Below are 441,934 nucleotides of genomic sequence, written 5' to 3' on the forward strand. Positions count from 1 at the left end.
ACGATGGAAGCCCCCGCCCGGTCGATCCCGCCGGCGAGCCATTCCGGCTTGGTGGTCTTCGATGCCGTCTCGGCCTTCGGGACGATGCGGCAGGCCGACAGCCGCAGGTCGGTGCCGTGCCAGGCGACCACGAGGGAGACGTGCCGGCAGGAAGGCGCCTCGACCGCGAGCTGATCCAGCGCCTTGAGCGCGTCGACCCCGCCGGACACCGTGTTCTGTCCTTCGATCCCGCCGAAGGTCGAGGCTTTGACCGGCACGGTGGCGTAGGTGAATTCGCCCATGCTCGGGATCATCGTGACTGCGGTCACCAGCTCCTCGAGGCGCGGCCGACCGGAGGCGTTGGGCGCGCGCCGGATCACTTCCGCCGTGATGACCGGGACCCGGTTGCCGAAGGCGGCGAGCGGCAGATCCTCGAACACGATGTAGGCGAGCCCCCGATAGGCCGGGGCGCTGGCGGCGCCCTCGATCGCCGAGATTTTCGGGTCCGGCCCCTGCGCCTCGTCGCCGAGATGGATCCGGGTGCCGTAGGCGGACAGCGCGATCGGCTTGCCGTCGGCCCAGACCTGGCCCACGGCGACGATCGGGCCTTCGCACAGGGCGATCGCCACGCTGACGCTGTAGGAATACGTGACGTTGAAGGCCTTCTGACCTCCGCCGCCCTTGCCGCCGGAGGATTTGACCTTCTCGACCGTCTGCACTTCCTTGAGCTTGGTCGCCCAGATGATCTGGCCGCCGATGCGGACGCGGCCGAAGACGCGCGCGATGGCGGCGCCTTCGGTCGAGGCCGTGACGTGGAGGTCCGACAGGCGCGGGCCGAGATGGACCGGCGTCCTTGGCCGTGCGCCGAACATCGCCCGGTCGAGGGCGCTGCCGCCGGCCGCCCCCAGCGCCTGGCCGATCGCGCCGCCGATCGGGCCGCCGAGGGCCGAACCGGCCGCGTGGCCGACGGCCGAGAGGACGAGCGTGCTCATCGCTGGGGCTCCGGCAAGGTCTCGGGCAGGATGTCGGGCGAGGGTTCGGGGAAACGGAAGGCGTAGGCGATGCGCCGGGACCAGGCCGGCGGGATCCAGGTCTCGACGACGGCGTGGCCGTCATAGGCGTGGATCATGTGGGAGGTCCCCGAGAGGATCCCGCAATGCTTGGCCGGGAGACGGTCGCGCCAGCGAAACAGCAGCACGTCGCCGGCCCCGGCCGCGGCCGGATCGAGCGCCACGAGGTGGCGGTGGGCGGCGTCCCGCAGGGTCTCCCGATCCAGATCCTCGGCCCAGCTCGGGGTGTAGGGCGGCGGCACCTCCGGTTCGGCGCCGGTGAGTTCGGCATAGACGCCGCGCAACAGGCCGAGGCAGTCGCAGCCCGCCCCCCGCAAGGAAGCCTGGTGGTGGTAGGGCGTGCCGAGCCACGTCCGCGCCAGCGCGACGATGCGCGCGCGGGTGTCAGCCGAGGCGGCCTCCATCATTGTCGGCTCCCTGGACGGCGTAGGCCACGGCGTAGTCGTTGCCCGGCAAATCCGGGAAGCCGCGGAAGTTGAGGACGTTCGCGAACTTGTCCCGGCAGTTCGCCAGGGACTTGTCGCAGCCGGCGACGACCTGGAACGCGTCGCCGGGGTCGGGCGGGGCCGGCATCGGCTCCCACAGGTCGAGAGCCGCCAGCGGGCCGAGGCGGGCATGGGCCCGCACCTCGACGACCGCGCCGGCATTGGCCCCGGAGATCCAGACCAGCCTTCCGGCCTCGAACCAGCGGCTCGCATAGGCGGCAAGCCCGGAGGCGATGAGGCTGCGGGCGCTGCGCACCGTCGCCACCGTGCCGCTGCCGCGCATCGCCGGGGCGGCGGCGTCGACCCGGCAGCGGGCATCGCCGAAGAGCGCGTCGCAGGAGCGTTGGTAGAGCCGGCCGCGGGCCTGGTTGAGCCGGTCCGCGAGGCCCCGCACCTCCGCCGTGAAGGCGGTGGGCCCCCGCGAGACCTCGCCGATCCTGCCGGAGAGGACCAGCACCCGGTCGACCGGGCTCGCCCAGTCGACCCGCCAGACCGCGACCGCGGCGCCGTCGAACAGGCCGCGGGCGAGTTCGGATTCGGCCAGGCGCCCGCTGGTGAGGGCGCCGACGATCTCGAGGGAGTCGGGGCTGAGCCCCGTCCCCTGTTCGAGGGCGGTGCCGGTGGCGCCGCTCTCGGCCGAGCAGGTCACGCCGTCGACGGTCAGGTCCTCGTCGTGGTCGGTGAAGCCGAGGCGCAACCCGTCGGTGCGGGTGACGATCCAGCACTGGCACAGGGTGGTGACCCCGCTCGCGAGGCTGGCGGCGAGGCCGGGCGGCAGGGTCTTCATCGGCGAATCTCGATGATCGGGATGTCGGCGACCACTCCGGCGCGCAGGGCCTGGTGGTCGATCTCGATGCGGTCGGTGGCGAAGCGCACCGGCACGTCGAAGGTGAAGCCCGCCGTCACCACGGCGCCGAGGCCGGGCGCGGCCGCGAGCGTGATGCGGCCGCTGGCGGCGTCGAGCGCGAAGGCGGTGCTTGCGAGCGCCACGCCGCCGACCGCGACCGCGACCGAGCCGGCGACCGGTTTGGTGATCGGCCGGGCGTAGGGCGCGAAGGCGCCGCCATAGGTCTTGGCGAGCTGGAACACCCGCGTCGTCCCGTCGCCGGTTCCGAGGACCTGGTCGGTCGGCGCAGGGTCCCGGCCCGGGGGCGCGGAGGCATGGTCGAAGGTGTCGCGCCAGCGGAAGCCGTAAAGCGGCCCGCGCCTTTCCTCGAAGAAGGCGATCAGCAGGGCGACGTCCTCGGCCCGGCGCAGGGCCGGCCCCGCATCGTAGCGGCGGCGGGAATGGCGCCAGAGGCCGTTCCGCTCCTCGTCGCCGGAGCCGAGGGTGACGATCTCGGTGCGCCGCTCCGGCCCGCCGCGGGAGCCGTAGGAGAGCGCAAGGGGGAAGCGCACCTCGTGAAAGGGGCTGGGCATGGTTCTTCGCGCTCCCGATGCTCGCAAGGCCCGGCCACGGGCGAATTCTCACAGGCCCCTCAGGCCGCGCTGCACCGCCCGGGCCAGGGCGGCGCTGACCTGCGCTTCCGAGCGGTGGAAGCTCGGGGCGTCCGCGGCGGCGATCGAGACCGAGACCTGGACGCTGGGCGCCGGTGCCGATGCCGCGACGCCGTGCCCCGCCGGCAGGATGCGACCGGGCTGGAGCGGTACGAAGGTCTCGCGGCCGCTCTCGCCCACCGTGTAGGCGACGCCCGGGGTGACGGGACCGCCGGCGGCGCGGCCGGTCGGGTTCTGGGTCAGTCCGAGCGAGCCGAGGGCGTCGCCGATCAGGTCGGCGCCGGGGCTGCCGCGGCCGAACAGGCCGTCGAAGGCCCGGTCGAGGCCCCGGCTCGCGAGCGTGGTGGCGAGCCGGGCCACGACCGTGGTCAGGCGCTCGCCGTGCAGGATCGCGCCCTTGAAGCTGTCGGCGAGCGCAGAGCCGAGTTCCCGCGAGGCGGATTGCGCGGCGCGCTGCGCCGCCTCGGCCCGCTCCACCTGCGCGGTCGCGGCACCGTAGGCCTCCGCCACCTTGTCGACCTCCTCGCGGAGTGCCGGCGTCACCGCGAGGTCGGCTTTCTTGGCCGCCTCCAGCAGGCGGAACGCCGCCTCGGCCTTCGCGGCGGCGCCCTCCTCCCGGCCGACCGCATCGGCCTCGATCTTCAAAAGGCCGGTGCGCCGGGTGAGGCGCGCGACCTCGTCGCGAAAGGCGTCGTCCTCCGGCTCCGTGGCCTTGGCGGGCGTGGACGAGGACCGGGCCGGCGTCCGCGCGGGTCCGGGTCCGGGTCGGACCGGGGCGGCCGCTTCGGTTCCGGCGAGGCTGCCGCGGGGCGCGGCGTCGCTGATTGCGAAGGCATCACTGATCCGGGCGCGGATCGCCGCGCCATCGCTCGATGCCGCTTTCACCCGTTTGCCGAGATCGGCGACGAGGTCGGCGGCGGCCGGGACCTCGTCCGCGATGCTCCCGACCGCGCCCGCCACCGCCTCGAACCCCGCCACCGCCTCGCGGGAGGCAAAAGCAGCCTCGGCGAGCCGGGCGGTCAGACTGCCGACCGCGTCGTCGACCCGCCGCAGGGCGGTGCCGTCGCCGGCGGGGACGGCGCTCGCCTGCTCCAGCGCGCGCTGGAGCTTTCCCAGCGCCTCCGGCGCGGCCATGCGGGCGATCTCGTCGCGGACGTCGGTCCCGGCCCGCGCCATCGCGGCCGAGATGCGCCCGGCCCCGGCCTCGACGGCGCGCTCGGCCTGCCCCATCGCCTCCTCGGCGAGCGGCCCGGCCCGGGCGAGCTCGCGCTCATAGGCCTCGACATTGGCCTCCAGGGAGACCACCAGGCGCTCGATCTCGGTCGTCATGCGGGGGATCCGTGATCCGGGGCGCTCTGGAGCCAGGCCCAGAGCGCGTCCTCCTCCTGCGGCGTCGGGGCGTCGGCGGCGTCCGGGTCGCGGGCGCGGTTGAAGCCGTCGATGTAGGCGGCGAGCTGCCACAGGCTCATCGCCCGCAAGTCGGCGGCAGGCAGGCCCATGGCGGCGGCGGCCCCGTAGAAGGCCGCGAAGGCGATCCGCCCCTCCGGGCCAGCGGCCCCGACCGGGCGGCCGACCCGCTCGTCCTCGGCGCCCTCCAGCGCCGCCGCCAGCACCAGGGCGGCCTTGGCGATCAGCGGGATGCAGGGCAGCCCGTCGAGGCCTTTGGCGATGGCATGGGCCTCCGGCACCGGGGTGCCGCCGCCGATGAGGCCGAGGCGCAGCACGTCGCGCACGTCCCGGAACCGGTACAGCCGTCCGGCATGGAGCCGGTGCAGCAGGGCGGAGGGCCCTGCGCCGGTCGCCTCCTGGAGTGCCTCCAGGTCGCCGATGGCGAGGCGGAAGCGGTGGGTGGCGTCCTCGAGGGCGAGGTCGATATGGCCGTCACGGCTCATGGCACCCTCACGCGGCGGCCGTGAAGGCGACGGCCCCGGTCGATTGCAGCGCCACCGAGACGGTGCAGCGCTCGCCCCGCACGGCGCCGACCTCGAAGCTCGTGAGGTGAAACAGCCCCTCCCAGGCGCCGCCGCCATCGCTGCCGGCGCCGCTCACCTCGACCCGGGCCCGCACCGGCGCGTCGGATTCGTAGGCGGCGCGCCAGCGGGCGAGGCTCTGGCGCGCCATCACGCCCTTGCCGGAGACCGCGACCGACTTCGACACCGCGAACCGGTCGACGAAGGGGGCGGCATCCTCGTTGGCGCAGTCGGGCACCACCGCGCTGTTGGTCTCCTTCGTGAACTGCGCCGCGCGCTCGGTGAGGCCGCAGGGCGCCTCGAAGGTGCCGGCCTTCGCCAGGCTCTCGAGCTTCACGGCGATCGCCGAGAACGGCAGGGTGGTGGGCTGGGCCATGGGTTTGCTCCTGAAACCGCCCGGAGGGCGGTGCAGTGTGGCGGGCGCGAAGAGCGCCCCGTGGAGCGGGCACGGGAGCCCGAAGCGGCTCCCGGGCGCCTCAGCATCATTCGCCGAAGTGGTCATCCGGTTCGGCGATAAAATGATGCAAAAACAAGGAGCTAAGCAGGGTTGCCGCGTGCAGCTCTGCTTAGCGGAACGAAAGCCAAGGGAGCGGCGATGCTGGCATCGCAGAGACGACCGCCGGCGCTTGAGGCCAGCTCAAAACGCTTCGGCGGCGACCGCGCCGAAGCGGGCGACGCCGTGCCAGGAGCCGGGCCCGAGGGGTTCCGGCAGCACCAGGCTGCGCTCGTGCGACAGCCACAGCAGCTCGCCGCGGGCGAGCGTCAGGTCCGCCTCGTCGAGGGCGGCGGCGACGGCGGCGAGCAGCTCCTGCACGGGCTTTAAATCCCGGGCCCCGCGCAGGAAGGCGTGGACGGTCAGGCGGCAGGCGCAGCCGCGCCAGCCTTCCGCCTCGTAGGGGCCGACCTCCGGCGGATCGACCCGCAGGAACGGCCATTCCTCCCGGGCGCTCGCGACTTCGCGCACCCGGTCGCCGATCATGGGGCGCAAGGCCGGATCGGCGAGAAGGCGTGTCCGCACCGCCCGCAGGAGCTGGGGCGAGAGATCGAGTCCGGCCATCACCCCCTCCCCGCCAGGTGCGCGACCGGCGGGCCGATCACCGGCCGGGCCGCCCGCGTCGCGGTCCCGAATTCCCGGGCGGTCAGGCCCGGTGCCTCGACCGTGACGGCGGCGCCCGCCGGGGTCTCCGTCGCCTCGGCGCGTCCGTAGGGCAGTTCTTGCTGGATGTCGGCCGCGAGGGTGGTTGCGGCCTCCCGCGCGCGGGCCCGCGCGGCGGCGCTGCCGGCGCGGGCGAGGCGCGCGAGCCGCGCCCGGAGCGGGCCGGTCTCGGCTCTCTGGGTCACACGGGTCTCCCCTGGATGAGGGCGTGGCTGCCGGCGGGGTCGGTCTCCACCGCGACGATGCGGTGGCGGGCCCCCGCCAGGGTGATCTCGTCGTCCGGGTCCGGGGGGAGGCCCGGCGTGAGCACGATGGCCCGCACCAGGCGGCCCGGCAGGCCGGGTTCCTCGCCGGCCTCCCGGGCACCATCGATCCGGGCCCGGACGGGTTCGTCCGCGGTGCCGTCCGGGCCGGCCCGGTGCAGGACGGCCTCGTCGAAGAGGGGGGCGAGGACGCCGCCGAGATGGCGGCCGATTCCGTCGAGGAGACCCATCACACCACCGCCACGCCGATGCCGTTGCGGCGCATCACCTCGTGGAAGCGCCGCCCGTAGGAGGTCAGGCCGAGCGTGCCCGGAACGGCATCCGCGGGCGGGTCGCGGCGCTCCAGGTGGAGCGTGCCGCTGCGCAGCGCCCTGAGGTCGAGGGCGCCCGCCCGGGCGAGTTCGGCTTCCGCACCGCCCTGCCCGTCGAGCGTCAGGGTATGGGCGGCGTGGAGCATCCGCCCGAGGACGGCATCCGCCGCCGGCCAGGCCGCTCCGACCCGCGGGCCGGCCTCCGCGAGTGCCCCGGCGATGGTGGCGTCGGGAACACCGGCGAAAGCCGGGAAGCGGGCCCGGAAGGCCTGCGGCGTGATCGCGTCCGCCATCTCACGCCTCCCCGCCGGAGGGCGGCCGCTCGCGGCCGCGGCGGCGCTCGGGCTTCGGATCCGGCATGTCCGGATCGGGCTCCGCCTCGACCCGCATCTCGCCTGCCGCCGCCCAGGCGGCGAGGCACGGGTCCGGCCGCTCGGGCAGCGTCAGCACGGCGCTCTCGCCGGGCACCAGGAGCCGGGGCGCGCGGGCGCCCTTGGGCCAGATCAGCCGGGGGCCGGCGGCGTGGTTCGTCACCCGCATCATACTCGCGTCCCCCCTAGATGCCGTCGAGGTAGCGGCAGGCGGCGGGGCGGCGGATGTCGAGACCGCCGAGCCGGAAGGCGCCCGGCACCTCGAAGCGCCACGGCCCGGTCTGCCAGGCCGGGAAGAACCGGAACGGCATCGGCAGCCACAGCTTCAGCACGGACGGGTCGCGGCGATAGGCGACCATGCGGGCGGTGCCGCCGGTGCCGGCGGTCTCGAGCGCCCGCACGCCGTAGACCGTCAGGTCCTGGCCGGTCTCGAGGGTGTAGACGTTGTGGCGGCGGATCCAGTCGAGCAGGGTGAGCGGGCTGATGCCGTCGAGGCGGCGAAGCCCAATGCCGAGCATCTGCTCGTAGGGCAGCAGCAGGGTGTCGGCCATCTCGACGGTGTTCGACCCGGTGAAGATGCCGATGAGCTGGCCGTTGACGTCGGCGAGGATCTGCTCAGGGCTTTTCTGGGCCCAGGCGGTGCTGCCGTTGGTGCCGGTGGCCGCAGCGCTGCCGACCGTCACGCCCGGATGGTTGAGCAGGCCCGAAAACCCCTTTGCCGGATCGCCGAACAGCGCGACCTGGTCGATGAACTCCTCCGAGGCGAGCCGCGCCGCGTCGGCCTTGTCGGAGTCGAGGGTCATGCCGAGCAGCTGGGCCTTGCCGAGCTCCTCCAGGTCGTAGCCGTAGCCGATGCCCGCCATGGCGACGGTGGTCTCGTGCTGCCGGCGCGTGAGCTCGACCTTCGGCACGTCGGCGGCGGCGCCGTGGACCCAGGTCGCCTGGCCGACCCGGTCGACCGAGAAGTAGGTCACGGTCGGCACCCATTCGGGCGCCGCGGTGTCGACCGGGACGAGGCGCGGATAGCGGATCGCCGGGTACTGGGCGCGGTAGACATTCGGCTCGATGAAGGCCTGCTGGCTGACCAGGAAGGCGAGGGCCCGGGGGGCGTCGGTGACGAGGGTGCGGGTCATGCTCGTGCCTCTCTTCAGTTCAGGCGCAGGCGGACGAGGCCGCCGGTGGGGGCGGAGGTGTCGAACAGGGCGTTCGGGATCGGGGTGTTGCCGGAGGCGGCGGCGGTGATCGCGCCGGCGGCCGTGACGTAAGCGGGATTGCCGGCGCTCGCGGCCGAGGCCGTGACGACCCAGACGGCGCCGGACACCATCACCGGGGCGGTCTCGCCCTTGGCGAAGAGGTCGGTCCCGTTCGGGTTCGGCCGGGCGTTGCGGTCGGCGAGCACGATGCCGCGGAAGACCGCGCCCGACGCCGCGATGCCGTCGTCGCGGGTGCCCTGGAAGGCGGCGCGGCCGAAGCCGATTCCCTCCGGGGTCTCGACGGTGCGGCTGAGGATGGTCGCGGGGTTCTGGTCGGCGGCCATGCCCTCGTAGGCGGCGGCCGGGCGGCCGGGATAGCTGGTCTGGACGGGGGGCATCAGCGGGCTCCTGCGGGTTTCCAGGCGTTGCGGAGGGTCTCGACCATGGCGGCGTGGGCCGCCTCGGGTGTCGGAGCGTCGGTGCCGGGGCGGCGCAGGGCGTCGCGCAGCGGATCGGCGATCGGGCGCGGGACGGCGTGGCGCCGATCGGCGGCGATCACCCGGAAGGCGCCCTCGATCGCGGCCGGGCTCAGGGCGGCGGCCTCCGCCTCGCCGAGCGCCCGCGCCACGGCGGCGCGCCGGATCGCCTCGGGGGTGAGGCCGGCGGGATCGAAGGAATCGCCGAGGATCCGGCGGGCTTGCGCCACAAGGGCGCCGCGCTCGGCCGCGAGCGCGTCGAGGGCCGCCATGTCCGGCACCCGGGCACGGAGCGCCGCGACCTCGCCCTCGCGCTGGGCCAGGGCGGTCTCGGCGGCCTCTGCCCTCGCCTCGGCCTCGGCGAGGCGCCGGTCGGCATCGCCGATGCGGCAATCCGGGCCGGCACGCCCCTGCGCCACGATGGCGACGTGGTCGACGATCACCTTCGTCTGGCGGGCGTCGTAGGGGCTGCCGTCCGGCGTGGTGCCGGGGGTCCAGTCGAGGTCGCAGGTATAGCCGACCGAGATCTCGCGCCGCCCGCCCTGCACCGCCGCGATGGCCGCGGAATCGGCGAGCAGCATCGGGATGCGGACGAACTCGCCGTCGCGCACCACCTCGTCGCCGACATGGCCCCGCGCGACCCCGCGCCAGGTCCGCGGCGTCACCGCCTCGGTCGGATGGTCGAGGGTGACGGGCTTGTGGCCGAAGCTGCGCAAGGATTCAGGCCGGAAGATCTCGTCCGGGTCGCGGTAGATGCGGACCTGCGCGAGATCCGGCCGGGCGACCTCGTCGCCGCGATAGACCTGGACGTTGCCGGCCCGCGCCGCGCGGGCCTGCACCACCAGGGCGCCGTTGCCGAGCGGGCGCGCGCCCGCGATCTCGGCCGCGGGGCCGAGGGTGAGCCTGTCGAAGAGGTGCATGGGTGGGGTCTCGGGTTGGGAGGTGGGAAGCGCCTCGCCCGTGCGGATTTGTCAGTTCACATGCCGGGGCGTGCGCATCTCTCCTCTCCCCGCGGGCGGGGAGAGGGCTGCGTCCCCGTTCAGGGGATGCAGCGAGGCGTCAGCCGGGGGTGAGGGGGTGTTTCCGGAGGAGTCCCACGCGTCGAGACCTCCTCACCCTCGCTCCGGCTGCGCCTGCGCTCGTCGCTTGCACGACAAGGTGCAAGCGACCCTCTCCCCGCCCGCGGGGAGAGGAACCCGCGCTATTCTCGGCGATGTGACTGTGTCGGCCCGTTCGGAAGAAAGGTGATGAAGTGGAAAGTTCAGCCCGCCGGCCGCTCGAAGGCCGCGGCGATGCCGGGGAAGAGGTCGGCGGCGGAGAGCCAGCCCTCGACGCCGCGGGCGAGGACGCCCGCCGGCACCACGCCCTCGCGGGCGAGCATGGCCGCGGTCTCGGCCTTGAGGCGGCCGATCTCCGCCTTCTCGCGCTCGCTCGCCTGGGCGAGTGGCCGCCAAGCGTAGCGCAGGGGCTCGTCGCGGCCGAGGGCGTCGCGGATCAGCAGCCGGTCGAGGCGGGCAAGCGCCGGCGTCAGCTCGACGTTTTGACGGGCCGCGACGTGGTCGTGGTAGTTGCGGATGTCGGATTCGCCGGTGGCGTTGAGGCCGGCGGGCGACTGGCCGAGCAGCCGTGTCACCGGGATGTCGGCGGCCCCCGCCGCGATCTGGAGGAAGAGGCGGGCCACCTCCGGCAGGCCGGAGAAGTCGAGCTGCTTCTGCTGGTAGCGCTCGCCCTCCGGCGAGCGGCCATCGCCTTCGAGCAGCAGCATCCCGAACAGGCCCTTCATCCGGGCCGCGTAGGCGAAGCGCTCGGTGAGCGCGGCGGTGCCGTCCTCGGTCGAGAGGGCTTGCGACAGGCCCGGCACCGAGATCACGTCCTGCTTGGCCTCCGGCAGCATCGCGGCGATGTGGGCGGCGGCCGCCGTCGCCTGGTCGATCGCCTCCAGGAGCGCCTGGAGCACGCTGTCGCCCCAGCCGTCGCTGACAGCGTCGTCCGGCAGGGCCGCGCCGAGGAGGCGCACCACCCGGGAGGGATGGACCGCCTGGCCCCCGGCCAGCGTGTAGACCTGCGGCTCGCCGAACCAGGGCGAGAGCGGGTCGCGCTCGATCGGGCCGGCCTGGATCCGGCCGCGAGGCAGGACGTGGAGGTAGCGCAGATCCCCCTGCCCGACCGTGTCGGGATCGAGCGGCAGGCTCGGATCCGGGGCGCCGTCGCCGATCAGGAGTGCGGCGCCGCCATGCAGGCGGGCGAGGCGCAAGGCCCGCAGCAGGCGGTCCTGAAGGCCCAAGCGCTCCTCGCTGGCGGCGAGGGCCGCGGCGACCTCCGGCGGGGCCTGCCAGGCGCGCCACTCGCGCAGCATGTCGAAGGGCACGATGTCGACGACCTTGCGGGCGAGCCAGTTGTCCCGGTAGGCGGCGTCGAGCTCGGCGCGGGCCCGGGGCACGTGGACGTGCAGGTTGCCCGTGCTCTTGTCCCGCGGGCCGCCGAGGCCGGAGACGAGGTTGGCGAGGCGGTCGGCAAGCCACATCACAGGACTCCGAGCAGGCCGTATCCCGGCCGGGCCAGCGCCGAGAAGGCGCGCGAGAGGGCGTCGACCTGGTCGAGGAAGGCGCCGTTGGGAAACGAGCAGAGTTCGTTGAGGAAGGCCTCGTTCCAGGGGCCGACGACGAGGTGCAGGTTGCCGGCCTCAGCCTGGGCCGAGACCGGGGCGGCGCGGGTCGCCTTGTCGCCGCTCTCCGGTGAGGCCCGCGCGTCGTAGCCGGCGAGGCGCCCTACGAGGTATTGCGCCTGCGCCTTGCCGGCCTGGCCGGGATCCTGCGGCAGCGAGATCCGGCAGGACGGGCCGTCCTCGGCGGCGGTCGCCAGGATCAGCCGCTCGACCCCGCCGGCCGAGAGCCGGTCACGGCGCACGTCGACGACGTAGAGATGCCCGGTGGGCGCTCGCGCGAGCTTGACGCCTGCGGTGTAGTCGGGCTGGCGTCCGGCCTTCGGTACGCTGGCCGCGAGGTCCCAGGCCCGCACCTGGACGCAGCCGGCGGGCAGGGCCCCTACCCGGGTGAACCAGCCGCGCTTGAACAGCCCGCCATCCCGGGGGGCCGGACGCTGCTGGTACTGGCCGGCCGCCGCGTACTCGCCCATCGTGGCCGTGTCGCGCTCCACGACCGAGCGGGGAAAGCGCTCCGGGAAGAGCAGCTCGCCCGCCTCCCGGCGCGGATCGGCAAAGCCGATGCGGGTGGCGCAGGCGCGCTCCGGCTCGAACTCCATCGGCAGCATCAGGTGGTCGTAGCCGAGGCTTTTGGCCAGGATCACCCCCGACAGGTCGCGCTCGTGCAGCCGCTGCATGATGACCACGATGGCCGAGCGGACGGGATCGTTGAGGCGGGTCGGCACGGCCTCCAGGAACCACCGTGCCACCGCCTCGCGCACCCGCTCGGAATTGGCGCCCTCGACCGAGATCGGGTCGTCGAGGATCACCCGGTCGCCGCGCGAGCCGGTGATCGAGCCGGCCGAGACCGCCTCGCGCAGGCCGGACGCCGTGGTCTCGAAGCGGCCTTTACGGTTCTGGTCTCGGGTGAGCCGCACCCGCTCGCCCCATAAGCTCCGGTACCAGGGCGAGGTGATCAGGCGCCGGGTGCGCAGGTTGTCGCGGAGCGCCAGCCGCTCGGTGTGCGAGACCGCGACGGTGCGTAAGCTGGGCCGGTTCTTCGGCCCCCATTCCCAGGCCGGCCAGAACACCCCGGCGAGCAGGCTCTTCATCGTGCCGGGCGGCACGTTGATCAGGAGCCGGGTGATCTCGCCGGCGGTGACGGCTTCGAGATGGGCGCCGACCGCGTCGATGTGCCAGCCATGGATGTAGGGGGCCCCCGGCTCGATCACCGGCCAGGCCCGGCGCACGAAGCCCGCCAGGCTCTCCTCGCTATCGAGCCGGTCGAGCGCTCGGATCAGGGCCGGCGGATCCCTGAGCCAGGCGCTCGGCGATGGAGCGGAGCTGGGCCCGCTGCTCGCCGTCGAGGAGGCGGAAGGCGGCGTCGGGGGGCGCGGTGCCGTCACGGTGTCCATCCCCCTTGGCCTCTTCCCTGCCGTCCGCCTTGCCGTCGAGGTCCCACGCCTGCCGCTCGAGGGCGATCCACAGCCGCGCCGCGGCGGCGAGGTCGCGCAACGCCGCGACGCGCTTCTGCAGCGCCGCCGCACGGGCAAGCCCGCTCTCCTCCGGGCCGTCCTCGGGCTCGGCTTCCTCCGCGATGGCGGCCCGGAGGTCGTCGAGGAGCCGCAGGGTGAGGGCGGCGCCCTGCGCCACCACGATGCGGTGGCCGCCCAGGACGTCGCCCGGAAGGGGCTCGCCCCCGAGGGCCTCGTCGATGGTGATGGCGGTCGGGGGAGCGATCTCCGGCGGGGCGTCGCGCCCCCACCCTTCCGCCCGCGCCCGGCGCCGGAGCGTCGCCGGGCTGATGCCGAAGCGCCGCGCGATGGCCGGCCCGGCCCCCGGCTCCGCCCGATAGGCCGCCGCGATGCCGGCCCAGTCGATGACTCGTCGTGCCGAGAGCTTCCTGGCCATGTCGCCTCTTCGGGAAATGAGGAGCGCGGCACGGTCCGGGGCGGCCAACCGGCGGCTGGAGGCCCGCGGACACGCGCCGCCCTTCGCCTCGGTGATGCCGTGGGCCGGGTCCGGGGACACATCCCCGCGTGGCGGGGCAGTCGAGCAGCCACCTCCCTCGAAGGGCAGGCCGCAGACCCGGATAACCTGAAAACCTTGTACTCGCCCCGTCGATGTTCGTCAAATGTTCTCTTCGGCGGGGCGCGATTTTTTTGGGCTGTCATACCCTTTCCGATTGATCGCTTCGCGATGCGGAAACCGGCTTCGCTCAGGCGCCGGGCGGGCTGATGATACGGAATCCTGTACCTGATGTGTGGCCGTAGGCTGCTACGGCGAGGGCATCCGGCGGTCTCACGGTTTCCCGGTCTGCGTCCCCTGTCGCTCAACGGCGACGGCCGCACGATCGCCTTCCGGCCTGATCCCGGATGTCCTGATGGCTGCTCCGGACAGTCGATCGGGCCCTGCCTCGTGCAGGCGCCCGCGTACAGGACAGGATCACCCATGTCACACAGCGCCACCATCCCCACCGTGGCCGGCATCGATGTCGGCAAGCACTTCCTCGATCTCGGCTTCTTCCCGGCGGCCAAGCCGGTGCGTCAGGACAATACGGAGACCGGCATCGCCAAGCTGATCTCGACGCTCAAGCAGCGCGGGATCCGCACGGTCGCCCTGGAGGCGATCGGCCCCTACGCCTATCCCCTCATCGCCGCCCTGCGTAAAGCTGAGCTCGATGTCGCCCTGGCCGACCCGCGCCAGGTCAAGGCGTTCCGCTCCGCCGAAGGGCTGATCGCCAAGACAGACCGGCTGGACGCCGCCCTCATCGCCCGCTTTGCTCAGCGCATGAGCGAGCACCTGCGCCCCGCCCCGACCCCCGACCAGATCACCCTCAAGGCTCTCTCGACCCGGCGCCGCCAGCTCACCGAGCTGATCGCCATGGAGAAGACCCGCCTGGCCCAGGCCCTCGACCCGGCCATCGCCGACAGCCACAGGGCGGTGATCAAGGCCCTGACGGCTGCCTGCACCGAGGTCGAGGCCGCTCTCGAGGCACGCATCGCCGCCGAGCCTGGCCTGGCGCGCAAGCGCGCGATCCTGACCTCGATCCCCGGGATCGGTTCGCGCATCGCCAGCGTGGTGATCACCGACATGCCCGAACTCGGCACGCTCGACCGCAAGGCGGCGGCCAGTCTGGCCGGGATGGCGCCTCATCCGACCCAGAGCGGGGCTCACCCGGGCCGCCACGCGATTGCCGGTGGGCGTCCCTGCCTGCGCACGGCCTTCTACATGGCCGGGATGGTGGCGGCGCGCAGCTGTCCGGCCTTCCGCGAGCCGTACCGGGCGATGCGAACGGCGGGTAAGCCGGCCAAGGTGGCGATCGTGGCGTCGGGCCGACGCCTGGTGGTGCTGGCCAACGCCCTGGTGCGCGACGACACGACGTTCGAGGCGAGCAAGTTGCAGCAGGGAGAGGCCGGTCGGGGGGAGGAGAACGCCGCGTCCCCTGCGGGATCCGATCCGTGACGAGCGAGAGGAGCGATGTCTTCATCGCTCCTCTCGCCGAGCTTGGCGTTCGCCGGTGGGAGCGGGTCAAGGCCTTGTCGCGCGAAGCGCGAGGGCGCGCAGCGCCCGCCTTGACGCGCTCGCGCCGGTGAACGATCTGACCCCCATACGGCCAAAACCAAGCGCGGCACTGCCGATTGGCCCTTGACCGGCAATACAGTCGCCGGAAGCGATCTTCCGGACTCCGTATCACTCGCGCTCGATCTGCTCCTCGTCGAGCACCACCGGGGTCTCGCGCCCGAACAGCGACAGGGCGACCCGGTAGCGCCGGCGGCCCACATCGACCTCCTCGACCGTGCCGCGCAGGGTCGCGAGCGGCCCGGCCGTCACCCGCACGCCGTCGCCGAGGGCGAACAGGACCGCCCTCACCGCCTCCGCGTCGCCGTCGCCCTCGCCGCTGCCATGGCCGGTGATCGCATCGGCGAAGCCCTGGAGCACCGAAGGCGCGATGACCACGGCCCGGCCGTCGCGAAACAGCACCCGGGCGATTCCGGGATGGCCCTCGACCCGCCCGAGGTCGTGGTCGTCGTGCAGGCCGACGAAGAGCGTGCGGTGCAGGAGCGGCACCCGGGCGGTGCGGCGGCGGCCCGAGGAAGAAGTCAGCTCGATCTCCTCCCGCGGCTCGAAGGTGGCGATGCCCGCGGCCTCCAGGTCGCCGGCTGCCCGGGCGGCCCAGCGCGGCCTGGTCTCGGCGACCATCCAGACCCGGTCGGCGGCCAGCACGATCCGGGCCGGGCGGATCCGTCGGCGCCGTCGGCGCCGGATCTCGGCGGCCCGGTCGGCCGGCGGACGGCCATGCGCGATGGCCTCCCGGCGGCGGCGGGCGATGCGGCGCGTCTTGCCGCTCACGCCGCCCTCCCCGGCTGCCGGTGAGCCGATGCGGTCAGGGCTCGCCGGGGCGATCCGGCGGCGCGTCGGGCGGGGTGATCCGTCCGTTTTCGGCCTCCCGCGTCAGCGCCTCGGTCGTGCGGATGATCCGGGAACGCACCATCAGGAACAGGCCGACGCCTGCCGCGAGGGTCCAGAGTACGATCAGGGCAACCTTCATGCGCCTCTCCTGCACCGGCGCGGCGCGCAGCGCGAGCGTCTTCGGCCCCGACGGGCCGGCTCCGCCGCGATCTGATCGCCGTTTGCGGCGATTCGCCGCCGAGGCGGTCGAGGGACGAGAAGCCCGGATCGCCCACTCGCGTCCCGGCGTTGCGCCGCTGGGTGGCCGCGCGGTCGGGTGGGCCGCGACGAGGGGCGAAGAATCGGTGGACCATCGGAGGACTCCCGCAACGAAGGATACGGCGCAAGGCTGCCCCCGGGGTTAGAGTGGCAGGACAGGGCAGGTGCGAACAACACCGCTTGCCATGGTCCTTGCGGCCAAAGTAGCTACATGATGTAATGACTTTCCTCAATACCTCAAGTGCCAGGGAATTTCGCTGAGGTGATCCAGTCGGGAGAGAACCGGGTTCGGGCCGTGCAGGGCGAGCGGCTGCGGCAGGCACGCATCGCCGCCGGCTACCGCTCGGCGCGGGATGCGGCGCTACAGAATTCCTGGCCGGAGAGCACCTACCGGGCGCATGAAGCGGGCACCCGGACCATCGGCCAGGACGATGCCGAGCGCTACGCCGCGCGCTTCCGCCGCGACGGCGTTGAGGTCTCCGCCAAGGGACTCTTGTTCGGCGACGACGACGCGCCCGAGCCGCTCGCGGAGGGCGGTCAGGTCGTGGGCCAGGTCGTGGGAGTGAAGGGATTGATCAGTGCGGGCGGCTTGATCGAGACCGGGGACGAGCAGCCCGGGCCGGATGGCGACCTGTTTCGGATCACGGTGCCGTTCCCGGTGCCGCACGGCACCATCGCGTTCCGGGTCGCCGGCCTGTCGATGTATCCGAAATACGAGCCGGACGACGTGGTGCTCTGCGCCGAGGCGGGCGAGAGCCCGGATCGGCTGCTCGACCGCTACGCCGCCGTGACGACGGCGGAGGGGCACCGCTTCCTGAAGAAGATCCTGCGCGGCTCGCAGCGGGGCACCTACCACCTGGAGAGCCACAACGCTCCGCTGATGCCGGATTGCCGCCTGGCCTGGGCGTCGGGCATCATCAGCACCGTGCACGCGCAAGCCTGGAGCCGGTTCTGCGCCGGCTCGAAGGCCAATGGGTAGGAGATCGCTGCCTCGTGCAGCGATCGGTTAGTCCGCCTGGGCGACCCGGGCGGTGCGGCGCTGCGCGGTCCAGCGGCCGGAGCAGAGGGCGGAGACGTTCCAGGTGCCGGAGCCGGAATTGGCCTGGAGCCGGCCCGAGGCGGCGCCGCTGGTCGAGCCGTGGCGGACGGTGAGGCCGACATGGCCGTCCGTCCCGATACGCCCGCTCACCGTCGCGCCGCCCTCGCTCGTCGAGGCCACCCGCACGTCGCCGTCGGCGATCGCGAGCGAGACATTGTAGCGGCTGTCGCACATGCCCGAATCGGTGACGAGCTGCACGGCCCAGGTGCCGTTGAAGCTCCGCCCCTCCCCCGCATGCAGGCTGGCCGGCAGGGCGGCGCACAGGACGAGAGCGGCGACGGACGACTTCAGCATGGGACCCCCTTGATTGTTCGAGACCGGCCGTCGGGACGGGCCGGCTCGCTTCTCGATGGCGTGGCAGAGCATTGCGGCGGACCGCAACATCCCGCTGCGCGAACACGGGCGGTCGCGCGCTGGACGAGAAGCGATGTGGATGGCGCGTCATTAACACAGGCAGAACGGCAGCAATATGGCGGGCATCCGCGCGCCTGTCCGTGGATCGACTGGATTATGGCCGCGCTTGTGCGCCGTCTTGCTGATCCGAGACTTGACCGTTCTTTTCGTTCAGTCCGGGTTCAGAGCGGCAGGGTCGCGGCCATGCGCCGGCGCAAAGGTTCGTCCGGCAGCGGGCCGGTGCCGGCGCGCAGGTTCGCCGCCATGTGGCCGGGATCGGCGGTCCCGGGGATCGCGCAGGTCACGGCCGGATGGGAGACCACGAACTTCAGCAGGATCTCGGCCCAGGAGGCGCAGCCGATCTCCGCCGCGTAATCCGGCAGCGGGGCATGCGCGAGGCGGCGCAGGAGCCCGCCGCCGCCGAAGGGCCGGTTGACCAGAACCGCGACGCCCATGTCCGCCGCGAGCGGCAGCAAGCGCTCCTCCGCCGCCCGGTCGTCCAGGGCGTAGTTGATTTGCAGGAAGTCCAGCCGCTCGGCCTTCAGGACGGCCTCGACGGCGTCGTAGGCGCTCTCGGTGTAGTGCGAGATGCCGAGATAGCGGATCCGTCCTCGATCCTTCCACTCGCGCAGGGTCGGCAGGTGAGTGCGCCAGTCGAGCAGGTTGTGGATCTGCATCAGGTCGAGGCGCTCGGTGCGCAGGAGCCGGAGCGAGCGCTGCATCTGGGCGATGCCCGCCTCGTGGCCGCTGGTCCAGACCTTGGTGGCGAGGAACGGACGCTCGCGGGGGGCGACCTGCACCACCAGATCGCCGGTGACGCCTTCGGCGTGGCCGTACATCGGCGAGGAATCGATCACCCGTCCGCCCCTGGCGAGCAGCGTCGCCACCACCTCGCGCAAAGGCGCCCGCTCGGCGGGGTTCGGCCCGACATCGAAGCCGCGCCAGGTGCCGAGCCCGATCACCGGCAGGGTCTCGCCGCTCGCCGGGATCGGCCGCCGATGCAGCTCGGCGCTTTGCGCGGTCGCCCCGCCGCCGAGGGAGGCCGCCAGCGCGGCGCCGAGAAAACCTTGCCGGGTGAGTCCGTGCCCGCTCGTCATCGCGTCTCTCCCCTGTCCGCGCCGCGCCTGTCGCGAAACGCCCGCGGGCACTCGCCGGTGCCCTTGGCGAAGAAGCGCGAGAAATAGGCCGGGTCGGTGAAGCCGAGGCCGTAGGCGATCTCGGCGATGCCGAGGTCGGAATAGAGCAGGCTGCGCTTGGCCTCCAAGAGGCGGCGCTCGCGGATGATCCGGCCGGGGCTCGTGCCCGTCACCGCCCGGCAGGCGGCGCGTAGCCGCGCCTCGGTCACCCCGAGATCGTCGGCGTAAGCGATAAGCGGGCGCTCGCGGCGGTGATGCGCCTCGACCGCTTCGCGGAAGCGCGCGGTCAGCAGCGCCTGGGGCCCCGGCGGGGCCGCCGGCTCGCGCGTCGCGGCAAGCCGGCGCAGGCCGGCAACCAGGATCAGCATCAGGTGGGCCTCGATGGCGCCGCGCCGGCCCGGCGCCGCCCAGGCCAGTTCCCGGGCAAGCTCCGCCACCGCCTCCTCGACCGGGGCCGGCTCCGGCAGCGCGAGGCCCGCGGGCCCGGTAAAGAGCGCCGCCAAGTCCGGCTCGCGCCCGCACAGGTCGCGCAGATAGCGCGCCGAGAGGGTCAGCACCGCTCCCACCGTGCCGTCGGCGAAGCGGAAGCCGTGGGCGGTGCCGGCGGGCACCACCAGCAGGCAGGGCGCCGTGAAGGTCAGCCGCTCGGCCTCGGCCCGCATCTCTCCCGCTCCTTCGGCGATGAGGAGCAGCTGGTGAAGGCTCGAATGGACGTGCGGGCGGATGGTCCAGCGGTTCGGGCGGCTGCGATCGTCCAAGGCCTCGAGGTGCAGGAAGCGGTCATCCGCATCCCGCGGCGCCTCGCCGTAGAGGAAGAAATGCGGCACCGCAGGGGGTTGGACGGGTTCGAGACGCATTGCGGGCAGGACTTGGCGGGACAGGCGGGGTCGACGAAAAGTCCAACTTTTTCCTCGCCCCGTCCATCGTCAACCGGCCTGGCGCGGTTCACCTTTTCGCCAGAGAGCAGCCACTGCCGAGACGGTGGCGCCATGGAAGGAAACATCCAAATGCGCACGCAGGTCGCCATCATCGGCGCCGGCCCGGCCGGTCTCTTCCTCGCCCATCTGCTGGCCCGCGCCGGGATCGACGCCGTGGTGCTGGAGCGGCGCACCCGCGACTATGTCGAGGGACGGGTGCGGGCCGGCGTGCTGGAACAGGGCACCGTCGCGCTGATGGAAAAGCTCGGCCTCGATGCCCGGCTCAAGGCCGAGGGCCTGGTCCATACCGGCACCAACCTCGCCTATGACGGCGAGATCTTTCGCATCGACATGGCAGCTCTGACCCGCGGCTCGGCGGTGACGGTCTACGGCCAGCAGGAGGTGATGCGCGACCTGTTCGACGCCGCCGAGCCCCGCGGCGTGCGGATCGTGTTCGAGGCCGGGGATCTACGGCTCGACGGCCTCACCGGCGACCGGCCGAGCGTCACCTTCACGAAGGACGGCGAGACTCGGACCCTCGCCTGCGACTACGTCGCGGCCTGCGACGGCTTTCACGGCGTCGGGCGGGCGGCGATCCCGGCCGACGTGCTCAAGGTCTACGAGCGGGTCTATCCGTTCGGCTGGCTCGGCATCCTGGCCGAGGTGCCGCCGGTCAATCACGAACTGATCTACGCCAACCACGCCAACGGCTTCGCGCTGGCCAGCATGCGCTCCGCCACCCGCAGCCGCTACTACGTCCAGGTCGGGCTCGACGAGCGGATCGAGGATTGGTCGGACGAGCGGTTCTGGGACGAGATCGAGACCCGCTTGGGCCCCACGGCGTCGGCCGGGCTGGTGCGCGGTCCCTCCTTCGAGAAGAGCATCGCGCCGTTGCGCAGCTTCGTCGCCGAGCCAATGCGCTATGGCCGCCTGTTCCTGGCGGGCGATGCCGCCCATATCGTGCCGCCGACGGGGGCCAAGGGCATGAACCTCGCGGTCTCCGACGTCGCGATGCTCGCCGAGGCGCTGACGCTCCGCTACGGCGAGCGCGATGCGTCCGGCCTCGACGGCTACTCGGCCCGGGCGCTCGCCCGGGTGTGGAAGGCCGAGCGCTTCAGCTGGTGGTTCACCGGCCTCACCCACCGCTTCCCCGACATGGACGCGTTCGCCCGCCGGATGCAGGTGGCGGAACTCGCCTATATCCGCGGCTCGCAGGCCGCCCAGACGGCGCTCGCGGAGAATTACGTCGGGCTGCCGATGGCCGCCGGTAACGCGCCCATGGGCGCGTGACCCTACAGGCCTTCAGCGGGACGGCTCGGCCGCGACCTCGCCCCAGCTCTTCAGCGGGAAGGCCCGATCATAGGCCAGATTAAAGAGGAAGGCGTAGGCGACGTAGAACAGCGCGATCGCGATATCCATCACGAAGGCCTCGACGAGGCCGATGCCGAGATACCAGGCGATCGGCGGCAGCAGGATCACCAGCAGACCCGCCTCGAACAGCACGGCATGGGCCACCCGCAGGGGAAGGCTCTTGCGCGTGTGCCCGGCGAGTCGCTGCATCGCGTGGTCGAAGCCGAGATTGTAGACGTAGTTCCACCCCGTCGCGACCATGGCGCTGCCGACGCCGATCACGCCCATCTGGGAGGCGTGCAGCCCGAACAGCACGGTTCCGAGCGGGATGATGAGCGCGAGGCCGATGGCCTCGAACAGGAGGGCGTGGCGGATCCGGTCGCGTGTGCTGCGCATGGTCTGGCTCTGAACGCTTCGATTGGTCCGCCGCGTTCTATCTGCGATACTCCGCGCATCAAGTTGGAACGTATCGCGGAAACAGATGGATGGCTGTCTCCTTCGACCAGCTTCAGGCCTTCGTGGCGGCGGCCGAGGCCGGGTCGTTCTCCGGGGCGGCGCGGGTCTTACGGAAGGCGCAATCGGCCGTCAGCACCCAGGTGGCGAATCTCGAGGCGGATCTGGGGCTGGAACTGTTCAGCCGGGCGGGCCGCAACCCGGTCCTGACGCCGGCGGGGGAACGGCTGCTCCTGGAGGCGCGGGTGGTGCTCGACCGGCGCGAGCACCTGATCGGCGTGGCGACGAGCCTGGAGCAGCGGGTGGAGAACCGGCTGGTCGTCGCCATCGACGAACTCTACCCCGAGCACGCGCTGGGTGCCCTCTTCGCCGAGTTCGCCCGGGCCTTTCCTTATGTCGAACTGGAGCTGCTCTTCCCGCTGATGGAGGATGTCAGCCGCATGGTGCAGTCGGGCGCGGCCGATCTCGGCGTGATGTGGCGCCAGGAGGTCCTGCCGACGGAACTCGGCTTCCAGACCATCGGCTGGGTCCCGCTCAAGCTCGTCTGCGGCCGCGACCATCCGCTGGCCAAGGAGCGGGTGGAGTGGGAGGAACTGAAGCGCCACCGCCAGATCCTGGTCGCCGCCCGCAGCGACGGCCCCGAGAAACGCCGCCTGCGGGTCGCCGCCGAGGTGTGGTGGGTCGAGAGCCACTGGGTGATTTTGGAGATGGTCAAGCACGGGATCGGCTGGGCCTTCGTCACCGACCACGTCATCGCGGCTTCCTTGACCGCGCCGTATCTCGTCACGCCGGATCTGCAGTTCGACCAGGGGGACTGGCCGATCGCGCTGGAATTGGTGTGGCACAAGCAGCGGCCTTGCGGGCCGGCGGCGGCGTGGTTGCGGGAGCGGTTTGCGGCGGAGCGGATCGGCGGCGGTGCGGGCGGCGCTTTACCGTGAGCCGTCCCGCTCCTCGCCGTTCCCCCGCAGCAACTCCCCCGCCACATCCCCCAACCGCGGCACCGGTTCCCGGGTGAACGGCAGCGGCCGGCACACCGCCAGGGCCGCCAGCCCGAACCGCGCCGTCATCAGCCCGTTCAGCACCCCCTCCCCGAGCTTCGCCGAGATCCGCGCGGCGACGCCGAGACCCAGCACCGATTGCACCAGGCTGTCGCCGACCGCGACGCTGCCGGTGACGGCGAGATGGGCGAGGGCCGCCCGGGCGAGGCGCAGGAAGCCGAACAGGCCGGGCCGGCCGCCATAGATGGTGGCGATGCGGCGAAGCAGCCGCACGGCTGCGAAGATCACGAACCCGACATCGACGATCGCCCGCGGGCTCAGCGCCGTCACCGCCGAAACCTGCTTGGCCGCCTCCGCCACGGCGGCCTTGGCCGAGCGGTCGAGGGAAGCCAATAACTCGGCCTCGGCGATGCCGATCCGGTCCTCTACGTCGAGGATCTGGTCGTCGAGGGCGGCGAGCCGGGCGCGGGCCGCGCTCATCGCCGGGCGCTCGGCATAGAGGCCGGAGAGCTGGCGCACCACCGCCTTAGCGGCGCTGTGGTCGCGGGAGCGGAGCGCGTCGAGGGCTTCTTCGCGCAACGTCTCGATGCGGCGCTCGCGCAGCACGCCCGCCACCTCGCGCCAGACGATGGCCGCCAGCGCCACCACCGCCACCGCCAGCAGCACGAGCGCCAGGATGCCGAGCCAGGGCGCGGCGGAAAACAGGTCGGCGATCAGCCGCTCGATCGCAAGCCCGATCCCGAGCGAGGCGAGGCCCCCCAGCGCCGAGAGCAGCAAGGTCGCCCACGGTGCACGCGAGCGCGGCGCCACCGGCACGGCGACGCCGTCGGCGGCCTCGACGATCTCGAACGGCTCCTCCACCACCCGCACCCCGTCGGCGAGCGCCGTCTCGGTGCCGGGCGGCGGGGGCGCAGCCGGCGTCTCGGTGGTGCCGGCCGGCGGCAGGCGGAAGGCGCGGGGCTTGTGGGTCGGGGGATTGGTCATCAGGACCCTCAGGCGAGGCGGTCGCCGATCAGGAAGTTCAGGGCGCGGTCGAGGCGGATCTGCGGCAGGCGGCCCGGGCGGCCGAGCGCATCGCGGGAGACCTGCGGCGGCCGGAAACGCGGGAAGCGCAGCGAGCCCGGCGTCACCGCGCCTTCGAGCACGGCCTCGGGCCGCTCGGGCAGCTCGCCGGGGAAGATCGCGGCCTCCGTCTCGCCGTCGAAGGTCTCGCCGTCGATGGTCTCGCCCGCCTCCGGCGTGCCGGCCACCGCCCGGAAGGCGTGCGGCCCGTCATGCACCACCGTCTCGCGGGTCGAGCGCACCGAGGCGAGCGCCTGGGTGCTGACATGGGCGCCCGCGGCCTCCGTGCGCCGCAGCGAGCGGGCGACGAGGAGGCGGAGCAGCGCGTCGAGCCGGTCGTGACTGGTATGGTGGAGGTGGTCGGCCTTGGTGGCGGCGAACAGGATCCTGTCGGCCCGCGGCGCGAAGAAGCGCGACAGCAGGGTGTTGCGCCCGACCCGCAGGCTCATCAGAACCCGGTCCAGGGCCTCTTCCAGCTCGGCGAGCGCCGCCGCCCCGGCATCGACCGCCGCCAGCACGTCGACCAGCACGATCTGGCGGTCGATGCGCTGGAAATGATCGCGGAAGAACGGTGTCACCACCCGGTGCTTGTAGGCCTCGAAGCGGCGCTGCATCAGGCCGCCCAAGCTATCGGGCGCGACCGGGCCGTTCAGGATCAGGGGCGCGAAGGTCAGGGCCGGTGAGCCGGCGAGGTCGCCCGGCATCAGGAAGCGGCCCGGCGGCGTCGTCGCCACCGCCTCGGGCCCGGCGCGCACGGCGGCGAGGTAGAGCGTGAACGCCTCGCTCGCCCGCTCGGCCACGATCTCGTCGAGGGGCTGGTTCGGGTCGAGAGTCCGCAGGGAGGCGAGCCAGGGCGCCGCCATTGCGGTCCGGCCGGGGCGCTCGGCGGCGGCGATCGTCTCGCGCGACCAGCCCTCGTAGGTCTGCTCGATCAACGCGAGGTCGAGCAGCCACTCGCCCGGGTAATCGACGATGTCGACCATCAGGCTCGCCGGTCCGGTGCGCCAGCCGCTCTTGCGCTCGTAATCGATCTCGAGGCGCAGCTGGCTGATCCGGTCGGTCGAGCGCGGCCAGTGCCGCGTCTCGGTCAGCGCCGCGAAATGGTCCTCGTAGGGGAAGCGCGTCACCGCGTCGTCGGGCTGCGGCACCAGGCGGGCCCGGCGCAGGCGGCCCTCCTGCGAGGCGCGGAGCGCCGGCAGCGGGTGCAGGCCGGTCAGCTGATGCACCAGAGCGGTGGTGAACACCGTCTTGCCCGAGCGGGCGAGCCCGGTGACGCCGAGCCGCACGGTCGGCTGGACCAGGAGGTCGTTCGAGGCCTCGGCGAGCGAGCGCGTGGCCTCGGTGACGGACTTGGCGAGGGAGCCGGCACGCGCGGCGAGGTCGGTCAGGGGCGGCACGCGATACGCTCTCGCTTCATGTCGTCCGGGGAGGTGGCGCGGCGCCGGGGCTTCCGCAAGGGTTTAGGGCGCGGCTTGCGCCTGCCGGCTCGCCGCGCGCTCGGCCTCGGCCCGGGCGATCGCCGCGGCGACGAGGGCCGGGCTCGCCCGCAACGCCCCGAGCTCGACCGAGGACATCGCCAGCAGCACCGGGGCGAGCCGTTCGGTGGCGTGGCCGTCGGGGGTGAACAGGCCGAGATCGTCCCCGGGCTTCACGCCGACGCTGCCGGCGATGCGGGCGGCGTAGTTCTGGATGCGGATCTCGTCCGAGCCGCAAAAGGGTGCCGGCGGGCGCAAGGCCGGTGGCAGGGCAGAGACCGGGGCCGCGGCGAGCGTCGGCAGGGCGGCGGCTTCGGCCGCGAGGCGGCCACCGTCGAGGACCCGTCCCGGCTCGATCGCAGCACTCGGGCGCGCCGTCTCACCGATGCCGGCGGCGATGGTGGGGAGCGGCGCCGCCCTGACGATGCGGACCGGCTGGCGCGGCCGCCCCTGCATCCGGGCAAGCGCCGACCAGGGCTGGACCCGCAGGGCGTTGCCGGCGACGGGGCGCGGCGCCCGCGCGATCCGCCGCGGGGCACCGCCGCGGCCGTGGCTGGCGAGGAAACGCGCCCTCAAGGTGCGGCCGATGCCCTGAGGCGCCAGGGCTGCGAGCGCCGGCGTGGCCGCCCGCGCGGGCGAGGCCCGGCCCGCCGGGGCGAGCGCCCGCGCGGCGACGGGAGCGCCGCACTCGGCCGGCGCCCAGCGGCGGACGATCGCCAGGGCCGAGCGGCGCCCGTATTCGCCGTAATAGCGCCGCAGCAGCGACACCGCCGCATCGGCGCCCTGCCCGGCGGTGGCAAAGCCGGTATGGCCCTCCTGGTCGCCGCCGATCTCGCCGTCCCAGCGCGCCCGCTTGATGCACCAGTAATTGTTGAGCTTGACGCAGCGGGCGACGAAGGCGGGGTCGTTCGGCGCTGCCCAGGCGGTCCAGGCGAGGGAGAGCGGCAGGAGCCCATCCTTCGTCTCGCTGCGCCAGTTCGACACCGCCCGCGCCTCGGACCGGTAGACCGGCATCTCGCGTGCCGGCGTCGCCAGGGCGGCGGCGAGCCCGTCACGCAGATGCGCGGCACCGTCCCGGACCAGGGCGGCGCCCGCATCGGTCGCGGGGCCGGCCGCGAGGGTCAAGGCGAGGAAGGTGGTGAGGATCACGGGGGCCGGTTTGCGTTGCTGAGGCGAAGCCTGTCTCAAGCGATGGGTCGGCCGATGCGTTCCGACGCGGGTGGTGCGGGTTTCCTCCTCTCCCCGCGGGCGGGGAGAGGCCTGAGCTCCGAAGGGGCTCAGGGAGCCCGAAGGGCGAGGGTGAGGGGGCGTTTCCGGAGGAGCCTCATCCGTCGAGACCCCCTCACCCTCGCTCCGGCTTCGCCTGCGCTCGCCGCGTCACCTGCACGGTGACACGGCCCTCTCCCCGCCCGCGGGGAGAGGGGGAAACCCGCGCCTTTCCCGAACGGCCCCGTTTCGATCACACCGACGACGGCACCGCCCCTTCGCCTACTCGTCCTCGCCGTGCCCGAGGCTCTTCGGGGTCACGAACCGCTCGACATCCCCCTCCCCGGCCTCGACCTTGGTCCACGAGTCCACCGCCAGGTCGATCACCGTGACCGCTGCCGTGGGGTACTTCTTGGTCAGGGCCCGCCGTGCCTCGCTCGGCCGGGAGAGCAGCCGGGCGAGGTCCTGGAAGCCCGGATTGTGGCCGATCATCAGGGCTGTCGCGGCCTCGTCCGGGATGGAATGCACGACGTCGAGGAGGCGCGAGACCGGGGCCTCGTAGATCTGCGGCACGGTCTCGTCCGGCACCGCGCCGAGGGCCGGCCTGACGAGGTCCCAGGTTTCTCTCGTGCGCCGGGCCGGCGAGACCAGCACCCGGTCCGGGATCAAACCCTCCGCGGCCAGGTAGGCCGCCATCTTGGGCGCGGCCTCCCGGCCGCGGGGAGCGAGCGGCCGGTCGGCATCGGCCATGCCCTCGGGCCAGTCGGACTTGGCGTGGCGGAAGAGGATCAGGCGGCGCATGGCTCTAGCGTCCCTCGCGGCGGCTCAGGAAAGCGAGCTTCTCGAACAGCCCGACATCCTGCTCGTTCTTCAGGAGCGCCCCGTGCAGCGGTGGGATCAGCTTGCGGGGATCGCGCTCGCGCAACTGCTCGGGGCCGATATCCTCGGCCATCAGCAACTTCAGCCAGTCGAGCAGTTCCGAGGTCGAGGGCTTCTTCTTCAGGCCCGGGGCCTCGCGCACCTCGAAGAACACCCGCAGGGCCTCCTCGACCAGGCGCTGCTTGATGCCCGGATAATGCACGTCGACGATGGCCTTCAGCGTGTCGGCGTCCGGGAACTTGATGTAGTGGAAGAAGCAGCGGCGCAGGAAGGCGTCCGGCAGTTCCTTCTCGTTGTTCGAGGTGATGATGACGATCGGGCGGCGCGCCGCCCGCACGGTCTCGCCGGTCTCGTAGACGTGGAACTCCATCCGGTCGAGTTCGAGCAGGAGGTCGTTCGGGAACTCGATATCGGCCTTGTCGATCTCGTCGATCAGGAGCACCGGCCGCTCGGGCGCGGTGAAGGCCTCCCACAGCTTGCCGCGGCGGATGTAGTTGGCGATGTCCGACACCCGCTTGTCGCCGAGCTGCGAGTCGCGCAGGCGCGAGACCGCGTCGTACTCGTAGAGGCCCTGCTGCGCCTTGGTGGTCGACTTGATGTGCCAGGTGAGCAGGGGCGCCCCGAGCCCGCGGGCGATCTCCTCCGCCAGCACGGTCTTGCCGGTGCCCGGCTCGCCCTTGACGAGGAGCGGCCGCTCCAGGGTGATGGCGGCGTTGACCGCGACGGTGAGGTCGCCGGTGGCGACGTAGTTCTCGGTTCCGGTGAATCGCATCGGGCTCGCGTCGCGTCCTATGGGGTTGTTGACCGGAACCTATGCGGCGCAGGCCGCGCTGGCGAGCCCCGCCGGTCTCACAGCTTCGACGGATCGAACCACACGCAGCTGCGGGCGATCACCGCGAAATTCACCTCGGAGCGCGCCGGTTGCGGCAGCAACTCGCCGTCGATCGCCACGGTGGTCTGGTTCGAGGTGGCGCCGTCGCCGAAGGTCTGGGGCCGGGTCACGTAGCAATATTGCTTCTCGGGCTTCTGCTCGTCGCCCTTGAAGTTCCAGCCGGTGACGATCGTGCCGTCGAGATAGGGCACGGTCTTGAACACCGTGAAGCTCGTGCGCACGGCGGCGTTGGCGGGCGCCTCGGACTTGCCCTGGTTGCCGGTGAGCGAGGCCACGTCCGGGCGCCCCTTCGCCGCCGGCAATCCGCCCTCGATCTTGAGGGTGTTGTCGGTCAGCCGGACCTCGCCGCTCGTCTTGAGCGTCGTGGTCTCGAGGGCCTGGGTCAGGGCCTTGGCGAGCGTGTCGGAGGCGTTGCCGACCTCGTTCATCGTCGCGTAGCCGTAGAAGGCGGCCCCCAGCCCGGCGCCGGCGAGCCCCAGGAAGGCCCCGAGCCCGATCGCCCGGAACAGGAAGGCGCGGGCATTGGAGATCCGCGCCTCGGCCCGCAGGCGCCCGTTGACGTGCTGGGCGAGCGCCACGTTCTCCGGCGTGCCCGGTGCGAGGTAGCTCACGGTCTCGGCCTCTCGATGCGGTCGTCGTCGCGGGTCGGCGGTGCCGGCGGCGTGCCGGCCTGCGGCACGGTCGGCGAGCGGCGCTGGTCGAGGGGGATCGCGGCGCCCGAGGCCACCGCGGCCTCGCGCATCGCCCGTTGCGCGTCCTGGATCTGGGTCGCGCTCTCGGCCATCTGGTTGAGGAGCAGCGGCACGCCCTCCGCGTGCATCATCGCGTCGAGGTCGTCCTCGTCGCGATAGGTCTTGCGCACCTGCACGGCGCAGAGCGCCAAGAGCGTCGAGGCGAAGGCGGCGCAGAGCGCCGGCGCGAAGACGAAGATGCGCAGGAAGGCGTGGACCTGCTGGTCGGTGACGTCGATCGGATCGGCGCCGTAGACCATCGCGGTGAAGGAGTGCAGCTGCGAGCGCCGCACTGCGTCGCGGTAGGCGCCCTCGGCCTCCGTCACCCGGCGGTCGGCGGCGGCGCGGTCGAGCTGGGCCCGGGCGGCGCGGGCCTCGGCCAGGTTCTTGGCCACCACCGCCCGCTCGTCGGCGGCACCCTTCAGGCTGCCCGCGATGGTGGCGGTGCGCGGATCGGTGACGCAGCGAAGGTAATTGTAGCGCTTGCCGCGGCTGTTGGTGCCCGACAGGCGCTCGCAGCGCTGGCCCGGCAGGCCGGCGAGCTGGGCCGAGGCCTCGGTGGCGCGCTTCTCGAGCGAAGCGGCTTCCGCCGTGTACTGCGCCACCCTCGCATCGGCCTGGGCGATGCGGTTGTCGATCGTGCCGCGGTCGGCCTCGGCTTCCTTCAGGATCGTGCGGGCCTTCGAGGCCTCGGCGAGGCGGGGATGGAACATCATCTCGCCGAGCTGCGACACCGACTTGGTGGTCACGCCCGCCGCCATCACGATGCCGACGATCGCGAGAGACTTGATCAGCCAGTCGCGCTGGACCCGGATCAGGATGCCGAGCGGCACCCGGCACAGCTCGATCGCCGCGTAGACGATCGGCGCCAGCAGCATGAACCAGAAGCTCTGGTCGTTGGGGTTGGCATAGGTCTCGGCGAAGAAGAATGCCCCCGCGAGCGAGGTGCAGATCACCAGCGCCTCGACCAGGTAGGCGATGGCCACGTAGCCCCAGCGGATGCGGTAACCCTTGCGGATCGCCCGCTCCTGCTTCCAGGCGTCGGTCTCGTCGGTCCAGGCGCGCTTCTCGCGCACCACCACCCGATCGGGAGGCTGTCGGCCCATCTCGGCTCCTCGTCCGGCCGCCCGGGAGCGGCCGCGTACACGGAATCTCAATCCTTCACGCTATGCGGGTTTTGCGCCGAAAATGCGCCCTGGGCGAGCGGAGCTTGCCGCGGCGCAGCGTCCGAGATGCGGTTTACGCACCGCAAAACGCCGTGAGTGGCGTTAGAACTCGCTTGCGGCGCGGTCGTCGCGCCGATTCGACGCCGCGACGGCGTCGCCAGACCGGAGCGAGGCCCCGCATGTCGGACGACCGCTACCACAAGGACCGTTTGGGCAACCGCCGCCTGGCGCCTGAGACCCTGATGCTCGGCTACGGCTACGATCCCGCCCTGTCGGAGGGGGCGGTGAAGCCGCCGGTCTTCCTCACTTCGACCTTCGTGTTCACCTCCGCCGAGCACGGCAAGGCGTTCTTCGATTACGTCTCGGGCAGGCGCGAGCCGCCGGCCGGCGAGGCGGCGGGCCTGGTCTATTCGCGGTTCAACCACCCCAACAGCGAGATCGTCGAGGACCGCCTGGCGGTGTTCGAGGAGGCGGAGGCCGCGCTCCTGTTCTCGTCGGGCATGTCGGCCATCGCCACGGTGATCCTGGCCCATGCCCGGCCCGGCGACGTGGTGCTGCATTCCCAGCCGCTCTATGGCGGCACCGAGACGCTGATCGCCAAGACGCTCTCCGGCTTCCAGATCGGTGCGGTCGGTTTCCAGGACGGCACCGACGAGGGCAGCATCACGGCGGCGGCCGAGGCCGCGGAGGCGATGGCGCGCAAGAGCGGTGGGCGCGTCAGCGTCGTGATGGTCGAGACGCCGTCGAACCCCTTGAACACCCTGGTCGATCTCGAACTGGTGCGCCGGGCCGCCGACCGGATCGGCACCAATCAGGGTGGGTCGGCGCCGGTGGTGGTCTGCGACAACACCCTGCTTGGCCCCCTCTTCCAGCACCCGCTGCGCCTTGGTGCCGACATCTCGGTCTACTCGCTGACGAAATATGTCGGCGGCCATTCCGATCTCATCGCCGGGGCGGCGCTCGGCGCGGCGGCCCGGATGAAGCCGGTGCGGCTCCTGCGCTCGGCGATCGGCACCCAGCTCGATCCGCATTCGTGCTGGATGCTCGGGCGCTCGCTCGAGACCCTGACGCTCCGGATGGAGAAGGCCAACCGCAACGGCGAGATCATCGCCGAACGCTTGCGCGACCACCCGAAGGTGACGCGGCTGCACCATCTCGGCCATCTCGAACCCGGCTCCGGCGCGGCCCGGGTCTACGCGGCGCAATGCGCCGCGCCCGGCTCGACCTTCTCGTTCGACGTGGCCGGCGGTGAGCCGGAGGCGTTCCGGGTCCTCAACGCGCTCCAGCTGTTCAAGCTGGCGGTGAGCTTGGGCGGCACCGAATCGCTCGCCAGCCACCCGGCGTCGACCACCCATTCGGGGGTACCGAAGGAGGTGCGCGACCGGCTCGGGGTCACCGACGCGACGATCCGGGTCTCGATCGGTATCGAGCATCCGGAGGATCTGGCGGCGGACCTGGAGGCGGCGCTCGCGACCCTGGGCTGAAAAGCGGCCCCAAAGCGGCATTTCGGGCCCGTTTCGGCTTGCCCCGGCGGGCCCCCTCCGCATGATGGCCGCCCCGAGCCCCGCCCGATTCCCGCGGCGGGGCTCCCTCATCCGCGAAGATCGAGGCCCCGCCGCTCCCGATGACCGAGCACGCCGTCTCCGGCTCCTACAAGGAGGTCATCCTCTTCCTGGTCACCGCCGGGATCGTGGTGCCGCTGTTCCATCGCCTGCGCGTCAGCCCGGTCCTCGGTTTCATCGGGGCGGGCGCGCTCCTCGGGCCGTCGGGCCTCGGGCGGCTGACCGAGACCGTGCCGTGGCTCGGCGCCGTGACGATCTCGAACCGCACCGAGATCGCGCATCTCGCCGAGCTCGGCGTGGTGTTTCTGATGTTCATGATCGGGGTCGAGCTGTCCTGGGAGCGGTTGCGCATCCTGCGCCGCCTCGTCTTCGGCCTCGGCTCGTTGCAGGTGGTGGTGTCGAGCCTCCTCGTCGGGGCGGTGCTGATGGCGCTCGAGGTCTCGCCGATCGCCGCGATCCTGGTCGGGTTGGCGCTGGCGCTCTCCTCCACCGCCATCGTGCTGCCGGTGCTCGCCGAGCAGAAGCGGCTCAACACGCCCGCCGGCCGGGCGAGCTTCGCGGTGCTGCTGTTCCAGGATCTCGCCGTCGCGCCCGTCCTGTTCGCCATCGCGGTGCTCGGCCGCAAGGACGGCGACGCGGTGACGGGGCTCGCGCTCGCGCTCGGCCAGGCGGCGGTAGCGCTCGGGCTGCTGGTGGTCGCCGGACGCCTGGGGTTGCGGCCGCTGTTCCAGCTCGTCGCCCGCACCCGCAGCCCCGAATTGTTCATGGCGGCCTGCCTCCTCGTCATCGCGGCGACCGCCCTGGTCGCGGCGGCGAGCGGGCTGTCGATGACGCTCGGCGCCTTCGTGGCGGGCTTGCTCCTCGCCGAGACCGAGTATCGCCGGGCGATCGAGGCGACGATCGACCCGTTCAAGGGCCTGCTGCTCGGGGTGTTCTTCGTCTCGGTCGGCATGGGAATCGATCCGGCGGTCCTGATGAAGACGCCGCTCACCATCCTCGGCCTCGCCCTCGGGCTTCTCGTCCTGAAAGGCGGAGTGATCGTCGCGATCGGCACCGCGCTGCGCCTGCCTCGCGCCGTGGCGCTCGAATCCGCCCTGCTGCTCGGGCCGGGCGGCGAATTCGCCTTCGTGCTCGTCGGCAGCGCGCTCGCCGCCGGGCTGGTGCCCGAGGATCTCGGCCAGGCGGCGCTCGTCGTCACCACCGCCACGATGGTGATGATCCCGGGCCTCGCGGCTTTGGCCCGCCGCCTCGGCCGGCGGATCGACCGGACCTCGCTGGGCCGGGCCCGGGCCGAGCCGCCCCCGGCGGAGCGCCAGCCCGGCCGGGTGATCGTCGCGGGCTACGGCCGGGTCGGCCGGCTCGTCGCCGAGATGCTGGCCCGCCACAAGGTGCCCTACATCGCCCTCGACATGGATGCCGCCCGCGTCTCCGACCAGCGCCGCCTCGGCAACCCGGTCTATTTCGGCGATTCGGCCAATCCCGACCTGCTGCGCCGCTGCGGCATCGACACCGCCCGCGCGCTCGTCGTCACCCTCGACCAGCCCCGCGCCGTCGAGGCGGTGGTGGCCTCCGCCCGCGCCGAGCGGCCGGACCTCACCATCGTCGCCCGGGCGCGCGACGCCCGCCACGCCACCGCCCTCTACGAGATGGGCGTCGACGATGCCGTGCCCGAGACGATCGAGGCCTCGCTCCAGCTCTCGGAAGCCGTGCTGGTCGATGTCGGGGTGCCGATGGGCCTCGTCATCGCCTCGATCCACGAGCGCCGCGACGAGTTCCGGGCGATCCTGCGCCGCAAGGAGGCGCCGCCGGCCCCCGCCTTCCAGGCCCGCCGCACCGTGGGGAAGGCGCCGTGACGGGTCTCGGCTCGCAGCAGGAAGCGGCGCTCAAGGCGGTGTCGGACTGGCTGAAGCGCGGCAGCCCGCAGGTCTTCCGCCTGTTCGGCTTCGCCGGCACCGGCAAGACCACCCTGGCCAAGCGCCTCGCCGAGGACGTCGAGGGCGGGGTGCTGTTCTGCGCCTATACCGGCAAGGCGGCCTCGGTGATGCGCGCCCGCGGCTGCCCGGATGCGTCCACCATCCACAGCCTGATCTACCGCACCCGAGAGGATACCGAGGGCGGGCCGGCCTTCACCCTCAACCGCACCGGGCCGGTGAGCAAGGCGGCTCTCGTCGTCATCGACGAATGCTCGATGGTCGACGGCGACCTCGGCAACGACCTTCTCTCCTTCGGCACGCCGGTGCTGGTGCTGGGCGATCCGGCGCAGCTGCCGCCGGTGAAGGGCGGCGGCTTCTTCACCGAGGCCGAGCCCGACGTGATGCTCACGGAGGTCCACCGCCAGGCCGCCGACAACCCGATCGTGCGCCTCGCCATGACGGTGCGGGAGGGCGGACGGCTCGATTTCGGCGCCTATGGCGAGAGCCGGGTGATCCCGCGCCGCGAGATCGACCCCGCGACGGTGCTCGCTGCCGATCAGGTGCTGGTCGGCATGAACCGCACCCGGCGGCTCTACAATGGCCGCATGCGCGAGCTGATCGGCCACGTCGATCCGATGCCGGCGGTGGGCGAGAAGCTGGTCTGCCTGCGCAACGACCGCACCAAGGGCCTGCTCAACGGCTCGACCTGGACCGTCCAGGCCCTGCGCGCCGCCCCCCGCCCCGACCTCGTGCGGCTCGACGTGGTGCCGGAGGACGATCCGGCGCTCCGGCGCAAGCCCCAGGACATCCGGGTCCTGCGCTCGGTCATCGCCGGCAGCGAGGAGGAGGTGCCGGCGATCCTGCGGCGCGAGACGGAAGAGTTCACCTACGGCTACGCCCTCACCGTCCACAAGGCGCAGGGGTCGCAATGGGACAAGGTGGTGCTGTTCGACGAATCCTATGCGTTTCGCGAGCACCGGGCGCGCTGGCTCTACACGGCGCTGACCCGGGCGGCGGAGACGATCACCGTGGTGGTGTAGCGCGCGGAACGCCTTGCGCATCCGCCTTCGTGCGCTACCCTGCCGGCATGTCGATCGAAGTGTCCTATACCTTGCGGAAGGCCGAGCCCGGCGCCCTGCTCCGGGAACTCGACGATGTCCGGATCACGACCGACGTGACGACCGATGACGGGGACACGATCGCCGCCGGTACCGAGGGCACGGTCGTCGCCGTATGGAACGCGGGCGAAGCCTATGACGTCGAGTTTCCGGAGCCGATGGGGGCACTGGCGACGGTGAAGGCCGCCGATCTCGTGCGCGTCGGACGCTCGGTGCCTTGAGCGAGGACGGGTGGCGGCCTGCCCTCGAGGTACCCGGCAGCAATCTCGTTCATTATTTGCTGAATGTCGATCATCCCAAAGGCGGCCCGAAAGCACGGTTCTTCCTGGCCTTCGGCTTCGATCCCATCCAGCCCGAGATCATGGCGGAAGCCCTCATCGTGCAGGCCACCGACGCTCGGTGCATTCTGCGCCCCGTGGAGAACGGACCCTACCGCCGGATGATCGTCGAGGGACCGATGGAGACGCCGGACGGCCGCCTGCCACGGGTCCGCAGTGTCTGGCAATGGCAGGACGGAGCGATGTGGCGTCTCGTCACCGCCGTGCCGCTCACCTGACGCGATGAGCACCGGTCAAGCAGCATGCAGAGTGAAGTGAGCCGGGGGAGATGTATCCTGGTTGAAGCCCTGCACGACGATGCGGCCGAGCACTTGCGGAGGCTGATCCGAGAAGGCCTTGAGAGTGGATCGAGCCCATGGGAGACCATGGCCGAGATAAAGGCCGAGGCGCGCCGGCGCTTGGATGCGTCCGTCGCGAAGGCCGGTCTGGATGGTCCGACGCCCGGGTCTCATGCCGGTCCGTCTTGCGCCACGAACTCAAGCACGGCGGCCACGGCCTCCGCGGGCGCCAACACCGCGCTATCGATGACGAGGCGCGGCCGGTCCCACGGCGCGTAGTCGAGGCGCTGGATCGCCTCCCACGAGGGCGGGACGAGGCCGGGAATGTCGGAGAGCCGCCCCTCGACCCGGCGGCGATGCTCCTCATGGTCCGAGCACACGACCTCGACGTCGATCAGCCGCACGGCGGCCCGGGCGGCCACCGCCCGCCAGCCCTCGCGGCTGGCCGTGACCGGATTGACGCAATCGGCCACGACGACCCGCCCGTCGCTCAGGTTCGCGCCCGCGAGCGCCTGCGCCACCGCGTAGCCGGACGCGCCGACTGGGCCGGCCAGCACGCACGCATCCCGGATCGCCTGCTCGATGACGTCGACGCGCAGATGGGTCGCCGCGAGGGCTTGGGCGACGGCGCGGGAGATGGTGGTCTTCCCGGTCCCGGGCAGGCCGGCGAACACGATCAGCATCGCGAGGCTCCTCGGCATCGGTCCTCGCTCCGACCTTATTCGCCGGCGGCCTGCCGCTGCTCGATCTCCCGCGTCTTGCGGTCGTAACGATTCGACGCGACCTTGAGAGCGAGCAGACCGCCGGCGATCAGCGCGGCGCTCACGCCGAGGATCTGCCATGCGTAAGCGGTGGTCATCGTTTGTCAGTCCTCTGCCCTGAGAAATCGAAGCGCAGCCTGACCGGCGAGGTGGAAGCATACGCCCGCGACGAGGAGAAGTCCTCCGCCATGGGCGAAAACATCGTATCGGCCCTGCGCGATCGGAATCACGAAGGTCGCGCCGAAGACGGCGATGGCCAGTGAGTTGAACAGGGAAGCGAGCAGCTTGGCTCCCTCGTTGAATCGTTTCGCGCGGTGCTTCGGGTCGCCGTGAGGCATCGGATGTCCGGCGGGAGCGACCGAGTGTCGTTTCGCGCTATCGTATCACATCACCCTGCGTCAGGTAGGCGCCGGACACCAGGATCTCCGCTCCGCACCCTACCCCCGGCTGGACGAACGCCCCGGGAACCCCCACCTACGCCGCAGCACGACAAAGACAGCCTGCCCCGGAGAGACATCCTTGGCCAACGACGACGCGGGGGGCGCCCCCCGCATGCATGCGACGACGATCCTGATGGTGCGCAAGGGCGGCCGGGTGGTGATCGGGGGTGACGGGCAGGTCAGCCTCGGCCAGACCATCGTCAAGGGCAATGCCCGCAAGGTGCGCCGCCTCGCCAAGGGCTCGGTGATCGGGGGCTTTGCCGGCGCCACCGCCGATGCCTTCACGCTGTTCGAACGGCTGGAGGCGAAGCTCGAGCAGTATCCGGGCCAGCTCACCCGGGCTTGCGTGGAACTCACCAAGGACTGGCGCACCGACCGCTACCTGCGCCGCCTCGAGGCGATGATGCTGGTCGCCGACAAGGATGTGAGCCTGCTGCTCTCCGGTGCTGGCGACGTGCTGGAGCCCGAGGGCGGCGTGATGGCGATCGGGTCTGGCGGCAACTACGCGCTCGCCGCCGCCCGGGCGCTGGAGGAGCAGGACCTCGACGCCGAGGCGATCGTGCGCCGCGCCATGCGGATCGCCGCCGAGATCTGCGTCTATACGAATGGCAGCCTGGTGATCGAGAGCCTGGACGCCGCCTGAGCGCGGCCCGCTTCCTCTCTCACCCGCCTGCGAGTTCCCGCGAAGAACCCCGCGAAGTACCCCATGACCACCTTCTCCCCCCGCGAAATCGTCTCCGAGCTCGACCGCTACATCGTCGGCCAGGGCGATGCGAAGCGCGCGGTCGCGATCGCGTTGCGCAACCGCTGGCGCCGCCAGCAGCTCCAGGGCCCGCTCCGCGAGGAGGTGGCGCCCAAGAACATCCTGATGATCGGCCCGACCGGCTGCGGCAAGACCGAGATCTCGCGCCGCCTGGCGCGGCTCGCCGGGGCGCCGTTCCTGAAGGTCGAGGCGACGAAGTTCACCGAAGTGGGCTATGTCGGCCGCGACGTCGAGCAGATCGTGCGCGACCTCGTCGAGATCGGCATCGGCCTCAAGCGCGACGAGAAGCGCCGGGGCGTCCAGGCCAAGGCGGAGGCCGCGGCCGAGAACCGCGTGCTCGACGCGCTGGTCGGCCCGACCGCCAGCCAGGCGACACGCGACGCCTTCCGCAAGCGCCTGAGGGCCGGCGAGCTCGACGACAAGGAGGTCGAGCTGGAGCTGGCAGCCGGCGCTCCCCAGGGCATGCCGATGTTCGAGATCCCGGGCATGCCGGGTGCGGCCATGGGGGCGATCAATCTCGGCGACATGCTCGGCAAGGCGCTCGGCAACCAGAAAGGCAAGCCGCGGCGGATGACCGTGCGCGACGCCTACGCACCGCTGATCAGCGAGGAATCCGACAAGCTCCTCGACCAGGACAGCGTGGTGCAGGAGGCGCTTCGCGACGTGCAGGACAACGGCATCGTCTTCCTTGACGAGATCGACAAGATCTGCGCCCGGGAGGGCCGCTCCGGTGCCGACGTGTCGCGCGAGGGCGTGCAGCGCGACCTCCTGCCGCTCATCGAGGGCACCACGGTGGCGACGAAGCACGGGCCGGTGAAGACCGACCACATCCTGTTCATCGCCAGCGGCGCCTTCCACGTCTCGAAACCCTCCGACCTGCTGCCGGAGTTGCAGGGCCGCCTGCCGATCCGCGTCGAGCTGAGCCCGCTCACCGTCGACGATTTCCGCCGCATCCTGACCGAGACCGAGGCGAGCCTGACCAAGCAGGCGGTGGCGCTCATGGCGACGGAGGGCGTGACGATCGACTTCACCGACGACGCCATCGACGCGCTCGCCAAGGTCGCCGTCGACGTGAATTCCTCGGTCGAGAATATCGGGGCGCGCCGGCTCCAGACCGTGCTGGAGCGGGTGCTCGACGACGTGTCGTTCACGGCCCCCGACCGCTCCGGCGAGACGGTGACGATCGATGCGGGTTACGTCCGCGACCGGGTCGAGAGCCTGGCGCAGAATGCCGATCTGAGCCGGTTCATCCTCTGAAGCCTGCCGGGGCGGATCCTATCCGCCCCAGACCTGCCCCGGCCTGAGTGGCAAGAACCGCTCCGTCGGCACCTCGGCCGCCGCCAGCGCCCGCCCCAAAGCCTCCGCCGGTTCGCCCGGGCCCTCGTTGGTGAGCCGGAACGTGCCCCAATGGTGGCCCAGCGCCTGCTCGGCCCCGACCTCCTGGAAGACCCGCACCGCCTCCTCCGGGTTCATGTGTTGCGGCTGCATGAACCAGCGCGGCTCGTAGGCGCCGATCGGCAGGGTGGCGAGCCGCGGCGCGCCGAAGCGCGCGCGCACGTCCCGGAAGATCGCCCCGTCGCCGTAGCCGGTATCGCCGACATGGTAGAGCACCCCCTGCGGGGTGGTGAGCACGAAGGCGCACCAGAGCGCCATGCGCCGGTCGTTCACGCCCCGGGCCGACCAATGTGTGGCCGGCACCAGGTGAACCACGAGTCCCCCGCCGAGATCGACCGAGCCGCCCCAGTCCCGGGTCTCGACGGGAATCGTCGCGTCGTAGGTGCGGAGGATCGCGTCGTTGCCGAGCGGCGCCACGAAGGTCGGGGCGTGCTCGGCCCAGAGCCGGGCGAGGATCGGCCCGTCGAGATGGTCGTAGTGGTTGTGGGTGATCAGCACCGCGTCGATCGGCGGCAGCGCGGTGAAGGCGATGCCCGGCGGGTTGGCGCGCTTCGGCCCGGTGAAGCCGACCGGGCTCGCGCGCTTGGCGTAGACCGGATCGACCAGGATGTTGCGGCCCGCGACCTGGATCAGCAGGCTGGCATGGCCGATATGGACGACCCGCAATCCATCGACCCGCTCAGGCGGCGCGTCCTGCGGGAACGGGCTCGGCACGCTCGCCGGCCAGGCCTCCCGGCCGCCGCCGAGCTGCCAGCGCGCCACCTCGCCGAAGCCCTTGTCCTGCGGCTGCCCCGGCGAGAAGAACCGCACGCCGTCGAAATGGTCGCTGACCGGGCCCCGGTAATACGGGTTGCGGCTGCGCTTGTGCGCCGCGTAGCCGACGCCGCCGAGCGTCATCACGGTCATGGCGCTGGCGAGCTTGAGGAAGCCACGATTCTTCATGCCGGGGAGATGAGCGAATGATGGCCGAAGTCAAGGTGGGGAGGCGCGGACCCTTCGCCGCGCCCTGATCGCATTGCACAATCCTCGGTGATGGTTATGTTCGGATCATCGGCAACAACAGGAAGGAGGTGATCCAGTGTCTCATTGTCATCAGCCGCGGTCGTCTGCGCGCCGGACCTGGATCGTCGCCTCCGGCTTCACGGCCTGAGCGTACGACGAACACTCCAGGATCGGTGAGATCCTGACAGATCGACACGTCGGACCGCGGTTCGGCAATGGAAGGGCTGCCCTGGCAACGGGGCGGCCCTTCGTCATGTTCGGGACAGCGGCAGTACGTCAGAGGCTGCGCTCCAGCGCCATCACCTCCGCCTCCTTCAGCAGGCGGCGCAGGGTGGCGTTCTCGGCCTCCAGTTCGTGGATGCGGGCGAGCAGCGCCGCCGGGGTGACCTCGGCCCCGGCAGGCGTCGGCCGGGCCGGTTCTTCCGCGAAGGTCACCCCGATGCTGTCGGCCTTGCGCCAGCGCAGGGTCGCCTTGTGGGTGCGGTCCTTGGCCGGGATGATGAGGTCGAAACCATTCGGCAGGGTCGCGGTCTCGCTGAGCATCAGCCGGGCGCCCGAGGCCGAGATGTCGCGGACCAGGCAATCCATGCTGGAATTGCCGTTGTTGAAGACGATGCGTCCCTTCAGGAACGTCCGCAGGCGGGTTTCCCTGCGCAGCTCGGACATGTCGGACATGGCGGCCAGCCCCGTTCGGCCTCGCGGGTTTCGGATGCCCGCGAGACTGCCTCACAGACCTTTAAGGAAGGTTCGCCGTGATCGCCGAGTCGCGCGGAACATGATGCTTCAACCCTGGGCCGAGGCCATGCTCTGGAAGAGGTAGAAGCCGTTGAAGCGCACCGCGGTCGCGGCCGCCGTGCCGTCGAAGCCGGTGGGCTCCGGCGTGCTGCCGTCGAGCTTGCCGCCGAAGGCCCAGCGCGCCTCGGTGACGAAGGCCGGCACGGCGTAATCCTCCGGCACCGCGCAAACGAGGCCGTCGAGACCTTTCAGGCAGAACAGGTTGTAGCTTCGCATCGGATCGCCTCCGCTCGCAGGTGCTGCCATGGCGTCCATTCGCTAACGGCTGATTGGGCCGAGACTATGTCAGCCCGTGGCGCCGGGTGCCACCGCAATCTCGGCCATGACGCTAGGTCCTGACCGCCGGAAAGCGATATGATCACGAGATCGTGCGCACGGGGAACCACGGAAAGACATGAGAATGAATGCCGACACGCGCGGGACACCGGATGCTGCGCTGCATCATCCTGCCGGCAACTGCGATCGATTCCAATTGTGCAGGATCTGGTCGATCGTCGCCACTTCGAGCTGCTGGCCGAAGCGTTGCCGGTAGAGCGTCATCATCGCGTCGTGGGTCTCGTCGGAGGAGGAGCAGACAGCATCGGTGGCGAGCACGATGCGGTAGCCGCGATCGACCGCGCCGAGCACGGTGGCGAGCACGCAGACATCGGTCTCGCCGCCGGTGATCACCAGGGTCTCGGCCCGTCGCCCCCGCAGGCAGGCCTCGAGGCCCGGCTCCATCCAGGGCGAGTAGACGGTCTCTGTCGACGACCTCGGCCGGGGGCGTCATCGCGGCGAGGTCCGGCACCAGCCCGACCATCTCCTCCCCGAGCCGCTCCACCGTCATCTCGGCCCAGCGCTCCCAGTCGCGCTTCCAGCAGTCCCGCCCCTCGCCCGGATAGCGCGCCGGGACGAAGCGGGTGAACAGCGTGCGCTCCGGCACGGCGCTCGCGAGGTGCAGGACCCGCGGCAGCACCCGATCCATCCAGGGCATGTGCCAGGCGGTCGCCTGCGCGAAGAGGTTCTGCATGTCGACGCAGACATGCACCGCGCGCCCGTCGGGCGGACCGTTCGGCAGGGCGTCGATCTCGGTGGGTGTGGCAGCCATGCGGGGTCGGGCTCCCGGCGCGGGGCTCTTCGTGTCCCCGGGGCCCGACCGACGCTTACACCTCATTGGGGTTTCTTGGCTCACCCCTTCGGGACGTTGCGCTCCAGTTCGTCGAGCCAGATCCGGGCATTGCCGTCCGAGGGTGCGCGCCAGTCGCCCCGGGGCGAGAGGGCGCCGCCCGCCGCCACCTTCGGCCCGTTCGGCAGGGCCGAGCGCTTGAACTGGCTGAAGCCGAAGAAGCGGCGCAGGAACACCGTCAGCCAGGCCCGGATCTCCGGCAGGGCGTAAGCTCCCCGCTTCGCCTCCGGGAATCCGGGCGGCCAGGGCCCGCGCCCGGCATCCTCCCAGGCCATCAGCGACAGGAAGGCGATCTTCGAGGGCCGATAGCCATAGCGCAGCGTGTAGAACAGGTTGAAGTCCTGGAGCGCGTAGGGGCCGATCTTCGATTCGGTGCTCTGGATCGTCTCGCCCTCCCGTGCCGGCACCAGCTCGGGCGAGATCTCGGTCTCCAGGATCGCCTCCAGGGTACGGCCGACCTCGTCGGAGAACTGCCCCGAGGCGATCACCCAGCGGATCAGGTGCTGGATCAGGGTCTTGGGCACCCCGGCATTGACCGCGTAATGGGACATCTGGTCCCCGACGCCGTAGGTGCACCAGCCGAGCGCCAGTTCCGAGAGGTCGCCGGTGCCGATCACGATCGCGTCGTGCTGGTTGGCGAGCCGGAACAGGTAATCGGTGCGCAAGCCCGCCTGCACGTTCTCGAAGGTCACGTCGTAGACCTCCTCGCCGCGCCCGAACGGGTGGCCCATATCGGCGAGCATCTGCCGGGCGGCCGGCCTGATGTCGAGTTCGGCCGCCCGGGTGCCCAGCGAGGCCATCAGCCGGTGGGCGTTGGCCTTGGTCTCGTCCGAGGTGGCGAAGCCCGGCATCGTGTAGGTGAGGATGTCCGAGCGCGGCAGGCCGAGCTGGTCGAAGGCACGGGCCGCCACGATCAGCGCGTGGGTCGAGTCGAGCCCGCCCGAGATCCCGATCACCACCCGCTTCGTGCCGATCGCCTGGAGGCGCTGGGCGAGGCCGGCGACCTGGATGTTGTAGCCCTCGTAGCAATCCTGCGCGAGGCGGGCGGGATCGGCCGGCACGAACGGGAAGCGCTCGACCGTGCGGTGGAAGCCGAGATCCGCCTCGGGCGGTGCCACCCGGAACGGCACCCTGCGATAGGCCGGCGCGGTCCGCAGCGCCTCCCTGGCATTGTCCTCGAAGCTGCCCATCTGGGCCCGCTCCTGGCGCAGCCGGTCGAGGTCGATATCGGCGAGCGTCACCTGCGGTTCGGCGGGGAAGCGCGCGCCCTCGGCCAGCACCTCGCCGTCCTCGTAGATCGCGGTCTGGCCGTCCCAGGAGAGATCGGTGGTCGATTCGCCCGGGCCCGCCGCGGCGTAGATGTAGGCCGCAAGGCAGCGCGCCGAGGCCGACCGGCACAGGAGCGTGCGGCTCTCGGCCCGCCCGATGGTGATCGGGCTGCCCGAGAGGTTGGCGAGCACCGTCGCGCCGGCGAGTGCCGCGAGCGAAGAGGGCGGCACCGGGATCCACATGTCCTCGCAGATCTCGACCCCGAGGACGAGGCCCGGCAGGTCCTCGGCCGGGAACAGCAGGTCGGTGCCGAACGGGGCTTCCGTCTCGCCGAGGCGGATCGTCTCGCCCGTCACCCCGGCGCCGGAGGCGAAGTGGCGCTTCTCGTAGAACTCGCGGTAGTTCGGCAGGTAGCTCTTCGGCACCACCCCGAGCAGCCGGCCGCGATGGACGATCGCGGCGGTGTTGTAGATCCGGTTGCGATGGCGAAGCGGCGCGCCGATCACGAGGACCGGCATCAGCGCGCGGCTGGCCTCGACGAGGGAGAGGAGCGCCGCCTCGACCCGCTCGAGCAGCGTCTCCTGCAACAGCAGGTCCTCGAGGGCGTAGGCCGACAGGCAGAGTTCCGGAAACACCGCCACCGCGACGCCGTCCGCGTCGCACCGTTCGGCCAAGCGCCGGATCTCGGCCGCGTTGGCCTCCGGATCGGCGATGTGGCTGCGGCCGACGCAAGCCGCGACCCGGGCGAAACCGTGCCGGTAGAGGGATCGAAACATCGCGCGGGCAGCCCCTTCTCGCCGGAATTGCCCCTGCTCCTTAACGCGCCCGCGCGCCGCCCGGTACCGGTGCCCGTGCCTAATCGGGCGTTAACGATGACATGCCTAACTGGTGCGACGTACGCGGCCGCGGGCCGCCCACACAGTCATTCGGCATCATGAGACAATCGGGACGGCCACCCTTCTCCGACTCCTCGCCGCGTGCGCCCCAGCGGGTGCGCGACCATCTCCGCACGCCGGAGCGCCGGGAGCGCCCCCTCGGCGTCCTCGCCCAGACGGTGATGAGCCTGCGGGCCCTCCTGGCCCGCCGCTTCGCGCCTCCCGCGCCCCCGCCCGCCCAGCGGGACTACACCTTGAGCCGGCGCGCCACGCCGAGCTGGATGGCCGACGCCCTGGTGCGCCCCGACGCGCCGGAGCCCGGCGGCATGCCCCCGGCGCTCCCTGAGCCGTGGAGCCAGAGCCCGTTCGCCCCGGCGGCCCACCCCGCCCCGCGCCCGGCGCGGACGGCTGTCCCGGAAGGCTGGGCGCCCGATCCGGCGCTGATGCAGGCTCCGATGCCGAATGCGGCCTCGTCGTCCTGGCAAGCGCCCCCCGTCCGCCCGGCCCCTTCGGTGGCCGCGGTCCATGGCGGTCCGCGGGCCCGCCACGAGGGAGAGTTCGCCGGTGCTGCAGAGGCGCCGCACCAGCAGGCCTGGCCGCAGGATTCCCGAGGCCTCAGGCTGCAAGATCCCAGGTTGCAAGATCTCAGGTTGCAAGATCCCCGGCTGCAAGAGCCCCAGCTGCAGGATCCACGGCTGCAGGATCCTCTGCAGCAGGAATTCGTGTCCCTCCGGCCCGAAGCGGTCGTGCCGCCGGTCGAGCCGGCCCGGGCGCGCGCGTCCGACCCCGTCCTCATCGAACCCGTCCTCACGGCCGAGCCCGATCTCTTCGCGCCCCCGGCCGTCATGGTCGCCCCGGAGGCCTCGGCGCCGCGCCGCGCTTCGACCTGGGCACCGGACCCGGCCCTCACCCCCGAGGGCGGCTGGACCATGCCGATTCCCCCGGCCGGTCCGGCCCGGGCTGTGCTGACCCGCGCCCGCCGCCGCGACGCGGAGCCGTCCGCCGCGGTCCCGGAACCGCGGTCCCGTCCGGCGCCGCAAGCCTCGCTGCAGGATCTTTCGCCTCAGCGTCCCGCCGAGACCGGCGTGCGCTTCACCCGCACGCCCGACCACGTGCTGCAGGCGCGCCACCGCCGGCGCGAGCAGGTCCTGCGGGAGAAGGAAGAGGCCCTGCGCGCCGCCGAGGCCGAGGCCGCCGCCCTTGCGCAAGCCGAGCTCGCGGCCGCCGAGGCCGCCCGGGTCGAGGCCGAAGCGGCCCGCGCCGAAGCCGAGGCCGCCGCGGCGGCCGCCGCCGTGCCCCTGTGGCGCCAGCCCTACGTGCTGCCGCCGGGCGTGCGCTTCACCCGCACGCCGGACCACCTGCTGCGCCATTCGCAGGAGGAGATCGTCAGGTCCGAGGCCGTGCCGGAGCCCGCCATGCCGGAGCCCGCGGAGGCCGTGGCCGGCGATGGCGCGCCCGAGACCGGTTCGCTCGTCGAGTCGGCGGCCTCCTCCGCCGAGCCCGTTGCGATGGTGGGGCCCGCCGAGACCACCGCCATGACGGCGGAGGCGGTCGCGGAGGCCGTCGTCCTGGACATCGCTCAGGAGACCGTTCCGCCGATCGTCCAAGAGACCGTCCCGGACCTCGCCGAGCCTGCGAATTCCCCGGCCGAAGAGGCGCCGGTCGCGGTCGCCTGCGCGACGGAATCGCCCGCCGAATCCGGGATCGCCCCTCCCGACGCCGTCGCACCCGAGGCCGCATCGGCCGAACCGGTGCCGCTCACGCCGGACGTGACGGTTCCGCAGATGGTCGCGGTCGCCGAGGCGCCGGCCCTGCCGGCCCAGATCGTCGACGTGCCGCGACCCTTCGATGTGCCGCAAGTCTTCGATGTGCCGCAAATCTTCGATGTGCCGCAAATCTTCGACGTGCCGAACAGCGCCATCCTGGTGCCGGTCGACGTCTCGCATCTGCGCTCACTGCCGCCGCGCCCGGTCTATACCCTCGACCGCCTGCTCCAGCACGACTGGACGCACCCGCTCTCGACGGCCGCCGAGCAGGACAACCGGCCGGTTCCGGACCCGGAGGAGGCTGTTGCCGAGGAGCCGGCCGCCGAGGTCCCTCCCGCCGAAGTCTCGCCCGCCGAAGTCTCGCCCGCCGAAGTCTCGCCCGCCGAAGTCTCGCCCGCCGGGGCCGTCGCTGCGGAGGCGGTCGCTTCACGGGCCGAGCCCGTCGCCGGCGAATCGGCCGAGGCTGCCGGGCCGCCGCTGTCGGCCGGGATGCCGCGGGGCGGGATGTCCTCGGCGGATTTGCCCTCCAGCGACGTGTCCGCCATCGACCTGGCGCTCATGGGCTTCCAGCCCGTGGGCATGCCTCCCGCGGACTTCTATTCCCTGGATTTCCATTTTTCCTTGGATTTCCAGGCCATGGGCTTGGCTCTCGCGGACTTGCCTTCTGCGGACTTGCCTTCTGCGGACTTGCCGCCCGAGACGGCCGTCGAGCCTGGGATGGATGCCGTCGCGGCGGTGATCGCGCCCATGGACGAGGTGGCCGAAGCCGGCGTCGCCGGGGAGCGGAACTCTGCTCGCGACCTGCCGCCCGAGACGATCCTGCTGCCGGCGCCCGCCCCGCTGCTGGCGCTCACCTACGTGCCCTTCACGGAGACGGCCTTCCTGCCCGTTCCGGTGGCGCCCGAGCCTCCGGCCGCGCCGATGCCGCCCTCCGTCGCCGTCGAGGCCGAGGCGAAGGTCGAGACCGCGATGGAGGTGGCGCCGGCCGTCGCGTCGGAGCCCGCTCTTCCCGCCGCGCCCTTGGCCTTCACGCCGGTGCCGTGGTCGTTCATCGCTGCGGACGCGCAGCCCGTCGCGCAGCCCGGGGCGGCGTACGAACTCCCTCAGGCGCCCGTCGGGGATCGGCCTGCAGCAGAACCCACCGCTCCCGCCGCGCCGCGGGGGGCGCAGCCCTTCGTCTACGTGCCGACCGGTCGCCTCAACGCGCTGCCGCCCGCCCCGACCCTGCCCTCCCCGCCGCGTCCGCCGCGCATCATCCTGCCGGTTGCTGCGCAACCGGGGCCGGTTGCATCGCAATCAGCGCCGGTCGCTGCGCAGCCGACGACGTTCGACCCGCAGCAGCCGGTGCCGGTCTCCGAGCAGGCCGTTACCCCGGCCCCCGAGCCGGGGACGGTCGCGCCGGCACCGTCCTGGGCGCCTGCCCTGCCGGAGATGTCGCTGGCGGAGCCGCACGGGCTGGTCATCGGCACGGCCGGCCTCGATTGCGACCTCGGCCTCGATGCCGACGATGACGGGGACGACGAGGACGACATCCTGGCGCCGGTCGCCACCATCCCGCTGCGCCAGGTCTCGCGGCTGGTCGAGGTGCCCTACGAGCTGCCCTCGGTCGACCTCCTGGCCGAGCCGCGGGAATCGGACGGCAGCAACCTCGATCCCGAGATGCTGGAGGACAACGCCATCCAGCTGCAGCAGGTGATCCAGGATTTCGGGGTGCGCGGCGAGATCCTCGCCGTGCGGCCGGGCCCGGTGGTGACGCTCTACGAGATGGAGCCGGCGCCCGGCACCAAGTCGAGCCGCGTCATCTCGCTCGCCGACGACATCGCCCGCTCGATGTCGGCCATCTCCGCCCGCGTCGCCGTGGTCCAGGGCCGCAACGCCATCGGCATCGAGTTGCCGAACCTCAAGCGCGAGACGGTGTACTTACGCGAACTCCTGACCTCGCCGGCCTTCGTCGAGACCAAGCAGAAGCTCGCGCTCTGCCTCGGCAAGAATATCGGCGGCGAGGCGATCATCGCCGATCTCGCCCGCATGCCCCACCTGCTGGTCGCCGGCACCACCGGCTCGGGCAAGTCGGTCGCGATCAACACCATGATCCTGTCGCTGCTCTACCGGCTGAAGCCGGAGGAGTGCCGCCTGATCATGGTCGATCCCAAGATGCTGGAACTGTCGGTCTATGACGGCATCCCGCACCTGCTCTCGCCGGTCGTCACCGATCCCAAGAAGGCGGTCGTCGCCCTCAAATGGGCGGTGCGCGAGATGGAGGAGCGCTACAAGAAGATGGCGCGCCTCGGCGTTCGCAACATCGACGGCTTCAACGCCCGGGTGGCGGAGGCGCGCGCGCGCGGCGAGGTGATCACCCGCACCGTCCAGACCGGCTTCGACCGCGAGACCGGCGAGGCGATCTACGAGGACGAGGTGATGGACCTCACCGCCCTGCCCTACATCGTGATCGTGGTCGACGAGATGGCCGACCTGATGATGGTGGCGGGCAAGGACATCGAGGGCGCGATCCAGCGTCTCGCCCAGATGGCCCGCGCCGCCGGCCTGCATCTGATCATGGCGACGCAGCGCCCGTCGGTGGATGTCATCACCGGCACGATCAAGGCGAATTTCCCGACCCGGATCTCGTTCCAGGTGACCTCGAAGATCGACTCGCGGACGATCCTGGGCGAGATGGGCGCCGAGCAGTTGCTGGGCCAGGGCGACATGCTGTTCATGGCCGGCGGCGGCCGGACGACCCGGGTCCACGGCCCGTTCTGCTCGGACGACGAGGTCGAGCAGGTCGTGGCGCATCTCAAGCGCCAGGGCCGCCCGTCCTACCTCGACGCCGTCACGGCGGACGAGGAGGCCGAGGAGGCCGCGGCCGCCGCGCAGGACACGCCGGTCATGGACCAGGGCAGCTTCGGCGACCCGACCGCCGACCTCTACGACCAAGCGGTGGCGGTGGTGCTGCGCGACAAGAAGGCGTCGACCAGCTACATCCAGCGTCGATTGCAGATCGGCTACAACCGGGCGGCCTCGCTGATGGAGCGGATGGAGCGCGAGGGCATCGTCGGCCCCGCCAACCATGCCGGCAAGCGCGAGATCCTGATCGAGCCCGCGCCGCAGCCGGGGTCCCAGCCCGGGGCCGACGAGGCGTGAGCCGCCCCGCCGTCGCATATTCGCCACAGGGGGCGGCTCTATGGCCGGACCGGCCCCTGCGGCACGCCAGCCTTCCGGGCCGGCGTGCCGGCCTGCCCCGCCTTCGCCCATACGGAGAACCCTGCCGATGACCGGCCGTCCCCGCTCCGGCCCGCTCCGCGCGGTGTCCCTCGGCGCCGCTCTCTCGGTCGCCGCCCTGGTGAGCGCGGCGCCTGCCCAGGCGCAGGTGTCGTCGTTCCTCGACGGTCTGTTCGGCCGCAAGGACCCGGCGCCCGAGGTGCAGCCGGACGTGGCGCCCGCCGCCCCGAGCCAGGCGGCACCGGCCGGACCCTCCGCCGCCCGGGCGCCGCTTCCGCCGCGCCGGCCGACTTCCCTCGGCGGGGCCAGGGGCACTGCGCCCGAGCCGGTCGAGACCGCCGCCGTCCCGGCCGCCCCCGAGGCCGGCCGCCCGGCACAGCAGGTCGCCGCCGCCACCACCGCGGCCGCTGTCGATCCCGCCAATCCGGCCGCGGTGATCGAGCGCGCCAACGCCTATTTCAACAACGTCTCGACGCTGACCGGCAACTTCATCCAGATCGGCGCCGACGGGCGCAAGATCGGCGGCAAGCTCTACCTCGCCAAGCCCGGACGCCTGCGCTTCGACTACGACCAGCCCTCGACACTCGAGGTGATCGCCGACGGCACCTCGGTGGCCGTGCGCGACCGCAAGCTGGCGACCCAGGACCTCTACTTCATCTCGCAGACACCACTGAAATTCCTGCTCCGCGACAAGATCGACCTCGCCCGCGACCTCACCGTCACCGACGTCGCGGCCGAGCCCGGCGGCATCCGCATCGTGCTCGACGATCGCTCGACGCTGGGGGGCACCTCCCGCATCGCGCTCTACTTCGACGACGCGATGAAGACCTTGAGCCAGTGGCGGATCACCGACCCGCAGGGCTACCAGACCACCGTGCTGCTCTCCAACCTCCAGCGCGGCCGCGCCGTCGACGGCATGCTGTTCGTCATCAATTACGGCCGGGCGGTCGACAAGGAGCTGGAAGCCAAGATGCAGCAGGCCCGTCCCAACTGATCCATCCCAGTGCGCTTCGCCATCGACAGGCCGATGGCGAAGCGTCCGGCGCATGAGCGCCGACGCCCAGTCGGGCTCAGCCGGCGCGTTTGAACGCGCTGCGGTTTTACTCCTGCTTTCGAGACCTCGACCGTTGCGCCTCACCGTCAGCACCTGGAACATCAACTCGGTCCGCCTGCGCATCGACCTCGTGCGTCGCTTCCTCGACGAGGCGAAGCCCGACGTGCTCTGCCTCCAGGAGACCAAATGCCCGGACGACCGTTTCCCGTTGAAGGAGCTGCAGAGCTTCGGCTATCCGCACGTCGTCTTCGCCGGGCAAAAAGGGTATAACGGCGTCGCGATCCTCTCGCGCCTGCCGCTCGTCACCCGCGAGGTGATGAGCTTCTGCGAGCGCCAGGACGCGCGCCACATCTCGGCGGTGCTCGGACCGGAGGCGGGCCTTGCGGCCGGCATCGCGATCCACGACTTCTACGTCCCGGCCGGCGGCGACGTGCCGGACGCGAAGCTGAACGACAAATTCGCCCACAAGCTCTCCTTCATGGACGAGCTGCGCGCCTGGGGCGGCCGGCGCCCCTCGGGTCCGGCAATCCTCGTCGGCGACCTCAACGTGGCGCCGCTCGAGCACGATGTCTGGTCGCACAAGCAACTGCTCGACGTGGTCAGCCACACCCCGATCGAGACCGAGCGCCTGGAATCCCTAAGGGGCGAGGCCGGCTGGATCGACACGATGCGCCACCTGCGCCCGCCGCCGGAGAAGATCTATACGTGGTGGAGCTACCGTTCCCCCGACTGGGCGGCGGCCGACAAGGGACGGCGACTCGACCATATCTGGGTCACGCCGGACCTCGCCGATACGGTGAAGTCGGTGACGGTGGCGCGGCATGCCCGGGCCTGGGAGAAGCCGTCGGACCATGTGCCGGTGACGGTCGAATTGGAGCTGTAGAGGTTCGGCAACGACCGGATCGATCGATCTGGCGCCGAAGTCGACAGCTCTCCACGTCATCACGGGGCTCGTCGAAGACGAGAATCTGGGGTCCATAGCCGCTGACGGTGCAAGATGAGGCGACCGTCGTTCCCATGGGGCCGTCCGTCATTCAACTTGCGCTCGCCCGCGATCGAGTCTCTACTCCGGTCATGGCATCGGTCGCCCTCCAGATTCCGGACACGGTCATGCAGCAGGCACAGGATGCTGCGACGGAAGAGGGCACCCCCTGGATCAGACGCTCCTCGGCCTCATCACCGACGGCGTCGATCAGCAGCGCAGGTTCCGGACCATGCGCGAGCGCGTAGCGCGGGCCGATGTCGCTGCCGCCCTGGCAATCCTCGATCGGGCGCCGGACGTGCGCCCGACCCCGGTGACGAGATCCCGTGAGTTCCCGCGCCGACGCCGTGACGCCAATCCCATTCCAGAGCATCCGCGAGCGTTGGCACGCGGACCCGTGGTATCGGGCTTCCTACGAGGAGGTCTCTCCGGCCATGGCACTGGCCTTCGCCATGGCGGAGGGGCTCGGCAGGCCTCGACGCTCTCTCAGGCGGAGGTCGCCCGGCGCATCGGTGCCTCGCAGGCGATGGTGGCACGGTGGGAGACAGGCAAGGCAGCGCCGACCACGACCTCTCTGCGCCGTTTCGCTGAGGCGACGGGAGCCCGCCGCCGGATCGAGTGCGCCTTCGAGCGGGACTGACGGGCGAAGGGGCGGAGCGCTACGCGCCACCCCTCCCCGTCCGCCCTACCGATCCGCCTTCTCGCCCGCGGCTTCCCTGGCGACGAACCCCTTCGTCACCGGCACGATCTGAGCAAACACCGCCTCGGCCATCCGCTCCTCCTCCTTGAGAGACAGGCGCAGGGTCTCGATGTCGCGGGCGTGCCCGGCCTCCTCGGCCAGCGTGATCAGCGAGGTATAGGCGGCGATCTCGTAGGTCTCGACCGAGTAGTCGGTATAGAGGTTCTTCAAGACCTCGTCGCCGGTCACGCTGTGGACGAGCGCCGCGACATTGCCCACCGTCTGGGTCACCACGTCCTTGAGGAGCGAGCGGTCCTCGCCGTGGCGGTGCAGCAGGTCGGCGAGGCGGGTGACCTGCTGGTCGGTCTCGCTCCTGTGCAGCCGCAGCGCCTGGGTCAGGTCGGGATAGTGCTCGTAGCGCTCGATCTGGCGCTGGATCATCTGCGCCGCCTGCTTCTCCAGGGCGTGGGTGTTGCGCAGGGCCGTGACGTAGATCGCCTGCACGGTCTCGTCGCTCTTGGCCGCGGTCGCGGTCGTGGTCATCGCACATCCTCTCGTGGGGTGGAGAATGGCGGGCAAACTACGTGGGGGTATCTCGGGTTCGACCTCGGCCGTTCCCGGATGCAGCCGGCATGGGCGTGACGAAACCGCGCGCGGTCAGAATGGCACGCAGGCCACAGGGGAGTGGCAAGGGGCGACGGATCGTGTATAGGCTGCGCCACCCTCGCCCGCACACGGCGAGGTTTTTCGCCTTGGCAGACCGCGCTGGACGACATCCCGGCCCGGCCGAGCCCTTGCGGAAGGCGGCCTCCCTCAAGAGCCCGCGCACCTCGTGAACCCGTAGCACTGAAAGGACACGCGATGTCGATCACGGCGGAGCGCAAGACCGCGCTCATCAAGGAACATGCCCGCGGCGGGACCGACACCGGCTCGCCGGAAGTGCAGGTCGCGATCCTCACCGAGCGGATCCAGAACCTCACCGGGCACTTCAAGACCCACACCAAGGACAACCACTCGCGCCGCGGCCTGCTCAAGCTGGTGTCGCAGCGCCGGTCGCTCCTCGACTACCTGAAGCGCAAGGACGAGGCCCGCTACCGCGCCCTCATCGAGCGCCTCGGCATCCGCCGCTAAGGTGGACCTCACGCGGTTCGGGCACCGGTCCGGGCCGCGTTTTCGCGGGTGAGCCTCGAGGCTCCCCCGTCCCGGGTGGGCCGGAATGGGTCCGGCCGCCCTTAATCCGGGACCCGCACTGAAGAATGCGGGCCGCGACCGCCAGGGCAGGATCGCCGGTGGCTCTCAATGAGCCCCTCGCCGTCTTGCGCTGGCGCCGCCCTCCCGGACCGCAGGAAGGCATGACGAACATGTTCGACGTTCAACGCGAAGAGCTGCTGTGGGGCGGGCGCAAGCTCGTGCTCGAGACCGGCAAGGTCGCCCGCCAGGCCGACGGCGCCGTGGTCGCCACCTACGGCGAGACCTCGGTGCTCGCCACCGTGGTGTCGATGAAGGAGCCGAAGCCCGGCATCGATTTCCTGCCGCTCACGGTGAACTACCAGGAGCGCACCTACGCCGCCGGCCGCATCCCGGGCGGCTACTTCAAGCGCGAGGGCCGTCCCTCCGAGAAGGAGACCCTGGTCTCCCGCCTGATCGACCGGCCGATCCGCCCCCTCTTCGTCGAGGGCTGGCGCAACGACACCCAGCTCGTCGTCACGGTGCTCTCGCACGACCTCGAGACCGATCCCGACATCCTCGCCATGGTGGCGGCCTCCGCGGCGCTGACCCTGTCGGGCGTGCCGTTCATGGGCCCGATCGGGGCTGCCCGCGTCGGCTATGTCGGCGGTCAGTACAAGCTCAACCCGCCCATCCAGGAAATGGAGGGCTCGACCCTCGACCTCGTCGTCGCCGGCACCCAGGACGCCGTGCTGATGGTGGAGTCGGAGGCGAAGGAGCTGTCCGAGGACGTGATGCTCGGGGCCGTGATGTTCGGCCACAAGCACTTCCAGCCGGTCATCGAGGCGATCATCCGCCTCGCCGAGAAGGCCGCCAAGGAGCCGCGCAACTTCCAGCCCGCGGATAATTCCGAGGTCGAGAAGGCCGTGCTCGAGGTCGGCGAGGCCGATCTGCGCGAGGCCTACAAGAACACCGTCAAGCAGGAGCGCTACGCCGCCGTCGACGCCGTGAAGGCGAAGGTGATGGCAGCCCTCGCGCCGCCTGAGGGCGAGGCCCGCTTCGAGGCCGAGAAGATCAAGGCCGCCTTCAAGGAGGCCCAGTCGAAGGTGGTCCGCTGGAACATCCTCGACACCGGCTCCCGGATCGACGGCCGCGACGTGAAGACCGTCCGCCCGATCGTCTCCGAGGTCGGCGTGCTGCCCCGCACCCACGGCTCGGCCCTGTTCACCCGCGGCGAGACCCAGGCGCTGGTGGTGGCGACGCTGGGCACCGGCGACGACGAGCAGTTCATCGACGCGCTCTCGGGCACCTACAAGGAGACGTTCCTCCTCCACTACAACTTCCCGCCCTATTCGGTGGGCGAGACCGGCCGCATGGGCTCGCCCGGCCGCCGCGAGATCGGCCACGGCAAGCTCGCCTGGCGCGCCGTGCACCCGGTCCTGCCGGCCGCCCACGAGTTCCCCTACACGATCCGCGTCGTGTCGGAGATTACCGAGTCGAACGGCTCGTCCTCGATGGCCTCGGTCTGCGGCGCCTCGCTGTCGCTGATGGATGCCGGCGTGCCCCTGCGCCGTCCGGTGGCCGGCATCGCCATGGGCCTCATCCTCGAGGGTGAGCGCTACGCGGTGCTGTCCGACATCCTCGGCGACGAGGATCATCTCGGCGACATGGACTTCAAGGTGGCCGGCACGGAGGAGGGCATCACCTCGCTCCAGATGGACATCAAGATCGCCGGCATCACCGAGGAGATCATGCGGGTGGCGCTCGCCCAGGCCAAGGACGGTCGCGCGACCATCCTCGGCGAGATGTCCAAGGCGCTGACCGCCGCCCGTCCCGAGCTCGGCGAGCATGCGCCGCGCATCGAGACGATGCAGATTCCGACCGACAAGATCCGGGAAGTGATCGGCACCGGCGGCAAGGTGATCCGCGAGATCGTCGAGAAGACCGGCGCCAAGATCGACATCCAGGATACCGGCATCATCAAGATCGCCTCGGCCGACGGCAAGGCGATCAAGGCGGCCTACAACTGGATCCGCTCGATCGTGGCCGAGGCCGAGGTCGGCATGATCTACGAGGGCACCGTCGTGAAGACGATGGAGTTCGGCGCCTTCGTCAACTTCTTCGGCGCCAAGGACGGTCTCGTCCACATCTCCGAGCTCGCCGCCCAGCGCGTCGCCAAGGTCACCGACGTGGTGAAGGAGGGCGACAAGGTGAAGGTGAAGTTCCTCGGCCAGGACGATCGCGGCAAGATCCGCCTGTCGATGAAGGTCGTCGACCAGGAGACCGGCGAGGACCTGACGGAGAAGCTGAAGGCCCAGCGCGACGCCGACCGCTCGCGCGAGCGGCAGCCCCGCGGCGAGTGATCGCTGAGGCGGTCGGCGGGGGCCGGACGGTTTCCGCCGCCATGCCCTGGAAGCGCGGCCCTGCGGGGCCGCGCTTTTTTGTGCCCGCTGCGAAAGGCTGCGTCAGGCACGTTGATACTGCGACGTGCCTTGCATCCCGGTCGGCGGGCAACTGATTTGACGACGGATGACGCGTACCAGCGGCTCGTCGAGCAACTGGACGAGGTGCTCGGCCCCTTCGCTGGCGAGATGAGGATCATCCCCTCGCCCTTCTGGCGTCCCGTATGGGCGACCTGATCGAAGCCTACGACGAGGAGCATCGCCCGCTTCCGGTGGCCACGGGAGCCGAGGTGCTGCGCGTGATCATGGTGGAGCGCGGGTTGGGGCAATCCGATCTGCCGGAGGTCGGGGGGCCGTCGGTCGTGTCAGAGATCCCGGCCGGGAAGCGCCAGATCAACCTGCGTCAGGCGCGAGCGCTTGCAGATCGGTTCGGCTTTCCGGCCGCGCTGTTCCTGGGACTGTGAGCCGCCTGCCGCCATCATTCTTCCCGTCCGCCTCCGCCCCTGCTTAAAGGTCTGCCGCGGGCCGCAGCCGATTCGCCCGCCGGGGAGGCAGCGCATGAGCGACGATCTCGTCTTCTACACCCACCCGATGTCCCGCGGGCGCATCGTCCGTTGGATGCTGGAGGAGGTCGGGGCGCCCTACCGGACCGAAATCCTCGGCTACGGGCAGACGATGAAGGATGCCGCCTACCGCACCATCAATCCGCTCGCCAAGGTGCCTGCGCTCGTGCATCGCGGCGTGACCGTGACCGAGACGGCGGCGATCTGCGCCTACCTGGCCGATGCCTTCCCGCAGGCCGGCCTCGCCCCGGCCATCGATGATCCGGAGCGCGGCGCCTATTACCGCTGGCTGTTCTTCGCCGCCGGCCCGGTCGAGGCGGCGGTGACCGACAAGGCGCTCGGCGTCGAGGTGCCGGAGGACAGGCGCCGCATGGTCGGGTACGGCAGCATGGCGGAGGTGCTCGACGCCCTCGAAGGCGCGGTTTCGGGCAGAGACTACCTCGCCGGCGGGCGCTTCTCGGCCGCCGATCTCTATCTCGGGTCGCACCTGATGTGGGGGATGCAGTTCGGCGGCATCGAGCGACGCCCTGCCTACGAAGCCTATGTCGCCCGCCTCGCCGGCCGGCCGGCGGCCGTGCGCGCCCGGGAGATCGACGACCGGCTGATCGCACAAGCGCCGCAGGCCTGAGAGAAGCGCCGCAGGCTTGAGCGATACGCCGCAAGGGCCGAGCGGAGCTTTCGCCAGGGAACGTCCGGCCTCCGGCCGCGTTCGCACCGCGACGCAGCGGAATTCTTCCGCGACCGACCCTGACGGAGACCCCATGGCCAACGACCTGATGCACGACGTGTTCGGCGGCGAGCGCAACCTGACCACCAAGGAGCGCGCCATCTCGGTCGTGCTCGGCCTCGGGCTGGCCGCGGCGGCGGCGCAGCCCCGGCCGAACAAGTTCCTGAGCCTCGCGGCCCTGGTCGCCGGCTCGCTCCTGGCGATCCGCGGCGCCACCGGCCATTGCGCCGCCAAGTCGCTGATGAACAGCGGCTCCCACGAGCCGGCGCGGATTTGATCCCGGGGGGCGCCGATTCGGCGCCCCTTTCCTTTGTGCCTTTGTGCGAACGAAAAAAGGCCCGCACCGGGCTGCCGGCGCGGGCCTTGTCTCGTACAGGATGGCCGGCGGTGTCCCGCCGGCTTCCCGGATATCAGAGGACCGTGGTGCGGCGGCGGCCCTGGATGAAGCCGTAGATCGCCAGGACGATCACGGCGCCGACGACCGAGGCGATCAGGCCCGCGCCCTCGTTGGGCGGGTACCAGCCGGTGAGCTGACCCAGGAACGTCGCCACGAAGGCGCCGACGATGCCCAGCAGCGTGGTCATGATGAAGCCGCTCGGCTCGTTGGCCGAGCCGGGCATGATGAACTTGGCGATGACACCGGCGACGAAGCCGATGATGATGGTCCACAGGATCGCAAGCATTGGGGTCTGCCCTTCGGCTCCGCTTCGATGCAGGGCAAACGCACGAGGTCCGGCCATGGTTGCGCCGAACTTCGCGCTTCGGAACGCTGTGGATGGCGCGAGGCCTTTACGTGGCCCTCGGTTCGGCGGCACAAGGCGCCGGAGCGCCATTCCAGCGCCTCGAGGAGTGTTTCGATGACCATCACCCGTTTCGACACCGGCCCCCGGATGAGCCAGGCGGTGGTCCATAACGGCACCGCCTACCTCGCCGGCCAGGTCGCGGACAACGTCTCGAACAACGAGGGCGTCGAGGCGCAGACCAAGGACATCCTGGCCCAGATCGACGCGCTGCTCGCGACCGTCGGCAGCGACAAGACCCGTCTGCTCTCGGCCACGATCTACCTCGCCGACATGTCGACCTTCGCCGAGATGAACCGTGCCTGGGACGGCTGGGTCGCCGAAGGCCACACCCCGGCCCGCGCCACCGTCGAGGCGAAGCTCGCCGGCCCGCAATACAAGGTCGAGATCTCGATCATCGCCGCGGTCAAGGCCTGACATGCGGCTCCTCCGGCGCGGCTTCCTGCGGGCGACCACCGCCTGCCTTCTCGCTCTGGCGGCTGGGTTCCCGACGGGGCCAGCAGTCGCGGCCGCGCCGGAGCGGGTCGTCAACATCTACAACTGGTCGGATTATATCGACCCCAAGATGCTCGACGCCTTCACGCGCGAGACCGGCATCAAGGTCGTCTACGACACCTACGACACCAACGAGATCCTCGAGACCAAGCTGCTCGCCGGCCGCTCGGGCTACGACCTCGTGGTGCCGACGGGGCCCTTCCTGCAGCGCCTGATCAAGGCCGGCGCCTTCCAGCCCCTCGACAAGGCCAAGCTGCCGAACCTCAAGCACGCCTGGCCCGAGGTGACGGCGCGGCTCGCGGCCTACGATCCGGGCAACGCCTACGCCGTCGACTACATGTGGGGCACCACCGGCATCGGGGTGAACACCGCGCTCGTGCGCGAGCGCTTGGGGCCCAACCAGCCGCTCAACACCTGGGACATCGTCCTGCGCCCGGAGCTGATCGCCAAGCTCAAGGATTGCGGCGTCACGATGCTGGATTCTCCCGACGATATCATTCCGAGCGTGCTCCAGGCGCTCGGGCTGAAGCCCGATTCGCGCCGGGTCGACGACCTCGACAAGGCGGGCGACGCGCTGTTCCGCATCCGCGGCGCGGTGCAGAAGTTCCACTCCTCCGAGTACATCAACCAGCTCGCCAATGGCGACGTCTGCCTCTCGGTCGGCTATTCGGGCGACATCCTGCAGGCCCGCCGTCGCGCCCGCGAGGCCAAGAACGACGTCGACATCGCCTATTACATCCCGCAGCAGGGCGCCCTGATGTGGTTCGATGCCTTCGCGATCCCCAAGGACGCGGCCCACGCGGCGGAGGCCCACGCCTTCATCGACTTCATGATGCGGCCCGAGGTGGCGGCGGCCAACACCAACTTCGTCTCCTACGCGAGCGGCAACCTGGCGGCGAAGACCCTGATCCGCCCCGAGATCCTGTCCGATCCCGGCATCTACCCGGACGAGGCGACCTTCCGGCGGCTGTTCACCAACACCGCCTACGACGACCGCACCCAGCGGGTGGTGACGCGGCTCTGGACCCGCGTCCGCACCGGGCGGTGAGGCCCAAGGTCCGGCCAAGCTCCGGCCAAGTCCCGGGCAAGTTCGAGCCGCGTTTGGACCAAACGGCCGGTACTGCCGGCACGGACGGCATGCTAACCGGGAGGGATGGGTGATCCGTGCGAACCCGTCCTGATGATGCTCCGCGATGCCGGCGAGGCGGTGCCGCCCCTCGCCGGGCAGCTCGCCGCCAAGGGCTACGGCATCGTCGATGCCGTGGGGACGGAACTGGATCCGGTGCCGGCCGCCATCGCCGGAGGGTGGGTGGTCGATCTGGCGCTGGTGAGCCCGGGCCTGTCGGCCTCGCCGGAGCTGCCGGGCATCGCCGCGCGCCTGCGGGTGGCCTGGCCCCGCCTGCCGCTGGTCTGCTTGCCCGAGGCCGCTGCCGTCCCCGGCCTGCCCTCCCTGTCCCGGGACATGAGCCTGTCCGAGATTTGCGAGCGCCTGGACGACCTGATGCTGGCGGCCGCGGAGATGCGCGCCGAGGCCGAGAGGCTGCACTGGATGGCCACCGGTTTCGCCGCGCGAGTGCGGCAGGCGCGCCTCGGGCTCGGACATGCCGTCGCCGATGCGCAGCGTCTCCTCGCCGAGGTCCGGCGTCTCCCCGGGAAGGGCGGGCCGGACGACGGCCTGTCGTGAGGACGGCCCCCTCTTGGCGAGAGAGGGCCGGGACTCATCAATCCTTGAGGTCGTCCGGCACCTTGCCGCCGTTCTCCTCCAGCTTCTTGATGACCTGCTTGTGCAGCCACACGTTCATCGTGGCCGAGTCGTCGGTGTCGCCGGTGTAGTTCAGCTCCTTGGCGAGCTCCTTGCGGGCCGACAGGCTGCTGTCGAGATGGAGCAGCTTCATCAGATCGACGATCGAGGTGCGCCAGTTGAGCGGCTGCCCGGCCTTCGCGGCGAGGTCGTTGAGCACCGCCTCGACATCGACCTTCCCGTCGACCTTCGGCACGCTGGCGCCCGAAGACGCGTCCGAGCCGCCGCCGAGTGCGCCGCCCGTGGAGGTGTCGGTCTTCGGCGCGTCCGACGTCTGCGCCTGGGCGTCGCCGCCGCCGAAGGGGTGCAGGATCTTGCTGACGATCGTCCCGAGCAGGCTCATCGTGTCATCCTCCGTCAAGGGCTCATGGTGGCGCCCGCGACCATGCGGCCGTGGGCGGATATAGGGTGCGCTCGCCCTGCGGCACCGTCGTCACGGTAACGAACCGCCCCGCTTCCCGTTCCTCGCCGCAGGGGAGATGCGCGCTTCCGGCCGCTTCACGGACCCGCCGGATCGGGTAAGGACGTTGCGCCGGCCTCGACACGGGGCCGATGAGATCGAAGGCCGTGGACGAGGCATGACAGGGGATCCGATCCGCCGGGCGCTCGACGACGTCTGGTACTGCGTCGGCGAGAGCCGCAGCCTGCGGCCCGGGGGTATGCGGTCTGTGAGCCTCGGCGAGGAGGCCGTGGTGGTCGGGCGCGAGGAATCGGGTGCGCTGTTCGCGCTGCGCGACCGCTGCCCCCATCGCGGCATGGCGCTCTCGGCCGGCCGCATCGTCGACGGCAACCTCGTCTGCCCGTTCCACGGCTGGCAGTTCCGGCCCGACGGCGCCTGCGCGGCGATTCCGGCCCTCGCCCGCCGGGACGACGCCAACTTCGCCTCGGTCCGCCTCGCCCGCTTCGCGATTGCCGAGAAATCCGGCCTGATCTGGATCCATGCGAGCGCGAATCCCGCGGGTGCGAACCCGGACGCGGCGCCGCCGATCCCGGAGGTCGAGTTCAAGTATTGCGGCCAGCTCGTCGAGATCCTGGAGGTCGAGGCCTCGTTCGACCTCGTCGCCCTGAGCTTCGTCGATCCGGCCCACGTCGCCTACGTGCACGATTCCTGGTGGTGGCGCCCGTCGAAGACCATGAAGGAGAAGGTGAAGCACTTCGCGCCCTCGCCCTTCGGCTTCACCATGACGAGCCACACCGCGAAGACCGCCTCCCTCGCCTACCGCCTGCTCGGCTCGATCCCGGAGGTCGAGATCGAGTTCCGGCTGCCGGGGGTGCGGCTGGAGCGGATCACCGCCGGCGAGAAGCGCTTGGCCAACTACACCTTCGCCGCGCCGCTGGCGAACGGGCGCACCGCGCTCATCAATGCGATGTACTGGAACATTCCGGCGCTCAACCTGCTCAAGCCCGTCGCCCGGCCGCTGATGCGCCAGTTCCTCGGCCAGGACCGGGACGTGCTCCAGATCGCCCAGCGCGGCCTCGACCGGAAGCCCGCCATGGTGCTGATGGGCGAGAGCGACGTGCAGTCGCAATGGTATTTCAGCCTCAAGCGCGAGTTCCTGCGCGCCCGCGAGGCCGAGGCTGCCTTCGTCAATCCCTTGGAGCCGCGGGAACTGCGCTGGCGCAGCTGAGTTCGGCCTGGGAATTCCATCCTGGGTAGAGGCCCTGACGCAGAATTCTTCCGGTTGTGTGTCCGGGCGCTATCGCGACCCGCATCGTTTGGCCTATTCAGGGTCGAGTCGCTGCCCGGAGAATCGGATGTCCGAGGACATCTTCCGCATCATCTACAAGAGTGCCGCCGCGCATCCGGCGGATGTGATGCTGGGTCACGGCCATATCGCGAACCTGCTCGCCACGGCCCGGCAGCGCAACCGGGCGGCCGATGTCTCGGGCGTCCTGGTCTATACCGGCCTCGGCTTCTTCCAGGTGCTGGAGGGCCCGCGATCCAGCGTCCAGCCGATCTTCGAATCGATCCTGGCCGATCGGCGCCATCACACCCTGGCGGTGATCGAGATGGATTTCACCGCCGAGCGCCGCTTCGACGGCTGGGCCATGGGGTTTCTCGGTACCACCCGCGAACTCGACGACCGGCTCAACGGCATCGGGCTCGGCCCGGTCGGGGGGCCCGAGACCCTGGACCGGCTCCTGCGCCGGACCCTGCTCGTCCTCGTCGACAGCCCGATCAGCATGCCGTGGCTCGGTGCGCGCGAGGATGGTCTCGGGGCCGCCCTCGCGCGGCGGTTCTGACCTGACAGCCTGTTTGAGGGGATTGCTCTGCTGTAAGCTGAGAGTGACACGGCTTCCGGAGGATTCCTTCCGGACGCCGTATCACCAGTTCATCCCGCTGCCAGCACCGCCACCGCCACCGCCGGCCCGCAGGTTGACGCGAAGGCGGCTGCTTCGGCGGCGAGGCGCGGCGCGATCAGGTCCGCCAAATCCTCCGCCGGATGCCCGAGGCGCGCGGCGAGGCGCGTGGCGACGAAGCGGCCGGCGCCGCAGTACACGATCGGCGCCGTCTCGAACAGCTCGCCGCGGGACAGGATCAGGCCGGCGGCATCGTGCAGCAGACGCAGCTGCGCCTCGGCGAAGAAGCCCGCGAGTCGCACCCAGTCCTCCTCCGAGCCCTCGTGGCGGTCGCGGCCGATCATCCGGGCGAGGCGGATCTCGGTCTCGGGGATGGACTTGCCCTTGAGGTCGGCACTGTCCTGCTGGTCCTCCGCCTCCGGCAGCAGCCCGAGCAGGCGGTAGGCGTCGGCCGTGGTGGCGAAGCACTCCGCCATCAGCGCCGTGCGCCGGCCGCGGAACGGCGCGGTCTGCGACAGGGCCAGCAGCGGCGTGCGGACCACGCCGGTATAGACCAGCTCCCCCGTCTCGAGCCGCTCGGCATCGCTGTAGCCGATCGGGCGGGGCTGCCCGCCCCGGATCGGGATCAGGTCGGCGGTGGTCGATCCGATATCGACGAGGAGCGCGTCCGGCCGTAAGGCTCCGATCAGGGCGGCGGTGGCGTGCCAGTTGGCGCTGGCGATGTCGGGGGCATGGGACGAGGCCGCGTCGGGCGCGACGAGGCCCGCCCGCCCGGCATAGACCGCCACCTCGCCTTGCAGGGTCCTGGCGGCCCAGGCAGCGAGTTGCGCCACGCCGTCGGCGCGGTCGGCGAAGCAGTCGGTCAGCTCTCCGGTCATCGTCACCGCGTGACGGGCGGGTTCCCGGGTCCAGTCCGGCAGGGCCGCGAAGGTGGCATCCAGCGCCGGCAGGCCGTTCCAGAGCGGGCACGGCGCCTGGACCACCGCCTGCACGCGGTCATCCTCGACCAGCGCCGCCTTGACATGGACCCCGCCGAGGTCCCAGCCGATGACGCGACGGAGCGAGGCGGAGGGATGGAGATGGGTCACGGTCGGGTCTCGCACGGGATGGATCGGGGCGGGGTGGCATGAGCGGGCCCGCTTCCGCAACCCGGACCGAGGTGGTGCCGGTCCTCGATCTGCGCGGCGGCGTGGTGGTGCGGGCGCGCGCCGGCGACCGCGAGGCTTACGCGCCGATCGTCACGCCGCTCTCGGGCAGCCCCGCCCCTGCCGAGGTGGCGCACGGCCTCCTCGCAGCCTGGCCGGCGCGCCGGCTCTACGTCGCCGATCTCGACGCGATCATGGACGGGACGCCGCCGGACCTCGACTCCCTGAGGGCGATCACGGCGTCCTGCCCGGGGGTGGAGCTTTGGGTCGATGCAGGTTTCTCGACCGACGAGGGCGTGGCGGCCTTCCTGGCTGCGGGCTCAGGCCGGCCGGTGCTCGGCAGCGAGAGCCAGGCCGATGCGATGCTGGTGCGTCGGATCGGCGCCCGGGCGATACTCTCCCTCGACAGCCGCGATGGCGTGCCGATGGGCGCGGCCGAGCTGCACGTGGACCCGTCGGCTTGGCCGCCGGAGGTGATCGTGATGACCCTGTCGCGGGTCGGCAGCGGTGCGGGGCCGGATCTCGCGACCTTACGCGCCCTCAAGGCGCGATCGCCTCACACGGCCTTCTACGCAGCCGGGGGCCTGCGCGGGCCGGAGGACCTGCCGGTGCTGGAGGCGGCGGGCGCCGCCGGGGTGCTGGTGGCGAGCGCGATCCATGACGGGCGGCTGCGGGCCTGAACCGCGAGGACCCGCAAACGAGAAGGGAGGGCCCCGTAAGGGCCCTCCCGATGTTGCATTCAGCGTCCGAGGAAGATGGAGGCCAGTCGCTGGAACAGTCCCTGCGGCGGAGGCGGCGGGGGCGGCGGGGGAGGTGCCGCTGGCTGTTCCGGACGGTTTCCTGTCTAGGCGACGTTCGCCGCGAAGGGGTGCTGGGCGGTCTTGTACTGCTGCGTGACCTCGGCGGCGGTCGGCGTGCCCTTGATGGCGCGCTCGATCGACAGCTTCGTGGCCTCGTAGTTGTACTTCTCGATCTTGGCGTCGTCCGCGGCTTCCCAGTGGATGAACACGCCGACCAGGATGTACAGGTCGTCGGCCTCGGCGGCCGGGATGATGCCCTCGGCCACGCAATCCTGCACCGCCTTGGCGACGGCGTGCTGGGCCGGGCCGAACATCTGGACGGCCTGGCGGGCGTCGTTGATGGTCACCTTGTTGAACAGCAGGGTGTTGGGCTTGCACGGCAGGTTCGGCGCCACCACCGCGAGCAGGCTGGTGAAGCCGTGCTTGTTGTTGGTCAGGCTGTTGCAGAACGCCGTCTCGGCGGCGCTGCCGCGCGGGCCGATGATGAGGTCGATATGGGCGACCTCGTTGCCGTCACCGACGAGGGCCTCGCCCACCATCACCTTATTGATCGTCGCCATGTGGGGGTTCTCCCAAATATCGATAAGGTTAGCCGGCCGCTGGAACAGTGCGGCGCAGCACCGCCATCCTTGCTGTCGGCGTTCAGCGCGAGCCGAACCGGTTCTCTGGATGGCGGGCGGACCCTACAGCGCCGCCGAACCCTGAACAAGCCGGCTCGACCGGTACATTGGGCCATTTTGCGCCCGGCGACGGAAGGAAAGCCGGGTCTGGGTTAAGACTTATTGGCAGGTTGCGCGGGCTCTCCGTCCTTCAGGCGCTGCACGGCGTCGAGGAACAGCGTCGCCACCGTGAGGTCGGCGCTGGTACCGGGGTTGAACCCGGCGGTCTTGAGTGCGGAATCGTGGGCCAGCAGGGCCGCCCGCGCGCCCTCCCCCAGGGTCAGCCCGCGCAGGGCGGAAGCGGCCTCCGCCCGCACCCGCTCGGCGGTCGCCGCGCCGAACTTGCGGGCGATGTGGCTGTCGGGGAATCCGGTCAGGAAGGCGAGATGGACCGCCGTCGTGGTCCAGGGCTCGGCCAAGCCCCGGGCGCGGGCCGCCGCCAAGGCGGGCAGGCCGACCGTGAACAAGTCCTCGAACCCGCTGACGTAGGCGCGCGCGATCCGGTCGCGCACCGCCGCCTCCGCCATGGCGGCGAGGAACGGGGGCGGCGGGCCCTCGGCCGTCACGTCGTGGCGCGCCGCACTGCCGAGCCCGCCGGGATTGGCGAGCCGGATCGCCGCGTAGAGTCCGGCCGCATCGGCCGCGTCGAGCCCGGCCAGCACGCAACCAAGGCCGTCGCGCAACGGCCCGGGCCGCTCGGCCGCGGCGGCCAGCGGGGCGCAGAGCAGCACGATGCCGAGATTGGTGTTCTGGCCGACGCCTGCGCGGGTGGCGGCCACCGCGCCCTCGATCCGCGCCCCGACCCGGGCGCCGGGCGCCGTGAGAGGGGGGGCGGAGAGCGCGGCGCTCGCCTCGAAATCCGCGACGCTCATCCGGTGCCCGGCGGCGTGGACGTGGACGTTGCCGGGCTTGATCGCCGCCAGTTCCGCCCGGCAGGCCGCGAGATAGGCTTCTGCGATCGTCGCCGGGGCAAGGGCCGGCGGGGCAAGGGCCGGCATCACGCCCCCTCGGCGACGAGGCGCGGCGTCCGCCCCGCCCGGACCGCCGCCAGGAAGCCGGCCGCGACCTCCCGGGCGATGTCGACCGGCGTGACCTGCTGCAGGCCCGACCAGGCCGGCATGCTGTTGACTTCGAGCACCTGGAAGCCGCCCTCCCCGTCCTCCACGAGGTCGATTCCCGTGTAGCCGCATCCCACCGCGTCGGCGGCCGCCTCTGCGAGCGCCACCGCCCGGACCGGCGGGCGCCAGGGCAGCGGCCGGCCGCCGCGATGGACGTTGGTGATCCAGCCGTCGCCCTGGCGGATCATCCCGGCGATGGCCCGGCCGGCGCAGACGAAGACCCGGTAATCCTGCCAGGCCCCGTCATGGCGGGCGACGTAGCGTTGCAGGTAGTAGACTCGCCCGACCAGTTCCTCGGGCGGCAGCTCGTCGGGCCGTGAGATGAGCTGCAGCCCCTCCCCTTGCGAGCCGAACAGAGGCTTGAGCACCAGCGGCCGCCCGGGACCCGCCTCACGGGCCACCACCTCGGCGGCGGCGTCCCGGCGCGAGAGCACGAAGGTCTCCGGCGTCGGGATGCGGTGGCGGGCGAGCAGCAGGCTCGTCATCGCCTTGTCGACCGAGCGCTCGATGGCCTGCGGCCCGTTCCACACCGTGGTGCCGGCGGCCACGAGCGCGTGCAGGGCGCCGAGCCGCATCGTCGTCGCCTCGAAGGTGCCGCCCGCGATGGTGCGCAGGAGCACCCCGTCCGGCAGGTCGCCGCCGAAGCCCGGCACCCGAAGGGGCTCCGGATATCCGGTCTCGATCGTGACGTCGGCCAGCGAGAACAGGACCGGCGCCGCGCCGAGATCCGTCAGGGCGGTCAGCAGCCGGGCCTTGTGCCAGGCGCCGTTATCGGCCGCGAGCCCGATCCGCATCGATCGGTTCTCTCAAGCGAAGGAGCGCGCCACCAACTCCGGCACCAACCGGCCGGCGCGGTGGCTGGCGCCGGAGCGCAGCGAGGTCACGATCACCTCGGCCGGGCTGAACAGGTGCTTGTCGATGGCGTAGAAATCGCCGTTGAAGCGGGAAAAGATCTCCGCGAAGGGCGCACCGTGGTCGCGCGAGGTGGTGCTCGGCAGGGCCTCGGCCAGTCCCTTGGCGTCGGCATCGTCGGCCTCGACGAAGAGCTGCACCCGCCCGCCATAGATGATCGCGTCGTTGGTGCGGCCCATCGCCTGGATGAAGTCCGGATGCGGTGGGCTCAACGGCGCGGCGCCGAGCCCGTCGACGATGGCATTGAGGTCGAACCCGACCGAATGCGCCTTATGCAGCGCCACCTCCAGCACCCGGGCGACCACCTGGGTCGCGCCGGCGAGGCTCTGGGTCGGGGCGTAGACGAAGGTCACGTCGGACGGCGCCACGCCCGCGGCACTCGCGACCTTGGCGGTCACCGAGGCCGGCGGCGGGCTGCCCGATTCGAGCACCAGGGCGATGCGCGAGGCCTCGTCGCGATAGGCCAGTTCCTCGAACAGGTGCTCCACGGCGGCAGCCGCCCGGCCGGGGCCGGAGCCGAGGGCGAAGAAGCCCGAATCGCCCTCCTCGTCGGCGAGGCTCCAGCCGGCATACTGGCTGCCGAGGCAGGCGAGCACCGGGTCGGCGCTGTGCACGGTCAGGGTGAAGGGCCAGGCCTCCAGCGGGCCGGCGGGGCTCACCGTCACGGTGCCGAGGCCGCCTAAGCAGATCTCGGCGATGCGCCGTCCGGCCTCGATCGAGCCGCGCACCCCCGCCCCGGCATCGATCAGCCGCGCCCCTTCCGGCGCCCGCGTCACGGCGAGCCGGAGCTTCACGGCATCGGCGGCCAGGGCCTCGACCAGGGGAGCGGCGAGCGCGTTCACGCTCGGGCGGGACGGGGCGGCGGATGAACTCATGGATAACTCCCTCGGGTCCGGGGTCGGAGGATGCCCCGGTATGATCGGTCGGGGTCTTGGACAGGCCCCGTGGGGTGACGAACGAAACGTGGGGTTCCCCCGCCCCCGCGTGGGAGAGGAGGCAGCGTGAGGGTGGGACGGTTCAGGATCAAGTGCGGAACGCGGGCACAGAGAGCCCGACTCCTCACTCCGTCCCTTCCCCGGAAACAGCAAGTCTGTCCGGCGAGAGGAATGGCGCGTCTCCCCTCTCCCGTGCGGGAGAGGGGTCGGGGGTGAGGGTGACGCGCTTCAGCGCAGAACTCCGAGCGTGGTGCTGGCAGCGAGACGGTTCAGTCCTTTTGCGGCGCCGTCTCCACCCGCACCCCCTGCCCCTCTCCCACACGGGAGAGGGGATCCCGCGATCGATCTTTGAAGGGCTTTCCCCGGGCACCCCCATCCCGCCCCGGCACGCCTACGCCGCCTCGGTACACGGCACGATCGCCGCCAGACGCCGCACCGCTTCCGCGATCCGCGCCGGGTCGAGGCGGCCTGTCCGGTCCCCCTGCCCACACAGCCCCCCGCGGAAGCCGAGATAGCCCGGCCCGAGCGCCGCGAGTGCCGGGATGTCGTCGAGGGCGAGCGAGCCGGCGAGGCCGGAGAGCAGGCCGTGCGCCCGGCACGACGCCGCGAAGCCGGCGAGCCGCGACACGGACAAGTGGTCGGTGAGGCGCCGGCCGTCCTTGGCTCTGGTGTCGATCATCGCGCCGGAGAAGCCGGCGGCAGCGAGCGCCGGCACGTCGGCGCCTGCCGGCCCGTCCTCGGCGAACAGGACGGCGATCACCGGGAGGCCGGCGGGCAGGACCAGGCCGGTCGCGTCACGCCCGGGCGCCCAGGCGATCTTGAGGTAGCGCACGCCCGTGCCGGCCAAAGCCGCCAGGCAGGCGGAGGCCTCGCGGCCGTCCTGCGGCTCACCCGCCACCGCGCTCGTCAGCCGGTCGCCCGAGGCCGCCGCGATCGCCCGGACGGTGTCGGGCGCAAGCGCCCCGAGGGCGCCGCGGTCGGGGTCCTTGGCATCGATCAGATCGGCGCCGTGGTCGCGGGCGAGCGCCGCCTCGGCGGCGTCGCGTACGCTGACGAGGAGGCGGACGCGGGGAGAAGACAGGTCGGGCACGGGGATCAGGACCGGTTCGGCAGCGGCTCGGCGAAGAGGCGGTTCTTCACCAGGGAGCGCACGCCATGGAGCCAGGTGTCGTCGGTGTCGCCCTGGATCACGACCTGGCCGCCGCGCAGCACCTTGCCGCTTCCGGCCTCGGTGACGGTGATGGTCAGGTTGAGCACCTGCGGCGCGCTGCGCTGGACGTAGCCGTAGACGACGAGCGCCGCCCCCGCCGCCTGGGCGATTTTTTCGGCGCAGCCCTCGCACTTGTAGAACGGCGCGTCGCGCCGGATCGCGGCGGCCTGAGGCGCGAGATCGACGGGGTCGAGACCGCGGCTCGCCACCTCCCGGCGCAGGGCATCGGTGGCCAGGCCCAGGCGTCGCGCATCCTGCGGCTTCAGCGGCCGCGGCCCGATCGTGCCGGGCTCCGCCAGCTCGATCCCGAACACCGCCACGTCGTTCGGCGCGGCGGCAGCCGGCAGGCCGACGAGCAGGACCGCGAGAGCGGGAAGGGCGCGAAGGAACGACATCGCCCGACCCTCGCATGCCGGCGCGGGGATGCGCAACGCGCTCCCCCGCGAGCCGTGTTCGGACTTTTGGGGCAGGATCGGCAAGGGTGGGATGGCGTCTTACGAAATCCTCATCGAACAGACGTTGAGGCCGCGCGAGAAACCCTGGTAGCGTGCCTGCCGCATGGCACAGTTCCGCAAGGCCACCCTCGCCTCCCTCGGGCTCCTCGCCGGTCTGGCGGCCCCGGCCGCTCTCGCGCAGGCTCCGGGCCCGCCGCAAGCGGCCGCCCCGCAGGCGCAAGCCGCCGCACCGCAGGCATCCGAGATCCGCATCGGCCTGGTCTACCGGCCGGCCCCGGCCCCCTCCTCGTACGACGCCCAGGCCGCACCCGAGGACGAGGGGCTGGCGGGCGCCAAGCTGGCGATCCAGGACAACACCACGACCGGCCGCTTCGTGCGCCAGAGCTACGCCCTCGATGCGGTGGCGCTCGGCACCGCCGCCCCCGGCGAGGCGCCGCCCCAGAGCCCGGTCGAGGCCGCCCGAGGGCTCGTGGCGAAGGGCCTGCGCTTCATCGTGCTGGCGCTCTCCGCCGACGAGGTGCTGGCGGTGGCCGACGCCCTCAAAGGGTCGGGCGTCACCCTGTTCAACGCCGCCGCCCCCGACGACCGCCTGCGCGGCACCGATTGCCGGGCCGACGTGTTCCACGTCGCCCCGAGCCGGGCGATGCAGACCGATGCGCTCGCGCAGTTCCTGGCCTTCATGCGCTGGCGCAAGCTCTTCCTGATCACAGGTCCGCAGGACGGCGACAAGCTGTGGGCCGAGGCGATGAAGCGCTCGGCGAAGAAGTTCGGGCTCCAGATCAGCGCCGAGCGGCCCTGGACCTTCGGCCCCCTGGCGCGGGCGCGGGGCGACACCCCGACCCGGGCCGAGGCCCTCGTCTTCACCCGCGGGCTCGATTACGATGTCGCCGTGGTGGCCGACGAAGCCGGCGATTTCGGCGATTACGTGCCGTTCCACACCGTCGATCCGCGGCCCGTCGTCGGCACGCAGGGGCTCGTCCCGACCACCTGGCACCCGACGCTCGAGGTCTGGGGCGCCGCCCAGGCCCAGAACCGCTTCCGCCGCCTCGCCGGCCGGCTGATGCGCCCCCTCGACTACCAGGTCTGGGCGTCGGTGCGGGCGGTCGGCGAGGCCGCCTTCCAGAAGAAGACCACCGATCCGGCGGCGCTGAGCGCCGCCATCGCCGATCCGGGTTTCACCCTGCCGGGCTACAAGGGCGTGGCCTTGAGCTTCCGCCCCTGGGATCATCAGCTGCGCCAGCCGATGCTGCTGGTGCAGCCCCAGGCCCTGGTGGCGGTGGCGCCGGAGCAGGGCTACCTGCACCAGCGCACGCTGCTCGACACGCTGGGGGTGGACCTGCCGGAGACGCAGTGCAGGCTGGCGAAGTCGTGACCCGGCCATAAGTCGGTCTCGCCCGCCGCGGCGCGGCGGGTCAGGTAAGAGCAACGAGCGCGACCAGAGACGGACCGTGGGCGAAGAGCGCGGCCGGAAGGGAGGACGAATGAGCCGTCACCGGATGAGACCGGCGCAAGCCGCAGCCCTTGCGGTTGCTCTTCTTGCAGCACCCGCCCACGCCACCACCGTGTACGTCAGCAACGAGAAGGGCAACTCGGTCAGCGTCATCGACGTCGAGACCCTGAAGGTCACGGCGACCTGGCCGGTCGGGCGGCGGCCGCGGGGGATCACCGTGGGCAAGGATGGGAGCCTGCTCTACGTCTGCGCCAGCGACGACGACCGCATCGACGTGCTCGACACCAAGACCGGCAAGATCGTCCGCTCGCTGCGCTCGGGGCCGGACCCGGAGCAGTTCATCGCGCATCCTTCCGGCAACCCGCTCTACATCGCCAATGAGGACGACAGCCAAGTCACGGTGCTCGACATCGAGAAGAACAAGGTGGTGGCCGAGGTGCCGGTCGGCGTCGAGCCGGAGGGAATGGGGTTGAGTCCGGACGGGTCGATCCTGGTCAATACCTCCGAGACGACCAACATGGCCCACTTCATCGACACCAAGACCTTCCAGGTGATCGACAACGTGCTGGTCGATGCGCGGCCCCGCTTCGCCGAGTTCAGCCAGGACGGCAAGTGGCTGTGGGTCTCGGCCGAGGTCGGCGGCACGGTCTCGGTGATCGACGTCGAGACCCGCAAGGTGGTGAAGAAGATCACCTTCAAGATCGCAGGGATCACCGACGAGCAGATCCAGCCGGTCGGCATCCGCCTGACCAGGGACGGAACCAAGGCCTTCGTGGCCCTCGGGCCGGCCAACCGGGTCGCGGTGGTCGATGCCAAGACCTACGAGGTGCAGAAATACCTGCCGGTCGGCCAGCGGGTGTGGCAACTCGCCTTCACGCCGGACCAGAAGCTGCTGTTTTCGACCAACGGCACCTCGAACGACGTCTCGGTGATCGACGTCGAGGCGTTGAAGGTGACGAAGAGCATCCCGGTCGGGCTTCTCCCCTGGGGCGTCGCGGTCTCGCCGCAGTAAAAATCGTGAGCCGCGTCCTGAAAAGGCGCGGGATCCCCTCTCCCGAGTGGGAGAGGGGTAGGGGTGAGGGTGACACGCTTCCGCGTGAAACGCTGAGTCTGGTGCCGGTGGCGGAACGGTCTGAGCCTTCTGCGGAACCGTAGCACCCTCACCCCCGGCCCCTCTCCCACTCGGGAGAGGGGGGAGAGCCCCACTTCTCACCCGGACAGATCATGCGCGCCCTTCTCACCGCCGCCGCCCTCGCGGCCAGCCTCCTCGCCACCACCTCCTCCGCCCACGACCTCACCAAGGGCCGCACCGACCTGCCCGATCTGGTGCTGGGCGCCGAGGACAACGACTATGCCGTGCCGGCGAAGGACATCGAGATGGAGGCCGGCAAGTCCTACCGTCTTCGCATCGTCGCCAAGGGGCAGAAGGAGTACAAGTTCTTCGCCAGCGAGTTCTTCCGCGGCGTGTGGATGAACCAGATCGTCATCAACCACCTCGAGGTGCACATGGCCGGGCCGCCGCACCACCTCGAATTCGACGACCAGGGTACGATCGCGGTGGAGTTCGTGACGGTGCGGGCCGGCGAGTTCCCGTGGTCGGTCCAGGGGCTGGAGAGCCGGGGCATGACCGGGCGCTTCATCGTGAAGTGACAGGGGTTTGCGGGTTCGCCAGCCCGGCCTACATCGACGCCAACACGACCGGAGGAACCCCAAGGATGCGTCTCGCCCTCGCCGCCCTGCTCCTGCTGACGGCCTTGCCCGCCCGCGCCGACGATGCGGCCGCGTGCCGGGACGGCATCGCGACGATCAAGGCGGAACTGGCGAAATCGCCGCCCGAGCCGGTCGCCAAGACCCTCCGGAAAGAGCTGCGCATCGCCGAGCGGGAACTCGGCGAGAAGGAATACGACGAGTGCCTCGACGCGGTGCGCGACGCCCGCAAGGCGCTGGCGCGATGAGCGCGGCCCTCGCGGTCGAGGGCGTGAGCCATCGCTTCGGCGCCCGCACGGCGCTCGACGACGTGTCGTTCGAGGTGCCGCGCGGCACCTTCGTGGCGCTGCTCGGGCCGAACGGGGCCGGCAAGACCACCCTGTTCTCGGTGGTGACCCGGCTCTATGCCAGCCAGGCCGGCCGGGTCTCGCTCCTCGGGCACGACCTGAACCGCGAACCCTCGCAGGCGCTGGCCCGCCTCGGTGTGGTGTTCCAGGCTCGCACCCTCGACACCGACCTGACGGTGCGCCAGAACCTGCTCTACCACGCGGCGCTCCACGGCATCCCCCGCAAGGCGGCGCTGGCCCGGATCGACTCGCTTCTGACCCGCATCGGCCTCTCGGAGCGCCGCGACGACAAGATCCGCACCCTGTCGGGCGGCCAGTCGCGGCGAATCGAGATCGCCCGGGCGCTGATCCACGCCCCCGACCTGCTGCTCCTCGACGAGCCGACCGTCGGCCTCGACCTCGAATCCCGCGCCGACATCGTCGCCATCGTGCGGGCACTGGTGCGGGAGGAAGGGCTGTCGGTGCTCTGGGCCACCCACATCTTCGACGAGATCGACGCGGACGACCGGGTCGTGGTGCTGCATCGCGGCCGCATCGTCGCCCGCGGCCTCGCCGGGACCTTGAGCGAGCCCTCGGGCTCCCTCGAGACGGCGTTCCGCCAGATGACTGCGGAGCGCGGCGACAATCCGAGGAAGGTGGCATGAGCGCCGGGACGACCCTCACCCCGGTGCGCGGCCGGCTCGATGCCGGCGGCTACCTCATCGCGCTCGCCGGCATCGTCCGTCGGGAGTTGCTGCGCTTCTTCAACCAGAAGGAGCGGTTCTTCTCGGCGCTCGTACGGCCGCTGGTCTGGCTGTTCATCTTCGCCGCCGGCTTCCGCAACACGCTGGGCCTGTCGATCACGCCGCCCTACGAAACGTATGTCCTCTACGAGGTCTACGTGGTGCCGGGGTTGGCTGTGATGATCCAGCTGTTCAACGGCATGCAATCCTCGCTGTCGATGGTCTACGACCGCGAGGTCGGCTCGATGCGGGTGCTGCTCACCAGCCCCTATCCGCGCTGGAGCCTGCTGCTGGCCAAGCTCATCGCCGGGGTGATCGTCTCGCTGATTCAGGCCTACGTGTTCCTGGCGGTCGCGAGTTTCTTCGAGACCGACATCCCGTGGATGGGCTATCTCTATGCCCTGCCGGCCTTCCTCGCCGCGGGGCTGATGCTTGGCGCCATCGGGCTGTTCCTGTCGTCGCTCGTGCGCCAGCTCGAGAACTTCGCGAGCGTGATGAACTTCGTGATCTTCCCGATGTTCTTCGCCTCCTCGGCGCTCTACCCGCTGTGGCGGATCAACGAATCGAGCGCGACGCTCTACTGGATCTGCCAGATCAACCCGTTCACCCACGCCGTCGAGCTGGTGCGCTTCGCGCTCTACGGCGCCTTCAACCCGGTCTCCTGCGCCGTCGTGGTCGGGACCGGACTCGCCTTCTTCGTCATGGCGGTCGCCGCCTACGATCCCGGCCGCGGGCTGCTCGCCCGGCGCGGCGGCCCGGCCGGGGATGCGGGCTGACCGCCTGTGAGAGAGATGTCCATGATGCTCCGTTCCGCCCTCGCCACCCTGCTGATCCTCGGCGCCGTGCCGGCCCTTGCGCAGCCCAAGCCCGATCCCGACTGGCCCTGCGCCCAGCGCAAGGTCTCGACGCTCGGCCCCGGCGCGGTCTGGACCGGGCCCGATCCGAGCCAGGCGCTGACTGACTGGGGCAACGACACCGACGCCGCCCTGCTCGCGCAGAAGATCGGGTCGCGCCGGCTGCCGCTGGAGGAGGTCGACGGCCTCCTCGACGGTTTCGTGGCCAAGCTCGACAAGGCCGACAAGGACGCCCGCCTGACCCGCGTCTTCGCCGGCGTGTTCGAGGTGCTGAACGGCGAGCGCGACAAGGTCGTGGCCGGCATCGGCCGCTACGCCCGCGGCCAGCGGGTGATGGCCGAGCGCATCCGCGACGAGGCCGGGAAGATCAGCGAGGTGAAGACCGCGCCGGACGTGCCCGAGACCAAGGAGCTGACCGAGCTCGAGAGTCGGTTCAACTGGGACAAGCGCATCTTCCAGGAGCGCAGCCAGTCGCTGACCTATGTCTGCGAGGTGCCGACCCTGCTGGAGCAGAGGCTGGGGGCGATCGCGAAGAAGATTCAGGCGCGGTTGTGAGGATTCGGTTGGTCGCCTAAGCTATTGTCGCAGGTGATCCTGAAACCCTCGATGTCATCCCGGGGCTCGCCGAAGGCGAGAACCCGGGAACCATAAGCGCTGACGGTGCCGAACGAGGCGAAGACCCTTCCGCTTTATCCTGGATCGTCAGCTGTTATGGATCCCGGGTTCCGCTACGCGGCCCCGGGATGATCGAGAGGATGGTAGAGCTGACGGCGAAACCAGCGAGCCGTCTCGCCCGCATTTATCCCACCGGCGTGAACAGCTCGCCCTTGCCCAGGGTCGCGAGGTCGCCGCCATAGCGGCGCATGGGCGCCCGCAGGAGCGCCGCTGCCTCGGGCGCCGAGGCCTTGAGCGAGGTCGCCAGCAGCTTCAGCACCACGAGGTCCTGCCGCCCGGTTTCGACGAAGGTCGGCAGCAGGGCGCCGTGGCGGGCGGCGACCAGGGTGCCGCGGCGCATGCCATAGCCGGGATGGTCGCCGATCGCCTCGGCCACGATGGTGCCGGCGATCATCCGGGAGCCCGCATGGGTGCCGGCGGTCGTCGCCAGGATCAGCCCGGCCCGCATCCGGTCGCCGAGGCGGTCGCCGGCCGTGCCGCCGATGATCAGCGTCGCGCCGTCGAGCCCGGCCTCCGCGCCGTGGAGCGCGCCGCCGGCGCTCTCGCCGGCATCGCCGGCAATGCGGATCGTGCCGCCCTTGGCCGCCGTCCCGGCGAAGGGGCCGGCCGAGCCGCTGACGGTGAGGGTGCCGCCGGTCATGCCGGCGCCGAGGCGCTGGCCGACATCGCCCTCGACCACGATCCGCCCGGCGGCGAGGCCCGCGCCGACCCGGTCGAGCCGGTCGGTGGCGCCGACGATCCGCAACTCGTCCGAGCCGTCGATGTGAACCGTGAAGCAATCGCCGAGGGTGAGTCCGCGGCGGCTGGTGCCGACCGGCAGCCGGGCGGCCTCGGCCTCCGACAGGCCCGCGAGGGCGGCGGGGGTGAGGCCGGCAAGATCCAGGCGCTCCGGCGGCGCCTCGCGGAGGGTCAGGGTGCTCATGCGGCCTCTCCGAGCAGGTCCCGGAGGTGGAAGTGGTGGCGCCCGAGATTGCCGCCGTAATTGCCCGCCGTGACGGCGACGAGGCCGAGATCGGCCCCCGCCCTGGTCGAGGCGTGGAGGGCGGCCCGCATCGCGGCCGAGACGCTGGCCGAGGACAGCCCGTCGATGACGATCTCCAGCACCACATCGACTTCCGGAGGCAGGGCCGAGCCGGCCCGGCCCTTGAGGGTCGGGCAATAGGCGTCGTTGGTCGAGGCCATCATGCCCTTGGTGCGGGCGCCGACCTTGGAGCCGGAGCGCACCACGCCGCCCGGGAAGGGCAGGATCACGTCGGGGATCGTGCGCGCCGCCGCGACCGCGATCTCGGCCACCCGCAGGGTGTCGGCGAAGCGCCGGCCGAGAAACAGCAGGTTGCCGCCCCCGACCGCACCGTTGATCGTCGGCACCGAGTGCTCGCACAGGAACTCGCCGTCCATCACCGGCGTGCGCCAGTAGCGCCGGCCGTCGACGCGCTTGGCGGTGGAAAAGCCGTCGCCGAAATAGCGGATCGCGCCGCCGAGCTTGAGCGCCTTGCCGACATTGGGGTCGTCCCAGGCGATCCCGGCGAAGACCGCGCTGCCCGGCGAGGTCAGCACGCATTGCCCGACCCGGCGCAGGAGCTGGTCCTTGAGGCCGCCGGCATCGAAGCCGAAGAGCAGCACCCGCATGCCGGGGCGCCCGTCCGGGGTCTCGTCGGGGGAGAGCACGGCGTCGATCCCGGCCTCGGCGCCGCAGCCGATCACCGAGGTGGCGAAGCCCGTCATGGTCGTCGCGGCGATCGTCGCCCATTCGGGCGTCTCGGCGGTCAGCACCAGGGCGGTGGCCGCCATGTCGAAGGCCTCCGCGAAGGTGTCCTCGACCCGGATGCCGTTGAGAATCAGGTCCGGCATGACACCGCCTCGAACACCTCACGATCGGGGAAGGCCGCGTCCGGCACCGTGAAGGTGGACAGACCGGCGCCGAAACGGCCCTGCAGATATGAATCGGTCCGCCGCGCCATGCCGGCATCGGCCTCGACGGACAGGCTCAGCGTATGACCGCGCGTCCAGGCGACGACCTCGCCGTCCTCGACGATCACCGCGCCGTCCTTCAGCACACGGTGGGCGCGGGCGAACATCGCGGTCCGGTCCGGCTGGTCGCGGTACACCGCGATGTCGGCCCGCGCCCCGGGGCGCAGGTGACCGCGGTCGGTGAGGCCCAGAAGCTTGGCCGGGCCCGAGCGGGTGAGCTGCGCGACCTCGGTGAGGGTATATTCGCGCTCGATGGCGGCGAGGCCGGAGCGCTCGGCTGCCACCTTCGGATGGGCGGCGACCTCGCGATCCCGCGCCTCCTTGTCCATCAGCAGGTGCAGGATGCGCGGATAGGCGGTGAACGGTCCGCCATTGGGGTGGTCGGTGGTCAGGATGGTGCGCTCCGGATCGGGCGAGAGCAGCATCAGCTCGAGCCCGATGGCGAATTGCAGCGACGAGGTCGGGCCGCGGTCGCGGTAGCGGAACGGCACGATGCCGCCGCCCTCGGCGTCGCCTGCATTGACGATCCACTTCTTCGGGCTCGCCGCCTTGCGGCCGGAGAACTGGCGCAGGATGTCGAGCGAGATCGTCGCGGTCTGGCCGAACACCACCTGGCCGATATCCAGGGTGGCGTTGGGATGGCGGGCCAGCGCCTCGGCGATCCGCGGCGCGGCCGACTGGAAGCCGCCGGTCAGCGGGTTGTCCTTGTCGATCGCGGCATAGGCGTAGAACTGGGCGTGGGCGAAGTGGATCCGCCGCCCTTCCGCCGCCTCGAGCGTCTCGATCAGGCTGTCGTCGGCCCCCGGCAGGCCGAGATTGCTGCAATGGACGTGCAGCGGGTGCGGGACCTTCAGGGCCTCGACCGCGTCGAGGAGCCCGTTGAGGATTTGTCGCGATGTCAGCCCGTAGGCCGGCACCTCGTCGTCGAGGGAGAAGCGGACCGCCCCGTCCTTGAAGGCGTCGGCGCCGCCGGCATTGATCACCTTGACGCCGAGCGCCCGCGAGGTCGCGACGTTCAAAGCCACGAGGTCGCGCACCGCGTCGGCGCTCTCGCGGTCGCGCAGCAATTGCAGCAACTGGTCGTCGTTGCCCATCACGCACAGCCCGCCCCGGTCGAGGAGCGGGATCTCGTCGAGTTCGAGCTGGGTCGCCAGTGCGTTGACCGGCGGCATCGCCGGCTCGACCGCGGTGGTGTAGCCCATCCGGGCGTAGAGCAGGCCGACATCGCGGCCCGAGCCGTGCGGGTTCGGCGCGCCGGGTTCCGAGACGCCGAGTTCCGGCAGCAGCAGGCGCGCCAGCACCACGTTGCCGCCGGCGATGTGCGAATGGACCTCGACGCCGCCCGCCATGACGATGCAGCCGGCGGCGTCGATGATGCGGTCGGGCGCGCGGTCCGAGGGGGCGACGATACGGCCGTCCTCGATCCAGACGTCGCCGATGGCGTCGCGCCCGGCGGTCGGATCGACCACCCGGCCGCCGGCGATGCGGGTCAGCATGAGGCGGAACGCTCCGGGTTCTTGGCAGGATTCTTGACGGTGTAAGAGAGCCGGGCCTGGAGATCGGCGAGGATCGTGGCGGCGGAATCTGTCCCCGGTGCCGGCGCGTCGGCTTCGTGCCAGGCGATCGCGGCGCGGCGCGGGTGCCACAGGGCGGCGCCGAAGGCCTCGCCCGGCACGCCGACGCCGATCACCACCTTCGCCTCGTCGCCCTTCGGCGTGCCGAGGAGCGCCACGGTCGGCACCGTGCGGGTCCAGTCCGGCAAGGGTGCCGGCAGAGCGGCGAGCCAGAGCGCGGCATCGGCCTCCCCTGCCGCGGCCTGGCGTGCGGCGTCGAAGCGCCAGGGATCGTGCTCGGGACGAGTGCGGCCGAATCCGACCCGCGGCCCTTGGCCGGCGCTCCAGGCGGCGATCTGTGCCACGGCCCGGCCCTGGTGGGGGTCGCCGAGGGGCAGCGCGAAGCAGCGGGTGGTCTCGTTGAGATCCTTGACGAGGCCGTTCAGCATCTCGGCCCCGAGGGCTCCGATCTCGGCGGGGTCGTAGACGATCACGCCGTAGAGCGCGTCGCGCAGGCGCGTCGCGAGGTCGGCCAGCGGATGGGGACCGGCGATGCGGCCGGCGACGAGGCCGCGCAGCAAACCGATCGCCGCCGCGAGCCCGGCCTCGCCCGCCGGATAGGCGACGTGTTGCACGGCCCCATCGCCCGGACCGCCGAGGGCGAGGATGCCGCGGGGCCGCCCCGATGCCCGTCCGCGGACGGGTCCGTCCGCCGCCAGCTCGCTCAAGGACTCGGAGGCCCACGGCGCGGCGCCCAGCGCCAGCACGACATCGGCCCGCCCACGCGCCTCGGCCGGGGTGGTGGTCATGGCGCCGCCGGAGGCCAGCGCCCCGAGATCGGCGTAGAGGGAGGGCGCCGCGGCGGAGTCGAGCGAAGCGCCGATTGCGCGCGCGAGGTCGAAGGCCGCCTGCACCGAGGCCGCCTCGGCGCAGAGGCCGGCAAAGACCGGGCTTCGCGCCCCTGCCAGCATCGCGGCGGCGGCCGCGACGGCCTCGTCCCGCGTCACCGCCCGTCCATCGATCCAGGCCGTCATCCGCCCTCGCCCGCTCCTGCCCTACGCAGTTCGCGGGAGACGGTTGCACCCGGGCGCCCGCTCAGGCAAGTCCCCCGAAAGTCCGGCTTCGCGCCCGGCCGGCGGGCACATATCCGCCGATCGCGAGTTGCCCAGCCGGCAGACGGTGTGGGACAGTCCGGCCCCGAGGATTCGGACGGCCCTGCGGGCGCCGCCCGGTCGGGTCAGGAAGCGAGGCCGGTTTGGCGCACGGGATGGCAACGGCGCGGGCGACGGTGCGGGTGCGTGCGCCGGCCCGGCTGCATTTCGGCTTCCTCGACCTGCATGGCGGGCTCGGCCGGCGCTTCGGCAGCATCGGGCTCGGCCTGGATGCCCCCGGCATCGACCTCACCGCCGCCCGGGCCGACAGCCTCACCGTCACCGGGGCCGACACGCCCGGCATCGAGGCCGAGTGCGAGCGGGTGCGCACCTATGCGGCGCTGGCCGCCCGTCACCTCGGCGTGCCGGAGACCGGGGCGTTCCACCTCGCCGACGTGATCCCGGCCCATGCGGGCTTCGGCTCGGGGACGCAACTCGCCCTCTCGGTCGCGGCGGCGCTCGCCGCGCTCCACGGCGCGCCCTTTTCCCCTGCCGCCTTCGCCGATGCCCTCGACCGCGGCAACCGGTCCGGCGTCGGTCTCGCCGCCTTCGTCACCGGCGGCCTGATCGTCGATGGCGGCCGCGACGACAGCGAGGCTCCGCCGCCGGTGATCGCGCGGCTGCCTTTCCCGGAGGCCTGGCGGGTGGTGCTGATCCTGGATTCCGGCCGCACGGGCGTGCATGGGGCCGAGGAGCGCCGGGCCTTCCGCGAACTCCCCCGCTTTCCCGCGCCGGAGGCGGCCGAGATCTGCCGCACGGTGCTGATGCAGGTGCTGCCGGCGGTCGTCACGGGGGACGTGGCGCGGTTCGGCGCCGGGATCACCGGGATCCAGCGCCGGATCGGCGATTATTTCGCCCCCCACCAGGGCGGGCGCTACGCCAGCGCGGCGGTGGCGGCGGCGCTGGCCGACGTCGAGGCGGCCGGCATCCCGGGCTTCGGCCAGAGTTCCTGGGGGCCGACCGGCTTCGCGCTCACCGGCGACGAGGCGCAGGCCAGGGCGCTGGCCGCGTCCTTGAGCGCCCGCCACCCGGCCTTGAGCGTCCGCATCGCCCGCGGGCGCAACCGCGGCGCCGAGATCGACTGACCGGAGCGGCGGGCTCCTTGCCGCAATTGCCACCAACGTCCAGGCCACAGGTGGGGCCTGCGGGCGTAAAGGTGGCACCGAACCTTGAAGCTTCACGCGCGAATCGGGTCGCCGGCGGGCGGCCGCCGCGTTTCAGGAGATGCCGGATGGCCCGCTCGATCCTGCACATGCTGACCCCACTCAAGCACATGAGCCCGTTCGACGTGAACATGGCGGTGGATGCGGGGTTCGAGGTCGTCTCGACCTATACGAGCGTGGAGCCCGGCGAGGTGGTGCCGCTGGTCCAGGACTCGATCTTCTCCCGCGCGCCGCAGGACGGCACCCGCACGGCGATCTTCATCGGCGGCAAGAACGCGGAGGCCGCCCTCGACATGGTGGATGCCGCGACAGGTGCCTTCGTGCCGCCCTTCGCCAACCACGTCTTCGCCGATCCGGCCGGCTCCTTCACCACCGGCGCCGCCATGGTGGCCTGCACCCGCAAGGCTTTGCGGGAGAGGTTCGGCGAGGAGCTGCGGGGCAAGCGCGTCGCGATCTACGGCGGCACCGGCGTCGTCGCCTATTGCGCCGCGGTGATCGCCGCGCAGGAGGGCGCGCAGCCGGTCATCGTCGGCTATAACGGCCGCGAGCGGGTGGCGACGATCGCCGATGGGATGCGCACGCGCTTCGGCGTCGCCGTCGAGGCCGCCGACGGCTCGACGCCCGAGGGTCGTCTCGCGGCGGCGCGCGACGCCGAGGTGATCCTCTCCGCGGCTGCGGCGGGCGTGCAGGTCCTGAGCGCCGAGGACCTGACCCAGGCCGGCCGCCTCCTCGTCGCCGCGGACGTCAACGCCGTGCCGCCGGCCGGCATCGCCGGGATCGACGTCAACGCCGACGCCGTCCCCCTGCCGAGCGGGCGGGGCGTGGGCATCGGGGCGCTCGCCATCGGCAACGTCAAGTACGGGACCCAGGCCGGCCTGTTCCGCCGCCTGCTCCAGGCCGACCAGCCCCTCGTCCTCGATTTCCGCGAGGCCTACCGGCTCGCCGTCGAGATCGCCGACCAGGCGGCGGCGTGACGGCCGACGCGGTCCTGATCGCCGCGCAGTCGGGCCGGGCGCTCGCCGCCGCGGCGCGGCGGGCCGGCTACCGCCCCTTCGTCGCCGACCTGTTCGGCGACGCGGATACCCGGCTGCTTTCCGCCGGCTATCGCCGCGTCTCCGGCCGCCTCGGCGCCGGGCCGGGGGCCGGGAGCGTGGAGGCGGCGCTCTCGGACCTCGCAAGCCAAGCGGTCGCCCCCATCGGCCTCGTCCTCGGCTCCGGCTTCGAGGGTGCGCCGGGGCTGATGCGGCGGCTCGCCGGGCGGTTCAGGCTGATCGGCGCCGCGCCGGATGCCGTCGCGGCGCTCAAGGACCCGGCCGGCTTCGCGGCCCTGTGCGGGCGTCTCGGCATCCCGCATCCGGAGATCTCCTTGGCACCGGTGCCGGATCCCGAATCCTGGCTCACGAAGCGGCGCGGCGGGTCCGGAGGCGGCCATATCCGCCCGGCCGCTCCGGGCCGGCTCCCGGCGGGAGCCTATCTCCAGCGCCGCGTGCCGGGCCTGCCCCGCTCGCTCAACGCCCTCGCGGATGGACGCGGCATCGCCGTGCTGGCGGTAACCGAGCAATGGACGGCGCCCGGGACCGGCCGCCCCTTCCGCTATGCCGGTGCCGCCGGACCGGCCGTCCTGCCCGCCGCGGTACGGGATGGAGCCGAGCGGGCGCTCGCGGCCCTCGTCACCGCGACGGGGTTGCGCGGTCTCGTCAGCGCCGACCTGCTGGTCGAAGGCGATGCCTGGTGGCTGCTCGAGGTCAATCCCCGTCCCGGCGCCACCCTGGACGTGCTCGACCGCGCGGCCCAGCCGCTCTTTTCCGCCCATCTGGCGGCGGCCGACGGCCGGCTGCCCGAGCACCGCTCGATTCGTCCGGGCGCCGCCGCGACCGAGATCCTGTATGCCGGGACGGAGGTTCCTTCCGTTCCGGTCTTCGACTGGCCCGACTGGGCGATGGACCGCCCGCCGGCCGGCAGCCGCGTCGAGGCGGGAGCGCCGATCTGCACGGTGCTGGCCGAGGGGGCGGATGCGGGCGCGGCCCGGCAGGCGGTCGCGCGGCGGGCCGCCGATCTGCAGTCGCGGCTGCGCGCGACGGCCGACGCATTGGCTTTCGCCGGCCGCCGCTCCATCTTCGACGCGGCACCCTGCAACCCGCTCTCCCGCGGCGAGGAGATGCCGCATCCTTCGATCGTTTCGGACAATCCTGCATGCACCGGGCACGACGCATGAGCCACGCCCTCGCCGTCGTGAAGGTCGGCGGCAGCCTCGTGGCTGATCAGGCCCGGCTGTGCCGGCTGCTCGGCGACCTGGCGGACGGGGCCGAGGGGCCGGTGGTGATCGTGCCGGGCGGCGGCGCGCTCGCCGAGGCGGTGCGGGCGACGCAGTCGGCCCTCGCCTTTCCGGACCCCCTCGCCCACCGGCTCGCCCTCGATGCCATGGCGGGCATGGCGCGCATCTTCGCCGCGCTGGAGCCGCGCTTGCGGGTGACGCCGGATTTCGCCGGAACCCTCGCCGCCGGCGGCGTACCGGTCTGGGACCCGTCGGCGCTCAAGGACGGCCATCCGGACATCCCGGAGAGCTGGGACGTGACATCGGACAGCCTGGCGCTCTGGCTCGCCACGCGCCTCGGCGCAGGCACCTGCCTGCTGGTGAAATCCGCCGATCCGGCGCCCGGGGCCGGACCGGCGGAGCTGGCTCGGGCCGGGCTGGTCGATGCCGCCTTTCCGGGTTTCGCCGCTCGCTTTCCCGGCCGGATCGTCCTGCGCGGCCCCGGCGGCGACCGGCCGTGCCGCGAGGCGCTGGCGGAGTGCGCCGCGTGAGGGAGCATCTCGTCTTCGTCACCGGGCGCCTCGCCAAGGCGCGGCTGGAAAAAATCGCCGCCGGCCTGCCGCCAGATCGCTTCGCCTGGACCATCGCGGATGCCGGCGTGAAGGTCGCCGCGCTGATGACCGAGGAGATCATCCGCCGCCGGGTCACGATGCCGGAGGGCGCGACGCGGGTGATCCTGCCCGGGCGCTGCCGGGCCGATCCGGCGGCGCTCGCCGCGCATTTCGGCCTGCCGGTGGAGCGCGGACCGGACGAGATCGTCGACCTGCCGGTCTTCCTCGGTCTCGCCGGGCGGAAAGTGGATCTTTCGCGCCACGACGTGCGGATTTTCTCCGAGATCGTCGACGCGTCGCGGCTCACGCCCGAGGAGATCTTGCTTCGGGCGAAGGACCTCGCCCGGCGCGGGGCCGATGTCATCGATCTCGGCGGGCTGCCGGATACCCCCTTCCCGCATCTGGGCGAGACGGTGCGTCTGCTGAAGTCCGAGGGATTGCGGGTCAGCGTCGATTCGTTCTCGGCCGACGAATTGCGCCAGGGCGCGGCGGCGGGCGCCGATTTCCTGCTCAGCCTCAACGAGGAGACCCTGGACCTCGCCTTCGAGACCGAGGCGGTGCCGGTTCTGGTGCCGATGCGCCCCGAGGACCTGCCCTCCCTCGACCGGGCGATCGAGCGGATGCAGCGGGCGGGCAAGCCCTTCATCGCCGACCCGATCCTCGAACCGATCCATTTCGGCTTCGCCGCCTCCCTGGTGCGCTACCACGAGACGCGGCGGCGCCACCCCGACATCGCCATGATGATGGGGACCGGCAACCTGACCGAGCTCACCGAGGCCGATAGCCTCGGGGTGACGGCCCTGCTGATGGGGGTGTGCTCGGAACTGTCGATCGGCAACGTGCTGATCGTGCAGGTCTCGAACCACACGCGCCGCACGGTCGAGGAGCACGATGCCGCCCGCCGGGTGATGTACGCGGCCAAGGCCGACGCCGCCCTGCCCAAAGGTTATGGCCGCGCCCTCCTCGCCCTCCACGACAAGCGGCCCTATACCCAGACCCCTGACGAGATCGCGGCCCTGGCCGCCGAGGTGCGCGACCCCAATTACCGGGTCGCGGTCGCGGAGGACGGGGTGCACATCTACAACCGCGACATCCACAAGGTGGGGCGCGATGCGATGGCGTTCTTCCCCGATCTCGGCGTCGAGGCCGACGGCGCCCACGCCTTCTATCTCGGCGGCGAATTGACCAAGGCGGAACTGGCCTGGCGGCTCGGCAAGCGCTACGTGCAGGACGAGGCGTTGGAATGGGGCTGCGCCATGGATGCCGAGGTGGAGGACACCACGCGCTTCAAGGCCCCGGGCCATACGCGCCACAGCGGGAAGCCCTGACGCCGTGCCGCTGATCCTCGAGACCATCGTGACGACCCTCGCCGCCGACGGGTCCCTGCACCTGGTGCCGTTCGGGCTGATCCGGGAGGGCGAGGATTTCTGGGTGGCGCCGTTCCGGCCCTCGCCGACCATCGCCAACCTGGAGGCGCAGCCGTTCTTCGCCGCCGCCGTACCGGCCGACGTGCGGGTGATCGCCGGCTGCGTCACTGGCCGGCGCGACTGGCCGACCGTGCCGTGCCGCACGATTCCCGTGCCGCGGCTGGCCGAGGCCTACGGACACATGGAATTGCAGGTCGTGGAGGTGCGCGACGATCCCGTCCGCCCGCGCTTCCGCGGCCGGGTGGTGCATGCGGAGGCGCACCGGCCGTTCCTCGGCCACAACCGGGCGGTCAACGCGGTGCTGGAGGCGGCGATCCTGTCGACGCGCCTGCACATGCTGAACCCCGAGACGGTGCTGGCCGAGCTGCACCACCACCGCATCGCCGTCGAGAAGACGGCCGGGCCCGCCGAGCGCGAGGCCTGGAACTGGATCGCCGCGAAGGTCGTGGCCGCCCTGCCGCAGGCGGCCGCCGCGTCCCTCGCGGTCGATGACGCGTAAGAACGCGTGAACAGGAGAGATCCGATGAAGCGCATCATCGCGGCGGCCCTCGTCGCCGCCTTCGCGGCGGCCCCCGCTGCCCAGGCCCACGGCCCGACCCGCAAGAAGGTCGAGGAGAAGGTCACGATCAATGCCAGCCCGGACAAGGTCTGGGCCGTGGTCGGCAACTTCCAGGACATGAGCTGGCTGCCGCCGGTCGAGAAGACCGAGGGCAAGGGCGGCAACGAGGTCAAGGCCACCCGCACCCTCACGTTGAAGGGCGGTGCCACGGTCGAGGAGGAGCTCTACAAGTACTCGGCCGAGCAGAAGAGCCTGTCGTACCGGATCGACAAGGTCGACGTGAAGGTGCTGCCGGTCAACAACTACTCCTCGACGATCAAGGTCGAGCCGGCGGATGGCGGCAAGGCGTCGGAAGTGGTGTGGGACGGCGCGTTCTATCGCGGCTACATGAACAACGACCCGCCGCCCGAGCTGAGCGACGAGGCGGCGATCAAGGCGGTCAAGGAGCTGTACCGCAGCGGCCTCGACAACCTGAAGGCGAAGATCGAGAAGGGCAACTCGTGAGGCGAGCCCGGCATCTCGCCGGGCTCTGCCTGCTCGTCGGGGCCGGCGTCATGCCGGTCCCTTCCCGGGCGGCGGAGGCCTTCGTTACGGCGCAGAATTCAGACACGGTCGACGTGGTCGACCTCGACGCCCGCAAGGTGGTGGCGACGATCCCCGTGAAGGGCGCACCGGCCGGCATCGCCCTGTCTCCGGACCGACGTTCCGTCTACGTCACCGCGCCGGAGGGCAAGGCGCTCGTCGTGATCGATGCCGCCGCACGCCGGATCGCCCGCACCGTCCCGCTCGGCGGCGGCCCCCTCGGGGTCGGGGTGAACCCGGTGAGCGGCGCGGTCTACGTCGCCGACTGGTACGCCAAGCGTCTCTGGGAGGTCGATCCGAAGACCCTGTCGGTCGCGGCCGAGATCCCGGTCGGCACCTCGCCCTCGGGCATCGCGGTGACGCCGGACGGGACGTTCCTGCTGGCGGCGGACCGGGACGACGACGCGCTCTCGCTGGTCGATACCGCGACGCGGCAGCGGGTCGCGACGATTCCGGTCGGCACGCGGCCGTTCGGGGTCACGATCGACGCAGCCGGCAAGCGGGCCTATTCCGCCAATGTCGGCTCGAACGACGTCTCGGTGGTCGACATCGCGGCGCACCGGGAGATCGGTCGGGTCAAGGTCGGCGAGCGGCCCTACGCCGTGGCGCTCGCCCAGGGCCGGGCCTTCGTCACCGACCAATATGGCGGCACGGTCAGTACCTTCGATACCGCCACCTTGGCGCCGGGGCCCCGCTTCGATGTCGGCGAATACCCCGAGGGCATCCAGGCCAGCCCGGACGGCAAGACGATCTATGTGGCGAACTGGGAATCGAACACCCTCACGGTGATCGATGCCACGGCCCTGACGGTGACCGGACAGGTGAAGACCTCGGACGGGCCGCGGGCCTTCGGTCAGTTCCTGCGCTGAGACGCGGCGGGGCGACCCGTTCGCGGATCGGCACCGAGGGATAGTTCGACGCGAACGGGTTGGTCACCAGCCCGCCCTGCGCCTGCGCCGGTACGGCGAGGAGCAGCAGCGAGGCCGCGAGGCTCAGCTGCCTCACATCAGAGACCCGCGGCCTTGCGCAGGGCGGCGTTGATGCGTTCCTGCCAGCCCGGCCCGTCCTCCTGGAAGTGGTCGAGCACGTCGCGGTCGAGGCGCAAGGACACGGTCTCGCGCACGCCCGGGACGGCCGCCTTCGCGGCGGGCTTCGGCTTGCCGTCGGTCGCCTTGCCATCGGCTGCCTTGCCCTCGGGGCCTGAGCCCTCCGGCACTTTACGGGTCACGGCCCGGAACGCGGCCTCGGCGGCTTGCCGGGGGTCGCTGCCGCGGCGGGAACGGTCGAATGACATCAAGGGTCCTCCTCGGACAGCCCTACCATGGCGGCGGCGAACCCGAAAACGACGAAGGCCCGCCGGCGCACCGACGAGCCTTGAGGAGGCAGGGTCCACGTTCCAGGGTTTGCGGGTGGTCGTGCACGGTACGTTGATGATGGCCGTCTCGGCCCCGTACCGCATGTCAGCCCGCCCTGAAGCCACTATCCCTGTCGATCGACATTCGGTGGCGTTTCCTGGTCACCGGCATCGGTGTGAGTCGCATGAGGGCTGCAACCTTGAGAATTCATGGCCACCTCCTCGAGTTCGTCTCGATGAAGACTATGCTGCGCCTCCCGGCGAGAGTGGTCAAGCGGAATTCGTAGCCGACTGCTCTCGATTTTTAAGGTTGAGATGGAACCTAACGAAAGATTAATACTTCTGACGCCTGAAGCCGATTCGGCCTTTCGCTGCGGCATGAGGCAGGTAAGGGCTTGCACAAGGCCTATAACAGCGAAGGCCCGCCGGCGCACCGACGAGCCTTAAAGAGGCAGGGTCCACGTTTCAGGGTTCGCGGGTTTTGCCGCACGGTACGATGATGACGGCCGTCTCGGCCCCGTACCGTAGTTCAGCCCGCCCTGAAGCCACTATCCCTGTCGATCGACATTGGGTGGCGTTTCCTGATCGCCGGCATCGGTGTGAGTCGCATGAGGGCTGCAACCTTGAGAATTCATGGCCACCTCCTCGAGTTCGTCTCGATGAAGACTATGCTGCGCCTCCCGGCGGGAGTGGTCAAGGGGTATTCGTAGCCGGCTGCTTTCGATTTTTTAGGTCGAGACGGAACCTAACGAAAGATTAAAGTTGCCCACGCCCGAGACCGATTCGGCCTTTCTCTGCGACATGAGGTGGTCGGTGCCTGCCGCCGGGCTCGAAACGACGAAGGCCCGCCGGCGCACCGACGAGCCTTGAAGAGGCAGGGTCCACGTTTCAGGGTTCGCGGGGTGTTTCGCACGGTACGATGGTGATGGCCGTCTCGGCCCCGTACCGTATTCTAGCCCGCCCTGAAGCCACTATCCCTGTCGATAGTAGTCCGGCGGAGTTTCCTGATCACCGGCATCGGTATGTGTCGCGTGAGGGCTGCAACCTTGAGAATTCATGGCTACCTCCTCGAGTTGGTCTCGACGGGAACTATGCTGCCCCTCCGCGCGGGGATGGTCAAGAGGGATTTGTAGCCGCCTTTTTTGCACTGCCGCGCTGGAACAAAAACCTAAGGGGAGGTTTCGGGCGCGCCCGAGCCAGCGCGGTCCCGCCCGCCGCCGCGGGAGGCGCGCCGAGGATCAGGCCGAGGATCAGGCCGAGGATCAGGCAACGTGCAGGATGGCGTCCTTCATCACCCGGGCGACGACGTCGCAGTTCAGGGCGCTCGCGGCACAGTGGGTCACCTGCCGGTCGAGATGGTCGTGGTCGAGGCGGGGGTCGCAGGCACTCGCCAGGAAGTAGCCCGCATCCGTGATGCTCATCACGTAGACGTCCGAGGCCTGGCCGGTATTCCGGTTGATCAGCATGAACTGGGTGTAGGCCTGCTCGAAATCGGGACGGCCGCGCAAGGACGGCCCGCGCTCGATGAGCACGCCATAGGGCGCGAGCTGGCTGGCTGCGGCCTGCAGCACCTCGGCGGCGATGTCGCGCAGGAGAGCGACGCGTCGTGCGTCCTCGGAGGAGAGCGGCGCCTCGTCCTGGGCGGCCGGCGCCACGTAGGCCTCGCGGCGCCGGCGGTGCTCCTCGAAGAAGCTCCCGAAATCCGACAGCACCACGTCCGGGCATCGGGGAACCGCCACGGTCTCCGTCATCGCACCCTGCTCCTTGTCGTCTCCGAGGTGGTCTTTCGCAACCCGTCTCAAGCTCAACTCGCGTCCCGGCCAATCCGATCCTGGCCGACCGTGGGTGACGGTCGGGCGATTCGTGCGGCTTCCTCTCGGACAGGGGCGGGAACTGCGCGAGGCCGTCAGGGAGCCGATCCCAGGGCCGCCGCCACCAGCGCGCAGGCGGGGTGACCGGTGCCGGCGACGAGGTCCGCCGCGACGGTCTGCTGCCAGACGAGGAAGCCGCTGCCGCCGCCGAGGTTGAGGATCGCCGAGCGCCCGGCCCGGGCGCGGCCCGCCTCGACGACGACCGAGAGGCGGAAGACCTGCCGGGGCGACGGGACCGGGCCGGCGGAGCCCGGCAGCGAGCGGATCGCCGAGGGGTTGGCCCGCCGCACCAGGGCGGCGAGGTCGAATCGGCCGCCCTCGTTGTAGACCGTCAGCACCGGTCGCAGGCGGGCGGCGATGGCGGGCGTCATCGAGGGCAGGCGGTCGATCTCGTCGATGCTGGCGAAGGGGGCGTTGCGCGGCCCCCAGGGCAGGCCCCGGGCGCGGTATTGCGGCAGTTCCGCCCCGCCATTGGGCTCCGGCGCGTCGTCCGGGTCGCGGTAATCGACGATCTCGGCGCCGAGCGCCAGTGCCTCCCGGTCCGACACCCCGAGGAGCCGGAAGGCCTCCTCCATCGCCGGGCGCGGGCTGCCGTTGAGGTCGATGAGCGTGCCCTGGTCCTGGAGCGACAGGAGCGCTCTGCGCCCCGGCGCCAGCGGGCAGGCGGTCACCGTGCCGTCCTCCGGCAGGCCGGCGCTGGACTGGCGATAGGTCCGGCCCAGATCGAGCCGGTAGGCGATCAGGCGGGCGATTCCGTCCGCCTCGCCCTGGAGCCGCACCGCCTCGGCCCGGGCCTGGGCGAGGCCGGTGGCGGAGCGCACCTGGAGGATCGCCGCCGCCAGCACCGCACCGACCACGATGAAGATCGCCAGCACCGACAGGAGCACGAAGCCGGCCTCGCCCTCGTCGGAGGGGGGCTCGCCCGGGGCGCTCACGGGCCGGAATCCAGGGCGATCACGAGGGGGGGCCATCGGCGGCTGTCTGCGGGAGGAAAGGCGACCTGGATCTCGACCAGCAGCGGCGGCCGGTCCGGCCGCGACCAGGCCGGCAGCCAGAGCGGCCGGGCGCCGCGGCTGGGCGCGCCGTAATAGCGAAGCGCGAGGCCGGCGATCCGCCCGAGGATCGCCTCGCTGCGCGGCATCAGGGGTTGCCCCGGCAGCGCCTCGGCCTCGCTGCGGCTCTCCAGGAGGTCGAAGGCCCCTGGCCCGCCGGGCACGCGTGCCAGGGTCACGGCGATTTCGGTCGGGCGCTCCAGCGTCTGGTCGGGGGCGAGCACCGCGACGAGCCCGTCCGGGCCCCCGCGCAGGGTCGGCCTCTTGCCGTCGGGGCGGCTCTGCGCCAGGCTGCCGAGGGTGCGCCGCAGGTGGTCGCGGACCGACTGCACCTCCTCGGTCCCCGCCGCCCGGGCCGCCGCGGCCGCGGCCCCGCCGGCGATCCGCACGGCGTTGAGCAGGAGCACGCCGATCAGCCCGGCGAGCGCCAGGCAGACCAGGGTCTCGACCAGGGTGAACCCGGCCTGCCGCGCTTCGGCGTCGGGCGGCTCCCGGCTCATTCCTGCCTCTCCGGGATCAGCGTCGCGTAGAGCGGCACCGTCGAGGCCCCCGTCACCCGCACCTGCCAGAGCGGCGGCACCCGGCCGAGGCCGAGGGCCGGGCGCAGGTCGGTGACGGCGAGCGTCCAGGGCGTGCCGTCCGAGAAGACGCCCCGCGCCAGGCCCGGCCGCAGCGGGCCCTCGGCGAGGCGGCGCAGGACGACGCCCTCCGCCTCGTCGGCCGCGACGCGGCGTGCCTCGATCCGCCGGACGGCCGCGGCCGCGGTGCCGGCGATCTGGAACGCCATGATCGTGGCGGCGGCGGCGATCCCGAACGCCACCAGCACCTCGACGGTGGTGAAGCCCTCCTCGTCCCGCGTGCCGGCGCGCCGGACGATCCGTCGGAGCCGCGCCGCGATGGCCTCCTTCATGGCCCGTCCTCCCGGCGCACCCGGCCGGTGAGCGCGCTGACCGAGAGGATCCGGCGCGCGCTCCCTGCGGCGAGCAGGATCCGTCCGCCGGTCGAGCTGCCGTCGGGCAGGAGGTGCAACTCGCCCGGCACCGGCCGGCCGACCGGGCCGGGCTCGACCGCGACCGACAGGCCGCCGACCGGGATCGGGACCGCGCCCGGGCGGGAGCTGAGGAAGAGCCGGGCCTGCGGCTCGAAGGCGAGACGCCCGGCCCGGCCCGTCCGGATCGCCTCGGCCCGCAGGCGGCCGATCTCGGCGGCGACGGTCTCGGAGACGAGCAGGGTGCGCCGATCGAGGGCGCCGGGGCCGAGGGACTGGAACGCGACCCCGGCGGCGAGGCCCAGGATCGCCATCGTCACCAGCATCTCGACGAGGGTGAACCCCGCCTCTCCCCCGCCCCTGCCGTCGCCGCCGCGCATCAGCCGGCCGGCCCGATCGGGAGGGCGGCGTGCAGGAGCGCGGCATGGAGGCCGAGCGCCAGGAACGGGCCGAACGGCAGGGCGGTCCCGCGCGAGACCGTCCGCCCGGCGAGCGCCATGAGCCCGACCGCGGCCAGCGCCGACAGGCTGGCCGCCAGGATCAGCACCGGCAGGCCGGACAACCCGGTCCAGGCGGCGGCCGCCGCGATGAACTTCACGTCGCCGAGGCCGAGTCCGATCCGGCCGCTCGCCCGGGCGTGCAGGGCGCGCAATCCCCCGAACAGCCCGTAGGCGAGGCAGGCCTCGGTGAGGCCGAGCCCGATCCCCGTCATCCCGTCCCGCCAGCCGGCCACAGCGAGGCCGAGGACCAGGAGCGCGAGGGTGAGCGCGTCCGGGATGATGCGGCGCCGCAGGTCGATCAGGCTCGCCGGCAGGGTCAGCGGCAGCGGCAGCAGGGCGGGCAGCACCGCGCCGGCAAGGAGCACGTCGGACATCAGGCGCGCCGGGGCGGGCGCGCCCGGGGCGCCGCCGGGGTGAGGGCGAGGATCCGGTCCGCGGGGATCCGCGCCGGGGCGGCCGGGCGCGCCGGCTCCACGGCCTCGGGCGGGGGCGTCACGGGCGGCGGCATGGCGGACGCCGCCGCCGCTTCGGCGACGGGCTCGACCGAGAGTGCCGCGGGCTCGGTCGAGCGGATCGCGGGTTCGGTCAGCCGTTCCGCCGGCGCGGGCGGCGGCACCGCCGCAGGTTCCCGGGCCGGCACGGAGGCCGGCGCCGAAGCGGCCCGCATCGCCTGGCGCACCGTCCATTCGCGCAGGTGCAGCCAGTAGAAATAGGCCGCCAGCGAGGCCGCCATGACGGCGCAGAGCCACAGGGCGAGGAGCAGGCCGGCGGGCACGACGCCGTTCAGCTCGCGCATCAGCCCGAGGGCGAAGGCGGTGTACCAGGACACGCCGGAGATCGCGCCGGAGACCAGGAAGATGCCGGTGCGCACGCCCGACACGCCGTCGAGCATCGGCCGGCGGATGTCGCGCAGCACCCCCGGCAGCACCATGGCGTGGATCAGCAGGCCGTTGACGGTCAGCACCGCCACGACGGCGATCTTCGCCAGGAGCTTCGGGTTGCCGAACTTCTCCGGCGATTCCACCGCGTAGACGGCGAGGAAGCCGAGCCCCGAGAGCCAGAGCAGGCCGAGGCCGACCGTGACGACCTTGCTGACGAACAGGAAGATGCGGGCGATCTCGCCCGGCAGGCTGCCCCAGCGCATCCAGCGCAGGATCCAGAAATCCAGCATCGTCGCGCCGCCGAGGCCGAAGGACAGCCCGATGAGGTGAACGGCGACGAGCAGCGTCAGCACGCGGATCGGCGGGAACGGTGCCGGCAGCGGGACGCTCAGCGGCTCTGCGGCGAGCGCGTTGCCGCCGAGGACGAGGAGGCCCGCGAGCGAGAGCCCGGCAATCCCCGACCCCGCGATCGCCGCCCCCGCGAGTCCCTGGCCGCGCCGGCGGCGGCCACCGGCGCGGGCCGCGTGGTCGGCTGAGCGGTTCATGCGTCTCCCCTGCCCTTCCCGTGGACCGAAAGGCTCTCGCCCCGAACGGCATGCCCCAAGGCCTCGCCTCACGCGGGCCGATCCTGGCCGGAATTGGATAACAAAGTCCGACTCCCGCGGCGGTCCGCCGCTCCGTCAGGACCGGCAGTGAGGGCTTCTTTACGAAGAGACGGCACCTTGCTGGGCGATTGTCCGTCTGCCCCGAGGCCGCACGATGCTCATCACAACCATGCCGGATCGCGGCGAGACGCGAGTGATACGAAATCCGGAAGATCACTTCCGGATTTCGTATCACGTGCCCGCGGCGGTGAAGCTTCGCTTCACACGCCGGAGCGAAGCCGATTTCCGCATCGCGAAGCGATCAGCCGGAAATCGTATGACTCCCTCCGAAGACCGGAGCGGGGGGCAGGCCGGCTTCTCCCTGGTCGAGCTCCTGGTCGTCCTGGCGATCATCGGCATGATCGCCACCATGGTGACGCCGCAGGTGCTCGGGTATCTCGGCCGCGCCAAGGGCGAGACGGCACGCATCCAGGTCAAGAACATCGCCCAGGCGGTCGAGCTCTACTATCTCGACCTCGGCGCCTATCCGACGTCGCAGCAGGGCCTGCAGGCCCTGGTGCAGCCGACCGGCGCGGGCTGGCGCGGCCCCTACGTGCGCGACGCCCGCGGCCTGACCGATCCCTGGGGCCACGCCTATCTCTACCGCTCGCCCGGAATGGCCGGCACCCCGTTCGAGGTCTACAGCCTGGGGGCCGACGGCAAGGCCGGCGGGACCGGCGACCAGGCCGACGTGGCGAGCAACTGATACGGGATCCGGAAGATCAATTCCGGATCCCGTATCATCAGCCCGCGCGGCGCCTGAGCGAAGCCGCTTTCCGCATCGCGAAGCGATCAATCGGAAAGCGTATGATACGGCGTCCGGACGATGCGGGCCCGCCCCCGTCGTCCGAAGCGCGTGCCATGTCTCCGGTTATGTATCCGGGTGACATTCCATGACCGTCCGGCAATCGATCGCGCGGCGTCGGCAGTCGGTCGCGCCGCCGGTGCGGTCTAGACCGGTCGTTTCCGCGGTCGATCCGGCCGGTTCGGTCCGGCGTTCATTGCCGACGTCATGCCGATCGGCCGGCCGGGCGTGGAATCGCTCCGGCCTGCTGCACGTGCAGGCTGCATATCCGGTCCGCGGACATGGCCGTAACCCGGTCTCCGCCCCGTCCTCAACCCCCCATTAACCATAGCTCTCCTAACGTTCGCTCCATCGACGAGCGGGTGATGGGGACGGCGGGGTGATGATCAAGGGTGCGCCTGTCCTCGCCCTGGCGCTCGCCTGCGGCTGGCCGCTGACCGCGAGCGCCGCCGAGCCCCTCGGGCCGTCCGATCCGCGGGACACCGGCGCCCTGGTGATGCGCGGCGACGACCGCCTGATCGGCGGCGAGGCCCCGGCCCGGGAGCCGATCGCGGGCGGACCGGTCAGCCTCAACCTCGTCGAGGTGCCGCTGCCGGTGGCCGCCAAGGCGGTCTTCGCCGACACGCTCGGCTGGGGCTACAGCCTGGACGAGCGCGCCTCCGGCACCATCACGCTCCAGACCGGCGGGCCGGTGAGCCGCGAGGCCCTGCTGCGGATGGTCGAGACCGCGCTCGCGAGCCGCGGCCTGTCCCTGCGCCGCCACGGCCGCAGCGTCCAGATCGTGCCCGCGGGCGGCGCGACCACCGAGGTCCGGCCGGTCCAGGGCGTCGGGGCCGAATCGGGGGCGGTCGCGGTGCCCCTGCGCTGGATCTCGGCCGCCGAGATGCAGGCGATCTTAAGCTCGGTGGCGCCGCGCGAGGTGGTGCTGCGGGCCGACCGGGCGCGCAACCTGCTGATCCTCTCCGGCGACGCCAACCAGATCCGGGTGCTGCGCCAGACCATCGCGGTGTTCGACGTCGACTGGATGCGCGGCATGTCGACCGCGATGGTGCCGTTGCGCAGCGCCAACCCGGTGGCGCTCGCCCGCGACCTGACCCAGATCTTCGGCGGCGAGACCGCCGGCACCGGCGACGTGATCCGCTTCATCCCCAACGAGGCGCTGAACGCGATCCTGGTGGTCAGTTCCCGCGCCGCCTATCTCGACCGCGCCCGGGCGCTGCTCGAACAGCTCGAGACCCTGGCCGCCGACCGCGAGCGCCAGCTCTTCGTCTACCGGATCCAGAACCGCTCCGCCAAGGAACTCGCCGCCGTGCTCCAGGGCGTGGTGATGTCGGAGATGGGCGGCGCCTACGGCATGTCCGGCATGGGCGGATATGGCGGCGGCATGAGCGGCGGCATGAGTGGCAGCTACGGGGGAGCGTCCGGCGGCTACGCCGCCATGGGCGGCGGCCTCGGCGGAATGGGCGGTTCCGGAGGTTTGGGCGCTGGGAGTTTGGGCGCCGGCGGCATGGGATCCGGCGGCATGGGATCCGGCGGCATGGGATCCGGCGGCATGGGATCCGGCGGCATGGGATCCGGCGGCATGGGCGCCGGGGTCCCGGGCAGCGGCGGGGGGCCGGGAGGCGGTTCGCCCTCGACCTCGGGCTGGGCCTCGGGCGGATCCGCCGGCGAGGCCGGGGCCGGCGGGGCGGGCCTCGGCGGCATGTCCGGCGGGCTCGGTGCCGGCGGAGGGGGCCTGTTCGGCGGTGGCTCCAGTGGCGGCGCCTATGGCGGGGGCGGCTATGGTGGCGGCTACGGCGGGGGCTTCGACACGACCTTCGCGGGCGGCGGCGCCGGGATGCGGCGCGACGCCATCGGCATCGTGGCGGACGACGCCAACAACAGCCTGGTGATCTCGGCGACGCGCAACCAGTACGACAAGATCCTGCGCATCCTCGGCCGCCTCGACGCGATGCCGACCCAGGTCCTGCTCGAGACGGTCATCGCCGAGGTGACACTCAACGACAGCCTGGCCTTCGGCGTGCAGTGGTTCCTCAAGAACCGCGGCGACCGCTTCAACCTCGCGAGCACCGACACCGACAAGGCGGCGGTGACGAACGGCACCGCGGGCCTGATCACCGCGGCGATGCGCGGGGTGCCGGGCTTCAACTACCTGCTCGCCGGGACCGACTTCAACGTGGTGCTCAACGCGCTCCAGGGCGTGACCCGGGTCAACGTGATCTCGTCGCCCAACATCACGGTGCTCGACAACCGCACCGCCAAGCTCCAGGTCGGCGACCAGGTGCCGATCATCAAGCAGACCGGCCAGAGCGCCCTCGTCGCCGGGGCGCCGATCCTCAACCAGATCGAGATGAAGGATACCGGCGTGATCCTGTCGGTCACGCCGCGGGTGAACAAGAACGGCCTCGTCGTGCTCGACATCAACCAGGAGGTCAGCGACGTGGTCCCGACCACGACCTCGACGATCGACTCGCCGACGATCCGCCAGCGCCGGGTCGCCACCAGCGTCGCGGTGCGGGACGGGCACAGCCTCGCCATCGGCGGCATGGTGCAGGAGAAGGCGCAGATCACCAACGAGAACCTGCCGGTCCTGAGCGACCTGCCGGTGATCGGCCCGGCCTTCCGCAATCGGGTCGACCAGCGGGTCCGGACCGAGCTCCTGGTCTTCATCCGCCCCCGGGTGATCCGCGGCACCGCCGAGGCCGACCGCATCGCCGAGGATTTCCGCCAGCAGTTCCGCACGATGATGCCGGTGCGCCCGGTCCTGCCGCCCCCGCCCCTGCCGGCGGCGCATCAGGGCCCGGAGGGAATCTTGCGGCGGATGCTGGATTGAGGGGGATGGTCTCGGTAGGGTCCGGGATCGAGAGAGACGCTCTCCTTTGACCTGCGACGGCCCCGAGCGTTAAGTCTCGAACAGACTATTTCGTGGTCGACGCTCCCCGCTGCGCAGGGTTGTTCGAGGACGATCCTCTTCGAAAATCAGGCGTGTGCCCCCCAGCCCTCACCGCCGCAAGGATGGCCCCGCCTCCGTCACCGGCTTCGCGCCCACGGGCCGCAGGGTCGTCGGGGTGCCCAGGAAGGTCGCGACATAGCGGCGCTCGCCTTGGACCAGGGTGACCTCGTCGCGCCCGACCGCGATGACCCGCCAGTCGCCCCGTCCCTCGCCGCGGGCGAGCCAGGCCTGGCTGCCGCTGCCGTCGTCGATCAGCACCCGGGCGACCGCGCCGTCGAGCAGGATGCCGCGCACCGTCAGGACCGGCCGCGGCGGATCGCCGAAGAGGATGTCGCGCGGGCCCCGGGCGGTCCAGGGACGCCGACCGGGATCGAAGAGCGGGCGCTGCAACGCGGTCTCGTCCGTCGGCGGCATCGCGGCCACCGCGCGGCGCGGCAGGGGCGCGGGCCCGCCATCGATCGGCCAGGCAAACGCCCCGAGCATCACGATGGCGGCGAGCCCGCAGGCGATGCGGGGTCCGCGCCCGGTCGCCGCCAGGGTCGCCCGCAGATGGGGGACGGTCCGTCTCACGGCGCGCTCCGTCACGGCGTGGTCTTGCTCACGGGATTGCTTTGGCGGCCGGGGCGGGCGGCAGCACGCCGCGGGCCGTGAGGGTCAGGCGCAGCACGGTCGCCCGCCCGATCTCGGGATCGGCCGGGCGCTCGACGCTGATCTCGGCCTCTTCCAGCACGACCAGCGGGATTCCGGTCTCGAGGGCGTCGAGCAGGCCGTGCAGGCCCTCCGCGGTGCCGCGTAAGGAGGCCGAGAGGCGCGGCAGCGTCGGTCGGCTCAGGTCCGGCTGGATCCCGGCCCCGTCGAATGCGACGCTCCGCTCCGCCGCCAGCGCGGTGAGGCGGGACTGGAAGGCGGCGACGAGGCCGGCCTCGTCCGCAGCGCTCAAGGGCGCCGGCGCCGGGGGCGCGAGAGCGGCGGCCTGCGCCCGGGCCAGCCGGTCGCGGGCCATGGCGATGTCGTCCTGCGCCGCCAGCGCGTCGAGCACCGGCCCCGTCCCGAGGGCGGCGGCCAGCCCGAGACCGGCGAGGCCGAGGAGCAGCGGCCGCCCGGCGGCGGGCAGGACCGCCCTCACGGCCGGGCTCCCGCGACGCGGCGCGGCAGCGCGACGACGAGGTGCTGGCCGCCCTCGACGGGGGAGGATTGGCGCAGCTCCGGCGCGCCGAAACCCGGCAGGCGCGCCAAAGCCGCGAGGACCGCCGGCCCGTCGGGCGCCAGCAGGGTCAGCTCCATCCCCTCGCGGGTGAGGCGCAAGGACTGCGCCGAGGCCGTGTCCGGCAGGGCGGCCGCGACCGCATCCCAGATCCGCGCGAGCGGAAGGCCGCGCTCGGCCAGGATCGCGGCGGCGCCGGCCTGGACCGCGGGCGGAAGGCCGGAGGACGCCGCCCGGCGGGCGGTCGCGAAGGCGTCGTCGAGGGCGGCGAGCGTCGCCGCCTGGTGCTGGCGCAGGCCCAGGAAGGCGCCGAGGAGAAAGAGGCCGGTCGCCGCCACGAGAGCGAGGTTGCCGCTGCTGCGCAAGAGGCCCGGCAGGGCGTGGTGCCCGCTCGACAGGAGGTCGACCGGCATCGTCCGGTCCTCCGCCGGGCCGACCGCCACGACGCTCGCCGTCAGACCCGCCCCCGCCAAAGCCGCCAGCACGGGGCCGAGGCGGGCGCGCTTGAGCACCACGTGGCGCACCCGCAGGGTGCGGGTTTCCAGGTCTTCGCCCTCGATGTACCAGTCGCTGAAGACCTGATCGGCGCGGAACGGGGTCGCGGCCTCCAGTTCCTGCGCCAGCACCGCGCGCATCCGCGGCAGGGCGGCGCTCGGCAGGTCGAGGGTGCGGATGAAGCAGGCGGCGGGATCGACGACGACCTTCGCCCGACCCTCCGGCCGGCCGCCCCGGATGGCGGCGATCTGCTCAGGCAGGTCGTCGGCCTGGAGGTCGAGGCGGTAGGTCCGGTCGGGCCCGTCGCGCCGGTCGACGACCGTCAGGCCGGCCTCGTGCGGCGCCCCGAGCCGGAGCGTCAGCACGGCCGGCTCGCGGTCGGTGCGGGCCTCGGTCAGGCCGAGGAGATGGGAGGCGGCATCGACGCCCTGGCGCCACGAGGCTTCGAGCGACGAGAGGAGGCCCTTGGACGAGAGCAGGCCTGGAGACGAGGCGGATGGCGCACGCAAGACGGGTCGGCTCCGGCGCCCGCGCAGTCGTCGGGGGGCGTCGCGGACCGGTCTAACGCAGCGATATTTCCGTCCGCTTAAGGACGCCGCGCGAGAATGGCCCCGGCGGGGCGGCGCCGGATCCACTTCTCTCGTGTCTTCTCTGGGGCAGGACGATGCTGAGCATCTGGGCGGGCAAGACCCGGCCGCGGCGGGCGCGGGCCGACCGGCGCGACGCGGCCCGCAGCCGCACCGCGGACCTGCGCGCCTTCGTCGACCGGCTCGCCGAGAGCGAGGTGCTGGACGAAGCCGGCCACGAGCGGGCGCTCGCCGCCCTCGACGGGCCCGGGCGACGCCCCTTGCCCCTGCTGCTCACCGAACTCGGCCTCGTCCACGAGGCGACGCTCGTCACCGCCCTCTCGGAGGCGACCGGCCTGCCGATCCTGCGCCAGGAGGATCTGCCGGGCGAGCCGGTTCTGGCCGACCTGCTCTCGCCCGATTACTGCGCCCGCGCCCGGGTGCTGCCGCTCGCCGCCGAGCCCGACCGCCTCGTCGTCGCCCTCGTCGATCCGTTCGAGCCCGAGACCGGGCAGGCGCTGGAGCACCTCGTCGACCGGCGGGTGGCCTTCCGCCTCGTCGGCCCGGGCAGCTTCGAGCGGGCCCACCGCGCCGTCTACGGCGACGTCGCCGAGGAGGGCGAGGCGGGGAGCGACGACGACCTCGCGCGGCTCGCCGACGTGGCGAGCCAGGCGCCGATCGTCCGGCTCGCCGCCCGGCTGGTGCGCAAGGCCTTCGAACTGTCCGCCTCCGACATCCACCTGGAGGCGGAGGAAGCCGACATGCGGGTGCGCTACCGCGTGGACGGCGTGCTGGTCGAATCCGAGCGGCTGCCGAAATCGGTCCAGCTCGCGCTCACCACCCGCATCAAGATCCAGGCCGGCCTCAACATCGCCGAGCGGCGCCTGCCCCAGGACGGGCGCATGCAGGCCCCCGATCGCGGCCAGGAGGTCGACATCCGCGTCTCGACCCTGCCGACGGCGCACGGCGAGAGCGTGGTCCTGCGCGTCCTCGACGGCTCGCGCCGGGTCGAGGATTTCTCCGCGCTCGGCTTCGACGCGGCGGCGATCCAGGAGATCGCCGCGATGACGAGCCGGCCGAACGGTCTCGTCCTCGTCACCGGCCCGACCGGCTCGGGCAAGACCACGACGCTCTACGCGGCGCTCCGCCGGATCAACGGCCCCCACCTCAAGGTCGTCACCGTCGAGGACCCGGTCGAGTACCGGATGGCGGGAGTGAACCAGGTCCAGGCCCATCCGGGCATCGGCCTCGACTTCGCGGCGGCGCTCCGCTCGATCCTGCGCCAGGACCCGGACGTGGTGATGGTCGGCGAGATTCGCGACGGCGAGACCGCCCGCATCGCCGTGCAGGCGGCGCTGACCGGCCACCTCGTCATCTCGACGCTCCACACCAACTCCGCCCCCGCCACGGTGACCCGGCTGATGGACATGGGCATCGAGCCCTACCTCATCGCCGCGACCCTCAACGGCGTGGTGGCGCAACGCCTGGTGCGCCGGCTCTGCGGGGCCTGCGCCGAGGCCATTCCGGCGAGCCCGCAGGAGCGCCTGCGCCTCGGCGTCCCGGCCGACGCCCCCTTGAGCCTCAAGCGCGCCCGCGGCTGCCCGGCCTGCAACGGCACCGGCTATCGCGGCCGCATGGTCGCCTCGGAGATCATGACCCTCGACGGCGAGTTGCGCGGGCTCATCGCCACTCGCGCCGACGAGCAGACCCTGACCGACCGGGCCCGCAAAGCCGGCATGACGACGCTCGCCGACAGCGCCCGGGCGCGGGTGCTCGACGGCGACACCACCCTCGACGAGGTCGGGCGGGTGCTGGAAGGAACGCTGTAGATGCCGCGCTTTGCCTACAAGGCCTATGCCGCGGACGGGCGCTCCCGTGCCGGCCGGATCGAGGCCGAAACCCGCCAGCGCGCTGTGGCCCTGCTCCGCGCCGACGGGCTCCAGGTCTACGAGATCGCCCAGGCGGCGGCCGGCCCGGCGCCGTTCTGGCGCCGCGACCTCTTCGGGCGCGACCGCGTCAACGACGCCGCCCGCGTCGCGTTCCTGCGCGAGTTCGGCACCCTGGTCGGCGCCGGGCTCACGGTCGACAAGGCCTTGCGCCTCGTCGAGCGCCAGGCCGGGCCGGCGTTGAAGCCCGTCCTCTCCGACCTCCTGGAACGGGTCGTGGCCGGCGCCTCCCTGTCGCGGGCGATGGCGGCCCATCCGCAGGCCTTCCCGCGCGACATGGTCGACATCGTGCGTGCCGGCGAGGCCACCGGTACCCTCGTCGACGTGGTCGGCTCGCTCACCGCGTCGATCGAGCGCCGCGACGCGGTCAAGCGCCACCTGATCTCGGCGATGATCTACCCGGCGCTCCTCGTCGCGATGGCGATCGGCACCGTGGCGATGATCGTCGGCGTGCTGGTGCCGGCCTTGGCCCCGCTCTTCGAGGGCAGCGGCCAGGCGCCGCCCTTCGCGATCCGCGCCGCCGCCTGGCTCGGCGAGACGCTCTCGACGACCTGGCCGTTCCTCCTCGGCGGCCTCGCGCTCCTGATCCTGGGGCTTGCCCGGGCGTGGCGGATGCCCGGCTTCGCGGCGTCCCGCGCGCAACTGGCGCTCCGCCTGCCGCTGGTGCGCGAGATCGTGGTCGGCATCGAGTGCGGCCGGTTCTGCCGGGTGCTCGGCACCCTGCTGACTGCCGAGGTGCCGATCCCCGATGCGGTGGCGGCGACGCGGCCGCTCGCCGGCAACCGGGTCTTCCGCCATGCCCTCGACGAGGCCGGACGGCGGCTGGCGGAAGGCGGCAGCCTCGCTTCCGGTCTGTCCTCGCTCAAGCCCTATGCCGCCTCGACCCTGAATCTCATCGCGAGCGGCGAGCAGGTGAACCGCCTCGGCAGCGTGCTGATCCACGCCGCCGAGATGCACGAGACCGAGACCCGCCAGCGCATCGACCGGCTGCTCGCCCTGCTCACCCCCCTGGTGACCGTGGCGATCGGCGGGCTGATCGGCGGGCTGATCATCTCGGTGATGGGGGCGATCCTGAGCGTGGGGCAATTGACGCAGTAGGGCGGTGGATCGAAGCCGGGCCCCCGGGCGTTGGCCGCGCTCCTGTCCCCGGGAGCGCCGTGCGTGTCCGCCGATCGTCGACAAGTCCTGATTCCGTTCGCCGCCCTTGCCCTCGCGACGGTCCCCACCGTCGCGCTCGCGCAAGGACGTCCCTCGACGCTCGCGATGACCTGCGGCCAAGCGCGGGGCTTTCTCGCCGCGCAAGGGGCGGCGGTGCTCGGCACCGGCGGCTACACCTATGACCGCTTCGTGCGCGACCGCAGCTTCTGCGAGCCGACGCAGATTACGAAGAACGCCTTCGTGCCGACCCGCGACACGCCGGAATGCCTCGTCGGCTATCGCTGCATCGAGCCGGGCCGCAACTGGTTCGACGACGAATAGGGCGAACAGAGGAGAGCGGCCTCGCCCCCGGCTCAGGTGCGGGGGGAGGCCGGATCCGCGTCAGCCCTTCGCCAGCAGCGCCTCGATCTCCTGCTTGAGCGCGTCGCGCAGCTCCGGCCGCTCCAGGCCGTAGGCGAGGTTGGCGACCAGGAAGCCGAGCTTCGAGCCGGTGTCGTAGGTCTTGCCGCGATAGTGCATGCCGTAGAACTTCTGCGTCTCCGACAGGCGCTTCATGCCGTCGGTGAGCTGGATCTCGCCGCCCGCCCCGCGCTCGCCGCGCTCGAGGATCGAGAAGATCTCCGGCTGGAGGATGTAGCGGCCCGAGATGATGTAGTTCGACGGCGCGGTGCCCTTCGCCGGCTTCTCCACCATGCCGGTGATCTCGAAGGTGTCGCCGTATTCCTGGCCGACGCTGACGATGCCGTACTGGTGGGTCTGGTCGGGGGCGACCTCCTCGACGGCGATGATGTTGCCGCCGTGCTGCTCGTAGGCCTTGAGCATCTGCACCATGCTGCCGCGGCTGAGCATGTCGGGCAGGATCACCGCGAAGGGCTCGTCGCCGACGATCTCGCGGGCGCACCACACCGCGTGGCCGAGGCCGAGCGGTTCCTGCTGGCGGGTGAAGCTGGTCTGGCCGGCGGCGGGCAGGTCCTTCTTCAGAGCCTCGTAGGCCTCCGTCTTGCCGCGCTCCTGCAGCGTGCGGTCGAGCTCGTAGGACATATCGAAATGGTCCTCGATCACCGCCTTGCCGCGGCCGGTGACGAAGATGAAATGCTCGATTCCCGCCTCCCGGGCCTCGTCGACCACGTGCTGGACCACCGGACGATCGACGACCGTCAGCATCTCCTTGGGCACCGCCTTGGTCGCCGGCAGGAAACGGGTGCCGAGACCGGCGACCGGGAGGACGGCTTTGCGAATGCGTTTCATCGTGCGTGATCCAGTGAACACCGAGGAGCTGCCGGACCGCCCGGCGGGGACGGCCATCCCCGGGCATCTCACGCCCGGCGGACATCCTCCCCCGGGCACCCTTGCCACCGGACAGCTTAATTGACGCTGAAGCATTGCGGGATATGGATCAACCCGTCTCACGCCGGGGAGCGGACGGAATGGCGGTACTTGTCACGGGTGGCGCGGGCTATATCGGCAGCCACATGGTGCTCGCCCTGATCGACGCCGGACACGAGGAAGTCGTGGTCCTCGACGATCTCTCCACCGGCTTCGATTGGGCGCTGCCGCCGGAAGTCACGCTGGTGCGCGGCGACGTCGCCGACCAGACCTTGGTGGCCGAGACCATCCGCCGGCACAAGATCGACGCGCTCGCGCACTTCGCCGCCAAGATCGTGGTGCCGGATTCGGTCTCCGATCCCCTCGGTTACTACCTCGCCAACACGGTCAAGTCGCGCGCGCTGATCGAGGCGGCGATCGGCGCGGGCGTGCGCCACGTGATCTTCTCCTCGACCGCCGCGGTCTACGGCGAGCCGTCGGTCGTGCCGGTGCCCGAGGACCTGACGCCGAACCCGATCAACCCCTATGGCCGCTCGAAGCTGATGACCGAGTGGATGCTGGAGGACGCCGCCCGCGCCCACGGCATCAGCACCGTGGTGTTGCGCTACTTCAACGTGGCGGGCGCCGATCCGCGCGGGCGTTCGGGCCAGTCGACCCCCAACGCCACCCATCTCATCAAGGTCGCCACGCAAGCCGCCCTCGGCAAGCGCGGCCAGCTGGAAGTGTTCGGCACCGACTATCCGACCCCGGACGGCTCGTGCCTGCGCGACTACATCCAGGTCTCCGACCTGGCGCAAGCCCACCTCGTCGCGCTCAACCACCTGCGCGGAGGGGGGACAAGCCTGACGCTCAATTGCGGCTACGGCCGCGGCTATTCGGTGCTGGAGGTGATCGACGTGGTGAAGTCGGTCTCCGGCGTCGATTTCCCGGTCAAGCTGTCGCCGCGCCGGGCCGGCGACCCGTCGCGGATCGTCGCCGGAGCCGACCGGATCCGGGCCGAACTCGGCTGGGTGCCGCAGCACGACGACCTGCGCGAGATCGTCACCCAGGCGCTGGCCTGGGAAGAGGCTCTGGGCCGGCGCAACCGGGTCTGATCGATGCCCCAGACCCGGTTCGTCCTGCGCAGCGTTCTGGCCCTCGGCGCCGTCCTGGTCCTCGCCGCGCCCGTCGGCGCGGGCGATTTCCGGGCCTTCGTCGAGGAATTATGGCCGGCGGCCCAATCGCGAAAGGTGTCGCGGGCGACCTTCGACGCCGCGTTCCGGGGCGTCACCCCGGACCCGGCGGTGCTGGCGCGCCTGCGCCGCCAGGGCGAGTTCGGCCGCCCGGTCTGGGAGTACCTGACCGGCGCCGTCTCGCCCGGCCGCATCGCCCGCGGACGGGCGGAAGCCGCGCGCCGCGCCGAGACCCTGGCGGCGATCGAGGCGCAGTATGGCGTGCCCGGCCCGGTCCTGCTCGCCTTCTGGGGCATCGAATCGGATTTCGGCGCCAGCGCCGGCACGATGCCGGTGATCCGGGCGCTCGCCACCCTGGCCGAGGCGCGCCATCGCGGCGAGCTTTTTCGCGATGAACTCCTGGCCGCTCTGGAGATCCTCGAGCACCACGACGTGACGCCGGAGCGGATGCGCGGCTCCTGGGCCGGCGCGATGGGCCAGACGCAGTTCCTGCCCTCGGCCTACCTGAAGGCGGCGGTCGATTTCGACGGCGACGGGCGGCGCGACATCTGGGATTCGGCGCCGGACGCGCTCGCCTCGATCGCGCATTTCCTCAACCAGGCCGGCTGGCGCCGCGACCTGCCCTGGGGCGTCGCCGTGACCCTGCCGGCAGGGTTCGACCTCGCGCGCTACCGCGGACCGCTCGCAGACTTCGCCGGCCGCGGCGTGCGGACCCTCGACGGCGCGCCCCTGCCCGATCAGGGCGAGGCGAGCCTGTTCCTGCCTGGCGGCGTCGGCGGGCCGGCCTTCCTGATCACCGCCAATTTCGAGGCGATCCGCGCCTACAACACCTCGGATTCCTACGCGCTCGCGGTCGGCCACTTCTCCGACCGGATCGCCGGCGGACCGCCGCTCGCCGCGCCCTGGCCGACCGGGCCGCGCCTCGACCAGGCCGGGCTCACCGCGCTCCAGCGCGGGCTCTCCGCCCGCGCGCTCTACGACGGCCCGTTCGACGGAAGGGCCGGCCCCAAGCTCCGCGAGGCGGTGCGGCGCTACCAGATCGCCGCCGGGCTGCCGGCGGACGGCTACGCCACCCCTGCCCTGCTGGAGCACGTGAAGGCGCGCTGATCGTCCGAGGGCCTGTTCGATCGAGGGGACCGACCTCGAACCCTCCATCGTCATCCTGGGCCCCGGCGCAGCCGGGAGCCCGGGATCCAGAGCCGCCGACGTGGAAGGGAAAGGCGGTACGCATTCCGCTTCATCCTGCATCGTCAGCGGTTATGGCTCCCGGGTTCCGCTGCGCGGCCCCAGGATGATGGGGTGAGGTGGCGATGTCGGTGCCAGATCGACGGGTGCACCCGATCGAACACGCTCCGAGGCCTCGTGAAGCCTCGATCCTCATGGACAAGCGGGGCCGGCTTCCCCAGGATCCGCCGCGACGAAGGAGACACGCACATCATGGCTCACGCATTGGGCGCGCCGGCCGGCGAGCGGATTCCGGACGGCCTCAACCAGCCCGACCTCGCCGGGCCCGAGGTGCGCCGCGCCAAGGAGGATCTGGCGGCCTGCTTCCGCATGGCGGCGCGCCACGGCCTCGAAGAGGGCATCTGCAACCACTTCTCGGCGATGGTGCCGGGCTACGACGACCTCTTCCTCGTCAACCCCTACGGCTACGCCTTCGCGGAACTGACCGCCTCGAAGCTCCTGGTCTGCGACTTCCACGGCAACGTCGTCTCCGGCGAGGGCCAGCCGGAGGCCACCGCCTTCTACATCCATGCCCGCCTGCACCAGCGCATCCCGCGGGCGCGGGTGGCGTTCCACACCCACATGCCTTACGCCACCGCCCTCTCGATGACCGAGGGCGATCCGCTGATCTTCGCCGGGCAGACCTCGCTCAAGTTCTACGGCCGCACCGCCTTCGACCGGAACTACAACGGGCTCGCCCTCGATTCCGCCGAGGGCGACCGCATCGCCGACAGCGTCGGCGAGGCCGACATCGTGTTCATGAAGAACCACGGCGTGATGGTGCTCGCCCCCACCATCGCGGAGGCCTGGGACGACCTCTACTACCTGGAGCGTGCCGCGGAGGTGCAGGTGCTCGCCCTCTCGACCGGCCGCTCGGTCCTGCCGGTCGCGTCCGCCATCGCCGAGGCGGCCTCCCGCCAGATGCGCGAGGGCGATCCGGAATCGGCCCGCCTCCACCTCGCCTCGATCCGCCGGCGGCTCGACCGGGAGGAGCCGGATTACGCGGAGTGATCCTGGCGGGGCGCCGGGGCCAGCATCCACAGGGCGATGACCGCCAGCACCCCGGCGCTCATCCCGTGCAGGGCCACCTGCCACCAGGCCGCCGTGCCGGCGGACAGGATGAGGGCGAGGTCGCAGGCCGGGATCGCGAGGCTTCCCGCCAGCACGATCATCACGGCGCGCCGGGTCGAGAGCAGGCTGAGGCCGGCGAGATGGAGCGCCAGGGCTGCGTCCCGCGCGCCGATCGCCCTGAGATAAGTCCGGCCGATCCCTTCGGGCTCCGGCACGCCGTAGATCAGCGCGCCGAGCGCGGGCGTCGCCAGTAAGACGCCGCCCAGCGCCAGAAAGACCAGCGCCATGGCCAGCACGATCCAGAGGCGCAGGTCGGAGGGGGAGAGGCGGCCGTCTCCGGTCGCGAGGTGTCGTCGGTCCATGCCGCCGGCATGCCCGAAGGCGCGGGCCGGTGCCTTCACCTGGGTTGAGAGTCTGTTTCACCGATCGACATGGCCCATCCCGCCTGCACCTCGGGATGAGGTCGCGGGTGGGATGGAAGTGCGCTCTGCGGTGCAGGTCGGTCAGAGTTCCAGAATCGCCTTGATCACCCCCGCCTCCGGCCGCAGCCAGTCGCGAAAGAGCTCCGGCCCGTCGGCCAGCGCGCCGCGATGGGTGCGGAGCGCCTGGGTCGGCACCCGGCCGGCCTGCATCTGGCGCACCACCTCGGCGAAATCGTCCGGTTGGGCGTTGCGGCTGGCGAACAGGGTGGTCTCGCGCTTGTGGAACTCGGGGTCCGAGAACACGATGTCGTCGCGCACCACGCTCACCAGCACGTAGCGCCCGCCATGGCCGACGAAGCCGAAGCCGCGCTGCATCGCGGCGCGGTTGCCGGTGCAGTCGATCACGCAATCGTAGAAGTCGCCGGACGTGGCGGCGCCCGCCTTCGCCTCGGCCTCGTCGTTGGCGAGAAGCAGCGCGTCGGCGCCGAGCGAAGCTTGCGTGAAGGCCAGCCGGTCCTCGCGCAGGTCCATGACGGTGACGTGGGCGCCGCGCGCCTTGGCGAAGATCACCGCCGACATGCCGATCGGCCCGGACCCGACCACCAGCACCCGATCCCCGGCCGCGATGCCGCCGCGCTTCACCCCGTGGGCGCCGATCGCCAGGAACTCGATCATCGCGGCATCGTCGAGCGGGGTATCACCCACCGGCACCACGTTCTGCGCCGGCACGCTGATCAACTCGGCCATGCCGCCGTCGCAATGGACGCCGAGCACGCTGATGTTCTGGCAGGCATTGGTGACGCCTTTGCGGCAGGCGACGCAGTGTCCGCAGGAGAGATACGGCACGATGTAGCAGTTCTGGCCTGCCGTGAGGCCGCTGCCGGCCGGCGCCTGCTCGATCGTTCCGGAGAGCTCGTGGCCCATCACCCGCGGATATTGCAGGAACGGGTGCTTGCCCTGGTAGATGTGGAAATCCGTGCCGCAGATGCCGACCCGGCGGATGCGCACCAGCGCCTCGCCCTCGGCCGGGACCGGCTCCGGCCGCTCGGTCAGCCGCAGCCGGCCCGGCTCGTCGCAGAGGAGCACCTTCATGGGATGGGTCTTTCGAGGGTAGAGATTTGGGAAAGGGCTGGTGGTGCGAAGATGAGGCTTCTCCCCTCCCCCTTGTGGGGAGGGGTGAGGGGGTGGGGGTGGTGCCGGATAAGGCTCAGCGGTGCCTTCTGCACCACCCCCACCCCTAACCCCTCCCCACAACTTGCCGCGATACCGGGCAAGCCCGGGATCGCCTGGGGAGTGGAAGTGCCCTCTCGACTACGCCAGCATCTCGGGCGGCAGGTCGCTGCCGTGGTACGTCTTGTAGATCGTGTTGAGCTTGCCGTTGCGCAGGTTCTTGTGCACCCACTCGTTCAGCGCCGTCTGGAGCTTGCCCTCGCCCTTGCGGATGCCGATCGCGTAGGGGAACGTCCGCATCACGATCTTGGTCTCGAACGGCGCCGGGGGCTTGCGGGCATTGGCGGTGTTCATGACCTGCGGCGAGGTCGCCACCATGTCGACCTGGCCCGAGACCATCGCGGTGATGAGCGTGGCGTCGTCGTCGTAGCGCACCATCTGGGCGCCCTGGGCGCGATTGGTCGCCTCCTTGTCGTTGGTGCTGCCGCGGGTGGTGCCGAGGCGCTTGCCGACGACGGCCGCGTAATCCTTGACCTCGCGGTCCTTCGGGCCGGCGATCACCGCCTGGATCACCCCGTAGGGGTCCGAGAAGTCGATCACCTTCTGGCGCTCCTCGTTCACGCTGAACGAGGCGATGACCATGTCGGCCTTGCCGGTGAGCAGGAACGGCACCCGGTTCGGGCTCGTGACCTGCACGATCTCCAGCGGCAACTCCCAGTCGGCGGCGAGCAGCCGGGCGGTCTCGACGTCGGAGCCGGTCGGCTGCATCGCGGCATCGGTCATGCCGAAGGGCGGCGAGCCGAGATCGAGGGCGACGAGCAGCTTCTTGCGGCTCCTGATCGTGTCGAGCGTGTCGGCGAGCGCCGGCATCGCCAGGGTGGACGCGGCCGCGAGGCCGCCGGCCAGGAAGGTCCTGCGCTTCATCCCCAAAACTCCTTCTTGATCACAGCCCGCTGCCGACGAAGTCGCGCAATTCGGGCGTGCGTGGGTTGTCGAGGTCGCGGCCGGCCAGGGTCTCCCAGACCCGGCCCTGGCGCATGTAGATGACGGTGCCGGCGACGCGCCGGGCAAAGCCCATCTCGTGGGTGACCAGGATCATGGTCATGCCGCCGCGGGCGAGATCCTCCATGACCTTCAGCACCTCCGAGGTCAGCTGCGGGTCGAGGGCGGAGGTGACCTCGTCGAACAGCATCACCTGCGGCTGCATGGCGAGCGACCGGGCGATGGCGACCCGCTGCTGCTGCCCGCCCGACAATTGCTCGGGATAGTGCTCGGCCTTCTCGGCCAAGCCGACCCGGGTCAGGCACGCCATCGCCAGGTCGCGGGCCTCGGCCCGCTTGAGGCCCTTCACGCAGGTCGGCGCCAGCATGATGTTCTGAAGGGCCGTCAGGTGCGGGAAGAGGTTGTAGCTCTGGAAGACGATGCCGACCGAGAGCCGCAGCGCCCGCTTGTCGAGGTTGGGCGAATGGATCGCGTGACCGCAAACCTCGATCGCCCCCTCCTCGATCGTCTCGAGCGCGTTGATGCAGCGGAGCGCCGTCGACTTGCCGGAACCGGACTGGCCGATCAGCGCCACCACCTCGCCGCGGCCGACCTCGAACGAGACGCCGTCCAAGACTTTCAGCGGGCCGAAGCTCTTGTGGACGTTGGCAAGCTTAACGACGGCCGACATTGAGCCTCCTCTCCAGCCCGCGGCTCCAGGCCGACAGCGGATAGCAGATGGCGAAGTAGAACAGCGCCACGGTCACGAAGATGATGAAGGGCTGGAAGATCGAGTTGTTGATGAGCTTGCCGGCCTGCGACAATTCCACGAAGCCGACGACCGAGGCGAGCGAGGTGTTCTTGACGATCTGGACCAAGAAGCCCACCGTCGGAGCGGTGGCGAGCCGCATCGCCTGCGGCAGCACCACCCGGGTCAGGCGCTGCCAGCGCGACAGGGCCAGGCACTCGGCGGCCTCCCACTGGGTCTTCGGCACCGCCTCGATGCAGCCGCGCCAGATCTCGCCGAGGAAGCCCGAGGCGTAGATGGTGAGCCCGGCGCCCGCCGCGATCAGCGCCGGCAGCTGGTCGAAGCCCGCGATGGCAAGGCCGAAATAGATCATGAACAGCAGGATCAGGAGCGGCGTGCCCTGCACCACCTGCACGTAGGCCGTGGCCAGGCCGCGCAGGACGCGGTTGCGGGAGATGCGCGCGAGTGCCACGCCGAATCCGAGGAGGCCGCCGCCGAGGAAGGCGATGGCGGAGAGCGCCAGCGTCCAGCCGGCGGCCTGGAGCAGGAACCAGAGGTGCTGGGGTCCGAAAGTGGGCATCGATCCCCTCCCCGCTAGAGCGCCGTGCCGAGCTTGCGCCGGCGGGTGAAGACGAGTTGCCCGAAGCCCCAGAAGGCTCCGCGCACCACGAAGGACAGGGCGAGGTAGACGAGGCCGACGACGATGTAGGTCTCGAAGCTGCGGAAGGTGTCGGACTGGATGCGGTTGGCCACCGCCGTCAGCTCCTCGGCCGAGATCTGCGAGCAGATCGAGGATGCGAGCATCAGCAGCACGTACTGGCTGACGAGGGCCGGGTAGACCCGCTCGATCGCCGGGCGTAAGACCACGTGCCAGTAGATCTGGCGGCGGTTGAGCCCCAGGCACTCGCCGGCCTCGACCTGCGCCTTATGAATGCTCTCGATCCCGGCGCGCATGATCTCGCAGGTATAGGCCACCACGTTGACGACGAGAGCCAGCACCGCCGCGATGGTGGCGTCGACCCGCAGGCCCAGCACCGCGATGCCGAAATAGACCAGGAAGATCTGGACGAGCAGCGGCGTGTTGCGGATCACCTCGACATAGGCGCCGACGACCCGCTGGAGCCAGGGCGGCCCGTCGGCCCGGGCGATGGCGCAGAGCGCGCCGCCGATGAAACCCAGAACCGTCGCCACGCCCGACAGCTGGAGCGTCAGCCAGACGCCGGCGGCGAAGTCGCGCCAGTACGGCAGCAGGGACGCGAAGTCGAACTGGTAGGTCATGCCGCGCCCGGCGTCGGATAGGCGGCGGCGAGTGCCCGCAGGACCGGAGCGGGCAGGCTGGTCCCCGCCTCCTCGACCCAGGCCAGGAAGGCGTCGACCCGCCGCTCGATCTTCTGGACGTGGTTCTGGGCGATGTCGGCGATGCGGTGGTTGAGATACGGATTCAGGAACCGGTCGAGGGTGGCGGCGACGTAGTCGTTCGCTTGCGGCCCCATCCCGCGGGCGGAGAAGCCCGGCACGACCTCGTCGCGATAGAGCGCGTCGAGCCGGGCCCGGATCGCCGGTTCGGCCAGGATCTCGCGCACGGTCTCGGCGGCAGGCCGGCCCTCGCGCTGCCAGATCTCGGCGAGGAAGGTATGGCCGAGATTGAGGATGTGGAGCTTGAGCCGCTCGTAGGGTTCGAGGTCGTCGGCGAGCACGATGCAGGGATGCTCGCACGGGACCACGAGGCCGGGCCGGCGCTCGATCGCCCAGATGGCGTAGGGCTCGGCCACGGCGCCGACGGGCTCGATCGGCTCCGAGACGATGCGGTCGACGAGGGTGTCGGTGAAGATCGTGCTCTCGCGCAGCCAGGCGGAGAACGCCTCCGGCAGGCCTGCCTCGCGGGCGAGGTCTAGGACGAGGCCCTGGAGCACCCGGCCGTTGCGGTTGATGAGTTCGCAGGGCAGCACCGTGAGCGGCCGCCCGCCCGCCTGCCAGCGGCGATACAGGAGCTGGGTGAGCTTGCCCGGGAACGAGACCGGGGGATGCGCCTCGATCAGGGCCGGACCGCGATCGGCCGGGTCGATCGCATAGCCGGTATCGCCGGTATTCGACAGCACGATCTCGGCCTCCTCGACGAACAGGGCCGTCACGGCGTCCCAGTCCGTCGTCGCCGAGAGCCCGCGATCGATGCTGGTGACGGTGACCTGCCGCTCGACCGGAACGCCGTCCGCGATGCCGCGGATGATGACCGGGTAGCCGCCCGGCGCCCCGAAGGCGGCGACGCGCCCGGCGCGGGCAGCGCTGCCTGAGGTCTGCACCACCGCGACAGGGCCGACCGCCTGGCCGGCCTCGCGCGCCTCGTGGATGAACAGGTCGGCATGGGCCTGAAGGAAGCGGCTGGTGCCGAACTGGACGACCCTTCGGGATGTCGGGACGGCGCTCATGCGCGACGCGCCGCGTAGGCGGAGATGCTGCCGATCGGGGTCAAGGGCGTGTCCTCACCGGGTGGGTCTTATGTATTATCATGCATAAAGAACTGCCCTATCCCGCCTGTCAAACGGTTTTTTATGTGCGAAAAACCGAACCAAGGCGGATGGACGGGTCGCAGCCGGCGTGCTGGAATCGCTTTCTTCCGGAGGGCGGGATGCGGGCGAACACGGTCCATAAGCGGGCCACCAACCAATGCTTGTCCGTGCTGGCGGCGCGGCCGCTCGGGCCGTGGTGCGCCTCGGAGGCCGAGCTGGCCGAGGCGCTGGAGGTCAGCCGCACCACCGTGCGGGGCGTGCTGGCGGGCCTGTCCGCGGCCGGCATCGTCGGGATGGACGGGACCCGGCGCCACCTCCTTCGCCACCCGGTGCCGGATGATTACTTCCCGGGCGTCGAGACCGAGACGGTGGCCGAGGCCGTCGAGCGCAAGTTCATGCAATGGGTGCTCCAGGGTGATTGCCGTCCGGGCCAGGTGGTCAACACCGCGGAACTGGCTCGGCTGTTCGGCGTCTCGACCACGGCGGTGCGGGAATACCTGACCCGGTTCAGCCAGTTCGGGCTCCTGAAGCGGCGCGAGAACAGCGGCTGGATCTTCGCCGGGGTGACACCGGACTTCGCCGCCGAGATCTACGAGATCCGCGAGATGTTCGAGCTACGCTCGGCCCGCCGCTTCGTCGAGCTGGCGCCGGATTCACCGGCCTGGGCCGAGCTCGCCGCGATCGAGCGCGAGCATCACGCGCTGCTCGCCGAGATCGATGCGCGCCATCGCGACTTCTCGCGCCTCGACGAGCGGTTGCACCGGCTGATCCTCGACGCCTCGCGCAACCGTTTCATCCGCGATTTCTACGACGTGATCTCGATCATCTTCCACTACCATTACCAGTGGGACAAATCGGACGAGAAGGAGCGCCACCGCGTCGCCCTGGGCGAGCACCTGGACTACATCGCCGCCCTGCGCTCCCGCGACCTGCGCCAGATCGACCAGACCTGCCGGGTGCATCTGCGTACCGCTCGGGCGACCCTGCTGCGCTCGATCGCCGTCGGCCCGCTCGGTGGTGTGCCGGCGCGGGGGTGAGAGCCGGATGCCGCCGAGGCGCCTCTCTCCGCCACAGGGCTGTCGGGGAAAAGGAATGGCGCGGGATTTTCTCCTCTCCCCGTGGGCGGGGAGAGGGCTGATCCCCCGTCCAGGGGGGGCAGCGAGCCCGTGCGGCGAAATGCAGGTTCGCCGCGAGGATGAGGGGGAGTTTCCGGAGGAGCCTCACCCATCGAGACCCCCTCCCCGCCCGCGGGAAGAGCAGGGGACCTGCGCATCTTCCTTTCCCCAAAACAGCGTCGCGGCCTCCGGATGACGCATCGCGACTGCGGACCATGCCGGACTGGTCGAATATCGACCGGCCGCGGCCACAGATCTTTGTAATCTTCATCGACCGAGCAACGCGGGAGGTATGCGGTATGACGTGGATATGATCAGATTGACGGCCGCTCATCATCACCCATCCGGTCACGTTGTCCTGTGCAGTCGAGCCCCGTGAGGCTTCGCGTCCGTAGGTAAGGCTTCGTTCACCCTGTTGCGCGAAGAAGAGAGCGACCGTTCGCGGCGTCCTCGCCAGGAAGGCGCCCGGCGCTCCCCTACCCTTCGGAGATCAGATGCCGGTGCGGCGCGCGACGTTGGAGAGGCTGGGCTGCGTCCTGGCGATCCTGGCGATCCCCGCCGGCGCGGCCCGGGCGCAGAGCCTCGAGGAGGCCTCCGCCGCCGCGCTCGACTCGAGCTTCGTGCTGCGGGCCGAGCGCGCGCGCCAGGACGGCGCCGAGGAGCGCCTGCGCGGCGCCATCGACGCCTTCATGCCCACCGTCGCCTTCACGGCCGACCGGCCGCTGCGGAGCCGCATCACCTATTCGCCGGAAGCCGCACCTCCGACGGTCGGGCTCGACGCGACGCCGCGGCGGGCGCCGACCGTGGTCGGGCTCACCGCGAACCTGCCGCTCTTCGACGGGTTCCAGCGCTGGAACGGCTACCAGACGGCGAAGACGCTGGCCGAATCGGGCCGGCTGCTGCTGATCGGCCGGCGCCAGCAGGTGCTGCTCGATACCGCCATCGCCTATATCGCGGTGTTGCGCGACACCCGGATCCTCGCCGCCCGCGACGCGCAACTCGTCGCGATCCAGCGCATCGCCGCCTTCACCGACAAGCAGTTCGAGCTCAACGACGCCACCCGCACCGACGTGGCCTTGGCCCGCTCCCGCGTTCAGGAGGCCGAGGCCCTGCGGATCCGCGCCCAGGCCGATCTCACCGCGTCCCGGCTCGACTTCACCCGGCTGACCCGGATGGCGCCGGAGCGGATGCCGCCGCCGCGCCTGCCCGACCGGCTGCCGCGCAGCGCCGACGCCTATGCCGAACTGGTGCGGACGGCCAATCCCGACATCGCCGCGTCCCAGCTCGAGGCGGAGGCCGCGGGCTACCAGGCCAAGGCCGCGGTCGCGGACCTCCTGCCGAAGGTCAACCTTCAATTCTCGAAGATCGCGCAGATCGGCTACAGCCCGGTCCTCGACCGGATCACCGACACCACCACCCGGGTGGTCGCGACCGTGCCGATCTACACGCCGGGCAGCCTGCCGCGGATCGGCGAGGCCTCGGCCCTGGCGCGCCAGCGCGGCTACGAGGCGCAGGACAAGGAACTCGCCACCCTCACCTCGGCCCGCATCGCCTTCGCCCGGCGCCAGGCCACCGCCGAGCAATACACCCAGCTGGTCGCCCGGATCCGCGAGCTGCGCGAGACGATGCGGGGCTTCGGGATCGAGCGGGCGGCGGGCTTTCGCACCGTCCTCGACGAGTTGAACATCCGCGGCGAACTCGCCAATGCCGAGGTGGCGGCGGAGATCGTCCTGAACGAGCGCGACGGGCAGGCGCTGCAACTGGCGGCGGCCGCGGCCCAGCTCGACGCCGCGCCCGGCGGGCCTCCCTCTCGGCGGTTCGAGTCGGTCGCTCCCCCGCCGCCGTCGGCTTTGCGCCGTTCGCTCGCAGGGGCGCCCGTCGAGAAGGCCCCGGCCTTGCGCGGCAGCGGGGCGCCGGCGGTGACGCCGACGCCTGTTCTGCGCGTGTCGCGGGCTGAGGAGGATCATCGTTGACGGCGTAATGTCCTCGCCTCAAAGTGATCGGCCGCCTCGCACAGGAATTGCCGCTCTCCGCATTATTGCGAGGCCCTTTAGCAACGCCCGAATTTCACAATCATAATGATCAATTTTTATCTTATTTATATGATATTTCTATCATATTAGCGAATTTTTAGATCATCGATCCATCGATGACCTGGATGTAATTGTTTAATCAATGAACTCAATAGCTGATTTTCCTTCATGGAAAATTTTTGAACGAAAAAATCGAAATCACGCTGATCTTTTTTTCTGCAATGCACTGCTTTGAACAAGAGGACATGTGTTGGCGCAAGGTATGGAATGCCTGAGCTGCTCACACGAACAGCATCAGATCGGGCCATCCGTATGGTCCGGTCGCGCTTGTAAATCCATAGATTCGGCGTTCCTGGCTCCATCATCATGTCCACTCGCCAGCAACCTTGCTGCAGGTCTCCTCCCCAAAGCTGCCAGACATCGCTCGGGACCGCGGCGGACGGAGGAAGATATTCGACCGTTCCATCTTTGACGGTGAAAAAGTCTAATTCATGCAAAATAGAACGAAAATAAGCTACATCCTTGCGAAGGACAACAAACTCCAGATCCTCGTGCTCGCGCGTTTGCTCGCCATGCCAGACGTCGAGAGCCCATCCGCCTGCGACGTACCATGGGAAGGCTGCGTTTCGGAGACGTTGTCCAAGCTCGTCGGGCGACCATGCATCCCAAGCGTCGTCGTCGAGAGGACTCATCGAAATCTCCGCAGGGAGCATTCGCGAAAGCCGAAAATCGATACGCGCTGCGACGCCTTACCGCAACATCTGCGCCCTTGAGGGGCAATCCATAGGGCAGATGTAACGCTCTCGCTCTTCACGTCTGCAGTCCATCATCACGCAAACATCCGAAATCGGAGCTTGCACCGGCAATTGGTTTCAAGCCGCTCTTACGCGGTCAAAACGGTCGAGTTTCGATCCCGCAGACAGTCATAGCGATGCGGCTACTGGCCATCAAAGAGGTTCCGGAATGCAGCGTAGGACCGTGATATGATGCGAGCGTAACAAAACGATCGCTTGGTTCACCACTCGCCATGCATGGGATGAGCGGCGCCCGCCCCTCACGCCGCCTCCGTCTCCGGAGCCCCCGGCTTTGCCGGCGGGCGCGGATCCTCGGTCAGCCGCCCGTTCTCGATCCGAAACACCCGGTCGACCTGGTCGAGCAGGCGCTCGGAATGGGTGATGAAGACCTTGGCGGCCTTCACGCCCTTCAGGCTCTCGACGAGGGCCGTCTCGGTCGCCGGATCGAGATTCGCCGTCACCTCGTCGAGGAGCATCAGCCGCGGCCGGCGGCAGATGGCCCGCGCCAGGAGCAGGCGGCGGCGCTGGCCGGTGGAGAGCACGCTCCCCTCCTCCGAGACGTGGGTGGCGTAGCCCTGCGGCAGCCGCTCGATCTCCTCGCGCAAGGACACCCGGGTCAGGGCCGCCTCCATCTCGGCATGCGACACGGCGGGATCGAACAGCGACAGGTTGTCGGCGACAGTGCCGGCAAACAGCCCGTCATCGGCGAAGACGACGCCGAGATTGGCCCGGTACTCGCGCTTGCCGAACTGGCCGATCGGCGCGCCGTCGATGGTGACCGAGCCGGCGGCGGGCTCGGTGAGGCTGGCGAGAATCCGCATCAAGGACGACTTGCCGGATCCGGAGGCGCCGACGATCGCGATCGTCTCGCAGCGGCCGACATCGATGGTCAGCGAGGCCCCGGTCAGGATCGGCTCGTCGCCGCGGCCGAAGCGGATGGTCACGTTCTCGACCTTCACCTCCTTGCGGATCGCCCGGTGGAAGGTCGCCTCGTGCAGGCCCTCCTCCGGCGCCTGGCCGATCACATCGTCGAGGCGGGCGACATGGACCTTGAGGGCGGCGAGCTGGAGCAGGCTGGTCGTCAGGTGGTTGATGCGGTCGAAGAAGTCGGTGCGCAGCGCGATGAAGGCGTAGAGCGTGCCGATCGTCAGCGTGTTCTTGATGACGCCGGTGATGCCGAGATAGAGCGTCGCCACGGTACTGATTGCGATGACGACATGCATCAGGAACTCGGCGTCGAGCCCGGCCTTCTTCGCCCGGAAATCGAGATTGGCGAAGCGCGCGAAGCTCTCGAACCAGTTCATGGCAAAGAGTTCGGTGCTGTTATGCGCCTTCAGGCTGCCGATGCGCTGCAACCCGTCGATCAGGCTCGCCTGCTCCTGCGAGCGCGCCTCGAGCGAGCCGGCGGTGGCGCGGTTGAGGGTCGGGAAGGTGACGAAGCGCATCGCCAGCACGGCGGCGAGGGTCGCGAGCACGATCGACGCCATGGCGGGCGAGTAATAGTACATCAGCCCGACGAGCAGGAACGACGTGCCGATATCGGCAAACGACGTGACCAGGCCGCCGACCATGAAGTTGCGGATCGTATCGATCGACTGGATGCGGGTGACGAAATCGCCCGGATGGCGCAGCTCGAAATAGCTCAAGGGCAGGCGCAGCGCGTGGCCGACGACGTTGCGGGTGAACTGGAGCTGGAGCAACGTCGAGGCGCGCAAGGCGATGTAGCCGCGCAGCCACTGCCCGAACGCCTCGAACAGCATCATCAGGACGAGGCCGGCGGCCAGCATCTGCATCAGGTCGAGATCGACCTGCGGGATCACCACGTCGAGCGCGATCTGGAGCAGCACCGGGGTCGTGAGGCCGAGCAGCGAGATCGCCACCGAGACCAGCGTGATCTGCCACACCGTGCCGCCGAGGCCCCGGGCGCTGCGCAGGATGTCGAACAGCTTGAGCCGGTCGCCGACCTTGATCGCGCGGAAATCCATCCGGGGGGCGAATTCGAGCACGACGCCGCCGAACAGCCGCTCCATGTCGGCCCGCTCGTAGATGCGCAGGCCGAATTCGGGGTCCTGGATGTGATACTTCCCGCGAGAAATCTTCTCCAGCACCACGAAGTGGTTGCCGCGCCAGTGCAGGATCGCCGGCAAGGCCACCTGCTCCAGCTCGGTCACGCCGTCGAGGGCGTAGCCGCTGGCGTCCAGGTCGAGGCTGTCGGCGAGCTGCACGATGCTCGCGAGGGTCATGCCGTTGCGCGAGAGCGGGAACAGAGCCCGTAGATAAGCGAGGTCGATGTCGTGGCGGTGGTAGTTCGCCACCATCGCGAGCGCGGCCAACCCGCACTCGTTGGCCTCGTTCTGGAGGATCGAGCGCACCCGGCGCTTGGGCGCGAGCGCACGCTTGAGCCAGTCGGTCATCGGATCATCCTCTTCCGCGCATCGCCCGGATCGGATCGAGCATCCAGTCGATCAGGCGGCGGCGCTCGACCACGATGTCGGCCGAGAGCGTCGAGCCGATGCGGATCGGCTCGTCGACCCCGTAGGCGCGCATGGTGCGCGAATCGGGCCGCACCTCGACCCGGTAGACGGATTGCCGCGAAGCCGCCGCGCCCGCCGCATCGCCGGTGCCGTCATCGGCCGAGGCCAGCATCGGGTTGCGCAAGGGCGTGCCGGAGATCACCGTGATCGTCCCCTTGGCGATGCCGAAGGTCTTGAACGGGAAGGCGTCGTATTTCAGCACCACCTCCTGGCCGACCTTGGCGAGCCCGATGGCGCGGGCCGGCACCTCCAGCACCACCAGCGGATCGGCCCTGGTATCGCCGAGGATCGCCACGACCTGGTCGGCAGTGACCGAATCGCCGGGCTGGACGTAGAGGCCGGCGACCTGGCCGTCGGTGGGCGCCACCACGTCGATGCGCGACTGGGCGCCGAGTGCGGTGATCTGCGCCTCGATGGCGCTCAACTCGTTGCGGGTGGTGGCGAGCTGGGCCGCCTTCTCGGTGTCGCCGGTGCGCTGCGCCCGCAGGCGCTCGGATGTGCTCTGCCGCAGCTCGGCCCGGCGGGCGCGCAACTCGGCGATCTGGCGGGCATAGTCGAGGGCGGCGCGGCGCTGGCCGTTGAGGGTCTCGCGGGTGGCGTAGCCTTGGCGCAGGTAGGCCTCGACGCGGGAGACCATCTCCTCCTGCTGGGCCAATCCCTCCTTGAGGGTGCGCTCCTGCTCGTCGAGGGCGCGCAAGACCGCCGTCACGTTGCGCTCGGTCTCGCTGCGGTCGCCGCGGGTCGACTCGAGATAGACCGAGAGGCGCGCCTCCTCGGCGGCAAGCCCGGTGCGCCGTTCCTGCAGGCTGCGGAGCGTCGCCCCGACGGTCGAGACGCCGCCGGTCGTCTGCTCACGCAGCTGGATCTGCATCAGGCGCTGGCCGCGCTTGACGGTGTCACCCTGCTTGACGGCGATGTCCCGCACGATGCCGGCGGCCTGGGCGTCGAGGCGGGTGAGGCCCGACGCCGCCGAGACGTAGCCGCGCACCGATTCGGAGCGGGCGAGGCGGCCGAGGAACAGGCCGGCGACGATCGCCACGATGATGGCGCCGAAGAACCACGCCATCCAGACGCTGCCGCGGTCGTGCTGGAGGTGGACCGTGCCGGTGAGCCGCCGACGCTGGAAACTGGCCTCCGCGGAGGGAGGCGCCGCGGGTTCGCTCATCGACCGTCCGCTCGCGAGGCCTTACGCCGCGAGGGTCTGCGGCGCCTCCCCGCCTGCCGGAGAGTTGTCCTGCACCCTGGCAGAGGAGGGTAAATAATCGGCGAGCATCGGCCACAGGTGCCACTGCTCGGGCCTCGCCGCAATCGCGGCCTGGATGTGCCTACGCATGATGCCGGCCACCTGCGCCCGCTCCTCGGGCGCGTTCCCCCGCACCTCGAAGGGCTGGCCGAGGCGGACCGTGTCGCCGGTATCGTCCATGGTGGTGGCGACCGGCACCACGGTGGCGCCGGTGAGCCGGGCCAGGGTGTCGGTGCCGAAGGCGAAGCGGAAGGGCAGCCCGAACATCGGCATTTCGGCCGGCGCGCCGTAGGACGGATCGAGGTCGCAGAACACCACGATCACCGCGCCCTTCTGGGCGAAGCGCACCGCGGAGAGGAAGTCGGACCGGTTGCCGACATTCAGGAAGCGCACGTCGACATCGACCTCGCGCAGGCGCTCGATCACCTCCGTCTCCATCGCCATGTCGTCGCGCTGGCGCAGGACCAGCATCGGCCGGCCGGGGAAGTGGCGCAGCATCAGGGCGGCGAGGCCGACCACGTAGGCGCCCATGTGGAGGGGGGCCAGGATCACCGGCCGGCCGGTGGCGGCGACGCGCGCCATCGCCGCCGGATCGGTGACGTTCACCCGGTCGATGTCGCGCCGGATGGCCGCGACCGGGCGCTTGTGCATGGCGCACCACTCGATCTCGGTGGCGGCGTCGTGGTGGACGGCCTCGCGCGACAGGCGCAGGGCCTCGCGGCGCGGCAGGCGCAGGACGCTCTCGAAGGTCGCGGCGAAGCCGTCACCCTTGTTCCGGTCAAGGAGGTGGCGGCTGGCGACGAGGGCGCGCAGGGCGCGCCGGCGCCAGGCGAGCGGCAGGCTCGCGAGGCGGGCATAGGTCCAGGGGATGTGCGGGGCGTTGCTCATCGGAACTGTCGTCCTCGGAACTCTGTCCGTCGGGGCATGGCCCCGCACCATTCCACTGTCAGCCGATCAGCACTTCTTGGACTTGGCGCTGCCGCAGGTCGGAGCCGGGGGGCACGGCGGCGGGCAGGCCGGGGGGCCGCAGACGGGGGCGCAGAGGGTGCCGCCGGCGACGGTGCCGAGGGTGGCGAGGTCGAGCTTCTTCATGGTGTCTCTCCTGTCTGATGCGAAGTGTCGGTGAGGTCAGGCTGCCGCTTGGGCGATCAGCACTTCTTGGACTTGCTGCTGCCGCAGGTCGGGGCCGGGGGGCAGGCCGGGGCGCAGGCGCCGACCGACACGCCGATGGAGATGCCGCCGCAGAGGGTGCCGCCAGCCACGGTGCCGAGGGTCTTGAGGTCGAGCTTCTTCATGATCGTCTCTCCTGTCAGTCTTTTGTCGTCGTCGAGATCAGGCTGCCGCCGGTGCGATCAGCACTTCTTGGACTTGGCGCTGCCGCAGGTCGGAGCCGGGGGGCACGGGGGCGGCGGGCAGGCCGGGGGGCAGCAGACGGGGGCGCAGATCGTGCCGCCGGCGACGGTGCCGAGGGTGGCGAGGTCGAGCTTCTTCATGGTGGTCTTTCCTGTCGGTCTTCGTATCGTCGAGATCAGTCTATCGCTGAGGCGATCAGCACTTCTTGGACTTGGCGCTGCCGCAGGTGGGGGCCGGGGGGCAGGCGGGCGGCGGGCAGGCCGGGGGGCAGCAGACGGGCGCGCAGAGGGTGCCGCCAGCGACGGTGCCGAGGGTCTTCAGGTCGAGGGTCTTCATCGGGGCTGTCCTCAAGTCCGGGACCGGTCTCGCGTCCCGTTCGCAGTCTTGGGATGCCAGATGTTTCAAAACGTGTCGAGACGGACAGTCGAACACTTAGCCTGCTGTTAACCAAAGCGATTCCCGAAAACGGATCAGCAACAAGATCTTACGCAGCGACTCGAGAGATTGCGTACGTAATTTCGCTGGGGAAGGGCTGTGCATAGCGAGCCGGCGATGGGCCGCTCGCCAGGTCGGTAGAACGTTCCTGTCGCGGGGCGATGCTCCGGGAGAGTGTTCCGGCCGAGGAATCCGAGTTCGGGGATAATCTTGCCCTTGCCAAGACTCCTCCCAAGACTCCGCCCGCCCCGGCGGGGACTGGAGATTTCCACGACGGCGAGCGTCGGAAGGCGCGACGGCGTGGGGACCGGACTGCGCGGCGCGCCGCGCTGGCAATACAGATCAAGTCGAGGGATGGGCGGCACAGATCGGCGGGCCTGGCGGATCTGCGGGGTTGCCGGCTCTCTTGCCGGATCCGCGGCGCGGTGCGGCCTGTGGCGGTGGCTCAGGCGACGAGGCGCGGTGGGGCCGCCCGCAGCAGCATGCCGAACAGGTCGCGCGGGTCGTCCGGATCGGCGAGGAGGTCGAGCTCCTCGTAGTAGGGGTGCTCGGCCAGAAGATCGCGCACGGTGCGCAAGGCGGAAAAATCCTCGATCGCGAACCCGACCGAGTCGAACACCGTGACCTGGCGCGCATCGTGCCGCCCGGGCGCCAGCCCGGCGAGGACCCGCCACAGCTCGGTGACCGGATGGTCGGGCGCCAGTTGCTGGATCTCGCACTCGATGCGGGTCTGCGGCTCGTACTCGACGAAGAGGGCGGCGCGGGCGAGCACCTCCGGCGCCAGCTCGGTCTTGCCCGGGCAGTCGCCGCCGACGGCGTTGATGTGCATCCCCTCCCCGACCAGGTTGTCGCTGAGGATCACGGCGTTGCGCTTGTCCGCCGTTACCGTGGTGACGATGTCGGCGCCGCGAACCGCCTCCTCGGTGCTGCCGCAGGCCGTGAGGTCGAAGCCGAGGCTTGCGAGGTTGCGCAGGCACTTCGCGGTCGCCGCCGGGTCGATGTCGTAGAGGCGTAAGACATCGACCCCGAGGAGCGCCCGGAAGGCCAGGGCCTGGAACTCGGCCTGGGCGCCGTTGCCGATCAGCGCCATGGTGCGCGACCCCGGCCGCGCGAGGGCTCGCGCGGCGAGCGCCGAGGTGGCGGCGGTGCGCAGGGCCGTCAGCAGGGTCATCTCGGTGATCAGCACCGGGTAGCCGTTGCCGACATCGGCCAGCACCCCGAAGGCGGTGACGGTCTGGCGCCCGCCGGCGGCGTTCTTCGGGTGGCCGTTGACGTATTTGAAGCCGTAGGTCTGCCCGTCGCTGGTCGGCATCAGCTCGATGACGCCGTCAGAACTGTGGGCGGCGATCCGGGGCGTCTTGTGAAAGGCCTCCCAGCGGGAGAAGTCCTCCGCGACGGCCGCGGCGAGGCGGACCAGCATCGCTTCGATCCCGACCGCGTGGACGAGGCGCATCATGTTGTCGACGCTGACGAATGGGACGATGTTGAGGGCCGTCATCTGAGCAAATCCCGCGAAAGTGGTTGTCGATCTTGCGAAAGGAATTGGTGAAAAAGCAAAATATGGGCTGGCTTGCATCGATTTCCTAGGGCGTTGCGCAATCGTACTACAATATTGATGTGTTATTGATCATTGGTTTTGTCGAATTTTCTGCGACGAAACGGTATCCACTTCGCCGGAAATTGCTCCAAATCAAGTTGTCCTAGAAGCTCCGGGTCGGTCGGTCGAGGATGCGGCGGCCGAGCAGGCTGGCGGCGAGATCGGTCATCAGCAGGGCGGTGCGGCCGCGCTCGTCGAGGAAGGGGTTGAGTTCCACGAGGTCGAGGCTGCGCACCAGGCCGGAATCGTGCAGCAGCTCCATGATCAGGTGCGCTTCCCGGAAGGTGGCCCCGCCCGGCACCGTGGTGCCGACGCCGGGCGCGATGCCGGGATCGAGGAAGTCGACGTCGAGGCTGACATGGAGCAGGCCGTCGGCGCCCGCGACCTCGTGCAGGAAGTTGCGCAAGGGGGCGGCGATGCCGGTCTCGTCGATGTCGCGCATGTCGTGCACCCGCGTGCCGCTGTCGCGCAGGACCGCGCGCTCCGCCGGATCGACGCTGCGCAGGCCGATCATGCAGATCCGCGCCGGATCGAGCGCCGCTTCCAGGGGCGGGAAATAGCCCTCGAAGCCCGGCCGCCCGGTGAGATAGGCCAGCGGCACGCCGTGCAGGTTGCCGCTCGCCGTGGTGTCGAGGGTGTGGAGGTCGGCATGGGCGTCGAGCCAGAGCACGAAGAGCGGCCGCCCCTCCGCCCGCGCCCGTAAGGACATGCCCGCCACGGTGCCGGCCGAGAGGCTGTGGTCGCCGCCGAGGAAGATCGGCCGCGCCTCGGCGCTGTGCCGGAAGGCGGCCTCGGTGAGCGCCCGCGTCCAGCACGCCGTCTCGGCGAGGTGGTGGATCGCCGGATTTGGATGGGCCGGGCCTGCGAAGGGCGCGGGCGCGACGGTGCCCGCATCCTCGACCGGGATGCCGAGATCGCGGATCGCTTGCGGCAGGCCTGCCGCCCGGTAGGCGCTCGGCCCCATGTCGCAGCCGAGGCGGTTGGTGCCCGATTGCACCGGCGCGCCCACCAGGACGCATCGTTCAGGATGTCTGCCGACCACGCTTGCGCCCCACCGATCGCATCGATCAGCACGACGGTAGCAAGCGGATGCGTCACTTCGAATACGGGAAGCCGGTCGATTTTTCAGTCGGATTGCGCAATCTGGCAGGTGACAATGCGCAGAGTGTCGGAATGGACGCCCTCGACCAGAACCTGATCACCCTGCTGCGGCACGATTGCCGGCGCCCGGTCTCGGAGTTGGCCGCCATCCTCAAGGTGTCGCGGGCCACGGTGCGGGCGCGGCTCGACCGGCTCGAGCGCGACGGCGAGATCATCGGCTATACGGTGGTGCTGCGGGCCGATAGCCAGCCGGCGGCGGTACGGGCGATCACCCTGATCGCCGTCGAGGGACGCAAGACCGGCGAGGTGATCGACGCCCTCAAGGGCTTCGCCGCGATCACCTCGGTCCACACGACGGTCGGCACCTGGGACATCGTCGTGGAAGTCTCCGCCGGCAGCCTGCCGGAACTCGACGAATTGTTGCGGAGGGTGCGCCTGCTGCCGGGCGTGACCACCTCGGAGACGCATCTGCTCCTGTCGACGCCGCGGTCTGCGCGGGCGCGGTTGTAGGACGTTCCAGCACAGACGACTGAACTTCATCGACTCCCACCCGCGCCCTCATCCCGAGGTGCGAACGAAGCGAGCCTCGAAGGAGGGCTCCAGAGAGCGCAGAGACTTCTGAAACCCTCCTTCGCGGCACCTCAGGATGGGGTTGCGGATAGGAGTGTGTGCGAGGACTCAGCCTCGCCCCTCAGACCGGCCGCTGCAGCTTGCAGCTGTCGATGGCGCCGAGCGCCTTGGCGCGGGCCGAATCGTTGAAGTAGCCGGTGGTGCGGTAGGCCGCGATCTCGGAGGCGTCGAGCGCGCGCAGGGTGGTCTTCGCGTAGCAGCCGCAGGGGCGCTCGAAGCTGGTCTCGGCGGCGTTCTGCATCCGGGCCTGGATCACCGCGCAGGAGCGGCGCACCCGCGCCTCGAGCTCCGATGTCGGCGCGGTGCGCAGGGCCGGATCGGGCTGGTAGGCCTCGAACTGCGACGAGGACGCGCCGGCAAGGGCCGCGCTGGCGCCGATCGCGAGGAGGCCGGCGGCAAGGAAGGTGCGGAGACGCATGGCAATGAGGTCCGTTGGGCTGCTTGTCGTCAAGCTCGACCGTTGGACGCCGAAACTCCCCGCCCGCACAAGGGCGGGCGGGCCACACCGCGGAGATTATAGGCCGCGTTACTGCGGCAGGGCCGCGATGGCGACCCGGTTGTCGTGGAAGGCGGCGCCGCCGAACGGGGCCGGCGCGTCGGCTCCCGTCAGGGTGTTGATGCCGCGCCCGTCCGGGTAGGCATCGTTGGGCCAGATCGATTCGGCGATCAGCACCCCACGGCGCAGGCCCGAAAACAGCGTTGCCCGCAGCGTCACGGCGCCACGCTCGTTGGAGAGCCGCACCCACGCCCCCTCCCCGATCCCGAGCGGCCCGGCATCCTCCGGGTGGATCATCACCGTCGGGTGCCGCTCCTTGGCGAGCGAGGTCGGGGTCTCGGTGAAGCTCGAATTGAGGAAGTTGCGCGCCGGGCTGGTGGCGAGGCGGAACGGATGCGCCTCCGTCGCCACCATCAGGGGTGCCTCCCAATGGTCGGGGAGCGGCGGCATCGCCGGCCCGCGCGGCCCATCCTGCGCCACCGGCACCTTGCTCCAGTCGGGCCGGAAGCGGAAGCGCCGGTCGGGATAGGCGAAGCCGTCGAGGAAATGGGCGCGCTCGTAAGCAGGCTGCACGTCGAGGAAGCCGTCTCCCTCCAACTCGGCGAGGCTGCCGCGGCGCGAGGCCTTCAGCGTGGCGTCGATCAACTCGCGCGGGCTCATGGCGAAGCCCGGATGCTCGGCGCCGAGGCGCTCGGCGAGGCTCCCGATCACCTCGTGGTTCGAGCGGCACGAGGCCGGCGGGTCGATGCGCTTCAAGCCGAGCTGGATGTGCTGCTGGCCGCCGCCGGTATAGAGGTCGTCGTGTTCCAGGAACATCGTGGCCGGGAGGACCAGATCGGCCATCCGGGCGGTCTCGGTCATGAACTGCTCGTGGACGCAGACGAACAGGTCCTCGCGGGCAAATCCCCGCTTCACCAGCTCCTGCTCGGGGGCGACCGAGACCGGGTTGGTGTTCTGGATCAGCATCGCGGTCACCGGCGGGCCGTGGCGCAACGCCTCCGGGTCGCCGGTGAGCACCCGGCCGATCTGCGACTGGTCGAGCATCCGGGTGCCGGGCCGGGCAGCATCCAGACCCTCGATCAGCCGCTTGTTGAGGCCGAACACGCCGCTGTTCGAGTGGAAGGCGCCGCCGCCGCGATGCTGCCAGGCGCCGGTCACCGCCGGGATGCAGAGCGCCGCATGCATGTTGACGGCGCCGTTGCGGCTGCGGGCGAATCCGTAGCCGAGGCGGAAGAAGGTGTTCTTCGTCTCGCCGACGAGGTGGGCGAAACGCTCGATCTCCTCGACCGTGAGGCCGGTGATCGCGGCGGCCCAGGCGGGGTCGCGGGTCTTCAGGTGGGCGTCCAGCTCCTCCGGGCAGTCGGTGTAGCGGGCCATGTAGTCGCGGTCGGCCAGGCCGTCGCGAAACAGCACGTGCATCACCGCGCAGGCGAGCGCCCCGTCGGTGCCCGGCCGCAGCAGCAGGGCGAGATCGGCCTGTTTCATGGTCGGGTTGTCGTAGATGTCGACGACCACGACTTTGGCACCGCGATTCTTGCGGGCGGCCTGGACGTGGGTCATCAGGTTGACCTGGGTATGCACCGGGTTGGTGCCCCAGATCACCACGCAGTCGCTCTCGGCGATCTCGCGCGGATCGACCCCGGCGAGGCGGCCGGTGCCGGCGATGTAGCCCGACCAGGCCAGCGTGGTGCAGATGGTGGAGAACTGGCCGGAATAGCCCTTGGCGTGGCGCAGGCGGTTGATGCCGTCGCGCATCACCAGCCCCATCGTGCCGGCATAATAATACGGCCAGACCGCCTCCGGCCCGTGCGCGGCCTCCGCCTTGAGGAATTCTTGCGCCACACGATCGAGCGCCTCGTCCCAGCCGATGGCTGCGAACTCGCCCGAGCCTTTTCGCCCGGTGCGGATGAGCGGCCGGGTCAGCCGGTCGGGATGGTGGATGCGCTCGGCGTAGCGGGCGACCTTGGCGCAGACGACGCCCGCCGTGTAGCTGTGGCGCGGGTTGCCGCGCACCCGCCCGATCGTGGCGCCGTCGATCACCTCGACCTCGAGGGCGCAGACCGACGGGCAGTCGTGCGGGCAGGTGGAGGTCGTCCGCTCGATCCGTGGCTGCCCCGTCACTGTCCGGTCTCCCATGAAAAAAGCCCCCGCCGCTTTCGCGGCGAGGGCTCTCAACCTATCGGCGTTTCCCTGGCGGGGAAACCGTCAGCCGACGATGTCCTTGTCGTCGAAGAACTGCTTGATCTCGATGCCGGCGTTCTCGAGGCTGTCGGAGCCGTGGACGGTGTTCTCGCCGACCGACTTCGCGAACTTCTGGCGGATGGTGCCCTCGGCGGCCTGGGCCGGGTTGGTGGCGCCCATGACCTCACGGTACTTGGCGACGGCGTTCTCGCCCTCGAGCACCTGGACCACGACCGGGCCCGAGGTCATGAACTCCACGAGCTCGCCGTAGAACGGACGCTCGGCGTGAATCTCGTAGAACTTCTTGGCCTGGGCGTCGGACATGCGGATGCGGCGCTGGGCGACGATGCGCAGGCCCGCCTCCTCGATCACGGCGTTGACCGCGCCGGTGAGGTTCCGGGCGGTGGCGTCGGGCTTCAGGATGGAGAAGGTGCGCTCGGTGGCCATGGGGACGTCCGTTCGAAGAAAAGCGGTGGCGTGGGCGGTGGGATGCCGCGCGGCACCGGACCCGTCAGGCTCAAACCTTGGAGGTCCGGTTCTCAAGCCGGGCGCGAGCGCCCGCGCGCCGGGTCCTGAGCGGACGTCCGGCGCCGGGCTTATAGCCGCGGGCCCGGCGCCCCTCAAGCGCGGAAGGGCGACCGCCCTCGCCGCCCGACCACATCGTTGCGGCCTTGCCGCAACGCGGCCGAAAAATCGCCCCAAAGATCGGGCTTCCTGTCTTCAACGTGACCTTTCGGCCACGCTGCCCGGTCCCGCCGCGGCGGCGTCCCTCGCCTCTTCCGCCGTCGTCAGTCCCGCATGGGGCTATCGTGACGCGGACAGCCAGGAGCTTCCTGCATGCGCTCGATCCTGATCCCGACCATCGCCGCCTCCCTGCTCTCGGCGGGCGTCACCGCCGCGGCCGCCGCCGGCGATCCCTCCGGGACCTGGCTCACCGAGGACGGCCGGGCCAAGATCAGAATCGAGAAATGCGGTCCCGGTGCCGCCCATGCCTGCGGCAAGGTGGTGTGGCTGAAGACGCCGCTGAACGACCAGGGCCAGCCGCGCACCGACATCAAGAATCCCGATCCGAAGAAGCGCAGCCGCCCGGTGATCGGCCTCACCCTGATGGACGGGCTGAAGCCCGACGACGGTGCCTTCAAGGGCCAGATCTACAACGCCGAAGAGGGCAAGATCTACGACGTCTCGATCAGCCGAGAGAGCGCCAGCGAACTCGCGATCTCGGGCTGCATGCTGAAGATCCTGTGCGGCTCGCAGACCTGGACCAAGGCCCCGGACGAGTTCGCCCAGGTCGCGCCGGTGCCCGCCAAGGCGAAGCCCGCGGCCGCCAAGCCTGCTGCGAACTAAGCCTGCTGCGAACTAAGCCTGCTGCGAACTAAGCCTGCTGCGAACTAAGCCTGCTGCGAACTGAGTCTGCTGCGAACCGAGCCTCAACCCCGCGGGCCCGGAGCCTCCTCCGGGTCCGGCTTGAGCCGGAACCCGCGCTGCACGCCTGGACGGGCCTTCATCCTGTCGATCCAGGCGGCGACGTTCGGGAATGCGGCGATGTCCTGGCCCTGGCGCTCCCACATCTTGGCCCAGGGCAGGATCGCGATGTCGGCGATGGTGTACTCGTCACCTGCGACATGGGAATGGCGGCCGAGCTGGGCGTCGAGCGTGGCGTAGAGCCTCATTGTCGCGGCGGTGAAGCGCTCGACCGCGTAGGGGATTTTCTCCGAGGCGTAGATGCGGAAGTGGTGGGTCTGGCCCAGCGTCGGCCCGAAATTCGCCGCCTGCCAGAACAGCCAGATGTCGACCGAGATCCGGGCCCGCTCCTCCGACGGGTAGAACAGCCCGGTCTTGCGGCCGAGATATTGCAGGATGGCGTTCGATTCGAACACCGTGATCGGTGTGCCGCCGGGCCCGTCCGGATCGACGATGACCGGGATCTTGCCGTGCGGCGACACGGCCAGGAACTCGGGTGCGCTCTGCGCGCCCTTGCCGATGTTGACCGGGACCATGCGGTACGGCAGCCCGCATTCCTCCAGCATGATCGAGGCTTTCCAGCCGTTGGGCGTCGTCCAGTAATAGAGGTCGATCGGCGGCGTCGTCACGGCCGACATGCGGCTGGTCCTTCTCGCACGGCGGGGACGGGGCACGTCCGTCGCGCATCGGGCTTCAATGGCAGGTAAACAGGCCCGGGCCCACCCTGTACAGGGTGAAGGTTGTCTCAATCGACGATCTCGTGCCGGTCTTGCACCGGTGTCGCGGCTGCGAAACGGCCCGTAAGCCTTTTTCGGCTGGACGTCCTGCCTGCACGCCCGGCGTGCATCTATTGCCCTTGCGTCAGGGTGTGGCAGTCTCGGCCCCGCGCCGGCCGATCCCGTCGGCGCTCCCCCTACGAGCCCGCCCCATGCCGTCTCCCCTCCTCCGCACCGTACTGGTGGCCCTTCTGGTCGCCGCGCCCGCCGCTTCGTTCGGCCAGAGCGCCGGACCGAATCCCGAACTCGCGCCGCGCCGGGAGCCCGGCCCTCGCGGCCTCGCTGCGCGCGAGCGCCAGCGCAAATGCGGCGCCGAGTGGCGTGCCCTGCCCCCGGCGGACAAGGTGGCGCAGGGGCCGCGCTGGCCGCAATATTACAGCAAGTGCGTCCGCCGCCTGAAGGAGCAGCGCGCCTGACGCCGTCCGGCGAGACTTTGGGCGGGCCGCGAAGACCGCCATCGGCTATCCGCGCCCCGGATTCGCCGTGGCGCCTGATTTTGTTAGAACTCAATCGCCGGGAATTTTTTACTCGGAAGATCCGTCAAATCCGAGGTCTGACAGTTGAATTCGACTTCTGGTGCTGATACAAAAAGACATCCTGAGTTTCGAGACCCAGGGCACCTGCAAGGCGCACTCCCCGAGTGCGCCTTTTTTCTTGTCTCTGTGCTGCGAGAACGAAAAAGGGGCCCCGGCTTGCGCCGGGATCCCCGATTGTTCGACCTCGATGGTCTTAGAAGTCGCGCTGGACGCGCATGCGGATGTTGAACGTGTCGGCAGACTTGGCAGTCGGCAGCACCACGCCGGCGGCGTTGGTCGGCAGACCGGCGGCGTTCAGGCCCACCGGGACCTGGCCCGGAGCCTTGTTCTGGTCGACCACGGCGCCGCCCTTGAGGTCGACGCGGTTGTAGAGACCCTCGACGCCGATATCGAGATCCTTGACCGGCGACCAGATCAGGTTGGCGCCGACAACGATCTGGCTGGTGTCGCGCAGGGCGGCGCTGTAGGCGAAGGCGCCGGGGCTGTTGACCGGGTTGCCGAGGCCGTTGAAGTTCAGCGCGCCGAGCAGGTTGCGGCTGGTGCGGCCGAAGGTCATCTCGCCGTAGCTGCCGATGAACGCCGAACGCCACTCGGGGGTCCAGTAGTGGAGGTACGAACCGACGACCGTCCAGCTGGTCGACAGCTCCATCTTGCCGTTCACCGGGTTCACCGCGGCATCGGCGAAGTAGCTGGCGAACTGCGCACCCTGGGTGTTGCCGGCGCTGACCGTGTAAGAGCCGATGTACGAGGAGTAGCCCGTGTAGAGCTGGGCGCCTTCGCCGTACGAACCCTGCAGGTACAGGGCGTCACCCGGAGCGATGAACGGCGTGTTGATCTTCAGACCACCCTGCACGGCCCAGCCGTACTCGGTGTTCACGCGGGGCGTAACGACAGAACCGGACGCGATGGTGCCGCCGGCGAAGTTCAGCACGCTCGAAGCGTTGCCGGCATTCAGCTCGTGCACGGCGGCAGAGAGCTGGGCCGAGCCCCAAGCGGCGTCGTAGCGCAGCGCGCCGACGAAGTCGGGCATACGCGAGGTCTGGCGCAGGTCGTAGAACGCCTCGCCGATCGGCACGCCGGCCGCGTTGGTGGCGATGACCGGGCTCAGGTTGGCGGCCGCGGCGGTGAAGACCGCGAAGGAGCTCGCCGCGTTGCCGGCGGTGGCGGTGCCGAACAGCGGGGTCTTGCGGAAGATCGGATCTTCGACCGACAGCGTCGCCGAGAAGCCGTTCCCGAAGGTCGCGGTGTAGGCGAGCAGGTTGGTGGAGGAGACGTCCGAGCCCAGCGAGGTGCCGATGATCTCGAAGTCGTGGGCGTAGAAGTCGTAGAACGAGGCCGCACGACCGGCGGTGAGGCCGGCGAACTGGATGAAGGCCTTGTCGACGTTCACGTATTGCTGCGAGCGACCGAAGGTGTCGACGCCCACGCCGCCGAAGCCGTTGGCGGCGCGGTTCTGGGTGCCCGAGGTGAGGTAGGCGCCGGTCCGCGAGGCGAGCTCGAAGCGCACGAAGGCGCGGAGCGTGCCGTAGGCGGTCTGGGTGCGGGCGTCGAGGTTGAGGCGGCCGAGGCCGCGGTAACCCATCAGGTCGCCGTTGTTGCCCGAGCGCGAGTAGCCCTGCGAGTAGCCGGCTTCGAAGCGGGCGCGGCCGGAGACGCGCAGGCACGTATCGGTGCCGGGGATGAAGAAGAAGCCGGCACCATAGGCCGAGCAGACACGAACGTACTCGACCGGCGCAGCCTTCTTGATCGGCAGATCGGCGGCTTGCGCACCGGCAACGACGGTCAGGCCAGCGGCCGAACCGAGCAGAAGGCTCTTAACGAGCTTCATGGAGACCTCCAAGATTTCGGACCCGAAAGGGGTGAACGACTCTGTTCCGAAGACCTCTTCGGCCTCGAGACCATGTCCCTCTTATGCCCCCGAAGATTCGGCCACCGCACGGGTTCGGCCGAACCGCACCCGACTTCGTTCGGTGCGAGGGAACAATCTTTCATGACGCTGAGTTGATCAATCTTATCCAAGTTCTAACAGTCTGCCAAGACCGCCTTGTTCGGAGATTGTGGCAGAATCACCACATTGTGACTACGGAACCCTATAGATTATTGTTTAGAACTAACAAAAATCTCAAGAACTTACAAGCGACGGCTGATTTTATCTCTGCGTCATTTTCTTAGGCTAACAAAGCAGAAAAAAATAAAAATTTCCATGATATAAATCTACCATATTATGTTAGAGCAATGATTTATATTTGTTATCGATATTATTTTTGGGTATAAAACGTATCTGAATGGTTTCTGTGTGTTTTTCCAGTGGCGCATCGCAGCAGATATATTCGATCTCCCGGGTCCGCCCGATTGGACCGGAGGGGCGACCGCTCGTGGCGCATCCCGCTTCCTCTCGGCGCGGCAGGGCGTCGGTATCGATCCGGCGGTCGCCAATCGGGGGCGGCTCTCGACGAGGGACTGGACCTGGGACAGCCGCAGCCGGCGGCCTGGAGCATCCGATGGGGGCCGATCGTCCCGGACGGCATGTGGGCGAGATCGATCGTGTCGGACCTCGCGCCCCGGGGCATGCGGTGGTGGGTTTCCCGGTCGCCGCTCGCTGCTTTTTTCCGACCTTCGCCACGGCGACTGGCGCCTCGACGGCGATGGGCCGCCACTCTGGCGATACGGGCGGCAACTCCACTGCAATCGATCGCGGCGGAGCCGACCGCCGCCGAGAGTCGGATCGCGACGCCGTTCGTCGAGCGGGGCGGGCCCGAGATGCCGGGAAGACCCGGGATCCGTCGGGAGGAGCGGAGGATCAGCCTCCGTATCGGCTCGACGTTTCGTCAAACCGCCTCGCGTCCACGAGGCCGCCACGAATCCCTCTACGACGCCCGCCGATCCGCTCCCGCCTTGCCCAGGGACGGCCGCTTGCCATCAGTTTCGAGTTATTCTAATTGAAAGGTGGCGCGTCCGGGCGACGGACCGGCGGACGGGAGAAACGACGATGGCGATCACCCAAGGTGCGGCCTGCAACAGCTGCCGCTACTTCGACGACCACAAGCTCAACGGTGCCGCCGCCACGGGCGACCAGGGCCTGTGCCGCTACAACCCGCCGGTGAGCCAGCCGGAGCCGCAGGGCCATGGCCTGTGGCCGGTCGTCGCCGGTCAGGATTGGTGCGGCCACTTCACCGCCGAACAGACCGCAGCCGAGTAATCCGGTCGCGCGATCAGGCCGGTTCCCCCACGGGCCCGGGCCGTCTCTGAAGGTTTCCGTCCCCCTTTCCCGCTGGAGAGGGGGATTTTTCACGTGCATGCGGCGTCGCCGAATGTTTCGTCCAGTCCGGCGGACGAAACACGATGGGCCCCGCCTGCCCCGAATCGGCAATCCGACGCAAAATCGCGGACATGCACCGCGCCTATACCGCCGCTCACAAGAGCCCGGAGACAACGGGCGGCGCGGAGGCGAAGATGATTGTGGCGCGGGTGATCCTGATGAGCGCGATGCTGACGGCCGGCATCGTCGAGGTGACGAAGACGAGCGTTCCTCATCTGGCTAAGGAGGCGCGCAAGGCGGCCCCGGTCGAGGCGCCCGTGAATGCTCCCTTGAATGCTCCCTTGAATGCTCCCTTGAATGCTCCCTTGAATGCTCCCTTGGCGACCCCGGTCTCGACGGCGCCTGTCGATCCTGTCTGCACGCAGGCGGCCTGGCCCTACCGCCCCGGATCCTGCCTGCAGCCGGAGGGCGCCGTGCCGCGCCGGCCGGTCCGGATGATCGAGGAGGGGCGCCCGGCCGCCCCGGCCCGGATGCCGGGCCGGGTCTCGGTCGGCTGATGCGCCGGACCATGCGACGAGGCCGCCCACCGCGAGACGATCATGCCGCATTTCAGCGCCGATCTCCTGGATGCGCTCCTGGACGGCGATCTCGCGGAGCTGGAGGCTTTGCGCTCCTTGCTCGGCGCGGGACCCGAACGCTGCACCGGCTGCCGGCCGGCGCCCCTGCCCGTCGCCTCTCCGGCGGACCAGGTCCCGGCGGGTCAGGCCCGGCCGAGGCGGCAGGCTGTCGGGGCGCGGGCGACGAAACGCCGTCCGGGCCCGGTCTCCCGGGCGCCCGAGCGCACGGCCTCGCGGCCGCCGATGCCGGGGTGAGGCGGCCGACATCCGCCGTGCTGGCAGACCTTGAAATTTAATGCATAGTCGGCCCCCGCGGCGAAACGGGACCACGATGCGGGTCGGCCACAAGATCTTCCTGGTCGGCGGTCTGCCGATCGCCATCGCGGCGCTGATCGCGCTCGCGGGCTGGCTCCTGCTCGCCCAGGCCGAGAAGGCCCGCGACGGGGCGGTGCTGGCCGGCGCGATCTACCGCACCCTGACCCTGTCGACTACGGTGCGCGACGAGTTCCTGACCGCGCGCCCGGCCGAGCGCACCGACCATGCCGAGCGCTTCGCCCGCCTGACCGCGGAATCCGCCGGCTCCCTCGACGACCTGCGCCGCTTCGCCCGCACCCCGGACCAGGCGGCCCGCATCGAGGCGGCCCGGGCGGCGCTCAAGGATTCGATCGAGCAGATGCAGGCCCTGGTGCGGATCACCCGGGAGAATGACGGGCTGATCGCCGAGATGGCGGCCCGGGCCGACGCCCTGGTGAGTCTCGCCGATCAGGCCCGGGACCGCCAGCGCGCCGCCAACACCGATCTCGTCGTCTCCCTCACCGACAAGGCCCGGACCCTGCGCCAGGTCCGCGACGTGGTCGGCGCCGTCAACGAGCTGCGCGCCCTGGTGGCGGAGACGGAGATCGAGGCCTTGCGCGGGGCCGGCCCCGCGCCATCATCCTCATCCGGAACCGGCGGGGCCGGCCCCGCGCCATCGTCCTCATCCGGAACCGGCGAGGCCGGCCCCACGCCGTCTCCTCCGCGATCCGCCGGCCCGCCGCCCTCGATGGTCCAGGTGCGCAACGCCGCCCGCGACCTCGCGGCGGCGCTGAAGGGGGACGGACGCGAGCGCGAGGCGGAGGAACTCCTGATCCTGACCGCCGCCTACGAGGCCTGGCGCGGATCCGAGGAGCCGCACCCCTTCGCGGCGGGGGGCATCGTGTCGGACCCCGCGCCGCTCCCCTCCCCGGTCAACGTCCTCGACGAGTGGTGCGAGCGGGTCCTCAAGATCGACGGGTCGGCCCAGCGCGCCCTGCACGAGGAGGTCACGCAGCTCCTCTCCTACGCGGTCCAGGCCAACGAGACCGAGCAGGCGACCCAGAACATCGCGCTCGAGACCCTCAAGCTCGGCCAGCGCACCGCCGAAGCCCTGCGCCGGCGCGACGTCCCGGCGGTGGCCGCGATGCTGGAGGACGGTCAGCGCCTGTCCGAGACCGCCGCGGCGCTGCCGATCTCGCCGCTGATCCAGGGCGAGATGATCGAGGCCATCGACGGCTGGCGCGAGCGCCTGGGCACCACGGTCGAGGGCCTGCGCCGGCAGAACGACGGCATCGCCGCGATGGACGGCCTCGCCGCGGCGATCGGCGAGACCGCCCGGAGCCTCAACGAGATCTTCATCGACGATGCCGATCGCCTCGGCACCTTCCTGTTGCGCCTGCTGCTCGTCGGCGCCGGGGCCGGCCTGGTGATCGGCTCGACGGTGGGCCTCGCGGCGGCTGGCTCGATCACCGCGCCCCTGCGCCAGCTCCAGCGCAGCATGCTGGCGCTCGCCGCCGATCCGGCCCGCCGCGACGTCGGGGCCGAGGTCGGGCGCCGCCGCGACGAGCTCGGCGACATGGCCCGGGCGACCGCGATGTTCGTCGACGAGATCGGCCGGCGCGAGCGGGCGCTCAGGCGGGCCAAGGAGGAGGCCGACCGGACGCTCGCCGAATTGCGCCAGACCCAGTCCGACCTGATCCAGGCGGAGAAGCTCGCCTCGCTCGGCCAGCTCGTCGCCGGGGTGGCGCACGAGATCAACACGCCGCTCGGCATCGCGCTCACCACCGCGACCCTCGTGCGCGACGAGGCGCGCGACTTCGGCGAGGTGGCGAAGACCGGGCAGCTCTCGCGCTCGCGCCTCTCCCATTTCGTCGACCGGATGCAGGAGGGCTCGCACCTGCTCACCGCCAACCTCGCCCGGGCCGCGGATCTCGTCCACAGCTTCAAGCAGGTCGCGGTCGACCGGGTGAGCGACGAGCACCGCCGCTTCTCTTTGCGCGAGTGGCTGGGGGAATTGCTGCGCAGCCTCGGGCCGCTGCTGCGGCGCGGCGGGCACCGCCTCGACCTCGATGCCGGCGAGGAGGTCGAGGTCGATACCCATCCCGGAGCGCTGGCTCAGGTCATCACCAACCTGGTCAAGAACGCGGTGGTGCACGCCTTCGCCGACGGGACGCCGGGACGCATCGTCGTCGCGGTGACCCATGAGGGCGGATGGGTGCGCCTCGAGGTGCGCGACGACGGGCGCGGCATCGCGGCGGCGGACCGGGAACGCATCTTCGATCCGTTCTTCACCACCGCCCGCCACCGCGGCAGCTCGGGCTTGGGCATGCACATCGTCTACAATCTCGTCACCGGGCAGCTGCAGGGGCGCATCGCGGTGGAGAGCCGGGAGGGCAGCGGCACCCTGGTGCGGGTCGAGTTCCCAGCCTGCCTCGCGCCGGCGGCGCCCGTCCGGGCGGGCGCGGAGAGCCGGGTGGCGGCGCAGTGAGGTGTGGGGTAGATCAAGGGAAAATTTCTTGTCGATGGGGATTGCGAGCCTGTTCGGCCAATCAATTTCATTCATCCCACCTGCGACCTCATCCTGAAGTGTCAGTCGATTGTAGATCGACTGACCTCGAAGGAGGGCTCCAGATGCCGCCGAGACTTCCGGAGCCCTCCTTCGAGGCTCCTTTCAGTCGCACCTCAGGATGAGGTTGCGGGTGAGAGAGAAAAACCCATGCGATGTTGCGATTGCCGATTAAAAAAGCTCTAAGTCTATCGGACAAGTCAAGCAGACTCTGACAACCGGTACGGCCATGTTGCGACGGATGCCGCGACGGCGGAGGCGAGGATCGATGCTCGGCCAGACTCGACGAATCCGGAATTGGAGCCGGGCCGCAGGCGGCCAGTCCCGGGCGTGTCTTCGCGCCGCGTCGGCCCTCTTCGCCGCGCTATGGCTCGCGGCGTCGCCGGCCGCTGCCAGGACCCTGGTCTTCTGCTCCGAGGGCAATCCCGAATCGCTCAACCCGCAACTCGTCACCACGACGACCGGGATGGATGCGGCCTGGCCGGTCTTCGACACCCTGGTGGCGTTCGAGCCCGGCACCACCACGATCCGCCCGAGCCTCGCCGAATCCTGGACGGTCTCGCCGGACGGGCGCGACTACACCTTCACGCTCCGCGCGAACGTCGCCTTCCACCGCAATGCCCGGTTCACGCCGACCCGGCCGCTCGCCGCCGAGGACGTGGTGTTCTCGATCACCCGGCAATGGAAGCCGGACCATCCGTATCACCGGGTCTCGGGCGGCCAGTACGCCTACTTCCGCGATCTCGGCCTGCCCGACCTGATCGAGGCGGTCGAGGCGCTTGATACCCGCACCGTGCGGTTCCGCCTGCGCGAGGCCGACGCCACCTTCCTGCCGAACATCGCCATGGCGTTGGGGGCGATCCAGTCGGCGGAATATGCCGCCAGGCTCACGGCGGCCGGCGAGCCGGAGCGCCTCGATCGCGAGCCGATCGGCACCGGGCCGTTCAGTTTCGTGGCGTTCCAGCCCGACGTTGCGCTCCGCTACCGCGCCTTCCCGGATTACTGGGGCGGGCGCCAGCCGATCGACAGCCTGGTCTTCTCGATCACCGCCAACGCGGCGGTGCGGCTCGCCAAGGTCCGGGCCGGCGAGTGCCACCTGATGCCGTTCCCGAACCCCGCCGACCTCGACGCGATCCGGGCCGATCCGGCGCTGACCCTGATGCGCGAGGAGGAGCTGAATATCGGCTACCTCGCCCTCAACGTGACGAAGCCCCCGTTCGACGACCTGCGGGTGCGCCGCGCTGTCGCGATGGCGATCGACAAGGCGGCGATCGTCGAGGGAATCTACGGCCCGGGCGGCACGGCGGCCCGCTCGCCCCTGCCGCCGAACCTCTGGGGCCACGATCCGGCGCTCCGGGATCCGCCCCTCGACCGGGTAGCGGCGCAGAAGCTGCTGGCCGAGGCGGGCTTCCCCTCCGGTTTCGAGGCGGAACTCTGGTACCCGCCGGTGAGCCGGGCCTACAACCCCAACGGCCGGCGCGTCGCCGACATGATCCAGGCCGACCTCGCCCGCATCGGCGTGCGGTTGCGGCTGCTCACCGACGAGTGGAGCGCCTACCGGGCCAAGATGCTGGCCGGCGTGCCGGCGATGGCCCTGTTCGGCTGGACCGCCGACAATGGCGATCCGGACAACTTCCTCGGCGTGCTGCTCGGCTGCGTGCCGGCGCGGCCCGGCGGCAGCAACGTCGCCCGCTGGTGCGACCCCGCCTTCGACGCCCTGGTGACCCGGGCCCGGCGCCTGCCCGACCAGGAGGCCCGGGCCGCGCTCTACAGGCAGGCACAAGGAATCTTCGCCCGCGAGGTGCCGTGGGTGCCGATCGCCCATTCGGCGGTGTTCGTGGTCGCCCGGCGTGAGGTGACCGGCTACCGCATGGATCCCCTCGGCCGGCACCTGTTTCGCGGCGTGGGCCTGAGCGGTCCGGATGCGCGCGGGGCCCCGGCGCCCCGGCCTCATGGTGTCACCGGGCCGGTGCCGTAGGCCTCCGCCATCTCGCCGATCGCCGCGAGCTTGGCATGATAGGCCGACCAGTCGTCGGCCGCAGCGATCGGCGCCCACAGGGCCTCGACCTCGTCGATCAGCATCGTGCAGGGGGTGGCACCCGCGAAATACGGATGGTCGAGCCGCGCCGCCGGATCGGCCGAGAGGGCGCCGAGCGCCTGGCGCACCCGCGAAAAGCCTTCGCCACTGTAATGTGCGGCGGCCGGGCTGCGGGCGGCCCGTGCCTCGCTGGCGAGCCCCCCGTACCAGTCGAAGAAGGCCTGCTCGAACGGTGCCCGGCTGGTCTGTAGGAAGGCCCAGAACGCCCCGACGAGCCCGTGCATCGCCGCCTCGTCGGCCGGCACCGCGAGGCCGAGGCGGCGCAGGATCGCCCCCGCGAAGGCCTCCTGTAGGGCGGGACCGTAGACGTCCATCGCCGCACCCAGCCGCGCCTCGTCGGAAAGTGGCAGCAGGCATTCGGCGAGCCGCGCGAGGTTCCAGCCCAGGGCCTCCGGCTGGCGCCCGAAGGCGTAGAGGCCGTATTCGTCGAAATAGGCGGCGGTGAAGGCCGGATCGTTGACCGGCGCGAAGCGCCACGGACCGTAATCGAAGCTCTCGCCGGTCACGTTGATGTTGTCGGTGTTGAGCACGCCGTGGACGAATCCCGCCGTCATCCACTGCGCGCCCATCCGGGCGACGCGGCGGCAGACCTCCGCCAGGAAGGCGGCGGCCCGGTCGGCCGGATCGTCGCGCCAGGCATCGGGCAAGTAGGTGCGGACCGTGTGGTCGAGGAGCCGGAGCAGGTTGTCGGTGTCGTTATGGGCGCGAAAGCGCTGGAAGGTGCCGATGCGGATATGCGAGTGGCTGAGCCGCACCAGCACCGAGGAGCGGGTCGGCGACGGCTCGTCGCCGCGGCTCAGCGCCTCCCCGGTCTCGATCAGGCTGAACGATTTCGAGGTCTCGACGCCGAGGGCCTCGAGCATCGTCGTCGCCAGCACCTCGCGCACCCCGCCCTTCAGGGTCAGGCGGCCGTCGGCGGTGCGCGACCACGGCGTCTGGCCGCTGCCCTTGGTGCCGAGATCGAGGAGGCGCCCGTCGCTCAGGTCGTGCAGTTGCGCGAACAGGAACCCGCGCCCGTCGCCGAGCTCCGGGTTGTAGCTGCGGAACTGGTGGCCGTGGTAGCGCAGGGCCAGCGGCTCGGGAAAGCTGCCGGGCAGGGGCTCGAAGCGGCCGAAATGCCCGATCCACTCCGCGTCCGTGAGACCGCCGAGGCCCACCCGCTCGGCCCAGGGCTGGTTGCGGTGGCGCACGATGTGGGCCGGGAAGCGGGCGGGCGCGACGACGTCGTAGAAGTCGGGGCCGAGATCGGCGTGACGGCGCGAGGGACGGAGGGTGTGGGCCGGCATCGGGACCTCGATCGACGTGGTGGGACGAGATGTGGACGGCGGGTGCGGTCAGGCAACGTCTCGCGGCATGGGCGGGTCCCGCCTGGTCGCATCCCGCGGCATCGAACCGTGGCACCGAACGCCCCATGGCATCGGATGTCGGTCCGGGCCCATGGACGCGCGAACCGTGCTCATACGCCACACTGGTGCACGATGGACACGGGGAAAAGATGCCGAATCGGGCTGTCAATCCGCGCCGCGACGTGAGAAAGTAACCCCTGTCATCGCCACGCGTGGCAGATCCGCCTTGCGGTACGGTCTGAGTTGCGTCAGGAGTGTGGCGGTCATCTTGGTCACCGCAGCCGGGAATGGAACGATCTCGAGGCGTTGGCTGTCAGGCACAGAGCGCACCGGGGTACAAGGGTGGTCGGCGGTTTTTACGTTTTGGCGAGCTTCTAATGGGACGTGGTCGTGATTTCCGGGAGCCGCGCCGTCGCGGCTTCGACGAGGGTGGTGGTAGCGAGCCGCGGTGGCCTGACCAGGCGCCGCAGGGCAGCAGCTACGGCGGTGGCTATGGTGGCGGTGGCGGCGGCTACGGTGGCGGCGGCGGTGGTGGTTACGGCGGCGGCGGCTTCGGCGGCGGCGGCGGTGGCTTCGACCGCGGTGGCCCGCGTAGCGCTGCCCCTTCCGGGCCGGAGCGTGACGCGACGGTCAAGTGGTTCAACAAGGAGAAGGGCTTCGGCTTCGTCGAGCTGGGCGACGGCTCGGGCGATGCCTTCCTCCACATCCGCGCCGTCGAGGCGGCCGGCCACGCCGATCTGATGCCGGGCACCCGCCTCAGCGTCCAGACCGCGCAGGGCCAGAAGGGCCCGCAGGTGACCAACATCACCAGCGTGGACACCAGCACGGCCGAGGCTCCGGTCCGTCGCGATCCCCGTCCCCCGCGTGCCGGCGGCTTCGGCGGCGGCGGCTACGGCGACCGTCCCGAGCGTGGTGCCGGCGGCGGTGGCCGCTTCGCCTCCGGTCCGTCGACCGAGATGAGCGGCACCGTGAAGTGGTACGACCCCGCCAAGGGCTTCGGCTTCGTGTCGGTGAATGACGGCGGCAAGGATGTCTTCATCCACCGCTCGGCTCTCGCCCGCGCCGGCCTCGAGTCCCTCGCCGAAGGCCAGCCCGTCACCATGGGCGTGGTCGAGGGCATGAAGGGCCGCGAGGCTCAGAGCATCAGCGTCGACTGAGCTACGGTGCATCGTCGCCCGAGCAATCGATCGACACGGATGGAGCGGTGGCCCTCGGCCACCGCTCCTTTCCGTTTGTGCGCCATCCTGCTGGGTCTCGTTCTGGCGGGCATACTCTGCGGCCCGGCCGCCGCGGAGGACTTCACCGGCTTCTATGCCGGGGTCAATGCCGGCTACGGTTGGGGCCAGGAGAGCCAGGACGGTGTGCATGGGCGCGCGAAGCCCGGCGCCGCGACGTCCCCGCCCGCCTGGAACAGGCCGCAGAAGGCCGACGGCCTGCCGCCAAGCGCCGCCCGGGCTGCGGACCGAAACCCGGCCCTGTCCGGCCGGGGCGGGGTGCGCTGACCCTGGAAACAACGGGGACAGGCGGTAGGCGCGGCATTGCTGCGGCAAGCCTGTGCGTGCGGAACCGCCGCGCTTGTGGCATGGTGCGGTTCGAACCCAACCGGGCTCGGGACCCCTTCACCATGACCACCGTTCACGACGTCACCCCGGACCAGCTGCGCGGGCTGGAAGCCGCCGGCGAGGCTGCGCTCAATGCCGCCCTCGGCCGCCTCCCGGCCCAGGAGCGCGAGGCCTACTGGGCCTCGGTGCGCCGGGCCTACAACGCGCCCTACAACGATGCCGTGAAGAAGCCGCGGCCGGGCGCTGCGGCGCAGACGCGGGCGGTCTGAGGGGACACATCGACCGGGGGCATGGCCCGCGCCGGTCGTGCGCGAGAACCCTCCCCCCTCTGCGGGCTATCGCATTCACACTTCTCGGTTTGAGCGCTGCCCCGTTAGTGGTAGCGCGCCCCCTCCCCACAACTTGCAGCGATACCGGGCAAGCCCGGGATCGCCTGGGGAGGGGAAACCGCGCGCGTTTACAGAGGGTTAGCTCTTAGAGGAGAAGTGTGAATCCGCTAGCCTCTGCGGGGGAGGGTGCCCCACGGAGTGGGGCGGGAGAGGGGCAGCGCGACGCTGATCCAGAGAGCGCTCTTCATGAAGGGCTCGACATTTCCGGAAGCGGCGTCCCCTCTCCCGGCTCACTTCGTTCGCCACCCTCCCCCGCAGAGGGGGGAGGGTTCACCGTTGTGCCTTTCATGGAAGAGGCGAGCCTCACCCCTCCCTTACTTGGCTCGACTTATTTCGCCTTCTTGGCTCGCTCGATCCCCTCGAGGATCAGGCGCTGCGCCTCGGCCTTGTCGCCCCAGCGCACGATCTTCACCCACTTGCCGGGCTCGAGATCCTTGTAGTGCTCGAAGAAGTGCTGGATCTGGTGAATCGTGATGTCGGGCAGGTCGGTGTAGTTCTCGATCCGGTCGTAGCGCTTGGTCAGGTTGCGCGACGGGACCGCGATGATCTTCTCGTCCTCGCCGGCATTGTCCTCCATCACCAGCACGCCGACCGGGCGCACGCTCATCACGGCGCCGGGGATGATCGCCCGGGTGTTGGCGACGAGCACGTCGCACGGGTCGCCGTCGCCCGACAGGGTGTGGGGAATGAAGCCGTAATTCCCCGGATAATGCATCGCGGTGTAGAGGAACCGGTCGACGATCAGCGTCCCGGCATCCTTGTCCATCTCGTACTTGATCGGCTCGCCGCCGACCGGAACCTCGATGACGACGTTGACGTCTTCGGGCGGATTCTTGCCGATGGAGATGGCATCGAGGCGCATGAGCAGACTCCCTGCAAGGGCGGATGCGCCCCTGAATGGCGCGGTCCTTAGAGGGCCGCGGGCGCCCGCACAAGCGCCGGGACGCAACGGTGGCCGCGACAGTCGAGGACAAGTTCCGCTGCGGCCGGGGCGATCGTGAAAACCGGCCGCGCCGGATCTGTTGCTGCGGATGAGTGCCGATTGTGCAGATCTGCAATCCCACGTGATCAACAGACAGGCAGGGAGCCGGGGCGGCCCCCGCCGCCCTGCCGCGTCAGCCGAACAGGTAGGCGACCTTGTGCAACTCGGCCCCGGCGATGCGGTCGCAGGATTCGGCCACCACGCGCCCACCCATCCGCTCGTAGAAGTCCCGCGCCCGGTCGTTCTCGGTGAGCGACCACACGGCGATCCGGCGCACGTCCCGGTCGGTGAGGTCGTTGCGCACCGCCCGGAACAGCCGGGTGCCGTAGCCGAGGCCCTGGTAGGTCGGCGTGAGGTAGATCTCGTCGATCTCGCCCTCGGCTTTGAGGGAGCGGTCGCGGCAGCGGCCGTAGGAGACGTAGCCGATGAGGTTCTCGCCCAGCTCGAGCACCACCAACGGCCGGTTGCGGCCGATGGTGGAGCGCCACCAGCGAGGGCCCCGGCGAGCCAGCATCCGGTCGAGGGCGACCCCCGGGATGATGCCCTGATAGGCTTCGCGCCAGGCGGCGTCGAAGATCTCCGACAGCATCCCGGCATCCTGGTTCCGGGCCCGGCGAATGCTGACGACCTGAGTGCTCACGGCCTTCCCCCTCGATTGTTAGCCGACGGATCGCGTCCCCACGATGCGGGGGAGACGTCGCAAGCGCAATGCCAGGCTTCGGTGCCGGCTCACCGACGGCGGCATCGTTGCGGCCGGGTCACGCGGCTGCTAGAGCGGCATGCTGCCCGCTCCGGCGAATCGCTGATTTTCCCTTAAAGCCAGGCGCCTGCCCCTTCGTGCTCAACCGCTTCCTCCCGCCCGAGACCCGCTACGCCCGCCGCATGGCCCGCATCGCCCGCTGGGAGCAGCCGATCGCCGGCCCGGGCGGGCGCCTGCGCGCCTGGGCCAACATGCTGCTGATCGACCACGGCGTGATCCGCCTGGCCTATCTCAACCGCCACAGGATCGGGCGCGGGATGGTCTGGCGCTCGGCCCAGCCGGCGCCGCACGACCTCGCCTGGTTCCGGCGCCAGGGCGTGCGCACGATCATCTCACTGCGCGGCGGGCGCGAGCACGGCTCCTGGCAGCTCCAGCGCGAGGCCTGCGAGCGCGAGGGGCTGCAGCTCGTCGAGTTCGTGATGCGCTCACGCGAGGCGCCCGACAAGGCGACGCTGCTGGCCGCCAGGGACTTCTTCGCCGGCCTCGCCTATCCGGCGGTTCTGCACTGCAAGTCCGGCGCCGACCGGGCGGGGCTGGCCGCCGCCCTCTACCTGATCCTGCACGAGGGCCGGCCGGTGCGCGAGGCGGCGCGCCAGCTCTCGGCGAGGTTCGGCCATTTCCGCTTCGCCAAGACCGGCATCCTCGATGCGTTCTTCGAGCGCTACCTGACCGAGGGCGAGCCGAAGGGCCTGAGCTTTCTCGACTGGGTCGAGCACGTCTACGATCCGGAGGCCCTCAGGCGCGACTTCCGCACCGGCCTGTGGTCGGACCTGCTGGTCGACCGGCTGCTGCGGCGGGAGTGACCCTCCCGTCAGGTTCGGCCCGGAAGCGTCACCCCGCGCCCTGCACGATCACCCCGTACCAGCCGAGGCCCCGGTAGGTCTCGTAGCCGGGCGTGCGGTGATAGGCGACGAGGCCCTTGCCGCTCCGGCCCGGCACGACGCCGCTCGCCGAATCGTCGCGGTCGAAGCGCAGGCGCTCGCTCAGGATGCCGATGCCGTCGCTCGCGGCGATCACCCGCTGCCCGGCATCGACGAGCAGCACCCGCGTGCGGGCCCGGTCCTCGGGTGCGACCCGTACGCCCTCGACGATCGCCCGCGCCTGCGGCTCCCAGTCGAAATGGATCGCCAGCACGCCGAGGGGGCCGCCTGAGGCCTCGCCGTCCCGGCGCACGCTGGCGCAGTAGGTCGCCACCTGCGCGCCGCCGAGGCGGGGTTCCGCCCGGATGTCGGCCGCGACGTACTCGTCGCCCGAGGCGAGGGCGGCGGCCTGCCGGAACCAGGGCTCCTGCGCCACGCTCTGGCCGCGCAGGCCGGGGAAGCGGTCGGGCCGTCCGGTGGCGAGGATGCGGCCGTCGAGGTCGCACAGCCAGAGATCGAGATAGACCGTGTAGGCCGACAGGATGACGCCGAGGCGCTTCTCGGCGTAAGCCGCCGTCGCCGGCTCCGGGTCCGCCGCGCAGGCCACCAAAGCCGCGTCGGTCGCCCACCAGCGCACGTCGCAGGTCCGCTCGTAGAGATTGCGGTCGATCAGCTCCACCGCGTTGAGGGCGAGGTCGACCAGGCGCTCGCCCTGGGCCCGGGTCACCAGCCGGGAGACCTGGTCCTGCAGCCCGACGATCCGTCCGTCGACATCGGCCTCCAGCTCCCGGGCGAGGCCGGCGATCGCCTCGCCCACGGCCCCGACCTCGTTGGCCACTACCGTGAAGCCGCGCCCGTGCTCGCCGACCCGGCTGCTCTCGATGCGGGCGTTGAGGGCCAGCATCTTCACTTGGCTGGTGATCCGGCGGATGCGCTGGGTCTTGTCGTGCGCGGCCTGGCGCAGGGTCGTCGCCGCGGCGGCGATGTCAGACAGGGCGCAACCGCCCTCCGCCCGATCGTCGCCCAGCCTTCGGGCCTGGTTCGTCACACCGCATCTCCTCGTCCGGGTCGTGCCCCGGAGGCCGGATGCGAGTGTCGAATGCCGATGCTTAAGGAATTGCGTCCCAAGGCGAGGTCTAGGCCGTCTGATCGCCCAGTCCCGCCGCGGGCTTCACTCCCCCAATCGGGACTTGCAAGGTCGTCACGCCACCCTGCCGAAGGTGAGCCGTCGTCCTTCCCCAATGGAACCGGAAGGACCGGCGCGCGCCTCAACCCTGGCGGGCCGGCGTGGTGACGGTGAGGCCGTCGAGCTCGGGCTTGAGCCGGATCTGGCACGACAGGCGCGAGCTCGGCCGCACGTCCGAGGCGAAGTCGAGCATGTCCTGCTCCATCGGCTCGGCCGGGCCGACCGCCTCCGCCCAGTCCTCGCCGACATAGACGTGGCAGGTCGCGCAGGCGCAGGCGCCGCCGCATTCCGCGTCGATGCCCGGGACGTTGTTGCGGATCGCGGTCTCCATCACGGTCGAGCCGACCTCGCCCTTCACGGTGCGCGGCGTACCGGCGGCATCGACATAGGTGATCTGGACCATCTGGGACTCCGGAAGCCTCGAGCGCGGCCGCAAATCGGACTTTGAGGGACGCGGCGCGGTCTGATTGGCGGCTGCCGCCCCGGAATGCAAGCGCGCCGTGCGTCGCGCGGCACAGCCGCCGCAGCAGGCCGCGCGGGCCCGGCTCCAAGCAGCCTTGCGTCGGCAGGCCAACGCTTCGTCCGCTTGGATCCTTGCTTTGTCGCAGATTTTTTCCGCAGAACCGGCGGCCACTCTTGCGAAATCTGCTTACAGGAGCGCCAGGGTCTCGCGAACGGCCTGCGCCAGAGCCGGTTCCAGGCTGCGCGCCGTCCCTCCCTCGCCGGTCCGCAGGGCCGCTTCGAGCTGCCCGGCCAGGGCCGCGACGCGGGCGGCCCCGACTCCGAGGGCCGAGCCCTTGAGGGTATGGGCAAGGTCCGCTCTGGTCCCGGGCGCCAGGTCCGGATCGGCGAGCTTAGGCGTCAGCCGCTCGCATTGCTCCGAAAACAGCCCCAGCACCTCGCGGGCGAGGTCGGCATCGCCGAAGGTCTGCCGGTCGAGGTGCGCGCGGTCGAGAAGTGTCTCCATCGGGGTCTCTCGCGGTGGGCCGGCATGCGGTCTCTGGCGAGCCCCAGATCCCCCGGGCCTGAGCCGGACGCAAGGTCTGGGGGCCCCACGGCCGGGGGCGGGAGAGGTTCCGGCGCGTCCGGTGGAGCGCTGTCCACAGCGTGCTCACGGTCGGAGCCGTCCCGCCGCCCGGTCGGCAAAACCGAGACTCTGCGGCAGGATAGCGGCATCGGGCGCGGTGCGCCGGACACATGGTAACCATTCCGTTAAGCTTTTTGGGAGGGTTGGCGCGGTCCGGGTATCCGTCTGGTACTCCTTGCGTCTAAGGTTCTCGTGGTAAACCGCTGAGATCGCGTCGGCTGGCGGCACGGCGCGGGTTTCGCGGGATCTTCGGGGATGATGCGGCGCGGCGGCCCTCGCGGGCTGCCCGGCGGCGTTCACGGCGTAACGGGGCGTTCGATGGCGACGGAAAAGAAGCTCAAGGATCCGGCGGAAGCGGCGCTGTCGGCGATTGAGCAGGCCCTGAACCTGGACCATCCGGCAGGACCGGATCCCCGCTCGCCCGACGCCCGATCGACGGATCCCCTCGACGGCAGCCGGGTCGAGCCCCGCCTGCCCGACATCCACGATGCCGACCCCCTGTCCGACCCGTTGGCGAATGGCGGCCTCGTGCGCGAGCCCGGCTTCGACGGCAGCCCCCTGCCCGGCTCCCGCGACGGCCGTCGCGAGGGCGGTCTCGTGCGCGAGGGAGGGCTCCTGCCGCCCGACCGCTCCCTCGTCGCCAACGACGACCGCCGCAGCGTCGGGGCCCTGCAGCAGACCCTGCGCATCGAGCCGTCGCGCACGCCCTATGTCGTCGCGGGTCTCGCCGCCCTCGTGTGGCTCGCCGGCTTCACGGTGCTCGCCTGGATCCAGTCCGGCGGCGACCTGCGGGGCTTTGCCGCCGGTCTCGGCGGCCTCCAGGGCGCGGTCGGCGCGGCGGCCGTGCTCGCCCCCGTGATGCTGTTCTTCATCGCCGCCATGCTGGCGGTGCGGGCCCAGGAGATGCGCCACGTCGCCCGCGCGGTCGGCGAGGTGGCGATCCGGCTCGCCGAGCCCGAGGGTTTTTCCACCGACGCGGTCCTGACCATGTCGCAGGCGGTCCGCCGCGAGGTCGCGGCGGTCGGCGATGGCGTCGAGCGGGCGCTCGCCCGCGCCGGCGAGCTCGAGACCCTGGTGCGCGGCGAGATCTCGACCCTGGAGCGTGCCTATTCGGACAACGAAATCCGCATCCGCTCCCTCGTCGAGGAGCTGGTGGTGCAGCGCGAAACGATCGTCGCCAATGCCGAGCGGGTGCGTGGCGCGATCCAGGGCTCGCACCAGACCCTGACCCAGGAGCTCGACACCGCGGCCGAGCGCATCGTCACGGCGGTCGACGGGGCCGGCGAGCGGGTCACCGCGGCGCTCGGCGCCCGCGGCGAGGCGATCACGGCGGCTCTCGGCGACCGCGGCGAGGCCGTGACCCTGGCGCTCGCCGCCGCCGGCGACCGGGTGGTCGAGGCGGTGGCCGGCCGCGGCGACGACCTGGTCCAGCGCCTCGTCGCCACCAGCGACGGCGTGAAGGCCGATCTCGGCACCGTCGGCGATTCCTTAAGCCGGGCGCTGGAGACCCGTGCCGTCGAGGTCACGGAGGCGTTCGAGCGCACCGGCGGCCTCCTCACCCGGACGCTCGCCGAGAATGCCGGCACCGTCGCCCGCACCCTGGCGGAGACCGGCGCCGAGGTGATCGAGGCCCTCAACCGCGAGGGTGCGCAAGTCCGCGACACCTTCGAGCGCTCGGCGCAGGGGCTGGAGGAGCGCTTCCTCGCCCGCGGCACCGACCTCACCGAGCGTTTCGCCGAGACCGGCAGCGCCATCACCGAGCGCTTCGCCGCCTCCGGCAGCGCCATCGCGGCCCATATCTCGGATCGCGGCATCGCGCTCCGCGAGGAGATCGAGGAGGCCGGCAACGGCGTCGCCGTGGCGATCGAGACCCGCGCGGCGGCGGCCGAGGCCGGGCTCGCCCGCGCCAGCGACGGCGTCATCACGGCCTTCGGCGACCGCGCGACGAAGGTGCGCGACGACCTCTCGACGCTGGTCGAGGACGCCGCCCAGGCGCTCGGCGTGCGCGGCGCCGACCTCGCGTCCCGCCTCGAGGAGACGATCGGGCGCGTCGAGGAGGTGCTGGTCGGCCACGGCGGCAGCCTGGAGCGCAGCCTGGACCAGACCGGCGAGCGCGTCGCCGCCCTGGTGGCCGAACGCACCGGCGAGGCCGAGGGCCGGATCGGCCAGGCGCTCGGTGCGCTGGCCGCCGCGTTCGAGACTCGCAGCCGCGACCTGGCCGAGGGCCTCGACCGGCGCACCCAGGAGACGCAGGCCGCGCTGGCGCTCGCCGCCGACACCCTGCAGGGCGGCTTCGAGGCCCGCACCGCCGGCGCCGGCGAGGCCCTGCGCCGCACCGCGGACGAGATCGGCGCCGATCTCGACGCCCGTGCCGCCGCCCTCGCCGACCGCTTCCGCGAGGCCGCCGAGGCCGCGACCGGCCATGTCGGCGCGCAGGCCGAGAATGCGGCCGCGTCCTTCGCCCGCGCCGCCGACGAGGCCGGCCGCAGCGTCGCGACCCGCGCCCTCTCCCTCGACGAGAGCCTGCGCGGCACGATCGAGCACCTGAGCCGCCAGGCCGAGGACGTCACCGCCGCCCTCGCGCTCGCCGCCGAGAGCGCCACCGGCGCCCTCGATGGGCGCACGGCGTCGGCCGCCGCGGCCTTCGTGGCCGCCGCCGAGGAGGCGAGCCGCCTGATCGGCGAGCGCACTGAGACCGCCGACGCCGCCCTGCGGACCGCACTTGCCGGCCTCGCCGAGCGGGCCGAGGCGGCGGCCGCCGCCCTGACCTCGTCGGCCGACACGGTCGGCGACGCGCTCCAGGGCCGTTCGGCGGAGGCCGCCGAGATCATGCGCCGGGCTGCCGAGCAGGCGACCGGGGCACTGGGGACCCGCACGGTCGAGGTGGCGCACATCTTCCGGCGCACCCTGGAGACCACCGGCGCCGAGCTCGATGCCCGCAGCCAGGCCGCGGCCGAGCTGTTCCGGCAGGCCGCCACCGCGACGACCGGCGAACTGGGGGCTCGTGCCGAGGAGGCCGCCGAGGTCCTGCGCCGGGCCGCCGAGACGGCGACCGGTGCGGTCGAGTCCCGCACGGCCGAGAGCGTCGAGGCGTTCCGCCAGGGCGCCGAGGAGGCGTCGGGTGCGCTGCAGGCGCGTCTCGCGGACGCCGCATCGTCCTTCGCCCGGGTGGCGGAGGAAGCCGCGCAGGTGATCGGTCTGCGGGCCGGCGAGGCCGATACGGCGCTGCACGGGGCCGTGGTGGGTCTGGCGGGCCGGGCCGAGGAAGCGGCGCTGGCGATCGGCCGCGCCGCCGAGACGGCGACCGGTGCCCTCGACGCGCGGACGCTGGCGGCGGCGAGTGCCTTCGCGCAGGCCGCGGAAGCGGCCGGCCATCTGGTGGCCGAGCGCGCGAGCCTGGCCGATGCGACCCTGCGGGGTGCCGTCGACGGCCTGGTCGAGCGGGCCGAGGAGGTCGCCTCGGCGATCGCCGCGGCCGCCGAGCAGGCGACCGGTCACTTCGATGCCCGCACGCTGGCAGCGGCCTCGGCCTTCGCCCGCGCGGCGGAAGACGCCGGCCGCCTGGTGGCCGAGCGCACTGAGACCACCGACGCGACCCTGCGCGGCACGGTCGAGCACCTCACGCGCCAGGCCGAGGATGTCGCCGCGGCGCTCGCGCTCGCGGCCGAGACCGCCACCGGAGCCCTCGACGGGCGCACGGCGTCGGCCGCCGCCGCCTTCGTGGCCGCCGCCGAGGAGGCGAGCCGCCTGATCGGCGAGCGCACCGAGACCGCCGATGCCTCGCTGCGGACCGCTTTGGCCGGCCTCGCCGAGCGGGCCGAGGCGGCGGCTGCCGCCCTCACCTCGTCGGCCGACACGGTCGGCGACGCGCTCCAGGGTCGTTCGACGGAAGCCGCCGAGATCATGCGCCGGGCCGCCGAGCAGGCGACGGGCGCGCTCGGCACCCGCACGGTCGAGGTGGCGCACATCTTCCGGCGCACCCTGGAGACCACCGGCGCCGAGCTCGATGCCCGCAGCCAGGCTGCGGCCGAGCTGTTCCGGCAGGCCGCCACTGCGACGACCGGGGAGCTGGGGGCTCGTGCCGAGGAGGCCGCCGAGGTCCTGCGCCGGGCCGCCGAGACGGCGACCGGTGCGGTCGGTGCGCGCACGGCCGAGAGCGTCGAGGCGTTCCGCCAGGGCGCCGAGGAGGCGTCGGGTGCGCTGCAGGCGCGTCTCGCGGAAGCCGCGTCGTCCTTCGCCCGGGTGGCGGAGGAAGCCGCGCAGGTGATCGGTCTGCGGGCCGGCGAGGCCGATACGGCGCTGCACGGGGCCGTGGTGGGTCTGGCGGGCCGGGCCGAGGAAGCGGCGCTGGCGATCGGCCGCGCCGCCGAGACGGCGACCGGTGCCCTCGACGCGCGGACGCTGGCGGCGGCGAGTGCCTTCGCGCAGGCCGCGGAAGCGGCCGGCCATCTGGTGGCCGAGCGCGCGAGCCTGGCCGATGCGACCCTGCGGGGTGCCGTCGACGGCCTGGTCGAGCGGGCCGAGGAGGTCGCCTCGGCGATCGCCGCGGCCGCCGAGCAGGCGACCGGTCACTTCGATGCCCGCACCCTGGCGGCGGCCTCGGCCTTCGCCCGCGCCGCGGAAGACGCCGGCCGCCTGGTGGCCGAGCGCACTGAGACCACCGACGCGACCCTGCGCGGCACGGTCGAGCACCTGACGCGCCAGGCCGAGGATGTCGCTGCGGCGCTCGCGCTCGCCGCCGAGAGCGCCACCGGAGCCCTCGACGGGCGCACGGCGTCGGCCGCCGCCGCCTTCGTGGCCGCCGCCGAGGAGGCGAGCCGCCTGATCGGCGAGCGCACCGAGACCGCCGACGCCTCGCTGCGGACCGCGCTGGCGGGTCTTGCCGAACGCGCCGAGGCGGCGGCTGCCGCCCTCACCTTGTCGGCCGACACGGTCGGCGACGCGCTCCAGGGTCGTTCGACGGAGGCCGCGGAGATCATGCGCCGGGCTGCCGAGCAGGCGACCGGGGCACTGGGGACCCGCACGGTCGAGGTGGCGCACATCTTCCGGCGCACCCTGGAGACCACCGGCGCCGAGCTCGATGCCCGCAGCCAGGCCGCGGCCGAGCTGTTCCGGCAGGCCGCCACCGCGACGACCGGCGAACTGGGGGCTCGTGCCGAGGAGGCCGCCGAGGTCCTGCGCCGGGCCGCCGAGACGGCGACCGGTGCGGTCGAGTCCCGCACGGCCGAGAGCGTCGAGGCGTTCCGCCAGGGCGCCGAGGAGGCGTCGGGTGCGCTGCAGGCGCGTCTCGCCGAGGCCGCATCGTCCTTCGCCCGGGTGGCGGAGGAAGCCGCGCAGGTGATCGGCATGCGGGCCGGCGAGGCCGATACGGCGCTGCACGGGGCCGTGGTGGGTCTGGCGGGCCGGGCCGAGGAAGCCGCTCTCGCGATCGGCCGCGCGGCCGAGACGGCGACCGGCGCCCTCGACGCGCGGACGCTCGCGGCAGCCTCGGCCTTCGCGCAAGCCGCGGATGCGGCCGGACGCCTGTTCGGCGACCGGGCGAAGGCCGTCGACTCCGCCCTGCGCGACGCCGTGGACGGCCTGGCCGCGCGCGCCGAGGAGATCGCCTCCGCGATCACTGCTGCGGCCGAGCAGGCGACCGGGCAGGTCGATGCCCGCACGCTGGCGGCGGCGTCCGCCTTCGCCCGCGCCGCGGAAGAGGCCGGCCGCCTGGTGGCCGACCGTACGCAGGCCACCGACGCCACCCTGCGCGGCGCCGTCGAGCACCTGACGCGCCAGGCCGAGGACGTGTCCGCGGCCCTGGCGCTCGCGGCGGAAGCCGCCACCGGCGCCCTCGACACCCGCCTCGCCGAGGTCGGCTCGGCCTTCGAGGACAATGGCCGCGCGCTGACCGACATGATCGGCCGGCACGCCGAGGAGACGCAGACCCGCCTCACTGCTGCCGGCCGCGACATCGTCGCGGCGGTGGCGAGCCAGGGCGCCCGGGTCAACGACGCCCTCGACAAGACCGGCACGGCGCTCGCCAGCGCCGCCGAGAACGGCGGCCGCGCCATCGACGAGGTGCTGACCAACCGCCTCGCGGCGCTCCAGGACGCGATCGCCCGCGGCGACATCCTGGCCGACCGCATCTCGCGCGACACCCACGACCTCACCGCGAGCGTCTCCGGGCGCCTCGAGGAGATGGACCGCCTGATCACGGTCCAGGGCCGCGCCGTGGCCGAGACCATCGCCGAGCGTACCCGCGAGGCCCGGGAGGCCGTCGAGGCCCAGCTCGGCGCGCTCGAGGACCGCTCCGCCAAGCGCACCGCCGAGATCGGCGCCACCTTCAGCACCATGGTGGCCCATGTCGACCAGCATATCGGCGCCCGCGCCACGGCGCTGAACGAGGCCCTGATCGTCAGGGCCGGCGAGATGGCCCGGGTGATGGCCGAGGGCGGCCGCGAGGTCGCCCAGGCCCTCGACGGCCGCGCCGACGAGCTCGCCCGCGCCATCACCGCCCGCAGCCAGGCGATGAGCGACACCCTGACCGCCCGCGTCGGCGAGATCGGCGACGAGCTCGGCCGCCGCACCGAGGAGCTGACCCGCTCCCTCGATGCCGGCGCCGCCCGCTTCGACGAGCGGGTCATCGCCCGCCTCGAAGGCCTGGCCCAGGCCCTCGACGAGCGCGGCCGCGTCGTGGAGGAGACCTTCGGCGTCAAGGCCGAGGAGGCCCTGAGCCTGATCGAGAGCCGCACCCGCCGCCTCGACGACGAGCTGGGCGCCCGCACCCGCGAGCTGGTCACCTTCGTGGAGAACCACAGCGGCGAGGCGAGCCGCGACCTCGCCCAGCGGGCCGAGGCGATCCGCACCGCCTTCGAGGGCCGCAGCGAGAGCCTGGCCCGCCTCGTCGACGAGCGCACCGCGGCGCTGGCGCAGGAGATCGACGCCCGCGGCCAGGCGGTGGTCGGCGCGCTCGCCGGCCGCATCACCGAGCTGGCGCGGCTGTTCGACCGCGGCGGCAACGCGCTCTCCGACCTCATCGGCCAGCGCGGCGAGACCCTGCTCGGCCGGCTGCGCGAGACCATCGAGGAGGCCGACCGGGTGCTCGACGAGGGCTCGGGCCGGCTCGGCACCGCCCTGGGCGACCGCGGTACGGCGCTCGCCGCCCTGCTCGACGAGCAGGCCGCCTCCCTGCGCGGCCTCCTCGACGGCCAGTCCTCCGCGATGCAGGCCGGCCTCGACGACCGGATCCGTGCCCTGCACGACGCGCTGGAGCAGCGCTCGGTCGCGGTGCGCAACCTCCTCGACGACCAGGCCGGCGCCCTCGGGGCCGTGCTGGACGATCGGGTCGGCACCCTGCGCGGCGTGATCGCCGAGGGCGGCGACGTGCTGGCCGCTACCCTGGAGGAGCGGGTCGGCCGCGCGGTCGGCACCCTCGATGCCCGCACCCGCGACCTGTCGGGCCTGTTCGACGACCGCCTCGCCGCCCTCGACCACCTGGTCGAGAGCCGCGGCGCGGCCTTCGCCGAGGCGGTGGAGGCCCGCGCCCAGGCGCTCGCCGGGATGCTCGATGCCCGCACCGAGGCCTTCGCCCGGGCGGCGCAGACCGGCGGCACCCAGCTGTCGGGCCGCGTCGACGCGGCGCTCCGCGACCTCGACGGCCTGATCGAGGCCCGGTCGCAGGCGCTCGAGACCAGTCTCGACCGGCGCGGCGAGGCCCTGGCGGGCCTGATCGCGGCCAGGAGCGAGGAGGCCGCCGGCCTGCTCGAATCCCGCGTCGCGACCCTCGGCGACGCCGTGTCGCGCAGCGCCCAGGCCGTCTCCGGCCTCCTCTCCGAGCGCCAGGCCGGCCTCGGCGACGCCCTCGACGGGCAGCGGACGGCGCTCGCCCAGACCCTCGACCATCGCGTCGAGGCCCTGGCGGCCCTGCTGCGCGAGCGCGAAGAAGCCATCGCCGGCACGATCGAGCAGGGCGGCGGCAACCTGGTGCGGCTGATCGACGGCCGCCAGCGGGCGCTCGCCGAGCTGACGGGCGCCGGCGACGTGCTCGCCCGCCGGGTGCAGGAGCGCATCGACGTGCTGGCCACGACGATCCGCAGCGGCGGCGACGCGCTGGCCGGCCTGCTCGACTCGCGCAACAGCGACCTCGCCGAGACCTTCGACGACCGCGGTGCGGCGCTCACCGCCCTGCTCGATGCCCGCGTGGCCGAGCTGTCCGGCGCCCTGGAGCGCAGCCGCGCCGCCCTCGACGCGGTGCTCGGCGGGCAGGTCGAGGTCATGGCCCGGACGCTCGACGGCGGCGGCGCGGCCCTGGCCGAGCGGCTGCGGGCGAGCGTCGAGGCCCTCGGCGGCACCGTCGAGGAGCGGACCGCGGCCTTCGGGATGCTGGTCGACGCCAAGGCGGCGGAGCTGGCGGCCCTGATGCAGGCCCGCACCGAGGCCCTGTCGGGCAGCGTCGACGAGCGCTCCGCCGCCTTCACGGCCCGGATCGACGGCCGGATGCGCGCCTTCGCGGCCCTGGTGGCGGCCCGCGGCGAGGCCCTGGCCGACGCCTTCGACGACCGCAGCGACGCCTATGCGGCCCTCGTCGATGCCCGCACGGCGGCGCTCACCGCCGCCCTCGACGAGCGGGTGGCGAGCCTGCACGGCGCCATGGACGAGCGTTCCGCGGCCCTCGCAGCGGCGGTGGACGAGCGCAGCGCCCAGCTCAGCTCCGGCTTCGACCGCCGGGCGGCGGCCTTCGCGGCCCTGATCGACCAGCGCAGCACCACCCTCACCCGGGCGCTCGCCGAGACCGCCCGTGACCTGACCCAGACCATCGACGGGCGCGGCAACGAGCTGAATCGCGGCCTCGCCGAGCGGGTCGAGGCCCTGCGCCAGATCGTCGACGAGCGCGGCGGCGCCCTCGGGCAGAAGCTCGACGCGACCACCGCCTCGCTGCAGCGGACCATCGACCAGCGCGGTGGCGCCCTGGTGGCGGCGCTCGCGGCGAGCGGCGAGACGGTCGAGGGGCTCGACCGGCAGGTGGCGCAACTGCGCGACCTCGTCGAGGGCCCCGGCAGCGAGCTGGTGAGCGTGCTGGCCCAGCGCAGCGAGGCGCTGGAGCGGGCGGTGACCGAGGGGATGGGCGGCGCCGTGGCGGCGCTCGGCGAACGTGCCGAGACGCTGGCGGCCCTGTCCTCCGAGGCGGCCGAGACCCTGCGCCGGGCGGCCGACCAGGGCGCGGCCCGGGCGGTCGAGGCCCTGACGAAGGTCAACCAGCGCGTCGGGGCGGAACTCGGCGGCCTGATCGGCCGCATCGAGGGTGCCTGCGGCGCCCTCCAGGACCTCGTCGGAAAGTCCGGCGAGAACCTGTCGGCGATCGAGGGCGGGCTGTCGGGCCGGGTCCAGGAGATCCAGTCGGCGCTCGCCGAGATCGCCACCGAGACGGGCAAGGCCTCCGACCGGGTCGCCGAGCAGGTCGGCGCGCTCCAGGGCGCGGCGACGGGAGCGTTGCGCCAGGCCTCCGGCCTCGCGGCGACGCTGGACGCCCGCGGCAAGGCGCTCACCGAGACCGCACGCCAGCATATCGGCGATCTCACGGCCGCCGCAGGTGCGCTCGAAGGCGCCGAGGGCCGGGTCAACGCCTCGCTGGGCGAGCGCAAGGCCGAGATCGACGCGCTGCTCGGCAGCATCGACGCCCGCTCGGCGGCGCTCGCCGCCGCCACGGAGGGCGTCGGCGCCCGGGTCGAGGCGACGCTCAAGACCATCGAGGCCCGCACCCAGGCGCTCGGCCGCGAGATCGAGACCAGCGCCCGCCAGGCCGGCAGCGCCGTCACGGAGGCGTTCGAGCGCCTGCGCGCCGGCACCGGCCAGGAGGGCGAGCGAGCGGCCGAGACGGTCCGCCAGGCGGTGGCCGGCGCCTCGGGCGAGATGCGCGAGGCCTTCGGCGACGCCGCCGAGCGCTTCCAGGGCACCGTGGAATCCATGCGCGGCATGGCGACCGAGATCCGCCGCACCCTGGAGGAGATCCGCGGCGACCTGCAGCGCGGCGTCGTCAGCATCCCGCAGGAGGCGCAGGACGCCACCGGCGAGATGCGCCGGGTGGTGGCCGAGCAGATCAAGGCCCTGAACGAGCTCTCGGCCCTGGTCCAGCGCTCGCCCCGCGCGGTCGACGTCGCGCAACCCCTGGCACAGCCCCGCGCCGCGGAAGCGGGCCGTCCGGCGTCCGTGGCGCAGGCGGCCCAGAAGCCGCAGGCCCCGGCGCAAGCCCAGGCCCAACCGGCCCCGACCCATGCTCCAGCCGTCAAGCCGTCGGCGCCCAAGCCTGCTGCTTCGGCGTCCGTGGCTCCGGCTCAGTCGGCCCCGGCTGTCGCTCCGGCCCAGGCTCGTCTGGTCCAGGGGCCAGCCCGTCCGGCTCAGGGAGCGGCCCACCCGGCCGCGCCACAGGCCGCGAACCGGCCCGCCGGCGAGGCTCGGCGCGACGCACCCCGTGCCGGCGCCGGGGCCGGCGGCTGGCTCTCCGACCTCCTCATCCGCGCCTCGCAGGAGGACGAGGATCAGGGGCCGGCCGCCGGCAAGGCGGTGGCCTCCAAGTCGGATCAAGGCAAGTCGGACCAAGGCAAGCCCGATACCGGCAAGGCCGGTCAGGGCAAGTCGGGCCAGGGTTCCGGCCAAGCGTCCGATGCCGACCGGGCCGGTGCGGCGGCGATCGACTCGATCTCCAGCAACATCGCCCGGATGATCGAGCACGCCGCCGCGGTGGACCTGTGGGAGCGCTATCGCCGCGGCGAGACGGACCTGTTCACCCGCCGCCTCTACACGGCGGAGGGCCAGAAGACCTTCGACGAGATCCGCCGCCGCTACCGCGCCGAGCCGGATTTCCGCCGGACCGTCGACCACTACGTGCGGGAATTCGAGCGCCTGCTCGGCGAGGTCTCCCGCGCCGACAAGGACCCGCGCCGGGCCAACGCCTATCTCACCTCGGAGAGCGGCAAGGTCTACACGATGCTGGCCCATGCCAGCGGGCGGTTCGAAGGGGCGTGAGCCTCGCCGAACACCCCACTCCGACGTGACGAAGGCCCCTCCGATCGAGCCGATCGAGAGGGGTCTTCTTCGGAGGCGACAGCTGCTCTCCGACGATCCTGGCGTGGGACGAAAGGGATCCGGCGCCTGCTCTTTTCGTGGCAGAGCTTTCACGCTGCAAAGCCGCAACATCGGCGGGGCGGACACAGGCTTCGACCATGATATCGGGGGATCGTATGCGGATTGACGGCCTCTCGGGCGATCCGGCGGCCGGCGCGGTCCTTCTCACCGCGCGGGGAGACGTCATGGGAGTTCGATCCCGCCTCCCCTCCCTGGCTCTGGCAGGCCTGCCGGTTCTCGCGGCGTGACCGGCCGCGGCGGATGGTCTCTCCTGCCCGGGTGACGGCAAGAGGGCACCGGACAGGTTGCTCTTCGGGGCCATCGCCAAGCAAAGCCGCTGCGCCTGAATCGTCCGGACGCTGGAGACGGGGGTGGGTGGGCGCATGGCGGCGTTCGAGGCAAAGGTCCCGGGCAGGGGCCTCGACGGTCCCTCGCTCCCTCACGGCATCGGGATCGATCGGAGTGTGGGACACGGATGATCCAGCCGTGACGCATGTCGATCGGTTCGGCACCATATTGCGACGACGCAGTCGTATCCATCCGTCGGAGGCCGTGGGCGTTCAGCATCGTGGCGGCCGCCCGTGCGAGGCCGTGCCACCGGGGCTTGCATCGCTGGAGTGTGGGCTGATCACACGAGATCAGGAAGATCACTTCCGGATCTCGTATCACCAGCCCGCGCGGTGAAGCCGTGGGCTTCACACACTTGAGCGAAGCCGCTTTCCGCATCGCGAAGCGATCAATCGGAAAGCGTACGACACGGCGCGCTTGATCGGGCCGTCGAACCCGGACGCCATCGCCGTGGTCCCGATTCACGCAACGAAATGTCACTCCGCCGATCGGGCGGCCCGGGATCGTGGCACGCCGCGGACCGTGAACGTCCACTCGGAACGAGAGACGATCCGGCAGGGATGCGCCGGTCACCGAAAAAGTCGCGAGACAGAACGATCCGATAGAATCGGCGCGCGGTTGACGGGCTAAGACCTAGGAACTAACCTGTGCGACGCAGGTACTATCGGGCGCTTTGACAGATCGGATGAGTGTGAGGTGTGTTTCGCAGAGTTAGTGACTGTCGTTGTGGATCGTTGTATGTCTAGGAAAATTTAGCCATGGAGTTCGCTCAGCAAGTTCGTAAATATTGTTAATATCTAAACAAGTCAAGATGCCAATCGGCTGCAATCGTCAATCGGTCTGATGCTATTGTGTGTGGAGCTTTAATTTGACTAAGATAGAGTACGTTGATTATATTTCGGCGAAAATATTTCCGCCGCAAACGCCGCGCTTCAGTTTCAGTCTCAGCAGTCGTGTCCTTAAAAGTTTAAGTTCTTCGCTTGATCGCGATGTCGTCGTATTTTCTATTGTCTCCGATAAATTGATCGAGATTTGCAAGAATGATGCCAATATAAAAATATACTGGAGGATAATTCAAGGTAATTCTATCCTGGATAAGAGGATTTTTTCGAACAACTATAACATTCATCAAATATTGTTAAACCGCAATCTGATCTGCGGCGGATCGGAATTCGCTATGGAGTTCGAATTTTGCGGCGGCCCGCTCGACGAAGCTTTCGATTTAAAAATCGACGTTGGCGTCGGAAATTTTTCCGCTATTGTTGAAGAGCTCGAAGAAAAATATATCTGGATTTTCGGGTCTCCACGAGCCGGGACGACGTGGCTTGCTCATGATATATTAGGTGCTATCCCTGCTTTCAACAAGCAGAAAGGCGGACTCGAGACCGGGTATCGGCCGATCGACGAAATGAACATAGGGCGAATTCTCGGCGCTTTCGAGGTGGAGCCCGAACATTACATGTATCTGGATTCAAAAATATTCGCGTCCTACGAAGACGATTTTCCGTCGAGTCCTCATTTCGATCAGGAGAAAATTCGAGGGTCTGTATTTAAAAGAACTATGATCGAAGGGTACCAACGGCACGAATCTATTTTCAATGAGCGCACTCATGATATGCTGATAGAGAGCATAAGAGATATTATTTTTAAGCACGTCATGTTGCATTGGGGTGTGGAGGGGTACGACAGGGTTGTCCTGAAGGCGCCGAATGAGGGGCATGCCTCCGACCTGTTGTTACGGGCGACGCCCCGATCCCGTGCGATCCATCTCGTGCGGGACGGGAGAGACGTGATCCGGTCACGGTTTTCTCCGTTCGCCTCCCGGATTTTGGCTGAAACACAAGATGTGCAGCTGCGGCGTAACGCAGTCGGCTACTACGCACATCAGTGGAATTGGCATACAAATGTTGTGAGAAAGGCCTGTGCCGATCACGATGGCGAGCGGGTGCTGACGATTAGGTACGAAGATCTGCGAATTCGGGATATCTCCGTGTTTCGCAGGGTGGTGAGTTTTGCTGGGTACCCTGCCGACGACAGGCTGTTAAAAGATATTATTAATAATTCTGCATTGGAAGCGTTCGGCGATCATCAAAAAGGCCCAGATCTGCCGAGGCAAAGCGGGCGTGTTGGTGGATATCGCCGTGTCTTCGATGACGTCGAGAAAACTACGATGACGGCGATCATGGCCGACAATCTATCTTTTTACGGATACGATATGAGAGTCGCGCCGAGTGATCTGCAATTAGGTGGGCGCGGCACGGAGACATACGAGTTCGATACCGTGAAAGTCGTGTGTTCAGAAGGATTTTACAACGATCGCTGGCTCGCGAGACGATCGGCCTTCATATTGCACGCTGGCAAGTATATCACGAAAATCACCATCGAAATATATATAATCGATGAATTAATTGATTTATACAAAGAAATAAATTTATCTCTCGTCATACAGGGCGAGAACTTCTTGTGGCGGGTTGTCGAATCGGGCGTGAGCCGGTTTGATTGTGAGGTAAAAATAAATGAAAATGAAATATTTAAGATAAAAATCGCAGCCGACAAATCTCACAGACCTTCGTCGGTTCGAGATTCGGATGACGATAGGGACATTTGTGCCATATTATCGAACATCGTGTGCGGTTAAATTTGACGATATGAGAAATCCAGCCGTTCGTTTCGCGATGTCGATTTCGTCGTCGTTCAGTTACGGGGAGCTGCACGTCGCCGCGCCGGCATATGATACGAAGTTCGGAAGCCATTGTCTGGATTCGGTATCCCCCGGTGCCCCGACCGTGCTGCGACCATGCGCCCGGCCCGTCAGTCAGGCACTGCGGGAACAGCCTGGTCAGAGCAGCCCCAACGCCGCCAGCTCCCGCCGCATCGTCTCCGGCATCGCCGCGAGGTCGCCGGCGGCGTGGCGGGAGATGTCGCGTGGGGCGTCCTTGGGGGCGAGGTAGCGCCAGCCCTGGAACGGCCGGCACGGCCGGGGCTCGACCGGGGTGACCTCCGGGTCGAGGACGAGGCGGCAGCGGCCGACGCCGTCGGCATCGGTGAAGGGGCGGATCGCCAGCACCGGCTGGCGGCAGGCGATCTGGCCGCGGATCACCCAGTAGAGCGAGCCCGCGCCGGCGATCTCGTCGCCGCGCTTGGGGACCATGCGGGTGATGTGGGCCTGCTCGTGCGGGCGGCCCAGCCGCGTCGCCTCGGCCCGGCGGGCGGCGATCCACTCCTCGAGGTCGGCGATGGAGTCGCAGCCGACGCAGAGCTTGAGGAGGTGAAGGGACATCGCGGCCGGGCGTCGAGGAGGGAGGGAGACGGGCTCCCTGCGGGGCAATGGTGGCGCCGCGAGGGCACGCGCCCCGCGCCGAGACGCCTCAGGTGAAGCGGGCGAGCTTCTCGTCGAGGGCGAGATCGTCGATCTCCGCGAAGGCATCCTCCAGCGCCATCGCATCCTCGGCCAGGGCCGCCGGTTCCTCGCGGACCGGCTCGCGCACCGGCACGAAGGCGATGTCGTCGTCGGGCATCGCCGGCTCGACCAGGCGCAGGCGCGGCGCCGGTTCCTCGCTCCGGGGCCGATCGTCGTCCTTGCCGGTCGCCACGATCTGGTCGACGTCGTTCTGGTCGAGGGTGGTCTGCGGCACCTCGGTCCGCTGCGCGGCCGGGGCCGGCGGGTCGTCCTCGCTGGCCCAGATCTCGATCATCGCGGTCAGGCGCTGCTCGAGGTAGCGCAGGGTGTTGACGATACGGCTGGTGCGCTGCGCCGTCAGGTCCTGGAACGAGCAGGCGGTGTAGATCTGGGTCGCGTTCTGGTCGAGGCGGTCGCAGACGCGGCTGTCGGCCCCGGTCTCGCGCAGGGTCCAGGCGACCTCCTGCACCTCCTCGGCGGCCTGGAGGATGTCGGAGGTGGCGCGCTCGGTGGTGCGCACGATGCCGTCCAGCGCCTCGGAGGCGGCGCCGAGCTGGCTCTGGTCCTGGTCGGGGGTATGGATCGCCGCGATCTCGGACTTGGTGCGGCTGATGGCTTTCGCCATCTCGATCAGGTCGAAGCGCAGGCGTTCCATCCCGGACGGGCCGCGCTCGCCGACCACCGCGTTCTCGAGCCGGCCGATCGCCTGGAGCAGCACGTCGGTATCGGCGGAGCGGTTGCGCTTGGCGTATTCGCCGAGGAACCAGCGCCCGCGCGCCGTCTCCAGCATCGCGCCTTCGATGACGTCGTACTCTTCCCGCGGCATGGGGAGCGAAGGGGTCCCGGCCATCTCACCTGCCCTGTCATCGCCGCTTCGCCGTGGCGGCGCAGCGGCGTCGCCCGGAGGCGTATCGGTGTTTACGCTTGACATCCCGGCGTTAACGGCGGCTTACGCCAGGCCCGCCCCGGGCGGACTGATTCGATCCGCCCCGGCCTTTTCCGAAACAAGCCCCCCATCCCCGTGCCGCCTCCCCCGCTCCTCCTCGGCGACGGCCCGCGCCTCGCCCTGCTCTACGCGGCGGTGTTCGCCGGCATCGGCGTGGCGATGCCGTTCATGCCGCTCTGGCTCGCCGGCCTCGGCCTCGGGCCGGAGCTGATCGGGGCGCTCGTCGCTCTGCCGATCCTGGTCCGGATCGCCGTCACGGCGCCGCTCCTCGGCCTGATCGATTGCGGCGTCCCGGCGCGCCGGCTCATGGTCGCCGGAAGCTTATGCCTCGCCGCGACCTACGCGCTGATGCCGGCCTCCGCGTCCCTCGGCTGGCCGGTCCTGGCGGTCGTCATCGCCCTCAACGCCGTCGGAGGGGCGCCCCTCGTGCCGTCCCTCGACTACCAGAGCCTCGCGGCGGTGCGGCGCGATCCGCGGCTCGACTATGCCCGGATCCGGCTCGGCGGCTCGCTCGGCTTCCTGGCGGCGAGCCTGCTGGGCGGCTGGCTCCTCGGGATCATGGGGACCGGCAGCATCCCGGGCTTCCTCGCCGGGCTGGAGCTGGCCTCGGCCTGCGGCGCCGCCTTCCTGCTCCGCCGGGTGCCGGGTGGCCCGCCGCGTCCCCGCACGGCCGGGCGGGTGCGCCTGCCTGTGGCCCTGTGGCTCGCCATCGCGGCCGGGGCGGCGATCCAGGCGAGCCACGCGGCGGTCTACGCCTTCGGGTCCATCCACTGGGTCGGGCTCGGCCTGGCGCCGGCGACGACCGGCCTCGCCTGGGGCGTCGGCGTCGTCGCCGAGATCGCGTTCTTCGCCGTCATCGGCCGCGTGCCTGCTTTCCGCGACGCGCCGTTCCGCCTCCTCGGTCTCGGGGCCGCGGCGGCGCTCCTGCGCTGGGCCGGGCTGCTCGCCGTGTCCGGGCTGCCGGCCCTGGTGGTGCCGCTGCAGGCCCTGCACGGCCTGACCTTCGGGGCGACGCAGCTCGGCGCCATGGCGGCCCTGTCGCGGCTCGCCCCCGAGGGCGGACGCGGCGCGGCGCAAGGGGTCTACGCGGCTTGTGCCGCCCTCGCCTCGGCCTCCGCCACCCTGGCGAGCGGGGCGGCCTACCGGGCCGGCGGCGGCGCCCTCGCCTTCGGGCTGATGCTGCCGGTGGCCGGGATCGGCCTCGCCCTGACGCTGGCCGCGTCGCGGGCCGCTCGACGTTGAGTTGCGGCCCGGGCGCCCATGGTTTGCGAATTGTTAGCATGACGGGGTATAGGACCGGCCCGAGGGGATTCTTTTTAGGCGAACGAGGGAGGCCGGCCCGTGCCGACCGCACCCACCACGCGGGGGGCCGATCCGGCCCGCGTCGCGGTCGAGCGCATGCGCGACGGCGTCGCCGCGCGCCTCGCCGGCCGCTGGACCGCCGACCAGGGCCCCGCCGTCGAGGCCGCGTCCGCCGCGATGCTGGCGGCCGATAGCCCGCTCGTCATCGACCTCTCGGGCCTGGCCCGGCTCGACACGCTCGGCGCCTGGGTGCTGGAGCGGACCCGCGCGGCGCTTCCCGCCGGCACCGCTTACGCCGGCGCCGCGCCCGAGCACCTGATCCTCCTGCGCGAGGTCGCCTATCGCGAGGCCGGGCCCGCAGCGCGGCGCCGGCGCTTCCACCCCCTCGATCCGGTGGCGAGCTTAGGCTCGGGGATGCGCAGCCTCGGTCACCAGGGCCTGGCCGGCCTCGCCTTCCTGGGCGAGGTGGTGGCGGGCTGCCTGCGGGTGCTCGCCCGACCGCGCAGCTTCCGCGGCCCGGCTCTGGTCAACCAGGTCGAGCAGATCGCCCTGCGCGGCGCGCCGATCATCATGCTGATCTCGTTCCTGGTCGGCTGCATCGTCACCCAGCAGGGCATCATCCAGCTCCAGCGCTTCGGCGCCCAGAGCTACGTCGTCAACATGATCGGCATCCTGACCCTGCGCGAGCTCGGGGTGCTCCTGACCTCGATCATGGTGGCGGGGCGCTCCGGCTCGGCCTTCACGGCGGAGATCGGCTCGATGCGGATGCGCGAGGAGGTCGATGCCCTGCGGGTCATGGGCCTCGACCCGATCGAGATCCTGATCGTCCCGCGCATCCTCGCCCTCATGTTCGCCCTGCCGCTGCTCGCCTTCCTGGCCGACCTCGCGGCGCTCGCCGGCGGCGCCATGACCTCGTTCCTCTATGGCGGCCTGTCGCTCGAAGCGTTCACCTTCCGGCTCCAGAACGCCATCGGCTTTCGCCACCTCCTCATCGGGTTGATCAAGGCGCCGTTCATGGCGCTCATCATCGGCATCATCGCCTCGGTCGAGGGCTTCATGGTCGAGGGCTCGGCCGAGTCGCTCGGCCGCCACGTCACCGCCTCAGTCGTCAAGTCAATCTTCATGGTCATCGTCCTCGATGGACTCTTCGCGGTGTTCTTCGCGGCCATCGATTTCTGAGCGAGGCAGCCCCAACCCTTGGCGATCACGAGCCCCACCTCTCCCGACCATCCGAGCCGCGACGCGATCATCCGCGTGCGCGACCTCGTGGTCGCGTTCGGCGACCGCACGGTGCTCAAGGGCCTGAACCTCGACATCCGCCGGGGCGAGATCCTGGGCTTCGTCGGGCCGTCCGGCCAGGGCAAGTCGGTGCTCACCCGCACGCTGCTCGGGCTCGTGCCGAAGCGCTTCGGCACGATCGAGGTGTTCGGCGAGGACGTCGACCGCCTGAGCCTCGCGCAACGCCGGGTGATCGAGCGGCGCTGGGGCGTGCTGTTCCAGCAGGGCGCGCTGTTCTCCGCGCTCACGGTCAAGCAGAACATCCAGGTGCCGATGCGCGAGCACCTGAAGCTCTCCGAGCGCCTGCTCGACGAGTTCGCCCGGCTCAAGATCGAGATGGTCGGCTTGAAGCCCGACGCCGCCGACAAGCTGCCCTCCGAACTCTCCGGCGGCATGATCAAGCGCGCGGCGCTCGCCCGCGCGCTCGCCCTCGACCCGGAGGTGCTGTTCCTCGACGAGCCGACCTCCGGCCTCGACCCGATCGGCGCCGGCGAGTTCGACGAGCTGGTGGCGACCCTCCAGCGCACGTTGGGGCTCACCGTGTTCATGGTCACCCACGACCTCGACAGCCTCTACACCGCCTGCGACCGCATCGCGGCGCTCGGCGACGGCCAGATCATCGCCGAGGGGCCGATCGAGGCCATGCTGGCCTCGGATCATCCGTGGCTGCGCTCCTATTTCCACGGCAAGCGCGCCCGCTCGATCGTGGTGCCCGCGATGTCCCCGGTATCCGGGGAGGCTTCATCCCGCGGGATCGTGGAGGGAATCGCCTGATGTGCGCTCCCGCACCTGCCAGCCGCGCGGCCTCTCTTAAGCTTGGCAGGATGAGCCATGCCACGGGGGCGTCGCGGATCGTCTCTCCTCCGACCTTCGCCCCGCACGAGCACGGAAACCGTTAAGGCATGGAAACCCGCGCCAACAACGTCCTGATCGGGGCCTTCACGCTGGCGGTGATCGCGCTCGGCTTCGCCTTCGCGTTCTGGCTGCGCGGCTCCTCGTCGAACCAGGCCCGGATGCCGGTGCGCGTCGTGTTCTCGGGCGGCGTCGGGGGACTGGCCAAGGGGGCGGTGGTCACCTTCAACGGCATCCGGGTCGGCGAGGCGACCGACGTGCGGCTGCTGCCGCAGGACCCGCGCCGGGTGACGGCGATCGTCGAGGTCAATCGCGGCACGCCCCTGCGCGCCGATACCCGCGCCCGCCTCGACATGACGATGCTGACCGGGGTCGCCTCGATCGCGCTCACCGGCGGCAGCGCCGATGCGCCGCCGCTCGCCCCGACCAACAACGATCCGGTCCCGACGATCTTCGCCGACGCCTCCGACATCCAGGACCTGATGGCGGCGGCCCGCACCATCGCGCAGCGCGCCGACGACATGCTCCAGCGCCTCGACCGGGTGGTCGCCGGCAACGAGGGGGCGATCAACCGCACGCTCGCCAATGTCGAGCGGTTCTCCAAGACGCTCGGCGACAGCGCGCCGGCCCTCGACGCGCTGACCAAGGCGGTGGACGGGCGCAAGCTCGCGAGCCTGATCGACAATGCCGACAAGTTCTCCTCGGCGCTCGCCGCCGCCTCGCCCGACGTTCAGGCGGGCGTGCACGATGCCAGGCTGCTCGCGGGCAAGCTCAGCGCCTCCGCCGACCGGCTCGACGCGGTGCTGAAGGGCGCCGAGGGCTTCCTCGGCTCGGCCTCGGGGGATGCCGGCAAGAGCACCTTCGCGGAGGTGCGCGAGGCCGCGATCTCGATCCGCGAGGCGGGCCGGGCCTTCCGCACCATGTCGGAGAATCTCGACAAGCGCACCGCCACCCTGACCTCGAGCGTCAGCCGCCTCAGCGGCGCCGGCCGGCGCGAGGTCCAGACCCTGTCGACCGACGGCCAGCGCACCCTCAACAGCCTCAACAGCGCCGTGCGCAAGATTGAGCGCGATCCGTCCCAGGTGATCTTCGGCGGCAAGCCGTCGTTGCCCGAATACAACGGTCGCTGACCATGTTGCAGTGCAGCCTCGCGGCGGTTGCACCGCTGCGCCCGGACGGGCGTTGTCCCTTCGCCTCTGCTCAAGCTTCCGGGCCCGTCCCGGCCCCGCCTTCCGGTCCGTCCGCTCCCATGCTCCTCAAGGCTCCTTCCCCGCGCTGGCTTCCCGGCCTCTTCGCCGCCGGGCTCGCCCTGCTCCTCGGCGCCTGCGGCAGCGGCGCCGTGCCGACGACGTTCGATCTCACCGCCCTGCCGGGGGCGGCCCGCAGCGGCGCCGCGCGGCGCTCGATCGTGGTGGCCGAGCCGGTCGGGCTGCAGCCCTTCGAGGCCGACCGGATCATCGTGCGCGAGCCCGGCGGGTCGGTGTCGTTCCTCGGCGGCGGCCAATGGGCCGACCGGCTGCCGCGCCTCGTCCAGACCCGGGTGATCCAGAGCCTCGAGAACGCCAACCGGCTGAAATCCGTCAGCCGCCCTGGCGACAAGGTCGCGGCCGATACGGTGCTGATCACCGAGTTGCGCGCCTTCGACATCAATGCCGGCACCCGCGAGGCGGTGGTCGATCTCTCGGCCAAGCTGGTTCAGGAGAGCAGCGGCACGGTGGTGGCCGCCCGTGTGTTCCAGGCCCGGGTCCCGGTAGCGGAGGTGAACGCGGCGGTGGCGGCGAACGGGCTGGACCGGGCCTTGTCGATGGTGCTGGCAGATCTGGTACGGTGGATCAATGCCGGGGGGTGAGGGCGACGTTCAGCCAATAATGGGAATTGCCCTTTTGGTGCCGTTGCGGCAACTTCGCCGATATGAAGGCCGTGCTTCTCCTCCGGGAGCGCTTTATCCTGGCGCCTGATACCAACGGTCGTTGAAAACGACCTTTGGTTCCGTTCTCGAATTTTCGCCAAGCCTTTGGCTTGGTGTCGAAAATTCGAGATGGTTCAACGGCCCGATGCGTCAGCATCTTGGGCCGTTGGTATGATACGTTCGCAGAGCTCGTCGTCTGGCGGGTGCCCCGTCCGGTTGTCGGCAGCGGACACAGCTTCAAGTACCGTCTCGCTCTCATCGTGGAAGAGCGGTGCGTGCTGCGCTACGGCAATGAGGCTGGCAAGGGTGACCATAAGCACATCGGTGCCGACGAGCTTCCTTTTGCGTTCACCGGCGTCAATAATCTGCTCGCCGCGTTCTGGCGCGATGTGGAGGCCTGGAGGAGGCCAAGATGAGAACCGTGACCATTGGGGTCTCCGGGATCACCGAGGTGCAAGCCCGGCTGAGTGCGGCGTTCCGCGGCGAGCCGCAGGGCGCCGTCATCTCCTTCGCCTCGGTCGAGCTGCTCTGGACCGTGATGACACCGCGCCGTTGGGAGCTGTTGCGCGCCCTGGTCGGCCGTGAGCCTCTGCCACTCGCGGTCCTGTCGGATCTGGTCGGGCGCGACGTGGACGAGGTGCGGGCGGATATCGGGGCCTTGCGGAAGGCCGGCGTCGTCCAGGCGGGACCGGAGGACCGGATCAGCTTCCCGTTCGATTCGGTCCATGTCGATTTCACGATGGGCCGGGCCGCCTGAGGGCTACACCCTCACTCCATCACCGCCGCCTTCATGATCACCACCATGATGGCACGCCCGGTCGTGTCGCTGACGCAGCGCACGGTGTGGGGACGGTCGCAGCGGTAGCGCAGGGTCTCGCCGGCCCGGGCCCGCTGGACAGCGCCGGCCACGTCGACCTCGAACTCGCCCTCGGTGACCGACAGGCACTCGACCGAGCCGCGCTGGTGGGCATCCGAATCGAGCACCCCGTTGGGATCGGCCGAGAGGTCGTACCATTGCAGCCACTCGACGGTCTTGATCCAGCCGATGATCGCGAGCCGCATCCGTCCGTCGTCGGAGACCAGGATCGGCGTGTCGGCCCGGGACGACTTCTCGATGAAGGGTTCCTCGTCGCCGGTGGCGAGCACCCGCTCGATCGAGACGTCGAGGGCCTGGCTCAGGCGCCAGATCGTCGCCAGGGTCGGGTTGGTCTCGTTGCGCTCGATCTGGCTGATGATCGACTTCGCGACGCCCGACTGCTCGGCCAGCTCCGAGAGCGACAGGTTGTAGGCCTTGCGCAGGCGCTGGATGGTCTTGCCGAGCTGCCCCGACAGCACCTGTGCCCCGGTCAACAGGTCCTTGCCGCGCTCCCGCCCCCGCTCGACGCCCATCGCCCGCCCTTGAACCCCGCTTGAGCATTTTCCGACGAAGTGGATACCGGTTCGTCGTAGAAAATGCGGCAAAATCAAAAACCTAGAGCATTCCACGATTGCTGCGCGATCGTGGAATGCTCTAGATCACCGCACGGCGTTCCGCATTCCGAACGTCCGTACGCTCCATCAAACGCAATCGCGGGATGGGCGCAAGGGTTCATGCGGCCGCGCGGCCCGATTCCGGCGGGATGACGTGTCAGCCCCACCAGGCGTGGAAATGATGCACCGGGCCGTTGCCGTGCCCGATCCGGATCCGGTCCGAGGCGGCGAGCGCGGCGGTCAGGTAAGCCTTGGCGGCCCGGGCCGCCTCCGGCAGGGGCAGGCCGCGGGCGAGCCCGGCGGCGATGGCCGCCGACAGGGTGCAGCCGGTGCCGTGGGTATTGCGGGTCTCGATCCGCGGGCCTTCGAGGCGAAGGACCCTGTCGTCCGGCCCGACCAGAAGGTCGACGCTGTCGGGCCCGGCCGCGTGACCGCCCTTCATCAGGACGGAGCGGGGCCCGAGGGCCAGGAGGCGCCGCCCCTGGTCGAGCATCGCGGCCTCGGATTCCGCGATCCCCTCCCCCAGCAGCACCGCCGCTTCCGGCAGGTTCGGGGTCAGGACCGCGGCGTGGGGCACGAGCTTCGTCCGCAAGGCCGCGACGGCATCGTCGGCGAGCAGCCGGTCGCCGCTCGTCGCCACCATCACCGGATCGAGCACCAGGGGCAGCCCGGCGGCGTGGCGGGCGAGGCCCTCGGCCACGGCAGCGATCACGGGCGCGCGCGACAGCATGCCGATCTTCAGCGCCGTCACGTCGAGATCGGTGAAGACGCTCTCGATCTGGCGCGCCACGAAGTCCGGGTCGATGTCGTGGATCGCCTGGACGCCGCGCGTGTTCTGGGCGGTGAGCGCGGTGATCACCGTGGCGCCGTAGACGCCGAGCGCCGAGAAGGTCTTGAGGTCGGCCTGGATTCCGGCGCCGCCGCCTGAATCCGAGCCCGCGATCGTCACGGCGATCATGCCCGGTCTCCGATCGTGCGAATCCCGATCATGCCGAACCTCTGGCGGCGAGCGCCCCGTCGACCACGCCGCGCAGGTCGCGGGCGCGCGCCGCGACGTCGCGGCCGGTGCCGAACAGGGCCGAGATCAGCGCGATCCCGTCCGCCCCCGCCCCGATCGTCGCCGCGGCGTTGCTGCGGTCGATCCCGGCGATCGCCCCGACCGGCAGGCCGGGGCCGCGGGCGAGCCGGGCCCGGAACACGATGCGGTTGAGCCCGTCGAGCCCGACCGGCGGGTCCGGGTTGTTCTTGCTGGTGGTGGAAAAGACGCCGCCGATGCAGGCGTAATCCACCGGCAGCCGGTAGAGCTCGTCGGCCTGGGCGGCGTTCTTGACGGTGAGCCCGACGATCGCGCCGCGGCCGAGCAGGCGACGGGCATCCGCCGGGTGCAGGTCCTCCTGGCCGAGATGGACGCCCTCGAGACCGGCGGCGAGGGCCAGGTCGACCCGGTCGTTCATCAGGAGCGGGACGCCGGTACCCTGGAGCGCCGCGTGGATCCGGCGCAGGCGCGCCACGGTCTCGCGGGCGTTGGAGATCGTCTTTTCGCGGTATTGCAGCAGGGTGCAGCCCCCGGACGCGGCCTCCGCCGCCATCCGGGCGAGGTAATCGGCGTCGCCGCCGCAGACCCCGACATCGAGGAGGCCGTAGAGCCGCAGGTCCACCGGCACGGTCGCGTGCCCAGCCTCGGTGTTCACGGGCGGGCTCCTGCGGGGCGGGGGCGTGCGGGCATGGGGCGTAATCCTGCTGGGCCCGGGGATCGCGGGCCGGCGATCCCACCGGAGTAAGGGCGAGCGAGCGCGGGCGTCAACGGCCCGCCGTCAGCCCGCCCGCCGCCGCCTCGCGGGCCCGCTCCACCGCCAGGCGCCGCTCGCGCCAGACCACGAACACGCCGGCCGCCGCGACGATGCCGCCGCCGATCGCGATCGCGGCGGTGGGAAGCTGGCCGAACACGAACCAGCCGATCAGCACCGACCACAGCATGGTGGTGTACTCGAACGGCGCGACCAGCGAGGCGTCGCCGTGGCGGTAGCTCTCGGTGAGCAGGATCTGGCCGATGCCGCCGAGCACGCCGACGACCACGAACAGCGCGAGATCCGACCAGCCCGGCATCTTCCAGCCCAGAGCCAGGGTCGAGAGACCGAGCAGCGAGGTGAACAGGAAGAAGTAGAGCACGATGGCGCCGGTGCGCTCGGTGCCGGTGAGCTTGCGCACCTGGATGGTGGCCGCCGCCGAGCAGGCCGCCGCCAGGATCGCGAACAGGGCGCCGGTGGTGCCGCCGCCGCTCGATCCGCCGAATTCGAGATGGGGCGCCAGCGTGATCAGCACCCCGAGGAAGCCGACCGAGACGCCGGCCCAGCGATAGGCCTGCACCCGCTCGCGCAGCACCACAGCCGCCAGCACCACGACGAGGATCGGCGAGGCGTAGCCGATCGCCACCGCGTCCGAGAGCGGCAGGAAGGAGAGACCGGCAAAGCCCGCGAACATGCCGCAGGCACCGATGATGCTGCGCAGGACGTGGCCCCTGAGGTTCTGCGTGCGCACGGCGTCGCGCACGCTGCCCTGCCAGCGCAGCCACAGCAGCAGCGGCGCGATGGCGATGAAGCAGCGGAAGAACACGATCTCGCCGGTCGGGAACCGGTCGGCAAGGACCTTCACCCCGGCGGACATCAGCGTGAAGGCCAGCGCCGAGAGAACCTTGAGCCCGATCCCCAGATAAGGGCGCGCCGCCGCGCGGCCCGACGCGCCAGATCCGGTGACCGACCGGCCGGGGACGACGAGGGGGGCTGCCATGGGCGTGGTGCTTTTCTTGAGGGAGAAGCGGGGGAGAGGCGCGGCCGCGGATCGCGGCGGGGCATCGTGTCAGAACCACGAATCGGCACGGCCGAGATAGACACCTCCCCGGGCGTCTGACCTGCGCGATCCGCATGGTGGATGTTAAGCCTCCGCAAACGAATTCGGGCCTGCCTCCCTCGGCCGAGGTTCGCCGATCCGTTCCCGCGTCATCAAAGTGATACGCGAATAGGGTTTGGCTGGCGCGAGACGCCGCCAAGGAGATTGCACGTGGCCGAGGACGCCGACGCGCTTCGCGTGCGAACCCTGTTCCTCTCGGATATCCACCTGGGAACCAAGGGGTGCCAGGCCGAGCTGCTGCTCGACTTCATGCGGGAGGTCGATGCCGACGAGATCTACCTGGTCGGCGACATCGTCGACGGCTGGAAGCTGCGCTCGGGCTGGTACTGGCCGCAATCGCACAACGACGTGGTGCAGAAGCTCCTACGGAAGGTGCGAAAAGGGTCCCGCCTCGTCTACGTGCCGGGCAACCACGACGAGTTCCTGCGCGACTTCCTCGACATGCATTTCGGCGGCATCGAGATCCAGGATCAGGTGCTGCACGAGGCGGCGGACGGCAAGCGCTACCTCGTCATCCACGGCGACCAGTTCGACCTCGTGGTGCGCCACGCCCGCTGGCTGGCTTTGCTCGGCGACGGCGCCTACACGGCGGCTTTGTTCGTCAACACCCATCTCAACTGGGTGCGCCGCCGTCTCGGCCTGACCTACTGGTCGCTCTCGGCCTGGGCCAAGCTGAAGGTGAAGAACGCCGTCAACTTCATCGGCCGCTTCGAGGAATTCCTGATCGCCGAGGCCCGCCGGGCCGAGGCCGACGGGGTGATCTGCGGCCACATCCACCACGCGGCGAGCCGCATGGTCGGCGACATGCACTACCTCAATACCGGCGACTGGGTGGAATCCTGCACGGCGGTGGTCGAGCATTACGACGGCACCATGGAGGTGATCCGCTTCGCCGACTGGAAGCGGGCCAATGCCGAGACGGCGCAGCCCCTCACCTCGCGCAGCCCACCGGTCATCCCGGTCGAGGAACTGGCGCCCGCCGCCCGCACCCCCCTGCCCCCGGCCGCCAGCGCCAGGGCCGTCGCGTGAGGCTCCTCGTCGCGACCGATGCCTGGCACCCCCAGGTCAACGGGGTCGTCCGCTCCCTCGAGCACATGGTCGCGGCGGGGCGCCGGCGCGGCCACGACCCGGTGATGCTCACGCCCCTCGACTTCGCCAGCGTGCCGCTGCCGGGCTACCCCGAGATCCGGCTCTCGCTGGTGACCGCCCGCGGGGTCGCCGCCCGGTTCCCGGCTCTCGCGCCGACCCACGTCCACATCGCCACCGAGGGGCCGATCGGGCTCGCCACCCGCCGGGTCTGCCTGGCGCAGGGGCGGCCCTTCACCACGAGCTACCACACCCGCTTCCCCGAATACCTCGCCGCCCGCCTGCCGGTGCCGGAGCGCTGGAGCTACGCGTGCCTGCGCCGCTTCCATGGTGCGGCGAGCGGCACGATGGTGAGCACGCCGTCCCTGGAGCGTGATCTGACGGGGCGCGGCTTCACCCGGCTGATGCGCTGGACCCGCGGCGTCGACACCGACCTGTTTCGCCCCCGCGACGGTGAGGTCCTTCCCGAGGCGCTATCCGGTCTCCCCCGCCCGTTCTTCCTGTTCGTCGGGCGGCTGGCGGTGGAGAAGAACGTCGAGGCCTTCCTGCGCCTCGACCTGCCCGGCACCAAGCTCGTCGTCGGCGACGGGCCGGACCGGGCGCGGCTCGCCGGGGTCGATCCGGCGGCACGCTTCCTCGGCACGCTCACCGGCGAGGCGCTCGCCCGGGTCTATGCGGCGAGCGACGTCTTCGTCTTCCCGAGCCTGACCGACACTTTCGGCATCGTGCTGCTGGAGGCGCTGGCGAGCGGGCTGCCGGTGGCGGCCTATCCGGTGACCGGCCCGCTCGACGTGATCGGCGGCACCGCTGTCGGGGTTCTCGACCATGACCTCGGCGCGGCCGCCCGCGCGGCGCTGGCGATCCCGCGCGAGGCCTGCCGGGCGGAGGCCCTCCGCTACACCTGGGCGGCGAGCGCGGATCAGTTCTACGGCAATATCGAGGCCGCCCATGCCGAGGGCGCGCCGGCCCGGCCCGGGCGGCAAATCGGTTCGCTGCGATCCCTGCCGGGCGGGGCGGCCACGCCCCTGCGGCGTGTGGGTGAGGGCTGAGTCGGCCTGAACCCCCTCACCCCGTCACAGGCAGCCCGCACGCTCCGCGTCGATGCACGAGCCGCAGGCTGAAGAAGAGCCCGAACGCGACGAGCGAGATCGCCAGGGCCAGCCACAGGGCGGCGTGGGGGCCGGCCCGCGTCACCAGGGTGACGAAGACCGGGGGCGCTGCCGCGAAGGAGAGGTTGAGCGGCACCGCCAGGCGCGTCGCCGCGCGGGCATAGGTGCCGGCGGGGAAGAGCTGCAGCGGCAGCGTGGCGCGGGTGACGGCGCCGACGCCGCTGGCGACGCCGTAGAGCGTGGCGAAGAGCAGGGCGCCGGAGAAGCTGCTGGTCATGAGCAGCACGACGAAGCTCAGCGGGAACAGCGCGTAGGCAGCGAGGCCGAGGACGAAGCCCGACCAGCGCCGGCCGCCGAGGACGTCGACCATGCGCCCCGCCCATTGGGCGATGCCGATGAAGGATGCCGCCGTCAGCGCCTCGGCATGGTCGAGCCCCGCCGCCTCGAACAGGATGATGAAGGTGAGGGCAAAGCCCCAGGTGAAGAAGCCGTTTGCCGCAAGGCTCAGGGCGAGGAGCGTGAAGCGCGCCCGGTCGATGGGCGTGGGCGCGGCGTTCTCCGCGCGGGATCGCCTCCCGGGCCGCCGCGCCAGCACCCATGCATGGAGCGGCACGCAGACGAGCAGCATCAGGACGCCGTAGGCCAGGGTCGTCGCGCGCCAGCCCCATTGGGCCTGGAGCAGCCCCGAGAGCGGCCAGAAGATCGTCGAGGTCAGCCCACCGGCCAGGACCAGCACGCCGAGCGCGCCGCGCGCCCTGTCGCCGGCGATCTCGGTCACGGCGACCTGTGCCGGCGTGGTCAGCATCCCGGCACCGGCCAGCCCGACGATCACCCACGAGGCGAGGTAGAGCGCCGGACCGTCGGCGAGGCCCATGACCAGCAGGCCGGCCGCCCCCAGGGACGACCCCGCGATCATGACCGGTCGGGCACCGTGACGCTCGAACAGGCCGCTCAGCGGCCACGACGCCATCGCCATGACGACGAGCATCACCGTCGGGCCCGCCATGGCGAGCGGCAGGGTCATGCCCAGCTCCCCGGCCATGGCGGGGCCGGTGACTGCGGGCAGCCAGAACGTGGTGCCCCAGCCGATGACCTGGGTCAGGCAGAGCGCCGCGACGGCACGGGCCGTCGGTGAGGGGATCGGCATCGGAAGGCGACGGTCGGGGCCGGACGGCATGATGGGCCGCCGCCGCCGGGCGGTCCAGGCCGAATCGATGGGCAGGCCGGGATTCGCCCGCCGGTCGTCGGGAGGCGGGCGATTGCCCGCGCCTCAGGCGAACAGATCCACCACCGCGAACCCCCTCCCCGCCAGCAGATCGCTCAGGATTCGCCGGTGGCAGCGCTCGGGATCGCGCTCGAAGCAGAGCAGGCAGGTCGGCCCGGCCGCTGCCAACGCCGCCAGTTCGTCGAGGGCGGCCTGGCCCGCGCCGGTCTCCAGCACCTCCTCGCAGTAGATCCGCCGCATCAGCCCGGCATCGTCGGCGCGGGCCGCCTCCCGGCCGGCCTTCGGCGTGCCGAGGCTGCGCAGATGCGTGTACCCGATGCCCGCCTCGGTCAGGCCGGCAGCGAGCGCGCTCTTCGAGAAGCCACGCTTGCGCGAGGCCGCCACCGCGCGCACGTCGGCGAGCCTCGCCACGCCGGCATCGCGCAGGGCGGCGGTGAAGCGCTCGGAATCGGCGCCTTCGTACCCTATGGTAAACAGGACCTTGGCCATGCCTCGCCCCGACAAATCGCAGCCGTGACGGGGGCTTATGCCCGATGGACGAGGCTCGGGCGACCCTCTGGGGCAATCTATGTGGCTTTCACGCCACGAGTTTCGAAATTCCGTCCCGATTCCGTCAAGCTTCCATTAACCGGCCCCACCGCATCGAATAGCCATAGTGTTCCGCGTGAAGTCAGGCCGCGCCCCGATGCCGATGGAGTCGACGATCCCCTCCGCCCCGTGGTCCTCCGCCGTGTCGCGCGGCGTCCGGTGGGGCAAGCGCGCCCTGGCGGCGGCGAGCCTTGCCACGCTCGCGGCCTGTGCCGGCGGCGGCGCCGATTTCTATCCCACCAAGGGCGACGTGAAGCCCCATCCGGGCGTCGCCAAGGCGAAGCTGCATCCGATCCAGGGCATCGACGTCTCGAAGTGGCAGGGCCCGATCGACTGGATGTCGGTGAAGGGCGCCGGCACCCAGTTCGCCTACATCAAGGCGACCGAGGGCGGCGACCACGTCGACGACCGTTTCCGCGAGAACTGGGACGGCGCCGGCCGGGCCGGCGTGCCGCGCGGCGCCTACCATTTCGTGTTCTGGTGCCGCTCGGCCAAGGACCAGATGGACTGGTTCAAGCGCAACGTCCCCAACGACCCGACCGCCCTCCCCCCGGTCCTCGACGTCGAGTGGAACGGCCATTCGGCACTTTGCCCGAAGAAGCTGCCGAAGGCCCAGGCGCTGGCCATGACCGAGTACATGCTTCGGGAGATGGAGGCCTATACCGGCAAGCGCCCGATCATCTACACCGACATCACCTTCCACAAGGACGTGCTGGAGGGCGAGCTGCCCGACTACCCGCACTGGGTCCGCTCCACCGCGGCCGAGCCGGAGCAGCGCTACGTCAACCGCGACTGGATGCTGTGGCAGTTCACCTCGACCGGCCGGGTGCCGGGGGTGCGTGGCGACGTCGACCGCAACGCCTTCTACGGCACCAAGGCCGAATGGGCCTCGTTCCTGGCCACCGATTGCGACCCGCGCAATCACCGCCGGCTGTCGGAGGCGGGGCTGTGCACCGACAAGTGACAGTGGACTGAGTGCTGGAAACGACGAAGCCCGGTCCGCGACGAGCGGCCGGGCTTCTTTGCTTGCGGATCATCTCGTCCCACCCTCGACCTCATCCTGAGGTGCGACTGAAAGGAGCCTCGAAGGAGAGCTCCAGACATCTCGGCGGCATCTGGAGCCCTCCTTCGAGGTCAGTCGATCTTTGATCGACTAACACCTCAGGATGAGGTCGTGAATGGGACGAAGACGGGGATCGGCGCTGCTCAGCCGTTGCGGAAGGTGTAGCTGTAGCCGTTCAAGGCCGGCGCGCCGCCGAGATGGGCGTAGAGCACCTTCGAGCCCTTGGGGAAGAAGCCCTTCTGGACGAGGTCGATCATGCCCTGCATCGACTTGCCCTCGTAGACCGGGTCGGTGATCATCGCCTCGAGCCGGGCCGCGAGGCGGATCGCCTCCACCGTCTCCTTCGAGGGCACGCCGTAGACCGGGTAGGCGTAGTCTTCCTTGATGACCACGTCGTCCTCGGTGATCTCGCCGGCGCCGACGAGGGCCGAGGTGTTGCGGGCGATCTCCAGAACCTGCGCCCGGGTCTGGGCCGGGGTGCAGGAGGCGTCGATGCCGATGACCTTGTCGGCGCGGCCGTCGGGCTTGAAGCCGACCACCATGCCGGCATGGGTCGAGCCGGTGACGGTGCAGACCACGATGTAGTCGAAGCGGATGCCCATCTCGGCCTCCTGCTTGCGCACTTCTTCCGCGAAGCCGACATAGCCGAGCCCGCCGAACTTGTGCACCGAGGCGCCGGCGGGAATCGCGTAGGGCTTGCCGCCCTTGGCCTTCACGTCCTCGATCGCCTGCTTCCAGCTGTCGCGGATGCCGATGTCGAAGCCTTCGTCCACGAGCTGCGATTCGGCGCCCATGATCCGCGTCAGCATGATGTTGCCGACCCGGTCGTAGACCGCGTCCTCGTGCGGCACCCAGGCTTCCTGGATCACCCGGCACTTCATGCCGATCTTGGCCGCCACCGCCGCCACCATGCGGGTGTGGTTCGACTGCACGCCGCCGATCGACACCAGGGTGTCGGCGTTCGAGGCGATCGCGTCCGGCACGATGTATTCGAGCTTGCGCAGCTTGTTGCCGCCATAGGCGAGGCCCGAATTGCAGTCCTCGCGCTTGGCGTAGATCTCGACGTCGCCCCCGAGATGCGCGGTCAGGCGCGGCAGGTGCTCGATCGGGGTCGGGCCGAAGGTCAGGGGGTAGCGCTCGAACTGCGACAGCATCGATTGGGTCATCGCCGGGGTCCTGTGTGGAAGCCGCTTTCACCCTATCAAGTCTTCGGTGAAAGGTGCTCTCGAAATTGCGCGATTGTCGATGCTGAGGCCGCTCCCTCTACGCGTCGACGTGCTAGATGCATCCATCTTCCGGCTGCCGGATGGAAGGATCTCTCATGTCCCCCGGGCTCGACCGCATCGACCTGAAAATTCTGCGTCTCCTGCAAGAGGATGGCCGGATCGGCAACGCGGAGCTCGCCAAGCGCGTCAACACCAGCCCGGCGACCTGCCACCGCCGCACCCAGCGCCTGTTCGACGAAGGCTATCTTCGCGGCGTGCGCGGGGTGGTGGCGCCCGAGAAGGTGGGACGCGGGTCCCTGGTCCTCGTCGGCGTGGTGCTCGACCGCTCGACGCCCGAGAGCTTCTCCGCCTTCGAGGCGGCGGCGCTCGCCATGCCGACCCTGCTCGACTGCCACCTCGTCGCCGGCGACTTCGACTATTTCCTCAAGATCCGCGTCTCCGACATGGCCGACTTCAACCGGATGCACAGCGAGATCCTGATCGCCCTGCCCGGGGTGCGCCAGACCCGGACCTTCTTCGTCATGAAGGAGGTGATCGACAATGCCCCGCTCAGCTTGTGAGATCGCGACGGTTGCCGATGTACGCAGTTTGTTCTAGTCGTTACCAGAGACTGTCCCGGAGCCTCGGCCCAGGAGCCCATCTGGTTATCCGTAGGGGCGGCCCCATCTGGTCTTCCATACGGTCGACAGGGTTCTCGGCATCGCGGGCTCCCGGCCGGTCCCCGGTCCCACCAAGCCTGGCCGCGCCTTTCTCGGCGGCGGCCCGGAGCCTTCCTGCATGGCCTCTCTCGACAAGCTCTTCGACCGTTCCGCGGACGCGCGCGTGATCGCGGTGCGGGGCGCCCGCGAGCACAACCTGAAGAACGTCGACCTGACGATACCGCGCGACAAGCTGGTGGTGTTCACCGGCTTGTCCGGCTCGGGCAAGTCGTCGCTCGCCTTCGACACCATCTATGCGGAAGGCCAGCGCCGCTACGTCGAATCGCTCTCGGCCTATGCGCGCCAGTTCCTCGAAATGATGTCGAAGCCCGATGTCGATCAGATCGACGGGCTGTCGCCGGCGATCTCGATCGAGCAGAAGACCACCTCGAAGAACCCGCGCTCGACGGTCGGCACCGTCACGGAGATCTACGACTACATGCGCCTGCTCTGGGCGCGGGTCGGCATCCCGTATTCCCCGGCCACCGGCCTGCCGATCGAGAGCCAGACCGTCAGCCAGATGGTCGACCGGGTGCTGGCGCTCCCTGAGAAGACCCGGCTCTACCTGCTGGCCCCCGTCGTGCGCGGCCGCAAGGGCGAGTACCGCAAGGAGATCGCCGAGTTCCAGAAGAAGGGGTTTCAGCGCCTGCGCATCGACGGCGAGTACTACGCCATCGACGACGTGCCGAAGCTCGACAAGAAGCTCAAGCACGACATCGACGTGGTGGTCGACCGGATCGTGGTGCGGGCCGACATGGCCTCGCGGCTGGCCGATTCGTTCGAGACCGCGCTCGAACTCGCCGACGGCATCGCGGTGGTAACCTTCGCCGATGCCCCCGAGGACGGTGAGGCGCCCGAACCCATCACCTTCTCGTCGCGCTTCGCCTGCCCGGTCTCCGGATTCACGATTCCGGAGATCGAGCCCAGACTCTTTTCCTTCAACAACCCCTTCGGTGCCTGCCCGACCTGCGGCGGCATCGGCCACGAGATGCGGATCGACCCGACGCTGGTCATCGCCGACGAGGCCTTGAGCCTGTCGCGCGGCGCCGTCGCGCCCTGGGCGAAATCGACCTCGCCCTATTACGGCCAGACCCTGGAGGCCTTGGCGCGTCACTACCGCTTCCGCACCGACACGCCCTGGGCCAAGCTCACCGAGGCGGCCCGCCAGGTGGTGCTCTACGGCTCCGACGGCGACGAGATCCGCTTCGCCTACAATGACGGGCTTCGCGCCTACGAGGTGTCGAAGCCGTTCGAGGGCGTGATCCCGAACCTGGAGCGGCGCTACAAGGAAACCGACAGCGATACGGCGCGGGAAGACATCGGCCGGTTCATGGCCGAGACGCCGTGCTCGGCCTGCGGCGGCAAGCGGCTGAAGCCCGAGGCCCTGGCGGTGAAGATCGCCGGCTCCGATATCGGCGACGCCACGGTCCTGTCGGTGCGCGACGCCCATCGCTGGTTCGGCGAATTGCCCGAGCACCTGACGCAGAAGCAGAACGAGATCGCTCTCCGCATCCTCAAGGAGATCCGCGACCGGCTGACCTTCCTGGTCGATGTCGGGCTCGAATACCTGACGCTCGCCCGCGGTTCGGGCTCGCTGTCGGGCGGCGAGAGCCAGCGCATCCGCCTTGCCTCCCAGATCGGCTCGGGGCTCTCCGGCGTCCTGTACGTCCTCGACGAACCCTCGATCGGCCTGCACCAGCGCGACAACGAGCGCCTGCTCGGCACGCTGAAGCGCCTGCGCGACCTCGGCAACTCGGTCATCGTGGTCGAGCACGACGAGGACGCGATCCTTCAGGCCGATTACGTCGTCGATGTCGGCCCCGGCGCCGGCATCCATGGCGGGCAGATCGTGGCGCAAGGCACCCCGAAGGAACTCCTGGACGACCCGAACTCGCTGACCGCGCAGTACCTCACCGGCAAGCTGTCGGTGCGGGTGCCGAAGAGCCGGCGCAAGGCCAAGCGCAACCCGGCCGCCAAGGCCGGCGAGCCCGAGCCGCAGCTGCTGCGCCTCGTCGGCGCCCGGGGCAACAACCTGAAGGACGTGACGGCCGAGATCCCGCTCGGCACCTTCACCTGCATCACCGGCGTGTCGGGTGGCGGCAAGTCGACGCTCGTCGTCGATACGCTCTACAAGGCGGTGGCGCGCAAGCTCAACGGCACCCTGGAACACCCCGCCCCCCACGACCGCCTCGAGGGGCTGGAACACCTCGACAAGGTCATCGACATCGACCAGTCGCCGATCGGTCGTACGCCGCGCTCGAACCCCGCCACCTATATCGGCGCCTTCACGCCGATCCGCGACTGGTTCGCCGGCCTGCCCGAGGCCAAGGCGCGGGGCTACCAGCCCGGCCGGTTCTCGTTCAACGTCAAGGGCGGGCGCTGCGAGGCCTGCTCGGGCGACGGCGTCATCAAGATCGAGATGCACTTCCTGCCCGACGTCTACGTCACCTGCGACGTCTGCAAGGGCAAGCGCTACGACCGCGAGACCCTGGAGGTGAAGTACCGCGAGCGCTCGATCGCCGACGTGCTCGACATGACCGTGGAGGAGGCGGCCGAGCTGTTCAAGGCGGTGCCGGCGATCCGCGAGAAGCTCGAGACCCTGGCCCGGGTCGGCCTCGGCTATGTCCGCGTCGGCCAGCAGGCCACGACCCTGTCGGGTGGCGAGGCGCAACGGGTGAAGCTCTCCAAGGAACTGTCGAAGCGCGCCACCGGCCGCACCCTCTACATCCTCGACGAGCCGACCACCGGCCTGCACTTCCACGACGTCGCCAAGCTGATGGAGGTGCTGCACGAGCTGGTCGACCAGGGCAACAGCGTCGTGGTGATCGAGCACAACCTCGAGGTCATCAAGACCGCCGACTGGGTGATCGACATGGGCCCCGAGGGCGGTGATGGCGGCGGGATCATCGTGGCGCAAGGCACCCCGGAGGACATCGCCGCCTCGGAGGCGAGCCATACCGGCCGATTCCTGCGCGAGGTCCTGGCCCGGCGCCCCGCGGCGAAGCCGGCCGCGAAGGCGCCGCGGCCCCGCAAGCCCGCGACCAGCAAGCAGGCGGCGGAATAGAGGCACGCCCCAAAACACCCACGAAGCTTGGCCGCACGGGCGCGAAACGCGCCTGTGCGGCGCAGCAAGTCGGCGTTTGTTGCCCATTTCTTGCTCTGTACCACCAAAGTACAAATCGGCGGCGACATGACGAAAATGCGTCATTTGCGCAACGCTGCCGCATCGCCTGCCTTCCTGGCGAGCAAAGGGCTGGCAATCCGGGACAATCTGGAAGACCATCGTGGTGTTCAGACTGTGTCGCCGGGCGGGGGCCGGGTGCAACATGGCTTCGGTCGAAGCGCGGTGCGATGACGCGCGGATCGTGCCAGCGACTTGACGTGCCCCGGCCTGATATCACTTAGGGAAGGAAGGACCATGGGCAAGTACTGGCTGGCCGCGGGGGCGGCTGCCCTGTCGTTGAGCGTTTCGGCGAATGCCGCCTTCGCGCAGACCACGACGGTTCCGGGTGAGCAGGTCGGCCTCGCGATCGGCGCGCCGCTGCCCGAGGGCGTCTACGCGATCAACACCTTCACCTATCGCAGCCCCGACGGCCCGAACCTCACCTCGACCGACACCGCGGTCAACATCCCGGTCCTGGTCTGGTCGACCCCGTGGAAGGTCCTCGGCGCGCGCATCGAGGCCGTGGTCGCCCCGCCGACCGTCTTCACCTTCTCTCGCGCCCCCGGCGGCCGCGACACCAGCATCAATGTCGGCACCTTCGTCGGCGGCATCTTCGCCTGGGATCTCGGCAACAACGTCGGCGTCAGCTACCTCGCCGGTGTCTACCTCAACGAACTGAATGCCGGCCGCGGCGGCGGCCTGCCGATCCTGGCCTCGAACACCTACCGCCAGGGCTTCGGCATCAGCTATACCGGCGACGGCTGGAACATCACCGCCAACCTCACCTACAACTTCTACGACACGCCGGCCCGCTTCGGCGGCCGCAACGGCATCCCGGGCTTCTACGGCAGCCAGTTCCCCACCGACGCCCTCAACCTCGACCTGACCGCGACCAAGAAGTTCGGCAAGTTCGAGATCGGCGCCATCGGCTACGGCACCGCCAACCTGCCGAATCGCGGCCCCCTCCCCCTCGGCGCGCCATGCAACGGCAACTTCGCCAGCTGCGGCACGGTGGTGGGCGGCGGCGGCGGGCGCTTCGCCCTCGGCGGTCTCGTCGGCTACGATTTCGGCAAGTTCTCGGTCCAGGCCTGGGTCGCCCGCGACGTCGCCACCTCGGCCCGCCAGATCTCGCCGGTCACCGGCCTGGCGACGAACCGTGAGGCCTACTCGACCGAGGGCTGGTTCCGCGTCATCGCCCCGCTCTACACCGTCGCGGCGGCGCCCGAGCCGGCGCCGGTTCCGCTGATCCGCAAGTACTGAAAGACCACCCGGGCCCGGCACCGCGTCCGGGTCCGTTCGAGAGACCCCTCCTTCCCGCCCGGCTCGTCGAGCCGGGCGTTTTCCGTGGGTGGCGCGCGCGATGGCTGTCGCGCCCGGTTCCGCGACCTATAACGGGTGCGAACGGGCGGGGCGGCGAAGCTCCCCGCCGGACGACACGAGACACGGGGCGCGCATGCGCGAGACGCCCCGGGAGGAGGCCATGATGGCGGCGCCCGGCGACTGGAAGATCCCCTCCGCGGTGCAGCCCCGCCCGGCCGCCTATTCCTACGACCTCGACCAGACCCTGACCGCCGTCGTCGCCCTGTCCTCGCGGGTGCCCGAGGGCGCCTACACCGCCGAGATTCTCGGCACCGAGCGGGCCGGCAACGGCGTCCTGATCGGCGAGGATGGCCTGGTCCTCACCATCGGCTACCTGATCACCGAGGCCGAGAGCATCTGGCTCACCGCGCATGACGGCCGCACCGCGCCGGGTCATGTCGTCGGCTACGATGCCGCCACCGGCTTCGGCCTGGTCCAGGCCCTCGACCGTCTCGACCTGCCCTACCTGCCGCTCGGCAGCGCCGATTCGCTGCGCGTCGGCGACCGGCTGGTAATGGCCGGGGCCGGCGGCCGTACCCGCGCCGTCGCCGCCGAGGTGGTGGCCCGGCAGGAATTCGCCGGCTACTGGGAATACCTCCTCGACGATGCGATCTTCACCGCGCCCTCGCACCCGCATTGGGGCGGCGCCGCGCTGATCGGCCCGGCGGGCGAACTCACCGGCCTCGGCTCGCTCCAGCTGCAGCAGGGCGGCCGCGACAGCCGTCCGATCAACATGGCGGTGCCGATCGACCTCCTGAAGCCGATCCTGCACGATCTGACGACCCTCGGCCGCGTCGCCGGCCCGCCCCGCCCCTGGCTCGGCCTCTACGCCACCGAGATGGACGATCAGGTCGTCGTGATGGGCCTCTCGCCCCGCGGGCCCGCCGAGACCGCCGACCTGCGCGCCGGCGACATCCTGATGGCGGTGGGCCAGACCGAGGTCGGCGACCTCGCGGGCTTCCTGCGCGCGGTCTGGGCGCTCGGACCCGCCGGCATCACCGTGCCGCTCACCGTCCATCGCGACGGGCGGACCTTGAGCATCCCGGTGGCCTCGGCGGACCGAGCCTCCTTCCTGGTGGCGCCGCGGCTGCACTGAGGGGCGTCTCGCGCAACCTCTTCCGTCCTCGGTCTGGCTTCGCCTGCGGCATCGTCCGAACCGAGACGCGCCGTCACCCCGCCCGCGGCAAGGCCTTCCGGAAGCCGTCCAGGACGAGAAGAGCGCGGGTTTCCCCCTCCCCCCTCTGCGGGGGAGGGTGGCGAGCGGAGCGAGCCGGGAGAGGGGCAGCGCCGACGCTGATCCAGCGGACGCCCTTCAAACGGTTCCGCATTATCCGGAAACGGCGTCCCCTCTCCCGCCCCAGTGCGAGTGCTTCGCACTCGCCGTGGGGCACCCTCCCCCGCAGAGTGGGGAGGGAAAAACCCGCGCCATTCTTTTCCCAAATCGCCGCGCCACTCGCGCGGAGAAGCGAGTTGACGCGCCCCATCCGTTCCGGATGGCCTTGCAGCATGCGGACGAGAACCCTGCGCCTCGTACGGGCACGCCCACGCCTCCCAAAACGGCACCGCCCGCGCCCGTCGCCGCACTGCACACCGATGCATCACCGGCTGCCGCATGCCTGCGCTCTCCTCCTTCCGAAGCGTGGTGCGCACCCCGTCCGCACCCCCGCCCTTCGCGCGTGCAGCATAGTGCCTAAATGCCCGGAATCCCTGCGCTTCATGCGCCAGAGTGCTGCCAAATCGGCAGGCACAGGGGTTGGTTGACGATTCCCTGCGCGCTGCATGCGGATCGTGCATGGCTGGCTTACGCGACTCCCTCTCCCAGCACCGGGGCCATTTCCCATATGGTGCGTTGCAACAGAGACAGGCAGCCGCTGCCGAAACGGTTCGCACCGGCTGCCCGTCCAGAGGTCAAATCCGATGTTCGTCTCCCTCATCCTCAGCAAGATCCGCTCCTACCTCCGCTACCGCGAGACCGTGCACGAGCTGTCGCGTCTCTCGGACCGCGAGCTCGACGATCTCGGCATCAGCCGCTTCGAGATCCAGGGCATCGCCCGCTCGGTCGCGTAAGCGCTCCTCAGCGTACCAGTACCGCGTACCGAGTACCCCCAAGTCGATCATAGGCCCGCCGGGCCGTTCATCGTCTCGCGCGCCCGCCCCTTCCGGCGGGCGTTCGCATGTCCGGACCCCCGCCATCCTCCCGTCGGTGTTGCATCGACGGCGTCCGATCCGATATGCCGCGTCATGTCCGGATCAGACCCCATTCACGTCGTCGGCGGCGGCCTCGCCGGCTCCGAAGCGGCCTGGCAGATCGCCGAGGCCGGCCTGCCCGTGGTGCTGCACGAGATGCGGCCGCTTCGCGGCACCGAGGCGCACCAGACGCAGGACCTCGCCGAGCTCGTCTGCTCGAACTCGTTCCGCTCCGACGACGCGGAGCAGAACGCCGTCGGGCTGCTTCACCAGGAGATGCGCCGCCTCGGCTCGCTGATCATGGCTTGCGGCGACGCCAACCAGGTGCCGGCCGGCGGCGCGCTCGCCGTCGACCGCGAAGGCTTCGCCCGGGCCGTCACCGCGGCGCTCGAAGGCCATCCGAACGTCACCATCCTCCGCGAGGAGATCGACGGCCTGCCGCCGGCCTCGTGGGACAGCGTGATCCTGGCGACCGGCCCGCTCACCGCGCCCGGCCTCGCCGAGGGGATTCGCAGCCTCACCGGCGCCGAATCGCTCGCCTTCTTCGACGCCATCGCGCCGATCGTGCACCGCGACTCGATCGACATGGGCAAGGCCTGGTTCCAGTCCCGCTACGACAAGGTCGGGCCGGGTGGCACCGGGGCCGACTACATCAACTGCCCGCTCGACCGCGAGCAATACGCCGCCTTCATCCAGGCCCTGATCGACGGCGAAAAGACCTCGTTCAAGGAATGGGAGGCCTCGACCCCCTATTTCGACGGCTGCCTGCCGATCGAGGTGATGGCCGAGCGCGGTCCCGAGACCCTGCGCCACGGGCCGATGAAGCCGTTCGGCCTGACCAACCCGCACAACCCGACGGTCAAGGCCTACGCGATCGTGCAGCTGCGCCAGGACAACGCGCTGGCGACGCTCTACAACATGGTCGGCTTCCAGACGAAGCTGCGGCACGCCGAGCAGGTGCGGGTCTTCCGCACGATTCCCGGCCTGGAGAACGCCGAGTTCGCACGCCTCGGCGGCCTGCACCGCAACACCTATCTCGACAGCCCGCGCCTCCTCGACGCCACCTTGCGGCTCAAGGCCGAGCCGCGCCTGCGCTTCGCCGGCCAGATCACCGGCTGCGAGGGCTATGTCGAGAGCGCCGCGATCGGCCTGATGGCCGGCCGCTTCGCCGCCGCCGAGCGCCAGGGGCGCTCGCTGGAGCCGCTGCCGGTGACGACGGCGCTCGGGGCCCTCATCGGCCACATCACCGGCGGACACGTCTCGGCCGAGGATGCGGGGACGCCGCGGTCGTTCCAGCCGATGAACGTCAATTTCGGCCTCTTCCCGCCCCTCGACCGGGCACCGAAGGCCCCGGACGGCAAGCGCCTGCGGGGCACGGAGAAGGCACAGGCGAAGAAGCGGGCGATGACCGACCGGGCCCGGGCCGCGCTGGGCGAATGGCTCGGAGAGGCGCCGGCCCCGCTGCCGGCCGAGGCGGCGGAGTAGCGTCGGGGGACATGCAGCCGCATTCCGCCCTGGAGGTGAGCCGACGGTCGCCACACCCTCCGGGTCATCCCGGGTTCCGCGACGCGGCCCCGGGATGACGTGGAGACATGGAAGGCTTGGGGGCTACTTGACCGACCGCGCCGCCCACCACAGCCGCCAGATCCGGCGCCAGTTCGGCACCTCGATCACGCTGGCGAGCGGGTCGTAGCCCGGCCGTTCCATCCGGGCGAGATAGGCCTCGACGAGGGCGACCGGCAGGAAGGCGGGGGCCGCCACCGTGGCGATCGTCGCCCGCTCGGCCGCGTAGGCCGCGAGGTGGCGGCGCACCAGCGCCCGCATGTCGGCGCAGGCCCCGAGCAGGCCCGGGCCGCCGCGGCCCGCCACGATGTCCTCGCGGGTGACGCCGTGGGCCTTGAGCACGTCCGCCGGCAGGTAGACCTGGCCGCTGCGCGCGTGCCACGGCAAGGCCCGCAGGAGGCCGGTCACCGCGTAGGCGACGCCGGCATGGCCCGCGGCCGCGGCGCCCCCGGGCTCCGAGCCGTTCGCCAGGATCAGGCTGCCGAGGCGGATCAGGCAGGAGGCGGTCTCGCCGCAATAGCCTTCGAGGTCGCCGGTCGAGGGCATCGGGTCGTCGTAGAGATCGAAGACCCGGGCGTCGATCAGGTCGACCAGGGGCTGGCGCGGCAGGCGCGCCTTGACGAGGGTGTCGTCGAGGGCAGCGGCGACCGGGTGGGCGCGCACGTCGCCCCGCGCCTCGCCCTGAAGGGCGTCGCGCCACCATTGCAGGCGCAACTCGCCCGGCATCGGGCTCGAGACGGCCTCCCGCACCCGCGCCACCTCCAGGCTGAAGGCGGCGAGCGCGTGGAGATGCGGGCGGATCTCCGCCGGGGCGTAGAGGCTGGCGTACCAGCGGTCCGGGTCGCCGTCCCGCACCAGGGATTCGCAATGGGCATAGGCCCAGGCCGGATCCCGCGTCTCGGGTTGGCTCATGAAATCCGGCTCACGTCACGGCACCGCGATCAGGGCGGCCGCGACCTTGCGGTTCTCGGCCATCAGGATGTTGTAGGTCCGGGCCGCCGCGCCGGTCTGCATCACGTCGAGGCCGATGCCGGCCTCCTTCAGGAACCGGCGCAAGGAGTCGGGCACGAACACGATCTCGGCGCCGGTCCCGAGCAGCAGCAGGTCGATCCCGCCGGCCTCGGCCACGAGGGGCGATAGGCTCTTCGGCGTGATGCCGGCGGGCTCGGTCACCTCCCAGGCGCGCACGCCCGAGGGCAGCGCCAGGATTGAGCCGCGATGCGACATCTCGGCGAAGCGGAAGCCGCCGCCGCCATAGGCGTCGATCGGGTGACGGCCCGGAACGAAGCCGTCCTGCGGGCGCTCGGGAGCCGCCACCTACTCGGCCGCCTGCGGCAGGGCCGAGGGGTCGCGCACCTGCGTCCGGGAGCCGCCGGCCTGCAGCCCGATATAGATCAGGAACGGGGTCGAGACGAAGATCGCCGAGTAGGTGCAGATCACCACGCCGGCGAGCATCACCACCGAGAAGCCCTTGATCGCCTCGCCGCCGAACAGCACGAGTGCCAGCAGCGACAGGGCGGTCGACATCGCGGTCATCACCGTGCGCGACATGGTCGAGTTGATCGACAGGTTGAGCAGCTGCTCGGTCGGCATGGTCTTGTAGCGCCGCATCAGCTCGCGGGTGCGGTCGAACACCACCACGGTCTCGTTCAGCGAGTAGCCGACGATGGTGAGGATCGCGGCGATCGAGGTCATGTTGAACTCGATCCGGGTGATCACGAACAGCCCGACCGTGATGACGATGTCGTGCAGGGTGCCGACGATCGCGCCGAGCGCCAGCTCGCGCTCGAACCGGAACCACAGATAGAGCAGGACCGCCACGACCGAGAGCACGACGCCGATCGTGCCCGATTGCACCAGCTCGCCCGAGACGCGGGGACCGACGGTCTCGACCCGGTCGAAGGCGTAATCCTTGTCGAAGGCGGCGTGGGCCTTCTGCATCACCAGGGTCTGCCCGGTCTCGCCGCCGGCCTGGAGCGGGAAGCGGACCGAGATCGAGCCCTGGCCGAGTTCCTGCACCTCGGTCTCGCCGAAGCCGAAATCGTTGGCGGTGTGGCGCACCGCGCCGACATCGGAGGTGACGCCGGCCTTCGGCCGCAGCTCGACCAGGGTGCCGCCCTTGAAGTCGATGCCGAAATTGAGCCCGATCTGCAGGAACAGCACCACCGTGGCGACCGAGATGAAGGCCGAGAGCGGGAAGCTGAAGCGCCGCAGGCGCATGAAGTCGAAGTGGGATTCGTCGGGCCAGAGGCGGAGGAGGCGCATCGTCGGTCTCGAAAAGGGTCTGTCGGCGCGCCCCTTACCCGGAGCGCAGCGCAAGTCCGGGCGGTTGCGAGGACCGCCCGTAGAAGCATCAGATCGGCAGGGTCTTCATATCGGGAGAACCTTGGGCCGCAGGCGCTGGTACCACAGGGCGATCATCATCCGGGTCAGGGTCACGGCGGTGATGACCGTGGTCATGATGCCGAGGATGAACACCACCGCGAAGCCGCGCACCGGCCCCGAGCCGAGGAAGAACAGGATCACCGCGGCGATCGCCATGGTGGAGTTGGAATCCACGATGGTGGCGAAGGCGCGGTCGAAGCCGGCTTGCAGCGCCGAGGGGATCGAGCGGCCGGCCCGCACCTCCTCGCGCACGCGCTCGTAGATCAGCACGTTGGAATCGACCGCGGTGCCGATGGTGAGCACGATGCCGGCGATGCCCGGCAGCGTCATCGTGGCTTCCAGCACCGACATCAGGCCGAGGATCAGGCCGACATGGACGAGGAGCGCGATGTTGGCGAACAGGCCGAACACGCCGTAGGCGGCGAACATCAGCACGACGACGAGGATCGTCGCCACGATGGTGGCGTGCTTGCCCGCCTCGATCGAGTCGCGGCCGAGGCCCGGGCCGACGGTCCGGCGCTCGATCACGGTGAGCTTGGCCGGCAGGGCGCCGGCGCGCAGCAGCACCGAGAGGTCGTTGGCCTGCTGCACCGTGAACCGGCCGGAGATCTGGCCCTGCCCGCCGGTGATCGGCTGCAGGATGCGGGGGGCCGACACGACCTCGTTGTCGAGGACGATCGCCATGGCGCGGCCGACATTCTCGCTCGTCGCCTGGCCGAAGCGCTGGGCGCCGCGCAGGTTAAACTTGAAGTTGACGATCGGCTCGTTCGACTTCTGGTCGAAGCCCGGCTGGGCGTCGGTCAGGTCGGCGCCGTCGGCCATCACCCGGCGCTCCACCGGCACCTTCTGGCCGTTGGCATCCTTGGAGGGCAGCATGTCGACGTCGCCGGCCGAACTGTCGGCGAGGAGGCGGAACTCGAGCTTGGCGGTCTTGCCGAGCTGCTCCTCCAGGCGCGCCGGGTCCTGCAGGCCCGGGACCTGGACCAGGATGCGATCGGCGCCCTGCTGCTGGATCGACGGCTCGGTGGTGCCGCCGAGATCAACGCGCTTGCGGATCACCTCGATGGCTTGGCTGACCGCCCGGCGCACCCGGGCGTTGAAGCCCGCATCGGAGAAGGTGAGCTGGATCAGGCCGTTCGGCTCCTCGCGCACGTCGAGGGTACGGGCGCCGGTCTGGCCGAGGGTGGCGTCGGTGACGGGCTGCGACAGGGCCTGCAGCTTCGGCATCGCCTTGGCGCGGGCGGCGGCGTCACTGATGCGCAGCTGCACGCCGCGCGGCTGGATCTGGATGCCGCCATCGGCCTGCACGCCGGCCTCGCGGAGGGCTTGGCGCACGTCGTCGCGCAAGCCTTGCGCCATGGTGCGGCCGAGGTCGTTGCGGTCGACCTCCAGCACGATCTGTGACCCGCCCTGGAGGTCGAGGCCGAGCACGATGGCGCGGGTCGGCACGATCCAGGTCGGGAACCAGGACGGCAGGGACTTGATGAAGCCGTTGCGCTGCTCGGCCGTGAAGAAGCTCGGCACGGCGAGCATCAGGCCGACGAGGATCACGGCGAGCGTCGCGACGGCCTTCGTGGTGGAGATACGGAGCATCCGCGGCGTCCCAACCGGTCTCGAATATGTGTGAGATAGGGCGGCCCGGCGCTTCTCGTCCGGGCTTCACCCTGCGTCAGACGATGGATCAGGCGGCCTTGACCGGCTCGCCCTTGGCCCGAACCTCGGAGATCATGGTGCGGACCACCTTGACGTTGACGTTCGGGGCGATCTCCACCTCGATCTCCGGGGCCTCGGTCACCTTGGTGACCCGGCCGACGATGCCGCCGGTGGTCACCACCGTGTCGCCGCGGCGCACGTTCTTGATCATGTCCTGGTGGTCCTTGGCGCGGCGCTGCTGCGGGCGCAGGATCAGGAAATACATGATCACGAAGATCAGGATGAAGGGGACGACCTGCACGAGGATGTCCGTGCCGCCGGACATCCCGGCTCCCTGCGCGAAGGCGGGCGTGATCACTCTCGAGGTCTCCCGAACAAGACGAAAACGGGCCGGGCGGGTCCCCGCCGGCCTTGCAAAAGCGCGCGGACTATAGCCACGGACGACCCGAAAGCAACGTCGGGGAACGGCCCTCCCCTGCCCGATCCCGGTGGGTTTTCGCCCGCGGGGCCTTGGGGTTTTCGTTCGCGGCGCGTTGGGATTAAGAGGCGCCACCCGCACGTCCGCCCCTGCGCAGGAGCCCGTTTCCCCGCGATGACCGATCCGATCCCGACCTCCCCGTCCGGAACCGACCTGCTGCCCGTCCTGCTGCGCATCGCCGCGGCCCTGGAGCGCAGCGCTCCGCCGGCGCGCCCCGCCCCCGACTTCGCGGCGGCCGACGCCTTCGTATGGCAGCCGGAAGGGCGGCTCCAGCCGGTACCGCGGGTCAACCGGGTCGAGATGGGACTGTTGCGCGGCATCGACCGGATGCGCGACATCCTGTTCGACAACACGGAGCGCTTCGCCCGCGGCCTGCCGGCCAACAACGCCCTGCTGTGGGGCGCCCGCGGCATGGGCAAGTCGTCGCTGGTCAAGGCGGTGCATGCCGAGATCAATGCGCGCGACGTCGCGCGGGACTTGGAGCGGCCGCTGAAGCTCGTCGAGATCCATCGCGAGGACATCGAGGGACTGCCGGCCCTGATGGGGTGGCTCCGGCCGGATCCGCATCGCTTCGTGGTGTTCTGCGACGACCTGTCCTTCGATGCCGAGGACACCTCGTACAAGTCGCTCAAGGCGGCGCTCGACGGCGGCATCGAGGGCCGGCCCGACAACGTGATCTTCTATGCCACCTCGAACCGGCGCCACCTGCTCCCCCGCGACATGATGGAGAACGAGCGCTCGACGGCGATCAACCCGGGCGAGGCGGTGGAGGAGAAGGTGTCGCTCTCCGACCGGTTCGGCCTGTGGCTCGGCTTCCACAAGTGCAGCCAGGACGAGTACCTGGCGATGATCGACGCCTACGTGGCGCGGTACGGCCTGACGATGGAGCCGGAGCGGCTGCGGGCCGAGGCCCTCGAATGGTCGACCACCCGCGGGGCGCGGTCGGGCCGCACGGCGTTCCAGTACATCCAGGACCTGGCGGGGCGCCTGGGGCGGCGGCTGGACTGAGGTCGTTCTCGATCCCGTCACCTCTGCGTCGGTCCGGGGCGTTAAGCGAAAGTCCCGGGCTGCTCGGCGCAGCCCGGGATGTCGCGGAGGTTCGGACCGGAGCGGGACGATCCTACTCCCCCGCAGCCTCCTCCGCCGCCCGGGCGCGCTCGCGGCGCTTCTCCATGGCGCGGACCGAGAACACCGAGGCCTCGTAGAGGAGCAGCATCGGTACCGCGAGCGAGAGCTGGCTGATCACGTCCGGCGGGGTCAGCACCGCGGCGGCGACGAAGACCAGGACGATCGCGTAGCGCCGGCGCTCCTTCAGGAACTTCGAATCGATCAGCCCGATCTGGCCCAGGAGGGTCAGGATCACCGGCAGCTGGAACGCGATCCCGAAGGCGAAGATCAGCGTCATGATGAGCGAGAGGTACTCGTCCACCTTCGGCAGGAGCTCGATCGTGGCCTCGCCCGGCTGGCCGATCTGCTGCAGGCTGACCGAGAACTTGATCAGCAGCGGCATCGCCAGGAAATAGACGACGAGGGCGCCGAGCAGGAAGAAGACCGGCGTGGCGACGAGATAGGGCAGGAAGGCCCGGCGCTCGTTGCGGTACAGGCCCGGTGCCACGAAGGCGTAGAGTTGCGTCGCGACCACCGGGAAGGACAGGAAGCCGGCGCCGAACACGCTGAGCTTGATGTTGGTGAAGACCTGCTCGAGGAAGTGGGTCGCGATAAGCCGTGCCTTGTCTGCTCCCACCACCGCCACGTAGGGGTGGACGAGGATGTTGTAGATGTGCTGCGCGAAGAAGAAGCAGACGAAGAACATGACCCCGAAGGCGAGCAGCGACTTGATCAGCCGCGAACGCAGCTCGATCAGGTGCTCGATCAGCGGTGCGCGCGAGGCCTCGATCTCGGCTTCATCGGCCTCGGTCATCATGCAGTGTGGCCCGTGCTGGCGGTGTCGTGGGAGGTGGGAGACTTCGACGCCGCGCGAGCGGCTTCGGCCTTGAGCTGTGCGGTCGCCGCCGCAAGCGCCGAGATGGAGGGCTTCTCGTCCGCGGGCTCGGGGAGCTGATAGGCCGGCGGTGCGGCGGGATCGAAGGCCGGCGGGGCCGGTTCCGGCAGCGCGGCGGGCACGTCCGAGGCGGTGGAATGGGGAGCCGAGGGGTCCGATGCCGACGACTCCGCGCCCGGCAGGGCCTGAGTCGCGGGTTTGGGCACGCCGTCGACGGCGCCCTTGATCTCGTTGCGGATGGTCTGGACCGGGTTGAAGCCGGTACTCGTCGCCGAGGAGACGCTGCGGTTGATGTCCGCGACTTCGCGGCGGACGTCGTCGAGCTCGGCCTCGCGCATCGCCTCGCTGAACTGGCTCTGGAACTCGCCCGCCATCCGCTTCACCCGGGCGACGACCTGGCCGACGGTGCGCAGGGTCCTGGGCAGGTCCTTGGGGCCGATGACGACGAGCGCGACGCCGCCGATCAGCATCACCTCGCCCCAACTCATATCGAACATGGCGTGACGGCCCTGCTACTCGCGCGGCGCGACTCTTGAAATCACGCGGCGCGGCTCGTGAGCGGGCGCCCCGCGCGGGCTGTCTAGCACGCCGATGCGCCGGCGCCAGTCACCGGCGACCGGGTTCCGCATGAAACAGGTGCCCGATGAGGAACTCGCCCCGCCCCGGGAGGCGCCGATCGGGTCGGCGCGAAAAAGGAGGCCGACCGGAGGTCGCGCGCTCCTTCATGCGGGGAACGGGCCAGAGGCCGGACCGCTCAGCCGACCTTGCGGTCGACGTTCGGCTCGGTGCCCAGCGGCGGCATCTGCGCGGTCGGCACATGGGGTGTTGGCGCCTGGGTGGCCGGCGCATGGACAGGCTGCGCGGGCGCCGGCGGAACCACCGGGGGCGGCACTTGGACCGGGGGCACCTGAACCGGGGGCACCTGCGCATGCGGTACCTGCGCCGTCGAGGCCGGGGCCTGCTCGTCGTCGGCCATGCCCTTCTTGAACGCCTTGATGCCCTTGGCGACGTCGCCCATCAGGTCGGACACCTTGCCGCGCCCGAACAGCAGCATGATGATCACGCCGACGACGATCCAGTGCCAGATACTCGCGCCGCCCATGGTTCTCTCCTGCGCAGCGTCTGCATCGCTGCGGCACTCTCGCGGGGCGTCGTGCGACGTCCCAAACCTCTGATCCCGCAGGCTCATCATCGCCGTGGGGGCGGTCCGAGCACGTGCGGTGCGGCCGGAACGTAAGGACGGCAAGAGGCGAAAACAAGCATTTCCTCGGGGCCCGGGGGAATGCCCCACCCGGGAATTCAGTCCGCCGCGGCATCGCCGGGGAGCGAGGGGCCGTCGATGGGATCCTCGTCGGCTCCCGCGCCGTCGCCCGGCTGCGGGACCCGGAAGCCCGCCGGCAGCCGGCCTTCCAGCAGGCCGAGGCCTTTCAGCTCGTCGAGGCCCGGCAGGTCGGAGACCGCGTCGAGGCCGAAATGATCCAGGAAGGCCGGGGTGGTGCCGTAGGTCACCGGCCGCCCCGGCGTACGGCGGCGGCCGCGCAACCGCACCCAGCCGGTCTCGAGCAGGAGGTCGAGGGAGCCCTTCGAGGTGGTGACGCCGCGGATCTCCTCGATCTCGGCGCGGGTCACCGGCTGGTGATAGGCGACGATGGCCAGCGTCTCGAGGGCGGCCCGCGACAGCTTGCGCGGCTCCGGGACGCCGCCCCGCAGGGCCGGGGCGAGGTCGGGCGCGGTACGGAAGGCGTAGCCGCCGGCGACCCGCGCGAGCGCGATGCCCCTCGCCGCGTAGTCACCGGCGATCTCGGCGATCACGGCCCGGACGTCGGTGCCGGCGGGAAGCCGGGCGGCGAGGTCGGCCTCGGTGAGGGGCGTGGGCGCACGGAAGATCAGCGCCTCGGCGAGGCGGGCGGCCTCGGAGGGCGGTGATGACGCGGAGAGGCGCATCGCCTTGGGGGCGCGACCCGCGGGCTCGCGCGTCACGGCCCGGCGGCCCGGATCTGGATCGGCGCGTAGGCGCCGTCCTGACGCAGGAGAATCTGGCCCTCGCGGGCGAGCTCCAGCACTGCCGAGAGCGAGGAGGCCCGCACGGTGGCGCGGCGCTTCGGATCGGCGAGGTACTGGGCGAGGTAGGAATCGAGGTCGGTCCAGTCGTCCCGCGGGCCGATCAACCGCTCCAGGGCGCTCCTGGCATCGACCAGGGACCACACGCTCCTCGGCGGCAGCGTCACCTGGGCCCGGGCGCGTTCCTGGCGCTGGCGGGCATAGGCCGCGATCAGGTCGTGCAGGGTGACGGCGAAGGCCCCCGGTGCGGCGGATGCGGGCTCGGGCGGCAGGGCGCCGCGAGCGAAGACGTCGCGCCCGAGCTGGCCCCGCCCGGACAGCATCAGCGCGGCGGCGCGGATCGCCTCCAGGCGGCGCAGGCGAAGGCCCAGCGCCTCGGCGAGGTCGCCGGCGGCGGGTTCGGGGCCGCGGGGCGGCGCCGGCAGCAGCAGGCGCGACTTCAGGTAGGCGAGCCAGGCCGCCATGACGAGATAATCCGCCGCCAGTTCCAGGCGCAGGCGGCGCGCCTCGTCGATGAAGGCGAGGTACTGCTCGACCAGCGCCAGGATGGAGATTCGGGCGAGGTCGACCTTCTGGCGCCGGGCCAGTTCCAGGAGCAGGTCGAGAGGTCCCTCGAAACCGTCGACATCGACGACGAACGGCGCGCCGTCGCCGGCTCCTTCGTCCCCCGCGAAGTCGTCCGCCACCTCAGGCCGCGGTCGCGAGCCCGGCATCGAGGCGGGCGCGGGCCTCGGCCGGATCGAATGCCGGGGCGTTCTGGGGTCCTTGTGCCGGGCTCAAGCGGGCCAGGGCGGCATCCGCCCGGCGCAGGGCCTCGCCGGCGAGGACGGGGCTGGCTGCCACCACCTCCTCCATCTCGGCCCGGACGCCGTTGCAGTGCAGGCCGATGTCGCAGCCGGCCCGGAAGGCGGCGGCGGCGCGCTCGCGGAAGGTGCCGGACAGGGCGTTCATCGACAGATCGTCGGTCATCAGCAGACCGTCGAACCCGATGCGGCCGCGCACGATCTCCCGGATGATCGTGGCCGAGGTGGTGGCCGGGCTCTCCGGGTCGAGGGCGCGGAACACGACGTGGGCCGACATCGCCATCGGCAGGTCGCAGAGCGCCCGGAAGGGCCGGAAGTCGTGCGCGTCGAGCTCGGCCAGGCTCGCCTCGACCACCGGCAGGGCATGGTGGCTGTCGGCGCCGGCGCGGCCGTGGCCGGGCATGTGCTTGATCACCGGCAGCACCCCGCCGGCCATCAGCCCCTCGGCCACCGCCCGTCCGAAGGCCGCGACCACCGCCGGATCGGTGCCGTAGGCCCGATCGCCGATGACGTCGTGGGCGCCCGGCACCGGCACGTCGAGGACCGGCGCGCAATCGACGTTGATGCCGACCTGGGCGAGGTCGTGCGCCATCAGGCGGGCACCGAGGCCGGCCAGCGCCGGCCCGCCTTCGGGGCCGCCGGCCCGCAGATAGGCCCGGCCCGACGGGTAGGCCTGCCAGTGCGGCCGCGTCAGGCGCTGCACCCGGCCGCCCTCCTGGTCGATCAGGATCGGAGCGTCGGCCCGGCCGACGGTCTCGCGGAGCGCCGCCGTCAGCGCACGGACCTGCTCGGGGGTCTCGACGTTGCGCTTGAACAGGATGAAGCCCCAGGGCTGCACCTCGCGGAAGAAGGCGGCCTCCTCGGGGCTCAAGGTCGGGCCGGCGCAGCCGAGGATCAGGGCAAGGGTCATCGACGGCGGCTCTCGTCGGTTCGAAGGGGGAACGGTCGCGCGCTCCCGTCCGGCATCCATGCGGGCGCCGATGATCGGGAATCGCAAGCGGATAAAGACGGGAATTTAGGCGATTCGCCGGCCCGGGGCTGTCGGCACTGCGCCACAGCCGCGGGGTTTCTCGGCGTCGGTCAGTTGCTCGTCGCTCAGTTCTTGGCGACGAAGCAGGCGGCGCCCGAGGCCTTGAGCCTGCCGCACAGGCCGTCGGCACTCTCCTTCGACATCGGCCCGACGCGGACGCGGTAGATCGACTTGCCGTTGACCTCGGCCTGGCGGATCAGCGGCGATTGACCGCCGAGCACGGCGCCGTAGCGCTCCTGGGCCTGCTTGAACGCGACCTCCGCCTCCTTCTCGGTGGCGCGCACCGAGAGCTGCACCGAGAAGCCGCCCACCGGCGCCTGGGGCGAGGGCATCGCCTGGGTGGTGGTCGGCGGCTCGGCCGAGGCGACGCGCTGGATCGGCTTCTGCCGCGGTGTTTCCGCGGCCGGCGCCGGAGTCTCGGCGGCCGTATTCTGCGCGGCTTGAGCCGGCGCGATCGGGATCGCCCGCGGGCCGCGCGGCGTGGCCGGGGTCGAGCCGGTCGCCTCGGTCGGCAGGGTCATGGTCGGGATCGGGGAGACCGGCGATTCCTGAGCGGCCTGTGCCTGCGCGGCGGCCTGGGCCGCGCGCTGGGCCTCGGCCGGCGAGGGCTCGGGACGGACCGACACGGTGCGCACCCGGCGCGGCTCGCCGAGGGATTCGGTCAGGGCGTTGCCCGGGGTGGCGGGCGTGCCGGCCTCGGCGGCGAGGGAGCGTGCCGCCTGCTTGACGTCGAGGGGCTGCTCCTCGCGGTTGACGATGCGGATCTGCCCGCCGTCCTTCGCCGGAGCGGTGGCGGTGCGCTCGTAGATCTGCTTGTTCTGGTCCGGGATCTCGACGCCGCCGGCATTCTGGGGTGCGACCTTGAGCGGCGCCTGGTCGGCCATCACCAGGATCGGCGCGCCGGAGCGGCCGTGATGGAAGGCCTTCCAGGTCAGCGCGCCGCCGATCGACGCCGCGACGATGCCGAGCGCCGTGCCGACGAGGGCGATGCGACGGCGACCCCGCGGCCGCGGCTCAGGGTTCGCCTCCGCCTCGGGCATGCCGGGCGCCGGCTCGGAATCGATCTCGCGGTCCACCGCGGCGAGGTATTGGTTGAAGGCGGCGGCCGGCGTGTGCGCCGGCGCGGGGCCGGGCGCCGGCATCGGCGCGCCCGGACCGGGCTCACCGAAATTCGGCTCGTTGCGGGTGGCGGACAGGCCCGGCGCCGGCGCCTCGCCGTAATGCGGCATCACCGGCTCGACGCGGCCGCGCGGCTCCGCGCGGCTCGCTTCCTTGGCTTCCTTGGCCTCGAGAAGGGCGCGGAACGGATCGTCCTGGCCGACGATGCGGGCGAGTTCGGCGAGGGGATCGGGCCGGGCGCCGGGGCGCGCCTGATCCTGTCGGGCGGGGGCCGGCTGCCGATCCTGCTCGTAGCCGTCGTAATCGACGGGAACCCGGGAAGCATTGGTCGTCATGGCAGCACCATCCTGTTCGCCCTCGCGTCACCTCGCCGCGCGTCGGGCCCGGTTCGGCGGCACCGGCCGCCGATCCCCATATGGGACGGGCGGCCGTCAGATCCCATCGCTCGCGTCCCGCCGCGGCGGCGCCTCACGGCGTGCCGCGACGTCAGGTCGCGTGCCGGTCCCAGGGGCGCCTCAGCGCATCTCGTCGGGCGCGCCGACGCCGAGGATCCCGAGATTGGACGCGACCACCCCCTTGAGGGCAGCGACGAGGGCCAGCCTCGCCTCGGTGGACTTTCTGTCGGTTTGATTAACAAACCGTAATTGCGGCAAGTCTTTGCCCTTGTTCCAGAAACTATGGAACGCGCTCGCCAGCTCGTAGAGGTGGAAGGCGACGCGGTGCGGCTCGTGGGCGGCGGCCGCCGCCTCGATCACGCGCGGCACCTGGGCGATTCCGCGCATCATCTCGAGCTCGCCCGGATCGGTCAGGCCCGACAGATCGGCTTTCGCCAGCGCGGCCGGCGTGAGGTCGAGCTCGGGGAACGCCTCGCGGGCCTGGCGGAACACCGAGGCCGCCCGGGCATGCGCGTACTGGACGTAGAAGACCGGGTTGTCCTTCGACTGCTCGACCACCTTGGCGAGGTCGAAATCGAGGGTCGCGTCGTTCTTGCGGTACAGCATCATGAAGCGCACGGGGTCGCGCCCGACCTCGTCGATCACCTCGCGTAGGGTGACGAACTCGCCCGCGCGCTTGGACATCTTCACCGGCTCGCCGCCGCGCAGGAGGCGCACGAGCTGGCACAGCTTGACGTCGAGCGCCGCCTTCCCGTCCGAGACCGCCTTCACGGCCGCCTGCATGCGCTTGACGTAGCCGCCATGGTCGGCGCCGAGCACGTCGATCAGCTCGACCGCGCCGCGCTCGACCTTGGAGCGGTGATAGGCGATGTCGGAGGCGAAATAGGTGAAGCTGCCGTCGGATTTCAGCAGCGGCCGGTCGATGTCGTCGCCGAAGGCGGTCGCGCGGAACAGGGTCTGCTCGCGGTCCTCCCAATCCTCGGGCAGCTGGCCCTTGGGCGGCGGCAGCCGTCCCTCGTAGACGAGGCCCTTGGCCCGCAGGTCGGCGATCAGCGCCGCCACGGCCCCGCCCTCGCCGCCGGCCTGGAGGGTGCGCTCGGAGAAGAACACGTCGTGGTGGATGCCGATGGCCGCCAGATCCTCGCGGATCCGGTCCATCATCCGGTCGATGGCGAAATCGCGCACCAGCGGCAGCCACTCGGCCTCGGGCTTGTCGCGGAGCGTGTCGCCGTATCGGGCCTTCAGCGCCTCGCCGACCGGCACGAGGTAGTCGCCCGGGTAGAGGCCGTCCGGGATCGCGACCGTCTCGCCCAGGGCCTCGCGGTAGCGCAGGAAGGCCGAGCGGGCGAGCACGTCGACCTGGGCGCCGGCATCGTTGATGTAGTACTCGCGCGTCACGTCGCGGCCGGCGGCGGCGAGGAGGTTGGCCAGCGCGTCGCCGAACACCGCGCCGCGGCCGTGGCCGACATGCATCGGCCCGGTCGGGTTGGCCGAGACGTACTCGACATTGACCCCGCCCGGCACCCTGGCGCCCCGGCCATAGGCCTCGCCCTCGCGCAGGACCGCCCGCACCACCTCGGCGTAGATCGAAGGCGTCAGCCGCAGGTTGATGAAGCCCGGGCCGGCGACGCTGGCTTCCGTCACGCGGGGGTCGCTGCGCAGGTCGGCGGCCAGGGCCTCGGCGAGCGCCTTCGGGTTGGTGCGCGCTTCCTTCGCCAGCACCAGGGCGGCGTTGGTGGCGAGATCGCCGTGGCTCGGGTCGCGCGGCGGCTCGACCACCACGCGGGCACGGTCGAGCCCCTCCGGCAGGGTGCCGGCGCGGGTGAGCGTCTCGAGCGCCTCGCCGATGCGGGCCTCGAAGGCGGCGAAGATGTTCATGCGTTGACCAGTTCTGCAAAGTTCGGGCCGGAGGCGGCATGCCGCACTCAGGCGCCGGGCTCTTCTCACGCCGGGGCGGGCGGCTGCAAGCGGGGCGGCAAGGGACGCCCTCATCGATATGAAAGCAAAGCGCTTCCCCTCCCCCTTGTGGGGAGGGGCTAGGGGTGGGGGTGGTGCAGGATTGAGCGCCGAGCCCTACGCGGGACCACCCCCACGCGGGATCTTCGATCCCCATGACCCCTCCCCACAAGGGGGAGGGGAAAGCGCCTGCCTTTTCAATGAGTTGAATTTAAAGGCTGACGCGCGACCACCCGCGAGGCCAACCGAACCTCCCCGTTCTCTCCCTTGTCGCCGCGGGGCCGATGCTGCAAAGCGTCCTGGCGTCACCGGCCGGATTCGCCGGCCCTTATACAGACACACGATTCGGACCGCGCCATGCACGACATCCGGGCCATCCGCGACAACCCGGCCGCCTTCGACAAGGGCCTGACGAGCCGCGGGCTGGAGCCGCTGTCCTCGCAGCTCATCGCCCTCGACGACGCGCGCAAGGCCGCGATCTCGGCGGCGCAGGGAGCCCAGGAGAAGCGCAACGCCCTGTCGAAGGAGATCGGCGCGGCCAAGAAGGCGAAGGACGAGGCCCGCGCCCAAGAGCTGATGGCCGAGGTCGCCCGGCTGAAGGAGGAGGCGCCGGCGCTCGACGCGGCCGCCGACGCGGCAGGCAAGGCGCTCTCCGAGCGCCTGTCGGCGATCCCCAACATCCCGGGCCCCGACGTGCCGGAGGGCCGCGACGAGCACGACAACGTCGAGAAGAGCCGCTTCGAGGGCCGCGGGCTCAGCGAGGACGGCCGCCAGCATTTCGAGCTCGGCGAGGCCATGGGCCTGATGGATTTCGAGACCGCGGCGAAGCTCTCGGGCTCGCGCTTCGTGGTGCTGAAGGGCCAGATCGCCCGGCTGGAGCGGGCGCTCGGCCAGTTCATGCTCGACCTGCACACGGGCGAGCACGGCTATACCGAGGTGGTGCCGCCGCTGCTCGTGCGCGACGAGGCGATGTTCGGCACGGCGCAACTGCCGAAGTTCCGCGACGACCAGTTCGCGGCGGTCCAGGGCTCCCCCGAGATGGCGCAGGAGAGCGGCGCGCCGAACCGCTGGCTGATCCCGACGGCCGAGGTCCCGCTCACCAACCTCGTGCGCGAAGCGATCCTCTCCGAGGACGAGCTGCCCCTGCGCTTCACCGCACTCACCCCATGCTTCCGGGCCGAGGCCGGGGCGGCGGGGCGCGACACCCGCGGCATGCTGCGCCAGCACCAGTTCAGCAAGGTCGAGCTCGTCTCGATCACCGCGCCCGAGCGCTCGGCCGAGGAGCACGAGCGCATGCTGTCCTGCGCCGAAGCCGTGCTGAAGCGCCTCGACATCCCGTTCCGGGTCGTCACGCTCTGCACCGGCGACATGGGCTTCGCCTCGACCAAGACTTACGACATCGAGGCCTGGCTGCCGGGCCAGAAGACCTATCGCGAGATCTCGTCCTGCTCGGTCTGCGGCGACTTCCAGGCCCGCCGGATGGAGGCGCGCTACCGCCCGAAGGAGGGCAAGGGCGTCCATTACGTCCACACCCTCAACGGCTCGGGCGTCGCGGTCGGCCGCGCGCTCATCGCCGTGATGGAGAACTACCAGAACCCCGACGGCAGCGTCACGGTCCCGTCGGCCCTCGCGCCCTACATAGGCGGCCTCACCCGCATCGAAGGACACCGGTGATGCGCATTCTCGTCACCAACGACGACGGCATCCACGCGCCGGGCCTGCGCTGCCTGGAGGAGATCGCCCGCGAGCTCTCCGACGACGTCTGGGTCGTGGCACCTGAGACCGACCAGAGCGGCGTGTCGCACTCGCTGTCGCTCAACGATCCCCTGCGCCTGCGCCAGGCCGGCGAGAAGCGCTACGCGGTGAAGGGCACGCCCTCCGACTGCATCATCATGGGCATCCGCCATCTCCTGAAGGATCACGGGCCCGACCTCGTGCTGTCGGGCGTCAACCGCGGCCAGAACGTCGCCGAGGACGTGACCTATTCGGGCACCATCGCGGGCGCCATGGAGGCGACGATCCTCGGCGTGAAGGCGATCGCGCTGAGCCAGGCCTACGGCATCGGCGGGCGCGCCAACGTGAAGTGGCACACCGCCGCCCATCACGGCGCCGCGGTGATCCGGCGGATCCTGGAGGTCGGGATCGAGCCCGGCATCCTGGTCAACGTCAACTTCCCGGATTGCGAGCCCGCGGACGTGAAGGGCATCGCGGTGGCGGCGCAGGGCGTGCGCAACCAGGCGCTGCTCTCCATCGACGAGCGGGTCGACGGGCGCGGCAACCCGTATTTCTGGCTCGCCTTCGCCAAGGCGCGGTTCGAGCCCGGCCACGGCACCGACCTGAAGGCGATCGCCGACGGCTGCATCTCGATCACGCCCCTGCGCCTCGACCTCACCGACGAGCCGACGCTGACGCGCTTCGCCCAGGCCTTCGCATGACTGTCTTGGCATGAGCGACGATCACGAGGGTCAGGAGGACGCGCCGGACGGCGCTCGCGAGGCGTCCGGCGCGGTCGAGACCGCGGCCTTCGTGCTGGGCCTGCGCGCCCGCGGGGTGCGCGACGCCGCGGTGCTCGGCGCGATGGAACGGGTGCCGCGGGAGGCTTTCGCGCCGCTCGCCTTCCGCGACCTGGCGCGCCGCGACATCGCCCTGCCGCTGCCCTGCGGCCAGACCATGACGGCGCCGAGCGTCATCGCCACGATGCTGGCGGCGCTCACCGTCCAGGGAGCCCGGGTGCTCGAGATCGGCACCGGCTCCGGCTACGCCACGGCCCTGCTGGTCCGCCTTGGAGCCTCCGAGGTGGTCAGCCTGGAGCGCTACGCCACGCTCGCCCGCAATGCCCGCTCGCGCCTCGACGCGCTGGGCTTCGGCGCCGCGATGGTCGGGCTGGCCGATGGCTGCGCCCCGCCGGAGGAAGCCGGCACCTTCGACCGCATCCTGGTCAACGGCTCGCTCCGCGACCTGCCCCCGGCGCTGATCGACCGTCTGAACCCGGGCGGGCGCCTCGTCGGGGCGGTCGGCACGCCGGCCGGCCCCCGTCTCGTCGCCATCGCGCAGGAAGCTGACGGCCCGTGGCGTCAGGTGCGCGAGACGCCCCTGCGCATCGCCCCGCTGACGCCGGGCCTGGCGGCCGTGCTCTGACGCACCGCCCGGCCCCCAAGTCACCTAGGCTCGTCACCTAGGCCGGTCGCCTAGGCCGGAATCCGGCCCTCAGGGTGAAGCCGCGACGCCGCCGCGCAACGGAAGCTTAACCTGAATCCTGTTTGAATCCACCTCATACGGTTGCGTGGATGTACGGGTGCGTCGATGCCGGAACGCGGGACAGGCAAGGGGATGCGGGCGCTGTCGCGCTTCGCCCTCATCGGGCTGATCGGGGGCGCTTCGGCGGCCTGCAGCACCGATGCGGTGCGGCTCGACCCGTTCTCGAACCCGTTCTCATCGAGTGCGAGCGGGGATCCGGGTGCCACCGGCAGCCTGCCCGACGGTGGGGCGGTGGCGCCGGCGGTGCGCTCGACGCCGATCCAGTCGCGGCCGCTCTCGGCCCCGATGGCGGGAGCAGCCCTGTCGAACCGTCAGGTCTCCGCACCGGTGTCGACGCCGCGCGTCGCCGCCGCGTCCCCGGTGACCGGCGGCCCGGCCGGCTGGTCGGCGGCCGGCGGCACCGCCATCACGGTCGGCGCCAACGACAGCCTGAACCAGATGTCGACCCGCTTCGGCGTGCCCTCCGCGGCGATCCTCCAGGCCAACGGCCTGTCGAGCGCCGCACAGGTCACCCCCGGCCGCCAGATCGTGATCCCGGTCTACCATGCGGGCGGCGCCCCGGCGATGAGCGCCCGCGCCGTGCCCCCGGCGCCGCGGATGCAGGTCGCCGAGACCCGAGCCGCGGAGACCCGTGCCGCCGAGACCCGTGCCGCCGAGCCGGTGCGCCGGGTCGCCGAGGTGGCGCCGCGCCCCGAGCCTGTCCGCCGCGAGCCCCCGCGCCGCGAGCCGGAGCCGGAGCCGGCCCCCGAGCCGGTCCGCAAGGTCCATGCCCGCCCCGGCCAGGCCGAGGCCAAGGCGGTGGCGCCCGCCGCCGCCGAGCGCGCCGCCAAGCTCAACCCGCGCAAGCCCGAGCCGCGCGAGGAGGAGGAGCGGGTCGCCGCCAAGCCGCAGCGCCCCGAGCCGAAGCCCGTCGCCAAGGTGGCCGCGCGCCCGCAGGACGACGAGGAAGAGACGGTCGCGGCCAAGCCCCACAAGCCGGAGCCGAAGGCCGTCGCCAAGGTCGAGCCCAAGCCCGAGCCGAAGAAGGCCGAGATCAAGAAGCCCGAGCCCAGGCTCGTCGAGAAGACGAAGCCCGAGGTCAGGAAAGTCGCCGAGGCGGTCAAGCCCGAGCCCAAGAAGGCGGAGGTCAAGAAGGCGGAGGTGAAGCCGGTGGAGGTGAAGAAGCCGGAGCCGAAGCTGGCCGAGATGCCGAAGCCCGAGCCCAAGAAGGTCGCGGAGGTGAAGCCTGCGCAAAAGCCCGAGCCGGTCAAGCCGGTGAAGGTCGCGGCCCTGCCCGAGAAGGCGCCCGAGCCGGCGCCGGCCCCGGCCGTCGCCCCGGCGGCGCCCGCGCCCGATCCGCAATCGAGCTTCCGCTGGCCCGCCCGCGGCCGCGTGATCTCGGGCTACGGCTCGAGCGGCAACGAGGGCATCAACATCGCGGTGCCCGAAGGCACCCCGGTCAAGGCGGCCGAGGAGGGCACCGTGGCCTATGCCGGCAGCGACGTGAAGGGCTACGGCAAGCTGGTTCTGGTGCGTCACGCCAACGGCTACGTCTCGGCCTATGCCCATAACGGCGAGATCGACGTGCGCCCCGGCGAGAAGGTGAAGCGCGGCCAGACCATCGCCAAGTCCGGCGCGTCGGGCAACGTCACCTCGCCGCAGCTCCACTTCGAGATCCGGAAGGGCGCGACCCCGGTCGATCCGGTGCCGCACCTGGCGAGCAACTGACGCCCGATCGGGCGAGCGAGGAAGCGGGGCGCGCGAGCGTCCCGCTTTTTCGCGTCTGCGGCGAGAAGATCGTCCCGCAACGCGATGGTGCAGCGTTCCAGCGCCGAGGAAGCCGACATCCCGGGGCTGCGACGCGGAATCCGGAATGGCATCAGGCCTCGAGCCGCAATGTCTCCCCGACGCATGCGCCCTCCCCCAACTCCTCATCCATCTGCGCCGCGAGGCCGAAGAACCGCCGCCGCACCTCCGCCGCGTAAGGGTTCTCGCGCTCGATGGCATGGTAGACCTCCGGCGCGTCGTGCCGGACCATGCCGACCGCCTGCATCACGAGGTCGAAGCTGCGGGTCGTCATCCGGGTCGGCAGCGGCTCCATCGCCACCAGCACCTTGGCGATCAGGTGCGTCAGGCCCTGCACCGCCGCCGCCTCCCGGTCATGCGCCTCGGGCGTCGTCAGGATCACGTCGAGCCCGAGGGCGCGGCGCAGGAAGGCGCCGACCCGTCGGGCGCGGTTCCCCCGCACCGGGCAGACCGCGATCTTGAGGCCGCGCAACCCGTCCCGCGCGCTCTGCGGCCCGAACAGCGGATGGGTGGCGACGATGTCGACGCCCGGCGGCAGGCCGGCGCGCATGATCGCGGCCGGCCGCACCTTCACCGAGCCGACATCGAGGACGAGTGCGCCGGGAATCAGGTGCGGGGCGACGTCGCACACCACCGAGGCGAGGGTCGAGACCGGGGTCGCCAGAATCACCACCGGGCAGGCGGCGGCCTCGGCGAGGCCGCACCGCGCGGCGCCGGCCGCCGCGAAGGCGGAATCGGGCGCGAACGGGTCGTGGACCCGCAGCGAGAACAGCGGCGCCAGATGCGTGGCGACGAGGCGGCCGAAGGCGCCGAAGCCGATCAGGCCGAGGGCGGGAAGCGGGATGGGGGAGGACGGCACGGGAGACCTCGGATGGGAGCGAGGCCGGCGGGTCCTGGTATCCTGGAGCCTCAACCGCCGGCATGTCGCAGCGGTTGAGAGATGACGAGCACCCTGCCGCTTAACTGAGCGGCGCGTAATAGAGTCCGGACAGGAAGAGGCTGGTCATGGCCGAGCCTCTACGCCGATCCGGCCCGGGTCGTCAATCGGAACGTGTCGATCAGAACTCGATCCCCTCCTGGGCCTTCACCCCGGCGGCGAAGTGGTGCTTGACCTGCCCCATCTCGGTCACGAGATCGGCGGCGGCGATCAGCTCCGGCTTGGCGTTGCGGCCTGTCACCACGATGTGCAGGTCCGGCCGGCGCCGGCTCAAGGCCTCCACCACCTCCGCGAGCGGCAGGTAGTCGTAGCGCAAGGCGATGTTGAGCTCGTCGAGGATCAGGAGCCGGACGGTCGGATCGGCCATCAGCGCCTCGGTCTGCACCCAGGCGGCACGCGCCGCCGCCACGTCGCGGTCGCGGTCCTGGGTCTCCCAGGTGAAGCCCTCCCCCATCGTGTGCCAGGCGACCTGATCGGCGAAACGCTCCAGGGCGAAGCGCTCGCCGGTCTCCCAGGCGCCCTTGATGTACTGCACCACCCCGACCCGCCAGCCGCGGCCGAGCGCGCGCAGCATCAGCCCGAAGGCGGCGGTCGACTTGCCCTTGCCCGGGCCGGTATGGACGATGAGCAGGCCCTTCTCGATCGTCTTGCCCGCCACCTCGGCATCCTGCACCGCCTTGCGCTTCTCCATCTTGGCGCGGTGGCGCGCCGCCTCGTCTCCGCTCATCGATCGTCTCCCTTGATGATCATCGGCAGCCCTGCCACCACCAGCACCACCCGGTCGGCGATGGTGGCGAGACGTTGATGAAGGCGGCCGGCTTCGTCGCGGAACCGGCGGGCGAGCGCGTTCTCCGGCACGATGCCGAACCCCACCTCGTTCGAGACCAGCACCAGCGGCCCCGGTGCCGCCTTGCACGCCTCGATCAGAGAATCGCGTTCCGCCGCCAGGTCGGCCGCCTCGTCCAGCATCGCGTTGGTCAGCCACAGGGTCAGGCAATCGACCAGCACGGGCCGGCCGGCCGGCGCTCCCCGGATCACCGTTGCGAGGTCGCGGGGCGCATCGACCGTCTCCCAGGGCGGGGGCCGGCGGGTGCGGTGCTCGGCGATGCGAGCAGCCATCTCGTCATCCCAGGCTTGCGCCGTCGCGACGTAGCGCCAGGGGCCTGCTTGCGCCTCGATCAGCCCCTCGGCGTAGCGGCTCTTGCCCGAGCGGGCGCCGCCCAGCACCAGGGTCAGGCGCGGGGCGGCGCGATTCGGGTCCGGCACGGGCCTCTCCTCGTCGAAATCTTGCATCGAAAACCTCGGGGCCGGAGGTGTCGCGGCAGCCGGCGTCGATTGCAAGCCCGTTCCCGACCCGCTAGGGTCGGCGCGACGGTGCCTCGGTGACGAGGTGAAAAGGGAACGCGGAAGCCGGAAGCCTCCGGCGGGCCGCGGCTGCCCCCGCAACTGTGAGCGGTCGAACACGGTCCGCCATCGGCCACTGGAGCGATCCGGGAAGGCGGTGGGCCGGCACGAGGCCGCGAGCCAGGAGACCTGCCGTCACCCCTTCTCTCTCGACGCCGCCGGTGGGGCGGCAGGAGTTCGTCATGGTCGCGATCACCCGGTCCCTCTCCCCCGCCCTGGTCGGCGAGCGCCTGAGCGCCGTCCTCCTCGCCGCCACCCTCGGCGTCGGCCTGCTGTTCGTCTCCGGCTTCGCGCCGGTGGTCGCCCTGCACAACGCCGCGCACGATTGGCGCCACTCCGCCAACTTCCCCTGCCACTGACCAGGGCCGAATCCTTTCGGGCCGTGCGGCCTGCGCCCTGACCGGGCGTGGGCCCGCGGCCCTTTGGTCGTGCAGGTGATCCTCCCATGACGAAACGTCTGCTCGCCGCGGCCCTGGTCGCCGGCTTCCTGGCCGCATGCGTGGCCTCCGCGCTGCAATTCGCCCTCACCTCGCCGCTGATCCTGGCGGCGGAGAAATACGAGACCGCCGAGGCCGTCGCCCCCGCCCGTCACGCCTTCGCCAACCCGCTGATCGTGCTCGCCCATGCGGGCCACGACCATGGGGCTGAGCCGCAATGGCAGCCGGCGCCCGGCCTGCCGCGCCTCGCCTTCACGGCGCTCGCCACCCTGGTGAGCGGCGTCGGCTACGCGCTGCTTCTCGGCGCCGTGCTGGTCGCGACCGGCCGCGCGGTGACGCCCTCCGAGGCGCTGAAGTTCGGCATCGGCGGCTTTCTCGCCGCCAGCCTGGCTCCGGCGATCGGGCTGCCGCCGGAACTGCCCGGCATCGCCGCGGCAGGGCTCGAATCGCGCCAGCTCTGGTGGGTGGCGACCGCGCTCGCCACGGCGATCGGCCTCTACCTGGTGGCGATCCGCCGCGGGCCGGCCGCGATCGGCCTCGGCCTCGCCCTCATCGTCGCGCCGCATGTCTGGGGCGCCCCGCACGGGCCCGAAGAGATCTCCGCGATGCCGCCGGTCTTCGCGGCGCAGTTCGCGGCCCGGTCGCTGGCGATCGGCTTCGCCTTCTGGGCCGTGCTCGGCCTCGCCTTCGGCTGGGCCTGGGAGGCGGTGAGCGGGCCGAAGGGTTTTGCTCGCCGCAGCGAGGTGGCCGCGTGAGCGAACCCGTCACCCTCTACGTCTGCACCACCTGCCGCGACGCCGCCGATACAGGCGAAGGTCCCCGCGCCGGGGCCCGCCTGCACGACGCGCTGGCGCAGGCCCTCGCGGCCCGGCCCGGGGCGCCGATCCGGATCGAGCCGGTGGAATGCCTCTCGGTCTGCAAGCGGCCCTGCACGGTCGCGGTCGCGAGCCCGGGCCGCTGGACCTACGTCTACGGCGACCTCGACCCGAACATCGCCGCCGACACTATCCTCGACGGCATCGGCCTCTATGCCGGGACCCCGGACGGCATCGTGCCCTGGCGCGCGCGTCCGCAGGAATTCCGCAAGGGTGTCGTTGCCCGCATCCCTCCCGCGCCGGTGACCGCATGACCATCCTGAACAAGATTCCCTGCACCATCGTCACCGGCTTCCTCGGCGCCGGCAAGACGACGCTGGTGCGCCACGCCATCGAGCACAACGACGGAAGGCGGCTCGCGATCATCGTCAACGAGTTCGGCGATGTCGGCTTCGACGGGTCCTTGCTCGCCGAATGCGGCATCCCGGGCTGCGACGCCGACGCGGTGGTGGAACTGCCGAACGGCTGCATCTGCTGCACCGTCGCCGACGATTTCGTGCCGGCGCTGAACAAGCTCCTCGACCGGCCGGAGCCGCCGGAGCACATCCTGATCGAAACCTCCGGCCTTGCCCTGCCCAAGCCCCTGGTCCAGGCCTTCAACTGGCCGGCGATCCGCTCGCGGGTCACCGTCGACGGCGTGGTGGCGGTGGTGGACGGCCCGGCGGTCGCCTCCGGCGCCTTCGCGGACGATCCGGAGGCGATGGCGGCGCAAGCCGCGGCCGATGCCAGCGTCGATCACGAGAACCCGCTGGAGGAGGTGTTCGAGGACCAGCTCCTCTGCGCCGACCTCGTGGTGATGAACAAGTCCGACCTTCTCGACGAGGCCGAGCGGGCGCGGGTCCGCGCGGAGGTCGAGGCGCACCTGCCGCGGGCCGTCAAGCTGGTCGAGACCGCCCATGGCGCGCTCGATCCCCGCGTGCTGCTGGGCCTGAATGCCGCCGCCGAGGACGATCTCGCCTCCCGCCCGTCGCACCACGAGACGGAGGAGGATCACGACCACGACGATTTCGAGAGCGTGGCTCTGCCGGTGAAGGCGGCGGGCTCGCCCGAGGATCTGGCCGCACGGGTGGCGAAGGCCGCCGAGGTGGCGGGGGTGTTGCGGATCAAGGGCTTCTGCGCCGTCGCCGACAAGCCGATGCGCCTCGTCGTCCAGGGCGTCGGCCGCCGCGTCGCCCACCATTACGACCGCCCCTGGCGCCCGGGCGAGCACCGGGATGGGACGCTGGTGGTGATCGGGCTCACCGGGTTCGACAAGGACGCGGTGGCGGCGGCGTTGAAGGGCTGACGGGCTCACGCTCCGGTTCGTGCACGTCCCGTCTCCGCGCAGCCGCAGGCTTGTCCGGGGAAAGGACGTGGCGCTGCTGACCCCCTCCCCCTCTGCGGGGGAGGGTGGCGAGCGAAAGCGAGCCGGGAGAGGGGACGCCGCTTCCGGAGAGGGCAGACCCGTTGTGAAGAGCGCCCCCGGGAATATCGTCGCGCTGCCCCTCTCCCGGCCTACTTCGTAGGCCACCCTCCCCCGCAGAGGGGGGAGGGAGAAACCCGCGCTATACTTTCAAGTCGGCGCGGCCGAGGCCATATCGTCGGTCCCGAACGCCGAAACCCCTAGCCCGGGAGGGCATCGCATGTCGGAGCCTGCGCCGCGGCGCTGGAGCGTGCAGGAGTTCTTCGCCTGGCAGGAGCGCCAGGACGAGTGCTACGAGCTGGTCGATGGGGTGCCGGTCCGCTTGATGGCCGGAGCCCGCAACGTCCACGACAACATCGTGGTCAACCTCGTGGCGGAGTTCCGCACCCGGCCGCGCGGCACGCCGTGCCGGCCCTTCACCGGTGACGGCAGCGTCGAGACCCTGCCGGGCCAGATCCGCCGGCCCGATCTCGGGGTCGATTGCGGTTCGCGCGACCTGAACGGGCTGACGGCGGCGGAGCCGCGTCTGGTCGCCGAGGTGCCGTCGCCCTCCACTCGCGACTTCGACGCCTTCGACAAGCTGGAAGAGGACAAGGCCGTCGCGAGCCTCGCGGTGATCTTGCTCGTCGAGCCGAACGCTCCCGAGATCGCCCTGTGGCGGCGGGATGCGGACGGCGTCTGGCAGCGCCGCCTCGTGGCCGGGCTCGACCAGGCGATCGACCTGCCGGACCTCGGCATGAGCCTGGCGCTGGCGGATATCTATGACGGCGTCGCCTTCCCGCCCCGGCCCCGCCTGGTCTCGGGGGCTTGAGGGCCGATGCATCTCCTGCGCATCGATACGGTGTCCCTCGACGAGGGCGAGGCGGCGGTCGATCTGGGCCAGGCGCCCGGTGACATCGTCGCCCTGTCCTTCACCGATTCCGATCTCGCCGGCCTCAGCCAGGCCTATGCAACGCTTTCCGGCGACTGGCCGAGCCTGCGCCTCGCCAAGATGGCGCAGCTGCGCCACCCGCTCTCGGTCGACCTCTACGCCGATGCGGTGATCGCCCGGGCCCGCTTCGTGCTGGTGCGCTGTCTCGGCGGGCTCGATTACTGGCGCTACGGGCTCGAGCGGCTGGCCGAGACCTGCCGGGCGCACGGCATCCCCTTCGCGGTGCTGCCGGGATGCGACCGTCCCGACCCCCGCCTCGCCGCGATCTCCACGGTCACGCCGGACCTGCGCGACGCGCTCGACGGGTATTTTCGGGCGGGCGGCCCCGAGAACCTGCGTCGGCTCCTCGCCCGGATCGCCGCCGAGCTCGGCCGCCCGGTCCAGCCCGAGCCGCCCCGGGCCCTGAAGCGGGGCTTTGCCTGGTGCCCGGGCTGCGGCCCGCTCGACGCGGTCGGCCCCGCCTCGCCCGTCCCGTGCGCCGTTCTGCCCCGGGCCCTCGTGCTCGTCTACCGCTCGGCGATCCTCGGCGGCGACACCGCGCCGGCCATCGCCCTCGCGGCGGCTTTGTGGGAACGCGGCCTGGCTCCCACGATCGTCGCGGTCGCCAGTCTCAAGGACCCGGAGGCGGTGGCGGCCGTGCGCGAGGCGATCGCCGTGCAGCGTCCCGCCGTGATCGTCGCCACGACCGCCTTCTCGGCCCGGGACGATGCCGGCTTCGTCCTCGACGCCGCCGATTGCCCGGTGATCCAGGCCTTCACGGTGGGGTCGAGCCGGGAGGCCTGGGCCGCCTCTTCGCGGGGTCTCGGGGCCGCCGACCTCGCCATGCAGGTGGCGCTGCCGGAATTCGACGGACGGCTCTCGGGCTTCCCGGTCTCCCACAAGGAAGAGGCGCCGGAGGTCGAAGGGTTTCGCGAGCGCCGGGCGGTGCCGGATTTCGCCGGGATCGCCGCCACCGCCGACCGGGCCGCCGCCTGGGCCCGCCTCGCCGCGACGCCGCGGGCCGAGCGCCGCCTCGCCCTGGTCCTGTCCGATTACCCGGCCCGGGGCGGGCGGGCCGGCTTCGCGGTCGGGCTCGACACCCCGGCGAGCACGCGGGCAATCCTCGAACTCCTGGCGGCCGAGGGCTACGCGGTCTCGGACATCCCGGAGCCGGCCGTCCTGATGCGCCGGCTCACGGAGGAGATCCCGAGCCTCGCGGTGCCGCTCGGCACCTACGAGGCCTGGCATGCCCGGCTGCCGGAGGCGGCCCGCGCGGCGCTTCTCGCCGAGTGGGGCGAGCCTGCCGACGATCCGGCCGTCATGGACGGCGCCTTCCGGTTCCGGGCGGTCCAAGCGGGCCGGGTGCGCGTGGCGCTCCAGCCGGATCGCGGCCACAAGGGCGACCGCAAGGCGGGCTATCACGATCCCGACGCGGTGCCGTGCCACGCCTCTCTCGCCTTCCACCTCGCCTTGCGCGAGAGCAGCGATGCGCTGATCCATCTCGGCACCCACGGCACCACCGAGTGGCTGCCCGGCAAGGCGGTGGCGCTCTCCCCCGCCTGCTGGCCGGCTTTGGCCGTCGGCGCCCTGCCGGTGGTCTACCCGTTCATCGTCGACGATCCCGGCGAGGCGGCGCCGGCCAAGCGCCGGATCGGCGCGGTCACGATCGGCCACCTGCCGCCGGAGACCGCGGAAGCCGGCCTCGACCCGGCGGCCGCCACCTTGCGCGAACTGGTGGAGGAATATTCCGCCGCGACCGTGCTCGACCCGCGCCGCGCCGACCTGATCGCCCGCGGGATCCTGGAGCGGGCCGAGGATGCGGGGCTGCTGGCCGCCGCCGGTATCGACCGCGACACGGCGATGCCGGACGCGCTCGCCGCCCTCGACGCGCATCTGTGCGACCTCGCCGAGGTGACGATGCGCGACGGGCTGCACGTCTTCGGTGCGAGCCCGGAGGCCCATCCCGGATGCGGTCCGGCCGAGCGCCATGGGCTCCTGGCCGCCCTCGACGGCCGCTTCGTGCCTCCGGGCCCCTCCGGTTCGCCGGCCCGCGGCCGGGCCGACGTGCTGCCGACGGGGCGCAACCTCGCGACCCTCGATCCCCGGGCCCTGCCGACCCGGGCCGCCGCGATGCTGGGCGAGACGGCCGCCAGGGAGGTGGTGCGGCGCTATCTCCAGGACGAGGGCGAGTATCCGGCCCGCCTCGTCATGGATCTCTGGGCCTCTCCCACCCTGCGCACCGGTGGCGAGGACGTCGCGCAGGCGCTGGCGCTGATGGGCGTGCGCCCGACCTGGGATCACGCCTCGACCCGGGTGACCGGGTTCGAGGTGCTGCCGCTCGCCCTCCTCGACCGGCCGCGGATCGACGTGACGGTCCGGGTCTCCGGCGCCTTTCGCGATACCTTTCCCGAGACGCTGGCGCTCCTCGATCGTGCCGCCCGGGCGGTCGCCTCCCGCGAGGAGGACGATGCCGACAATCCGCTGGCCGCCGCCCGCCGCCGCGGCGAGGCCCCGGCCCGGGTATTCGGGGCGGCCCCCGGCCGCTACGGCGCCGGCACCGCGGCGCTCGCCCTCGACGGGAACTGGACCGAGCGGGACGACCTCGCCCGGGCCTATCTCGACGCGACTGCGGAGGCGACCGGCGCCGAGGATTCCGATTTCGCCGCCCGGGTCGCGGCGGCGGATGCCTATCTCCACGCCTTCGACGTGGCCGAGCGCGACCTCCTCGACGGCGATGCCGGCGCCGACGCGATGGGGGGATTCTCGGCTGCGGCCGAATCCCTCGGCGCGGCGCCCGTGCTCTACAGCCTCGACACCAGCCGCCCGGAGGCGCCCCGGGCCCGCACCGCCCGCGAGGACGTCGCCCGGCTGGTGCGCGGCCGCCTCGCCCATCCGCGCTGGATCGCCGGGCAGCTCCGCCACGGCTGGCGCGGCGTGCAGGAGCTGGCGCAGGGGCTGGACGCGGTGTTCGTGATGGCCGCCGCCACCGACGCGGTCGCGGATGCCGAGATCGACCGGCTCTACGACGCCTATCTCGGCGACCCGGACGTGCTGGGGGCGATCGAGAGCGCCAATCCGGGCGTCGCGCAGGCGCTCCGCGACCGTTTCGCGAGTTTGCGCGACCGCGGCCTGTGGCGCAGCCGGCGCAACTCGCTCGCCGCCCTCGCGCCGCGCGAGGCCGCCGAATGAGCGCCGTGAATCCGGCTCCGCGCCGCGGCTGGTGCCCGGGCCTCGCCCGGCCGATGCCGACCGGCGACGGCCTTCTGGTGCGCCTCCACCCGGTCGCCGGACGGCTCACGGCCGATCAGGCGCGAGCGGCCGCGCGGGCGGCACGGGAGGGCGGCAACGGCCTGCTCGACGTGACGGCGCGCGGCAACCTCCAGGTTCGCGGGGTGACGGCGGAGAGCCACGGGCGGGTCGTCGCGATCCTGGGCGGAGCGGGTCTCGGCGACGTGCGTCACGATGGCGGGCCGCAGCGGCTGACGCTCAGCGCGCCGCTCGCGGGGGCGGAATGCCTCGCCATCGTCGCGGCGGTGGAGGCGATCGGCCGCGAGGTGACCGGTCTGCCGGCCAAGACCCTGGTGGCGGTGGAGGACGAGACCGGCGGGCTCGGGCCGGTCGAGGCGGATTGTCGGGTGCGGATTTCGGGCTCCTTCCCCTCCCCAGGCGATCCCGGGCTTGCCCGGTATCGCGGCAAGTTGTGGGGAGGAGTTGGGGGTGGTGCAGGAGGCACCGCCGAGGTCTCTCCGGCACCACCCCCACCTCCCACTCCTTCCCACAAGCTCGAGCGATCTCGGGCAAGCCCGAGATCGCCTGGGGAGGAGAGGCGCGCGCCCCCGATCGTAGGTGAGTTCGAACACGGTTCGACAATCGTGTCGGACAGCATGGGAGAGCGGGCGCTCCCCACGCTTCAACTCGCCCTCGCGACCCCGTCCGGCCCGATCTGGCTCGCGCCGACCCCCGCCCCCACGGCGCTCGCCACCCTGCGCGCCCTCCTGCACGGCCTCGCCGCGTCCGGTGCCCGCCGGATGCGGGCCCTATCGGACCGGCAGCGCGACGCCCTCCTCGACGACCTCGACCCCGGCGCGCGCCCCTCGCCGAGCACCGCCCGCCCCGCCGGCCTGCACGGCCGCACGCTCCTCGCCGAGCTGCCCTTCGGCCGCTGCGACGCCAACCTCCTCGATCGCGTCGCGGCCTGGAGCGAGGCCCATGGCGACGGCCACTTCGCCCTCACGCCGAGCCGGGGCGTCGTCCTGACCGCCCGGAACGACACCGATGCCGCCGCGTTGCGCGACGAAGCAGCGGCTGCCGACCTGATCGTCGATCCCGCCGACCCGCGCCGGGCGGTCGCCGCCTGCCCGGGCGCGCCGGCCTGCGCCTCCGGCGGCACGCCGGCGCAAAGCCATGCGCTCGATCTCGCCGCTGCCTTCGCGCATTTGGTGCGAGCGGGCGCTACCGCGCACGTCTCCGGCTGCCCGAAGGGGTGCGCCAGCCCGAGTCAGGCCACCCTCACCCTGATAGGCCGGCCCGACGGCCGCTACGGGGTGGTGCTCGACGGCAACGCCGGGACCGAGACCGACCGCGTGCTCACTTTCGGTGCCGTGCTGGAGCGGCTAGAGAGCACACGAATCACCGCCACTCTTCATGACCCCTCGGGCCTGAGAGACGCATTCCGGGAGCCCGCATGAATCCGCGCCTCGACTATATCCGCGACGGCGCCGCCATCTACGCGCGCTCCTTCGCGATGATCCGCGCCGAATCCGACCTCGCGCGCTTCCACGGCGCCGCCGAGCGGGTGGCGGTGCGGATGATCCATGCCTGCGGCATGACCGACCTGCCCGCCGACATCGACCTGTCGCCCGACTTCGCCGAGGCCGCCGAATCGGCGCTGCGCCGCGGCGCGCCGATCCTGTGCGACGTCCGCATGGTCGCCGACGGCGTGACCCGGGCGCGACTGCCGGCCAACAACGACGTGGTCTGCACCCTGTCCGACCCGCGCGTCCCGGACCTGGCGAAGCGCCTCGACACCACCCGCTCCGCCGCCGCGATGGAATTGTGGCGCGACCGGCTCGCCGGCTCCGTCGTCGTCGTCGGCAACGCCCCGACCGCCCTGTTCCGCCTGCTCGAGATGCTGGACGAGGGCGTGGCGCCCCCGGCCGCGGTGATCGGCATCCCGGTCGGCTTCGTCGGCGCGGCCGAATCGAAGGATGCGCTCGCCGCGGATGGAAGGGTGCCGTTCCTGGTGGTGCGCGGCCGGCGCGGCGGCAGCGCCATGGCGGCGGCGGCGGTCAACGCGCTCGCCAACGAGGTCGAGTGATGGACGGTCCTTCCGCGTTCCCGGTCGCCGATCCGGCCGAGATGCCGTCCGCGCCGCGAATTGCCGTCACCGGCACGCTCTACGGGGTCGGCATGGGGCCGGGCGACCCGGATTACCTCACCGTGCGGGCGGTCCGGGTGCTGGAGCGCGCCCACCACCTCGTGCATTTCTGCAAGGCCGGCAAGCGCGGCAACGCCCGCACCATCGCCGACGCGGTGGTGCAGGACGCGGCCCGCGAATGGCCGCTGCCCTATCCCTACACCACCGAACTGCACCCCGAGGACCCGGCTTACGTGGCGGCGCTGGCCGCCTTCTACGACGAGGCGGCGACGAGCCTCGCCGAGGTGCTGGCGTCCGGGCGCGACGTGGCGATCCTGTCGGAGGGGGACCCCTTCTTCTACGGCTCGTTCATGCATCTCTGGCGCCGGCTGAAGGACCGGTTCCCGGTCGAGGTCGTGCCGGGCGTCACCGGCATGTCGGGCTGCTGGACCCGGGCCAACACCCCGATCACCTGGGGCGACGACGTGCTGACGGTCCTGCCCGCCACCCTGCCCTACGCGACGCTCGTCGCGCGGCTGAGCACGACCGACGCCGCCGTGGTGATGAAGCTCGGCCGCCACCTGCCGAAGGTGCGCGCGGCGCTGACCGAAGCCGGGCTGATCGGCCGCGCGGTCTATGTCGAGCGCGGCACCATGGCGGGCGAGACCGTGACGCCGCTCAGCCAGAAGCCCGACGACCGGGCGCCGTATTTCTCGATGGTGCTGGTGCCGGGCGAGGGCCGCCGGCCGTGAGCGGTTCCGTCACGGTGATCGGCCTCGGGCCCGGCGATCCGCGCTACCTCACGCCGGCAGCGAGCGCAGCGCTCGAGGAGGCCGAGGACCTGATCGGCTACTTCCCTTACGTCGCCCGGGTTCCGGAGCGGCCGGGTCTGACGCGCCACGCCAGCGACAACCGGGTCGAGATCGACCGCGCCCGCCACGCCCTGGAACTCGCCGCCGCCGGCCGCCGGGTCGCCGTGGTGTCGGGCGGCGATCCCGGTGTCTTCGCCATGGCGGCGGCCCTGTTCGAGGCGCTGGAGGCGGGCGACCCGGCCTGGCGCGCGCTCGCCATCACGGTCGAGCCCGGCATCACCGCGATGCTGGCCGCCGCCGCCCGCGTCGGCGCGCCGCTCGGCGGCGATTTCTGCGCCATCTCGCTGTCGGACAATTTGAAGCCCTGGGAGGTCGTCACCGCCCGGCTGAGCGCCGTGCTGGCGGCCGACCTCGTGGTGGCACTCTACAATCCGATCTCCCGGGCCCGGCCCTGGCAGCTCGGTGCGGCGCTCGCCCTCGCGGCCGAGCACCGCGCGCCGCAGACGCCGGTGATCCTGGCCCGCGCCGTCGGCCGGCCCGACGAGGCGATCCGCATCCTCCCCCTCGCCGAGGCGCGCACGGCGGAGGCCGACATGGCGACCCTGGTGATGATCGGGGCGAGCGCGACCCGGCTGATCGCGCGCGAGGGCCAGGTGCCCTTCGTCTACACCCCGCGGTCCGTCACCCGATGAGCGTCGAGCCAGGCCAGGGCGTCGCGGGCTTGCGCCACGAAGGGTACGTGCGGCAGCAAGGGCTGCCGCACGATCACCACCGGCAGGGAGAGCGCGCGCGCCGCCGCGATCTTGCCGTAGGTCGCAGCCCCGCCGGAATTCTTGGTCACCAGCACCTCGACCCGGTGGCGGCGCATCAGCGCCTCTTCCTCCGTCGCGCCGAACGGGCCGCGGGCCTCGATCGCCGTCACGTCGATCCCCGGCAGGGCGTCGCCGACCGGCTCGATGGTGCGAACGAGATAGCGGTGCTGCGGCGCCGCCGCGAAGGCGGCGAGTTCGAGCCGGCCGACCGTCAGAAAAACCCGACGCGGCGTATCGCCCAGGGCCGGCACGGCCTGCGCCACGCTGTCGACCTCGTGCCAGTCGTCGCCGGCCTCCCGCGCCCAGGCCGGGCGCCGGATGGCGAGGAGCGGCACGCCTGCCGCGCGGCTCGCCAGGGCGGCATTATGGGAGATGACCTTGGCGAAGGGATGGGTGGCGTCGATCAGCGCCGCGATTCCATGCTCGCGCAGGTAGGCCGCGAGCCCGTCGGCCCCGCCGAAGCCGCCGATACGGGTGTGCGCCGGGAGAGCCAGGGGCGCCGCCGTGCGCCCGGCGAGCGACAGGGTGACGTCATGATCCGGCCGCTCGGCGAGCAGCCGGACCAGGCTCGCGGCCTCGAAGGTGCCGCCCAGGATGAGGATGCGCATGGCCGCCTTCTCGCCTGAGGCTCCCGCGATGTCGAGCATTCCACCCTGGCTGTTCATCGTCGGCATCGGCGAGGATGGACGGGCCGGGCTCTCGCCCGCCGCCGCTTCGGCCCTCGACGGGGCCGGGCTGGTGGTCGGCGGGCGCCGCCACCTGGAACTCGCCGCGCCACTGTCCGCCGAGACCCTGGCCTGGCCGAGCCCGCTCTCGGATGCCTATCCGGAAATCCTCGCCCGGCGCGGGCAACCGACCTGCGTGCTCGCCACCGGCGATCCGTTCCATTACGGCGTCGGCGCGGAACTCGCCCGGCTGATGCCGGCGAGCGAGATCGCGGCCTATCCCCAGGCCTCCGCCTTCAGCCTCGCGGCGGCCCGGCTCGGCTGGCCGCTCGCCGAGGTCGCGTGCCTGACCCTGCACGGGCGGGCGCTGGAGCGGGTGATCCCGCATCTCCAGCCCGGCGCCCGGCTCCTCCTCCTGTCCTGGGACGGGTCGACGCCCGAGACACTCGCAGGCCTGCTGGCCGCACGCGGCTTTCCGCGCTCGCGCCTCACCGTGCTCGAAGCCATGGGCGGTCCCCGCGAGCGCCGCCGCAATGCCCTGGCGGCGGAGTTCTCGGAGGGCGGAATCGACCCGCTCAACACACTGGCGGTCGAGGTGGTGGCCGAGCCCGACGCCCGGGTGATTCCGCTCGCACCCGGCCTCGACGATGCCTGGTTCGAGACCGACGGCCAGCTCACCAAGGCGGAGATCCGCGCCATCACACTCGCGGCCTTGCGCCCCCGGCTCGGCCAGCTCCTGTGGGATGTCGGCGCCGGCTCGGGGTCGATCGGCATCGAGTGGTCCTTGCGTCATCCGGCAAACCGCGCGATCGCGGTCGAGGCGAAGGAGGAGCGCGCCGCCCGCATCCGCCGCAACGCGCGCGATCTCGGCGTGCCCGATCTGCGGGTCGTGATCGGCCGGGCGCCCCAAAGCCTCGCCGGGCTGCCGGCACCGGACGCAGCCTTCCTCGGCGGCGGCGTCTCCGAGCCTGCCCTGGTCGCGGCGGTCCTGGGGGCGCTTCCCAGCGGCGGGCGCCTCGTCGCCAACGCGGTGACGCTGGAGAGCGAGGCCCTGCTGCTGCGCTGTCATGCCGAACATGGCGGTACCTTGCGCCGCCTCTCGGTCGCCCGGGCCGAGCCGGTCGGTCACCTCACCGGATGGCGCCCGGCGATGCCGGTGACGCAATGGGCGCTGACGAAGCCGTGACCCTCTCGATCATCCAGGCGCGGGTTCCAGGAAGCGCCCCGCCGCCGCCCCTCCTGCACGGCCCTGCCCGCACCCCCGCCAAGGCGGCGCCCCGCGCCCTCGTCGCCGGCATCGGCTTTCGCCATGCCACCGCGGCCGAGGAGATCCTGGGGCTGGTGGCGGAGGGCCTGCGGCAGGCGGACTTGGCCGGTGCGCAACTCGCGGCTTTGGCCACCGCCGCGGACCGTGCCGGCGACCCGGCGATCCGCGCGGCGGCCGAATCCCTCGGCGTGCCGCTCGTCGCCATCGGGGTCGAGGCCCTGCGCGAGGCCGGCCGCCGGGTCGTCACCCGCTCCGTCCGCATCGAGGCCCTGCGCGGCGTCGGTTCGCTCGCCGAGGCCGCGGCGTTGGCGGCGGCCGGGCCCGAGGGCCGCCTCGTCCTGCCCCGCATCGCCTCGGCGGGCGCCACCTGCGCCCTCGCCGCCAGCGGAGACGCCCTTTCGTCATGATCCACTTCATCGGTGCCGGCCCCGGCGCGGCCGACCTCATCACCGTGCGCGGCCGCGACCTCATCGCCCGCTGTCCGGTCTGCCTTCATGCCGGCTCGCTGGTGGCGCCCGAGATTCTGTCCTGGTGCCCGCCCGGTGCGCGGATCGTCGACACCGCGCCGCTCTCCCTCGACGCGATCATCGACGTGATGAGGCAAGCCCACGCGGCCGGCCAGGAAGTGGCGCGGCTGCATTCCGGCGACCTCTCGATCTGGAGCGCGGTCGCCGAGCAGACACGCCGCCTCGACCGCCTCGGCATCCCCTACGACCTGACCCCCGGCGTCCCCTCCTTCGCCGCCGCGGCGGCCGTGCTCGGGCGCGAGTTGACGGTGCCGGAGGTGGCGCAATCGGTGGTGCTCACCCGCACCAGCGGCCGCGCCTCTGCGATGCCCGACACCGAGCGCCTCGCCGTCTTCGCGGCGACCCGGGCGACGTTGGCCATCCACCTGTCGATCCACGTCGTCGACACGGTGGTGGCGGACCTGATCCCGCATTACGGCCCGGACTGCCCGGTGGCGGTGGTGTTCCGCGCGACCTGGCCGGACGAGCGGGTCCTGCGCGGGACCCTCGCCGATATCGCGGCCCGGGTGGCGGCGGCGGGGCTGGAGCGCACGGCGCTGATCCTGGTCGGCCCCGCGCTCGGGTCGACGGATTTCCGCGAGAGCGCGCTCTACGCGGTGGATTACGACCGGCGGTTCCGGCCGGGCGGGGCCGTGGCCGCGCTGGTCGAACCCCGGTCGACGTGACCCGGTCCGCGACGGCTCCCGGCCGTTGCGGGTGTCGGACGCCGGTCGTAGACCTCGATTCATGCAGATGAGAATCGCCACCGACGCCGATGCGGCCGTGCTCGCCCGGATCCACACGGCGAGCTGGAGAAGCGCGTATCGGGGGATCCTCGATCCGGACTTCCTCGCCGGTCCGATCGAGCAGGATCGCCTGGACGCGTGGGCCGGCCGCCTCGGGCCGCATCAGCCGCACGTGACCGCCATCATCGCCGAGGACGCCGACGGGCCGCTCGGCTTCGTCTGCGCGGTCGGGGCGGAGGATGAGCGCTGGGGAACGCTGATCGACAATCTCCACGTCCTTCCCACGGCGAAGGGGCGAGGCTTGGGGACGGATTTGCTCGCAGCCGCGGCCGACTGGTCCCTGCGCGGCTACCCGGATTCAGGGATCTACCTATGGTGCTTCGAGCAGAACGAACCGGCCCGCCGCTTCTACGAGCGGCGCGGCGGCGCGATCGCGGAGCGGAGCCGACACGCCATTCCCGGCGGCGGCGACCGGACGGTGATTCGTTATCACTGGGACGATCCCGCCTCCGCCTTCGGCCTGCAACGCCCCTCCGATTGCCTCTGACGCCCGCCGAGACGGTCGATTCGATCGAGACGCGGCCCCGGGCGCCATTCCGCCGGCCGCGTATCGGATGATCGATCGCGTCGGGCGACCATGGCATCGCGTGCGATGCGGGAGCCATATCAGAACAGACTGACGACCCATTCTGCTGCATGGGCATTAAAAAAATACACGACTACCATGACAATCAACACATGCCACGGCGTTCGCGTGAAAAACGGCAATGCGATTGTAATTATGATAGATAATATAAATACTATATGAGATTTTAGATATATTTCTTTGGTCTTGTAATTCCATGCGCCGTCGAGCGGACCTTCGGTACCACCCCATGGATAGCAATCAACACTCGCGGGCCGTATCGGATCGCGACAACTCGGCGAGTAGTAAGCCTCGAAAAATTCATGAAATAAGCCTGCAAGCAGGACTGCTAAGGCAATCTGAAAAATTATTTCAACGCCGGTCGGTCTCCGGCGCCCGAACGGATTAAAGGAGACGACCGGGAGGATCGTGCGGATCATCGTGACTTCCTGTAGCCTGCACGCAACGAAACGACGATCCCGACGGCCGGCGTCGAGTGCCCCTTACCCCACCGGATGGAACGGCGCCCGCCCGACCAGCCCGCCCTCCCGGTCGAACACCACCACCTCCAGCGAACTGCCCGAGCCCGCGAGCGCCCGCGCCGCCGTCGCCCAGGCGTAGCGGGCGATGAGGTCGGCGAGCGGCAGATCGTGCCCTTGCGCCAGGCGCAACACCTCCAGCGCCGTATTCGCGCCTGCGGCCCGTAAGCCGAGGTCCGGCCCGCCTCCGGCCTCGACGATGCGCTCGGCGAGCCAGGCCAGATCGACCGGCCCGGAGCGCGAATGCAGGTCGAGGAGGCCGTGGCCGAGCTTCGCCATCTTGGCGATGCCGCCGGCCACCGTCACCCGCGGCACCGGGTGGCGTCGCAGGTACTTGAGCATGCCGCCGGCGAAGTCGCCCATGTCGATGAGCGCCTGGGGGGCTAAGCCGTGCAGGCGCGCCACCGCCTCTTCCGAGGTCGAGCCGGTGGCGCCCGCGACATGGTCGAGGGCGCCGGCCCGGGCGACGTCGATGCCGCGATGGATGCTGTCGATCCAGGCGGCGCAGGAATAGGGCACCACCACCCCGGTCGTGCCGAGCACCGACAGGCCGCCGAGGATGCCGAGGCGCGGGTTCAGGGTTTTCTGCGCCAGGGCCTCCCCGCCGGGAATCGCGATCTCCACCACCACGTCCGGCGGACCGCCGAGGCCGGTCGCGGCTTCTGCGATCGCCGCCGCGATCATCCGCCGCGGCATCGGGTTGATCGCCGGCTCGCCGACGGGCAGCGGCAGCCCGGCCCGGGTCACGGTGCCGACGCCGGGTCCGGCCCGGAACGCGATGCCGGAGCCCGGCGGGCCCCGCCGTACGGTCGCCAGGACCAGCACCCCATGGGTCACGTCGGGATCGTCGCCGGCATCCTTCACCACCCCGGCGAAGGCCCCGCCCTCGACGAGCCCGCTCCGCGCTAGCGCAAAGGCCGGGCGGGCGCCGCTCGGCAGCGGGATCTCGACCGGGTCCGGGACGAGGCCGGTGACGAGGCCCGCATAGGCCGCCTTGGCGGCGGCCGCCGCGCAGGCGCCGGTGGTCCAGCCGCGGCGCAGGGTCTCCCGTGGTCGTGTCGCATCCATGCGGCGTGGTATCACCCGGGAGCGGCGCGGTGAATGCGCGCCATGTCGCCCAATGATGGACAGCTTCGTGACCCTACCCGCCCGCGGCCTGCTGATCGCCGCCGCCCGTTCCGGCTCCGGCAAGACCACCGTGACCCTCGCCCTGCTGCGCGCCCTGCGCCGCCGGGGGCTGGCGGTCGCCGGGGCGAAATGCGGGCCGGATTACATCGATCCCGCCTTCCATGCCGCCGCGACCGGCCGGCCGAGCTACAACCTCGACAGCTTCGCCATGGACGGTGCCCTCCTCGACGCGGTGGCGGGCCGGGCCGGTGCGGAATCCGACCTGCTGCTCGCCGAGGGCTCGATGGGCCTGTTCGACGGCGTCGTGGCGGAGGAGGGCCGCAGCGGCGCCAATGCCGACATCGCCGCCCGCTACGGCTGGCCGGTCGTGCTGGTGCTCGACGTCTCGGGGGCGGCGCAATCGGCCGCCGCGACCGCCCTCGGCGTGCGGGCCTACGACCCGCGCCTGACGCTCGCCGGGGTGATCCTCAACAAGGTCGCGAGCCCGCGCCACCGCCGCCTGGTCGAGGTCGGGCTTGCCCGGATCGGAATCCCGGTGCTCGGCGCCGTGCCGCGGGAGGCCGCGCTCGTCCTGCCGGAGCGCCATCTAGGGCTGATCCAGGCCGGCGAGACCGAGGATCTGGAGTCCCGCCTCGATCGCCTGGCCGATCTGGCCGAGGCCTCGATCGACCTCGACGCGGTCGCGGCCGCCGCTGGCGGCAGGATTCCGGTTCCTGGGATCGGACATCTGCCGCCACCGCCCGGCCAGCGCCTCGCGGTCGCGCGCGATGCCGCGTTCTCGTTCGTCTACCCGCATCTCGAAGCCGGCTGGCGGGCGGCGGGGGCCGAGATCGTGCCGTTCTCGCCGCTCGCCGACGAGGCGCCGCCCGAGGCGTGCGATGCCTGCTGGCTGCCCGGCGGCTATCCGGAGCTCCATGCCGGCCGGATCGCCGCCGCCGCGCGCTTCCTCGAGGGCTTACGCGCCTTCGCCGAGACGCGGCCGGTCCACGGCGAGTGCGGCGGCTACATGGTGCTGGGCGAGAGCCTGGAGGATGCCGAGGGCACGACCCACCGCATGGCCGGCCTCCTGCCGGTCGCGACCTCCTACGCCCGGCGCCGGCTGCATCTCGGCTACCGGATCGCGACCCTCGTCGGGGCGGGGTCGCTCGGTGCCGCCGGCCAGGGCCTGGTCGGCCACGAGTTCCACTATGCGAGCGAACTCACGCCGCCGCCCGAGCCCGACGAGGCCCTGGCCGATGTCACGGATGCGGAAGGGCGCGCCCTGGGGCTGGCCGGTCACCGGCGCGGCCGGGTCAGCGGCAGCTTCTTCCACCTCGTGGGCTTGCGCTGACCGGGACTTAGCGCTGAGCGGGGCTTGCGCTGACAGCCGGCCCCTACTCGGCCGCCGCGACGCTGTCCTCGCTGACCGCCGCGCTGGCGTGGCGGCCGAGGCGGGCGGCGGAGCGGACGATCGCCAGCACCTCGCGGCGCAGCTGCTCGTCCTCGATCTGCACGTAGGCGCGCAGCAGCTCGATGGCGCCTTGCGCGCTCAGGAAGCCGAAGACGTTGTCGTCGCCGGACTCGCCGCCGGCCTGGTCCTCGAAGAAGGCCGAGACCGGCACTTCCAGCAGCCGGGCGATCTCGCGCAGGCGCCCGGCGCCGACGCGGTTCTGGCCCTTCTCGTATTTCTGCACTTGCTGGAAAGTCACGCCCACGGCATTGCCGAGGGCGGTCTGGCTCAGCCCCTTGGCCTTGCGCAGGGCCGTGATGCGGACTCCGACGAGACGGTCGACCTCAGTGGTTTGCTTGGGCATCGGTCCTCGACATCTTCGTGCTGGCTTGCCGGAAGCCCCCTCCCCGATTCCAGAGGGCCGCCGTCCCGCGTCGTTCATGCCCGCGACGGCCGGGGCTCCCCGCTCCGGCGACACCACGGATGCTCGTCCTCGGGCCGGCGGCGACGACGCCTCGCATCCGGTCCGCTCAATCCTCTCGCCGTCCCGTTCCGATCCCGGCACCACCGCCCCGCCGGGGCGCGCGGACCGCGATCGGACTGCATGAAAGACTAGTCATTCCCATCCGTTCGAGGCCGTCCTGCCGTCGGGCTCACGGTACGGATGCGGGTCTGCCATGCAACCGGACTCCCGTCTACACGCTCCGAGTGAATTCCCAAAGGGAACAAATGTGAAAAAAATACTGAGTTGCACAGCCTTCGCAGGTTGCCGTCCCGTGGGGCCGGCCGGCCCGTGCGGGTGACCTTGCCGATGGCGGGGCGGTTCCCATCTCCCGGCCGAGCCCGAACGTACAGGAGGATACCCGTCATGTTCATCGCCATGAACCGGTTCAAGGTCTACAAGGAGGCCACCCAGGACTTCGAGCAGGTCTGGCTCGGGCGCGACAGCCACCTGGGGGAGATGCCGGGCTTCGTCGAGTTCCATCTTCTGCGCGGGCCGGAACATGAGGACCACGTCCTCTACGCCTCGCACACGATCTGGTCCTCACGGGCGGATTTCGAGGCCTGGACCCGCTCCGAGCAGTTCCGCAAGGCTCATAGCCGCGCCCCGGGGACGAAGCCGCTCTATCTCGGCCACCCGCAATTCGAAGGCTTCGAGACGATCCAGACCGTCGCCCGAGAAGGTTGACGATCGCAGGCTGACGATCACCGGCTAACGGTCATATGCGGGGGCGGATCGCCCCCGCCCCCGCGATCCGTCCGGCTTCAGGCCACCTTCGGCTGTTCGAGCCGCGGCAGGAACACCGCGAGCAGGCCGACCGCCGGCAGGAAGGCGCAGAGTCCGTAGACGAACTCGATGCTGGTGCGGTCGGCGACCTCGCCCAGGACCGCGGCGCCCAGGCCCCCCATCCCGAAGGCGAAGCCGAAGAACAGGCCGCCCACCAGGCCGACCCGCCCGGGCAGCAATTCCTGCGCGTAGACCAGGATCGCCGGCATCGCCGAGGCCAGGATCAGGCCGATCGGCACCGTCAGCGCCACGGTCCAGAACAGGTTGGCGTGCGGCAGCGCCAGGGTGAAGGGCAGCACGCCGAGGATCGAGCCCCAGATCACCACCTTGCGGCCGAACCGGTCGCCGATCGGCCCGCCCGCCACCGTGCCGGCCGCGACCGCACCCAGGAACACGAACAGGTAGAGCTGCGATTCCTGCACCGACACGCCGAAGCGGTGGATGAGGTAGAAGGTGAAGTACGAGCTGAGGCTCGCCATGTAGAAATACTTGGAGAAGATCAGCACCAGCAGCACCGCGATGGTGACGACCACCTTGCCCCGCGGCAGGGCGCGCACGGCCGCCCCGCCCTTCTTGCCCCGCGCGGCGCCGGCTCGCAGGCGGTCGCGGTACCAGCGCCCGACGAGGCTCAGGACCACGAAGCCGATCAGCGCCGCGATCGCGAACAGGGCGACGCTCGGCTGGCCCAGCGGCACCACGATGAAGGCGGCCAGCAGCGGCCCGAGCGCCGTGCCGGCATTGCCGCCGACCTGGAACACCGATTGCGCCAGGCCGTAGCGGCCGCCCGAGGCGAGGCGGGCGACCCGCGAGGCTTCCGGGTGGAAGATCGCCGAGCCGAGGCCGACGAGGCAGGCGGCCGCGATCAGCAGGCCGTACGAGCCGGCATGGGACAGGAGCAGCAGGCCGCAGAGCGACAGCAGCATGCCGGTGGCCAGCGAGAACGGCATCGGCCGCTTGTCGGTGAACAGGCCGACCACCGGCTGCAGCACGGAAGCCGTGAGCTGGAAGGCCAGGGTCAGGAAGCCGATCTGGCCGAAATCCAGGCTGTAGGCCTGCTTCAGGAGGGGGTAGATCGCCGGCAGCAGCGACTGCATCATGTCGTTGAGGAGGTGCGACAGGCTCAAGCCTCCGAGCACCACCGCAGCCGGTCCCGCCGCCGCGGGCGGCCGTCCCCTGCCCGCGGCTGCCGGCGTCTCCACGGCCACGCCGCCCTCGCTCGCTCGCGCATCCATCGCTCGGTCCGCTCCCCCCTGGCGGCCGCCATGTCGGCCGCTCTCGCCGCGCCGCCCGTCGCAAAATCCAGGGGTTACGGCGAGCCTCTCATACACCCGCCGCCTCGACCCGTCCCATCGGTCGAAGCAGGGCTGGGATGCCGCCGGTCCCGGGCTTGCTGCCTGTCCGGCAACCAGCCGGCGGCGGCCCGGGATGCGTGCGCAAACGGCACGCTCCCGCCCGGCCCGTCCCATGCCGGCACAGATGCGGGTCACGGGTCATCTCGCCATGCGACACGAACGGTTCCCGGGAGACGGCAACGCCGACCTCGCCTCGTCGAAGGCGCGGGCGGTCTGGAACGCGCTCCTGCCCCGCCGCGGCCGGGCGGTCCTGCGGCTCACGATTGCGGGCGGCGCGGCCTGCGCCGAGCTCGCGGCGGTAACCCTGACGGGACTCGCCTGCGAGATGATCTACCATCTCGTCACCTACGAGCGGCAGCCCGAGCTCGGGCCTTCGCTGGCGGTCGGCCTGTTCCTCGGCCTGTTCGTGGTGCTGCCGAACGCCGCCCGGGGCGAGTACAGCATCGAGAACTACCTCGCCCGCGCCCCCCACCTGCGACGGACTTTCAGCCTGTGGCTCGCCGCCTGGGCGGTGGTGCTGGTCCTCGGCTTCCTCAGCAAGACCACCGGCGACCATTCCCGCGCCGCGGCGCTGGCGACCTTCCTCGCCGGCCTGCCGGTGCTCGTCGCCACCCGGTTCGCCACCGTGGGCCTGGTGCGCCGGCTGATCACCCCCCGGTCCGATTCTGCCCGCCGCATCCACCTGATCGGCTACGAGGACGACGTCGCGAGCTTCTACGCGACCCACGACACCGCGGCGCTGGGCTTGCGGGTGATCGGCGTCAGCACCCTGCGCGATGCGCCGCCGGGGGGCGACACCGAGTCGCGCCGGGCCCAGCTCGCCGAGGACCTGGATCTGAGCGTCTCGGTGGTGCGCTTCCTGCGCCCCGACGACGTGTTCGTGCTCGTGCCCTGGGCCGAGGTCGAGGACCTGGAATCCTGCGTCGACGCCTTTCTGCGGGTGCCGGTCGCCCTGCACCTGCGGCCGGGCCGGGTAATGGACCGCTTCAGCGACGTGCGCCTCGGCCGGGTCGGCCTGCTCACCGGCATCAATGTCGGCCGCGCGCCCCTCTCTCCCCTGGAAGTCGCCGCCAAGCGCGTCTTCGATGTCGTGGTGGCCTCCCTCGCGCTCCTGGTTCTCTCGCCGCTGCTGCTGCTGATCGCAATCCTGATCCGCCTCGACAGCCGGGGTCCGAGCCTGTTTCGCCAGAAGCGCTACGGTTTCAACCAGGAGGCGTTCTGGGTGTTCAAGTTCCGCAGCATGCGCTCGGATTCCGGCACCGCCTTCCGCCAGGCGACCCGGGACGACGACCGCATCACCCGGATCGGCCGCATCCTGCGCCGCACCAACCTCGACGAACTGCCCCAGCTCCTCAACGTGATCCGGGGCGACATGTCGCTGGTCGGCCCCCGCCCCCATGCGGTCGCCCACGACCGCAGCTTCGAGCGCCGCATCGCGCTCTATGCCCGGCGCCACAACGTCCGGCCGGGCATCACCGGCTGGGCGCAGGTGAACGGGTTGCGGGGCGAGACCCTGACCGATGCCGACATGCAGCGGAGGGTCGAGCACGACCTGTTCTACATCGACAACTGGTCGCTGTGGTTCGACCTGCGCATCCTGGTGATGACGGTGGTGGCCAGAAGTGCGTTCCGGAACGCCTATTGAGGAACATGGGCCCCGGGGAGCGTTGTCGCCCGACCCTGGCTCCGTGAACACGCTCCCGCGCCTGTTCCGGACACGCCTCAGGGCGTGGCGCGCCTCGAGCGTAAACGGGGTCCGTCCTCGGCGGCAGGAGCGTCGCGGCTCGCAAGGTCGGCCTCGGCAGGGGCAATACGCGTCGCGGGGCCGGTCGACGATGCGAACGGGCGACACATCACGCCGCCATTCAGTAGGCCTTGTACTCGGCGTAATCGTCGACCGCCTCGATCGGGATCGTCACCGGGTGGCCGTCGATCTTTACCTCGACCCGTGACGGCACACGGGCCCGCTCGTTCGACTTGACGCTCGCCCGGATGCGGGCTCCGCGGCCGTCCAGGGGAAGGGAAAGCTGCGCGGCCGAGACGGGAATCTGCTCCAGAATGCTCGGAGCCTGCTCCTGCAGGGCGCGCTGCACTTCGGCGTAGTTGGCGAGATCGGACATGCGAATTCCTCGAACCGGCTGCGGCGGGACGGGCTCATCCACGAGATGTAGGAACTCCGGCGGCCGGTGCGATGGGCCGGCGATCAGGTCACCACATCCAGCGATTTGACACCCAACGCGGTCTTCAGCGCATTAAGGACGAGTTGGATCGGGTTGGCCAGGGTCTGCGTCTCGGTGCCGGCGAAGAGCAGTCCCACGAGTTCCTGATCGCGATTGACGATGCCGCTCCCGCTGTCGCCGGGCTTGCTGAACGGCCCCGTATTGTCCGCCGACGCCTGGATGCCGATCTGATTGCGAAACCGCGCGACGCCGGCACCATAGGTCACGTCGGTCACGACGGCGAGTTGCGTGACGTCGCCCTCGGTCCAGCCCGTCGTGCGACCGGTCTTGTAGACCCGGGTCGAGCCCGCAACTTGGCCCGTGACGGGATCGACCGCGAACGGTGTGGCGACGCCCCTGAGGTTGCCGCCGAGCCCGACCCGCGCGATCTCGGTCACGTCGCGCTTCGCCGCACCGGATTCACCCACCGCAAGCTCGGCCGCCGCGCAATCCACGTCGTTGAAGGGGATTCCGGACGGGCCACGGAACTGGAGGTCGATCCAGGCCGACAGGGTCGCGATCTTAAGCTGTGCGTTCAGCTTGGCGGGCGTGCTCATCAGAGCCATTTCGCTCGCCGTCAGGTCGAGCGTTCCCGGCTGAACGATGGCGTCGCCCTTCCTGCCGGCATTCTCGGCCGCGATGACGTGGTTGTTCGACACCAGGTAGTGACGGCCCTGATCGTCGACGACGAAGAAGCCGAGCGTCCCGACCGACAGCGTCTGCGGATAGGCCCGTTGCGGATTGGTGATTCCGATGCCTGCCCGCAGGACTTGAAACCGCTTCTGCAGGTCGAGCGTCGGCGGCATTCCGCCATGAAGACCACGTTGCGAATTCGAGACCGTGAGGCCGGGCTGCGCTGCGAACCGCGCCCCGGTCTCGACGAGATCGATCTCGAACGGAAGATCCCGGGGGCGCCCGACCCCGCTCACAGCCGCCGCCGCGACAGCGAAAAGGGGAATTCCCTGTTGCTTGACGGTCTTCTCGGGCAGCTTCTTCTCGACGAAGCCGGTGATGCAGAAGGGCGAGTCGTCCGACAGGGGGCCGGCGCTCTTCTTGCCGATCCCCACACCGATCAGATTATTGCTGGGATCATCCAGGAGCGCGTCGGCGTGGGCGTCGAGCCAACTCACGAGTTGTGCGAAGCGCGCTCCATCTCCGTCGGATGCCCCGCGACCAGACCCGGAACCGGAACGAGACATGAATGAAGCCCTCCGACAAGAAGCTCGGCCGGAGGAAATATTCGATTCTCTGCACTGTCAATGGATCGATGACGGGAAACAGATTTGCCGACCCTGCGTCAATCCGCGACGCTGGCGGCGCGGGTGCACTGTTCGCCGACGCAGGGGCAATCGATCCGGTGTGCCGCGAGAACGACGATACGATCTCGCGGCACTGTGATCTGGCGCAGCGTCACGCCAAGGGGATGCCGGCTTCTCGCAGGCAATGCGGCAGAACCAAAATAGAGAGCATCATCCCATTGCAGCGTGATCCGTTACTGCTTCAGCCTGGCCGGCCGCGACATCTCGGCGAAGAAGAGCGGCGCTAGGGGCACAGGAGTAATCTTGCAACGGAGTGCTCCGGTGAGGCAATGCTATTGCTTGTCCGTCGGCACGGGTCGAGCCGGCTGCCCTCTTTTCTGTCTCGCGCCGCCACGGCAGTGCCGCCGACGGATCAGCCAGCGAGCTTCAGGCCTTGCCGGCGGCTCGCCTCGAAGGCCTGGAGATCCAGGGCCAGGCCGACGATCTGGTCCGACTTGAGCTGGACGGGGTCCAGCGGGCCGCCGAAACCGTGCTGCAGATAGACTTCCTGCACCTCCGGCGTGCGCATCGCGCCACCCATCGTCCAGTTCGGGAAGAGCCGTCCCGACACGTCGCGCACGTTGATGATCGTCGCGGCGGCGTGGCGCGGATCGCGGGCGATCCGGTCGTAGGTAACCGTTACCTTGGCACGTTCGCCTTCGAGGATCTGCACGAACCATGTCTTGTCAAAGATGAGAAAGCCCGTGATGCCGTCACGGCTGTTATTGCGCTGGGAAATAGACAGGATCTCGCGCATGTTGGTCAGCATGGCGCGGTCGCCGCCCGGAACGGTGTTGCGGCTGTAGTAGACGAGTTGGTGAATCATCGGACGCTTCACTCCAGCCGACGGTTCCAGATTGCTCGGGAGAGCACCCGCTGCCGTCATCATCCTCGAGTAGGGATGTGCTGTTAGAACCTGCGCGCCGGGCGCAGGGTCCCTGCCGATGACGGGCTGTTCGGGAAGAGCATTAACGAAATCTCCACAAGCAGAAGCGGGATCGGATCGCCGCTTCCGGCTTCGTCGCATTCCGTCCGTGAGGTGCCGGGCCGAATGCCGCCGTCACCCGGCGTCCTGCCGCCCCTGGCACACACCGCACTCCCCTTCGATCTCGACGATCCGGCTCGCCGGCTTGAACCCGGCCTGTGCCAGGGTCCGATCCAGGCTGCGCTCGATCTCGGCCGAAATGGTCTCGTCGACGCTGCCGCAGCTGCGGCAGATCAGGAACACCGCGCTCTCGCCGGCGCCGTGGCCGTGCTCGCAGGGGACGAAGGCGTTGCGGCTGGCGATGCGGTGGACGAGGCCGTGCTCGGTGAGGAAGTCGAGGGCGCGATAGACCGAGACCGCGGCGACGCGCTTGCCCGGGGCGCTCAGGCGCTCGGCGATGTCGTAGGCGCCGAGCGGACGTCCCTCCTCGGAGACAACCTCCAGGGTGCGGCGGCGCAGCGTCGTGAATTGCAGGCCGAGATCCTGCGCCAGCCGCTCGGCCCGCGCGATCAGGTCGGCCGTGCGGGCGGGACCATGGGCGTGCCCGTCCTCGCCATGCGCGTGGCCGTGATGCCCGCAGGTTCCGTGCTCGTCCATCCGACACCCTCCCGCGCCGTCCTACCCTACCTGGGCGGCGGTTGACAGGCCCCGCCTGTTACAGTGTAACGATCCGCCCTGGGGCGCCAGCCGGCCGCCCTCCATATGGGGTTCGCGCAGGCGCCCGCCGAGGGCGCGGACCGAACCCGAGCGACCGATTCGCCGATGCCGCATTCCCACGCCCCCGACCTGCGGGCCGATGCCGCCCCGCGCCCTCAGGCCGCGCCGTTCTCGTTGCTGCGAGTCGGCGTCGGTCCACGCCTCGCCATGGCCGCCGCGCTGGCGGCGGCACTTTGGGGCCTGATCGGCTGGGCGACCGCGTGACGGCGCCGCTTCGACATCTCGCGCCAGGGAGCGCCTCAAAGCCGGCCACGGGCGGTGGGGCCCTGGTCTTCCGCGGCCTCACCCTCGGCTATGCCCGCCATCCGGCGGTGCATCACCTCGACGGCACGATCGCGCCGGGATCGCTCACCGCGGTGGTCGGGCCGAACGGTGCCGGCAAGTCGACCCTGCTCAAGGGCATCATGGGCGAAATCGCGCCGCTCGAGGGCGAGGTCGCCCGGGCGGGCCTCGCCCGGCAGGACATCGCCTACCTGCCGCAGGCCGCCGAGATCGACCGGGCCTTCCCGATCGGCGTGTTCGACCTCGTGGCGATGGGGCTGTGGCGCCGGGTCGGGCCGTGGCGCTCGTTGAAGCCGCACCGGGCCGCCGTCGAGGCGGCTTTGGCGGCGGTCGGGCTCACCGGCTTCGAGCGCCGGCCGATCGGCACCCTGTCGGGCGGCCAGCTGCGCCGCGCCCTGTTCGCCCGCGTCCTGCTCCAGGATGCCCGGGTGATCCTGCTCGACGAGCCCTTCGCGGCGATCGACGCGCGCACCACCGAGGAATTGCTGGACCTGGTCCATGGCTGGCACGCGGAGGGGCGCACCGTGGTGGCGGTGCTGCACGATCTCGACCAGGTCGCCCGCCACTTCCCCTCGACCCTGCTGCTCGCCCGCGAGGCGGTGGCCTGGGGGCCGACGCACGAGGTGCTGACCGCCGACAACCTGCGCCGCGCCCGCCGGCTCTGCGAGGCCTGGGACGAGGACGCCCCGGTCTGCCGCGCCCCGGCCGCCGCGCCGCACGACCACCCGTCGCACGACCACGCGTCGCACAGCCACGGCGCGCCGGGTCGCGACCACAGCCACGGGCACGCCGCGTGATCGATTTCCTGACGGCGCCCTTCGTGGAGTTCTCGTTCATGCGCCGGGCGCTCGCCGGCTGCGTCGCCCTGTCGGTCGGCGCGGCGCCGGTCGGGGTCTTCCTGACCTTGCGCCGGATGAGCTTGATGAGCGAGGCGATGAGCCACGCCATCCTGCCCGGCGCGGCAATCGGCTTCCTGTGGGCCGGCCTGTCGCTGCCGGCGATGACGCTCGGCGGCCTCGTCGCCGGCCTCGCCGTGGCGCTCCTCTCCGGCCTCATCGCCCGCTCGACGGTCTTGCGCGAGGATGCGAGCCTGGCGGCGTTCTACCTCATCTCGCTCGCCGCCGGCGTGCTGCTGATCTCGGCCCGGGGCTCGTCGATCGATCTCCTGCACATCCTGTTCGGCACGGTGCTGGCCCTCGACGACGACGCCCTGGTGCTGCTCGGCGGCATCGCCACCGTGACCCTCGCGGGACTTGCCGTCGCCTACCGGCCGCTGGTGATGGAATGCGTCGATCCGCTGTTCCTGCGCTCGGTCGGCCGGGCGAGCGGGCCGGTGCATTACGGCTTCCTCGCCCTGGTGGTGCTCAACCTCGTCGGCGGCTTCGCGGCACTCGGCACCCTGCTCGCCGTCGGGCTGATGCTGCTGCCGGCGATCACCGCCCGGTTCTGGGCCCTCGACCTCAGCGGGCTGATGCCGGCAGCGGTGATCCTGGCGCTGGCGGCGAGCGTGGCCGGGCTCCTCGTCTCCTATTATGCCAGCCTGCCGACCGGGCCGGCGATCGTACTCGCCGCCGGCGTTCTCTACATCGCCTCGATGCTGCTCGGGCCCCGCGGCGGCCTGGTCTGGCGGCTCCTGCCCGCCCGTCACCTGGAAGCGTGACTCACCTGGACTCGGGCGGCCGCGCCGGCTCGCCCCTTTGCGCCGCCCGCCGGCAGGCATCGGAGCAGTAGCGCACCTCGTCCCAGACCCGCTCCCACTTCTTGCGCCAGGCGAAGGGCCGGCCGCACTGGGCGCACAGTTTCTGCGGCAGGTCGCCCTTGCGGCGCATCTTCGGCATCGGGGGTCAGCGTCCGGTCTTGTCCGCATCGGCGAGCGGGATGGCGCTCCAGCGGGTGATCTGCACGTAACCGTCACGGGCCGCCACCAGGATCTGGCGGCGGTAGGAATGCACCACCGTGCCGGGGGCGTGGCGGTGGCCCTCGGTCCAGCCGCTCGCCTCCTGCACGAAGACGCGGTTGTCGTTGACCCGCGCCAGGGTCTCGATGGCGCCGAAGGCCCGCACCCGGCGCAGGATCGCCGCCACCGGCTGGCGGAAATCGAGGGTCCGGTCGAGGTCGGTGACCCGCGGCCAGTAGGCGCCGTCGCCCTGCGGCTCGGCCTTGCGCCACAGGCCGGGCAGATCCCGGGCGATCGGCCCGCGCGCGAGCCGCACCGCCGCCATCTGGCAGCGCGTCAGCAAGGTCTCGTGCGTTTCGGTGCCGGAGATCGGGAAGACGTCCTGGGCCAGGATGTCGCCGATATCGAACCCGCCCTCGGCCAGCACGTGGGCGGTCACGCCCCAGCTCTCGTACGAATCGAGGATGGCGCGGAACAGCGGGTAGGGCCCGCGCCCGTCCGGCAGCGGCGAGGGATGGATGTTGAGGGCGTAGCGCACCCGGCCCGGCCAGCCGGTGACCAGCCACGGATACCCCGCCACCACCAGCGCCCAGTCGCGCCCGTGCTCGGCCGAGAGGGCCTCGATGTCGGCGACGCGGATGCGCGAGAGCTGGATCGGCACCCTGTGCCGCCGGGCGAGCGCCACCACCGTCTCGTTCTGGTCGTAGATCCCGTCGCAGGGGCGGGAGAACAGCTTGATGGGCTGCCAGCCCGACGCGACCAGCCCCTCGAACACACCGCCCAGGAAATCGATTCCCGCGAAGGCGAATTTCACGTCGCGAACTCCCTGCACCCCGACGTCCGGTAGCGCCACGCGCCCTAGCTAGGGGTGTGTTATGGGCAGTCGCAGGAGAGTCGCAATGGTGCGTGTGTTAGCCGATGTTTCGCACAGGCTCTCACGAGGCTGACCTTTGTCGCGTACCCTCCGCCTCGTCCTCGGCGACCAAGTCCATCCGCGGCTGGCCACCCTCACCGACCTCGATCCCGCCGCCGACACGGTGCTGATGGTCGAGGTTCTCGAGGAGGCGACCTATGTGCGCCACCACAAGCAGAAACTGGTGCTGGTCTTCTCCGCCATGCGCCACTTCGCGGCCGAGCTGCGCGAGCGCGGCGTCACGGTCGATTACGTCGCCCTGGAGGATCCGGAGAATGCCGGCTCGTTCACCGGCGAGGTAGGACGCGCCATCGACCGCCACCGGCCCGACCGCATCGTCGTGACGGAACCCGGCGAGTGGCGGGTCGAGGCGATGATGCGGGATTGGGAGGAGCGGTTCGGGCTGCCGGTCGAGATCCGGGACGATACCCGCTTCCTGTGCCCGCGCCCGGTCTTCGCCCGATGGGCGGAGGGGCGCGAGGCCCTCCGGATGGAGACCTTCTACCGCGCCATGCGCCGGCGCACCGGCTTCCTGATGGAGGGGCGCGAGCCGGCGGGCGGGCGCTGGAACTTCGACCACGACAACCGCCGCCGCCTGCCCGCGGACCACGCGGTGCCGGAGCGCCGCCGCTTCCCGCCCGATGCGGTGACGCGCGAGGTGATGGATCTCGTCGGCCGTCGCTTCCCCGACCATTTCGGCGATCTCGACGGCTTCGCCTGGCCGGTGACGCGCACGGAGGCGCTGGAGGCCCTGCGGCACTTCCTGGACGACTGCCTGGCCGGGTTCGGCGATTATCAGGACGCGATGCGGTCCGGCACGCCGTTCCTCTATCACGGGCTGGTCGCGCCCGCCCTCAACCTCGGCCTTATCGATGCCGAGGAGGTCTGCCGCGCCGCGGAGGGCCGCTGGCGCGAGGGTTCGGCGCCCCTCAACGCCGTCGAGGGCTTCATCCGCCAGATCCTCGGCTGGCGCGAATACGTGCGCGGGCTCTACTGGGCCCGGATGCCGGAATACCCCGAGACCAACGCGCTCGATGCCACCCGCGACCTGCCGTGGTTCTACTGGTCGGGCGAGACCGACATGGCCTGCCTCGCCGAATGCGTGCGGGACACCAGGGCCCACGCGCATGCCCACCACATCCAGCGCCTGATGGTGCTGGGCAATTTCGCGCTTCTGGCCGGCCTCGCCCCGCGCCAGGTCGAGGAATGGTTTCTGGTGGTCTATGCCGATGCCTATGAATGGGTGGAATTGCCCAACGTCCACGGCATGGCTTTGTGGGCCGATGGCGGGCTCCTCGGCTCCAAGCCCTATGCGTCGTCCGGCGCCTATATCGACAGGATGTCGGATTACTGCCGGGCTTGCGCCTACGACGTGAAGGCGAAGACCGGCGAGACGGCCTGCCCGTTCAACTACCTGTACTGGAACTTCCTGATCGCGAACGAAGATCGCTTGCGCGGCAACCCGCGCCTCGCCATGCCCTACCGCACCCTCGATACGATGGCGCCGACGCGGCGCAAGGCGATCGTGGCGGATGCCGGCCGCTTCCTCGATTCGTTGAGCGGGTCAGAGCGGCAGCCAGGCGGTGAGCGTGCCGTAGGCGCCCGGGCGCCGGATCTGTTCCTCGTAGACCCAGCCCGCGGAGACGCGAAAGCTTAAACGGGCAATGGCGAAATCGGTGGCGTGGAGGCCGAGGCTCCATTTCCGGTAGCCGGTCCGGTCGGCGTAGAGCGCCGCCTCGGGCCCCAGATAGGCCGCGCTCCATTCCGGCACCCGGATGCCCCAGGAGACCCGGCCCCAGGCGCTCCAGCGGGCGGTGCCGGCGATCAGCGTCGTGGTCAGGAGCGTCGTCTCGGTCGGCCGGGCCCACAGCTCGCCCTGCACCCGCGCCCCGATTCGCGGCGTGGGCAGCTTTCTCGTACCGGGGCTGTCCAGCACCTCGAAGGCGATTTCGGGCCCGGCGAACAGCGCGGCGACACCCCAATCGCGCACCCATTGCCAGCCCGCGACGGCACCGGCCTGGACGGTATGGCGCAGGGTCCGGGGCGGAGTCAGCCCGGCCTTCCCCCGCGGATCGCCCCACCAGTCCCGCTCCGGCCGCAGGCCGTAGCCGAGGGTCGCCAGGGTCACGAACCCGTCCCGGCCGATCCCGCCCGGTGCGACCTTGGCCCCGGCGCTGACGAAGGTCGAGCGGCCGGCATCCAGGCTGCCGAACAGCACGGTCCGTACCTCCTCGCGCTCGTCGGCGAGGGCGCCCTCCGGACAGGCGAGGCTGACTGCTGCATAGAGCAGGGCTGGACGAGCGCGGAGAAGAGGCACGGCGGCCGGGCTTGACGTTGCGAATATGGAAATATCTTTTCCATCAAACGCAACGTCAAGTGGCAGTCGGGACTACGTCACAGATTCGCGTCATCGCCCGCGGCCTCGCCCGAAGACGGCCACGCTGCCGAATCTCGTCGAGAGCCTTCGTCTCCGGAAGGACCCTGGCGCGGAACGAACGCACGGACACGCCCCGGCGCTGTCAGCACTCGCGCGGATAGGCTGCTATTACCTGAAAAATCAACGTATTAGCTTCTGTTTTCGCTTGAGCGTAACCATTGATTAACCGCATCATCGGACGCTTGGTCGGCAAAGCGCTGTGCACCCCAGAAGGATCGTCTAACGCTCAGGAGGTTCCATGGTCTCCAAGGAGTTTCGGCAGCAGATCGAGGGTTACGGCCTGACCACGGCGCATATCCTCTACCGCATTCCCGATCATCCCGGCGTGCTGCAGACCTACGTCTGGCAGGATTACGACCTCGCCCCGCGCTTCCCGGTGCTCAACGGCTTCCTGGATTTCTGGAAACGCGAGCTGGACGGGCCGTTGCACTCGGTCCGGGTGGCGCATTCGCACCTGATCAAGCCGGCGGAATTCCGCGCCGTGAACGGGGTGCTGACGCTGCACTGAATCGGGCGGCGCGGCGTTTTTTTGGCGCTTTGCCCTACGATTGCCCGGTTGACCGTGTGTGAGGCCCTCAACGGTCGCGCTCTGGCAGCGCGGCGCTCACGTCGGTGAACCATGCACAGGCGCATCCTCTCCGCGGCCGGACCGCTTCGACGGCGGCTCGGGCCCCTTCTCGCCGCAGGCCCGGCCCGCGCCGATCTCGGCGCGGGGACCACCCATGCGCGCGGGTTGGCCCGAGCGGCGGAGTGGGCTAGAGGGAGCCGCGCGACCCCGGCCCGGGCCGCAGCGACTCCGGCGGCGAGCGTCGCGCCCTCGTTCGAGGGTCCCGCGGTCCCGCCGGGCAGCGCCTCCCCGGCACCGGACGACCAGAGCCCCGTGACCCAATTCGCCCGCACCTCCGAGGTCCTGACCGTCCTCGCCGCCCAGGAAACCGAGCGGCTGACCGTCGGCGACATCGTGGCGGTCCTGCGCGACCGGGCCTTCGCGCTCCTCGTCGTGCTGCTCGGCCTGCCCAATTGCCTGCCGATGCCGCCGCCCATCCCGCTGATCTGCGGCCTGCTCCTCGCCCTCGTGGCGGCGCAGATCGCCGCCGGCATGTCGGCGCCCTGGCTGCCGCGGGCGCTGCTGGGCCGCTCGATCGCCCGGTCCGACCTGCAGCGGGCGGTCTCCCGCGCGGTGCCGCTGCTGCGCCGGCTCGAGCGCTGGTCGCGGCCGCGGCTGCGGGTGTTCGAGAACGACATCGGCATGCGCACCATGGGGGTGCTGATCCTGGCACTCTCCCTGGTGCTGATCGTCGCCGCTCCCCTGGTCGGCCAGATTCCGCTCGGCCTCGCCGTGACCCTGGTCGGCCTCGGCCTCGTCGAGCGCGACGGCATCGTGGTGGCGGCGGGTCTCGGCGTCGGCGTGCTCGGCGTGGCCCTGAATCTCGGCTTCGTCTATGCGGTGTTCACCGCCGTGATGGGGCTTCTGAACCTCGGTGCGGCCGCGGCGGCGTGAGGCGGCCCCTCACGTCCCGATGAGGTCCGGGGCCCGGCCGGGTTGCTCGGCGTTGCGTTGGTCGCGGTCGGGCGCCCTGGCGCGTCCGGCCATGGCCCATGTGGTGCCTCAAGCGGACCGACGCGATGTCCCTCTCGATCAATCTCCCGTTGATCCTCTCGGCGGCCTTCGTCGCCAGCGCCAGCCCCGGCTCGGCGACGCTGGCGATCGCCGACACCGCGATGCAGGCCGGACGCCGCACCGGCCTCGCGCTCGCGCTCGGCGTCGTGACCGGCTCCCTGACCTGGTCGATCGCCGCGGCACTCGGGCTGGCGGCGGTCATGGCATCGAGCGTCTGGATGATCGAGGGAATGCGCCATTGCGGCGGCGCCTATCTGCTGTACCTCGCCTACAGGTCGGCGCGCAGCGCGATCCGCGGGCCGGTGGCTCGGCCGCCCGACGCCGTCGAGGGCTCGGTCTCGCGGGCCTACGCCAAGGGCCTCGCCCTGCACCTGACCAACCCCAAGGCGATCCTGTTCTTCGGCTCGCTCTACACGCTGGGCCTGTCGCCCCGGACCTCGCCGGCGGAACTGGTGCTGGTGATCGCCGCCATCGGCCTGCAGAGCGCCCTGATCTTCACCGGGTATGCCTGGCTGTTCTCGAACGGCCGGATGGCCCGCGGCTACCTGCGCCTGCGACGCTGGTTCGAGGGCGCCTTCGCCCTGCTCTTCGCCGGGGCGGGCCTGCGGGTTCTCACCGCGCGGCTGCCGATCTGAGCGGTCACCGCCCGCGCGAGTCAGGTCAGGCCCGCCAGGGCGGCCGGCGTATCGACGTCGATCAGGACCCCGGCCTCGTCCACCGGCAACTCAAAGACATCGTCGCGTCGCGCCAGTAGCGGGCCGGCGCCGCGGTCACCGTCGAGGGTGGCGATCCCCGGTCCGAGGAGACGGCGGTTGAGCAGTACCGGGTTGCCGCGCCGCCCGTCCCGCACCGGCACCACCGCGGACGGAGCGACGGATGCGGAGCGAAAACCCTCGGCGAGCCGCACCAGCAGGCCGGGCCCGACCCGCGGCATGTCGCCGAGGAGAACCAAAGCCGCCGTGATCTCGCCCGGCAGGGCATCGAGCCCGGCGCGGAGCGAGGTCGACAGGCCCTCAGCGTAGTCCGGATTCTCGACGACCGTGAGCGGCAGGCCGGCGAGGGCCGCGCGAATCTGCTCACCCGCATGGCCGAGCACCGCCACCACCGGGCCGAGACCCGCCGCCACCGCCGCTTCCGCCGCGTGGCGCACCAGGGGCTTGCCGTCCAGCGGGCTCAGGAGCTTCGGGTTCGCGCCGAAGCGGGTGCCGCGGCCAGCGGCGAGCAGCACCGTGCCGACCGGCTCAGGCATCATCAGTGCTCTCCCCGCCGTCCCGCGGCTGGGGCCGCGACACGATCTCCATCAAAAGTCCGCCGACCCCGAACCCGACGATGTCGTCGCGGGTGACCGGCAGGCCGGCGAGCAGGCGCTGGAGCACCCAGTCAAAGCCGTTCTCCTTCGGCGAACGGGCGCAGCCAGGCGCCCCGATCACCGGCGCCTCACCCAATCGGCCGAGCAGCAGCAGATTGCCGGGATCGACCGGCATGCCGAGATGGTCGACGATGCCGCCCGCGGCCTCGATCCCGGCCGGGATCACGTCGCGCCGGTCTGCGATCGCCGAGGCGCCGAACACCACGGCTAGCTCCGCGCCGTCCCGCTCGATCGCCTCGCGCAGAGCCCGGGCGACCGCGCCGGATTCGTGCGGCACCCGGGCCTCGCCGACGATACGGGCGCCTGCCGGGCCCAGGCGGGCGTCGAGGGTGCGAAGGGTCTTGTCGACCACGCTCGGCTTCAGCCCGGGCAGCACGGTCGAGATCGCCGCGACCCGCGTCAGGCGGTAGGGGGCGACCCGGATCGCCGGTGCGGCCACAGCGAGGGCCCGGTCGAGGACCGCACCCGGCACCGCGTAGGGGATGATCTTGACGGTCGCCACCATCTCGCCGGGCACCACCGGCTTGAACGGCACCAGGGTCGCCAGCGTCACCGCCTCGTCGACGCGGTTGACGGCCGCGATCACCGCTTCGTCGAGGACGAGCAGGCCGGCTTGCGACGCGTGGAGATTGGCCCGGCCGGTGAAGGGCGGCTCGACGGCGACGCCCGGCCCGGCGACGGCCGCCGCGAGCCGATCCGCCGCCGCGTCCTCGCCGACATCGCCCGGTTCGAGCGCCACCGCCACCACCTCGCCGATCCCGGCGGCTTCAAGCCGCGCGGCCTCGTCCGGGGTGATCGTCCGGCCCTTCTTCACCACCGCCTCGCCCGCGCGCACCGAATGGGCGGCGATCAGCCCGACGGCTTGTGCGATCGGAACCGGGCCGAACCTCATGCGGGGGCCCGGCGGCGATCCTGGCGCAGGGCCGCGATCACCTGGGCCAGCACCGAGACGGCGATCTCCGCCGGGCTGACCGCCCCGATATCGAGGCCGATCGGCGCGGCGATGCGGGCGATCCGCTCATCCGTGAGACCGGCGGCGGTCAGGCGCTCGACGCGCTTAGCATGCGTCTTTCGCGAGCCCAGCGCCCCGACATAGAAGCACTCGGCCTTCAGCGCCGCGATCAGCGCCGGATCGTCGATCTTCGGGTCGTGGGTCAGGGCCGCGACCGCCGTATAGCGATCGAGCGGCGGCAGCTGCGCCAGGGCGTCGTCCGGCCACAGTGCCAGGAGCGGCACGTCGGGAAACCGCTCCGGCGTCGCGAAGGCGGTGCGCGGATCGATGATGGTGACGTCGAGGTCGGTCGCCTGCGCCATCGGCGCGAGCGCCTGGCTGATATGGACGGCGCCGATCACCACGAGGCGCGGCGGCGGCACCTGCACGGTGAGGAACAGCGAGCGCCCCTCCGCCTCGACGGTCCCGCTCTTGCCCGAGCGGAATCGGGCCGCCAGCTCGGCCGCCAGCGGATCACCTTCGGCTTGAGCCTCGCGTACCAGGCGCTGGGAGCCGTCGGCGGTATCGGTGACCAGGATAACGGCGCGGCGGGCGGCGCGCTCCCGGTTCATCTCCCGCAGGATGTCGAGCTTCACGCGACCGGCTCGACCAGCACGCGGATGCGCCCGCCGCAGGACAGGCCGACCCGCCAGGCGGTCTCGTCGGCGACGCCGAATTCGAGCACCCGGGGCTTGCCGTCCTCGATCACGTCGGCGGCCTCGGCGATGACCGCGCCCTCGACGCAGCCTCCCGAGACCGAGCCGAGGAAGTTGCCTTCCTGGTCGATGATGAGGTGGCTACCGACCGGGCGCGGGGCCGAGCCCCAGGTCTCGATCACGGTGGCGAGCGCCACGCCGCGGCCGGCCTCGCGCCAGGCCTCGGCAGTGGCGAGGATGTCTGTGTCCGTCGACAGCATCGGGCAAAATCTCCGGGACGGTCAGCCCCGCCACAACAGTTAGGTGTCAGCCGGCCTCGCGCAACCATGCCTTCGGCTCGCGGCCGCGCGGCTGGTGCGCGCCGAGCGCGCGGCAGAGGTCCGCCATCGCCGACAGGCTATGGATCGGCCGGAAATCGTCGACATGCGGCAGCATCGCCCGGATGCCGCTGGCCCGGGCGGAAAAGCCCTCGAAGCGCAGCAGCGGGTTGAGCCAGACCAGCCGTCGGCAGGAGCGGCGCAGGCGGTCCATCTCGTGGGTCAGCTCCGGCGTCACCTCGCGCTCCAGCCCGTCGGTGAACAGCAGCACCACCGCGCCGCCGCCGAGCACCCGGCGCGACCAGTGCCGGTTGAACAGGTGCAGCGCCTCGGCGATGCGGGTGCCGCCCTCCCAGTCCTGCGCCCGGGCGCTGGCCCGCGCCAGCGCCTCGTCGGGATCGCGGCGGGTGAGTTCCCGGGTGATGTTGGTGAGCCGCGTCGCGAAGACGAAGCTATGAACCCGCCGCTGCTCGGACAGGGCGTGCAGGAAATGCAGGAACAGACGCGAATACTCCGCCATCGAGCCGGAGATGTCGCAGAGCGCCACGATCGGCGGCGGCCGCTCCCGCGGCGCCCGGAAGGCGAGATCGATGGCCCCGCCCGCCCGCACCGTGCGCTGGAAGCTGCGGCGGGGATCGATGCGCCCGCGCGGGCGCGCCTCGAACCGCCGGGTCCGGGTCGCGTCGTCGGGCAGCCGGAGCGAGCCGATGAGCCGGCGGGCCTGGGCCACCTCCTCGGCGCTCATCTGGGCGAAGTCCTTGGCCTTCAGCACCTCGGCCTGCGACACCGACAGGGTGACGGTGGTGAGATCCTCTTCGGTGACCTTGGGCTTGGGCCGCTCGGATTTCGGCGACAGGGCGTCCTGCACCCGTAACGCCCCGGCAGTCGGGGGCTTGGGCGGCGCCTTGTCGGGGGCCACCGGCGACATCTGGGCGATCATCTTCTCGATGAGGTCGCGCCGACGCCAGAACAGCCGGAAGGCCTCCGCAAACAGCGTCGAGTGCTCGCGCCGGTGCACCAGCACGGCGTGCAGGGTCCAGTAAAAGTCCTCGCGGCTGCCGATCGCCGCGGCCTCGACCGCCTCGACGGCGTCGATCACGTCGCCGGGCCCGACCGGCACGCCGGCCGCGCGCAGGGCCCGGGCGAAATAGGCGATGTTGTCGGCAAGCCGGCCGGAGCCTGCGGGCGCGTCGCTCATCCGGCCGACGATCTCACCGCGTCGAGCAGCGCCTTGGCGCGCCCGCCCTGCATCGCCTGAATGTCGTCCTGGTACTTCAGGAGCACGCCGAGCGTGTCGATGACCAGCGTCGGATCGAGGGCTATGGCGTCGAGTTCGACGAGCGCGGTCGCCCAGTCCAGCGTCTCGGCGACGCCGGGCGCCTTGAACAGGTCCTCCTTGCGGATCGCCTGCACGAAGGCGACCACCTGGCGCGACAGGACCTCGGGCGCGTGCGGCAGGCGGGTGCGCAGAATCTGCAGCTCGCGCTCCGCATCCGGGTAATCGACCCAGTGATAGAGGCAGCGGCGCTTGAGCGCGTCGTGGATCTCGCGGGTGCGGTTCGAGGTCAGGATCACCAGCGGCGGCTCGGGCGCGCGGATCGTGCCGAGTTCGGGGATCGTGACCTGAAAATCCGACAGCACCTCGAGCAGGAACGCCTCGAAGGCCTCGTCGGTGCGGTCGAGTTCGTCGATCAGCAGCACCGGCGCCCCGCCCGCGCCCGGCTCCAGCGCCTGGAGCAGCGGCCGGCGGATCAGGTAGCGCTCGGAAAACAATTCGGATTCCAGCCGCTCGCGGTCGACGGCACCACCGGCCTCGGTGAGGCGAATCGCCATCATCTGGCCGGCATAGTTCCACTCGTAGACGGCCGCCGCGACGTCGAGCCCCTCGTAGCATTGCAGCCGGATCAGCGGCCGGCCGAGGGACTTTGCCAGCACCTTGGCGATCTCGGTCTTGCCGACCCCGGCTTCGCCTTCGAGGAAGAGCGGGCGCTGGAGCTTGAGCGACAGGAACACCACGGTGGAGAGCGCCCGGTCGGCGACGTAGCCGGCCGAGGAGAGCAGCGCCTGGGTGGCGTCGATGGAGGTGGGGAGATTCATCGTGGCGGGGGCTGCTTCTCGCGGGGGCGGTCGCGTCCGCCGATGGTATTCAAGTGGTGGGATATTGGAGCGGAACGCCGCCGATCCAGCCCCTCCCCCCTCTGCGGGCTAGCGGATTCACACTTCTCCTCTGAATGCTAACCCATTGAAGGTAAGCGCGCTTCCCCTCCCCCCGGCGATCCCGGGCTTGCCCGGTATCGCTGCAAGTTGTGGGGAGGGGCTAGGGGTGGGGGTGGTGCAGAAGGCACCGCTGAGCCTTATCTGGCACCACCCCCACCTCCGGCTCCTCCCCACAAGGGGGAGGAGAGGCGCGCTACCTTTGAGGGGAAAGCGCTCAAACCGAGATGTGTGAACACGCTAGCCTCTGCGGGGGGAGGGTGGCCTGCGGAGCAGGCCGGGAGAGGGGACGCCGCTTCCGGAGAAGTCGCGACCGTCATGAAGGGCGCCAAGTCCGGCACCGTCCGCGCTGCCCCTCTCCCGCCCCACTCCGTGGGGCACCCTCCCCCGCAGAGGGGGGAGGATTCTCACGCGCGCGTCGCGCCTTACCGATCCGCCGCCTTCTGCACGGCGCGCCGCGCCATCACGCCGATCAGGTGCGCGCGGTAATCGGCATCCGCGTGAATGTCGCTGTTGAGGCCGCTCGCGGACGGCGACATCCCCTCCAGCGACTTCGCGGCGAAGCGCTTGGCCAAAGCCTCCTCGGCCTCGGTCCAGCGAAACACACCGTTCGAGCCGGCACCGGTCACCGTGACGCGGATGTCGCTCGGACGCTTGGCCACGAACACGCCGACGAGGGCATAACGCGAGGCCGGGTTGCGGAACTTCTCGTAGGCCGCCTTGTGGGGAATCGGGAACGAGACGCCGGTGACGATCTCGCCCTCCTCCAGCGCCGTCTCGAACAGGCCGGTGAAGAATTCTTCTGCCGTGAGCTTGCGCTTGTTGGTGCTGATCGTGGCGCCGAGCGCCAGGCACGCCGCCGGGTAATCCGCCGCCGGATCGTTGTTGGCGACCGAGCCGCCGATCGTGCCGCGGTGGCGCACCGCCGGATCGCCGATCAGCGCCGCCAGCTCGGCGAGAGCCGGGATCGCCTCCTTCACGTCGTTGGACGCCGCCACCGCGCCGTGGGTCGTCATGGCGCCGATCGTGATCGAGCGCGGGCTGCGCTCGATACCGACGAGGTCCGGCACCTTGCCGAGGTCGATCAGCGTGCCGGGGGCGGCCAGCCGCTGCTTCATCGTCGGGATCAGGGTGTGGCCGCCGGCAACGAGCTTGGCATCCTCGCCGGCGAGCAGGCTGACGGCCTCCTTGAGGCTGGTCGGCTGGTGATAGGCGAAAGCGTACATGGGGCTCTCCAGACTTGATCTTATTCCGCGGCTTCCGGGCGCAGGTGGGGGCTGGCTTGCGCTGCCCGCCACACCGCCAGCGGGGTCGCCGGCATCGCGATGTTCTCGTGGCCGAGCGCGTCGGTGAGCGCGTTCATCACCGCGGCAGGCGCCGCGATGGCGCCGGCCTCGCCGCAGCCCTTGATGCCCAGCGGGTTCGACGGGCACGGCGTCACCGTCATGCCGACCTCGAACGACGGCAGGTCGGCCGCCCGCGGCATGCGGTAATCCATGAAGCTCGCGGTGACGAGCTGGCCGTCGGCATCATAGAGCGCGCCCTCGAACAGGGCCTGTCCGACGCCCTGCGCGATACCGCCATGGACCTGGCCCTCGACGATCATCGGATTGATGACGTTGCCGAAATCGTCGACCGCCGTGAACTTCTCGATCGTGACGACGCCGGTATCCGGATCGACCTCGAGCTCGCAGATGTGCATCCCGGCCGGGAAGGTGAAGTTGGTGGGGTCGTAGAACGCCCCCTCCTTCAGCCCCGGCTCGAGCTGCGCGCCGCTGAACTTGTGGGCGACGTAGGCCTGCAACGCCACTTCCCCGAAAGCGAGAGACTTGTCGGTGCCGGCGACCGAGAAGCGGCCGTCCTTGAACTCGATGTCGTCCTCGCCCGCCTCCATCGCGTAGGCCGCGACCTTGCGGCCCTTGGCCACCACCTTGTCGATCGCCTTGGCGATGGCCGACATGCCGACCGCGCCGGAGCGCGAGCCGTAGGTGCCCATGCCGAACTGCACCTTGTCGGTGTCGCCGTGGACGATGGTGACGCTCTCGATCGGCACGCCGAGCCGGTCGGAGACGAGCTGGGCGAAGGTGGTCTCGTGCCCTTGCCCGTGGCTGTGCGAGCCGGTCAGCACCTCGATCGACCCGGTCGGGTTCACCCGCACCTCGGCCGATTCCCACAGGCCCACGCCGGCACCGAGCGACCCGACCGCCTGCGACGGCGCGATGCCGCAGGCCTCGATGTAGGACGAGAAACCGATGCCGCGAAGCTTGCCGTTGCGGGCGCTCTCGCGCCGGCGCCGGGCGAAGCCCTTGTGGTCGGCGATCTCCAGCGCCTTGTCGAGGGAAGCGGAATAGTCGCCGCCGTCGTACATCATGATGACCGGCGTCTGGTGCGGGAAGCTCTTGATGTAGTTCTTGCGCCGGAACTTCGCCGGGTCCTGGTTCAACTCGCGCGCCGCGACCTCGACCAGCCGCTCGATGACGAAGGTCGCCTCCGGTCGCCCGGCGCCGCGATAGGCATCCACCGGCGCGGTGTTGGTGTAGACTCCGTCGACCTCGCAATAGATCGCCGGGATGTTGTATTGGCCGGATAGCAGCGGCGCGTAGAGGTAGGTCGGCACCGACGACGAGAAGGTCGACAGATAGGCGCCGAGATTGGCGATCGTGTGGACCTTGAGGCCTAAGATCTTGCCGCCCTCGTCCATTGCCAGTTCGGCATGGGTGACGTGGTCGCGGCCGTGCGCGTCGCACAGGAACGCCTCGGTGCGGTCGCTGGTCCACTTGACCGGCCGGCCGACCTTCTTCGCCGCCCAGACGCAGATCGTCTCCTCGGCGTAGATGAAGATCTTCGAGCCGAAGCCGCCGCCGACATCCGGCGCCACCACCCGCAGCTTGTTCTCCGGCGCGATGCCGATGAAGGCCGAGAGCACGAGGCGCGCCACGTGCGGGTTCTGGCTCGTGGTGTAGAGGGTGAAGGCTTCCTCGGCCTCGTCGTACTCGCCGACCGCCGCGCGGGGCTCGATCGGGTTCGGCACCAGGCGGTTGTTGACGATGTCGAGCTTGGTGACGTGCGCCGCACGGGCGAAGGCCGCCTCGACGTCGGATTGGTTGCCGAGATGCCAGTTGAAGACGGTGTTGTCGGGGGCAACGTCGTGCACCACCGTGGCGGCGCCCGCGGCCTTCGCGGTCTCGACCACGGCGGGCAGCAGGTCGTAATCGACGGTGATGGCCTCGGCGGCGTCCTTGGCCTGGGCCAGGGTCTCGGCGATCACCACCGCGACGTGGTCGCCGACATAGCGCACCTTGCCCTGGGCCAGCGCCGGATGCGCCCCGGCCTTCATCGGCGTGCCGTCCTTGGAATGGATCATCCAGCCGCAGATCAGGCCGCCGACCTTGTCGGCCGCCAAATCCTCGCCGGTCAGGATGCCGACGACCCCCGGCATCGCGGCGGCGGCCGAGATGTCGATGCCGCGGATTTCGGCATGGGCGTGGGGGGAGCGCAGGAAATACGCGTAGGCCTGGCCCGGACGGTTGTAATCGTCGACGTAGCGGCCCTTGCCGGTGATGAAGCGCTGGTCTTCCTTGCGGCGCACCGAGGCGCCGATACCCGTGGCGGTCATGGCGTGTATCTCCCGGATCTGGCCTCGCGGGCCGGCGCCGCGGGGCCGGCCTCGTTCTTGATGGCGTCTTGTTGTCGGTCCGGATGGCGCGGACGGATTTTTCGTAAAGCGCAGGTTTCAACCCTCCCCCCTCTGCGGGGGAGGGTGGCGAGCGAAGCGAGCCGGGAGAGGGGCAGCGCGACGCTGATCCAGGGGGCGCTCCTCATCGAGGCGCGACCTCTCCGGAAGCGTCGCCCCCTCTCCCGCCCGGCTCCGCCGGGCACCCTCCCCCGCAGAGGGGGGGAGGGTTCAGAAGCGTCGCACTACTCCGCCGCGACCTTCTGCGGCTCGGCCGCCATGTTCCCGGCGCCCGCCGCGATCGCCTTCACGATGTTGTGGTAGCCGGTGCAGCGGCAGATATTGCCTTCCAGCTCGTCGCGGATGGTGTGCTCGTCGAGGGAATTGCCCTTGCGGCGCACCAGATCCACGGCGGTCATGATCATGCCGGGGGTGCAGTAGCCGCATTGGAGGCCGTGATGCTCGCGGAAGGCCGCCTGCATCGGGTGCAGCTCGCCGCCCGACGCCAGGCCCTCGATGGTGGTGACCGATCGGCCATTGCACTGGACCGCCAGCACGGTGCAGGCCTTGATCGCCTCGCCGTCGAGATGGACCACGCAGGCGCCGCACTGGCTGGTATCGCAGCCGACATGGGTACCGGTGAGGCGGAGATTCTCACGCAGGTACTGCACCAGCAGCGTGCGCGGATCGATGTCGGCGGTCACGGCCTTGCCGTTCACCGTCAGGCTGACAGCGCTCATGGGTGACGTCCTCCTCCTGCCCCAAAGGCTTCTTGGCCGAAACCCGCGGGTCCTGTCCGTCGGACCCTGTCGCTCATGGTGGCCGGGCCGGCCTGCCTTTCTGGAATCGCTCGAATTCGAGTGTCAACCGGCCGGAAGCGCCGGTCAAGGCGCGGCGCTCCGACTTTTTGGCGCGCAAACCGGCCGTTTTCGCCCGGTTTCGGGCATTCTGCCGATTCGCCTCGCAGCAAATTGATCGCAGGCGATCGAAAGCGGCGTCAGGCCGCCGAGGTCTCGCCCCCCTCGCCGCCCTGCACCTCCTTGGCGAACGTGTCGAAGAAGTTGTCGGCGTATTTCTTCGCCACGCCGTTGATCAGGCGGCCGCCGAGCTGAGCGATCTTGCCGCCGACGCTGGCCTCGACGTCGTAGGTCATCTTCGTCTGGCCGCCCTCGGCGGGCTCCAGCCGCACCACCGCCCCGCCCTTGGCGAAGCCCGCGACGCCACCCTGGCCCTCGCCGGTGATGCGGTAGCCGTTCGGCGGGTCGATGTCGGTGAGCGTCACCTTGCCCTTGAAGGTCGCCTTCACGGGACCGACCGCGATCTTGGCCGACGCCTGCAGCTCGTTGTCCCCAACCTTCTCCAGGGTCTCGCAGCCCGGGATGCAGCGCTTGAGCACCTCGGGGTCGTTCAGCTTCTCCCACACGGTCTGCTGGTCGGCCGGCAGCAGCACCTCGCCGGTCATCGTCATCGCCATGGCGGCGCTCCCCCCTTGCTCGTGGTCAAACGGGCTTCCCGGGGAGGGTAGCGGAGCCGTAGCGTCGGGGCCAGCGGGGCTTTCGCACACCCGCCCGGCAACTCCGGATTGTCGAGTGGTGCGGTGCTTGCTAAGCCTCGCGCCAAGGGACGGTCGTGACACCCGGATGACGGGGCACGGCCAGGGAGGCCCGGGCGACAAGCCCGCGAATGGAGAACGTGACCGCATGGAGGTCTTCGCGCAGCAGCTCATCAATGGGCTGACGCTGGGGTCGATCTACGGCCTCATCGCCATCGGTTACACGATGGTGTTCGGTATCATCGGCATGATCAACTTCGCCCATGGCGACGTGTTCATGCTCTCGGCCTTCATCGCGCTGATCACCTTCCTGATCGTCACGACCTGGCTCGGCATCTCGTCGATCGCCCTGGCGCTGCTGATCGTCCTGATCTGCGCAATGGTGCTCACCGCCCTGTGGGGCTGGGCGATCGAGCGCGTGGCCTACCGGCCGCTGCGCGGCTCGTTCCGCCTGGCGCCGCTGATCTCGGCGATCGGCGTCGCGATCTTCCTGTCGAACTTCGTCCAGGTGGTGCAGGGCGCCCGCAACAAGCCGACCCCACCGATGATGCGCGAGGTGATCACGCTGTGGACCGGTGATAACGGTTACGCCGTGGCGCTCTCCTACAAGCAGATCATCATCATGCTGACCACGGTCTTCCTTCTCGCCGGGTTCTGGTACCTGGTGCAGAAGACGCCGCTCGGCCGGGCCCAGCGCGCCTGCGAGCAGGACCGCAAGATGGCAGCTTTGCTGGGCATCGACGTCGACCGCACCATCTCGCTGACCTTCGTGCTCGGGGCGGCCCTCGCTGCCGTCGCCGGCACCATGTACCTGCTCTATTACGGCGTCGTGTCCTTCGCGGACGGCTTCACCCCCGGCGTCAAGGCCTTCACGGCGGCGGTGCTCGGCGGCATCGGCAGCCTGCCCGGCGCGGTGCTCGGGGGCTTGCTCATCGGCCTCGTCGAGACCTTCTGGTCTGCGTATTTCTCCATCGAGTACAAGGACGTGGCGGCGTTCTCGATCCTCGCGATCGTGCTCATCTTCATGCCGTCCGGCATCCTCGGCCGGCCCGAGGTCGAGAAGGTCTGATGGCGAACCCGGCCAACACCCTGCCGGCGCCCAACGCCGCCGACCGCGCCGCCACCGACATGGCGGCGATCGTGAAGGACGCGGCTTTGTTCGCGCTCGTCACCTTCGGCCTCTGCTTTCCGATCGTCGCCTTCCGCACCGATCTGAGCCAGACCTCCGCCCTCGACCTGGTGCCGCGCTGGGGCCTCGTCGCGATCCTGTGCGGCATCGTCTTCGTCGGACGCCTCGCGCAAAGGCTGATCCTCGCCAACCGCGACGCCCGCCGGGCGCTGACCCCCTCGCCGGTCCAGGCGACGGAGGCGGTGCACGCCGAGCCGAACGCCTCGCAGAGGCTGTCGACCTACGCCCTGCCGGCCTTCCTCGGCGTGACACTGGCCTTCCCGCTGCTCGCCGTGCTCGGCACCGGGGGCCTCGGCGAATCCCGCTACTGGATCGACCTCGGCATCCTGATCCTCACCTACGTGATGCTGGGCTGGGGCCTCAACATCGTGGTCGGGCTCGCGGGCCTGCTCGATCTCGGCTACGTCGCCTTCTACGCCGTCGGCGCCTATTCCTACGCGCTGCTGTCGACGGTGTTCGGCTTGTCGTTCTGGGTCTGCCTGCCGCTCGCCGGCCTGTTCGCGGGCCTCTGGGGCATGGTGCTGGGCTTCCCCGTCCTGCGGCTTCGCGGCGACTACCTCGCCATCGTGACGCTGGCCTTCGGCGAGATCATCCGTCTCGTCCTCATCAACTGGACCGATTTCTCAGGGGGCGCCGCCGGCATCTCGTCGATCCCCCGCGCCACCTTCTTCGGCGTGCCGTTCACCGCGGACGAGGACGGGTTCGCGGCGAAGTTCGGGCTCGATTTCAGCCCGATGCACCGGGTGATCTTCCTCTACTACCTGATCCTGGCACTCGCCCTCATCACCAACGGCGTGACCCTGCGGCTTCGCCGCCTGCCGATCGGCCGGGCCTGGGAGGCCCTGCGCGAGGACGAGATCGCCTGCCGGTCGCTCGGCATCAACACCACCAACACCAAGCTCACGGCCTTCGCGCTCGGCGCGATGTTCGGCGGCTTCGCCGGCTCGTTCTTCGCGGTGCGCCAGGGCTTCGTCAGCCCCGAGAGCTTCAACTTCCTCGAGAGCGCGATCATCCTGGCGATCGTGGTGCTCGGCGGCATGGGCTCGCAGATCGGCGTCGCCGTCGCCGCAGTGGCGATGGTCGGCGGGCCGGAGATGCTGCGCAACCTCGGCTTCCTCAAGGCGGTGTTCGGCGAAGGCTTCGATCCGAACGAGTACCGCCTGCTGCTGTTCGGCCTCGCCATGGTGATCATGATGATCTGGCGCCCCCGCGGCCTGATCTCGGAACGCGCGCCCTCGATCGTGCTCAAGGAGCGCAAGCGCATCTCGGGCTCCCTCGTGAAGGAGGGCCACGGCTGATGTCGACCTCGATGTCCTCCGCTTCTCTCGCTTCCCCCCGCATGGCCGATCCGGTCCTGACGGTGGACCACGTCACCATGCGCTTCGGCGGCCTCGTCGCCGTCAACGACCTGTCGTTCAAGGTCGGCCGCGGCGACATCACGGCGCTGATCGGCCCGAACGGCGCCGGCAAGACCACGGTCTTCAACTGCATCACCGGCTTCTACAAGCCGACGGAAGGCATGATGACCCTGCGCCACCGCGACGGCGCGGAGTTCCTGCTGGAGCGGCTGCCGGGCTACGCGGTGAACCGGAACGCGCGGGTCGCCCGCACCTTCCAGAACATCCGCCTGTTCACCGGCATGACGGTGCTGGAGAACCTGCTGGTCGCGCAGCACAATCCCCTGATGCTGGCCTCCGGCTACACCATCGCGGGGCTGCTCGGCCTGCCGGCCTATCGCCGGGCCGAGAAGGCGGCGTTGGATCGGGCCAAGGCGTGGCTGGAGCGCATCCAGCTGATCGACCGGGCCGACGATCCGGCGGGCGCCCTGCCCTACGGCGACCAGCGTCGGCTCGAGATCGCCCGCGCGATGTGCACCGACCCGGTCCTGCTCTGCCTCGACGAGCCGGCCGCCGGCCTCAACCCACGCGAATCGCTGCTGCTCAACGATCTCCTGCGGGCGATCCGCGACGATTACGACACCTCGGTGCTCCTCATCGAGCACGACATGTCGGTGGTGATGGAGATCTCCGACCACGTCGTGGTGCTCGATTACGGCACCAAGATCGCCGACGGCACGCCCTCGGAGATCCAGAGCGACCAGAGCGTCATCGCCGCCTATCTCGGCGTCGAGGACGACGAGGTGGAGCAGGTCGAGGCGGAGGTGGGGGTATGACGTTCACAACCTGGGCCGCCTTCGCGGCCTCCTCGGCGATCCTGCTGGTCATTCCGGGCCCGACGATTCTCCTCGTCGTGTCCTACGCCATCGGCAGCGGCCTGCGGGCCGCCCTGCCGGCGGCGATCGGCGTCGCCCTCGGCGATCTGACCGCCATGACGCTGTCGCTGCTGGGCCTCGGCGCGTTGCTCGCGGCCTCGGCCACCCTGTTCACGGTGCTGAAATGGTGCGGTGCCGCCTACCTGGTCTGGCTCGGCATCAAGTTGTGGCGGGCCGGCAGCCAGTTCCAGGCCGCGCCGCGCTCCGGCGCGCCGGCCCTGCGGATGGTGGCGCATTCCTGGCTCGTCACCACGCTCAACCCGAAGAGCCTGACCTTCTTCGTGGCGTTCCTGCCGCAATTCCTCGATCCGCAAGGGGATCTCTTGACCCAGATGGTGGTGTTCGAGGTGACCTTCGTCGCCCTCGCCTTCCTCAACGCCCTCGCCGCCTCCCAGGCCCGCGGGTTCTTCGCCAAGCCGTCCCGGGTGCGGCTGATGAACCGCGTCGGCGGCAGCCTCCTCATCGGCGCCGGATTCGCCGCCGCCCGGAGCACCCCGTGAGCGTCGCCGGCATCAACGTCCTGGTGGACGAGACCCGCGCCCGGCAAGCCGGGTCCCGGTCCCCCCTCCTCACCGTGCGCGGGGTGAAGACCTATTACGGCAACATCATCGCGCTCAAGGGCGTCGATCTCGACGTCAACGAGGGCGAGATCGTCACGCTGATCGGCGCCAACGGCGCCGGCAAGTCGACCCTGATGATGACGATCTTCGGCTCCCCCCGGGCGCGCGAGGGCACCATCACCTATGCGGGCCGGGACATCACCAAGATGCCCACCCACGAGATCGCCCGGCTCAACCTGGCGCAATCGCCGGAGGGGCGGCGGATCTTTCCGCGCATGACCGTCTACGAGAACCTGCAGATGGGAGCCGCCGTCAATGGCGGCGCCCATTTCGAGCAGGACCTGGAGCGGGTCTGTGCGATATTCCCGCGCCTGAAGGAACGGCTCTACCAGCGCGGCGGCACGATGTCGGGCGGCGAGCAGCAGATGCTGGCGATCGCCCGCGCCCTGATGAGCCGGCCGCGGCTGCTGCTGCTCGACGAGCCGTCGCTCGGCCTGGCGCCGCTCATCGTCAAGCAGATCTTCTCCGCCATCAAGGAGCTGAACGAGCGCGACGGCATGACGGTCTTCCTCGTCGAGCAGAACGCCTACCACGCCCTCAAGCTGGCGCATCGCGGCTACGTCATGGTGACGGGCACGATCACGATGTCGGGCACCGGCAAGCAACTCCTCGACGACCCGTCGGTGAAGGCCGCCTATCTCGAAGGGGGACGGCACTGATGCAGGGATTCCTCCACGAGGAGAGCACGATCTGGCTCTTCCTGCTCGTCACCGTGGTGATGGGCGGCTGGATGGCCTGGATGATCGGCCGCGGCATCGCGCTCGGCTGGAAGCCGTACTGGCAGGCGGTGGTCTCGCTGCTGCTGCTCGGCTTTGCCGTGCGCTTCATCCACTACGCCTTGTTCGGGGGCACGCTCCTGTCGCCGTACTACTACGTCGTCGACACGATCGTGCTACTGATCATCGGTTCGGCCGGCTACCGTGCCACCCGCGCCCGGCAGATGACGACGCAGTATCGCTGGCTCTACGAGCGCAGCGGCCCGCTCTCCTGGCGGGCGAAGGCTTAAGCCCCACGCCCCCTGTTCCTGCGCCCCGCGACGGGTGCAGGATGCGGGCGATCCGGAGCGTTCATCGCCCCGGCAACCGATCCGGGGTCCCCACGCCCCGGTTTCCCGGCCGAAAGGGCCTGCGAGCCCGCCGTGACCGTCGATCCAGAGGAGTATTGAGATGAAGCGCACGCTACTGGCCGGCTTCGCCCTCGCGGCCACCGTCGCCTGGGCCGGATCGGCGCAGGCCCAGATCAAGCTCGGCGTGGCCGGCCCGATCACCGGCCCCAACGCCGCCTTCGGCGCCCAGCTCAAGAACGGCGCCGAGCAGGCCGTCGAGGACATCAACAAGGCCGGCGGCATCAACGGCCAGAAGATCGTCCTGGTCGTCGGTGACGATGCGTCGGATCCGAAGCAGGGCGTCTCGGTCGCCAACAAGTTCGCCGCCGAGGGCGTGAAGGCCGTGGTCGGGCACTTCAACTCCGGCGTCTCGATCCCGGCCTCCGACGTCTACGCCGAATCCGGCATCGTCGAGATCACCCCGGCCTCGACCAACCCGAAATTCACCGACCGCAAGCTGTGGAACACCTTCCGCACCTGCGGCCGCGACGACCAGCAGGGCGCGGTCGCCGGCGCCTACCTGGCGGACAAGTTCAAGGGTAAGAACATCGCCTTCGTCAACGACAAGACGCCCTATGGCCGTGGGCTGGCCGACGAGACCCTGAAGGCCCTGAAGGCCAAGGGCGGCAAGGACGTATTGTTCGAGAGCATCAACCCGGGCGAGAAGGACTATTCGGCCCTCGTCTCGAAGCTGAAGCAGGCCAAGGCCGACGTGGTCTATTACGGCGGCCTGCACACCGAGGCCGGCCTGATCGTGCGCCAGATGCGCGACCAGGGCCTCAACGCCCCGCTGATGAGCGGCGACGGCATCACCGACAAGGAATACGCCCAGATCGCCGGCCCCGGCGCCGACGGCACGCTGATGACCTTCGCGCCGGATGCCCGCAAGAACCCCAACGCCAAGGACGTGGTCGCGGCCTTCAAGGCCAAGAACATCGACCCGGAAGCCTACACCCTCTACTCCTACGCCGCCGTCCAGATCCTGAAGGACGCCATGACGGCCACGAAGTCGGCCGACGGCAAGAAGGTCGCGGCCTACATGCATGAGGGAAAGCCGTTCAAGACCGTGATCGGCGACATCGCCTACGACAAGAAGGGTGACATCACCCGTCCCGACTACGTGATGTACATGTGGAAGAAGGGCAGCGACGGCCGGATCGACTATACCGGTAACGAGCTGACCCAATAATAAGTTAAAGCTCCATCAGGCCGGCTCGGCGCCTCGTGCGCCGAGCCTTTTTTATGGTCAGGCTTCGGCTGATTTTCGTGTCTGGCGAGGATCGGCCGATCTCGAGCCCTCCGCGTCATTCCGGGCTCCGCTGCGCGGCCCCGGAATGATACCAACGGTCGTTGGAAACGACCTTTGGTTCCGTTCTCGAATTTTCGCCAAGCCTCTGGCTTGAAATCGAAAATTCGAGTTGGATCAATGGCCCGATGCGTCAGCATCCTGGGCCATTGGTATGACGCGGAGATTTGTCGGCGTTTATGCCAGATCGATTTCCCGTGTGATGTGATTTGCGCGGAGCGTGAACCATGCACGGGGCAGCGGAGGCCTGCCCATGCGCGGCGCTTGTCCAGCCCCCGCTCCCGTGCTCCGCTGCCGCGACCGTGCAGGAACCCCCGATGCCTCCGTCCGATCTCGTCATGATGCGTGCCACCGATCTCGCGCGGGCGATCCGCGACCGGGCCGTCTCGGCCCGCGAGGTGATGCAGGCCCATCTCGACCAGATCGCCCGCCACAACCCGTCGGTGACCGCGATCGTCTCCCAGCGTGATCCGGATATCCTGCTCGCCGAGGCCGAGGCCGCCGACCGGGAACTGGCGGCGAACGGCCCGCGCGGGCCGCTGCACGGGCTGCCGCACGCGGTGAAGGACCTCTCGGCGACGGCCGGGATCCGCACCACGCAAGGATCCCCGCTCTTCCGCGACACCGTGCCGGAGACCGATGCGATCCACGTCGCGCGGCTGAAAAGCGCCGGTGCGATCCTGATCGGCAAGACCAACGTGCCGGAATTCGGCCTCGGCTCGCACAGCACCAACCCGGTCTTCGGCACGACCCGCAATGCCTACGACCCGGCGAAGGCCGGCGGCGGCTCGAGCGGCGGGGCCGGGGTGGCGCTGGCGCTCCGCATGGTCCCGCTCGCCGATGGCAGCGACCATGGCGGCTCGCTGCGCAACCCCGCCGCCTGGAACAACGTGCTGGGCCTGCGCCCCGCCGCCGGCCGGATTCCGAACAGCACCGACGAGGTCTTCCTGCCCCAGCTCGGAGTCCTCGGGCCGATGGCGCGCTGCACCGCCGATCTCGGCCTGCTGCTCTCGGTCCAGGCCGGTGACGATCCGCGCACGCCGAACGCGATCCGCCAGAACCCCGCCGGCTTCGCCACCATCCGGCCGCGTGAGCTGAAGGGCCTGCGCATCGGCTGGATCGGCGATTACGGCGGGCACCTGGCCTTCGAGCCCGGCGTGCTCGACCTCTGCGAGACCGGCCTGAAAGTCTTCTCCGACCACGGTGCCGTAGTCGAGCCGGTCCTGCCGCCCTTCGATCCGGAGGCGATCTGGCGCGCCTGGGTGACCTTGCGCCAGGGGATCATCGGTGCCGGCCTCGCGGCGCATTGGCGCGATCCGGGGAAGCGAGCGCAGATGAAGCCGGAAGCGGTCTGGGAGGTCGAGCAGGGTGAGAGGCTCACGGCCTTCGACCTGCACGCTGCTAGCGTCACCCGCACCGCCTGGTACCAGTGCGTGCGCGGCCTGTTCGAGCGCTTCGACGTGCTGGCCCTGCCCGCCGCGCAGGTCTTTCCGTTCGATGCCGGGGAGACCTGGCCGCGCCGCATCAACGGGCGCGAGATGGACACCTATCACCGCTGGATGGAGGTGGTGGTGCCGGGCACGATGTCCGGATGCCCGGTGATCAGCCTGCCGGTCGGCCTCAACCCGGCCGGGCTGCCGATGGGGCTCCAGCTCATCGCCCCGAACCAGGACGAGGCGGGGCTGCTGGCCATCGCGGCGGCCTACGAGGCCGTGACCGGCTTCGACCGGACCCTGCCGCCGGCCTTGCGCGGCTGAAAAACGCGGGTCGGCGAACGGGATAGGCTGCCTGCTCCGCTTGCCGCCGACAGGGCCCGACGCCATAAATGGCGGGCAACAAGCTCGGCCACGCTCGAACGGCCGGCACCGGAGGAGACACGAGATGAAGCCCTTCCTGATGGCGGCGCTCGCCGCCAGCGTGTCCTTCGCAAGTCTTTCCTCGGCAGGAGCAGCGCTTGCACAGGACACGACCGCGGGCGACACCAAGGCCAAGGTCGACAACCTGGAGAAGCTCGGCAGCTTCAAGCAGACCGGCGTCGCCGAGCCGCCGCCGATCCCGCAGACCGGCCGGCGCGCCGACGCGATCAACCGCACCCTGCAGAAGATCAAGCTGCCGGACGGGTTCAAGATCGAGCTCTACGCCGTGGTGCCGGATGCCCGCGCCATGGCGGTCGGCCCGAATGCCGGCGTGGTCTTCGTCGGCACCCGCAAGTCGAAGATGTACACGGTCACCGACCGCGACAAGGACCGGGTCGCCGACGAGGTCAAGGTCTACGCCCCCGGCGTCGACTTCAAGATTCCGAACGGCGTCTGCTTCTCCCGCGACGGCGTGCTGACGGTGGTGGAGCAGAACCGGGTGCTGGCCTTCCCGGCCGCGGAATTCTTCTACGAGGGCACGGACGGCCCGGCGGTGGTGGTGGTCAAGCAGGGCGAGCTGATCCCCCCTAGCGAGGAGAGCTACAACCACACCGCCCGGATGTGCCGCATCGGGCCGGACGGCAAGCTCTACGTCTCGCTCGGCCAGCCCTACAACGTGCCGCCCAAGGACAAGGCCGACCTCTACGCCAAGACCGGCATCGGCGGCATCATCCGCATGGATGCCGACGGCAAGAACCGCGAGGTCTACGCCACCGGCATCCGCAACTCGGTCGGCATGGATTTCGCGCCCGACAAGACGCTGTGGTTCACCGACAACCAGGTCGACGGCATGGGCGACGACCAGCCGCCGGGCGAACTGAACCAGATCACCAAGCCGGGCCAGAATTTCGGCTTCCCATGGTATGGCGGCGGCGGCGTCCGCACGGTCGAGTACAAGGACGACAAGGTCCCGGCCGACGTCGTGCCGCCGAAGGCGGAACTCCCGCCCCACGCCGCCGATCTCGGCATGATCGTCTACAAGGGCAAGCAATTCCCGGAGAAGTATCGCGGCGGCATCTTCACCGCCGAGCACGGCTCCTGGAACCGCACCACGCCGATCGGCGCCCGGGTGATGTACGTACCGGTCAACAAGGACGGCACCGCCGGCAAGCCCGAGCCCTTCGCCGAGGGCTGGCTGACCGAGGGCGGCGAGTATCTCGGCCGCCCGGTCGACGTCGCGACTCTGCCCGACGGCTCGCTGCTCGTCTCCGACGACACGGCCGGCGCGATCTACCGCATCTCCTACGAGAAGTAGGTTTTTCTCAGAGGGGGCGGCCGGTGCCGCCCCCTCCCCCTCAGGAGACGCCCCAAGAGATGCCGATGACCCGCACCCTCGCCCTCCTGCTGCTCGTCGCCGCCACCGCGCCGGCCGCCGCCGGGGACGCCAAGGCCGGCCGGGCCAAGGCGGTCTCGTGCCAGGCCTGCCACGGTCTCGACGGCCTCTCGAAGCTGCCCGACGCGCCGAACCTCGCCGGCCAGGTCGAGCCGTACCTCGTCAAGGCCCTGACCGAGTTCCGCAACGGGACCCGGAAGAACGAGGTCATGTCGGTGGCGGCGCAGGATCTGTCGGATGCCGATATTGCGAACCTGGCGGCGTATTACAGCGGCATCCAGATCGACGTGATTCCGCCGGGGTGAGCGGTTCCCGTGAGTCCGTTCATCAATGCCGTTCGAATCCACGCAATCCTTCCCACCCACGACCTCATCCTGAGGAGCGAACGGAGTGAGCCTCCAAGGAGGGCTCCAGAAACCACTGTGACTCCTGGAGGTCTCCTTCGAGGTCAGCCGATTTTCAATCGGCTAACACCTCAGGATGAGGTCGTGGGTGGGAGCAATTGCGAGAAGCAGTCGGCAGGCCGCAGGCGCTGAAGCCGGCCGAGCCGGTGCGCTACACCCCCACTCGCCCGATTACCGCCACCGGGCCGCCGCCATCCGGCCCCTGGTGCTCCGCGCCGCCCGACACGAACAGGTCCGTCCGCCCGATCGCCGCCGCCGCCACGCCTCCGACCAGGGCGCGGGCGTGGCGGGTGGCATTGATGTCGCTGTCGTCGTTCATGATGTGGCGTTGCCCGCGGATCAGCCCGTCGCCGGTCGGCTCGGCCTTGGCGAGCAGGGCGACGACGCGCTCGGACGCCTCGGGCGGGAGCTGGCCGCCCGTCGGCAGGCCGAGATCGGCCAGAGCCCCCTGGATCGCCGAAAAATCGATCCCGTCGCGCATGACCCGATGGGCGATGCGCAAGGGTCCGCTCCAGCCCGGCGCATTGCCGAGCACGATGACCTCGTTGCGCATCAGCTCGATCCCCGCCGAGGCGCTGGCGCGGCCGGAATAGAGGTCGGTGCGGGTGCCGATGACGGAATCGTCGAGCGCTGCTTCGGGAATCTCACCGAGCGCCAGCCCGATACCGAGCGCCGAGGCGCCGCGGGACAGGCCCATCGACGCGTAGGTGTCATGGGTGGCGACAGGCTCGCCCCGGGCGGCGGCCTCCTGGATTCGGGCGCTGGTGAGGAGCGGGCATTTCACCTGCACGAAATGCACGTCCTCCCCGTCGGCGAGGCCCGCCGTCGCCATGGCGCGGCGCACGGCGGCGGCGGTGGCGCGGACCTGCGCCATGCGGCCGATCTGTTCGGGCAGAAAGTCGTCCGTGAAGGCGGTGCCGACCGCGAGCGCCTTGCCATCGGCCGCCTTCACCTCGCCGGCCGGCCCCTCGCGCCGGGCGACGATCAGCAGGTGGGGCGAGAGCCCGCCCTCGGTGCCGCCGGACATCACGAGGGCGACCCGGGCGCCGACCACGGCCGGCGAGACGCCGAGGCGGGCGGCCAGCGCCGCTTCCAGCGCCATCACGGCGAGCGGCCGGGTGAAATCGTTGACGCAGCCATTGCCCTCGGTCTTGCCGAACAAAGCCACGATCTCGTCGGGAGCCACGGTGCCGGCCTCGAGCAGGGCCTCGAGCCCCGACACGTCGGCGGGGTGGCGGGTCGGCACGCGGAAGACGAGGCATTCGGGCATCGGGAACTCTCGGGGGCTTCCGTCGACGGGGCCGGGCGGCGCGACGGCCGGCGCCCGCCCTTGCAAATGCGCCGCCACCCTGCCCGACGATGCTGCGCCGCCACAAGCCTGGCCATAACTGCGCCACCCGGGTAGCCGCACCGGGGGCGGATGCGCTAGTCTGGCCTCCCGCGCCCGGGAGGTCCTAGAACCCGATGCCGATACCGTTGAGCCGCACCCGGCCCGCCGTGTCCGCACGGGCCTCCCTGCCGTCCCGGACCGAAATGTCCGGCGGATGAGCTTCGTTTCGCCTCTGCCCGGCGGCTCCCCGCAGCGGGTGCTGATCTACTCGCACGACACGTTCGGGCTCGGCCATCTGCGCCGGGCGCGGGCGATCGCGCACGCCCTGGTGGCCGGGGCGCCGGAGCGGCGGGTGGTGATCCTGTCCGGCTCGCCGGTGAGCCACGCCTTCCGCTTCGCCCCCGGGGTGAGCTGCCGGCGCCTGCCCGGGGTGACCAAGCTCGCCAGCGGCGAGTACCAGAGCCTCGGTCCCGGCCACGGCCTCGGCGAGGTGGTGGCGACCCGCGCCGCCCTGATCCGCCACGTCGCCGAGCGCTTCGATCCCGACCTCTTCCTCGTCGACAAGGAGCCGGCGGGCTTCCACGGCGAGGTGCTGCCGACGCTCCACCGCCTGAAGGCCCGGGGCTGCCGGCTGGTGCTGGGCCTGCGCGACGTCCTCGACGATCCGGATTTGCTGGCGCCCGAATGGGAGCGCAAGGGCGCGCTCGCGGTGCTGCCGCTCTACGATTCGCTCTGGGTCTACGGCCTGCGGGAGATCTACGCCCCCCTCGACGGGCTGGCGCTGCCGGGGGGCGTCGCGGAGCGCCTGACCTATACCGGCTATCTCCGCCGCGAAGCGCCCGACGCAGCGCTGCCGGACGAGACGGCCGAGGAGCCGTTCCTCCTCGTCACGCCGGGCGGCGGCGGCGACGGGGTCGAGCTGGTCGAGGCGGTGGTGCGGGCCTACGAGGCGCACCCCATCGCCCACCGGGCGCTGGTCGTGTTCGGCCCGTTCTTTCCGCCCGCCGAGCAGGCCGACTTGAGCGCCCGCATCGCGGCCCATCCGCATCTCGCCTCCCTCGATTTCGACGCGCGGCTGGAGCGGCTGATGCGCCGGGCCGCCGGCGTGGTGGCGATGGGCGGCTACAACACCTTCTGCGAGATCCTGTCCTTCGACCGCCCGGCCCTGATCCTGCCGCGGGTGCGGCCCCGGCGCGAGCAGCTGATCCGGGCGCGGGCCGCCGCCCGGCTCGGCCTCGTCGGCGTCATCGAGCCCGGGGAGGACGAGGATACCGGCCGCATGGCCGCGGCCCTCGACACCCTGCCCGACCGGCCGACCCCGTCGGCCCGGCCGATCCCCGGCCTCCTCGACGGCCTGACGGCGATCCGCCGCCTCGCCGCCGCCGCCGACACCCGTTGCGTGGCCGCCGAGTAAGCGACCCTGATCCATGCCTCCGCTCCGCATCGCCGTCCTGGTCAAGGGCTACCCGCGCCTGTCCGAGACCTTCATCGCCCAGGAACTTCTGGGGCTCGAGGCGCGGGGCCTCGACCTCGCGATCTGGTCGCTGCGCCAGCCGCATGACGGCGCCGTGCACCCGATGCACCGGCAGATCCGCGCCCCCGTCGCCTACCTGCCGGAATATCTCTACCAGGCACCGTGGCGGGTGTTGCGCGGCGCCCTCTCGGCCCTGGGGCGGCCGGGTCTGTGGCCCCTTTTGAAGCTCGTCCGGCGCGACCTCGCCCGCGATTGCACGCCCAATCGCGGCCGGCGACTCGGCCAGGCGCTGGTGCTCGCCCGCGAGCTGCCGGCGGAGATCGGCCACATCCACGTGCATTACCTGCACACCCCGGCCTCGGTGGCGCGCTACGCCGCCCTCCTGAGCGGGCGGAGCTGGAGTGCGTCCGCCCACGCCAAGGACATCTGGACCACGCCGGACTGGGAACTGGCGGAGAAGCTCGACGATGCGCGGCTCGCCTTCGCGGTGACCTGCACGGCGTCCGGCGCCGCACGGCTGCGCGAGGTGGCGGGCGATCCGGGCCGGGTTTCCCTGGTCTATCACGGCCTCGACCTGTCGCGGTTTCCTGCGCCCCCGGAGAGCCGCCCGGCCCGGGACGGCTCGGACCCGGCCGATCCCTTGCGCCTCGTCACCGTCGGCCGGGCCGTGGCGAAGAAGGGCTTCGACGACCTCCTCGACGCGCTCGCCGCCCTTCCCCCCGACCTGCATTGGCGCCTCGCCCATATCGGCAGCGGCGAGGCGCTGGCATCCTTGCGCGACAAGGCCGCCGCCCTCGGCCTGTCGCAGAAGGTGATTTTTCTCGGCTCCAAGCCCCAGCCCGAGGTCGTGGCGCTGATGCGCGAGGCCGACCTGTTCGTGCTGCCGGCCAAGCGTGCTCCCTCCGGCGACCGCGACGGGCTGCCCAACGTCATCATGGAGGCGGCCTCGCAGGGCCTCGCCGTCATCGCCACCGACTTCGCCGGCATCCCGGAATTCCTGCGCGACGGGGTCGAGGGACGGCTGGTGCCGCCGGGCGACTGGGGGGCGCTCTCGAACGCCATCAACCTCCTCGCCCGCGACCCCGCCGGGCGGGCGCACCTCGCCGCGGCGGCGCTCGCCCGCCTGCGGGCGGAATTCGGCGCCGAGGCCGGGTTCGAGACGGTGGCCCGGCTCCTCCGGGACGCCGCGGGGCGATGAGCCGGGTCGCCTTCTACGCTCCGCTCAAGGCCCCGGATCACCCGGTGCCCTCCGGCGAGCGCACGATGGCGCGGCTGCTCCTGCGGGCGCTGGCGGCGGCCGGATTCGCGCCGGATCTCGCCAGCCGCTTGCGCACCCGCGATGCCGACGGGACGCGGCATCCGGGCTTGAAGGCGGAATCCCTGGCGGAGGCCGAGCGCCTGGTCGCGGCCTACCGGGCCGATCCGCCCGCCCTGTGGTTCACCTATCACGTCTACTACAAGGCGCCGGACTGGATCGGCCCGGCGGTGTCGCGGGCGCTCGGCATCCCCTACGTGGTGGCGGAGGGCTCGCGGGCGCCGAGGCGCGCCCATGGCCCGCACGCCCTCGGCCATGCCGGCGCCGAGGCGGCCCTCGACGCCGCCGACCTGATCCTCGTCATGAACCGCCGCGACCGGCCGGCCTTGGAAGCGGCGCGGCCGAGGGGACAGGTGCTCGCCGAGTTGCCGCCGTTTCTCGATCCGGGCGACTGGCTGCTGCCCGTGCAGCCTTGTTCCGTCGACGAGCCGAGCCGAGATCGGCGCGGGATCTCCTCTCCCCGCGGGCGGGGAGAGGGCTGTGTTCCCGTCCAGGGAACGCAGCGAGGCGCAGCCGAGGGTGAGGGGGAATTTCCGGAGGAGTCTCATCCGTCGAGACCCCCTCGCTCCGGCTTCGCCTGCGCTCACTTCATCGACGACAAGGTCGATGAAGCCCTCTCCCCACCCGCGGGGAGAGGAGAGACCCCGCGCCTCGTTCTTCCCCGAACGGCCCTGTCCATCGCGAACTCGCCCGCCCCCCTGCGCCTCCTCACCGTCGCGATGATGCGGGAGGGCGACAAGCTCGCCTCCTACCGCCTTCTCGCCGAAGCGCTGGCGCAGCTCGGCGATCGTTCTTGGACCCTCGACGTGGCCGGCGACGGCCCGGCGGCAGCGGAAGTCGCGTCCCTGCTCGCCCCCTTCGGCGACCGGGTGCGACGCCACGGCACCGTGGCGCCCGCCGGCCTCTCGGCCCTCTACGCCGCCGCCGACCTCCTGGTCTGGCCGGCCGTGAACGAGGCCTACGGCATGGCGCTGCTGGAGGCGCAGGCCCATGGCTGCCCGGTGGTGGCCGGCGGCTACGGCGGGGTACCGGACGTGGTGCGGGACGGCGTGACCGGCCGGGTGACGCCGCCGGGCGACGTTTCGGCCTTCACCGCCGCGATCCGCGACCTCGCCGGGGCGCCCGGGACCCTCGCGGCGATGCAAGGCGCCGCCCTCGCCTTCGCCCGCGAGGAACGCGGCCTGATCGCCGCCGCCGCCCGCCTGCGCGCGGCGCTCGGCCCCCTGCTCCGGGAGCGCGCATGAGCCGGATCCTGATCGCCGTCACCCACCTCCTCGGGGCCGGGCACCTCACCCGGGCGGCGTCCCTGGCGCGGGCCTTCGCGGAGGCCGGCCACACCGTGACGCTCGTCTCCGGCGGCATGCCGGTAGCGCTGCCGCGCCTCGACGGCATCCGCCTGGTGCAGCTGCCGCCGGTGCGGATCACCGGCACCGCCTTCACGGCGCTCCTCGACCCGGAGGGCACGCCGGTGACACCGGAGCGCCTGGCGGCCCGCCGCCAGACCCTGCTCGCCGCCGTCGCGGAGGCCGCGCCGGACGCGGTCATCACCGAACTCTACCCGTTCGGCCGCCGGGTGCTGGCGCCGGAATTCGAGACCCTGGTCGCGGTCGTGCTGGCGGCCTCGCCGCGCCCCCTGTTGCTGGCCTCGATCCGTGACATCCTGGCGACCCCGAGCCGGCGTGACCGGATCGCCGCCACCCATGCCCGCCTCGAGGCTTACGACGCCGTTCTGGTCCACGGCGATCCGGCCTTCCTGCCGCTGGACGCCTCCTGGCCGGTCGAGGCGACGGTGGCGGCGCGCTTGCGCTATACCGGCTACGTCGACGAGGCCGAGACCGTCCCGGCGCCGGGCGGTCCCCGCTCCGGCATCGTGGTCTCCGGCGGCTCCAGCGCCGCCGGGCTGCCGCTGCAGGAGGCGGCGGTCGCGGCCGCACACCTCACCCCCGCCCTGTCCTGGCGCATCCTCGTCGGCCGTGCGGTGCCCGAGCCCGCCTTCGCGGCACTGGCGGCGGCCGCGCCCGCGAACGCGGTCGTCGAACGGGCGCGGCCCGATTTCCGCGCCCTGCTGTCGCGGGCCGCCCTCTCGGTCAGCCAGGCCGGCTACAACACGGTGCTAGATCTCCTGCACGGGGGCTGCCCGGCCCTGCTGGTGCCGTTCGAGGCCGGCCAGGAGACCGAGCAGCGCCGGCGCGCCGAGACCCTGGCGGCCCACGGCCTCGCGCGGGTGCTGCCGGAGAGCGAGCTGACGGCGGAACGCCTGGCGCAGGCGGTCCTGGCCGCACCCCTGCGGGCCACGGACCACGCTATCGCCCGCGACGGGGCGCGGCGGAGCGTGGCGATCGTCGAGGGGATGCTGGCTGGCGTCGATGCAGATGTCCAACGTGGCCGGATGACACTCTTCCCCTCCCCCTTGTGGGGAGGGGTCAGGGGTGGGGGTGGTGCAGGAGGCACCGCAATGCTCTATCCGGCACCACCCCCACCCCTAGCCCCTCCCCACAAGGGGGAGGGGAAAGTGCCCTTCCTTGCCACCAATCTCGACTTGAATCCGTTGATCGACGCCCTCGCCCGCGCCACGGACGAAGGCCGAACCACCCTTCTCTGGTGGCGCGACGACGACGCGGTCGCCCACACCCCCGCCCTCGACCGCCTGCTCGCGCTCGCCGCCCGGACCGGCTGGCCGATGGCGCTCGCGGCGGTGCCGGCCCGGGCCGCGCCGTCGCTGGCGGCGCGTCTCGCCGACGAGGCCCGGGTCGATCTCCTGGTCCACGGCCTCGCCCATGCCAACCACGCCCCGATCGAGGCCAAGACGGCGGAGTTCGGCCCGCATCGCCCCCTCGCCGCGCTGAAGGCCGACGCGGCGGAAGCCCTGCTCCTCGCGACAGCCCGCCTCGGCCCCCGCCTGCTGCCGGTGCTGGTCCCGCCCTGGAACCGCATCGCCCCCGCCTTCCCCGAGGTCCTGCCGGCTCTCGGGTACCGCGGCCTCTCGGCGGCCAGCCCCCTGCCCCCGGTGCCCGGGCTCGTGCAGGCCGACGCCGCGATCGATCCGATCGCCTGGCGCGCCGGTGGCGGGCTGGCCGACCCGGCCTGGGTGATCGCCCGCGCCGCCCGGGCGGTGGCGGAGGGCGGCCCGGTCGGGCTCCTCACCCACCATCTGGTGCAGGACGACGCGACCTGGGAGTTCTGCGAACGCCTCCTCGACCGTCTCGCGACTCATGTTGCGATAGATCGGGCTTCGCGAATATCGCGGGCCGCCACTTTGTTTGCGCCCCCGCCGTCGCCCGTGTCACAAACGGACCCTATCTTCCCTTGAAGACCCGGGGATGCCCCCCGAGAGGACCGCACGGCACCAGGATGACGGCACCGCTCCTGTCGATCCGCGACCTCACGGTCGATTTCACCACCGATACCGGCTCGTTCCGGGCGGTGGACGGCCTGTCCCTCGACGTGCCGGCGGGCCGCACCGTGGCCCTCGTCGGCGAGTCGGGCTCGGGCAAGTCGGTCACCGCTCAGGCCATCCTGCAGATCCTGCCCAAGGTCGCCCGGATCACCGGCGGCGGCATACGCCTCCAGGACCCGTCCGGTCCCGCCGGCGGCACCGACATCGCGATGCTGAAGGCCGATTCCGCCCGGATGCAAGCCTTGCGCGGCGGGCGGATCGCGATGATCTTCCAGGAGCCGATGACCTCGCTGTCGCCGCTCCACACGGTCGGCGATCAGGTCACCGAGGCCCTGCGGCTGCATGCCGACGTCTCGGCCGACCAGGCCAAGGCTCGAGCGGTCGAGGTGTTCGACCGTGTCGGATTCCCCGATCCGAAGCGGGCGCTCGTCACCTACCCGTTCGAGTTGTCGGGGGGGCTGCGCCAGCGCGCGATGATCGCCATGGCGCTGATCACCAAGCCCGCCCTCCTCATCGCCGACGAGCCGACGACCGCCCTCGACGTGACCACCCAGGCCCAGATCCTGGAACTGATGCGCGAGCTGCAGGCCGAGACCGGCATGGCGATGCTGCTCATCACCCATGATCTCGGGGTGGTGGCCAACATGGCCGACGACGTGGTGGTGATGTATCGCGGCCGGGTGATGGAGGCGGGCTCGCGCGAAGAGATCTTCCGCCGTCCCGGCCACCCCTACCTGAAGGCGCTGATGCGGGCGGTGCCGCGCTTCCACATGGCGCCCGGCGAGCGCCTGACCCCGATCCGCGAGGTGAAGAGCGCGGTGCTCGCCCGCAAGGCCGGCGAGCCGCATCGGCCCGATCCGGCCGGGCCGCTTCTCGCCATCGAGGGGGTGCGCAAGTCCTTCACCCTGCGCTCGGGCTGGTTCAAGGGAAAGACCCGCACGATCAACGCCGTCAACGGCGTCTCCTTGAGCCTGCATCCGGGCCGGACTCTGGGCCTCGTCGGCGAGTCGGGCTGCGGCAAGACCACCCTCTCGAAGGTGGTGATGCGGGCTTTGCGCCCCGATGCCGGCACCGTCACCTTCGACGACGGGTCGGGCCGCGGGCCTCGCGACGTCTTCGCCCTCAAGGACCGGGAGCTGAAGGATTTCCGCCGCGCGGTGCAGTTCGTGTTCCAGGACCCGTTCTCGTCGCTCAACCCGCGGATGACGGTCTACGAACTGCTGACCGAGCCCCTGCGCATCCACGGCGTCGGCAGCTCGGACGAGCGCTACGAGCGGACCAAGGAACTCCTGGACATGGTCGGGCTCGACCAGTCTTCGCTGCGCCGCTACCCGCACGCCTTCTCGGGCGGCCAGCGCCAGCGCCTCGGCATCGCCCGGGCACTGGCCCTCAAGCCCCGGGTCTTGCTCTGCGACGAGCCGGTCTCGGCCCTCGACGTCTCGGTCCAGGCCCAAGTTCTCAACCTGCTGAAGGACCTCCAGGCGAGCCTCGGCGTGTCCTACCTGTTCGTCTCGCACAACCTCGCGGTGGTCGACTACATCGCCGACACCATCGCCGTCATGTGCCGGGGCTACATCGTGGAGGAGGCGCCGAAGGAGGCGCTCTTCAAGAACCCCGCCCATCCCTACACGAGGGCGCTTCTGGCCGCCGTGCCCGAACCCGATCTCGACCACCCCCTCGACCTGAAGCTGCTGATGAGCGACCGCTTCTCCGATCCGGCGAGCTGGCCCGAGCCCTACCGCCTCACCGGCGGCGCGGCCGGGACCATGACCGAGATCGAGCCCGGGCATTGCGTCCGGGTCGCCGGGCAGGTGCTCCGGCAGGCCGCCTGACCTTTTTCCGAGAGACGACCTTTTCCAAGAGACCCCGTTTTTCCAAGAGACCCCGATGTCCCAAGGCGCCGCCCTCCGTCCCCACCCCTTCGTCGAGCGGCTGCGCCGCCGCTTCCTCGGCCGCCTGTTCGACCGGCTCGGCTACGACCTCGTCCCGGCGGTGTCCGACTGGAACCATCGCCCGCTCTCCGGTCCGGAGACCGAGGCGCTGATCGCAGGCGCCGCCGCGCGTCTCGATGCCGACCTCGCCGCCTCCGGCCTGTCGCTGCCCGGCGGAGCGGGGCCTGCCGTCGCGACCTTCTGGGACCTGATCGCGACGGCCCCGGTGGCGCAGAAGCGGGGCGGCAACGGCTTCAACGGCGCGCTCCAGCTCTACGTGCTGATGCGCGCGCTCAACCCCGAGGTGATCGTCGAATCGGGCGTGTTTCGCGGCCTCACCACCTGGGTGATGCGCCAGGCCTGCCCGCAGGCCGAGATCTTCTGCTTCGATCCCGACCTGTCCGGCCTGCGCTACCGCGATGCCCGCGCGCATTACCACGGCGGCGACTGGTCGGCGGCGCGCCTGCCGCGTCTCGAGGCGGACCGGGCGGTCGGGTTCTTCGACGACCATATCAGCCAGGCCCGGCGGGTGCTGGAGGCCCGCGAGCGCGGCCTGACGCGGCTGATCTTCGACGACGACGCGGCGGCCCACCGGCTCCACGCCCACGGGGGCCCCGCCTTCCCGACCATCGCGATGCTGACCGCACCCCGCACCGGCGAGCCGGTGCGCTGGCGTCGCAACGGCCGGGAATTCATCTACCGGCCGGACGACCCGGAGGCGCAAGCGGCGCGTGCTGCGATCGCCGCCACCCACGCCTTCGACGACCTGCACGCCGCGACCGGCTATTCGCCCACCCGCCTCACCTGGGTGCGCCTGCACGGGAGGGACGGGACATGACGATTGGGGTCCGACGTCTATTCAAGAACGCGACGGCTGTTGAACCCTCCCCCCTCTGCGGGGGAGGGTGGCCTGCGGAGCAGGCCGGGAGAGGGAAACCCCGCCTCCGGAAAATTCTGAGCCGTTCTGAAGGGCGCCCGCTGGATCGGCGTCGCGCTGCCCCTCTCACGGCCCCCTCCGGGGGCCACCCTCTCCCGCAGAGGGGGGAGGGTTGGTGGTGCGGCGCCGTCCTGTCCGTTCTGCTGCCGCTCCTTGCCTCCCCTGCCCTCGCGGCCGAATCCCCCTCCGACCGCCTGCCCAGGCAACCCCTGGTCGTCGAGTCCACCACCCAAGGCCGCCAGATCGGCAAACCCGGCGGCGACGTGGTCACCCTGGTCTCGAAGGCCCGGGACATCCGCTACATCTCGACCTACAGCTACACCCGCCTCGTCGGCTACGACGAAAGCCTCGCGATCAAGGCCGACATCCTCGAAAAATTCGAGAACGACGGCGACCGGATCTATACCTTCACCTTGCGCGAGGGCCATCGCTGGTCCGACGGCCAGCCGTTCACGGCGGAGGACATCCGCTATTGGTGGGAAGACGTCGCCCTCAGCAAGGATCTGAGCCCGTCCGGCCCGCCGGAATTCATGATGGTCGACGGGCAGCCGCCGCGCTTCGAGGTGATCGATCCGCGGCATGTCCGCTTCACCTGGGACAAGCCGAATCCACGCTTCCTGCCGGAACTGGCCTCGCCGCGCGATCCCTTCATCTACCGGCCGGCGCATTACCTGAAGAAGTTCAACCCGCGCTACACGCCGAAGGCCGAGATCGAGCCGCTGGTGAAGCAGGCGAAGGTCAAGGGCTGGGCGGCGCTCCACAACCGGCTCGACGCGATGTTCGAGCAGACCAACCCGGACCTGCCGACGCTCCAGCCCTGGCGCGTCACCAACACCGCGCCGGCGGCCCGCTTCGTCTTCGTACGCAACCCCTATTACCACCGGGTCGACGCCAACGGACAGCAACTGCCCTATATCGACAAGGTCTTCATGGATGTCGCGGCCGGCGGGCTGCTCGCCGCCAAGGCCAATGCCGGCGAGGCCGACCTCTTGTTTCGCGGCCTCAACATGGAGGACATCCCGATCCTGCGCGAGGGCGAGCGCGCCAAGGGCTACCGCACCCATCTCTGGCCCACCGCCCGCGGCTCGGAACTGGCGCTCTACCCCAACCTGACCGTCACCGATCCGGTCTGGCGCACCCTCAACCGCGACCTGCGCTACCGCCGGGCGCTCTCGCTCGCCATCGACCGGCGCACGCTCAACAACGCCCTGCTGTTCGGGCTGGGCACCGAGGGCAACGACACGGTCATCGAGAAGAGCCCGCTCTACAAGCCGGAATACCGCACGCTCTACGCCGACTACGATCCGGCGCAGGCCTCCCGCCTCCTCGACGAGATCGGGCTGACAGAGCGCAACGGCGCCGGCATCCGCCTGCTGCCCGACGGGCGCGAACTGGAGATCGTGGTCGAGACCGACGGCGAGAGCAGCATGCTCACCGACGGGCTGACCCTGATCTCGGAATTCTGGCGCGAGATCGGCGTCAAGCTGTTCGTCAAGCCGCAGGACCGCACGGTCCTGCGCAACCGCGCCTATTCCGGCGCCGCCGTGATGGTGGCGGCGCAAGGGCTCGATCTGGCGATGCCGACCGCCGAGATGTCGCCCGACGAATTGGCGCCAGTCCACCAGGACACCTATGCCTGGCCGAAATGGGGCCAGTACGTCGAGACGCGGGGCAAGGAAGGCGAGCCCTGCGACATCCCCGCGGCGAAGGTGCTGATCGACCTCAACGCGCGCTGGATGGCGACCGCGGACAATGCCGAGCAGGCCAAGATCTGGGGCGAGATGCTCCAGAACCGGGCCGAGAACCAGTGGGTGATCGGCACCGTCTCGGGCGCGCTCCAGCCGGTGGTCGCCAAGACCCGGCTCCTCAACGTGCCCGACAAGCAGACCTACAGCTGGAAGCCGACCGCGTTGATCGGGATCTACCGCATGGACCAGTTCTTCTGGGGGCCGAACCCGAAGGAGGCCTCGCGGTGATCCGCTACCTCGCCCGCCGCCTCCTCACCATGGCGGTCACGCTGCTCATCATCTCCGCCCTCGTCTTCGTCATCATCAAGCTGCCGCCGGGCGACTTCCTCACTAATCAGATCGCCGAATTGCGCTCGCAGGGCGAGGCGGCGTCCGTCGCCAAGGCGCAGTTCCTGATGCAGCAATACGGCCTCGACCGCCCGGTCTGGGAGCAGTACCTGCGCTGGATCGGGCTCTGGCCCAACCCGGAAGGTGCCTTCAACGGCCTGATCCAGGGCAATTGGGGCTGGTCGTTCGAGTATGACCGGCCGGTGCGCGAGGTGGTGGGCGACGCGCTCTGGCTGACGCTCGTCGTCAACCTGGCGGTGGTGATCTTCGTCCACCTGGTGTCGATCCCGATCGCCCTCTACTCGGCGACGCGGCAATACTCGATCGGCGATTACGTGGCGACCTTCGTCGGCTATATCGGGCTCGCCACGCCGTCCTTCCTGCTGGCGCTGGTGATGCTGTTCTACGCCAACCGCTGGTTCGGGGTGTCGATCGGCGGGCTCTACGACAGCGCCTATTCGGGCCTGCCCTGGACCTGGGAGAAGGTGCGCTCGCTCATGGCCCATCTCGTCGTCCCGACCCTGGTGATCGGGCTGGGCGGCACCGCCGCGATGATCCGGCGGATGCGCGCCAACCTCCTCGACGAACTGGGCAAGCAATACGTCGTGACGGCGCGCGCCAAGGGCCTGCCGCCGACCCGCGCGCTGATCAAGTATCCGTTCCGGATGTCGCTGAACCCGTTCATCGCCGATATCGGCAACCTCCTGCCCCATCTCATCTCGGGCTCGGTGCTGGTGTCGCTGGTGCTCAGCCTGCCGACCGTCGGGCCGATCCTGCTCGCCGCCCTCAAGAGCCAGGACCAGTTCCTGGCCGGCTTCATCCTGATGTTCGTGGCGATGCTCACGGTGATCGGCATGCTGATCTCCGACCTGCTGCTCGCCTGGCTCGATCCGCGCATCCGCCTCGGAGGGGACGGTCGATGAGTCTGGAATTGCGGGACCGGCCGCACCACTTCGTCGATACCGCCCCCTTCGACCCCGGCCGCACCGAGCCGGTGGGCGCGGAGAGCAGCGCCGTCGACCGTGCCTCGTCCTGGCGCCTGACCTGGTGGAAGTTCCGCAAGCACCGGGTGGCGGTGGCGGCGGGGCTGATCCTGATCGTCTTCTACGCGCTGATCCCCTTTGTCGAGGTGATCGCGCCCTACAACCCGGCCAAGCGCCACGGCGATTACCTGTACGCGCCGCCCCAGTCCATCCACCTGTTCCACGAGGGCCGATGGGTCGGGCCCTACACCCATCCCTACCACTTCACCTTCGACATCGAAAGCTTCCAGCGCAAGTACACGGTCGATCGCACGGTCGTGCAGCGCTTGCGCTTCTTCTGCCGCGACGAGGGTTATTCCTTCTGGGGCCTGGTCGATACCGACTGGCACCTGGTCTGCCCGCCGAAGGACGGGACGATGTTCCTGCTCGGCACCGACCGGCTCGGGCGAGACCTGCTCTCGCGGATCATTTCGGGCACCCGGATCTCGCTCACCGTCGGCCTCGTCGGCATCGCGGTGTCCTTCGCCCTCGGGCTGTTCTTCGGCGGGCTCGCCGGCTATCTCGGCGGCTGGGTCGACAACCTGATCCAGCGCGTGATCGAGATCCTGCGCTCGCTGCCCGAATTGCCGCTCTGGCTCGCGCTCTCGGCGGCGCTGCCGCCGAACTGGAGCCCGATCCTGGTCTTCTTCGGCATCACGCTGATCCTCGGCCTCCTCGACTGGCCGGGCCTCGCCCGCGCCGTGCGCTCGAAGCTGCTGGCGCTCCGCGAGGAGGATTACGTCCGCGCCGCCGAGCTGATGGGGGCCTCGAAGAGCCGGATCATCGCCCGCCACCTGATCCCGAACTTCATGAGCCACCTGATCGCCTCGGCGACCCTGTCGATCCCCTCGATGATCCTGGGCGAGACGGCGTTGTCGTTCTTGGGCCTCGGCCTGCGCACCCCGGTGACGAGCTGGGGCGTGCTGCTCAACGAAGCCCAGAACCTCGCGGCGGTGCAGCTCCATCCCTGGCTGCTGGCGCCGATCCTGCCGGTGGTGATCGTGGTGCTGGCCTTCAACTTCCTCGGCGACGGCCTGCGCGACGCGGCCGATCCCTACCATTAGGCCACGATGCGCGAGCGCCCCGCCTCCCGGCTCCTCGTCCTCGACGGCGAGGGCCAGCTGCTCCTGTTCCGCTTCGCCTTCCGCAAAGGCGCGCTCGCCGGGAGCGAGTACTGGGCGACGCCGGGCGGCGCCGTCGAGCCGGGCGAGAGCTTCCTGGAGGCGGCGATCCGGGAGTTGCGGGAGGAGACCGGCCTCACCTGCCCGGCGGCCGCCCCCGAGATCGGCGAGCGCCGGTTCACGATGCAATTGATGAACGGCGAGTGGGTCAGTGCGCGCGAGCGCTTCTTCGCGATGCGGGCCGGACCCGCTCCCCTCTCCCGCGACGGCTGGACGCCCGACGAGATCGAGGCCCTGGCCGAGCATCGCTGGTGGTCGCGGGCGGAGCTGGCGGCGCCCGGGATGCGGATCTATCCGGAGGATGTCGTAGACCTGTACGACGCGGCCCGCACTCTCCTCGAGAAAGCCGCATAGGAAAGGTCCCGCGCAGGACCGCGGGACCGGAGGATTTCGGCTGCTAGAGCATTTTTCGACGAAGTGGAAACCGGTTCGTCGCAGAAAATGCGGCATAACAAGGACTTAGAGAGCTTCGCGATTGCAACGCGATCGTGAAGCTCTCTAGAGGCTGGCCTCTTCGACGTCCAGCGACGCCAGCTCGGTGCGCGCCTGGGAGATCAGGCGGGCATGCTGGAGCTGGAGGGCGCGGCTGTTGGCCCCAAGGCCCGCCGAGGAGCGGATCTCGGCGAGGGTCCGCTCGTAGTCCTGAAGCTGCGCTTCGACGCGCCGACGGCGCTCCGCGATGCTGTGCGACATTCCGGTTCCCCTTGGTTGTGGGGCGGGCCCGCCCTTTGACTGGACCCGCTCGTGACGCCAAGCCCGGCCGCCGGAACGGCCAAGCCCTTACAGCCAAGGTCATAGATGGGGCGATACTATGGCACGGCCGCCCCGGATGGGGCGGCCGGCGGGCGCAACGGTTCAGAAACCGCGGTAATAGCCGCGCGGGCCGTGGCCCCAGCCGCGATGAGGTCCCCAACCCCGGTGGTGGCCCCAGTGGCGCGGGCCGCCGAAGCCGTAGCGCGGGCCGAAATGGCGACGGTGGCCGTAATAGCCGTGGCGGGGTCCCCAATGGCGGTGGCGGCCGTAATAGCCGTACTGGGCCCAGGCGGTCGGAACCGCGGAGACGTCGGGCGCGGCGGCGGTCTCGGTCAGGGGAGCGGCGGTGGCACCCTGCGGCATGGCGGCAACGCCACCCAGGATCAGGCCAGCGGCCAGCATCACGGTCTTCAGCACGTGGGTCCCTCGTTCGTGCGGGCCTCCGAAGGGAGGCATGGACGGCAGAAACGCACGGGAGCGGAAAAGCGTTGCGCCTTCCCGTGCGCGGATCGCGTCGGACGAGCGCCCCAAACGTTGGTCGATGCTTAACAACGTGTTGCTACTGTCGGTCCGTGGCTGTCCCGCCAGGAGACGATCGGCAGATGCAATTCACGTACACGGCCCATGCCCGAACGGTGATGGGGGAACGGAGTTTGGATTCCGAGTGGGTCGAACGAACGGTCCGTCAGCCCGACCAGATCGAGTCGGATGTAAGGGACCCGACCCTTCTCCAGGCCTTCGCGGCGATTCCAGAATGCGGCGGTCGCATCCTTTGCGTGGTATACAGACCAGTGCCCGAGGGCTGCATCGTTGTGACGACGTTCCTGGACCGGCGGAGGCGAGTGACGTGAAACTGCGGTATGACGACGAAGCCGACGCTCTTTACGTGCGTTTCGCCGACGCACAGGTCGTCGAGAGCGAGGAGGTCAGGCCCGGCCTTATCCTCGACTTCGACGCGGACGGCCGGCTCGTCGCCCTGGAAATCCTCGACGCGTCGGTAGCGCTCGCAGCTGGTGCCGACATCCGGACGCTCGGGTCCGAGGCGGCATGAAGTCGGCTGCCGCCGTCAGGCCATCTTGAGCGTCATGTCGACGACCCGGGCGTTGGTCGCGCCCTTCACGAGCGCGATGCCGTGCTCGCAATCCTCGCGGCGGACATAGCCCTCGCCCGAATCGGCCACCACCTCGCCGTTCTCGGCCCGCAGGCGCCAGCGCCACTCGCCCTTGCCGTCGCGATAGAGTTCGAAGCGCATCGCCGGTCTCCTGCCATGATGTGTCACGGCAACAGATGGGGCCGTGCGGATGGACGACAACGCCGAGAGGCAGGAGGGCGTGCGAGGGCCTGAGGAGCCGTCATCATCCCGCCGTCATGTCGGACGTCCCTGTCTCCGGCCGGGCGCGACGGGTCGCTGTCCCGGCGGAGATCGGTCCCCATGCGATTCACCGTGCTGCCGTTGCTGATGGTCATGATCGTGCCGGCCTCCGCTCAGGATGCGTCAGAGGCGCCGCGACGGGGCAACGTCCTCTCCGTCCGCGGGACGGGCCAGTTCGCCGGCAAGCCGGATCTCGCGCGGGTCGACATCGCGATCGTCACCCGGGGAAAGACCCTCGACGGCGCGGTGGACGCGCATCGAGAACCGACCCGGCGCACGCAGGAGAATCTCAAGTCGCTCGAGACCGCCGGCGTGACGGTGGAGAAGAGCGTCTTTCGCCTGAACCGGGCATCCGAGCCGTACCGCACGGCCGACAACCCGAACCCGAAGCCGCCGGATCAGCCGTTCACCGCCATCACGGAAATGACCCTGACCGTCCCATCCGTCGGAAGCGTCGACGACGCGGTCAACCGGCTGGCGGCGAGCGGAATCGTCGAGGTCCGCAAGGTCACCTACGCGGTCGCCTCGGAGCGCCAGGCCCTCAACGAGGCACGGCGCGCCGCCGTGCTCGATGCCCGCGAGCAGGCGCGTATCTACGCCGAGGCCGCGGACCTGAAGCTGGTGGAGATCACGGAGATCACCGACGGCGAAGCCTCGCCGCCGGACGGCTACGCCGATATGCCGCGCTCACGCGTCGCCCAGATCATCCCGCCGGCGGTTGTGACGTTCTCCGCCGGCGTGACGATCCGCTGGCGGATCGCACCGCGCTGAAGTAGCCCCCGAACGCGAGAAGCCCGCGCTCCTGTCCAGAAGCGCGGGCCTCGAAGTCTTCAACGCGGATCGGGCCGATCAGCGCGGGGCGCGGTCGAGCCAGCCGATCGAGCGGCCGTCGCGGTTGGCCCCACCCGCCGGGCGCTGCTGGCGGTTGCCGTCGGCGCGCTGGCCGCCCTGAGGACGGCCCTGGCCCTGCGGACGACCCTGACGGCCCTCATGCTGCCCGCCGCGGGTATCCTGCCCGCCGCGACCCTCATGCGCGCGCGGCTCGCGGTGCTCCTGCGGCCGGCCGGCGCCGTGGCGCGGCTGACCCTGGCCACCGCCGGGGCGGCCCTGGCGTTGGCCGCCGGGCTGCTGGCCCTGGCGACCGCCGCCGGGGCGCTGGCCGCGCGGACCCGAGCCGGGCTGGCGACGGTCGCGCTCGGCCTCGGCCACCGCTTGCGCCGCCTCCTCGCGGCTCGGGGGCACGAAGCCCTCGGGGATCGCCATCACCGGCACCTTCTGGCGGGTCAGGCGCTCGATGTCGCGAAGGTAGGCGCGCTCCTCGTCGTTGCAGAACGAGATCGCCAGACCGTCCTTGCCGGCCCGTGCGGTGCGGCCGATGCGGTGAACGTAGGCCTCCGGCACGTTCGGCAGGTCGAAGTTGACGACGTGGGACACGCCGTCGACGTCGATGCCGCGGGCGGCGATGTCGGTCGCCACCAGCACCCGGCAGGTGCCGGCGCGGAAGGCGGCGAGCGCCCGCTCGCGCTGCGGCTGCGACTTGTTGCCGTGGATCGCCGCCGAACCGATGCCGTCGCGCTCCAGGCCGCGCACCACGCGGTCGGCGCCGTGCTTGGTGCGGGTGAAGACCAGCACCCGGTCGATCGCCTCGTCGCGCAGGATGGTGGCGAGCAGCGACTGCTTCGAGCCCGTCGGCACGAAGACGACCTTCTGGTCGACCCGCTCGGCGGTGGTGGCGACCGGGGTCACCGCGACCTGGACCGGGTTCTTCAGGTACTGGTCGGCGAGGCCGGCGATGTTCTTCGGCATGGTGGCCGAGAAGAACAGGCTCTGGCGCTGGGCCGGCAGCAGCTTCACGATCCGCTTGAGGGCGTGGATGAAGCCGAGATCGAGCATCTGGTCGGCCTCGTCGAGGACGAGGTACTCGACGCCGTCGAGGGTGAGCGAGCGGCGGTCGATCAGGTCGAGCAGCCGGCCCGGGGTGGCGACCAGCACGTCGACGCCGCCCGCGAGCGCCCGCTCCTGGCGGCCGATCGTGACGCCGCCGAACACCACCGTGGTGGTGAGCTTCAGGAACTGGCCGTACTCGTTGAAGCTGTCGGCGATCTGGCTGGCGAGCTCGCGGGTGGGCGCGAGCACCAGCACGCGGCAGCCGCGGCGCGGCGCGGGCTTGGACGGGCTCTCGCTGGCGAGACGGTGCAGGATCGGCAGCGCGAAGGAGGCGGTCTTGCCGGTGCCGGTCTGCGCGATGCCGCACAGGTCCTTGCCCTGCATGGCCGGCGGGATCGCCTGGGCCTGGATCGGGGTCGGCGTGACATAGCCGGCCTGGGCGAGCGCCTTCAGGATCGGCGCCGCGAGGCCGAAATCGGTGAACTGGGTCAAGTGAATCTTCTTGGTATTTGGCAGCGGGATCGCCGCAAGGCGCGCGCAAGGCGCGGCCTTCATCGCGATCCGATGTCAGGAGACCACCCGCGTGATGGGGCGATCCGAGGGACGAGCGATTAAGAGAGGGCCGGGCCTGCCGCGCAGGTGCCGCGGCGAAATCCGTCACGCAGCCCTCTCGAGCGGACCGCGATCGGCCGCTGACGCTGCAATCCGCCATATGGCGTTGTGCGGGTGCGAAGTCAATCGGCGGACGCTGCGTCGCCCGCGTGGCACCCGTGCGGTGGACGCTTGCGGCCGGGGGACGCCCGGTGTCCGATGCGGCCGGAGAGTGTTTTCAGGTCGGAGCCCCGCAATGTCGGCCACCCTGTCCGCCCGCCACCCTGCGCTTGCCCGCGCGGACGCCTTCGCCGCCGCCTACGGCCTGCGCCGGCCGCTCCTCCTCGCCCCGATGGCCGGGGCCTGCCCGCCGGCGCTCTCGGTCGCGGTGATGCGGGCCGGCGGGCTCGGGGCCTGCGGGGCGCTTCTGATGCAGCCCGCGGCGATCCTGGCCTGGGCCGATGCGGTGCGGGAGGCCGGCCCGTTCCAGATCAACCTGTGGATTCCCGATCCCGCCCCCGCCCGCGACCCCGACCACGAGGCGGCCTTGCGCACCTTCCTCGGCCGGTTCGGCCCGGCGGTGCCGCCGGAGGCCGGCGACGCCGCGCCGCCCGATTTCGCGGCCCAGTGCGCGGCGGTGATCGAGGCCAGGCCCCGCATCGTCTCCTCGATCATGGGGCTCTACCCGCCGGATGTCGTGGCGCGGCTGAAAGCGCGCGGGATCGCCTGGTGGGCCACCGTCACGACGGTGGCGGAGGCTTTGGCCGCCGAGGCAGCCGGCGCCGACGCACTGGTGGCCCAGGGCGCCGAGGCCGGCGGCCATCGCGGGAGCTTCCTGGCCGGGCAGGCCGAGGCTCGCGCGGTCGGCCTGATGGCCTTGCTGCCGGCGGTGGTCGATGCGGTGAGGATCCCGGTCGTCGCCACCGGCGGCATCGTCGATGCCCGCGGGGCCGCGGCGGCCATGCTCCTCGGCGCCAGCGCCGTCCAGGTCGGCACCGGTTTCCTGCGCTGCCCCGAGGCAGGGATCCCCGCCGCTTGGAGCCACGCCCTCGGCCGCGCCCGCCCCGAGGACACGCGGCTCACCCGCGCCTTCAGCGGCCGCACCGGCCGCAGCCTCGCGACGGACTACGTCGCGGCGGCGGCAGAGCCGGATGCCCCGGCGCCCGCCCCCTACCCGGTCCAGCGCGGCCTGACGCAGGGCATGCGCGAGGCGGCGGTGAAGGCGGGCGACATCGGCCGGATGCAGGCCTGGGCCGGGCAGGCGGCGGGGCTGGCGCGGGCGGTGCCGGCGGGCGAGGTGGCGGCGGGGATCTGGGCGGGAGTCGGGGATCTGTTGCGGTAGCGCCGCCCCCCGCCGCGGGGGGACGGAGCCGGTCCGTTCAGCCGGTGGCGCCGGCGCCGAACGTGCCATCCCCGAAGGTCGAGCGCCCTTCGAGGGCGCCGTATTGCAGGTAATGGGTCAGCGGATCGATACGCGCCTGGGCGACGTCGCCGTAGGCCGCGAGGTATTCCGTCGTATCGAATCCCTTCGACGGGTCGCGGCCCTCCTTCCAGCCGTAAACGTCGTAGTGCATCAGCGGGTCGATCCCGGCCGCCTTCACGTCCCCGTAGGCGGCGAGGTAGCCCTTGGTGTCGAAGAGCGCGTTCGGATCGCGCCCCTCGCGCCAGCCATACTGCTCGTAATGCCGGTAGGCGTAGTCGAGCGTATCGCCGCCGCTGCGCAGAGCCGCCGCCGCCACGTCGTCATAGGCGAGGAGATAATATTCGGCGTCGAACGACCCGTGGATGAACGAGGCGGCCGGGCCGATGGCGGCGTCGATCTCCCGGCCCTCGGCCCGGCCGTATTGCAGGTAATGGGCGAGAGGATCGATCCCGGCCGCGGCGACGTCCGGGTTGTTCTTGAGATAGAGCCCGGTGTCGAACTCCGCCGACGGATCGCGCCCCTCCCGCCAGCCATACTGGTCGAAATGCTGCAGCGGGTTGACGTTCGCCGCGCGGACGTCCGGATTGGCGGCGAGGTAGCCGGTGGTGGAGAAGAAGGCGTCGGGGTCGCGGCCCTCGCGCCAGCCGTACTGGTCGTAATGCCGCTCCGCATCGATGCCCGCTTCGCGCACGTCGGGATTGTGGATGGCGTAGAACGCATCGCCGACCAGGAAATTCCGGTCGATGATGTCGCCGTAGAACTGGGCATAGTCCTTGCCGGAGACGATCCGGCTGCCATCGGCCAGCACGGGCGTATCGGTGAGGAGGAGGTTCAGGTCCTCGCCGTAATTCGTGAGAGGATGATACTCCGCCGCCAGGGCCCCGAGCCCGACGAGACCGGCGGCGCGCACCGGATCGGGATTGCCCGGCGCCGCCGACGCCGCGGCGGCGGCGAGGAGCCCGGAATCCAGGATGTCCCCGATGTAGCGCGGATCGCCGACGCGCCGGATCGCGTTGGAATAGAGGAATCCGTCCTCGATATTGTTGGGGGTGGCGCTGTAATTCCCGACGGGATCGCCGTAATCGACGTAGTTGGTCAGGGTGCCGGCGCCGCCGAACGGGACCGCGTTGGAGGGAAGCCCCGGCGCCGCGAAGGTCGTCCCGTCGAGGCCCGTGCGCGTCGAGGCGTAGGACGCCGCAGCGGCCCCGAGGGAATGGCCGGTGAGGTGGACCTGGCCGGCCTGGATGCCTTGCGCGTTCGCCGCGGTGAGCACCTCCTGGGTGAAGGCCGCCGCGTCGCGCAAGGCCTGCGGGACGACCCCGACGAAGAGGCTCACATCCGCTTCGAGCTGCGCCAGCAGGAAGTCGGGCCTCGTGTCGAGGCCCGAGACGTCGGTGCCCTCAAAGGCGATGATCACCTGCGGCGGGACGCCGGGAATGAGGAAGGCCGCGCCGTGAAACCCGCTCGGAAGCAGGCCGGAATCGAACTGATCGGTCTTGTAATAGAACGGCGTCAAGCCGACCGGGATCGGCGGCAGCGCGTTGCTGTCGCTATAGCCGTAGACCCAGTTCGAGGCGTCGAAGAAATTCTGCGTGGTCGGAGCCGGCATGACGTTTCCTCCCGGTTGCGTATAATTTTTTGCAATGACTGCCTGACTTCAACTGCCGATCGCGCCGTCTGATGGGCAAGTGACGACAGTGCCCGCTTCCGTCACGCGGCGCCAGTGCAACTTCCTGATGAGAATAGAGCATCGTCCGACGAAGCGGATACCGGTTCGTCGAAGAAAATGCGGCACAATCAAAGATCTGGGCAAGCTCAACGAGAGCCGCGATCGTGACGCGTCTCTCGTGCCGGAACGGCCGAGCTTGAGCCGTCCCCTGCGTGTTCGGTCTGCGCGCCTACTCCTCCGCCGCCAACGGCCGCGCCACATCCTCCAGAGACTTCCGCTCCGCCGCCACGCCCCAGATTCCCGCCACCACCCCGGCGGCGATCATCAGCACGGATGCCAGCAGGTAGCCGCCGAAGATGGCGTTGCGCGAATGGCCCTCGATCAGCACCCCGAACAGGGCCGGCCCGACCGCCCCGACCGAGGTGCCGACCGCGTAGAACAGCGCGATGGCGAGCGCCCGGATCTCGAGGGGAAACACCTCGCTCACCGTGAGATAGGCCGAACTCGCCGCAGCCGACGCGAAGAAGAACACCGCCATCCAGCATAAGGTCAGGGTCGTCGCGGTGACGATCTCCTGCTGGAACGCCCAGCCGCTCAAGGCCAGCAGCACGCCCGACATCCCGTAGGTGAAGGCGATCATGGGTTTGCGGCCGAGCGTGTCGAACAGACGGCCGAGCAGCACCGGCCCCAGGAAGTTGCCGGCGGCGAAGGGCAGGATGTACCAGCCGACCCCGTCCGCCGGCACTTTGTAGAAGTCGATCAGGATCAGCGCGTAGGTGAAGAAGATCGCGTTGTAGAAGAAGGCCTGGGCGGACATCAGCGCGAGCCCCACCCCCGCCCGCTGCCGGTAGGCCTTGAGCGCGGACACCACCTCCGAGAGCGGCGTGTGGCTGCGCTGGCGCAGCCGCGCCTTCGGGAACGGGCCGTCGCTCAGGACGTGGCCCTCCTTGCGGAAGCGCGCTTCGATCCCGGCGACCAGCGCCTCGGCCTCCTCGTGCCGGCCATGGGTCATCAGCCAGCGCGGGCTCTCGGGGATCCAGGTGCGCAAGAACAGGATGACGAGCCCGAGGAACGCGCCGAGCCAGAAGGCGACGCGCCAGCCGAGATCCGGCCCGAACAGGGCGGGGTCGAGCACGACCAGCGAGGTGCCGGCGCCGAGCACCGCGCCGAGCCAGAAGCTGCCGTTGATGACGAGGTCGGTCCAGCCGCGGGCGCGGGCCGGGATCAGTTCCTGAATGGTCGAGTTGATCGCCGTGTACTCGCCGCCGATGCCGGCGCCGGTGAGGAAGCGGAAGACGCAGAAGCTCCACAGGTTCCAGGACAGGCCGGTGGCGGCGGTGGCCGCGAGGTAGACCGCGAGCGTGATGAAGAAGAGTTTTTTCCGCCCGAGCCGGTCGGTCAGCCACCCGAATCCGACGGCACCGAGCACCGCGCCGGCGAGGTAGCTCGAGGTGGCGAGCCCGATCTCGGCATTGGAGAACCGGAGCGTCGGGCTCGCCTTCAGTGCACCGGCGAGCGCGCCCGCCAGCGTCACCTCGAGCCCGTCGAGCACCCAGGTGATGCCGAGCGCCAGCACCACCAGCGTGTGGAACCGGCCCCAGGGCAGCCGGTCGAGCCGGGCCGACACGTCGGTTTCGATCACGCCGCCGGGGGCGGTGCGGGGGCTGAGGGAACGCGTCATCGAGGCCCTTCCGGCTCGCAAACCGACCTGTGCCCGCGAACATGGCTCCCGGCGCCGCCAGGGGAACCCGCAACATCCGAGAAACATCTGCGGCCGATGCCGAGACTCCGCCTACCCCTTGGCGCCGACCGGCTTGAACACCCCCGTGGCGGTCGCCACCACCCGCCCGGCTTCGTCGCGGATCTCGGCATCGCAGAACAGGATCGATTGGCCGGCCCGCGTCACCCGCCCCTCGGCCACGAGCACCCCGTTCCCGGGCGAGAGGAAGCGGGTCTGCATGTCGAGGGTCACCACCGGCCGGCCGGCGGTGAGCCGGGCCACCGTGCCCATCGCGATGTCGAGGAGGGTGCAGAGGATGCCGCCATGGGCGATGCCGAGGTTGTTGCCGTGCTGCGGTCCCAGTTCCAGTCGCAGCCGCGTGCGCCCCTCGACGACGGCGAGCGCCTCGATGCCGCAGAGCCGGGCGAACGGGATGTCCGCGCCGTAGATCATGCCGTTCTCCGCCTCGTCCATCCGTTCGCTCCGTCTCGGGTGCCGCAGCTATGGGGAGTGTTCGCCGGCGTGGCAATTCGCGCTATGACGGAGCATGAGCGCTTCGACCCCCACCTCCTTCGTCCGCACCCGCTGGTGGTGGGTGCGTCACGCCCCCGTACGGAGCGATGGCGGCCGCATCTACGGCGGCAGCGACATCGCGTGCGATTGCAGCGACGCCCACGTCTTCTCCGGCCTCGCTCCGGTCCTGCCCCGCGGCGCGGTCTGGGTCGCGAGCCATCTCGGCCGCACCCGCCAGACCGCCGAGGCCCTGTGGCAGGCCGGCGACTTCACGGTGGACGGCAATGTCCCCCGCCTGACGGCCCTGCCGGCCCTGGCCGAACAGAATCTCGGCGAGTGGCAGGGCCAGGACCGGACGCGCTTCTTCGCCGAGCGCCAGCCTGAAGCCGCGAGCTACTGGTTCGCCCCCGCCGACGAGCGCCCGCCGGGGGGCGAGAGCTTTTCGGAGCTGTGCGCGCGGGTGAACGCGGCCATCGCCGAGCTCACCGCCGAGCATCGCGGCAGCGACATCGTGGCGGTGGCCCATGGCGGCACGATCCGGGCGGCGATCGCGCTCGCGCTGAATCTCGGGGCCCAGGGCGGCCTCGCCTTCGCGATCGACAATTGCTCGCTCACCCGCCTCGACCATTATGCCGGCCCGGACGGGGCGGGCTGGCGGGTCGGGATGGTGAACGCCCAGCCCTGGCTCGGGGCTGCGGAGGGAGCCGGGCCGGCGGCCTGACGGCATCGGGGCCATACCGGTTTTTCAGCACCGGCCGCTTCCTCCGCAGTTGACAACCGGGCCCCCTTGTCCGGACCATGCACCCGGGCGCCCTCGACGGCGTACCGCACGAACGAACGTCTTCGACGAAGGACGGACCGGGTGAGGACAACGCTTCTGGCGGCGGCTCTGGCCGTGGTGTGGCAGGGGGCGGCCTGCGCGCAGCAGGCGCCTGCCGGCAATCCCCCGAAGACCCCCGCAGGCATCTCGGCCAGGATCTCCGACGGTGTCGTGCGCCTCGGCTTCCTGCTCGACATGTCGGGGCCCTATGCCGACGTGACCGGGCCCGGCAGCGCCGCGGCGGCCCGCATGGCGGTGGAGGATTTCGGAGGCACGGTGCTGGGCGCCGCGATCGAGGTCGTGGTCGCCGACCACCAGAACAAGCCGGACATCGCCGCGGCCACCGCCCGGGCCTGGTTCGATACCGGCGGCGTCGACGCGATCCTGGACGTCGCCGCCTCCGCCACCGCGCTCGCCGCCGCCGACATCGCCAAGGCGAAGAACAAGGTGATCGTGTTCAACGGTCCCGGCTCGGTGCGGCTCACCAACGAGGCCTGTTCCCCGGTCTCGGTCCACTGGGCCTACGACACCTACGCGCTGGCCCATTCCACCGCGCTTGCCACCGTCAAGGCGGGCGGCGATTCGTGGTTCTTCGTCACCGCCGACTACGCCTTCGGCCAGGACCTCGAGCGCGACGCGAGCGCCGTGGTGAAGGCGAATGGCGGCAAGGTGCTGGGCAGCGTGCGGGCCCCGCTCAACAACGCCGATTTCTCGTCCTTCCTGCTCCAGGCGCAAGGTTCGGGCGCCAAGGTGGTCGGGCTCGCCAATGCCGGCGCCGACACCACCAACGCGATCAAGCAGGCCGCCGAGTTCGGCCTGACGCAAGGCGGGCAGAAGCTCGCCGGGTTGCTGGTCTATATCAGCGACGTGCACAGCCTGGGGCTGAAGGCAACGCAGGGCATGCTCCTCACCGAGGGCTTCTACTGGGACCTCGACGACGAGACCCGGGCCTGGTCGAAGCGGTATTTCGAGCGTGTCGGCAAGATGCCGAACATGTCCCAGGCCGGCGTCTACTCGACGGTGATGCACTACCTGAAGGCGGTCCGGAAGGCCGGCACCGACGAGACCGCGCCGGTGATGACGGCGATGCGCGAGATGCCGGTCGACGACTTCTACGCCCGGGGCGGGCGCATCCGGGAGGACGGCCGCATGATCCACGACATGTATCTGTTCGAGGTCAAGAAGCCCGAAGAATCGACGGGGCCATGGGACCTCTACAAGCGCGTCGCCACGATTCCGGGCGATCAGGCCTTCCAGCCCTTGTCCGCCTCCCGCTGCCCCCTGGTGAAGAAATGACCCCGATGGCCGGAACACCGCAATCGAACGGCCCCCGGCCATCGGCGAGCGCAACAGCGCGCCGCCGCGCGGGCGGCGGACCGCCCTCGCAGCGCCAGCGGCGAGGGCTACATTCATGACCCTGCGCTGGCGCCGCCGCCCGGAGGGCTCGACCTGGGGCGATTTCGGCCCCGACGACGAGCTCGGCCGGCTCAACCTGCTGACCCCCGAGAAAGTCCGCCAGGGCGCGGCCGAGGTGCGGGAGGGCCTGACCTTCTGCCTCAGCCTGCCCCTCGACTTCCCGGGCGGTAACGTGCTGAACCCCCGCCGCCACGCACCGCAAATCCGCCCGACGGTGCGGGCGAGCGGACGGCCGAACATGAACTTCCCGGTCTGCGAGGAGGTGCCGGACGCCACCGACGTCATCAGCGACGACCTCGCGGTGCTGCACCTGCAATACTCGACGCAGTGGGACAGCCTCGCCCATGTCGGCTCGCTGTTCGACGTCGAGGGCGACGGCACCCCGCGCCCGGTCTACTATAACGGCTTCCGGGCCGGCTCGGACATCACCGGACCGGCGACGGCGGAGGAGGCGGGCGCCCCCTCCCGCGCCCAGGCGCTCGGCATCGAGCGGCTGGCCGAGCGCGGCATGCAGGGCCGGGGCGTGCTGATCGATCTCCACGCCCATCTCGGCGATGCGCGGGTGGCGGTCGGCTACGATCGGCTCCGCCGCATCCTCGACGCCGACGGGGTCGTGGTCGAGCCCGGCGACATGGTCTGCCTGCATACGGGCTTTGCCGAACGGCTGCTCGGCATGAACCGCAATCCCGATCCGGCCGTCGTCCACGACCTCTGCGCCGGCCTCGACGGACGCGACCGCAAGCTCCTGAACTGGATCACCGATTCGGGGCTCTGCGCGCTGATCGCCGACAACTACGCCGTCGAGGTCCATCCGGCCCTACCGGGGGACGGCTGCTGCGCCACCCTGCCTCTCCACGAGCATTGCCTGTTCCGGCTCGGGGTCAATCTCGGCGAATTGTGGCATCTCACCCCGCTCGCGACCTGGCTGCGGGCGAACGGGCGCTCCCGCTTCCTCCTCACGGCGCCGCCCCTGCGGCTGCCGGGAGCGGTCGGCTCGCCGACGACGCCGATCGCCACGGTGTGAGCGAGATCGAAGGGCTCCTCCCATCCTCTCACCTCATCCTGAGGTGTCAGTCCATCATCGATGGACTGACCTCGAAGGAGGACTCCAGGGATCGTGGAGGCTTCTGGAGACCTCCTTCGAGGCTCACTGCGTTCGCACCTCAGGATGAGGTTGCAGGTGGGATGATAGAGTGACCGCGGAATCTCGAACCCACGACAAACAATCCATACGGGAGGATACCATGAGCGAGATCGCGGTCATCGGGGCCGGCTTGATGGGGCACGGCATCGCCCTCGTGCTGGCGCTGGGCGGGCACCGGGTGCGGCTGACCGACAGCCGGCCGGAGACCCTGGAGCGGGTGCCGGGCCTGATCGCCTCGGCCCTCGACACCCTGCGCGAGGCCGGCGCCGTCTCGGCCGACTGGACGCCGGAACGCGCCGCGCAAGCCATCCGCCTCGAACCCGATCTCGCCGCAACCGTCGCGGGCGCGAGCCTCGTCATCGAGGCGATCACCGAGAATCCCGAGGCCAAGCGTACCCTGTTCGCCGAGCTCGACCGGCTTTGTACGCCTGACACCCGGATCGCCAGCAACACCAGCTACCTCGACGTCTTCCCGCTGATCCCGGAGGCCCGGCAGCGGAACGCCCTGGTGATGCACTGGTACACCCCGCCCTACATCGTCGACCTCGTCGACGTGGTGCCGGGACCCCACACCGATCCGGCGGTGATCGAGGAGGCGCGCCAGCTGGTGCTGGGCCTCGGCCAGGTGCCGATCGTGCTCAAGCGCTTCATCCCCGGCTACGTCGCCAACCGGATCCAGTCCGCGATCTCGGCAGAGGTCTATCACCTCCTCGACGAGGGCGTGGCCTCGGCTCGCGAGATCGACGACGCCATCATCCACGGGCTGGCCTTGCGCATCCCGATCCTCGGCCACCTCGCCAAGGCGGATTTCACCGGCATCGAATTGCTGCGCCACGCGCTCGCCAATGCCAGCTACAGCCCGCCGCCGGCGCGCACCCGCTCGGACGCGGTCGACGAACTGGTGGCGCAGGGGCGCACCGGCGTGATGGCGGGCAAGGGCTTCTTCGACTGGGGCGGGCGCGACCCGGCCGAGCTTTTTCGCGACCGCGACCGGCGCCTGCTCGCCCTGAAGCACGCGATGAAGCAGGTCGGCCGCATGGAAGGCGAGTGAACCCGTCGACCGGGACCGCTGCGGCGCTATAACCGCACCGTGAGTGCTCCGGAGGCGAGGCGGCGGCCATGTTCGAGTTCCCGGTCCTGTTCGGCGATATCGGTGGCACCAATGCGCGCTTTGCCGTGCAGGAGAAACCGGGGGCCGAGCCGGTGGTGCTCGCCCACGAGAAGACCGCCGCCTATCCCGATCCGAGCGCGGCGATTCGCGATGCCCTGGCGAAAAGCAAGGTTGCCCCGCCCCGCTCCGCCATCCTGGCGGTGGCGGCCCGGGTCGACGGGCCGGCGGTGCACCTCACCAACGCCCATTGGGTGATCGAGGGCGAGCGGATCGGCCGCGATTTCGGCCTCGCGAGTTGCCGGATCGTCAACGACTACGTGCCGGTCGCGGCCGGCGCCGCCGATCTCGACCCGGCCGGGCGCGACCGCTCGATCCTCGAGCAGATCGGCCCGACCCTCTGCCCCGACGGCGGCGCCCGCCTGGTGCTCGGCCCCGGCACCGGCTTCGGCGCCGCCGGCCTCGTGCCCTACGGCAAGCAACTCGCCATCGTGTCGACCGAGGCCGGCCACACCGATTTCGGGCCGAGCGACGCGGAGGAGTTCGCGTTCTGGCCGCATCTCTCCCGGATCGAGGGCCGCATCACCGTCGAATCGCTCCTCTCCGGCCCCGGCCTCACCCGGCTCCATGCCGGGCTCGGCGGGGCTGAGCTGGACCCGAAGGACATCACCGAGCGCGGAATGTCGGGCGAGGATCCGGCGGCACAGCGCACGTTGCGGGTGTTTTCCAAGCTGCTCGGGCGGCTCTGCGGCGACCTCGCCCTCACCTTCCTGGCGACCGGCGGGGTCTATATCGGCGGCGGCATCGTGCCCCGGATCCTCGACGTGCTGAACGAGGGCGCCTTCCGGCAGGCCTTCGAGCACAAGCCGCCCTTCGCCGACCGGATGACGCAGATTCCGACCTGCGTCATCACCATCGCCGACCCGGCGCTCGCCGGCCTCTCGGCCCTCGCCTGCCAGCCGGAGCGTTTCGCCTATGACGGGCAGCACTGGACGGCGAAGGGGACGGATCAATAGCCCTTCCATAATCCCGGCGTCGCCAGTTCCACCAGGTGACCGTCGGGATCGCGAAAGTACAGGCTGACGCCGCCGCGCGGCCAGGTGGTGCGGCCCTCGATGGCGATGCCGTGTGCCGCGAGGTGCCGCTCCCATTCCTCCAGCGCATCGGCCGGGATCGACAGGGCGAGATGCAGCGGGCCCGATCCGTCATGCGGCGGAATGGTCCCGCCGGGCGTCGGAATTGCGTGCAGCGAGCCGCCGCGGGGAAACAGCAGCAGGACGCCGCGCCCGGCGACGTCGTAGGCCCGCATCCGATGGTCCTCGTGGAGGCAGGGCAGGCCCATCGGCCCGCCCCAGAACGCGGCCGCCCGCGCGAGGTCGTCGACGTAGAGGACCGTCTCGAGGATCCCGGCGATCTCCGGCATGGCGTCACCTCCCACCGGAGAACGCATGGGAGCTTTGAGCGGTTACGCGGCGGCCGGGTTGACCGCCTCCTCGGCGAGCTCGGACAGGAGCTCGTCGGTGTTCTCCTCCTCGACCAAGGTCTCCTTGATCAGGCTCTCGGCCTCGCCGAGCCCCAACTGCTTGGCCCAGGCCAGAAGGGTGCCGTAGCGGGTGATCTCGTAATGCTCCACGGCCTGCGCGGCGGCGATCAGGCCGGCATCGAGCGCCTCGCTGCCGGAGAATTCCTGCATCACCTCCTCGCCCTCGGCGATGATGCCCTGGATCGCCTTGCAGGTGACGCCCTCGGGCTTCTCGCCGACGATCCGAAACACCTGATCGAGGCGCTTCACCTGCTCGCGGGTCTCCTCGACATGGACGGCGAAGGCGCCCCGCAGCTCCTCGGAGCGGGCGGCCTTCGCCATCTTCGGCAGCGCCTTCAGGATCGCGTTCTCGGCGAAGTAGGTGTCCTTGAGCTGGTGCAGGAAGAGCGCCCGGAGGTTCTTGTCGTCGGCCATGGTCATGCTCCCGTGGGGTACCGATGTGCCCCGGCAACGTCCCGGTCGCCGCCTTCGTTCCTCTCGTGATCACGGGCTTCGTGATGGGGCAGACCCTGGTTCACACGGGCGGCCGATGCCACTTTCCGTCAGGGGGCAGCACGTCCGCGGAGATCACCCCATGACCACGCTGTTCGACGAACGGGAAAGGGCCGCCGAGGCTCTGTTCGCCCTCGACGAGGAACTGCGCTTCCTGGCGCTCGCGCGGCGCAACAAGATGCTGGCCGCCTGGATGTGCGAACGCCTGCACCTTACCGGCAGCGAGGCGGAGGCCTACAAGTGGCGCCTGGTCGAGGCGGGCGCGACCCCTCCCCCGGCAGGCCGGACACCCGACGAGGCCCTGGCCGACCGGCTGCGGGCCGACCTCGCGGCGAAGGGCATCGCCGCCGACGACCTGCCCGCGCTGATCGCCCGCACCGGGGTCGAGGCGGCCCGGACCGTGCGCGAGCAGGCGAGGAGCTGAAGGGTCCGAGGCCGTTCCTCGACGCAGAGGGTGGAATTCACCGTCCTTGCTGTCACCCTCTACGTCATTACGGGGCTCGACGTAGCTGAGAACCCGGGATGACGTGGAGGGTGGTCGTCATGTCGAGGTCGTAACGGACGATTCTTCAGAAGAAAGTCGGCCGCGCGCTGGCGGTGTGCTCCTTGAGGACCGCGCCGGTCGTGGTATCGACCTCCTTCATCAGGACGTCGTAGCCCCACAAATCGGCGAGGTGCTGGAGCACCCGCATCGCGTCGTCCTTGTTGAGCAGAACCCGGTTGAGCACCTTGTGGTGCAGGATCAGCTTGCGGTCGCCCTCCAGGTCGACATCCACAACCTCGATGTCGGGATCGAGCCAGGCGACATCGTATTGCCGCGCGAAGGCCCGGCGCAACTTCCGGTAGCCGCGCTCGTCGTGGATCGCCTCGACGCGGAGTTCCGGCTTGTCCGGATCGTCGGTGACGTGGAACAGCCGCAGCTGGCGCATCAGCTTCGGGCTGAGGAATTGTGCGATGAAGCTCTCGTCGCGATAATTCGCCCAGACATCGCGAAGGACCTCCATCGCGTCGCCGCTGCCGGCGATGTCGGGGAACCAGGCCCGGTCCTCCTCGGTCGGCTCGGTGCAGATGCGGGCGATGTCCGTCATCATGGCAAAGCCGATGGCATAAGGGTTGTGGCCGCCGTAATGCCGGTCGTCGTAGGTCGGCTGGCGGATCACGTTGGTATGCGATTGCAGGAATTCGAGGTAGGCCGCCTCGTTGATCTGCCCGGTCTCCGACAGGCGGGTCATGATCCGGTAGTGATTGTAGGTGGCGCAGCCCTCGTTCATCACCTTGGTCTGGCGCTGCGGATAGAAATACTGCGCCACGTGGCGGACGATGCGCAGAATCTCGCGCTGCCAGGGCTGCAGCCGCGGCGCCGCCTTCTCCAGGAAGTAGAGTATGTTCTCCTGCGGCAATTCCAGGAGCGCCCGGCGCCGCTCGGCCCCCGGGTCCGGCTTTCCGGACTGGGTCTTGGCCGGCAGGGTGCGCCAGAGGTCGTTGTACATCCTCTCCTGGTGCTCGTGGCGCTCACGCTCGCGGCGCTGCTCGGAGGAGAGGTCGGGGCGCTTCTTGCGCGGGTAGCGGTGCACGCCCTGGTTCATCAGGGCGTGGGCGGCGTCCAGCACGGCCTCGACGGCATTGTGGCCGTAGCGCTCCTCGCACCGGGTGATGAAGGTCTTGGCGAAGTCGAGGTAGTCGAGGATGCCTTCCGCATCCGTCCATTGCCGGAACAGGTAGTTGTTCTTGAAGAAATGGTTGTGGCCGAAGGCGGCGTGGGCGATGACCAGAGTCTGCATCGTCGCCGTGTTCTCCTCCATGATGTAGGAGATGCACGGGTCGGAATTGATGACGATCTCGTAGGCGAGCCCCATCAAGCCGCGGCGATAACCGGCTTCGTGCTGGGCGAAGTGCTTGCCGAACGACCAGTGCTTGTAGAACAACGGCATGCCGATCGACGCGTAAGCGTCCAGCATCTGCTCGGCGGTGATGATCTCGATCTGGTTCGGGTACCAGCTCAGACCGAGTTCGGGTCCGGCGATCGCCTCGCAGGCGTCGTGGATGCGCCGGATGGTGTCGAAATCCCAGTCGTTGCCGGTGAAGAGCGGGGTGTTCTTGACGATCACGGCCGGGCCGGCGGGCCGCGCGCCGAAGGTGGCGGAACTCATCGGGCGTCGGACCTCCCGGTGCCTGGGACGCATCCCCCGGCGGGATGCGAATCCTGAACTCGAATCGCGCGGACTCAAGGACCGCGCGTCGTCACGGTGACGCGGCCTCCTGCCCGGCCTTGTTGCGGGCGAACAGCTCGCGGAAGACCGGGTAGATGTCGCGGCGGTGGTTGACCTTGCGCATGGCCAGCACCGAATTGGTCTTCGAGACCGGCTCGTAGGTGCGCCACAAGGTGGTGCGGTGCTCGACGAAGCCCGCCCGCGGCCCGCCCTCGTCGCCGACTTCGAGATAGGCGAAGTACTGGCAGGCCGGCAGGATCGCCGAGCGCAAGAGGTCCTGCGACGTGGCGCCGTCGCTCGATACGTTGTCGCCATCCGATGCCTGTGCGGCGTAGATGTTCCAGTCCTCGGGATTGTAGCGCTCGGCGATGATCCGCTTCATCTCGACCAAAGCCGAGGAGACCAGCGTGCCGCCGGTCTCGCGCGAGCCGAAGAACGTCTCCTCGTCGACCTCCTTGGCGTGGTCGGTGTGGCGGATGAAGACGATCTCGACGTGCTTGTAGCGCCGGGTCAGGAAGATGTGGAGCAGAATGTAGAACCGCTTGGCGAGGTCCTTCATGTGCTCGGTCATCGAGCCCGAGACGTCCATCAGGCAGAACATCACCGCCTGGGCCACCGGCCGCGGATAGGGCTCGAAGCGCCGGTAGCGCAGGTCGATCGGGTCGACGTAAGGGATGCGCTGCGAGCGGGTGCGCAGGCGCTCCAGCTCGGCCTTCAATTCGTCGAGGACCACCGCGTCGGGCTGGCTCTCCTCCAGCGCCCTGATTTCGTCTGCCAGGGCCTCCATCTCGACGGATTTGGGCCGTTTCAGCGCGATGCGCCGCGACAGCGAATTGCGCAGGGTCCGCCCGAGCGCCAGGTTGGCGGGCGAGCCCGACACCGTGTAGCCGGCCCGGCGCAGGGTCGCGGTCTCGACCACCGCGAGGCGGCGCTTGGCGAGGTCGGGCAGTTCGAGATCCTCGAGGAAGAGTTCCAGGAATTCCTCGCGGGTGAGGACGAAGCGGAACGTGTCCTCGCCGTCGGCCCCGCCGTCGCTGCCCTCGCCGCTGCCGCCCCCTCCCCCGCCGCCGCCCGGCGGGCGCTCGATCAGGTCACCCTCGATATAGGTCTTGTTGCCCGGCAGGATGTGGTCGTTGATCCCGGTCGAGGGGTTGCGGGTGAATTTCGGCTCACGCACCCCGTCGACCGGAACGGTGACGTTGCCGTCCTTGCCGAGATCCTTGATGTCCTTGTCCCGGGCCGCCTCGCGCACGGCGCGCTGGGCCACGTCGCGGACCCGGCGCAGGAAACGCTGCCGGTTCGCCAGGCTCTTGCCGCCGGGATTGAGGCGTCGATCGATGATGTGCATCCGCTTCGCGCTCTCCGATCGCGCCATCATACCGTATCGGGCATAGTCCCCGCCACCGCTCCTTGGTGGCAGGCCCGCGGAAGACGAACCCGCGGGCCGTGGTGGTTCGATCGCGGTTCAGCCGGCTTGCTTGACGCGCATGTACCACTCGACCAGGCGGCGGACCTGGCGCTCGGTATAGCCGCGGTCCTTCATCCGCTCGACGAACTCGCCGTGCTTCTTCTCGGTCTCGCTGTCCTTCTTCGAACCGAAGGAGATCACCGGCAGGAGTTCCTCGACCTGGCTGAACATCCGCCGCTCGATCACCTCGCGGATCTTCTCGTAGGAGGTCCAGGATGGGTTGCGCCCGCCATGCTGGGCCCGCGAGCGCAGGGCGAACTTCACCACCTCGTTGCGGAAATCCTTCGGGTTGGCGATGCCCGCCGGCTTCTCGATCTTGGTGAGCTCCTGGTTCAGGAGTTCGCGGTTGAGCAGCTGCCCGGTCTCCGGATCCTTGAAGTCCTGGTCCTCGATCCAGGCGTCCGCATAGTCGATGTAGCGGTCGAACAGGTTCTGGCCGTAATCGTGGTACGATTCGAGGTACGCCTTCTGGATCTCGTGGCCGATGAACTCGGCGTAGCGCGGCGCCAGCTCACCCTTGATGAATTCGAGGTAACGCTTCTCGGTCTCAGGCGGCAGCTGCTCGCGGCGCAGCGACTGTTCGAGGACGTACATCAGGTGGACCGGGTCGGCCGAGACCTCGGTGGTGTCGTGGTTGAAGGTGGCGGCCATCACCTTGAAGGCGAAGCGGGTCGAGATCCCGTCCATGCCCTCGTCGACGCCGGCGGTGTCCTTGTATTCCTGCATCGAGCGGGCGCGGGGATCGACCTCGCGCAGGGACTCGCCGTCATAGACCCGCATCTTGGAGAAGACGTTGGAATTCGCGTGCTCGCGCAGCCGCGAGAGCACCGAGAACCGGGCCAGCATCTCCAGCGTGCCGGGGGCGCAGCGGGCGGTGGCCAGCTCGGAACCCGAGACCAGCTTCTCGTAGATCCGCTGTTCCTCGGTCACCCGCAGGCAGTACGGCACCTTGATGACGTAGATGCGGTCGATGAAGGCTTCGTTGTTCTTGTTGGTCTTGAAGCTCTGCCACTCGGCCTCGTTCGAGTGGGCGAGGATGATGCCGGTGAACGGGATCGCGCCGATATTCTCGGTGCCGACATAGTTGCCCTCCTGCGTCGCGGTGAGCAGGGGGTGCAGCATCTTGATCGGCGCCTTGAACATCTCGACGAATTCGAGGATGCCCTGGTTCGCCCGGTTGAGGCCGCCCGAATAGGAATAGGCGTCGGGATCGGCCTGGCTCAGGGTCTCGAGCTTGCGGATGTCGACCTTGCCGACGAGGGACGAGATGTCCTGGTTGTTCTCGTCGCCCGGCTCGGTCTTGGCGATACCGATCTGGCGCAGGCGCGACGGGTTGACCTTGACGACCTTGAACTTGGAGATGTCGCCGCCGAACTCGTCGAGGCGCTTGAGGCACCACGGGCTCATCAGCCCGGTCAGGCGCCGCCGCGGCACGCCGTAGCGCTCCTCGATCATCGGCCCCATCGTCTCGGGGTCGAACAGCACCAGCGGGCTCTCGAAGACCGGGCTCATCTCGTTGCCGGCCTTGAGCACGTAGATGGGATGCACCTCCATCAGGGCCTTGAGCCGCTCGGCCAAGGAGGACTTGCCGCCACCGACCGGCCCGAGCAGGTAGAGGATCTGCTTGCGCTCCTCCAGACCTTGGGCGGCATGGCGGAAGAACGAGACGATCCGCTCGATCGTCTCCTCCATGCCGTAGAACTCGGAAAAGGCGGGATAGGTGCGGATGGTCCGGTTCATGAAGATCCGGCCCAGGCGCGGGTCCCGCGCCGTGTCGATGAACTCGGGCTTGCCGATCGCGTCGAGAATGCGCTCCGGCGCACTCGCGTACATCAGGGGATTGTCACGGCAGGCTTCGAGATATTCGGACAGGGACAGCTCCGCGTCCCGACGGGACTCGTAGCTGCGCGCGAAAGTTTGAAAGAGGTCGCTCGCTGACGGCATTGGCATTCCGGACCCTCACGACATCGCCAGGATCATCCTGTCCCGCCTCGGATGCAATCGATATCCCCATGTTTGTCGCAGCGCGGCGACGTTCGGAGGGATGCGGAGGCGGCCAGGAGCCTGTATGCAGGCCGGCTGCGGGCAAGGCGCGTGCCGCGGCGGCCGGGAAAGTTGCAGATCCGCCAATGCCAAAGCCGGTGCGCGACCGGCCCTGTGCCGTAAAGGACACGCCCGTTCCGGTTTTTCCACACCCCTCGGAGCGTCGTCGTCTGCTCCGCGAGACGCTAGGGGAACGCCGGCCGCGAGGCCGCCGTTCCCGCTTCGTTTCGGATCCCGGGTCAGATCGTCGTGTCGACCGCCGTCACAGGTCGGTCGTGTCTTTCTTCGCGCCGTCCTTCGGCGCGTCCTTCGGGCCCTCCTTGGAGCCCGCGGGCCCGACGGTGAGCTTGATGGTCTGGGTGCTCACGTTGCCGTCGGTGCCCTTGATCTCCACCGTCACCTCGTCGGTGCCGGTGAAGCCCGCCTTGCTCTCGTAGAACAGGGCCTGGACGTTGGCGTCGGCGTTCGGGCAGCGATAGGTGGCGGGGGTCTTCACCTTGCCGGCGCGCTGGATCAGGGCGCCGTTCTTGGGCGGGCTCGTCACCTTCAATTCGGGCTGCGGCCCGAGCGAGCAATCCTTCTTCAGGTTCGGCACCATCACGAGCCGGACCTGCTTGCCGGAGGCGACGGAATGCTCGCGCACCTTGGCGGCCTGCGCGAAAGCGGGGCCGGCGGCCAGCACGGGCCCGGCGGCCATCAGGACGGCGAGCGCCAGGGTCGGGCGGAAATTGCTGGTCATGGGGCTTCAGGCTCTCCAAGGGGATGCCGGCCGCATGTGGGGAGCGGGCCCGGTGCCGTCGAGGGCCGGGGGCGTGTTTCCGGCGCGTAAATCCGTCAGTGCAGAACCAGCATCACGAACAGGTTGAACAGCCCGAGCAGGGCCACCCCGCTGAGCCAGATCCAATAGCCGCGCCCCTCGACCGGATAGTCGCCGATCATCCTAGCTCTCCCCGGGTTCGTCGCCCGTCGCCGCTTGCAACACCGCCAGGGCGGCGCCGGTCACCCGTGCGATCTGCGCCGGCGTGAACTCGCCCGCAAGGGCCGAGGCGAGCCCGCGCTCGATCCGCGCCCGCTCGCCGGCATCGCCGATCGCGTCCGTCGGGATATCGCTCTCGCGCAGGCGGCAGGCGTCGCGGATCGTGTCGGCGGCCTGGCGCAGCACCTGGCGCTGGTCGGGCGTCATGTCCCAGAGCGGTTGGCGCAGCCGCGCGATCACCCGTTTCGCATCGCGATAATCGCGGTCGACCACCGGAATCGCCTCGATCTGGCTCACCAGCAGCACCAGTTCGAGCACGTCGGCGGTCGCTTCCGGGCAGGTGCGGACGATGCGCATCAGCCGGGCGATCAGCTCGGTGGTCGGGGAAGCGTGGCGGCGAGGGTCGGCCATGTGCGAGGAACGCGGGCTCGGTGGTTCGGTTCGGGAGCGCGGCAGAAATACAGAATCGGTATCGCAGCGAACGGTCGCTTCGGCTCGAGGTCCAGAAGCATAGCTTCAAAGGATGCCAAATTCGTGCCGTTTGTGGTTGAAGTTGGTAGACCGTAATCCGAGCGCGGATGCGGTCACGTGCAGATCTGCATCTGCGGTCAGAATCTCGTGCCTATCCGTGCAGCATTCGAGAATCGCTGCATCGGCGACGCCGAGACGCCTGTATTCTTGTCTCGATGTCGCCGCCTTGCTGGTGATATAATGCTCTTGATGTTTATGCACCACGGTTTTGAACACATCCATGATGCGGCTTCGCTCTGGATCGCGGTGCTGCCGCAGCAGATTGGCGGCCTCCGAAACCGTATTTGGCAACAAGATCAGCTTTGGATCGCTACCAAGAAGCTGTATGAGCAAATCAAAATCAGCGATCGTAAAAGAGCTTAAATTTTTGTGCTTGTGAATAATGTCTGCCGATGTTAAGCCGACCGCAAGCAAAACGATAAGCTGCGTGTCAAGCACGATGGTTCGCATCAGTCACCGCCGAGGCTGCGAATCTTGATGGACGGCACCTCATTTTCATTATCAGGCATACGAACAAGCTTGTAATCTCTTTTGTATACCGGAGCGGTCGCGCCCGTCAGAGCCGTGACAATGCCCGGCATACGCTGCTGTCGCAGGAGGCCAAGCGTTATCAGCCAGGCATTGTCCAACCGATCGAATTCGACCTCCTCGAGCCTTATGTCGGAGATTTGCTCGTCGGCGAATACGTTCAAGAGATAATCTTTTGCCTTGGCGACAGCTTGCTTCACGTCCACCTTGCACCTCTATGTCGGCTTCGGCGTTCGGCGCGGGACACCAGTCTACCAGATAGCGCCGTGAAGGCCACTCCGACGAAATCTCGTGCGGTGTCCGATTGATCGCTCGGCGATTGCTGCGCAATCGCGTTCGCGATGCGGAAACCGGCTTCGCTCAAGTGTGTGAAGCGCAGCTTCACCGTCGCGGGCTGGTGACATGCAATCCAGGAGGGATCTTCCGGATTGCATGTCACTCGCAGTCGTCTGAAAGACTCGCAGGACGCAAACCGGCCAGCTGCCGCCGACACGCCCGCAACTCATCGAGCACGGCGTTCAGGCTCGCCCGGTCCGCCCGCCCCAGCGGCGGCGGGGCGGTCTCGGGCTCCGGCTCGTGGTCGGACTCGACGAAGGCGGGGGCGACCTGCTCGCCGCGGCCGACGGCCTGGACGAAGCGCATGCCGCGCTCGCGCAGGATCCGCTGGACGCCGCGGATCGTGTAGCCCTGCCCATAAAGGAGGCGGCGGATGCCGCGCAGGAGGTCGACGTCGTCGGGGCGGTAGTAGCGCCGGTTGCCGCCGCGCTTGAGCGGGCGCACTTGCGTGAAGCGCGTCTCCCAGAAGCGCAGCACGTGCTGGGGCAGGTCGAGGTCCTCGGCGACCTCGCTGATGGTGCGGAAGGCACCGGGTTCTTTCTCAGGCAGAAGGGCGCGACTGGAGGCGTCGGCGCCGCCGGGCTCCGAGACGTCCTCGTCCTCGATCGGCATCCCGGTCATCGGCCCGATCCTGAATCAGCCCGCGCGGTGCCCGGGCGGGCTCAACTGTCGTCTTCGTCCGGAGCGGCGTCGCCGTTGATCCGGGCCTTGAGCACGTTCGAGGGCTTGAACACCATCACCCGGCGCGGCTCGATCGCCACCTCGACACCGGTCTTGGGGTTGCGGCCGACCCGCTTGCCCTTGTCGCGCACCACGAAGGAGCCGAAGGAGGACAGCTTCACGGTCTCGCCGGCAGAGAGGCAGCCGCAGATCTCCGACAGGACCGTCTCCACCAGGGCTGCGGATTCCGTCCGCGACAGGCCGACCCGCTGGTAGACGGCCTCGCTCAGATCGGCCCGCGTGACCGTCTTGCCTGCCATCGTGCTGCTCCCCCGGCGGCTGAATCGCGAACTAACGTATGTCTATGATCGCGCACGCTAATCGGCGATGCGCGCCGGGTCAACCGGGCGTCGGGCGGGTTCCCGGATACTTTGTGGGTCTACCCGTCTCGCCTACCAGCGGATCAGGGCACTGCCCCAGGTGAAGCCGCCGCCGATCGCCTCGATCATCACGAGGTCGCCTCGCTTGATCCGGCCGTCCCGGCAGGCCGCGTCGAGCGCCAGCGGAATCGAGGCCGCCGAGGTGTTGCCGTGGCGGTCGACCGTCAGCACCACCTTCTCGCGGGCGATGCCGAGCTTGTCGGCCGAGGCCTCGATGATCCGCCGGTTGGCCTGGTGCGGCACGAACCAGTCGAGGTCGTCGGCGGTGGTGCCGGTGGCCTCGAAGGCTTGCGCGATCACGTCGGTCACCGAGCCGACGGCGAAGCGGAAGACCTCCTTGCCGACCATGCGCAGCTTGCCGGTGGTGCCGGTCGAGCCGGGCCCGCCATCGACGTAGAGCTTTTCCCGGTGGCGGCCGTCGGCCCGGAGCTGGCTCGTCAGCACGCCGCGGTCGCCGGAATGGCCCTCGCCGGGTTGGGCTTCCAGCACCAGGGCGCCGGCGCCGTCGCCGAACAGCACGCAGGTGGTGCGGTCCTCCCAGTCGAGCAAGCGCGAAAAGGTCTCGGCACCGACGACGAGGGCGCGGGTGGCAGCGCCCGTCACCAGGAACTTGTCGGCGGTGGCGACCGCGTAGACGAAACCGGCGCAGACCGCCTGGAGGTCGAAGGCGGCCCCCGTCCGGATGCCGAGCCCGGCCTGGATCTGCGTCGCCGTCGACGGGAAGGTGTGGTCCGGCGTCGAGGTCGCGCAGATCACGAGGTCGATCGTCGAGGCGTCGATCCCGGCATCCTGCAAGGCGCGCTCCGCCGCCTTGATACCGAGCACCGAGGTGGTCTCGTCCGCTTCGGCGATGTGGCGCTGGCGGATGCCAGTGCGCTGGATGATCCAGTCGTCCGAGGTGTCGACCCGGGCGGCGAGGTCGTCGTTGGTGACGGTGTTCCGCGGCAGGTAGGAGCCGCAGCCCCGCACCACCGAGCGAAGGCGGGTCATGATGCGTCCTCCTTACGCCGAGGCCTGAGCCGGCGTCGCGTCGAGGCGTTCCCGGATCGTCCGCATCAGGTCATGGCGGGCCATGTCGTAGGCAAGGTCGATGGCGGCGGCGAAGCCCTCGGCATCGGCGGCGCCGTGGCTCTTGATGACGATGCCCTCGAGGCCGAGGAACACGCCGCCATTGGCCCGGCTCGGGTTCATCTTCTCGCGCAGCGCGTTGAAGGCGCCGCGGGCGAACAGGTAGCCGATCTTCGCCATCAGGGTGCGGCCCATCGCGCCCTTGAGGTAGGCGGCGATCTGCTTGGCCGTGCCCTCGGCGGTCTTGAGCGCGATGTTGCCGGTGAACCCTTCCGTCACCACCACGTCGACGGTGCCGCGGCCGAGATCGGTGCCCTCGACGAAGCCGTGATAGGCCAGTCCCGTCAGGTCGGATTCGCGCAGCATCCGGGCGGCCTCCTTGACCGCCTCGTTGCCCTTCATCTCCTCGGTGCCGACGTTGAGGAGCCCCACGGTCGGCCGGTCGAGGTCGAACACGATGCGGGCCATCGCGGCGCCCATCACCGCCATGTCGACGAGGTGGTTGGCATCGGTGCCGATGGTGGCGCCGACATCGAGCACCACGCTCTCGCCCCGCACCGTCGGCCACAGGCAGGCGATGGCAGGCCGCTCGATGTGCGACATCGTCTTGAGGCAGATCTTCGACATCGCCATCAGGGCGCCGGTATTGCCGGCCGAGACCGCGGCCTCGGCCTCGCCGTCGCGCACCGCCTGGATCGCCTTCCACATCGAGGACTTGCCGCGGCCGGAGCGCACCGCCTGGCTCGGCTTCTCGTCCATGGCGACCGCCACGGTGGTGTGGCGGATCTCGACGGCGCCCTTCAGGCGCGGCTCGGCCGCGACCAGGGGAGTGAGCACCGCCTCGTCGCCGAACATCAGGAAGGTCGTCTCGGGGTGGCGCTCGCGGGCGAGCCCCGCACCGGGCACGACCGTCGAGGGGCCGTGATCGCCGCCCATCGCGTCGAGCGAGATGCGCACTCTCTGGGACATGGGGGTGTCGAACAGCCTCTCGGATCCACCGGGGACGCGCGAACAGGGGGTCCGCGGCGCGGCGGAAAATAGCGACCCGGGCCCAAGCCGCAAACGAATTCTGAAGTCTTTTCGTGGTGCGGCCGTCCTCAGCCGTCGTTCCCGGATTCTTGCCCAGGCTTCTGGCCCTTGAGGCCCTGGAGCGCCGCGAAGGGTTTCTCCTCCTCGTCCTCCGCCGGCGGCTCGAAGGCGACGCCGGGTTTTCGCGGGTACGGGTCGAGGCCGAGCGCCAGGAACTCGGCGGCGAGGCTGCCGAGGTCGATGCGGCCGTTGACGATCGGGTCGGGGATGTCGGCATCCTCGGCCGGCGTGCCCGCGAAGGCGTCGGGGGCGGCGAAATCGACGTCGACCTCCTCGCTCACGGTGCCGTCGAACGGCTCCAGGGTGACGCTGCAGGTCTGGGTGACGGCCGCCTCGACGGTGCCGGTGACCTGGAGCCGGTGCAGCGAGCCCGAGAGCCGGAAGGTGCCGGTGAGCCGCGTGATGCCCGGCAGACCGAAATCGCGGGCGAGCGCGGCGCGTTCCTCCTCGTTGGCCTCGACGGTGACGGGCTGGCCGGTCTTCAGGGTGCGCTCGACCAGGATCGGGCGGGAGAACGGGCCGACGCTGTCGGGGGTCATCAAGGGCTCCTTCTCGGATCCTGGGAGTGGGGGCGAGGAAACGGGCGCAGCGGCCCGGAGGGGCGCTCGCGCGGTCGGGCCCGGCTCGCCTGGAGATGCGTCGCGGCGCGCCGCGGTGCAAGGGCTTCCCGCGGTGTGCAGGACTGTCCGGCGAGAGACGTGGCGCGTCTCCCCTCTCCCGTGTGGGCTAGCGTGTTCACACTTCTCGGTTCGAGAGCTTCTCCCGGTGAAGGTCGCGCGCCTCTCCTCCCCAGGCGATCTCGGGCTTGCCCGAGATCGCTCAAGCTTGTGGGGAGGAGCTGGAGGTGGGGGTGGTGTCGGATAGAGCGCAGCGGTGCCTCCTGCACCACCCCCACGCGGGATCTTCGATCCCCATAACCCCTCCCCACAAGGGGGAGGGGAAAGCGCGCATATTTACAAAGGGTTAGCTCTCGAAGGAGAAGTGTGAATCCGCTAGCCCACATGGGAGAGGGGATCCCGCGTTCGATTTTCAATGGGATTTCCTCGGACAGCCCTCCCGATGTGGGAACGGCCTTCGCGAGAACGGCCTTCGGTCAGGCCGCGTGGTCGGCAAAGCCCGCCGGATCGGGCAGCACCGGGCCGGTCGCCATCAGGGCGTCGAGGTCCGTGCCGGCTAGCGCGGCATCCGCCGCCGCCACGTAGGCCGCGAGCCCCTTGGCCGCGTCGGGCTCGTCCCGGGCCAGCACGTTGCGGGCGAGCGCCGCCGCCAGGCCGGCGCGGTCGCCGGAATCGAGGGCCGCGTCATAGGCGGCGGCGCGGCCGTAGAACGCCTGGGCCAGCTTCTTCATCCGCTTCGACACCCCCATATCGCCGACCCCGAGTTCCCGCAGCGACGAATCGAGCTGCGCGAACACCGAATTGACGAGGTCCTGGGCGATGTCCGCCGCCGGGGCGGGGAGCCGGCGCAGATGGCGCAGCACCAGGACGACGTGCAGGCATAGGGCCTCGAACCGGCCCTCCACCGTGTCGGGCACGCCGAGATCGAGGTAGAGCGCCGGAACCCGCGCCCCGGCATTGATGCGGATATGCAACGCCTCGATGGCGCGCCGGCGGGCATCCTCGCGGCGGAAGGGGTTTCGCATCATCGTGTAAAGTCTCGCTTCCCACTTCGAGCGGCGCCCGATCGCCTGGCAACCGGTCGCCGCTCCAGGTCTTTGATTCTACCGCATTTTCTTTCGACGTACCGGTTCTCGCCTCGTCGGAAAATGCCCTGGTCCGCGCCGTCGGCGCCGCGTCCCATCCGTGACGGACCATCCGCGGCCGAAGCTTGGCCGTGCCTTGCCAACGCCACAACCCCGGGGTACGGCAGCGGTCGCTTCTCGCGCAAGGCTGCCGTCAGGCCGTCCGACACACTTCCCGCACATGTCTTCCGAGGTCTCGATGCCGCGCCGCTTCACACCGTCGCTCCTCCGCCTCGCCGCGGCCGGCCTGATCGGTCTGTCGGCCGCGGGCTGCGTGATCGGCGAAGAGTTCCGGCACGGCTACATCATCGACGATGCCGCCGTCGCCCAGGTGCGGCCCGGCGCCAGCGCCGAGCAGGTGCTCCAGCTCCTCGGCACGCCCACCACCGTCTCCACGGTCGGCAACAAGTCCTGGTACTACATCAGCCAGAACACCCAGCGCCCGGTGATGTTCATCGGCGAGCGCCCGAAGGACCAGCGCGTCCTGGCGGTGTACTTCAATGCCGGCTTCAAGGTCGAGCGCGTGGCGCTCTACGGCGAGCAGGACGGCAAGGTGTTCGACTTCATCTCCCGCACCACGCCGACCAGCGGCGGCGAGCAGGCCTTCCTCGGCCAGCTGATGCGCGGCCTGACCAAGTTCGAGCCGTTCGGCAACGCGCGGTAAGAGGACGCCTCACAGCCGATCCCAGATAATCCCGGGATGGGCTGTGAGAGTGATACGCTTAGACTGGCCATGGTCTGGGATCCGTACGTCGGCTCGTTGCATGACGATGATCCAGGGCGAAGGTCAATCAATCAGGGCCCATTCGGTTTCCTCCGACGATAAAGTCCCCACGCTCGACCCTCCCCCCTCTGCGGGGGAGGGTGGTCCTTGCGTCAGCAAGGACCGGGAGAGGGGCAGCGCGACGCTTCAGGACAAAGCGCCCGTCAGAACGGTCTCGTTATTTCCGGAAGCGGGGCTCCCCTCTCCCGGCCTGCTCCGCAGGCCACCCTCCCCCGCAGAGGGAGGAGGGTTCGCGCGCGGCGGCCGTCACTCCGCCGCCGCCCGCTCCTCCTCGCTCCCCAGAAATCCCCCGGATTGCCGCGCCCACAGGCGGGCATAGAGCCCCCCGGCCTTGACCAGGTCGGCGTGCCGACCCTCCTCGACGATCTTGCCCCGATCGAGCACCACCAGCCGGTCGAGGGCCGCGATGGTCGAGAGGCGGTGGGCGATGGCGAGCACGGTCTTGCCCTGCATCAGCCGGTCGAGGGAGCCCTGGATCGCCGCCTCGACCTCCGAATCGAGGGCCGAGGTCGCCTCGTCGAGGATCAGGATCGGCGCGTCCTTCAGGATCACCCGGGCGATGGCGATGCGCTGGCGCTGGCCGCCCGACAGCTTGACGCCGCGCTCGCCGACCTGGGCGTCGTAGCCGCCGCGGCCCTTGTGGTCGGTGAGGTCGCGGATGAAGGCGTCGGCATGCGCGGCCTTGGCGGCCGCGACGATCTCCGCCTCGGTCGCGTCCTCACGGCCATACGCGATGTTGTCGCGGATCGAGCGGTGCAGGAGCGAGGTATCCTGCGTCACCACGGCGATCTGCCGCCGCAGGGACCCTTGGGTCACCTGCGCGATGTCCTGCCCATCGATCAGGATGCGCCCGCCCTCGAGATCGTGCAGGCGCAGGAGCAGGGAGGTCAGCGTGGTCTTGCCCGCCCCGCTCGGGCCGACGAGGCCGACCTTCTCGCCCGGGGCGATGCGCAAGGTCAGGTCCTCGATGATCCCGGTATCGTCACGCCCGTAATGGAAGCTCACGCCCTCGAACCGCAACTCGCCGCCGGTCACCGCGAGGTCGCGGGCATCCGGCCTGTCGATGAGGGCGTGGGGCAGTGCGATGGTCTGCATGCTCTCCTGCACCACGCCGATATTCTCGAAGAGCCCGCGCACGGTCTGCATCACCCAGCCCGACATCGCGATCAGCCGAAGCACCAGGGCGAGGCCCGCCGCCCCCTCCCCGGTGGTCATCTGCCCGCGCGACCACAGGGCCAGCACCACGCCTGCGGTCACCACGATCAGGGTGCTGTTGAGGAGCGACAGCGCGGCGGTGACGGCGGTGATGAGCCGGAACGAGTGCAGGTAGGCGTCGGTGTGCTCGGTCGTGGCGGCCTGCACCGCCGAGCGCTCCTCCCGGTCGCGGGCGAAGAGCTTGACGGTCAGGATGTTGGTGTAGCTGTCGACGATGCGGCCGACGAGGGCCGAGCGGGTATCGGCGACCTTGAGCGAGCGCGCCCTGGCGCGCGGCACGAAAAAGGCGGTGAGCCCGGCATAGGCCAGGATCCACATCAGGACCGGCAGCATCAGCCACGGGCTGATCGAGCCGAACAGGCTCACCGCGGTGACCGCGAAGATCGCCACGTAGAGCAGCGTGTCGATGACCACGATGGCGAGTTCGCGCACCGCCACCCCGACCTGCGTCACCCGGTTGGCGAGCCGCCCGGCGAAATCGGCCTGGAAATACGAGAGAGCGTGGCCGAGCGTATAGAGATGGGTGCGCCAACGGATCAGGCTGGTGGTCTGCGGCACCACGAACTGGTTCGACAGCACCTCGTGCAGCCAGGACAGGACCGGGCGCGCCACCAGGATCAGGGCGGCGGCCAGCATCAGCCCGGTGCCGTGGTCGCGCCAGAGGGTCTCCGGGCCGGTTTTGGCCAGGATGTCGACGAACCAGCCCATCAGCAGGTAGAGCGAGGCCTCGACGCTGCCGGCGGCAAGCGCCACCACGAACAGGATCGCCAGCGGGCCCCGCACCGGCCGCAGGTAGAACCATGCGAAGCCCGCCACCGTGTTGGGCGGGCGACGCGCCTCCTCGAAGGGGGCGAAGGGATCGATGCGGCGCTCGAGCCAGTCGAGGAACATGCGGGCTTCCCGAAGGTGACGGGGTCCTCAGCTATGCGGCACGCCCCATCCGCCAACCGGGGGGCGATGCCGCAGGCCGAAGACCGGCGTATGAGGGGCCGATCGACTGGATGCCCCCGGACTCATGCTGCGCCTCGCCCTCTACCAGCCCGACATTCCCCAGAACACCGGCACGATGCTGCGGCTTGCCGCCTGCCTCGGCGTGGCGGTCGAGATCGTCGAGCCGGCGGGGTTCGACGTCTCGGACCGCCACCTGCGCCGCTCGGGCCTCGACTATCTCGACCACGTCGCGATCACCCGCCATCGCTCCTACGCCGCCTTCGATGCCTGGCGGCGGGAGGCCGGGATCCGTCTGGTGCTCGCCACCACCGCCGGCTCGGTGCCCTACACGGCACATACTTTCCGGGACGGCGACTGCCTGATGGTCGGGCGCGAATCGGCCGGGGTGCCGGACGCGGTCCATGCCGATGCGGATGCCCGGGTGACCATCCCGATGCGCGCAGGCATGCGCTCGCTCAACGTGGCGGTGGCGGCCGGGATGATTCTCGGAGAGGGCCTGCGCCAGCTCGGCAGCCTCTGAAATCCCGTTCGCTTCCAGATCCTTGACAGTGGCAGGTCTCGCATCGTCCCACCTTCGACCTCATCCTGAGGTGTCAGTCCATCGAAGATGGGCTGACCTCGAAGGAGGGCTCCAGGAGTCGCGGCGATCTCTGGAGCCCTCCTTCGAGGCCGCTACGCGGCACCTCAGGATGAGGGTGCGGGTGGGATGAGGGGAGATCGATCGGCCCGGCTCTGCGATCTTGGCCTCGGCCCCGCAACGTGGGATGACACACCCCATGACCGACGCCGCTCCCGACATCGCCGCGCTCAAGACCGAGGCGACCGCCTGGTTCTCGACCCTGCGCGACCGCATCTGCGCCGCCCTCGAGCGGATCGAGGAGGAGGCGACCGGCCCGTTCGACCCCGAGGCCGGCGGTCCCGGACGCTTCGAGCGCACGCCCTGGGAGCGCAAGGACCATTCCGGTCTGCCGGGCGGCGGCGGCACCATGGCGATGCTGCGCGGCCGGGTGTTCGAGAAATGCGGCGTCCACGTCTCGGCGGTGCATGGCGAGTTCGCCCCCGAGTTCCGCGGCCAGATTCCCGGGGCGGCGGAGGATCCGCGCTTCTTCGCCACCGGCATCTCGCTGATCGCCCATCCGTGGAACCCGCACGTGCCGACCGTGCACATGAACACCCGCTTCGTGGTGACGACGAAGACGTGGTTCGGCGGCGGGGCCGACCTGACCCCGGTCCTCGACCGACGGCGCACGCAGGACGACCCCGACACGGTCGCGTTCCACGCCGCCTTCGAGGCGGCCTGTGCCAGGCACCCGGCCGCCGATTACGCCCGCTACAAGGCCTGGTGCGACGAGTATTTCCACCTCAAGCACCGCAACGAACCCCGCGGCATCGGCGGCATCTTCTACGATTACCACTGGACCGGCGATCCGGCCGCCGACCTCGCCCTCACCCGCGAGGTCGGGAACGCCTTCCTGGGCATCTATCCCGAGATCGTGCGGCGGAACCTCGCCACGCCCTGGACCGAGGCCGACCGCCACGAGCAGCAGGTGCGCCGCGGCCGCTACGTCGAGTTCAACCTGCTCTACGACCGCGGCACGATCTTCGGCCTGAAGACCGGCGGCAACGTCGCGTCGATCCTGTCGTCGATGCCGCCGACGGTGCGCTGGCCGTAAAAGACTCGCGGTGAAGCCCCTCCCCGATCTCGCCGCCGTCGTCCTGTGGATGGCCGGCGCCCTTCTGTCGTTCTCGGCCACCGCCATCGCCGTGCGAGAACTGGCGCCGGCACTCGGCCTGTTCGACATCCTGGCGGCCCGGGCGGCGGCCGGGGTGGCGATCGTCGGGGCGGTCGCGCTCCTGCGCCGCCGGCCGCTGGCGGCCCGGCGCATGAGGCTGCATCTCGCCCGCAACCTCGTCCATTGGGGCGGCAACTACGCCTGGTCCTACGGCGTCACGCTGCTGCCGCTCGCGGTCGTCTTCGCGCTCGAATTCACCACGCCGGCCTGGGTCACGCTGCTCGCGGTGCTGATCCTGCGCGAGCGGCTGACCGCGAGCCGGGTCGCGGCGGTGGCCCTCGGCTTTCTCGGCGTGCTGGTGGTACTGCGGCCCGGCGTCGCCGCGTTGCAGCCGGCGAGCCTCGTGGTGCTCGCCGCCGCCGTGATGTTCGCGCTGACGGCGGTCGCCACCAAGGCGCTGACCCGGACCGAGAGCGTGCTGTCGATCCTGTTCTGGATGAACCTGATCCAGTTGCCGCTCAACCTCGTGGCCGGCCGGATCTATCCGGCCGTGCCGGCCCACGCCTTCGAGGGGCGCCACGCGTTGGCGCTGGCGATCCTGTGCATCGCCGGGCTCACCTCGCATTGGTGCCTGACCAGCGCCTACCGGCGCGGCGACGCCATCCTGGTCATGCCGCTCGATTTCCTGCGCATCCCGCTGATCGCGGTGCTCGGCTGGCGCTTCTACGGCGAGCCGCTCGATCCGTGGCTGTTCGTCGGGGCCGGGCTGATCGTCGGCGGCATCGTCTGGAACCTCGCCGCGGAGGCGCGGCGACAGGCCCCGGCGGTCCAGGCCGAAGGGGCTTGACCGCGGGGCGCCGTGGCGCGTTGATCGGCGCCATGCTGTTGTCCTTCTTCACCGAGCTGCGCGCCGCCAAGGTCCCGGTCTCGCTGCGCGAGTACCTGACCCTGCTCGAGGCCCTCGACCGCGACCTCGCCGACCAGCGGGTGGAGGATTTCTATTACCTCGCCCGCACCGCCCTGGTGAAGGACGAGCGCAACCTCGACAAGTTCGACCGGGTGTTCGGCCGCGTCTTCAAGGGCGTGGTCACGGTCGGCGAGGCGGTGGAGCCGCAAGCCATCCCCGAGGAATGGCTGCGCAAGCTGGCGGAAAAATACCTGACCGAGGAGGAGCGGGCGCAGCTCCAGGCGCTCGGCTGGGACAAGCTGTTCGAGACTCTCAAGGAGCGGCTGGCCGAGCAGAAGGGGCGCCACCAGGGCGGCTCGAAATGGATCGGCACCGGGGGCACCTCGCCGTTCGGCGCCTACGGCTACAACCCGGAAGGCATCCGCATCGGCCAGGACGGCAACCGCAACTTCCGCGCGGTGAAGGTCTGGGATCAGCGCACCTTCAAGGACCTGGACGATTCGGCCGAACTCGGGTCGCGCACCATCCGCTTGGCGCTCCGCCGCCTGCGCCGCTTCGCCCGCACCGGGGCGGCGGAGGAACTCGACCTCGACGGCACGATCCGCGAGACCGCCCGTCACGGCACCCTCGACCTCCAGCTTCGGCCGGAGCGCCGCAACGCCGTCAAGGTGCTGCTGTTCCTCGACGTCGGCGGCTCGATGGACTGGCATGTGGAGCTGGCCGAGCAGTTGTTCTCGGCCGCCCGCTCGGAGTTCAAGCACTTCGAGCATTTCTACTTCCACAACTGCCTGTACGAAAAGGTCTGGAAGGAGAACCGCCGACGCCACACCGAGGGCACGCCGCTCCTCGACGTGATCCGCACCTATCCATCCGATTACCGGGTGGTGTTCGTCGGGGATGCCGCGATGTCGCCCTACGAGATCGCGATGGCGGGCGGCTCGGTCGAGCACTGGAACGAGGAGGCCGGCAAGGTCTGGCTCGAGCGGGTGCTGAACCACTTCCCGAAGGTGGCCTGGCTCAACCCGGTGCCGCAGGCGCAGTGGAACTACACGCAGTCGAACGCGATGATCCGGCAGATTTTTTCGGACCGGATGTACCCGCTTACGCTGGAGGGGATCGATCAGGCGACGCGGGCGCTGTTGCGGTAGGGATCATGGGCGTTCCAGGATTTACGCGCGGCGGAGATGTCCTGAATAAAGAAGTAGCGCGGGCTTTCTCCTCTCCCCGCGGGCGGGGAGAGGCCTGAGCTCCGAAGGGGCTCAGGGAGCCCGAAGGGCGGGGGTGAGGGGGTATTTCAGGATGTGGCTCCTTCGGAAACACCCCCTCACCCTCGCTTCGGCTGCGCCTCCGCTCGCTGCGTCTCCTGAACGGAGACACAGCCCTCTCCCCGCCCGCGGAGAGAGGGGGAAACCCGCGCCTTTTTCTGTCCGCCGAGAGTCCATGACGACCGAAGGCGGTACCGGTCGATGTCCCACCCTTACCCCCGCGTCGTCAGCAGCACACCGGCCCCGATCGCCAGGATGGCGCCGACGTGGAGAGCATCGGGCACCTCGCCGAGGACGGGAATCGCGAGAAGCGTCGCGATCACCGGCACGAGCGCGGTGAAGGCCGGGGTGCGCCGGCCGATGAGCGCCAGGGAGCGGTTGAAGGCGATGAGCGCCACGACGCTCACCAGCACGCCCTGGTAGACGGCCTGGATCGCCACCTCCGCCGGTGGCGCCTCGAGAAGGTGCGACAGGCCCGAGGCGAGGTAGAGCGGGATATAGGTGACGAGCGAGCCGACGCAGATCAGCGCCGTCGCCTCCAGCGCCGTCAGGCGCGAGCGGCGCATCCGCACCGTGCCGGCGGCCCACAGGAAGGCGGCAGTGAGGAGAAGCCCGTAGCCGAACAGTTCGTCGGAATCGCGAAAGCCGCCCGCCAGGGTGAGCGCCCCGGCGGCGATCAGCCCGAGGCCGGCCAGCGCCAGGCGGCCCGGCCGGTCGCCCAGCAGCAGCACGCCGAGGAGGGCGGCGAAGAGCGGCATCGTGCCGGGCGTGAGCGCCGCGCCGTGGCCGGCGGGCGCGTAGCGGAGCGCGACCGAGATCAGGAGCGCGAAGGGCGCGCCCTGCGCCACGTACAGGATGGCGCCGTCGATGAAGGCTCTCCGGTCGAGGCCGCGCAGGCGCAACAGCAGCACCGGCAGCAGCAGCAGGCCGCCGATGCCGAAGCGGAGCGCCACGAGGTCGGCGGGCCCGAGCACGCCCCCCGCCCCCACCGTGCGCCGGGTGACGACGAACCAGCCGCCCCACAGGCTGATGGCAAGCAGCGCGAAACCGACGCCCGCGGCGAGGCGCCGGCCGGCGGGAGCCTCGATCGCGGCCGCCCCCGAACGCTCGGGCGTCACGAGGCCTGCGCCGCGGATGCGGGCTCCCGGTCGTCGGCGAGCTGAAGCCGGTGTAGCCGCGCATAGGTGCCGCCCCGGGCGATCAGGGCCGCGTGGGTGCCGGTCTCGGCGATCCGGCCGCCCTCCATCGCGACGATCAGGTCGGCGTCGCGCACCGTCGACAGGCGGTGGGCAATGACCAGCGTGGTGCGGCCCCGCATCAGCCGGGTCAGCGCCGCCTGGACCAGCTGCTCGGATTCGGCGTCGAGCGCCGAGGTCGCCTCGTCGAGGAGCAGGATCGGCGCGTCGCGTAAGAAAGCCCGGGCGAGCGCGATGCGCTGGCGCTCGCCGCCCGACAGCCGGTTGCCCGCGGGCCCGACCCGGAAATCGTAGCCCTCCGCCCGCGCCGTGATGAAGCCGTGGGCGGCTGCAGCCTCGGCCGCCGCCTCGATCTCGTCCCGGCTCGCACCCTCGCGGCCGAAGGCGATGTTTTGCGCGATCGTGTCGTCGAACAGGACCACCTCCTGCGACACCACCGCGACGGCGCGCCGGAGCGAGGCCAGGGTCACGTCGCGCACGTCCTGGCCATCGATTCGGACCTCGCCCTCGGTCACGTCGTAGAGCCGCGGCACCAGGGACAGGAGCGTCGACTTGCCCGAGCCCGAGCGGCCGACCAACGCCGTGGTGCGGCCCGCCGGCACGACGAGATCGATGCCCTCGAGCGCCGGGGCGTCGTCATGATAGCGGAAGCGCACGCCCTCGAACCGGATCTCGCCGCCGGCGACCTCCAGGACCGGCGCCCCCGGCTTCTCCCGGATCGTCGGCGCCTCGTCCATCAGCGCGAAGGTGCGCGAGAGGGCGGCGAGCGCCTCCTGCAGGATGGCGTTGAGGTTGCCGAGCGCCCGGGCCGGCTGGGCGGCGAGCAGGAGCGCCGCGACGTAGCCGGTGAAGTCGCCGACGCTCTTCTCGCCCGACAGGATGCGGTGGCCGATGAAGGCGAGCACGCCCGCGACCGCGAGGCCGCCGCCGATCTCCAGCAGCGGGTCGAGCCGCCCGCGGGCATTGGCGGCCTTCATCTTCAGGCGGCGCACCTCGTCGAGGGCGTCGCGGGTGCGGCCCTTGAGATAGCCTTCGAGGCCGTAGGTCTTGGCGACCCGGATTCCGGCCAGGCTCTCGCTGATCAGGCTCGCGGTGAGACCGACCTGCTCCTGCGTCGAGGTCGAAACGCGGCGCAGCTTCTTGCCGATCCGGGCGATCGGCCCGGCAACGAACGGCACCGTCACCCCGGCGACGATCGTCAGCCAGGGGTCCATCCAGATCATCGCGCAGACGAGCGCGATCAGCATCGCCACGTCGCGCAGGAGCACGGTGGAGATCCGCGTCAGCGCCTCCTTGATGAAGGCGAAGTCGGTGGTGAAGCGCTGCGTGAGGCTCGCCGGGCTCTCGCGGCCGAGCTGGGCCAGGTCCTGCTCGATCATGTGGCCGTAGAGTGCCGCCTGCATGTCGGCCTCGATCCGGGTGACGACCCGGTTGGTCAGCACCGTCTGGCCGAGCAGTGCGAAGCCGCGGACGGCCGTGACGGCGATCACCAGGACGGGGCCGTAGGCGAGCGCCCCGGCATCCTTGGCGTCGAAGGCGTCGAAGGCGGCCTTGATCAGCGTCGGGTAGAAGCCGGTGGCGACGCCGATCACCGCGATCAGCACCAGCACGATGGCGAGGGTACCGGCATGCGGGCGCAGCCAGTCGCGCCACAGCCGGAGGAGCAGCGGCAGCATGTCGCCGGAGAGGAGGGGGCGCCGCGCCATGATGCTCGCTTCGTCCGTGGGGTGGGACGGTGGCGCTAGCACGGGGGTCGGGGGGCGGCAATTCGGGGCGGCGCGCGGCAGGCTTGCGGCGGCGGGCCTAGTGCATCATCGCCAGCGCCGCGTGGATCACGGTCGCGCCGCCGATCGGCGCCATGAACCACAGCAGCACGTTGAGGACGATGATCCAGATCAGTGTCCGCTCCTGGCGCCCGGTGAGCCGGGGCTGGGGCGGGCGCGGCGGCGGCTCCCAGGGCGGCCGCCATCCCCCCTCGACGAACATCGGCGCCTCCGCGCTGGCCTGCACCCGTTTGAGCTAGGGGCGCTGGCCGGGGCAGACAGTGCGGCGTGTTGTGCCGGCCCAAGGCACACGACATGGGGCACACGACATAGGTTTCTGGTTGCGTCGCCAGTCCCACCAGCGACCTCATCCTGAGGTGTCAGTCCATCGGTGATGGACTGACACCTCAGGATGAGGTCGCTGGTGGGAAATGCCTGGCGATCGCGAGCGTCGCACCAGCCGTCTACCGTGTGCCAAGCAAGCCGGAGGGCCGCCTCTCACCCCTTGGCGCGCATCAGCCGCGCCTTGTCGCGCTGCCAGTCGCGCTCCTTGGCCGTCTCGCGCTTGTCGTGGAGCTTCTTGCCCCGCCCGAGCCCCAGCTCGACCTTCGCCCGGCCTTGCTCGTTGAAGTAGATCTTCAGCGGCACCACCGTGTACCCCTCGCGCTGGGTCGCGCCGATGAACTTGTCGATCTGGCGCCGGTGCAGCAGCAGGCGGCGGGGCCGCTTGGTGTCGTGGTTGAAGCGGTTCGCCTCGAGATATTCGGGGATGTAGGCGTTGAACAGCAGGAGGTCGTTGCCGGAGGGGCCGGCGAAGGCCTCGCCGATCGTCGCCTTGCCGCCGCGCAGGGACTTCACCTCGGTGCCCGTCAGCGCGATGCCCGCCTCGACCGTGTCGGTGATCTCGTAGTTGAAGCGCGCCTTCCGGTTGTCGGCGACGACGCGGTTCTTCGACTCGGGTTTCTTGGCCATCGGGCGGCGGAGGTCCTCGGGAGGCGGGCGGCGGGAGCCGCAAGGGGCTCCCGGCGTAGATAGGGTCGGCTTCAGCCGTTGGTGAGGCCGGCGTGGCGCATCGCACCGTCGACGAGGGCGCGGGTCGCCTCGCCCACCGGCACCATCGGCAGGCGCAGCTCCTCGCGCATCAGTCCGAGACGGGCGAGCGCGTACTTTGTCGGCGCCGGGCTGGTCTCGGAAAAGAGGTGGGTGTGGAGCGGCATCAGCCGGTCCTGGAGACCGAGAGCGGTGCGGAAATCCCCCGCGAGGCAGGCCTCCTGGAAGTCGGCGCAGAGGCGCGGCGCGACGTTCGAGGCCACCGAGATGGTGCCGTGGCCGCCATGCGCCATGAATCCCAAGGCGGTCGCATCTTCGCCAGAAAGTTGGACGAAGTCTTCGCCCATGGCTTGGCGCTGGAGGCTGACCCGGGCCACGTTGGCGGTGGCGTCCTTCACCCCGGCGATGTTCGGCAGCTCGTAGAGCCGCTTCATGGTGTCGACGCTCATGTCGACGATCGACCGACCGGGGATGTTGTAGATCAGGATGGGAATGCCGACCGCATCGTTGACCGCCTTGAAGTGCTGGTACAGCCCTTCCTGCGTCGGCTTGTTGTAGTAGGGCGTGACGATGAGCAGCGCGTCCGCCCCGGCCTTCTCCGCATGACGGGACCGCTCGATCGCCTCCGCGGTGGAGTTGGAGCCGGCGCCGGCCACCACCGGCACCTTGCCGGCCGCTTCGTCGATGCAGGCCTCGACCACCCGGTCGTGCTCGGCGTGGCTGAGCGTCGGGCTCTCGCCGGTGGTGCCGGTCGGCACCAGTCCGTGGGTGCCGTTCTCGATCTGCCAGGCCACGAAGGCCCGGAAGGCGTGCTCGTCGAACGCGCCGTCGCGGAACGGCGTCACCAGGGCGGTGAGCGAGCCCCTCAGGCGCTGCGAGATTGGCGTCGACGTCATGCTGGCGTTCCTCGCCCGGTCGGGGCGGCGCCCCCGGGAAATCTGGTTGGGAGGCCGGCCCGCATGAGGGTCACCAAGGGAACCACCATCGGGGGACCAACGCGGCCGTCCGGCGTTCGACACATAGGGCCTCGGGCGCCCTTGCGCAAACGCTCCGGCCCCGGCCCACGGCCGTCTTCCGGGCACGCGGGCGCCGTGTGCGCGGACTTCGCGCGCGAACGCGCCGGCGCCCGCACACGTTCCGCGACCGCCCGGCGCCAGGGTTAATCGCTTCTTAACGCGGCGCTCCCACCATGGGGCGTCCGGTCATTCGAGCTTCACAGGGGAACGGGAACCATGCTGCTCTCGCCTCGACGGCGCCGCCTCGCGGTCCTCGCCCTCACGGTGTCCGGCGCCGCGCTGACCTCGCTGACGGCGCTCGGCGGCTCGACGGTCGCTCCTCCGCCCGCCGACGCGGCGATGCCGGCCCGCGCGGTCGAGCGGACCGGCGAGGACGGCTTTTCGCAGGCCGAGGGCTTCGTCCCGTCCACAGCTTTCACGCCGGCCGACGGCGCCGCCCCGGCGGACGGCCTGCGCCGGAACGCGGCCGCCGGCGAGGCGCGGTTGCCCGCGACCGCCGCCGCCTTCGCCGCCGCCGATCCGGAAGCGCCGCTCCCCTTCCCCGCCCCGGACGCGGCGATCAACCCGCCCGCCCCGGTTCCGACCGTTCCCGATCCCGGCCGCCCGGTTCTCGGCACCGAGGTCGACGGGCCGGCGCTCCGCGGCGCGGTCGAGGCCTATCGGCGCGGCCAGGTCGGCGAGGGCGACCGGATCCGCGACGGGCTCAAGGACCCGGCCGCCCGCGCCCTGCTCGACTGGGTGGCGATCCGGGCCGGGGCCGGCATCGGCTTCGAGCGCACCGTGGCGTTCATCCGCGACAATCCGGACTGGCCGGTCGGCGCCATGGTCCGGCGCCGCGCCGAGGAGGCCCTGCTCTCGCAGCGCAAGTCCCCGTCCGTGGTACGGGCCTATTTCGCCGCGCGCCGGCCGCAGAGCGCGCCGGGCAAGTTCGCCCTGGCGCTCGCCTTCAAGGCCGACGGCCTGTCCGAGGACGCCGCCGGCCTCGCCCGCGATCTGTGGCGCGAGGACACGTTCGGCCGCACCCTCGAGTTGAAGGTCCTCGACGCCTTCCCGGGCATCATCGGCGAGATCGATCACCGCTACCGCATGGAGCGGGCGCTGATGAAGGAGGACTGGGACACCGCCGGCCGCGCCGCCGCTTACGCCGGCAAGGCCTACGGCACCCTGGTGCGGGCCCGCCGCGCCGTCGAGGCCAAGGCGTCGAATGCGGGGGCGACCCTCGACGCCGTGCCGCCGAGCCTGCGCCAGGATTCCTCCTACCTGTTCTCCCGCGCCCAGTACCTGCGCCGCCTCGACAAGCCGGCGGAGGCCGCCGCGGTGATCGCCCAGGCGCCGCGCAACCCCGAGGTGCTGGCCGATCCCGACGAGTGGTGGATCGAGCGCCGCATCGTCGCCCGCAAGCTCCTCGATGCCGGCGACGCGAAGACGGCTTATGCGGTCGCCGCCAACCACAGCGCCCGCTCGGTCGAGAAGCGCATCGAGGCCGAGTTCCATGCCGGCTGGATCGCTTTGCGCTTCCTGCACGAGGCGACCCTCGCGGCGACGCATTTCGCCGCCGCCGCCGCCATCGCCGAGACGCCGATCTCGGTGGCGCGGGCCGCCTACTGGCAGGGCCGCGCCGCCGAAAGCCTGGGCCAGACGATCGAGGCGCGGGCCTTCTACGAGCGCGCGAGCGCGCAGCCGATCGCCTATTACGGCCAGCTCGCCCGGGCGAAGCTCGGCCAGGGCTCCCTGGCCCTGCGCCCCTGCAGCACCCTCACCGAGACCGCCCGCACCGCCTTCGAGAACCGCAACGCCGTCCGGGCCCTGCGCCTGCTGGCGGCGGCCGGGATCAAGGAGCTGATGCTGCCGCTCTACATGGATTTCGCCCAGCGCCTGACAGACCCGGCCGAGCTGAACGCGCTCGGCGACGTCGCGATGTCGTTGAACGATCCCCGGGCGCTCGTGGCGATCGGCAAGACCGCGGTCCAGCGCGGCCTGCCGCTCGACCGCCACGCCTATCCGACCAACGGCATCCCGACCTACGAGGCCTCCTCGGCCGTGCCGCAGGTCGAGCGCGCCATGGTCTTCGCCATCGCCCGGCAGGAGAGCCAGTTCGACCCGCGGGCGCAATCGAGCGTCGGCGCGCGCGGCCTGATGCAGATGATGCCGGCGACGGCCCAGCGCACTGCCCGCCGGGTCAGCGCCGCCTTCGACACCGACCGCCTGACCAGCGACCCCGCCTACAATGCCCGCCTCGGCCAGGCCCATCTCGGCGAGCTGATGGAGGATTGGCGCGGCTCCTACATCCTCGCCTTCGCCGCCTACAATGCGGGCGGCGGCAACGTGAAGAAGTGGATCGACGCCTATGGCGATCCCCGCAACCCGGGCGTCGATCCGGTCGACTGGGTCGAGCGCATCCCCTTCACCGAGACCCGCAACTACGTCCAGCGGGTGACCGAGAATCTGCAGGTCTACCGCAACCGCCTGGCGGAGGCCGGGGATGGGCGAAGTGCGCTGCTGATCGCGGATGATCTGAAGCGTGGGGCGCGGTGAGGCGCTTCCGATCGCAGAGGTCGATGGGCAGAACCCACCCGGGCAGGCGGGAGCGAGACCGATCGGGCAGGACGCCGGAATCCGGTCGCCTTCGGCAAGGCGCTTCACTGTAACGGTTCCTGGCGAAGACTGTGCCCCTCAGTCACCGTGGGGCGTCCGGAGCCCGTCTTCGCCGTCCTGTCATCAGTGACGCTTGCGATCGATGCCGATGCACCGGTCGGAACCGCTGCATCGGCAGTGCAACCTTTACTGAGGCTTGACTGCGACAGCGGTGAAGGGACCGAACCCGACCTTCGGGTCCATGGGATCGCTCAACGGACCCGGCCACGTCACGTCGGGACAGATCAAAGATTTTTGATTGCGGTCTTGAGGTCCATCGGAGGCGAAAGCGGAAAAGTCCGCGGCCGGCACAGCCGATCCTGCTTTTCGCTTCAGCACTTTCGTGACGACGGCCCGAGCGACCTGATTTCCGAGCGCGATTCCCGTATCCGCGTCAAAGATATAATGGACACCCATGGTCAATCGGCTATCAGCGTTCTCTCGTTCCGCACAAGTCATCGTCATGATGCGATCTTGGCAGAATTTCTTGCTTGTAAACCGATCAGTGATATTCCCATTTTCGTCTTTGCCGCACCGCACATAATTGAGTGCATCTTTATTCGACCCGTTGAATTCGTCCGAGACAAATTTGAATTGCCCGCCGGGCTCGTAGAATTGCCTGAGAACGCCGAACAAGGCTCCGCCGAAGCTGGCGTGACCGGATGGATATGCGGGAAATGGAGGAGTGATGTTCAGTCCGCCATCGGAATTGCTGACCTGCGCACCGAGCGGAAACCATTGCGACGGAAAGCTGTCCGACGAGTCGTTGAGCTGCGCCTGACGGATGACCGTTACAGGGCGAGCCACTTGGTAATGATATTTTGCTTCCCAAGCTGCGATCGCCGCATCCGCCATCGCGATGTTGACCAATGCATAGAGGTGCAGAAGGTCGACGGTTTCGGTCATTTGAACGCCTGGACGCAATTGGATCGGCGTAAAATCAGCTCCGGACGGCATATTTGATGATTCGATGACTGCATCGACGATTTGATTGTACAAGCGAGGTGGCGCGCACAAGCCGGCAGTGCCGTCGTAAGCCCAGAACTGTGCGATGCTCCTGCCATCCCGGTACTTTTCCGCCAGCTCGCGGTTGCCTTTGGCATCGTAGAGCGGCTCGGCCGCCCACTCATACACGGCATCGAGCGACGGAATCGTCGATCGGGCGTCGGAAAGCGTCAATTTGGATTCGAGCAACTTGTTCTTGACAGTGTCCGCGATCGGACCGGGGCGCAGCGATGCGGCCGTCTCAAGCGCGAACGGACGGACTTCCTTCCAGTATGCGCCAAGGGCAGTCTGGATTTTCGAGACCGGGTCCGGAGACCATTGCGCCGGCGGCAGCTTTCCGTCGACCGGATTGATCTGAGGGGTTTTTGCCGATCCGAATTGGGGTTCGGTGAGCTTTGAGCCGTCATCCTCCCGTAATGCCCTGATACGCTGAGCGACGGAGCTTCCGATACGAGCACCCTCTTGGTAATCGGCCGAATTTATACCTAGTATCTCCGCGGCACACTGACGATAACTTTTGAGGTTGAAGTCATATATTCCGAGATTGATATCTTCGAGATTTTTACAGTCGATGGGAGGTAATGCAATCCGGGAATTGATCAACCCGGGGTAAAGCCATGCAAGAACCTCGTAGGCCGCCTGATGGATCGCGGCCGCGGTCTTTTTGTCTGACGGCACTCCGTGAACAGGCGGCTCGATGAAGCTATCCAGGCCAGCTCCATATATCATGCTGTCGTAGGCACCGGAATAAACGTTCGCAGCCTCGAACATCGCGAGATGGACGAGCGCCATCGCTCGGCTGGATCGATGCGGGCCAACTTGCTGGTAATAGGTGACGGGGCCTGCGACGATACCTGGCACGTGATCGACAGAGGTTGCATCGAGAGACACGTGATGCCAGAATCTAAAATAATCATTTGCGCCTGGCGTCTGTGTTTTGTTGCCTGGCGCCAAAATGGAGAGCTGAAGTAGGGAGTTGATCGAAGCAGGAGTGGACAATTTTGCAATCGTCTGGGCGATATCTGCTCTGGCGACAAAATTATTGGTTAGATTTTGCGGCGTGAACGTGTCCAACGTCAGATTGTTGCCCGACCCCGGCAATTTGAGCCTGGTAGTTTTGGCTTGGTCGGCCTTGATCGCAGTCGGGTCCCTGCGCCCAGCCGTTGCGCCGAAGATACGATTGAACTCGGCGTAGCTTTCCGGTGTCAGAGGCTGAGTTTGCGATCTGGCTTCGGCAGTTGCGCCTACGACGATGACACAGGCAATGATGGTCGACAGCCGCATTGGAAGTCTCCCTCACCGTTTATTTCGCTTCGATTAAGCGATTGGCCGCCAAATCATACGGTTATGAATGGTTGGTTCGCAATCAAAAAATCACGTTCGAGCGAAATTTATTACGTTTAAATTTTACCGCCTATCTGAGTACAACGATGATACACTATAGTGATTTTTGATATCTCTGCCGCCTGAGCTATGCTATTTCCGAGATTGCGACCGCCGTTTGCATTGTTGTTTTGATATATAGAAATTAGATAGAAAAATAAATTTGTCAAAATTTTCTTTTTATAAATTAAATATCAAAAATCTATACTTTTGTGTCGCTTAATGGAAGAAATAATAACGCGACTATTCATGAGCCCTCGGCGTGAGCGACCGGCACCGACGTTGTGGCTCGGCAAGGGGAGGATAGTGCTGCACTTCTTGACGAACGGCTCCGCTGGGGGACGGCCATCGGCTTACCCCTCGATCCGAGCCGCCCAGTCATCATCGCCTCGATGGAGACGGCCGCGTCGTCCGTCGCCTGGACTTCAGCGGACTTTCGACCGAATACGCCCTTTCGTGGCTCGCCGCTAACACGCCGCGCCGTACCGCTCCCCCTCGAAATCGAGGTGCAGGTAGTCTGGCGCGAACCGGGCCACCCCCGTCAGGGCATCGATGTTCGGAATCGCCAGAACCTTGTCCCGCCAGTCGATCAGGCCGGACAGGCGCAGCTCGCGCAAGGTCCGGTTGACGTGCACCGCCGAGAGCCCGAGCGCATCGGCGAGCTCGACCTGGGTGATCGGCAACTCGCAGCGGCCGTCCTTCGCCCGGCCGACGGCCTGTTGCCGGAAATATACCTCGCAGAGCAGGTGGGCGACGCGCTCCAGCGCCGTGCGCCGGCCGATATTGACCAGCCATTCGCGGTGAATCGCCGCCGTCACCAGGACCTCCCACCACAGGGCCCGGGTCAGGCGCGGGTCGGCGTTCAGCATCGTCTGAAGCAAATCGCGGGAGATCTTGGCGACCGCCACCGGGGTGAGCGTACCCAGCGCGTGGTCCATCCGGCGCAGGAGGAAGATGTTGAGGTCGCACAGGTCGCCCGGCAGCAGGAACGACATGATCTGGCGGCCGCCATCGGCGAGCTGCTTGTAGCGGCAGACCCAGCCGCCGAGGATCAGGTTGACGTCGGTCGGCTCCTCGCCCTCGGCGATGATGTCCTGGTGCGTGTCGTAATTGACGATCCGGGCGGTGGCGGCCTGCTGCAGGAGGCTCTTGTCCGCGTCGCTCAGGCGGGTGAACCGTTCGAGCTTCCGGATCAGCGGATTCATCGTGCCCCCCTTCCGGCCCGCGGCTCGGCAGCGCGAGTGTCCTGTCGTTCCCGACGGACAGTTAGTGTCTGTCGCGGCCCAGTAAAGCGCCGGGTCGAGCGCTTACATGCGGCAGCGGCAGGATCGGGGTCCGTCGCCTCACCTCCCGGCCGTTCCGGCCTCCCTCTGGGGGAAGGCGAATCGGCGGTGCGTCGGGAAGGATCGCCGCCCCGCACCTGCCGTTGCGATCCGCATGCGATCGACAGTCGAAACGTCGGCGCTCCGAGCGACGAGGGACCTCTCGTCTGCGGTCGCCTTCGCATGAACTAGGCCGAACGGTCGAGTGTCGGTACCCGACCAGCCTCCTTAGAACCGATCGGCAATCGAGCGCGCGAGCGCCCGGAGGCGGATCCTGCGCGGCGTAGAGCCGGGGTGGACGAGACCGGCCGCTCGGCCGTCCCGCCCACGGAACGACCGCGTCGGGCCCTGGGGAACAGCATGGGCGGCGGCGGCGGCCGTTCGCCGACAAGCCGGGCGAAAACGATGGGGTTCGAGGGCACGGACAGCGCGTGGCACGAGGCGACGCTGGGCCGGACCATGTCGGTGCGCGGACCGGGGCTGCATACCGGCCGGGTCGCCCGGGTGACGCTGAGCCCTGCCCCGGCCGGCCACGGCATACGCTTCGCCGTGCGCTGCCCGCGCTCGGGGATCTCCGCCGATGTGCCGGCCGGCATTGCCGGCTGGGTCGCGAGCCGGATGAGCACCGCCCTCGATATCGGCCAGGGGCGCAAGCTGCGCACCATCGAGCACCTGCTGGCGAGCCTCGCGGCGTGCCGCATCGACAATGCCGCGATCACCGTGCAGGGGACCGAGATCCCGATCCTCGACGGCTCGGCCGCGCGCTGGTGCGCCTTGATCGATGCGGCCGGGCGGGTGGCGCAGGAGCGGCCGCGCGAGGCCTTACGCATCCGCGCGCCCTTCCAGGTCGACGGGCTGCACGGGTTCCTGCGCGCCGAGCCGGCCGACGATTTCAGCGTCGATGTCAGTACCGACCGGCTGCCGGGTTTCGGCGTGCTGCGCTGGTCCGGCCCGATCGACCCCGCCTCGTTCCGGGCCGAGATCGCCGAAAGCCGCAGCTTCGGCAATGCCTCGCTGATCTGGCGCACGCTGCTCAAGACGCGGCTCGCCCGCACGCTCCTGCCGGGTTCGACCCGGGACCGGCTCTGGGCACGCTCCTTCGAGTCCCAGACCGTGCGCGAGAGCGGCCTCGTCCCTGCCCTGGGCCGGCCGGAGCACCGGCGCCCGATCGGCCCGGAGACGGAAGAGCGGATGCACCCGCGCGACCGCGAGCCGCTGCTGCGCGGCGCCCGCCCCGGGCGGGTCGCGATCCTGCTCGGTGGCCGGGTGCTGGGCGGGGCGCGCTTTCCCGACGAGCCGGTGCGGCACAAGATCCTCGACCTCGTCGGCGACCTCGCCCTCGCCGGCCGGCCGATCCTCGGGCGCATCGTGGCGAATTGCCCGACCCATGCGCTTACCTTCGCGTTCCTGAGCGAGCTGATGCGCCATCCGGAATGCTGGGAGGTCGTCCCCCTCGCGGGCGCGTCGGCGGCCGGCACCGCTCGGGATGCCGTCCGCCCAACTTGATTTGGCCGCAAAGGCGAGCGATCGAAGCCCGTCGACGGCCGCGCTCGCGGGCGGCAGGGGAGATCCGAGGCCTCCGCCTTGCCCGCAAGCTTGGGCGTCAGTACGGTCCGGCACCTCCCCCGAGCCGCCCCGTGGCCGTCCCTGTCCGGTCGGAAGACGCCGAAGCTTGCGCACGTATTCACTCGTCCTCGCCTGCCTCGCGGCCCTCGCCGGGCTGCTTCTCGCCACGCCGGAGGCCCGCGCGGTCGAGGCCGTGCGCGTCACCCTCGATTCTCAGGCCATCGACCTGACCCCGGCGATCGAGCGCTACCGCTCGGACGGCGACCTGATCCAGATCTCCACGGCGCCCGGCAAGGACGGCATCGTCCGCCGCATCGCCGTGAAGGCGCGCGAGACCGGGGCGCGGCCGGACTGGATGGTGTTCGCGCTGACCAACGACACCGACGAGCAGATCGACCGCCTTCTCGTGGCCCCGCATTTCCGCCTCGTCGGCTCCGGCGTGGTCTGGCCCGATCTCGGCGGCTCGCGCATCGCCGCCATCACGGCGAGCCAGGGCATCCGCCCCGAGCGCGACGAGAGCCCGGATGCCGACCAGTTCGTCATCACGCTCGATCCCGGCACCACGGTCACCTTCGTGGCGGAGCTGCGCACCCCCAACGTGCCGCAGGTCTATCTCTGGGACCAGGATGCCTACCGCAAGAAGGCGACCGGGCTCACCCTGTACAAGGGCATCATCATCGGCATCGCCGGGCTCCTGGCCCTGTTCCTGACCATCGTGTTCGTGGTCAAGGGCGCCATCATCTTCCCGGCCGCCGCCGCCCTCGCCTGGGCGGTGCTGGCCTATGCCTGTATCGATTTCGGGTTCTTCCAGCGCATCTTCCCGGTGACGGAAGCCGCCGAGCGGATCTACCGCGCGTCGGCTGAGGCCGTGCTCGGTGCGACGCTGCTCGTGTTTCTGTTCGCCTATCTCAACCTCGCCCGCTGGCACGTGCGCTACAGCCACGTCGCGCTGATCTGGCTCCTGTTCCTCGGCGGCCTCGTGGGCCTCGCCGTCATCGATCCGCCGGTGGCGGCGGGCGTGGCGCGCATCTCGATCGCGACGGTGGCGGGAATCGGCCTGCTGCTGGTGGTCTACCTCGCCATCCATAACGGCTACGACCGGGCGATCCTGCTGGTCCCGACCTGGCTCCTGCTGCTCGCCTGGGTGGTGGCGGCGGGCTTCGCCATCACCGGCCAGCTCCACAACGACCTCGTCCAGCCGGCGCTGATCGGCGGCCTCGTGCTGATCGTGATGCTGATCGGCTTCACGGTGCTCCAGCACGCCTTCGCGGGCGGGGGCTTGGGCAACAGCCTCGTCTCCGACACCGAGCGCCGGGCGCTGGCGCTCACGGGTGCCGGCGACGTCGTCTTCGACTGGGACGTGCCGGGCGATCGGGTCTTCGCCGGGCCCGAGATCGAGGGGCAACTGGGCTTGAAGCGCGGGGCGTTGGAGGGGCCGCAGGCGAACTGGCTCTCCCTCCTCCATCCCTTCGACGTCGAGCGCTACTCCGCCGCCCTCGACACGGTGATCGAGGAGCGCCGCGGCCGCATCTCCCAGGATTTTCGCCTGCGCTCGGCGGCCGGCCCCTACTACTGGTTCCGCCTCAAGGCGCGGCCGGTGATCGGCACCGACGGCGAGGTGGTGCGCATCGTCGGCACCATCGCGGACGTGACCGAAGCGAAGATCGCCGAGGAGCGGCTGCTGCACGACGCGGTGCATGACAACCTCACCGGCCTGCCCAACCGCGAGTTGTTCAACGACCGGCTCGACTCGGGCCTCGCGCTGGCGAGCCAGGACCCGCGCCTCAAGCCGACCCTGTTCGTGGTCGACATCGACCGCTTCAAGCAGGTCAACGACGCGATCGGCCTCTCGGCGGGCGATTCGATCCTGCTGACCCTGTCGCGCCGCCTCAACCGGCTCCTGCGGCCGCAAGACACCCTGGCCCGGGTCGCCGGTGACGAGTTCGCGATCATCCTGCTCTCCGAGCGCGATCCCGACCGGATCATTGCGTTTGCCGACAGCATCCGTCGGGCGATCACCACGCCGATCACCTATGCCGACCGCGAGATCTTCCTGACGCCCTCGATCGGCGTCGCCCTGCACGAGGCCGGCGCGGTGGTGAAGCGCGACGACGTGGTCAAGAACGCCGAACTCGCGATGATCAACGGCAAGCGCCAGGGCGGCGACCGGATCGAGGTCTACCGTCCGACCATGCGCTCCGACCGCGGCGAGCGGATGATGCTGGAGAGCGACCTGCGCCGGGCGCTGGAGCGCAACGAGATCAAGGTCCTTTTTCAGCCGATCGTCCGCCTTGAGGACCGCACCGTGGCGGGCTTCGAGACGGTTCTGCGCTGGGACCACCCGCGGCTCGGTCGCGTCGCCCCCCAGGTCTTCCTGCCGATCGCCGAGGAATCCGGCCTCATCGTCAATCTCGGCGTCTTCGCGCTCGAGCGCACCGCCGCCGAACTCGCCGCCTGGCAGCAGGCGCTGGTGGTCGAGCCGCCGATCTTCGCGTCCGTCAACCTGTCCTCGCGCCAGTTGTTGCGCCACGATCTCCTGCACGACGTGAAGACCGTGCTCGCCCGCACCGGCGTCGTCCCCGGCTCGCTCAAGCTGGAGCTGACCGAGGCCCTGGTGATGGAGAACCCGGAATACGCCGCACAGATGCTCGCCCGCATCCACGAGCTCGGCGCAGGGCTCTGCCTCGACGATTTCGGCACCGGCTACTCGGCGCTGACCTACATGCAGCGCTTCCCGTTCGACACGATCAAGATCGACCATTCCTTCGTGCGCCAGATGGCGAACGGCCGCTCCGGCATCCTGCGCTCGATCGTCCGGATGGCGCAGGAACTCGGCCTGGAGATCGTCGCCGAAGGGGCGGAATCCGAGGCCGATGCCCTGGCGCTGGCCGAGATCGGCTGCGACTACGCGCAAGGGTTCGCGTTCGGGGAGCCGATGTCGATCTTGCAGGCGCGGCAGCTGGTGGGGGCGGCGCCGGAGGCGGCGTGAGGATGGCGTTCTGCCTCTTCCGAATCCCATTTATCGGTCAAAACCGTTTGTTCTTGTTCGATGCATAGACACCAACAAGCGCATCGTACGCGATTTTTCTAATGCGCGCCCCGGCAAGGCAGTGTATAATTACATTTGATTTGCACTTGCGGTGCCGTGTAAAGACGGCATGAAATGCAATCGCCAATTAATTTAATTCTAGCGCGAGGAAAATATGCAAACTGTAAACAATCGTTTGTGCGGCAATGCCGTCGATATGTGTGATTTTAGTGCGTTTGAGCAATTTGTTCAAACATTTCATGGCTCTTTATTGGGCACTACTTTTGTCCCATTAGGAGGAATGCACGATGGTGGCGCGGACGGATTTGTAGAGCAGATATTCGAGTCAAAAGCACGCGCTGGCACATTTTTGCAGGCGTCAAAAACTACGGATATTCAGGGAAAAATCGCCCAAACCCTAAAAAGGCTCAAAGATTTTGGCCGATCTCCTAATGTTGTTATGTTTTATTTCTCCGTTCCAATTTCTCAGATCGATAGTATTGAAGAATATAATACAAATAAGCATAATATAACAGTGAGAATTCGGGCAAAACAATATATAGAGACACACATAAACGACAGTCCGCAAACTATCCAAGCATTTAACTCTTATTTAAGACCTTCGATTTTACATTTACTAGAGGTAGGATCAACTGGAAATAGTAGGGAATTTCCATTCGACGAGAAAGCTCTATGCGCATTCTTAGGACAAGAGGTAAATAGAAGGCGAGGAAATTCTACCTTGCTTACATCACTAACTGACAGTTTAATCTTGTGGAGCCTCGAAGGCACAGACCCCGATAAGAGCATATTTCTCGATAAAAATCAAATACAGGCGAAAATAGAAGGTGCTATTCCTGCGGCAAAGCAATTTATACGAGGAAATATAAAACATAGACTTGATAAACTTTCTTCAAAGCACAATGGGTCTGGCCGACAAATAAGCTTTCACAAAAAACTGGGATCTTATGCGCTAAAGTATGAAGAAAGACAGAAGCTAGTCGAGGAAAACATAAAAGAAGCAGAAATTATAAATAAAGTTTCAGATTCGATTTTCGAAAAATTGCGTTTAGAGCTGCCTTCTGATTTGCATGTGCAAATTCCCATTATATCATCCGCCATCTTGGAATGTATTGAGGAATTATTTAGAAAACAGGGAATGGTATTAAGTTTATATATTAATGATAAAGACGATGATTTAATAGAGGAAATCAATCTTACAAATGTTATAGATCAAAAAGTTGACGCATTGAATATGCAAGCTGATAGCTCGATAAAAATAAAATCTGCTATCATAATTATTTTACGATCTATGATTTACAATCCATCCAACGTAGAACATGACTATCTTCTTCGACTCAGCAACACATATTTTATATTGTTTTCTATAAAAAATGATCCGAAGATTGTGGAATATTTTAGTGGAATGGCGGAAAAACTTTACCTTTATGTAGGATCAGATCTAATAATAAAAGCATTGTCTGAATATCATCTCCCAGATTACGGAAGGTTGATTACAAATAGTCTGCGTATACTTCGAGAATCTGGCGCCACACTTGTGATGGCCGAGCCGGCATTTGAAGAAGTTTTCACGCACTTGCGTGCCGCGGTGTTAGAATTCGAAAATTTTTACGCTCCAGTAGAGTCTGCGATCGACGAAGAATTTGTCCCTTATATTGATAGAATTATAATTAGGGCATATTTCTATGCTAAATTAGACATTAATGTCGTAGGGAGAAAGCCGAAAGGTTGGATGTCATACATCAATCAATTCTGTGATTACGACGATCTTAAACGAAACAAAAATCGTGAAACACTACGAATGTATTTATGCGATAAATTTTCATTGAGATTTGAAGAACGAAAGACTATGCTATCTTTATTGGACAGGGAAGATCTCAAAAGTTTAACAAATAATATAACCAATGAGAGAAAAAAATTATCGACTAAGGGCGATCGTGTTCGCGTTCTAGCGTATAATGATGCTTTACATGCTCTACGGGTTTACTCAAAAAGGCACGAAATCGGTGAGATCACTGCGCCAACGCCGTTTGGATACAAAACCTGGTGGCTGACCCACGAGAGGACGGTTCAGCGGGTTGCATTGACAACACTTGAAAATAGAAAATCAAGATTTATAATGAGACCTGAATTTTTGCTAAACTATATTTATTTAATGCCTACAAAAAGTGAAATTATCGAAAGTTACAGAAATATATTTCCAACAATACTCGGTGTAAGCTTGAGTAGACGAGCGCCCAGGCATACATTGCACAATATATTAATAAGCGCTCGAGAAGCATATAGCGTAGATAGCAGCCGCTCTAGGGTCATGTTAAAAAATTTTTCTGACCTTCTTAAGTCAGATCAGATAAGGATATACGATCATAATCTTGATGGCGGCGAACCTGGAACTTTAGATTATCACCGGCAACCTGCCGATCGGTGAGAAATTACGTTTTTATTTAGATTTTTTATCAAAATACGCGAAAAGCTTCGGCAGCAATGCCGTCGTGCGATAGATTGCGCAGGTCTCATGCATCGTGACTACATGTATGCATAAGACCTGCAACTTCGGCGTGATCTAAAATGCGAACCTTATTATATTTTAAGCGTGATCAGAAGCTGACCAGTCTGGAGTGCCTTAACTTGACAAATTTACTTTGACTCCGATCAGTCCCACTTCAAGGCGGTCATCTTAACCGTGAAGCTGCAAGCGCGTTTACCCTCGCCCTTCCCCCACCGGCTCCGCACACAACGCCCCCAACGCCTCCACCAGCCGGTCCGGGTTCAGCGGCTTCCTGAGCATCGGCAGATCCGGCCACATCAGCCGCATCGCCCGAGGCAGGACGCCGCCGGTGCAGATCAGAACCGGCACGCCCTTGGCGATCAGGCATTCGGCGGTGGGCGTCGCCTCGCCGTCGGCGAGGTTGAGGTCGAGGATCGCGACGTCGATCGCCTCGAGGTCGATCAGGGCCAGCGCTTCGCGGTTGGTGCGGGCCGGGCCGACGGCGTGGGCGTTCGAGGCGGTCACGATCTCGGTCAGCTCCAGGGCGACCAGCGCCTCGTCCTCGACGATCAGCACCCGTCGTCCGTCCAGCATCGCGATCTCCGTGGGTTCCGGGGCGGGCGAATCGCCGTCCGCTCCGGGCAACGGAGGCGAGAGTGTGTCGGCGGCTCCCCCGGGTCAATCGCGCGAATGCGACGGTGCGGTTTAAATGCTCCTTAACCATGACGGCAGCATCGTCAGCCTGGCCGTGATCGGATGCGGCGCGCCCTCAAGGGGTGCGGTCCGGACGGCGCGAGGCGCGGAGAGGCGGCGATGGGCGAGGCGGCGTTTGACATCTCGGGCCAGGAAAGCAGCGGCCCGGATTTCGATCTGGTGCGGCGCCTGCTTCTGCCGCCGGGCTGGATCGGGGCCCGTCCCTACCGGCTGCCCCCGCCCGACGCGATGGAGATCGAGGAGATCGACGACCTCGTCGCGACGCTCGAAGCCGAGAACAAGGTGATGAAGGCCGTGCTGCGCTCCGAGCGCGAGGCCGCCGCGGAGCTGCGGGCCCAGGTCGCCGCGCTGACGACCCAGCAGGCTGAAGGCGAGGACCGGCAGGAAGACCTGCGTGCCGACCGCGACCGCTGGGCCTCGCTCGTCGAGCGCCTGCTGTTCGCGCCGCGCTGAGAGCGTGGCTCGCCCCTCGTCCCGTTCCACCGCCAGATCAGTCGCACGGAGACGGCCATGAGCCCCCGCTGCTCGCTCGTCGTCAACGGCAAGCCCGTCCGTGTGGCGACCGGCGACACGCCCCTCGACGCCGCCCTGCCCCGGAACGTGGCGGCCGGCCGCGACGGCGTGATCCAGGATTCCGTGCTGCAGGAGGTTCTGCCGCGCCTGCGCAACACCAGCCGCGCCCGGCCCCGCCTCGGCGAGGGCGTCGCCACCCGGCCGGGCCCTGCCCCGTCCGCCCTCGCCGTCCTGCGCACCGCCAAGCGCGCCGGCACGCTGCTCTCCGCCACGCCGCTCTCGGGGGCGGTGATGGAAGTGGTGGTCACGGTCTCGCGCACCCTCGACGTCGCTCCCGGCCAGGCCGTGGAGGTCGCCTTCGCGGGGCTGCCGGCCCGGCCCTACTGCCCGACCCAGCGCATCGCCGGCAATACCGAGCTCAACGAACTCGTCTTCCACCTGCGCCGCGACCGCGGCGCGCTCGGCCCGGCTCTGGGCGAGGCGGTGCATCCCGGCCATGCCGTACGGATCAAGGGCCCGGCCGGCGGCACGCCGTACCGCCCCGGCCCCGGACGCCTCGTGCTGGTCTCCGCCGAGACCGGCTTCGCGCCGATCTGGGCCATCGCCCGGGCGGCGCGCCACATCGAGACCGGCCGCGAGATGGTGGTGGTGGCCGGCGCCGCGGATGCCGACGACCTCTACATGCGCCCCGCCCTCGACTGGCTGCGCGGCACCGGCGTGCAACAGGTCACGATGGCGGCGAGCCGCGACCGTCGCGGCCAGGCCGATGTGCGCCACGGCCCCGTCACCGCCCACCTGCCGACCCTGCGCGGCAGCGATACCGTCCACGTCGCCGGGCCGCCGGAGATCGTGCGGGCGGTGGAGCGACTCTGCGACAGCGTCGGCGCGTCCTGCGCCGCCCTGCCCTTCCTGCCCGCCCGCAGCCGGGCCCGCAGCCTCGTCACCCCGGGAGATACGGGGGCGCAGTTCGGGTTGTGAGCCCCCGTCAGGCGACGGGGCGCAGCTCGGCGACCGGCACCGGATAGGCGTGCGGCCGCCCGGCCAGCATCGCGTCGATCAGCGCCAGCACCTCCGCCCGCCCGACATTCGCCGCCTGCTCGAACGGCGTCCAGGTCTGGTGGAAGTCGAGGGCGGCGAAGACCGCGCGGTAGCGGGTGAGCTCGGCCTGGGTCAGCGGCACGCCGCGCACGAAGGCCTTGTGGGCCGAGATCGTCAGCGCCTCGCGGGGATTCTGCGGGTTCAGCTCGAACTTCAGGGCGTCGCCGCAGAACACGATGCCGCGGGCGCGGTCGTGCAGCACCGCGTGGCCGTCGAAATGGCCGGCGGTGCGGTGCAGTGTCAGACCTGGCAGCGGCTCCAGCACGTCGTCGTAGGGCCAGGACACCTGAAGCGCCGCGCTCCAGGTGAAATCCGCCGCCGGAAGGCACAGTTCGGGGTCGAACCGGTCCTGGAGTTGGGGCAATGCGCCGTAGCTGTGCGGGTGCGAGGCCGCGAGAATCGTCATGCCGCCCAAGCCGGCGATGTGATCGAGCGCCGCCTCGCTGAAGACCGGACAGCCCTCGAAGCCCATATTGCCGTTCGGCGTGACGATCAGGTAGGCGCTCGGCCCGATGCCGGTGACCGGCTCGTTCCAGAACTTCCACACGCCCGGTTCGACCTCGGCCCAATGGCAGGGGAACGACGCTTGCGCCTCCGCGACGTCGCGGAACCGCCAGCCGTCTTGCGGCACGACATGGCGCGCGTCGAGGCACATCGGGCAGCTCGGTGGGGCCGCGAAGTGGCGCTGCCAGAAGCCGCAATTATCGCAGACGAAGGCGGGGAGAGCGAGGGCGCCCGCGAAGGGCAGGTATCCGGGCACGCGCGAGACCTGATCGATGGAGGTGCCGCCGGATATAGGTGCGGCGGCACCGCCGTCGATGGAGGCGTAAGGCCGCTACGCGCCGGCCAGCACCCGGGCGCAGACCGCGTCGAGCTTGGCCATCAGGGCCGGATCGCGGTGGGTCGGGGCGGTCATGATGGCGCCGTCCAGCGCCCGGTCCGAGCCCGCCGGGCAGGGCTCGCGCTCGGCCGGGAAGTCGCGGGCGAGCCGGCTCACCAGGCGGGCGGCCTTCGCGGCGTTGGCGCGGGCCACCGCCACCACGGCGGCCACGTCGACGGCGTCGTGCTCCGGGTGCCAGCAATCGAAGTCGGTCACCATGGCGATGGTGGCGTAGGTGATCTCGGCCTCGCGGGCGAGCTTGGCCTCCGGCATGTTGGTCATGCCGATCACGTCGTAGCCCTGCGCCTTGTAAGTGAGCGACTCGGCGTAGGAGGAGAATTGCGGCCCCTCCATGCAGACGTAGGTGCCGCCCTTCCTGGCCGCGATCTCCTCGGCCTCCGCCGCCGCCAGGATCCGGGCTTGCAGGCCCGGGCCGACCGGATGGGCCATCGAGACATGGGCGACGCAGCCATTGCCGAAGAACGACGAGGTCCGGCCGACCGTCCGGTCGACGAACTGGTCGACGAGCACGAACAGGCCCGGATGGAGCTCCTGCCGGAACGAGCCGCAGGCCGAGAGCGCCACGATGTCGGTGACGCCGGCGCGCTTCATCGCGTCGATATTGGCCCGGTAGTCGATGCCCGAGGGCGACAGCCGGTGGCCGCGGCCGTGGCGGGCCAGGAACACCACCTGCGTCCCGCCGATCCGGCCGATGCGGAGCGCATCCGAGGGCTCGCCCCAGGGCGAGGCGATCGCCTCCTCGCGCACGTCCTCCAGGCCGGGCAGATCGTAGACGCCCGACCCGCCGATCACTCCGAGCACGGCCTTGACCATCAGGGTTCTCCTGTAACGAAAAGAGGCCCCTCGCGGGGCCTCTGGCAGGGATGATGTCCGGCGTCAGCTGGTCTTGTGCAGCTCGGGCTGCAGCCCGTGCGTCTCGCCGCCGACGTCGGACCAGATCTTCTTCTTCACGTAGTAGAGCAGGCCAGCCAGCACCAGCAGGAACAGGATCGCCCGCAGGCCCAGCGACTTGCGCGCCAGGAGGTGGGGTTCGGCGGTCCACATCAGGAAGGCGGTGATGTCGCGCGAGTACTGGTCGACCGTCTCCGGCACGACCGGCTTGCCGTCGGCGCCCTTGGCGTAGGTCACCTGACCATCGCTGAGGGGCTTGGGCATCGCGATGACGTGGCCCGGATAGAACTCGTTGTAGTGGCCGCCCTCCGGCACGGTCACACCCTTGGGCACCTCCTCCTTGTAGCCGTTGAGGAGGGCGTGGATGTAGTCAGGACCCTGCTCGGTATAGCCGATGAAGGGCAGCCAATCGATGATGAACCACAGGCCGCCGCGGGCGAAGGTGCGGGCCTTGGCCATCAGCGACAGGTCCGGCGGCGCCTTGCCGCCATTGGCGGCGGCCGCGGCCTGCTCGTTCGGGAACGGCGCCGGGATCCTGTCCGCCGGGCGGCCGGGCCGCTCGAACATGTCGCCGGAATCGTTCGGGCCGTCCTTGACCTTGTACTCGGCCGCCAGCGCCTTGACCTGGGCGGCGGAGAAGTCGGGTCCGCCTTCCTGCTCGAGGTTGCGGAAGCGGATGTAGTTCAGGCTGTGGCAGTTCGAGCAGACCTCGCGGTAGACCTGGAAGCCGCGCTGCAGCTGCGCCTGGTCGAAGGTGCCGAACATCCCCGAGAAGGTCCACTTCTCGCGGTGCGGCAGCGGGCCGTGGTCCTCGGCCGAGGCGGCGCCGGCCGACAGGAGCGCGGCGAGAGCGGCAGCCAAGAGAGCGCGTGTTCTGATCATTCCCCTCGATGCCCCTTACGGCGTCGTTAGTGCTTCATCGCGATCGTGGGAGCGGGCGGATGCGCGGAGCACCCGCCCGTCCGGGGCATCATCAGCCCTTGGTCGGCGGCGCCGCGGCGGCGCCGGCCGGCATGCCGGAGGAGCCGACCTGCTTGCCCGGACCGGTGACGCTCTCGAGGATCGAGCCCGGCAGGGGCTTCGGCGTCTCGAAGAGGCCGACCAGCGGCATCACGATCAGGAAGTGGGCGAAGTAGTAGAAGGTGGCGATGCGCGAGGCCAGGACGTAGCCGCCCTCCGGGGGCTTCGAGCCGAGCCAGCCGAGCAGGAAGCAGCAGAAGATGAAGACCCAGAAGAACTGGCGGTAGATCGGCCGGTAGTTGGCCGAGCGGACCCGCGAGGTGTCGAGCCACGGCGCCAGCGCCAGGATGATCACCGCGCCGAACATCAGCACCACGCCGCCGAGCTTGTCCGGCACCGCGCGCAGGATGGCGTAGAAGGGCAGGAAGTACCACTCGGGCACGATATGCGCCGGCGTCACGGCGGGGTTCGCCGGGATGTAGTTGTCGGCGTGGCCGAGGTAGTTCGGCTGCAGGAAGATCCAGTAGGCGAAGAAGGCGAAGAACACCACCACCGCGAACACGTCCTTGATGGTCGCGTAGGGGGTGAAGGGCACGGCGTCCTTGCCGGTCTTGATCGGGATGCCGGTCGGGTTGTTCTGGCCGGTGACGTGCAGCGCCCAGACGTGCAGGACGACGACGCCGGCGATCATGAACGGCAGCAGGTAGTGCAGCGAGAAGAAGCGGTTAATCGTCGGGTTGCCGACCGAGTAGCCGCCCCAGAGCAGGCTCTGGATCGTGTCGCCGACGATCGGGATCGCCGCCAGGATGTTGGTGATGACGGTGGCGCCCCAGAACGACATCTGGCCCCACGGCAGGGTGTAGCCGAGGAACGCGGTCGCCATCATCAGCAGGTAGATGATCACGCCGAGGATGTAGAGCACCTCGCGCGGGGCCTTGTAGGACCCGTAATAGAGGTTGCGGAACATGTGCACGTACACCGCGATGAAGAACATCGAGGCGCCGTTGGCGTGCATGTAGCGCAGGAGCCAGCCGTAATTCACGTCGCGCATGATGTGCTCGACGGAGTTGAACGCCTCGGTAGCCGAGGGCTGGTAGTGCATCGCCAGCCAGACGCCGGTGATGATCTGCGAGCCCAGCATCGCCATCAGGATGGCGCCGAACGTCCAGAAGTAGTTCAGGTTGCGCGGAACCGGGAAGGCGATGAACGAGGAATGGACCAGGCCTGCGATCGGCAGCCGGGCCTCGAACCACTTCGCGAAGCGGCTCTTGGGGATGTAGGTCGTAGCGTGTGCGCTCATGGGGCAGCCCGCGTCTGGCGTTGTTTCACGATCGGCGGATCAGGCGGTGGCCGCTTCGCCGATGCGGACCTTGGTGTCGCCCTGGAAGGCGTAGGGCGGAATCGGCAGGTTGATCGGCGCCGGCCCGCGGGTCACGCGGCCCACCGCGTCGAATTGCGAGCCGTGGCAGGGGCAGCCCCAGCCCTCGTGGCCGCCGGCATTGGCGATCGGCACGCAGCCGAGATGGGTGCAGTTGCCGTAGGTCACGAGCCAGCGCTCGTGGCCCGCCTTGACGCGGCCGAGGAACGGCGCCGGGTCGATCATGCTCGCCGGGGCGACCGCCTTCATGTCGGCGACCTCCTTCTCGGTGAGGTGGCGCACGAAGATCAGCTTGCCGCGCCAGAACACGTTGACGATCTGGCCGTCGGCGATCGGCGTCAGGTCGACGTCGATCGGCGCACCGGCGGCGATCGTCTCGGCATCGGGAGCCATCGAGGCGACGAAGGGCCAGGCCAGAGCGGCGGCCCCGACCACGGCGCCCGCGCCGGTGGCGAGGAACAGGAAGTCCCGGCGGGTCGACCCGTGGGGATGCGCGGCGTCGGATGGGGCGACGGTGGTGGCCAAGTTCCGGCTCTCCCGAAAATCGTTGACGGCGCGGGCCGCCGCTCGCGCGGCAACAAGGCGTCGAGGCCCGCGGGAAGGGTCGGCGGGGTTGTCGTTCCCCGATCCTGGCGGACCGAAGCACCTCCCCACTCATGGCGGCAATGCGACCGGGCGTCGCCGCGCGGCTAGCTCTCTGGCACGGTCAAGCCCCGGAATAAAGGGCGAAAAGGGGGCTGGATCCGGAGGAATTCCAGATTTCGGGCGAGTGTGTTTTCGAGTGCGGGGCGGCCTTGCAAGGCCGCCCCGAGGTTGTGCGGTGCTACTCGGCGGGAGCACCGATGCGGCCCGGGGCCGCGGGTGCGCCGGTCTGGCTCAGTCGCAGGACCGTGATCATGCCGACGATGCCCGCGCAGGCGATCAGCAGCAGGCCGCCGGTGAAGCTGCCGGTCCAGTCCTTGATCGCGCCGACGGCGTAGGGGGCGACGAAGCCCGACAGGTTGCCGATCGAGTTCACCACCGCGATGGCGCCGGCGGCGGCGGCCCCCGACAGGGTCTCGGTCGGCAGCGTCCAGGTGATCGGCAGCGCGCCGAAGATGCCGAGAGCCGCGCCCGAGAACAGCACCACCTTCATGATGTGATCGTCGACGAGCGCGGCCCCGATGGTGCAGACCGACGCGCAGGCGAGCGCCGCGGCGAGGTGATAGCGGCGCTCCTTCTTGGCGTCCGAGCGCCGGCCCCACCACAGCATGCCGACCGTGCCGACGGCGTAGGGGATGATCATCACGAAGCCGGTCTGGGCGTTGGTGAGCCCGAAGGCCTTGAAGATCTGCGGCAGGAAGAAGCCGAAGGCGTAGAGCAGCGCCACGGCGCCGAAATACACCACCGCGATCGCGAGCACCCGCGGGTTGAGGATTTCCTGGGTCAGCGGCACATGGCCCTGGCGCGGGTTGCGGGCGGCCTCGGCGGCGAGCGTCTGCTCCAGCCACGCGCGTTCGTCGGGGGCGAGCCACTTGGCGTCGGCCGGCCGGTCGGTGAGGTAGAAATAGGTCATCACCGACAGGACGATCGCCGGCAGCGCCTCGATCACGTAGAGCCACTGCCAGCCCTTGAATCCGAGCACGCCGTCGAGTTCGAGCAGCATGCCGGAGATCGGCGAGCCGATGACGCTGGAGAGCGGGATCGCCACCATGAACAGCGAGACGATACGGGCCCGGTAGGCCGCCGGGAACCACAGGGTGAGATAGAAGATGATGCCCGGGAAGAAGCCGGCCTCGGCCGCGCCGAGGAGCAGGCGCATGATGTAGAAGCTGGCCTCGCCGCCGATGAAGGCCATGCCGCCGGAGATCACGCCCCAGCTCAGCATGATGCGGGCGATCCAGCGCCGCGCGCCGAACTTCTCCAGCGCCAGGTTCGACGGCACCTCGAAGATGAAGTACGTGATGAAGAACAGGCCGGCGCCGAGGCCGTAGGCCGTGGCCGAGATGCCGAGGTCCTTGTTCATGCTCAGCGAGGCGAACCCGACATTGACGCGGTCGAGATAGGCCACGAAGTAGCAGACGATCAGGAACGGGATCAGGCGCCAGCTGACGCGCCTGATGGTTCGGGCTTCGATGTCGGTCGTCACGGCGATGTCCTCCCGGCCGATTGTTGTTGGGCCCTAATGGGGTACGGCCGGGTGTGAGAACCCGGCTCCGGTGCCCGGGATGACCGGATTGGTGCCCGTTGGCAAGGAGCGACGATCTGCGGAGGTGCAAGCCCTTGTGGGAGGGCCCTCTTCTGGTCTAGTGCTCCCCTCCCCCACCGGTGACGCACCGCAGCAAGGCCCGTCGGGCCGCACGCGAGCCGGTGCCCGTTCGAGATGCAGAAGTTCGCCATGGTCACGCCACGCCGCGACAGCGGAGCCGACCGCCCCCAGCTCACCGGAGCCCGGGTGCTCGTCGTCGAGGCCCGCTACTACGAGGACATCGCCGACGAGCTTTTGGCCGGCGCGAAGGCCGCGATCGCGGAGGCCGGCGCCGAGGCGGTGGTGGTGACGGTGCCGGGGGCGCTGGAGATCCCCCAGACGGTGGCGATCCTGCTCGAGGCGGCTGCCCGGGCCCACACGCCCTACGACGCGGTGGTGGCGCTCGGCTGCGTCATCCGCGGCGAGACCGGCCATTACGACATCGTCGCCGGCGAGAGCGCCCGGGCGCTGATGGACCTCTCGGTCATGCTCCGCCTGCCGCTCGGCAACGGCATCCTGACGGTCGAGACCGAGGCCCAGGCCCAGGCCCGCGCCCGGGTCGCCGAGATGAACAAGGGCGGCGGCGCGGCGGAGGCGGCGCTCGCCGTTCTGGCCCTGCGCCGGGCCCAGGATGCGGGCCGCCAGGACCGCACCATCGGCTTCACCCCCCGCCGCGATCCGGAGACCAAGTGAGATGAAGCCCGCCGAGCGCAGCGGCGCCCGCCTCGCGGTGGTCCAGGCCCTCTACGAGATGGAGATCTCCGGCAAGGGCGTGATCGACGCCCTGGCCGAGTTCGAGGCCTTCTGGATCGGGCAGGTCATCGACGAGGTCGAGCACCCGCCGGCCGAGACCGCCTTCTTCCGCGACCTCCTGCGCGGTACCGTCGAGGAGCAGCGCGCGATCGACCAGCGGCTCGACGCGGCCCTCGCCGCCGGCTGGCCCCTGCGCCGCCTCGAAGCGGTGGTGAGGGCGATCCTGCGCGCCGGTGCCTACGAGGTGATGTTCCGCCGCGACGTGCCGGTGAAGGTCGCGATCTCCGAATATGTCGACGTCGCCCACAGCTTCTATGAGGGCGAGGAGCCGGGTCTCGTCAACGCGGTGCTCGACAAGGTCGGCCGCGCCGTGCGCCCCGACGATTTCACCAAGGGGTCCCGCGCCGGTTGAGGTCGCGGGAACGCTGCCCTGCGGACGCGCACGAACACGAAATAATACGAAAATTTTCCGTTTTTGCCGTTAGATCGTTGTGGCCCTCGGCCCCCTGGGCTCTAGCTGTCGGCCAAGGTTCGGGCGGGTCACGGTTGCGTCCGCCATCCGCCCCCTTCCGCGAGACCGTCACGCGATGGCACGTCCCGACCTGCCCCGCCCTACCGAAGACGAGCTGATCGCCCGCTACTTCGCGCCGCTCGCCGGCGCCGGCGGCCTGTCCTTGCGCGACGACGCGGCCGTGCTGACGCCGCGACCGGGCCATGACCTCGTCCTGACCACCGACGCGGTCGTGGCCGGCGTGCACTACTTCCCCGACGACCCGCCGGCCTCGATCGCCCACAAGGCGCTGGGCGTGAACCTGTCGGACCTCGCCGCCAAGGGCGCCGAGCCGCGGGGCTTCCTCCTCACCCTGGCCTTGTCGGACGATTGGGACGAGGCCTGGCTCGCCGAGTTCTGCACGGGCCTGAGCGAGGCGGCGGCGCTGGCGAGCTGCCCGCTGCTCGGCGGCGACACGGTGCGGGCGGCGGGCTCCACCCTCGTCGGCATCACGGCGCTGGGCGAGGTGCCGGCCGGCACGATGGTGCGGCGGGACGCGGCGCAGGTCGGCGACCGCCTGCTCGTCTCCGGCAGCATCGGCGACGCGGCGCTCGGCCTGAAGCTCCGGCAGAAGCCGGCAGCGTCATGGGGCGAGGCATTGTCCTTCCCGGCCCGTGCCGCCCTGGTCGACCGCTACCTGCACCCGCAAGCCCGCCTCGCCCTCGCACCGGCCCTGCGCGCCCATGCCCGCGCGGCGATGGACGTCTCCGACGGGCTCGTCGGCGACCTCGCCAAGATGATGCGGGCGGCGAACCTGAGCGCCGAGGTCGAGATCGATCGGGTTCCGCTCTCGGATGCCGCTCGGGGCGCCCTGGCGGCGATGCCGGTCCTGGTCGACACCGCGCTCACCGGCGGCGACGATTACGAGATCCTCTGCGCGGCCGATCCGGCCTCGGTGCCGGCCCTGCGCGAGGCGTCGGAGCGGGCCGGCCTGCCGCTCACCGAGATCGGCACGGTGACGGAGGGCGGCACCCCGCCGGTCTTCCGCACGGCCGACGGCACGGTGCGCAGTTTCCGCTCGGGCTCGTTCAGCCACTTCTGAGTCGTTCCGAAGGACCGGCGACCGGCGTCGAAAGTCTCAAGCGGACGAAGCTTGGGAGCGTTTGCGCTCGGGTGCGAAGTTTGGCACGACTAGGAGCGTGGATCCGCGCTGGCGCGCGGGCCCGCTCAACAGGGAGGGAGGCCTGCGTCGCGCGTTCACGGCCGCTCGCCATCTCGGCCGTCCGACGTCGCGGGAATGCCCGACAATCAAGGACGGTAGAATGACCGCACTCCTGCTCATCATCCTGGGCGGCCTCTGCGCCGTTGCCTACGGCATCGTCACCATCAACGACGTCATGCGGCGCGATGCCGGCACGCAGCGCATGCAGGAGATCGCCGGCGCGATCGCCGAGGGCGCCCAGGCCTATCTTCGCCGCCAATACCTCACCATCGGGCTCGTCGGCGTGGTGCTGTTCGTGCTCCTCGCCTGGTTCCTCGGCATCAAGGTGGCGGTCGGCTTCCTGATCGGTGCCGTCCTGTCGGGGCTGGCCGGCTTCATCGGCATGAACGTCTCGGTGCGCGCCAACGTCCGCACCGCGCAGGCCGCGGCGCAGTCGCTCGGCGCCGGCCTCTCGGTGGCGTTCAAGTCGGGCGCCGTCACCGGCATGCTGGTGGCCGGCCTCGCCCTTCTCGGCGTGGCGCTCTACTACACCTACCTGACCCGCTTCGCCGGCCTTAACCCGGCGAGCCGCGAGGTGATCGACGCGCTCGTGGCGCTGGGCTTCGGCGCCTCGCTGATCTCGATCTTCGCCCGTCTCGGCGGCGGCATCTTCACCAAGGGAGCCGATGTCGGCGGCGACCTCGTCGGCAAGGTCGAGGCCGGGATTCCCGAGGACGATCCGCGCAACCCCGCCACCATCGCGGACAATGTCGGCGACAATGTCGGCGACTGCGCCGGCATGGCGGCCGACCTGTTCGAGACCTACGCGGTCACCCTCGTCGCCACGATGGTGCTGGCGGCGATCTTCTTCTCCGGCCAGGTCGATGTCGGGGGCCGCAACGTGCTTGAGACGATGCTGATCTACCCGATGGCGATCGGGGCGGCCTGCATCATCACCTCGATCATCGGCACGTTCTTCGTGCGCCTCGGCTCGAACCAGTCGATCATGGGGGCGCTCTACAAGGGCCTGATCGGCGCCGGCGCGCTCTCGATCGTCGCCATCGCGGGCCTCAACATGGTGATGTTCGGCGGCTTCTCGACCCGCTTCACCACCACCGGCGGCGACAGCTTCACCTCGCTCAGCCTGTTCCTCTGCGCGGTGGCAGGCCTCGTCATCACGGCGCTGATCGTCGTCATCACCGAGTACTACACCGGCACGCGCTACCGGCCGGTCAAGTCGATCGCCCATTCCTCGGTCACCGGCCACGGCACCAACGTGATCCAGGGCCTGGCGATCTCGCTCGAATCGACCGCGCTGCCGGCGATCGTCATCGTGGGCGGCATCATCGTCACCTACACGCTGGCGGGCCTGTTCGGCATCGCCATCGCGGTCACCGCGATGCTGGCGCTGGCCGGCGTGGTCGTCGCCCTCGACGCCTTCGGCCCGGTCACCGACAATGCCGGCGGCATCGCCGAGATGGCGGGGCTGCCGAAGGAAGTGCGCAAGTCCACCGATGCGCTCGACGCTGTCGGCAACACCACCAAGGCGGTCACCAAGGGCTACGCCATCGGATCGGCGGGCTTAGGCGCCCTGGTGCTGTTTGCCGCCTACACCTCGGACCTCAACTACTTCATCAAGAACGCGTCACCGACCCAGTACCGCTTCTTCCAGGGCGTCACCGTCGACTTCTCGCTGCAGAACCCCTACGTGGTCGTCGGCCTGCTGCTCGGCGGCCTGATCCCGTACCTGTTCGGCGGCATCGCCATGACGGCGGTGGGGCGCGCGGCCGGCGCCGTGGTCGAGGAGGTCCGCCGCCAGTTCCGGGAGAAGCCCGGCATCATGCAGGGGACCGAGCGGCCCGATTACGGCCGCGCCGTCGACATGCTGACCCGGGCGGCGATCAAGGAGATGGTGGTGCCGTCGCTGCTGCCGGTGCTGTCGCCGGTGGTCCTGTTCTTCGTGATCCAGGCCATCGCCGGCAAGGGCCAGGCCTTCGCCGCGGTGGGCGCGATGCTGCTCGGCGTCATCCTCACCGGCCTCTACGTCGCGATCTCGATGACCTCCGGCGGCGGCGCCTGGGACAACGCCAAGAAGTACATCGAGGACGGCCATCACGGCGGCAAGGGCTCGGACGCCCACAAGGCCGCGGTGACCGGCGACACCGTCGGCGACCCCTACAAGGACACCGCCGGCCCGGCGGTGAACCCGGCGATCAAGATCACCAACATCATCGCCCTGCTGCTGCTGGCGATCCTGGCGCATAGCTGATCGACGGCGGATCCGACGATCCGCCTGCGATCCCCACATCCTGTCATGTGGATGGTGGAACAGGCAGGGGCGTCATCGCACGATGGCGCCCCGCACCGATCGACGTCATCGAGCCCCAAAGAGCAAATCGCATCGACGGCGCGACGGCGTGACCGGCGGAGGACGACCAGCGGCGTCCCTGGCATCCGATAGCGTGGTGGGATAGCCTGTTCTCCGGGCCGATGCTGCCTGCCGCTCGCCCCGGGAACGGGATGGTGAAAGCATCGTGGACGATCCCCCCAGCCTGTCCCTCGACCGGTGACGGGTCGGCAATGCGAGCGCCGACGAGCCGCCACCGGCTTGAGGAGATCACGATGACCACCGTCGATCAGGCGAAGGCCATGGCCAGGCGCTTGCGCGCCGCGCTGGCCGCGCGCGACATCGCCGTCCCGCACGCCACTGCCCTCGAACTCGTTGCCGCCGAACTCGGCCACAGCGACTGGAACACGGCCTGTGCCGCACTCGATCATGCTGCTGATGATGGCCCTGCCTTCCTGGAGGCGGTGCCGGTGCTGCGCATCTTCGACGAGGCCAAGGCCCGCGAGTTCTATTGCGGCTTTCTCGGCTTCGCGCCGGGCTTCGAGCACCGGTTCGAACCGGGCCTGCCGCTCTACATGGAGGTCGCCCGCGCGGGTCTTCGGCTTCACCTCTCCGAGCATCACGGCGATTCCAGCCCGGGCTCCACCGTGTTCGTGCCGATGCGAGGCCTCCGCATCTATCATCGGGAATTGATGGACAAGCGTTACAGCTACGCGCGGCCCGGCATCGAGCAGGCTCCCTGGGGGGAGACGCTGGAGGTCACGGATCCGTTCGGCAACCGGCTACGATTCTGTCAGTACCGGGACGCGGAGTCCGAGCGCCGATCCGTCACCGTGTGAGGAGAGGGTCATCGCGATGGCTGTCGACATGGGACGTGTGAAGGCGCTCGTCATGGGCTTGCCGGCCGTGACCTCGGCGCCGCATTTCCATCGCACGGCGTTCCGCACGCCACGCAGGACCTTCGCGACGCTCGACGAAGCGGGTCACGACATCAACCTGATGTTCGACTCGGACCATCGCGATGTCTTCTGCGAACAGGTGCCGGCCGCCTTCAGCCCCGTCCCGGGCGGCTGGGGCCGGAGAGGCGCCACGCGGTGCGACCTGACGGTCGTCGACGAGGCGACACTACTGTCCGCGCTGACGGCGGCCCACCGCCTCGCCGCTCCGAAGATCCGGCCACCTCGCCGCCGGAACGAGGAGGCGTGAAGCCGTCCGGCGAACGGGGCTGCCGGCCGTCTGTCCGGACGTGCAGGCCCGGCGTGTTCTCCTCGGTGCGGACATCCGACGCTTGTGACGCAGATCGACGAACTGGAACGGGCTCTCGCGGAGAGTGGCGAGGACGGCCTCGCATTTCACCGCAACCAGGGCGAGGTACCGGACGCGCAGTATTCTGAAGCCTCGTGGCCGCGGCGCTGCAGAGGGCCGCGGCTTTGACGGCGCAGCTCGCCGGGACGAGCCTGTAAACCTGGGTGGCACGCACACGCGATGCGGCGACGGTATGGCGACTCGCGATTCGCCTCGACCTCATGCCTGACCATCCCGGTCTACGCTGCACCATGTCCCCTATGACGGCACGAGGAGCGCCCGCGCCGTCGCGTCAGGAGATATCCGCGGACGCGGTACCGGCATGAACGTGGCAGGGCACGGCGGCGGGTCGTCATCGTCGTCGGGCCGGCGGCCCGGGCGGGGGTACCAGCTGAATGTCCAGGAGGTGCGCGAGCGACGCCGCGGAGATGTCCGCCGCGTCGGACGCGCGCCGGGGCCGCGTGGGACCTCGTGATCGAGTTCGACCAGCGCCTCGATCACGGCATCGACCGGGACCGGCTCGGCCCGGCAGCCGGTCAGGCAGCGCAGGCCCGGCGCATTCTCCAGGGCGCAGGCATCCGACGCCCAGGAGGCCAGGATCGCGCGCTTTTCCGGACGCGACAGGAACGGATGCGCCAGCACCTCCCGCGGGTGCCGGAACACGTCGCCCGGTGCGACGAGGGCCTGCCACGCCTCGACCGAGGCGGGCTGGCCGGCAGGCGGGTTCATCGGGCCGGCAGGGATGAGGCCGGCAGGGGTAGAAGACGTCTCCATCGTCGACACGGTTCGTCCTCCCTGATGGTGCATCACAGGGCACGGGAAGGGGTTCAGGCCCCCGGGGCGCGGGGCCTCCGGGGTTTGTTCGTCAATGGCGAACGGGGGTCAGACGGCCGTCGAATCAGGCTGCCCTGGAGCGGCCCTCGGCATGGCCGTCGATCCGGGCCGGCGCGTTGTCCTGCCCGAGGGCGGCCTGGCTGCCGCCGATGGTGATGCGCCGCGGCTTCAGCGCCTCCGGCACCTCGCGTTTGAGTTCGACCGAGAGCAGGCCGTTCTCCAGGTGGGCGCCCGTGACCTTCACGTGGTCGGCGAGGCTGAAGGTCTGGCGGAAGGCGCGGGCCGCGATGCCGCGGTGCAGGTAGTCGCGCTCAGCCTCCCTGTCCTTCTTCTGGCCGGCTACGAGCAGGGTCGTGTCGTGCTGGGTCAGCTCGATCTCGTCCTGCGAGAAGCCGGCTACCGCCATGGTGATGCGGTAGGCGTCCTCGCCCGCCTTCTCGATGTCGTAGGGCGGCCATTGCTGCGTCGACGGCTCGAGCCGCGCGGCCTGGTCCAGCATCGAGAACAGCCGGTCGAAGCCCACGGTGGAGCGATACAGCGGCGCGAAGTCGAAGGTCCTCATGACCACATCCTCCTTGGAGCAACGTGATGATTTGGATCGGATGACGTTTCGGGCCGCCGGACACCCGCGTCCGGCGCCCAACCTGCAAGCCCATTCGGGCCTCGCGCGTGTGGAACGCGGACGCCGCGTTCCGGTTCCAGCCCCCAGCGAATTTTTCGCCCGAATGGCGCGGGGTCAGATCTGCGCCTGCCCTCCCTCCACCGACAGCTCGATGCCGTTGACGAAGCTCGCATCGTCCGAGGCCAGGAACAGGGCCGCCTTGGCGATCTCCTCCGCCTCGCCGACCCGGCCCATCGGAATCCGGGAGGCGAGGGATGCGATGCGGCCATGCGTATCGCGGCCTTGGCCGATTCCGCGCTCGTCGCGCGGCGGCTCCTGCCGGTCACGGCCCTCGTCGTGGCGGCACCGGCCCACTTGGCGAGCCACGGACGGCCGGCACATCCGGACGACCTGCGGCCGGAGCATTGCCTCGGCTACGCCTACCGGGCCCGGCGCGGGCGTCTGGCACTCGCCGGACCGGACGGCGGCGAGGCGAGCGTCGTCCCCGCCGGGCCCTCGCGGGTGACGCATGCCGACGCCCTGCTTGCGGTGCCGCTCGACGGGCTCGGCATCGCCGAACTCCCGGACTTCATCGCGGCCGATTACCTCGCCGACGGGCGCCCGGAGGCCCTGCCGCCGGACTGGCGCCGGGCGGCGCGCGCTCCTTCGTCACGCCGAGCGCGCGGGCGCGGCCGCCGAAGGTCGAGGCGGTGGCGGATTTTTTCGCCGCACGGTTGTCCCACCTGGGGGCGGGCACCTGGGGGCGGGCACGTGATTTCCGATTTCGGACGTCAGCCCGGCCCGACCGCCGCCCTTCCCTCCGTCAGCCGCGCCGCGTAGCGGGCGATCAGGTCGACCTCGAGGTTGAGCCGGTCGCCGACCCGGCGCTCGCCCCAGGTGGTGACGGCTAGCGTGTGGGGGATCAGCAGCACCGTGAAGGTGTCGCCCTCGACGCCGTTGACGGTGAGCGAGGTGCCGTCGAGGCAGACCGAGCCCTTCTCGGCGATGAAGCGCGAGAGGCCCGGGGGCGCCCGGAGCACGAAGCGCTCGCTCGGCGCCCAACTCTCCCTCGCCTGGGACGCCTCGCCGGCCTGCCCCGTCACCGGCTCGCGGGCGACGATCTCGGCGAGGCCGTCGACATGGCCGGTGACGAGATGGCCGCCGAGCTCGTCGCCGATCTTCAGCGAGCGCTCCAGGTTCACCCGCATGCCCGGAACCCACATCCCGACGGTAGTGCGGGCCAGGGTCTCGGCGGCGGCATCGACCTCGAAGGTGCAGCCGCCCTCGCGCGGGGTCACGGTCACGGCGGTGAGGCAGGGACCCGAACAGGCGATCGAGGCGCCGATCAGGATGCCGGCGGGATCGTAGGCGCAGTCGATGGCGACGCGCTTCAGCTTGGAATCGCCGGACACCGCGGCGACGCGGCCGACATCCGAGACGAGGCCGGTGAACATCTACGGGCTCCGTGCGTGGCAGGTGAAGAGATCGGTGCCGATCCGATATTCCTCCGCGACCGCGAACTCCGCGGAGGCGAGGCGCGCGGCGAGGTTCGGGCCGACCGCCGGCAGGCCGGGCTGGCCGAGAACGCAATCGCCGGTGACGAGCAGGCATTCGTCGACGAGGTTTTCGCGGGCGAGCGCGTCGGCCAGCGTCGGCCCGCCCTCCGAGCAGATCCGGGTCAGGCCGAGGGCGCCGAGGACCCGCAGGGCCTGCGGCAGGTCGATGCGGCCTTCAGGCGTGAGCGGCACCCGCTCCACCTCCGCGCCGCCGGCGGTCAGCGCCGCCTCCGCGACGGCTGGAGCGTCGGGGCCGCACAGGATCAGGGTCGGGACGGTCGCGCTGGTGCGCACCAGTCCCGCACTCGGCGGCGTGCGCAGGGACGGATCGAGGACAATCCGCAGAGGCGAGCGGGCCGCCATCCCGGGCAGGCGCACGGTGAGCTGGGGATCGTCCGCCAGCACCGTGCCGACGCCGACCATGATCGCGTCGCAATGGGCCCGCTGGAGGTGAATCTCGGCATTGGCCCGCGGCCCGCTGATCATCAGCCGGCCCTCTCCGCCCGCCGCAAAGCCGTCCGCCGTGCGGGCGAGCTTGAGGAAGACGGCCGGTCGGCCTTGCAGGATCCGGGTCACGTGCCCGCGCTGGTCGCGCGCGGCCTCAGGTCCCATCAGCCCGACCGAGACACTGATGCCGGCCTCGGCGAGCCGGGCATGGCCGCGGCCGGCGACCCGGGGATCGGGATCGTCCATGGCGCTCACCACCCTGGTGACGCCTGCCGCGATGGTGGCGTCGGCGCAAGGCGAGGTGCGGCCGTGATGCGAGCAGGGTTCGAGCGTGACGTAGAGGGTGGCGCCGCGCGCCGCCTCCCCGGCCGCCGCGAGCGCCACCCGCTCGGCATGGGGCCGGCCGCCCGCTTGCGTCACGCCCTGGGCGAGAATCCGCTCGGAGCCCGGCGGGCCGCCGACCAGCACCGCGCCCACCGACGGGTTCGGCCAGGCCTGGCCGAGATGACGCCGGCCGAGAGCGAGGGCGAGGCGCATGTAGCGCCGGTCGGCCTCCTCCCGGGCGTGATCTCGGGTACTCACGACGCGCGGCTCCGCGGGCGCCGGGCCGGCGGCACCGGCTCTTCGGTTGCCGGAGCCTCGTCGGCGGAGGCCGCCTGGGCGGCGCCGGCGGCGAGGTGGCCGAGCAATTCCTCGAAGTCGCGGGCCTCGCGAAAATTCTTGTAGACCGAGGCGAAGCGCACATAGGCGACGTCGTCGAGACCTTTCAGCCCCTCCATCACCGCCTCGCCGATCGCCTCGCTGGTCACCTCGGCCTCGCCGGTGCTCTCGAGCCGGCGGGTGATGCCGCTCACCAGGCGCTCGATCCGCTCGGCCTCGACCGGGCGCTTGCGGAGCGCCGTCTCGACCGAGCGCTGGAGCTTGTCGCGGTCGAACGGCACCTTGCGGCCCGAGCGCTTGACCACGATCAGCTCGCGCAGCTGCACCCGCTCGAAGGTGGTGAAGCGGCCGCCGCAATCCGGGCATATCCGCCGGCGCCGGATCGCCGAGCTGTCGTCGCTCGGCCGGGAATCCTTCACCTGCGTGTCGAGGCCGCCGCAATAGGGGCACCGCATCGGTCGCCCGTTCCTCTGGTACGAAAAAGGGCCGGTCCCGCGTGGGACCGGCCCCGGAAGGGGCGTGTTCTAGAGCGCTCCCGGCGGAAGGGGAAGCCGGGAGATCAAGCTCTTACGCTTCAGCCGTAGATCGGGAAGCGGTCGGTGAGCGCGTGGACCTCGCTCTTGGCCTTCTCCTCGGCGGCCGCGTCGCCCGCCTCGCCGGCGCGGTGCAGGCCGTCGAGAACTTGCACGATCAACTCGCCGACCTTCTTGAACTCGGCGACGCCGAAGCCGCGGGAGGTCGCGGCCGGAGTGCCGAGACGGATGCCGGAAGTGATGGTCGGCTTCTGCGGATCGAACGGCACGCCGTTCTTGTTGCAGGTGATGCCGGCGCGGGTCAGCGCGGCTTCCGCCGCCTTGCCGGTCAGCTCCTTGGCGCGCAGATCGACCAGCATCAGGTGGTTGTCGGTGCCGCCCGAGGTGATGTCGTAGCCGCCCGAGATGATCGTGTCGGCGAGAGCCTTGGCGTTCTCCACCACCTGCTTGGCGTAGAGCTTGAACTCGGGCTGAAGAGCCTCGCCGAAGGCCACCGCCTTGCCGGCGATGACGTGCATCAAGGGCCCGCCCTGGAGACCCGGGAAGATCGCCGAGTTGAGCTTCTTGGCCAGCGCCTCGTCGTTGGTGAGGATCATGCCGCCGCGCGGGCCGCGCAGGGTCTTGTGGGTGGTGGTGGTGACCACGTGGGCGTGCGGGAACGGCGACGGGTGCACGCCACCGGCGACGAGGCCGGCGAAATGCGCCATGTCGACGAAGAAGATGGCGCCGACGCTGTCGGCGATCTCGCGGAACTTGGCGAAGTCCCAGTGACGCGGATAGCCCGAGCCGCCGGCGATGATCACCTTCGGCTTGTGCTCCTGGGCCAGGCGCTCGACCTGCTCCATGTCGATGCGCTGGTCCTCGCGGCGCACCGTGTAGGAGACCGGCTTGAACCACTTGCCCGAGACGTTCGGGGGCGCGCCGTGGGTGAGGTGGCCGCCGGCCGCGAGGTCGAGGCCGAGGAAGGTGTCGCCAGGCTGCATGGTGGCCATGAACACGCCCTGGTTCGCCTGGGAGCCGGAATTCGGCTGCACGTTGGCGAACTCGCAGCCGAACAGGCGCTTGGCGCGCTCGATGGCCAGGTTCTCGGCGATGTCGACGAACTCGCAGCCGCCGTAATAGCGCCGGCCCGGATAGCCCTCGGCGTACTTGTTGGTCAGCACCGAGCCCTGCGCCTCGAGCACGGCGCGCGAGACGATGTTCTCGGAGGCGATCAGCTCGATCTCGTGCTGCTGGCGGCCGAGTTCCTGCGCGACGGCGCGGGCGAGTTCCGGATCGGCATCGGCCAGCGACGCGGAGAAGAACGAATTGGACCGGGTGTTGGCGACGGTGCCCACGCTCATGTTGGCCTCGAGGTTCTTCGGGAGCCGCCCGGACGGAGCGCCGGTGCGGAAGTAAAGGATCGGGATCGGCCAGCTTCTACACGCGGGCGACGGGGGAGTCCAAGGCCGGAGCGCCGGACATTTGTCCGTGAGCGACATCTGCTGCCGCCCCCGGCTGCGACCTTGCGGCAAGACCCCGCAGCAAGCCCCAAGTGCGTGGCATTGCCCTCCAAGCGCGAAGCATAGACCTCGCGACCCGGGCGCGAAACAAACCGAACCGGCGTGCAGGAGCCGACACCTGCTGTGCCTGTCCGTGGCTGCGCAGCGGAGCCCGGAATCCGGAAGCATCGATCGTGCAGGACGTGAAGCGGGTGCCCCCTTCATGCGTCTCGCACTCATGCAATTACGGACTTCGTTGCACGGCCCTGATAGGACGACAGCGGGCGACAATTCCGTCTCGACCTTGGTCGGAAGCTAGGATTGAGCGCAATTTGCGTCAAGCGCTCGGCGATTCAGAAAAACTGAAAGCAGCGTCACAAATCTTTTCGGCTGTACTTCAGTAGTGGGGCGGCGGCGGCTCGTCCCCGGTCGCGGCCGGGCGCTCGGCCATCTCGCGCACCCGCTCGCGCAGGGCGGCGACGTGCCGCGTCAGGACGTCGATCGCGCTCCACTGCTCGGTGACGATGCGGTTCAGGTCCTCGATCGTCGCGTCCTGGTGGGCGATGCGGGCTTCCAGCGCGTCGAGGCGGGATTCGGGATCGGGGGTCATGAGGGTGTCCACTCACGCGAAAACGGCCCGGGCGCGAAGCCCGGGCCGTTTTCCATTCAGGCTGTCGAACGGCGATCAGTTGGTCCGGTCGTCGTCGGGGGCGTCGGGGTTGAAGTTGCGCGGGCCGGCGGCGGCGGCGGCCATCGAGGCGGTCGGGGCGCCGGCGCCGTCACGCTTGTAGATGTCGTCGCGGAACTGCACGAGGCCGTCCGGGGTCGACCAGGCGGTGATGTAGGTCCAGTAGACCGGGATCGGCGCCACCGGCTTGGCATCGACCCGCTGGCCGCCCTGGATGATCGCCTCGATCGTGTCCGGGTTGGCGTTCGGGGTGCCCTGGAGGATCCAGGAGACGTATTCGCGCACGTTCTGCACGCGCACGCAGCCCGAGGAGACGAAGCGGAAATCGTCGCCGAAGATGCCCTTGGCCGGCGTGTCGTGCATGTACACGCCGTGCGGGTTCGGGATGTTGATCCGCACGAAGCCCATCGAGTTCAGGTCGACGCCCGGATCCTGGCGGAAGCGGTAGCGGGTCGCCTCGTCCGAGTGCCAGTTGACCTGCGACGGCGGGATCTCGCGGTCGCCGTTGAAGATGCGGATCTTGTTGTCGGTCAAATAGGCCGGATCCTTCTGCATCTTCGGGATCAGGTCCTTCTTGATGATCGAGGCCGGCACGGTCCAGTAGGGGTTGAAGTTCACCTCCTGGATCTTGGCGTTCATGATCGGCGACTGGCGGTCGATCTTGCCGACGCCGGCGGCGTGGCGGGTCGCGACGTGGTCGCCATCGACCGTCTCGACCAGGGCCGCCGGGATGTTGACGATGACGTAGCGCTCGCCGAGATTGCCCGAATAGGAGCGCAGGCGCACCGCGTTCAGTTCGAGCTGGCGCAGGCGCACGTCCGCCGGGACGTTCATCGCCTGGACGGTGGTGACGTTCATCGCGCCGGTCTGGTTCAGGCCGTGGCGGGCCTGGAAGCGGCGCACGCCGGCCTCGACGTAAGAATCGTAGACCGGCGAGGAGCCGGCGGCCGGGTCGAGGTCGCCGGAGACGATCAGGCGCTGGCGGAGCGCCGTCACCGCCGGGCTCTTCGAGCCGACGCGCAGGCGCTCGGCACCCGCCACCGCCTGCCAGCCGCCGCGGGCCACGATGTCGCGGTAGCGCTCGACCATCTGCTCGGTCGCCGCCAGGGTCTGGGGCGACAGGATCGGCGTATTGGAGCGCTGCACCCGCATCGTGGCGGCGGAATCGTAGTTCTGCGCCCACTCGGCCTGGGCCAGCCCGCCGCCCCGGTCCTGCTGCGCCAGGGCCGGAAGGGCGGTGGCGGCCAGGAGAGCCAGGCCGAGCGAACCGGTGAGGGAAACGCGTGTCAGCATGGGAATTCTGCTCTCGAACCTGTGACGCGGGACGCTGACGACGGCAAATCGGACGTGGATGCCGTGTTGCGTCCCATTCTATGGCCCGTGACGGTGCCGGGATGCGGTTAAGACACTATGAGGAGCGGGCCAGAATGTGGCGCCGTGCGGGCGCCGTCGTGGAGACCAGAGCTCGGCTGTGGACTGCGGTAATTGTGCAACGCACGCGCTGGCCGGCAGGCTCGCGGAAAGTGGCGGAACCGCATCGGCTCGGCTATGTCGGGCGGATGAGCGATCTCCGGCACGGATTGGCAGGCACGGCGCGTTGGCGCGCGCTCGCCGCGATGCTGTCGCTCTACGGTCTCGTGCTGCAAGCCTTCCTGACCGGCCTCGCACCCGGCCCGGCTGCGGCGAGCGCCGGCATCCTCTGCCAGACGCATCAGGCTCCGGCGGAAAGCGAGCCGCTCGCTCGCGTCCATTCCTGCTGCACGCTCGCCTGTCCGACCCCCCTCGCCCCACCGGCCCCCGCGTCAGCGGAGGCCTGGCCGCCCCGGATCGCGGTCGTCCTGTCGTGGTCCCTGGCGGGAACGGCTCCGGCGCATGCGTCGCCCGCCCGGCCCGCTTCCGCCCGCGGTCCCCCCGTCGCGTGACGTCCATCGGGCAAGCACTGCTGCCCCCTCCCCGTCCCGCGACTCATTCGGACCCGATTCCATGACCTTCCCGCTTCGCGCCGGCCTCGCCGCCGCCTTCTCCCTCCTTGCCGCTCCCGCCTTCGCCCATGCCGTGCTCGGCGTGAAACAGGCGAGCCCGAACCAGACCTATCGCGGCGTGGTCCAGATCGGCCATGGCTGCGACGGCAAGCCGACCACCGGCGTCACCGTCACGATTCCCGAGGGCGTGATCGCGGCAAAGCCGATGCCGAAGCCGGGCTGGCAGCTCGCCACCACCAAGGGGGCCTATGGCCGCGCCTATCCGTCCTATCACGGCACCGTGTCGGAGGGCGTGAAGACGATCTCCTGGACCGGCGGCTCGCTGCCCGACGACCAGTACGACGAGTTCGTGTTCCAGGCCCGCCTCACCGATGCGGTCGCGCCGGGCGGCATTGTCTACTTCCCGGTGCGCCAGGATTGCGACGGCACGACCGCCGACTGGAGCCAGGTGCCGGCCGCCGGCCAGGCGGCCCGCGACCTCTCCTCCCCGGCGCCGGGTGTGCGCATCGTCGCGGCCGCCGCGACTGCCGCGCCGGCGGCTCCCGCCTCCATGTCCCCCGCCACCACGTCGATCAAGGCCGGCGACCTCACCATCGAGCAGCCCTGGATCCGCGCGACCCCGGGCGGCGCCAAGGTGGCGGGCGGCTACCTGCAGGTGACCAATACCGGCAAGGAGCCCGATCGGCTGCTCTCCGCCTCGATCCCGCTGGCACCCCGCGGCGAGGTGCATCAGATGGCGATGGACAAGGGCGTGGCGAAGATGGCGCCTGTCGAATCCGGCCTCGTCATCAAGCCCGGCGAGACCGTGGTGCTCAAGCCCGGCGGCTACCACCTGATGTTCATGGACCTGACCGGCCCGGTGAAGGCCGGCGACACGCTCGACGGCACCCTCACCTTCGCCCGCGCCGGGACGGTGCCGGTGCGCTTCGCGGTCGGCGCCATCGGCGCCTCGGCGCCGGAGGCCGGGGGCGGGCACCAGCACCATTGAGGGTGCGCGGGCTCGTCGGCCCTGTGACGTTTCGGTAACGACGGTGGCGGATCGCGCAAGGCGTCCGCCACCTTGTGCCCCGCTCGGCCGTTATCGCTTCGAAGGGCCGGCTTCCGCCGGCCGCCTCGGAGTGACGATCATGAAGCTCGCGCTGCTTGCCGCTCTCGCCCTCTCGACATTCGCACTCACCGGCACAGCCGAGGCGCAGGGCATTCCCGGCGGGATGCAGCGCGGCGCCCGCGAGGGCAACCGCGTCGCCGGCCCGGTCGGCGGCATCGTCGGAGGCGCAGTGGGTGGTGCCGTCGGCGGCGTCAATGGCGTGCTCGGCATCGATCCGGGCCGGCGCGCCTACCGCACGAACCTGCGTGGCCGGCATCATCACGATCATCGCCGGCACCGGCATTATCGCTGAGGGCTGCCTGGGCGGACGAGGTGTCGTCGTCCGCCCGGCACTCGGGTCGAGCGAGATCGATTTTTCTCAAGTCATCCGATTTGTGGACTTTGCTTCTACCGAGTTGTCGAGAAGCCCGCCAGCACAGCAAAAAGTTCGGTTTTACTAGGCGAGCGGGCCTGCGGCGGCGCTTGACCCTCCGGCCCACCCGGTCCTAAGCACGTCGCAACAACCGACGCCCGAGGACGCCATGACCGACCGCCAGCCCGGCTTCAACACCCTCGCGATCCATGCCGGCGCGGCGCCGGACGCCGCCACCGGCGCCCGGGCGACGCCGATCTACCAGACCACCTCGTTCGTGTTCGACGACGTGGACCACGCCGCCTCGCTGTTCGGGCTCCAGGCCTTCGGCAACATCTACAGCCGCATCACCAACCCGACCAACGCGGTGCTGGAGGAGCGCATCGCCGCCCTCGAGGGCGGCACCGCCGCCGTCGCGGTGGCCTCCGGCCACGCCGCCGAGTTCCTGGTGATGCACGCCCTGATGCAGCCGGGCGACGAGTTCATCGCGGCCAACAAGCTCTATGGCGGCTCGATCAACCAGTTCAACCACTCCTACAAGAGCTTCGGCTGGACCGTCGTCTGGGCCGATACCGACGATCCGGCGTCGTTCGAGGCCGCGATCACCCCGCGGACCAAGGCGATCTTCATCGAATCGATCGCCAATCCGGGCGGCGTCATCACCGACATCGCGGCGATCGCGGCGGTCGCCAAGCGCCACAACATCCCGCTCATCGTCGACAACACCATGGCGACGCCGTACCTGATCCGCCCGTTCGAGCACGGCGCCGACATCGTGGTCCACTCGGCCACCAAGTTCCTCGGCGGCCACGGCAACTCGATCGGCGGGCTGATCGTCGACGGCGGCTCGTTCACCTGGGCGGGCGACGCCCGCTACCCGATGCTGTCGCAGCCGCGGCCGGAATATGCCGGCATGGTCCTGTCCGAGACCTTCGGCAATTTCGGCTTCGCCATCGCCGTGCGGGTCCTGGGCCTGCGCGACCTCGGCCCGGCCTTGTCGCCGTTCAACGCCTTCCTGATCATCAACGGCATCGAGACCCTACCGCTGCGCATGCAGCGCCATTCCGACAACGCCAAGACGGTGGCCGAGCACCTGAGCCGCCACCCGGCGGTGGCCTGGGTCAGCTATCCGGGCCTGGAGAGCGACCGCTACCATCAGTTGCACAAGCGGTACTGCCCGCACGGCGCCGGCGCGGTGTTCACCTTCGGCCTCAAGGGCGGCTACGAGGCCGGCGTGGCGCTCGTCTCGAACCTCAAGCTGTTCTCGCACCTGGCCAATATCGGCGACACCCGCTCGCTGGTGATCCACCCGGCCTCGACCACCCACCGCCAGCTCACCGACGAGCAGAAGACCCGGGCCGGCGCCGGGCCGGAGGTGGTGCGCCTCTCGGTCGGGATCGAGGATCCGCGCGACCTGATCGCCGATCTCGACCAGGCGCTCGCCTGAGCCGCCAGGGATTCGGTTTTCGCATCGCGGAGCGATCGATCGGACACCGGATGACCGGCCGCGACGATCGCACGCGGCCGGCGCACCTGCCGTTGTGGGAGTGCGGACAGGGAAAAATTCCCGCAAGCATTGCGGCCAAGCCTGGTCCCGTGATCTATTGGGCACGTTCAGTTTCGGCGCCGGGTGAGCCGATCCGCGCCGGTCGGGACGCATGCCGCCCGGAGCGGGTCTGGAGGCTGGTGCGATGGTCGCCCACGACGCCGACGCCGAACGCGCCTCCCGCGACGAGGCCGCGCGTCGGCGCGCGATCCGCGAGGAGACGGCCCGCCTGCGCGCCCTGCTCCGGGAATCCCGGGATATCGAGTCCCGGGACTTCGAGCCGCGACAGGTCCCAGATGTCCGGCCGGCCCGGAAGGCATGGGGACAGCCCGGCTTTCCCGGCTCGCCGGCCGAGTGGGAGGCGCGCCTCGCCACCGCCGAGGAGCTGAACGCGCGGCTGCGCGCGAGCGAGGCCTTCACCGCCCGGCTCCTGGCGGCGAGCCGCGACGGCATCCAGGTGCTCGCCCTCGACGGGACCGTGCAGTGGCTGAGCGAGGGCGGCCGCATCGCCGTGGACAAGGCCGATGCGCCGGTCATCGGCACGCCCTGGGCCGCCTCGTGGCCGAACCCCGAGGACCGCACGACCGCCGAGGTGGCGCTCGCCGCCGCGCGGGCCGGGCGCACCGGCCGCTTCCGCGCCCCGTCCGGCCATAGCGGCGATCTGCGCTGGTGGGACGTGGTGGTCTCGGCCATCCACGGGCCCGACGGCGCCCCGGAGCGCCTGCTGGCGGTCGCCCGCGACGTGACCGAGGCGCAACGAGCCGAGGAGCAGCAGGCCCTGCTGATGCAGGAGATGGCGCACCGGGTGAAGAACACCCTGGCGCTGGTCCAGGCGGTCGCCGCCCAGACCCTGCGCAGCGCCCCCACCCTCGACGTGGCGATGGAGGCGTTCAACGGCCGGCTGATGGCGCTCTCCGACGCCCACGACGTGCTGATCCGCGGCGCCTGGGCGGAAGCCGACCTCGCGGCGGTCGTCGCGGGGGTGATGGCACCGCATATCGATGCGGTGGCCGGCCGCTTCGCCGCCGCCGGGCCCGGCGTCAGCCTCGGGCCGCGCTCGGTCCTGACCCTGTCCCTGATGCTGCACGAACTCGCCACCAACGCGGCGAAATACGGCGCCCTGTCGAGCCCGGCGGGCCGCGTCGCCGTCACCTGGAACCTCGCGGAGGAGGCCGGGACCGTCCTGCGTCTGCGCTGGCAGGAGAGCGGCGGCCCGCCCGTCGCGCCGCCGACCCGCGGGGGCTTCGGCTCGCGGCTGATCCAGCGCAGCCTGGTGCACAGCTTCGGCGGCCGGGTCAGCCTGCGCTTCCCGCCCGAGGGCGTCGTGATGGACCTCGAAGCGCCGCTCGCGGCGATGCAGGATGGGACTGCGTAGCCGTCACCAGGACGGGACCGTGTAAAGGTCGCCTGAACGGGCCTGCCTGGCAGTCGCCGGAACGGGGCAGAGTGGTCTTCTATGAGGAAGTTCGAGAATGGTTCCGGCAGCGGGGCACCCTGACGCACGGTCCGGCGACGCGTCCGGCCACGCTTGACCCCCGGCATGCGGCCCCATAGGCAGCAACCTTTCGCCCCCCGCCCGCATTGGCCGCGATGACATCTGATCCGGACCGAACGCCCCACGACCTGCCGCCGGAGGGGCCTGCCTCTCCTTGCGACGCGGCGCCCGTGGTGCTCCTCGTCGAAGATGACGGATTACTGCTGATGGAGGCCGCCGACACCCTGGCGGAGGCCGGCTTCACCGTGCTGGAGGCCCCCCACGCCGACCACGCGCTCAAGGTGCTGGAGAGCCGCCCCGACGTCGAGCTGCTGATGACGGACGTCGACATGCCGCTCGGCTCGATGAACGGCTTCGCCCTCGCCCGCCTGGTGTCGCGGCGCTGGCCGCGCATCCCCGTGCTGGTGGTCTCCGGCATGGGCAGCCCCGGCCCGCACGACATGCCGCCGGGCGCGCGCTTCATCCCCAAGCCTTACGCGCCCTCGGCCCTGGTGCGGACGCTCCACGACACCGTGCGCCGCGCCGCCTGAGCTATTTGTACGGACGACCCCAATGACCGATCCGACCAAGCTGCACTTCGCCACCCGGGCGGTCCATGCCGGCACCGCCCCGGACCCGGCCACCGGCGCCCGGGCGCAGCCGATCTACTTCACCAACGGCTTCGTGTTCGAATCGAACGAGCAGGCCGCCGACATCTTCGCCATGCGGGCGACCGGCTTTTCCTATTCCCGCGGCTCGAACCCGACCGTCGCGGCCCTGGAGCGCCGGGTCGCGGCTCTGGAGGGCGCCAAGGCGGCGGTGGCGGTGGCCTCCGGCCAGTCGGCGATGCTGCTCGTGTTGATGACCCTGATGCAGTCGGGCGACGCCTACGTGGCCTCCTCGCGGCTGTTCGGCGGCTCGCTCGGGCTGATGCGCCGGCTGGAGGGCCGCTACGAGCTGGTACCGCAATTCACCCGCGGCCTGACGCCGGAGGATTTCGAGGCGGCGATCACGGACAGGACCCGGGCGATCGTCTGCGAATCGATCGTCAATCCCTGCGGCACGGTGATCGACCTCGAAGGGGTCGCCGCGGTGGCGCACAGGCACGGCCTGCCGCTCGTCGTCGACAACACGCTGGCCTCCCCGGCCCTGATCCGGCCGATCGAGCACGGTGCCGACATCGTGGTCCACTCGACCTCGAAGTTCCTGTCGGGCTCCGGTACGGTGATCGGCGGCCTCGTCTGCGACGGCGGCCGCTTCGACTGGAAGGGCACCGGCCGCTACAACCTGATCAACGAACCCTGGCCGGATTACGACGGCCTCGTCGTCTCCGAGCGCTTCCCCGAGACCGCCTTCGCGGTCGCCTGCCGGCTGTTCGGCCTGCGCGACCTCGGTCCCGGCCTGTCGCCGATGAACGCCTTCCTGACGCTCACCGGCACCGAGACCCTGCCCCTGCGCATGGAGCGCCACTGTTCCAACGCGCGCGCGGTGGCGGCCTTCCTGAAGGACCATCCGAAGGTCGCCTGGGTCAGCTACCCGTCCCTGCCGGGCCAGCCCGGGGAAGAAATGGCGAACCGGTATTCCCCGATGGGCGCCGGCTCGATCTTCACCGTCGGCTTCAAGGGTGGCGAGACGGCGGCAAAGACATTCATCACCGGGCTCAACCTGATCTCGCACCTCGTCAATATCGGCGAGATCAAGTCCCTGGCGATCCATCCGGCGACCACGACCCACCGCCAGCTCCCCGCCGCCGACAAGGAGGCCGCCCGGGTCGGCCCGGACACGGTACGGCTGTCGATCGGCCTCGAAGCGATCGAGGACCTGATCGCCGACGTGGCCCAGTCGCTCGACGCGCTCGACTGAACGTCCGCGCCGTCCGGATCAGCCCCGGACGGCGCTTGCCTCATCCTCCGAACAAATGTAGAACACACTCCGGCCGTCGGCATGTGTGTAGTGGGCAAAACGGCGCCCCTGCCCTTGCCGGTCCCGGCCTGTTCGGCCCAACTCGCGGAACCGAAGCGGTGGTCCGCGGCGTCGGCCGGGCTTGCGCCCGAGTGAGATGGAACGAGAGGAGAGCGCGATGGCGGGCAGCGTGAACAAGGTGATCCTGGTGGGCAATCTCGGGCGCGACCCCGAGACCCGCCGGCTGGCCTCCGGCGATCCGGTGGTGAACCTGCGCCTGGCCACGTCCGAGTCCTGGAAGGACAAGGCGAGCGGCGAGCGCAAGGAGAAGACCGAGTGGCACTCGGTCGTGATCTACAACGAGAACCTGGCCCGCGTCGCCGAGCAATACCTGCGCAAGGGCTCGAAGGTCTATGTCGAGGGCCAGCTCCAGACCCGCAAGTGGCAGGACCAGTCCGGCGTCGAGAAGTACACGACCGAGATCGTGCTGCAGCGCTTCCGCGGCGAGCTGACCATCCTCGACGGCCGCGGCGGCGGGGCCGAGGGCGGCATGTCCGAGATGGGCGGCGACGACATGGGCGGCGGCCAGATCAGCCGCGGCGGCGATTACGGCGGCGGCGGTGGCGGACGCAGCAGCGGTGGACGCTCGTCCTCCGGCGGCGGCGAGCGGCGCCCGGCCCCGTCCTCGAGCGGCGGCAACCAGAAGCGCTACGACGACCTCGACGACGACATCCCGTTCTAGAGCGTTTTTCGACGAAGTGGATACCAGTTCGTCGGAAAATGCGGCAAAATCAATAACCTAGAGAGCTTCGCGATTGCGATGCGATCGGGGAATGCTCTAGGTCATCGTATCCTGCGCGGCGGGCCGGGTTCCGGTTCGCCGCCGGCCGCTCGAGCGAGCGACAACGACGCGCAGCGCCCGGCCACGATGTGGCCGGGCGCTGTTTTGCGTCATACGCTTTCGATTTGATCGCTTCTTCACGCAAAAAAGCGGTTCCGCTCGCGTGTGCGGAGCAAAGCTCCGCCGACGCGGCCTGGTGATATGGTGTCCGAAAGTAATCTGCTGGAAAGCATATCCGGCCGAACCTGACCGGAATCCGCGGTTGGGCCGGCTGGCCTCGCGGGGCGGCTGATACGGACTGACGCAATTTGTACGCAGATCATCGAAATACGCGCACAGGCTTTAATGTTTGATTAGAAATTATAAACACATTGTGTGAATAAATTCAGCGCACCCGGACAGGGCGGCTCGCGGAGACAAGGATGCGTTTCGATCCCGGGAGCCGCTCGCGATTCCTCGACGACCGGACGGGGATCACGACGGTCCTGTTCGGCATCCTGCTGCCAATCCTCATGGTGGGCATCGGCGGCAGCATCGAGCTCGCCAGGGCCGTCGAGTACAAGCAGCGGCTGATCTCGGCCGCCGATCTGAGCTGCCGACAGGCCGAGGTCTATGTCGAGAGCCTGAACGGCCTCAGCATGCCGAACGGCTACGTCGCGACGGTCCAGTCCTACGCCGACAGGAACGGTTCGGAACGAAACTTGTCGGCGACGGCGCAGATCACCGCGACGCCCACCGTCTCCTCCGCAATCCTCACCGTCCCGCCGCTGACGGTCCGCCCGGGCAACATCCACGTCGTGGCGAACGGCTCGGTCGGGCTGTTCTTCAAGGCATTCCTCAACAAGGACAGCTTCGATTTCACCGTCATGCGCGACTGCGCGGTCCAGGCCACGTCCTCGTCCGGTCCCCCGACGGTTCTGATGTCGGAATCCTTCGAGGGCTATGCCGGGCAACTGGTCGGGGGCTGGGGCGTGTTCGGCACGATGTCGAAGGCGAACTGCCCCAGTTCGCTCTGCCAGGGACAGTCCTGGGGAACGACGAATGCCGGCGTCGAGGTGGATCAGCTCTCGGCCATCGCGACGGGCGACGGCGTCCAGTACGGCCAATCCTTCGCCGAACTGGACAGCGATTGCAGCAACAGGGTCGGCACCCAGACGGCGGCGCAGAAAACCGCTTGCGCTCAGAAGAACCAGACGACGAACTCGTCGATCAACATGACGTTCGATCTACCGGTCGGGTCCTACGAGGTCCGCTACGTCTATACGGCCCGAAAGAACGTCGGCGCGTATCAGTACCCGAACGACACCGTCATCTGCTCGAACCCGCAGGACACCGACGGCCTGACGCGCGACGGCGATGTCGCAAAGAATGCGGCGGGCGTGAGCACCGTCTCGCTCGATGGCCAGACGAGACGTATCGAACTCTGGGTGGAACCCAAGACGAGCCAATATAAATCGGACGATCAATCATTGACCGCCGCGTCGAATCCCGATTACGTAAAGCAATATATGGCCGATGTCTGCATCTGGTCGAAAACCTGGATCGAGAGAAGCTATAAATTCAGCGTGACCAAGAAGCAGGAATACCGAATATCCTGGCGGGCGGCCGGGCTCGACGACAGTTTCGGCGGGCTGATCGATTACCTGCGCTTCTGCCAGAATTCATGCCCGTGATGCCGCCTCCATCGTGCCGAGTACAGGCGATGACGCCCGCAGCCAGGATGCTGAAATGCAGATCCGGAGCGACGGCGGTCGAGTTCGCCCTGATCGCCTTTCCGTTGGTGATGCTCGTGCTCGGGTTGCTGCAATTCGTGATCTATTGCTACCTGCAGCAAACCGTCAGCGACGCGCTCTATCAGACGGCGTCGGACCCGGAGCCGGAGCTTCTGACGCAGGACAAGTCGGGATATACTGCCAAGTTCTGTGCCAGGATCGCATTCAGCGAAAACTGCCTGAGCCAGACCACCGGAATCAAGATCGAGGCGATGAAGCTCCCGAACGTGCCGACGGCGGCGACCGCGATCACCGGAAGCACCTTCGACACGGGGGCGAGCCAGGACGTCATCCTGCTGCGTGCGACGATGGCGGCCCCGAGGATCATCCCGCTGATCCCGGAACTGGTCGCGAAGGACTCGGTCATCTTCCGCCGATAGAGCTGTGAGTGAGCCCGATGCCGGCCCGCCTCGACACGTTCCTGCGCTCCCGCCGAGGCACGGCTTCGGTGGAGTTCGCCATCATCGGCAGCCTCGCCCTGCTGATGATGGCGGGAACGCACGACATCGTCTTCATGGTCAGCACGAAGCGGGACGTCGACCGGGCTTCCGTCGTCATCGCGCGGGCGATGTCGACCTGCCAGAGCTCGAGCTGCATGTCGAACCTGATCGACGCCTACATCACGCGTCGGGCCAATACGCTCGTCCGTTACCCCAATGCGGCGATCGACATGTACATGATCCAGAAAAACAACGGATCGATCAAAGTCTGCTCGGGCACACGGACGACCATGACGGATGCCGACCTGCTCGCCTCGGCCGGCAACATCATGCGGGACGGCGACATCGGAGCCGCCGTGGTCGTCACCAGCAGCTACACGTCCGTGCTGCCGGCCTTCGTCAAGAGCTATATCAGCCCCTCGGGCGTGTCCTATCGCGGACACGCGATCGACGTCATGTCGAATGCCAGCGCGATCTGCTGACCCCTGGTCCGGCAGCGGAGGCAGGGCGCCGCCGCGTTCCGCGGCAGGCGCCCTCCCCTCTCTCAGGCCGGCGCGCCCGCGGCCTTGGCCTCGCGGCGCCGGGCGTGCAGCACGTACTCGGTGTAGCCGTTGGGCTGGACGCGGCCCTTGAACACCAGATCGCAGGCGGCCTGGAAGGCCGGGCCGTCGAAGCCGGGCGCCATCGGGCGGTAGAGCGGGTCGCCGGCATTCTGGCGGTCGACCACCTTCGCCATGCGCTTCATCGTCTCCATCACCTCGGCCTCCGACACCACGCCGTGATGCAGCCAGTTGGCGATGTGCTGGGACGAGATCCGCAAGGTCGCGCGATCCTCCATGAGGGCCACGTCGTGGATGTCCGGCACCTTGGAGCAGCCGACGCCCTGGTCGATCCAGCGCACGACGTAGCCCAGAATGCTCTGGACGTTGTTGTCGATCTCCTGCTGCACGTCGTCGGGGGCGAAGTTCGAGCGGGCGAGCGGGATCTGCAGGATCTCGTCCAGCGCCGAGCGCGGCCGGCGCGCCAGTTCCTGCTGGCGGGCCTTCACGTCGGTCTCGTGGTAGTGCAGCGCGTGGAGCGTCGCGGCGGTCGGCGAGGGCACCCAGGCGGTCGAGGCGCCGGCCTTGGGGTGGGCCCCCTTCTGCATCAGCATGTCGGCCATCGCGTCGGGCGCCGCCCACATGCCCTTGCCGATCTGCGCCCGGCCGAGCAGCCCGCAGGCCAGCCCGACATCGACGTTGTTCTCCTCGTAGCCCTTGATCCAGGGCGTGCCTTTCATGTCGTTCTTGCGGATGACCGGCCCGGCCTCCATCGAGGTGTGGATCTCGTCGCCGGTGCGGTCGAGGAAGCCGGTATTGATGAACACCACCCGCTCCGCCGCCGCCTTGATGCAGGCGGCGAGGTTCACCGTGGTGCGGCGCTCCTCGTCCATGATGCCCATCTTGAGGGTGTTGGGCGTCAGCCCCAGCATCGCCTCGACGCGGCTGAACAGCTCGACCGCGAAGGCGACCTCGTCCGGCCCGTGCATCTTCGGCTTGACGATGTAGACCGAGCCGCGGCGGCTGTTGCGGATGCCCGAGTCGCTCTTGAGGTCGTGGATCGCGATTAGCGCGGTCACGGCGGCGTCGAGGATGCCCTCCGGCACCTCGGCGCCCGACTCGTCGAGCACCGCGTCGGTGAACATGTGGTGGCCGACATTGCGCACCAGCATCAGCGAGCGGCCGGGCACGCTGACCTCGCCCGCGCCGTCTGGCGCGGTGTAGACCCGGTCGGGGTTGAGCTTGCGCTCGAAGCGCTTACCGTCCTTCTCGACCGCCGCCGAGAGGGTGCCGTTCATCAGGCCGAGCCAGTTGCGGTAGACCACGACCTTGTCGTCGGCATCGACCGCCGCGACCGAATCCTCGAGGTCCATGATGGTCGAGACCGCCGATTCGACCAGCACGTCGGCGACGCCCGAGGCGTCGAAACGGCCGATCCGGTGGGTGCGGTCGAGGGCGATCTCGACGTGCAGGCCGTGATGGCGCAGCAGCAAAGCGGTCGGCGACGTCGCCTTGCCGCGATAGCCGGCGAAGGCCTCCGGCCGGGCGAGCGGGATGGTGTCGCCGGTATTCATGTTGCCGACGAGCTGGCCGCCCTCGACCGCGTAGGTCACCACGTCGGCGTGGCGGCCGCCGGCGAGCGGCACGGTCCGGTCGAGGAAGGCGCGGGCGCGCGCCACCACCCGGGCGCCGCGGGTGCGGTTGTAGCCGCCGCCGCGCACCGCGCCGCCCTCCTCTGACACCGCGTCGGTGCCGTAGAGCGCGTCGTAGAGCGAGCCCCAGCGGGCATTGGCGGCGTTGAGCGCGTAGCGGGCATTCGAGGTCGGTACCACGAGCTGCGGGCCGGCGATGGTGGCGATCTCGTCGTCGACGTTGTCGGTGCGCACCTGGACCGGGCCGGGATCGGGCAGGAGATAGCCGATCTCGGTGAGGAAGGCCTTGTAGGCCGCCTCGTCCACCGGCTTGCCGACCCGCTCGCGGTGATAGGCATCGATACGGGCCTGGATCGCGTCGCGGGTCTCGAGCAGGGCGCGGTTGCGGGGCCCCAAGTCGCGCACGAGGGCCGAGAGGCCGTTCCAGAACGCCTCCGGGGCGATCCCGGTCCCCGGCAGGGCTTCCTCGACCACGAAATCGTGCAGCACACGGGCCACCGACACGCCACCGACCGTCTTGCGATCCATGTTCTTTCCTCCCGCAGGCCCCCGCACGGGCCGCGTCGGCGCTCCCCTTAACAGGGGATGCGGGCGCCAGAAAGCCGGCGCTCCGGCGCAGGCCGGAAGCGCAGGCCTCGCGGGCGGGCTCTCCCGGCGAGCGCCCCGGCGCGTAGTCCGGGATGAGACGACCTGTCGAAAACGTAATGCAGTGTATGGGCGAAAATGCTCCGCTCGAGCGTTCCCTCCCCGTGACAAATGCCGGCCCCCCTCCCATCTCGTGGGCGCCGGGCCGGGCCCGCCCGCCGGCAACCGAAGGAGTACGGCTCCATGAACAGCGAAGAACGCGACGTCATCAACGGCATATTCCAGCGACTGGAGCAGGCCGCGCAGCAGCCCCGCGATGCCGACGCGGAGCGCTTCATCGCCGACAAGATCCGCGCCCAGCCCTACGCTCCCTACGCCATGGCGCAGCTCGTCTACGTGCAGGAGGAGGCGATCAAGAGCCTCAACCAGCAGCTCGAGCAGGCCCGGGCGGAAGCCCAGCGCGGCGGCCAGGGGGCGGGCCAGGGCTCCGGCGGGGGCGGCTTCTTCTCCAGCATCTTCGGCGGCGGCTCGCGGCCCGAGCCGCAGCAGCCGCCGCAGCGTGGCGGCGGCGCCTGGGGCAACCAGGGCGGCGGCTACGGCCAGCAGCCCGGCTACGGCGCTCCCCCGCAGGGCTATCCGCCGCAGCAGGGCGGCTACGCCCCGCAGCAGGGCGGCCCCTGGGGCGGCCAGCCGCAGGCGCCGCAGCGTGCCGGCGGCGGCTTCCTCGCCACCGCCCTGCCGATGGCGGCGGGCGCGGCGGGCGGCATGCTGCTCGGCAGCGCGCTGAGCAACGCCTTCGCGGGCGGGCATTCCTCGCTCGGCAGCATGGCGGGCCTCGGCGGCGCCGGCATGGGCGGCGGCGAGACCGTGGTCGAGAACAACTATTTCGGCAACCAGGGCGGCAGCGAGGATTTCGGCGCACCGCTCGGCGGCGACGATGCCGGCTTCCAGGACGCCTCCTACGACGGCGACATGGGCGATAGCGGCAGCGACGACTGGGTCTGATCGGTCGTGTCGTCCTGACCGAAAGGCCCCGCCGCGGAGACGCGGCGGGGCTTTTTCGTTGGTCGGGTCGTCGTTTCGTCAGATTACCTGCACGCGGGCGCCGACCGGGACGCGCTCGTAGAGGTCCATGACGTCCTCGTTCATCATCCGGATGCAGCCCGAGGAGACCGACTGGCCGATCGTGTGCGGCTCGTTGGTGCCGTGGATGCGGTAGAGCGACGAGCCGAGATAGAGCGCGCGGGCGCCGAGCGGGTTGGCGGGGCCGCCGGCCATGTGGCGGGGCAGGTCGGGGCGGCGGCGCAGCATCTCGGCGGGGGGCGTCCAGTCCGGCCATTCGCGCTTGGCGCTGACCGTCTTCATTCCCGACCAGGTGAAGCCCGGCCGCCCGACGCCGATGCCGTAGCGCAGGGCCCGGCCCCCGGGCTGCACCAGGTAGAGGAAGCGCGACGGCGTATCGATCACCACGGTGCCGGGCCGCTGTCCGCCGTCATAGGCGACCTCCTGGCGCTGGAAGCGCGGATCCATCGCCCGGCCGATCCCCTCCTCCCGGGCCGCCTGGGCGGGGTCCTGCATCGGTAGCGCCGCCTGGCGGGCACGCGGCGCCTCGAGCGGGTCGGGCTGCGAGGCGTAGGATTGAGGCTGAGCGTAGGCTTGCTGTTGAGGATAAGCCTGCGGCCGAGGCCGGGCATAGGCCTGAGACCCGTAGAGGTCCTGGGACCCATAGACCTGCGACGGCACCGGGTCGCCGGAATGCAGGGCGAGTCCGGGCGCGGCCGGCGCATAGCCGACCTGAGCGCCCGAATACCCGGCGGCCGCATATCCGGCGCTGCGGGCATAGGCAGGCCGCTGCCCGTAGACGTCGGCGGCGTAGCCGCGGCCGGTCAGGATCGTGCCGTCCGGGGCGACCGGCATCGGACGTAAGGGGCGGGCGACGGCGCCCGGGTCCTGCCCCGTCATCAGGTACTCGATGAAGCCGCCGCCATAGGCCCCGGGCGCGCTTTGTGCCAGAGCCGGACGGGCCCCGAGCATCGTCCCGAGAGCGGCCGCGATCGCCCCGGCCAGCACCATCCCGCGCACCACCATCGTACCCGTCCTCGAAGCCCGGCCGAGCCGCCGGCGATGGCATGAGGAGAGCAGGGCCCAGAGACCGGACGGTGAACGAACGTGGTGAGCGCTTCGCTAAATCCTTGCGGCGAATCATTAATTCGGCCGCATCGTGAATCCTTCGTCACCGCGGTCGCGCGCTTCGCGCGGCATTCAGCAAATCGCAATCAATCTTCGCGAGATTGGCCCGTGTGGGCCGTGCGACGCGGCCGCGGTTGCAGGCTCTCGTTGCAGGCTCTCTCGGACCCATGAAGAACAAGCGCTTCCGCATCGAGGACAGTCTCGGCGTTTCCTATGCTTCCACCGAGGCGGCCCCGCCGCCGGCCTCGGCCAACGACGACCGGATCTCCGAGATCCTGGCGACGGTCAACGAGTTGAAGCGGCTGACCCAGAGCACCACCGGCGACGTGATCGATGCCTGCCGGCGCGAGATGGCCGAAATCTACGGCATGCGCACCGAGCTCGACGTGATGAAGGCCGCGATCGGCCGGACCAAGCACGAGATCGCGGTGCTGCACCGGCAGGATTTCGACGGCAAGGGCGTGCGACGGGCGGCCGGCGAGCTGGATGCCGTGGTCGACGCCACCGAGCGGGCGACCACCACCATCCTGGCCGCCGTCGAGGACATCGAGACCCACGCCTCGGTGCTGCGCTCGACCGGCGGGCTGAAGGACCAATCCGACGTCGACGCGATCCTCGACCGCACCGTGGTGCTCTACGAGGCCTGCAACTTTCAGGACCTGACCGGCCAGCGCATCAGCAAGATCGTCAGCGTGCTGAAGTTCGTCGAGGACCACATCGACCGGATGATCGACGCCTGGGGCGGGCTCGACGCGTTCAAGGATCTGATGGGCGAGAGCGCCGGCGGCGTCAGCATCGACGACGAGAGCAGCCTGCTCAACGGACCGAAGCTCGACGAGGATCCGGGCCACGTCGACCAGACCGACATCGACGCGCTGTTCGACTGACGGGCGAGATCTTCTCCGATCCACGACCTGATCTTGAAAGTTTGCCTGAGAGATTGCGCCGATCGATCCGACGCACAGTCCGACATCTCTCGACGTCATCCCGGGGCTCGTCGAAGACGAGAACCCGGGATGACATTGAGGGTTTCAATGCGGTTGGCCAGATCAAACGGACTCTGAGGTCATGGGCGGGAAGATGCGTGGAATCTAGACGGGTCCACGCCCGACCATCCGCCCAAGCCGCCCCCACGCCGCCGACAATACCCCCTGGCCCAAGGCCGGCGCGGCCGCCCTCCGCTCCATGCGCCGCAACAGGCCCTCGGCGACCGTCCTCGGGTCGGCCAGCGCCTGCTGGCTTCCGAAGGAGTGGCCGGGCCCCGTCTCCGCCGTGCCCGGCTGGTGGAGGTAGGACACCGCATTGCCGCACAGGGCGTCGACGAGCAGGAAGGTCGGGTTGATCGCCGGCCCGGGGCTCAGCGCCACCACCCGGCGGCCGGGCGGGGCGAAGAGCGCGGTGTGCAGGGCCGAGCCGAGGGAGCCGGCGACCACGCGCCGCCGCGCGAACAGCCGGACCTGATCCGAGAAGCTCATGGCCTCCGGGTGCAGGATCTCGACGCCCTCCCGCGCCAGGATCTCGGTCACCGCCGCCTCGTTGGTGAACCGGCGCACCCCGCCCGCGAGCCGCGTCTTGGCGAGGTAGGCCGGCCGGTCCTCGGCATCGACCTCCTCCGGGGCGTAGCAGCCGGCCCCGATCGCCAGGCACAGGTCGCGAAACACCGTGTGGGCGAAGGCCTCTTCCTGGAAGGAAGGGGCCGGCACGATGGCGCGGCGCAGCCGCATCGGCGCGTCGAAGGCGTGGATGTCGCGCACCGTGAGACCGAGCCGCATCAGGATGTCGATGGCGAAGCGGTAAGGCTGCCAGAGGCTTTCTTGCGTCGGGGCGTAGCACAGGATCGGCGCTCGCGACCGCGCCCGCAGGAGCGGCCAGAACCGCGGCAGGGTGGTGACCAGGAAATGCCCGTAATGCAGATGGGCACCGCCGAGGAACAGGTAGGTCTCCTCCGGCGCCTCGGGCACGCTCGCGGGCAGGCCGGCCGCCCATTCCTCCGGCCAGTCGGTGCGCTGCCAGGACGGCGTGGTGCCGGTGCCGCGGAGATCCACGCTTTCGGGCACGAAGCGGCGCGCGGCATCGAACAAGGCCGAGGGCTGGCCCCGCGCCTCGCTGTGCGGCAGGTAGAGGACGTTCTCGATCACCCGCACGGCCGGCAGGTCGTGCCGGAGCGGGCGGGGTCGGGGCGTCCGGCAGGCGCGGAGCGTCATGCGGCGAGCGGGGTCAAGCGGCGGATCCTCGGCGCGGGCAAGGGACTTCTTCCAAGGATGGCCTTTTAGCGCCCAGGCACGGTCTTTCCAGCGGGGGTCAGGCCGCCTACATCGCCAGCATGAGCCGACAGCCTGGGAACGACGTGCCGCCCGACGCCCTCGACACGATCGAGGACGACGACGAGGCAGTGGACGCCCTCGACGCCTCGCCCGAGATCGACTTCGACCTCGATGCCGGCGCGGGCGCGATCCAGGCCGGCACGGCGGTGATCCGCCGGTTCTGGACCACGCTCCCGACCTCGCCGGGCGTCTACCGGATGTTCGACGCCAAGGGCGACGTGCTCTACGTCGGCAAGGCCAAGAACCTGAAGAACCGGGTCGGCTCCTATGCGCGGGGCCAGGCGCATACCAACCGCATCGCCCGGATGATCGCCGAGACGGCCTCGATGGAGTTCGTCACCACGGCGACCGAGACCGAGGCGCTGCTGCTGGAAGCCAACCTCATCAAGCAGCTGAAGCCCCGCTTCAACGTGCTGATGCGGGACGACAAGTCCCTGCCCTACATCCTGCTGACCGCCGATTCCGACGCGCCCCAGCTCGTCAAGCATCGCGGCGCCCGGCGCCGGGCCGGGCATTATTACGGCCCCTTCGCCAGCGTCTGGGCGGTGAACCGTACGGTCAACGCGCTTCAGCGCGCCTTTCTCTTGCGCTCCTGCTCGGACAGCTACTTCGAGAATCGCACGCGGCCGTGCCTGCTCTACCAGATCAAGCGCTGCTCGGGCCCCTGCACCAAGGAGATCTCGGTCGAGGATTATGCCGGCCTCGCCGCGGAGGCGCGGGGCTTTCTTTCGGGCAAGTCCAACGCGATCAAGGAGCGGATGGCCGCCGAGATGCAGGCCGCGTCCGAGGCCTGGGAGTTCGAGAAGGCGGCGCGCTACCGCGACCGCATCGCCGCGCTCGCCGCCATCCAGGGCGTGCAGGGCGTGAACACGCAAGGCATCGAGGAGGCCGACGTCTTCGCCCTCGACGAGCAGGCCGGCCAGTTCTGCATCGAGGTGTTCTTCTTCCGCAACTGGCAGAACTGGGGCAACCGGGCCTACTTCCCGAAGGCCGACCGCAGCATGAGCCCGGCCGAGGTGCTGGCCTCGTTCGTGGCCCAGTTCTACGACGACAAGCCGGCGCCCCGGCTGGTTCTGGTCTCGCACGAGATCGAGGATGCGGAGCTTCTGGCCGCCGCCCTGTCGACGAAGAGCGAGAACCGGGTCGAGATCCATTGCCCGAAGCGCGCCGAGCGCAAGAACCTCGTCGAGTATGCCGCCCGCAACGCCCGCGAGGCGTTGGCCCGGCGCCTCGCCGACACCGCCTCGCAGGGCAAGCTGCTGGCGGCTTTAGGCACGTCGTTCAACCTCGCGTCGGCGCCGCGGCGCATCGAGGTCTACGACAACTCGCACATCATGGGGACGAACGCCGTCGGGGCGATGATCGTCGCCGGTCCCACCGGCTTCATGAAGACGCACTACCGGACCTTCACCATCAAGTCCGAGGAGGTGAAGCCCGGCGACGATTACGGCATGATGCGCGAGGTGCTGCAACGGCGCTTCAGCCGGCTGGTGAAGGAGCATCCGCGCAACCCGGCCGAGGCCGATCGCGCCGCCGCCGCGGGCGGGGCCGCGGAGCCGGAAACCGCGCCCGATCCGGCCGATTCGGACGCCTTCCCGGCCTGGCCCGATCTCGTGCTGGTCGATGGCGGCCGCGGCCAGCTCGAGGCGGCGCGCAAGGCCCTCGACGAGGTCGGGGTGACCGACGTGCCGCTGGTCGGCATCGCCAAGGGGCGCGACCGCGATGCCGGGCGCGAGACCTTCTTCGTGCCCGGCCAAGCGCCGTTCCGCCTGCCGCCGCGGGACCCGACGCTCTACTTCGTCCAGCGCCTGCGCGACGAGGCCCACCGCTTCGCCATCGGGGCGCACCGGGCCAAGCGCAAGCGCGAGATGGTGAAGAACCCCCTCGACGAGATTCCCGGCATCGGGCCGACGCGCAAGCGCGCACTCCTGCACCATTTCGGGACGGTGAAGGCGATCCAGCGCGCCGCGCTCGAGGATCTCGCCAGGACGCCGGGGGTGAACGCCGCGACGGCCCGCGCCGTCTACGACTTTTTTCATGCGGATGCGTGAGTTGGAGGCGATGCGTGAGCCTTGAGTCGGAGTCCAGCTCTGTTGACGCCCCCTCCCCCCGCGTGGTTTCACCGATGGCGATGAATGTGGCCGTGCCCCGACGCCGCTCGACGGCTCTGAACCTCGCCAACCTCCTGACCTACGGCCGCCTGGTCGCGGTCCCGGTGGTGGTCGCGCTGCTGTTCTGGCCCCAGGACGACACCGCCCGCTGGATCGCCGTCGCGGTCTTCGTCGCGGCCGCGATCACCGACTATCTCGACGGCTACGTCGCCCGCACCTATTCCCAGAGTTCGGCACTCGGGCGGATGCTCGATCCGATTGCCGACAAGCTGCTGGTCGCCGCGAGCCTCCTGATGCTCTGTGCCGACGGGACGATCCGCGGCTGGTCGCTGTGGGCCGCGATCGTGATCCTGTGCCGCGAGATCCTGGTCTCGGGCCTGCGCGAGTACCTGGCCGAGCTCAAGGTCGGCGTGCCGGTGAGCCGGGTCGCCAAGTGGAAGACCGCGGTGCAGCTCGTGGCCCTCGGCGTGCTGATCGCCGGCCCGGCCGGCGAGCGGGTGCTGCCCGGCAACGGCACGGTGGGCCTCGTGCTGCTGTGGCTCGCCGCGGCGCTGACGCTCTATACCGGCTACGACTACATGCGCTCCGGCATCCGCCACGTCATCGACGACGAGAGATGAGCGGTTTTCCCATGAAGCTCGTCTATTTCGCCTGGGTCCGCGAGCGGATCGGCCGCCCGGAGGAAACCCTCGATCTGCCGCCGGAGTTAGCCACGGTCGCCGACCTCGTCGCCTGGCTCAAGAGCCGGGGCGAGGAATACGCCTACGCCTTCGAGACCGAGGGCGTGGTCCGTGCCGCAATCGACCGGGTCCACGCCAAGCCCGAGACGCCGCTCGCCGGGGCGAGCGAGGTGGCGTTCTTCCCGCCGATGACCGGGGGGTGAGGCGGGCTCTTTCTGTTCTCGGAAAATCCAGACCTACGACCTCATCCTGAGGTGTTGGCCCATCGAAAATGGCTGACCTCGAAGGAGGGCTCAAGGGATCGCAGTGGCATCTGGAGCCCTCCTTCGAGGCTCCCTTCGGTCGCATGCGATCTTCGATCGCCAGCACCTCAGGATGAGGTCGCGGGTGGGAGATCGAAAGGACCGCTGGATTACGCCTCGCTCGTCGAACCGGCCTTGAGAGGTGCCCGAATGCCCCGCCCCCTGCCGCTCCTCGCGATCCTGGTCTCGTCGCTCGCCGCCTCCGCCGCCTCCGCCGAGCCGGTGACGATCGGCCCGCTGCTGGAGCATCGCGGGATCTGCGAGGCCTCGGGCGCGGTCGCCTATCCGCGCGGCAGCATCAGTGACAGGTTCCTGGTGGTCGATGACGGATCGACCGTGGTGGGTCTCTACCGGGCTGGGGTCGGCGGCGGCGCGCTGCCGCTCGGCGGCGCCGATATTGCGGGCGCGCTCGCCCTCTCCCCGGACGACCGCAAGGCCGACCTCGAATCCGCGACCTGGCTCGGGCCCGACCTCTACCTGCTCGGCTCGCACAGCCGCCGGCATGGCGGAAAGCAGAGCCCGGGCCGCGGCCGCCTCGCGGCCTTCACGGTCACGGAATCGGGCGGCGTGCCCAGCCTCGTACAGAGGGGCCACGCGGTCAAAGGCCTGCTGCCGGCCTTCGCCGCCCTGTCGCCCCTGTTCGCGTCGCGGATCGGCCTCGACGTGCCGGCCCGGGACGATCTCGATCCCAAGCGCAAGGGCTTCAACATCGAGGGGATGGCGCCGCGCCCGGACGGCACGTCGCTCTGGCTCGGCCTGCGCAACCCGCTCGACACCGACGCGAACGCCCTGCTGGTCCCGCTGGAGAACCCGGCCGAGGCGATCAGTGGCGCCGCCCCGCGCCTCGGCACGCCGGTCGCCCTCGACCTGAAGGGCCGCGGCATCCGCGACCTCGCCATCGTGCCGGAGACCAAGGCCTACCTGATCCTCGCGGGCGGCGCGGGCGGCGGCGGCGAGCCGTTCGACCTCTACCGCTGGTCGGGCAAGCCGGCCGACAAACCCGTCCGGGTCGAGGGCGCCGCGGCGGCCTTCGCGACGATCCCCGACTTCCAGCCCGAGGCGCTGGTGGTCTCCCCGGCCGGCGACCGGGTCCAGGTGCTGAGCGACGACGGCGAGGCGCTCGGCTCCGACGGCAAGCCGTGCGAGGAGTCGAAGGACGGCAAGCGGTTCCGAAGCCTGACCCTCGACCTGCGGTGAGGCGCCGCCTCAACCGCTGAGCGCCGCCGCGAACTCCTTCACGTTGTGGTGCATCATCTCGAGATAGGTCGGGGCCGGCCCGTTGGGCTCCGACAGGGCGTCGGAGAAGACCCGGCCTCCGGCCTTGGCGCCGCTCTCGCGGGCGATCTGCTGCATCAGCCGCGGATCCGAGACGTTCTCGAGGAAGACCGCCGGGATCTTGTCGCGGCGGACCTGCCGGACGATCGCCGCGACGTCGCGGGCGGTGGCCTCGCTCTGGCTCGACACGCCCTGCGGCGCGAGGAACCGCATGCCGTAGGCACGCGCGAAATACCCGAAGGCGTCATGGGTGGTGACGATGCGCCGGCGCGCCTCCGGGATGCCGGCGAGCGCCGTGCGCACCTCCCCGTCGAGGGCGTCGAGCTTCGCCAGATAGGCGGTCGCATTGGCCTGGTAGGCCGCCTTGCCCTCGGGATCGACGCTCGCCAGGCCGTCGCGGATATTGGCGACGTAGGTCTTGGTGTTGGCGACGTTCTGCCAGGCATGCGGATCGACGGCGTGGTCGTGACCGTGGCCGTCATCCGCCTCCTCGATCGGGACGATGCCCTTCGAGGCGACGACGACCTTGGCCTTGGTGCCGGAGGCCTTGATCAGCCGGTCGATCCAGCCCTCGAAGCCGAGGCCGTTGACGACGACGAGGCGCGAAGCCGCCACCGCCTGCGCGTCGGCCGGGGCCGGCACGAAGCTGTGCGCGTCGCCGTTCGGCCCGACCAGGGTCGAGACGGCGACCCGGTCGCCTCCGACCTGCCGCACGAGGTCGCCGAGGATCGAGAAGGTCGCCACCACCCGGACGGGCTCTTGCCGGAGGGGCTCTTGCCGGAGGGGCTCTTGCCGGACGGGCTCTTGCGCCCGCGCCGGCGCAGTCCATGCCAGGCCCAAAGCCACCAGCAGCATCCCGATCCCCAGCCTGCCCATCGCGAAAAACTCCCGGCTCGACGATGCGCCTCACCTAGGCTCGCACGAGAGAGAATGCAACATTGTTACATGGCATGGGGCCGGGACTCTGCCGCGGGGTGGACCTGGGTCGACGACGGGCCCGGAGGCTGAGTCCAGGGTCGCGGCCGTCACGCCGTTCTTGCCGCTCCCGCTCGGACGGCGTCACCGGCGGGCTGGACTCTCCTGCGCGAGCGGGATGCCCCGGCCCGCTGCCCGTCTCTCCTCGGTCTGCCGGCCCCGCTTCGGCACGAAGCGGATCGACGAAAAGCAGAGGCACAGGTTCTCCCCTCTCCGGTGTGGCAGAAGGGACGCCCGCGCTTTGCCTGTTTCCGTCGATTTTTTCGTTAGGTGTTCCTTAACCACGACCCGCGATGGTTCGCTCACATGAACATCGAGGAGATCGGGATGGATCACTTCCAGACGAGCATCCGTGAGCGGGCCTATGCCCTGTGGGAGCGGGACGGCCGCGCGCCGGGCCGCGACGAGCATTACTGGCGCATGGCCGAGCAGGAACTCGCCGAGCAGGCGCGTCCGACCGTGATCGAAGCGCCGGTGGAGACGGTCGCTGCCAAGCCCGTGCGCAAGCCGGCAGCCCGCAAGCCGGCCACCAAGAGCGCCGCCGCGAAGACGGTGGCCGAGGTCGCCGAGGCCGTGGCGAAGCCGGCGCCGCGTCGCCGCCGCGCCGCTGCGGCGGGCGAGAACATCACCACGCACTAAAAAAGCTTGTCGGACGCGCGCCGCAGCCGGCCTCAGCCCCTTCCGCCCTGCGGGAGGGGCTTTTCGTCGACGATCCGGACCGGCATTCCGCCGCGGCGGCGGACCCGCCACAGGAGGACGACGAGGGCGAGGTCGATCATCCCGAGGATCGCCAGCGCCAGGAGCGTCGCGTCCGCACCCGCATGGGCGATCAGGTAGGCGCCCGCGGAGGGCGCGAGGGCCTGGGCGGCGAGGTTCGGCTTCGCCAGGCGTCCGAGCAGCGCCGCGTAGCGCTCGGGGCCGAACAGGGCGAGCGGCAGGGTGCCGCGGCCGATCGAGTAGAGCCCGTTGCCGGCACCGAAGATCATCAGCACGACGACGGGAGCCAGGAAACCGGCCCACAGCAGCACGAGCCCGAACGCCATCAGCACCACCGCGGCGGTGAGCGTCCAGATCGGATGATGCCGGCTGCGATTGGCGACTTCCAGGAGCCGCGCCCCGACCTGCGACGGGCCGATCAGGGTGCCGAGCGACACGGCCGCCGCCAGCGATAGACCGCGATCCTGCAACAGGGTCAGCAGGTGGACGGAAAAGATCGAGGTGGCGATGCCGGTGCAGGTCACGAGAGCCGCGAGGACCAGGAAGACCGGACGCTCGGCCGCATCGAGCGACACCGCCTCGGACCGGCCGCCCCTGGCCTGGGGCCGCGGCGCGGCCGGCGGGACCAGCCGCAGGATCAGCGGCAGGCACAGGCCGAGTTCGAGCGCCGCATAGGTCAGGCAGGTGCCGCGCCAGCCGAGATGGGCGAGCAGGAAGGCCGAGAGCGGCCAGCACAGGGTGCTGGAGAAGCCGCCCCACAGGGTGAGCGCGGTGATCGCCGGCCGCGCATCGGCGCCGTAGAGCCGCCCGAGGGTCGCGAAGGCGGCGTCGTAGAGCCCCGACCCCATTCCGGCGCCGATCACCAGCCAGGCGAGGCCGAAGACCGGCAGGTTCGGCGCCAGCGCCAGCAGGGCGAGCCCGACCGCGAGCAGCCCGGTCGAGACGGCCAGCACCGGGCGCCCGCCGTGACGGCCGATCATCCGGCCGGCGGTCGGCGCGACGGCGCCCGCCACCAGCATCCCGGCGGTGAGGCTGCCGAAGATCCAGGGCAGTCCCCAGCCGGTCTCCGCCGCAATCGACGGCCCGAGCACCGTCAGCAGGTAGTAGCTGCAGCCCCAGGCGAAGATCTGCACGATGCCGAGGGCCGAGATGACCGGCCACCGCCGGTGCGGGATCAGCGGGATCATCAGGCCGTGGCGACCCGGCGCCCGTGCTCGTCGATGACGCGCTCGCCATCCTCCTTGAAGAACTCGCCCTGCGGCGGCGGCAGCAGGTCCAGCACCTGCTCGGAGGGACGGCACAGGCGCACGCCGCGCGGGCTCACGACGAGCGGACGTTCGAGCAGGACCGGATGGGCCGCGATCGCGTCGAGGAGCTGGTCGTCGGTGAGGGCCGGATCGTCGAGGCCGAGCTCGGCGTAAGGAGTCCCCTTCTTGCGCAGCACCTCGCGCAAAGTCAGGCCGGCCCGGTCGAGGAGCCGGCGCAGGAGCTCACGCGTCGGCGGGGTCTTCAGGTACTCGACGACGTGCGGCTCGATGCCGGCATGGCGGATCATCGCCAGCACGTTGCGCGACGTGCCGCAGGCCGGGTTATGGTAGATCACGACGTCCATCGGCGGCCTCCCGCAGCGGGCGCGATTGGCGAAGCCCGCATCCTTTGCCAATCTCTAACGACTTCGCGGGACACTCGTCCACAGGAGTCCGGCGGGCTTGTGGAACATCCCCGGAACACCCATCTAAGATGCTGATTTGCTTCGCCTTCCGCGCTTCACACTGGTGCCGGTGGCGCAAATCGGCTAAGCCGTCCGGCAAGAGAGTGTGAGCCCGCGCGGGCCGCGACGAGAGACAGACCTTGGCAGAGAACGACCCGACCGGCGCCCCCCCGCCCGCGACCGACATCAAGCCCGTCTCGATCACCGACGAGATGCGCCAGTCCTACCTGGCCTACGCGATGAGCGTGATCGTCAGCCGGGCCCTGCCGGATGCGCGCGACGGCCTGAAGCCGGTGCATCGCCGCATCCTGTACTCCATGTACGAGAACGGCTACCTGCCGGACCGCAAGTACGTGAAGTCGGCGCGCATCGTCGGCGACGTGATGGGTCAGTATCACCCGCACGGCGACCAGTCGATCTACGACGCCCTCGTCCGCATGGCGCAGGATTTCGCCATGCGGCTGATGCTGGTCGACGGCCAGGGCAATTTCGGCTCGGTCGACGGCGATCCGCCGGCCGCGATGCGCTACACCGAATCGCGCCTGGCGAAGCCCTCGATGGCCCTCCTCGAGGACATCGACAAGGACACCGTCGACTTCAACCCGAACTACGACGAGTCGAAGGACGAGCCGGCGGTCCTGCCCGCCCGCTTCCCCAACCTCCTCGTCAACGGCGCCGGCGGCATCGCGGTCGGCATGGCGACCAACATCCCGCCGCACAACCTCGGCGAGGTGATCGACGGCTGCATCGCGCTGATCGACGATCCGGCGATCACCATTGAGGGCCTGAACGACATCATCCCGGGCCCGGACTTCCCGACCGGCGGCTCGATCCTCGGGCGCTCGGGCACCCGCTCGGCCTACATGACCGGCCGCGGCTCGGTCATCATGCGGGCGAAGTCCCACATCGAGGAACTGCGCAAGGAGCGCGAGGCCCTGATCTTCACCGAGATCCCGTATCAGGTGAACAAGGCCTCGCTGGTCGAGAAGATCGCCGATCTGGTGCGCGAGAAGCGCGTCGAAGGCATCGCGGATCTCCGCGACGAATCCGACCGTGACGGCATGCGCATCGTGGTCGAGCTGAAGCGCGACGCCGTCGCCGACGTGGTTCTGAACCAGCTCTACCGCTACACGCCTTTGCAGACGAGCTTCGGCTGCAACATGGTGGCGCTCAACGGCGGCCGGCCCGAGCTTCTGAACCTCAAGGACCTGATCCAGGCCTTCATCGACTTCCGCGAGGAGGTCGTCTCCCGCCGCACCAAGTTCCTCTTGAACAAGGCGCGCGAGCGGGCCCACGTCTTGTGCGGTCTCGCCATCGCGGTCGCCAACATCGACGAGGTGATCCGGCTGATCCGCACCTCGCCGGATCCGAACTCGGCCCGCGAGGCCCTGATGTCCCGCGACTGGCCGGCCGAGGACATCGCGCCGCTGATCGCACTGGTCGACGATCCGCGCCATCGGCTCCGCGAGGACGGCACCTACCGCCTGTCCGAGACCCAGGCCCGCGCCATCCTCGACCTGCGGCTGCAGCGCCTGACCGCGCTCGGCCGCGACGAGATCGGCGACGAGCTGAAGCGGCTGGCCGACGAGATCGCCGACTACCTCGACATCCTGCGCTCGCGCGCCCGCATCATGGGCATCGTCAAGCACGAGCTGGCGGAGGTCCGGGCCGAATACGCCACCCCGCGCAGGACCGAGATCCTCGACTGGGATTCCAGCGTCGAGGACGAGGACCTGATCCAGCGCGAGGACATGGTCGTGACCGTGTCGCATGCCGGCTACATCAAGCGCGTCCCGCTCTCGACCTACCGGGCCCAGCGCCGCGGCGGCAAGGGCCGGGCCGGCATGTCGATGCGCGACGAGGATTTCGTCACCCGCCTCTTCGTCGCCAACACCCACACGCCGGTCTTGTTCTTCTCCTCGCAGGGCCAAGCCTACAAGGAGAAGGTGTGGCGGCTGCCGCTCGCGGCGCCGAACGCGCGCGGCAAGGCGCTCGTCAACATCCTGCCCCTCGACCAGGGCAAGGAGCGCATCACCACCATCATGCCGCTACCCGAGGACGAGGCGTCCTGGGAAACGCTCGACGTGATGTTCGCGACCGCCAGCGGCAGCGTGCGGCGCAACAAGCTGTCCGACTTCGTGCAGGTCAACCGCAACGGCAAGATCGCCATGAAGCTCGACGAGGGCGACCACATCGTCCATGTCGAGATCTGCACCGAAGCCGACGACGTGCTGTTGACCACCGGCGCGGGCCAGTGCATCCGCTTCCCGGTCACGGACGTGCGGGTGTTCAAGGGCCGCGATTCGACCGGCGTGCGCGGCATCAACCTCGCCAAGGACGATCGGGTCATCTCGATGACGATCCTGCGCCACTTCGAGGCTTCGCCCGAGGAGCGCCAGGCCTATATGAAGCGCGCCAATGCCGATCGCCGCGCCACCGGCGAGGCGATCGAGCTGCCGGCGGCCCCCGAGCCCGAGGCCGAGGAGGCCGCGGCCTCGATCGACCTGGAGCAGGACCGCTACATCGCCATGGGGGCGGCGGAGCAGTTCGTCCTCACCCTGTCGGAGCGCGGCTACGGCAAGCGCACCTCGTCCTTCGAGTATCGGATCTCCGGCCGCGGGGGGAAGGGCATCAAGGCGATGGAGGTCAATGCCCGCAACGGCAGCCTCGTCGCCTCCTTCCCGGTCGAGACCAGCGACCAGATCATGCTGGTGACGGATGCCGGCAAGCTGATCCGCGTGCCCGTCGACGACATCCGCGTCGTCGGCCGCGCCTCGCAGGGCGTCACGGTGTTCAACACCGACAAGACCGAGAAGGTCGTGTCGGTCGAGCACATTGAGGGCGAGGGCGAGGCGGAAGTCGACGTCGAGGGGGATGGCGGGGAGGTCGAGGGGGCCTGATCGGGCTCTTTCACCCACCTCACGCACAACGCCGTGTCTGCGAGCCGAATCCGCTCGCAGACACGGCGTTTTTGTTTTGGATGATGGACTCCGCGTCGACTGTCTGGAGCCTACTTCGTAATTACGAGGCCGCGCGGCGGAGCCAGGAATGATGGGAGCACAGGACAACACGTTGCGCCGTGCGGGAGCGACGGTTGCCGCGCACGAACCCTCCCCCCCTCTGCAGAGCAGGCCGGGAGAGGGGACACCGTTTCCGGAGAGGTCGCGGCCGTGCTGACGGGCACCATCTGAATCACCGTCGCGCCGCCCCTCTCCCGGCCCCTGCTGACGCAGGGTCCACCCTCCCCCGCAGAGGGGGGAGGGTCCACGCGCGGCAGCCGTCGCTCCGGCTTCCGCAAAGCCTCATGTGGTCGCGTATGGTCGACGCGGGCGTTAGATTGATAAAGCCCACCTACTTCCCGAAATCCACCTTCGCGCCCCGCTCGACGTGCTTCGCGAGATCCCGCGCGTCCCAGTTGGTGAGCCGGACGCAGCCATGCGATTCGGTCTTGCCGACCTTCTCGGGCTCGGGCGTGCCGTGGATGCCGTAGCCGTCGTTACCCGACAGGTCGATCCAGACCAGGCCGACCGGGTTGTTCGGGCCGGGCTTGATGGTGAACTTGCGCTTCGCCTCGACGCCTTGGAATGCGTATTTCGGGTTGTAGGTATAGGTCGGGTCGAAGGCGACCCCCTCGACCTTGAGGACGCCGCTCGGCGCCGGCTTCTCCTCGCTGCCGATCGAGGCCGGGTAGAGGTGGATCAGCGCCCCGTCCTCGCCATAGGCCCGGACCTGGAGCGCGCCCTTGTCGACCGCGATGCGGGTGACCTTCGGCGTCTCGGGCAATTCCTTGCCGGGGATGCGCCCTGTCTCCATCGGCGGCACGGCCGCGACCGTGATCACCGTCCCGGCCTTGGTCAGCGGCTTGCCGGGGTTGAGGGCCTCGAGGAAGTCCTTGCTCATGTGGAAACGCTCGGCCAGCATCTCGGCCGGCGAGGTGTAGGACAACGCCTTCAGATCGGCCTGCTCCTCCATCTTCGGCGGGATCTCCTCCACGAACGGGCCGGCGACGTCCTGCTCGGTCAGCGTATACTCGGTCACCGCCGGATCCTGGCTGGTGCCGGACAGGGTCTGCCACAGGGTCTCGTCGAGCCGCCCGGAAGAGGACTGGCCCTTGGCCTTGGCGAAGCCGGCGAGCGCGCCACGCAGATTGTCGCCGTCGCGCCCGTCGATGGCGCCGGGGGAGAAGCCGGCCCGGTCGAGCAGCACCTGCACCCGCACCGTCAGCGGGTCGGCGCCTTTCTCGGCAGCCTTCGCCGTCTCCTTCTTGCCGGCTTTCTTCTCCTGATCCTTGTCCGGCGCACCGGCGCCGAACTGCGCCTGGTTGATCGCCTCCAGGGTCAGGGGCGCCTCCGCGGCGCCGGCCGCGCCGGACAACCCCATCACCAGCAGAGCTGCCCCGAGCCTCGCCGCCTTCCGCATCCGCCCCTCTCCCGCACACGATGTCAGCCAGGCCTAGAAGCGCCGGATGCCGCCTCCCGTTCCGGATTTTTCGCGCTCACTGGCACAGGCGGTGGCCGGCATTGCGCTCGCGCTCGTCGAGGTGGAGGTGGTTGGCATGCGCCGCATCCGAGCCCGGCCCGAGCACGGTGCGGAAGAAGCCGCAGGCGCGGGCCCTGACGGCGTTCTCGAAAGCCGCCTCGGGCGTGCCCTCCCGCACCGCGCCCACCATCACCGGCGCCCGTCCCTCGAAGGTGAAACCCATCACGTCGACCCCGTTGGCATAGGCGTGCTCGCTGAGCTTGGCGCTCGGGTCGTGGTTCTGGCCGCGGCACTCGTAGGAGCCGCCGATCTGGACGGTCTTCGGCACCGTCGAGAGGGTCCGCTCGGCGATCACCCGCACCTCGGTGCTCCAGCGGCCGAGCGCCTCCGCGGCGACGCAGGTGAGGGTGGCGGCGGGGCTGAGCGGGACGCCGTCGGGCAGCACCGTCACCCGCAGGGGCTTGGCCGCGCCACACAGCCCGTCGGCGAGGGGCGCCACCGACTCGGCCTTGACGCCCAGGCGTTCGAGCCGGCGCAGGCAGGCGGTATCGTCGGGCACGAGGGTGGCGGGGGTGGGCGCCGGGCCGGAGGGCAGGTCGGCGGGCCGCTCGGGCGGCAGCGGCGTCGGCTCGGGGACGGGCGTGTCCTTGTCGGTCTCCTTCGGAACCGCGTCCTTTACGGCGGACTCCTTGGAAGCCGGCTCCTTGGCCACAGGCTCCTTGCTCTCCTCGGGCCGGGGCGGCGGCAACGGCACCTGATCGGCCGGGACCCGGCTCAGAGGCGGCGCACCGCCCGGTGCCTGGGCGGCGGCCGGACCGGCCAGGATCGCGCCTGCCATCAGCGCGGCGAGGATCCGCCCCATCGTCGTCCCCGGCATCGCGCCCCTCCCCAGTTCCGCTCCTCAACGGATGGGCAAGCGTGGCCGTTCCCCCGACTCGTGCTGCTCGCGCGCCCTGCCGCGCTTGCGCCCCGCGCCCCAGGGTCTATCGTCGCCCGCCCTTCGAGCGAGAGGATCAGCATGCGCGGCGTCACGGCGGAGCACGAGCCCAACCCCTTCTCCGAGCCGGCCTGGACCACCCCGCACGGGCTGCCGCCTTTCGAGCGCATCGTGCCCGCGCATTACGAGCCGGCCTTCGAGCGGGCGCTGGCCCAGCACGTCGCCGAGATCGAGGCGATCGCCGGCAATCCGGAGCCCGCGACCTTCGCCAACACGATCGAGGCGATGGAGCGCTCGGGCCAGGCCCTGCGCCGGGTCTCCTCGACCTTCTTCAACCTCACCGGCAGCCACACCAATCCCGAGCTTCAGGCGGTCGAGCGGGCGGTGTCGCCGCGGCTCGCCCGCCACGGCAGCGCGATCTACCTCAATCCGGACCTGTGGGCGCGAGTCTCGGGGATCGCCGAGGACGGCCTGTCCGACGAGCAGAAGCGGGTGCGCGAGCGCTACCGCCTGCGCTTCCGCCGCGCCGGGGCCGAGCTCGACGCCGAATCCAAGGAGCGCATGGCGGCCATCGCATCGCGGCTCGCCGAGCTCGGCACCCAGTTCAGCCAGAACCTGCTCGCCGACGAGGGCGCGTTCACGCTGGAACTGACCGGCGAGGACGATCTTGCCGGCCTTCCGCCCTTCCTGCGTGCCGCAGCGAGCCGGGCCGCCGAGGAGCGCGGGCTGAAGAACAGCCACGTCGTCACCCTGTCGCGCTCGCTGATCGACCCGTTCCTGGTCTTCTCGACGCGGCGCGACTTGCGCGAGCGCGCCTATGCCGCCTGGCTCCGCCGGGGCGAGAACGGGGGGGAGACCGACAACCGGGCGATCATCACCGAGACCCTGCGCCTGCGCGCCGAGCGGGCGCGCCTGCTGGGTTATTCGAGCTACGCCGCCTTCCGCCTCGACGACACGATGGCGGGCAGCGCCGACGCCGCGGTCGGCCTGCTGGAGGAGGTCTGGGCGCCGGCCCGCCGCCGGGCCGAAGCCGAGCGCGACCGGCTCCAGGCGCTCGCCCGCGAGGACGGCCACGATTTCGACCTCGCTCCTCACGACTGGCGCCACTATGCCGAGCGCCTGCGCCGCCGCGAGCACGACCTCGACGAGGGCGAGATCAAGCCGTATCTCCCGCTGGAAGGCATGATCCAGGCGGCCTTCGACACGGCGCACCGCCTGTTCGGCCTCTCCTTCACCGAACTGCCGGACGTGCCGCGCTACCACCCCGAGGTGCGGGCCTGGGAGGTCGCCGACCGGGACGGGCGGGTGATCGGCCTGTTCCTCGGCGATTACTTCGCGCGGCCGAGCAAGCGCTCGGGCGCCTGGATGAGCGGCTTCCGCTCGCAGGAGCGCCTGACCGGCGAGATCACGCCGATCATCGTCAACGTGATGAACTTCGCCAAGGGGGCCGAGGGCGAGCCGTCCCTGCTCTCCTTCGACGATGCCCGCACGCTGTTCCACGAATTCGGCCACGCCCTGCACGGGCTTTTGTCGAACGTGACCTATCCGATGCTCGCCGGCACCGCTGTGGCAGGCGACTTCGTCGAGTTGCCGTCCCAGCTCTACGAGCACTGGCTGGAACAGCCGGAGGTTTTGCGGTCGCACGCCCGCCACTACCGCACCGGCGAACCGATGCCCGAGGACCTGCTGGCCCGGCTGCTCGCCGCCCGCACCTTCAACCAGGGCTTCGCCACGGTGGAATACACGGCGTCGGCCATCGTCGACCTCGACCTGCACCTGTCGCCGGAGGCCGAGGGCGGCATCGATCCGCTCGCCTTCGAGGCCGAGTCGCTGCGCCGCATCGGCATGCCGGGCGAGATCGCGATGCGCCACCGCACGCCGCATTTCCAGCACATCTTCGCCGGGGAAGGCTACGCGGCGGGCTATTACAGCTATCTCTGGTCCGAGGTGCTGGACGCCGACGCCTTCGACGCCTTCCGGGAAGCGGGCGACATCTTCGATCCCGCCACCGCGGAACGGCTGCGCACCTACGTCTACGGTGCCGGGAACCTGCGCGATGCCCGCAGTGCCTACATCGCCTTCCGCGGTCGGCTGCCGAGCACCGGGCCGCTCTTGCGCAAGCGGGGGCTGGCGGTATGATGCCGCCTACCTTATGAAATATATTCAAGTATTGTCGGGCGGCATCACGCCGCCCGACGGCAATTTATATTCTAATGGCGTGGATCTAATTTCTGCACTGTAAATAAAATGATGAGAATTGTAAATAAATATGAAGAAATAGCCCATGGCGAGATTAAATCCGCGGCCGATCGCTGGGGCCTCTCTGTTTATCCAAAAGTTCGCGTAGCGGATGTCATATCCCTTGATGACGTTGGAGCGACTGGCGAGCTAAGGCGTTTCGGACTTCAATCACATTTTGATTTTGTCATTTGTCGTCAAAATTGGGATCCGGTTTATGCGATCGAATTTGATGGGCACCTCCACACAACGCCAACACAAATCTCACGAGATTCAAAAAAAGACGAACTATGCAAGCGCGATAATTTTCCAATATTGAGAATAAATAGTAGATACCTGAATAAAAATTTTGGTCCGATGTCACTTGTTGCATGGATTATTGATGTTTACGAGCTACAAACGGAATTTGAACGCTTGCAGGTGGACGGCCAAATTCCACCGGACGAGCCCTTCGATCCATTCTTTATGATGAGCATTGATGCGGCAGAGGAAAGATTTCCTTACTGGCTGTCTGCAAAACCCCGTATTTATATACGAAATTTATACAAAAAAGGAAAAATAGTAGTTCCATCATCGTCTGGATTTATCGGATACGATACAAATGATGTTATGTGGGGGATGGAATATATCCAGCTAACCAAAGAAAATGGGTTGTATGTGCGATCTGCTATGAGGCCTCAGCATTTTCCAATAAATCTTGGCGATCTACTAGACGAAATTCTGTCGGTTCAGCTGAGCCGCGAAGTGCTACAATGGGATAAAAATCAAGCAGGCGCCCTGCCAATGAGCAAAATATATTTAATAGCTGATAAATTAAAGTCAAATATAAACGTTTCCAGATCTCACTCGTGCGGACAAATAAAATAAAATATATTTCGTGTTCTATTGATCGTTGACACTCTCGGAAGAAAGTGCCGAAAATCGCTTCGCGGCCAATGTGACGCTTAACCAAGCCGCATCCGCCAGGAAAGCCAGCGCCGCCGCGGCCGCCGCGCCCTGGACCAGCGCCAGGGTGTTCTGGGTCTGCAACCCGACCACGATCGGCGTGCCCAGCGTCTGGGCCCCGGCGAGCGCCCCGATCGCGGCGGTCGCCACCGCCAGCACCAGCACCACCCGCAAGGCTTCCAGGATCGGCCCGGCAGCGAGCGGCAGCTCGACCCGCATCAGGATCTGCGTCGGCGTGAGCCCCATCCCGATCGCCGCCCGGCGCACCTCCTCCGGCACGGTGGCGAGCGCGCCGACGGTGCCGCGCATCACCGGCATCAGCCCGTAGGCGGCGAGCGCCAGGAGGATCGGCGGCGCGCCGAAGCCGAGCACCGGCAGGGCGAGCGCCACCACCACCACCGGCGGGGCGGCCTGGGCGGCGGCGGCCAGGGTGTCGAGGGTGGCGCGCAACGAGGCACCGGCGACGCGGGTCGCCAGGATGCCGAGGCCGAGCCCGGCCCCACCCGCCAAGACGAAACCGCCGAGCGCCAGGACGAGATGCTGCCGGGCGAGCCAGGCGAGGCGACCGGCCGGCACCGGCGTGCCGGCCTGGAGGCCGAGGAGACGGACCACGAATCCGGCGACCTCCGGCAGGCTGAGCACCGCGAGGCACAGGGCCACCCCGAACGGCACGAGCGCGCGGGCGAACCGGGGACGGGTCATGCCGGCATCTCCCGGGTGCCGCCGAGGAGCGCGAGCCCGGCATCGACCGCGAGAGCGAGGCCGATCACCGGGAGGGCGCCAAGCAGGATCAGGTCCTGGGCGAATTGCGCCATGCCCTCGAAGACCAGCGCCCCGAGTCCCCCGGCCCCGACGAGGCCGCCGAGGGTGGCGAGCCCGACGCTCTGCACCGCCGCCACCCGCAATGCCCCGATCAGCACCGGCGCGCCGAGGGGCAGGCGCACCCGCAGCAGCACCTCGCGGGGGTTGAGGCCGATCGCCCGGGCGGCGGCGAGCACGTCCGCGTCCGCCGCCGCGAGGCCGGCGGCGAGCCCGCTCACCAGCGGCAGGCAGAGATAGGCGGCGGTGCCGAGCACCGCCGGCACCGGACCGATGGCCGACAGGCCGAGGCTCCGCAGCGCCGGAACGAGGGCGAGCAGGCCCGACAGACCCGCCACCAGGGCAGCGAAGAGTGCGAGCGCCGGCACGACCTGGATCCCGCTCACCAGCCCGTCGACGAGGCGCGCGCCCGGCCCGTCGCGCAGGCGCAGGAGCGCCAGGGGAACGGAAACGGCGAGCGCGATGAGGAGCGAAGCTCCGGCGAGCCCGAGATGCTGCCACGAAGCCGCCGCCACGGCCCCCGCCCGCGCCCGGTACTCGACCGCCAGCGACAGCGAATCGAGGACACCCGCCGCTGCGAAGAGAACGGTGAAGCCAAGGAGCAGCAGGGCGGCGATGAGGCCGCCCCGGCGCGGCAGGACGGCCCTCCCCGCCTCTCCGGCGAGCCCCGCCACCGCCAGGAGAGCGAGCCACCCGCCCGAGCCGAGGGCGGCGCGGGCGGCCGGCTTCTGGCCTGCGAGGAGCCCGGCGGCGCCCTGCCCGAGGCCGAGGAGCAGTACGCACCAGGCGGCCAGAGCCGCCGCCAGGGCGGCCCAGGCACGCCACGGCCGCGCCGGACCGGCGAGCAGCATCACCGCACCGACCGCGAGCCCGCCCGCCGCCATCCCGGCGACGCCACTTCCGACGGGGCTGCCGGGGACCAGGCGGTTCGGCGCCAGGGTGAGGAACGGTAGTCCGGCGAGGGCCGCGACGGCGAGACCCGCTATCGCCACGGCGAGCCACGGCGAGGACGGCCAAGCCGTGGGCCGTTTCACGGAATCGATCGTCATGGCGCGAGGGTTCCGAGGTAGCGGCGGGCGACCGCCTCCGGGGTGTCGCCCTCCACCGCCACCTCGGCGTTCAGCCGCCTCAGGGTCGGGAGGTCGAGGCCGGAGAAGAGGCGATCGAGGGCGGGGGCGATCTCCGGATGAAGGGCGAGGACCGGCGTGCGGATCACCGGCGCCGGCTCGTAGACGATCTGCGCCCCGGCCGGATCGCTCATCACCGCGACGTCGAGGGCCGCGATCGCCCCGTCGGTGCCGTAGACCATGCCGGCATTGACCCCGCTGATCCCCTGCGCCGCCGCCCGCAAGGTGACGGCGGTATCGCCGCCCGGCAGCATCACGATCCGCTCCCGCGGCATCACGAAATCGTAGGCCCGCTCGAAGGACGGCAGGGCGGCCGGGCTCTCGACGAACTCCGCCGAGGCGCAGAGCTCGATCAGGCCGCGGCGGACCGCGCCGGCAAAATCCGCCATCGTGGCGAGGCGCTCGGCCCGGGCGAGGCGCCCCTGCACGGCGATCTGCCAGGTGTTGTTCGCCGGCGCTGCCTTGAGCCAGGCGAGGCCGTTCTTGGCGTCGAAGGCCTTCGCCGCCGCGTAGGCCGTCTCCGCCCGGCGCCAGACCGGATCGGCATCGGTTCCGGAGAAGAAGGCGGCGTTGCCGGTATATTCCGGGTAGAGGTCGATCTCGCCGGCGGTGAGCGCGGTGCGCACGATGCGGGTCGGCCCGAGCTGGAGCCGGGCCGTCACCGGCACGCCGAGCCGCCGCAGCACCATCACGATCAGGTGGCCGAGCAGGGCGCCCTCCCCGTCCACCTTCGAGGCGACGACGACCGGCCGGTCGGCCAGCGCCGCCGTCGACGAGAGGGCCAATCCGACGAGTCCCCCTGCGATCAGGGCCCTCCGATTCAAGGGGTGGGGAGTATCGTGAAGCCGCTGCATCGCGTCCCAGGTCCGTGCGCTTGACATGTCTGGCGTTCCGGGCGACGGCTCACCGGCGCAGGTCTTGGTCGGGATCGGTCTTGGCTGCCGGCGCTGACTCGCATGGGTTGCGGGCGGATGAAACCCCTGACGGTCGAGCGGACAAAGCCGCGGCAGGGACAGGTCGGTCGGGCCTCGATTCGGGGCGTTGAGGGAAAGAACTCCGGCGTGGGCACGGAAACAAGCGAAGACCTCCTGAATGGTGCCCGCGTCCTCGTGGTGGAGGACGAGGCGGCAATCTCGATGCTGCTGGAGGACATGCTGGTCGATTTCGGCTGCGAGGTCGTGGGTCCGGCGGCCCGGCTGAGCAAGGCGCTCGAGATGGCCGAGAGCGAGAGCTTCGTGGTCGCGATCCTCGACGTCAACGTCGCCGGCGAGCCGATCTACCCCGTCGCCGAGGCGATCGTGCGCCGCGGCCTGCCGCTGGTCTTCTCCACCGGCTATGGCGGCGCCGGCATCCGCGAGCCGTTTCGCGACCGCCCGGTGGTGCAGAAGCCGTTCAGCCAGCAGGACCTCAAGCGCACCCTGATCGCCGCGATCGCGGCGGCGCGCTGAGGCGCTGGGCCCTGCGGGGCCGGTTTTTCGCAGCGTCGTGTCGACGTTGTCGATTCAGAACACCCTATTCTCAGCCGACGGCCGGGATAGCTGGTGCCATCACGAAGGCGCAGCCCTTCTTCTCTCCCCGACAGATCCCGGGCTTGCCGGGAATCGGCAAGCGATGGACGAAGTCGGGCAAGCGCGACTTCGTCGCGGGAAGAGGCCTGAGTTCCGAAGGGCTCAGGAAGCGTAAAAGGCGAGGGCGAGGGCGAGGGGGTGTCCGGAGGCGCCTCGCCCGTCGAGGCCCCCTCACCGCCGCTTTCGCCTCCGCCTGCTGCGTCTCCTGAGCGGGGACACAGCTCTCTTTCCACCCGCAGGGAGAGGAAAGCCCCCGCGCCTTTTCCTTCTCCAGGCGGCGTCGCGTCACCATACGCACAAAGAGGCGATGCGCTCGACGCTCGCCCCGACCCACATCATCTCACATAGAACCGCAAAAGCCGCCTTCAGCCCGCCACCCGCTGCGGCGCAGCGACAGCCCGCCGCTCGGTGGGCTTCCGGGCGTCGGCCGCCTCCTGCGCCTCGACGCGGCGCTTGAACGCGCCCCAGGCCATCAGGGTGCAGCCGCAGCCATCGCACTGAATCATGGCGTCGTCGGTCAGATCGGCCGGCAGGCGCACCCCCGGCGAGCCGCAGGACTCGCATCCGAAACCGCTGCGCATCTCGTGACCCCCTCACCTCCGACACCATCGCGACCGCGAGCTTAAGCATGCTGCGCTGCACGCAAGATGAACGCAATTGCAGAATTCGGATTAGGGGTCCATCTCCAGTTCGAAGGCCGAGACGACATGGCGGGGCCAGCGCCCGGGCGCGACGAACACCGCATCCGCCCTCAAGGTGAGGGCGGCGCTCCACGGCGCCCGGGCGATCCAGGCCCGGACGGCACGGGAGAACAGACGGCGCTTGCGGGCGTCGATCGCGATGGAGGCGTCCGCCAGGGTCGGCCGCGCCTTGACCTCCACGAAGGCGACGACGCCGCCGCGGCGCACGATCAGGTCGATCTCGCCGCCGCCGATCGAGACCCGCCAGGCCAGCGGGCGATACCCCTTGAGGAGGAGGGCCGAGGCCGCGAGCCACTCGGCCCGCCGGCCGCGGGCGAGATGGAGGCGGCGGCGGGCGGCGTCAGGCTTCGCCGGCATCGTCGGCGCGGCGGGCCAGAACCAGGGCGCGGGCATAGACCTCGCGCCGCTTCAAGCCGGTCTCGTCGGCGACGAGGCTGGCGGCGTCCTTGATCGAGTGGCGGGCGAGCGCCGCCTCGATCCGGGCATCGAGGTCGGCGTCGTGCTCCGGGCCCGGCGCGTCCTCGGGCGCGGTGCCGATCACCACCACCACCTCGCCCTTCGGCGGGCCGGAGGCGGCGTAGTCGGCGGCGAGCCCCGCGAGGTCGCCCCGGCGCACGGTCTCGAACAGCTTGGTCAGTTCGCGCGCCACCGCGGCGGGGCGGGTGCCGCCCAGCACGTCCGCCGCGTCCGCCAGCATCTCGGGCAGGCGGTGGGGCGCCTCGAACAGCACCAGCGTACCGGGGATGCCCGCGAGCAGAGCCAGTCGGTTGCGCCGCGCCCCGCTCTTCTGCGGCAGGAACCCCTCGAAGAAGAACCGATCGGTCGGCAGGCCCGCGGCGACGAGCGCGGTGATCGCCGCCGAAGGGCCGGGAATCGGGGTGACGGCAAGCCCCGCCTCGATCGCCGCCTGGACCAGCTTGAAGCCCGGATCCGAGACAAGCGGCGTGCCGGCATCGGAGACCAGCGCCAGGGCCTCGCCGTCCTTCATGCGAGCAATCATCCGCTCGCGCACGCCCTCCCCCGAATGCTCGTGATAGGCGAGGAGCGGCGTGGTGATGCCGTAATGCGCCAGCAGCGTGCGGGTCACCCGGGTGTCCTCGGCCAGCACCGCGTCGGCGGCGGCGAGCGTCGAGAGCGCCCGGAAGGTCACGTCCTTCAGGTTGCCGATCGGCGTCGCCACGACGTGCAGGCCGGGGGACAGGGGCTCGGCCTCGGCGGCGAGGCCGAAGGCGGTGTAGACGGCCGGGCCCCGGCCGGACGCGCGGTCCGGGGAACGGCGGCGGGAATCGTCGCTGCGCTGGGTCATCGCCGCCATAGTGCCACGGCCCAGGCACGCGGCGCCATGGCGCGTCGGACGGGAGCGGTCGTTTACTTTTCACCGGCAGACTTTATGCACCGGGCACGGATGTTGCTGCCGGGTTGCCGTCGCCGATTCGCGGCGCGGGCTACCGGACCGGGGGAGCGGGCGATGGGGGGCATCGGCCTTCAGACTCTGAGGCGTTTCGGACGGAGCGCCGCCGTGCTCGCCGGCCTGTCGTTGCTCGCCGCCTGCGGCGGGGTCGACAGCCCGGTCGTCGCCACCCGTACCGCGCCGGTCGAGGCGCCGCTCCCGGCCGGCGACGGGACGGTACTGGGCGCCGGCAGCGTCAAGGTCGCGCTGATCCTGCCGCTCTCCGGGCCCGGCGCGGCGGTCGGCGCGAGCTTGCGCAACGCCGCCGACATGGCGCTGCAGGAATCGCAGAGCCCCGACCTGAAGATCCTGGTGAAGGACGACCGCAGCACGCCGGAGGGCGCCCGGGAGGCCGCGGCCGCGGCGCTCGCGGAAGGGGCGGACCTCGTCATCGGCCCGCTCTTCGCCGCCACGGTGCAATCGGCCGCCGCCACGGTGAGGCCCAGCGGCAAGCCGGTGATCGCCTTCTCGACCGATGCCAGCGTGGCGGCACGCGGCGTCTACCTGCTGAGCTTCCTGCCCCAGACCGAGGTCGACCGCATCGTCGACGAGACCACGGCGGCAGGACGGCGCTCCTTCGCGGCCCTGATCCCGGATTCGACCTACGGCCACGTCGTCGAGGCGCAGTTCCGCGAGGCGGTGGCCCGCCGCGGCGGCCGCGTGGTGGCGATCGAACGCTACCCCGCCGGCAACCCCGCCGCCTCGATCGGGCGCCTCGCCCCGCTGATCGCGGGACCGGCGCCGCAGGCCGACGCGCTGTTCCTGCCCGATACGCCGGAGGGCCTGGGCGTCGCCGGCCCGGCGCTCACCCGCGCCGGCTTCAACCCGACCCGGGTCAAGCCGGTCGGCACCGCGGTGTGGAACGACCCGAGGGTCTTCGCGCTGCCGGCCTTTCAGGGCGGCTGGTTCGCCGCCAGCGATCCGGCGGGTTTTTCCGGCTTCAGCCAGCGCTACCGGGCCCGGTTCGGCTCCGATCCGGTGCGGGTCGCGACGCTCGCCTACGACGCCGTGTCCCTCGCCGCGGCGCTGAACCGGCAATACGGGTCGCAGCGCTTCGCCGACACGACCCTCACCAACCCCTCGGGCTTCGCCGGAATCGACGGCACGTTCCGGTTCCGCCCGGAAGGCACCAGCGACCGGACGCTCGCGGTGTTCGAGATCCGCTCCGGCGGCACGACGATCGTCAGCCCGGCCCCCCGGGCGCTCGGGCCTTCGGGGACGTGAGTGGGGCGGGGCGCACGGGACGTGCGACGGATGGCGTATCCCACCCTCATACGCTTTGCGATTGATCGCTTCGCGATGCGGAAAGCGGCTTCGCTCAGGCGTGTGAAGCCTACGGCTTCACCGCGCGGACTGACGATACGAAATCCGTAAGTGATCGTCCGGATTTCGTATCACCTCATCCTGAGGTGCGAGCGAAGCGAGCCTCGAAGGAGGGCTCCAGGAATCACGGAGGTTTCTGGAGCCCTCCTTCGAGGTCAGTCGATCTCCGATCGACCAACACCTCAGGATGAGGCGTGAGAATGGGATTCGCCGTTCCCGCCTCATTATTCAATGGGAAAATCTGACTCGAAACGGGCTTCGAAATCAGGATTCGGCAGCAGGACGATGTGTCGAGGTGACTGGCCAGGCCCTCAATACAGCCGCGTCCGATACGACTCGTCCATCAGCCGCTCGGCCTCGGAGACGCCGATCGCCCCGGTCTGCTCGGCGAGCACGCGGCCGAGGCTCGGGAAGCCCTCGCGCGGCACCTGTGCCGCGGGGTCCCACAGCCGCGCCCGCATCACCGCCTTGCCGCAATGGAAGAACACCTCCCGCACCGCGACGACCAGCCCGGTGGTCGGAACCTTGCCCTGGGCGGCGAGCGGCGTGAGCAGGGCGGGATCCGTGGTGAGGCGGGCGGTGCCGTTGACCCGCAGAGTTTCGGTGATTCCGGGCACGAGGAAGATCAGGCCGATGCCCGGCGCGGCCAGCAGGTTGCCGAAGCTGTCGGCGCGGTTGTTGCCGCGCCGATCCGGGATCAGCAGGGTGACGTCGTCGATCACCTGAACGAAGCCCGGCGCGTCGCCGCGCGGGCTCGCATCGGCCCGGCCCTCCGCGTCGGCGGTGGCGGCCACCAGGAACGGCGAGAGCGCGATGAACGCCCGGGCATGCCGGTCGAGGCGAACCTGGACCTTGCCCTCGGCCAGGCGGCTGACCGGGCCCATATGGTCGCGCAGGGCGTCTGCGTCGCGAATCCCGTCCATTCCGCCTCCGTCGCTCCACTGCGGCGTCGTGTCCGCCGGGGCGATGAATCCGTCGCGCCGACGAGGCACGCGGCCGCCCTATGTCACCCCGAAGGTGCGAGGTCCGGGCGATCGATGCAAGCGATGAGAGTTCGCGGCCTCGCCGCCCGCTTCGGCCTCGCCGCACTCCTGGCCCTCCTCGGCCAGCCGGCCGCGGCCGGGCTGACGCCGAAGGACCTGTCGGGCGTCGGGCTGGCGCCGCCCCCCGGCGCGCGGGCGCCGCTCGATGCCGCCTTCACCGATGCCGCCGACGGACGCGGCCTGACGCTCGGGCAGGCCCTCGCCGGGCGCCCGACCCTGCTGATGCCCCTCGATTACGCCTGCCGCAACGTCTGCGACCCGATGCTCAGCCTTGCCGGCACGGCGCTCGCCGCCACCGGCCTCGTGCCGGGCACGGATTTTAAGCTGGTGACGCTCGGCTTCAACCCGCGCGCGCCGGCCGCCACCGCCCGCGCCATGGTGACGGAGCAGCTCGGCCAGGGGCCGCTCCTCGCCAGCGCCGTCGTGCTCACCGGGGCACCGGGACCGGTCGAGGCGGTGACGCGCGCCGTCGGCTACGCCTACGCCTATGACCGGGACACCGAATCTTATGCCCACCCGGCCGGCGCCCTGGTGCTGGCCGGCGACGGCCGGGTCGCCCGGGTCCTCTCGCCGCTAGCGATGACCGCCCGCGACCTGCGCCTCGCCCTGGTCGAGGCCGGCGAGGGCCGGGTCGGCGGCCTCGCCGACCGGCTGGTGCTGCTCTGCTACGGGTACGACCCGCAGACCGGGATCTACACCCCGCTGATCCGCCGCATCCTGGCGGCGTCCGGCCTCGCCACGGTCCTCGGCATCGGCCTCCTGGTGCTCGGGCTGCACCGGCGCTCGCGCCGGGACCATCCGGTGTGACGGGTGCCAGACTACCTTGTGCGCCGGCCGTGCAGAATGCGGCGTCGCCGAATCGGAACGAGCGCGAAGAACCGGGAAGACAGATGGCCATCCCCCTCGTGATCACCGTGGCGCCGAACGGCGCCCGCCGTACCAAAGCCGACCACCCCGCCCTGCCGATCGATCCGCGGGAGATCGGCCTGGAAGCCGCCCGCTGCCGCGAGGCCGGCGCCGCGATGATCCACCTGCACGTGCGCGACGCCGAACAGCGCCACACCCTCGACCTCGACCGCTACCGGGCGGCGCTCGCGGCGGTGCGCCGCGAGGCGGGGCCGGAGATGATCCGTCAGGTCACCACCGAGGCGGTCGGCCTCTACGGCCCGGCCGAGCAGATGGCGGCGATGCGGGCGCTGAAGCCCGAAGCGTTCTCGGTGGCATTGCGCGAACTCTTCGCCGAGCCGGAGGACGAGGGCGCCGCCGCCGCCTTCCTGGCCGAGCAGGCCCGGGCGGGGGTCATGGTGCAGCACATCCTGTACGATGCGGGCGACGTCACCCGCTTCCAGGGCCTGGTGGCGCGAGGGCTGATCCCGCTCGAGCGGACGAGCGTGCTGTTCGTGCTCGGCCGCTACGCCGTCGGCCAGCGCTCGGACCCGGCCGACCTGCTGCCCTTCCTCACCGCCTGGAACTCCGAGCACCATCTCGACCTGCCCTGGGCGCTCTGCGCCTTCGGCCCGCGGGAAGCGGCCTGCCTCGTCGCCGCGGCCGCGGTCGGCGGTCATGCGCGGGTCGGATTCGAGAACAACCTGTGGCGGCCGGACGGGAGCCTCGCACCTGACAACGCCGCGCAGGTCGCCGCTCTCGCGGCCCTGGCACGGAGCATCGGGATTGCCGTCGCCTCGCCGGTGCAGGCCCGGGCCTTGTTCGGCGGCGAGGGGTAAAGACGCACGACCAGCATGAAAAAGGCCGCGCCCCTCGCAGGGCGCGGCCGAGGCCGTGCGGAAAAGCCGGCCCGCGCGTCTTAGGACGCGGCGTCCTTGGCGGCGTTGGTGGCCTGGTCGGTGGCGCTGCGGGCGGCTTCAGTCCCCTTCTGCATCGCCTGGCGGGCGTGCTCGGCACCCTGCTGCATGGCGGTACGGGCCTGCTCGGCGCCCTGCTGCATCGCCTGCTTGGCGTTCTCGGCGCTCTGCTGCATCGCACTCTGGGCGAGGCCGCCGAACTCGCGGGCCTGCGTCTGCATGGCGGCGAACTGGCTGCGCACGAACTCGGCCTGGTGCTGCATCGCCTCCTGGACGTCCTTCGAGCGGACGAGCTTCTGGGCGAGGTCGAACGCGGCGTTCACGTTCTGCTCGGCGAAGGAGAAGCCGCGGGTCGAGGTTTCCTGGGCATTGGTGCGGGCCATCTCGGCCGAGCCCTGGAGCGTGTCGGCGGTCTTGCGCGCCGCGCCGAGGAACGAATCGAACGCCTTGCGGGCCTGCTCGACGCTCTTCTCCGCGAAGTCCCGCATCTCGGTCGGGATCTCGTAGTTCGGGGTCTGGGTCATGTTCGTCTCCTCATGTTGGGCGCGTCCCGCGGCGCGGTGCGCTGGGGCCGGGCACTATTGTGCACCGCACAATAGCATGGTCCGAGCGGAATGCCACCTTTTCCGGCAGGCATTAAGGTTGACGGCAGGATAACGCAGCGACTGCGCATTTCGTGCCGGTGCGGGAAGGTGCCAGTTGGTTTAAAGCAGGCCGGGTGGGTCGTGTTCGGACAAGAACCGGGCAAGAACCGGGTGCGGCGGTGGTGCGCGGGGAGAAGCAGTGGGTCGGGACGTGCTCTTCGAGACGACGATCGAGGCCCTGCGGGCCGTTCCGACCTTCGGGCAGCGGATCGCCGGTGACGATCGCGCGTTCCTGCTCCTCGACCGGACGGCGACGCGGCTGCTCCACGCCTCCCCGGCCGCCGCGCCGTTGTGCGAGACGCTCGCGGATGCGGACGGGCGGATCGATTCGTCCCTCGGTCTTCCGGCGCAGCTGCGGGGCTCCCTGAGCCTGCCCGTCGGGACGGCGCAGCCGCGATTGGAGCGCCTGCGCCTCGCCGGGCGCCTCGCCCCGCCGCTGCTCTGCGCCTGCCTGCCCGCCGCCCTGCCGGACGGCGAGCCCGGCCTCGCCGTCGCGATCCTCGATCCCCTGCCCGTCCGTCGCCCTCGCCGCGCGCCGGCCGTCGCCGGTTCCACGGCGGCCCTGCCCGCCGCAGCGGCGGAGCCGGGCCCCGAACCCGCCCCCGCGCCGGTCCCCGCCGCGACGGAGCCGGCTCCCCGTCCGACTCCCGGGCCCGGCCTGCGCTTCCTGTGGCGCAGCGACGCCCGCGGCTGTCTCGTCGAGGTGACCGGCGGGTTGTCCGAGACCGTCGGCGCCTCCCCGGTCGGGCGGAGCTGGGACGAGCTGCTCGCCGGCCCGGTCGAAGCGGAGCCCGACATGGGCTCGTCCTTGGGCTCGTCCTTGGCCGAGGCCCTGGCGCAGCGCCACACCTTCCGGGCCGTGCCTTTGCGCTGGCGCATCGCGGGCACCCGCGAGGCCGTGGCGGTCGACCTCTCGGGCGCCCCCCGCCTCGGGGCCGGCCGCGCCTTCGCGGGCTTCAGCGGCTTCGGGGTCATCCATCCGGAGCGGGTCGTCCCGGCGGCCGACCGGCCCGAGACGGCCGAGCCGAAGCCGCCCCGCCCTTCCTTACGCGAGCGCGCCGCCGCGGTGATCGCCGTCGGGCGCCAGCCCGCCGCGGATCCCGCTGCATGGCATCATCCCGCCCCGGATTCCGCGCCCCGCCCCGACACGGTGCCCGCCTCCCCGCCGCGCATGCCGGAGCCCGATCCGGATGCGCCCGACTTCGCGTCCCTCGCCGGGGCGACCATGGCGGAATTCGCCGGCCTGATGGCGGCCCCCTTCGCGCATCTCGGGATGAGCTGGGGATTCGGGACGCGGACGCCCCCTCCGCCGGCAGAGGCATCCGCCGCGAAAGCGATGTCGCCCCCGGTGCAGGCGCAGCCCGAGGGAGCGGGGTCCCGAGAGGCGCACCTGCAAGAGGCGCACCTGCGAGAGGTTAACCTGGGAGACTCGCACCCGGACGAGTCGTCTTCGGGAGGGGAACACTCCGGAGAGTCACCGCACCGGGACGCGTCCCAGGCTGCCCCTCCGTCCCCACCGGCACATGCCGCCGGCTCCCTTGCCGCCGGCTCCCTTGCCGCCGAGCCCCTTGCCGCCGAGCCCCTTGCCGCCGAGCCCGATCCCTCTGAGCCCCCGGCGGACGATCCGTCACCGCCCGCCGAGTCCCCGGCGGAGGAGCGGCCGCGCAACCCCTCCCTCTCCCTCAACGAGCACGCGGCGTTCCGGGAGATCGCCCGGGCGCTGGGCGCCCGCTTCGCCGGGGATCCGGAGAGCGCCGAGGCCGCGCCGCCCGCGGCTCCGGCGCCGCACGGGGCGCCGATCCGGAATGCGGTGACGCCGTTTCGCGGGGCGCAGGCGCTCGCTCGCCTCCCCGAGCCCGGCGCCGAGGCGGCGCTCGCCCGCCTCGTCGAGCGGCTGCCGGTCGGGCTCCTGGTCCATCGCGGCGACGAGGTGCTGCTCGCCAACCGCCATCTCCTGGCCCTGTCGGGCTACGACAGCCCCGAGGCCCTGGCGGCGGCCGGCGGGTCGGGGGTGATCTTCCGCGGCCGCGACCCGTCCGCCTCTTCCGGGCCCGGCGAGAGCGCCCCGATCGCACTGGCGACCCGGACCGGCGGCAGCGTGCCGGTCGGCGTCACCGTCGGGGTGATCGAATGGGACGGTGCGCCCGCGAGCCTGCTGACGATCCGGCGCCTGCCCGATGCCGATCCGGTCCAGTCGCTGGCGGCGGCCGAGGTCCATCTCGCCCACCGCGACGCCAACCTGCGCGAGACCACGGCGATCCTCGACGCGGTCACCGACGGGGTGGTGGTGCTCGACGAGGAGGGCCGCATCGTCAGCATGAACCGCGGCGCGCAAGGCCTGCTCGGCGTGGAACCCCGCGAGGTTGCGGGCGAGCCCCTGATCGGGCTGTTCTCGCCCGAGAGCCGCCCAGCGGCCCAGGCCGCCCTGCTGCGGGCGAGCGCCGGGGCCACCGCGACGACCGGCGACGAGGTCATGGCGCGGGGGCCGGACGGCCCGCTGCCCCTGATCCTCACCCTGGCGCCGGTGGCGAGCGGGCCGCCGCGCCGCGTCGCCGCGGTGTTGCGCGACGTCTCGGCGTCACGGCGCACCGAGGCCGAACTGGTGCGGGCCCGCCGCGAGGCCGAGCGGGCGAGCGCCCAGAAGTCGGATTTCCTGGCCACGATCAGCCACGAGGTCCGCACGCCGCTCAACGCCATCATCGGCTTTGCCGAGGTGATGCTGGAGGAGCAGTTCGGTCCCGTCGGCAGCGAGCGCTACCGCGACTACCTGCGCGACATCCGGACCTCCGGCGAGCACGTGGTCAGCCTGGTCAACGACCTCCTGGATCTGGCCAAGATCGAGGCCGGCCACCTCGACCTCGCCTTTGCGGGGCTCGCCCTCAACGACCTCGTGGCGGCCTCGGTCGCCCTGATGCAGCCCCAGGCCGCGCGCCAGCGGGTGGTGATGCGCACGAGCTTCGCCGCCGGCCTGCCGGCGGTGCTGGCCGACCAACGGTCGTTGCGCCAGGCCGCCCTCAACGTGATCTCGAACGCGATCAAGTTCACCGATGCGGGCGGGCAGGTGATCGTCTCGACGGCGGCGACCGACCGGGGCGGCGTGGCGCTCCGGGTGCGCGACACCGGCATCGGCATGAGCCCGGAGGAGGTCGAGACCGCGCTCCAGCCCTTCCGCCAGATCGCCACCGCCCAGCGCCGCGGCGGCGGCACGGGCTTGGGCCTGCCGCTGACCAAGGCGCTGGTCGAGGCGAACCGGGCCAGTTTGCGGATCACCAGCCGCAAGGGCGAGGGGACGCTGGTCGAGGTGCTGTTCCCGGCCACCCGGGTGCTCGAATCCTGACCTATCGCCCGGGCGGTCCCGGGCTTAGGCTCCACCGCTCGATGGTCCCCGCCGAAAAGCCCTGTCAGGACACGGCCATGCCGCCCCGCCCCACCGTCATCGCCGTCCTCCTGAGCCTCCTCGCCGGCCCCGCCGCCGCGGTCGACGGCCTGCCGCTGACCATCCTTACCGAGCGCACCGGCCCGATGGCCGCCGTCGGCACGCCGCTGGCGAACGGCTTGTCGGACTACCTGACCATGCTCGGCCGGCGCGACGGCGGCGTCGGCGGAATCCCGCTCGCAGTCGAGGAATGCGAGACCGGGGGCGAGGCGGCGCGGGCGCTTTCCTGCTACGAGGCGGCGGTCGCCCGCGGCAGCATCGCGCTGGTTCCCGGCAATGCCGACGCAGCCCTGGCGCTGCTGCCGCGGCTTTCCGCCGACCGGATGCCCCTCGTCGCCGCCGGCTACGGCCCGGCCGCGATGGCGCGGGGCGACGTGCTGCCCTGGGCCTTCGCGCCGCCGGCGACGGTGTGGGATGCCTTGAGCGTGGCGCTGGCCTTCGTCGGGCAAGGCGGCAGCGAGGACAGCCCGCAAGGGCGCAGCCTCGCCTATGTCCACCGCGACAGCCCGGCCGGGCGCGAGCCGGAGCCGGTGCTGCGGGCGCTGGCATCCGAGGCCGGCCTCGCCTTCCGCGCCTATGCCCTGCCGGACGGTGCCTCGCTCGACGAGAATACGGCGCCGTGGCGCGCCGTGCGGGCGGCGGATCCCGACGCCGTGATCCTCGATGCCACCGCCGGCCTCTCCGGCACGCCGCTGCGCGACGCCGCCGCCGCGGGCCTGCCCCTCAACCGGGTCGTCGTGGTCGGCTGGACCGGCGAGGACGACCTGCTGCGGCCGGCCGCCGGCGCCCGGGATCTCACCGCCAAGGGCCTGCGCACCGTGACCTGGCACGCGCCGGGCGACAGCTTCCCGGCCTTCGACCAGATCGACCTCCTGGTCATCGATGCCGGGCTGTCGCGCACGCCCAAGGAGGACAGCCCCGGCCCGCTCTACAACCGCGGCGTCTATGCCGGGGTGATCCTGGCCGAGGGCATCCGCAACGGCCAGCGCCTCGCCGGCAAGCGGGCGATCGACGGGCCCGAGATGCGCCGCGGGCTCGAGGCGATCAACCTCGATCCGGTGCGCTGGAAGGAGCTCGGCCTCGTCGGCTTCGCCCGCCGCATCCGCCTCACCTGCGCCGATCATAGCGGCCGGCGCCCGCTCACCCTGCAGGAATGGACCGGCGCCCGCTGGGTGCAGGTCGGCGACGAGATCTCGGCCCCGCGCGAGCGCCTGAATCCGCACCTCGACGCTGCCGTGGCGGCCCAGGCCGAACGCGTCGCCGGCGAGACCGGCACCGGCGGCGCGAAGCCCCGGGAGGCCTGCCCGGCGAGTCCCTGACAAGTCTTCGCAGGATTGCCGCATTGCCGCATGATGTCCGTCCTGGTCTTGCCGGTTTCCGTCGAGGATCCGGACGCCGTTTCGGATGTGGAATTTTGCGATTCGGGACCTTGCGTCAGGCCTCTCTCCTTGGGACATTCGGCGCCGGATCGAGGAAAATGCGGGAATGGTGCGGTGCGGGGCTGTACCCCGGCCCGGCATTCTCCTAGTGCGGACACGGCGCGAGGCCCATGCGGCCTGCCACCATCGCCGACCCCCGGGAGGAGACAGACGCCGCGATGACCACCACCGTCCAGAGCCGACCCGGGGCCGACAGCCTCGCCTCACCGAATCCCACCATCGCGGCCTACGACAACAAGGCCCGCATCAAGGCCATCATCGGCTCCTCGTCGGGCAACCTCGTCGAGTGGTACGATTTCTACGCCTATGCCTTCACGGCGATCTACTTCAAGGACGTGTTCTTCCCCGGCGCCGACCCGACGGTGCAGCTCATCAACACCGCGGCGGTGTTCGCGATCGGCTTCCTGATGCGGCCGATCGGCGGATGGCTGTTCGGCCGCGTCGCCGACCGCTACGGCCGCAAGACCTCGATGCTGATCTCCGTGATGATGATGTGCGCCGGATCGCTCGTCATCGCGATCCTGCCGACCTACGCCCAGATCGGGGTCTTCGCGCCGATCCTGCTGCTCTTCGCCCGCATGGCGCAAGGGCTCTCGGTCGGCGGCGAGTACGGGACCTCGGCGACCTACATGAGCGAGGTGGCGCTGAAGGGGAAGCGCGGCTTCTACGGCTCGTTCCAATACGTCACGCTGATCGGCGGGCAGCTGCTGGCCTCGCTCGTCGTCGTGCTGGTGACCCTCACCCTCGACGACAAGGCGATGACCGCCTGGGGCTGGCGCATCCCGTTCTTCATCGGTGCCGCCGCCGCCGTGGTCGCCCTCTACCTGCGGCGCTCCCTGCACGAGACCTCGACCGTCGAGACCCGCACCTCTCGGGAGGCCGGCAGCATGGCGTCGATCTGGCGCAACCATCGCCGCGCCTTCCTCACCGTGCTCGGCTACACCGCCGGCGGCTCGCTGATCTTTTACACCTTCACCACGTACATGCAGAAGTACCTGGTGAACACCGCGCACATGGACAAGAAGACCGCCAACCTGGTGATGACGGCGGTGCTGTTCACCTACATGGTGGCGCAGCCGTTCTTCGGCATGTTCGCCGACAAGTTCGGCCGCAAGACCTCGATGCTGCTGTTCGGCGGGCTCACCACCCTGCTGACCGTGCCGCTGATGCACGCGATCGGCGACGCGCAGAGCCCGGTCGCGGCCTTCGCCCTGATCACCGCGGCGCTCCTATGCGTCTCGTTCTACACCTCGATCAGCGGCCTGGTGAAAGCCGAGATGTTCCCGGCCGAGGTGCGCGCGCTCGGCGTCGGCCTGTCCTACGCCATCGCCAACGCGATCTTCGGCGGCTCGGCCGAGTTCGTGGCGCTGAAGTTCAAGGAATACGGCTACGAGACCACCTTCTTCTGGTACGTGACGGCGATGTGCGCCATCGCGTTCCTGGTCTCGCTGCAGATGCCCGACAGCCGCAAGTCCGGTTATCTGCAGGGTGACGGGACGGCGTAACAACGGTCACCACGCCGAACCCCCCCACTGAACTCGGGCAAGCCCGAGTTCCGCATCCAAATGCCCAAGTCGGCTTGCCCGACTTGGGATGGGGGACGGCGGCCCCTGCGTCAGCAGGGGCCGGGAGAGGGGCAGCGCGACGGTGCTCCAGAGGGCGCCCTTCACAGCGGTTCAGTCTTGTCCGGAAGCGGCGCCCCCTCTCCCGCCCCGCATCCGCGGGGCACCCTCCCCCGCAAAGGGGGGAGGGTTTCAGGCGACGCGGCCCTCGCTCCTCACGCGAACAGGCGTTCCTTCTCGAGCCCCTTGTACAGATCCGCCACCTGCGCGCCGTAGCCGTTGTAGATCAGCGTCGGCACCCGCTCGTCGGTGCCCAGCACCCGCTCGCTCGCCTGGCTCCAGCGCGGATGCGGCACCGCCGGGTTCACGTTGGCCCAGAAGCCGTATTCCGAGGCCTGCAAGCCCTCCCAGAAGGTCTTGGGCCGCTCCGCCGTGAAGGTGATGCGGTTGATCGACTTCACCGATTTGAAGCCGTATTTCCACGGTACGGCCAGCCGCAGCGGCGCGCCGAACTGGTTGAGCAGCGGCTTGCCGTAGACCCCGGTCACCATGAAGGCGAGCTCGTTGTTCGCCTCGGCCATCGTCAGGCCTTCCGTGTAGGGCCAGGGATAGAAGAACGCCCGCTGGCCCGGCGCCATCGCCTTGTCAATGAAGGTCTGCATCTGGATGTACTTGGCGTCGCCCTTCGGCTTGGCGAGCGCCACCAGGGCCGAGAGCGGGAAGCCGGTCCACGGCACCGCCATCGACCACGCCTCGACGCAGCGGTGGCGATACAGCCGCTCCTCCAGCGCCATCTTGCGCACCAGATCCTCGAAGCCGATCTCGAACGGCTTCTCGACGAGCCCGTCGATCTTGATCGTCCAGGGCTGGACCTTCAGGGCGTCGGAGCCCGGTGTGACGGTCTTGTTGGTGCCGTACTCGTAGAAATTGTTGTAGTCGGCGCTGTAGCGCTCGGCGGTCAACGGGCGGTCGAGGGTGTAGGCCGGGTTCTGCCTGGCCGGATAGAGGTCGGCGGTCTTCACCGCCCCGGTCCCCGCCCCCGGCACCGCGGCGAGAGCCGGCCCGCCGGCGAGGGAGGCCGCGGCCAGCCCGAGGGTGCCGCCGAGGAGCGCCCGGCGGTCGAGGAAGACCGATTCGGGCGTGGCGAGGCGCTCGGGCATCTCCCAGCCGCGCTTGACCTTGATGAGCATGGACCCGTCCCCTTGAGACCTGTCCCCGTGAGGGCAGGGATACCTGCTGCGGAGATCGGGGCGAACGACACTCTGCGCAAATCACGGTTCAGCGAGGCGGGCATCTCGGGGATCGGCGAGGCTCTGCCGCGGCGAAAGGCGTACCCACGATGGCAGCTCGACCGAGGACAGGCGGGCTGCCACGTGCGATAGAACCTGATGCCCGCCAAGAAACCGAAACAGACCGCCTTCACCGTCGCCGTCTCGGCGGCCGACGACGGGGCCAGCGCCTTGGGCCTGCGGGTCTACGTCGCCATGGCGAACGATCCCCTCGCGGCCGTTGCCGCCGTGCAGGCGGTGGCGCCGCAGGCGGCGGTGGAGCTGAGCGGCACCCTCTCGGACCGCCTCGCCGCGCGGCTGAAACTGCGCCCCGGCGAGGTACGGCCGATCTGAGAGATCGGGGCCGATCTGAGAGATCGGGGCCGATCTGAGAGATCGGGGCCGATCTGATCGGCCGCACCGAGACGTGGATCACGCCGCCCGGACGGTGGCGAGGAAGCGCTTCACCTCGGCCGAGAGCTGCTCGGATTGCCGCGACAGCTCGGAGGAGGCCGCGAGCACCTGCGTTGCCGCAGCCCCCGTCTCCTCGGCAGCGCCCGCGACCGCGGTGATCGTGTGCGTCACCTGATTGGTGCCGTCGGCGGCCTCCGCGACGTTGCGGACGATCTCCTGGGTCGCCGCGCCCTGCTCCTCGACGGCGGCGGCGATTCCCACCGACACGCGGCTGATCTCGGCGATCCGCCCGGTGATCGCCTCGATCGCCGAGACGGCGTCTCCGGTCTTGCCCTGGATGCGGCCGATCTGGCCGGTGATCTCCTCGGTGGCTCGTGCCGTCTGCCCGGCGAGTTCCTTCACTTCCGCCGCAACCACGGCGAAGCCGCGTCCGGCGGCCCCGGCGCGGGCGGCCTCGATGGTGGCGTTCAGCGCCAGGAGGTTGGTCTGGCTGGCGATCGACGAGATCAGCCCGACTACGTCGCCGATGCGCGACACGGCCTCGCTCAGCTCGCGCATGTGCCCGGCCGTGCCGGCGGCCTCGTCGACGGCGGTGCGGGCGAGCGCCGCCGAGCCCGAGACCTGGCGGCCGATCTCGTGAACCGAAGCGCCGAGTTCCTCCGCGGCGGCCGCGACGGTGCCGACATTCTCGGCGGTCTGCCCGGCGGCGGCGGCCACCGCGGTGGAGCGCCCGGCGGTCCGGGTGGCGCCGTCGGTCATCACCGCGGCGGTGGCCTGGAGCTCGGTGGCGGAGGCCGCGACCTGGCCGACGATGCCGCCGACGGCGTGCTCGAAGGCGTCCGCCATCTGGCGCATGCCGGCGCGGCGCTGCTCCTCGGCCGAGGCGCGGGCGAGCGCGGTCTCCTCCTCCAGGGCCCGGGTGCGGATCAGGTTGTCGCGGAACACCCGCACGGTGGCGGCCATGGCGCCGATCTCGTCGCGGCGCCCTTGCGCCGGCACCGCCACGGTGGCGTCGCCCTCGGCCAGGGCCTGCATCGCCTGCGTCATGCGCCGGATCGGCAGGGCGATGCGGAAATGCGCCACCGCGCAGCTCAAGGCGACGAGCAGGAGCGCCGCCCCGAACAGGGCCGCGTTCAGGATCAGACGGCGTTGTGCCGCCTCGGCCGAGGCATCCGCCGATGCCACGCCGGCGGCGAGGGCCTCGTTGGCCACCGCCACGATGGTGTTGAGCTTCGGGGTGACGAATTTCTGCCACTCGGGCAGGCTCATGGCGGCCTCGGAGCCGGGCGAGAAGGCGCGCAGGTTGCGCTGGATCACCGCCGTCACTTCAGGCGTGAAATAGGCGCCTTGCGCCGTCGCGACCGTCGTGGCGATCGCGGGCGGCAGGTCGGAGGTCGCCGCCTCGACGAGCTTCCACGTCGCCTCGTAGCGGCCGCGCAAGGTCTGCACCGCCTCGGCCTGCTCCAGGGTCAGAGGCGTCTGGCTCGACAGCACGGTGTTGACCACGACGGCGAGCGAGCCGGCATTGGCCCGGGTCGCCCAGGCGTTGTTCTTGGCGCCGGTCAGCACGCGGGTCTCGGGATCGAGGCGGGCCATCTGCCGTTCGAGGGCGGCGGAGACCCGCTCGAGCCGGGCCAGCACCGCGTCGCCGGTCTTCAGCACCCGCGGGGCCAGGGCCTTGTCCCGGGCGCCCGTGTCGAGGCCGTAGGCCGCATCCGCCACGCGCCGCAGGGCGAGCTGGTCGTCGTAGGCGGAGCCGAGATCCTTCAGCGTCTCGGCGAAGCCCGGAACGGCGAGGTCGGCAGGCGCCGCGAGGAGCGCCCGGATCGCGGTATCGACCCGGCCGCGATGGCCGTCGATCACCTTGCGCATCGCCCCGACCTGCTCGCCCGACAGGCTCAAGGTGGCGGCGGTGTCGCCGCGCTCCGAGCGGAAGGCCTGCATCGCCTCGAGGATGCGCTGGTCGAGCTTCGCCGCGGCGGCGACGGTCTGGGCGTTGCGGTGGCCGGTCCAGGCCGACACCACCCCGTCGAGCGTCATCGCACCGACGATCGCCCCGAGGGCGAGCGCAATTCCGAGCACCAGGGCCCGGATGGACAGCAACGACTTCACCGCGACCCCTGAATGCCGGAAACCGCCCGGATTTCACGCCGATAGGGTCGCAGAGGACGACAACTTCCCTAAAGAAGCACTAACTACCGCGGGCTTTCGCGACAAAGCCGGATGCTTGATCTGCGACTATGCTCCGAGCCTCGAAGCGCGACTGGATAACAGGCACATGACTGCCTGGGACTTGCGAAACGGCCGCACGGAAGAATCCGGAACGGTCCCCGCAGGACGTCCCGTCGGCACCGCGATGGGGCCCCCTCGCCGGGGGCCCGGGTCGCGTCAGGCCAGCATGCCCTTCACGAGGCCGCTCGCCTTGGCGAAGTCCATTCGGCCGGCATACTTCCCCTTGAGGGCGGCGATGACCTTGCCCATGTCCTTCGGCGAGGCGGCGCCGGTCTCCGCGATGGCGGCCTGGATCGCCGTGCGGGTCTCGTCCTCGTCCATCTGCTGGGGCAGGTACTGGGCGATGATCGCGGCCTCGGCACGCTCGCCCTCGGCGAGTTCGGGGCGGCCGCCCTGGTCGTAGACCGTGGCCGATTCGTTGCGCTGCTTGATCATCTTCTGGAGCAGGGACAAGATCTCCTCCTCGGAGAGCGGCTCCTTGCCGAGGCCGCGGGCCTCGATGTCCTTGTCCTTGAGGGCGGCCTGGATCAGCCGGACGGTGGCGAGCTTCGCCTTGTCGCCGCCCTTCATGGCTTCCTTCATCTCGGCGGTGAGGCGCTGGCGCAGCATGCCGGTCTCCTGGTGTTGTCGTGTCGTGCAAGGCACTTGAAAGGTGAGGCACTTGAGGGGATACCGGGGCATCCCCAGATTGACCGGGCCGCCGCCGGCCTCGTAAACAGCCGGCCGCGCCCGTCGGCCATGCCCGGCCGCGACATAAGCGAGTTCACGATCATGCTGCAAGACGACGCGGCCGCCCCCGCGCAACCCGAAGGCTGGGCCGAGCCCGTCGCGACCGCCCTCCTGGTGCTCGCCGACGGCACGGTTCTGGAGGGTTTCGGCATCGGCGCCACCGGCGAGGCCGCCGGTGAGGTCTGCTTCAACACCGCGATGACCGGCTACCAGGAGATCCTGACCGATCCGTCCTATGCCGGGCAGATCGTCACCTTCACCTTCCCCCACATCGGCAATGTCGGCACCAACGACGAGGACCTGGAGAGCCTCGACGCGGCACCGGCTTCCGGCGTGCGCGGCGCGGTGATCGCCTCGGCGGTGACGAACCCGTCCAACTGGCGCTCCTCGCGCCACCTCGACGGCTGGCTGAAGGCCCGCGGCATCGTCGGCATCACCGGCGTCGACACCCGCGCGCTCACCGCCCTCATCCGCGACCGCGGCATGCCGAACGCGATCCTGGCGAACGACCCGGAAGGCCGCTTCGACCGCGAGGCCCTGATCGCCAAGGCCGCCACGCTCCCGCCGATGGAAGGCCTCGACCTCGTGCCGCCGGTGACGAGCAAGGCCTCGACGACCTGGGGTGAGACCTCCTGGCAGCACCCGGCCGGCTACGGCAGCCGGGCGGCGGGCGAGGGACTCAAGGTCGTGGCGATCGATTACGGCGTGAAGCGCAACATCCTGCGCCTGCTCGCCAAGGCGGGCTGCGACGTCACCGTGGTGCCGGCCACCGCGAGCGCCGAGGAGGTGCTGGCGCTCAAGCCCGACGGCGTGTTCCTGTCGAACGGCCCGGGCGATCCGGCGGCGACCGGCGAATACGCCGTGCCGGTGATCCGCGCCCTCCTCGACAAGAAGGTCCCGACCTTCGGCATCTGCCTCGGCCACCAGCTGATGGGCCTGGCGCTCGGCGGCCGCACGGTGAAGATGAGCCAGGGCCATCACGGCGCCAACCATCCGGTGAAGGACCACACCACCGGCAAGGTCGAGATCGTCTCGATGAACCACGGCTTCGCGGTCGATCCGTCGAGCCTGCCGGACAACGCCGTCGAGACCCACGTCTCGCTGTTCGACGGCTCGAATTGCGGCCTGTCGCTCACCGACCGTCCGGCCTTCTCGGTGCAGCACCACCCGGAGGCCTCGCCGGGCCCGCAGGACAGCCACTACCTGTTCGACCGCTTCGTCAGCCTCATGCGTGAGACGAAGAGCAGCAACGCGTAATTCCGAAAAAGGTTGCAGCCGGTTCCGGCCGCAGCCACAAAAAACCCGAACTCGCGGCCGATTCTCCCGGCCGTCCACCGCCCTGGAGCGACGACGAGGAACGATCGTCGCGGGGCCGCGATTCGGGGCTTGAATCCAGTGACCGACCACGCCGCCACCGACAGCTTCTCGCGCCTGCACCGCACCTTCACCACCCATCTCGGCATCGCCGTGGGGCTGGCCTGGGTGACCACGCTGGCGGCCGCCGCCCAGGCGCCCTGGGTGCGCAACATCCGCGCGCTGATCGACCCGACCGCGGGCCGCGTGGAAAGCACCTGGTCGTTCCTGTTCGCGATGCCGGTGGTGCTGACCGTGGCTTGGCTCGGCGCCGTCTACGGCCGCGAGACCCTGCGCGAATTGCGCGCCCTGCCGAACGACGCCGCCGAGTTCGCGCTCGCCGCCGCCGTCGCCTTCGCGGTGTTCTACCTCTCGATCGACCGGGCCGTCTCGGTTCTGCTCATCGGCGGCTGACGCCGCCGCGTGCGCGGAAGGCGGGAGGATCGGCGTGATCTCGTCCTGGCGCGAATTCTGGGACCGGGACAACCCGATCTACGTCAATGCGCGCCACAAGGCCCGGCACTATGCCGGGCTGGCCGAGGAGATCGCCGCCCTGGTGCCGCATCCGGGCGCCCATGGTCCCGGCGCCCATGTGCTCGATCACGGCTGCGGCGAGGCGCTGTGCGCCGACCGGGTCGCGGGAGTTTGCGGCCGGCTCCTCCTCTGCGACGCCTCCCCGCGCCAGCGCGACGCCCTGGGACAGCGGTTCGCCGCCTGCCCGACCATCGCGATCCTCTCCCCCGACGACGTCGCCGCCCTGCCGGCGGCGAGCCTCGACGTCGTGGTGGCAAATTCCCTGGCCCAGTACCTGACCGGCCCGGAGCTCGATTCCTGCCTTCGGGACTGGCGCCGGCTGCTGAAGCCGGGCGGGCGCCTGATCCTCGCCGACGTGATCCCGCCGCATCTCGGCGCCGCGGCCGATGCGACGGCCCTCCTCGCCTTCGCCCGGCGCGAGGGTTTCCTCGTGGCGGCCGCCATCGGCCTCGTCCGTACCCTGCTCTCGGATTATCGCTCGCTGCGTCGGACGCTGGGTCTTGCCCGGTACGAGGAGGCTGCGATGCTGGCGCGGCTGCGGGAGGCCGGCTTCCATGCCGAGCGGATGCCACGCAATCTCGGGCACAATCAGGGGCGGATGGCGTTCTCGGCATGGGCGTGACGGTTCGGCAACCGGGCGCGACGAGTCCGAACCGGCACCACTCGCCGCCATAGCGAAGCTCGACATCGCCGATAGCCCATGATGGCGCCGCGGCACTTCGAAATCCAGCGATGCCCTGATCGATCTCCACGAACAGACCCGCTCTGCTGCACGTCCTTCAGAGACTGCTTGATACAATTTCATGATGATCGCTTCGCGACGCGGAAATCAGCTTGGCTCATGCGTGTGAGGCGGAAACTCACGGTCGGGGGCTGTTGATACGATTTTCGACAAGAATCTTCTGGAAATCGTGTGAAAGGGATTTTTGTTCAAGAACTGTGGAAACCAAGGCTCTCCCACCCTCTCACCTCATCCTGAGGTGCGACTGAAAGGAGCCTCGAAGGAGGGCTCCAGTTAGCTCGGAGATTTCTGGAGCCCTCCTTCGAGGCTCCCTACGGTCGCACCTCAGGATGAGGTGGCGGGCAGGATACCACCCAATAAACTCAAGTATTTTTCAGAAATTTTCACTTAAACGGGCTCTCAGCATGAGGTACGAGGGCGGTATGTCTCGTGATCCACCTCAGTTTTCGGCGTACAACTCACTCAAAACGGCTCTCACAATGCCTGGAACATCACCAGCGCATCCACCTCACCGTGAGCCGGATGCCGGAACGCCAGCGGCAGCCGCCCGACCGTCTCGAAGCCGAGCGAGTGCCACAGCCGCACGGCCCGCTCGTTCGTGCTGACGACGAAGTTGAACTGCATCCCCCGGTAGCCGCGCGCGCGGGCGTGATCGAGCGAGTGTTCGGCCATCCGCCGGGCGATTCCGCGTCCCGTTGCGCCTTGGCGCGTCATGTATCCGCAATTGCAGACGTGGCGGCCGCCGCCGGCCTGATTGGCCCGCATGTAGTAGGTGCCGAGGATCTCGCCGGTCTCCACGGCGACGAAGGTCTCCTTGTCCGGCCCCGTCCAGTAGGCCAGGGCCTCGGCCTCGCTCATCTCCGGGTCGAGGGTGTAGGTTTCGCCGGCGCGGATCACCGGGGCGATGATCGACCAGATGGCGGGGGCGTCGTCGGGGCGGGCGGGGCGAATCAGCATGGCGGCGCTCATAGCGAGCGATGCCGCGGCGCGGAAGCGCGGGTGTCGAAGCGGGCGATATTTCGCCGCGCGACGCTCGTTTTCGCCGCGCGAGGCTTGCCGGCGGCCCGCCGCCGCCGAGGTGAGGACGAACAGGACATCGAGACGGAGAATCGGGATGACGCTGTCGCGTCGCTCCCTGCTAGCCGGGGCCGCCATCCTGGCCGCCTCGGCCAAGGCCCGCGCCGCGGCGGATGCCGACGTCGCGGTCATCGGCGCGGGCGCCGCGGGCCTTGCCGCGGCGGCGGCGATCCGGCGCGGCGGCCACAGCGTCGTGGTGCTGGAAGCGCGCGGGCGCATCGGCGGGCGCGCCTTCACCGAGACCAGCTTGGGCCCGGGACGCAGCTTCGATGCCGGCGGGCAATACGTGCACTGGGCCGAGCGCAATCCGTGGCGGGAGATCGTGCGGGCCGCGGGCGTCCGCACCAGCGACGATGCCACCAGCCCCTGGCCGGTCCTGGTGCGGGACGGCGTGCGGGCGAGCGAGACCGAGCGGCGTCAGCGCCGGACCGGCTTCGGCCGGGTGAGCGCCCTCCTCGACCACCCGGCCGGCCCGGACCGCTCGGTGGCGCAGGCCGTTGCCGGCGAGGACGAGGCGGTGCGGGCCGCAGCGACCGGGCTCACCCGCCTCACCCTCGGCGAGGAGCCGGACCGGGTCTCCGCCGCCGATTACGACCAGCTCTGGTCCGGCGACGACATCTGGGTCGACGGCTACGGCGCCCTGGTGGCCGGCCATTATGCCGACCTGCCGGTGCGGCTGGACACGCCCGTGACGGCGATCGATTGGGGCGGCCCGGGCGTCGCCGTCGAGACGCCGCGCGGGACCCTGCGGGCGGCCTGCGCCATCGTGACGGTGCCGGTCGGCGTGCTGGCCTCGGGGTCCTTGCGCTTCACCCCCGCCCTGCCGGCGGCGGCGGCGGACGCGGTGGCGGGGCTGACGATGGGTGCCTACACCAAGATCGGCCTCGCCCTCGACCTCGCCCGGCTGAAGGCTCAGGACTTGCGCGATGCCGTGATCCTGCGAACCGGCACGCCGGGCCTCACCGCCTATCTGGAGATGCAGCCGTTCGGGAAGCCGCTGGCGGTGCTGCATTGCGGCGGCGACGGCGCCCGCGCCCTGTGCGAGGCCGGCGAGACGGCGGCCCTCGCCGCGGCGACCGACCATCTCGTGAGCGTCTTCGGGGCGGAGATCCGCGCCGCGGTCACCGGAGGCCGCCTCGCCGCCTGGTGGACCGATCCGTTCGCCCGCGGCAGCTACTCGCTCGCCCGGCCGGGCCACCTCGCCGCCCGCGACGCCCTGCGCCTGCCGGTCGCCGGGCGGATCTTCCTCGCCGGCGAGGCCGCCGCGGGCGGGGCGGCGATGACGGTCGGCGGGGCGACGCTCGACGGCGAGCGGGCGGCGCGGGACGCGCTCAAGCGGCTCGGGTCGTGAGCCTCCGGGTCGTGAGGCTCAGTGCAGCGTCAGCCGCGGCCCCTCCGCCGGCCGGCGCTCCCAGGCCTGGACCAGGCTGCCGGCGACGCCGCCGTCGCACAGGCGGCTGCTGAGATCGCAAAAAATCTGCTCGCTCACCGCGAAGTCGGTGGCCATCTGGGCGTCGTCCGGCTCCTCGTCGGTCGAGGCGGTGAAGCGGTCGAAGGCGGCGGACATCGCCGCGAAGGCGAAGGCGACCGGCATGGTACGGAAGACCGTGGCGCCGTCCGCATCGACGTCGCCGGTATCGAGGTCGCGCATCCGCACGACGTAGCCGTCGGCATGCTCGACGATCTCGTATTGCCAGTGCCGGCCTTCACAGGCTGCCAGGATCATCACGCCCTCCGTCACGCCGAGTCCGTCGCGCCAAATCGCAGCGCAGGCCAGGTCACAGCGAATGCGGCGGAGGCCGGGAGGGTTCCGGAGCGGCGGATTTCGGCCGTGCGATTCGGTCCGGATCCTCGGCGGTCGAGGAGCGGAGCTAGCGCCCGGTATATCCGACCTCGTAGGCGGCCCGGCCGCTGACGCGCAGCGAGGTGCCGTTGCCGAGATCGACGAAGCCCGGCGCCGGCGCCCGGACGGCCGCGGGAGGCGCCTCGCGGCATTCGGGCCGGTCGGGCAGGCGCACGCCCGGCGGCGCGTCCTGCGGGCACAGGCGCGGCATGCGGGTGCCGCGCTCGCCCGCGGCAGCAGGCAGCGCGGCGGCCGTGAAGAGGAAGGCGGCCAGGAGGCGTGGAGTCACGAAAAACAAGCTCCAGGGCGGATCGGCGCCAGGATAGCCGATCCGGCCCCGCTCCGCGACCGAAGCGTCAGCGCCGGCGCTGCCCCATATCCGCCGGGGTGACCGAGAGGGTGATCGCCCGCCCGTCGCGCTCGACCTGGAGCGTCACGCTGCTGCCGACGCCGGCGGCTTCGAGGGCCGCGGTGAGGTCGGCCAGCCGGCGCACCGGGCGGCCGTTCACCCCCATGATGATGTCGCCGAGTTCGCCCGTCGCCGGATCGACGCCCTGGAGGCCGGCCTGGGCGGCGGGGGAGCCGGGCAGCACCCGCACCACGACGAGACCGTCGATGCCGAGGCGGGCCGCCGCCTCCTCGCTCGCCGCCACGATGCCGATGCCCGGATTCGGGGTGCGGCCGGTGCGGATCAGGTTCGGCACCACCCGGTTGACGATGTCGACGGGAATTGCAAAGCCGATCCCGGCGCTGGCGCCGGACGGCGAGAAGATCGCGGTGTTGACGCCGATCAGGCGCCCGGCGGAATCGAGCAGCGGCCCGCCGGAATTGCCCGGATTGATCGCCGCGTCGGTCTGGATCACCCCGGAGAGCTCGCGTCCTTCCGCGGTCGGAAGCCGGCGCTGGAGCGCGCTCACCACGCCGGTGGTCAGGGTGTGGTCGAGGCCGAACGGGTTGCCGATCGCGTAGGTGAACTGCCCGACCTTGAGGTCGGCGGAGGTGCCGATGGCGATCGGCGGCGGGCTCGCGGTGACGCGCCCGAGCTTCAGCACGGCGAGGTCGTAGTTCGGGTCGGTGCCGGCTATCGTTGCGGGCACCACCTCGCCAGTGGAGAGCCGCACCTGGATGTCGCCGCCGCCCTGGATGACGTGGTTGTTGGTGACGATGTGGCCGGCCGCGTCCCAGACGAAGCCGGATCCGGTCTGCTCGCCCCCGCCCTGCCGGCGCTCGCCGGTCTCGGGATCGAAGGTCACCGCGCCCTGCGGCTGGCGGGCGAAGACGTAGACCACGGAGGGCGCCGCACGCTCGAACAGGGCCACGGTCGAGGCCTCGATCGGCGACAGGTCGCCGCGTGCCGTCACCGCCCGCGGCGCGTCGGCGGAGAACAGCAGGCTCGTGACGTAGGGCTGCGCTACGAACAGGGCCAGCAGCACGAGGGCGGTGGTCAGGGCGACCCGCAGGAAGCGATCGGGCACCGTATTCGTCACTCCGATGGGGAATTCGTCGAGAGGGGAGTTGCCGGAACGGAAGCGGCGACGGCCATCCGGGAATTGGGCTTGGCAGCGCCCGCGTCAATGGCCGCGCTCGGCTCGGGCGGCGGCGTGGTGAACGCCTTCGGCCGGCTCACCAGCGCCACCAGCGTGTAGGAGATGATCATCAGGAGGAACCAGGAGCCGAATTTCGCCGGCGACACCGCCGCCCAGCCGGCGGCCTGGTGCGGGTAGATCCACCCCCGCGTCGCCGTGCCGATATTCTCGGCAAACCAGATGAACAGGGTGACGAGGAGCAGGCCGAGCAGCAGCGGCATGCGCCGCCAGGCCCGCCAGACCCGGAAATGAACGACAGCGGGGCCGAACAGGGCGGCGGCGGCGGCGAACAGCGCGAGGCGCAGGTCCGTCATCACGTGCTGGGTGAAGAAATTGGCGTAGATCGCCAGGGACAGGATCGCGAGGGCCGGGAGCGGCGGGTGGCGGGTGAAGCGGAAATCGAACAGGCGCCACACCCGGGCGAGATAGGACCCGACGCTGGCATACATGAAGCCGGTGAAGAGCGGCACGCCGCCGAGACGAAGCCAGCTCGCCTCGGGGTAGACCCAGGAGCCCATCCGGGTCTTGTACAGCTCCATGGCGGTGCCGACGGCGTGGAAGACCAGGATGACCTTGGCCTCCTCCCAGGTCTCGAGGCGGAAGGCGAGCATCGCGACCTGGATCGCGACCGCCGCGAGCGTCAGGAAATCGTAGCGGGCGATCGGCGCGCCGGCCGGCCAGGCGAGGTGCGTGAGGATCAGGAGGCCGCACATCGCCCCGCCGAACAGGCAGGCCCAGCCCTGCTTCACGCCGAAGCGCAGGAACTCGTAGAGGCCGGCCGCGACCGAGCCCTTGGCCCGCGCCCGTTCGCCGAGGCGTTCCTCGGCCGCCGCGAACCCGGCGAGCGGCGCCCAGAGCCGCGCGGCGCTGTCCGGCTGCGTCACGGCCGGGTGCTCGGGGAGGTTGCAGGCATGGGGACGGGTCTCTAGGCTTGTGGCCCTCCCCATACGAAAGGTCCGGAATGCTCCGCAAGCCGTCGCTGTCCCGTCTCGCCGTCATCGCCCCCGTTTTGGCCCCCCTCCTCGCCCTCGCCGGCCACGCCGAGGCCTCGCCCCGCGCCAACCGGGCGGAGGCCTGCAGCCGCGCCCGGAGCGACGGCGAACGGGAGGCGCTCGGCTGCTGGCGGCTGCGTCACGAGGCCGGCCGCGGCCAGCGCATCCACGGCGGCGCGGCGGTCGCGGATTTCTACGCCACCGTGCCGGCGGACCGGGAAGCGGTCGAATCGAAGGCGGACCAGCGTCGGCGCGACTGGGTGCGGGCGAGGGCCCGCGGCCGGGTGGCGGGGGGCGAGGAGGTGCGCTGACCGCGCCGCGCCTTCCGACCTTCAACCCATTGGCCGCGGCGGTACGCGCCCCTATAAGTTTGGCGACAAGGAACGCCAGCAACGAGAGCCGCAGGCCGATGACCCGCATCCCGGATTTCTCGGAAATCGCCTTCGCGCCGGCCGCGGCGGCCCATCAAGCCACGAGTGCGGCCGCCGCCGAGCCCTGGATGACCCCGGAGGGCATCCCGGTGAAGGCCGCTTACGGCCCACGGGACCGGGACGGGATCGACCTCGCGGGCTCCTATCCGGGCATCGCGCCGTTCCTGCGCGGGCCCTACCCCACCATGTACGCGACCCAGCCCTGGACGATCCGGCAATATGCCGGCTTCTCCACGGCGGAGGATTCGAACGCCTTCTACCGCCGCAACCTCGCGGCCGGGCAGAAGGGCCTGTCGGTCGCCTTCGACCTCGCGACCCACCGCGGCTACGATTCCGACCATCCGCGGGTCTCGGGCGATGTCGGCATGGCGGGCGTCGCGATCGATTCGATCTACGACATGCGGACGCTGTTCTCAGGCATCCCCCTCGACCAGATGACCGTGTCGATGACGATGAACGGCGCGGTGCTGCCGGTCCTCGCCCTCTACATCGTCGCGGCCGAGGAGCAGGGGGTGCCGCCGGAAAAGCTCGCCGGCACGATCCAGAACGACATCCTCAAGGAGTTCATGGTCCGCAACACCTACATCTACCCGCCGGCCGGGTCGATGCGGATCATATCGGACATCTTCGCCTATACCTCGGCCCACATGCCGAAGTTCAACTCGATCTCGATCTCCGGCTACCACATGCAGGAGGCCGGGGCGACGCAGGACCTCGAACTCGCCTACACGCTGGCCGACGGCGTCGAGTACATCCGCGCCGGGATGGCGGCGGGGCTCGACATCGACAAGTTCGCTCCCCGCCTGTCCTTCTTCTGGGCGATCGGGATGAACTTCTTCATGGAGGTGGCCAAGATGCGGGCGGCCCGCCTGCTCTGGGCCTCCCTCGTCAAGGACTTCTCGCCGAAATCCGACAAGTCGCTGGCGCTCCGCACCCACTCGCAGACGAGCGGATGGTCGCTGACGGCGCAGGACGTGTTCAACAACGTCACCCGCACCTGCGTCGAGGCGATGGCGGCGACGCAAGGCGGCACCCAGTCGCTGCACACCAATGCCCTCGACGAGGCGCTGGCGCTCCCCACCGACTTCTCGGCCCGCATCGCCCGCAACACCCAGCTCTTCCTGCAGCAGGAGAGCGGCACCACCCGGATCATCGATCCGTGGGGCGGCTCCTACTACGTCGAGCGGCTGACCCAGGATCTCGTCGCCCGGGCCTCCGCCCATATCCGCGAGGTCGAGGCGTTAGGGGGCATGGCGAAGGCCATCGAGGCGGGCATCCCGAAGCTGCGCATCGAGGAGGCGGCGGCCCGCACCCAGGCGCGGATCGATTCGGGCCAGCAGGTCATCGTCGGCGTCAACCGCTACAAGCCGGACGGCGACCGGGCGATCGACCTGCTGCGGGTCGATAACGGCAACGTCCGCACGCTCCAGATCGACAAGCTCAAGCGCCTGCGCGCCGAGCGCGACGGGCAGGCGGTCGAGGCGCGGCTCGCGGCCCTGACGGAGGCCGCGCAGGGCTCCGGCAACCTGCTCGCGCTCGCCGTCGAGGCGGCGCGCGAAAAGGCCACGGTGGGCGAGATCTCGGAGGCGCTGGAGCGGGCCTGGGGCCGGCACCGGGCCGAGATCCGGGCGATCTCGGGGGTCTACAAGCGGGAGATGGGCGGCATGTCGGCGGCGGTCGAGCGGGTGCGCGGGCAGGTCGAGGCCTTCGAGGAGGCCGACGGGCGCCGTCCCCGCATCCTCGTCGCCAAGATGGGCCAGGACGGGCACGATCGCGGCCAGAAGGTGATCGCATCGGCCTTCGCCGATCTCGGCTTCGACGTCGATATCGGGCCGCTCTTCGCCACCCCCGAGGAGGCGGCGCGCCAGGCGGTGGAGAACGACGTCCACATCGTCGGCGTCTCGTCGCTGGCCGCCGGCCACCTGACGCTCGTGCCGGAACTGAAGCGGGCTCTCGACGAGGCCGGCCGGCCCGACGTGATGATCGTCGTCGGCGGCGTGATCCCGCCGGGCGACTTCGCGGCGCTCCGCCAGGCCGGCGCCTCGGCGATCTTCCCGCCCGGCACCGTCATCGCGGAGGCCGCCTCCTCGCTGATCGACGAGCTGAACGCCCGCCTCGGCTACGCGGCGCGGGAAGCGGCAGAGTAGGGAGAGCCGTCCGCGTCTCAAAACGGTCACGGTTTCGGCGCCAAGGGCGGGGCTCAAGCCTCCGCCTGATTCCAGGGCCCGATTCCTTGTCCGCTTTCGTCGACGCGCCCTCCCTTCCCGCTTCGCCCGTCGCGTCGCGGCCGCCCCGGCAGGCCCTCAACCTGCGCTGGCTCGCCGGCAGCCTGCTCACCGGCATCACCGGCGCCGGGCTGATCGGCGTCGCGCTCTACCTCGCCGCCGCCGACGGCGTAGTGCCGACATTGCCGGAGCGGGCGCTGCCGCCCCACGGCGAGGGCGGCTCCGGCGACGCCGCCCGCAAGGGCGACCGGCTGGTGCGCGACGAGATGATCGTGGCGGCCAAGACCGCCTTCAAGGCGCCGATGAGCGAGCGGGCCGGCGAGCGCGAGGTGATCCGCCTCCACGCCTACGTGCAGATCGCCACCGAACTGCCCCTGCGCGCGCCCGACGTGCCGGTGCCGCCCTTCGATCCCATGCGCAGCGCCCGGATCGAGGCGCCGGCCGCCCCCGAGGGCGATACCGACCCGGCCGAGACCGCCGTCACCCTGACCCGCAGCCCGCTGGCCGAGGCGGCGCTCGACGACGATGCGCCTGCCCTCACCGATGCGGAGGTCGACGCCCTGGTGGCCGAGACCCAGACCCTCGCAAACGGGGCGCTGCCGCCGGCCTTCCCGGCCGAGCGCCTGCTCTCCCGGGCCCTGCGGCCGGCCGCGCTCCCCGACGATCCCGGGCTCGAGGCGCGGTTCCGCAACATCGAGGTCCGGATCCTGCCCGAGAACCTGACCGAGATCCCGGAGACCAGCACCGGCGGCGAGAGTGCCGGCGCGCGGCTGGTCGAGGAGCGCGACCTCGTGCTCGCCAAGGACCAGAGCCTGGCGGATCTCCTCAAGCGCAACGGCGCCGAGCCGGCGCGGCTTAACGCCATGCTGGCGAGCCTCAGCGCGCGGGCGAAGGGGGAGTTGTCCGAGGGCCAGCACGTGCGCCTGCTCATCGCCCCCGAGGGCGAGAACCAGGGGAGCGGCAAGGGGAACGAGCGCGGCATCGTCCGGGTCACCCTCTACGGCGAGGACGGCATCCAGGAGATCGTGGCCGCCAACGACCGCGGCGGCTTCGTCTCGGTGGCGCCACCGCGCGCGGGCGCGACGCAGGACGACGACGAGGAATCCGGCGTCACCCTCTACGAGAGCCTGTACGGCACCGCGCTCAAGAACGGCGTGCCGCGCCCGATCATCGAGGAGATGGTCATGGCGCTGGCGACCTCCACCGACCTGCAGCAGCGCACCTCTGCGGGCGACCGGGCCGAGCTGTTCTTCACCGAGGACGACGACGCGAAGCCCGAGCTGCTCTATGTGGGCTTACGCGTCCACGACGAGACCTACGGCCTGTACCGCTACCGGGTGCCCGGCACCTCCGAGGTCGATTACCTCGACCCGAACGGCCGCTCGAGCCAGAAATTCCTGATGCGGCGCCCCGTGGCCGAGGGGCGGATCTCGTCGCCCTTCGGCCTGCGCCAGCACCCGATCCTCGGCTATTCCCGGCCGCATAACGGCGTCGACTGGGCGGCGACCCGCGGCACGCCGATCATGGCGACCGGCGACGGCACGATCGTGTCGGCCGGCGCCCGCTCGGGCTACGGCAACCGGGTCGAGATCCAGCACGCCAACGGCTACACCACCGCCTACAACCACATGGCCTATATCGGCCGCGGCATCGCGCCGGGCGCCCGGGTGCGTCTCGGCCAGGTGATCGGTGCGGTCGGCACCACCGGCCTCTCGACCGGCCCGCACGTCCATTACGAGGTCGCGATCAACGGCCGCTTCGTCGACCCGATGAAGATCCGCCTGCCGAGCGCCCGCGAACTGACCGGCCCGAGCCTCGCCGCCTTCCGCCAAGCCGAGGAGCAGATCGACGCGCTGCGCCAGAAGCACGGGGGCAAGACGGTGGCGGAGCGGACGTGAGGGGATTTCGTCGCTGACGAGAAAAGACGCCGCATTGCCCGGCCTCCCCTCGCCCCCAAGCGGGCGACGCCCGTGCAAGCCTGGGGCGCACCTTGTGTGAAATCGCCTGTACGTATATACCTCGTATCGACAACCGATATGTGTCAGGGTGTGTGTTTGAGGTTTGGCAATGCTTGTGCAGTTCGCAAAATGGGGCAATAGTATCGCCCTGCGTATTCCGAGCCACGCATTACGTGAGCTTGGCGCGGCAGAAGGCATGACAGCAGACCTGAGTGTCGAATCCGGAAAATTGATCGTGAAGCCTATTCACCAGCAGCCTCGCTACTCGCTCGACGAGTTGCTCGCTGGCATCACAGAAGAGAATATTTATGAAGAATATTTCGCGGATGCTCCGCGAGGCGCGGAAATCGCCTGATCAGCCGCATTGCCCGGATCTCGGCGAGGTCATCGCCCTCGACTTCAGCCCGCAGGCCGGGCGCGAGCAGGCCGGCATCCGCCCGGCCCTCGTGCTCACGCCGAAGCGCTATAATACAGTGACGCGGCTTTGCATCGTCTGCCCGATCACCAGCCGCGTGAAGGATTATCCTTTCGCGGTTCCGGTCCCGGCGGGCATTGCCCTTCCGCCGGGTCTCGGCCTCCTCGACGGAGCGGAACAGGACAGCTTGCGCGGCGTGGTGCTGTCCGACCAGGCCAAGAGCGTGTCATGGCACGAGCGCGGTGCGTGCCCGCTTGCCGTTGCTCCGCCCGAACTGATGGCCGACGTGCGCGCCCGCCTCGCGGCCTTGCTCGGGCTTGCCTGAGAGACGATCGCGGCCGCCCGGTCAGCCGGGCCGTCCCGTCAACCACGTCTTCGCCCGCACCAGATCCGCCTGCGACAGGCCGTGGCCGGCGGGCAGCACTTCGTGGGTGACGGCGGCGCCCGCCTGCGTGAGCATCCCGGCGAGGCGCGCGGCGTTGTCGGCGGGCACGATCGGGTCCATCCGGCCCGACAGGATCAGCACCGGCTCACCCTGGAGGCGCCCGGCCGGCGGGGCGGAGAGCGGCACCATCGCCCGCAGCAGCACGGCGCCAGCGAGCACCCCCGGATGCAGCAGCATCAGGGCGGCGGCGATGTTGGCGCCGTTCGAGAAGCCGACGGCGAGCGGCGCGGCGATGCCGTATTCCGCCCGCGCCGCGGTGACGAAACCGGCGAGGTCGCCGGCCCGGCGCACCAGGTCGGCCTCGTCGAACACGCCCTCGGCGAGGCGGCGGAAGAAGCGCGGCGCGCCGCCTTCCAGCACCTGGCCGCGGGGGGAGAGCAGGGCCGCCCCGGGCGACAAAGCCCGGCCGAGGGGCAGGAGGTCGTCCTCGTCGCCCCCGGTGCCGTGCAGGAGCAGGAGCGGCACGGACCCCGCGTCGGTGGCGGGCTCGAAGCGGTGCTGGAACGACGGGGCGGCCATCTCGTGTCCTCCGGGGCGGGTGGGTCAGGTGTTGAAGAGCTTGGCGACCCGCTGCGTCTCGCGGGCGAGCAGGTGGGCGTCGCCGGCCACCGCCACGAAGCCGAACCCGGCCTCGAAATCGGCCTTGGCGCCGGCTTCGCTGAAGTTGAGGAGGCCCGCCGCCTTGCCCGAAGCGCGGATCCGCGTCAGGGCCGCGGCGATCTCGGCCCGCACCGGAGCCGCATCGGGCTCGCCGAGATGGCCCATGCTGGCGGCGAGGTCGTTCGGGCCGATGAAGACGCCGTCGACGGCCTCGACCGCCGCGATCTCCCCGGCCGCCGCCAGCGCCTCCTTGGTCTCGACCTGCACGATGACGCAGACCTCGTCGCCCGAGCGGGCATGGTAATCCGGCCGCAAGCCATAGCCGGTGGCCCGGGAGGTGCCGGCGAAACCCCGGATGCCGTGGGGCGGATAGCGCGTCGCGGCGACGGCCCGTCGCGCCTCCTCGGCGCTCTGCACGAACGGGAACATCAGCGAGCGGGCGCCCTGGTCGAGCAGGCGCTTGACCATCACCGGCTCGTTCCACGGCACCCGCACCACCGGCTCGGCGGTGCCGCCTTCCGCCGCCCGCAGATGGTCGACGACCTGGATGAGGTCGTTGGGCGAATGCTCCATGTCGATCAGCATCCAGGCGAAGCCGGCCCCGGCGGCAAGCTCGGTGATGCTGGCTGAGCCGGTGGTCATCCACAGGCCGGCCTGGCGCCGCCCTTCCGCGAGCGCGCGCTTGAATGGGTTGTCGAAGGTCTTCATGACGTGTCTCCTCCCTTTTCCTGGTACCGGCTCAGACGGCCGGCTTCAGGTGCTTGAACATGTGCCCGCGCGCCTCGGCGTCGAGCTCCGCCTTGAAGGGGAAGCGGTCCTTCAGGGCGACGGCCTTCGCAGCGGCGGGGCGGGCCGCGATGGCGTCGTGGTGGCGCTTCAGGTTCGGGAACGCGTCGAAGGCGCCCTCGCCGAGCACGAAGGGCAGCATCCGGGCCCAGCCCCAGACCGCCATGTCGACGATCCCGTAGGCGTCGCCCACCATCCACTCGCGCCCGGCGAGATGGCCGTCGAGCACCCCGTAATGGCGCCTCACCTCGTACTGGTAGCGATCGTTCGCGTACGGCACTGTCTCGGGGGCGAAATGGCGGAAATGCACCGCCTGGCCCGAGAACGGCCCGATGCCGGTCGCCACGAACATCAGCCAGGACAGGAGCGCACCGCGCTCGGAGGCCGGAGCCAGGAAGCGGCCGGTCTTCTCGGCGAGGTAGAGCAGGATCGCGTTCGAATCGAACACCACCGTGCCGTCGTCGACGATCACCGGCACCTTGCCGTTCGGGTTGAGCTTCAGGAAATCGGCCGAGAACTGCTCGCCCTTGCGGGTATCCACCGCCACCGGCTCGTAAGCGAGCCCCGCCTCCTCCAGGAAGAGCGCGACCTTCGTCGGGTTGGGCGAGCCGTTGAAGTAGAAGGTGATCATCCAGGCCTCCGGGGAGCGGGTGGGTCGTCCTCACAGGCCTCAAATCGCGGCCCGGATCAATCGAAGGCCCCGAAACCCAGCGTTGCCGCGCGGGGCCTGGACTCCGGGCGCCGATCCGCCATGGTACGGGTTCTGTCCGCCGGATGACCCCTCCCCTGTTCCTCACCCCCGACGAGTGGAGCGCGCTCCGGCTCAGCCTGCTGGTGGCGAGCGTGGCGACGCTCGCGAGCCTGCTGCCGGGGCTCGCGGTCGCCTATCTCCTCGCTCGCCGGGAGTTCCGCGGCCGGGCGCTCCTCGACGGACTGGTCCACCTGCCGTTGATCCTGCCGCCGGTGGTGACCGGCTACCTGCTGCTCCTCGCCTTCGGGCGCCGGGGCTGGTTCGGGCCGGCGCTCGCGGAGGTCGGCATCGTGTTCTCGTTCCGCTGGACCGGGGCGGCGCTCGCCAGCGCGGTGATGGGCTTCCCGCTGATGGTGCGGGCGATGCGGCTCTCCCTCGAGGCTGTCGACCGCAAGCTCGAACAGGCCGCCGGCACGCTCGGGGCCTCGCCGGCCGCGGTCTTCCTCGTCGTCACCCTGCCGCTCTCGCTCCCGGGCATCCTCGCTGGGGCGGTGCTCGCCTTCGCCAAGGCGATGGGGGAGTTCGGCGCCACCATCACCTTCGTGTCGAACATCCCGGGCGAGACCCAGACCCTTCCGTCCGCGATCTACACCCTGACCCAGGTGCCGGGGGGCGAGGCGGGGGCGCTCCGCCTGACCCTGGTTTCCGTCGCCCTGTCGATGGCGGCGCTGCTGGCCTCCGAGTGGCTGGCGCGGCGGGCGAAGCGCAGGCTGGGCGCATGATCGAGGTCGCGGTCCGGCACGTCCGCGGCGCCTTCGCGCTCGATGCGGGCTTCACTGCGGAGGGGCGGGTCACCGCCCTGTTCGGCCGATCCGGCTCCGGCAAGTCGACCCTCGTCGACGTGATCGCCGGCCTCGTGCGGCCGGATCGTGGGCGGGTGGTGGTCGACGGCGTCACGCTCCTCGATACGGATCATGGTGTCCGGGTGCCGGTGCACCGGCGCCGGATCGGCTACGTCTTCCAGGACGCGCGGCTCATGCCGCATCTGAGCGTGCGCCAGAACCTGCTGTTCGGGCGCTGGTTTTCCCGCGACCGCGCCGGCGGCCCGAGCCTGGAGGCGGTGGCCGATCTTCTCGGAATCAGCGCCCTGCTCGACCGGCGGCCGGCCGGGCTGTCGGGCGGGGAGCGCCAGCGCGTCGCGATCGGCCGGGCCCTGCTCGCCCGGCCGCGGCTCCTGCTGATGGACGAGCCGCTCTCGGCGCTGGACGAGGCGCGCAAGGCCGAGATCCTGCCCTACGTGGCGCGCCTGCGCGACGAGGCGCGGGTGCCGATCATCTATGTCAGCCATGCGCTCGCCGAGGTGGCACGCCTCGCCGACACGGTGGTGGTGCTGGATCACGGACAAGTGGCGGCCTGCGGCCCCGCCGCCGAGATCCTGCGCCGGGGCGGGCTGTTTCCGGGCCGCGACACGGGAGAGACCGGCGCCCTGCTGCACCTGCGTGTCGCCGCCCATGACAACGCCTTCGGCCTCACCCGCCTAGACGGCCCGCCCGGCCGCCTGACCGTGCCGCGGCTGCCCCTGCCTTTGGGCACGACCGTGCGGGTGCGGGTGCGGGCCCGCGACGTGCTGGTGGCCCGCGAGGCGCCGCGCTCCTTGAGTGCCCGCAACGTCCTCTCCGGCACCGTCACAGCCGTGGCCCCGGGCGACGGACCCCATGCCCGGGTCGAGATCGCCTGCGGCGAGGCGAGCCTGGTCGCCGAGGTGACGCGTCTCGCCGTCCACGAACTCGCCCTCGTGCCGGGCCTGCCGGTGGTGGCGATCGTGAAGAGCGTGGCGTTCGACGAGGAAACGATCGGCGCAGTCGAGATCTGAGGGCCCGCGTCGACGACGAGGCGAAGACGGGATGGAGACAACCCGTCCGGCAGCCGCTATGATCCTTACGTCAGCGGACACCTTCCCGGCTGCGAGAGCCCATGGCGCGTGGGTGTACGGCGGCATTCGCCGGCCGCCGTCGAAACCCGAAAGGGCTGAGCAGGCATGGCCGGGAAGGAGGTGACGGATGTGAACGGTTTTCCGATACTCACCATCACCATCACGAAAAGCCCGACCGGATGGTCTCTGACCATCACGATCGGGCTCATGTAGTGAGCTGAACCACTGACAAGAGGGCTCGCGGGCCGCCACCCGCGAGCCCTCACCCGCCGAAGATAGGCCCGGCCGCTACGTCAATCAATCGGCGACACCGAATCTTTCGGTGCTTTGGCGCCGCCATTTCCGAAGGCCGCGCACATACCCGCGTGACGCGAACGGAAACGGCGGGCCTTCCGGCCCGCCGCTTCGTTACCTCACCGGATCGCCGGTCTTAGCGCGCGCCCGGCAGACGCTGAGCCATCGCCAGGTGCTGCTCCATCACCGGCAGCGCCTGCTGGACGTAGGCGCGCAGGGCCGGATTCGGGCCCGACTGGGCGTAGGCCTGGTAGCTGGCGACGGTCATGCCGTGGGCCTGGACCTGCATGCGGGCATAGGTCCGGTCGAAGGCCGGGCCGGCCGGGGTGTCGGCGAGCTCGGCGAGCATCGCCTGCTGCTGCGGGCCGAGCGGGATGGCGCGGGTGGCCGCCGTGGTGGTCACGTCGCCGTCGAAATCGACCGCGTTGGCACCGACCTGCGCGCCGCGGGCCGCACCCGCACCGAGACCCTCGAGGCCGCCGACCGGGCCGCCCTGGAGCGTGCCGCCGACGACGCCCGCCGCCGCGCCGGTGGCCGCGCCGACCGCGCCGCCCGCGATGGCGAAGGGCGCCTCGATCAGGCCGCCGATGCCGGCGCCGGTGCCGCGGGCCACGTTCTCACGGCCGCCGAGCAGTGCGACGTTGGCGGCACGGTGGTCGCGGATCATCTCGCGGGCATAGGTGCGGATGCGCGGGTTGCGCGACTTCTCGAGGGCGATCTGGCTCGACTTGACCTCGAACGCGTTCGACATCAGCGCCATCGAGCGGAACTGGTTGAAATCGCCGACCTGCTGCGCGAAGGCGGGGGTGGCGAGCGCAACGGCAAGACCGGTCAGGGCAACGAGCGTCTTCATCGGTGATCTCCTGAAATTCTGTTCTTGAGCGTCGGGTCCGGTCAACGACCGAATATCGAGCCATTCGTTCCGAGCGGCTTGGCAGGACGCTTTCGGTGCGGACAACGAGCTTTCGCGAACATTGTTCCCGCCTTTGCGTCATCATCGTCACGGCCCGCCCCTGGCCGGAAGGCAGCCCGCTCCGGTATGACGGACCTCGACGCCCCGGACCGTCCGGGCGCGAAACAGCGACGTGATCGACCCCTCGTGACACGCCCCGCTCCCCTGCCGCTGATCCAGGCCTTGCGGGCGCTCGCCGCCCTGATGGTCGCTGCCGGCCACGCGCAGTTCGAGGTCGCGGGCCTCGCCGCCCGGGCGGGACTTTCCTTCGTCCCGGCGGCGTGGCTGCCCTGGCCGGCGGGGGTCGACGTGTTCTTCGTCATCTCCGGCTTCATCATCGTGCACGCCTCAGCCCCCCTGCACGGGCGGGCACGTCCGAGACGGATCTTCCTCGCGCATCGGATCGCCCGGGTGGTGCCGCTCTACTGGCTCGCCACCACGCTCGTCCTCGCCCTCGCCTTTGCGAGGCCGGGCCTCCTCGGCGCCGGGACCGAGGGACCGGGCTATCTAGTGGCCTCCTACCTGTTCTGGCCGATGGCCCGGACCGACGGCGCGGTGCAGCCGCTGTACTCGCTCGGCTGGACGCTCAACTACGAGATGGCGTTCTACGCACTCTTCGCCCTCGCGCTGCCGCTCGGCCGGCGCGGCGCGGTGCTCGGCGTTCTCGCGCTGCTCGCCGGCCTCGTGCTCAGCGGGCAGCTTCCTGGGCCATGGCCGGTGCCGCTGGCGTTCTGGAGCGACCCGATCGTGGTCGAATTCGCCTGCGGCGCCGGCCTCGCCCTGGCGCGGCAGGAGGGGTTGCGATTGCCGGGCCCCGCCCGTCTCGCGCTCGCCGTCGCGGGACTCGCCCTTCTATCGCTGGCCGGCGAGGCGCCCGCCCTTCCCCGCTGCCTCGCCTGGGGCGGGCCCGCCTTGCTCCTCGTCGCGGCTGTCGCGCTCGGGCCGGCGGGCGGGGCGGGACGCCGGCTCCGGCCGGCCATCGTACTGGGAGACGCGTCCTATGCCCTCTATCTGGCTCATCCCTTCGTCGTACGGGGCGTGCGCATCGCCGCCGAGGCGACGGGCCTCGCGGCCCTGACCGGGCCCGGCATTCTGGCGGTGCTGATGCTGGTCCTCGCCAGCCTCGCGGCGATCCTGCTGCACCGCACCGTCGAACGGCCCCTTACCCGTGCCGCGCGAGCCGTGCTCGAACCGGCACGCACACCGCGACCGGCCGTGAATTAAGCACTGACAAGCCCGGATCTCCCAGGGGCGGGCGGGTGCCGACCCGTTGACACTCCATTCGCGGCATGCTGTTTCGCTATGCGATACGCGCATAAGCGCGAGTGAGGAAACGCAGGGGTGACGCGCCGACATGGCTCAACCGACCACCCACGCCGAGGGACGCGCCCGAGCGGGTGCCGAGGGCCGGGACATCGTCCTGTCCACCGAGGGACTGACCAAGGAGTTCAAGGGCTTTCGCGCCGTGAACGGCGTGACGCTCGAGGTGCAGCGCGGCACGATCCACGCGCTGATCGGCCCGAACGGCGCCGGAAAGACCACCTGCTTCAACCTGCTGACGAAGTTCCTGGTGCCGTCGGCGGGCTCGATCCGCTATAACGGCCGCGACATCACCGGCATGAAGCCGGCGGACGTGGCCCGGCTCGGCCTGGTCCGCTCGTTCCAGATCTCGGCGGTCTTCCCGCACCTGACCGTCAAGGAGAATGTCCGCATCGCCCTGCAGCGGCGCAAGCGCGGCGACTCGTTCGACTTCTGGCGCTCCGAGACGGTGCTGCGGGCGCTGAACCAGGAAGCCCTGGAGCTGGTCGAGGCGGTGGGCCTCAGCGAGTTCGCCGACATTCCGGCGGTGGAACTCTCCTACGGCCGCAAGCGCGCGCTCGAGATCGCCACCACCCTGGCGCTGGAGCCCGAGATGCTGCTCCTCGACGAGCCGATGGCCGGCATGGGCCACGAGGACGTCGACCGGACCGCGGCGCTGATCCGCCGGGTCTCGGCGAACCGCACCATCCTGATGGTCGAGCACAACCTGTCGGTCGTCGCCTCGCTCTCCGACCGCATCACCGTGCTGGCGCGCGGCCAGGTGCTGGCGGAGGGCGACTACGCCACCGTGTCGAAGGATCCCCGCGTGATTGAGGCCTATATCGGAGCCGGTCATGGCTGAGGCGGTGATGACGAAGCCGGTCCCCGCAGGCAGCGCGAGCGCCGCCCCGCTGCTGGCCGTGCAGGGGTTGGAGGGCTGGTACGGCGAGAGCCACGTGCTGCACGGCATCTCCTTCGACGTGAAGCCCGGCGAGGTGGTGACGCTGCTCGGCCGCAACGGCGCCGGCAAGACCACCACCTTGCGCGCCATCATCGGCATCTTGGCTAAGCGCAAGGGCTCGATCCGCTACGACGGCACCGAGACCATCGCCATGGCCTCGCGCAACATCGCGAAGCTGGGCTTGGGCTACGTGCCGGAGGAGCGCGGCATCTTCTCGAGCCTGTCGGTCTACGAGAACCTGATGCTGCCGCCGCGGGTGAAGCCCGGCGGGATGACGGTGGAGCAGATTTACACCCTGTTCCCGAACCTCAAGGAGCGCTCGGGCAGCCAGGGCACCAAGCTGTCGGGCGGAGAGCAGCAGATGCTCGCCATCGGCCGCATCCTGCGCACCGGCGCCAAGCTGATCCTGCTCGACGAGCCGACCGAGGGCCTGGCACCGGTCATCGTGCAGCAGATCGGCCGGACCATCGCCCGGCTGAAATCCGAGGGCTACACGATCATCCTGGTGGAGCAGAACTTCCGCTTCGCCCAGACCGTGGCCGACCGGCACTTCGTGGTCGAGCAGGGCCGGGTGATCGACATGATCCCCAACAGCGAACTCGACGCCAACATCGACAAGCTCCACACCTATCTCGGCGTGTGATGCGGGCGCGGGTCCTCCTCACGGCCCTGCTGGCGGGCCTCGCTTCGAGCGTGGCGGCTGTTGCCGGCGCCCCGGTGAAGATCGGCGTGCTGAACGATCGCTCGGGCGTCTATGCCGACATCTCGGGCGAGGGCTCGGTCGTCGCCGCCCGCATGGCGGTGGAGGATTTCCGCCCGCAAGGCCACGACCTCGCGGTCGAGGTCGTGGCCGGCGACCACCAGAACAAGCCCGCCGTCGGCGCGGCGCTCGCCCGGGCCTGGTACGACCGGGAGGGGGTGGACGCGATCTTCGACGTGCCGACCTCCTCGGTGGCGCTCGCCGTCCACCAGGTCACCCGCGAGCGGAACAAGGTCTTCGTCGATTCGGGCGCCGGTACGGCCGACCTCACCGGGCCGGATTGCTCGCCCAACACCGTCCATTGGACCTTCGACACCGTGGCGCTCGCCAACGGCACCGGCGGCGCCATGGTCAAGCGCGGCGGCGACACCTGGTTCTTCGTCACCGCCGACTACGCCTTCGGCGAGGCGGTGCAGCGCGACACCACGGCGCTCATCCTGCGCAAAGGCGGCAGGGTGCTGGGCAGCGTCAAGACGCCGTTCCCGGCGGCGGATTTCGCGCCGTCCTTACGCCAGGCGCAAGGCTCGGGCGCCAAGGTGATCGGCCTCGCCAATGCCGGCGGCGACACGATCGGGGCGGTGCGCGAGGCGGCGCGGCTGAAGGTGACCGAGGGCGGCCAGGCGCTGGCCGGCCTGCTGATCTTCTCCTCCGACATCCACTCCCTCACCCCGAAGGTGGCGCAGGGGCTGGTCCTGACCGAGCCGTTCTACTGGGACCTCAACGAGGGCACGCGCGCCTTCTCGGACCGCTTCGCCCGCCGGTTCGGGGGCCGCAAGCCCACCGCCGCCCAGGCCGGGGTCTATGCCGGGGTGCTGCACTACCTCAAGGCTGTGGCGGCCCTGCGCAAGGCCGATGACGGGCGCCGGGTCGTGGCGAAGATGAAGGAGCTGCCGACCGACGATCCGCTGTTCGGCAAGGGCAGTATCCGGTCGGACGGCCGCAAGATCCACGACATGTACCTGTTCGAGGTCAAGAAGCCGTCCGAATCCAAGGGCGAGTGGGACCTCTACCGGACGCTGGCGACGATCCCCGGCGCGGAGGCCTTCCGGCCCCTCGACCAGGGCGGCTGCCCGCTCGTCACCAAGGCCGCGCAGGCCGGGACGGCGGCGCCGAACGAGGGCGCGCGGCCCTGAACGAGGGCCGGGACGTCCTGCAATGACGAGAGGCGGGCATCATAGGCCCGCCCGGATTTCGAGATGAATGCCGCCGCGTGCGGGCGGCGCCACCAGGGAGGATAGTCGATGCTGAAACGGTTGTTGCTCGCCAGCGCGCTCTGCGCCGTTGCCGCCGGCCAGGCGCTCGCGCAGACCCCGGTCAAGATCGGCGTGCTGAACGACCGCTCGGGCGTCTATGCCGACATCTCGGGCGAGGGCTCGGTCGCCGCCGCCCGGATGGCGGTGGAGGACTTCAAGGCCGCCGAGAAGGGCCTGAAGGTCGAGATCGTCGCCGCCGACCACCAGAACAAGCCGGATGTCGGCGCCTCGATCGCCCGGCAATGGTACGACCGCGACGGCGTCGACGCGATCTTCGACGTGCCGACCTCCTCGGTGGCGCTCGCCATCAACCAGGTCACCCGCGAGAAGAACAAGGCCTTCATCAATTCGGGCGCCGGCACCGCGGATCTCACCGGTCCGCAATGCTCGCCGAACACCGTGCACTGGACCTACGACACGGTGGCGCTCGCCAACGGCACCGGCGGCGCCATGGTCAAGCGCGGCGGCACCACCTGGTTCTTCCTCACCGCCGATTACGCCTTCGGCCAGGCGCTGCAGCGCGACACCACCGAGGTGGTGACCAAGAACGGCGGCAAGGTGGTCGGCGCGGTCAAGACGCCGTTCCCGACCGCCGACTTCTCGTCCTTCCTGCTCCAGGCCCAAGGGTCCGGCGCCAAGGTGATCGGGCTGGCGAACGCCGGCGGCGACACCATCAACGCCATCAAGCAGGCGGCGGAGTTCGGCATCACCGAGGGCGGCCAGGCCATCGCCGGCCTGCTGATCTTCTCGTCCGACATCCATGCGCTCACCCCGAAGGTGGCGCAGGGGCTGGTGCTGACCGAGCCGTTCTACTGGGACCTCAACGACGGCACCCGCGCCTTCTCCGACCGCTTCGCCAAGCAGGCCGGCGGCAAGAAGCCCACCGCCGTGCAGGCCGGCGTCTATGCCAGCGTGCTGCACTACCTGAAGGCGGTCGAGGCGCTGAAGTCGGCCTCGGACGGCGGAAAGGTCGTCGCCAAGATGAAGGAGATCCCGACCGACGATCCGCTCTTCGGCAAGGGCAACATCCGCCCCGACGGCCGCACGATCCACGACATGTACCTGTTCGAGGTCAAGAAGCCGGCCGAGTCGAAGGGTCCGTGGGACCTCTACAAGACCCTGGCGACGATCCCCGGCAACGAGGCGTTCCGCCCGCTCAACCAGGGCAATTGCCCGCTGGTGAACAAGAGCTGATACGCTATCCGGAAGATCCCTTCCGGATAGCGTATGACCAGCCCGCGCGGCACTTGAGCGAAGCCGACTTCCGCATCGCGAAGCGATCGATCGGAAGTCGTACGACGCTCCTTTCCGGCGGCGCTCGACGAGCGCCGCCGGCCCATCCGAATCAGGCCCGGTCCCCACGCGAGTCGCCAGACCCCATGCCAACGATCCTCGGCGTCCCCATGCAGGCGCTCTTCGGCCAGCTCCTGCTCGGCCTCATCAACGGCTCGTTCTACGCCATCCTGTCGCTCGGGCTGGCGATCATCTTCGGCCTGTTGAACATCATCAACTTCACCCACGGCGCGCAGTACATGATGGGCGCCTTCGTCGCCTGGATGCTGCTGAACTATGCCGGCCTCGGCTACTGGTGGGCGCTGCTGCTCGCGCCGATCATCGTCGGCCTGTTCGGGGTGATCCTGGAGCGGCTGCTGATCTCGCGGCTCTACAAGCTCGATCACCTCTACGGCCTGCTCCTCACCTTCGGCCTGGCGCTGATCATCCAGGGCCTGTTCCGCAACGAGTACGGCGTGTCGGGCCTGCCCTACGCGATCCCCTCGGAGCTCTCGGGCGGCCAGCGCCTGCCCTTCATGTTCCTGCCGAACTACCGCGGCTGGGTCGTCGTCGCCTCGCTCGTCGTCTGCATCGCAACCTGGCTCGTCATCGAGAAGACCAAGCTCGGCGCCTACCTGCGCGCGGCCACCGAGAACCCGACCCTGGTCCAGGCCTTCGGCGTCAACGTGCCCCTGCTGCTGACGCTGACCTACGGCTTCGGCGTGGCGCTCGCCGCCTTCGCGGGCGTTCTCGCCGCACCGGTCTATTCGGTGAACCCGAACATGGGCGCCGACATCATCATCGTGGTCTTCGCGGTCGTGGTGATCGGCGGCATGGGGTCGATCCTCGGCTCGATCATCACCGGCTTCAGCCTCGGGCTGGTCGAGGGCCTGACCAAGGTGTTCTACCCGGAAGCCTCCTCGACCGTGATCTTCGTCATCATGGTGCTGGTGCTGCTGGTGAAGCCCGCCGGCCTGTTCGGCCGCACCGCCTGACCCGCCTCGCCTGAAGGATCCCCCACGATGTCCTCCGCCGCGGCGTCCACCGACGCCTCCCCGATCGCCACCGCCCTGCCCGAGGGCCGGGACGCCAAGGCGTTCCATCGCCTCGTCTTCGTCGTCATCGCGGTCCTGCTCGCGGTGCTGCCCTTCATCCTGTATCCCGTCTTCCTGATGAAGGTGCTGTGCTTCGCGCTGTTCGCGCTGGCCTTCAACCTGCTGCTCGGCTACGGCGGCCTTTTGTCCTTCGGCCACGCCGCCTATTTCGGCATGGCGAGCTACGTCACCGCCTACACCGCGAAGAACTGGGGCCTGACGCCGGAACTCGCGATCCTCGGCGGCACCCTGATGGCGGCGCTTCTCGGCCTCGTCTTCGGCGCGCTCGCCATCCGGCGCCAAGGCATCTACTTCTCGATGATCACCCTGGCGCTCGCCCAGATGGTGTTCTTCTTCTCGCTGCAGGCGAAGTTCACCGGCGGCGAGGACGGCATCCAGGCGGTGCCGCGCGGCAACCTGTTCGGAATCATCAGCCTCGCCGACGACCGGGCGCTCTACGGCCTCGTCGCGGTGATCTTCTTCCTCGGCCTCCTGCTGATCTACCGCATCATCCACTCGCCCTTCGGCCAGGTGCTGAAGGCGATCCGCGACAACGAGCCCCGGGCGATCTCGCTCGGCTACCGGGCCAACCAGTACAAGCTCGCGGTCTTCGTGCTCTCGACGACGCTGGCGGGGCTGGCCGGCTCGACCAAGGCGATCGTGTTCCAGCTCGCCTCGCTCACCGACGTGCACTGGTCGATGTCGGGCGAGGTGGTACTGATGACGCTGGTCGGCGGCATGGGCACCGTCTTCGGCCCGATCCTCGGCTCCTTCGTCATCATCGCGATGGAGAACTACCTGGCGCAGTTCGGCGCCTGGGTGACGATCATCCAGGGCGTGGTGTTCGTGGTCTGCGTGCTGGTGTTCCGCGAGGGCATTCTGGGACTCGTGGCGCGGACGTTGAAGCGGCCGCTCTGAGGCGGAGCGGGTTCGCGAAGAAAACGGCGCCGGTCTCGCACGAGGGCGGCGCCGTCTCCGTTTCGATCTCTACCGGCCTCCAAAGGGGCGCGGAAGGAACCTTTCTTCCATCCCGCTCAGAACCTCATCCTGAGGTGTCATACGATTTCCGACTGATCGCTTCGCGATGCGGAAATCGGCTTCGCTCACGCGCCGCGCGGGCTGGTGATACGAAATCCGGAAGTGTTCTTCCGGATTTCGTATCAGTTCGTCACCGGCTTCGCGGTCCCTTGCGGATGAAACATATGGCAGAGTGGACTTGCCGTCGGCGGAGAGATCGGTTCGTCTTTGGTGTGCCAGACCCCGCGTATCAGTTGGATCCGGGCTCCTCTTCAGTCCCCTCGCTTGCGTCACGGGCCGGTCCTCGGGCCAGCCCCGGAGCGCGTCATTTAGATTTGATCTCACGGGAGCCTGCGCCGGCGGCCTGACGGCAAGGAGATCGTGATGAAGGTCCTCTACCCCCGCTGCGCCGCCCTCGATGTTCACAAGGACACCGTCGTCGCAGCCATCCGTCTGGCCGAGAGCAGCGAGGTTCAGCGTGAGGTGCGTACGTTTGCCACCACCACGCCCGCTCTGCTCGACCTCTCCGCCTGGCTCGACGAGCACGCCTGCACCCATGTCGCCATGGAGGCGACCGGCATCTACTGGCGCCCGGTCTGGCAGGTCCTCGACGCCGACAGCCGCACCCTGATCCTGGCCAATGCCGCCCATGTCAAGAACGTGCCCGGCCGCAAGACCGACGTCGCCGACGCGGTCTGGCTCTCCGACCTGCTCGCCCACGGCCTGATCCGCGCCAGCTTCGTGCCCGAGGCTCAGACCCAGGCGATGCGCGACCTGCTGCGCACCCGCAAGCAACTGGTCCGCGAGCAGGCCAGCCACGTCCAGCGCATCCAGAAGACCCTCGAGGAGGCCAACCTCAAGCTCGCCTCGGTGCTCACCGACATCATGGGCCAGTCCGGTCGCGCCGTGCTCGACGCGCTGGTCAAGGGCGAGCGCGATCCGGCTGGGCTGCAGGCGCTGGTCAGCCCGCGGGTGAAGGCGGCGCCCGAGGCGATCCGGGCCGCGCTCACGGGCCGGATCGGGGATCACCACCGTTTCCTGCTCGGTGTGCATCTACGCCAGTACGACGGGTTGGGGCGAGCGATCGCGGAGATCGACGCGCAGGTGGAGCGCGACCTCGGCCCTTTCCGGGAAGCGGTGAAGCTGCTGGTGACGATCCCGGGCATCAGTGACCTCACCGCGCAGGTGATCCTCTCCGAGATCGGCCCCGACATGAGCCGCTTCCCGACCGCCGGCCATCTGATCTCCTGGGCCGGGCTGTGCCCGAGGAACGACGAGAGCGCGGGCAAGCGGCGCTCGACGCGGCTGCGCAAGGGCGCGCCCTGGCTCAAGACGGCCTTGGTGCAGGCCGCCTGGGCCGGAGTGCGCAAGAAGGCGAGCTACATCAGGGCGCAGTTCCAGCGCTTGCGCGGCCGGCGCGGCCCCAAGAAGGCGATCTGCGCGGTCGCCGCTTCGATGTTGACCGCGATCTATCACATGCTCAAGGCCGGCACGGCTTACGTCGATCCCGGGCCTGATCACGGCCGCAAGGCGGCCCCGACCATCCGCGCCAAGGCGCTCGTGCGGCAGATCGAGCGCCTTGGATTTGCGTGCGAAATCAAACCCGTAGAGCCAGTTTCTATTTAGCCGATCTTCGATCGGCTAACCTCGAAGGAGGGTTCCAGGGATCGCAGCGGCATCTGGAGCCCTCCTTCGAGGTCGGTCCATCTTCGATGAACCGACATCTCAGGATGAGGTCGAGGGTAGGATACGCCGACGAGCTTGATGAGGATTCCCTCACCGCCCCCGCTCATCCCGCCACTTCAGGAACTCCTGATACAATTGGTCCCGGTCGACCTCGCCCGCCCCCCGGCGCTGGCCTAAGAACTGCGCCACCTCGCCGGGCGCCGCCGCGACCCGCGGGGCCGGGGCGATGCGGTGCTCCAGCCAATCCCGGGCCGCCGGGAAGCGGGGCCAGTCGGCGACCTCGGCGGTGAGGTTCACCTCACGCCATTTCGGATGCCGGGGCGCCTTGAGGAAGGCGTCGTACTGGCTGAAGAATGCGTCGACGAAACGGGCGATGCGATTGTAGCGCTCGCTGCCCTTCGGCCAGTTATAGGCCGCCAGGATGGTGCCGACCGCGAGCGTGCGCACGGCACTCCCCTCCGGGGCGAGGAGCGGGTAATCGGCATGGGTCAGTTCCGCCGGCATGTAGCTCTCGGCGACACCGCCGGCGAAGGGCACGTCGAGCAGGTGGAAGCGGTCGCCGGCCTGGAATTCGGCCAGCACCGCCACGGGCTTGGCCGCCACCGAGACGACGGCCGCGAGTTCGCCCCGCTCCAGCATGGCGAGCGCCTTCGGCTGGTCGACGTTGACCGCGTCGACGGCCAGCCCGATCCCGGCGAACATCGCGCGGCCCGACACGTCGGTGCCGCTGCCGCGCACGTCGAAGCTCACCTTGCGGCCGGCGAGCTGGCGGATGTCGGTGACGTCGCGCCCGGCGACGACATGCAGCTCGTCGTTGAACAGCCGGGCGATATAGGCGATGTGCGACTGGGCGTTGCCGACCCGCTTGTCCTTGCGCAACTGGTCGAGGGAGTCGGTACGCACGAAGGCGATGTCGATCCCGCGCAGGTAGCGCAGGTCGTAGGCGTTCTGCCCCGCGCCCTTGCCCATCACCGGCAGCACCCGCAGGTCCTTGACGCCGTCGAGCACGAAGGCGAGGTCGCTCGCCATGCGAAAGTAGGTGCCGCCGGGGGTGCCGGAGATCACCGCCACGGTGTTGGCGTTGAGGTGGCTGCCGAGCGCCACGTCCTCGGCGCTCTCCCGCGGGGCGGAGACCTGCACCCGCGGCTTCGGGGGAGCGGCCCGAGCCGGCCGGACGGGCGCGGGCGTCGGGCTGAGCGGGGGATCGGCGACAGGTTGTGCGCCGGCCTCCAGGCCGGTCCAGGGCAGCAGGAGGGCGAACCAGAGCGCGGCGCGGCGGGTCATGCGGTCTCTCCCCTTCAGATCATACGAAATCCGATTGATTGCTTCGCAATGCGGATTTCGGCTTCGCTCAGGCGCCGCGCGGGCTGGTGATACGAAATCCGGAAGGGATCTTCCGGATTTCGTATCACTCGCCGCCCCATGGGGCGGCCAGGGGCGGCACGAAGGGCCCCGGCAGGCCGGCCTGGCGGACCGGGCTGGTCCAGCCCGCCGGTCCCTGCGGCCCGAGGCCGGCCGGCGGCGTCGCCGCGGGATCGCGACTCGCGAGATCCGGCTGTCGGCCTCCCCGATTCTGCTGGGCCTGGCGGTACAGGGCGCTCGCCGTCTCGGGGTCGCCGCGCAGGCCGCGGACCTGCAGGGCGGCAAGCCTGTCGGGATCGTAGGTCTCGGCAAGGAGCGCGGTCGCCCGGGCGCTGCCGCTCCGCACGCCGAGGGTGAGGAAGAGCCGCGCCCCGCTGATGTCGCCGCGCCCGAGCAGGGCGGCGGCCTGGACCAGCAGCCGCTCCTCGTCGAGCGTGTCCGGCGCAGCCGTCGGCCGCGGTGCGGTCCAGGCGGCCCCTCCCCGCGGCGCCGGGCCGGGGCGGGTCTGGAGCACCAGCGACGGCCGTTGCGGCGCCGTGTCGATGGAGGCCTCCGCGTCGCGGTCGCGGCCGGCCTTCAGGCGATCGAGGCGCCCGCGCGTCTCGGCGGTCGTCCGCTCCGCGGCGAGCCGTCCCTGCTCGGCCCGGTCGCGGGCACCGGCGGCCTGCACCTCGCGGGCGGCGGCCTCCGACTGGGCCACCTGGGCGGCCCGCAGGGCGACGGCGAGGCGGCGCAGGCCCGCCCGCATCATCGCACGCTCCCGCGCCGCATTCTGCGCCTGGGCCTGATGGGCGACCTGCGCGGCCTCGGCGGCCGTCTCCAGCACGGCGACGCGGCGGCGTGCCTCCGCGAGCGCACCCGCCAGCTGCTCGGACCGTTCCCGCTCCTCCGCCAGCGCCTGCCGGCTCGCATCGACGGTCTTCTCCGCGACCAGGCGAGCCTCGTCGGCAGCGGCCGCCGCCTGGTCATGGATCGCCTGGGCATGGATCGCCTGGTCATGGATCACCTGGTCATGGATCACCTGGTCATGGATCGTCGAACCGACCGGTTCGGCCGTCCGCGCCCGCAGCTCCTCGACCTCGGCCC

Annotated in this window: 422 protein-coding genes, 3 pseudogenes and 1 riboswitch (2 of these 426 cut by a window edge); of the genes and pseudogenes, 208 read left to right on the forward strand and 217 right to left on the reverse strand. The window is 70.3% G+C overall.

The features are described from left to right. From HBB12_RS08285 to HBB12_RS08370, 18 genes are all read right to left on the reverse strand, one after another. A protein-coding gene (locus tag HBB12_RS08285) for a baseplate multidomain protein megatron (RefSeq protein WP_236988906.1) crosses the window boundary here: on the reverse strand, window positions 1-971 show its beginning. Its footprint begins 2,971 nt before the window's first position; only the first 971 of its 3,942 coding nucleotides appear in the window; it begins with the start codon at window positions 969-971; its stop codon lies beyond the left edge, outside the window. Further along, window positions 968-1,456, reverse strand: coding sequence for an NlpC/P60 family protein (locus HBB12_RS08290; protein ID WP_442919240.1), 489 nt, complete (start codon window positions 1,454-1,456; stop codon window positions 968-970). The genes HBB12_RS08285 and HBB12_RS08290 overlap by 4 nt, the downstream gene beginning before the upstream one ends. Next, window positions 1,434-2,321, reverse strand: coding sequence for a phage/gene transfer agent baseplate hub protein (locus HBB12_RS08295; protein WP_236988907.1), 888 nt, complete (start codon window positions 2,319-2,321; stop codon window positions 1,434-1,436). The genes HBB12_RS08290 and HBB12_RS08295 overlap by 23 nt, the downstream gene beginning before the upstream one ends. Further along, window positions 2,318-2,953, reverse strand: a complete 636-nt coding sequence (locus HBB12_RS08300; protein WP_236988908.1) for a DUF2460 domain-containing protein — start codon at window positions 2,951-2,953, stop codon at window positions 2,318-2,320. Before HBB12_RS08300 ends, HBB12_RS08295 begins: the two co-directional genes overlap by 4 nt. A gap of 48 nt (window positions 2,954-3,001) precedes the next feature. Next, window positions 3,002-4,360, reverse strand: a complete 1,359-nt coding sequence (locus HBB12_RS08305; RefSeq protein ID WP_236988909.1) for a phage tail tape measure family protein — start codon at window positions 4,358-4,360, stop codon at window positions 3,002-3,004. Beyond that, window positions 4,357-4,923: a gene transfer agent family protein gene (locus HBB12_RS08310; protein ID WP_236988910.1), complete on the reverse strand. Its 567-nt coding sequence runs from the start codon at window positions 4,921-4,923 to the stop codon at window positions 4,357-4,359. Before HBB12_RS08310 ends, HBB12_RS08305 begins: the two co-directional genes overlap by 4 nt. Before the next feature lie 7 nt (window positions 4,924-4,930). Then, on the reverse strand, window positions 4,931-5,377 hold the full coding sequence (locus tag HBB12_RS08315) for a phage tail tube protein (RefSeq protein WP_236988911.1): 447 nt from the start codon (window positions 5,375-5,377) through the stop codon (window positions 4,931-4,933). A 261-nt stretch (window positions 5,378-5,638) separates the two neighbouring features. Then, window positions 5,639-6,058 (reverse strand): DUF3168 domain-containing protein, encoded by a 420-nt coding sequence (gene gp17, locus HBB12_RS08320; RefSeq protein ID WP_236988912.1) that lies wholly within the window; start codon window positions 6,056-6,058, stop codon window positions 5,639-5,641. Then, a complete protein-coding gene (locus HBB12_RS08325; protein ID WP_236988913.1) occupies window positions 6,058-6,342 on the reverse strand; it encodes a hypothetical protein in 285 nt (94 codons plus the stop codon). Before HBB12_RS08325 ends, gp17 begins: the two co-directional genes overlap by 1 nt. Further along, window positions 6,339-6,650: a hypothetical protein gene (locus HBB12_RS08330; RefSeq protein ID WP_236988914.1), complete on the reverse strand. Its 312-nt coding sequence runs from the start codon at window positions 6,648-6,650 to the stop codon at window positions 6,339-6,341. The genes HBB12_RS08325 and HBB12_RS08330 overlap by 4 nt, the downstream gene beginning before the upstream one ends. After that, a complete protein-coding gene (locus HBB12_RS08335; protein ID WP_236988915.1) occupies window positions 6,650-7,024 on the reverse strand; it encodes a DUF4054 domain-containing protein in 375 nt (124 codons plus the stop codon). Before HBB12_RS08335 ends, HBB12_RS08330 begins: the two co-directional genes overlap by 1 nt. A 1-nt stretch (window position 7,025) precedes the next feature. Continuing rightward, entirely contained in the window at window positions 7,026-7,274 is a 249-nt protein-coding gene (locus HBB12_RS08340; RefSeq protein WP_236988916.1) for a hypothetical protein, read from the reverse strand. Between the two features lie 13 nt (window positions 7,275-7,287). Beyond that, complete coding sequence (locus HBB12_RS08345; RefSeq protein ID WP_236988917.1) at window positions 7,288-8,235, reverse strand: DUF2184 domain-containing protein; 948 nt, start codon at window positions 8,233-8,235, stop codon at window positions 7,288-7,290. A gap of 14 nt (window positions 8,236-8,249) precedes the next feature. Then, on the reverse strand, window positions 8,250-8,693 hold the full coding sequence (locus HBB12_RS08350) for a structural cement protein Gp24 (RefSeq protein ID WP_236988918.1): 444 nt from the start codon (window positions 8,691-8,693) through the stop codon (window positions 8,250-8,252). Beyond that, window positions 8,693-9,691 (reverse strand): DUF2213 domain-containing protein, encoded by a 999-nt coding sequence (locus HBB12_RS08355; RefSeq protein WP_236988919.1) that lies wholly within the window; start codon window positions 9,689-9,691, stop codon window positions 8,693-8,695. Before HBB12_RS08355 ends, HBB12_RS08350 begins: the two co-directional genes overlap by 1 nt. 341 nt (window positions 9,692-10,032) lie before the next feature. Continuing rightward, a complete protein-coding gene (locus tag HBB12_RS08360; protein ID WP_236988920.1) occupies window positions 10,033-11,295 on the reverse strand; it encodes a phage portal protein in 1,263 nt (420 codons plus the stop codon). After that, the gene (terL, locus tag HBB12_RS08365) at window positions 11,295-12,662 is read right to left on the reverse strand and encodes a phage terminase large subunit (protein WP_236988921.1); all 1,368 of its coding nucleotides are present in this window, start codon (window positions 12,660-12,662) and stop codon (window positions 11,295-11,297) included. Before terL ends, HBB12_RS08360 begins: the two co-directional genes overlap by 1 nt. 22 nt (window positions 12,663-12,684) lie before the next feature. Then, the gene (locus HBB12_RS08370; protein ID WP_236988922.1) at window positions 12,685-13,323 is read right to left on the reverse strand and encodes a hypothetical protein; all 639 of its coding nucleotides are present in this window, start codon (window positions 13,321-13,323) and stop codon (window positions 12,685-12,687) included. Between the two features lie 540 nt (window positions 13,324-13,863). On the opposite strand from HBB12_RS08370, the gene HBB12_RS08375 reads away from it, so the two are divergent. Next, window positions 13,864-14,877, forward strand: coding sequence for an IS110 family RNA-guided transposase (locus HBB12_RS08375; RefSeq protein WP_236988020.1), 1,014 nt, complete (start codon window positions 13,864-13,866; stop codon window positions 14,875-14,877). Window positions 14,878-15,105: 228 nt separating this feature from the next. On the opposite strand, the gene nusG is transcribed toward HBB12_RS08375, so the two are convergent. Together nusG and HBB12_RS08385 are read right to left on the reverse strand one after the other, a co-directional pair. Then, window positions 15,106-15,765: a transcription termination/antitermination protein NusG gene (gene nusG / locus HBB12_RS08380; protein WP_236988923.1), complete on the reverse strand. Its 660-nt coding sequence runs from the start codon at window positions 15,763-15,765 to the stop codon at window positions 15,106-15,108. Window positions 15,766-15,799: 34 nt separating this feature from the next. Then, the gene (locus HBB12_RS08385; RefSeq protein ID WP_236988924.1) at window positions 15,800-15,964 is read right to left on the reverse strand and encodes a hypothetical protein; all 165 of its coding nucleotides are present in this window, start codon (window positions 15,962-15,964) and stop codon (window positions 15,800-15,802) included. 381 nt (window positions 15,965-16,345) lie between these two features. Here HBB12_RS08385 and HBB12_RS08390 point away from each other — a divergent pair, with 381 nt between their 5' ends. Continuing rightward, window positions 16,346-17,062: a LexA family transcriptional regulator gene (locus HBB12_RS08390; RefSeq protein WP_236988925.1), complete on the forward strand. Its 717-nt coding sequence runs from the start codon at window positions 16,346-16,348 to the stop codon at window positions 17,060-17,062. Between the two features lie 27 nt (window positions 17,063-17,089). On the opposite strand, the gene HBB12_RS08395 is transcribed toward HBB12_RS08390, so the two are convergent. From HBB12_RS08395 to HBB12_RS08405, 3 genes are all read right to left on the reverse strand, one after another. Beyond that, on the reverse strand, window positions 17,090-17,476 hold the full coding sequence (locus tag HBB12_RS08395) for a hypothetical protein (protein ID WP_236988926.1): 387 nt from the start codon (window positions 17,474-17,476) through the stop codon (window positions 17,090-17,092). Window positions 17,477-17,757: 281 nt separating this feature from the next. Then, entirely contained in the window at window positions 17,758-18,672 is a 915-nt protein-coding gene (locus tag HBB12_RS08400) for an aldo/keto reductase (RefSeq protein WP_236988927.1), read from the reverse strand. Continuing rightward, window positions 18,669-19,568: a helix-turn-helix domain-containing protein gene (locus HBB12_RS08405; RefSeq protein ID WP_236988928.1), complete on the reverse strand. Its 900-nt coding sequence runs from the start codon at window positions 19,566-19,568 to the stop codon at window positions 18,669-18,671. Before HBB12_RS08405 ends, HBB12_RS08400 begins: the two co-directional genes overlap by 4 nt. Before the next feature lie 150 nt (window positions 19,569-19,718). On the opposite strand from HBB12_RS08405, the gene pobA reads away from it, so the two are divergent. Then, window positions 19,719-20,918, forward strand: a complete 1,200-nt coding sequence (gene pobA / locus HBB12_RS08410; RefSeq protein ID WP_236988929.1) for a 4-hydroxybenzoate 3-monooxygenase — start codon at window positions 19,719-19,721, stop codon at window positions 20,916-20,918. Window positions 20,919-20,930: 12 nt separating this feature from the next. Here pobA and HBB12_RS08415 read toward each other — a convergent pair whose 3' ends face one another. Beyond that, window positions 20,931-21,374, reverse strand: a complete 444-nt coding sequence (locus tag HBB12_RS08415; RefSeq protein WP_236988930.1) for a PACE efflux transporter — start codon at window positions 21,372-21,374, stop codon at window positions 20,931-20,933. Between the two features lie 89 nt (window positions 21,375-21,463). Here HBB12_RS08415 and HBB12_RS08420 point away from each other — a divergent pair, with 89 nt between their 5' ends. Next, window positions 21,464-22,369, forward strand: a complete 906-nt coding sequence (locus tag HBB12_RS08420; protein WP_236988931.1) for a LysR family transcriptional regulator — start codon at window positions 21,464-21,466, stop codon at window positions 22,367-22,369. On the opposite strand, the gene HBB12_RS08425 is transcribed toward HBB12_RS08420, so the two are convergent. From HBB12_RS08425 to HBB12_RS08455, 7 genes are all read right to left on the reverse strand, one after another. Further along, on the reverse strand, window positions 22,361-23,413 hold the full coding sequence (locus HBB12_RS08425) for a TIGR01620 family protein (RefSeq protein WP_236988932.1): 1,053 nt from the start codon (window positions 23,411-23,413) through the stop codon (window positions 22,361-22,363). The genes HBB12_RS08420 and HBB12_RS08425 overlap by 9 nt on opposite strands. Window positions 23,414-23,421: 8 nt before the next feature. Next, the gene (locus HBB12_RS08430; RefSeq protein ID WP_236988933.1) at window positions 23,422-24,888 is read right to left on the reverse strand and encodes a YcjX family GTP-binding protein; all 1,467 of its coding nucleotides are present in this window, start codon (window positions 24,886-24,888) and stop codon (window positions 23,422-23,424) included. A 63-nt stretch (window positions 24,889-24,951) separates the two neighbouring features. Next, entirely contained in the window at window positions 24,952-26,115 is a 1,164-nt protein-coding gene (locus tag HBB12_RS08435) for a hypothetical protein (protein ID WP_236988934.1), read from the reverse strand. A gap of 339 nt (window positions 26,116-26,454) precedes the next feature. Further along, window positions 26,455-26,973 carry a SixA phosphatase family protein gene (locus HBB12_RS08440; RefSeq protein WP_236988935.1) on the reverse strand — a complete coding sequence of 173 codons (519 nt, stop codon included), beginning with the start codon at window positions 26,971-26,973 and terminating at the stop codon, window positions 26,455-26,457. A gap of 4 nt (window positions 26,974-26,977) precedes the next feature. Continuing rightward, window positions 26,978-27,823, reverse strand: coding sequence for an AAA family ATPase (locus tag HBB12_RS08445; RefSeq protein ID WP_236988936.1), 846 nt, complete (start codon window positions 27,821-27,823; stop codon window positions 26,978-26,980). Between the two features lie 77 nt (window positions 27,824-27,900). After that, window positions 27,901-28,554, reverse strand: coding sequence for a hypothetical protein (locus HBB12_RS08450; RefSeq protein WP_236988937.1), 654 nt, complete (start codon window positions 28,552-28,554; stop codon window positions 27,901-27,903). Continuing rightward, a complete protein-coding gene (locus HBB12_RS08455) occupies window positions 28,551-29,780 on the reverse strand; it encodes an ATPase (protein ID WP_236988938.1) in 1,230 nt (409 codons plus the stop codon). Before HBB12_RS08455 ends, HBB12_RS08450 begins: the two co-directional genes overlap by 4 nt. Window positions 29,781-30,019: 239 nt before the next feature. On the opposite strand from HBB12_RS08455, the gene HBB12_RS08460 reads away from it, so the two are divergent. From HBB12_RS08460 to HBB12_RS08480, 5 genes are all read left to right on the forward strand, one after another. Next, window positions 30,020-31,324: a cystathionine gamma-synthase family protein gene (locus HBB12_RS08460; protein ID WP_236988939.1), complete on the forward strand. Its 1,305-nt coding sequence runs from the start codon at window positions 30,020-30,022 to the stop codon at window positions 31,322-31,324. Between the two features lie 140 nt (window positions 31,325-31,464). After that, window positions 31,465-33,255, forward strand: a complete 1,791-nt coding sequence (locus HBB12_RS08465; RefSeq protein WP_236988940.1) for a cation:proton antiporter domain-containing protein — start codon at window positions 31,465-31,467, stop codon at window positions 33,253-33,255. Continuing rightward, window positions 33,252-34,355 (forward strand): ATP-dependent DNA helicase, encoded by a 1,104-nt coding sequence (locus tag HBB12_RS08470; protein WP_236988941.1) that lies wholly within the window; start codon window positions 33,252-33,254, stop codon window positions 34,353-34,355. Before HBB12_RS08465 ends, HBB12_RS08470 begins: the two co-directional genes overlap by 4 nt. Before the next feature lie 29 nt (window positions 34,356-34,384). Next, a complete protein-coding gene (locus tag HBB12_RS08475; RefSeq protein ID WP_236988942.1) occupies window positions 34,385-34,654 on the forward strand; it encodes a DUF4926 domain-containing protein in 270 nt (89 codons plus the stop codon). Then, entirely contained in the window at window positions 34,651-34,989 is a 339-nt protein-coding gene (locus HBB12_RS08480) for a DUF6883 domain-containing protein (RefSeq protein ID WP_236988943.1), read from the forward strand. The genes HBB12_RS08475 and HBB12_RS08480 overlap by 4 nt, the downstream gene beginning before the upstream one ends. 230 nt (window positions 34,990-35,219) lie before the next feature. Here the strand turns inward: HBB12_RS08480 and HBB12_RS08485 are convergent, their stop codons facing one another. From HBB12_RS08485 to HBB12_RS08495, 3 genes are read right to left on the reverse strand one after another with little or no spacing between them, the layout of a single operon-like run. Then, window positions 35,220-35,750 (reverse strand): P-loop nucleotide/nucleoside kinase family protein, encoded by a 531-nt coding sequence (locus HBB12_RS08485; RefSeq protein ID WP_442919241.1) that lies wholly within the window; start codon window positions 35,748-35,750, stop codon window positions 35,220-35,222. A gap of 17 nt (window positions 35,751-35,767) precedes the next feature. Then, window positions 35,768-35,908 carry a hypothetical protein gene (locus HBB12_RS08490; RefSeq protein WP_236988944.1) on the reverse strand — a complete coding sequence of 47 codons (141 nt, stop codon included), beginning with the start codon at window positions 35,906-35,908 and terminating at the stop codon, window positions 35,768-35,770. 6 nt (window positions 35,909-35,914) lie between these two features. After that, complete coding sequence (locus HBB12_RS08495; RefSeq protein WP_236988945.1) at window positions 35,915-36,148, reverse strand: hypothetical protein; 234 nt, start codon at window positions 36,146-36,148, stop codon at window positions 35,915-35,917. Between the two features lie 214 nt (window positions 36,149-36,362). Here HBB12_RS08495 and hslV point away from each other — a divergent pair, with 214 nt between their 5' ends. Further along, entirely contained in the window at window positions 36,363-36,893 is a 531-nt protein-coding gene (hslV, locus tag HBB12_RS08500; RefSeq protein ID WP_048431164.1) for an ATP-dependent protease subunit HslV, read from the forward strand. Window positions 36,894-36,956: 63 nt separating this feature from the next. After that, on the forward strand, window positions 36,957-38,270 hold the full coding sequence (gene hslU / locus HBB12_RS08505) for an ATP-dependent protease ATPase subunit HslU (protein ID WP_236988946.1): 1,314 nt from the start codon (window positions 36,957-36,959) through the stop codon (window positions 38,268-38,270). Between the two features lie 18 nt (window positions 38,271-38,288). Here hslU and HBB12_RS08510 read toward each other — a convergent pair whose 3' ends face one another. The 5 genes and pseudogenes from HBB12_RS08510 to HBB12_RS08530 form a co-directional block, all read right to left on the reverse strand. After that, the gene (locus HBB12_RS08510) at window positions 38,289-39,350 is read right to left on the reverse strand and encodes an MBL fold metallo-hydrolase (RefSeq protein WP_236988947.1); all 1,062 of its coding nucleotides are present in this window, start codon (window positions 39,348-39,350) and stop codon (window positions 38,289-38,291) included. A gap of 336 nt (window positions 39,351-39,686) precedes the next feature. Then, a complete protein-coding gene (locus HBB12_RS08515) occupies window positions 39,687-40,076 on the reverse strand; it encodes a PilZ domain-containing protein (protein ID WP_236992702.1) in 390 nt (129 codons plus the stop codon). Window positions 40,077-40,193: 117 nt separating this feature from the next. Further along, the gene (locus tag HBB12_RS08520) at window positions 40,194-40,421 is read right to left on the reverse strand and encodes a hypothetical protein (protein WP_236988948.1); all 228 of its coding nucleotides are present in this window, start codon (window positions 40,419-40,421) and stop codon (window positions 40,194-40,196) included. Window positions 40,422-40,646: 225 nt separating this feature from the next. Then, window positions 40,647-41,214: pseudogene (locus tag HBB12_RS08525) on the reverse strand (cysteine hydrolase family protein). A 158-nt stretch (window positions 41,215-41,372) separates the two neighbouring features. Beyond that, window positions 41,373-43,415 carry an NAD(+) synthase gene (locus HBB12_RS08530; RefSeq protein ID WP_236988949.1) on the reverse strand — a complete coding sequence of 681 codons (2,043 nt, stop codon included), beginning with the start codon at window positions 43,413-43,415 and terminating at the stop codon, window positions 41,373-41,375. Window positions 43,416-46,870: 3,455 nt separating this feature from the next. Here HBB12_RS08530 and HBB12_RS34470 point away from each other — a divergent pair. From HBB12_RS34470 to relB (HBB12_RS34475), 4 genes and pseudogenes are all read left to right on the forward strand, one after another. Continuing rightward, a pseudogene (locus HBB12_RS34470) lies at window positions 46,871-48,421 on the forward strand (DNA translocase FtsK); the annotation flags it as partial. 127 nt (window positions 48,422-48,548) lie between these two features. After that, entirely contained in the window at window positions 48,549-49,493 is a 945-nt protein-coding gene (locus HBB12_RS08540; protein WP_236988950.1) for an outer-membrane lipoprotein carrier protein LolA, read from the forward strand. 133 nt (window positions 49,494-49,626) lie between these two features. After that, window positions 49,627-50,436 carry an exodeoxyribonuclease III gene (gene xth / locus HBB12_RS08545; RefSeq protein WP_236988951.1) on the forward strand — a complete coding sequence of 270 codons (810 nt, stop codon included), beginning with the start codon at window positions 49,627-49,629 and terminating at the stop codon, window positions 50,434-50,436. 331 nt (window positions 50,437-50,767) lie between these two features. Beyond that, complete coding sequence (gene relB / locus HBB12_RS34475; protein WP_442919242.1) at window positions 50,768-51,175, forward strand: type II toxin-antitoxin system RelB family anti-toxin; 408 nt, start codon at window positions 50,768-50,770, stop codon at window positions 51,173-51,175. Window positions 51,176-51,220: 45 nt separating this feature from the next. Here relB (HBB12_RS34475) and HBB12_RS08550 read toward each other — a convergent pair whose 3' ends face one another. Further along, the gene (locus HBB12_RS08550; RefSeq protein ID WP_236988952.1) at window positions 51,221-51,757 is read right to left on the reverse strand and encodes a DUF892 family protein; all 537 of its coding nucleotides are present in this window, start codon (window positions 51,755-51,757) and stop codon (window positions 51,221-51,223) included. 318 nt (window positions 51,758-52,075) lie between these two features. On the opposite strand from HBB12_RS08550, the gene rpsO reads away from it, so the two are divergent. The 5 genes from rpsO to HBB12_RS08575 all read left to right on the forward strand — a co-directional run bounded on the left by rpsO (window position 52,076) and on the right by HBB12_RS08575 (window position 56,350). Beyond that, complete coding sequence (rpsO, locus tag HBB12_RS08555; protein ID WP_048427462.1) at window positions 52,076-52,345, forward strand: 30S ribosomal protein S15; 270 nt, start codon at window positions 52,076-52,078, stop codon at window positions 52,343-52,345. A gap of 230 nt (window positions 52,346-52,575) precedes the next feature. Then, window positions 52,576-54,744: a polyribonucleotide nucleotidyltransferase gene (pnp, locus tag HBB12_RS08560; RefSeq protein WP_236988953.1), complete on the forward strand. Its 2,169-nt coding sequence runs from the start codon at window positions 52,576-52,578 to the stop codon at window positions 54,742-54,744. Between the two features lie 263 nt (window positions 54,745-55,007). After that, window positions 55,008-55,247, forward strand: a complete 240-nt coding sequence (locus tag HBB12_RS08565) for a helix-turn-helix domain-containing protein (RefSeq protein WP_236988954.1) — start codon at window positions 55,008-55,010, stop codon at window positions 55,245-55,247. A gap of 94 nt (window positions 55,248-55,341) precedes the next feature. Beyond that, window positions 55,342-55,974: a glutathione S-transferase family protein gene (locus HBB12_RS08570; RefSeq protein ID WP_236988955.1), complete on the forward strand. Its 633-nt coding sequence runs from the start codon at window positions 55,342-55,344 to the stop codon at window positions 55,972-55,974. Between the two features lie 133 nt (window positions 55,975-56,107). After that, window positions 56,108-56,350 carry a YgaP-like transmembrane domain gene (locus HBB12_RS08575; RefSeq protein WP_236988956.1) on the forward strand — a complete coding sequence of 81 codons (243 nt, stop codon included), beginning with the start codon at window positions 56,108-56,110 and terminating at the stop codon, window positions 56,348-56,350. Between the two features lie 133 nt (window positions 56,351-56,483). On the opposite strand, the gene HBB12_RS08580 is transcribed toward HBB12_RS08575, so the two are convergent. Then, on the reverse strand, window positions 56,484-56,756 hold the full coding sequence (locus HBB12_RS08580) for a GlsB/YeaQ/YmgE family stress response membrane protein (RefSeq protein ID WP_236988957.1): 273 nt from the start codon (window positions 56,754-56,756) through the stop codon (window positions 56,484-56,486). Window positions 56,757-56,930: 174 nt separating this feature from the next. Here HBB12_RS08580 and HBB12_RS08585 point away from each other — a divergent pair, with 174 nt between their 5' ends. The 3 genes from HBB12_RS08585 (at window position 56,931) to HBB12_RS08595 (ending at window position 59,052) form a co-directional block, all read left to right on the forward strand. Further along, the gene (locus tag HBB12_RS08585) at window positions 56,931-57,290 is read left to right on the forward strand and encodes a RidA family protein (protein WP_236988958.1); all 360 of its coding nucleotides are present in this window, start codon (window positions 56,931-56,933) and stop codon (window positions 57,288-57,290) included. Window position 57,291: 1 nt separating this feature from the next. Continuing rightward, window positions 57,292-58,416, forward strand: coding sequence for a polyamine ABC transporter substrate-binding protein (locus tag HBB12_RS08590; RefSeq protein ID WP_236988959.1), 1,125 nt, complete (start codon window positions 57,292-57,294; stop codon window positions 58,414-58,416). Between the two features lie 132 nt (window positions 58,417-58,548). Then, window positions 58,549-59,052, forward strand: a complete 504-nt coding sequence (locus HBB12_RS08595) for a hypothetical protein (RefSeq protein ID WP_236988960.1) — start codon at window positions 58,549-58,551, stop codon at window positions 59,050-59,052. A gap of 37 nt (window positions 59,053-59,089) precedes the next feature. Here the strand turns inward: HBB12_RS08595 and HBB12_RS08600 are convergent, their stop codons facing one another. Beyond that, window positions 59,090-59,512: a DUF3597 domain-containing protein gene (locus HBB12_RS08600; RefSeq protein ID WP_236988961.1), complete on the reverse strand. Its 423-nt coding sequence runs from the start codon at window positions 59,510-59,512 to the stop codon at window positions 59,090-59,092. A gap of 235 nt (window positions 59,513-59,747) precedes the next feature. On the opposite strand from HBB12_RS08600, the gene HBB12_RS08605 reads away from it, so the two are divergent. Beyond that, the gene (locus HBB12_RS08605) at window positions 59,748-60,797 is read left to right on the forward strand and encodes a Rieske 2Fe-2S domain-containing protein (protein ID WP_236988962.1); all 1,050 of its coding nucleotides are present in this window, start codon (window positions 59,748-59,750) and stop codon (window positions 60,795-60,797) included. A 127-nt stretch (window positions 60,798-60,924) separates the two neighbouring features. Beyond that, window positions 60,925-61,413, forward strand: a complete 489-nt coding sequence (locus HBB12_RS08610) for a BLUF domain-containing protein (protein ID WP_236988963.1) — start codon at window positions 60,925-60,927, stop codon at window positions 61,411-61,413. 89 nt (window positions 61,414-61,502) lie between these two features. On the opposite strand, the gene HBB12_RS08615 is transcribed toward HBB12_RS08610, so the two are convergent. Further along, window positions 61,503-62,558 carry a hydantoinase/oxoprolinase family protein gene (locus HBB12_RS08615; protein WP_236988964.1) on the reverse strand — a complete coding sequence of 352 codons (1,056 nt, stop codon included), beginning with the start codon at window positions 62,556-62,558 and terminating at the stop codon, window positions 61,503-61,505. A gap of 38 nt (window positions 62,559-62,596) precedes the next feature. Between HBB12_RS08615 and HBB12_RS08620 the strand changes: the two genes are divergently transcribed. Beyond that, window positions 62,597-63,295 carry a HisA/HisF-related TIM barrel protein gene (locus HBB12_RS08620; protein WP_236988965.1) on the forward strand — a complete coding sequence of 233 codons (699 nt, stop codon included), beginning with the start codon at window positions 62,597-62,599 and terminating at the stop codon, window positions 63,293-63,295. 164 nt (window positions 63,296-63,459) lie between these two features. Here the strand turns inward: HBB12_RS08620 and fae are convergent, their stop codons facing one another. From fae to HBB12_RS08650, 6 genes are all read right to left on the reverse strand, one after another. Then, window positions 63,460-63,975 (reverse strand): formaldehyde-activating enzyme, encoded by a 516-nt coding sequence (gene fae, locus HBB12_RS08625; RefSeq protein WP_139033699.1) that lies wholly within the window; start codon window positions 63,973-63,975, stop codon window positions 63,460-63,462. 212 nt (window positions 63,976-64,187) lie between these two features. Further along, complete coding sequence (locus tag HBB12_RS08630; RefSeq protein ID WP_236988966.1) at window positions 64,188-65,072, reverse strand: triphosphoribosyl-dephospho-CoA synthase; 885 nt, start codon at window positions 65,070-65,072, stop codon at window positions 64,188-64,190. Continuing rightward, entirely contained in the window at window positions 65,072-65,986 is a 915-nt protein-coding gene (locus tag HBB12_RS08635) for an ATP-grasp domain-containing protein (protein WP_236988967.1), read from the reverse strand. The genes HBB12_RS08630 and HBB12_RS08635 overlap by 1 nt, the downstream gene beginning before the upstream one ends. Window positions 65,987-65,998: 12 nt before the next feature. Further along, window positions 65,999-66,979 carry a methenyltetrahydromethanopterin cyclohydrolase gene (gene mch, locus HBB12_RS08640; RefSeq protein ID WP_236988968.1) on the reverse strand — a complete coding sequence of 327 codons (981 nt, stop codon included), beginning with the start codon at window positions 66,977-66,979 and terminating at the stop codon, window positions 65,999-66,001. Between the two features lie 451 nt (window positions 66,980-67,430). Further along, on the reverse strand, window positions 67,431-68,138 hold the full coding sequence (locus HBB12_RS08645; protein WP_442919349.1) for a (5-formylfuran-3-yl)methyl phosphate synthase: 708 nt from the start codon (window positions 68,136-68,138) through the stop codon (window positions 67,431-67,433). Further along, entirely contained in the window at window positions 68,135-68,644 is a 510-nt protein-coding gene (locus HBB12_RS08650; RefSeq protein ID WP_236988970.1) for a DUF3280 domain-containing protein, read from the reverse strand. The genes HBB12_RS08645 and HBB12_RS08650 overlap by 4 nt, the downstream gene beginning before the upstream one ends. 163 nt (window positions 68,645-68,807) lie before the next feature. On the opposite strand from HBB12_RS08650, the gene pedA1 reads away from it, so the two are divergent. From pedA1 to HBB12_RS08685, 7 genes are all read left to right on the forward strand, one after another. After that, a complete protein-coding gene (gene pedA1 / locus HBB12_RS08655; protein ID WP_236988971.1) occupies window positions 68,808-70,076 on the forward strand; it encodes a lanthanide ABC transporter ABC transporter substrate-binding protein PedA1 in 1,269 nt (422 codons plus the stop codon). 124 nt (window positions 70,077-70,200) lie between these two features. Beyond that, complete coding sequence (locus tag HBB12_RS08660) at window positions 70,201-71,166, forward strand: YVTN family beta-propeller repeat protein (RefSeq protein ID WP_236992704.1); 966 nt, start codon at window positions 70,201-70,203, stop codon at window positions 71,164-71,166. Between the two features lie 212 nt (window positions 71,167-71,378). After that, window positions 71,379-71,804 (forward strand): cupredoxin domain-containing protein, encoded by a 426-nt coding sequence (locus tag HBB12_RS08665; RefSeq protein WP_236988972.1) that lies wholly within the window; start codon window positions 71,379-71,381, stop codon window positions 71,802-71,804. Window positions 71,805-71,869: 65 nt separating this feature from the next. Further along, a complete protein-coding gene (locus HBB12_RS08670) occupies window positions 71,870-72,109 on the forward strand; it encodes a hypothetical protein (RefSeq protein ID WP_203157858.1) in 240 nt (79 codons plus the stop codon). Next, window positions 72,106-72,852: a lanthanide ABC transporter ATP-binding protein PedB/LutE gene (gene pedB / locus HBB12_RS08675; RefSeq protein WP_236988973.1), complete on the forward strand. Its 747-nt coding sequence runs from the start codon at window positions 72,106-72,108 to the stop codon at window positions 72,850-72,852. The genes HBB12_RS08670 and pedB overlap by 4 nt, the downstream gene beginning before the upstream one ends. Continuing rightward, the gene (pedC, locus tag HBB12_RS08680; RefSeq protein ID WP_236988974.1) at window positions 72,849-73,706 is read left to right on the forward strand and encodes a lanthanide ABC transporter permease protein PedC; all 858 of its coding nucleotides are present in this window, start codon (window positions 72,849-72,851) and stop codon (window positions 73,704-73,706) included. Before pedB ends, pedC begins: the two co-directional genes overlap by 4 nt. A 24-nt stretch (window positions 73,707-73,730) precedes the next feature. Beyond that, entirely contained in the window at window positions 73,731-74,339 is a 609-nt protein-coding gene (locus HBB12_RS08685; RefSeq protein ID WP_236992705.1) for a hypothetical protein, read from the forward strand. 244 nt (window positions 74,340-74,583) lie between these two features. Here HBB12_RS08685 and HBB12_RS08690 read toward each other — a convergent pair whose 3' ends face one another. Genes HBB12_RS08690 through HBB12_RS08705 form a run of 4 tightly spaced genes read right to left on the reverse strand, consistent with a single transcriptional unit; the run spans window position 74,584 to window position 79,017 of the window. Further along, on the reverse strand, window positions 74,584-75,381 hold the full coding sequence (locus tag HBB12_RS08690; protein ID WP_236988975.1) for a formylmethanofuran dehydrogenase subunit C: 798 nt from the start codon (window positions 75,379-75,381) through the stop codon (window positions 74,584-74,586). Continuing rightward, window positions 75,378-76,310 (reverse strand): formylmethanofuran--tetrahydromethanopterin N-formyltransferase, encoded by a 933-nt coding sequence (gene fhcD / locus HBB12_RS08695; RefSeq protein WP_236988976.1) that lies wholly within the window; start codon window positions 76,308-76,310, stop codon window positions 75,378-75,380. Before fhcD ends, HBB12_RS08690 begins: the two co-directional genes overlap by 4 nt. Next, entirely contained in the window at window positions 76,298-77,926 is a 1,629-nt protein-coding gene (locus tag HBB12_RS08700; protein WP_236988977.1) for a formylmethanofuran dehydrogenase subunit A, read from the reverse strand. Before HBB12_RS08700 ends, fhcD begins: the two co-directional genes overlap by 13 nt. Further along, window positions 77,920-79,017: a molybdopterin-binding domain-containing protein gene (locus HBB12_RS08705; RefSeq protein ID WP_236988978.1), complete on the reverse strand. Its 1,098-nt coding sequence runs from the start codon at window positions 79,015-79,017 to the stop codon at window positions 77,920-77,922. The genes HBB12_RS08700 and HBB12_RS08705 overlap by 7 nt, the downstream gene beginning before the upstream one ends. Before the next feature lie 233 nt (window positions 79,018-79,250). Between HBB12_RS08705 and HBB12_RS08710 the strand changes: the two genes are divergently transcribed. From HBB12_RS08710 to HBB12_RS08745, 8 genes are all read left to right on the forward strand, one after another. After that, complete coding sequence (locus tag HBB12_RS08710) at window positions 79,251-80,219, forward strand: beta-ribofuranosylaminobenzene 5'-phosphate synthase family protein (RefSeq protein WP_236988979.1); 969 nt, start codon at window positions 79,251-79,253, stop codon at window positions 80,217-80,219. 146 nt (window positions 80,220-80,365) lie between these two features. Further along, window positions 80,366-81,271 carry an NAD(P)-dependent methylenetetrahydromethanopterin dehydrogenase gene (locus HBB12_RS08715; protein ID WP_236988980.1) on the forward strand — a complete coding sequence of 302 codons (906 nt, stop codon included), beginning with the start codon at window positions 80,366-80,368 and terminating at the stop codon, window positions 81,269-81,271. Then, window positions 81,268-82,512, forward strand: a complete 1,245-nt coding sequence (locus HBB12_RS08720; RefSeq protein WP_236988981.1) for an ATP-grasp domain-containing protein — start codon at window positions 81,268-81,270, stop codon at window positions 82,510-82,512. The genes HBB12_RS08715 and HBB12_RS08720 overlap by 4 nt, the downstream gene beginning before the upstream one ends. Then, window positions 82,509-83,102 carry an amino acid kinase family protein gene (locus HBB12_RS08725; RefSeq protein WP_236988982.1) on the forward strand — a complete coding sequence of 198 codons (594 nt, stop codon included), beginning with the start codon at window positions 82,509-82,511 and terminating at the stop codon, window positions 83,100-83,102. Before HBB12_RS08720 ends, HBB12_RS08725 begins: the two co-directional genes overlap by 4 nt. After that, window positions 83,099-84,490 carry a DUF6513 domain-containing protein gene (locus HBB12_RS08730; RefSeq protein WP_236988983.1) on the forward strand — a complete coding sequence of 464 codons (1,392 nt, stop codon included), beginning with the start codon at window positions 83,099-83,101 and terminating at the stop codon, window positions 84,488-84,490. The genes HBB12_RS08725 and HBB12_RS08730 overlap by 4 nt, the downstream gene beginning before the upstream one ends. A gap of 4 nt (window positions 84,491-84,494) precedes the next feature. Then, on the forward strand, window positions 84,495-85,088 hold the full coding sequence (locus HBB12_RS08735; protein ID WP_236988984.1) for a DUF447 domain-containing protein: 594 nt from the start codon (window positions 84,495-84,497) through the stop codon (window positions 85,086-85,088). A 24-nt stretch (window positions 85,089-85,112) separates the two neighbouring features. Next, window positions 85,113-85,652, forward strand: coding sequence for an SRPBCC family protein (locus HBB12_RS08740; RefSeq protein WP_236988985.1), 540 nt, complete (start codon window positions 85,113-85,115; stop codon window positions 85,650-85,652). Window positions 85,653-85,702: 50 nt separating this feature from the next. Further along, the gene (locus HBB12_RS08745) at window positions 85,703-86,599 is read left to right on the forward strand and encodes a beta-propeller fold lactonase family protein (protein WP_236992706.1); all 897 of its coding nucleotides are present in this window, start codon (window positions 85,703-85,705) and stop codon (window positions 86,597-86,599) included. A 137-nt stretch (window positions 86,600-86,736) separates the two neighbouring features. Here the strand turns inward: HBB12_RS08745 and HBB12_RS08750 are convergent, their stop codons facing one another. The 8 genes from HBB12_RS08750 to HBB12_RS08785 all read right to left on the reverse strand — a co-directional run bounded on the left by HBB12_RS08750 (window position 86,737) and on the right by HBB12_RS08785 (window position 92,921). Then, entirely contained in the window at window positions 86,737-87,024 is a 288-nt protein-coding gene (locus HBB12_RS08750; protein ID WP_236988986.1) for a BrnA antitoxin family protein, read from the reverse strand. Window positions 87,025-88,346: 1,322 nt separating this feature from the next. Next, entirely contained in the window at window positions 88,347-88,835 is a 489-nt protein-coding gene (locus HBB12_RS08755) for a hypothetical protein (protein ID WP_236988987.1), read from the reverse strand. Between the two features lie 155 nt (window positions 88,836-88,990). Further along, complete coding sequence (locus tag HBB12_RS08760) at window positions 88,991-89,890, reverse strand: type II secretion system minor pseudopilin (protein WP_236988988.1); 900 nt, start codon at window positions 89,888-89,890, stop codon at window positions 88,991-88,993. Further along, window positions 89,887-90,507 (reverse strand): prepilin-type N-terminal cleavage/methylation domain-containing protein, encoded by a 621-nt coding sequence (locus tag HBB12_RS08765; protein ID WP_236988989.1) that lies wholly within the window; start codon window positions 90,505-90,507, stop codon window positions 89,887-89,889. The genes HBB12_RS08760 and HBB12_RS08765 overlap by 4 nt, the downstream gene beginning before the upstream one ends. Next, window positions 90,504-90,917, reverse strand: a complete 414-nt coding sequence (locus HBB12_RS08770; RefSeq protein ID WP_236988990.1) for a type II secretion system protein — start codon at window positions 90,915-90,917, stop codon at window positions 90,504-90,506. Before HBB12_RS08770 ends, HBB12_RS08765 begins: the two co-directional genes overlap by 4 nt. Continuing rightward, complete coding sequence (locus HBB12_RS08775) at window positions 90,914-91,375, reverse strand: pilus assembly FimT family protein (protein WP_236988991.1); 462 nt, start codon at window positions 91,373-91,375, stop codon at window positions 90,914-90,916. The genes HBB12_RS08770 and HBB12_RS08775 overlap by 4 nt, the downstream gene beginning before the upstream one ends. Continuing rightward, window positions 91,375-91,869 (reverse strand): prepilin peptidase, encoded by a 495-nt coding sequence (locus HBB12_RS08780; protein WP_236988992.1) that lies wholly within the window; start codon window positions 91,867-91,869, stop codon window positions 91,375-91,377. Before HBB12_RS08780 ends, HBB12_RS08775 begins: the two co-directional genes overlap by 1 nt. Beyond that, complete coding sequence (locus HBB12_RS08785) at window positions 91,869-92,921, reverse strand: hypothetical protein (protein ID WP_236988993.1); 1,053 nt, start codon at window positions 92,919-92,921, stop codon at window positions 91,869-91,871. The genes HBB12_RS08780 and HBB12_RS08785 overlap by 1 nt, the downstream gene beginning before the upstream one ends. 376 nt (window positions 92,922-93,297) lie before the next feature. On the opposite strand from HBB12_RS08785, the gene gspG reads away from it, so the two are divergent. Together gspG and gspD are read left to right on the forward strand one after the other, a co-directional pair. Continuing rightward, window positions 93,298-93,726, forward strand: coding sequence for a type II secretion system major pseudopilin GspG (gene gspG, locus HBB12_RS08790; protein ID WP_236988994.1), 429 nt, complete (start codon window positions 93,298-93,300; stop codon window positions 93,724-93,726). A 481-nt stretch (window positions 93,727-94,207) separates the two neighbouring features. Further along, the gene (gene gspD, locus HBB12_RS08795) at window positions 94,208-96,658 is read left to right on the forward strand and encodes a type II secretion system secretin GspD (protein WP_236988995.1); all 2,451 of its coding nucleotides are present in this window, start codon (window positions 94,208-94,210) and stop codon (window positions 96,656-96,658) included. Window positions 96,659-96,826: 168 nt separating this feature from the next. On the opposite strand, the gene HBB12_RS08800 is transcribed toward gspD, so the two are convergent. Genes HBB12_RS08800 through HBB12_RS08810 form a run of 3 tightly spaced genes read right to left on the reverse strand, consistent with a single transcriptional unit; the run spans window position 96,827 to window position 98,986 of the window. Beyond that, on the reverse strand, window positions 96,827-97,348 hold the full coding sequence (locus HBB12_RS08800; RefSeq protein ID WP_236988996.1) for a hypothetical protein: 522 nt from the start codon (window positions 97,346-97,348) through the stop codon (window positions 96,827-96,829). Window positions 97,349-97,376: 28 nt separating this feature from the next. Next, window positions 97,377-97,904: a GspMb/PilO family protein gene (locus HBB12_RS08805; RefSeq protein WP_236988997.1), complete on the reverse strand. Its 528-nt coding sequence runs from the start codon at window positions 97,902-97,904 to the stop codon at window positions 97,377-97,379. Further along, on the reverse strand, window positions 97,901-98,986 hold the full coding sequence (locus HBB12_RS08810) for a hypothetical protein (protein WP_236988998.1): 1,086 nt from the start codon (window positions 98,984-98,986) through the stop codon (window positions 97,901-97,903). Before HBB12_RS08810 ends, HBB12_RS08805 begins: the two co-directional genes overlap by 4 nt. 155 nt (window positions 98,987-99,141) lie before the next feature. On the opposite strand from HBB12_RS08810, the gene HBB12_RS08815 reads away from it, so the two are divergent. The 3 genes from HBB12_RS08815 to HBB12_RS08825 all read left to right on the forward strand — a co-directional run bounded on the left by HBB12_RS08815 (window position 99,142) and on the right by HBB12_RS08825 (window position 102,468). Further along, entirely contained in the window at window positions 99,142-100,872 is a 1,731-nt protein-coding gene (locus HBB12_RS08815; RefSeq protein WP_236988999.1) for a GspE/PulE family protein, read from the forward strand. Then, the gene (locus HBB12_RS08820) at window positions 100,873-102,087 is read left to right on the forward strand and encodes a type II secretion system F family protein (RefSeq protein WP_236989000.1); all 1,215 of its coding nucleotides are present in this window, start codon (window positions 100,873-100,875) and stop codon (window positions 102,085-102,087) included. It begins immediately after the preceding gene. 87 nt (window positions 102,088-102,174) lie between these two features. Beyond that, window positions 102,175-102,468, forward strand: coding sequence for a hypothetical protein (locus HBB12_RS08825; RefSeq protein ID WP_236992707.1), 294 nt, complete (start codon window positions 102,175-102,177; stop codon window positions 102,466-102,468). Between the two features lie 60 nt (window positions 102,469-102,528). Here HBB12_RS08825 and galU read toward each other — a convergent pair whose 3' ends face one another. Beyond that, window positions 102,529-103,395 carry a UTP--glucose-1-phosphate uridylyltransferase GalU gene (gene galU / locus HBB12_RS08830; protein ID WP_236989001.1) on the reverse strand — a complete coding sequence of 289 codons (867 nt, stop codon included), beginning with the start codon at window positions 103,393-103,395 and terminating at the stop codon, window positions 102,529-102,531. Between the two features lie 179 nt (window positions 103,396-103,574). Between galU and galE the strand changes: the two genes are divergently transcribed. The 3 genes from galE (at window position 103,575) to HBB12_RS08845 (ending at window position 106,880) form a co-directional block, all read left to right on the forward strand. Continuing rightward, the gene (gene galE / locus HBB12_RS08835; RefSeq protein ID WP_236989002.1) at window positions 103,575-104,567 is read left to right on the forward strand and encodes a UDP-glucose 4-epimerase GalE; all 993 of its coding nucleotides are present in this window, start codon (window positions 103,575-103,577) and stop codon (window positions 104,565-104,567) included. A gap of 3 nt (window positions 104,568-104,570) precedes the next feature. After that, entirely contained in the window at window positions 104,571-105,752 is a 1,182-nt protein-coding gene (locus HBB12_RS08840) for a lytic murein transglycosylase (RefSeq protein ID WP_236989003.1), read from the forward strand. Window positions 105,753-106,082: 330 nt separating this feature from the next. Then, entirely contained in the window at window positions 106,083-106,880 is a 798-nt protein-coding gene (locus tag HBB12_RS08845) for an aldolase (protein ID WP_236989004.1), read from the forward strand. Here HBB12_RS08845 and HBB12_RS08850 read toward each other — a convergent pair. The 7 genes from HBB12_RS08850 to HBB12_RS08880 all read right to left on the reverse strand — a co-directional run bounded on the left by HBB12_RS08850 (window position 106,868) and on the right by HBB12_RS08880 (window position 112,687). Continuing rightward, window positions 106,868-107,341: a DUF4267 domain-containing protein gene (locus HBB12_RS08850; protein ID WP_236989005.1), complete on the reverse strand. Its 474-nt coding sequence runs from the start codon at window positions 107,339-107,341 to the stop codon at window positions 106,868-106,870. The genes HBB12_RS08845 and HBB12_RS08850 overlap by 13 nt on opposite strands. 102 nt (window positions 107,342-107,443) lie before the next feature. Next, on the reverse strand, window positions 107,444-108,454 hold the full coding sequence (locus tag HBB12_RS08855) for a zinc-binding alcohol dehydrogenase family protein (protein WP_236989006.1): 1,011 nt from the start codon (window positions 108,452-108,454) through the stop codon (window positions 107,444-107,446). A 219-nt stretch (window positions 108,455-108,673) separates the two neighbouring features. Continuing rightward, window positions 108,674-109,456, reverse strand: coding sequence for a transporter substrate-binding domain-containing protein (locus HBB12_RS08860; protein WP_236989007.1), 783 nt, complete (start codon window positions 109,454-109,456; stop codon window positions 108,674-108,676). Window positions 109,457-109,475: 19 nt separating this feature from the next. After that, window positions 109,476-110,204, reverse strand: coding sequence for an amino acid ABC transporter ATP-binding protein (locus HBB12_RS08865; RefSeq protein ID WP_236989008.1), 729 nt, complete (start codon window positions 110,202-110,204; stop codon window positions 109,476-109,478). Continuing rightward, window positions 110,188-110,841: an amino acid ABC transporter permease gene (locus tag HBB12_RS08870; protein WP_236989009.1), complete on the reverse strand. Its 654-nt coding sequence runs from the start codon at window positions 110,839-110,841 to the stop codon at window positions 110,188-110,190. The genes HBB12_RS08865 and HBB12_RS08870 overlap by 17 nt, the downstream gene beginning before the upstream one ends. A gap of 14 nt (window positions 110,842-110,855) precedes the next feature. Beyond that, the gene (locus HBB12_RS08875; protein ID WP_236989010.1) at window positions 110,856-111,539 is read right to left on the reverse strand and encodes an amino acid ABC transporter permease; all 684 of its coding nucleotides are present in this window, start codon (window positions 111,537-111,539) and stop codon (window positions 110,856-110,858) included. Further along, window positions 111,536-112,687, reverse strand: coding sequence for a mannitol dehydrogenase family protein (locus tag HBB12_RS08880; RefSeq protein ID WP_236989011.1), 1,152 nt, complete (start codon window positions 112,685-112,687; stop codon window positions 111,536-111,538). The genes HBB12_RS08875 and HBB12_RS08880 overlap by 4 nt, the downstream gene beginning before the upstream one ends. A gap of 200 nt (window positions 112,688-112,887) precedes the next feature. Here HBB12_RS08880 and HBB12_RS08885 point away from each other — a divergent pair, with 200 nt between their 5' ends. Both HBB12_RS08885 and HBB12_RS08890 read left to right on the forward strand, forming a co-directional pair. Continuing rightward, on the forward strand, window positions 112,888-113,805 hold the full coding sequence (locus HBB12_RS08885) for a GntR family transcriptional regulator (RefSeq protein WP_236989012.1): 918 nt from the start codon (window positions 112,888-112,890) through the stop codon (window positions 113,803-113,805). Window positions 113,806-114,377: 572 nt separating this feature from the next. Further along, on the forward strand, window positions 114,378-115,856 hold the full coding sequence (locus HBB12_RS08890) for a TolC family protein (protein WP_236989013.1): 1,479 nt from the start codon (window positions 114,378-114,380) through the stop codon (window positions 115,854-115,856). 146 nt (window positions 115,857-116,002) lie between these two features. On the opposite strand, the gene HBB12_RS08895 is transcribed toward HBB12_RS08890, so the two are convergent. The 10 genes from HBB12_RS08895 to rocF all read right to left on the reverse strand — a co-directional run bounded on the left by HBB12_RS08895 (window position 116,003) and on the right by rocF (window position 124,884). Continuing rightward, the gene (locus tag HBB12_RS08895; RefSeq protein WP_236989014.1) at window positions 116,003-116,608 is read right to left on the reverse strand and encodes a nucleotidyltransferase domain-containing protein; all 606 of its coding nucleotides are present in this window, start codon (window positions 116,606-116,608) and stop codon (window positions 116,003-116,005) included. 362 nt (window positions 116,609-116,970) lie between these two features. Beyond that, window positions 116,971-119,124, reverse strand: a complete 2,154-nt coding sequence (locus tag HBB12_RS08900; protein WP_236989015.1) for a peptidase domain-containing ABC transporter — start codon at window positions 119,122-119,124, stop codon at window positions 116,971-116,973. A gap of 4 nt (window positions 119,125-119,128) precedes the next feature. Further along, the gene (locus HBB12_RS08905; RefSeq protein WP_236989016.1) at window positions 119,129-120,409 is read right to left on the reverse strand and encodes an HlyD family secretion protein; all 1,281 of its coding nucleotides are present in this window, start codon (window positions 120,407-120,409) and stop codon (window positions 119,129-119,131) included. A gap of 21 nt (window positions 120,410-120,430) precedes the next feature. Further along, complete coding sequence (locus HBB12_RS08910) at window positions 120,431-121,375, reverse strand: LpxL/LpxP family acyltransferase (RefSeq protein ID WP_236989017.1); 945 nt, start codon at window positions 121,373-121,375, stop codon at window positions 120,431-120,433. 66 nt (window positions 121,376-121,441) lie between these two features. Next, complete coding sequence (locus tag HBB12_RS08915) at window positions 121,442-121,579, reverse strand: hypothetical protein (RefSeq protein WP_236989018.1); 138 nt, start codon at window positions 121,577-121,579, stop codon at window positions 121,442-121,444. A gap of 56 nt (window positions 121,580-121,635) precedes the next feature. Then, window positions 121,636-121,782 (reverse strand): hypothetical protein, encoded by a 147-nt coding sequence (locus tag HBB12_RS08920; protein ID WP_236989019.1) that lies wholly within the window; start codon window positions 121,780-121,782, stop codon window positions 121,636-121,638. Between the two features lie 57 nt (window positions 121,783-121,839). Beyond that, a complete protein-coding gene (locus tag HBB12_RS08925; RefSeq protein ID WP_236989020.1) occupies window positions 121,840-121,980 on the reverse strand; it encodes a hypothetical protein in 141 nt (46 codons plus the stop codon). A gap of 55 nt (window positions 121,981-122,035) precedes the next feature. Further along, on the reverse strand, window positions 122,036-122,176 hold the full coding sequence (locus HBB12_RS08930) for a hypothetical protein (protein WP_236989021.1): 141 nt from the start codon (window positions 122,174-122,176) through the stop codon (window positions 122,036-122,038). A 544-nt stretch (window positions 122,177-122,720) separates the two neighbouring features. Further along, window positions 122,721-123,773, reverse strand: a complete 1,053-nt coding sequence (gene ocd / locus HBB12_RS08935) for an ornithine cyclodeaminase (protein ID WP_236989022.1) — start codon at window positions 123,771-123,773, stop codon at window positions 122,721-122,723. 202 nt (window positions 123,774-123,975) lie between these two features. Further along, window positions 123,976-124,884 carry an arginase gene (gene rocF, locus HBB12_RS08940; RefSeq protein WP_272913319.1) on the reverse strand — a complete coding sequence of 303 codons (909 nt, stop codon included), beginning with the start codon at window positions 124,882-124,884 and terminating at the stop codon, window positions 123,976-123,978. Window positions 124,885-125,045: 161 nt separating this feature from the next. Between rocF and HBB12_RS08945 the strand changes: the two genes are divergently transcribed. After that, entirely contained in the window at window positions 125,046-125,483 is a 438-nt protein-coding gene (locus HBB12_RS08945; RefSeq protein WP_236989023.1) for an Lrp/AsnC family transcriptional regulator, read from the forward strand. Between the two features lie 181 nt (window positions 125,484-125,664). On the opposite strand, the gene HBB12_RS08950 is transcribed toward HBB12_RS08945, so the two are convergent. The 3 genes from HBB12_RS08950 to ndk all read right to left on the reverse strand — a co-directional run bounded on the left by HBB12_RS08950 (window position 125,665) and on the right by ndk (window position 128,727). Continuing rightward, complete coding sequence (locus tag HBB12_RS08950; RefSeq protein ID WP_236989024.1) at window positions 125,665-126,021, reverse strand: hypothetical protein; 357 nt, start codon at window positions 126,019-126,021, stop codon at window positions 125,665-125,667. Window positions 126,022-126,129: 108 nt separating this feature from the next. Then, on the reverse strand, window positions 126,130-128,220 hold the full coding sequence (locus HBB12_RS08955) for a molybdopterin-containing oxidoreductase family protein (protein WP_442919243.1): 2,091 nt from the start codon (window positions 128,218-128,220) through the stop codon (window positions 126,130-126,132). Between the two features lie 84 nt (window positions 128,221-128,304). Continuing rightward, the gene (ndk, locus tag HBB12_RS08960) at window positions 128,305-128,727 is read right to left on the reverse strand and encodes a nucleoside-diphosphate kinase (RefSeq protein ID WP_236989026.1); all 423 of its coding nucleotides are present in this window, start codon (window positions 128,725-128,727) and stop codon (window positions 128,305-128,307) included. A gap of 390 nt (window positions 128,728-129,117) precedes the next feature. Here ndk and HBB12_RS08965 point away from each other — a divergent pair, with 390 nt between their 5' ends. Beyond that, entirely contained in the window at window positions 129,118-129,627 is a 510-nt protein-coding gene (locus HBB12_RS08965) for a DUF2147 domain-containing protein (protein ID WP_236989027.1), read from the forward strand. A gap of 83 nt (window positions 129,628-129,710) precedes the next feature. On the opposite strand, the gene HBB12_RS08970 is transcribed toward HBB12_RS08965, so the two are convergent. Then, a complete protein-coding gene (locus HBB12_RS08970) occupies window positions 129,711-130,382 on the reverse strand; it encodes a glutathione S-transferase family protein (protein ID WP_236989028.1) in 672 nt (223 codons plus the stop codon). 290 nt (window positions 130,383-130,672) lie between these two features. Between HBB12_RS08970 and HBB12_RS08975 the strand changes: the two genes are divergently transcribed. Then, window positions 130,673-130,936, forward strand: coding sequence for a hypothetical protein (locus HBB12_RS08975; protein WP_236989029.1), 264 nt, complete (start codon window positions 130,673-130,675; stop codon window positions 130,934-130,936). A gap of 313 nt (window positions 130,937-131,249) precedes the next feature. Here the strand turns inward: HBB12_RS08975 and HBB12_RS08980 are convergent, their stop codons facing one another. After that, complete coding sequence (locus tag HBB12_RS08980; protein ID WP_236989030.1) at window positions 131,250-132,884, reverse strand: porin; 1,635 nt, start codon at window positions 132,882-132,884, stop codon at window positions 131,250-131,252. 1,161 nt (window positions 132,885-134,045) lie between these two features. Here HBB12_RS08980 and HBB12_RS08985 point away from each other — a divergent pair. From HBB12_RS08985 to HBB12_RS09005, 5 genes are all read left to right on the forward strand, one after another. Continuing rightward, window positions 134,046-134,255, forward strand: coding sequence for a hypothetical protein (locus HBB12_RS08985; protein ID WP_236989031.1), 210 nt, complete (start codon window positions 134,046-134,048; stop codon window positions 134,253-134,255). 191 nt (window positions 134,256-134,446) lie between these two features. After that, on the forward strand, window positions 134,447-134,872 hold the full coding sequence (locus HBB12_RS08990; protein WP_236989032.1) for a hypothetical protein: 426 nt from the start codon (window positions 134,447-134,449) through the stop codon (window positions 134,870-134,872). Window positions 134,873-134,914: 42 nt separating this feature from the next. Then, window positions 134,915-135,187, forward strand: a complete 273-nt coding sequence (locus HBB12_RS08995) for a hypothetical protein (RefSeq protein WP_236989033.1) — start codon at window positions 134,915-134,917, stop codon at window positions 135,185-135,187. 76 nt (window positions 135,188-135,263) lie between these two features. Next, window positions 135,264-137,714, forward strand: coding sequence for a sensor histidine kinase (locus HBB12_RS09000; protein WP_236989034.1), 2,451 nt, complete (start codon window positions 135,264-135,266; stop codon window positions 137,712-137,714). Between the two features lie 346 nt (window positions 137,715-138,060). Then, complete coding sequence (locus HBB12_RS09005) at window positions 138,061-139,770, forward strand: ABC transporter substrate-binding protein (RefSeq protein ID WP_236989035.1); 1,710 nt, start codon at window positions 138,061-138,063, stop codon at window positions 139,768-139,770. Here HBB12_RS09005 and HBB12_RS09010 read toward each other — a convergent pair. After that, on the reverse strand, window positions 139,743-141,176 hold the full coding sequence (locus HBB12_RS09010) for a protein adenylyltransferase SelO (RefSeq protein WP_236989036.1): 1,434 nt from the start codon (window positions 141,174-141,176) through the stop codon (window positions 139,743-139,745). The genes HBB12_RS09005 and HBB12_RS09010 overlap by 28 nt on opposite strands. A gap of 437 nt (window positions 141,177-141,613) precedes the next feature. Here HBB12_RS09010 and HBB12_RS09015 point away from each other — a divergent pair, with 437 nt between their 5' ends. From HBB12_RS09015 to HBB12_RS09025, 3 genes are all read left to right on the forward strand, one after another. Continuing rightward, the gene (locus HBB12_RS09015) at window positions 141,614-142,393 is read left to right on the forward strand and encodes a cold-shock protein (RefSeq protein ID WP_236989037.1); all 780 of its coding nucleotides are present in this window, start codon (window positions 141,614-141,616) and stop codon (window positions 142,391-142,393) included. A gap of 39 nt (window positions 142,394-142,432) precedes the next feature. Next, window positions 142,433-142,738 carry a hypothetical protein gene (locus HBB12_RS09020; RefSeq protein WP_236989038.1) on the forward strand — a complete coding sequence of 102 codons (306 nt, stop codon included), beginning with the start codon at window positions 142,433-142,435 and terminating at the stop codon, window positions 142,736-142,738. Window positions 142,739-142,860: 122 nt separating this feature from the next. Then, window positions 142,861-143,067: a hypothetical protein gene (locus HBB12_RS09025; RefSeq protein WP_236989039.1), complete on the forward strand. Its 207-nt coding sequence runs from the start codon at window positions 142,861-142,863 to the stop codon at window positions 143,065-143,067. Between the two features lie 448 nt (window positions 143,068-143,515). Here the strand turns inward: HBB12_RS09025 and ppa are convergent, their stop codons facing one another. After that, window positions 143,516-144,049: an inorganic diphosphatase gene (ppa, locus tag HBB12_RS09030; RefSeq protein ID WP_236989040.1), complete on the reverse strand. Its 534-nt coding sequence runs from the start codon at window positions 144,047-144,049 to the stop codon at window positions 143,516-143,518. Between the two features lie 253 nt (window positions 144,050-144,302). Beyond that, a complete protein-coding gene (locus tag HBB12_RS09035; RefSeq protein WP_236989041.1) occupies window positions 144,303-144,809 on the reverse strand; it encodes a GNAT family N-acetyltransferase in 507 nt (168 codons plus the stop codon). 197 nt (window positions 144,810-145,006) lie between these two features. On the opposite strand from HBB12_RS09035, the gene HBB12_RS09040 reads away from it, so the two are divergent. Continuing rightward, a complete protein-coding gene (locus tag HBB12_RS09040; RefSeq protein WP_236989042.1) occupies window positions 145,007-145,732 on the forward strand; it encodes a fused DSP-PTPase phosphatase/NAD kinase-like protein in 726 nt (241 codons plus the stop codon). Window positions 145,733-145,760: 28 nt separating this feature from the next. Here the strand turns inward: HBB12_RS09040 and HBB12_RS09045 are convergent, their stop codons facing one another. From HBB12_RS09045 to HBB12_RS09055, 3 genes are all read right to left on the reverse strand, one after another. Beyond that, window positions 145,761-146,837, reverse strand: coding sequence for a methyl-accepting chemotaxis protein (locus HBB12_RS09045; RefSeq protein WP_442919244.1), 1,077 nt, complete (start codon window positions 146,835-146,837; stop codon window positions 145,761-145,763). Window positions 146,838-147,057: 220 nt separating this feature from the next. Further along, entirely contained in the window at window positions 147,058-147,378 is a 321-nt protein-coding gene (locus HBB12_RS09050) for a 2Fe-2S iron-sulfur cluster-binding protein (protein ID WP_093566727.1), read from the reverse strand. Window positions 147,379-147,624: 246 nt separating this feature from the next. Beyond that, the gene (locus HBB12_RS09055; RefSeq protein WP_236989043.1) at window positions 147,625-147,942 is read right to left on the reverse strand and encodes an Hpt domain-containing protein; all 318 of its coding nucleotides are present in this window, start codon (window positions 147,940-147,942) and stop codon (window positions 147,625-147,627) included. 438 nt (window positions 147,943-148,380) lie between these two features. Here HBB12_RS09055 and HBB12_RS09060 point away from each other — a divergent pair, with 438 nt between their 5' ends. Next, the gene (locus tag HBB12_RS09060; RefSeq protein ID WP_236989044.1) at window positions 148,381-159,066 is read left to right on the forward strand and encodes an apolipoprotein A-IV repeat region-like domain-containing protein; all 10,686 of its coding nucleotides are present in this window, start codon (window positions 148,381-148,383) and stop codon (window positions 159,064-159,066) included. A gap of 1,315 nt (window positions 159,067-160,381) precedes the next feature. Beyond that, window positions 160,382-162,151 (forward strand): sulfotransferase family protein, encoded by a 1,770-nt coding sequence (locus tag HBB12_RS09065; protein ID WP_236989045.1) that lies wholly within the window; start codon window positions 160,382-160,384, stop codon window positions 162,149-162,151. Between the two features lie 201 nt (window positions 162,152-162,352). Here the strand turns inward: HBB12_RS09065 and HBB12_RS09070 are convergent, their stop codons facing one another. Together HBB12_RS09070 and HBB12_RS09075 are read right to left on the reverse strand one after the other, a co-directional pair. Further along, the gene (locus HBB12_RS09070; RefSeq protein ID WP_236989046.1) at window positions 162,353-162,793 is read right to left on the reverse strand and encodes a DUF1489 family protein; all 441 of its coding nucleotides are present in this window, start codon (window positions 162,791-162,793) and stop codon (window positions 162,353-162,355) included. Between the two features lie 88 nt (window positions 162,794-162,881). Beyond that, the gene (locus HBB12_RS09075; protein ID WP_236989047.1) at window positions 162,882-163,739 is read right to left on the reverse strand and encodes a hypothetical protein; all 858 of its coding nucleotides are present in this window, start codon (window positions 163,737-163,739) and stop codon (window positions 162,882-162,884) included. A 195-nt stretch (window positions 163,740-163,934) separates the two neighbouring features. Here HBB12_RS09075 and HBB12_RS09080 point away from each other — a divergent pair, with 195 nt between their 5' ends. The 7 genes from HBB12_RS09080 (at window position 163,935) to HBB12_RS09110 (ending at window position 169,957) form a co-directional block, all read left to right on the forward strand. Next, on the forward strand, window positions 163,935-165,101 hold the full coding sequence (locus tag HBB12_RS09080; RefSeq protein WP_236989048.1) for an MFS transporter: 1,167 nt from the start codon (window positions 163,935-163,937) through the stop codon (window positions 165,099-165,101). 156 nt (window positions 165,102-165,257) lie between these two features. Continuing rightward, window positions 165,258-166,340, forward strand: coding sequence for an ABC transporter permease (locus HBB12_RS09085; RefSeq protein ID WP_236992710.1), 1,083 nt, complete (start codon window positions 165,258-165,260; stop codon window positions 166,338-166,340). A 24-nt stretch (window positions 166,341-166,364) separates the two neighbouring features. Continuing rightward, the gene (locus tag HBB12_RS09090) at window positions 166,365-167,213 is read left to right on the forward strand and encodes an ABC transporter ATP-binding protein (RefSeq protein ID WP_236992711.1); all 849 of its coding nucleotides are present in this window, start codon (window positions 166,365-166,367) and stop codon (window positions 167,211-167,213) included. Between the two features lie 128 nt (window positions 167,214-167,341). Further along, window positions 167,342-168,421 carry an MlaD family protein gene (locus HBB12_RS09095; RefSeq protein WP_236989049.1) on the forward strand — a complete coding sequence of 360 codons (1,080 nt, stop codon included), beginning with the start codon at window positions 167,342-167,344 and terminating at the stop codon, window positions 168,419-168,421. A gap of 119 nt (window positions 168,422-168,540) precedes the next feature. Next, complete coding sequence (locus HBB12_RS09100) at window positions 168,541-169,140, forward strand: ABC-type transport auxiliary lipoprotein family protein (protein WP_236989050.1); 600 nt, start codon at window positions 168,541-168,543, stop codon at window positions 169,138-169,140. Between the two features lie 263 nt (window positions 169,141-169,403). Further along, the gene (locus HBB12_RS09105; RefSeq protein ID WP_442919350.1) at window positions 169,404-169,616 is read left to right on the forward strand and encodes a toxin-antitoxin system TumE family protein; all 213 of its coding nucleotides are present in this window, start codon (window positions 169,404-169,406) and stop codon (window positions 169,614-169,616) included. Further along, window positions 169,613-169,957 (forward strand): HVO_A0114 family putative DNA-binding protein, encoded by a 345-nt coding sequence (locus HBB12_RS09110; RefSeq protein WP_236989051.1) that lies wholly within the window; start codon window positions 169,613-169,615, stop codon window positions 169,955-169,957. The genes HBB12_RS09105 and HBB12_RS09110 overlap by 4 nt, the downstream gene beginning before the upstream one ends. Before the next feature lie 11 nt (window positions 169,958-169,968). Here the strand turns inward: HBB12_RS09110 and relB (HBB12_RS09115) are convergent, their stop codons facing one another. From relB (HBB12_RS09115) to HBB12_RS09130, 4 genes are all read right to left on the reverse strand, one after another. Next, on the reverse strand, window positions 169,969-170,589 hold the full coding sequence (relB, locus tag HBB12_RS09115; RefSeq protein ID WP_236989052.1) for a type II toxin-antitoxin system RelB family anti-toxin: 621 nt from the start codon (window positions 170,587-170,589) through the stop codon (window positions 169,969-169,971). A 238-nt stretch (window positions 170,590-170,827) separates the two neighbouring features. After that, window positions 170,828-171,628, reverse strand: a complete 801-nt coding sequence (thiD, locus tag HBB12_RS09120; protein WP_236989053.1) for a bifunctional hydroxymethylpyrimidine kinase/phosphomethylpyrimidine kinase — start codon at window positions 171,626-171,628, stop codon at window positions 170,828-170,830. Window positions 171,629-171,656: 28 nt separating this feature from the next. Beyond that, on the reverse strand, window positions 171,657-172,361 hold the full coding sequence (thiE, locus tag HBB12_RS09125) for a thiamine phosphate synthase (protein ID WP_236989054.1): 705 nt from the start codon (window positions 172,359-172,361) through the stop codon (window positions 171,657-171,659). Between the two features lie 109 nt (window positions 172,362-172,470). Beyond that, entirely contained in the window at window positions 172,471-173,457 is a 987-nt protein-coding gene (locus HBB12_RS09130) for a DMT family transporter (protein WP_236989055.1), read from the reverse strand. A gap of 270 nt (window positions 173,458-173,727) precedes the next feature. On the opposite strand from HBB12_RS09130, the gene HBB12_RS09135 reads away from it, so the two are divergent. Both HBB12_RS09135 and HBB12_RS09140 read left to right on the forward strand, forming a co-directional pair. Then, complete coding sequence (locus HBB12_RS09135; protein ID WP_236989056.1) at window positions 173,728-174,606, forward strand: UDP-2,3-diacylglucosamine diphosphatase; 879 nt, start codon at window positions 173,728-173,730, stop codon at window positions 174,604-174,606. Then, on the forward strand, window positions 174,603-175,712 hold the full coding sequence (locus HBB12_RS09140) for a glycosyltransferase family 4 protein (protein WP_236989057.1): 1,110 nt from the start codon (window positions 174,603-174,605) through the stop codon (window positions 175,710-175,712). The genes HBB12_RS09135 and HBB12_RS09140 overlap by 4 nt, the downstream gene beginning before the upstream one ends. A gap of 16 nt (window positions 175,713-175,728) precedes the next feature. Here HBB12_RS09140 and HBB12_RS09145 read toward each other — a convergent pair whose 3' ends face one another. Both HBB12_RS09145 and HBB12_RS09150 read right to left on the reverse strand, forming a co-directional pair. Further along, entirely contained in the window at window positions 175,729-176,919 is a 1,191-nt protein-coding gene (locus tag HBB12_RS09145) for an MFS transporter (protein ID WP_236989058.1), read from the reverse strand. A 123-nt stretch (window positions 176,920-177,042) separates the two neighbouring features. Beyond that, window positions 177,043-177,486 (reverse strand): DUF488 domain-containing protein, encoded by a 444-nt coding sequence (locus HBB12_RS09150; RefSeq protein ID WP_236989059.1) that lies wholly within the window; start codon window positions 177,484-177,486, stop codon window positions 177,043-177,045. Between the two features lie 202 nt (window positions 177,487-177,688). Between HBB12_RS09150 and HBB12_RS09155 the strand changes: the two genes are divergently transcribed. After that, complete coding sequence (locus HBB12_RS09155) at window positions 177,689-178,549, forward strand: glycoside hydrolase family 25 protein (RefSeq protein WP_442919245.1); 861 nt, start codon at window positions 177,689-177,691, stop codon at window positions 178,547-178,549. A gap of 242 nt (window positions 178,550-178,791) precedes the next feature. Here the strand turns inward: HBB12_RS09155 and HBB12_RS09160 are convergent, their stop codons facing one another. Next, window positions 178,792-179,802, reverse strand: a complete 1,011-nt coding sequence (locus HBB12_RS09160) for a 1-aminocyclopropane-1-carboxylate deaminase (RefSeq protein ID WP_236992713.1) — start codon at window positions 179,800-179,802, stop codon at window positions 178,792-178,794. Window positions 179,803-179,969: 167 nt separating this feature from the next. Here HBB12_RS09160 and HBB12_RS09165 point away from each other — a divergent pair, with 167 nt between their 5' ends. The 7 genes from HBB12_RS09165 to trmFO all read left to right on the forward strand — a co-directional run bounded on the left by HBB12_RS09165 (window position 179,970) and on the right by trmFO (window position 188,766). After that, window positions 179,970-180,434: an Lrp/AsnC family transcriptional regulator gene (locus HBB12_RS09165; protein WP_236989061.1), complete on the forward strand. Its 465-nt coding sequence runs from the start codon at window positions 179,970-179,972 to the stop codon at window positions 180,432-180,434. Between the two features lie 217 nt (window positions 180,435-180,651). Continuing rightward, window positions 180,652-183,636, forward strand: coding sequence for an excinuclease ABC subunit UvrA (uvrA, locus tag HBB12_RS09170; protein ID WP_236989062.1), 2,985 nt, complete (start codon window positions 180,652-180,654; stop codon window positions 183,634-183,636). A 54-nt stretch (window positions 183,637-183,690) separates the two neighbouring features. Continuing rightward, window positions 183,691-183,927, forward strand: a complete 237-nt coding sequence (locus tag HBB12_RS09175) for a hypothetical protein (RefSeq protein WP_236989063.1) — start codon at window positions 183,691-183,693, stop codon at window positions 183,925-183,927. Window positions 183,928-183,990: 63 nt separating this feature from the next. Then, window positions 183,991-184,995: a transporter family protein gene (locus HBB12_RS09180; RefSeq protein ID WP_236989064.1), complete on the forward strand. Its 1,005-nt coding sequence runs from the start codon at window positions 183,991-183,993 to the stop codon at window positions 184,993-184,995. 223 nt (window positions 184,996-185,218) lie between these two features. After that, a complete protein-coding gene (locus HBB12_RS09185; protein ID WP_236992714.1) occupies window positions 185,219-186,190 on the forward strand; it encodes a S1C family serine protease in 972 nt (323 codons plus the stop codon). A gap of 821 nt (window positions 186,191-187,011) precedes the next feature. Next, complete coding sequence (locus HBB12_RS09190; RefSeq protein ID WP_082173034.1) at window positions 187,012-187,161, forward strand: DUF1127 domain-containing protein; 150 nt, start codon at window positions 187,012-187,014, stop codon at window positions 187,159-187,161. 174 nt (window positions 187,162-187,335) lie between these two features. Continuing rightward, window positions 187,336-188,766 (forward strand): methylenetetrahydrofolate--tRNA-(uracil(54)-C(5))-methyltransferase (FADH(2)-oxidizing) TrmFO, encoded by a 1,431-nt coding sequence (trmFO, locus tag HBB12_RS09195; protein ID WP_236989065.1) that lies wholly within the window; start codon window positions 187,336-187,338, stop codon window positions 188,764-188,766. Between the two features lie 123 nt (window positions 188,767-188,889). Here trmFO and HBB12_RS09200 read toward each other — a convergent pair whose 3' ends face one another. The 5 genes from HBB12_RS09200 to yajC all read right to left on the reverse strand — a co-directional run bounded on the left by HBB12_RS09200 (window position 188,890) and on the right by yajC (window position 193,240). After that, complete coding sequence (locus tag HBB12_RS09200; RefSeq protein ID WP_236989066.1) at window positions 188,890-189,756, reverse strand: phytoene/squalene synthase family protein; 867 nt, start codon at window positions 189,754-189,756, stop codon at window positions 188,890-188,892. A 15-nt stretch (window positions 189,757-189,771) separates the two neighbouring features. Then, window positions 189,772-190,161: an Mth938-like domain-containing protein gene (locus HBB12_RS09205; RefSeq protein ID WP_236989067.1), complete on the reverse strand. Its 390-nt coding sequence runs from the start codon at window positions 190,159-190,161 to the stop codon at window positions 189,772-189,774. Then, window positions 190,162-191,109: a protein translocase subunit SecF gene (secF, locus tag HBB12_RS09210; protein WP_236989068.1), complete on the reverse strand. Its 948-nt coding sequence runs from the start codon at window positions 191,107-191,109 to the stop codon at window positions 190,162-190,164. A gap of 105 nt (window positions 191,110-191,214) precedes the next feature. Continuing rightward, entirely contained in the window at window positions 191,215-192,822 is a 1,608-nt protein-coding gene (secD, locus tag HBB12_RS09215; protein ID WP_236989069.1) for a protein translocase subunit SecD, read from the reverse strand. A gap of 88 nt (window positions 192,823-192,910) precedes the next feature. Further along, window positions 192,911-193,240 (reverse strand): preprotein translocase subunit YajC, encoded by a 330-nt coding sequence (gene yajC, locus HBB12_RS09220; protein WP_236989070.1) that lies wholly within the window; start codon window positions 193,238-193,240, stop codon window positions 192,911-192,913. 234 nt (window positions 193,241-193,474) lie between these two features. On the opposite strand from yajC, the gene HBB12_RS09225 reads away from it, so the two are divergent. After that, the gene (locus tag HBB12_RS09225) at window positions 193,475-194,368 is read left to right on the forward strand and encodes an ATP-binding protein (RefSeq protein ID WP_236989071.1); all 894 of its coding nucleotides are present in this window, start codon (window positions 193,475-193,477) and stop codon (window positions 194,366-194,368) included. Between the two features lie 112 nt (window positions 194,369-194,480). Here HBB12_RS09225 and tatC read toward each other — a convergent pair whose 3' ends face one another. The 8 genes from tatC to argS form a co-directional block, all read right to left on the reverse strand. Continuing rightward, window positions 194,481-195,284 (reverse strand): twin-arginine translocase subunit TatC, encoded by an 804-nt coding sequence (tatC, locus tag HBB12_RS09230; protein WP_236989072.1) that lies wholly within the window; start codon window positions 195,282-195,284, stop codon window positions 194,481-194,483. After that, window positions 195,281-195,859, reverse strand: coding sequence for a Sec-independent protein translocase protein TatB (gene tatB, locus HBB12_RS09235; protein WP_236989073.1), 579 nt, complete (start codon window positions 195,857-195,859; stop codon window positions 195,281-195,283). The genes tatC and tatB overlap by 4 nt, the downstream gene beginning before the upstream one ends. Before the next feature lie 257 nt (window positions 195,860-196,116). Continuing rightward, on the reverse strand, window positions 196,117-196,464 hold the full coding sequence (locus HBB12_RS09240; RefSeq protein ID WP_236989074.1) for a twin-arginine translocase TatA/TatE family subunit: 348 nt from the start codon (window positions 196,462-196,464) through the stop codon (window positions 196,117-196,119). A gap of 197 nt (window positions 196,465-196,661) precedes the next feature. Next, the gene (gene scpB, locus HBB12_RS09245) at window positions 196,662-197,306 is read right to left on the reverse strand and encodes an SMC-Scp complex subunit ScpB (protein WP_236992715.1); all 645 of its coding nucleotides are present in this window, start codon (window positions 197,304-197,306) and stop codon (window positions 196,662-196,664) included. A 32-nt stretch (window positions 197,307-197,338) separates the two neighbouring features. Next, complete coding sequence (locus HBB12_RS09250; protein WP_442919246.1) at window positions 197,339-198,136, reverse strand: segregation and condensation protein A; 798 nt, start codon at window positions 198,134-198,136, stop codon at window positions 197,339-197,341. Then, window positions 198,111-199,136: a beta-N-acetylhexosaminidase gene (gene nagZ, locus HBB12_RS09255; protein ID WP_236989076.1), complete on the reverse strand. Its 1,026-nt coding sequence runs from the start codon at window positions 199,134-199,136 to the stop codon at window positions 198,111-198,113. The genes HBB12_RS09250 and nagZ overlap by 26 nt, the downstream gene beginning before the upstream one ends. A gap of 185 nt (window positions 199,137-199,321) precedes the next feature. Then, entirely contained in the window at window positions 199,322-200,710 is a 1,389-nt protein-coding gene (locus HBB12_RS09260) for an SPOR domain-containing protein (protein WP_236989077.1), read from the reverse strand. Between the two features lie 180 nt (window positions 200,711-200,890). Further along, window positions 200,891-202,648 carry an arginine--tRNA ligase gene (gene argS, locus HBB12_RS09265; protein WP_236989078.1) on the reverse strand — a complete coding sequence of 586 codons (1,758 nt, stop codon included), beginning with the start codon at window positions 202,646-202,648 and terminating at the stop codon, window positions 200,891-200,893. A 435-nt stretch (window positions 202,649-203,083) separates the two neighbouring features. Here argS and serS point away from each other — a divergent pair, with 435 nt between their 5' ends. From serS to HBB12_RS09285, 4 genes are all read left to right on the forward strand, one after another. After that, window positions 203,084-204,400, forward strand: a complete 1,317-nt coding sequence (gene serS / locus HBB12_RS09270) for a serine--tRNA ligase (RefSeq protein WP_236989079.1) — start codon at window positions 203,084-203,086, stop codon at window positions 204,398-204,400. After that, complete coding sequence (surE, locus tag HBB12_RS09275; protein ID WP_236989080.1) at window positions 204,400-205,161, forward strand: 5'/3'-nucleotidase SurE; 762 nt, start codon at window positions 204,400-204,402, stop codon at window positions 205,159-205,161. Before serS ends, surE begins: the two co-directional genes overlap by 1 nt. A 10-nt stretch (window positions 205,162-205,171) precedes the next feature. Then, complete coding sequence (locus HBB12_RS09280) at window positions 205,172-205,864, forward strand: protein-L-isoaspartate O-methyltransferase family protein (protein ID WP_236989081.1); 693 nt, start codon at window positions 205,172-205,174, stop codon at window positions 205,862-205,864. Between the two features lie 165 nt (window positions 205,865-206,029). Beyond that, window positions 206,030-207,691, forward strand: a complete 1,662-nt coding sequence (locus HBB12_RS09285; RefSeq protein ID WP_236989082.1) for a peptidoglycan DD-metalloendopeptidase family protein — start codon at window positions 206,030-206,032, stop codon at window positions 207,689-207,691. A gap of 151 nt (window positions 207,692-207,842) precedes the next feature. On the opposite strand, the gene HBB12_RS09290 is transcribed toward HBB12_RS09285, so the two are convergent. The 3 genes from HBB12_RS09290 to cobU all read right to left on the reverse strand — a co-directional run bounded on the left by HBB12_RS09290 (window position 207,843) and on the right by cobU (window position 209,999). After that, on the reverse strand, window positions 207,843-208,628 hold the full coding sequence (locus HBB12_RS09290; RefSeq protein ID WP_236989083.1) for a prephenate dehydrogenase/arogenate dehydrogenase family protein: 786 nt from the start codon (window positions 208,626-208,628) through the stop codon (window positions 207,843-207,845). A 199-nt stretch (window positions 208,629-208,827) separates the two neighbouring features. Next, window positions 208,828-209,433: a cob(I)yrinic acid a,c-diamide adenosyltransferase gene (gene cobO, locus HBB12_RS09295; protein ID WP_236989084.1), complete on the reverse strand. Its 606-nt coding sequence runs from the start codon at window positions 209,431-209,433 to the stop codon at window positions 208,828-208,830. Continuing rightward, complete coding sequence (gene cobU, locus HBB12_RS09300; protein WP_442919247.1) at window positions 209,430-209,999, reverse strand: bifunctional adenosylcobinamide kinase/adenosylcobinamide-phosphate guanylyltransferase; 570 nt, start codon at window positions 209,997-209,999, stop codon at window positions 209,430-209,432. The genes cobO and cobU overlap by 4 nt, the downstream gene beginning before the upstream one ends. A 62-nt stretch (window positions 210,000-210,061) precedes the next feature. After that, window positions 210,062-210,261, forward strand: a riboswitch (cobalamin riboswitch). Between the two features lie 31 nt (window positions 210,262-210,292). Between cobU and HBB12_RS09305 the strand changes: the two genes are divergently transcribed. The 10 genes from HBB12_RS09305 to cobJ all read left to right on the forward strand — a co-directional run bounded on the left by HBB12_RS09305 (window position 210,293) and on the right by cobJ (window position 220,594). Then, window positions 210,293-210,469: a CbtB domain-containing protein gene (locus HBB12_RS09305; RefSeq protein ID WP_048425720.1), complete on the forward strand. Its 177-nt coding sequence runs from the start codon at window positions 210,293-210,295 to the stop codon at window positions 210,467-210,469. 86 nt (window positions 210,470-210,555) lie between these two features. After that, window positions 210,556-211,302, forward strand: a complete 747-nt coding sequence (locus HBB12_RS09310; RefSeq protein WP_236989085.1) for a CbtA family protein — start codon at window positions 210,556-210,558, stop codon at window positions 211,300-211,302. Next, window positions 211,299-211,676 (forward strand): DUF1636 family protein, encoded by a 378-nt coding sequence (locus HBB12_RS09315; protein ID WP_236989086.1) that lies wholly within the window; start codon window positions 211,299-211,301, stop codon window positions 211,674-211,676. The genes HBB12_RS09310 and HBB12_RS09315 overlap by 4 nt, the downstream gene beginning before the upstream one ends. Beyond that, window positions 211,673-212,707, forward strand: coding sequence for a cobalamin biosynthesis protein CobW (cobW, locus tag HBB12_RS09320; protein WP_236989087.1), 1,035 nt, complete (start codon window positions 211,673-211,675; stop codon window positions 212,705-212,707). Before HBB12_RS09315 ends, cobW begins: the two co-directional genes overlap by 4 nt. 337 nt (window positions 212,708-213,044) lie before the next feature. Then, window positions 213,045-213,635 carry a Uma2 family endonuclease gene (locus tag HBB12_RS09325; RefSeq protein WP_236989088.1) on the forward strand — a complete coding sequence of 197 codons (591 nt, stop codon included), beginning with the start codon at window positions 213,045-213,047 and terminating at the stop codon, window positions 213,633-213,635. Window positions 213,636-213,641: 6 nt separating this feature from the next. Then, window positions 213,642-216,923 (forward strand): cobaltochelatase subunit CobN, encoded by a 3,282-nt coding sequence (gene cobN, locus HBB12_RS09330; protein WP_236989089.1) that lies wholly within the window; start codon window positions 213,642-213,644, stop codon window positions 216,921-216,923. Beyond that, window positions 216,920-218,422, forward strand: a complete 1,503-nt coding sequence (locus HBB12_RS09335; protein WP_236989090.1) for a ferredoxin-like domain-containing protein — start codon at window positions 216,920-216,922, stop codon at window positions 218,420-218,422. The genes cobN and HBB12_RS09335 overlap by 4 nt, the downstream gene beginning before the upstream one ends. After that, window positions 218,419-219,051 carry a precorrin-8X methylmutase gene (locus HBB12_RS09340; RefSeq protein ID WP_236989091.1) on the forward strand — a complete coding sequence of 211 codons (633 nt, stop codon included), beginning with the start codon at window positions 218,419-218,421 and terminating at the stop codon, window positions 219,049-219,051. The genes HBB12_RS09335 and HBB12_RS09340 overlap by 4 nt, the downstream gene beginning before the upstream one ends. Next, window positions 219,051-219,842: a precorrin-2 C(20)-methyltransferase gene (locus HBB12_RS09345; protein WP_442919248.1), complete on the forward strand. Its 792-nt coding sequence runs from the start codon at window positions 219,051-219,053 to the stop codon at window positions 219,840-219,842. The genes HBB12_RS09340 and HBB12_RS09345 overlap by 1 nt, the downstream gene beginning before the upstream one ends. After that, on the forward strand, window positions 219,839-220,594 hold the full coding sequence (gene cobJ, locus HBB12_RS09350) for a precorrin-3B C(17)-methyltransferase (RefSeq protein ID WP_236989092.1): 756 nt from the start codon (window positions 219,839-219,841) through the stop codon (window positions 220,592-220,594). The genes HBB12_RS09345 and cobJ overlap by 4 nt, the downstream gene beginning before the upstream one ends. Here cobJ and HBB12_RS09355 read toward each other — a convergent pair. Next, window positions 220,567-221,322 carry a cobalt-precorrin-6A reductase gene (locus HBB12_RS09355; protein WP_236989093.1) on the reverse strand — a complete coding sequence of 252 codons (756 nt, stop codon included), beginning with the start codon at window positions 221,320-221,322 and terminating at the stop codon, window positions 220,567-220,569. The two genes, cobJ and HBB12_RS09355, sit on opposite strands and share 28 nt — an antisense overlap. Here HBB12_RS09355 and cbiE point away from each other — a divergent pair. From cbiE to HBB12_RS09375, 4 genes are all read left to right on the forward strand, one after another. Further along, on the forward strand, window positions 221,321-222,565 hold the full coding sequence (cbiE, locus tag HBB12_RS09360) for a precorrin-6y C5,15-methyltransferase (decarboxylating) subunit CbiE (protein WP_236989094.1): 1,245 nt from the start codon (window positions 221,321-221,323) through the stop codon (window positions 222,563-222,565). The two genes, HBB12_RS09355 and cbiE, sit on opposite strands and share 2 nt — an antisense overlap. 53 nt (window positions 222,566-222,618) lie before the next feature. Further along, window positions 222,619-223,053 (forward strand): cobalamin biosynthesis protein, encoded by a 435-nt coding sequence (locus HBB12_RS09365; RefSeq protein ID WP_236992718.1) that lies wholly within the window; start codon window positions 222,619-222,621, stop codon window positions 223,051-223,053. After that, window positions 223,050-223,838, forward strand: coding sequence for a precorrin-4 C(11)-methyltransferase (gene cobM, locus HBB12_RS09370; protein ID WP_236989095.1), 789 nt, complete (start codon window positions 223,050-223,052; stop codon window positions 223,836-223,838). Before HBB12_RS09365 ends, cobM begins: the two co-directional genes overlap by 4 nt. A 97-nt stretch (window positions 223,839-223,935) precedes the next feature. Next, entirely contained in the window at window positions 223,936-224,445 is a 510-nt protein-coding gene (locus HBB12_RS09375) for a GNAT family N-acetyltransferase (protein ID WP_236989096.1), read from the forward strand. Between the two features lie 119 nt (window positions 224,446-224,564). Here the strand turns inward: HBB12_RS09375 and HBB12_RS09380 are convergent, their stop codons facing one another. Both HBB12_RS09380 and HBB12_RS09385 read right to left on the reverse strand, forming a co-directional pair. Then, entirely contained in the window at window positions 224,565-224,963 is a 399-nt protein-coding gene (locus HBB12_RS09380) for a hypothetical protein (RefSeq protein WP_236989097.1), read from the reverse strand. Window positions 224,964-225,026: 63 nt separating this feature from the next. Beyond that, the gene (locus HBB12_RS09385) at window positions 225,027-226,130 is read right to left on the reverse strand and encodes a cobalt-precorrin-5B (C(1))-methyltransferase (RefSeq protein ID WP_236989098.1); all 1,104 of its coding nucleotides are present in this window, start codon (window positions 226,128-226,130) and stop codon (window positions 225,027-225,029) included. Window positions 226,131-226,197: 67 nt separating this feature from the next. On the opposite strand from HBB12_RS09385, the gene HBB12_RS09390 reads away from it, so the two are divergent. Then, window positions 226,198-227,520, forward strand: a complete 1,323-nt coding sequence (locus tag HBB12_RS09390) for a cobyrinic acid a,c-diamide synthase CobB (RefSeq protein ID WP_236989099.1) — start codon at window positions 226,198-226,200, stop codon at window positions 227,518-227,520. A gap of 43 nt (window positions 227,521-227,563) precedes the next feature. Here the strand turns inward: HBB12_RS09390 and HBB12_RS09395 are convergent, their stop codons facing one another. Next, entirely contained in the window at window positions 227,564-227,983 is a 420-nt protein-coding gene (locus HBB12_RS09395) for a helix-turn-helix domain-containing protein (protein WP_236989100.1), read from the reverse strand. A gap of 504 nt (window positions 227,984-228,487) precedes the next feature. On the opposite strand from HBB12_RS09395, the gene hmuQ reads away from it, so the two are divergent. After that, window positions 228,488-228,808: a heme-degrading protein HmuQ gene (hmuQ, locus tag HBB12_RS09400; protein WP_236989101.1), complete on the forward strand. Its 321-nt coding sequence runs from the start codon at window positions 228,488-228,490 to the stop codon at window positions 228,806-228,808. Between the two features lie 77 nt (window positions 228,809-228,885). Here the strand turns inward: hmuQ and HBB12_RS09405 are convergent, their stop codons facing one another. Then, window positions 228,886-230,139: an MFS transporter gene (locus HBB12_RS09405; protein WP_236989102.1), complete on the reverse strand. Its 1,254-nt coding sequence runs from the start codon at window positions 230,137-230,139 to the stop codon at window positions 228,886-228,888. 268 nt (window positions 230,140-230,407) lie between these two features. On the opposite strand from HBB12_RS09405, the gene HBB12_RS09410 reads away from it, so the two are divergent. Further along, window positions 230,408-231,904: an undecaprenyl-phosphate glucose phosphotransferase gene (locus HBB12_RS09410; protein ID WP_236989103.1), complete on the forward strand. Its 1,497-nt coding sequence runs from the start codon at window positions 230,408-230,410 to the stop codon at window positions 231,902-231,904. A gap of 220 nt (window positions 231,905-232,124) precedes the next feature. On the opposite strand, the gene HBB12_RS09415 is transcribed toward HBB12_RS09410, so the two are convergent. Next, window positions 232,125-232,379 (reverse strand): hypothetical protein, encoded by a 255-nt coding sequence (locus HBB12_RS09415; protein ID WP_236989104.1) that lies wholly within the window; start codon window positions 232,377-232,379, stop codon window positions 232,125-232,127. Between the two features lie 83 nt (window positions 232,380-232,462). After that, entirely contained in the window at window positions 232,463-233,608 is a 1,146-nt protein-coding gene (locus tag HBB12_RS09420; RefSeq protein WP_236989105.1) for a trypsin-like serine protease, read from the reverse strand. 71 nt (window positions 233,609-233,679) lie between these two features. Here HBB12_RS09420 and HBB12_RS09425 point away from each other — a divergent pair, with 71 nt between their 5' ends. Then, on the forward strand, window positions 233,680-234,024 hold the full coding sequence (locus HBB12_RS09425) for a hypothetical protein (protein ID WP_236989106.1): 345 nt from the start codon (window positions 233,680-233,682) through the stop codon (window positions 234,022-234,024). Window positions 234,025-234,149: 125 nt separating this feature from the next. Here HBB12_RS09425 and HBB12_RS09430 read toward each other — a convergent pair whose 3' ends face one another. Further along, on the reverse strand, window positions 234,150-234,602 hold the full coding sequence (locus tag HBB12_RS09430) for a BLUF domain-containing protein (protein ID WP_236989107.1): 453 nt from the start codon (window positions 234,600-234,602) through the stop codon (window positions 234,150-234,152). 234 nt (window positions 234,603-234,836) lie between these two features. Next, complete coding sequence (locus tag HBB12_RS09435; protein WP_236989108.1) at window positions 234,837-235,358, reverse strand: Fur family transcriptional regulator; 522 nt, start codon at window positions 235,356-235,358, stop codon at window positions 234,837-234,839. 165 nt (window positions 235,359-235,523) lie between these two features. Between HBB12_RS09435 and HBB12_RS09440 the strand changes: the two genes are divergently transcribed. From HBB12_RS09440 to HBB12_RS09450, 3 genes are read left to right on the forward strand one after another with little or no spacing between them, the layout of a single operon-like run. Further along, window positions 235,524-235,682, forward strand: coding sequence for a hypothetical protein (locus HBB12_RS09440; protein WP_236989109.1), 159 nt, complete (start codon window positions 235,524-235,526; stop codon window positions 235,680-235,682). Then, window positions 235,679-236,557: a zinc ABC transporter ATP-binding protein AztA gene (gene aztA, locus HBB12_RS09445; protein ID WP_236989110.1), complete on the forward strand. Its 879-nt coding sequence runs from the start codon at window positions 235,679-235,681 to the stop codon at window positions 236,555-236,557. The genes HBB12_RS09440 and aztA overlap by 4 nt, the downstream gene beginning before the upstream one ends. A gap of 38 nt (window positions 236,558-236,595) precedes the next feature. Then, window positions 236,596-237,420, forward strand: a complete 825-nt coding sequence (locus tag HBB12_RS09450) for a metal ABC transporter permease (RefSeq protein ID WP_236992719.1) — start codon at window positions 236,596-236,598, stop codon at window positions 237,418-237,420. Between the two features lies 1 nt (window position 237,421). On the opposite strand, the gene HBB12_RS09455 is transcribed toward HBB12_RS09450, so the two are convergent. Then, window positions 237,422-237,598: a DUF2256 domain-containing protein gene (locus HBB12_RS09455; protein WP_236989111.1), complete on the reverse strand. Its 177-nt coding sequence runs from the start codon at window positions 237,596-237,598 to the stop codon at window positions 237,422-237,424. Between the two features lie 6 nt (window positions 237,599-237,604). Beyond that, window positions 237,605-238,471, reverse strand: a complete 867-nt coding sequence (locus tag HBB12_RS09460) for a methionyl-tRNA formyltransferase (protein WP_236989112.1) — start codon at window positions 238,469-238,471, stop codon at window positions 237,605-237,607. Window positions 238,472-238,607: 136 nt separating this feature from the next. Here HBB12_RS09460 and HBB12_RS09465 point away from each other — a divergent pair, with 136 nt between their 5' ends. Then, window positions 238,608-240,227 carry a cryptochrome/photolyase family protein gene (locus HBB12_RS09465; protein WP_236989113.1) on the forward strand — a complete coding sequence of 540 codons (1,620 nt, stop codon included), beginning with the start codon at window positions 238,608-238,610 and terminating at the stop codon, window positions 240,225-240,227. On the opposite strand, the gene bcsS is transcribed toward HBB12_RS09465, so the two are convergent. Further along, on the reverse strand, window positions 240,135-240,887 hold the full coding sequence (gene bcsS / locus HBB12_RS09470) for a cellulose biosynthesis protein BcsS (protein ID WP_236989114.1): 753 nt from the start codon (window positions 240,885-240,887) through the stop codon (window positions 240,135-240,137). The two genes, HBB12_RS09465 and bcsS, sit on opposite strands and share 93 nt — an antisense overlap. A 358-nt stretch (window positions 240,888-241,245) precedes the next feature. Here bcsS and HBB12_RS09475 point away from each other — a divergent pair, with 358 nt between their 5' ends. The 3 genes from HBB12_RS09475 (at window position 241,246) to HBB12_RS09485 (ending at window position 243,263) form a co-directional block, all read left to right on the forward strand. Continuing rightward, a complete protein-coding gene (locus HBB12_RS09475; RefSeq protein WP_236989115.1) occupies window positions 241,246-241,515 on the forward strand; it encodes an usg protein in 270 nt (89 codons plus the stop codon). A gap of 372 nt (window positions 241,516-241,887) precedes the next feature. Next, window positions 241,888-242,508, forward strand: a complete 621-nt coding sequence (locus HBB12_RS09480) for an exopolysaccharide biosynthesis protein (protein ID WP_236989116.1) — start codon at window positions 241,888-241,890, stop codon at window positions 242,506-242,508. Between the two features lie 125 nt (window positions 242,509-242,633). Next, window positions 242,634-243,263: a LysE family translocator gene (locus HBB12_RS09485; protein ID WP_236989117.1), complete on the forward strand. Its 630-nt coding sequence runs from the start codon at window positions 242,634-242,636 to the stop codon at window positions 243,261-243,263. Between the two features lie 20 nt (window positions 243,264-243,283). Here the strand turns inward: HBB12_RS09485 and HBB12_RS09490 are convergent, their stop codons facing one another. The 10 genes from HBB12_RS09490 to HBB12_RS09535 form a co-directional block, all read right to left on the reverse strand. Then, on the reverse strand, window positions 243,284-243,877 hold the full coding sequence (locus tag HBB12_RS09490) for a nucleotidyltransferase family protein (protein WP_236992720.1): 594 nt from the start codon (window positions 243,875-243,877) through the stop codon (window positions 243,284-243,286). Further along, window positions 243,870-244,889, reverse strand: a complete 1,020-nt coding sequence (locus tag HBB12_RS09495) for a molybdopterin-binding protein (protein ID WP_236989118.1) — start codon at window positions 244,887-244,889, stop codon at window positions 243,870-243,872. The genes HBB12_RS09490 and HBB12_RS09495 overlap by 8 nt, the downstream gene beginning before the upstream one ends. Beyond that, window positions 244,886-245,584, reverse strand: a complete 699-nt coding sequence (locus tag HBB12_RS09500; protein WP_236989119.1) for an XdhC family protein — start codon at window positions 245,582-245,584, stop codon at window positions 244,886-244,888. Before HBB12_RS09500 ends, HBB12_RS09495 begins: the two co-directional genes overlap by 4 nt. Then, window positions 245,581-245,904 (reverse strand): XdhC family protein, encoded by a 324-nt coding sequence (locus HBB12_RS09505; protein WP_048452524.1) that lies wholly within the window; start codon window positions 245,902-245,904, stop codon window positions 245,581-245,583. Before HBB12_RS09505 ends, HBB12_RS09500 begins: the two co-directional genes overlap by 4 nt. A gap of 46 nt (window positions 245,905-245,950) precedes the next feature. After that, window positions 245,951-247,159: a vWA domain-containing protein gene (locus HBB12_RS09510; protein ID WP_236989120.1), complete on the reverse strand. Its 1,209-nt coding sequence runs from the start codon at window positions 247,157-247,159 to the stop codon at window positions 245,951-245,953. Next, window positions 247,156-248,058, reverse strand: coding sequence for an AAA family ATPase (locus HBB12_RS09515; RefSeq protein ID WP_236989121.1), 903 nt, complete (start codon window positions 248,056-248,058; stop codon window positions 247,156-247,158). The genes HBB12_RS09510 and HBB12_RS09515 overlap by 4 nt, the downstream gene beginning before the upstream one ends. Before the next feature lie 542 nt (window positions 248,059-248,600). Beyond that, the gene (locus HBB12_RS09520; RefSeq protein ID WP_236989122.1) at window positions 248,601-249,401 is read right to left on the reverse strand and encodes an FAD binding domain-containing protein; all 801 of its coding nucleotides are present in this window, start codon (window positions 249,399-249,401) and stop codon (window positions 248,601-248,603) included. Between the two features lie 20 nt (window positions 249,402-249,421). Next, window positions 249,422-251,791, reverse strand: a complete 2,370-nt coding sequence (locus tag HBB12_RS09525) for a xanthine dehydrogenase family protein molybdopterin-binding subunit (RefSeq protein WP_236989123.1) — start codon at window positions 251,789-251,791, stop codon at window positions 249,422-249,424. Window positions 251,792-252,093: 302 nt separating this feature from the next. Next, window positions 252,094-252,588, reverse strand: coding sequence for a (2Fe-2S)-binding protein (locus HBB12_RS09530; RefSeq protein ID WP_236989124.1), 495 nt, complete (start codon window positions 252,586-252,588; stop codon window positions 252,094-252,096). Window positions 252,589-252,845: 257 nt separating this feature from the next. After that, window positions 252,846-253,322, reverse strand: a complete 477-nt coding sequence (locus HBB12_RS09535; RefSeq protein WP_236989125.1) for an SRPBCC family protein — start codon at window positions 253,320-253,322, stop codon at window positions 252,846-252,848. Between the two features lie 226 nt (window positions 253,323-253,548). Here HBB12_RS09535 and HBB12_RS09540 point away from each other — a divergent pair, with 226 nt between their 5' ends. From HBB12_RS09540 to HBB12_RS09585, 10 genes are all read left to right on the forward strand, one after another. Further along, window positions 253,549-254,469 (forward strand): branched-chain amino acid ABC transporter permease, encoded by a 921-nt coding sequence (locus tag HBB12_RS09540; protein WP_236989126.1) that lies wholly within the window; start codon window positions 253,549-253,551, stop codon window positions 254,467-254,469. After that, complete coding sequence (locus HBB12_RS09545) at window positions 254,469-255,887, forward strand: high-affinity branched-chain amino acid ABC transporter permease LivM (RefSeq protein WP_236989127.1); 1,419 nt, start codon at window positions 254,469-254,471, stop codon at window positions 255,885-255,887. The genes HBB12_RS09540 and HBB12_RS09545 overlap by 1 nt, the downstream gene beginning before the upstream one ends. Next, a complete protein-coding gene (locus tag HBB12_RS09550) occupies window positions 255,887-256,762 on the forward strand; it encodes an ABC transporter ATP-binding protein (RefSeq protein ID WP_272913256.1) in 876 nt (291 codons plus the stop codon). Before HBB12_RS09545 ends, HBB12_RS09550 begins: the two co-directional genes overlap by 1 nt. Beyond that, window positions 256,759-257,361: a LysE family translocator gene (locus HBB12_RS09555; protein WP_236989128.1), complete on the forward strand. Its 603-nt coding sequence runs from the start codon at window positions 256,759-256,761 to the stop codon at window positions 257,359-257,361. The genes HBB12_RS09550 and HBB12_RS09555 overlap by 4 nt, the downstream gene beginning before the upstream one ends. Continuing rightward, complete coding sequence (locus HBB12_RS09560; protein WP_236989129.1) at window positions 257,358-258,140, forward strand: ABC transporter ATP-binding protein; 783 nt, start codon at window positions 257,358-257,360, stop codon at window positions 258,138-258,140. The genes HBB12_RS09555 and HBB12_RS09560 overlap by 4 nt, the downstream gene beginning before the upstream one ends. Next, complete coding sequence (locus HBB12_RS09565; RefSeq protein ID WP_236989130.1) at window positions 258,140-258,487, forward strand: DUF6867 family protein; 348 nt, start codon at window positions 258,140-258,142, stop codon at window positions 258,485-258,487. Before HBB12_RS09560 ends, HBB12_RS09565 begins: the two co-directional genes overlap by 1 nt. A gap of 160 nt (window positions 258,488-258,647) precedes the next feature. Next, complete coding sequence (locus HBB12_RS09570) at window positions 258,648-259,775, forward strand: branched-chain amino acid ABC transporter substrate-binding protein (protein WP_236989131.1); 1,128 nt, start codon at window positions 258,648-258,650, stop codon at window positions 259,773-259,775. A gap of 434 nt (window positions 259,776-260,209) precedes the next feature. Then, entirely contained in the window at window positions 260,210-261,649 is a 1,440-nt protein-coding gene (locus tag HBB12_RS09575; RefSeq protein WP_236989132.1) for an amidase, read from the forward strand. 124 nt (window positions 261,650-261,773) lie between these two features. Continuing rightward, window positions 261,774-263,063, forward strand: a complete 1,290-nt coding sequence (locus HBB12_RS09580; RefSeq protein ID WP_236989133.1) for a PQQ-dependent sugar dehydrogenase — start codon at window positions 261,774-261,776, stop codon at window positions 263,061-263,063. Window positions 263,064-263,128: 65 nt separating this feature from the next. Further along, window positions 263,129-263,446 (forward strand): c-type cytochrome, encoded by a 318-nt coding sequence (locus HBB12_RS09585; protein ID WP_236989134.1) that lies wholly within the window; start codon window positions 263,129-263,131, stop codon window positions 263,444-263,446. Between the two features lie 250 nt (window positions 263,447-263,696). Here HBB12_RS09585 and atzD read toward each other — a convergent pair whose 3' ends face one another. Next, on the reverse strand, window positions 263,697-264,815 hold the full coding sequence (atzD, locus tag HBB12_RS09590; RefSeq protein WP_236989135.1) for a cyanuric acid amidohydrolase: 1,119 nt from the start codon (window positions 264,813-264,815) through the stop codon (window positions 263,697-263,699). Window positions 264,816-265,089: 274 nt separating this feature from the next. Between atzD and HBB12_RS09595 the strand changes: the two genes are divergently transcribed. The 10 genes from HBB12_RS09595 (at window position 265,090) to HBB12_RS09640 (ending at window position 278,561) form a co-directional block, all read left to right on the forward strand. Then, window positions 265,090-266,289 carry a glycosyltransferase family protein gene (locus HBB12_RS09595; protein WP_236989136.1) on the forward strand — a complete coding sequence of 400 codons (1,200 nt, stop codon included), beginning with the start codon at window positions 265,090-265,092 and terminating at the stop codon, window positions 266,287-266,289. A 13-nt stretch (window positions 266,290-266,302) separates the two neighbouring features. Next, complete coding sequence (locus HBB12_RS09600; RefSeq protein WP_236989137.1) at window positions 266,303-267,547, forward strand: glycosyltransferase; 1,245 nt, start codon at window positions 266,303-266,305, stop codon at window positions 267,545-267,547. After that, complete coding sequence (locus HBB12_RS09605; RefSeq protein WP_236989138.1) at window positions 267,544-268,908, forward strand: glycosyltransferase family 4 protein; 1,365 nt, start codon at window positions 267,544-267,546, stop codon at window positions 268,906-268,908. The genes HBB12_RS09600 and HBB12_RS09605 overlap by 4 nt, the downstream gene beginning before the upstream one ends. Next, window positions 268,905-270,974 carry a glycosyltransferase gene (locus HBB12_RS09610; protein ID WP_236989139.1) on the forward strand — a complete coding sequence of 690 codons (2,070 nt, stop codon included), beginning with the start codon at window positions 268,905-268,907 and terminating at the stop codon, window positions 270,972-270,974. Before HBB12_RS09605 ends, HBB12_RS09610 begins: the two co-directional genes overlap by 4 nt. 41 nt (window positions 270,975-271,015) lie before the next feature. Further along, window positions 271,016-272,893 carry an ABC transporter ATP-binding protein gene (locus tag HBB12_RS09615; protein ID WP_236989140.1) on the forward strand — a complete coding sequence of 626 codons (1,878 nt, stop codon included), beginning with the start codon at window positions 271,016-271,018 and terminating at the stop codon, window positions 272,891-272,893. 55 nt (window positions 272,894-272,948) lie between these two features. Next, complete coding sequence (locus tag HBB12_RS09620) at window positions 272,949-273,830, forward strand: hypothetical protein (RefSeq protein WP_236989141.1); 882 nt, start codon at window positions 272,949-272,951, stop codon at window positions 273,828-273,830. 230 nt (window positions 273,831-274,060) lie between these two features. Then, window positions 274,061-275,905 carry an ABC transporter substrate-binding protein gene (locus tag HBB12_RS09625; RefSeq protein WP_442919351.1) on the forward strand — a complete coding sequence of 615 codons (1,845 nt, stop codon included), beginning with the start codon at window positions 274,061-274,063 and terminating at the stop codon, window positions 275,903-275,905. Further along, entirely contained in the window at window positions 275,902-276,927 is a 1,026-nt protein-coding gene (locus HBB12_RS09630) for an ABC transporter permease (RefSeq protein ID WP_236989142.1), read from the forward strand. Before HBB12_RS09625 ends, HBB12_RS09630 begins: the two co-directional genes overlap by 4 nt. Next, a complete protein-coding gene (locus tag HBB12_RS09635; protein ID WP_236989143.1) occupies window positions 276,924-278,090 on the forward strand; it encodes an ABC transporter permease in 1,167 nt (388 codons plus the stop codon). Before HBB12_RS09630 ends, HBB12_RS09635 begins: the two co-directional genes overlap by 4 nt. A 6-nt stretch (window positions 278,091-278,096) precedes the next feature. Beyond that, a complete protein-coding gene (locus HBB12_RS09640; RefSeq protein ID WP_236989144.1) occupies window positions 278,097-278,561 on the forward strand; it encodes an NUDIX hydrolase in 465 nt (154 codons plus the stop codon). Between the two features lie 144 nt (window positions 278,562-278,705). Here HBB12_RS09640 and HBB12_RS09645 read toward each other — a convergent pair whose 3' ends face one another. Then, window positions 278,706-278,900, reverse strand: a complete 195-nt coding sequence (locus tag HBB12_RS09645; protein WP_236989145.1) for a hypothetical protein — start codon at window positions 278,898-278,900, stop codon at window positions 278,706-278,708. A gap of 162 nt (window positions 278,901-279,062) precedes the next feature. Further along, window positions 279,063-279,377, reverse strand: coding sequence for a hypothetical protein (locus tag HBB12_RS09650; RefSeq protein ID WP_236989146.1), 315 nt, complete (start codon window positions 279,375-279,377; stop codon window positions 279,063-279,065). Window positions 279,378-279,562: 185 nt separating this feature from the next. Here HBB12_RS09650 and HBB12_RS09655 point away from each other — a divergent pair, with 185 nt between their 5' ends. Together HBB12_RS09655 and HBB12_RS09660 are read left to right on the forward strand one after the other, a co-directional pair. After that, on the forward strand, window positions 279,563-279,811 hold the full coding sequence (locus HBB12_RS09655; protein ID WP_272913257.1) for a DUF4258 domain-containing protein: 249 nt from the start codon (window positions 279,563-279,565) through the stop codon (window positions 279,809-279,811). Next, window positions 279,808-280,011, forward strand: coding sequence for a DUF2283 domain-containing protein (locus HBB12_RS09660; RefSeq protein ID WP_236989147.1), 204 nt, complete (start codon window positions 279,808-279,810; stop codon window positions 280,009-280,011). The genes HBB12_RS09655 and HBB12_RS09660 overlap by 4 nt, the downstream gene beginning before the upstream one ends. Before the next feature lie 15 nt (window positions 280,012-280,026). Here the strand turns inward: HBB12_RS09660 and HBB12_RS09665 are convergent, their stop codons facing one another. Beyond that, on the reverse strand, window positions 280,027-280,212 hold the full coding sequence (locus HBB12_RS09665; protein WP_048432187.1) for a YegP family protein: 186 nt from the start codon (window positions 280,210-280,212) through the stop codon (window positions 280,027-280,029). Between the two features lie 180 nt (window positions 280,213-280,392). Between HBB12_RS09665 and HBB12_RS09670 the strand changes: the two genes are divergently transcribed. After that, on the forward strand, window positions 280,393-281,103 hold the full coding sequence (locus HBB12_RS09670) for an SIMPL domain-containing protein (protein WP_236989148.1): 711 nt from the start codon (window positions 280,393-280,395) through the stop codon (window positions 281,101-281,103). A 78-nt stretch (window positions 281,104-281,181) separates the two neighbouring features. Here HBB12_RS09670 and HBB12_RS09675 read toward each other — a convergent pair whose 3' ends face one another. Continuing rightward, window positions 281,182-282,711 carry a DEAD/DEAH box helicase gene (locus tag HBB12_RS09675; RefSeq protein WP_236989149.1) on the reverse strand — a complete coding sequence of 510 codons (1,530 nt, stop codon included), beginning with the start codon at window positions 282,709-282,711 and terminating at the stop codon, window positions 281,182-281,184. Window positions 282,712-283,066: 355 nt separating this feature from the next. Here HBB12_RS09675 and HBB12_RS09680 point away from each other — a divergent pair, with 355 nt between their 5' ends. After that, window positions 283,067-284,152 carry an NAD(P)H-dependent flavin oxidoreductase gene (locus HBB12_RS09680; RefSeq protein ID WP_236989150.1) on the forward strand — a complete coding sequence of 362 codons (1,086 nt, stop codon included), beginning with the start codon at window positions 283,067-283,069 and terminating at the stop codon, window positions 284,150-284,152. A gap of 37 nt (window positions 284,153-284,189) precedes the next feature. Here the strand turns inward: HBB12_RS09680 and HBB12_RS09685 are convergent, their stop codons facing one another. The 3 genes from HBB12_RS09685 to HBB12_RS09695 form a co-directional block, all read right to left on the reverse strand. Continuing rightward, window positions 284,190-285,842: an alpha/beta hydrolase family protein gene (locus HBB12_RS09685; protein WP_236989151.1), complete on the reverse strand. Its 1,653-nt coding sequence runs from the start codon at window positions 285,840-285,842 to the stop codon at window positions 284,190-284,192. A 289-nt stretch (window positions 285,843-286,131) separates the two neighbouring features. Next, the gene (locus HBB12_RS09690) at window positions 286,132-287,583 is read right to left on the reverse strand and encodes an MFS transporter (protein WP_236989152.1); all 1,452 of its coding nucleotides are present in this window, start codon (window positions 287,581-287,583) and stop codon (window positions 286,132-286,134) included. Between the two features lie 111 nt (window positions 287,584-287,694). Then, window positions 287,695-288,096, reverse strand: coding sequence for a PaaI family thioesterase (locus tag HBB12_RS09695; protein WP_236989153.1), 402 nt, complete (start codon window positions 288,094-288,096; stop codon window positions 287,695-287,697). A gap of 73 nt (window positions 288,097-288,169) precedes the next feature. Between HBB12_RS09695 and HBB12_RS09700 the strand changes: the two genes are divergently transcribed. From HBB12_RS09700 to HBB12_RS09720, 5 genes are all read left to right on the forward strand, one after another. Beyond that, on the forward strand, window positions 288,170-288,856 hold the full coding sequence (locus HBB12_RS09700) for a histidine phosphatase family protein (RefSeq protein WP_236989154.1): 687 nt from the start codon (window positions 288,170-288,172) through the stop codon (window positions 288,854-288,856). A 141-nt stretch (window positions 288,857-288,997) separates the two neighbouring features. After that, a complete protein-coding gene (locus HBB12_RS09705) occupies window positions 288,998-290,251 on the forward strand; it encodes an ABC transporter substrate-binding protein (RefSeq protein WP_236989155.1) in 1,254 nt (417 codons plus the stop codon). Between the two features lie 115 nt (window positions 290,252-290,366). Further along, a complete protein-coding gene (locus HBB12_RS09710) occupies window positions 290,367-291,395 on the forward strand; it encodes a cyclase family protein (RefSeq protein WP_236989156.1) in 1,029 nt (342 codons plus the stop codon). A gap of 220 nt (window positions 291,396-291,615) precedes the next feature. Further along, the gene (locus HBB12_RS09715; RefSeq protein ID WP_236989157.1) at window positions 291,616-292,566 is read left to right on the forward strand and encodes a 3-hydroxyacyl-CoA dehydrogenase family protein; all 951 of its coding nucleotides are present in this window, start codon (window positions 291,616-291,618) and stop codon (window positions 292,564-292,566) included. Window positions 292,567-292,634: 68 nt separating this feature from the next. Continuing rightward, on the forward strand, window positions 292,635-293,639 hold the full coding sequence (locus tag HBB12_RS09720) for a glucokinase (protein ID WP_236989158.1): 1,005 nt from the start codon (window positions 292,635-292,637) through the stop codon (window positions 293,637-293,639). Here the strand turns inward: HBB12_RS09720 and HBB12_RS09725 are convergent. Beyond that, window positions 293,633-294,046 carry a VOC family protein gene (locus HBB12_RS09725; RefSeq protein WP_236989159.1) on the reverse strand — a complete coding sequence of 138 codons (414 nt, stop codon included), beginning with the start codon at window positions 294,044-294,046 and terminating at the stop codon, window positions 293,633-293,635. The genes HBB12_RS09720 and HBB12_RS09725 overlap by 7 nt on opposite strands. Window positions 294,047-294,088: 42 nt before the next feature. Continuing rightward, window positions 294,089-294,580, reverse strand: a complete 492-nt coding sequence (locus tag HBB12_RS09730) for a YciE/YciF ferroxidase family protein (RefSeq protein ID WP_236989160.1) — start codon at window positions 294,578-294,580, stop codon at window positions 294,089-294,091. 160 nt (window positions 294,581-294,740) lie between these two features. Here HBB12_RS09730 and HBB12_RS09735 point away from each other — a divergent pair, with 160 nt between their 5' ends. Beyond that, the gene (locus HBB12_RS09735; protein ID WP_236989161.1) at window positions 294,741-295,082 is read left to right on the forward strand and encodes a DUF1476 domain-containing protein; all 342 of its coding nucleotides are present in this window, start codon (window positions 294,741-294,743) and stop codon (window positions 295,080-295,082) included. A 145-nt stretch (window positions 295,083-295,227) separates the two neighbouring features. Here HBB12_RS09735 and HBB12_RS09740 read toward each other — a convergent pair whose 3' ends face one another. From HBB12_RS09740 to HBB12_RS09800, 13 genes are all read right to left on the reverse strand, one after another. Then, the gene (locus HBB12_RS09740) at window positions 295,228-296,808 is read right to left on the reverse strand and encodes a SpoVR family protein (protein WP_236989162.1); all 1,581 of its coding nucleotides are present in this window, start codon (window positions 296,806-296,808) and stop codon (window positions 295,228-295,230) included. 91 nt (window positions 296,809-296,899) lie between these two features. Further along, window positions 296,900-298,216, reverse strand: a complete 1,317-nt coding sequence (locus HBB12_RS09745; protein ID WP_236989163.1) for a YeaH/YhbH family protein — start codon at window positions 298,214-298,216, stop codon at window positions 296,900-296,902. Between the two features lie 117 nt (window positions 298,217-298,333). Next, on the reverse strand, window positions 298,334-300,286 hold the full coding sequence (locus tag HBB12_RS09750) for a PrkA family serine protein kinase (RefSeq protein WP_203158813.1): 1,953 nt from the start codon (window positions 300,284-300,286) through the stop codon (window positions 298,334-298,336). A gap of 355 nt (window positions 300,287-300,641) precedes the next feature. After that, window positions 300,642-301,118 (reverse strand): 4-aminobutyrate aminotransferase, encoded by a 477-nt coding sequence (locus HBB12_RS09755; RefSeq protein ID WP_236989164.1) that lies wholly within the window; start codon window positions 301,116-301,118, stop codon window positions 300,642-300,644. A gap of 201 nt (window positions 301,119-301,319) precedes the next feature. Continuing rightward, the gene (locus tag HBB12_RS09760) at window positions 301,320-301,766 is read right to left on the reverse strand and encodes a hypothetical protein (RefSeq protein ID WP_236989165.1); all 447 of its coding nucleotides are present in this window, start codon (window positions 301,764-301,766) and stop codon (window positions 301,320-301,322) included. Window positions 301,767-301,871: 105 nt separating this feature from the next. Beyond that, a complete protein-coding gene (locus HBB12_RS09765) occupies window positions 301,872-302,336 on the reverse strand; it encodes a PIN domain-containing protein (RefSeq protein WP_236989166.1) in 465 nt (154 codons plus the stop codon). Continuing rightward, window positions 302,336-302,614, reverse strand: coding sequence for a hypothetical protein (locus HBB12_RS09770; protein WP_236989167.1), 279 nt, complete (start codon window positions 302,612-302,614; stop codon window positions 302,336-302,338). The genes HBB12_RS09765 and HBB12_RS09770 overlap by 1 nt, the downstream gene beginning before the upstream one ends. A gap of 235 nt (window positions 302,615-302,849) precedes the next feature. Next, the gene (locus tag HBB12_RS09775; protein ID WP_236989168.1) at window positions 302,850-303,371 is read right to left on the reverse strand and encodes a MerR family transcriptional regulator; all 522 of its coding nucleotides are present in this window, start codon (window positions 303,369-303,371) and stop codon (window positions 302,850-302,852) included. Between the two features lie 41 nt (window positions 303,372-303,412). Continuing rightward, window positions 303,413-303,730, reverse strand: coding sequence for an integration host factor subunit alpha (locus tag HBB12_RS09780; protein ID WP_236989169.1), 318 nt, complete (start codon window positions 303,728-303,730; stop codon window positions 303,413-303,415). Window positions 303,731-303,862: 132 nt separating this feature from the next. Beyond that, window positions 303,863-304,840, reverse strand: a complete 978-nt coding sequence (locus tag HBB12_RS09785) for a beta-ketoacyl-ACP synthase III (RefSeq protein WP_236989170.1) — start codon at window positions 304,838-304,840, stop codon at window positions 303,863-303,865. Window positions 304,841-304,852: 12 nt separating this feature from the next. Further along, a complete protein-coding gene (gene plsX, locus HBB12_RS09790) occupies window positions 304,853-305,887 on the reverse strand; it encodes a phosphate acyltransferase PlsX (protein ID WP_236989171.1) in 1,035 nt (344 codons plus the stop codon). A gap of 128 nt (window positions 305,888-306,015) precedes the next feature. Then, window positions 306,016-306,546 (reverse strand): YceD family protein, encoded by a 531-nt coding sequence (locus HBB12_RS09795; RefSeq protein ID WP_236989172.1) that lies wholly within the window; start codon window positions 306,544-306,546, stop codon window positions 306,016-306,018. A 554-nt stretch (window positions 306,547-307,100) separates the two neighbouring features. Then, window positions 307,101-307,652: a ubiquinol-cytochrome C chaperone family protein gene (locus HBB12_RS09800; protein WP_236989174.1), complete on the reverse strand. Its 552-nt coding sequence runs from the start codon at window positions 307,650-307,652 to the stop codon at window positions 307,101-307,103. Between the two features lie 295 nt (window positions 307,653-307,947). Here HBB12_RS09800 and HBB12_RS09805 point away from each other — a divergent pair, with 295 nt between their 5' ends. Continuing rightward, on the forward strand, window positions 307,948-308,412 hold the full coding sequence (locus HBB12_RS09805; protein ID WP_093569933.1) for an outer membrane protein assembly factor BamE: 465 nt from the start codon (window positions 307,948-307,950) through the stop codon (window positions 308,410-308,412). Between the two features lie 366 nt (window positions 308,413-308,778). Here HBB12_RS09805 and HBB12_RS09810 read toward each other — a convergent pair whose 3' ends face one another. Further along, the gene (locus HBB12_RS09810; RefSeq protein ID WP_236989175.1) at window positions 308,779-310,638 is read right to left on the reverse strand and encodes an ABC transporter ATP-binding protein; all 1,860 of its coding nucleotides are present in this window, start codon (window positions 310,636-310,638) and stop codon (window positions 308,779-308,781) included. A 124-nt stretch (window positions 310,639-310,762) separates the two neighbouring features. On the opposite strand from HBB12_RS09810, the gene HBB12_RS09815 reads away from it, so the two are divergent. The 4 genes from HBB12_RS09815 to HBB12_RS09830 all read left to right on the forward strand — a co-directional run bounded on the left by HBB12_RS09815 (window position 310,763) and on the right by HBB12_RS09830 (window position 314,486). Continuing rightward, the gene (locus tag HBB12_RS09815; RefSeq protein WP_236989176.1) at window positions 310,763-311,218 is read left to right on the forward strand and encodes a tRNA (cytidine(34)-2'-O)-methyltransferase; all 456 of its coding nucleotides are present in this window, start codon (window positions 310,763-310,765) and stop codon (window positions 311,216-311,218) included. Between the two features lie 256 nt (window positions 311,219-311,474). After that, window positions 311,475-312,371, forward strand: coding sequence for an oxygen-dependent coproporphyrinogen oxidase (gene hemF / locus HBB12_RS09820; RefSeq protein ID WP_236989177.1), 897 nt, complete (start codon window positions 311,475-311,477; stop codon window positions 312,369-312,371). A 10-nt stretch (window positions 312,372-312,381) separates the two neighbouring features. Next, window positions 312,382-313,278: a DMT family transporter gene (locus HBB12_RS09825; protein ID WP_236989178.1), complete on the forward strand. Its 897-nt coding sequence runs from the start codon at window positions 312,382-312,384 to the stop codon at window positions 313,276-313,278. Window positions 313,279-313,310: 32 nt separating this feature from the next. Then, window positions 313,311-314,486, forward strand: coding sequence for a vWA domain-containing protein (locus tag HBB12_RS09830; protein ID WP_236989179.1), 1,176 nt, complete (start codon window positions 313,311-313,313; stop codon window positions 314,484-314,486). 329 nt (window positions 314,487-314,815) lie between these two features. Here the strand turns inward: HBB12_RS09830 and HBB12_RS09835 are convergent, their stop codons facing one another. The 5 genes from HBB12_RS09835 to dapA form a co-directional block, all read right to left on the reverse strand. After that, entirely contained in the window at window positions 314,816-315,721 is a 906-nt protein-coding gene (locus HBB12_RS09835) for a DMT family transporter (protein WP_236989180.1), read from the reverse strand. After that, complete coding sequence (locus HBB12_RS09840) at window positions 315,718-317,505, reverse strand: ABC transporter ATP-binding protein (protein ID WP_236989181.1); 1,788 nt, start codon at window positions 317,503-317,505, stop codon at window positions 315,718-315,720. Before HBB12_RS09840 ends, HBB12_RS09835 begins: the two co-directional genes overlap by 4 nt. Before the next feature lie 97 nt (window positions 317,506-317,602). Next, window positions 317,603-317,785 (reverse strand): hypothetical protein, encoded by a 183-nt coding sequence (locus HBB12_RS09845; RefSeq protein ID WP_236989182.1) that lies wholly within the window; start codon window positions 317,783-317,785, stop codon window positions 317,603-317,605. Between the two features lie 275 nt (window positions 317,786-318,060). Beyond that, complete coding sequence (smpB, locus tag HBB12_RS09850; RefSeq protein ID WP_236989183.1) at window positions 318,061-318,534, reverse strand: SsrA-binding protein SmpB; 474 nt, start codon at window positions 318,532-318,534, stop codon at window positions 318,061-318,063. Between the two features lie 71 nt (window positions 318,535-318,605). Continuing rightward, window positions 318,606-319,508 (reverse strand): 4-hydroxy-tetrahydrodipicolinate synthase, encoded by a 903-nt coding sequence (gene dapA / locus HBB12_RS09855; protein ID WP_236989184.1) that lies wholly within the window; start codon window positions 319,506-319,508, stop codon window positions 318,606-318,608. 336 nt (window positions 319,509-319,844) lie between these two features. Between dapA and HBB12_RS09860 the strand changes: the two genes are divergently transcribed. Next, window positions 319,845-322,163 (forward strand): lytic transglycosylase domain-containing protein, encoded by a 2,319-nt coding sequence (locus HBB12_RS09860; protein ID WP_236989185.1) that lies wholly within the window; start codon window positions 319,845-319,847, stop codon window positions 322,161-322,163. Window positions 322,164-322,409: 246 nt separating this feature from the next. Here the strand turns inward: HBB12_RS09860 and HBB12_RS09865 are convergent, their stop codons facing one another. Both HBB12_RS09865 and HBB12_RS09870 read right to left on the reverse strand, forming a co-directional pair. Then, on the reverse strand, window positions 322,410-324,551 hold the full coding sequence (locus tag HBB12_RS09865) for a vanadium-dependent haloperoxidase (protein WP_236989186.1): 2,142 nt from the start codon (window positions 324,549-324,551) through the stop codon (window positions 322,410-322,412). A gap of 566 nt (window positions 324,552-325,117) precedes the next feature. Next, window positions 325,118-325,855 (reverse strand): Crp/Fnr family transcriptional regulator, encoded by a 738-nt coding sequence (locus HBB12_RS09870; protein ID WP_236989187.1) that lies wholly within the window; start codon window positions 325,853-325,855, stop codon window positions 325,118-325,120. A 522-nt stretch (window positions 325,856-326,377) separates the two neighbouring features. Between HBB12_RS09870 and HBB12_RS09875 the strand changes: the two genes are divergently transcribed. The 3 genes from HBB12_RS09875 (at window position 326,378) to HBB12_RS09885 (ending at window position 333,015) form a co-directional block, all read left to right on the forward strand. After that, entirely contained in the window at window positions 326,378-327,478 is a 1,101-nt protein-coding gene (locus tag HBB12_RS09875; protein ID WP_236989188.1) for a UDP-3-O-acyl-N-acetylglucosamine deacetylase, read from the forward strand. 166 nt (window positions 327,479-327,644) lie between these two features. Next, window positions 327,645-330,527, forward strand: coding sequence for an EAL domain-containing protein (locus tag HBB12_RS09880; RefSeq protein WP_442919249.1), 2,883 nt, complete (start codon window positions 327,645-327,647; stop codon window positions 330,525-330,527). 214 nt (window positions 330,528-330,741) lie between these two features. Continuing rightward, complete coding sequence (locus HBB12_RS09885) at window positions 330,742-333,015, forward strand: hypothetical protein (protein ID WP_236989189.1); 2,274 nt, start codon at window positions 330,742-330,744, stop codon at window positions 333,013-333,015. Between the two features lie 273 nt (window positions 333,016-333,288). Here the strand turns inward: HBB12_RS09885 and HBB12_RS09890 are convergent, their stop codons facing one another. Next, a complete protein-coding gene (locus HBB12_RS09890; protein WP_236989190.1) occupies window positions 333,289-333,669 on the reverse strand; it encodes a response regulator in 381 nt (126 codons plus the stop codon). 219 nt (window positions 333,670-333,888) lie between these two features. Between HBB12_RS09890 and HBB12_RS09895 the strand changes: the two genes are divergently transcribed. Next, window positions 333,889-334,242, forward strand: coding sequence for a hypothetical protein (locus tag HBB12_RS09895; RefSeq protein ID WP_236989191.1), 354 nt, complete (start codon window positions 333,889-333,891; stop codon window positions 334,240-334,242). 57 nt (window positions 334,243-334,299) lie between these two features. Then, complete coding sequence (locus HBB12_RS09900; RefSeq protein WP_236989192.1) at window positions 334,300-335,280, forward strand: ferredoxin reductase domain-containing protein; 981 nt, start codon at window positions 334,300-334,302, stop codon at window positions 335,278-335,280. Between the two features lie 7 nt (window positions 335,281-335,287). On the opposite strand, the gene HBB12_RS09905 is transcribed toward HBB12_RS09900, so the two are convergent. The 6 genes from HBB12_RS09905 to HBB12_RS09930 form a co-directional block, all read right to left on the reverse strand. After that, the gene (locus tag HBB12_RS09905) at window positions 335,288-336,160 is read right to left on the reverse strand and encodes an MBL fold metallo-hydrolase (RefSeq protein ID WP_236989193.1); all 873 of its coding nucleotides are present in this window, start codon (window positions 336,158-336,160) and stop codon (window positions 335,288-335,290) included. 75 nt (window positions 336,161-336,235) lie between these two features. Then, window positions 336,236-337,114, reverse strand: a complete 879-nt coding sequence (locus HBB12_RS09910) for an S-methyl-5'-thioadenosine phosphorylase (protein ID WP_236989194.1) — start codon at window positions 337,112-337,114, stop codon at window positions 336,236-336,238. Window positions 337,115-337,177: 63 nt separating this feature from the next. Further along, on the reverse strand, window positions 337,178-338,074 hold the full coding sequence (locus HBB12_RS09915; RefSeq protein WP_236989195.1) for a cytochrome c1: 897 nt from the start codon (window positions 338,072-338,074) through the stop codon (window positions 337,178-337,180). A gap of 91 nt (window positions 338,075-338,165) precedes the next feature. Continuing rightward, on the reverse strand, window positions 338,166-339,452 hold the full coding sequence (locus HBB12_RS09920) for a cytochrome b (protein WP_236989196.1): 1,287 nt from the start codon (window positions 339,450-339,452) through the stop codon (window positions 338,166-338,168). A gap of 39 nt (window positions 339,453-339,491) precedes the next feature. Further along, window positions 339,492-340,055, reverse strand: a complete 564-nt coding sequence (gene petA / locus HBB12_RS09925; protein WP_236989197.1) for a ubiquinol-cytochrome c reductase iron-sulfur subunit — start codon at window positions 340,053-340,055, stop codon at window positions 339,492-339,494. Between the two features lie 298 nt (window positions 340,056-340,353). Beyond that, the gene (locus HBB12_RS09930; RefSeq protein WP_236989198.1) at window positions 340,354-341,658 is read right to left on the reverse strand and encodes an MFS transporter; all 1,305 of its coding nucleotides are present in this window, start codon (window positions 341,656-341,658) and stop codon (window positions 340,354-340,356) included. A gap of 249 nt (window positions 341,659-341,907) precedes the next feature. Here HBB12_RS09930 and ribH point away from each other — a divergent pair, with 249 nt between their 5' ends. From ribH to HBB12_RS09960, 6 genes are all read left to right on the forward strand, one after another. Next, entirely contained in the window at window positions 341,908-342,450 is a 543-nt protein-coding gene (ribH, locus tag HBB12_RS09935) for a 6,7-dimethyl-8-ribityllumazine synthase (protein ID WP_236992727.1), read from the forward strand. 1 nt (window position 342,451) lies between these two features. Beyond that, the gene (nusB, locus tag HBB12_RS09940; RefSeq protein WP_048432729.1) at window positions 342,452-342,922 is read left to right on the forward strand and encodes a transcription antitermination factor NusB; all 471 of its coding nucleotides are present in this window, start codon (window positions 342,452-342,454) and stop codon (window positions 342,920-342,922) included. 175 nt (window positions 342,923-343,097) lie between these two features. After that, window positions 343,098-344,102 (forward strand): thiamine-phosphate kinase, encoded by a 1,005-nt coding sequence (gene thiL, locus HBB12_RS09945; protein WP_236989199.1) that lies wholly within the window; start codon window positions 343,098-343,100, stop codon window positions 344,100-344,102. Between the two features lie 220 nt (window positions 344,103-344,322). After that, the gene (locus HBB12_RS09950) at window positions 344,323-346,470 is read left to right on the forward strand and encodes a sodium-translocating pyrophosphatase (protein WP_236989200.1); all 2,148 of its coding nucleotides are present in this window, start codon (window positions 344,323-344,325) and stop codon (window positions 346,468-346,470) included. Window positions 346,471-346,823: 353 nt separating this feature from the next. Further along, entirely contained in the window at window positions 346,824-347,387 is a 564-nt protein-coding gene (locus tag HBB12_RS09955) for a glyoxalase superfamily protein (protein ID WP_236989201.1), read from the forward strand. A gap of 16 nt (window positions 347,388-347,403) precedes the next feature. Beyond that, on the forward strand, window positions 347,404-347,754 hold the full coding sequence (locus HBB12_RS09960; RefSeq protein ID WP_236989202.1) for an MmcQ/YjbR family DNA-binding protein: 351 nt from the start codon (window positions 347,404-347,406) through the stop codon (window positions 347,752-347,754). 357 nt (window positions 347,755-348,111) lie between these two features. Here the strand turns inward: HBB12_RS09960 and HBB12_RS09965 are convergent, their stop codons facing one another. The 3 genes and pseudogenes from HBB12_RS09965 to HBB12_RS09975 form a co-directional block, all read right to left on the reverse strand. Further along, window positions 348,112-348,627 (reverse strand): hypothetical protein, encoded by a 516-nt coding sequence (locus HBB12_RS09965; protein ID WP_236992729.1) that lies wholly within the window; start codon window positions 348,625-348,627, stop codon window positions 348,112-348,114. Window positions 348,628-348,751: 124 nt separating this feature from the next. Then, window positions 348,752-349,249, reverse strand: a complete 498-nt coding sequence (locus HBB12_RS09970) for an Hsp20 family protein (RefSeq protein WP_236989203.1) — start codon at window positions 349,247-349,249, stop codon at window positions 348,752-348,754. A 174-nt stretch (window positions 349,250-349,423) separates the two neighbouring features. Then, window positions 349,424-349,576, reverse strand: a pseudogene (locus tag HBB12_RS09975) (SDR family oxidoreductase); the annotation flags it as partial. On the opposite strand from HBB12_RS09975, the gene HBB12_RS09980 reads away from it, so the two are divergent. Continuing rightward, window positions 349,577-350,128, forward strand: coding sequence for a LysR substrate-binding domain-containing protein (locus HBB12_RS09980; protein WP_236989204.1), 552 nt, complete (start codon window positions 349,577-349,579; stop codon window positions 350,126-350,128). On the opposite strand, the gene HBB12_RS09985 is transcribed toward HBB12_RS09980, so the two are convergent. The 6 genes from HBB12_RS09985 to HBB12_RS10010 form a co-directional block, all read right to left on the reverse strand. Beyond that, window positions 350,080-350,742, reverse strand: coding sequence for a riboflavin synthase (locus HBB12_RS09985; RefSeq protein WP_236989205.1), 663 nt, complete (start codon window positions 350,740-350,742; stop codon window positions 350,080-350,082). The genes HBB12_RS09980 and HBB12_RS09985 overlap by 49 nt on opposite strands. Continuing rightward, window positions 350,743-351,828, reverse strand: a complete 1,086-nt coding sequence (gene ribD, locus HBB12_RS09990; RefSeq protein ID WP_236992730.1) for a bifunctional diaminohydroxyphosphoribosylaminopyrimidine deaminase/5-amino-6-(5-phosphoribosylamino)uracil reductase RibD — start codon at window positions 351,826-351,828, stop codon at window positions 350,743-350,745. Window positions 351,829-351,869: 41 nt separating this feature from the next. Next, window positions 351,870-352,406, reverse strand: a complete 537-nt coding sequence (gene nrdR, locus HBB12_RS09995) for a transcriptional regulator NrdR (RefSeq protein WP_236989206.1) — start codon at window positions 352,404-352,406, stop codon at window positions 351,870-351,872. Window positions 352,407-352,525: 119 nt separating this feature from the next. Continuing rightward, window positions 352,526-353,827, reverse strand: coding sequence for a serine hydroxymethyltransferase (gene glyA, locus HBB12_RS10000; protein ID WP_236989207.1), 1,302 nt, complete (start codon window positions 353,825-353,827; stop codon window positions 352,526-352,528). A 535-nt stretch (window positions 353,828-354,362) separates the two neighbouring features. Further along, window positions 354,363-354,575 carry a SlyX family protein gene (locus HBB12_RS10005; protein ID WP_236989208.1) on the reverse strand — a complete coding sequence of 71 codons (213 nt, stop codon included), beginning with the start codon at window positions 354,573-354,575 and terminating at the stop codon, window positions 354,363-354,365. A gap of 75 nt (window positions 354,576-354,650) precedes the next feature. After that, complete coding sequence (locus HBB12_RS10010; protein ID WP_236989209.1) at window positions 354,651-355,946, reverse strand: L,D-transpeptidase family protein; 1,296 nt, start codon at window positions 355,944-355,946, stop codon at window positions 354,651-354,653. A gap of 230 nt (window positions 355,947-356,176) precedes the next feature. On the opposite strand from HBB12_RS10010, the gene HBB12_RS10015 reads away from it, so the two are divergent. The 11 genes from HBB12_RS10015 (at window position 356,177) to HBB12_RS10065 (ending at window position 366,552) form a co-directional block, all read left to right on the forward strand. After that, a complete protein-coding gene (locus HBB12_RS10015) occupies window positions 356,177-356,575 on the forward strand; it encodes a hypothetical protein (protein WP_236989210.1) in 399 nt (132 codons plus the stop codon). 61 nt (window positions 356,576-356,636) lie between these two features. Then, window positions 356,637-357,623, forward strand: coding sequence for a copper chaperone PCu(A)C domain-containing protein (locus HBB12_RS10020; protein WP_236989211.1), 987 nt, complete (start codon window positions 356,637-356,639; stop codon window positions 357,621-357,623). Window positions 357,624-357,762: 139 nt separating this feature from the next. Beyond that, a complete protein-coding gene (locus HBB12_RS10025; RefSeq protein WP_236989212.1) occupies window positions 357,763-358,035 on the forward strand; it encodes a hypothetical protein in 273 nt (90 codons plus the stop codon). Between the two features lie 229 nt (window positions 358,036-358,264). Then, window positions 358,265-359,542, forward strand: a complete 1,278-nt coding sequence (locus HBB12_RS10030; protein WP_236989213.1) for an O-acetylhomoserine aminocarboxypropyltransferase — start codon at window positions 358,265-358,267, stop codon at window positions 359,540-359,542. 244 nt (window positions 359,543-359,786) lie between these two features. Next, window positions 359,787-361,016 (forward strand): sensor histidine kinase, encoded by a 1,230-nt coding sequence (locus HBB12_RS10035; RefSeq protein ID WP_236989214.1) that lies wholly within the window; start codon window positions 359,787-359,789, stop codon window positions 361,014-361,016. 215 nt (window positions 361,017-361,231) lie between these two features. Further along, window positions 361,232-361,666, forward strand: a complete 435-nt coding sequence (locus tag HBB12_RS10040; protein ID WP_272913258.1) for a response regulator — start codon at window positions 361,232-361,234, stop codon at window positions 361,664-361,666. A gap of 22 nt (window positions 361,667-361,688) precedes the next feature. Next, on the forward strand, window positions 361,689-362,978 hold the full coding sequence (locus HBB12_RS10045; protein WP_236989215.1) for an O-acetylhomoserine aminocarboxypropyltransferase/cysteine synthase family protein: 1,290 nt from the start codon (window positions 361,689-361,691) through the stop codon (window positions 362,976-362,978). A gap of 217 nt (window positions 362,979-363,195) precedes the next feature. Beyond that, complete coding sequence (locus HBB12_RS10050; protein WP_236989216.1) at window positions 363,196-363,759, forward strand: single-stranded DNA-binding protein; 564 nt, start codon at window positions 363,196-363,198, stop codon at window positions 363,757-363,759. A gap of 521 nt (window positions 363,760-364,280) precedes the next feature. Next, window positions 364,281-365,531, forward strand: coding sequence for a TadE/TadG family type IV pilus assembly protein (locus tag HBB12_RS10055; RefSeq protein WP_236989217.1), 1,251 nt, complete (start codon window positions 364,281-364,283; stop codon window positions 365,529-365,531). Window positions 365,532-365,560: 29 nt separating this feature from the next. Next, window positions 365,561-366,010 (forward strand): TadE family protein, encoded by a 450-nt coding sequence (locus tag HBB12_RS10060; protein ID WP_236989218.1) that lies wholly within the window; start codon window positions 365,561-365,563, stop codon window positions 366,008-366,010. 17 nt (window positions 366,011-366,027) lie between these two features. After that, complete coding sequence (locus HBB12_RS10065; protein ID WP_236989219.1) at window positions 366,028-366,552, forward strand: TadE/TadG family type IV pilus assembly protein; 525 nt, start codon at window positions 366,028-366,030, stop codon at window positions 366,550-366,552. A gap of 62 nt (window positions 366,553-366,614) precedes the next feature. On the opposite strand, the gene HBB12_RS10070 is transcribed toward HBB12_RS10065, so the two are convergent. Next, complete coding sequence (locus tag HBB12_RS10070; RefSeq protein ID WP_236989220.1) at window positions 366,615-368,789, reverse strand: malate synthase G; 2,175 nt, start codon at window positions 368,787-368,789, stop codon at window positions 366,615-366,617. 300 nt (window positions 368,790-369,089) lie between these two features. Between HBB12_RS10070 and HBB12_RS10075 the strand changes: the two genes are divergently transcribed. After that, window positions 369,090-369,851 carry a DUF2076 domain-containing protein gene (locus HBB12_RS10075; protein ID WP_236989221.1) on the forward strand — a complete coding sequence of 254 codons (762 nt, stop codon included), beginning with the start codon at window positions 369,090-369,092 and terminating at the stop codon, window positions 369,849-369,851. A 78-nt stretch (window positions 369,852-369,929) separates the two neighbouring features. Here HBB12_RS10075 and HBB12_RS10080 read toward each other — a convergent pair whose 3' ends face one another. After that, a complete protein-coding gene (locus HBB12_RS10080) occupies window positions 369,930-370,736 on the reverse strand; it encodes a L,D-transpeptidase (RefSeq protein WP_465251170.1) in 807 nt (268 codons plus the stop codon). A gap of 467 nt (window positions 370,737-371,203) precedes the next feature. Between HBB12_RS10080 and HBB12_RS10085 the strand changes: the two genes are divergently transcribed. After that, entirely contained in the window at window positions 371,204-371,923 is a 720-nt protein-coding gene (locus HBB12_RS10085; RefSeq protein ID WP_236989223.1) for a protein phosphatase CheZ, read from the forward strand. A gap of 204 nt (window positions 371,924-372,127) precedes the next feature. Here HBB12_RS10085 and HBB12_RS10090 read toward each other — a convergent pair whose 3' ends face one another. After that, window positions 372,128-373,240, reverse strand: a complete 1,113-nt coding sequence (locus HBB12_RS10090) for a glycosyltransferase family 61 protein (protein WP_272913259.1) — start codon at window positions 373,238-373,240, stop codon at window positions 372,128-372,130. 119 nt (window positions 373,241-373,359) lie between these two features. On the opposite strand from HBB12_RS10090, the gene uvrC reads away from it, so the two are divergent. From uvrC to HBB12_RS10110, 4 genes are all read left to right on the forward strand, one after another. Then, window positions 373,360-375,411, forward strand: a complete 2,052-nt coding sequence (gene uvrC, locus HBB12_RS10095; protein WP_236989224.1) for an excinuclease ABC subunit UvrC — start codon at window positions 373,360-373,362, stop codon at window positions 375,409-375,411. Window positions 375,412-375,491: 80 nt separating this feature from the next. Continuing rightward, the gene (gene pgsA, locus HBB12_RS10100; RefSeq protein ID WP_236992732.1) at window positions 375,492-376,091 is read left to right on the forward strand and encodes a CDP-diacylglycerol--glycerol-3-phosphate 3-phosphatidyltransferase; all 600 of its coding nucleotides are present in this window, start codon (window positions 375,492-375,494) and stop codon (window positions 376,089-376,091) included. Window positions 376,092-376,102: 11 nt separating this feature from the next. Further along, on the forward strand, window positions 376,103-376,354 hold the full coding sequence (gene moaD, locus HBB12_RS10105; protein ID WP_236992733.1) for a molybdopterin converting factor subunit 1: 252 nt from the start codon (window positions 376,103-376,105) through the stop codon (window positions 376,352-376,354). 249 nt (window positions 376,355-376,603) lie between these two features. Continuing rightward, window positions 376,604-377,650: a DUF3616 domain-containing protein gene (locus HBB12_RS10110; protein ID WP_236989225.1), complete on the forward strand. Its 1,047-nt coding sequence runs from the start codon at window positions 376,604-376,606 to the stop codon at window positions 377,648-377,650. A 9-nt stretch (window positions 377,651-377,659) separates the two neighbouring features. Here the strand turns inward: HBB12_RS10110 and HBB12_RS10115 are convergent, their stop codons facing one another. Further along, window positions 377,660-378,604: a metal ABC transporter substrate-binding protein gene (locus HBB12_RS10115; protein WP_236989226.1), complete on the reverse strand. Its 945-nt coding sequence runs from the start codon at window positions 378,602-378,604 to the stop codon at window positions 377,660-377,662. A gap of 426 nt (window positions 378,605-379,030) precedes the next feature. Between HBB12_RS10115 and HBB12_RS34260 the strand changes: the two genes are divergently transcribed. Further along, a complete protein-coding gene (locus HBB12_RS34260; protein WP_272913260.1) occupies window positions 379,031-379,342 on the forward strand; it encodes a DUF2934 domain-containing protein in 312 nt (103 codons plus the stop codon). A gap of 32 nt (window positions 379,343-379,374) precedes the next feature. Here the strand turns inward: HBB12_RS34260 and HBB12_RS10130 are convergent, their stop codons facing one another. Both HBB12_RS10130 and arsC read right to left on the reverse strand, forming a co-directional pair. Beyond that, a complete protein-coding gene (locus HBB12_RS10130; RefSeq protein WP_236989227.1) occupies window positions 379,375-380,607 on the reverse strand; it encodes an MFS transporter in 1,233 nt (410 codons plus the stop codon). Further along, the gene (gene arsC, locus HBB12_RS10135; protein WP_236989228.1) at window positions 380,607-381,032 is read right to left on the reverse strand and encodes an arsenate reductase (glutaredoxin); all 426 of its coding nucleotides are present in this window, start codon (window positions 381,030-381,032) and stop codon (window positions 380,607-380,609) included. Before arsC ends, HBB12_RS10130 begins: the two co-directional genes overlap by 1 nt. 239 nt (window positions 381,033-381,271) lie before the next feature. Between arsC and gyrA the strand changes: the two genes are divergently transcribed. After that, the gene (gene gyrA / locus HBB12_RS10140) at window positions 381,272-384,031 is read left to right on the forward strand and encodes a DNA gyrase subunit A (protein ID WP_236989229.1); all 2,760 of its coding nucleotides are present in this window, start codon (window positions 381,272-381,274) and stop codon (window positions 384,029-384,031) included. A gap of 451 nt (window positions 384,032-384,482) precedes the next feature. Here gyrA and HBB12_RS10145 read toward each other — a convergent pair whose 3' ends face one another. Together HBB12_RS10145 and HBB12_RS10150 are read right to left on the reverse strand one after the other, a co-directional pair. After that, a complete protein-coding gene (locus tag HBB12_RS10145; RefSeq protein ID WP_236989230.1) occupies window positions 384,483-385,550 on the reverse strand; it encodes a L,D-transpeptidase in 1,068 nt (355 codons plus the stop codon). A gap of 76 nt (window positions 385,551-385,626) precedes the next feature. Continuing rightward, window positions 385,627-386,487 (reverse strand): extensin-like domain-containing protein, encoded by an 861-nt coding sequence (locus tag HBB12_RS10150; protein ID WP_236989231.1) that lies wholly within the window; start codon window positions 386,485-386,487, stop codon window positions 385,627-385,629. Between the two features lie 141 nt (window positions 386,488-386,628). Between HBB12_RS10150 and HBB12_RS10155 the strand changes: the two genes are divergently transcribed. Both HBB12_RS10155 and HBB12_RS10160 read left to right on the forward strand, forming a co-directional pair. Then, entirely contained in the window at window positions 386,629-388,686 is a 2,058-nt protein-coding gene (locus HBB12_RS10155; protein ID WP_236989232.1) for a M3 family metallopeptidase, read from the forward strand. Between the two features lie 108 nt (window positions 388,687-388,794). Then, a complete protein-coding gene (locus HBB12_RS10160; RefSeq protein ID WP_236989233.1) occupies window positions 388,795-389,652 on the forward strand; it encodes a DUF2726 domain-containing protein in 858 nt (285 codons plus the stop codon). Between the two features lie 15 nt (window positions 389,653-389,667). Here HBB12_RS10160 and HBB12_RS10165 read toward each other — a convergent pair whose 3' ends face one another. From HBB12_RS10165 to HBB12_RS10175, 3 genes are read right to left on the reverse strand one after another with little or no spacing between them, the layout of a single operon-like run. Beyond that, a complete protein-coding gene (locus HBB12_RS10165) occupies window positions 389,668-390,432 on the reverse strand; it encodes an ABC transporter permease subunit (RefSeq protein ID WP_236989234.1) in 765 nt (254 codons plus the stop codon). After that, the gene (locus HBB12_RS10170) at window positions 390,429-391,598 is read right to left on the reverse strand and encodes an ABC transporter permease subunit (protein ID WP_236989235.1); all 1,170 of its coding nucleotides are present in this window, start codon (window positions 391,596-391,598) and stop codon (window positions 390,429-390,431) included. The genes HBB12_RS10165 and HBB12_RS10170 overlap by 4 nt, the downstream gene beginning before the upstream one ends. Further along, window positions 391,595-392,530: a glycine betaine ABC transporter substrate-binding protein gene (locus HBB12_RS10175; protein ID WP_236992734.1), complete on the reverse strand. Its 936-nt coding sequence runs from the start codon at window positions 392,528-392,530 to the stop codon at window positions 391,595-391,597. The genes HBB12_RS10170 and HBB12_RS10175 overlap by 4 nt, the downstream gene beginning before the upstream one ends. 282 nt (window positions 392,531-392,812) lie before the next feature. Here HBB12_RS10175 and HBB12_RS10180 point away from each other — a divergent pair, with 282 nt between their 5' ends. Next, window positions 392,813-393,124: a response regulator gene (locus tag HBB12_RS10180; protein WP_442919353.1), complete on the forward strand. Its 312-nt coding sequence runs from the start codon at window positions 392,813-392,815 to the stop codon at window positions 393,122-393,124. Between the two features lie 485 nt (window positions 393,125-393,609). Here HBB12_RS10180 and HBB12_RS10185 read toward each other — a convergent pair whose 3' ends face one another. The 3 genes from HBB12_RS10185 to rsmI form a co-directional block, all read right to left on the reverse strand. After that, window positions 393,610-393,825, reverse strand: a complete 216-nt coding sequence (locus HBB12_RS10185; RefSeq protein ID WP_236989237.1) for a hypothetical protein — start codon at window positions 393,823-393,825, stop codon at window positions 393,610-393,612. A 90-nt stretch (window positions 393,826-393,915) separates the two neighbouring features. Beyond that, window positions 393,916-394,302, reverse strand: a complete 387-nt coding sequence (locus HBB12_RS10190) for a YraN family protein (protein ID WP_236989238.1) — start codon at window positions 394,300-394,302, stop codon at window positions 393,916-393,918. Beyond that, entirely contained in the window at window positions 394,286-395,251 is a 966-nt protein-coding gene (gene rsmI, locus HBB12_RS10195; protein ID WP_236989239.1) for a 16S rRNA (cytidine(1402)-2'-O)-methyltransferase, read from the reverse strand. Before rsmI ends, HBB12_RS10190 begins: the two co-directional genes overlap by 17 nt. Before the next feature lie 162 nt (window positions 395,252-395,413). Between rsmI and HBB12_RS10200 the strand changes: the two genes are divergently transcribed. Further along, window positions 395,414-396,619 (forward strand): penicillin-binding protein activator, encoded by a 1,206-nt coding sequence (locus tag HBB12_RS10200; protein WP_236989240.1) that lies wholly within the window; start codon window positions 395,414-395,416, stop codon window positions 396,617-396,619. A gap of 410 nt (window positions 396,620-397,029) precedes the next feature. Here the strand turns inward: HBB12_RS10200 and HBB12_RS10205 are convergent, their stop codons facing one another. After that, complete coding sequence (locus tag HBB12_RS10205) at window positions 397,030-397,641, reverse strand: pyridoxamine 5'-phosphate oxidase family protein (protein ID WP_236989241.1); 612 nt, start codon at window positions 397,639-397,641, stop codon at window positions 397,030-397,032. A gap of 123 nt (window positions 397,642-397,764) precedes the next feature. On the opposite strand from HBB12_RS10205, the gene HBB12_RS10210 reads away from it, so the two are divergent. After that, entirely contained in the window at window positions 397,765-398,568 is an 804-nt protein-coding gene (locus tag HBB12_RS10210) for a thioredoxin domain-containing protein (protein WP_236989242.1), read from the forward strand. Window positions 398,569-398,651: 83 nt separating this feature from the next. Further along, window positions 398,652-399,485 (forward strand): beta-keto acid cleavage family enzyme, encoded by an 834-nt coding sequence (locus HBB12_RS10215; protein WP_236989243.1) that lies wholly within the window; start codon window positions 398,652-398,654, stop codon window positions 399,483-399,485. An 80-nt stretch (window positions 399,486-399,565) separates the two neighbouring features. Here the strand turns inward: HBB12_RS10215 and HBB12_RS10220 are convergent, their stop codons facing one another. Beyond that, complete coding sequence (locus HBB12_RS10220; RefSeq protein WP_236989244.1) at window positions 399,566-400,087, reverse strand: phasin; 522 nt, start codon at window positions 400,085-400,087, stop codon at window positions 399,566-399,568. A 259-nt stretch (window positions 400,088-400,346) separates the two neighbouring features. Between HBB12_RS10220 and HBB12_RS10225 the strand changes: the two genes are divergently transcribed. The 3 genes from HBB12_RS10225 to HBB12_RS10235 all read left to right on the forward strand — a co-directional run bounded on the left by HBB12_RS10225 (window position 400,347) and on the right by HBB12_RS10235 (window position 406,587). Beyond that, window positions 400,347-403,544, forward strand: coding sequence for a PAS domain-containing sensor histidine kinase (locus HBB12_RS10225; protein WP_236989245.1), 3,198 nt, complete (start codon window positions 400,347-400,349; stop codon window positions 403,542-403,544). A 77-nt stretch (window positions 403,545-403,621) separates the two neighbouring features. Continuing rightward, window positions 403,622-404,962: an ABC transporter substrate-binding protein gene (locus HBB12_RS10230; protein WP_236989246.1), complete on the forward strand. Its 1,341-nt coding sequence runs from the start codon at window positions 403,622-403,624 to the stop codon at window positions 404,960-404,962. A gap of 278 nt (window positions 404,963-405,240) precedes the next feature. Beyond that, window positions 405,241-406,587: an MFS family transporter gene (locus HBB12_RS10235; RefSeq protein ID WP_236989247.1), complete on the forward strand. Its 1,347-nt coding sequence runs from the start codon at window positions 405,241-405,243 to the stop codon at window positions 406,585-406,587. Window positions 406,588-406,859: 272 nt separating this feature from the next. Here the strand turns inward: HBB12_RS10235 and msrP are convergent, their stop codons facing one another. Beyond that, window positions 406,860-407,834 (reverse strand): protein-methionine-sulfoxide reductase catalytic subunit MsrP, encoded by a 975-nt coding sequence (msrP, locus tag HBB12_RS10240; RefSeq protein ID WP_236989248.1) that lies wholly within the window; start codon window positions 407,832-407,834, stop codon window positions 406,860-406,862. A gap of 198 nt (window positions 407,835-408,032) precedes the next feature. Here msrP and HBB12_RS10245 point away from each other — a divergent pair, with 198 nt between their 5' ends. Further along, window positions 408,033-408,266 (forward strand): hypothetical protein, encoded by a 234-nt coding sequence (locus HBB12_RS10245; RefSeq protein WP_236989249.1) that lies wholly within the window; start codon window positions 408,033-408,035, stop codon window positions 408,264-408,266. A gap of 78 nt (window positions 408,267-408,344) precedes the next feature. Here HBB12_RS10245 and HBB12_RS34265 read toward each other — a convergent pair whose 3' ends face one another. Both HBB12_RS34265 and HBB12_RS10260 read right to left on the reverse strand, forming a co-directional pair. Next, window positions 408,345-410,429, reverse strand: coding sequence for a methyl-accepting chemotaxis protein (locus tag HBB12_RS34265; RefSeq protein ID WP_272913262.1), 2,085 nt, complete (start codon window positions 410,427-410,429; stop codon window positions 408,345-408,347). 285 nt (window positions 410,430-410,714) lie between these two features. Further along, on the reverse strand, window positions 410,715-411,167 hold the full coding sequence (locus HBB12_RS10260; RefSeq protein WP_236989250.1) for a GatB/YqeY domain-containing protein: 453 nt from the start codon (window positions 411,165-411,167) through the stop codon (window positions 410,715-410,717). Window positions 411,168-411,329: 162 nt separating this feature from the next. Between HBB12_RS10260 and carA the strand changes: the two genes are divergently transcribed. From carA to HBB12_RS10275, 3 genes are all read left to right on the forward strand, one after another. Further along, on the forward strand, window positions 411,330-412,544 hold the full coding sequence (gene carA, locus HBB12_RS10265) for a glutamine-hydrolyzing carbamoyl-phosphate synthase small subunit (protein ID WP_236989251.1): 1,215 nt from the start codon (window positions 411,330-411,332) through the stop codon (window positions 412,542-412,544). A gap of 138 nt (window positions 412,545-412,682) precedes the next feature. After that, the gene (locus tag HBB12_RS10270; RefSeq protein WP_236992737.1) at window positions 412,683-413,054 is read left to right on the forward strand and encodes a hypothetical protein; all 372 of its coding nucleotides are present in this window, start codon (window positions 412,683-412,685) and stop codon (window positions 413,052-413,054) included. Window positions 413,055-413,088: 34 nt separating this feature from the next. After that, entirely contained in the window at window positions 413,089-413,796 is a 708-nt protein-coding gene (locus HBB12_RS10275) for a class I SAM-dependent methyltransferase (RefSeq protein ID WP_236989252.1), read from the forward strand. A 594-nt stretch (window positions 413,797-414,390) separates the two neighbouring features. Here HBB12_RS10275 and HBB12_RS10280 read toward each other — a convergent pair. After that, window positions 414,391-414,873, reverse strand: coding sequence for a GNAT family N-acetyltransferase (locus tag HBB12_RS10280; RefSeq protein ID WP_236989253.1), 483 nt, complete (start codon window positions 414,871-414,873; stop codon window positions 414,391-414,393). Window positions 414,874-415,030: 157 nt separating this feature from the next. Between HBB12_RS10280 and HBB12_RS10285 the strand changes: the two genes are divergently transcribed. Continuing rightward, window positions 415,031-416,344, forward strand: coding sequence for a flavin monoamine oxidase family protein (locus tag HBB12_RS10285; protein ID WP_236989254.1), 1,314 nt, complete (start codon window positions 415,031-415,033; stop codon window positions 416,342-416,344). An 18-nt stretch (window positions 416,345-416,362) separates the two neighbouring features. Here HBB12_RS10285 and HBB12_RS10290 read toward each other — a convergent pair whose 3' ends face one another. The 4 genes from HBB12_RS10290 to HBB12_RS10305 all read right to left on the reverse strand — a co-directional run bounded on the left by HBB12_RS10290 (window position 416,363) and on the right by HBB12_RS10305 (window position 419,306). Continuing rightward, a complete protein-coding gene (locus HBB12_RS10290) occupies window positions 416,363-416,719 on the reverse strand; it encodes a hypothetical protein (RefSeq protein ID WP_236989255.1) in 357 nt (118 codons plus the stop codon). Between the two features lie 145 nt (window positions 416,720-416,864). Beyond that, complete coding sequence (locus HBB12_RS10295) at window positions 416,865-417,125, reverse strand: hypothetical protein (protein ID WP_236989256.1); 261 nt, start codon at window positions 417,123-417,125, stop codon at window positions 416,865-416,867. Window positions 417,126-417,192: 67 nt separating this feature from the next. Next, the gene (locus HBB12_RS10300; RefSeq protein WP_236989257.1) at window positions 417,193-418,311 is read right to left on the reverse strand and encodes a S1C family serine protease; all 1,119 of its coding nucleotides are present in this window, start codon (window positions 418,309-418,311) and stop codon (window positions 417,193-417,195) included. An 8-nt stretch (window positions 418,312-418,319) separates the two neighbouring features. After that, window positions 418,320-419,306: a DUF817 domain-containing protein gene (locus HBB12_RS10305; RefSeq protein WP_236989258.1), complete on the reverse strand. Its 987-nt coding sequence runs from the start codon at window positions 419,304-419,306 to the stop codon at window positions 418,320-418,322. A 77-nt stretch (window positions 419,307-419,383) separates the two neighbouring features. On the opposite strand from HBB12_RS10305, the gene HBB12_RS10310 reads away from it, so the two are divergent. The 5 genes from HBB12_RS10310 (at window position 419,384) to HBB12_RS10330 (ending at window position 424,768) form a co-directional block, all read left to right on the forward strand. Continuing rightward, window positions 419,384-419,725, forward strand: coding sequence for a hypothetical protein (locus HBB12_RS10310; RefSeq protein WP_236989259.1), 342 nt, complete (start codon window positions 419,384-419,386; stop codon window positions 419,723-419,725). Between the two features lie 98 nt (window positions 419,726-419,823). Continuing rightward, window positions 419,824-421,992, forward strand: coding sequence for a methylmalonyl-CoA mutase (gene scpA, locus HBB12_RS10315; RefSeq protein WP_236989260.1), 2,169 nt, complete (start codon window positions 419,824-419,826; stop codon window positions 421,990-421,992). 86 nt (window positions 421,993-422,078) lie between these two features. Next, window positions 422,079-423,968, forward strand: coding sequence for a M23 family metallopeptidase (locus HBB12_RS10320; protein ID WP_236989261.1), 1,890 nt, complete (start codon window positions 422,079-422,081; stop codon window positions 423,966-423,968). Window positions 423,969-424,137: 169 nt separating this feature from the next. Next, window positions 424,138-424,383, forward strand: a complete 246-nt coding sequence (locus HBB12_RS10325; protein ID WP_236989262.1) for an AbrB/MazE/SpoVT family DNA-binding domain-containing protein — start codon at window positions 424,138-424,140, stop codon at window positions 424,381-424,383. After that, window positions 424,355-424,768 carry a type II toxin-antitoxin system PemK/MazF family toxin gene (locus HBB12_RS10330; RefSeq protein ID WP_236989263.1) on the forward strand — a complete coding sequence of 138 codons (414 nt, stop codon included), beginning with the start codon at window positions 424,355-424,357 and terminating at the stop codon, window positions 424,766-424,768. The genes HBB12_RS10325 and HBB12_RS10330 overlap by 29 nt, the downstream gene beginning before the upstream one ends. 21 nt (window positions 424,769-424,789) lie before the next feature. Here the strand turns inward: HBB12_RS10330 and HBB12_RS10335 are convergent, their stop codons facing one another. Genes HBB12_RS10335 through HBB12_RS10345 form a run of 3 tightly spaced genes read right to left on the reverse strand, consistent with a single transcriptional unit; the run spans window position 424,790 to window position 426,905 of the window. After that, window positions 424,790-425,407 (reverse strand): alpha/beta hydrolase, encoded by a 618-nt coding sequence (locus HBB12_RS10335; protein WP_236989264.1) that lies wholly within the window; start codon window positions 425,405-425,407, stop codon window positions 424,790-424,792. A 24-nt stretch (window positions 425,408-425,431) separates the two neighbouring features. Further along, a complete protein-coding gene (locus HBB12_RS10340; RefSeq protein WP_236989265.1) occupies window positions 425,432-426,196 on the reverse strand; it encodes an HpcH/HpaI aldolase family protein in 765 nt (254 codons plus the stop codon). Between the two features lie 31 nt (window positions 426,197-426,227). Further along, window positions 426,228-426,905 carry a glutathione S-transferase family protein gene (locus HBB12_RS10345; RefSeq protein WP_236989266.1) on the reverse strand — a complete coding sequence of 226 codons (678 nt, stop codon included), beginning with the start codon at window positions 426,903-426,905 and terminating at the stop codon, window positions 426,228-426,230. Between the two features lie 143 nt (window positions 426,906-427,048). Between HBB12_RS10345 and modB the strand changes: the two genes are divergently transcribed. Then, entirely contained in the window at window positions 427,049-427,747 is a 699-nt protein-coding gene (gene modB, locus HBB12_RS10350) for a molybdate ABC transporter permease subunit (RefSeq protein WP_236989267.1), read from the forward strand. Then, window positions 427,744-428,838 (forward strand): molybdenum ABC transporter ATP-binding protein, encoded by a 1,095-nt coding sequence (gene modC, locus HBB12_RS10355; protein WP_236989268.1) that lies wholly within the window; start codon window positions 427,744-427,746, stop codon window positions 428,836-428,838. Before modB ends, modC begins: the two co-directional genes overlap by 4 nt. Window positions 428,839-429,328: 490 nt before the next feature. Here the strand turns inward: modC and HBB12_RS10360 are convergent, their stop codons facing one another. Then, window positions 429,329-430,045 (reverse strand): DUF4142 domain-containing protein, encoded by a 717-nt coding sequence (locus HBB12_RS10360; RefSeq protein ID WP_236989269.1) that lies wholly within the window; start codon window positions 430,043-430,045, stop codon window positions 429,329-429,331. A 246-nt stretch (window positions 430,046-430,291) separates the two neighbouring features. On the opposite strand from HBB12_RS10360, the gene HBB12_RS10365 reads away from it, so the two are divergent. From HBB12_RS10365 to HBB12_RS10400, 8 genes are all read left to right on the forward strand, one after another. Continuing rightward, a complete protein-coding gene (locus HBB12_RS10365; protein ID WP_236989270.1) occupies window positions 430,292-431,368 on the forward strand; it encodes an acyltransferase family protein in 1,077 nt (358 codons plus the stop codon). A 130-nt stretch (window positions 431,369-431,498) separates the two neighbouring features. Continuing rightward, on the forward strand, window positions 431,499-432,305 hold the full coding sequence (locus HBB12_RS10370) for an ABC transporter ATP-binding protein (RefSeq protein WP_236989271.1): 807 nt from the start codon (window positions 431,499-431,501) through the stop codon (window positions 432,303-432,305). Beyond that, window positions 432,298-433,047 carry an ABC transporter ATP-binding protein gene (locus tag HBB12_RS10375; protein WP_236989272.1) on the forward strand — a complete coding sequence of 250 codons (750 nt, stop codon included), beginning with the start codon at window positions 432,298-432,300 and terminating at the stop codon, window positions 433,045-433,047. Before HBB12_RS10370 ends, HBB12_RS10375 begins: the two co-directional genes overlap by 8 nt. Further along, complete coding sequence (locus tag HBB12_RS10380; protein WP_236989273.1) at window positions 433,047-434,297, forward strand: ABC transporter substrate-binding protein; 1,251 nt, start codon at window positions 433,047-433,049, stop codon at window positions 434,295-434,297. Before HBB12_RS10375 ends, HBB12_RS10380 begins: the two co-directional genes overlap by 1 nt. A 108-nt stretch (window positions 434,298-434,405) precedes the next feature. Beyond that, a complete protein-coding gene (locus HBB12_RS10385) occupies window positions 434,406-435,611 on the forward strand; it encodes an ABC transporter substrate-binding protein (RefSeq protein ID WP_236989274.1) in 1,206 nt (401 codons plus the stop codon). A gap of 185 nt (window positions 435,612-435,796) precedes the next feature. Further along, a complete protein-coding gene (locus tag HBB12_RS10390; RefSeq protein ID WP_048426114.1) occupies window positions 435,797-436,684 on the forward strand; it encodes a branched-chain amino acid ABC transporter permease in 888 nt (295 codons plus the stop codon). Between the two features lie 27 nt (window positions 436,685-436,711). Further along, complete coding sequence (locus HBB12_RS10395) at window positions 436,712-437,701, forward strand: branched-chain amino acid ABC transporter permease (protein ID WP_236989275.1); 990 nt, start codon at window positions 436,712-436,714, stop codon at window positions 437,699-437,701. A gap of 483 nt (window positions 437,702-438,184) precedes the next feature. Further along, complete coding sequence (locus HBB12_RS10400; RefSeq protein ID WP_236987776.1) at window positions 438,185-439,426, forward strand: IS110 family RNA-guided transposase; 1,242 nt, start codon at window positions 438,185-438,187, stop codon at window positions 439,424-439,426. Between the two features lie 150 nt (window positions 439,427-439,576). Here HBB12_RS10400 and HBB12_RS10405 read toward each other — a convergent pair whose 3' ends face one another. Both HBB12_RS10405 and HBB12_RS10410 read right to left on the reverse strand, forming a co-directional pair. Beyond that, window positions 439,577-440,770: a TAXI family TRAP transporter solute-binding subunit gene (locus tag HBB12_RS10405; RefSeq protein WP_236989276.1), complete on the reverse strand. Its 1,194-nt coding sequence runs from the start codon at window positions 440,768-440,770 to the stop codon at window positions 439,577-439,579. 124 nt (window positions 440,771-440,894) lie between these two features. Beyond that, window positions 440,895-441,934, reverse strand: the 3' portion of a protein-coding gene (locus HBB12_RS10410; protein WP_236989277.1) for a coiled-coil domain-containing protein. The gene runs 463 nt beyond the window's last position; the window shows 1,040 of its 1,503 coding nt (coding positions 464-1,503); its start codon lies beyond the right edge, outside the window; it ends in the stop codon at window positions 440,895-440,897.

Origin of the sequence: Methylobacterium sp. SyP6R (genome assembly GCF_019216885.1) — a bacterium.
GTDB lineage: Bacteria > Pseudomonadota > Alphaproteobacteria > Rhizobiales > Beijerinckiaceae > Methylobacterium.

What these genes read in the sequence shown, in the direction of transcription:
- HBB12_RS08290 (WP_442919240.1), bottom strand. Translation starts at nt 1,456, where the DNA reads ATGATGGAGGCCGCCTCGGCTGACACCCGCGCGCGCATCGTCGCGCTG.
- HBB12_RS08295 (WP_236988907.1), bottom strand. Translation starts at nt 2,321, where the DNA reads ATGAAGACCCTGCCGCCCGGCCTCGCCGCCAGCCTCGCGAGCGGGGTC.
- HBB12_RS08300 (WP_236988908.1), bottom strand. Translation starts at nt 2,953, where the DNA reads ATGCCCAGCCCCTTTCACGAGGTGCGCTTCCCCCTTGCGCTCTCCTAC.
- HBB12_RS08305 (WP_236988909.1), bottom strand. Translation starts at nt 4,360, where the DNA reads ATGACGACCGAGATCGAGCGCCTGGTGGTCTCCCTGGAGGCCAATGTC.
- HBB12_RS08310 (WP_236988910.1), bottom strand. Translation starts at nt 4,923, where the DNA reads ATGAGCCGTGACGGCCATATCGACCTCGCCCTCGAGGACGCCACCCAC.
- HBB12_RS08315 (WP_236988911.1), bottom strand. Translation starts at nt 5,377, where the DNA reads ATGGCCCAGCCCACCACCCTGCCGTTCTCGGCGATCGCCGTGAAGCTC.
- gp17 (WP_236988912.1), bottom strand. Translation starts at nt 6,058, where the DNA reads ATGGCCGGACTCGATCTCTCGCCCCAGCTCCTGCGGGCGGTGCGGACA.
- HBB12_RS08330 (WP_236988914.1), bottom strand. Translation starts at nt 6,650, where the DNA reads ATGGGTCTCCTCGACGGAATCGGCCGCCATCTCGGCGGCGTCCTCGCC.
- HBB12_RS08335 (WP_236988915.1), bottom strand. Translation starts at nt 7,024, where the DNA reads ATGGCGGACGCGATCACGCCGCAGGCCTTCCGGGCCCGCTTCCCGGCT.
- HBB12_RS08340 (WP_236988916.1), bottom strand. Translation starts at nt 7,274, where the DNA reads ATGATGCGGGTGACGAACCACGCCGCCGGCCCCCGGCTGATCTGGCCC.
- HBB12_RS08345 (WP_236988917.1), bottom strand. Translation starts at nt 8,235, where the DNA reads ATGACCCGCACCCTCGTCACCGACGCCCCCCGGGCCCTCGCCTTCCTG.
- HBB12_RS08350 (WP_236988918.1), bottom strand. Translation starts at nt 8,693, where the DNA reads ATGCCCCCCGTCCAGACCAGCTATCCCGGCCGCCCGGCCGCCGCCTAC.
- HBB12_RS08355 (WP_236988919.1), bottom strand. Translation starts at nt 9,691, where the DNA reads ATGCACCTCTTCGACAGGCTCACCCTCGGCCCCGCGGCCGAGATCGCG.
- HBB12_RS08360 (WP_236988920.1), bottom strand. Translation starts at nt 11,295, where the DNA reads ATGTGGCTTGCCGACCGCCTCGCCAACCTCGTCTCCGGCCTCGGCGGC.
- HBB12_RS08370 (WP_236988922.1), bottom strand. Translation starts at nt 13,323, where the DNA reads ATGGCCAGGAAGCTCTCGGCACGACGAGTCATCGACTGGGCCGGCATC.
- HBB12_RS08375 (WP_236988020.1), top strand. Translation starts at nt 13,864, where the DNA reads ATGTCACACAGCGCCACCATCCCCACCGTGGCCGGCATCGATGTCGGC.
- HBB12_RS08385 (WP_236988924.1), bottom strand. Translation starts at nt 15,964, where the DNA reads ATGAAGGTTGCCCTGATCGTACTCTGGACCCTCGCGGCAGGCGTCGGC.
- HBB12_RS08395 (WP_236988926.1), bottom strand. Translation starts at nt 17,476, where the DNA reads ATGCTGAAGTCGTCCGTCGCCGCTCTCGTCCTGTGCGCCGCCCTGCCG.
- HBB12_RS08400 (WP_236988927.1), bottom strand. Translation starts at nt 18,672, where the DNA reads ATGACGAGCGGGCACGGACTCACCCGGCAAGGTTTTCTCGGCGCCGCG.
- HBB12_RS08405 (WP_236988928.1), bottom strand. Translation starts at nt 19,568, where the DNA reads ATGCGTCTCGAACCCGTCCAACCCCCTGCGGTGCCGCATTTCTTCCTC.
- pobA (WP_236988929.1), top strand. Translation starts at nt 19,719, where the DNA reads ATGCGCACGCAGGTCGCCATCATCGGCGCCGGCCCGGCCGGTCTCTTC.
- HBB12_RS08415 (WP_236988930.1), bottom strand. Translation starts at nt 21,374, where the DNA reads ATGCGCAGCACACGCGACCGGATCCGCCACGCCCTCCTGTTCGAGGCC.
- HBB12_RS08420 (WP_236988931.1), top strand. Translation starts at nt 21,464, where the DNA reads ATGGCTGTCTCCTTCGACCAGCTTCAGGCCTTCGTGGCGGCGGCCGAG.
- HBB12_RS08425 (WP_236988932.1), bottom strand. Translation starts at nt 23,413, where the DNA reads ATGACCAATCCCCCGACCCACAAGCCCCGCGCCTTCCGCCTGCCGCCG.
- HBB12_RS08440 (WP_236988935.1), bottom strand. Translation starts at nt 26,973, where the DNA reads ATGCGCCGCCTGATCCTCTTCCGCCACGCCAAGTCCGACTGGCCCGAG.
- HBB12_RS08445 (WP_236988936.1), bottom strand. Translation starts at nt 27,823, where the DNA reads ATGCGATTCACCGGAACCGAGAACTACGTCGCCACCGGCGACCTCACC.
- HBB12_RS08455 (WP_236988938.1), bottom strand. Translation starts at nt 29,780, where the DNA reads ATGGGCCGACAGCCTCCCGATCGGGTGGTGGTGCGCGAGAAGCGCGCC.
- HBB12_RS08460 (WP_236988939.1), top strand. Translation starts at nt 30,020, where the DNA reads ATGTCGGACGACCGCTACCACAAGGACCGTTTGGGCAACCGCCGCCTG.
- HBB12_RS08465 (WP_236988940.1), top strand. Translation starts at nt 31,465, where the DNA reads ATGACCGAGCACGCCGTCTCCGGCTCCTACAAGGAGGTCATCCTCTTC.
- HBB12_RS08485 (WP_442919241.1), bottom strand. Translation starts at nt 35,750, where the DNA reads ATGCCGAGGAGCCTCGCGATGCTGATCGTGTTCGCCGGCCTGCCCGGG.
- HBB12_RS08490 (WP_236988944.1), bottom strand. Translation starts at nt 35,908, where the DNA reads ATGACCACCGCTTACGCATGGCAGATCCTCGGCGTGAGCGCCGCGCTG.
- HBB12_RS08495 (WP_236988945.1), bottom strand. Translation starts at nt 36,148, where the DNA reads ATGCCTCACGGCGACCCGAAGCACCGCGCGAAACGATTCAACGAGGGA.
- hslV (WP_048431164.1), top strand. Translation starts at nt 36,363, where the DNA reads ATGCATGCGACGACGATCCTGATGGTGCGCAAGGGCGGCCGGGTGGTG.
- hslU (WP_236988946.1), top strand. Translation starts at nt 36,957, where the DNA reads ATGACCACCTTCTCCCCCCGCGAAATCGTCTCCGAGCTCGACCGCTAC.
- HBB12_RS08510 (WP_236988947.1), bottom strand. Translation starts at nt 39,350, where the DNA reads ATGAAGAATCGTGGCTTCCTCAAGCTCGCCAGCGCCATGACCGTGATG.
- HBB12_RS08515 (WP_236992702.1), bottom strand. Translation starts at nt 40,076, where the DNA reads ATGTCCGAGCTGCGCAGGGAAACCCGCCTGCGGACGTTCCTGAAGGGA.
- HBB12_RS08520 (WP_236988948.1), bottom strand. Translation starts at nt 40,421, where the DNA reads ATGCGAAGCTACAACCTGTTCTGCCTGAAAGGTCTCGACGGCCTCGTT.
- HBB12_RS08530 (WP_236988949.1), bottom strand. Translation starts at nt 43,415, where the DNA reads ATGTTTCGATCCCTCTACCGGCACGGTTTCGCCCGGGTCGCGGCTTGC.
- HBB12_RS08540 (WP_236988950.1), top strand. Translation starts at nt 48,549, where the DNA reads ATGACCGGCCGTCCCCGCTCCGGCCCGCTCCGCGCGGTGTCCCTCGGC.
- relB (WP_442919242.1), top strand. Translation starts at nt 50,768, where the DNA reads ATGCGCGAGCGCGTAGCGCGGGCCGATGTCGCTGCCGCCCTGGCAATC.
- HBB12_RS08550 (WP_236988952.1), bottom strand. Translation starts at nt 51,757, where the DNA reads ATGACCACGACCGCGACCGCGGCCAAGAGCGACGAGACCGTGCAGGCG.
- rpsO (WP_048427462.1), top strand. Translation starts at nt 52,076, where the DNA reads ATGTCGATCACGGCGGAGCGCAAGACCGCGCTCATCAAGGAACATGCC.
- pnp (WP_236988953.1), top strand. Translation starts at nt 52,576, where the DNA reads ATGTTCGACGTTCAACGCGAAGAGCTGCTGTGGGGCGGGCGCAAGCTC.
- HBB12_RS08565 (WP_236988954.1), top strand. Translation starts at nt 55,008, where the DNA reads ATGGGCGACCTGATCGAAGCCTACGACGAGGAGCATCGCCCGCTTCCG.
- HBB12_RS08570 (WP_236988955.1), top strand. Translation starts at nt 55,342, where the DNA reads ATGAGCGACGATCTCGTCTTCTACACCCACCCGATGTCCCGCGGGCGC.
- HBB12_RS08575 (WP_236988956.1), top strand. Translation starts at nt 56,108, where the DNA reads ATGGCCAACGACCTGATGCACGACGTGTTCGGCGGCGAGCGCAACCTG.
- HBB12_RS08580 (WP_236988957.1), bottom strand. Translation starts at nt 56,756, where the DNA reads ATGCTTGCGATCCTGTGGACCATCATCATCGGCTTCGTCGCCGGTGTC.
- HBB12_RS08585 (WP_236988958.1), top strand. Translation starts at nt 56,931, where the DNA reads ATGACCATCACCCGTTTCGACACCGGCCCCCGGATGAGCCAGGCGGTG.
- HBB12_RS08590 (WP_236988959.1), top strand. Translation starts at nt 57,292, where the DNA reads ATGCGGCTCCTCCGGCGCGGCTTCCTGCGGGCGACCACCGCCTGCCTT.
- HBB12_RS08595 (WP_236988960.1), top strand. Translation starts at nt 58,549, where the DNA reads ATGATGCTCCGCGATGCCGGCGAGGCGGTGCCGCCCCTCGCCGGGCAG.
- HBB12_RS08600 (WP_236988961.1), bottom strand. Translation starts at nt 59,512, where the DNA reads ATGAGCCTGCTCGGGACGATCGTCAGCAAGATCCTGCACCCCTTCGGC.
- HBB12_RS08605 (WP_236988962.1), top strand. Translation starts at nt 59,748, where the DNA reads ATGACAGGGGATCCGATCCGCCGGGCGCTCGACGACGTCTGGTACTGC.
- HBB12_RS08610 (WP_236988963.1), top strand. Translation starts at nt 60,925, where the DNA reads ATGTCCGAGGACATCTTCCGCATCATCTACAAGAGTGCCGCCGCGCAT.
- HBB12_RS08620 (WP_236988965.1), top strand. Translation starts at nt 62,597, where the DNA reads ATGAGCGGGCCCGCTTCCGCAACCCGGACCGAGGTGGTGCCGGTCCTC.
- fae (WP_139033699.1), bottom strand. Translation starts at nt 63,975, where the DNA reads ATGGCGACGATCAATAAGGTGATGGTGGGCGAGGCCCTCGTCGGTGAC.
- HBB12_RS08630 (WP_236988966.1), bottom strand. Translation starts at nt 65,072, where the DNA reads ATGCCGGCCCTTGCCCCGCCGGCCCTTGCCCCGGCGACGATCGCAGAA.
- HBB12_RS08635 (WP_236988967.1), bottom strand. Translation starts at nt 65,986, where the DNA reads ATGCGGATCGGGCTCGCGGCCGATAACGGCGCCTGGCACAAGGCCCGG.
- mch (WP_236988968.1), bottom strand. Translation starts at nt 66,979, where the DNA reads ATGAGTTCATCCGCCGCCCCGTCCCGCCCGAGCGTGAACGCGCTCGCC.
- HBB12_RS08650 (WP_236988970.1), bottom strand. Translation starts at nt 68,644, where the DNA reads ATGTCGTTCCTTCGCGCCCTTCCCGCTCTCGCGGTCCTGCTCGTCGGC.
- pedA1 (WP_236988971.1), top strand. Translation starts at nt 68,808, where the DNA reads ATGGCACAGTTCCGCAAGGCCACCCTCGCCTCCCTCGGGCTCCTCGCC.
- HBB12_RS08660 (WP_236992704.1), top strand. Translation starts at nt 70,201, where the DNA reads ATGAGACCGGCGCAAGCCGCAGCCCTTGCGGTTGCTCTTCTTGCAGCA.
- HBB12_RS08665 (WP_236988972.1), top strand. Translation starts at nt 71,379, where the DNA reads ATGCGCGCCCTTCTCACCGCCGCCGCCCTCGCGGCCAGCCTCCTCGCC.
- HBB12_RS08670 (WP_203157858.1), top strand. Translation starts at nt 71,870, where the DNA reads ATGCGTCTCGCCCTCGCCGCCCTGCTCCTGCTGACGGCCTTGCCCGCC.
- pedB (WP_236988973.1), top strand. Translation starts at nt 72,106, where the DNA reads ATGAGCGCGGCCCTCGCGGTCGAGGGCGTGAGCCATCGCTTCGGCGCC.
- pedC (WP_236988974.1), top strand. Translation starts at nt 72,849, where the DNA reads ATGAGCGCCGGGACGACCCTCACCCCGGTGCGCGGCCGGCTCGATGCC.
- HBB12_RS08685 (WP_236992705.1), top strand. Translation starts at nt 73,731, where the DNA reads ATGCTCCGTTCCGCCCTCGCCACCCTGCTGATCCTCGGCGCCGTGCCG.
- HBB12_RS08690 (WP_236988975.1), bottom strand. Translation starts at nt 75,381, where the DNA reads ATGAGCACCCTGACCCTCCGCGAGGCGCCGCCGGAGCGCCTGGATCTT.
- fhcD (WP_236988976.1), bottom strand. Translation starts at nt 76,310, where the DNA reads ATGCCGGACCTGATTCTCAACGGCATCCGGGTCGAGGACACCTTCGCG.
- HBB12_RS08700 (WP_236988977.1), bottom strand. Translation starts at nt 77,926, where the DNA reads ATGCTGACCCGCATCGCCGGCGGCCGGGTGGTCGATCCGACCGCCGGG.
- HBB12_RS08705 (WP_236988978.1), bottom strand. Translation starts at nt 79,017, where the DNA reads ATGACGGCCTGGATCGATGGACGGGCGGTGACGCGGGACGAGGCCGTC.
- HBB12_RS08710 (WP_236988979.1), top strand. Translation starts at nt 79,251, where the DNA reads ATGGCAACGGCGCGGGCGACGGTGCGGGTGCGTGCGCCGGCCCGGCTG.
- HBB12_RS08715 (WP_236988980.1), top strand. Translation starts at nt 80,366, where the DNA reads ATGGCCCGCTCGATCCTGCACATGCTGACCCCACTCAAGCACATGAGC.
- HBB12_RS08725 (WP_236988982.1), top strand. Translation starts at nt 82,509, where the DNA reads ATGAGCCACGCCCTCGCCGTCGTGAAGGTCGGCGGCAGCCTCGTGGCT.
- HBB12_RS08740 (WP_236988985.1), top strand. Translation starts at nt 85,113, where the DNA reads ATGAAGCGCATCATCGCGGCGGCCCTCGTCGCCGCCTTCGCGGCGGCC.
- HBB12_RS08745 (WP_236992706.1), top strand. Translation starts at nt 85,703, where the DNA reads ATGCCGGTCCCTTCCCGGGCGGCGGAGGCCTTCGTTACGGCGCAGAAT.
- HBB12_RS08750 (WP_236988986.1), bottom strand. Translation starts at nt 87,024, where the DNA reads ATGTCATTCGACCGTTCCCGCCGCGGCAGCGACCCCCGGCAAGCCGCC.
- HBB12_RS08755 (WP_236988987.1), bottom strand. Translation starts at nt 88,835, where the DNA reads ATGACGGAGACCGTGGCGGTTCCCCGATGCCCGGACGTGGTGCTGTCG.
- HBB12_RS08765 (WP_236988989.1), bottom strand. Translation starts at nt 90,507, where the DNA reads ATGAGCCGGGAGCCGCCCGACGCCGAAGCGCGGCAGGCCGGGTTCACC.
- HBB12_RS08770 (WP_236988990.1), bottom strand. Translation starts at nt 90,917, where the DNA reads ATGAAGGAGGCCATCGCGGCGCGGCTCCGACGGATCGTCCGGCGCGCC.
- HBB12_RS08775 (WP_236988991.1), bottom strand. Translation starts at nt 91,375, where the DNA reads ATGCGCGGCGGCGACGGCAGGGGCGGGGGAGAGGCGGGGTTCACCCTC.
- HBB12_RS08780 (WP_236988992.1), bottom strand. Translation starts at nt 91,869, where the DNA reads ATGTCCGACGTGCTCCTTGCCGGCGCGGTGCTGCCCGCCCTGCTGCCG.
- HBB12_RS08785 (WP_236988993.1), bottom strand. Translation starts at nt 92,921, where the DNA reads ATGAACCGCTCAGCCGACCACGCGGCCCGCGCCGGTGGCCGCCGCCGG.
- gspG (WP_236988994.1), top strand. Translation starts at nt 93,298, where the DNA reads ATGACTCCCTCCGAAGACCGGAGCGGGGGGCAGGCCGGCTTCTCCCTG.
- gspD (WP_236988995.1), top strand. Translation starts at nt 94,208, where the DNA reads ATGATCAAGGGTGCGCCTGTCCTCGCCCTGGCGCTCGCCTGCGGCTGG.
- HBB12_RS08815 (WP_236988999.1), top strand. Translation starts at nt 99,142, where the DNA reads ATGCTGAGCATCTGGGCGGGCAAGACCCGGCCGCGGCGGGCGCGGGCC.
- HBB12_RS08820 (WP_236989000.1), top strand. Translation starts at nt 100,873, where the DNA reads ATGCCGCGCTTTGCCTACAAGGCCTATGCCGCGGACGGGCGCTCCCGT.
- galU (WP_236989001.1), bottom strand. Translation starts at nt 103,395, where the DNA reads ATGAAACGCATTCGCAAAGCCGTCCTCCCGGTCGCCGGTCTCGGCACC.
- galE (WP_236989002.1), top strand. Translation starts at nt 103,575, where the DNA reads ATGGCGGTACTTGTCACGGGTGGCGCGGGCTATATCGGCAGCCACATG.
- HBB12_RS08840 (WP_236989003.1), top strand. Translation starts at nt 104,571, where the DNA reads ATGCCCCAGACCCGGTTCGTCCTGCGCAGCGTTCTGGCCCTCGGCGCC.
- HBB12_RS08845 (WP_236989004.1), top strand. Translation starts at nt 106,083, where the DNA reads ATGGCTCACGCATTGGGCGCGCCGGCCGGCGAGCGGATTCCGGACGGC.
- HBB12_RS08855 (WP_236989006.1), bottom strand. Translation starts at nt 108,454, where the DNA reads ATGAAGGTGCTCCTCTGCGACGAGCCGGGCCGGCTGCGGCTGACCGAG.
- HBB12_RS08860 (WP_236989007.1), bottom strand. Translation starts at nt 109,456, where the DNA reads ATGAAGCGCAGGACCTTCCTGGCCGGCGGCCTCGCGGCCGCGTCCACC.
- HBB12_RS08865 (WP_236989008.1), bottom strand. Translation starts at nt 110,204, where the DNA reads ATGTCGGCCGTCGTTAAGCTTGCCAACGTCCACAAGAGCTTCGGCCCG.
- HBB12_RS08870 (WP_236989009.1), bottom strand. Translation starts at nt 110,841, where the DNA reads ATGCCCACTTTCGGACCCCAGCACCTCTGGTTCCTGCTCCAGGCCGCC.
- HBB12_RS08875 (WP_236989010.1), bottom strand. Translation starts at nt 111,539, where the DNA reads ATGACCTACCAGTTCGACTTCGCGTCCCTGCTGCCGTACTGGCGCGAC.
- HBB12_RS08880 (WP_236989011.1), bottom strand. Translation starts at nt 112,687, where the DNA reads ATGAGCGCCGTCCCGACATCCCGAAGGGTCGTCCAGTTCGGCACCAGC.
- HBB12_RS08885 (WP_236989012.1), top strand. Translation starts at nt 112,888, where the DNA reads ATGCGGGCGAACACGGTCCATAAGCGGGCCACCAACCAATGCTTGTCC.
- HBB12_RS08890 (WP_236989013.1), top strand. Translation starts at nt 114,378, where the DNA reads ATGCCGGTGCGGCGCGCGACGTTGGAGAGGCTGGGCTGCGTCCTGGCG.
- HBB12_RS08895 (WP_236989014.1), bottom strand. Translation starts at nt 116,608, where the DNA reads ATGAGTCCTCTCGACGACGACGCTTGGGATGCATGGTCGCCCGACGAG.
- HBB12_RS08900 (WP_236989015.1), bottom strand. Translation starts at nt 119,124, where the DNA reads ATGACCGACTGGCTCAAGCGTGCGCTCGCGCCCAAGCGCCGGGTGCGC.
- HBB12_RS08905 (WP_236989016.1), bottom strand. Translation starts at nt 120,409, where the DNA reads ATGAGCGAACCCGCGGCGCCTCCCTCCGCGGAGGCCAGTTTCCAGCGT.
- HBB12_RS08910 (WP_236989017.1), bottom strand. Translation starts at nt 121,375, where the DNA reads ATGAGCAACGCCCCGCACATCCCCTGGACCTATGCCCGCCTCGCGAGC.
- HBB12_RS08915 (WP_236989018.1), bottom strand. Translation starts at nt 121,579, where the DNA reads ATGAAGAAGCTCGACCTCGCCACCCTCGGCACCGTCGCCGGCGGCACC.
- HBB12_RS08920 (WP_236989019.1), bottom strand. Translation starts at nt 121,782, where the DNA reads ATGAAGAAGCTCGACCTCAAGACCCTCGGCACCGTGGCTGGCGGCACC.
- HBB12_RS08925 (WP_236989020.1), bottom strand. Translation starts at nt 121,980, where the DNA reads ATGAAGAAGCTCGACCTCGCCACCCTCGGCACCGTCGCCGGCGGCACG.
- HBB12_RS08930 (WP_236989021.1), bottom strand. Translation starts at nt 122,176, where the DNA reads ATGAAGACCCTCGACCTGAAGACCCTCGGCACCGTCGCTGGCGGCACC.
- ocd (WP_236989022.1), bottom strand. Translation starts at nt 123,773, where the DNA reads ATGACGGCCCTCAACATCGTCCCATTCGTCAGCGTCGACAACATGATG.
- HBB12_RS08945 (WP_236989023.1), top strand. Translation starts at nt 125,046, where the DNA reads ATGGACGCCCTCGACCAGAACCTGATCACCCTGCTGCGGCACGATTGC.
- HBB12_RS08950 (WP_236989024.1), bottom strand. Translation starts at nt 126,021, where the DNA reads ATGCGTCTCCGCACCTTCCTTGCCGCCGGCCTCCTCGCGATCGGCGCC.
- ndk (WP_236989026.1), bottom strand. Translation starts at nt 128,727, where the DNA reads ATGGCCACCGAGCGCACCTTCTCCATCCTGAAGCCCGACGCCACCGCC.
- HBB12_RS08965 (WP_236989027.1), top strand. Translation starts at nt 129,118, where the DNA reads ATGCGCTCGATCCTGATCCCGACCATCGCCGCCTCCCTGCTCTCGGCG.
- HBB12_RS08970 (WP_236989028.1), bottom strand. Translation starts at nt 130,382, where the DNA reads ATGTCGGCCGTGACGACGCCGCCGATCGACCTCTATTACTGGACGACG.
- HBB12_RS08975 (WP_236989029.1), top strand. Translation starts at nt 130,673, where the DNA reads ATGCCGTCTCCCCTCCTCCGCACCGTACTGGTGGCCCTTCTGGTCGCC.
- HBB12_RS08980 (WP_236989030.1), bottom strand. Translation starts at nt 132,884, where the DNA reads ATGAAGCTCGTTAAGAGCCTTCTGCTCGGTTCGGCCGCTGGCCTGACC.
- HBB12_RS08985 (WP_236989031.1), top strand. Translation starts at nt 134,046, where the DNA reads ATGGCGATCACCCAAGGTGCGGCCTGCAACAGCTGCCGCTACTTCGAC.
- HBB12_RS08990 (WP_236989032.1), top strand. Translation starts at nt 134,447, where the DNA reads ATGCACCGCGCCTATACCGCCGCTCACAAGAGCCCGGAGACAACGGGC.
- HBB12_RS08995 (WP_236989033.1), top strand. Translation starts at nt 134,915, where the DNA reads ATGCCGCATTTCAGCGCCGATCTCCTGGATGCGCTCCTGGACGGCGAT.
- HBB12_RS09000 (WP_236989034.1), top strand. Translation starts at nt 135,264, where the DNA reads ATGCGGGTCGGCCACAAGATCTTCCTGGTCGGCGGTCTGCCGATCGCC.
- HBB12_RS09005 (WP_236989035.1), top strand. Translation starts at nt 138,061, where the DNA reads ATGCTCGGCCAGACTCGACGAATCCGGAATTGGAGCCGGGCCGCAGGC.
- HBB12_RS09010 (WP_236989036.1), bottom strand. Translation starts at nt 141,176, where the DNA reads ATGCCGGCCCACACCCTCCGTCCCTCGCGCCGTCACGCCGATCTCGGC.
- HBB12_RS09015 (WP_236989037.1), top strand. Translation starts at nt 141,614, where the DNA reads ATGGGACGTGGTCGTGATTTCCGGGAGCCGCGCCGTCGCGGCTTCGAC.
- HBB12_RS09020 (WP_236989038.1), top strand. Translation starts at nt 142,433, where the DNA reads ATGGAGCGGTGGCCCTCGGCCACCGCTCCTTTCCGTTTGTGCGCCATC.
- HBB12_RS09025 (WP_236989039.1), top strand. Translation starts at nt 142,861, where the DNA reads ATGACCACCGTTCACGACGTCACCCCGGACCAGCTGCGCGGGCTGGAA.
- ppa (WP_236989040.1), bottom strand. Translation starts at nt 144,049, where the DNA reads ATGCGCCTCGATGCCATCTCCATCGGCAAGAATCCGCCCGAAGACGTC.
- HBB12_RS09050 (WP_093566727.1), bottom strand. Translation starts at nt 147,378, where the DNA reads ATGGTCCAGATCACCTATGTCGATGCCGCCGGTACGCCGCGCACCGTG.
- HBB12_RS09055 (WP_236989043.1), bottom strand. Translation starts at nt 147,942, where the DNA reads ATGGAGACACTTCTCGACCGCGCGCACCTCGACCGGCAGACCTTCGGC.
- HBB12_RS09060 (WP_236989044.1), top strand. Translation starts at nt 148,381, where the DNA reads ATGGCGACGGAAAAGAAGCTCAAGGATCCGGCGGAAGCGGCGCTGTCG.
- HBB12_RS09070 (WP_236989046.1), bottom strand. Translation starts at nt 162,793, where the DNA reads ATGTCCCTTCACCTCCTCAAGCTCTGCGTCGGCTGCGACTCCATCGCC.
- HBB12_RS09075 (WP_236989047.1), bottom strand. Translation starts at nt 163,739, where the DNA reads ATGCCGCGGGAAGAGTACGACGTCATCGAAGGCGCGATGCTGGAGACG.
- HBB12_RS09085 (WP_236992710.1), top strand. Translation starts at nt 165,258, where the DNA reads ATGCGCGACGGCGTCGCCGCGCGCCTCGCCGGCCGCTGGACCGCCGAC.
- HBB12_RS09095 (WP_236989049.1), top strand. Translation starts at nt 167,342, where the DNA reads ATGGAAACCCGCGCCAACAACGTCCTGATCGGGGCCTTCACGCTGGCG.
- HBB12_RS09100 (WP_236989050.1), top strand. Translation starts at nt 168,541, where the DNA reads ATGCTCCTCAAGGCTCCTTCCCCGCGCTGGCTTCCCGGCCTCTTCGCC.
- HBB12_RS09110 (WP_236989051.1), top strand. Translation starts at nt 169,613, where the DNA reads ATGAGAACCGTGACCATTGGGGTCTCCGGGATCACCGAGGTGCAAGCC.
- relB (WP_236989052.1), bottom strand. Translation starts at nt 170,589, where the DNA reads ATGGGCGTCGAGCGGGGGCGGGAGCGCGGCAAGGACCTGTTGACCGGG.
- thiD (WP_236989053.1), bottom strand. Translation starts at nt 171,628, where the DNA reads ATGATCGCCGTGACGATCGCGGGCTCGGATTCAGGCGGCGGCGCCGGA.
- HBB12_RS09130 (WP_236989055.1), bottom strand. Translation starts at nt 173,457, where the DNA reads ATGGCAGCCCCCCTCGTCGTCCCCGGCCGGTCGGTCACCGGATCTGGC.
- HBB12_RS09145 (WP_236989058.1), bottom strand. Translation starts at nt 176,919, where the DNA reads ATGCCGATCCCCTCACCGACGGCCCGTGCCGTCGCGGCGCTCTGCCTG.
- HBB12_RS09150 (WP_236989059.1), bottom strand. Translation starts at nt 177,486, where the DNA reads ATGGCCAAGGTCCTGTTTACCATAGGGTACGAAGGCGCCGATTCCGAG.
- HBB12_RS09155 (WP_442919245.1), top strand. Translation starts at nt 177,689, where the DNA reads ATGGAGTCGACGATCCCCTCCGCCCCGTGGTCCTCCGCCGTGTCGCGC.
- HBB12_RS09160 (WP_236992713.1), bottom strand. Translation starts at nt 179,802, where the DNA reads ATGCTGTCGCAGTTCGAGCGCTACCCCCTGACCTTCGGCCCGACCCCG.
- HBB12_RS09165 (WP_236989061.1), top strand. Translation starts at nt 179,970, where the DNA reads ATGTCCCCCGGGCTCGACCGCATCGACCTGAAAATTCTGCGTCTCCTG.
- uvrA (WP_236989062.1), top strand. Translation starts at nt 180,652, where the DNA reads ATGGCCTCTCTCGACAAGCTCTTCGACCGTTCCGCGGACGCGCGCGTG.
- HBB12_RS09180 (WP_236989064.1), top strand. Translation starts at nt 183,991, where the DNA reads ATGGGCAAGTACTGGCTGGCCGCGGGGGCGGCTGCCCTGTCGTTGAGC.
- HBB12_RS09185 (WP_236992714.1), top strand. Translation starts at nt 185,219, where the DNA reads ATGGCGGCGCCCGGCGACTGGAAGATCCCCTCCGCGGTGCAGCCCCGC.
- HBB12_RS09190 (WP_082173034.1), top strand. Translation starts at nt 187,012, where the DNA reads ATGTTCGTCTCCCTCATCCTCAGCAAGATCCGCTCCTACCTCCGCTAC.
- trmFO (WP_236989065.1), top strand. Translation starts at nt 187,336, where the DNA reads ATGTCCGGATCAGACCCCATTCACGTCGTCGGCGGCGGCCTCGCCGGC.
- HBB12_RS09200 (WP_236989066.1), bottom strand. Translation starts at nt 189,756, where the DNA reads ATGAGCCAACCCGAGACGCGGGATCCGGCCTGGGCCTATGCCCATTGC.
- secF (WP_236989068.1), bottom strand. Translation starts at nt 191,109, where the DNA reads ATGCGCCTCCTCCGCCTCTGGCCCGACGAATCCCACTTCGACTTCATG.
- secD (WP_236989069.1), bottom strand. Translation starts at nt 192,822, where the DNA reads ATGCTCCGTATCTCCACCACGAAGGCCGTCGCGACGCTCGCCGTGATC.
- HBB12_RS09225 (WP_236989071.1), top strand. Translation starts at nt 193,475, where the DNA reads ATGACCGATCCGATCCCGACCTCCCCGTCCGGAACCGACCTGCTGCCC.
- tatC (WP_236989072.1), bottom strand. Translation starts at nt 195,284, where the DNA reads ATGATGACCGAGGCCGATGAAGCCGAGATCGAGGCCTCGCGCGCACCG.
- tatB (WP_236989073.1), bottom strand. Translation starts at nt 195,859, where the DNA reads ATGTTCGATATGAGTTGGGGCGAGGTGATGCTGATCGGCGGCGTCGCG.
- HBB12_RS09240 (WP_236989074.1), bottom strand. Translation starts at nt 196,464, where the DNA reads ATGGGCGGCGCGAGTATCTGGCACTGGATCGTCGTCGGCGTGATCATC.
- scpB (WP_236992715.1), bottom strand. Translation starts at nt 197,306, where the DNA reads ATGCGCCTCTCCGCGTCATCACCGCCCTCCGAGGCCGCCCGCCTCGCC.
- HBB12_RS09250 (WP_442919246.1), bottom strand. Translation starts at nt 198,136, where the DNA reads ATGCCGGGCTCGCGACCGCGGCCTGAGGTGGCGGACGACTTCGCGGGG.
- nagZ (WP_236989076.1), bottom strand. Translation starts at nt 199,136, where the DNA reads ATGACCCTTGCCCTGATCCTCGGCTGCGCCGGCCCGACCTTGAGCCCC.
- HBB12_RS09260 (WP_236989077.1), bottom strand. Translation starts at nt 200,710, where the DNA reads ATGACGACCAATGCTTCCCGGGTTCCCGTCGATTACGACGGCTACGAG.
- argS (WP_236989078.1), bottom strand. Translation starts at nt 202,648, where the DNA reads ATGAACATCTTCGCCGCCTTCGAGGCCCGCATCGGCGAGGCGCTCGAG.
- serS (WP_236989079.1), top strand. Translation starts at nt 203,084, where the DNA reads ATGCACGACATCCGGGCCATCCGCGACAACCCGGCCGCCTTCGACAAG.
- surE (WP_236989080.1), top strand. Translation starts at nt 204,400, where the DNA reads ATGCGCATTCTCGTCACCAACGACGACGGCATCCACGCGCCGGGCCTG.
- HBB12_RS09280 (WP_236989081.1), top strand. Translation starts at nt 205,172, where the DNA reads ATGAGCGACGATCACGAGGGTCAGGAGGACGCGCCGGACGGCGCTCGC.
- HBB12_RS09285 (WP_236989082.1), top strand. Translation starts at nt 206,030, where the DNA reads ATGCCGGAACGCGGGACAGGCAAGGGGATGCGGGCGCTGTCGCGCTTC.
- cobO (WP_236989084.1), bottom strand. Translation starts at nt 209,433, where the DNA reads ATGAGCGGAGACGAGGCGGCGCGCCACCGCGCCAAGATGGAGAAGCGC.
- cobU (WP_442919247.1), bottom strand. Translation starts at nt 209,999, where the DNA reads ATGCAAGATTTCGACGAGGAGAGGCCCGTGCCGGACCCGAATCGCGCC.
- HBB12_RS09305 (WP_048425720.1), top strand. Translation starts at nt 210,293, where the DNA reads ATGGTCGCGATCACCCGGTCCCTCTCCCCCGCCCTGGTCGGCGAGCGC.
- HBB12_RS09310 (WP_236989085.1), top strand. Translation starts at nt 210,556, where the DNA reads ATGACGAAACGTCTGCTCGCCGCGGCCCTGGTCGCCGGCTTCCTGGCC.
- cobW (WP_236989087.1), top strand. Translation starts at nt 211,673, where the DNA reads ATGACCATCCTGAACAAGATTCCCTGCACCATCGTCACCGGCTTCCTC.
- HBB12_RS09325 (WP_236989088.1), top strand. Translation starts at nt 213,045, where the DNA reads ATGTCGGAGCCTGCGCCGCGGCGCTGGAGCGTGCAGGAGTTCTTCGCC.
- cobN (WP_236989089.1), top strand. Translation starts at nt 213,642, where the DNA reads ATGCATCTCCTGCGCATCGATACGGTGTCCCTCGACGAGGGCGAGGCG.
- HBB12_RS09335 (WP_236989090.1), top strand. Translation starts at nt 216,920, where the DNA reads ATGAGCGCCGTGAATCCGGCTCCGCGCCGCGGCTGGTGCCCGGGCCTC.
- HBB12_RS09340 (WP_236989091.1), top strand. Translation starts at nt 218,419, where the DNA reads ATGAATCCGCGCCTCGACTATATCCGCGACGGCGCCGCCATCTACGCG.
- HBB12_RS09345 (WP_442919248.1), top strand. Translation starts at nt 219,051, where the DNA reads ATGGACGGTCCTTCCGCGTTCCCGGTCGCCGATCCGGCCGAGATGCCG.
- cbiE (WP_236989094.1), top strand. Translation starts at nt 221,321, where the DNA reads ATGGCCGCCTTCTCGCCTGAGGCTCCCGCGATGTCGAGCATTCCACCC.
- HBB12_RS09355 (WP_236989093.1), bottom strand. Translation starts at nt 221,322, where the DNA reads ATGCGCATCCTCATCCTGGGCGGCACCTTCGAGGCCGCGAGCCTGGTC.
- cobM (WP_236989095.1), top strand. Translation starts at nt 223,050, where the DNA reads ATGATCCACTTCATCGGTGCCGGCCCCGGCGCGGCCGACCTCATCACC.
- HBB12_RS09380 (WP_236989097.1), bottom strand. Translation starts at nt 224,963, where the DNA reads ATGATCCGCACGATCCTCCCGGTCGTCTCCTTTAATCCGTTCGGGCGC.
- HBB12_RS09385 (WP_236989098.1), bottom strand. Translation starts at nt 226,130, where the DNA reads ATGGATGCGACACGACCACGGGAGACCCTGCGCCGCGGCTGGACCACC.
- HBB12_RS09395 (WP_236989100.1), bottom strand. Translation starts at nt 227,983, where the DNA reads ATGCCCAAGCAAACCACTGAGGTCGACCGTCTCGTCGGAGTCCGCATC.
- hmuQ (WP_236989101.1), top strand. Translation starts at nt 228,488, where the DNA reads ATGTTCATCGCCATGAACCGGTTCAAGGTCTACAAGGAGGCCACCCAG.
- HBB12_RS09405 (WP_236989102.1), bottom strand. Translation starts at nt 230,139, where the DNA reads ATGGATGCGCGAGCGAGCGAGGGCGGCGTGGCCGTGGAGACGCCGGCA.
- HBB12_RS09410 (WP_236989103.1), top strand. Translation starts at nt 230,408, where the DNA reads ATGCGACACGAACGGTTCCCGGGAGACGGCAACGCCGACCTCGCCTCG.
- HBB12_RS09415 (WP_236989104.1), bottom strand. Translation starts at nt 232,379, where the DNA reads ATGTCCGATCTCGCCAACTACGCCGAAGTGCAGCGCGCCCTGCAGGAG.
- HBB12_RS09425 (WP_236989106.1), top strand. Translation starts at nt 233,680, where the DNA reads ATGAAGCCCTCCGACAAGAAGCTCGGCCGGAGGAAATATTCGATTCTC.
- HBB12_RS09430 (WP_236989107.1), bottom strand. Translation starts at nt 234,602, where the DNA reads ATGATTCACCAACTCGTCTACTACAGCCGCAACACCGTTCCGGGCGGC.
- HBB12_RS09435 (WP_236989108.1), bottom strand. Translation starts at nt 235,358, where the DNA reads ATGGACGAGCACGGAACCTGCGGGCATCACGGCCACGCGCATGGCGAG.
- HBB12_RS09440 (WP_236989109.1), top strand. Translation starts at nt 235,524, where the DNA reads ATGCCGCATTCCCACGCCCCCGACCTGCGGGCCGATGCCGCCCCGCGC.
- HBB12_RS09450 (WP_236992719.1), top strand. Translation starts at nt 236,596, where the DNA reads ATGCGCCGGGCGCTCGCCGGCTGCGTCGCCCTGTCGGTCGGCGCGGCG.
- HBB12_RS09455 (WP_236989111.1), bottom strand. Translation starts at nt 237,598, where the DNA reads ATGCCGAAGATGCGCCGCAAGGGCGACCTGCCGCAGAAACTGTGCGCC.
- HBB12_RS09475 (WP_236989115.1), top strand. Translation starts at nt 241,246, where the DNA reads ATGGTCTCCAAGGAGTTTCGGCAGCAGATCGAGGGTTACGGCCTGACC.
- HBB12_RS09485 (WP_236989117.1), top strand. Translation starts at nt 242,634, where the DNA reads ATGTCCCTCTCGATCAATCTCCCGTTGATCCTCTCGGCGGCCTTCGTC.
- HBB12_RS09490 (WP_236992720.1), bottom strand. Translation starts at nt 243,877, where the DNA reads ATGCCTGAGCCGGTCGGCACGGTGCTGCTCGCCGCTGGCCGCGGCACC.
- HBB12_RS09495 (WP_236989118.1), bottom strand. Translation starts at nt 244,889, where the DNA reads ATGAGGTTCGGCCCGGTTCCGATCGCACAAGCCGTCGGGCTGATCGCC.
- HBB12_RS09505 (WP_048452524.1), bottom strand. Translation starts at nt 245,904, where the DNA reads ATGCTGTCGACGGACACAGACATCCTCGCCACTGCCGAGGCCTGGCGC.
- HBB12_RS09510 (WP_236989120.1), bottom strand. Translation starts at nt 247,159, where the DNA reads ATGAGCGACGCGCCCGCAGGCTCCGGCCGGCTTGCCGACAACATCGCC.
- HBB12_RS09515 (WP_236989121.1), bottom strand. Translation starts at nt 248,058, where the DNA reads ATGAATCTCCCCACCTCCATCGACGCCACCCAGGCGCTGCTCTCCTCG.
- HBB12_RS09520 (WP_236989122.1), bottom strand. Translation starts at nt 249,401, where the DNA reads ATGTACGCTTTCGCCTATCACCAGCCGACCAGCCTCAAGGAGGCCGTC.
- HBB12_RS09525 (WP_236989123.1), bottom strand. Translation starts at nt 251,791, where the DNA reads ATGACCGCCACGGGTATCGGCGCCTCGGTGCGCCGCAAGGAAGACCAG.
- HBB12_RS09530 (WP_236989124.1), bottom strand. Translation starts at nt 252,588, where the DNA reads ATGAGCGCTGTCAGCCTGACGGTGAACGGCAAGGCCGTGACCGCCGAC.
- HBB12_RS09535 (WP_236989125.1), bottom strand. Translation starts at nt 253,322, where the DNA reads ATGGCGATGACGATGACCGGCGAGGTGCTGCTGCCGGCCGACCAGCAG.
- HBB12_RS09540 (WP_236989126.1), top strand. Translation starts at nt 253,549, where the DNA reads ATGGAGGTCTTCGCGCAGCAGCTCATCAATGGGCTGACGCTGGGGTCG.
- HBB12_RS09545 (WP_236989127.1), top strand. Translation starts at nt 254,469, where the DNA reads ATGGCGAACCCGGCCAACACCCTGCCGGCGCCCAACGCCGCCGACCGC.
- HBB12_RS09550 (WP_272913256.1), top strand. Translation starts at nt 255,887, where the DNA reads ATGTCGACCTCGATGTCCTCCGCTTCTCTCGCTTCCCCCCGCATGGCC.
- HBB12_RS09555 (WP_236989128.1), top strand. Translation starts at nt 256,759, where the DNA reads ATGACGTTCACAACCTGGGCCGCCTTCGCGGCCTCCTCGGCGATCCTG.
- HBB12_RS09565 (WP_236989130.1), top strand. Translation starts at nt 258,140, where the DNA reads ATGCAGGGATTCCTCCACGAGGAGAGCACGATCTGGCTCTTCCTGCTC.
- HBB12_RS09570 (WP_236989131.1), top strand. Translation starts at nt 258,648, where the DNA reads ATGAAGCGCACGCTACTGGCCGGCTTCGCCCTCGCGGCCACCGTCGCC.
- HBB12_RS09575 (WP_236989132.1), top strand. Translation starts at nt 260,210, where the DNA reads ATGCCTCCGTCCGATCTCGTCATGATGCGTGCCACCGATCTCGCGCGG.
- HBB12_RS09580 (WP_236989133.1), top strand. Translation starts at nt 261,774, where the DNA reads ATGAAGCCCTTCCTGATGGCGGCGCTCGCCGCCAGCGTGTCCTTCGCA.
- HBB12_RS09585 (WP_236989134.1), top strand. Translation starts at nt 263,129, where the DNA reads ATGACCCGCACCCTCGCCCTCCTGCTGCTCGTCGCCGCCACCGCGCCG.
- atzD (WP_236989135.1), bottom strand. Translation starts at nt 264,815, where the DNA reads ATGCCCGAATGCCTCGTCTTCCGCGTGCCGACCCGCCACCCCGCCGAC.
- HBB12_RS09595 (WP_236989136.1), top strand. Translation starts at nt 265,090, where the DNA reads ATGAGCTTCGTTTCGCCTCTGCCCGGCGGCTCCCCGCAGCGGGTGCTG.
- HBB12_RS09600 (WP_236989137.1), top strand. Translation starts at nt 266,303, where the DNA reads ATGCCTCCGCTCCGCATCGCCGTCCTGGTCAAGGGCTACCCGCGCCTG.
- HBB12_RS09605 (WP_236989138.1), top strand. Translation starts at nt 267,544, where the DNA reads ATGAGCCGGGTCGCCTTCTACGCTCCGCTCAAGGCCCCGGATCACCCG.
- HBB12_RS09610 (WP_236989139.1), top strand. Translation starts at nt 268,905, where the DNA reads ATGAGCCGGATCCTGATCGCCGTCACCCACCTCCTCGGGGCCGGGCAC.
- HBB12_RS09615 (WP_236989140.1), top strand. Translation starts at nt 271,016, where the DNA reads ATGACGGCACCGCTCCTGTCGATCCGCGACCTCACGGTCGATTTCACC.
- HBB12_RS09620 (WP_236989141.1), top strand. Translation starts at nt 272,949, where the DNA reads ATGTCCCAAGGCGCCGCCCTCCGTCCCCACCCCTTCGTCGAGCGGCTG.
- HBB12_RS09635 (WP_236989143.1), top strand. Translation starts at nt 276,924, where the DNA reads ATGAGTCTGGAATTGCGGGACCGGCCGCACCACTTCGTCGATACCGCC.
- HBB12_RS09640 (WP_236989144.1), top strand. Translation starts at nt 278,097, where the DNA reads ATGCGCGAGCGCCCCGCCTCCCGGCTCCTCGTCCTCGACGGCGAGGGC.
- HBB12_RS09645 (WP_236989145.1), bottom strand. Translation starts at nt 278,900, where the DNA reads ATGTCGCACAGCATCGCGGAGCGCCGTCGGCGCGTCGAAGCGCAGCTT.
- HBB12_RS09655 (WP_272913257.1), top strand. Translation starts at nt 279,563, where the DNA reads ATGCAATTCACGTACACGGCCCATGCCCGAACGGTGATGGGGGAACGG.
- HBB12_RS09665 (WP_048432187.1), bottom strand. Translation starts at nt 280,212, where the DNA reads ATGCGCTTCGAACTCTATCGCGACGGCAAGGGCGAGTGGCGCTGGCGC.
- HBB12_RS09670 (WP_236989148.1), top strand. Translation starts at nt 280,393, where the DNA reads ATGCGATTCACCGTGCTGCCGTTGCTGATGGTCATGATCGTGCCGGCC.
- HBB12_RS09680 (WP_236989150.1), top strand. Translation starts at nt 283,067, where the DNA reads ATGTCGGCCACCCTGTCCGCCCGCCACCCTGCGCTTGCCCGCGCGGAC.
- HBB12_RS09685 (WP_236989151.1), bottom strand. Translation starts at nt 285,842, where the DNA reads ATGCCGGCTCCGACCACGCAGAATTTCTTCGACGCCTCGAACTGGGTC.
- HBB12_RS09690 (WP_236989152.1), bottom strand. Translation starts at nt 287,583, where the DNA reads ATGACGCGTTCCCTCAGCCCCCGCACCGCCCCCGGCGGCGTGATCGAA.
- HBB12_RS09695 (WP_236989153.1), bottom strand. Translation starts at nt 288,096, where the DNA reads ATGGACGAGGCGGAGAACGGCATGATCTACGGCGCGGACATCCCGTTC.
- HBB12_RS09700 (WP_236989154.1), top strand. Translation starts at nt 288,170, where the DNA reads ATGAGCGCTTCGACCCCCACCTCCTTCGTCCGCACCCGCTGGTGGTGG.
- HBB12_RS09710 (WP_236989156.1), top strand. Translation starts at nt 290,367, where the DNA reads ATGACCCTGCGCTGGCGCCGCCGCCCGGAGGGCTCGACCTGGGGCGAT.
- HBB12_RS09715 (WP_236989157.1), top strand. Translation starts at nt 291,616, where the DNA reads ATGAGCGAGATCGCGGTCATCGGGGCCGGCTTGATGGGGCACGGCATC.
- HBB12_RS09720 (WP_236989158.1), top strand. Translation starts at nt 292,635, where the DNA reads ATGTTCGAGTTCCCGGTCCTGTTCGGCGATATCGGTGGCACCAATGCG.
- HBB12_RS09725 (WP_236989159.1), bottom strand. Translation starts at nt 294,046, where the DNA reads ATGCCGGAGATCGCCGGGATCCTCGAGACGGTCCTCTACGTCGACGAC.
- HBB12_RS09730 (WP_236989160.1), bottom strand. Translation starts at nt 294,580, where the DNA reads ATGGCCGACGACAAGAACCTCCGGGCGCTCTTCCTGCACCAGCTCAAG.
- HBB12_RS09735 (WP_236989161.1), top strand. Translation starts at nt 294,741, where the DNA reads ATGACCACGCTGTTCGACGAACGGGAAAGGGCCGCCGAGGCTCTGTTC.
- HBB12_RS09740 (WP_236989162.1), bottom strand. Translation starts at nt 296,808, where the DNA reads ATGAGTTCCGCCACCTTCGGCGCGCGGCCCGCCGGCCCGGCCGTGATC.
- HBB12_RS09745 (WP_236989163.1), bottom strand. Translation starts at nt 298,216, where the DNA reads ATGCACATCATCGATCGACGCCTCAATCCCGGCGGCAAGAGCCTGGCG.
- HBB12_RS09750 (WP_203158813.1), bottom strand. Translation starts at nt 300,286, where the DNA reads ATGCCAATGCCGTCAGCGAGCGACCTCTTTCAAACTTTCGCGCGCAGC.
- HBB12_RS09755 (WP_236989164.1), bottom strand. Translation starts at nt 301,118, where the DNA reads ATGACCAGCAATTTCCGCCCGACCCTGGCGCTCGCCGTCCTGATGGCC.
- HBB12_RS09760 (WP_236989165.1), bottom strand. Translation starts at nt 301,766, where the DNA reads ATGGCCGACCCTCGCCGCCACGCTTCCCCGACCACCGAGCTGATCGCC.
- HBB12_RS09765 (WP_236989166.1), bottom strand. Translation starts at nt 302,336, where the DNA reads ATGCGAACCATCGTGCTTGACACGCAGCTTATCGTTTTGCTTGCGGTC.
- HBB12_RS09775 (WP_236989168.1), bottom strand. Translation starts at nt 303,371, where the DNA reads ATGACCGGGATGCCGATCGAGGACGAGGACGTCTCGGAGCCCGGCGGC.
- HBB12_RS09780 (WP_236989169.1), bottom strand. Translation starts at nt 303,730, where the DNA reads ATGGCAGGCAAGACGGTCACGCGGGCCGATCTGAGCGAGGCCGTCTAC.
- HBB12_RS09785 (WP_236989170.1), bottom strand. Translation starts at nt 304,840, where the DNA reads ATGACCCGCCTTCGCTCGGTGGTGCGGGGCTGCGGCTCCTACCTGCCG.
- plsX (WP_236989171.1), bottom strand. Translation starts at nt 305,887, where the DNA reads ATGTCCCAGAGAGTGCGCATCTCGCTCGACGCGATGGGCGGCGATCAC.
- HBB12_RS09795 (WP_236989172.1), bottom strand. Translation starts at nt 306,546, where the DNA reads ATGACCCCCGACAGCGTCGGCCCGTTCTCCCGCCCGATCCTGGTCGAG.
- HBB12_RS09800 (WP_236989174.1), bottom strand. Translation starts at nt 307,652, where the DNA reads ATGATGCGAAACCCCTTCCGCCGCGAGGATGCCCGCCGGCGCGCCATC.
- HBB12_RS09805 (WP_093569933.1), top strand. Translation starts at nt 307,948, where the DNA reads ATGCCGCGCCGCTTCACACCGTCGCTCCTCCGCCTCGCCGCGGCCGGC.
- HBB12_RS09810 (WP_236989175.1), bottom strand. Translation starts at nt 310,638, where the DNA reads ATGTTCCTCGACTGGCTCGAGCGCCGCATCGATCCCTTCGCCCCCTTC.
- HBB12_RS09815 (WP_236989176.1), top strand. Translation starts at nt 310,763, where the DNA reads ATGCTGCGCCTCGCCCTCTACCAGCCCGACATTCCCCAGAACACCGGC.
- hemF (WP_236989177.1), top strand. Translation starts at nt 311,475, where the DNA reads ATGACCGACGCCGCTCCCGACATCGCCGCGCTCAAGACCGAGGCGACC.
- HBB12_RS09830 (WP_236989179.1), top strand. Translation starts at nt 313,311, where the DNA reads ATGCTGTTGTCCTTCTTCACCGAGCTGCGCGCCGCCAAGGTCCCGGTC.
- HBB12_RS09840 (WP_236989181.1), bottom strand. Translation starts at nt 317,505, where the DNA reads ATGGCGCGGCGCCCCCTCCTCTCCGGCGACATGCTGCCGCTGCTCCTC.
- HBB12_RS09845 (WP_236989182.1), bottom strand. Translation starts at nt 317,785, where the DNA reads ATGTTCGTCGAGGGGGGATGGCGGCCGCCCTGGGAGCCGCCGCCGCGC.
- smpB (WP_236989183.1), bottom strand. Translation starts at nt 318,534, where the DNA reads ATGGCCAAGAAACCCGAGTCGAAGAACCGCGTCGTCGCCGACAACCGG.
- dapA (WP_236989184.1), bottom strand. Translation starts at nt 319,508, where the DNA reads ATGACGTCGACGCCAATCTCGCAGCGCCTGAGGGGCTCGCTCACCGCC.
- HBB12_RS09860 (WP_236989185.1), top strand. Translation starts at nt 319,845, where the DNA reads ATGCTGCTCTCGCCTCGACGGCGCCGCCTCGCGGTCCTCGCCCTCACG.
- HBB12_RS09865 (WP_236989186.1), bottom strand. Translation starts at nt 324,551, where the DNA reads ATGCGGCTGTCGACCATCATTGCCTGTGTCATCGTCGTAGGCGCAACT.
- HBB12_RS09870 (WP_236989187.1), bottom strand. Translation starts at nt 325,855, where the DNA reads ATGAATCCGCTGATCCGGAAGCTCGAACGGTTCACCCGCCTGAGCGAC.
- HBB12_RS09875 (WP_236989188.1), top strand. Translation starts at nt 326,378, where the DNA reads ATGGGGTTCGAGGGCACGGACAGCGCGTGGCACGAGGCGACGCTGGGC.
- HBB12_RS09885 (WP_236989189.1), top strand. Translation starts at nt 330,742, where the DNA reads ATGCAAACTGTAAACAATCGTTTGTGCGGCAATGCCGTCGATATGTGT.
- HBB12_RS09890 (WP_236989190.1), bottom strand. Translation starts at nt 333,669, where the DNA reads ATGCTGGACGGACGACGGGTGCTGATCGTCGAGGACGAGGCGCTGGTC.
- HBB12_RS09895 (WP_236989191.1), top strand. Translation starts at nt 333,889, where the DNA reads ATGGGCGAGGCGGCGTTTGACATCTCGGGCCAGGAAAGCAGCGGCCCG.
- HBB12_RS09900 (WP_236989192.1), top strand. Translation starts at nt 334,300, where the DNA reads ATGAGCCCCCGCTGCTCGCTCGTCGTCAACGGCAAGCCCGTCCGTGTG.
- HBB12_RS09910 (WP_236989194.1), bottom strand. Translation starts at nt 337,114, where the DNA reads ATGGTCAAGGCCGTGCTCGGAGTGATCGGCGGGTCGGGCGTCTACGAT.
- HBB12_RS09915 (WP_236989195.1), bottom strand. Translation starts at nt 338,074, where the DNA reads ATGATCAGAACACGCGCTCTCTTGGCTGCCGCTCTCGCCGCGCTCCTG.
- HBB12_RS09920 (WP_236989196.1), bottom strand. Translation starts at nt 339,452, where the DNA reads ATGAGCGCACACGCTACGACCTACATCCCCAAGAGCCGCTTCGCGAAG.
- ribH (WP_236992727.1), top strand. Translation starts at nt 341,908, where the DNA reads ATGGTCACGCCACGCCGCGACAGCGGAGCCGACCGCCCCCAGCTCACC.
- nusB (WP_048432729.1), top strand. Translation starts at nt 342,452, where the DNA reads ATGAAGCCCGCCGAGCGCAGCGGCGCCCGCCTCGCGGTGGTCCAGGCC.
- thiL (WP_236989199.1), top strand. Translation starts at nt 343,098, where the DNA reads ATGGCACGTCCCGACCTGCCCCGCCCTACCGAAGACGAGCTGATCGCC.
- HBB12_RS09950 (WP_236989200.1), top strand. Translation starts at nt 344,323, where the DNA reads ATGACCGCACTCCTGCTCATCATCCTGGGCGGCCTCTGCGCCGTTGCC.
- HBB12_RS09955 (WP_236989201.1), top strand. Translation starts at nt 346,824, where the DNA reads ATGACCACCGTCGATCAGGCGAAGGCCATGGCCAGGCGCTTGCGCGCC.
- HBB12_RS09960 (WP_236989202.1), top strand. Translation starts at nt 347,404, where the DNA reads ATGGCTGTCGACATGGGACGTGTGAAGGCGCTCGTCATGGGCTTGCCG.
- HBB12_RS09965 (WP_236992729.1), bottom strand. Translation starts at nt 348,627, where the DNA reads ATGGAGACGTCTTCTACCCCTGCCGGCCTCATCCCTGCCGGCCCGATG.
- HBB12_RS09970 (WP_236989203.1), bottom strand. Translation starts at nt 349,249, where the DNA reads ATGAGGACCTTCGACTTCGCGCCGCTGTATCGCTCCACCGTGGGCTTC.
- HBB12_RS09980 (WP_236989204.1), top strand. Translation starts at nt 349,577, where the DNA reads ATGCGTATCGCGGCCTTGGCCGATTCCGCGCTCGTCGCGCGGCGGCTC.
- HBB12_RS09985 (WP_236989205.1), bottom strand. Translation starts at nt 350,742, where the DNA reads ATGTTCACCGGCCTCGTCTCGGATGTCGGCCGCGTCGCCGCGGTGTCC.
- ribD (WP_236992730.1), bottom strand. Translation starts at nt 351,828, where the DNA reads ATGCGCCTCGCCCTCGCTCTCGGCCGGCGTCATCTCGGCCAGGCCTGG.
- nrdR (WP_236989206.1), bottom strand. Translation starts at nt 352,406, where the DNA reads ATGCGGTGCCCCTATTGCGGCGGCCTCGACACGCAGGTGAAGGATTCC.
- glyA (WP_236989207.1), bottom strand. Translation starts at nt 353,827, where the DNA reads ATGAGCGTGGGCACCGTCGCCAACACCCGGTCCAATTCGTTCTTCTCC.
- HBB12_RS10005 (WP_236989208.1), bottom strand. Translation starts at nt 354,575, where the DNA reads ATGACCCCCGATCCCGAATCCCGCCTCGACGCGCTGGAAGCCCGCATC.
- HBB12_RS10010 (WP_236989209.1), bottom strand. Translation starts at nt 355,946, where the DNA reads ATGCTGACACGCGTTTCCCTCACCGGTTCGCTCGGCCTGGCTCTCCTG.
- HBB12_RS10020 (WP_236989211.1), top strand. Translation starts at nt 356,637, where the DNA reads ATGACCTTCCCGCTTCGCGCCGGCCTCGCCGCCGCCTTCTCCCTCCTT.
- HBB12_RS10025 (WP_236989212.1), top strand. Translation starts at nt 357,763, where the DNA reads ATGAAGCTCGCGCTGCTTGCCGCTCTCGCCCTCTCGACATTCGCACTC.
- HBB12_RS10030 (WP_236989213.1), top strand. Translation starts at nt 358,265, where the DNA reads ATGACCGACCGCCAGCCCGGCTTCAACACCCTCGCGATCCATGCCGGC.
- HBB12_RS10035 (WP_236989214.1), top strand. Translation starts at nt 359,787, where the DNA reads ATGGTCGCCCACGACGCCGACGCCGAACGCGCCTCCCGCGACGAGGCC.
- HBB12_RS10040 (WP_272913258.1), top strand. Translation starts at nt 361,232, where the DNA reads ATGACATCTGATCCGGACCGAACGCCCCACGACCTGCCGCCGGAGGGG.
- HBB12_RS10045 (WP_236989215.1), top strand. Translation starts at nt 361,689, where the DNA reads ATGACCGATCCGACCAAGCTGCACTTCGCCACCCGGGCGGTCCATGCC.
- HBB12_RS10050 (WP_236989216.1), top strand. Translation starts at nt 363,196, where the DNA reads ATGGCGGGCAGCGTGAACAAGGTGATCCTGGTGGGCAATCTCGGGCGC.
- HBB12_RS10055 (WP_236989217.1), top strand. Translation starts at nt 364,281, where the DNA reads ATGCGTTTCGATCCCGGGAGCCGCTCGCGATTCCTCGACGACCGGACG.
- HBB12_RS10060 (WP_236989218.1), top strand. Translation starts at nt 365,561, where the DNA reads ATGACGCCCGCAGCCAGGATGCTGAAATGCAGATCCGGAGCGACGGCG.
- HBB12_RS10065 (WP_236989219.1), top strand. Translation starts at nt 366,028, where the DNA reads ATGCCGGCCCGCCTCGACACGTTCCTGCGCTCCCGCCGAGGCACGGCT.
- HBB12_RS10070 (WP_236989220.1), bottom strand. Translation starts at nt 368,789, where the DNA reads ATGGATCGCAAGACGGTCGGTGGCGTGTCGGTGGCCCGTGTGCTGCAC.
- HBB12_RS10075 (WP_236989221.1), top strand. Translation starts at nt 369,090, where the DNA reads ATGAACAGCGAAGAACGCGACGTCATCAACGGCATATTCCAGCGACTG.
- HBB12_RS10085 (WP_236989223.1), top strand. Translation starts at nt 371,204, where the DNA reads ATGAAGAACAAGCGCTTCCGCATCGAGGACAGTCTCGGCGTTTCCTAT.
- HBB12_RS10090 (WP_272913259.1), bottom strand. Translation starts at nt 373,240, where the DNA reads ATGACGCTCCGCGCCTGCCGGACGCCCCGACCCCGCCCGCTCCGGCAC.
- uvrC (WP_236989224.1), top strand. Translation starts at nt 373,360, where the DNA reads ATGAGCCGACAGCCTGGGAACGACGTGCCGCCCGACGCCCTCGACACG.
- pgsA (WP_236992732.1), top strand. Translation starts at nt 375,492, where the DNA reads ATGAATGTGGCCGTGCCCCGACGCCGCTCGACGGCTCTGAACCTCGCC.
- moaD (WP_236992733.1), top strand. Translation starts at nt 376,103, where the DNA reads ATGAAGCTCGTCTATTTCGCCTGGGTCCGCGAGCGGATCGGCCGCCCG.
- HBB12_RS10110 (WP_236989225.1), top strand. Translation starts at nt 376,604, where the DNA reads ATGCCCCGCCCCCTGCCGCTCCTCGCGATCCTGGTCTCGTCGCTCGCC.
- HBB12_RS10115 (WP_236989226.1), bottom strand. Translation starts at nt 378,604, where the DNA reads ATGGGCAGGCTGGGGATCGGGATGCTGCTGGTGGCTTTGGGCCTGGCA.
- HBB12_RS34260 (WP_272913260.1), top strand. Translation starts at nt 379,031, where the DNA reads ATGGATCACTTCCAGACGAGCATCCGTGAGCGGGCCTATGCCCTGTGG.
- HBB12_RS10130 (WP_236989227.1), bottom strand. Translation starts at nt 380,607, where the DNA reads ATGATCCCGCTGATCCCGCACCGGCGGTGGCCGGTCATCTCGGCCCTC.
- arsC (WP_236989228.1), bottom strand. Translation starts at nt 381,032, where the DNA reads ATGGACGTCGTGATCTACCATAACCCGGCCTGCGGCACGTCGCGCAAC.
- HBB12_RS10145 (WP_236989230.1), bottom strand. Translation starts at nt 385,550, where the DNA reads ATGCGGAAGGCGGCGAGGCTCGGGGCAGCTCTGCTGGTGATGGGGTTG.
- HBB12_RS10150 (WP_236989231.1), bottom strand. Translation starts at nt 386,487, where the DNA reads ATGCCGGGGACGACGATGGGGCGGATCCTCGCCGCGCTGATGGCAGGC.
- HBB12_RS10155 (WP_236989232.1), top strand. Translation starts at nt 386,629, where the DNA reads ATGCGCGGCGTCACGGCGGAGCACGAGCCCAACCCCTTCTCCGAGCCG.
- HBB12_RS10160 (WP_236989233.1), top strand. Translation starts at nt 388,795, where the DNA reads ATGATGAGAATTGTAAATAAATATGAAGAAATAGCCCATGGCGAGATT.
- HBB12_RS10165 (WP_236989234.1), bottom strand. Translation starts at nt 390,432, where the DNA reads ATGACCCGTCCCCGGTTCGCCCGCGCGCTCGTGCCGTTCGGGGTGGCC.
- HBB12_RS10170 (WP_236989235.1), bottom strand. Translation starts at nt 391,598, where the DNA reads ATGACGATCGATTCCGTGAAACGGCCCACGGCTTGGCCGTCCTCGCCG.
- HBB12_RS10175 (WP_236992734.1), bottom strand. Translation starts at nt 392,530, where the DNA reads ATGCAGCGGCTTCACGATACTCCCCACCCCTTGAATCGGAGGGCCCTG.
- HBB12_RS10180 (WP_442919353.1), top strand. Translation starts at nt 392,813, where the DNA reads ATGCTGCTGGAGGACATGCTGGTCGATTTCGGCTGCGAGGTCGTGGGT.
- HBB12_RS10185 (WP_236989237.1), bottom strand. Translation starts at nt 393,825, where the DNA reads ATGCGCAGCGGTTTCGGATGCGAGTCCTGCGGCTCGCCGGGGGTGCGC.
- HBB12_RS10190 (WP_236989238.1), bottom strand. Translation starts at nt 394,302, where the DNA reads ATGCCGGCGAAGCCTGACGCCGCCCGCCGCCGCCTCCATCTCGCCCGC.
- rsmI (WP_236989239.1), bottom strand. Translation starts at nt 395,251, where the DNA reads ATGACCCAGCGCAGCGACGATTCCCGCCGCCGTTCCCCGGACCGCGCG.
- HBB12_RS10200 (WP_236989240.1), top strand. Translation starts at nt 395,414, where the DNA reads ATGGGGGGCATCGGCCTTCAGACTCTGAGGCGTTTCGGACGGAGCGCC.
- HBB12_RS10205 (WP_236989241.1), bottom strand. Translation starts at nt 397,641, where the DNA reads ATGGACGGGATTCGCGACGCAGACGCCCTGCGCGACCATATGGGCCCG.
- HBB12_RS10210 (WP_236989242.1), top strand. Translation starts at nt 397,765, where the DNA reads ATGAGAGTTCGCGGCCTCGCCGCCCGCTTCGGCCTCGCCGCACTCCTG.
- HBB12_RS10215 (WP_236989243.1), top strand. Translation starts at nt 398,652, where the DNA reads ATGGCCATCCCCCTCGTGATCACCGTGGCGCCGAACGGCGCCCGCCGT.
- HBB12_RS10220 (WP_236989244.1), bottom strand. Translation starts at nt 400,087, where the DNA reads ATGACCCAGACCCCGAACTACGAGATCCCGACCGAGATGCGGGACTTC.
- HBB12_RS10230 (WP_236989246.1), top strand. Translation starts at nt 403,622, where the DNA reads ATGCCGCCCCGCCCCACCGTCATCGCCGTCCTCCTGAGCCTCCTCGCC.
- HBB12_RS10235 (WP_236989247.1), top strand. Translation starts at nt 405,241, where the DNA reads ATGACCACCACCGTCCAGAGCCGACCCGGGGCCGACAGCCTCGCCTCA.
- msrP (WP_236989248.1), bottom strand. Translation starts at nt 407,834, where the DNA reads ATGCTCATCAAGGTCAAGCGCGGCTGGGAGATGCCCGAGCGCCTCGCC.
- HBB12_RS10245 (WP_236989249.1), top strand. Translation starts at nt 408,033, where the DNA reads ATGCCCGCCAAGAAACCGAAACAGACCGCCTTCACCGTCGCCGTCTCG.
- HBB12_RS10260 (WP_236989250.1), bottom strand. Translation starts at nt 411,167, where the DNA reads ATGCTGCGCCAGCGCCTCACCGCCGAGATGAAGGAAGCCATGAAGGGC.
- carA (WP_236989251.1), top strand. Translation starts at nt 411,330, where the DNA reads ATGCTGCAAGACGACGCGGCCGCCCCCGCGCAACCCGAAGGCTGGGCC.
- HBB12_RS10280 (WP_236989253.1), bottom strand. Translation starts at nt 414,873, where the DNA reads ATGCTGATTCGCCCCGCCCGCCCCGACGACGCCCCCGCCATCTGGTCG.
- HBB12_RS10285 (WP_236989254.1), top strand. Translation starts at nt 415,031, where the DNA reads ATGACGCTGTCGCGTCGCTCCCTGCTAGCCGGGGCCGCCATCCTGGCC.
- HBB12_RS10290 (WP_236989255.1), bottom strand. Translation starts at nt 416,719, where the DNA reads ATGATCCTGGCAGCCTGTGAAGGCCGGCACTGGCAATACGAGATCGTC.
- HBB12_RS10310 (WP_236989259.1), top strand. Translation starts at nt 419,384, where the DNA reads ATGCTCCGCAAGCCGTCGCTGTCCCGTCTCGCCGTCATCGCCCCCGTT.
- scpA (WP_236989260.1), top strand. Translation starts at nt 419,824, where the DNA reads ATGACCCGCATCCCGGATTTCTCGGAAATCGCCTTCGCGCCGGCCGCG.
- HBB12_RS10325 (WP_236989262.1), top strand. Translation starts at nt 424,138, where the DNA reads ATGCTTGTGCAGTTCGCAAAATGGGGCAATAGTATCGCCCTGCGTATT.
- HBB12_RS10330 (WP_236989263.1), top strand. Translation starts at nt 424,355, where the DNA reads ATGCTCCGCGAGGCGCGGAAATCGCCTGATCAGCCGCATTGCCCGGAT.
- HBB12_RS10335 (WP_236989264.1), bottom strand. Translation starts at nt 425,407, where the DNA reads ATGGCCGCCCCGTCGTTCCAGCACCGCTTCGAGCCCGCCACCGACGCG.
- HBB12_RS10340 (WP_236989265.1), bottom strand. Translation starts at nt 426,196, where the DNA reads ATGAAGACCTTCGACAACCCATTCAAGCGCGCGCTCGCGGAAGGGCGG.
- HBB12_RS10345 (WP_236989266.1), bottom strand. Translation starts at nt 426,905, where the DNA reads ATGATCACCTTCTACTTCAACGGCTCGCCCAACCCGACGAAGGTCGCG.
- modB (WP_236989267.1), top strand. Translation starts at nt 427,049, where the DNA reads ATGACCCCTCCCCTGTTCCTCACCCCCGACGAGTGGAGCGCGCTCCGG.
- modC (WP_236989268.1), top strand. Translation starts at nt 427,744, where the DNA reads ATGATCGAGGTCGCGGTCCGGCACGTCCGCGGCGCCTTCGCGCTCGAT.
- HBB12_RS10360 (WP_236989269.1), bottom strand. Translation starts at nt 430,045, where the DNA reads ATGAAGACGCTCGTTGCCCTGACCGGTCTTGCCGTTGCGCTCGCCACC.
- HBB12_RS10370 (WP_236989271.1), top strand. Translation starts at nt 431,499, where the DNA reads ATGGCTCAACCGACCACCCACGCCGAGGGACGCGCCCGAGCGGGTGCC.
- HBB12_RS10375 (WP_236989272.1), top strand. Translation starts at nt 432,298, where the DNA reads ATGGCTGAGGCGGTGATGACGAAGCCGGTCCCCGCAGGCAGCGCGAGC.
- HBB12_RS10380 (WP_236989273.1), top strand. Translation starts at nt 433,047, where the DNA reads ATGCGGGCGCGGGTCCTCCTCACGGCCCTGCTGGCGGGCCTCGCTTCG.
- HBB12_RS10385 (WP_236989274.1), top strand. Translation starts at nt 434,406, where the DNA reads ATGCTGAAACGGTTGTTGCTCGCCAGCGCGCTCTGCGCCGTTGCCGCC.
- HBB12_RS10390 (WP_048426114.1), top strand. Translation starts at nt 435,797, where the DNA reads ATGCCAACGATCCTCGGCGTCCCCATGCAGGCGCTCTTCGGCCAGCTC.
- HBB12_RS10395 (WP_236989275.1), top strand. Translation starts at nt 436,712, where the DNA reads ATGTCCTCCGCCGCGGCGTCCACCGACGCCTCCCCGATCGCCACCGCC.
- HBB12_RS10400 (WP_236987776.1), top strand. Translation starts at nt 438,185, where the DNA reads ATGAAGGTCCTCTACCCCCGCTGCGCCGCCCTCGATGTTCACAAGGAC.
- HBB12_RS10405 (WP_236989276.1), bottom strand. Translation starts at nt 440,770, where the DNA reads ATGACCCGCCGCGCCGCGCTCTGGTTCGCCCTCCTGCTGCCCTGGACC.